Annotated in this window: 428 protein-coding genes, 6 tRNA genes and 1 pseudogene (1 of these 435 only partly in view); 282 read left to right on the top strand and 153 right to left on the bottom strand. The window is 76.1% G+C overall.

Annotated features, from left to right (window positions below; translation table 11 throughout):
• The 3 genes in view from BLQ97_RS02155 to deoC are tightly spaced (each overlapping or abutting the next) and all read right to left on the bottom strand, a layout consistent with a single transcriptional unit that may run on beyond the window.
• On the bottom strand, positions 1-276 hold the start of the coding sequence (locus BLQ97_RS02155; protein WP_091362803.1) for an aldehyde dehydrogenase family protein. The gene continues 591 nt to the left of window position 1, outside the view; 276 of the gene's 867 nt are visible here — the first part of the coding sequence; the start codon lies at positions 274-276; the stop codon falls past the left edge of the window.
• Positions 276-1,724, bottom strand: a complete 1,449-nt coding sequence (locus BLQ97_RS02150) for an aldehyde dehydrogenase family protein (RefSeq protein WP_217637010.1) — start codon at positions 1,722-1,724, stop codon at positions 276-278. The genes BLQ97_RS02155 and BLQ97_RS02150 overlap by 1 nt, the downstream gene beginning before the upstream one ends.
• Positions 1,724-2,737, bottom strand: coding sequence for a deoxyribose-phosphate aldolase (deoC, locus tag BLQ97_RS02145; RefSeq protein WP_091362801.1), 1,014 nt, complete (start codon positions 2,735-2,737; stop codon positions 1,724-1,726). The genes BLQ97_RS02150 and deoC overlap by 1 nt, the downstream gene beginning before the upstream one ends.
• Before the next feature lie 113 nt (positions 2,738-2,850).
• On the opposite strand from deoC, the gene upp reads away from it, so the two are divergent.
• The 3 genes from upp to BLQ97_RS02130 all read left to right on the top strand — a co-directional run bounded on the left by upp (position 2,851) and on the right by BLQ97_RS02130 (position 5,061).
• Positions 2,851-3,474: a uracil phosphoribosyltransferase gene (gene upp, locus BLQ97_RS02140; protein ID WP_091363821.1), complete on the top strand. Its 624-nt coding sequence runs from the start codon at positions 2,851-2,853 to the stop codon at positions 3,472-3,474.
• A 2-nt stretch (positions 3,475-3,476) separates the two neighbouring features.
• Positions 3,477-4,370: a Gfo/Idh/MocA family protein gene (locus BLQ97_RS02135; protein ID WP_091362799.1), complete on the top strand. Its 894-nt coding sequence runs from the start codon at positions 3,477-3,479 to the stop codon at positions 4,368-4,370.
• 181 nt (positions 4,371-4,551) lie between these two features.
• The gene (locus BLQ97_RS02130; protein WP_091362798.1) at positions 4,552-5,061 is read left to right on the top strand and encodes a hypothetical protein; all 510 of its coding nucleotides are present in this window, start codon (positions 4,552-4,554) and stop codon (positions 5,059-5,061) included.
• Here BLQ97_RS02130 and BLQ97_RS02125 read toward each other — a convergent pair.
• Genes BLQ97_RS02125 through BLQ97_RS02110 form a run of 4 tightly spaced genes read right to left on the bottom strand, consistent with a single transcriptional unit; the run spans position 5,015 to position 8,966 of the window.
• The gene (locus BLQ97_RS02125; RefSeq protein ID WP_091362796.1) at positions 5,015-5,707 is read right to left on the bottom strand and encodes a haloacid dehalogenase type II; all 693 of its coding nucleotides are present in this window, start codon (positions 5,705-5,707) and stop codon (positions 5,015-5,017) included. The two genes, BLQ97_RS02130 and BLQ97_RS02125, sit on opposite strands and share 47 nt — an antisense overlap.
• 3 nt (positions 5,708-5,710) lie before the next feature.
• Complete coding sequence (locus BLQ97_RS02120) at positions 5,711-7,330, bottom strand: phospho-sugar mutase (protein WP_091362794.1); 1,620 nt, start codon at positions 7,328-7,330, stop codon at positions 5,711-5,713.
• On the bottom strand, positions 7,327-8,145 hold the full coding sequence (locus BLQ97_RS02115; RefSeq protein ID WP_091362792.1) for an NAD-dependent epimerase/dehydratase family protein: 819 nt from the start codon (positions 8,143-8,145) through the stop codon (positions 7,327-7,329). The genes BLQ97_RS02120 and BLQ97_RS02115 overlap by 4 nt, the downstream gene beginning before the upstream one ends.
• Positions 8,142-8,966: a purine-nucleoside phosphorylase gene (locus BLQ97_RS02110; protein WP_091362790.1), complete on the bottom strand. Its 825-nt coding sequence runs from the start codon at positions 8,964-8,966 to the stop codon at positions 8,142-8,144. The genes BLQ97_RS02115 and BLQ97_RS02110 overlap by 4 nt, the downstream gene beginning before the upstream one ends.
• 165 nt (positions 8,967-9,131) lie before the next feature.
• Between BLQ97_RS02110 and BLQ97_RS02105 the strand changes: the two genes are divergently transcribed.
• From BLQ97_RS02105 to meaB (BLQ97_RS02075), 7 genes are all read left to right on the top strand, one after another.
• Positions 9,132-10,613, top strand: coding sequence for an insulinase family protein (locus tag BLQ97_RS02105; RefSeq protein ID WP_139173420.1), 1,482 nt, complete (start codon positions 9,132-9,134; stop codon positions 10,611-10,613).
• Between the two features lie 95 nt (positions 10,614-10,708).
• Complete coding sequence (locus tag BLQ97_RS02100) at positions 10,709-10,894, top strand: hypothetical protein (RefSeq protein ID WP_139173419.1); 186 nt, start codon at positions 10,709-10,711, stop codon at positions 10,892-10,894.
• Positions 10,895-10,970: 76 nt separating this feature from the next.
• Complete coding sequence (locus BLQ97_RS02095) at positions 10,971-12,176, top strand: glutamate--cysteine ligase (RefSeq protein WP_091362784.1); 1,206 nt, start codon at positions 10,971-10,973, stop codon at positions 12,174-12,176.
• Positions 12,173-13,435 (top strand): amidohydrolase, encoded by a 1,263-nt coding sequence (locus BLQ97_RS02090; protein ID WP_091362782.1) that lies wholly within the window; start codon positions 12,173-12,175, stop codon positions 13,433-13,435. Before BLQ97_RS02095 ends, BLQ97_RS02090 begins: the two co-directional genes overlap by 4 nt.
• A 105-nt stretch (positions 13,436-13,540) precedes the next feature.
• The gene (locus tag BLQ97_RS02085; RefSeq protein ID WP_091362780.1) at positions 13,541-15,406 is read left to right on the top strand and encodes a methylmalonyl-CoA mutase subunit beta; all 1,866 of its coding nucleotides are present in this window, start codon (positions 13,541-13,543) and stop codon (positions 15,404-15,406) included.
• Positions 15,403-17,628: a methylmalonyl-CoA mutase gene (scpA, locus tag BLQ97_RS02080; RefSeq protein ID WP_091362778.1), complete on the top strand. Its 2,226-nt coding sequence runs from the start codon at positions 15,403-15,405 to the stop codon at positions 17,626-17,628. Before BLQ97_RS02085 ends, scpA begins: the two co-directional genes overlap by 4 nt.
• Positions 17,628-18,617 carry a methylmalonyl Co-A mutase-associated GTPase MeaB gene (meaB, locus tag BLQ97_RS02075; protein ID WP_091362777.1) on the top strand — a complete coding sequence of 330 codons (990 nt, stop codon included), beginning with the start codon at positions 17,628-17,630 and terminating at the stop codon, positions 18,615-18,617. Before scpA ends, meaB (BLQ97_RS02075) begins: the two co-directional genes overlap by 1 nt.
• A 27-nt stretch (positions 18,618-18,644) precedes the next feature.
• On the opposite strand, the gene BLQ97_RS02070 is transcribed toward meaB (BLQ97_RS02075), so the two are convergent.
• Positions 18,645-19,112 (bottom strand): GtrA family protein, encoded by a 468-nt coding sequence (locus tag BLQ97_RS02070; protein WP_091362775.1) that lies wholly within the window; start codon positions 19,110-19,112, stop codon positions 18,645-18,647.
• Positions 19,109-20,161: a glycosyltransferase family 2 protein gene (locus tag BLQ97_RS02065; RefSeq protein ID WP_091362773.1), complete on the bottom strand. Its 1,053-nt coding sequence runs from the start codon at positions 20,159-20,161 to the stop codon at positions 19,109-19,111. The genes BLQ97_RS02070 and BLQ97_RS02065 overlap by 4 nt, the downstream gene beginning before the upstream one ends.
• A gap of 421 nt (positions 20,162-20,582) precedes the next feature.
• Here BLQ97_RS02065 and BLQ97_RS02060 point away from each other — a divergent pair, with 421 nt between their 5' ends.
• Both BLQ97_RS02060 and BLQ97_RS02055 read left to right on the top strand, forming a co-directional pair.
• Complete coding sequence (locus tag BLQ97_RS02060; RefSeq protein WP_139173418.1) at positions 20,583-22,388, top strand: hypothetical protein; 1,806 nt, start codon at positions 20,583-20,585, stop codon at positions 22,386-22,388.
• 302 nt (positions 22,389-22,690) lie between these two features.
• Positions 22,691-23,938 (top strand): acyltransferase family protein, encoded by a 1,248-nt coding sequence (locus tag BLQ97_RS02055; protein ID WP_175471557.1) that lies wholly within the window; start codon positions 22,691-22,693, stop codon positions 23,936-23,938.
• 9 nt (positions 23,939-23,947) lie between these two features.
• On the opposite strand, the gene BLQ97_RS02050 is transcribed toward BLQ97_RS02055, so the two are convergent.
• Positions 23,948-24,403, bottom strand: coding sequence for a gamma-glutamylcyclotransferase family protein (locus BLQ97_RS02050; RefSeq protein ID WP_091362767.1), 456 nt, complete (start codon positions 24,401-24,403; stop codon positions 23,948-23,950).
• Positions 24,404-24,516: 113 nt separating this feature from the next.
• Between BLQ97_RS02050 and BLQ97_RS02045 the strand changes: the two genes are divergently transcribed.
• From BLQ97_RS02045 to BLQ97_RS02035, 3 genes are all read left to right on the top strand, one after another.
• On the top strand, positions 24,517-25,923 hold the full coding sequence (locus BLQ97_RS02045) for an NAD(P)H-quinone dehydrogenase (RefSeq protein ID WP_091362765.1): 1,407 nt from the start codon (positions 24,517-24,519) through the stop codon (positions 25,921-25,923).
• Positions 25,924-26,018: 95 nt separating this feature from the next.
• Positions 26,019-27,710, top strand: coding sequence for a reprolysin-like metallopeptidase (locus BLQ97_RS02040; RefSeq protein WP_139173417.1), 1,692 nt, complete (start codon positions 26,019-26,021; stop codon positions 27,708-27,710).
• Positions 27,711-27,795: 85 nt separating this feature from the next.
• Positions 27,796-30,165 carry a hypothetical protein gene (locus BLQ97_RS02035; RefSeq protein ID WP_091362761.1) on the top strand — a complete coding sequence of 790 codons (2,370 nt, stop codon included), beginning with the start codon at positions 27,796-27,798 and terminating at the stop codon, positions 30,163-30,165.
• A gap of 65 nt (positions 30,166-30,230) precedes the next feature.
• Here the strand turns inward: BLQ97_RS02035 and BLQ97_RS02030 are convergent, their stop codons facing one another.
• The 5 genes from BLQ97_RS02030 to BLQ97_RS02010 form a co-directional block, all read right to left on the bottom strand.
• The gene (locus BLQ97_RS02030; RefSeq protein ID WP_091362758.1) at positions 30,231-31,994 is read right to left on the bottom strand and encodes an acetyl/propionyl/methylcrotonyl-CoA carboxylase subunit alpha; all 1,764 of its coding nucleotides are present in this window, start codon (positions 31,992-31,994) and stop codon (positions 30,231-30,233) included.
• A gap of 86 nt (positions 31,995-32,080) precedes the next feature.
• Positions 32,081-33,370 carry a hypothetical protein gene (locus BLQ97_RS23560; protein ID WP_139173416.1) on the bottom strand — a complete coding sequence of 430 codons (1,290 nt, stop codon included), beginning with the start codon at positions 33,368-33,370 and terminating at the stop codon, positions 32,081-32,083.
• 100 nt (positions 33,371-33,470) lie between these two features.
• Entirely contained in the window at positions 33,471-34,073 is a 603-nt protein-coding gene (locus tag BLQ97_RS02020; RefSeq protein WP_281181355.1) for a Maf family protein, read from the bottom strand.
• Positions 34,070-34,285: an acyl-CoA carboxylase subunit epsilon gene (locus tag BLQ97_RS02015; protein ID WP_091362753.1), complete on the bottom strand. Its 216-nt coding sequence runs from the start codon at positions 34,283-34,285 to the stop codon at positions 34,070-34,072. The genes BLQ97_RS02020 and BLQ97_RS02015 overlap by 4 nt, the downstream gene beginning before the upstream one ends.
• Positions 34,282-35,907 carry an acyl-CoA carboxylase subunit beta gene (locus BLQ97_RS02010; RefSeq protein ID WP_091362749.1) on the bottom strand — a complete coding sequence of 542 codons (1,626 nt, stop codon included), beginning with the start codon at positions 35,905-35,907 and terminating at the stop codon, positions 34,282-34,284. Before BLQ97_RS02010 ends, BLQ97_RS02015 begins: the two co-directional genes overlap by 4 nt.
• 19 nt (positions 35,908-35,926) lie before the next feature.
• Here BLQ97_RS02010 and BLQ97_RS02005 point away from each other — a divergent pair, with 19 nt between their 5' ends.
• The 5 genes from BLQ97_RS02005 (at position 35,927) to BLQ97_RS01985 (ending at position 42,937) form a co-directional block, all read left to right on the top strand.
• Positions 35,927-36,769 carry a biotin--[acetyl-CoA-carboxylase] ligase gene (locus tag BLQ97_RS02005; protein WP_091362747.1) on the top strand — a complete coding sequence of 281 codons (843 nt, stop codon included), beginning with the start codon at positions 35,927-35,929 and terminating at the stop codon, positions 36,767-36,769.
• 31 nt (positions 36,770-36,800) lie between these two features.
• A complete protein-coding gene (locus BLQ97_RS02000; protein ID WP_091362745.1) occupies positions 36,801-37,304 on the top strand; it encodes a PH domain-containing protein in 504 nt (167 codons plus the stop codon).
• Positions 37,305-37,461: 157 nt separating this feature from the next.
• Positions 37,462-38,766, top strand: coding sequence for an acyltransferase family protein (locus BLQ97_RS01995; RefSeq protein WP_091362743.1), 1,305 nt, complete (start codon positions 37,462-37,464; stop codon positions 38,764-38,766).
• A 62-nt stretch (positions 38,767-38,828) separates the two neighbouring features.
• Positions 38,829-39,980 carry an exonuclease SbcCD subunit D gene (locus tag BLQ97_RS01990; protein WP_091362741.1) on the top strand — a complete coding sequence of 384 codons (1,152 nt, stop codon included), beginning with the start codon at positions 38,829-38,831 and terminating at the stop codon, positions 39,978-39,980.
• On the top strand, positions 39,977-42,937 hold the full coding sequence (locus tag BLQ97_RS01985; RefSeq protein WP_091362739.1) for an AAA family ATPase: 2,961 nt from the start codon (positions 39,977-39,979) through the stop codon (positions 42,935-42,937). Before BLQ97_RS01990 ends, BLQ97_RS01985 begins: the two co-directional genes overlap by 4 nt.
• Before the next feature lie 10 nt (positions 42,938-42,947).
• Here the strand turns inward: BLQ97_RS01985 and BLQ97_RS01980 are convergent, their stop codons facing one another.
• Positions 42,948-43,484 (bottom strand): GtrA family protein, encoded by a 537-nt coding sequence (locus BLQ97_RS01980; protein ID WP_091362737.1) that lies wholly within the window; start codon positions 43,482-43,484, stop codon positions 42,948-42,950.
• Positions 43,485-43,570: 86 nt separating this feature from the next.
• On the opposite strand from BLQ97_RS01980, the gene BLQ97_RS01975 reads away from it, so the two are divergent.
• Genes BLQ97_RS01975 through BLQ97_RS01960 form a run of 4 tightly spaced genes read left to right on the top strand, consistent with a single transcriptional unit; the run spans position 43,571 to position 47,220 of the window.
• Positions 43,571-44,257 carry an SGNH/GDSL hydrolase family protein gene (locus tag BLQ97_RS01975; RefSeq protein WP_091362735.1) on the top strand — a complete coding sequence of 229 codons (687 nt, stop codon included), beginning with the start codon at positions 43,571-43,573 and terminating at the stop codon, positions 44,255-44,257.
• Positions 44,258-44,291: 34 nt separating this feature from the next.
• On the top strand, positions 44,292-45,503 hold the full coding sequence (locus BLQ97_RS01970; RefSeq protein WP_091362734.1) for a 5-(carboxyamino)imidazole ribonucleotide synthase: 1,212 nt from the start codon (positions 44,292-44,294) through the stop codon (positions 45,501-45,503).
• Positions 45,504-46,040, top strand: coding sequence for a 5-(carboxyamino)imidazole ribonucleotide mutase (gene purE / locus BLQ97_RS01965; protein WP_245691727.1), 537 nt, complete (start codon positions 45,504-45,506; stop codon positions 46,038-46,040). It begins immediately after the preceding gene.
• Positions 46,041-46,050: 10 nt separating this feature from the next.
• Positions 46,051-47,220 carry an acyl-CoA dehydrogenase family protein gene (locus tag BLQ97_RS01960; protein ID WP_091362732.1) on the top strand — a complete coding sequence of 390 codons (1,170 nt, stop codon included), beginning with the start codon at positions 46,051-46,053 and terminating at the stop codon, positions 47,218-47,220.
• Between the two features lie 7 nt (positions 47,221-47,227).
• On the opposite strand, the gene BLQ97_RS01955 is transcribed toward BLQ97_RS01960, so the two are convergent.
• The 5 genes from BLQ97_RS01955 to BLQ97_RS01935 all read right to left on the bottom strand — a co-directional run bounded on the left by BLQ97_RS01955 (position 47,228) and on the right by BLQ97_RS01935 (position 53,683).
• On the bottom strand, positions 47,228-47,668 hold the full coding sequence (locus tag BLQ97_RS01955) for a hypothetical protein (protein WP_175471556.1): 441 nt from the start codon (positions 47,666-47,668) through the stop codon (positions 47,228-47,230).
• The gene (locus BLQ97_RS01950; protein ID WP_091362728.1) at positions 47,665-49,215 is read right to left on the bottom strand and encodes a molybdopterin-dependent oxidoreductase; all 1,551 of its coding nucleotides are present in this window, start codon (positions 49,213-49,215) and stop codon (positions 47,665-47,667) included. The genes BLQ97_RS01955 and BLQ97_RS01950 overlap by 4 nt, the downstream gene beginning before the upstream one ends.
• On the bottom strand, positions 49,212-49,643 hold the full coding sequence (locus tag BLQ97_RS01945; RefSeq protein ID WP_091362726.1) for a hypothetical protein: 432 nt from the start codon (positions 49,641-49,643) through the stop codon (positions 49,212-49,214). The genes BLQ97_RS01950 and BLQ97_RS01945 overlap by 4 nt, the downstream gene beginning before the upstream one ends.
• Positions 49,644-49,674: 31 nt before the next feature.
• Positions 49,675-50,829, bottom strand: coding sequence for a flavin-containing monooxygenase (locus tag BLQ97_RS01940; RefSeq protein WP_091362724.1), 1,155 nt, complete (start codon positions 50,827-50,829; stop codon positions 49,675-49,677).
• Positions 50,830-50,890: 61 nt separating this feature from the next.
• The gene (locus tag BLQ97_RS01935; RefSeq protein ID WP_091362722.1) at positions 50,891-53,683 is read right to left on the bottom strand and encodes a helix-turn-helix transcriptional regulator; all 2,793 of its coding nucleotides are present in this window, start codon (positions 53,681-53,683) and stop codon (positions 50,891-50,893) included.
• A gap of 126 nt (positions 53,684-53,809) precedes the next feature.
• Here BLQ97_RS01935 and BLQ97_RS01930 point away from each other — a divergent pair, with 126 nt between their 5' ends.
• From BLQ97_RS01930 to BLQ97_RS01910, 4 genes are all read left to right on the top strand, one after another.
• Complete coding sequence (locus BLQ97_RS01930; RefSeq protein ID WP_091362720.1) at positions 53,810-55,363, top strand: MFS transporter; 1,554 nt, start codon at positions 53,810-53,812, stop codon at positions 55,361-55,363.
• Positions 55,364-55,398: 35 nt separating this feature from the next.
• On the top strand, positions 55,399-55,632 hold the full coding sequence (locus BLQ97_RS01925; RefSeq protein ID WP_091362719.1) for a heavy-metal-associated domain-containing protein: 234 nt from the start codon (positions 55,399-55,401) through the stop codon (positions 55,630-55,632).
• 264 nt (positions 55,633-55,896) lie between these two features.
• Entirely contained in the window at positions 55,897-59,139 is a 3,243-nt protein-coding gene (locus tag BLQ97_RS01920; protein ID WP_091362717.1) for a heavy metal translocating P-type ATPase, read from the top strand.
• A gap of 344 nt (positions 59,140-59,483) precedes the next feature.
• Complete coding sequence (locus BLQ97_RS01910) at positions 59,484-60,653, top strand: glycosyltransferase (RefSeq protein ID WP_091362713.1); 1,170 nt, start codon at positions 59,484-59,486, stop codon at positions 60,651-60,653.
• 7 nt (positions 60,654-60,660) lie between these two features.
• Here the strand turns inward: BLQ97_RS01910 and BLQ97_RS01905 are convergent, their stop codons facing one another.
• From BLQ97_RS01905 to BLQ97_RS01885, 5 genes are all read right to left on the bottom strand, one after another.
• Positions 60,661-61,482, bottom strand: coding sequence for a DUF1028 domain-containing protein (locus BLQ97_RS01905; RefSeq protein WP_091362710.1), 822 nt, complete (start codon positions 61,480-61,482; stop codon positions 60,661-60,663).
• A 19-nt stretch (positions 61,483-61,501) separates the two neighbouring features.
• On the bottom strand, positions 61,502-62,170 hold the full coding sequence (locus tag BLQ97_RS01900; RefSeq protein ID WP_091362709.1) for a CoA transferase subunit B: 669 nt from the start codon (positions 62,168-62,170) through the stop codon (positions 61,502-61,504).
• 1 nt (position 62,171) lies between these two features.
• A complete protein-coding gene (locus BLQ97_RS01895; RefSeq protein ID WP_175471555.1) occupies positions 62,172-62,996 on the bottom strand; it encodes a CoA transferase subunit A in 825 nt (274 codons plus the stop codon).
• A 40-nt stretch (positions 62,997-63,036) separates the two neighbouring features.
• A complete protein-coding gene (locus BLQ97_RS01890) occupies positions 63,037-63,837 on the bottom strand; it encodes a TIGR03089 family protein (protein WP_091362707.1) in 801 nt (266 codons plus the stop codon).
• A 99-nt stretch (positions 63,838-63,936) separates the two neighbouring features.
• A complete protein-coding gene (locus tag BLQ97_RS01885) occupies positions 63,937-65,511 on the bottom strand; it encodes an LCP family protein (protein ID WP_091362706.1) in 1,575 nt (524 codons plus the stop codon).
• 182 nt (positions 65,512-65,693) lie between these two features.
• On the opposite strand from BLQ97_RS01885, the gene rfbB reads away from it, so the two are divergent.
• From rfbB to BLQ97_RS01855, 6 genes are all read left to right on the top strand, one after another.
• Positions 65,694-66,713 (top strand): dTDP-glucose 4,6-dehydratase, encoded by a 1,020-nt coding sequence (gene rfbB, locus BLQ97_RS01880; protein WP_091362704.1) that lies wholly within the window; start codon positions 65,694-65,696, stop codon positions 66,711-66,713.
• On the top strand, positions 66,710-67,585 hold the full coding sequence (gene rfbD / locus BLQ97_RS01875; RefSeq protein ID WP_091362702.1) for a dTDP-4-dehydrorhamnose reductase: 876 nt from the start codon (positions 66,710-66,712) through the stop codon (positions 67,583-67,585). Before rfbB ends, rfbD begins: the two co-directional genes overlap by 4 nt.
• A 184-nt stretch (positions 67,586-67,769) precedes the next feature.
• Entirely contained in the window at positions 67,770-70,739 is a 2,970-nt protein-coding gene (locus tag BLQ97_RS01870; protein ID WP_091362700.1) for an N-acetylmuramoyl-L-alanine amidase, read from the top strand.
• Positions 70,736-71,335, top strand: a complete 600-nt coding sequence (locus BLQ97_RS01865) for a hypothetical protein (RefSeq protein ID WP_091362699.1) — start codon at positions 70,736-70,738, stop codon at positions 71,333-71,335. The genes BLQ97_RS01870 and BLQ97_RS01865 overlap by 4 nt, the downstream gene beginning before the upstream one ends.
• Positions 71,332-74,826, top strand: a complete 3,495-nt coding sequence (locus BLQ97_RS01860; RefSeq protein ID WP_091362697.1) for a hypothetical protein — start codon at positions 71,332-71,334, stop codon at positions 74,824-74,826. The genes BLQ97_RS01865 and BLQ97_RS01860 overlap by 4 nt, the downstream gene beginning before the upstream one ends.
• A 176-nt stretch (positions 74,827-75,002) precedes the next feature.
• The gene (locus tag BLQ97_RS01855) at positions 75,003-76,325 is read left to right on the top strand and encodes an MATE family efflux transporter (RefSeq protein WP_091362695.1); all 1,323 of its coding nucleotides are present in this window, start codon (positions 75,003-75,005) and stop codon (positions 76,323-76,325) included.
• 62 nt (positions 76,326-76,387) lie between these two features.
• Here the strand turns inward: BLQ97_RS01855 and BLQ97_RS01850 are convergent, their stop codons facing one another.
• Entirely contained in the window at positions 76,388-78,397 is a 2,010-nt protein-coding gene (locus BLQ97_RS01850; protein WP_091362694.1) for a DUF6541 family protein, read from the bottom strand.
• Between the two features lie 189 nt (positions 78,398-78,586).
• Here BLQ97_RS01850 and wzm point away from each other — a divergent pair, with 189 nt between their 5' ends.
• The 3 genes from wzm to glfT1 are packed head-to-tail and all read left to right on the top strand — an operon-like array spanning position 78,587 to position 81,122.
• Positions 78,587-79,420: a galactan export ABC transporter permease subunit Wzm/RfbD gene (wzm, locus tag BLQ97_RS01845; protein WP_091362692.1), complete on the top strand. Its 834-nt coding sequence runs from the start codon at positions 78,587-78,589 to the stop codon at positions 79,418-79,420.
• Positions 79,421-79,422: 2 nt separating this feature from the next.
• Positions 79,423-80,199 (top strand): galactan export ABC transporter ATP-binding subunit Wzt/RfbE, encoded by a 777-nt coding sequence (wzt, locus tag BLQ97_RS01840; RefSeq protein ID WP_245691726.1) that lies wholly within the window; start codon positions 79,423-79,425, stop codon positions 80,197-80,199.
• A complete protein-coding gene (gene glfT1, locus BLQ97_RS01835; protein WP_091362690.1) occupies positions 80,196-81,122 on the top strand; it encodes a galactofuranosyltransferase GlfT1 in 927 nt (308 codons plus the stop codon). Before wzt ends, glfT1 begins: the two co-directional genes overlap by 4 nt.
• A gap of 69 nt (positions 81,123-81,191) precedes the next feature.
• Here glfT1 and BLQ97_RS01830 read toward each other — a convergent pair whose 3' ends face one another.
• Both BLQ97_RS01830 and glf read right to left on the bottom strand, forming a co-directional pair.
• The gene (locus BLQ97_RS01830; RefSeq protein ID WP_091362688.1) at positions 81,192-83,138 is read right to left on the bottom strand and encodes a glycosyltransferase; all 1,947 of its coding nucleotides are present in this window, start codon (positions 83,136-83,138) and stop codon (positions 81,192-81,194) included.
• A gap of 19 nt (positions 83,139-83,157) precedes the next feature.
• On the bottom strand, positions 83,158-84,345 hold the full coding sequence (glf, locus tag BLQ97_RS01825; protein ID WP_091362686.1) for a UDP-galactopyranose mutase: 1,188 nt from the start codon (positions 84,343-84,345) through the stop codon (positions 83,158-83,160).
• A gap of 160 nt (positions 84,346-84,505) precedes the next feature.
• Here glf and BLQ97_RS01820 point away from each other — a divergent pair, with 160 nt between their 5' ends.
• The 7 genes from BLQ97_RS01820 to BLQ97_RS01790 all read left to right on the top strand — a co-directional run bounded on the left by BLQ97_RS01820 (position 84,506) and on the right by BLQ97_RS01790 (position 91,965).
• Positions 84,506-85,450 (top strand): glycosyltransferase family 2 protein, encoded by a 945-nt coding sequence (locus tag BLQ97_RS01820; RefSeq protein ID WP_091362684.1) that lies wholly within the window; start codon positions 84,506-84,508, stop codon positions 85,448-85,450.
• Entirely contained in the window at positions 85,447-86,544 is a 1,098-nt protein-coding gene (locus tag BLQ97_RS01815) for a mannose-1-phosphate guanylyltransferase (RefSeq protein WP_091362682.1), read from the top strand. The genes BLQ97_RS01820 and BLQ97_RS01815 overlap by 4 nt, the downstream gene beginning before the upstream one ends.
• A gap of 156 nt (positions 86,545-86,700) precedes the next feature.
• Positions 86,701-88,788, top strand: a complete 2,088-nt coding sequence (locus tag BLQ97_RS01810) for an acyltransferase family protein (protein WP_175471554.1) — start codon at positions 86,701-86,703, stop codon at positions 88,786-88,788.
• Positions 88,789-88,892: 104 nt separating this feature from the next.
• Positions 88,893-89,675, top strand: coding sequence for a glycosyltransferase family 2 protein (locus BLQ97_RS01805; protein WP_091363813.1), 783 nt, complete (start codon positions 88,893-88,895; stop codon positions 89,673-89,675).
• Positions 89,672-90,133 (top strand): DUF2304 domain-containing protein, encoded by a 462-nt coding sequence (locus tag BLQ97_RS01800; RefSeq protein ID WP_091362679.1) that lies wholly within the window; start codon positions 89,672-89,674, stop codon positions 90,131-90,133. Before BLQ97_RS01805 ends, BLQ97_RS01800 begins: the two co-directional genes overlap by 4 nt.
• A 52-nt stretch (positions 90,134-90,185) precedes the next feature.
• Positions 90,186-90,956 carry an SDR family NAD(P)-dependent oxidoreductase gene (locus BLQ97_RS01795; RefSeq protein ID WP_091363810.1) on the top strand — a complete coding sequence of 257 codons (771 nt, stop codon included), beginning with the start codon at positions 90,186-90,188 and terminating at the stop codon, positions 90,954-90,956.
• Between the two features lie 40 nt (positions 90,957-90,996).
• The gene (locus tag BLQ97_RS01790; protein WP_245691725.1) at positions 90,997-91,965 is read left to right on the top strand and encodes a DNA-3-methyladenine glycosylase family protein; all 969 of its coding nucleotides are present in this window, start codon (positions 90,997-90,999) and stop codon (positions 91,963-91,965) included.
• A 116-nt stretch (positions 91,966-92,081) separates the two neighbouring features.
• Here the strand turns inward: BLQ97_RS01790 and rfbA are convergent, their stop codons facing one another.
• From rfbA to cofD, 3 genes are read right to left on the bottom strand one after another with little or no spacing between them, the layout of a single operon-like run.
• Positions 92,082-92,948, bottom strand: coding sequence for a glucose-1-phosphate thymidylyltransferase RfbA (gene rfbA, locus BLQ97_RS01785; RefSeq protein ID WP_091362677.1), 867 nt, complete (start codon positions 92,946-92,948; stop codon positions 92,082-92,084).
• 27 nt (positions 92,949-92,975) lie between these two features.
• Positions 92,976-94,043 (bottom strand): coenzyme F420-0:L-glutamate ligase, encoded by a 1,068-nt coding sequence (locus tag BLQ97_RS01780; protein WP_091362675.1) that lies wholly within the window; start codon positions 94,041-94,043, stop codon positions 92,976-92,978.
• Positions 94,024-94,986: a 2-phospho-L-lactate transferase gene (cofD, locus tag BLQ97_RS01775; protein WP_091362674.1), complete on the bottom strand. Its 963-nt coding sequence runs from the start codon at positions 94,984-94,986 to the stop codon at positions 94,024-94,026. Before cofD ends, BLQ97_RS01780 begins: the two co-directional genes overlap by 20 nt.
• Positions 94,987-95,318: 332 nt before the next feature.
• On the opposite strand from cofD, the gene BLQ97_RS01770 reads away from it, so the two are divergent.
• On the top strand, positions 95,319-95,564 hold the full coding sequence (locus tag BLQ97_RS01770; protein ID WP_175471591.1) for a WhiB family transcriptional regulator: 246 nt from the start codon (positions 95,319-95,321) through the stop codon (positions 95,562-95,564).
• A gap of 343 nt (positions 95,565-95,907) precedes the next feature.
• Positions 95,908-96,810: a hypothetical protein gene (locus tag BLQ97_RS01765; RefSeq protein WP_175471553.1), complete on the top strand. Its 903-nt coding sequence runs from the start codon at positions 95,908-95,910 to the stop codon at positions 96,808-96,810.
• Here the strand turns inward: BLQ97_RS01765 and BLQ97_RS01760 are convergent.
• Positions 96,785-97,780 carry a hypothetical protein gene (locus BLQ97_RS01760; protein WP_091362670.1) on the bottom strand — a complete coding sequence of 332 codons (996 nt, stop codon included), beginning with the start codon at positions 97,778-97,780 and terminating at the stop codon, positions 96,785-96,787. The genes BLQ97_RS01765 and BLQ97_RS01760 overlap by 26 nt on opposite strands.
• 73 nt (positions 97,781-97,853) lie before the next feature.
• Between BLQ97_RS01760 and BLQ97_RS01755 the strand changes: the two genes are divergently transcribed.
• Entirely contained in the window at positions 97,854-98,759 is a 906-nt protein-coding gene (locus BLQ97_RS01755; RefSeq protein ID WP_091362668.1) for a hypothetical protein, read from the top strand.
• Here the strand turns inward: BLQ97_RS01755 and BLQ97_RS01750 are convergent.
• Complete coding sequence (locus BLQ97_RS01750; protein WP_091362666.1) at positions 98,756-99,223, bottom strand: metallopeptidase family protein; 468 nt, start codon at positions 99,221-99,223, stop codon at positions 98,756-98,758. The two genes, BLQ97_RS01755 and BLQ97_RS01750, sit on opposite strands and share 4 nt — an antisense overlap.
• Before the next feature lie 200 nt (positions 99,224-99,423).
• On the opposite strand from BLQ97_RS01750, the gene BLQ97_RS01745 reads away from it, so the two are divergent.
• The 12 genes from BLQ97_RS01745 to hpf all read left to right on the top strand — a co-directional run bounded on the left by BLQ97_RS01745 (position 99,424) and on the right by hpf (position 112,364).
• The gene (locus BLQ97_RS01745) at positions 99,424-99,774 is read left to right on the top strand and encodes a DUF3499 domain-containing protein (RefSeq protein ID WP_091362664.1); all 351 of its coding nucleotides are present in this window, start codon (positions 99,424-99,426) and stop codon (positions 99,772-99,774) included.
• A 134-nt stretch (positions 99,775-99,908) separates the two neighbouring features.
• Positions 99,909-101,276, top strand: a complete 1,368-nt coding sequence (locus BLQ97_RS01740) for a phosphomannomutase/phosphoglucomutase (RefSeq protein WP_245691724.1) — start codon at positions 99,909-99,911, stop codon at positions 101,274-101,276.
• A complete protein-coding gene (locus BLQ97_RS01735) occupies positions 101,273-101,467 on the top strand; it encodes a Trm112 family protein (protein ID WP_091362661.1) in 195 nt (64 codons plus the stop codon). Before BLQ97_RS01740 ends, BLQ97_RS01735 begins: the two co-directional genes overlap by 4 nt.
• Positions 101,464-102,606 (top strand): SIS domain-containing protein, encoded by a 1,143-nt coding sequence (locus tag BLQ97_RS01730; protein ID WP_091362659.1) that lies wholly within the window; start codon positions 101,464-101,466, stop codon positions 102,604-102,606. Before BLQ97_RS01735 ends, BLQ97_RS01730 begins: the two co-directional genes overlap by 4 nt.
• 109 nt (positions 102,607-102,715) lie before the next feature.
• The gene (gene manA / locus BLQ97_RS01725) at positions 102,716-103,891 is read left to right on the top strand and encodes a mannose-6-phosphate isomerase, class I (protein WP_091362657.1); all 1,176 of its coding nucleotides are present in this window, start codon (positions 102,716-102,718) and stop codon (positions 103,889-103,891) included.
• 54 nt (positions 103,892-103,945) lie between these two features.
• Complete coding sequence (locus tag BLQ97_RS01720; RefSeq protein ID WP_091362655.1) at positions 103,946-104,791, top strand: GmrSD restriction endonuclease domain-containing protein; 846 nt, start codon at positions 103,946-103,948, stop codon at positions 104,789-104,791.
• Positions 104,792-104,906: 115 nt separating this feature from the next.
• Positions 104,907-106,394, top strand: a complete 1,488-nt coding sequence (ahcY, locus tag BLQ97_RS01715; protein ID WP_091362654.1) for an adenosylhomocysteinase — start codon at positions 104,907-104,909, stop codon at positions 106,392-106,394.
• A 206-nt stretch (positions 106,395-106,600) separates the two neighbouring features.
• Complete coding sequence (gene mtrA, locus BLQ97_RS01710) at positions 106,601-107,308, top strand: MtrAB system response regulator MtrA (protein ID WP_091108511.1); 708 nt, start codon at positions 106,601-106,603, stop codon at positions 107,306-107,308.
• Between the two features lie 37 nt (positions 107,309-107,345).
• The gene (gene mtrB, locus BLQ97_RS01705; RefSeq protein ID WP_091362652.1) at positions 107,346-109,076 is read left to right on the top strand and encodes an MtrAB system histidine kinase MtrB; all 1,731 of its coding nucleotides are present in this window, start codon (positions 107,346-107,348) and stop codon (positions 109,074-109,076) included.
• Positions 109,073-110,782 (top strand): LpqB family beta-propeller domain-containing protein, encoded by a 1,710-nt coding sequence (locus BLQ97_RS01700; protein WP_091362651.1) that lies wholly within the window; start codon positions 109,073-109,075, stop codon positions 110,780-110,782. The genes mtrB and BLQ97_RS01700 overlap by 4 nt, the downstream gene beginning before the upstream one ends.
• Positions 110,783-110,852: 70 nt before the next feature.
• Positions 110,853-111,632 (top strand): ComF family protein, encoded by a 780-nt coding sequence (locus BLQ97_RS01695; protein WP_175471552.1) that lies wholly within the window; start codon positions 110,853-110,855, stop codon positions 111,630-111,632.
• A gap of 39 nt (positions 111,633-111,671) precedes the next feature.
• Positions 111,672-112,364, top strand: a complete 693-nt coding sequence (hpf, locus tag BLQ97_RS01690) for a ribosome hibernation-promoting factor, HPF/YfiA family (protein ID WP_091362649.1) — start codon at positions 111,672-111,674, stop codon at positions 112,362-112,364.
• A gap of 45 nt (positions 112,365-112,409) precedes the next feature.
• Here hpf and BLQ97_RS01685 read toward each other — a convergent pair whose 3' ends face one another.
• Both BLQ97_RS01685 and BLQ97_RS01680 read right to left on the bottom strand, forming a co-directional pair.
• Positions 112,410-112,967 (bottom strand): GNAT family N-acetyltransferase, encoded by a 558-nt coding sequence (locus tag BLQ97_RS01685; RefSeq protein ID WP_091362647.1) that lies wholly within the window; start codon positions 112,965-112,967, stop codon positions 112,410-112,412.
• 10 nt (positions 112,968-112,977) lie between these two features.
• Positions 112,978-113,373 carry a pyridoxamine 5'-phosphate oxidase family protein gene (locus BLQ97_RS01680; RefSeq protein ID WP_091362646.1) on the bottom strand — a complete coding sequence of 132 codons (396 nt, stop codon included), beginning with the start codon at positions 113,371-113,373 and terminating at the stop codon, positions 112,978-112,980.
• On the opposite strand from BLQ97_RS01680, the gene BLQ97_RS01675 reads away from it, so the two are divergent.
• Together BLQ97_RS01675 and secA are read left to right on the top strand one after the other, a co-directional pair.
• On the top strand, positions 113,365-114,117 hold the full coding sequence (locus BLQ97_RS01675; protein ID WP_245691723.1) for an SDR family NAD(P)-dependent oxidoreductase: 753 nt from the start codon (positions 113,365-113,367) through the stop codon (positions 114,115-114,117). The two genes, BLQ97_RS01680 and BLQ97_RS01675, sit on opposite strands and share 9 nt — an antisense overlap.
• 60 nt (positions 114,118-114,177) lie before the next feature.
• Positions 114,178-117,249 carry a preprotein translocase subunit SecA gene (gene secA / locus BLQ97_RS01670; protein WP_091362642.1) on the top strand — a complete coding sequence of 1,024 codons (3,072 nt, stop codon included), beginning with the start codon at positions 114,178-114,180 and terminating at the stop codon, positions 117,247-117,249.
• A 46-nt stretch (positions 117,250-117,295) separates the two neighbouring features.
• On the opposite strand, the gene BLQ97_RS01665 is transcribed toward secA, so the two are convergent.
• Positions 117,296-117,841 carry an Rv3235 family protein gene (locus tag BLQ97_RS01665; RefSeq protein ID WP_091362639.1) on the bottom strand — a complete coding sequence of 182 codons (546 nt, stop codon included), beginning with the start codon at positions 117,839-117,841 and terminating at the stop codon, positions 117,296-117,298.
• 95 nt (positions 117,842-117,936) lie between these two features.
• A complete protein-coding gene (locus BLQ97_RS01660) occupies positions 117,937-118,632 on the bottom strand; it encodes a LysM peptidoglycan-binding domain-containing protein (protein WP_091362636.1) in 696 nt (231 codons plus the stop codon).
• Between the two features lie 87 nt (positions 118,633-118,719).
• On the opposite strand from BLQ97_RS01660, the gene BLQ97_RS01655 reads away from it, so the two are divergent.
• Complete coding sequence (locus BLQ97_RS01655; RefSeq protein WP_091362634.1) at positions 118,720-119,274, top strand: hypothetical protein; 555 nt, start codon at positions 118,720-118,722, stop codon at positions 119,272-119,274.
• Between the two features lie 2 nt (positions 119,275-119,276).
• Here BLQ97_RS01655 and BLQ97_RS01650 read toward each other — a convergent pair whose 3' ends face one another.
• Positions 119,277-119,570: a helix-turn-helix domain-containing protein gene (locus BLQ97_RS01650; RefSeq protein WP_091362631.1), complete on the bottom strand. Its 294-nt coding sequence runs from the start codon at positions 119,568-119,570 to the stop codon at positions 119,277-119,279.
• A 209-nt stretch (positions 119,571-119,779) separates the two neighbouring features.
• On the opposite strand from BLQ97_RS01650, the gene BLQ97_RS24120 reads away from it, so the two are divergent.
• The 4 genes from BLQ97_RS24120 (at position 119,780) to BLQ97_RS01630 (ending at position 124,028) form a co-directional block, all read left to right on the top strand.
• Positions 119,780-120,703, top strand: a complete 924-nt coding sequence (locus BLQ97_RS24120; RefSeq protein WP_091362629.1) for an SAF domain-containing protein — start codon at positions 119,780-119,782, stop codon at positions 120,701-120,703.
• Positions 120,703-121,992 (top strand): CpaE/TadZ family protein, encoded by a 1,290-nt coding sequence (locus tag BLQ97_RS01640; protein WP_091362626.1) that lies wholly within the window; start codon positions 120,703-120,705, stop codon positions 121,990-121,992. Before BLQ97_RS24120 ends, BLQ97_RS01640 begins: the two co-directional genes overlap by 1 nt.
• A 50-nt stretch (positions 121,993-122,042) precedes the next feature.
• Positions 122,043-123,425, top strand: coding sequence for a WS/DGAT/MGAT family O-acyltransferase (locus BLQ97_RS01635; protein WP_091362624.1), 1,383 nt, complete (start codon positions 122,043-122,045; stop codon positions 123,423-123,425).
• Between the two features lie 90 nt (positions 123,426-123,515).
• Positions 123,516-124,028: a DUF6912 family protein gene (locus BLQ97_RS01630; protein ID WP_091362622.1), complete on the top strand. Its 513-nt coding sequence runs from the start codon at positions 123,516-123,518 to the stop codon at positions 124,026-124,028.
• Positions 124,029-124,036: 8 nt separating this feature from the next.
• On the opposite strand, the gene BLQ97_RS01625 is transcribed toward BLQ97_RS01630, so the two are convergent.
• The gene (locus tag BLQ97_RS01625; protein WP_139173415.1) at positions 124,037-128,224 is read right to left on the bottom strand and encodes an FtsK/SpoIIIE domain-containing protein; all 4,188 of its coding nucleotides are present in this window, start codon (positions 128,222-128,224) and stop codon (positions 124,037-124,039) included.
• A 152-nt stretch (positions 128,225-128,376) separates the two neighbouring features.
• On the opposite strand from BLQ97_RS01625, the gene BLQ97_RS01620 reads away from it, so the two are divergent.
• On the top strand, positions 128,377-128,670 hold the full coding sequence (locus BLQ97_RS01620; RefSeq protein ID WP_091362617.1) for a WXG100 family type VII secretion target: 294 nt from the start codon (positions 128,377-128,379) through the stop codon (positions 128,668-128,670).
• A 13-nt stretch (positions 128,671-128,683) separates the two neighbouring features.
• Here BLQ97_RS01620 and BLQ97_RS01615 read toward each other — a convergent pair whose 3' ends face one another.
• Both BLQ97_RS01615 and BLQ97_RS01610 read right to left on the bottom strand, forming a co-directional pair.
• Positions 128,684-129,625, bottom strand: coding sequence for an MFS transporter permease (locus tag BLQ97_RS01615; protein WP_245691722.1), 942 nt, complete (start codon positions 129,623-129,625; stop codon positions 128,684-128,686).
• The gene (locus BLQ97_RS01610; RefSeq protein WP_091362615.1) at positions 129,622-130,110 is read right to left on the bottom strand and encodes a hypothetical protein; all 489 of its coding nucleotides are present in this window, start codon (positions 130,108-130,110) and stop codon (positions 129,622-129,624) included. The genes BLQ97_RS01615 and BLQ97_RS01610 overlap by 4 nt, the downstream gene beginning before the upstream one ends.
• 130 nt (positions 130,111-130,240) lie before the next feature.
• On the opposite strand from BLQ97_RS01610, the gene BLQ97_RS01605 reads away from it, so the two are divergent.
• Positions 130,241-130,750, top strand: coding sequence for a MaoC family dehydratase (locus BLQ97_RS01605; RefSeq protein WP_091362613.1), 510 nt, complete (start codon positions 130,241-130,243; stop codon positions 130,748-130,750).
• A gap of 24 nt (positions 130,751-130,774) precedes the next feature.
• Here BLQ97_RS01605 and BLQ97_RS01600 read toward each other — a convergent pair whose 3' ends face one another.
• On the bottom strand, positions 130,775-131,215 hold the full coding sequence (locus tag BLQ97_RS01600) for an NUDIX hydrolase (RefSeq protein WP_245691721.1): 441 nt from the start codon (positions 131,213-131,215) through the stop codon (positions 130,775-130,777).
• A gap of 81 nt (positions 131,216-131,296) precedes the next feature.
• Here BLQ97_RS01600 and BLQ97_RS01595 point away from each other — a divergent pair, with 81 nt between their 5' ends.
• The 5 genes from BLQ97_RS01595 to BLQ97_RS01580 all read left to right on the top strand — a co-directional run bounded on the left by BLQ97_RS01595 (position 131,297) and on the right by BLQ97_RS01580 (position 134,662).
• Positions 131,297-131,920, top strand: coding sequence for a DUF6758 family protein (locus BLQ97_RS01595; RefSeq protein ID WP_091362608.1), 624 nt, complete (start codon positions 131,297-131,299; stop codon positions 131,918-131,920).
• Positions 131,921-132,047: 127 nt separating this feature from the next.
• Positions 132,048-132,206 carry a hypothetical protein gene (locus BLQ97_RS23185; protein WP_175471551.1) on the top strand — a complete coding sequence of 53 codons (159 nt, stop codon included), beginning with the start codon at positions 132,048-132,050 and terminating at the stop codon, positions 132,204-132,206.
• Positions 132,207-132,212: 6 nt separating this feature from the next.
• Positions 132,213-132,875: a PH domain-containing protein gene (locus tag BLQ97_RS01590; RefSeq protein WP_091362606.1), complete on the top strand. Its 663-nt coding sequence runs from the start codon at positions 132,213-132,215 to the stop codon at positions 132,873-132,875.
• A gap of 16 nt (positions 132,876-132,891) precedes the next feature.
• Entirely contained in the window at positions 132,892-133,767 is an 876-nt protein-coding gene (locus BLQ97_RS01585; RefSeq protein WP_091362603.1) for a PHP domain-containing protein, read from the top strand.
• 10 nt (positions 133,768-133,777) lie between these two features.
• Entirely contained in the window at positions 133,778-134,662 is an 885-nt protein-coding gene (locus tag BLQ97_RS01580; RefSeq protein WP_245691720.1) for a RecB family exonuclease, read from the top strand.
• Here BLQ97_RS01580 and BLQ97_RS01575 read toward each other — a convergent pair.
• Genes BLQ97_RS01575 through BLQ97_RS01560 form a run of 4 tightly spaced genes read right to left on the bottom strand, consistent with a single transcriptional unit; the run spans position 134,659 to position 139,525 of the window.
• A complete protein-coding gene (locus tag BLQ97_RS01575) occupies positions 134,659-135,510 on the bottom strand; it encodes an oxygenase MpaB family protein (protein ID WP_091362601.1) in 852 nt (283 codons plus the stop codon). The genes BLQ97_RS01580 and BLQ97_RS01575 overlap by 4 nt on opposite strands.
• On the bottom strand, positions 135,507-136,436 hold the full coding sequence (locus BLQ97_RS01570) for an alpha/beta fold hydrolase (protein ID WP_091362599.1): 930 nt from the start codon (positions 136,434-136,436) through the stop codon (positions 135,507-135,509). The genes BLQ97_RS01575 and BLQ97_RS01570 overlap by 4 nt, the downstream gene beginning before the upstream one ends.
• A 50-nt stretch (positions 136,437-136,486) precedes the next feature.
• On the bottom strand, positions 136,487-137,641 hold the full coding sequence (locus tag BLQ97_RS01565; RefSeq protein WP_091362597.1) for an outer membrane protein assembly factor BamB family protein: 1,155 nt from the start codon (positions 137,639-137,641) through the stop codon (positions 136,487-136,489).
• Positions 137,642-137,650: 9 nt separating this feature from the next.
• Positions 137,651-139,525, bottom strand: coding sequence for a DEAD/DEAH box helicase (locus tag BLQ97_RS01560; RefSeq protein ID WP_245691719.1), 1,875 nt, complete (start codon positions 139,523-139,525; stop codon positions 137,651-137,653).
• A 218-nt stretch (positions 139,526-139,743) separates the two neighbouring features.
• Here BLQ97_RS01560 and BLQ97_RS01555 point away from each other — a divergent pair, with 218 nt between their 5' ends.
• Complete coding sequence (locus tag BLQ97_RS01555; RefSeq protein WP_091362594.1) at positions 139,744-140,394, top strand: ferritin-like fold-containing protein; 651 nt, start codon at positions 139,744-139,746, stop codon at positions 140,392-140,394.
• Between the two features lie 98 nt (positions 140,395-140,492).
• Here BLQ97_RS01555 and BLQ97_RS01550 read toward each other — a convergent pair whose 3' ends face one another.
• Entirely contained in the window at positions 140,493-140,732 is a 240-nt protein-coding gene (locus tag BLQ97_RS01550) for a DUF3107 domain-containing protein (protein ID WP_091362592.1), read from the bottom strand.
• A gap of 96 nt (positions 140,733-140,828) precedes the next feature.
• Positions 140,829-141,482 carry a TetR/AcrR family transcriptional regulator gene (locus BLQ97_RS01545; protein ID WP_091362590.1) on the bottom strand — a complete coding sequence of 218 codons (654 nt, stop codon included), beginning with the start codon at positions 141,480-141,482 and terminating at the stop codon, positions 140,829-140,831.
• A gap of 70 nt (positions 141,483-141,552) precedes the next feature.
• Here BLQ97_RS01545 and BLQ97_RS01540 point away from each other — a divergent pair, with 70 nt between their 5' ends.
• From BLQ97_RS01540 to BLQ97_RS01495, 10 genes are all read left to right on the top strand, one after another.
• Positions 141,553-142,659: an alpha/beta fold hydrolase gene (locus BLQ97_RS01540; protein WP_245691718.1), complete on the top strand. Its 1,107-nt coding sequence runs from the start codon at positions 141,553-141,555 to the stop codon at positions 142,657-142,659.
• A gap of 105 nt (positions 142,660-142,764) precedes the next feature.
• On the top strand, positions 142,765-143,802 hold the full coding sequence (locus BLQ97_RS01535; RefSeq protein ID WP_245691717.1) for a DUF3152 domain-containing protein: 1,038 nt from the start codon (positions 142,765-142,767) through the stop codon (positions 143,800-143,802).
• Positions 143,803-143,912: 110 nt separating this feature from the next.
• Positions 143,913-144,824, top strand: a complete 912-nt coding sequence (locus tag BLQ97_RS01530) for an ABC transporter ATP-binding protein (RefSeq protein WP_091362588.1) — start codon at positions 143,913-143,915, stop codon at positions 144,822-144,824.
• Complete coding sequence (locus BLQ97_RS01525; RefSeq protein ID WP_091362586.1) at positions 144,821-146,461, top strand: hypothetical protein; 1,641 nt, start codon at positions 144,821-144,823, stop codon at positions 146,459-146,461. Before BLQ97_RS01530 ends, BLQ97_RS01525 begins: the two co-directional genes overlap by 4 nt.
• An 81-nt stretch (positions 146,462-146,542) precedes the next feature.
• Positions 146,543-147,703, top strand: coding sequence for an adenylyltransferase/sulfurtransferase MoeZ (gene moeZ / locus BLQ97_RS01520; RefSeq protein ID WP_091362584.1), 1,161 nt, complete (start codon positions 146,543-146,545; stop codon positions 147,701-147,703).
• A 176-nt stretch (positions 147,704-147,879) separates the two neighbouring features.
• Complete coding sequence (locus BLQ97_RS01515) at positions 147,880-148,461, top strand: TIGR03086 family metal-binding protein (protein ID WP_091362582.1); 582 nt, start codon at positions 147,880-147,882, stop codon at positions 148,459-148,461.
• Positions 148,454-148,750, top strand: coding sequence for an MGMT family protein (locus tag BLQ97_RS01510; RefSeq protein WP_091362581.1), 297 nt, complete (start codon positions 148,454-148,456; stop codon positions 148,748-148,750). The genes BLQ97_RS01515 and BLQ97_RS01510 overlap by 8 nt, the downstream gene beginning before the upstream one ends.
• A 60-nt stretch (positions 148,751-148,810) precedes the next feature.
• Positions 148,811-149,347, top strand: a complete 537-nt coding sequence (locus BLQ97_RS01505) for a dihydrofolate reductase family protein (protein ID WP_091362579.1) — start codon at positions 148,811-148,813, stop codon at positions 149,345-149,347.
• 46 nt (positions 149,348-149,393) lie between these two features.
• On the top strand, positions 149,394-152,582 hold the full coding sequence (locus tag BLQ97_RS01500; RefSeq protein WP_217637008.1) for an ATP-dependent helicase: 3,189 nt from the start codon (positions 149,394-149,396) through the stop codon (positions 152,580-152,582).
• Positions 152,579-155,971, top strand: coding sequence for an ATP-dependent helicase (locus tag BLQ97_RS01495; RefSeq protein WP_091362577.1), 3,393 nt, complete (start codon positions 152,579-152,581; stop codon positions 155,969-155,971). Before BLQ97_RS01500 ends, BLQ97_RS01495 begins: the two co-directional genes overlap by 4 nt.
• A gap of 132 nt (positions 155,972-156,103) precedes the next feature.
• Here BLQ97_RS01495 and BLQ97_RS01490 read toward each other — a convergent pair whose 3' ends face one another.
• Both BLQ97_RS01490 and BLQ97_RS01485 read right to left on the bottom strand, forming a co-directional pair.
• Complete coding sequence (locus BLQ97_RS01490) at positions 156,104-156,604, bottom strand: GNAT family N-acetyltransferase (protein ID WP_175471550.1); 501 nt, start codon at positions 156,602-156,604, stop codon at positions 156,104-156,106.
• Entirely contained in the window at positions 156,601-157,437 is an 837-nt protein-coding gene (locus BLQ97_RS01485; RefSeq protein WP_091362573.1) for an alpha/beta fold hydrolase, read from the bottom strand. Before BLQ97_RS01485 ends, BLQ97_RS01490 begins: the two co-directional genes overlap by 4 nt.
• A gap of 46 nt (positions 157,438-157,483) precedes the next feature.
• On the opposite strand from BLQ97_RS01485, the gene BLQ97_RS01480 reads away from it, so the two are divergent.
• From BLQ97_RS01480 to nudC, 5 genes are all read left to right on the top strand, one after another.
• The gene (locus BLQ97_RS01480) at positions 157,484-158,887 is read left to right on the top strand and encodes a M20/M25/M40 family metallo-hydrolase (protein ID WP_245691716.1); all 1,404 of its coding nucleotides are present in this window, start codon (positions 157,484-157,486) and stop codon (positions 158,885-158,887) included.
• 63 nt (positions 158,888-158,950) lie between these two features.
• Complete coding sequence (locus tag BLQ97_RS01475) at positions 158,951-159,844, top strand: DUF2510 domain-containing protein (RefSeq protein WP_091362569.1); 894 nt, start codon at positions 158,951-158,953, stop codon at positions 159,842-159,844.
• Positions 159,845-160,079: 235 nt separating this feature from the next.
• Positions 160,080-161,390 carry a M16 family metallopeptidase gene (locus tag BLQ97_RS01470; RefSeq protein WP_091362568.1) on the top strand — a complete coding sequence of 437 codons (1,311 nt, stop codon included), beginning with the start codon at positions 160,080-160,082 and terminating at the stop codon, positions 161,388-161,390.
• Positions 161,387-162,760, top strand: coding sequence for a M16 family metallopeptidase (locus tag BLQ97_RS01465; protein WP_091362566.1), 1,374 nt, complete (start codon positions 161,387-161,389; stop codon positions 162,758-162,760). The genes BLQ97_RS01470 and BLQ97_RS01465 overlap by 4 nt, the downstream gene beginning before the upstream one ends.
• Complete coding sequence (nudC, locus tag BLQ97_RS01460) at positions 162,757-163,716, top strand: NAD(+) diphosphatase (protein WP_091362564.1); 960 nt, start codon at positions 162,757-162,759, stop codon at positions 163,714-163,716. Before BLQ97_RS01465 ends, nudC begins: the two co-directional genes overlap by 4 nt.
• Here the strand turns inward: nudC and BLQ97_RS01455 are convergent.
• The 3 genes from BLQ97_RS01455 to BLQ97_RS01445 form a co-directional block, all read right to left on the bottom strand.
• Positions 163,682-164,191: a nucleoside/nucleotide kinase family protein gene (locus tag BLQ97_RS01455; RefSeq protein ID WP_245691714.1), complete on the bottom strand. Its 510-nt coding sequence runs from the start codon at positions 164,189-164,191 to the stop codon at positions 163,682-163,684. The genes nudC and BLQ97_RS01455 overlap by 35 nt on opposite strands.
• A 164-nt stretch (positions 164,192-164,355) precedes the next feature.
• The gene (locus BLQ97_RS01450; protein ID WP_245691712.1) at positions 164,356-164,988 is read right to left on the bottom strand and encodes an ANTAR domain-containing protein; all 633 of its coding nucleotides are present in this window, start codon (positions 164,986-164,988) and stop codon (positions 164,356-164,358) included.
• 120 nt (positions 164,989-165,108) lie between these two features.
• Positions 165,109-165,372 (bottom strand): mycoredoxin, encoded by a 264-nt coding sequence (locus BLQ97_RS01445; protein WP_211297076.1) that lies wholly within the window; start codon positions 165,370-165,372, stop codon positions 165,109-165,111.
• A 200-nt stretch (positions 165,373-165,572) separates the two neighbouring features.
• Here BLQ97_RS01445 and BLQ97_RS01440 point away from each other — a divergent pair, with 200 nt between their 5' ends.
• From BLQ97_RS01440 to BLQ97_RS23180, 4 genes are all read left to right on the top strand, one after another.
• Entirely contained in the window at positions 165,573-167,615 is a 2,043-nt protein-coding gene (locus tag BLQ97_RS01440; protein WP_091362559.1) for an ATP-dependent helicase, read from the top strand.
• 194 nt (positions 167,616-167,809) lie between these two features.
• Positions 167,810-168,157, top strand: a complete 348-nt coding sequence (locus BLQ97_RS01435; protein ID WP_091362557.1) for a hypothetical protein — start codon at positions 167,810-167,812, stop codon at positions 168,155-168,157.
• Between the two features lie 248 nt (positions 168,158-168,405).
• Positions 168,406-168,648 (top strand): WhiB family transcriptional regulator, encoded by a 243-nt coding sequence (locus BLQ97_RS01430; protein WP_281181352.1) that lies wholly within the window; start codon positions 168,406-168,408, stop codon positions 168,646-168,648.
• An 80-nt stretch (positions 168,649-168,728) separates the two neighbouring features.
• On the top strand, positions 168,729-168,893 hold the full coding sequence (locus tag BLQ97_RS23180) for a hypothetical protein (RefSeq protein ID WP_175471549.1): 165 nt from the start codon (positions 168,729-168,731) through the stop codon (positions 168,891-168,893).
• Between the two features lie 145 nt (positions 168,894-169,038).
• Here BLQ97_RS23180 and BLQ97_RS01420 read toward each other — a convergent pair whose 3' ends face one another.
• The 3 genes from BLQ97_RS01420 to BLQ97_RS23175 form a co-directional block, all read right to left on the bottom strand.
• The gene (locus tag BLQ97_RS01420; RefSeq protein WP_091362553.1) at positions 169,039-170,361 is read right to left on the bottom strand and encodes an ABC1 kinase family protein; all 1,323 of its coding nucleotides are present in this window, start codon (positions 170,359-170,361) and stop codon (positions 169,039-169,041) included.
• Between the two features lie 4 nt (positions 170,362-170,365).
• Positions 170,366-171,478: a ThiF family adenylyltransferase gene (locus BLQ97_RS01415; protein WP_091362552.1), complete on the bottom strand. Its 1,113-nt coding sequence runs from the start codon at positions 171,476-171,478 to the stop codon at positions 170,366-170,368.
• A 173-nt stretch (positions 171,479-171,651) separates the two neighbouring features.
• Positions 171,652-171,804: a DUF5679 domain-containing protein gene (locus BLQ97_RS23175; RefSeq protein ID WP_012950213.1), complete on the bottom strand. Its 153-nt coding sequence runs from the start codon at positions 171,802-171,804 to the stop codon at positions 171,652-171,654.
• Between the two features lie 375 nt (positions 171,805-172,179).
• On the opposite strand from BLQ97_RS23175, the gene BLQ97_RS01410 reads away from it, so the two are divergent.
• Positions 172,180-172,764, top strand: coding sequence for a M48 metallopeptidase family protein (locus BLQ97_RS01410; RefSeq protein WP_245691711.1), 585 nt, complete (start codon positions 172,180-172,182; stop codon positions 172,762-172,764).
• Between the two features lie 242 nt (positions 172,765-173,006).
• Here BLQ97_RS01410 and BLQ97_RS01405 read toward each other — a convergent pair whose 3' ends face one another.
• Positions 173,007-174,356 (bottom strand): zinc-dependent metalloprotease, encoded by a 1,350-nt coding sequence (locus tag BLQ97_RS01405; RefSeq protein ID WP_091362550.1) that lies wholly within the window; start codon positions 174,354-174,356, stop codon positions 173,007-173,009.
• Positions 174,357-174,474: 118 nt separating this feature from the next.
• On the opposite strand from BLQ97_RS01405, the gene BLQ97_RS01400 reads away from it, so the two are divergent.
• The 3 genes from BLQ97_RS01400 to BLQ97_RS01390 all read left to right on the top strand — a co-directional run bounded on the left by BLQ97_RS01400 (position 174,475) and on the right by BLQ97_RS01390 (position 178,852).
• Entirely contained in the window at positions 174,475-175,500 is a 1,026-nt protein-coding gene (locus BLQ97_RS01400; RefSeq protein WP_091362548.1) for a YlbL family protein, read from the top strand.
• Positions 175,501-175,754: 254 nt separating this feature from the next.
• Positions 175,755-178,715 carry a UPF0182 family membrane protein gene (locus BLQ97_RS01395; protein WP_245691840.1) on the top strand — a complete coding sequence of 987 codons (2,961 nt, stop codon included), beginning with the start codon at positions 175,755-175,757 and terminating at the stop codon, positions 178,713-178,715.
• A gap of 60 nt (positions 178,716-178,775) precedes the next feature.
• Positions 178,776-178,852 (top strand) — tRNA-Met (locus tag BLQ97_RS01390).
• Between the two features lie 53 nt (positions 178,853-178,905).
• On the opposite strand, the gene BLQ97_RS01385 is transcribed toward BLQ97_RS01390, so the two are convergent.
• Positions 178,906-179,574, bottom strand: a complete 669-nt coding sequence (locus BLQ97_RS01385; RefSeq protein ID WP_091362544.1) for a response regulator — start codon at positions 179,572-179,574, stop codon at positions 178,906-178,908.
• A complete protein-coding gene (locus BLQ97_RS01380; protein ID WP_217637007.1) occupies positions 179,571-180,704 on the bottom strand; it encodes a sensor histidine kinase in 1,134 nt (377 codons plus the stop codon). Before BLQ97_RS01380 ends, BLQ97_RS01385 begins: the two co-directional genes overlap by 4 nt.
• Positions 180,705-180,970: 266 nt before the next feature.
• Between BLQ97_RS01380 and BLQ97_RS01375 the strand changes: the two genes are divergently transcribed.
• Together BLQ97_RS01375 and BLQ97_RS01370 are read left to right on the top strand one after the other, a co-directional pair.
• Positions 180,971-181,777 (top strand): hypothetical protein, encoded by an 807-nt coding sequence (locus BLQ97_RS01375; RefSeq protein ID WP_175471548.1) that lies wholly within the window; start codon positions 180,971-180,973, stop codon positions 181,775-181,777.
• Positions 181,774-182,988: a serine hydrolase domain-containing protein gene (locus BLQ97_RS01370; protein WP_091362541.1), complete on the top strand. Its 1,215-nt coding sequence runs from the start codon at positions 181,774-181,776 to the stop codon at positions 182,986-182,988. The genes BLQ97_RS01375 and BLQ97_RS01370 overlap by 4 nt, the downstream gene beginning before the upstream one ends.
• Before the next feature lie 50 nt (positions 182,989-183,038).
• Here BLQ97_RS01370 and BLQ97_RS01365 read toward each other — a convergent pair whose 3' ends face one another.
• Positions 183,039-183,605: a hemerythrin domain-containing protein gene (locus BLQ97_RS01365; protein WP_091362538.1), complete on the bottom strand. Its 567-nt coding sequence runs from the start codon at positions 183,603-183,605 to the stop codon at positions 183,039-183,041.
• Between the two features lie 139 nt (positions 183,606-183,744).
• Here BLQ97_RS01365 and BLQ97_RS01360 point away from each other — a divergent pair.
• The 4 genes from BLQ97_RS01360 to BLQ97_RS01345 all read left to right on the top strand — a co-directional run bounded on the left by BLQ97_RS01360 (position 183,745) and on the right by BLQ97_RS01345 (position 185,794).
• Positions 183,745-183,818 (top strand) — tRNA-Met (locus tag BLQ97_RS01360).
• Positions 183,819-183,920: 102 nt separating this feature from the next.
• The gene (locus BLQ97_RS01355) at positions 183,921-184,208 is read left to right on the top strand and encodes a GNAT family N-acetyltransferase (RefSeq protein WP_091362537.1); all 288 of its coding nucleotides are present in this window, start codon (positions 183,921-183,923) and stop codon (positions 184,206-184,208) included.
• 117 nt (positions 184,209-184,325) lie between these two features.
• A complete protein-coding gene (locus BLQ97_RS01350) occupies positions 184,326-185,603 on the top strand; it encodes a cytochrome P450 (protein ID WP_091362536.1) in 1,278 nt (425 codons plus the stop codon).
• Positions 185,603-185,794, top strand: a complete 192-nt coding sequence (locus tag BLQ97_RS01345) for a ferredoxin (RefSeq protein ID WP_091362535.1) — start codon at positions 185,603-185,605, stop codon at positions 185,792-185,794. The genes BLQ97_RS01350 and BLQ97_RS01345 overlap by 1 nt, the downstream gene beginning before the upstream one ends.
• On the opposite strand, the gene BLQ97_RS01340 is transcribed toward BLQ97_RS01345, so the two are convergent.
• Together BLQ97_RS01340 and BLQ97_RS01335 are read right to left on the bottom strand one after the other, a co-directional pair.
• On the bottom strand, positions 185,791-186,930 hold the full coding sequence (locus tag BLQ97_RS01340) for a cystathionine gamma-synthase (protein WP_091362534.1): 1,140 nt from the start codon (positions 186,928-186,930) through the stop codon (positions 185,791-185,793). The two genes, BLQ97_RS01345 and BLQ97_RS01340, sit on opposite strands and share 4 nt — an antisense overlap.
• Positions 186,927-188,336, bottom strand: coding sequence for a cystathionine beta-synthase (locus BLQ97_RS01335; protein ID WP_091362533.1), 1,410 nt, complete (start codon positions 188,334-188,336; stop codon positions 186,927-186,929). The genes BLQ97_RS01340 and BLQ97_RS01335 overlap by 4 nt, the downstream gene beginning before the upstream one ends.
• A 91-nt stretch (positions 188,337-188,427) precedes the next feature.
• On the opposite strand from BLQ97_RS01335, the gene BLQ97_RS01330 reads away from it, so the two are divergent.
• Entirely contained in the window at positions 188,428-189,237 is an 810-nt protein-coding gene (locus BLQ97_RS01330; protein WP_217637006.1) for an alpha/beta fold hydrolase, read from the top strand.
• 42 nt (positions 189,238-189,279) lie between these two features.
• Here the strand turns inward: BLQ97_RS01330 and BLQ97_RS01325 are convergent, their stop codons facing one another.
• Positions 189,280-189,873, bottom strand: coding sequence for a hypothetical protein (locus tag BLQ97_RS01325; protein WP_091362531.1), 594 nt, complete (start codon positions 189,871-189,873; stop codon positions 189,280-189,282).
• Positions 189,874-189,969: 96 nt separating this feature from the next.
• Here BLQ97_RS01325 and BLQ97_RS01320 point away from each other — a divergent pair, with 96 nt between their 5' ends.
• From BLQ97_RS01320 to BLQ97_RS23170, 5 genes are read left to right on the top strand one after another with little or no spacing between them, the layout of a single operon-like run.
• Entirely contained in the window at positions 189,970-190,980 is a 1,011-nt protein-coding gene (locus tag BLQ97_RS01320; RefSeq protein ID WP_091362530.1) for an aldo/keto reductase, read from the top strand.
• On the top strand, positions 190,977-191,765 hold the full coding sequence (locus tag BLQ97_RS01315; RefSeq protein WP_091362529.1) for an alpha/beta fold hydrolase: 789 nt from the start codon (positions 190,977-190,979) through the stop codon (positions 191,763-191,765). The genes BLQ97_RS01320 and BLQ97_RS01315 overlap by 4 nt, the downstream gene beginning before the upstream one ends.
• Positions 191,762-192,268 (top strand): XdhC family protein, encoded by a 507-nt coding sequence (locus BLQ97_RS01310; RefSeq protein ID WP_091362528.1) that lies wholly within the window; start codon positions 191,762-191,764, stop codon positions 192,266-192,268. Before BLQ97_RS01315 ends, BLQ97_RS01310 begins: the two co-directional genes overlap by 4 nt.
• On the top strand, positions 192,265-193,629 hold the full coding sequence (locus tag BLQ97_RS01305) for an FGGY family carbohydrate kinase (RefSeq protein WP_091362527.1): 1,365 nt from the start codon (positions 192,265-192,267) through the stop codon (positions 193,627-193,629). The genes BLQ97_RS01310 and BLQ97_RS01305 overlap by 4 nt, the downstream gene beginning before the upstream one ends.
• A 50-nt stretch (positions 193,630-193,679) precedes the next feature.
• Complete coding sequence (locus tag BLQ97_RS23170) at positions 193,680-193,856, top strand: hypothetical protein (RefSeq protein ID WP_175471547.1); 177 nt, start codon at positions 193,680-193,682, stop codon at positions 193,854-193,856.
• A 93-nt stretch (positions 193,857-193,949) separates the two neighbouring features.
• On the opposite strand, the gene hisN is transcribed toward BLQ97_RS23170, so the two are convergent.
• Both hisN and BLQ97_RS01295 read right to left on the bottom strand, forming a co-directional pair.
• Positions 193,950-194,759, bottom strand: a complete 810-nt coding sequence (hisN, locus tag BLQ97_RS01300) for a histidinol-phosphatase (protein ID WP_091362526.1) — start codon at positions 194,757-194,759, stop codon at positions 193,950-193,952.
• A 22-nt stretch (positions 194,760-194,781) separates the two neighbouring features.
• On the bottom strand, positions 194,782-194,958 hold the full coding sequence (locus BLQ97_RS01295) for a DUF2795 domain-containing protein (RefSeq protein ID WP_091362525.1): 177 nt from the start codon (positions 194,956-194,958) through the stop codon (positions 194,782-194,784).
• A 54-nt stretch (positions 194,959-195,012) separates the two neighbouring features.
• Here BLQ97_RS01295 and BLQ97_RS01290 point away from each other — a divergent pair, with 54 nt between their 5' ends.
• Together BLQ97_RS01290 and BLQ97_RS01285 are read left to right on the top strand one after the other, a co-directional pair.
• On the top strand, positions 195,013-195,549 hold the full coding sequence (locus BLQ97_RS01290; RefSeq protein ID WP_091362524.1) for a DUF2087 domain-containing protein: 537 nt from the start codon (positions 195,013-195,015) through the stop codon (positions 195,547-195,549).
• 171 nt (positions 195,550-195,720) lie between these two features.
• Positions 195,721-196,362: a hypothetical protein gene (locus BLQ97_RS01285; protein ID WP_091362523.1), complete on the top strand. Its 642-nt coding sequence runs from the start codon at positions 195,721-195,723 to the stop codon at positions 196,360-196,362.
• Here the strand turns inward: BLQ97_RS01285 and BLQ97_RS01280 are convergent.
• From BLQ97_RS01280 to BLQ97_RS01265, 4 genes are all read right to left on the bottom strand, one after another.
• Positions 196,359-196,790, bottom strand: a complete 432-nt coding sequence (locus BLQ97_RS01280) for a VOC family protein (protein ID WP_091362522.1) — start codon at positions 196,788-196,790, stop codon at positions 196,359-196,361. The two genes, BLQ97_RS01285 and BLQ97_RS01280, sit on opposite strands and share 4 nt — an antisense overlap.
• An 11-nt stretch (positions 196,791-196,801) precedes the next feature.
• Positions 196,802-197,725 carry a ribosome small subunit-dependent GTPase A gene (gene rsgA / locus BLQ97_RS01275; protein WP_245691709.1) on the bottom strand — a complete coding sequence of 308 codons (924 nt, stop codon included), beginning with the start codon at positions 197,723-197,725 and terminating at the stop codon, positions 196,802-196,804.
• Between the two features lie 89 nt (positions 197,726-197,814).
• The gene (gene aroA, locus BLQ97_RS01270) at positions 197,815-199,095 is read right to left on the bottom strand and encodes a 3-phosphoshikimate 1-carboxyvinyltransferase (protein ID WP_091362521.1); all 1,281 of its coding nucleotides are present in this window, start codon (positions 199,093-199,095) and stop codon (positions 197,815-197,817) included.
• A gap of 42 nt (positions 199,096-199,137) precedes the next feature.
• Positions 199,138-200,601, bottom strand: coding sequence for an NAD-dependent succinate-semialdehyde dehydrogenase (locus BLQ97_RS01265; protein WP_091362520.1), 1,464 nt, complete (start codon positions 200,599-200,601; stop codon positions 199,138-199,140).
• Between the two features lie 144 nt (positions 200,602-200,745).
• Between BLQ97_RS01265 and BLQ97_RS01260 the strand changes: the two genes are divergently transcribed.
• Positions 200,746-201,492: an SOS response-associated peptidase gene (locus tag BLQ97_RS01260; RefSeq protein WP_091362519.1), complete on the top strand. Its 747-nt coding sequence runs from the start codon at positions 200,746-200,748 to the stop codon at positions 201,490-201,492.
• A gap of 74 nt (positions 201,493-201,566) precedes the next feature.
• Positions 201,567-203,048 (top strand): fused MFS/spermidine synthase, encoded by a 1,482-nt coding sequence (locus BLQ97_RS01255; protein WP_245691707.1) that lies wholly within the window; start codon positions 201,567-201,569, stop codon positions 203,046-203,048.
• On the opposite strand, the gene ybaK is transcribed toward BLQ97_RS01255, so the two are convergent.
• Positions 203,045-203,518, bottom strand: coding sequence for a Cys-tRNA(Pro) deacylase (gene ybaK / locus BLQ97_RS01250; RefSeq protein ID WP_091362518.1), 474 nt, complete (start codon positions 203,516-203,518; stop codon positions 203,045-203,047). The two genes, BLQ97_RS01255 and ybaK, sit on opposite strands and share 4 nt — an antisense overlap.
• A 218-nt stretch (positions 203,519-203,736) precedes the next feature.
• Here ybaK and BLQ97_RS01245 point away from each other — a divergent pair, with 218 nt between their 5' ends.
• Positions 203,737-204,444, top strand: coding sequence for a sigma-70 family RNA polymerase sigma factor (locus tag BLQ97_RS01245; protein ID WP_091362517.1), 708 nt, complete (start codon positions 203,737-203,739; stop codon positions 204,442-204,444).
• Complete coding sequence (gene rsrA, locus BLQ97_RS01240; RefSeq protein ID WP_091362516.1) at positions 204,441-204,779, top strand: mycothiol system anti-sigma-R factor; 339 nt, start codon at positions 204,441-204,443, stop codon at positions 204,777-204,779. Before BLQ97_RS01245 ends, rsrA begins: the two co-directional genes overlap by 4 nt.
• An 83-nt stretch (positions 204,780-204,862) precedes the next feature.
• Here rsrA and BLQ97_RS24380 read toward each other — a convergent pair whose 3' ends face one another.
• A complete protein-coding gene (locus BLQ97_RS24380; protein WP_014377707.1) occupies positions 204,863-204,937 on the bottom strand; it encodes a 50S ribosomal protein bL37 in 75 nt (24 codons plus the stop codon).
• A gap of 173 nt (positions 204,938-205,110) precedes the next feature.
• On the opposite strand from BLQ97_RS24380, the gene BLQ97_RS01235 reads away from it, so the two are divergent.
• The gene (locus BLQ97_RS01235; protein WP_091363783.1) at positions 205,111-206,160 is read left to right on the top strand and encodes a biotin carboxylase N-terminal domain-containing protein; all 1,050 of its coding nucleotides are present in this window, start codon (positions 205,111-205,113) and stop codon (positions 206,158-206,160) included.
• A gap of 56 nt (positions 206,161-206,216) precedes the next feature.
• Positions 206,217-206,441 carry a biotin/lipoyl-binding carrier protein gene (locus BLQ97_RS01230; RefSeq protein WP_091362515.1) on the top strand — a complete coding sequence of 75 codons (225 nt, stop codon included), beginning with the start codon at positions 206,217-206,219 and terminating at the stop codon, positions 206,439-206,441.
• A gap of 6 nt (positions 206,442-206,447) precedes the next feature.
• On the opposite strand, the gene BLQ97_RS01225 is transcribed toward BLQ97_RS01230, so the two are convergent.
• Entirely contained in the window at positions 206,448-207,260 is an 813-nt protein-coding gene (locus tag BLQ97_RS01225; protein WP_217637005.1) for an esterase/lipase family protein, read from the bottom strand.
• Positions 207,261-207,397: 137 nt separating this feature from the next.
• Here BLQ97_RS01225 and BLQ97_RS01220 point away from each other — a divergent pair, with 137 nt between their 5' ends.
• Positions 207,398-208,918: a WS/DGAT/MGAT family O-acyltransferase gene (locus BLQ97_RS01220; protein WP_175471546.1), complete on the top strand. Its 1,521-nt coding sequence runs from the start codon at positions 207,398-207,400 to the stop codon at positions 208,916-208,918.
• On the opposite strand, the gene BLQ97_RS01215 is transcribed toward BLQ97_RS01220, so the two are convergent.
• A complete protein-coding gene (locus tag BLQ97_RS01215; RefSeq protein WP_091362513.1) occupies positions 208,893-209,396 on the bottom strand; it encodes a GNAT family N-acetyltransferase in 504 nt (167 codons plus the stop codon). The two genes, BLQ97_RS01220 and BLQ97_RS01215, sit on opposite strands and share 26 nt — an antisense overlap.
• A 77-nt stretch (positions 209,397-209,473) precedes the next feature.
• Here BLQ97_RS01215 and BLQ97_RS01210 point away from each other — a divergent pair, with 77 nt between their 5' ends.
• Entirely contained in the window at positions 209,474-210,973 is a 1,500-nt protein-coding gene (locus tag BLQ97_RS01210; protein ID WP_091362512.1) for a sensor histidine kinase, read from the top strand.
• Positions 210,974-211,058: 85 nt separating this feature from the next.
• Here the strand turns inward: BLQ97_RS01210 and BLQ97_RS01205 are convergent, their stop codons facing one another.
• Both BLQ97_RS01205 and BLQ97_RS01200 read right to left on the bottom strand, forming a co-directional pair.
• Positions 211,059-211,307 (bottom strand): WhiB family transcriptional regulator, encoded by a 249-nt coding sequence (locus tag BLQ97_RS01205; protein ID WP_091362511.1) that lies wholly within the window; start codon positions 211,305-211,307, stop codon positions 211,059-211,061.
• Between the two features lie 438 nt (positions 211,308-211,745).
• Positions 211,746-212,768: a diacylglycerol/lipid kinase family protein gene (locus BLQ97_RS01200; RefSeq protein WP_091362510.1), complete on the bottom strand. Its 1,023-nt coding sequence runs from the start codon at positions 212,766-212,768 to the stop codon at positions 211,746-211,748.
• Positions 212,769-212,839: 71 nt separating this feature from the next.
• Between BLQ97_RS01200 and BLQ97_RS01195 the strand changes: the two genes are divergently transcribed.
• On the top strand, positions 212,840-213,328 hold the full coding sequence (locus tag BLQ97_RS01195; protein ID WP_091362509.1) for a hypothetical protein: 489 nt from the start codon (positions 212,840-212,842) through the stop codon (positions 213,326-213,328).
• Here the strand turns inward: BLQ97_RS01195 and BLQ97_RS01190 are convergent.
• The 5 genes from BLQ97_RS01190 to sodN all read right to left on the bottom strand — a co-directional run bounded on the left by BLQ97_RS01190 (position 213,325) and on the right by sodN (position 216,752).
• Positions 213,325-214,107 carry an HAD-IIA family hydrolase gene (locus BLQ97_RS01190; RefSeq protein ID WP_217637004.1) on the bottom strand — a complete coding sequence of 261 codons (783 nt, stop codon included), beginning with the start codon at positions 214,105-214,107 and terminating at the stop codon, positions 213,325-213,327. The genes BLQ97_RS01195 and BLQ97_RS01190 overlap by 4 nt on opposite strands.
• Before the next feature lie 6 nt (positions 214,108-214,113).
• Positions 214,114-214,608 (bottom strand): GNAT family N-acetyltransferase, encoded by a 495-nt coding sequence (locus tag BLQ97_RS01185; protein WP_091362508.1) that lies wholly within the window; start codon positions 214,606-214,608, stop codon positions 214,114-214,116.
• Positions 214,605-215,435, bottom strand: a complete 831-nt coding sequence (gene pssA / locus BLQ97_RS01180; RefSeq protein WP_091362507.1) for a CDP-diacylglycerol--serine O-phosphatidyltransferase — start codon at positions 215,433-215,435, stop codon at positions 214,605-214,607. Before pssA ends, BLQ97_RS01185 begins: the two co-directional genes overlap by 4 nt.
• Before the next feature lie 9 nt (positions 215,436-215,444).
• Positions 215,445-216,134 carry a phosphatidylserine decarboxylase gene (locus BLQ97_RS01175; RefSeq protein WP_091362506.1) on the bottom strand — a complete coding sequence of 230 codons (690 nt, stop codon included), beginning with the start codon at positions 216,132-216,134 and terminating at the stop codon, positions 215,445-215,447.
• Between the two features lie 213 nt (positions 216,135-216,347).
• Positions 216,348-216,752 (bottom strand): superoxide dismutase, Ni, encoded by a 405-nt coding sequence (gene sodN, locus BLQ97_RS01170; protein WP_091362505.1) that lies wholly within the window; start codon positions 216,750-216,752, stop codon positions 216,348-216,350.
• Between the two features lie 51 nt (positions 216,753-216,803).
• Here sodN and BLQ97_RS01165 point away from each other — a divergent pair, with 51 nt between their 5' ends.
• The gene (locus BLQ97_RS01165; protein WP_281181350.1) at positions 216,804-217,202 is read left to right on the top strand and encodes a S26 family signal peptidase; all 399 of its coding nucleotides are present in this window, start codon (positions 216,804-216,806) and stop codon (positions 217,200-217,202) included.
• Here the strand turns inward: BLQ97_RS01165 and BLQ97_RS01160 are convergent.
• A complete protein-coding gene (locus BLQ97_RS01160) occupies positions 217,199-217,798 on the bottom strand; it encodes a dTDP-4-dehydrorhamnose 3,5-epimerase family protein (protein WP_091362503.1) in 600 nt (199 codons plus the stop codon). The genes BLQ97_RS01165 and BLQ97_RS01160 overlap by 4 nt on opposite strands.
• 78 nt (positions 217,799-217,876) lie before the next feature.
• On the opposite strand from BLQ97_RS01160, the gene BLQ97_RS01155 reads away from it, so the two are divergent.
• The gene (locus BLQ97_RS01155) at positions 217,877-219,097 is read left to right on the top strand and encodes an NAD(P)-dependent malic enzyme (RefSeq protein WP_091362502.1); all 1,221 of its coding nucleotides are present in this window, start codon (positions 217,877-217,879) and stop codon (positions 219,095-219,097) included.
• Between the two features lie 27 nt (positions 219,098-219,124).
• Positions 219,125-219,391 (top strand): hypothetical protein, encoded by a 267-nt coding sequence (locus BLQ97_RS01150; RefSeq protein ID WP_091362501.1) that lies wholly within the window; start codon positions 219,125-219,127, stop codon positions 219,389-219,391.
• 7 nt (positions 219,392-219,398) lie between these two features.
• Here the strand turns inward: BLQ97_RS01150 and BLQ97_RS01145 are convergent, their stop codons facing one another.
• From BLQ97_RS01145 to BLQ97_RS01120, 6 genes are all read right to left on the bottom strand, one after another.
• Positions 219,399-220,112, bottom strand: coding sequence for a metal-dependent hydrolase (locus BLQ97_RS01145; RefSeq protein ID WP_091362500.1), 714 nt, complete (start codon positions 220,110-220,112; stop codon positions 219,399-219,401).
• Between the two features lie 141 nt (positions 220,113-220,253).
• Positions 220,254-220,448 carry a DUF6104 family protein gene (locus BLQ97_RS01140; RefSeq protein WP_091362499.1) on the bottom strand — a complete coding sequence of 65 codons (195 nt, stop codon included), beginning with the start codon at positions 220,446-220,448 and terminating at the stop codon, positions 220,254-220,256.
• A gap of 6 nt (positions 220,449-220,454) precedes the next feature.
• Positions 220,455-224,321, bottom strand: a complete 3,867-nt coding sequence (locus tag BLQ97_RS01135; protein ID WP_245691703.1) for a multifunctional oxoglutarate decarboxylase/oxoglutarate dehydrogenase thiamine pyrophosphate-binding subunit/dihydrolipoyllysine-residue succinyltransferase subunit — start codon at positions 224,319-224,321, stop codon at positions 220,455-220,457.
• Between the two features lie 182 nt (positions 224,322-224,503).
• Entirely contained in the window at positions 224,504-225,292 is a 789-nt protein-coding gene (locus BLQ97_RS01130) for an ankyrin repeat domain-containing protein (RefSeq protein WP_245691702.1), read from the bottom strand.
• 50 nt (positions 225,293-225,342) lie between these two features.
• Complete coding sequence (locus tag BLQ97_RS01125; protein WP_091362496.1) at positions 225,343-226,110, bottom strand: ABC transporter permease; 768 nt, start codon at positions 226,108-226,110, stop codon at positions 225,343-225,345.
• The gene (locus BLQ97_RS01120; RefSeq protein WP_217637044.1) at positions 226,107-227,018 is read right to left on the bottom strand and encodes an ATP-binding cassette domain-containing protein; all 912 of its coding nucleotides are present in this window, start codon (positions 227,016-227,018) and stop codon (positions 226,107-226,109) included. Before BLQ97_RS01120 ends, BLQ97_RS01125 begins: the two co-directional genes overlap by 4 nt.
• Positions 227,019-227,322: 304 nt before the next feature.
• Between BLQ97_RS01120 and BLQ97_RS01115 the strand changes: the two genes are divergently transcribed.
• Both BLQ97_RS01115 and BLQ97_RS01110 read left to right on the top strand, forming a co-directional pair.
• On the top strand, positions 227,323-228,429 hold the full coding sequence (locus BLQ97_RS01115; RefSeq protein WP_245691700.1) for an adenylate/guanylate cyclase domain-containing protein: 1,107 nt from the start codon (positions 227,323-227,325) through the stop codon (positions 228,427-228,429).
• A gap of 82 nt (positions 228,430-228,511) precedes the next feature.
• The gene (locus BLQ97_RS01110) at positions 228,512-230,149 is read left to right on the top strand and encodes an ABC-F family ATP-binding cassette domain-containing protein (RefSeq protein WP_091362495.1); all 1,638 of its coding nucleotides are present in this window, start codon (positions 228,512-228,514) and stop codon (positions 230,147-230,149) included.
• A 302-nt stretch (positions 230,150-230,451) separates the two neighbouring features.
• Here BLQ97_RS01110 and BLQ97_RS01105 read toward each other — a convergent pair whose 3' ends face one another.
• From BLQ97_RS01105 to BLQ97_RS01095, 3 genes are read right to left on the bottom strand one after another with little or no spacing between them, the layout of a single operon-like run.
• Positions 230,452-230,994, bottom strand: coding sequence for a GNAT family N-acetyltransferase (locus BLQ97_RS01105; protein WP_091362494.1), 543 nt, complete (start codon positions 230,992-230,994; stop codon positions 230,452-230,454).
• Positions 230,995-230,996: 2 nt separating this feature from the next.
• Positions 230,997-232,085 carry an alpha/beta fold hydrolase gene (locus BLQ97_RS01100; protein WP_091362493.1) on the bottom strand — a complete coding sequence of 363 codons (1,089 nt, stop codon included), beginning with the start codon at positions 232,083-232,085 and terminating at the stop codon, positions 230,997-230,999.
• Positions 232,006-232,422 (bottom strand): hypothetical protein, encoded by a 417-nt coding sequence (locus tag BLQ97_RS01095; RefSeq protein ID WP_091362492.1) that lies wholly within the window; start codon positions 232,420-232,422, stop codon positions 232,006-232,008. The genes BLQ97_RS01100 and BLQ97_RS01095 overlap by 80 nt, the downstream gene beginning before the upstream one ends.
• 128 nt (positions 232,423-232,550) lie before the next feature.
• Here BLQ97_RS01095 and BLQ97_RS01090 point away from each other — a divergent pair, with 128 nt between their 5' ends.
• Positions 232,551-233,321, top strand: a complete 771-nt coding sequence (locus tag BLQ97_RS01090) for an SDR family NAD(P)-dependent oxidoreductase (protein WP_217637003.1) — start codon at positions 232,551-232,553, stop codon at positions 233,319-233,321.
• 44 nt (positions 233,322-233,365) lie between these two features.
• On the opposite strand, the gene BLQ97_RS01085 is transcribed toward BLQ97_RS01090, so the two are convergent.
• From BLQ97_RS01085 to BLQ97_RS01075, 3 genes are all read right to left on the bottom strand, one after another.
• Positions 233,366-234,259: an alpha/beta fold hydrolase gene (locus BLQ97_RS01085; protein WP_091362491.1), complete on the bottom strand. Its 894-nt coding sequence runs from the start codon at positions 234,257-234,259 to the stop codon at positions 233,366-233,368.
• A gap of 82 nt (positions 234,260-234,341) precedes the next feature.
• Positions 234,342-236,525, bottom strand: a complete 2,184-nt coding sequence (locus BLQ97_RS01080; RefSeq protein WP_091362490.1) for an MMPL family transporter — start codon at positions 236,523-236,525, stop codon at positions 234,342-234,344.
• Positions 236,526-236,530: 5 nt separating this feature from the next.
• The gene (locus BLQ97_RS01075; RefSeq protein ID WP_091362489.1) at positions 236,531-237,124 is read right to left on the bottom strand and encodes a TetR/AcrR family transcriptional regulator; all 594 of its coding nucleotides are present in this window, start codon (positions 237,122-237,124) and stop codon (positions 236,531-236,533) included.
• A gap of 162 nt (positions 237,125-237,286) precedes the next feature.
• On the opposite strand from BLQ97_RS01075, the gene BLQ97_RS01070 reads away from it, so the two are divergent.
• Entirely contained in the window at positions 237,287-238,888 is a 1,602-nt protein-coding gene (locus tag BLQ97_RS01070) for a multicopper oxidase family protein (RefSeq protein ID WP_091362488.1), read from the top strand.
• Positions 238,889-239,310: 422 nt separating this feature from the next.
• A complete protein-coding gene (locus BLQ97_RS01065; protein ID WP_091362487.1) occupies positions 239,311-239,892 on the top strand; it encodes a hypothetical protein in 582 nt (193 codons plus the stop codon).
• A gap of 298 nt (positions 239,893-240,190) precedes the next feature.
• Here BLQ97_RS01065 and BLQ97_RS01060 read toward each other — a convergent pair.
• From BLQ97_RS01060 to BLQ97_RS01050, 3 genes are all read right to left on the bottom strand, one after another.
• Positions 240,191-240,262 (bottom strand) — tRNA-Arg (locus tag BLQ97_RS01060).
• Positions 240,263-240,313: 51 nt separating this feature from the next.
• A complete protein-coding gene (locus BLQ97_RS01055) occupies positions 240,314-241,015 on the bottom strand; it encodes a DUF305 domain-containing protein (RefSeq protein WP_091362486.1) in 702 nt (233 codons plus the stop codon).
• Positions 241,016-241,025: 10 nt separating this feature from the next.
• Complete coding sequence (locus tag BLQ97_RS01050; protein WP_091362485.1) at positions 241,026-241,814, bottom strand: thioredoxin-like domain-containing protein; 789 nt, start codon at positions 241,812-241,814, stop codon at positions 241,026-241,028.
• A 223-nt stretch (positions 241,815-242,037) separates the two neighbouring features.
• On the opposite strand from BLQ97_RS01050, the gene argS reads away from it, so the two are divergent.
• From argS to BLQ97_RS00935, 23 genes are all read left to right on the top strand, one after another.
• Entirely contained in the window at positions 242,038-243,699 is a 1,662-nt protein-coding gene (gene argS, locus BLQ97_RS01045; protein ID WP_091362484.1) for an arginine--tRNA ligase, read from the top strand.
• 32 nt (positions 243,700-243,731) lie between these two features.
• Positions 243,732-245,186 carry a diaminopimelate decarboxylase gene (lysA, locus tag BLQ97_RS01040; protein WP_175471545.1) on the top strand — a complete coding sequence of 485 codons (1,455 nt, stop codon included), beginning with the start codon at positions 243,732-243,734 and terminating at the stop codon, positions 245,184-245,186.
• Complete coding sequence (locus BLQ97_RS01035) at positions 245,183-246,472, top strand: homoserine dehydrogenase (protein WP_091362482.1); 1,290 nt, start codon at positions 245,183-245,185, stop codon at positions 246,470-246,472. The genes lysA and BLQ97_RS01035 overlap by 4 nt, the downstream gene beginning before the upstream one ends.
• Complete coding sequence (thrC, locus tag BLQ97_RS01030; RefSeq protein ID WP_091362481.1) at positions 246,469-247,548, top strand: threonine synthase; 1,080 nt, start codon at positions 246,469-246,471, stop codon at positions 247,546-247,548. The genes BLQ97_RS01035 and thrC overlap by 4 nt, the downstream gene beginning before the upstream one ends.
• The gene (thrB, locus tag BLQ97_RS01025) at positions 247,545-248,468 is read left to right on the top strand and encodes a homoserine kinase (protein ID WP_091362480.1); all 924 of its coding nucleotides are present in this window, start codon (positions 247,545-247,547) and stop codon (positions 248,466-248,468) included. The genes thrC and thrB overlap by 4 nt, the downstream gene beginning before the upstream one ends.
• A gap of 248 nt (positions 248,469-248,716) precedes the next feature.
• Positions 248,717-250,957 carry a transcription termination factor Rho gene (gene rho, locus BLQ97_RS01020; protein WP_091362479.1) on the top strand — a complete coding sequence of 747 codons (2,241 nt, stop codon included), beginning with the start codon at positions 248,717-248,719 and terminating at the stop codon, positions 250,955-250,957.
• A 131-nt stretch (positions 250,958-251,088) separates the two neighbouring features.
• Complete coding sequence (rpmE, locus tag BLQ97_RS01015) at positions 251,089-251,313, top strand: 50S ribosomal protein L31 (protein WP_091108322.1); 225 nt, start codon at positions 251,089-251,091, stop codon at positions 251,311-251,313.
• A 113-nt stretch (positions 251,314-251,426) separates the two neighbouring features.
• Complete coding sequence (gene prfA, locus BLQ97_RS01010) at positions 251,427-252,506, top strand: peptide chain release factor 1 (protein WP_091362478.1); 1,080 nt, start codon at positions 251,427-251,429, stop codon at positions 252,504-252,506.
• Complete coding sequence (gene prmC / locus BLQ97_RS01005) at positions 252,503-253,366, top strand: peptide chain release factor N(5)-glutamine methyltransferase (protein ID WP_091363772.1); 864 nt, start codon at positions 252,503-252,505, stop codon at positions 253,364-253,366. The genes prfA and prmC overlap by 4 nt, the downstream gene beginning before the upstream one ends.
• A gap of 6 nt (positions 253,367-253,372) precedes the next feature.
• Positions 253,373-254,014: an L-threonylcarbamoyladenylate synthase gene (locus BLQ97_RS01000; RefSeq protein ID WP_091362477.1), complete on the top strand. Its 642-nt coding sequence runs from the start codon at positions 253,373-253,375 to the stop codon at positions 254,012-254,014.
• A gap of 134 nt (positions 254,015-254,148) precedes the next feature.
• Positions 254,149-255,411, top strand: a complete 1,263-nt coding sequence (locus BLQ97_RS00995) for a glycosyltransferase family 4 protein (protein WP_091362476.1) — start codon at positions 254,149-254,151, stop codon at positions 255,409-255,411.
• The gene (locus BLQ97_RS00990; RefSeq protein ID WP_091362475.1) at positions 255,408-255,884 is read left to right on the top strand and encodes a Cg1360 family ATP-synthase-associated protein; all 477 of its coding nucleotides are present in this window, start codon (positions 255,408-255,410) and stop codon (positions 255,882-255,884) included. The genes BLQ97_RS00995 and BLQ97_RS00990 overlap by 4 nt, the downstream gene beginning before the upstream one ends.
• Positions 255,885-255,897: 13 nt before the next feature.
• Positions 255,898-256,227, top strand: a complete 330-nt coding sequence (locus tag BLQ97_RS00985) for an AtpZ/AtpI family protein (RefSeq protein ID WP_091362474.1) — start codon at positions 255,898-255,900, stop codon at positions 256,225-256,227.
• Entirely contained in the window at positions 256,224-257,048 is an 825-nt protein-coding gene (gene atpB / locus BLQ97_RS00980; protein ID WP_091362473.1) for a F0F1 ATP synthase subunit A, read from the top strand. The genes BLQ97_RS00985 and atpB overlap by 4 nt, the downstream gene beginning before the upstream one ends.
• A gap of 116 nt (positions 257,049-257,164) precedes the next feature.
• A complete protein-coding gene (atpE, locus tag BLQ97_RS00975) occupies positions 257,165-257,392 on the top strand; it encodes an ATP synthase F0 subunit C (RefSeq protein WP_091362472.1) in 228 nt (75 codons plus the stop codon).
• Positions 257,393-257,441: 49 nt separating this feature from the next.
• A complete protein-coding gene (locus BLQ97_RS00970) occupies positions 257,442-258,023 on the top strand; it encodes a F0F1 ATP synthase subunit B (RefSeq protein WP_091362471.1) in 582 nt (193 codons plus the stop codon).
• Positions 258,023-258,841: a F0F1 ATP synthase subunit delta gene (locus tag BLQ97_RS00965; protein ID WP_091362470.1), complete on the top strand. Its 819-nt coding sequence runs from the start codon at positions 258,023-258,025 to the stop codon at positions 258,839-258,841. The genes BLQ97_RS00970 and BLQ97_RS00965 overlap by 1 nt, the downstream gene beginning before the upstream one ends.
• A 62-nt stretch (positions 258,842-258,903) precedes the next feature.
• Positions 258,904-260,532 carry a F0F1 ATP synthase subunit alpha gene (atpA, locus tag BLQ97_RS00960; RefSeq protein WP_091362469.1) on the top strand — a complete coding sequence of 543 codons (1,629 nt, stop codon included), beginning with the start codon at positions 258,904-258,906 and terminating at the stop codon, positions 260,530-260,532.
• 4 nt (positions 260,533-260,536) lie between these two features.
• Positions 260,537-261,499 (top strand): F0F1 ATP synthase subunit gamma, encoded by a 963-nt coding sequence (locus BLQ97_RS00955; protein WP_091362468.1) that lies wholly within the window; start codon positions 260,537-260,539, stop codon positions 261,497-261,499.
• 32 nt (positions 261,500-261,531) lie between these two features.
• Positions 261,532-262,977: a F0F1 ATP synthase subunit beta gene (atpD, locus tag BLQ97_RS00950; protein ID WP_091362467.1), complete on the top strand. Its 1,446-nt coding sequence runs from the start codon at positions 261,532-261,534 to the stop codon at positions 262,975-262,977.
• A gap of 312 nt (positions 262,978-263,289) precedes the next feature.
• On the top strand, positions 263,290-263,502 hold the full coding sequence (locus BLQ97_RS00945; protein WP_091362466.1) for a hypothetical protein: 213 nt from the start codon (positions 263,290-263,292) through the stop codon (positions 263,500-263,502).
• A 189-nt stretch (positions 263,503-263,691) separates the two neighbouring features.
• Positions 263,692-264,081: a F0F1 ATP synthase subunit epsilon gene (locus BLQ97_RS00940; protein ID WP_091362465.1), complete on the top strand. Its 390-nt coding sequence runs from the start codon at positions 263,692-263,694 to the stop codon at positions 264,079-264,081.
• Positions 264,082-264,112: 31 nt separating this feature from the next.
• Complete coding sequence (locus BLQ97_RS00935; RefSeq protein ID WP_091362464.1) at positions 264,113-264,514, top strand: DUF2550 domain-containing protein; 402 nt, start codon at positions 264,113-264,115, stop codon at positions 264,512-264,514.
• 12 nt (positions 264,515-264,526) lie between these two features.
• On the opposite strand, the gene BLQ97_RS00930 is transcribed toward BLQ97_RS00935, so the two are convergent.
• Positions 264,527-265,129 carry a cob(I)yrinic acid a,c-diamide adenosyltransferase gene (locus tag BLQ97_RS00930; RefSeq protein ID WP_091362463.1) on the bottom strand — a complete coding sequence of 201 codons (603 nt, stop codon included), beginning with the start codon at positions 265,127-265,129 and terminating at the stop codon, positions 264,527-264,529.
• Positions 265,130-265,186: 57 nt separating this feature from the next.
• Here BLQ97_RS00930 and murA point away from each other — a divergent pair, with 57 nt between their 5' ends.
• Positions 265,187-266,467, top strand: a complete 1,281-nt coding sequence (gene murA, locus BLQ97_RS00925) for a UDP-N-acetylglucosamine 1-carboxyvinyltransferase (RefSeq protein ID WP_091362462.1) — start codon at positions 265,187-265,189, stop codon at positions 266,465-266,467.
• On the opposite strand, the gene BLQ97_RS00920 is transcribed toward murA, so the two are convergent.
• Positions 266,468-266,797 (bottom strand): hypothetical protein, encoded by a 330-nt coding sequence (locus BLQ97_RS00920; protein WP_091362461.1) that lies wholly within the window; start codon positions 266,795-266,797, stop codon positions 266,468-266,470.
• A gap of 103 nt (positions 266,798-266,900) precedes the next feature.
• Here BLQ97_RS00920 and BLQ97_RS00915 point away from each other — a divergent pair, with 103 nt between their 5' ends.
• Complete coding sequence (locus BLQ97_RS00915; RefSeq protein WP_091362460.1) at positions 266,901-268,919, top strand: protein meaA; 2,019 nt, start codon at positions 266,901-266,903, stop codon at positions 268,917-268,919.
• A gap of 4 nt (positions 268,920-268,923) precedes the next feature.
• Here BLQ97_RS00915 and BLQ97_RS00910 read toward each other — a convergent pair whose 3' ends face one another.
• Together BLQ97_RS00910 and BLQ97_RS00905 are read right to left on the bottom strand one after the other, a co-directional pair.
• Positions 268,924-270,114, bottom strand: coding sequence for a sensor domain-containing phosphodiesterase (locus BLQ97_RS00910; protein ID WP_091362459.1), 1,191 nt, complete (start codon positions 270,112-270,114; stop codon positions 268,924-268,926).
• A gap of 59 nt (positions 270,115-270,173) precedes the next feature.
• Positions 270,174-270,896, bottom strand: a complete 723-nt coding sequence (locus BLQ97_RS00905) for a YqjF family protein (protein ID WP_091362458.1) — start codon at positions 270,894-270,896, stop codon at positions 270,174-270,176.
• 51 nt (positions 270,897-270,947) lie between these two features.
• On the opposite strand from BLQ97_RS00905, the gene BLQ97_RS00900 reads away from it, so the two are divergent.
• Entirely contained in the window at positions 270,948-271,721 is a 774-nt protein-coding gene (locus BLQ97_RS00900) for an enoyl-CoA hydratase-related protein (protein ID WP_091362457.1), read from the top strand.
• Here BLQ97_RS00900 and BLQ97_RS00895 read toward each other — a convergent pair.
• Positions 271,718-272,551, bottom strand: coding sequence for a hypothetical protein (locus tag BLQ97_RS00895; protein ID WP_091362456.1), 834 nt, complete (start codon positions 272,549-272,551; stop codon positions 271,718-271,720). The genes BLQ97_RS00900 and BLQ97_RS00895 overlap by 4 nt on opposite strands.
• 65 nt (positions 272,552-272,616) lie before the next feature.
• Here BLQ97_RS00895 and nucS point away from each other — a divergent pair, with 65 nt between their 5' ends.
• From nucS to BLQ97_RS00880, 3 genes are all read left to right on the top strand, one after another.
• Positions 272,617-273,300 carry an endonuclease NucS gene (nucS, locus tag BLQ97_RS00890; RefSeq protein WP_091362455.1) on the top strand — a complete coding sequence of 228 codons (684 nt, stop codon included), beginning with the start codon at positions 272,617-272,619 and terminating at the stop codon, positions 273,298-273,300.
• A 61-nt stretch (positions 273,301-273,361) separates the two neighbouring features.
• Positions 273,362-275,143: a 3-hydroxyacyl-CoA dehydrogenase family protein gene (locus BLQ97_RS00885; protein ID WP_091362454.1), complete on the top strand. Its 1,782-nt coding sequence runs from the start codon at positions 273,362-273,364 to the stop codon at positions 275,141-275,143.
• A gap of 76 nt (positions 275,144-275,219) precedes the next feature.
• Positions 275,220-275,456 carry a hypothetical protein gene (locus BLQ97_RS00880; protein WP_245691698.1) on the top strand — a complete coding sequence of 79 codons (237 nt, stop codon included), beginning with the start codon at positions 275,220-275,222 and terminating at the stop codon, positions 275,454-275,456.
• Positions 275,457-275,531: 75 nt separating this feature from the next.
• Here BLQ97_RS00880 and BLQ97_RS00875 read toward each other — a convergent pair whose 3' ends face one another.
• From BLQ97_RS00875 to mce, 5 genes are all read right to left on the bottom strand, one after another.
• Entirely contained in the window at positions 275,532-276,158 is a 627-nt protein-coding gene (locus BLQ97_RS00875; RefSeq protein WP_217637002.1) for a class F sortase, read from the bottom strand.
• Positions 276,155-277,009, bottom strand: coding sequence for a DUF4397 domain-containing protein (locus tag BLQ97_RS00870; RefSeq protein ID WP_245691697.1), 855 nt, complete (start codon positions 277,007-277,009; stop codon positions 276,155-276,157). Before BLQ97_RS00870 ends, BLQ97_RS00875 begins: the two co-directional genes overlap by 4 nt.
• 46 nt (positions 277,010-277,055) lie before the next feature.
• Positions 277,056-278,432 carry a hypothetical protein gene (locus tag BLQ97_RS00865; protein ID WP_091362453.1) on the bottom strand — a complete coding sequence of 459 codons (1,377 nt, stop codon included), beginning with the start codon at positions 278,430-278,432 and terminating at the stop codon, positions 277,056-277,058.
• Positions 278,433-278,547: 115 nt separating this feature from the next.
• A complete protein-coding gene (gene ccrA / locus BLQ97_RS00860) occupies positions 278,548-279,879 on the bottom strand; it encodes a crotonyl-CoA carboxylase/reductase (protein WP_091362452.1) in 1,332 nt (443 codons plus the stop codon).
• A gap of 111 nt (positions 279,880-279,990) precedes the next feature.
• Positions 279,991-280,458, bottom strand: a complete 468-nt coding sequence (gene mce / locus BLQ97_RS00855; RefSeq protein WP_091362451.1) for a methylmalonyl-CoA epimerase — start codon at positions 280,456-280,458, stop codon at positions 279,991-279,993.
• A gap of 251 nt (positions 280,459-280,709) precedes the next feature.
• Here mce and BLQ97_RS00850 point away from each other — a divergent pair, with 251 nt between their 5' ends.
• From BLQ97_RS00850 to BLQ97_RS00840, 3 genes are read left to right on the top strand one after another with little or no spacing between them, the layout of a single operon-like run.
• Positions 280,710-281,900, top strand: coding sequence for an acetyl-CoA C-acetyltransferase (locus tag BLQ97_RS00850; RefSeq protein ID WP_091362450.1), 1,191 nt, complete (start codon positions 280,710-280,712; stop codon positions 281,898-281,900).
• A complete protein-coding gene (meaB, locus tag BLQ97_RS00845; protein ID WP_091362449.1) occupies positions 281,897-282,916 on the top strand; it encodes a methylmalonyl Co-A mutase-associated GTPase MeaB in 1,020 nt (339 codons plus the stop codon). The genes BLQ97_RS00850 and meaB (BLQ97_RS00845) overlap by 4 nt, the downstream gene beginning before the upstream one ends.
• 37 nt (positions 282,917-282,953) lie before the next feature.
• On the top strand, positions 282,954-284,420 hold the full coding sequence (locus BLQ97_RS00840; protein ID WP_091362448.1) for a phytoene desaturase family protein: 1,467 nt from the start codon (positions 282,954-282,956) through the stop codon (positions 284,418-284,420).
• A 65-nt stretch (positions 284,421-284,485) separates the two neighbouring features.
• Here BLQ97_RS00840 and BLQ97_RS00835 read toward each other — a convergent pair whose 3' ends face one another.
• On the bottom strand, positions 284,486-285,373 hold the full coding sequence (locus tag BLQ97_RS00835; RefSeq protein ID WP_091362447.1) for a PDDEXK family nuclease: 888 nt from the start codon (positions 285,371-285,373) through the stop codon (positions 284,486-284,488).
• 159 nt (positions 285,374-285,532) lie between these two features.
• Here BLQ97_RS00835 and BLQ97_RS00830 point away from each other — a divergent pair, with 159 nt between their 5' ends.
• Positions 285,533-286,066: a MarR family winged helix-turn-helix transcriptional regulator gene (locus tag BLQ97_RS00830; RefSeq protein ID WP_091362446.1), complete on the top strand. Its 534-nt coding sequence runs from the start codon at positions 285,533-285,535 to the stop codon at positions 286,064-286,066.
• A 35-nt stretch (positions 286,067-286,101) separates the two neighbouring features.
• Positions 286,102-287,070, top strand: a complete 969-nt coding sequence (locus BLQ97_RS00825; protein WP_091363766.1) for a tetratricopeptide repeat protein — start codon at positions 286,102-286,104, stop codon at positions 287,068-287,070.
• A 22-nt stretch (positions 287,071-287,092) separates the two neighbouring features.
• Here BLQ97_RS00825 and BLQ97_RS00820 read toward each other — a convergent pair whose 3' ends face one another.
• The 5 genes from BLQ97_RS00820 to BLQ97_RS00800 all read right to left on the bottom strand — a co-directional run bounded on the left by BLQ97_RS00820 (position 287,093) and on the right by BLQ97_RS00800 (position 296,736).
• Positions 287,093-288,493, bottom strand: coding sequence for a neutral zinc metallopeptidase (locus BLQ97_RS00820; protein WP_091362445.1), 1,401 nt, complete (start codon positions 288,491-288,493; stop codon positions 287,093-287,095).
• Between the two features lie 156 nt (positions 288,494-288,649).
• Positions 288,650-291,394 carry a 1,4-alpha-glucan branching protein GlgB gene (gene glgB, locus BLQ97_RS00815; RefSeq protein ID WP_091363764.1) on the bottom strand — a complete coding sequence of 915 codons (2,745 nt, stop codon included), beginning with the start codon at positions 291,392-291,394 and terminating at the stop codon, positions 288,650-288,652.
• Positions 291,395-291,447: 53 nt separating this feature from the next.
• Positions 291,448-292,815, bottom strand: a complete 1,368-nt coding sequence (locus BLQ97_RS00810; RefSeq protein WP_091362444.1) for a maltokinase N-terminal cap-like domain-containing protein — start codon at positions 292,813-292,815, stop codon at positions 291,448-291,450.
• Positions 292,812-294,662, bottom strand: a complete 1,851-nt coding sequence (gene treS / locus BLQ97_RS00805; protein WP_139173413.1) for a maltose alpha-D-glucosyltransferase — start codon at positions 294,660-294,662, stop codon at positions 292,812-292,814. Before treS ends, BLQ97_RS00810 begins: the two co-directional genes overlap by 4 nt.
• Before the next feature lie 46 nt (positions 294,663-294,708).
• Entirely contained in the window at positions 294,709-296,736 is a 2,028-nt protein-coding gene (locus tag BLQ97_RS00800) for an alpha-1,4-glucan--maltose-1-phosphate maltosyltransferase (protein ID WP_091363763.1), read from the bottom strand.
• A 131-nt stretch (positions 296,737-296,867) separates the two neighbouring features.
• Here BLQ97_RS00800 and glgP point away from each other — a divergent pair, with 131 nt between their 5' ends.
• A complete protein-coding gene (gene glgP, locus BLQ97_RS00795) occupies positions 296,868-299,417 on the top strand; it encodes an alpha-glucan family phosphorylase (RefSeq protein WP_091362443.1) in 2,550 nt (849 codons plus the stop codon).
• A gap of 126 nt (positions 299,418-299,543) precedes the next feature.
• Positions 299,544-300,551, top strand: a complete 1,008-nt coding sequence (locus tag BLQ97_RS00790; protein WP_091362442.1) for an FHA domain-containing protein — start codon at positions 299,544-299,546, stop codon at positions 300,549-300,551.
• A gap of 134 nt (positions 300,552-300,685) precedes the next feature.
• Here BLQ97_RS00790 and glgX read toward each other — a convergent pair whose 3' ends face one another.
• Positions 300,686-302,833, bottom strand: a complete 2,148-nt coding sequence (glgX, locus tag BLQ97_RS00785; protein WP_217637001.1) for a glycogen debranching protein GlgX — start codon at positions 302,831-302,833, stop codon at positions 300,686-300,688.
• Between the two features lie 63 nt (positions 302,834-302,896).
• Here glgX and BLQ97_RS00780 point away from each other — a divergent pair, with 63 nt between their 5' ends.
• From BLQ97_RS00780 to BLQ97_RS00755, 6 genes are all read left to right on the top strand, one after another.
• Positions 302,897-303,736 (top strand): ABC transporter ATP-binding protein, encoded by an 840-nt coding sequence (locus BLQ97_RS00780; RefSeq protein WP_245691696.1) that lies wholly within the window; start codon positions 302,897-302,899, stop codon positions 303,734-303,736.
• Between the two features lie 39 nt (positions 303,737-303,775).
• Positions 303,776-304,561, top strand: a complete 786-nt coding sequence (locus BLQ97_RS00775; RefSeq protein ID WP_091362440.1) for an enoyl-CoA hydratase/isomerase family protein — start codon at positions 303,776-303,778, stop codon at positions 304,559-304,561.
• Between the two features lie 140 nt (positions 304,562-304,701).
• Positions 304,702-305,862 (top strand): ABC transporter substrate-binding protein, encoded by a 1,161-nt coding sequence (locus BLQ97_RS00770; RefSeq protein ID WP_091362439.1) that lies wholly within the window; start codon positions 304,702-304,704, stop codon positions 305,860-305,862.
• A gap of 101 nt (positions 305,863-305,963) precedes the next feature.
• Positions 305,964-306,761: an ABC transporter permease gene (locus BLQ97_RS00765; protein WP_245691695.1), complete on the top strand. Its 798-nt coding sequence runs from the start codon at positions 305,964-305,966 to the stop codon at positions 306,759-306,761.
• The gene (locus BLQ97_RS00760) at positions 306,758-307,672 is read left to right on the top strand and encodes an ABC transporter permease subunit (protein ID WP_245691694.1); all 915 of its coding nucleotides are present in this window, start codon (positions 306,758-306,760) and stop codon (positions 307,670-307,672) included. Before BLQ97_RS00765 ends, BLQ97_RS00760 begins: the two co-directional genes overlap by 4 nt.
• Positions 307,669-308,757, top strand: a complete 1,089-nt coding sequence (locus BLQ97_RS00755; protein WP_091362438.1) for an ABC transporter ATP-binding protein — start codon at positions 307,669-307,671, stop codon at positions 308,755-308,757. Before BLQ97_RS00760 ends, BLQ97_RS00755 begins: the two co-directional genes overlap by 4 nt.
• A 3-nt stretch (positions 308,758-308,760) precedes the next feature.
• Here the strand turns inward: BLQ97_RS00755 and BLQ97_RS23165 are convergent, their stop codons facing one another.
• On the bottom strand, positions 308,761-310,857 hold the full coding sequence (locus BLQ97_RS23165) for a serine/threonine-protein kinase (protein WP_175471543.1): 2,097 nt from the start codon (positions 310,855-310,857) through the stop codon (positions 308,761-308,763).
• 211 nt (positions 310,858-311,068) lie between these two features.
• Between BLQ97_RS23165 and cds1 the strand changes: the two genes are divergently transcribed.
• The 3 genes from cds1 to BLQ97_RS00735 all read left to right on the top strand — a co-directional run bounded on the left by cds1 (position 311,069) and on the right by BLQ97_RS00735 (position 314,105).
• A complete protein-coding gene (gene cds1 / locus BLQ97_RS00745) occupies positions 311,069-312,202 on the top strand; it encodes an L-cysteine desulfhydrase Cds1 (RefSeq protein ID WP_175471542.1) in 1,134 nt (377 codons plus the stop codon).
• Between the two features lie 118 nt (positions 312,203-312,320).
• Entirely contained in the window at positions 312,321-313,100 is a 780-nt protein-coding gene (locus BLQ97_RS00740; protein ID WP_091362437.1) for an electron transfer flavoprotein subunit beta/FixA family protein, read from the top strand.
• 39 nt (positions 313,101-313,139) lie between these two features.
• A complete protein-coding gene (locus BLQ97_RS00735) occupies positions 313,140-314,105 on the top strand; it encodes an electron transfer flavoprotein subunit alpha/FixB family protein (RefSeq protein ID WP_091362436.1) in 966 nt (321 codons plus the stop codon).
• A 74-nt stretch (positions 314,106-314,179) separates the two neighbouring features.
• On the opposite strand, the gene BLQ97_RS00730 is transcribed toward BLQ97_RS00735, so the two are convergent.
• The gene (locus BLQ97_RS00730) at positions 314,180-316,153 is read right to left on the bottom strand and encodes an FHA domain-containing protein (RefSeq protein WP_091362435.1); all 1,974 of its coding nucleotides are present in this window, start codon (positions 316,151-316,153) and stop codon (positions 314,180-314,182) included.
• A gap of 164 nt (positions 316,154-316,317) precedes the next feature.
• On the opposite strand from BLQ97_RS00730, the gene BLQ97_RS00725 reads away from it, so the two are divergent.
• The 6 genes from BLQ97_RS00725 to BLQ97_RS00700 all read left to right on the top strand — a co-directional run bounded on the left by BLQ97_RS00725 (position 316,318) and on the right by BLQ97_RS00700 (position 324,341).
• Positions 316,318-317,508 (top strand): cysteine desulfurase family protein, encoded by a 1,191-nt coding sequence (locus BLQ97_RS00725; RefSeq protein WP_091362434.1) that lies wholly within the window; start codon positions 316,318-316,320, stop codon positions 317,506-317,508.
• Entirely contained in the window at positions 317,508-318,575 is a 1,068-nt protein-coding gene (gene mnmA / locus BLQ97_RS00720) for a tRNA 2-thiouridine(34) synthase MnmA (protein ID WP_091362433.1), read from the top strand. Before BLQ97_RS00725 ends, mnmA begins: the two co-directional genes overlap by 1 nt.
• Positions 318,576-318,720: 145 nt before the next feature.
• Positions 318,721-320,616, top strand: a complete 1,896-nt coding sequence (locus BLQ97_RS00715) for a bifunctional metallophosphatase/5'-nucleotidase (protein ID WP_091362432.1) — start codon at positions 318,721-318,723, stop codon at positions 320,614-320,616.
• A gap of 50 nt (positions 320,617-320,666) precedes the next feature.
• Positions 320,667-321,695, top strand: coding sequence for a methionine synthase (locus BLQ97_RS00710; RefSeq protein WP_091362431.1), 1,029 nt, complete (start codon positions 320,667-320,669; stop codon positions 321,693-321,695).
• Positions 321,696-321,752: 57 nt separating this feature from the next.
• Positions 321,753-323,984: an NAD-dependent DNA ligase LigA gene (gene ligA / locus BLQ97_RS00705; RefSeq protein ID WP_245691692.1), complete on the top strand. Its 2,232-nt coding sequence runs from the start codon at positions 321,753-321,755 to the stop codon at positions 323,982-323,984.
• A 3-nt stretch (positions 323,985-323,987) separates the two neighbouring features.
• Entirely contained in the window at positions 323,988-324,341 is a 354-nt protein-coding gene (locus BLQ97_RS00700) for a hypothetical protein (protein ID WP_091362430.1), read from the top strand.
• A 43-nt stretch (positions 324,342-324,384) separates the two neighbouring features.
• Here BLQ97_RS00700 and BLQ97_RS23160 read toward each other — a convergent pair whose 3' ends face one another.
• The 3 genes from BLQ97_RS23160 to BLQ97_RS00690 form a co-directional block, all read right to left on the bottom strand.
• Positions 324,385-326,073, bottom strand: a complete 1,689-nt coding sequence (locus BLQ97_RS23160) for an HNH endonuclease signature motif containing protein (RefSeq protein ID WP_091362429.1) — start codon at positions 326,071-326,073, stop codon at positions 324,385-324,387.
• Positions 325,956-326,444: a hypothetical protein gene (locus tag BLQ97_RS23730; protein WP_139173412.1), complete on the bottom strand. Its 489-nt coding sequence runs from the start codon at positions 326,442-326,444 to the stop codon at positions 325,956-325,958. The genes BLQ97_RS23160 and BLQ97_RS23730 overlap by 118 nt, the downstream gene beginning before the upstream one ends.
• A 61-nt stretch (positions 326,445-326,505) precedes the next feature.
• Complete coding sequence (locus BLQ97_RS00690) at positions 326,506-327,162, bottom strand: ACT domain-containing protein (RefSeq protein ID WP_091362428.1); 657 nt, start codon at positions 327,160-327,162, stop codon at positions 326,506-326,508.
• Positions 327,163-327,346: 184 nt separating this feature from the next.
• On the opposite strand from BLQ97_RS00690, the gene gatC reads away from it, so the two are divergent.
• From gatC to gatB, 4 genes are read left to right on the top strand one after another with little or no spacing between them, the layout of a single operon-like run.
• Positions 327,347-327,679 (top strand): Asp-tRNA(Asn)/Glu-tRNA(Gln) amidotransferase subunit GatC, encoded by a 333-nt coding sequence (gatC, locus tag BLQ97_RS00685; RefSeq protein ID WP_091362427.1) that lies wholly within the window; start codon positions 327,347-327,349, stop codon positions 327,677-327,679.
• Complete coding sequence (gene gatA / locus BLQ97_RS00680; RefSeq protein WP_091362426.1) at positions 327,676-329,169, top strand: Asp-tRNA(Asn)/Glu-tRNA(Gln) amidotransferase subunit GatA; 1,494 nt, start codon at positions 327,676-327,678, stop codon at positions 329,167-329,169. Before gatC ends, gatA begins: the two co-directional genes overlap by 4 nt.
• Complete coding sequence (locus BLQ97_RS00675) at positions 329,166-329,348, top strand: hypothetical protein (RefSeq protein ID WP_091362425.1); 183 nt, start codon at positions 329,166-329,168, stop codon at positions 329,346-329,348. The genes gatA and BLQ97_RS00675 overlap by 4 nt, the downstream gene beginning before the upstream one ends.
• The gene (gene gatB, locus BLQ97_RS00670) at positions 329,345-330,862 is read left to right on the top strand and encodes an Asp-tRNA(Asn)/Glu-tRNA(Gln) amidotransferase subunit GatB (protein WP_091362424.1); all 1,518 of its coding nucleotides are present in this window, start codon (positions 329,345-329,347) and stop codon (positions 330,860-330,862) included. Before BLQ97_RS00675 ends, gatB begins: the two co-directional genes overlap by 4 nt.
• A 110-nt stretch (positions 330,863-330,972) precedes the next feature.
• Here the strand turns inward: gatB and BLQ97_RS00665 are convergent, their stop codons facing one another.
• On the bottom strand, positions 330,973-332,139 hold the full coding sequence (locus BLQ97_RS00665) for a PQQ-dependent sugar dehydrogenase (protein ID WP_091362423.1): 1,167 nt from the start codon (positions 332,137-332,139) through the stop codon (positions 330,973-330,975).
• A 69-nt stretch (positions 332,140-332,208) separates the two neighbouring features.
• Between BLQ97_RS00665 and BLQ97_RS00660 the strand changes: the two genes are divergently transcribed.
• Positions 332,209-332,574, top strand: a complete 366-nt coding sequence (locus BLQ97_RS00660; RefSeq protein WP_245691691.1) for a PH domain-containing protein — start codon at positions 332,209-332,211, stop codon at positions 332,572-332,574.
• Positions 332,575-332,577: 3 nt separating this feature from the next.
• Here the strand turns inward: BLQ97_RS00660 and BLQ97_RS00655 are convergent, their stop codons facing one another.
• Complete coding sequence (locus tag BLQ97_RS00655; protein ID WP_245691690.1) at positions 332,578-333,513, bottom strand: helix-turn-helix transcriptional regulator; 936 nt, start codon at positions 333,511-333,513, stop codon at positions 332,578-332,580.
• Here BLQ97_RS00655 and ilvD point away from each other — a divergent pair.
• The 6 genes from ilvD to ilvC all read left to right on the top strand — a co-directional run bounded on the left by ilvD (position 333,506) and on the right by ilvC (position 344,567).
• Positions 333,506-335,209 carry a dihydroxy-acid dehydratase gene (gene ilvD / locus BLQ97_RS00650; protein ID WP_091362422.1) on the top strand — a complete coding sequence of 568 codons (1,704 nt, stop codon included), beginning with the start codon at positions 333,506-333,508 and terminating at the stop codon, positions 335,207-335,209. The genes BLQ97_RS00655 and ilvD overlap by 8 nt on opposite strands.
• Positions 335,210-335,345: 136 nt before the next feature.
• Positions 335,346-338,009 carry a putative bifunctional diguanylate cyclase/phosphodiesterase gene (locus BLQ97_RS00645; RefSeq protein ID WP_139173411.1) on the top strand — a complete coding sequence of 888 codons (2,664 nt, stop codon included), beginning with the start codon at positions 335,346-335,348 and terminating at the stop codon, positions 338,007-338,009.
• A 16-nt stretch (positions 338,010-338,025) separates the two neighbouring features.
• Positions 338,026-340,713 (top strand): putative bifunctional diguanylate cyclase/phosphodiesterase, encoded by a 2,688-nt coding sequence (locus tag BLQ97_RS00640; protein ID WP_217637000.1) that lies wholly within the window; start codon positions 338,026-338,028, stop codon positions 340,711-340,713.
• 231 nt (positions 340,714-340,944) lie between these two features.
• Positions 340,945-342,813 (top strand): acetolactate synthase large subunit, encoded by a 1,869-nt coding sequence (locus BLQ97_RS00635; RefSeq protein WP_091362419.1) that lies wholly within the window; start codon positions 340,945-340,947, stop codon positions 342,811-342,813.
• Positions 342,814-342,916: 103 nt separating this feature from the next.
• Complete coding sequence (ilvN, locus tag BLQ97_RS00630) at positions 342,917-343,444, top strand: acetolactate synthase small subunit (protein ID WP_091362418.1); 528 nt, start codon at positions 342,917-342,919, stop codon at positions 343,442-343,444.
• 94 nt (positions 343,445-343,538) lie between these two features.
• The gene (ilvC, locus tag BLQ97_RS00625) at positions 343,539-344,567 is read left to right on the top strand and encodes a ketol-acid reductoisomerase (RefSeq protein WP_091362417.1); all 1,029 of its coding nucleotides are present in this window, start codon (positions 343,539-343,541) and stop codon (positions 344,565-344,567) included.
• Between the two features lie 66 nt (positions 344,568-344,633).
• Here the strand turns inward: ilvC and BLQ97_RS23155 are convergent, their stop codons facing one another.
• The 3 genes from BLQ97_RS23155 to BLQ97_RS23150 all read right to left on the bottom strand — a co-directional run bounded on the left by BLQ97_RS23155 (position 344,634) and on the right by BLQ97_RS23150 (position 346,801).
• Positions 344,634-345,368, bottom strand: coding sequence for a DUF805 domain-containing protein (locus tag BLQ97_RS23155; protein ID WP_175471541.1), 735 nt, complete (start codon positions 345,366-345,368; stop codon positions 344,634-344,636).
• A gap of 110 nt (positions 345,369-345,478) precedes the next feature.
• A complete protein-coding gene (locus BLQ97_RS00610; protein WP_139173410.1) occupies positions 345,479-345,883 on the bottom strand; it encodes a hypothetical protein in 405 nt (134 codons plus the stop codon).
• Positions 345,884-345,913: 30 nt separating this feature from the next.
• Positions 345,914-346,801: a hypothetical protein gene (locus tag BLQ97_RS23150; RefSeq protein WP_175471540.1), complete on the bottom strand. Its 888-nt coding sequence runs from the start codon at positions 346,799-346,801 to the stop codon at positions 345,914-345,916.
• Positions 346,802-347,000: 199 nt separating this feature from the next.
• On the opposite strand from BLQ97_RS23150, the gene serA reads away from it, so the two are divergent.
• The 4 genes from serA to BLQ97_RS00585 all read left to right on the top strand — a co-directional run bounded on the left by serA (position 347,001) and on the right by BLQ97_RS00585 (position 352,018).
• A complete protein-coding gene (gene serA, locus BLQ97_RS00600; protein WP_091362415.1) occupies positions 347,001-348,602 on the top strand; it encodes a phosphoglycerate dehydrogenase in 1,602 nt (533 codons plus the stop codon).
• Positions 348,603-348,617: 15 nt separating this feature from the next.
• Positions 348,618-349,640, top strand: coding sequence for a 3-isopropylmalate dehydrogenase (locus BLQ97_RS00595; protein ID WP_091362414.1), 1,023 nt, complete (start codon positions 348,618-348,620; stop codon positions 349,638-349,640).
• Positions 349,641-349,871: 231 nt separating this feature from the next.
• Complete coding sequence (cimA, locus tag BLQ97_RS00590; RefSeq protein WP_091362413.1) at positions 349,872-351,446, top strand: citramalate synthase; 1,575 nt, start codon at positions 349,872-349,874, stop codon at positions 351,444-351,446.
• A 17-nt stretch (positions 351,447-351,463) separates the two neighbouring features.
• A complete protein-coding gene (locus tag BLQ97_RS00585) occupies positions 351,464-352,018 on the top strand; it encodes a hypothetical protein (protein ID WP_175471539.1) in 555 nt (184 codons plus the stop codon).
• Positions 352,019-352,085: 67 nt separating this feature from the next.
• On the opposite strand, the gene BLQ97_RS00580 is transcribed toward BLQ97_RS00585, so the two are convergent.
• The 5 genes from BLQ97_RS00580 to BLQ97_RS00560 form a co-directional block, all read right to left on the bottom strand.
• Positions 352,086-352,493: a hypothetical protein gene (locus BLQ97_RS00580; RefSeq protein WP_091362412.1), complete on the bottom strand. Its 408-nt coding sequence runs from the start codon at positions 352,491-352,493 to the stop codon at positions 352,086-352,088.
• 81 nt (positions 352,494-352,574) lie between these two features.
• Entirely contained in the window at positions 352,575-353,228 is a 654-nt protein-coding gene (locus BLQ97_RS00575) for a response regulator (protein WP_091362411.1), read from the bottom strand.
• A complete protein-coding gene (locus tag BLQ97_RS00570; protein WP_091362410.1) occupies positions 353,225-354,340 on the bottom strand; it encodes a sensor histidine kinase in 1,116 nt (371 codons plus the stop codon). Before BLQ97_RS00570 ends, BLQ97_RS00575 begins: the two co-directional genes overlap by 4 nt.
• Positions 354,341-354,425: 85 nt before the next feature.
• Positions 354,426-354,755: a putative quinol monooxygenase gene (locus BLQ97_RS00565; protein ID WP_091362409.1), complete on the bottom strand. Its 330-nt coding sequence runs from the start codon at positions 354,753-354,755 to the stop codon at positions 354,426-354,428.
• A 16-nt stretch (positions 354,756-354,771) separates the two neighbouring features.
• Positions 354,772-355,152 carry a VOC family protein gene (locus BLQ97_RS00560; RefSeq protein WP_091362408.1) on the bottom strand — a complete coding sequence of 127 codons (381 nt, stop codon included), beginning with the start codon at positions 355,150-355,152 and terminating at the stop codon, positions 354,772-354,774.
• A 54-nt stretch (positions 355,153-355,206) separates the two neighbouring features.
• Between BLQ97_RS00560 and BLQ97_RS00555 the strand changes: the two genes are divergently transcribed.
• The 10 genes from BLQ97_RS00555 to BLQ97_RS00510 all read left to right on the top strand — a co-directional run bounded on the left by BLQ97_RS00555 (position 355,207) and on the right by BLQ97_RS00510 (position 363,545).
• Positions 355,207-356,019 (top strand): fumarylacetoacetate hydrolase family protein, encoded by an 813-nt coding sequence (locus BLQ97_RS00555; RefSeq protein WP_091362407.1) that lies wholly within the window; start codon positions 355,207-355,209, stop codon positions 356,017-356,019.
• Complete coding sequence (gltX, locus tag BLQ97_RS00550; protein ID WP_091362406.1) at positions 356,016-357,488, top strand: glutamate--tRNA ligase; 1,473 nt, start codon at positions 356,016-356,018, stop codon at positions 357,486-357,488. Before BLQ97_RS00555 ends, gltX begins: the two co-directional genes overlap by 4 nt.
• A complete protein-coding gene (locus tag BLQ97_RS00545) occupies positions 357,485-358,690 on the top strand; it encodes a CPBP family intramembrane glutamic endopeptidase (RefSeq protein ID WP_091362405.1) in 1,206 nt (401 codons plus the stop codon). The genes gltX and BLQ97_RS00545 overlap by 4 nt, the downstream gene beginning before the upstream one ends.
• 61 nt (positions 358,691-358,751) lie before the next feature.
• Positions 358,752-358,823 (top strand) — tRNA-Gln (locus BLQ97_RS00540).
• 42 nt (positions 358,824-358,865) lie between these two features.
• Positions 358,866-358,938 (top strand) — tRNA-Glu (locus BLQ97_RS00535).
• 99 nt (positions 358,939-359,037) lie between these two features.
• Positions 359,038-359,110: transfer RNA gene (locus BLQ97_RS00530), tRNA-Glu, on the top strand.
• A gap of 136 nt (positions 359,111-359,246) precedes the next feature.
• Positions 359,247-360,338, top strand: a complete 1,092-nt coding sequence (gene galT, locus BLQ97_RS00525) for a galactose-1-phosphate uridylyltransferase (RefSeq protein ID WP_217636999.1) — start codon at positions 359,247-359,249, stop codon at positions 360,336-360,338.
• Entirely contained in the window at positions 360,335-361,522 is a 1,188-nt protein-coding gene (galK, locus tag BLQ97_RS00520; protein WP_091362404.1) for a galactokinase, read from the top strand. The genes galT and galK overlap by 4 nt, the downstream gene beginning before the upstream one ends.
• The gene (locus BLQ97_RS00515) at positions 361,523-363,205 is read left to right on the top strand and encodes a sodium:solute symporter family protein (RefSeq protein ID WP_091362403.1); all 1,683 of its coding nucleotides are present in this window, start codon (positions 361,523-361,525) and stop codon (positions 363,203-363,205) included.
• Between the two features lie 31 nt (positions 363,206-363,236).
• Positions 363,237-363,545, top strand: coding sequence for a hypothetical protein (locus BLQ97_RS00510; RefSeq protein ID WP_091362402.1), 309 nt, complete (start codon positions 363,237-363,239; stop codon positions 363,543-363,545).
• Here the strand turns inward: BLQ97_RS00510 and BLQ97_RS00505 are convergent.
• The gene (locus BLQ97_RS00505; RefSeq protein WP_091362401.1) at positions 363,542-364,666 is read right to left on the bottom strand and encodes a sulfite oxidase; all 1,125 of its coding nucleotides are present in this window, start codon (positions 364,664-364,666) and stop codon (positions 363,542-363,544) included. The genes BLQ97_RS00510 and BLQ97_RS00505 overlap by 4 nt on opposite strands.
• A gap of 41 nt (positions 364,667-364,707) precedes the next feature.
• Positions 364,708-365,385 (bottom strand): IclR family transcriptional regulator, encoded by a 678-nt coding sequence (locus tag BLQ97_RS00500; protein WP_245691689.1) that lies wholly within the window; start codon positions 365,383-365,385, stop codon positions 364,708-364,710.
• Between the two features lie 74 nt (positions 365,386-365,459).
• Between BLQ97_RS00500 and leuC the strand changes: the two genes are divergently transcribed.
• Both leuC and leuD read left to right on the top strand, forming a co-directional pair.
• Entirely contained in the window at positions 365,460-366,887 is a 1,428-nt protein-coding gene (gene leuC, locus BLQ97_RS00495; RefSeq protein WP_091362399.1) for a 3-isopropylmalate dehydratase large subunit, read from the top strand.
• Positions 366,888-366,892: 5 nt separating this feature from the next.
• Positions 366,893-367,498: a 3-isopropylmalate dehydratase small subunit gene (gene leuD / locus BLQ97_RS00490; protein ID WP_091362398.1), complete on the top strand. Its 606-nt coding sequence runs from the start codon at positions 366,893-366,895 to the stop codon at positions 367,496-367,498.
• A gap of 112 nt (positions 367,499-367,610) precedes the next feature.
• Here leuD and BLQ97_RS00485 read toward each other — a convergent pair whose 3' ends face one another.
• The 3 genes from BLQ97_RS00485 to cofC are packed head-to-tail and all read right to left on the bottom strand — an operon-like array spanning position 367,611 to position 371,338.
• Entirely contained in the window at positions 367,611-368,540 is a 930-nt protein-coding gene (locus tag BLQ97_RS00485; RefSeq protein ID WP_091362397.1) for an NUDIX hydrolase, read from the bottom strand.
• Positions 368,530-370,644, bottom strand: a complete 2,115-nt coding sequence (locus BLQ97_RS00480) for an RNA degradosome polyphosphate kinase (protein WP_217636998.1) — start codon at positions 370,642-370,644, stop codon at positions 368,530-368,532. The genes BLQ97_RS00485 and BLQ97_RS00480 overlap by 11 nt, the downstream gene beginning before the upstream one ends.
• 52 nt (positions 370,645-370,696) lie before the next feature.
• Complete coding sequence (cofC, locus tag BLQ97_RS00475) at positions 370,697-371,338, bottom strand: 2-phospho-L-lactate guanylyltransferase (RefSeq protein WP_091362395.1); 642 nt, start codon at positions 371,336-371,338, stop codon at positions 370,697-370,699.
• A 102-nt stretch (positions 371,339-371,440) separates the two neighbouring features.
• Here cofC and BLQ97_RS00470 point away from each other — a divergent pair, with 102 nt between their 5' ends.
• Genes BLQ97_RS00470 through BLQ97_RS00460 form a run of 3 tightly spaced genes read left to right on the top strand, consistent with a single transcriptional unit; the run spans position 371,441 to position 374,384 of the window.
• The gene (locus tag BLQ97_RS00470; RefSeq protein ID WP_245691688.1) at positions 371,441-372,250 is read left to right on the top strand and encodes a lysophospholipid acyltransferase family protein; all 810 of its coding nucleotides are present in this window, start codon (positions 371,441-371,443) and stop codon (positions 372,248-372,250) included.
• A complete protein-coding gene (locus tag BLQ97_RS00465; RefSeq protein ID WP_091362394.1) occupies positions 372,247-373,242 on the top strand; it encodes an NAD(P)H-dependent glycerol-3-phosphate dehydrogenase in 996 nt (331 codons plus the stop codon). The genes BLQ97_RS00470 and BLQ97_RS00465 overlap by 4 nt, the downstream gene beginning before the upstream one ends.
• Complete coding sequence (locus BLQ97_RS00460) at positions 373,239-374,384, top strand: cystathionine gamma-lyase (protein WP_245691687.1); 1,146 nt, start codon at positions 373,239-373,241, stop codon at positions 374,382-374,384. Before BLQ97_RS00465 ends, BLQ97_RS00460 begins: the two co-directional genes overlap by 4 nt.
• Before the next feature lie 24 nt (positions 374,385-374,408).
• Here BLQ97_RS00460 and BLQ97_RS00455 read toward each other — a convergent pair whose 3' ends face one another.
• Positions 374,409-375,104, bottom strand: a complete 696-nt coding sequence (locus tag BLQ97_RS00455) for a CDP-alcohol phosphatidyltransferase family protein (RefSeq protein ID WP_245691686.1) — start codon at positions 375,102-375,104, stop codon at positions 374,409-374,411.
• Between the two features lie 212 nt (positions 375,105-375,316).
• On the opposite strand from BLQ97_RS00455, the gene BLQ97_RS00450 reads away from it, so the two are divergent.
• Together BLQ97_RS00450 and BLQ97_RS00445 are read left to right on the top strand one after the other, a co-directional pair.
• Positions 375,317-376,465 carry a D-alanine--D-alanine ligase family protein gene (locus BLQ97_RS00450; protein ID WP_091362392.1) on the top strand — a complete coding sequence of 383 codons (1,149 nt, stop codon included), beginning with the start codon at positions 375,317-375,319 and terminating at the stop codon, positions 376,463-376,465.
• Positions 376,462-377,118, top strand: a complete 657-nt coding sequence (locus tag BLQ97_RS00445; RefSeq protein ID WP_091362391.1) for a hypothetical protein — start codon at positions 376,462-376,464, stop codon at positions 377,116-377,118. Before BLQ97_RS00450 ends, BLQ97_RS00445 begins: the two co-directional genes overlap by 4 nt.
• A gap of 1 nt (position 377,119) precedes the next feature.
• Here the strand turns inward: BLQ97_RS00445 and BLQ97_RS00440 are convergent, their stop codons facing one another.
• Positions 377,120-377,617, bottom strand: coding sequence for a DUF3515 domain-containing protein (locus BLQ97_RS00440; protein ID WP_245691685.1), 498 nt, complete (start codon positions 377,615-377,617; stop codon positions 377,120-377,122).
• A 119-nt stretch (positions 377,618-377,736) separates the two neighbouring features.
• Entirely contained in the window at positions 377,737-377,970 is a 234-nt protein-coding gene (locus tag BLQ97_RS00435; protein ID WP_091108133.1) for an Lrp/AsnC ligand binding domain-containing protein, read from the bottom strand.
• Positions 377,971-378,062: 92 nt separating this feature from the next.
• Here BLQ97_RS00435 and BLQ97_RS00430 point away from each other — a divergent pair, with 92 nt between their 5' ends.
• From BLQ97_RS00430 to BLQ97_RS00420, 3 genes are read left to right on the top strand one after another with little or no spacing between them, the layout of a single operon-like run.
• A complete protein-coding gene (locus BLQ97_RS00430; protein WP_175471537.1) occupies positions 378,063-379,097 on the top strand; it encodes a thiamine-phosphate kinase in 1,035 nt (344 codons plus the stop codon).
• A complete protein-coding gene (locus tag BLQ97_RS00425) occupies positions 379,081-379,623 on the top strand; it encodes a GNAT family N-acetyltransferase (RefSeq protein ID WP_091362389.1) in 543 nt (180 codons plus the stop codon). The genes BLQ97_RS00430 and BLQ97_RS00425 overlap by 17 nt, the downstream gene beginning before the upstream one ends.
• Positions 379,611-380,237, top strand: a complete 627-nt coding sequence (locus BLQ97_RS00420) for a cytidylate kinase-like family protein (protein ID WP_091362388.1) — start codon at positions 379,611-379,613, stop codon at positions 380,235-380,237. The genes BLQ97_RS00425 and BLQ97_RS00420 overlap by 13 nt, the downstream gene beginning before the upstream one ends.
• A 66-nt stretch (positions 380,238-380,303) precedes the next feature.
• Here the strand turns inward: BLQ97_RS00420 and rpmB are convergent, their stop codons facing one another.
• Positions 380,304-380,486 carry a 50S ribosomal protein L28 gene (gene rpmB / locus BLQ97_RS00415; protein ID WP_425283681.1) on the bottom strand — a complete coding sequence of 61 codons (183 nt, stop codon included), beginning with the start codon at positions 380,484-380,486 and terminating at the stop codon, positions 380,304-380,306.
• 178 nt (positions 380,487-380,664) lie between these two features.
• On the opposite strand from rpmB, the gene BLQ97_RS00410 reads away from it, so the two are divergent.
• The 12 genes from BLQ97_RS00410 (at position 380,665) to smc (ending at position 393,211) form a co-directional block, all read left to right on the top strand.
• A complete protein-coding gene (locus tag BLQ97_RS00410; RefSeq protein ID WP_091362387.1) occupies positions 380,665-382,257 on the top strand; it encodes a DAK2 domain-containing protein in 1,593 nt (530 codons plus the stop codon).
• 29 nt (positions 382,258-382,286) lie between these two features.
• A complete protein-coding gene (gene recG, locus BLQ97_RS00405; RefSeq protein WP_091362386.1) occupies positions 382,287-384,479 on the top strand; it encodes an ATP-dependent DNA helicase RecG in 2,193 nt (730 codons plus the stop codon).
• A gap of 79 nt (positions 384,480-384,558) precedes the next feature.
• Positions 384,559-385,113: a 16S rRNA (guanine(966)-N(2))-methyltransferase RsmD gene (gene rsmD / locus BLQ97_RS00400; RefSeq protein WP_091362385.1), complete on the top strand. Its 555-nt coding sequence runs from the start codon at positions 384,559-384,561 to the stop codon at positions 385,111-385,113.
• Complete coding sequence (coaD, locus tag BLQ97_RS00395; RefSeq protein ID WP_091362384.1) at positions 385,110-385,589, top strand: pantetheine-phosphate adenylyltransferase; 480 nt, start codon at positions 385,110-385,112, stop codon at positions 385,587-385,589. The genes rsmD and coaD overlap by 4 nt, the downstream gene beginning before the upstream one ends.
• Positions 385,586-386,275 carry an SPFH domain-containing protein gene (locus BLQ97_RS00390; protein ID WP_091362383.1) on the top strand — a complete coding sequence of 230 codons (690 nt, stop codon included), beginning with the start codon at positions 385,586-385,588 and terminating at the stop codon, positions 386,273-386,275. Before coaD ends, BLQ97_RS00390 begins: the two co-directional genes overlap by 4 nt.
• Positions 386,276-386,579: 304 nt before the next feature.
• A complete protein-coding gene (locus tag BLQ97_RS00385; RefSeq protein WP_245691684.1) occupies positions 386,580-387,128 on the top strand; it encodes a YceD family protein in 549 nt (182 codons plus the stop codon).
• Positions 387,129-387,130: 2 nt separating this feature from the next.
• A complete protein-coding gene (gene rpmF, locus BLQ97_RS00380; RefSeq protein ID WP_075014296.1) occupies positions 387,131-387,310 on the top strand; it encodes a 50S ribosomal protein L32 in 180 nt (59 codons plus the stop codon).
• Positions 387,311-387,321: 11 nt separating this feature from the next.
• Complete coding sequence (rnc, locus tag BLQ97_RS00375; protein ID WP_091362381.1) at positions 387,322-388,107, top strand: ribonuclease III; 786 nt, start codon at positions 387,322-387,324, stop codon at positions 388,105-388,107.
• 3 nt (positions 388,108-388,110) lie between these two features.
• The gene (gene mutM, locus BLQ97_RS00370) at positions 388,111-388,989 is read left to right on the top strand and encodes a bifunctional DNA-formamidopyrimidine glycosylase/DNA-(apurinic or apyrimidinic site) lyase (protein WP_091362380.1); all 879 of its coding nucleotides are present in this window, start codon (positions 388,111-388,113) and stop codon (positions 388,987-388,989) included.
• The gene (locus BLQ97_RS00365) at positions 388,986-389,261 is read left to right on the top strand and encodes an acylphosphatase (RefSeq protein WP_091363743.1); all 276 of its coding nucleotides are present in this window, start codon (positions 388,986-388,988) and stop codon (positions 389,259-389,261) included. Before mutM ends, BLQ97_RS00365 begins: the two co-directional genes overlap by 4 nt.
• A gap of 149 nt (positions 389,262-389,410) precedes the next feature.
• Positions 389,411-389,602, top strand: a complete 192-nt coding sequence (locus BLQ97_RS00360) for a hypothetical protein (protein ID WP_091108111.1) — start codon at positions 389,411-389,413, stop codon at positions 389,600-389,602.
• A 30-nt stretch (positions 389,603-389,632) separates the two neighbouring features.
• Positions 389,633-393,211, top strand: a complete 3,579-nt coding sequence (gene smc, locus BLQ97_RS00355) for a chromosome segregation protein SMC (RefSeq protein ID WP_091362379.1) — start codon at positions 389,633-389,635, stop codon at positions 393,209-393,211.
• 30 nt (positions 393,212-393,241) lie between these two features.
• Here smc and BLQ97_RS00350 read toward each other — a convergent pair whose 3' ends face one another.
• On the bottom strand, positions 393,242-394,042 hold the full coding sequence (locus tag BLQ97_RS00350; protein ID WP_091362378.1) for an endonuclease/exonuclease/phosphatase family protein: 801 nt from the start codon (positions 394,040-394,042) through the stop codon (positions 393,242-393,244).
• 4 nt (positions 394,043-394,046) lie between these two features.
• Positions 394,047-395,732: an alkaline phosphatase D family protein gene (locus tag BLQ97_RS00345; protein ID WP_091362377.1), complete on the bottom strand. Its 1,686-nt coding sequence runs from the start codon at positions 395,730-395,732 to the stop codon at positions 394,047-394,049.
• A gap of 72 nt (positions 395,733-395,804) precedes the next feature.
• Between BLQ97_RS00345 and ftsY the strand changes: the two genes are divergently transcribed.
• Complete coding sequence (gene ftsY / locus BLQ97_RS00340; protein WP_091362376.1) at positions 395,805-397,037, top strand: signal recognition particle-docking protein FtsY; 1,233 nt, start codon at positions 395,805-395,807, stop codon at positions 397,035-397,037.
• Positions 397,037-397,624, top strand: coding sequence for a hypothetical protein (locus tag BLQ97_RS00335; protein ID WP_091362375.1), 588 nt, complete (start codon positions 397,037-397,039; stop codon positions 397,622-397,624). The genes ftsY and BLQ97_RS00335 overlap by 1 nt, the downstream gene beginning before the upstream one ends.
• A 48-nt stretch (positions 397,625-397,672) precedes the next feature.
• Here the strand turns inward: BLQ97_RS00335 and nicT are convergent, their stop codons facing one another.
• Positions 397,673-398,794, bottom strand: a complete 1,122-nt coding sequence (nicT, locus tag BLQ97_RS00330; protein WP_245691682.1) for a Nickel transporter NicT — start codon at positions 398,792-398,794, stop codon at positions 397,673-397,675.
• 332 nt (positions 398,795-399,126) lie between these two features.
• Here nicT and BLQ97_RS00325 point away from each other — a divergent pair, with 332 nt between their 5' ends.
• The 7 genes from BLQ97_RS00325 to BLQ97_RS00295 all read left to right on the top strand — a co-directional run bounded on the left by BLQ97_RS00325 (position 399,127) and on the right by BLQ97_RS00295 (position 408,327).
• A complete protein-coding gene (locus BLQ97_RS00325) occupies positions 399,127-400,494 on the top strand; it encodes an ammonium transporter (RefSeq protein ID WP_091362374.1) in 1,368 nt (455 codons plus the stop codon).
• Positions 400,491-400,829 carry a P-II family nitrogen regulator gene (locus BLQ97_RS00320; protein ID WP_091108093.1) on the top strand — a complete coding sequence of 113 codons (339 nt, stop codon included), beginning with the start codon at positions 400,491-400,493 and terminating at the stop codon, positions 400,827-400,829. Before BLQ97_RS00325 ends, BLQ97_RS00320 begins: the two co-directional genes overlap by 4 nt.
• 91 nt (positions 400,830-400,920) lie before the next feature.
• Entirely contained in the window at positions 400,921-403,287 is a 2,367-nt protein-coding gene (locus BLQ97_RS00315; RefSeq protein ID WP_091362373.1) for a [protein-PII] uridylyltransferase, read from the top strand.
• A 99-nt stretch (positions 403,288-403,386) separates the two neighbouring features.
• Positions 403,387-403,602: a hypothetical protein gene (locus BLQ97_RS00310; protein ID WP_091362372.1), complete on the top strand. Its 216-nt coding sequence runs from the start codon at positions 403,387-403,389 to the stop codon at positions 403,600-403,602.
• Positions 403,603-403,705: 103 nt separating this feature from the next.
• Complete coding sequence (gene ffh / locus BLQ97_RS00305; protein WP_091362371.1) at positions 403,706-405,277, top strand: signal recognition particle protein; 1,572 nt, start codon at positions 403,706-403,708, stop codon at positions 405,275-405,277.
• The gene (locus BLQ97_RS00300) at positions 405,274-406,356 is read left to right on the top strand and encodes an amidohydrolase family protein (RefSeq protein ID WP_091362370.1); all 1,083 of its coding nucleotides are present in this window, start codon (positions 405,274-405,276) and stop codon (positions 406,354-406,356) included. The genes ffh and BLQ97_RS00300 overlap by 4 nt, the downstream gene beginning before the upstream one ends.
• 204 nt (positions 406,357-406,560) lie before the next feature.
• Entirely contained in the window at positions 406,561-408,327 is a 1,767-nt protein-coding gene (locus BLQ97_RS00295; protein ID WP_091363739.1) for a proline--tRNA ligase, read from the top strand.
• Here BLQ97_RS00295 and BLQ97_RS00290 read toward each other — a convergent pair.
• Positions 408,294-408,695 carry a VOC family protein gene (locus tag BLQ97_RS00290; protein WP_217636996.1) on the bottom strand — a complete coding sequence of 134 codons (402 nt, stop codon included), beginning with the start codon at positions 408,693-408,695 and terminating at the stop codon, positions 408,294-408,296. The genes BLQ97_RS00295 and BLQ97_RS00290 overlap by 34 nt on opposite strands.
• A 158-nt stretch (positions 408,696-408,853) precedes the next feature.
• Here BLQ97_RS00290 and rpsP point away from each other — a divergent pair, with 158 nt between their 5' ends.
• The 15 genes from rpsP (at position 408,854) to whiG (ending at position 420,399) form a co-directional block, all read left to right on the top strand.
• On the top strand, positions 408,854-409,336 hold the full coding sequence (gene rpsP, locus BLQ97_RS00285) for a 30S ribosomal protein S16 (RefSeq protein WP_091362369.1): 483 nt from the start codon (positions 408,854-408,856) through the stop codon (positions 409,334-409,336).
• Between the two features lie 3 nt (positions 409,337-409,339).
• Positions 409,340-409,576: an RNA-binding protein gene (locus tag BLQ97_RS00280; RefSeq protein WP_091362368.1), complete on the top strand. Its 237-nt coding sequence runs from the start codon at positions 409,340-409,342 to the stop codon at positions 409,574-409,576.
• Positions 409,577-409,591: 15 nt separating this feature from the next.
• Positions 409,592-410,122 carry a ribosome maturation factor RimM gene (rimM, locus tag BLQ97_RS00275; RefSeq protein WP_091362367.1) on the top strand — a complete coding sequence of 177 codons (531 nt, stop codon included), beginning with the start codon at positions 409,592-409,594 and terminating at the stop codon, positions 410,120-410,122.
• On the top strand, positions 410,119-410,883 hold the full coding sequence (trmD, locus tag BLQ97_RS00270) for a tRNA (guanosine(37)-N1)-methyltransferase TrmD (RefSeq protein ID WP_091362366.1): 765 nt from the start codon (positions 410,119-410,121) through the stop codon (positions 410,881-410,883). The genes rimM and trmD overlap by 4 nt, the downstream gene beginning before the upstream one ends.
• The gene (locus BLQ97_RS00265) at positions 410,876-411,376 is read left to right on the top strand and encodes an NUDIX domain-containing protein (RefSeq protein WP_091363737.1); all 501 of its coding nucleotides are present in this window, start codon (positions 410,876-410,878) and stop codon (positions 411,374-411,376) included. The genes trmD and BLQ97_RS00265 overlap by 8 nt, the downstream gene beginning before the upstream one ends.
• A 185-nt stretch (positions 411,377-411,561) precedes the next feature.
• Positions 411,562-411,918, top strand: a complete 357-nt coding sequence (gene rplS / locus BLQ97_RS00260) for a 50S ribosomal protein L19 (protein WP_091108071.1) — start codon at positions 411,562-411,564, stop codon at positions 411,916-411,918.
• Positions 411,919-412,005: 87 nt separating this feature from the next.
• Positions 412,006-412,932: a signal peptidase I gene (lepB, locus tag BLQ97_RS00255; protein ID WP_091362365.1), complete on the top strand. Its 927-nt coding sequence runs from the start codon at positions 412,006-412,008 to the stop codon at positions 412,930-412,932.
• Between the two features lie 276 nt (positions 412,933-413,208).
• Entirely contained in the window at positions 413,209-413,931 is a 723-nt protein-coding gene (locus BLQ97_RS00250) for a LuxR C-terminal-related transcriptional regulator (protein ID WP_245691679.1), read from the top strand.
• 186 nt (positions 413,932-414,117) lie between these two features.
• Positions 414,118-414,912 (top strand): ribonuclease HII, encoded by a 795-nt coding sequence (locus BLQ97_RS00245; RefSeq protein ID WP_091362364.1) that lies wholly within the window; start codon positions 414,118-414,120, stop codon positions 414,910-414,912.
• On the top strand, positions 414,909-415,229 hold the full coding sequence (locus tag BLQ97_RS00240) for a DUF2469 domain-containing protein (RefSeq protein ID WP_073421822.1): 321 nt from the start codon (positions 414,909-414,911) through the stop codon (positions 415,227-415,229). The genes BLQ97_RS00245 and BLQ97_RS00240 overlap by 4 nt, the downstream gene beginning before the upstream one ends.
• A gap of 128 nt (positions 415,230-415,357) precedes the next feature.
• On the top strand, positions 415,358-415,717 hold the full coding sequence (locus BLQ97_RS00235) for a YraN family protein (protein WP_091362363.1): 360 nt from the start codon (positions 415,358-415,360) through the stop codon (positions 415,715-415,717).
• Positions 415,714-417,234, top strand: coding sequence for a YifB family Mg chelatase-like AAA ATPase (locus BLQ97_RS00230; RefSeq protein WP_091362362.1), 1,521 nt, complete (start codon positions 415,714-415,716; stop codon positions 417,232-417,234). Before BLQ97_RS00235 ends, BLQ97_RS00230 begins: the two co-directional genes overlap by 4 nt.
• Positions 417,231-418,487 (top strand): DNA-processing protein DprA, encoded by a 1,257-nt coding sequence (dprA, locus tag BLQ97_RS00225; RefSeq protein WP_091362361.1) that lies wholly within the window; start codon positions 417,231-417,233, stop codon positions 418,485-418,487. Before BLQ97_RS00230 ends, dprA begins: the two co-directional genes overlap by 4 nt.
• Positions 418,488-418,573: 86 nt before the next feature.
• Positions 418,574-419,509: a tyrosine-type recombinase/integrase gene (locus BLQ97_RS00220; RefSeq protein WP_091362360.1), complete on the top strand. Its 936-nt coding sequence runs from the start codon at positions 418,574-418,576 to the stop codon at positions 419,507-419,509.
• Positions 419,510-419,595: 86 nt separating this feature from the next.
• Entirely contained in the window at positions 419,596-420,399 is an 804-nt protein-coding gene (gene whiG, locus BLQ97_RS00215; protein WP_091363735.1) for an RNA polymerase sigma factor WhiG, read from the top strand.
• A gap of 87 nt (positions 420,400-420,486) precedes the next feature.
• On the opposite strand, the gene BLQ97_RS00210 is transcribed toward whiG, so the two are convergent.
• A complete protein-coding gene (locus tag BLQ97_RS00210; RefSeq protein ID WP_091362359.1) occupies positions 420,487-421,089 on the bottom strand; it encodes a TMEM175 family protein in 603 nt (200 codons plus the stop codon).
• A gap of 10 nt (positions 421,090-421,099) precedes the next feature.
• Positions 421,100-421,645 (bottom strand): murein hydrolase activator EnvC family protein, encoded by a 546-nt coding sequence (locus BLQ97_RS00205; protein WP_217636995.1) that lies wholly within the window; start codon positions 421,643-421,645, stop codon positions 421,100-421,102.
• Positions 421,646-421,944: 299 nt separating this feature from the next.
• Between BLQ97_RS00205 and rpsB the strand changes: the two genes are divergently transcribed.
• The 5 genes from rpsB to BLQ97_RS00180 all read left to right on the top strand — a co-directional run bounded on the left by rpsB (position 421,945) and on the right by BLQ97_RS00180 (position 426,461).
• Complete coding sequence (rpsB, locus tag BLQ97_RS00200; protein ID WP_091362357.1) at positions 421,945-422,877, top strand: 30S ribosomal protein S2; 933 nt, start codon at positions 421,945-421,947, stop codon at positions 422,875-422,877.
• Between the two features lie 91 nt (positions 422,878-422,968).
• Positions 422,969-423,784 (top strand): translation elongation factor Ts, encoded by an 816-nt coding sequence (gene tsf, locus BLQ97_RS00195; protein WP_091362356.1) that lies wholly within the window; start codon positions 422,969-422,971, stop codon positions 423,782-423,784.
• A 140-nt stretch (positions 423,785-423,924) separates the two neighbouring features.
• Entirely contained in the window at positions 423,925-424,707 is a 783-nt protein-coding gene (gene pyrH / locus BLQ97_RS00190; RefSeq protein WP_091362355.1) for a UMP kinase, read from the top strand.
• Positions 424,708-424,775: 68 nt separating this feature from the next.
• Complete coding sequence (gene frr / locus BLQ97_RS00185) at positions 424,776-425,333, top strand: ribosome recycling factor (protein ID WP_091362354.1); 558 nt, start codon at positions 424,776-424,778, stop codon at positions 425,331-425,333.
• Between the two features lie 21 nt (positions 425,334-425,354).
• Positions 425,355-426,461, top strand: coding sequence for a phosphatidate cytidylyltransferase (locus BLQ97_RS00180; protein ID WP_091362353.1), 1,107 nt, complete (start codon positions 425,355-425,357; stop codon positions 426,459-426,461).
• Here BLQ97_RS00180 and BLQ97_RS00175 read toward each other — a convergent pair.
• The 5 genes from BLQ97_RS00175 to BLQ97_RS00155 form a co-directional block, all read right to left on the bottom strand.
• Positions 426,428-427,531, bottom strand: coding sequence for a GNAT family N-acetyltransferase (locus tag BLQ97_RS00175; protein WP_091362352.1), 1,104 nt, complete (start codon positions 427,529-427,531; stop codon positions 426,428-426,430). The two genes, BLQ97_RS00180 and BLQ97_RS00175, sit on opposite strands and share 34 nt — an antisense overlap.
• Positions 427,528-428,292, bottom strand: coding sequence for a polyphosphate kinase 2 family protein (locus BLQ97_RS00170; RefSeq protein ID WP_091362351.1), 765 nt, complete (start codon positions 428,290-428,292; stop codon positions 427,528-427,530). The genes BLQ97_RS00175 and BLQ97_RS00170 overlap by 4 nt, the downstream gene beginning before the upstream one ends.
• Before the next feature lie 38 nt (positions 428,293-428,330).
• Positions 428,331-428,948, bottom strand: a complete 618-nt coding sequence (locus BLQ97_RS00165) for a dihydrofolate reductase family protein (protein ID WP_091362350.1) — start codon at positions 428,946-428,948, stop codon at positions 428,331-428,333.
• Between the two features lie 61 nt (positions 428,949-429,009).
• Entirely contained in the window at positions 429,010-430,017 is a 1,008-nt protein-coding gene (locus tag BLQ97_RS00160; protein ID WP_245691677.1) for an RNA polymerase subunit sigma-70, read from the bottom strand.
• Entirely contained in the window at positions 430,014-430,649 is a 636-nt protein-coding gene (locus tag BLQ97_RS00155) for a TrmH family RNA methyltransferase (protein ID WP_245691676.1), read from the bottom strand. The genes BLQ97_RS00160 and BLQ97_RS00155 overlap by 4 nt, the downstream gene beginning before the upstream one ends.
• Positions 430,650-430,822: 173 nt before the next feature.
• Here BLQ97_RS00155 and BLQ97_RS24115 point away from each other — a divergent pair, with 173 nt between their 5' ends.
• The 3 genes from BLQ97_RS24115 to BLQ97_RS00140 all read left to right on the top strand — a co-directional run bounded on the left by BLQ97_RS24115 (position 430,823) and on the right by BLQ97_RS00140 (position 433,940).
• Positions 430,823-431,989, top strand: a complete 1,167-nt coding sequence (locus tag BLQ97_RS24115; protein ID WP_139173408.1) for a hypothetical protein — start codon at positions 430,823-430,825, stop codon at positions 431,987-431,989.
• A 62-nt stretch (positions 431,990-432,051) separates the two neighbouring features.
• Entirely contained in the window at positions 432,052-433,227 is a 1,176-nt protein-coding gene (rlmN, locus tag BLQ97_RS00145) for a dual-specificity RNA methyltransferase RlmN (protein WP_091362346.1), read from the top strand.
• Positions 433,224-433,940 (top strand): VIT1/CCC1 transporter family protein, encoded by a 717-nt coding sequence (locus BLQ97_RS00140; protein ID WP_091362345.1) that lies wholly within the window; start codon positions 433,224-433,226, stop codon positions 433,938-433,940. Before rlmN ends, BLQ97_RS00140 begins: the two co-directional genes overlap by 4 nt.
• 69 nt (positions 433,941-434,009) lie before the next feature.
• On the opposite strand, the gene BLQ97_RS00135 is transcribed toward BLQ97_RS00140, so the two are convergent.
• A complete protein-coding gene (locus tag BLQ97_RS00135) occupies positions 434,010-434,330 on the bottom strand; it encodes a DUF2631 domain-containing protein (protein WP_245691675.1) in 321 nt (106 codons plus the stop codon).
• An 83-nt stretch (positions 434,331-434,413) separates the two neighbouring features.
• Between BLQ97_RS00135 and dxr the strand changes: the two genes are divergently transcribed.
• From dxr to BLQ97_RS00110, 5 genes are read left to right on the top strand one after another with little or no spacing between them, the layout of a single operon-like run.
• Positions 434,414-435,616 carry a 1-deoxy-D-xylulose-5-phosphate reductoisomerase gene (gene dxr, locus BLQ97_RS00130; protein ID WP_091362343.1) on the top strand — a complete coding sequence of 401 codons (1,203 nt, stop codon included), beginning with the start codon at positions 434,414-434,416 and terminating at the stop codon, positions 435,614-435,616.
• Positions 435,568-437,001 carry a M50 family metallopeptidase gene (locus BLQ97_RS00125; protein ID WP_245691673.1) on the top strand — a complete coding sequence of 478 codons (1,434 nt, stop codon included), beginning with the start codon at positions 435,568-435,570 and terminating at the stop codon, positions 436,999-437,001. The genes dxr and BLQ97_RS00125 overlap by 49 nt, the downstream gene beginning before the upstream one ends.
• Positions 437,002-437,042: 41 nt before the next feature.
• Positions 437,043-438,203, top strand: coding sequence for a flavodoxin-dependent (E)-4-hydroxy-3-methylbut-2-enyl-diphosphate synthase (gene ispG, locus BLQ97_RS00120; protein ID WP_091362342.1), 1,161 nt, complete (start codon positions 437,043-437,045; stop codon positions 438,201-438,203).
• 13 nt (positions 438,204-438,216) lie between these two features.
• Positions 438,217-439,068, top strand: coding sequence for a GNAT family N-acetyltransferase (locus BLQ97_RS00115; protein ID WP_091362341.1), 852 nt, complete (start codon positions 438,217-438,219; stop codon positions 439,066-439,068).
• Positions 439,069-439,114: 46 nt separating this feature from the next.
• Complete coding sequence (locus BLQ97_RS00110; protein ID WP_091362340.1) at positions 439,115-441,010, top strand: penicillin-binding transpeptidase domain-containing protein; 1,896 nt, start codon at positions 439,115-439,117, stop codon at positions 441,008-441,010.
• A gap of 18 nt (positions 441,011-441,028) precedes the next feature.
• Here the strand turns inward: BLQ97_RS00110 and BLQ97_RS00105 are convergent, their stop codons facing one another.
• Positions 441,029-441,484, bottom strand: coding sequence for a ferritin-like domain-containing protein (locus tag BLQ97_RS00105; RefSeq protein ID WP_091362339.1), 456 nt, complete (start codon positions 441,482-441,484; stop codon positions 441,029-441,031).
• A 42-nt stretch (positions 441,485-441,526) separates the two neighbouring features.
• Complete coding sequence (locus BLQ97_RS00100; protein ID WP_091362338.1) at positions 441,527-442,036, bottom strand: hypothetical protein; 510 nt, start codon at positions 442,034-442,036, stop codon at positions 441,527-441,529.
• A gap of 219 nt (positions 442,037-442,255) precedes the next feature.
• Here BLQ97_RS00100 and rimP point away from each other — a divergent pair, with 219 nt between their 5' ends.
• From rimP to truB, 11 genes and pseudogenes are all read left to right on the top strand, one after another.
• Positions 442,256-442,933 (top strand): ribosome maturation factor RimP, encoded by a 678-nt coding sequence (gene rimP / locus BLQ97_RS00095; RefSeq protein ID WP_091362337.1) that lies wholly within the window; start codon positions 442,256-442,258, stop codon positions 442,931-442,933.
• Positions 442,930-444,057 (top strand): transcription termination factor NusA, encoded by a 1,128-nt coding sequence (gene nusA / locus BLQ97_RS00090; RefSeq protein ID WP_091362336.1) that lies wholly within the window; start codon positions 442,930-442,932, stop codon positions 444,055-444,057. Before rimP ends, nusA begins: the two co-directional genes overlap by 4 nt.
• A gap of 8 nt (positions 444,058-444,065) precedes the next feature.
• The gene (locus BLQ97_RS00085) at positions 444,066-444,479 is read left to right on the top strand and encodes a DUF448 domain-containing protein (RefSeq protein WP_091362335.1); all 414 of its coding nucleotides are present in this window, start codon (positions 444,066-444,068) and stop codon (positions 444,477-444,479) included.
• A gap of 69 nt (positions 444,480-444,548) precedes the next feature.
• Positions 444,549-444,695, top strand: a pseudogene (locus tag BLQ97_RS24110) (translation initiation factor IF-2 N-terminal domain-containing protein); the annotation flags it as partial.
• A gap of 1,038 nt (positions 444,696-445,733) precedes the next feature.
• Complete coding sequence (gene infB, locus BLQ97_RS23715) at positions 445,734-447,566, top strand: translation initiation factor IF-2 (protein ID WP_245691834.1); 1,833 nt, start codon at positions 445,734-445,736, stop codon at positions 447,564-447,566.
• Positions 447,567-447,665: 99 nt separating this feature from the next.
• Positions 447,666-447,959 carry a DUF503 domain-containing protein gene (locus BLQ97_RS00075; RefSeq protein ID WP_091362333.1) on the top strand — a complete coding sequence of 98 codons (294 nt, stop codon included), beginning with the start codon at positions 447,666-447,668 and terminating at the stop codon, positions 447,957-447,959.
• A gap of 72 nt (positions 447,960-448,031) precedes the next feature.
• Positions 448,032-448,505 carry a 30S ribosome-binding factor RbfA gene (gene rbfA / locus BLQ97_RS00070; RefSeq protein WP_091362332.1) on the top strand — a complete coding sequence of 158 codons (474 nt, stop codon included), beginning with the start codon at positions 448,032-448,034 and terminating at the stop codon, positions 448,503-448,505.
• A 73-nt stretch (positions 448,506-448,578) separates the two neighbouring features.
• Complete coding sequence (locus BLQ97_RS00065) at positions 448,579-448,824, top strand: hypothetical protein (RefSeq protein WP_091363730.1); 246 nt, start codon at positions 448,579-448,581, stop codon at positions 448,822-448,824.
• 5 nt (positions 448,825-448,829) lie between these two features.
• A complete protein-coding gene (locus BLQ97_RS00060; protein WP_245691671.1) occupies positions 448,830-449,870 on the top strand; it encodes a DHH family phosphoesterase in 1,041 nt (346 codons plus the stop codon).
• Between the two features lie 91 nt (positions 449,871-449,961).
• Complete coding sequence (locus BLQ97_RS00055; RefSeq protein WP_091362331.1) at positions 449,962-451,245, top strand: MATE family efflux transporter; 1,284 nt, start codon at positions 449,962-449,964, stop codon at positions 451,243-451,245.
• On the top strand, positions 451,242-452,162 hold the full coding sequence (gene truB, locus BLQ97_RS00050; RefSeq protein ID WP_091362330.1) for a tRNA pseudouridine(55) synthase TruB: 921 nt from the start codon (positions 451,242-451,244) through the stop codon (positions 452,160-452,162). The genes BLQ97_RS00055 and truB overlap by 4 nt, the downstream gene beginning before the upstream one ends.
• A gap of 8 nt (positions 452,163-452,170) precedes the next feature.
• Here truB and BLQ97_RS00045 read toward each other — a convergent pair whose 3' ends face one another.
• On the bottom strand, positions 452,171-452,848 hold the full coding sequence (locus tag BLQ97_RS00045; protein WP_245691670.1) for an HAD family hydrolase: 678 nt from the start codon (positions 452,846-452,848) through the stop codon (positions 452,171-452,173).
• Positions 452,849-452,933: 85 nt separating this feature from the next.
• Between BLQ97_RS00045 and BLQ97_RS00040 the strand changes: the two genes are divergently transcribed.
• The 8 genes from BLQ97_RS00040 to dapB all read left to right on the top strand — a co-directional run bounded on the left by BLQ97_RS00040 (position 452,934) and on the right by dapB (position 461,130).
• Positions 452,934-453,257 carry an antibiotic biosynthesis monooxygenase family protein gene (locus BLQ97_RS00040; protein WP_091362328.1) on the top strand — a complete coding sequence of 108 codons (324 nt, stop codon included), beginning with the start codon at positions 452,934-452,936 and terminating at the stop codon, positions 453,255-453,257.
• Between the two features lie 115 nt (positions 453,258-453,372).
• Positions 453,373-454,512: a branched-chain amino acid aminotransferase gene (locus BLQ97_RS00035; protein ID WP_175471536.1), complete on the top strand. Its 1,140-nt coding sequence runs from the start codon at positions 453,373-453,375 to the stop codon at positions 454,510-454,512.
• Positions 454,513-454,532: 20 nt separating this feature from the next.
• Positions 454,533-455,489: a bifunctional riboflavin kinase/FAD synthetase gene (locus BLQ97_RS00030; RefSeq protein ID WP_091362327.1), complete on the top strand. Its 957-nt coding sequence runs from the start codon at positions 454,533-454,535 to the stop codon at positions 455,487-455,489.
• Between the two features lie 211 nt (positions 455,490-455,700).
• On the top strand, positions 455,701-455,970 hold the full coding sequence (rpsO, locus tag BLQ97_RS00025; protein WP_091107983.1) for a 30S ribosomal protein S15: 270 nt from the start codon (positions 455,701-455,703) through the stop codon (positions 455,968-455,970).
• Between the two features lie 243 nt (positions 455,971-456,213).
• Positions 456,214-458,505, top strand: a complete 2,292-nt coding sequence (locus BLQ97_RS00020; RefSeq protein WP_217636994.1) for a polyribonucleotide nucleotidyltransferase — start codon at positions 456,214-456,216, stop codon at positions 458,503-458,505.
• Positions 458,506-458,554: 49 nt separating this feature from the next.
• Positions 458,555-459,886, top strand: a complete 1,332-nt coding sequence (locus tag BLQ97_RS00015; protein ID WP_091363721.1) for a M16 family metallopeptidase — start codon at positions 458,555-458,557, stop codon at positions 459,884-459,886.
• Positions 459,887-459,897: 11 nt separating this feature from the next.
• Entirely contained in the window at positions 459,898-460,275 is a 378-nt protein-coding gene (locus BLQ97_RS00010; protein ID WP_217636993.1) for a VanZ family protein, read from the top strand.
• A gap of 48 nt (positions 460,276-460,323) precedes the next feature.
• The gene (gene dapB, locus BLQ97_RS00005; protein WP_091362326.1) at positions 460,324-461,130 is read left to right on the top strand and encodes a 4-hydroxy-tetrahydrodipicolinate reductase; all 807 of its coding nucleotides are present in this window, start codon (positions 460,324-460,326) and stop codon (positions 461,128-461,130) included.
• Positions 461,131-461,373: the final 243 nt, after the last annotated feature.

Genomic DNA, 461,373 nt, shown 5'->3' with positions numbered 1-461,373 from the left:
CTCCTCGCAGAACTGCGCGTGCCGGCCCTCCATCACCTCGGCGACCCGGTAGAGGACCTGGCCGCGGTTGTAGGCGGTGGCGCCCGACCACGTCCCGAAGGCGCCACGGGCGGCGACGACGGCGTCGCGGGCGTCCTTGCGGGAGGCCCACGCGGCGTTGGCGAGGAACACGCCGCGCGCGTCGGTGACCGCGTAGGTGCGGCCGGACTCCGAGCGCGGGAACGCCCCGCCCAGGTAGAGCTTGAACGTCTTGCGGACGGCCAGGCGGTCCGACATCAGGAAGCCCCCCTCAGGTAGGCGGCCAGCCCCTGCCGGCCGCCCTCCCGGCCGTAGCCGGACTGCTTGTAGCCGCCGAAGGGCGACGTCGGGTCGAACTGGTTGAAGGTGTTGGCCCACACCACACCGGCGCGGAGCCGGTCGGCGATCGCGAGGATCCGCGAGCCCTTCTCGGTCCAGATGCCGGCCGACAGCCCGTAGGTGGTGTTGTTCGCCTTGGCCACCGCCTCGTCGGGGGTGCGGAAGGTGAGCACCGACAGCACCGGGCCGAAGACCTCGTCGCGGGCGATCCGGTGGGCGGGGGAGACGTCGGTGAACACCGTCGGCGGGAACCAGAAGCCGCGGTCGGGCAGGTCGCAGGCCGGCTGCCACCGGTGCGCGCCCTCGGCCTCGCCGATCTCGGACAGCTCCCGGATGCGGGCGAGCTGCTCGGCGGAGTTGATCGCGCCGACGTCGGTGTTCTTGTCCAGCGGGTCGCCCACCCGCAGCGTGCCGATCCGCCGCTGCAGCGAGGCGATCACCTCGTCGTGGACCGACTCCTGCACCAGCAGCCGGGAGCCCGCGCAGCACACGTGGCCCTGGTTGAAGAAGATGCCGCGCACGATGCCCTCGACGGCCTGGTCGATCGGGGCGTCGTCGAAGACGATGTTGGCCGCCTTGCCGCCGAGCTCCAGGGTCAGCACCTTGCGGGTGCCGGCGACGGCGCGGGCGATCGAGCGGCCCACCTCGGTGGAACCGGTGAAGGCGACCTTGTCGACGTCGGCGTGCTCCACCACGGCCCGCCCGGTGTCGCCGGCCCCGGTCACGACGTTCACCACGCCCGGCGGCAGGTCGGCCTGCCGGCACACCTCGGCGAACAGCAGCGCGGTCAGCGGGGTGGTCTCGGCCGGCTTGAGGACGACGGTGTTGCCGGTGGCCAGCGCGGGGGCGACCTTCCACGCCAGCATCAGCAGCGGGAAGTTCCACGGGATGACCTGCCCGGCCACCCCGTGCGGCCGCGGGTCCGGGCCCAGGCCCGCGTGGGCGAGCTTGTCGGCCCAGCCGGCGTGGGAGAAGAAGTGCGCCGCGGCCAGGGGCACGTCGACGTCGCGGGACTCGCGGATCGGCTTGCCGTTGTCCAGCGACTCCAGCACGGCGAACTCCCGCGCCCGCTCCTGCAGGATCCGCGCGATCCGGAACAGGTACTTGCCGCGGTCGGCCGGGCGCATCGGCCCCCACACGCGGGTGAACGCCCGGCGGGCGGCCCGCACCGCGCGGTCGACGTCGGCCTCGGTGCCCACCGCGACCTCGCTGAGCACCTCCTCGGTGGCCGGGTTGACCGTCTTCATCGTCTCGCCGGAGCCGTCGACGAACTCGCCGTCGACGAACAGCCCGTAGGAGGGCCGGACGTCGACGATCGAGCGCGACTCGGGCGCGGGGGCGTACTCGAACAGGGGGCTGGTGGTCATCAGTCGACGCTCACGTGGTCGGGGCCGGAGTAGTGGCCGGTGCGCAGCTTCTGCCGCTGCAGGAGCAGGTCGTTGAGGAGGCTCGAGGCGCCGAGGCGGAACCAGTCGGGCGAGAGCCAGTCGGCGCCGACGGTCTCGTTGACCAGCACCAGGTGCTTGACGGCGTCCTTGGTGGTGCGGATCCCGCCGGCCGGCTTGACGCCGACCTGGGTGCCGGTGGCGGCGCGGAAGTCGCGGACCGCCTCGAGCATCACCAGGCACACCGGCAGCGTGGCGGCCGGGGAGACCTTGCCGGTGGAGGTCTTGATGAAGTCGGCGCCGGCGAGCATCGCCAGCCAGGAGGCGCGGCGGGCGTTGTCGTAGGTGACCAGCTCGCCGGTCTCGAGGATGACCTTGAGGTGGGCGGAGCCGGTGCCGTCAGGCCGGGTGCACGCCTCCTTCACCGCCACGACCTCCTCGAACACCTCGAGGTAGCGGCCGGCGAGGAACGCGCCGCGGTCGATGACCATGTCGATCTCGTCGGCGCCGTTGGCGACGGCGTCGCGGACGTCGGCGAGCTTGACCTCCCGGCTCGCCCGGCCGCTGGGGAAGGCGGTGGCGACGGCGGCGACGTGGATGCCGGTGTCCGCGAGCGCCTCCTTGGCGACGCCGGCGAGGTCGCCGTAGACGCAGACCGCGGCCACCGAGGGGGCGGTGGGGTCGGTCGGGTCGGGACGGCGGGCCTTGGCGGCCAGGGAGCGGACCCTGCCCGGGGTGTCGGCGCCCTCGAGGGTGGTCAGGTCGACCATCGAGATCGCGGTGTCGATCGCCCAGGCCTTGGCGGTGGTCTTGATCGAGCGGGTGCCGAGGGTGGCGGCGCGCTGCTCGGCACCCACCTGGTCGACGCCGGGCAGGCCGTGCAGGAAGGCGCGGAGGGCGGCGTCGGAGCGGGTCACGTCGTCGAACGCCGTCCCGGGCCCCGGGCCGGGCCGGGTCCCGGCCGCCAGCGTCCCGGGGTCGAGCACGTGGGTCATGCGGCCATCCTCCCAGTGGGGACCGTCGTCCCGGACCGCGGTCGCTCGCAGGGGTGGCCCGCGGCCGGTCAGCGCGGGCAGCCCCGGGCGAGCGGGCCGCTACGGTGGCGCCCGTGCAGCTGACCGTCGTCGACCACCCGCTGGCCCGTGCCCGACTGTCGCGGATGCGCGACCAGCGGACCGACAACGCCGCGTTCCGGGCGGCGCTGCGCGAGCTCACCCAGATGCTGGTCTACGAGGCCACCCGCGACCTGGCGGTGGCCGAGGAGTCGATCACCACGCCGGTGACCACGACGACGGGCTACCGGCTGGCCGCCCCGCCGCTGATCGTGCCGGTGCTGCGCGCGGGCCTGGGCATGGCCGACACCGCGCACGGGATGCTGCCGGAGTCGCAGATGGGCTTCGTCGGCCTGGCCCGCAACGAGGAGACCTTCCAGCCCGAGGCGTACATGGCCTCGCTGCCGGAGTCGCTGGTGGGCCGGCACGTCTTCGTCCTCGACCCGATGCTGGCCACCGGCGGCTCGCTGGTCCACTGCTGCACGCTGCTCACCGACCGCGGCGCCACCGAGATCACCGTGCTGTGCGCGCTCGCCGCCCCGGCCGGTCTCGAGCGGCTGGAGCACAGCGGCCTGCCGCTGCGGGTCTTCACCGCCAGCGTCGACGAGGGGCTCGACGACAAGGCCTACATCGTCCCGGGACTCGGGGACGCCGGCGACCGCCAGTTCGGCGCGGTCTGACGGTGCGCTTCGCCGTCCTCGGCACCGGTTTCTGGGCCCGCCGCGTCCACGCGGCCACCCTGGCCGACCACCCCGACGCCGAGCTGGCCGGCGTCTGGGGCCGCGACGCCGCCCGGGCGGCCGAGGCGGGCGCGGAGTTCGAGGTGCCGGGCACCGACGACCTCGACGCGCTGCTGGCCGACGTCGAGGCCGTCTCGATCGCGGTGCCGCCCGACGTGCAGCCCGGGCTCGCCGTCCGCGCCGCGGAGGCGGGGCGGCACCTGCTGCTGGAGAAGCCGCTGGCGCTCACCGTCCCCGACGCCGACCGGGTGGCCGGCGCCGTCCGGGACGCCGGCGTGGCCTCGGTGGTGCTGTTCACCGACCGGTTCCGCCCGGAGACGGCGACCTGGCTGGCGCAGGCCGCGCGGGGCCGGCTCGCCGGCGGGGCGGTGAGCTGGCTGGGGTCGCTGGCGGGCAGCCCGTTCGACACGCCCTGGCGGCGCGAGCACGGCGCGCTGTGGGACGTCGGCCCGCACGCCCTCGGGCTGCTGGTGCCGGCGCTGGGTCCCGTCGTCTCGGTGCAGGCCGGCGCCGGCCGGGGCGACACCGTGCACCTGGTGCTGCAGCACGCGTCCGGGGCGGCCAGCACGGTGACCGTGTCCTCGACCGTCGCCGAGCTGGCCGGCGGGGTGGAGGTGTCGGTGCACGGCGACGCCGGCCGGCTGGTGCTGCTGCCCGAGCGGGAGCCCGAGGCCGTCCTGGCCGCGGCCCGGGTGGCGGTGACCGACCTCGTGCAGGCGGCGGTGACCGGCGGCACCCACCCGCTCGACGCCGGCTTCGCCCGGGACGTGGTCGTCGTGCTGGCGGCCGCCGCGCGGGCCCTGCGGACCGGCTGCCGGGAGCCGGTCCCGGCCTGAGCTGAACGCCTGCTTCCTGCGCCGCGGCCGGATCGACCGCAGCACCCACTGGTGACCCGTGGCGCCGAGAGCGCAGTCGTTGCCGCCGACCCGCGCGGACCCGCCGCGGCGAGCGGCGACGACCGACCACTCGCCGCCGGGGAACCCGGTTGACGCGGTCGGCGACGCTGGGGAGGTGCGGATGACCTTCCCCCGGCTGGCCGACCGGCGCCCGGTGGAGACCCGGGTCGAGCGCGACGACGGCGTGGTGTTCGCGATGCGCGGTGCCGGCGGCGGCGCCGACCTGCCGCACGACCTGGTGCACGCCCTGGTGGAGACCGAGCTGCGGGTGACCGACGGCATCTGGGGCTGCGTGGCCGACGGCGTCGTCTGGGGCAGCATGCGGCACGTCAGCGGCCGGCAGCCCCCGCACGCCGCCGAGCGGTCGGCGCGGCTCAAGCGGGAGCGGGCGGCGGCGATCGCGCGGGCCGAGGGCCTGGCCGACCTGGTGAGCCGCCGTGCCCGCGGGGCCGACGCGCTGCCCGGCGAGGCGGCCGCACTGGGCCTGCCACCCGACCGGCTGGCCGCCGCGTCGGCCGCGCTCACCGACGCCGCCCGGCGCTGGCGGGCGCTGCCGGTGGGGGAGGGCTGGACCCTCGAGTGGCTCAGCAGCCGAGGGCGGTCGCGAGCTCCTCGAGGGAGCCGACGCTGAGGTCGGCGCCGGGGTCGGTGGCCGGCGGCACCACGCGGCCGCCGAACTCGCCGGGCCGGTGCACGTAGGCCGTCCGCAGCCCCCGCGCGCGGGCGGCGGCGAGGTCGTCGTCGTGGGCGGCCACCATGCACACCGCCGGCGGCGGCAGGTCCAGCAGCCGCGGCGCGGAGTCGTAGACCTCGGGGTCGGGCTTGTAGTGGCCGGCCACCTCGGCGCCCAGCACCGCGTCCCACGGCAGCCCGCCGCGGCGCGCCAGGTCGACCGACAGCCGCACCCCGCCGTTGGACAGCGGCGCCAGCAGGTGGGACCGCCGCAGCCGGGTCAGCCCCGGGACGACGTCGGGCCACGGGTCGAGCCGGTGCCAGGCCAGCACCAGCTCGTCGGCGACGTCGTCGGGGACGCCGGCCACCCCGACCTCGGCCAGCGCCGCCGGCAGCGACTCGCGGTGCAGCGCGTCGAGCACCACCCACGGCCGCTCGCCGGAGCGCACCCGCTGCATCGAGGGGACGTAGCGGGCCCGCCAGGCGTCGGCGAACGCGGCCGCGTCGACGTCCGGGCCGAGCAGCCGGGCCGCCTCGCGGGCGACCCCGCCGCGCCAGTCGACGACGGTCCCGAAGACGTCGAACACCAGCGCCCGCACGTCCACGGTCTACAACCCCAGCGCGTGCGCCATCTCGCCGCGCAGCTGGTCGAGCTCGTCGAGGCCGCGGCCGCGGGCGGCGATCACCCCGGCGTCGTCGTGCACGGGGACGACGGTCTCCAGGTAGGCCTTGAGCTTGGGTTCGGTGCCGCTGGGCCGCACCACCACCCGGACGCCGTCGCCGAGCAGCCGGACGGCGTCGACCGGCGGCTCCTCGTGCAGCAGGTCGGCGGCGGTGACCTCGCGGCCCAGCAGCCGGGCCGGCGGCGCCGCGCGCAGCCGGGCCATGGCGTCGGAGATCAGCGAGAGGTCCTCCACCCGGACCGAGAGCTGGCCGGTGGCGAACAGCCCGTGCTCGACGGCGAGCTCGTCGAGCCGGTCGACCAGCGTGCGCCCGGTCGCCTGCAGCTCCGCGGCGAGCAGCGCGACGGCGAGCGCCGCGGAGATGCCGTCCTTGTCCCGCGCGACGCCCGGCGTCACCGCGTAGCCCAGCGCCTCCTCGTAGCCGAACACCAGCGGCTCGGCGTCGGTGCCGGCCCGGATGATCCACTTGAACCCGGTGGGCGTCTCGGCGAACCGGACGCCGTGCGCCTGCGTGAGCGCGGACAGCAGCGAGCCGCTGACCAGCGAGGCCGCGTAGGTGCCGCGCACCCCGCGGCGCAGCAGCCAGTCGGCCAGCAGGGCGCCCACCTCGTCGCCGGTGAGCTGGCGGCCGTCGCAGACCACCGAGCAGCGGTCGGCGTCGGGGTCCTCGGCGATGGCGACGGCCGCGCCGGTCCGCTCGGCCAGGGCGAGCAGCAGGTCGACCGCGCCGGGCTCCTCCGGGTTGGGGAAGGCGACGGTCGGGAACGCCGGGTCGGGGACGTCCTGCTCGGGCACGCTGACCGGCGGCGCGAGCCCGGCGGCGGCGAACACCGCCCGCGTCGTGGCCGCCCCGACCCCGTGCATCGCGGTGTAGGCGACGACGAGGCGGTCGCGGCCGGGCACCCGCTCCGGCGCCAGGGCCGCGACGACGGCGGCCACGTAGTCGGCCTCGACGTCGTCGCCCAGGGTGGTCCAGTCGTCGGACGCCGGGACCTCCCGCGCCGGGCCGACGGCGGCGATCGCGTCCTCGATCTCGCGGTCGGCCGGCGGCACCAGCTGCGCGCCGTCGGCGAGGTAGACCTTGTAACCGTTGTCCTGCGGCGGGTTGTGGCTGGCGGTGACCATCACGCCGGCCGCGCAGCCGAGGTGCCGGACGGCGAAGGAGAGCACCGGGGTGGGCAGCGGCCGCGGCAGCACCGAGACGGTGAACCCGGCCGCGGACAGCACCGCGGCGGTGACCCGCGCGAACTCGTCCGAGCGGTGGCGGGCGTCGAACCCGACGACCACGCCGCCCCCCTCGTGGCCGGCGCGGGCGAGCCAGACGCCCAGCCCGGCGGCCGCCCGGGTGACGACGGCGGCGTTCATCCCGGCCGGCCCGGCGCGCAGCGGGCCGCGCAGCCCGGCGGTGCCGAAGGTCAGCGGGCCGGCGAAGCGGCGGCCGAGCTCGGCGGTGTCCCCGGCCGCGACCAGCGCCTCGACCTCGGCGCGGTCACCGGGGTGCGGGTCGGCCGCGGCCCAGGCGCGGGCGGCGTCCAGGACGCTCACGGGGCGACCTCCTCGGCGTCGTACGCGGGCAGGGTGAACTCCCCGCCGACCCGCGCGTGCACCGGGTCGGCCGGGTCGGGCTCGCCGTGCGCCTCCACCAGCGCGGCGGCGAACGGCTCGGCGTCGTCCTGGGGCTCGTAGCCCAGTTCGCGGGCGGCGGTGAGGTCCCACCAGCCGCGGGTGTTGGCCGAGACGCCCCACACCACCCGGAAGCCGGGGGAGGGGGCGCGCAGCGCGGCGTCGACCAGGGCGACGGCGTCGCGCGGGGACAGCCAGGTGGCCAGCGCGCGGGTCGTCGGCGGCTCGGGGGCCTGGGTGCCGATGCGCAGGCAGACGACGTCGAGGCCGTAGCGGTCGGCGTAGAGGGAGCCCAGCGCCTCCACCGCCACCTTCGAGACGCCGTAGTGGGTGTCCGGCCGCGACGGGCCGTCGTGCTCGCCGAGCGGGCCCGACGCCGGGCGCCCGGTGAAGCCGGTGGCGTGGTTGCTGCTGGCCAGCACGACCCGGCGGACGCCGCTGTGCCGGGCGGCCTCCAGGACCGTCCAGGTGCCCTGGATGTTGGCGTGGGACACCGCCGCCCAGGTGGACTCGCCCGAGACGCCGGCCAGGTGGACGACGGCCGCGGCGCCCTCGGTCGCGGCGGTCACCGCGGCGAGGTCGGTGACGTCGGCGACCACGGTCTCCTCACCCGGCCGCGGCTCGGGCAGCTCGACGACGTCGAGGCTGCGCACCGGCCAGCCCCGCTCGGGCAGCCCCTGGCGCAGCACCGTCCCGATCCGCCCCGCCGCGCCGGTCAGCAGGACCGGTCCGCTCACGGCAGGCGCCCGATCAGCTCGACGAGGGTCTGCCCGAGCCGGCCCGCCGCCGCCTTCCCCGCGGCGAGCACCTCCTGGTGGTCGAGCTCCTCGCCGGTGATGCCGGCCGCGGCGTTGGTGACCAGCGACAGGCCGAGCACCTCCAGCCCGGCGGCGCGGGCGGCGATCGCCTCCAGGGCGGTGGACATGCCGACGAGGTCGGCGCCCAGCGTCCGGAGCATGCGGATCTCCGCGGGCGTCTCGTAGTGCGGTCCGGGCAGGGCCGCGTACACGCCCTCGGTCAGCTCCGGGTCCAGCTCGCGGGCCAGTGCCCGCAGCCGCGCCGAGTACAGGTCGGTGAGGTCGACGAACGTGGCGCCGACCAGCGGGGAGCGGGCGGTCAGGTTGAGGTGGTCGCTGATCAGCACCGCCTGGCCCACGCGGTGCTGCGGGTCCAGGCCCCCGGCGGCGTTGGTCAGGACCACGGTGCGCACCCCGGCGGCGGCCGCGGTGCGCACGCCGTGCACGACCGGCTCGACGCCGCGGCCCTCGTAGAGGTGGGTGCGCCCGAGGAAGAGCAGCACCCTGCGCTCGCCGGCGCGCACCGAGCGGACCTCGCCGCCGTGGCCGACCGCGGTCGGGGCGGCGAAGCCGGGCAGCTCGGCGATCCGCACGGTGGCGGCGGGCTCGCCGAAGGCGTCGGCCGCGGGCGCCCAGCCCGAGCCCATGACGACGGCGACGTCGTGCCCGCCGCCCAGCGCCTCGGTCAGGGCGGTCGCGGCAGCGGCGGCGGTGGCGTCGGCGGTGGCGTCGGCGGTGGCCGCGGTGTCGGGTGCGCTCACCCGCAGAAGCTAACCCAGCCCCGCGGCGGTGCTGACCCAGCGCCGCGGTGGAGCTGACCCAGCGCCGCGGCGGCGACGCCGGTCCCCGCGACCCACCCGTCCCAGTCGCCCCGGTGCGCGTGTCGGCCCGCGGCCGGGCGGTGCCGGGCACCGACGATGGCCGGCGTGCAGCGAACGCGGATCGACGGCGTGCCGGTGTTCACCGCCGGGGGCCGGCAGCGGACCACGGCGGCCCTGGTCTTCGGCGTCGGCCTGCGCGACGAGACGTTCGCGACGATCGAGGTGACCCACCTCGTCGAGCACCTGGCGATGGCCGCGCTGCCGCGCACCCACCTGCGCTGCAACGCGGTCACCGACGTGGACAGCACCGCCTTCTTCGCCACCGGGCGGCCCGAGGCGGTCGGCGCCTTCCTCGAGGGCGTCTGCCGGGCCCTGGCCGACCTGCCCACCGGGCGGCTGGCCGCCGAGGCCGGCGTGCTGCAGGCCGAGGGCTGCGGCACCGGCTCCTCGACGGTCAGCGCGCTGTGGGCGGCCCGCTACGGGCTGACCGGCCCCGGGCTCACCGTCTCGGCCGGCCCGGGGCCCGAGCACCTGGACGAGGAGACCGTGCGGGCGCACGCCGCGCGCTGGTTCGTCCGCGGCAACGCGGCGGTGTGGTGCCACGGCCCGCTGCCCGAGGGGCTGCGGCTGCCGCTGCCCGCCGGTCCGCGGCCGGTGCGCCACGTGCCGGTGCCGCGGCCCCAGGACGGGCCGGTGTGGACCCGCACCGACGCACCCGGCGTCGGGCTGCTGCTGGCCACCGCCGCACCCGGCGACGCGGCGCTGGCCGTCGGCGTCGGCGTGCTCGAGGAGCGGGTCCGCGAGCGCGCCCGGCACGCCTCCGGCCTCAGCTACGCCGTCGACTCGCTGACCCTCGACCTGGCCGCCGACCGGCGGGAGGTCGCCGTCGTGGTCGACGCCCGGACCGGCCGCGACGGCGAGGTGGCCGACCTGCTGTGGCGGACCTTCGCGCAGCTGTGCGCCGACGGCCCGACGCCGGAGGAGGTGGCGCACGCCGTCGCCGGGCTGGAGGCCGAGCACGACGACGAGGACGCCGCCGGCACCGAGCTCGCCGACGCGGCGTACTGCGCCGCGGTGGGGCTGCCGTTCCGCGCCGCCGCCGACACCCTCGCCGCCTGGCGCGCGGTCACCCCGGCCGCGGTGACGGCGGCGCTGCGCGGGACCGAGCCGACCGCGGTGCTCGCCGTGCCCGACACCGCCTCCTGGGACGGCCCGGCCGGCGTCCCCCGCCGCCCGCTGTGCGGCACCCTCCCGGAGCTGCCGGCCGGCACGGTGTTCCGCCCGCGCCTGCTGCGGCGGCTGCTCGACCCGGCGGCGCGGGTGGCGCTGGTCGTCTCCGACGACGGCCTCGCGCACACCGACGCCGACGGCGACGTGCACGGCATCCCGTGGGCGCGGGTCGAGGCCGTGGTGCCCACCGAGGACGGCCGGGGCGTCTCGGTCGTCGGCCGCGACCTGTGCGGCGTCCGCGTCCACCCCGACCTCTACGGGCGCCGCGCCGTCGCCGCGGTCACGGGCCGCGTGCCGGCCGCCGTCGTGCTCCCGCGGCCGCGAGCAGCGGAGCCGGACACCGTCCCCGCCGGCTGACGCCGGCACCGCGCGGGGCCGCCCCACCGCCCGCCGCCCGGAGGCGGTGGGACGGGGTCCCGGACGCGCCCCGCCCCCGCCGCACGGTGCGGCGGGTGCTCGACCCGACCGACGACCTCGTGTTCTTCAGCGACCGGGAGCTGGTCATGCGCTACCCCACGGACCCGTCGGCCTGGCTGCGCGCGGCGTGCGAGGTCGCGGCGCGGGACCTGACGCGCGCCGAGTGGGACCGCTACCTGCCCGGGCGCCCCTACGCGGCGACGTGCACCGACGTGGACTGAGGCGGGCCGGCGGGTCCGGCCGCGGTCCGGTCACGATGACCCGGCACGGGACCGCCGTCGTCCCTATCCTCATCGCGTGCAGATCCCGTTCTCCTCCTCCGAGCGGTCCAGCCTGGGCGTCGAGTGGGAGCTGCAGCTCGTCGACCGGCAGAGCCGGGAGCTCACCGCGGGCGCGACGGAGATCCTCGCCGAGATCTGCCCCGAGGGTGCCGAGGAGCACCCCAAGGCCAAGCACGAGCTGCTGCAGTCGACCGTCGAGGTCATCACCGGGGTCTGCACCACGGTCGAGGAGGCCACCGCCGACCTCGCCGGCACGGTGGCCGAGGTCGCCGCGGCCGCCGACCGGCGCGGGCTGGGGCTGCTGTGCGCGGGCACCCACCCCTTCACCGACTGGCAGACCCAGCTCATCTCGCCCAAGGAGCGCTACCTGCAGCTGGTCGAGCGGATGCAGTGGCTGGCCCGGCGGCTGCAGATCTTCGGCGTCCACGTGCACGTCGGCGTCCGCTCGCCGGACAAGGCGATGCCGATCGTCAACGCGCTCACCCAGTACGTGCCGCACTTCCTCGCGCTGTCGGCGTCCTCGCCGTTCTGGGTGGGCTGCGACACCGGCCTGGCCTCGGCGCGCAGCAAGGTCTTCGAGGGCATGCCGACGGCGGGGCTGCCCACCCAGCTGCCCGACTGGTCGGGTTTCGAGACCTACATGGAGACGCTGATCTCCACCGGCTCCATCGAGAGCGTGCGCGAGGTGTGGTGGGACATCCGCCCGCACCCGGGCTTCGGCACGGTGGAGCTGCGCATCTGCGACGGCCTGCCCACCCTCGAGGAGGTGGGCGTCGTCGCGGCCTTCTCCCAGTGCCTCGTCGAGCAGTTCGACGCCCAGCTCGACCGCGGCTACACCCTGCCCACCCCGCCGAGCTGGGTGCTCCGGGAGAACAAGTGGCGGGCCGCCCGCTACGGCCTCGACGCCGACGTGGTCGTCGACGAGAAGGGCACGGTCCGGCCGGTCCGGCAGGCGATCCTCGACCTGGCCGAGGACCTCACCCCCACCGCCCGGCGGCTGGGCTGCGAGACCGAGCTGGCCGGGGTGGAGAAGGTGCTCGCCGTCGGCGCCTCCTACCAGCGGCAGCGCGCCGCGGCGCTGGGGTCCGGCGGCGACCTGCGCGCCGTCGTCGACGGGCTGCTCGCCGAGATGCGCGACGGCCTCCCGGACACCGGCCCGGCCACCCGCCCCGACGGACCCGTCCCCGGCCCGGCGTCCTGCGCCGGCGGGCACGCCGCATGAGCCGGACCCCCGAGGAGCTGGCCGCCGGCCTGGACGCGTGGGTGGCCGACCGCGCCGACGAGCTCGTCGCCGTCCGCCGGCACCTGCACGCCCACCCGGAGCTGGCCTACGCCGAGGTGGAGACGACGGCGTTCATCGAGCAGCAGCTCACCGAGGGCGGGCTGGCGCCGCGGCGGCTGCCCGGCGGGACCGGGCTGGTGGTCGACGTCGGCTCGGGGGAGGGGCCGACCGTCGTGCTGCGCGCCGACATCGACGCGCTGCCGCTGGCCGACCTCAAGGACGTCCCCTACGCCTCCACCCGCGAGGGCATGTGCCACGCCTGCGGCCACGACGTGCACACCACCGTCGTGCTCGGCGCCGCGCTGGCCCTGGCCGACCTCGACGGGCTGCCCGGCACGGTGCGCTGCGTGTTCCAGCCGGCCGAGGAGACCGTGCCCGGCGGCGCCCTGCACGTGGTCGAGGCCGGGGTGCTCGAGGGCGCCTCCCGCGCGTTCGCGCTGCACTGCGACCCGGCCACGCCCGTGGGCGCGGTGGGGCTGCGCACCGGCTCGATCACCGCGGCCTGCGACCGGCTCGACGTCACCCTCACCGGCCCCGGCGGGCACACCGCGCGCCCGCAGCTGACCGTCGACCTGGTCGACGCGCTGGGCCGCCTGATCACCGACCTGCCCGGCCTGCTCTCCCGGCAGGTGGACCCGCGGGCGGGCATGTCGCTGGTGTGGGGCGCGGTCAACGCCGGGGTGGCCGCCAACGCCATCCCGCAGCGCGGCCTGCTGCGCGGCACCGTGCGGGTCCTCGACCGCGACGAGTGGAAGGGCGCCGAGGGGCTGCTGCGCCGGCTGGTCGAGCAGGTCACCGCCCCCACCGGCGCCGACGTCGACGTCGACTACGTGCCCGGCGTGCCGCCGGTGGTCAACGACCCGCGCACCGTGGCGCTGCTGCGCACCGCGGCGCTGGCCACCGTGGGCCCCGAGGGGGTGCGGCCGACGCCGCAGAGCATGGGCGGGGAGGACTTCGGCTGGTTCGCCGACGTCGTCCCGATCGCGCTGGCCCGGCTGGGCACGCACGGCGGCGGGGCGGCGCTGGACCTGCACCGCGGCACCTTCGACGTCGACGAGCGGGCGATCGGGGTGGGGCTGCGGCTCCTGGTCCGCGCCGCGCTGCAGGCCCTGGCCGCCGACGCCGGGACCACCGGCCCGGCCGCCGGCGCGCCGTCCCCGGGGCACCCCGCCCGCCCGCGGCCGGGGGAACGCCGGTAGAACGGTCCCCTACCGGGAGGAGTCCGAGGTGAGCGAGCTCGCGAGCGAACGGTTGGGCAGAGCAGTGCCACGAACGCGGCCGGCGAGCGCCGGCGAGGAGGACTCGTGAGCGCCACCCACACGGCCACGCCGGGCGAGGACGAGGTCCCCGCCGAGCACGCGGTCCCCGACGAGCTCTCCCTGGCCGGCGGCTTCCCGCCGGTGGACCGCGACGCCTGGCGCGAGCTGGTCGCCGGGGTGCTGCGCAAGGCCGGCCGGGAGGAGCTGCCCGACCCGGTCGAGGACGCGCTGCGCCGCACGGTGGCCACCGGCGTCACCGTCGCCCCGCTCTACGACGCCGACGACGCCGGCGACCTGCCGACGGCGGTCGGCGTCCCGGGCCGGGCGCCCTTCGTCCGGGGGGCGCGCGCCGGAGCACCGGGGGAGGCCCCCGCCGGCTGGGACGTCCGGCAGCGGCACGCCCACCCCGACGTCGCCGTCACGCGGGAGGCGGTCACCGCCGACCTGGAGAACGGCGTCACCTCGCTGTGGCTGGTGCTCGGCGAGGGCGCGGTGCCGGTCGAGGCGCTCGGCGACGTGCTCGCGGACGTCTACCTCGACCTCGCGCCGGTCGCCGTCTCCGGCGGGGTCCCGGCGGCCGAGGCGCTGCTCGCGCTGGTGGGCGACCGCACCGACCTCGCACCCGGCGGCTCGCTGGGCCTCGACCCGCTCGGCGTGCACGCCGCGTCGGGGGAGGAGCAGGACCTCGCCGGCCTGGCCGACCTCGCCGGCCGCACCCCCGCGGGCTGGCGCACCGTCGTCGTCGACGCGACCGTGTACGCCGACGCCGGGGCCACCGCCGTCGAGGAGCTGGGCTGCTCCCTGGCCGCCGGGGTCGCCTACCTGCGCGCGCTCACCGACGCGGGCCTGCCGGTGGACGACGCGTTCGGCCGGCTGGAGTTCCGCTACTCGGCCAGCGCCGACCAGTTCACGACCATCGCGGCGCTGCGCGCCGCCCGCCGGCTGTGGGACCGGGTGGGGGAGGTCAGCGGCGCCTCGCCCGCGGCCCGCGCGCAGCGCCAGCACGCGGTGACGTCGTCGGTGATGACCACGCGGCGCGACCCGTGGGTCAACATGCTGCGGACGACGGTGGCCTGCTTCGCCGCGGGCGTGGGCGGGGCCGACGCGGTCACCGTGCAGCCCTTCGACGCCGCGCTCGGCCTGCCCGACGCCTTCTCCCGCCGGATCGCCCGCAACACCCAGAGCCTGCTGGTCGAGGAGGGGTCGCTGGCCCGCGTCCTCGACCCGGCCGGCGGCTCCTGGTACGTCGAGTCGCTCACCGAGGACCTCGCGCAGGCCGCGTGGGCGTGGTTCACCGAGGTCGAGCGGGCCGGCGGGCTCGCCGCGGCGCTGTCGAGCGGGCTGGTGCGCGACCGGCTGGCCGCCGCGTGGGACACCCGCGCGAGGCGGCTGGCCACCCGCGCCGACGCGATCACCGGCGTCAGCGAGTTCCCGAACCTGACCGAGAGGCTGCCCGAGCGGCAGCCGGCCGCCGACCTGCACCCCGCCGGCGGCCTGCCCCGCGTGCGGGCGGCGCAGGAGTACGAGGAGCTGCGCGACCGCGCCGACGCCGCACCCGCGCGGCCGCAGGTCTACCTGGCCACCCTCGGGCCGGTCGCCCGGCACACCGCGCGGGCCACCTTCGCCGGCAACCTGTTCCAGGCCGGCGGCCTGGCGACCCCCGCCGGTGACGGCGCCTCGGGGCTGGCCGACGCCGGGACCGCGGTGGCCTGCATCTGCGGCACCGACGGCGACTACGCCGAGTCGGCCGCCGCCCTCGCCGCGGAGCTCCGCGCCGCCGGGGCCACCTCCGTGTGGCTGGCCGGCAAGCCGTCGCTCGGGGTGGACGGCGTCGACGGGTACGTGTACGCCGGGTGCGACGCGCTCGACGTGCTCAGGACGGTCCACGAGCAGCTGGGAGCAACGGCATGAGCGGGATCCCGGACTTCGGCGGCGTCGAGCTCGGCCGCCCGGCGGCGCACGCCACGGCCGGCGACTGGGCCACGGCGTTCGAGGAGGCCACCGGCCGCGGCGTGGCGGAGGCGACCTGGGAGACCCCGGAGGGTATCGCCGTCCCGCCGCTGGCCGGCCCCGCCGACCTCGCCGGCCTGGACTTCCTGCGCACCTACCCGGGCCTGCCGCCCTTCCTGCGCGGGCCCTACCCGACGATGTACACGACGCAGCCGTGGACGGTCCGCCAGTACGCGGGCTTCTCCACCGCCGCGGAGTCCAACGCCTTCTACCGGCGCAACCTCGCCGCCGGGCAGAAGGGCCTGTCGATCGCCTTCGACCTGGCCACCCACCGCGGCTACGACTCCGACCACCCGCGGGTCGTCGGCGACGTCGGCATGGCCGGGGTGGCGGTCGACTCGATCCTGGACGTGCGGCAGCTCTTCGACGGCATCCCGCTGGACCGGATGACCGTCTCGATGACGATGAACGGCGCGGTGCTGCCGGTGCTGGCGCTCTACGTGCTCGCCGCCGAGGAGCAGGGCGTCGCGCCGAAGCAGCTGGCCGGGACCATCCAGAACGACATCCTCAAGGAGTTCATGGTCCGCAACACCTACATCTACCCCCCGAAGCCCTCGATGCAGATCGTCAGCGACATCTTCGCGTTCACCTCGCAGGAGATGCCGCGGTTCAACTCGATCTCCATCTCCGGCTACCACATGCAGGAGGCCGGGGCGACGGCCGACCTGGAGCTGGCGTACACGCTGGCCGACGGGGTGGAGTACGTGGCCGCGGGCAAGGCCGCCGGCCTCGACGTCGACGTGTTCGCGCCGCGGCTGAGCTTCTTCTGGGCGATCGGCATGAACTTCTTCATGGAGGTCGCCAAGCTCCGGGCGGCGCGGCTGCTGTGGGCCCGGCTGATGCGCGAGGCCGGCGCGACGAAGGACAAGTCGCTGTCGCTGCGCACCCACTCGCAGACCTCGGGCTGGTCGCTGACCGCGCAGGACGTCTACAACAACGTCGTCCGCACCTGCCTGGAGGCCATGGCCGCCACCCAGGGGCACACCCAGTCGCTGCACACCAACGCCCTCGACGAGGCGCTGGCGCTGCCCAGCGACTTCTCGGCGCGGATCGCCCGCAACACCCAGCTGCTGCTGCAGCAGGAGTCGGGGACGACGCGGGTGATCGACCCCTGGGGCGGATCGGCGTACGTGGAGCGGCTGACCTACGACCTGGCCCGCCGCGCGTGGGCGCACATCGAGGAGGTCGCCGAGCACGGCGGCATGGCGCAGGCCATCGACGACGGCATCCCGAAGCTGCGCATCGAGGAGGCCGCCGCCCGCACCCAGGCCCGCATCGACTCCGGCCGGCAGCCGGTGATCGGCGTCAACAAGTACCGGGTCGAGGCCGACGAGGCGATCGAGGTGCTGCGCGTCGACAACGCCGACGTGCTCGCCCAGCAGAAGGCCAAGCTCGCCGAGCTCCGCGCCTCGCGGGACGACGCCGCCGTCCGGGACGCGCTGCGCCGGCTCACCGACGCCGCCCGGGCGGCGGCCGAGGGACGGCGGGACTCGTCGCTCGACGCGAACCTGCTCAAGCTCGCCGTCGACGCCGCGCGGGCCCGGGCCACGGTCGGGGAGATCTCCGACGCGCTGGAGGAGGTCTACGGGCGGCACTCCGGCCAGGTGCGCACCATCTCGGGTGTGTACCGCGAGGAGGCACTGGGGTCGGGCCGGGCGGGGGAGGACAGCCCGCTGGAGCAGACCCGCCGGCTGGCCGAGGCCTTCGAGGAGGCCGAGGGGCGCCGTCCCCGCATCCTGGTCGCCAAGATGGGCCAGGACGGCCACGACCGCGGCCAGAAGGTGATCGCCACCGCGTTCGCCGACCTCGGCTTCGACGTCGACGTCGGCCCCCTGTTCCAGACGCCGGAGGAGGTCGCCCGGCAGGCGGTGGAGGCCGACGTGCACGTCGTCGGCGTCTCGTCGCTGGCCGCCGGCCACCTCACGCTGGTGCCGGCGCTGCGCGACGCGCTGGCCGAGCTCGGCGCCGACGACGTGCTCGTCGTCGTCGGCGGCGTCATCCCGCCCGACGACGTCCCGACCCTGCGGGAGATGGGTGCGGCCGCGGTGTTCCCGCCGGGCACGGTCATCGCCGAGGCGGCGCAGGAGCTGCTGCGGACGCTGTCCTCGCGCCTCGGACACTGATGGTCGACGTCGCCGCCCTGGTCGAGGGGGTGCTCGGCGGCGACCGGCGGTCGCTGGCGCGCGCGATCACGCTGGTCGAGTCGCGCCGCGCCGACCACCGCGAGCGGGCCCAGGAGCTGCTCGTCGAGCTCCTCCCGCACGCCGGCGGCGCCCGCCGGGTGGGCATCTCCGGGGTGCCCGGCGTGGGCAAGTCGACGTTCATCGACCAGCTCGGGGTGGACCTCACCGCGCGGGGCCACCGGGTCGCGGTGCTCGCCGTCGACCCGTCGTCGGCCCGCTCGGGCGGCTCGATCCTCGGCGACAAGACCCGGATGGCCCGGCTGTCGGTGGACCCGCGGGCCTTCATCCGGCCGGCGCCCACCGCCGGGACGCTCGGCGGGGTGGCGCAGGCGACGCGGGAGTCGATGGTCGTCGTCGAGGCGGCCGGCCACGACGTCGTGCTGGTGGAGACCGTCGGCGTGGGGCAGTCGGAGGTCACCGTCGCCGAGATGGTCGACTCGTTCCTGTTCCTCACGCTGGCCCGCACCGGCGACCAGCTGCAGGGCATCAAGCGCGGCATCCTCGAGATCGCCGACGTCATCGCCGTCAACAAGGCCGACGGGCCGGCCGCCGCCGACGCGCGCAAGGCCGCGCGCGAGCTGGCCGGGGCGATCCGGATGCTGCGCGGCCACGACGAGGACTGGACCGTACCCGTGCTCACCTGCGCCGGGCTGACCGGCGAGGGGCTGGCCGACGTGTGGGGCAAGCTGGTCGAGCACCAGGACCGCGCCCGCGCCTCGGGCGCCCTCGACGAGCGCCGCCGCACGCAGCAGGTGCGCTGGACCCGGCAGCTGGTGCGCGACGGGCTCGAGCAGCGGCTGCGCCAGCACCCCGGCGTCCGCGCCGCCGCACCCGGGCTGGAGCAGGCGGTGCTGGCCGGCGAGCTCACCCCGGCGCTCGCCGCCCGGCAGCTGCTGGAGACCTTCCTCGGGGAGGCCGGCGGACGCTGACCGCCGGGCGCTCCCGGGGCGCGGCGGTCAGCCGACCAGCTCGCGCGCCCTCTCCGGCTCGTGGCCGCGGCTCCCGGCCACCCGGAACACCAGGCGGTCGTAGGCCAGGTAGTTCCACACGACGCCGACGGCGATCCCGGCCAGCTTGGGCGCGAGGGCGAGGACCGGCACGGCCGGCCACCAGTCGCCGGCGCCCCAGGTCCGCAGCAGGTGGCCCACCCCGGCGATCACCAGCGGCTGGAGGACCCACAGCCCGACGCCGGTCGTCAGCAGGAAGAGCGCGGCGGTGCGCAGCCGGCTGCCGCCGGCCCGGTCGCCGAAGGTGAACGACCCGTTGGCCGCGAAGCTGAACAGCAGCCCGGCGGTGGTCGACACCGCGTTGGCCCCCAGGAGCCCGACCCCCACCGACCGCAGCCCGACGTAGAGCCCGAGGTCGATGCCGGTGTTGACGAGGCCGACGAGCCCGAAGCGGAGCAGCCGGGCCCGCGGCGTCATCGGCCGAGCCGGTCGGCCCGCAGCACGGCCGGCACGGACTCCCGGCGGGACCGCCGCACCGACCGGACCGCGTACAGCGGGCGGCCCTGCACCTCGGTGTAGATCCGGCCGATGTAGGCGCCGAGCACGCCCAGCATGAGCAGCTGGATGCCGCCGAGGAAGAAGATGCCGGTCCCCAGGAAGGCCCAGCCGGGCACCGAGGACTCCGGGTCCAGGACCTTGACGCCGGCGACGTAGAGGAAACCGAGGAGGCTCAGCACGGAGATCGCGACGCCGACCCGGTTGATCAGCCGCAGGGGGGTGACCGAGAAGCCGAGGATGCCGTCGGCGGCGAAGCGGATCATCTTCGACAGCGGGTAGCCGGTCTCACCCGAGTGGCGGGCGTCCCGGTCGAAGAGCACCGACTCCTGGCGGAAGCCGACGTAGCTGACCAGGCCCCGCATGAAGCGGTTGTGCTCGCGGTACTTGCCCAGCTCGTCGACGACGGCCCGGCTCACCAGGCGGAAGTCGCCGGTGTTGCGGGGGATCTCGATCGAGGCCAGCTTGCTCAGCACCCAGTAGTAGCCGCTCGCGGTGGCCCGCTTGAAGGCCGAGTCCCGGCGCGAGCGCCGCTGGGCGTAGACGACGTCGGCGCCGTCCTCCCACCGCTGGATGAGCTCCAGGCTGACCTGCGGGGGGTCCTGGAGGTCGCTGTCCATGATGATGACGGCGTCGCCCACGGCGGCGTCCAGGCCCGCCGTCACGGCCATCTGGTGCCCGTAGTTCCGCGCGAAGTCGAGGACGACGACCCGGTCGTCCTCGTCGGCCAGCTGGGCCAGGACGTGCGCGGACCGGTCGGTGCTGCCGTCGTTGACGAAGACGAACTCCACGTCGTACCGCGGCACCAGCGAGTCGGTGACCTCGGTGATCCGCTCCATGAGGAGGCGCAGGTTGCCCTCCTCGTTGAAGACGGGGAAGACGTAGGAGATGGTCGACCGCGACGGCGCCGCTGCGGCCGGCTCGAGAGCCGCCGCGTCGAGGAGGATGCCGTCGTCGACCGTCGCAGTCATGCGGGCAGGTTAGGTACGGCCGCCGCCGTCACGGGGCACCGAGTGGGACTCGTGCGCGCCCGGCGTGCGCGTGTGACGACTGAGGTTCCTGGAGCCCCACCGGCCCCGCCGGGCGGCCGGGAGGGGCCGTCGCCGGCTGCTCCGGCGGGACCCCTCCGGCCGGTGGCCGGGAGCGGTGGGTGGGTCGGCTGGGGCGGGAGTGGTCCCCAGCGCGGTGTCACCCGCCGAACCGGCCGGTCATCGTGTCTGATGGGCCCGGCAGGAGCTCCCGGGCGGGGCTCCGACGACGGCAGCCGCGGTGCGGTGGCCTCCCGTGAGCGGAGCCGACGTGGGCGACCCGCCGGTGCGGCGGGGCCCGCGCGGTGTCACCGATCTCGCGTCGCCGGTCTTCGGGGACGCCTGCGAAGGAGCTATGACCGGCATGGGATCGCCCAGCACAGCCGAACTCCCCACGATCGACCGCGCGCCGGCCACGCCGGCGTCTCCGGCCGCTCCGCCCTCCCGGGCCGGGAGCGAGCCGGCCCGGGAGGGCGGGCGGACGCCGGCCGACCGGGTGCGGGCGCTCGGGTACGTCCCGCTCCGCCGGCTGCTCACCGGGCTGGTCAGCGGCGCATTCCTGCTGATGATGCTGGCCGGGCAGTACTTCGCGCCGGCCCACAGCGACTCGGTGGCCCAGCAGAACATCGTCCGCTCGATCCTCGGCGGGCAGCCGAGCGACCTCGTCGTCCCCGTGGACAACTGGTGGCTGCACGCCCCGTTCTACCTGCTCACCAGCCTGCTGCCCGCGGGTGCGACGGCGCACCTGCTCGACGTGCTGCTGACCCACGCGGTGCTGCTGGCCGGCATCCTGGTCTTCACGCGCACCTACCTGCGCGAGCTCTTCCCCGGCTCGAGGCTCGCGCTGGTCGCCGCCCACCTGGCCGCCGCGTGGGCCCTGGGCCTGGCGGTCTACCTGCCGTGGGCGGACCCGGTGGCACCCCTCGGCAACGAGGCGGCCGCGACCATCTTCCTGACGCCGAACCACCGCAACCTGGAGACCGGCGTCGCCCTCCTGCTGCTCGCGTGGTTCGCGTCGTGGGCCGGCCGCGCCGGGCAGGCCTCCCGCCGCCGGACGGCGGTGCAGTGGGCGGCGGCGTCCCTCTCGCTGGGGGCGCTCACCTACTCCGACCCGTTCTTCCTCTACACCCTCGCCGGGTCCCTGGTGCTGGCGTGCGCGGTGTTCTGGCTGACGGGCCGGTGGAGCGCCCGCCGCGCCGCCGGCGTGCTGTCCGTGCTGGTCGGGGGAGCGGTGGTGCACGCCGCCCTGTCCGTGGTGATGCGGGCCCTGGGGGTCCACGCCATCGAGAACGTCGGGAGCTTCTTCGCCCCGGCGCAGGGCCTGGTCGGGAACCTGCAGAACGTGCTCACCGCCTACCTGGTGATGTTCCGGGCGTCGCCGTGGGGCCTGCCGATCGGCGCCTCGGTCGCCCTGGTCGTGCTCAACGCCGTCCTCGCCGTCGCCGTGCTCGCGGGCGTCGCACTGGCGGCGCGCTCGCAGTTCCGCCGGCCCGACCCGGTGCGGCTGCCGGCGCTGCTGTTCATCCTGATCGGGACGGCCGCCTACGCCTTCTCGACGCTGGCCGCGAGCGGTCCCGCCTCCTTCCGCTACGTGTTCGTCCCGGTCCTCGCGGCGCTGCCGTTCGCGACCGAGTCGCTCGTGCGGGTGGCCCGCGCCAACGTCCGGTGGCGCGGCGTCGTCCTCGTCGTCCTGTGCGGCGGGCTGCTGGCCAACGTCGCGGTGAACGCGTCGGTCCTGGTCCGGCAGGGGCCGCTGGGCACCGACCGCCTGTACGCCGCCAACGAGGCCGTCGTCGAGGCGGTGGAGGAGGCCGGCTACACCAAGGGCTACGCCACCTTCTGGAACGCCAACGTCAACACCTACCTCGCCGACCGCGAGGTGCTCTTCCTCCCCGTCACCTCCCGCGCGGGCGAGGTCGTGAAGTACGACTTCCTCGTCAACACGCCGGACTTCGACGTCGCCGCCGACCGGTCGTTCCTCTACGTCGCGCCCAACGACGTGCCGCTGGTGCACGAGGGCCCGCCGAACGAGCTGGACCCGCAGTGGTGGGTCGCCGCCGTGGGCCGCCCCTCGGAGACCCGGCAGCTCCCCACCGGCGGCACGCTGCTGTTCTACGACCGGGACATCGGCGCGGACCTACCCCTGTGGGTCCCGGCCGTCGAGGACTAGGTCGACCACCAGCAGGACGGCAGGGCGGCCCGACGCCGCCCCGAGCGGGGACCCCCGGGTGACGCACCCGGGGGTCCCTGCGCTCGTCACGCCCGTCCCGCGACCGGGTCCGGTCGCCTGCGCGGCCGGCTCCCGCGGCAGCGTTGCCGGAACGGGGCCGCCGACACCCAGAGGACCCGTCCGTCACACGGGTCGCCGGTGTCCCGCGGCGCGCCCGGACGTGCGCAGCGGGCGGCCGCGCGGCCGTTAGCTTCCGACGCGTCCCACCCAGACGGGGTGCGGCGGGGGAGTGGGGAGACGCGGTGCACGACGAGGGACGGCGGCGGGACGCGAGCCGGCTGCGCGCACTGGACGGGCTGCGCTTCCTGGCGGCCGCCGCGGTGGTCGTCTTCCACTACACCGGACGCGACAACCCCGGCTGGGGGCAGGACGTCCATGAGGTCTTCCCGACGCTGAGCCGGCTGACCGTCTACGGCGGCTTCGGTCCCTACCTGTTCTTCATGATCAGCGGCTTCGTGGTCCTGATGAGCGCGTGGGGCCGGTCGAGCACCAGCTTCATCGCCTCGCGGGTGGGCCGCCTCTATCCGGCCTACTGGGCGGCGGTCGTGCTGGTCGCCGCGGTCCTGTGGATCGCCCCCGTGGTGCCCGTGTGGTCGGACCTCGGCGCGCCGGGCGTGGCCCTGAACCTGACGATGTTCCAGTCGGCGTTCGGGGTCGGGCACGTCGACGGCGTCTTCTGGACGCTCTGGGTGGAGCTCAAGTTCTACGTGCTGCTGGCGCTGGTCGGGCTGGGCGGCTTCACCCGCGGCCGGCTCCTGCTGCTCTGCCTGGCGTGGCCGCTGCTCGGTGCGATGGGCGCCCAGGCCGGCAGCTCCCTCGTCACGGCCCTGCTGGAGCCGAACTACGCGCCGTTCTTCTGCATCGGCATCCTGCTCTACCTGGTCCGCCAGGACGGCTGGAGCACGCCGGTCGCGCTGCTCCTCGGGGCCAACGTGGCCACCGCCCTCTGGGTGTGCAAGGCGCACTACGTCCCGGACACGGCCGACGTCTCGAGCGTGCCGGTGTCGATGTGGGCCGTGACGCTGCTGTTCCTCGCCTGCCTCGGGGCGGTCGTGCTCGTGACGCTCACCCGCGTCGCCGAGGTCGACTGGCGGTGGCTGACGACGGCGGGTGCGCTGACCTACCCGCTCTACCTCGTGCACGAGCTGCCGGGCTGGGCCCTCATCCAGCAGCTGGCGCCGGTGCTGCCGGCCCACGTCGTCGTCGCCGTCACCGTGACCGCGGCGCTGGCAGTGGCCTGGGGCGTGCACCGGTTCGTCGAGCGGCCCCTCGGTCCCCGGCTGCGCGCGGCGGTCCAGCGCGACCTCGACCGGCTCCTGGCCGAGCGGTCGCCCCGCCGCCGCCCCGTCCCGCCGACCACGGCGCGCGTCACGCCGCCCACGGGGGTGCCGACCGGGATGCCGCCGGTGCCGCGCCACGCCGCGGCCGCCGGCCACGGGGCGGCCGTCGGCGCCGACACCGTCCGGCGCGAGCCCGTCCGCACCGCCTGACCCGGCCGGTCAGAAGCTCGTGCGGCACTCCCGGGCGCGCAGCTCCACGAGGTAGTCGTCGGGCGCGCCGGCGGCCTGGGCGGCGTCGGCGATCGCGCCGAGGTAGCGGGCCGAGGGCAGGCCGCCCTCGAACGCGTCGAGGGCGTAGACGTAGGCCACGGCGTCCCCGCCGAGCGTGTGCACCCGCAGGTTGAGCTTGCGGTACAGCCCCCGGTCGGCGCCCTCCCAGGCGTCCAGGGTCTGCTCGTCGGCCGGGGTCAGGTCGTAGAGCGCGACGAAGACGCCGGGGGAGTCGTCGTCGGTGGGCACGAGGGTGGCCAGCGCCCCCTCCCAGCCGTACTCCTCGGCGCCGAAGGTGAGCCGCCAGCCGCGGATCCAACCGGTGCCGACGTGCGGCGAGGACGGGCAGCGGCGCAGCATCTGCTCGGGGTCCATGTTGGACCCGTACGCGGCGTAGAGACCCATCGCCGCCCGAGCCTACGGCCCGGTGTGGCCCGCGCGACCCGTGAGTTCCCCGACACGGGCCGCCACGGCTGGGAGACTGGACGCCGACGACCGTCCCCGACGCAGGAGACCCCATGACCCGCATCGTCATCATCGGCGGCGGCCCGGCCGGCTACGAGGCCGCGCTGGTGGCCGCCTCGCTCGGCGCGCAGGTCACCGTCGTCGAACGCGACGGCCTCGGTGGCGCCAGCGTGCTCACCGACTGCGTGCCGTCCAAGACCCTCATCGCCGCCGCGGGCACGATGACCTCGGTGCGCGACTCGGCCGTGCTGGGGCTGCGCGGCACCGACCTGGCCACCGTGGGCCTGGACCTGGCCACGGTCAACCACCGGGTCAAGGGCCTGGCCGTCGCCCAGTCCGCCGACATCCACGCCCGGCTCACCGCCGAGGGCGTGCGGATCCTGGCCGGGCAGGGCCGGCTCGCCGACGACGTCCGCGGGCTGGTCGAGCACCGCGTCGAGGTGCTCGGTCCCGACGGCGCGGTCACCGAGACCCTCGAGTGCGACGTCGTCCTCGTCGCCACCGGCGCCGACCCGCGCGTGCTGCCCGGGGCCGAGCCCGACGGTGAGCGCATCCTCGACTGGCGCGACGTCTACGACCTCGAGGAGATGCCCGACCACCTGGTCGTCGTCGGCTCGGGCGTCACCGGCGCCGAGTTCGCCTCCGGCTACCTCGAGGCGGGCGTGCCGGTCACCCTCGTCTCCTCCCGCGACCAGGTGCTGCCCGGCGAGGACGCCGACGCCGCCGAGGTGCTCGAGGAGGTCTTCCAGGCCCGCGGCGGGCGGATCGCCGAGCGCGGCCGGGCGGCGAGCGTCACCCGCACCGAGAAGGGCGTGCTCGTCGAGCTCACCGACGGGCGCACCGTCGAGGGCTCGCACGCGCTGATGACCGTGGGCACCGTCCCCAACACCGCCGGGCTCAACCTGGAGGCGTGCGGGGTGGAGCTGCGCGAGTCCGGCCACGTCGTCGTCGACCGGGTGTCGCGCACCAACGTGCCCGGCGTCTACGCCGCCGGCGACGTCACCGGGGTCTTCCAGCTGGCCAGCGTCGCGGCCATGCAGGGCCGGATCGCGATGTGGCACGCGCTCGGGGAGGCCGTGCAGCCGATCCGGCTCAAGACCGTGGCGGCCAACGTGTTCACCCACCCCGAGATCGCCACCGTCGGCGTCCAGGAGAAGACGCTGCCCGAGGGCCACGACCTCGACGTCGTCCGGCTGCCGCTGGCCACCAACGCGCGGGCCAAGATGAGCGACCTGCACGCCGGCTTCGTCAAGCTCTTCGCCCGCAAGGCCACCGGCGTCGTCGTCGGCGGGGTGGTCGTCGCCCCTGGGGCGAGCGAGCTGATCCTGCCCATCGCGCTGGCGGTGACCAAGGGCCTGACCGTCAGCGACCTGGCGCAGACCTTCGCCATCTACCCGTCGCTGTCGGGCTCGATCACCGAGGCCGGCCGGCGGCTGATGGGGGCCGACGCGCTGGCGTGACGCCCGGGACCCCTGGGACGGGGCGGGCGGGACCGGTGTGACGGGCGGGTCCCCGATGGTGCACGCGGGGCTGCTGACCGCCGATGCCGGAGGGGATGTCCCCGCGCCGAGTCCCCGCCCGCCTGTCCCGGTCCCTGGCCGTCGCCGGTGCCGTGCTCGCGGTGTGCGCGGGCCCGTTCGCGCCCTCGGCGCTCGCCGACGGCGGCGAGACCGTCGTCGGGGAGCTGGTGCAGGCCTGGCCGGAGACCTCGCTGGAGGCCCAGCACGCCGGTGAGGCCCACGACCAGCCGCTGACGTTCGTCGAGGGCGAGGACGGCACCTCGGTGCGCGTCCCGACCGAGGCCGTCGCCGGCCTCGAGCCGGGCAGCACCGTCGCGGTCACCGTCGGCGCCCCCGCGGCCGACGAGGCCGCCGCCGACGGTTACGAGCCGGCCCGCCAGGTCCTCGGCACCGAGCTCGTCGCGACCGCCCCGGCGGCCACCCCGGTGCCGGCCGGCTCGGTGACCAACGAGGTCACCGTCGTCATGGTCGTCCCGCAGGGCGGCACCCCCGACGGCACGGCGCTGTCCTCGGTCGTCTCCGCCGTCAACGACCCGGTCGCCCGCTTCTGGTCCGAGCAGACCGGCGGCGCGGTCACCGTCGGCGTCACCCGAGCGCAGGACTGGATCCGCACCGCCGCCGGCTGCGCCGACCCGACGGCGCTGTGGGACGAGGCCGCCGCCCGCGTCGGCTTCCAGCCCGGCCCCGGCCGGCACCTGCTGCTCTACGTCAGCAGCGAGCCCCGCGACCTGCCCGGCTGCTCGTACGCGCTGGGCCAGGTCGGCACGTCGACGGCGTCCGGCGGCCGGCTCTACGTCCGCGACGACCTGCCCGCCGTCATCGCCCACGAGCTGGGCCACAACTTCGGCCTCGGCCACTCCAGCGGCCTGCAGTGCGACGGGACCGTCGAGGGCACCGGGCCGGACGGCGGGTGCCGCACCGCCGCCTACCGCGACTTCTACGACGTCATGGGCGTCTCCTGGGACCGGCTGGGCAGCCTCACCGCGGCCCAGGCCGACCGGCTGGGCGTGCTGCCCGCCGCCGCCACGCAGACCGCCGGGCCGGGGACGACCACGGTCACCCTGGCCCCGCTCGGCAGCGGCACCGGCACGCGCGCGGTGCGGCTGGCCGACGCCACGGGCACCGCCTACTGGCTCGAGTACCGCGCGCCCGTCGGCCGCGACGACTGGCTGGTCACCGACAACCGCTACCGGCTCGACAGCGGGGTGCTGCTGCACCGCGCCGGCACGCTGCCCGACACCGCGCTGCTGCTCGACGGCTCGCCCTCGCCCCGGGCCGGCTGGGAGGCCGACCTGCAGGCGGCGCTGCTGCCCGGCGTCCCGGTGGCGGTCGCCGGCGGTGCGCTCACCGTCACCGTCGACGCGGTCACCGCCGCGGGTGCCACGGTCACCGTGATCGGCGCCGCGCCCGCCGCGGACGCCGTCGCGACCCCGCCGGTCCCGGTGCCGGCCGTGCTGCCCGGCGCGGGCGCTCCCGCCCCAGCTCCTGTCACCGCTCCCGCCGCCGCGCCGGTGACCGCCCCCGCGCCGGCGGCACCGCCGGTCGCCGCCGCCGCGGAGGTCCCCGCGGACGACGCCGTCGCCGCCGTCCCCGCCGAGGCCGCCGCGAGCGAGCCGGCCGGCTCCTCGTGGACCACGCCGGCGCTCGCCGCCGCCGGTGGCGTGCTCGGCGCGGGCGGGACGGCGCTGGCCGCCCGCCGGCTGCCGCTGCTGCGCCGGCGTCCCTGATCGGGTGACCGCCCGGCCGGCGGGGGTCCAGTCCGGGCCCTGGCCCGCCGATGAGGGACCCGAGTCCCCCTGACCTGGAGAACCCGTGCGCCTCGCTGCCCGACCGCGGTCCCCGCGGCTGCTCGCCCTGGTGGCCGTCCCCGCGGTCCTCGCCCCGCTGCTGCTGGCCGGCCCGGCCGCGGCGGAGGACCCGGCGCCCGCCCAGGTGGCGACCGGCGACACCGTCGTCGGCGAGCTGGTCCAGGCCTTCGCCGACCCCGAGGGTGCCGCGGCGGCGACCGGTGGGACCGCCGCGGACGCCGAGGACACGCTGCTGAGCTGGATCGACACCGGGGACGGCGGGTCGGTGCGCGTGCCCACCGAGGACGTCGCGGACATCGAGGTGGGTGCCACGGTCGAGGTCACCGTCGGCGACGAGGTCCGCGACGAGGCGGCGCAGCAGGGCCTGCAGCCGGCGCGCGAGGTCGTCGAGGCGCAGGTCGTCGCCCCGGCGGAGGCGGCCGCCGCCACGGCGCCGACCACCAACGCCGTCACCGTCGTGATGGTCCAGCCCGGCGGCGCACCCCGGGACGCCACCACGCTCGCCGACGTCGTGACCGCGGTCGACGGGCCGGTCCGGCAGTTCTGGAACGAGCAGACCGACGGCCGGGTCACCCTCGCGGTGACCGGGCAGCACGACTGGATGACGACGACGGCCACCTGCGACGCCCCCTTCGACCTGTGGCGCGAGGTGGCCGCCGCCGTCGGGTGGACCGGCGCCGCGGGGCAGCACCTGCTGCTCTACGTGCCCGAGACGTCGGACTGCGCCTACGGCCTGGGCACGATCGGTTCGGGGCTGGGTGACGGCGGCCTGGTGTACGTGCGGGACACGCTCACCTCGGTGCTCGCCCACGAGTTCGGGCACAACTTCGGCCTGGGCCACGCCTCGTACCGGCAGTGCGCCGGTGCCGTGGACGGCGACGGCTGCTCCATCCGGTCCTACCAGGACCTGTACGACGTGATGGGGATCTCCTGGGAGCAGGTCGGCTCCCTGAGCGCGCCACACGCCGCGCTCCTGGGGGTGCTGTCCCCGGCGGCGGCGCCCACGCTGACGGCCGGCGCCGCCACCACGGAGTTCCTGCTGGCGCCGGTGGGCACCCGGACCGGCACGCGCGCGGTCCGCCTCGTCGACGCCGACGGCGCCGTGTACTGGCTGGAGTACCGCACGGCCACCGGCCGCGACGGCTTCCTCGGCACGGGGGCCAACTGGCCCGGCCTGCAGACCGGCGTCCTCCTCCGCCTCGAGGGGAACCGCTACGACGACAGCTCCTACCTGCTCGACGGCACCCCGGCCGCCGACGCCTGGTGGCCTCCCCAGGACCGGGCCGTCGCCGTCCCCCGGAGCACGCCGGTCTCGTTCGGCTCCTCGCCGTTCACGGTGACGGTCCTGGACACGGCCGCGGGCGGCGCCCGGGTCGCGGTCTCCACCACGCCCGTCGACCACCCGATCGAGGTCGCCTACCGCCGGCTCGGCGGCCTGGCGACGCTCGGCGCACCAGTGGGTGCGCGGGTCTGCGGCCTGCGGGACGGCGGCTGCCTGCAGCACTACGAGCGCGGGTCCCTGTACTGGTCGTCGGCGACCGGAGCTCAGCCGGTCAACCTGCGCGGGGCGATCGGCGGCCGGTGGGGCTCGCTGGGCCGGGAGGGCGGGTACCTCGGCTTCCCGGTGACGGGGGAGGTGTGCGGCCTGCGCGACGGCGGCTGCTACCAGCTCTTCCAGGGCGGGACGGTGCACTGGTCGCCGACCACCGGCGCGCAGCCGACCAACGGGGCGATCCGTGCGCGGTGGGGATCCCTGGGCTACGAGAACGGCTACCTGGGCTACCCGGTGACCGCGGAGGTGTGCGGCCTGCGCGACGGCGGCTGCTACCAGGGCTTCCAGGGCGGGACGGTGCACTGGTCGCCGGCCACCGGCGCGCAGCCGACGAACGGCGCGCTCCGGGCGCGGTGGGCCTCCCTGGGCGCGGAGACCGGGTTCCTGGGCTACCCCCGGGACGTGGCCGTGTGCGGCCTGCGCAACGGCGGCTGCTTCCAGGGCTTCCAGGGTGGCTGGCTGTACTGGGCACCGGCCACCGGCGCGCAGCCGCTCAACGGCGCGATCCGCTCGACGTGGCTGTCGGAGGGCTGGGAAAACGGGTACCTGGGCTACCCGGCGGCCGCGGCGGCGTGCGGGCTGCGCAACGGCGGGTGCGCGCAGGCATTCCAGGGCGGCAGCATCCACTGGTCACCGACGACCGGCGCGCACCCGGTCCACGGCGCCATCCGCACCCGCTGGGCCCAGCTCGGCTGGGAGAACGGGTACCTCGGCTACCCAGTCGGCGGCGCGTACGCCCTCCCCAACGGCGACGCCGCGCAGAGCTTCCAGGGCGGCCGGCTCCACTGGTCGGCGAGGACCGGCCAGGTCACCGCCTACTGACCTGCGGGCGACGACGGCGGGGACCGTGCCCACGGGGGGAACGGTCCCCGCCGTCGGTCGTGCGGCTACCCGGCGTCGGCGATGGTGCAGAGGACCGCGCCGCTGGTGACGCCGGCGCCCACCTCGGCCGCCAGGCCGGTCACGGTGCCGGCCTTGTGGGCGACGATCGGCTGCTCCATCTTCATCGCCTCCAGGACGACGACGAGGTCGCCGGCCTCCACCTGCTCGCCGTCGGCGACGGCGACCTTGACGATCGTGCCCTGCATCGGCGAGGTGAGGGCGTCCCCGCTCGCGGCCGACCCACCGTGCCCGGAGCCCCGCCTGCGCGGCTTGGCACCCCCGCCGGCGACGGCCGGTGCACCGCCGCCCGCGGCGAGCCCGGCGGGCAGCGTCACCTCGAGCCGGCGGCCGCCGACCTCGACGACGACGGTCTGCCGCGGCTCCTCCTCGTCGGCCCCGGCCGGCGCGGCGGAGTACGGCGCCACCTGGTTGTCCCACTCGGTCTCGATCCACCGGGTGTGCACGCTGAACGGCTCGGCGGTGAACGCCTCGTCGCGCACGACCGCGCGGTGGAACGGGACGACGGTCGGCATGCCCTCGACCACCAGCTCGTCGAGCGCGCGGCGGGCCCGCTGCAGGGCCTCGGCGCGGGTGGCGCCGGTGACGATCAGCTTGGCCAGCATCGAGTCGAACGCGCCGGCCACCTCGCCGCCGGTCTCCACGCCGGAGTCCCAGCGCACACCGGGGCCCTGCGGGATCTCCAACCGGGTCACCGGGCCGGGGGCGGGCATGAAGTTGCGGCCGGCGTCCTCGGCGTTGATGCGGAACTCGATGCTGTGCCCGCGCGGGGTCGGGTCCTGGGTGACCTCCAGTGGCAGGCCGTCGGCGATGCGGAACTGCTGGCGCACCAGGTCCAGGCCGCTGGTCTCCTCCGACACCGGGTGCTCGACCTGCAGGCGGGTGTTGACCTCGAGGAAGGAGATCGACCCGTCGGTGCCGACGAGGTACTCGACGGTGCCGGCGCCGTGGTACCCGGCCTCCCGGCAGATGGCCTTGGCCGACTCGTGGATCCGCGCCCGCTGCTCGTCGGTGAGGAACGGGGCCGGCGCCTCCTCGACCAGCTTCTGGTTGCGCCGCTGCAGCGAGCAGTCGCGGGTGCCGACGACGACGACGTTGCCGTGGGTGTCGGCCAGCACCTGCGCCTCGACGTGCCGCGGCTTGTCGAGAAACCGCTCGACGAAGCACTCGCCGCGGCCGAAGGCGGCCACGGCCTCGCGGACGGCGGAGTCGAACAGCTCGGGGATCTCCTCCTCGGTGCGGGCGACCTTCAGGCCGCGGCCGCCACCGCCGAACGCGGCCTTGATGGCCACCGGCAGGCCGTGCTCGCGGGCGAAGGCCAGCACCTCGTCGGCGCCGCCGACCGGGTCCTCGGTGCCCGGGACGAGCGGCGCGCCCACCTTCATCGCGATGTGCCGGGCCGCGACCTTGTCGCCGAGGTCGACGATCGCCTGCGGGGACGGGCCGATCCAGGTGAGCCCGGCGTCGAGGACGGCCTGGGCGAAGTCGGCGTTCTCCGAGAGGAAGCCGTAGCCGGGGTGGACCGCGTCGGCGCCGGAGCGCTTCGCGGCGTCGAGGACCTTGTCGATCACCAGGTAGGAGTCGCCGGGCGTCGTCCCGCCGAGCGCGAACGCCTCGTCGGCGGTGCGGACGTGCAGCGCGTCCCGGTCGGGCTCGGCGTAGACGGCGACGCTGGTCAGACCGGCGTCCCGGCACGCGCGGGCGACGCGCACGGCGATCTCGCCGCGGTTGGCGATGAGGACCTTCTGCACCGGACGACTCCCTCGTTCGTGAACCGGTCGGACTGTAGCCAGGCGGGCGCGGTGCGCCCGCGGCAGGGCCGGTGACGAGGGAGGGGTCAGACGCCGGCGGTCTCGGCGTCCGGTGCGGGCCGCGGAGGCAGGGCCGGGGAGCCGACGACCCGCCGCCACCAGCGGGCCCCGCGGCCCCGGCCGGCGGCCTCGGTGGCGTGCGCCGCCGGCACGACCGGCTCCGGGACGGCGGCCTGCTCGGCCGGCGTCTCCGCGACCGGCTCCTCCGCGGGCGCCTCCTCCGCAGACGGCTCCTCCGCGGTGGCCGGCGCGACGGGCGCCGGGACCGGCAGCAGCGCCGCCATCGCGTCGAGGGCGGCCTCGAGCAGCTCCGCCGGCTCGACGGGCTGGTCGACGGGGCGGTCCCCGTCGAGCCCCTCCGCGGGCACCCGCAGGTCCGCGAGGTCGCCGGAGACCCGGCAGCCGAGGGCGGTGAGCTCCGCGACGGCGGCGTCCGCGGCGGCCCGCACCCAGCCGCGGTCGCGCGCCGGCAGCGTCAGCCGCGCCGAGCCGGGCCGGCCGGCCAGCGCGCCGACGGCCGGGCCGTGGGTGACCCGGGCGGCGTAGAGGGGCCACTCGACCGAGTAGCCGAGGCGCTCGTTGAGCCGGCGCAGCAGCTCGCTCTCCGCCCGGCCCAGCGAGGGGTTGCAGCGGCCGGAGGGCAGCGTGGCCACCGCCGGGTCGACGCCGACGACGGCGGCGAAGCGCTCCCACAGCAGGGCCGGGTCGCCGCCCTGCGCCGGCACCGTGACCACGTGCAGCCGGCCGGCGGGCAGCCCGGCGCCCCAGCGGCGGAGCACCGCGGGGACGTCCTGCCGCAGCCAGAAGGCCTCGGCGTGGCCCTCGGTGGTGTCGGCAGCCGGCCGCTGCTCGTCGGGCCGTCCCGAACCCGGGCGCACCACCTCCAGGAAGTCGCCGAAGGGGAGCGAGTGGCGGTTCTTCAGGTCCTCCTGCCACACCGCGGGCAGCTGCCGGGCCAGGTCCCGCACGGTGACGACGACGTGCACCTCGGCGAAGTCGAGGTCGGCCAGGACGCGGGCGACCTCCTCCTCGGTCAGGTCGCCGAAGAGCTCGTGCGAGACGACCGTCGTCCCCTCGTGGGCGCGGGCCTCCGCCACCAGGCGGCCCCAGGCGCCGGGGACGCCGGGGTCGAGGTGGCCGTGGAAGCTGCGCTGCTGGGCGTCGAGGACGGCGTGGAAGTGCGCGGCCGGGTGCTCCCCGGGGTAGCGGACGCCGGCCTCGGCCAGCGCCGGGCGCGACTCCCAGAGCAGCTCCTGCAGGAACGTCGTCCCGGACTTGGGCGTCCCGACGTGCATGACCACTCGCTGCGCACTCACGGGAACGGATCGTGACGGGTCGGTCCGCCCCACCGGGCGTGTCGCGGCCGTGTCGCCTCCCGCCCGCCCCGGTCGTCACACCGGTCCCACGGTCTCCGGGTCAGCGCCGCCAGAGGTCGCTGATCGCCAGCCCGCGCCGGGCCAGCTGCTCGCGCAGCGCCGCCAGCGACAGCCCGACCACCGACGCCGGGTCGCCCTCCACCCGGCGGACGAACGGCGCGCCCAGGCCGTCGAGGGTGAAGGCGCCGGCCACCGCCAGCGGCTCCCCGGTGGCCAGGTAGGCCTCCACCTCCACCGCCGTCGGGGTCGCGAAGTGCACGACCGTCGAGGTGACGACGACGTCGCGGGAGGCCACCGAGCCGCCGCGGACGTCGAGCAGCGCCTGGCCGGTGTGCAGCGTGCCGCTGCGGCCGGCCATCCGCCGCCAGCGCTCCCGCGCCTCCGCCGCGTCGGCCGGCTTGCCCATCGCCTGGCCGCGGAACTCCAGCAGCGAGTCCGCGCCGACGACCAGCGCGTCGTCCTCCCGCCGGGCGACGGCGCCGGCCTTGGCCGCGGCCAGCAGGGCGACCTGCTCGGCCACCCGGGGCGCGGTCACCGTCGTCTCGTCGACGTCGCTCACCACGACCTCGGGCGCGAGGCCCGCCTGGCGCAGCAGGGCCAGCCGGGCCGGGGACGCCGAGGCGAGGACCAGCCTCCTGCTCACGCGAACCGTCCCGAGGCCCGCCAGCCACCGGGGCCGGGCCGCACCGGCGGCCGGTGCGCGTCGCCGTGGGACGCCCAGGCGCCGACCGGGACGGGCCGGCGCCGTGGCCGGCCTCCCTGGGCCAGGGCGGCGACCACGACGGTGAGCGCGGCGAGCTCCTCGTCGGTCGGCTCACCGCGGACGACCCGCAGCAGCGGGCGCTGCTCACTCACAGCGGGATGTTCCCGTGCTTCTTGGGGGGCAGGGTCTGGCGCTTGTTCGCCAGCAGGCGCAGCGCCTTGGTGATCTCGACGCGGGTCTCCGAGGGGCGGATCACCTGGTCCACGTACCCACGGTCGGCCGCCACGTACGGCGACAGCAGCGTGTCCTCGTACTCGGTGATCAGCTCGGCGCGGCGGGCGTCGGGGTCGGCGGCCTCGGCCAGCTCGCGCCGGTAGAGGATGTTGACCGCGCCCTGCGCCCCCATGACGGCGACCTGCGCGGTCGGCCAGGCCAGGTTGAGGTCGGCGCCGAGGTGCTTGGAGCCCATGACGTCGTAGGCGCCGCCGTAGGCCTTGCGGGTGATCACGGTGATCTTCGGGACGGTCGCCTCGCCGTAGGCGTAGATCAGCTTCGCGCCGCGGCGGATGATCCCCTCCCACTCCTGCGACGTCCCGGGGAGGAAGCCCGGGACGTCGACGAAGGTGAGCACCGGGACGTTGAACGCGTCGCAGGTGCGCACGAAGCGGGCGGCCTTCTCGCTGGCGTCGATGTCGAGCGTGCCGGCGAACTGGGTCGGCTGGTTGGCCACCACGCCCACCGGCCGGCCCTCGACCCGGCCGAAGCCGACCACGATGTTGGGCGCGAACAGCGGCTGCACCTCGAGGAACTCGCCGTCGTCGAGGACGTGCTCGACCACGGTGTGCATGTCGTAGGGCGTGTTCGCCGAGTCCGGGACGACGGTGTCGAGCTCGCGGTCGGCGTCGGTGACGCCGTCGGGGGTGGTGTCGGCGGGCGGCACCTCCACCACGGGCAGCGGGTCGAGGTTGTTGCTCGGCAGGTAGCTCAGCAGCGCCTTGACGTAGTCCAGCGCGTCGGCCTCGTCCTCGGCCAGGTAGTGCGCCACCCCGGACTTGGTGTTGTGCGTGCGGGCGCCGCCGAGCTCCTCGAGGGTGACGTCCTCGCCGGTCACCGTCTTCACCACGTCGGGGCCGGTGATGAACATCTGGCTGGTCTGGTCGACCATCACGACGAAGTCGGTGAGCGCGGGGGAGTAGACGTGCCCGCCGGCCGCGGCGCCCATCACCAGCGAGATCTGCGGGATGACGCCGGAGGCGTGCACGTTGCGCCGGAAGATCTCGCCGTAGAGGCCGAGGGAGACCACGCCCTCCTGGATGCGCGCGCCGCCGCCCTCGTTGATGCCGATGACCGGGCAGCCGTTGCGCACCGCCAGGTCGAGCACCTTGACGATCTTCTCGCCGTAGACCTCGCCGAGGCTGCCGCCGAAGACCGTGACGTCCTGGGAGAACACGCACACCGGGCGGCCGTCGACGGTCCCGTACCCGGTGACGACGCCGTCGCCGAAGGGCCGTCGGGCGTCCATGCCGAAGTTGGCGGAGCGGTGCCGGGCGAACTCGTCGAGCTCGGTGAACGAGCCGGGGTCCAGCAGCGCCTCGATCCGCTCGCGGGCGGTCATCTTGCCCGCGGCGTGCTGCTTCTCCACCGCCCGCTCGGAGCCGGCGTGCGTGGCCTCCTGGACGCGGCGCTCGAAGTCCGCCAGCTTGCCGGCGGTCGTGTGGACGTCGATGTCACCGGGGACGTGCTCGCCGGCGCTCTCCCGTTCAGCCGCACTCACGGAGCCGTAGCGTAGGGGAGTGCCCGACGCGTCCTCCGCCCGCTGGTCGGAGCTCGACCGCCCGCCGCTCGACGGCCCGGCGCTGCAGGCGGCGCTCACCCGCGACAGCCGGCTGTGGCGCTCGGTGGAGGTCGTGGAGGAGGTCGGCTCCACCAACGCCGTCCTCCTCGAGCGGGCCGCCGGCGACGACGCTCCCGAGGGCCTGGTCCTCGTCGCCGAGCACCAGGCCGCCGGGCGCGGCCGGCTGGCCCGCACCTGGGCCTCCCCGCCCCGGGCCGGGCTGACCGTCTCGGTGCTGCTGCGCCCCGACGTCCCCGCCGCCCGGCGCGGGTGGCTGCCGCTGCTCACCGGCGTGGCGCTGGCCGAGGCCGTCGGCGAGGTCACCGGCGTCCGCACCTCGCTGAAGTGGCCCAACGACCTGCTCGCGCTCGACGGCACCAAGCTGGCCGGCATCCTGGCCGAGGCGGCCGGGACCGCGGTCGTCGTCGGCACCGGCCTCAACGTCTCCACCCGGCGCGAGGAGCTGCCCCCGACCGGGTCGTCGCTGGCGCTGGTCACCGGCGCCGCGGTGGACCGGGCGCCGGTGCTGCTGGCCTACCTGCGCGCGCTGGAGCGGCGCTACCTCGCCTGGACCGCCGCGCTCGGCGACCCGGTCGCCACCGGCCTGGCCACCGACTACCTCGCCTGGTGCTCCACCGTGGGCGCCGAGGTCGCCGTCGCGCTGCCCGACGGCGCGACGCTGGAGGGCACCGCCACCGCCGTCGACTGGGACGGCCGGCTGGTGGTGCGCACCCCGGACGGCACCGCCGAGCTGGCCAGCGGCGACGTCCGGCACGTGCGGACACGCCCGCCGGGAACCTGACGCGCGGCCCCCGCTCGGTCATCCTGGCCCGGTGCCCTACCCCGACAAGCTCCTCGCCGACGACGAGGAGGTCCTCGTCCACCTGCACCCGCACTGGACGACGCTGTTCTGGCCGGTCGTGTGGTTCCTCGTCGTGGTGGGTGCCGGCTCCTACGTCGCCGCGCTCGTCCCGGCCGGCGGGCAGCAGGGCGTGCTGCGCGCGGCCCTGCTCGCCGTCGCGGTGGTCGTGCTCGCCGTCCTCGTCGCCCGGCCGGTGCTGCGCTGGCGGACGACGCACACCGTCGTCACCACCTCCCGGCTGCTCGTGCGCGCCGGCGTGCTGACCCGCCGCGGGCGGGACGTGCCGCTGTCGCGGATCACCGACGTGTCCTCCCGCCAGACGCTGGGGCAGCGGGTGCTGCGCTCCGGGACGCTGACGGTCGAGACCGCCGGGGAGGGTGCGGTCGTGCTCGACCGCCTGCCGGCCTGTGACCACGTCCAGCGGCTCCTGGTCGAACTGGTCGAGGAGGACGCCGACCGGTCCGCGGCGGTGTGACGCCCGGGACACGCGGGAGTGCTGGGGGCGCTTCGTCAGGTTGTGCCGGACGCGCCCGGCGAAGTCTGGAGGCGCATGACTCAACGTGACCGGATCGTGCCGTTAGCGTGGTCGACGGGGCCACGGGACCGGTCCTTCACGACGACTGGGGGAGACCATGCGGGCAGCAGCCGGACAGGACGCGGGCCGCGCGACGGGCGGGCCGCCACCGGGTGAGATCCGGGCCCTGACCGGGTTGCGCGCCCTCGCCGCGACGTGGGTGGTCGTCCTCCACTTCAGCAACAACCCCGGCTCGACGTGGGCGCCGGTCCTCCAGCCGATCCGGCCGCTGATCCAGAGCGGCTGGCTCGGCGTCGACCTGTTCTTCGTGCTCAGCGGCTTCGTGCTGACCCACACGTACCTCGACAAGATCGGCCGCCGGGTGGGCGTGCGCTCCACCGCGGCCTTCTACTGGAACCGGCTCAGCCGGGTGTGGCCGACCTGGCTCGTGGTCATGGGCGCCTTCACCGGCTGGCTGGTGCTCAAGCACCTCACCGTCGGCGGCCTGCACGTGCACGAGCCCGACCAGCCGCACGTCGACGCCGCGCACCTGCTGGCGCAGGTCCTCATGGTCCAGCAGTGGACGCAGCCGATGGTGTCGGCCTCGACCTTCCCCGGCCCCGGCTGGTCGCTGTCGGCCGAGTGGCTGGCCTACCTCGTCTTCCCGGTCCTGGTCCTCGGGCTGCACCGGGTCCGCCGGCTGCCCGCCGCCGTGCTCGCCGTCGGGGCGCTGCTCCCGCTGCTGCCCTTCGCCTGGATCGCCGCCGCCGACGCCACCCACGAGTACGCCTGGGCATGGCTGCTGCGCATCGCCGGCGCCTTCGTGGCCGGCAGCCTGACCGGGCTGTGCGTGCGCCGGATCCGGCCCACCGAGCGGGTCCGCCGCGGCGCCTCGGTCCTGGCGGCCGGGACGCTCGTCTGCATCGGGGTCGTGGTGTGGTGGTCGGCCGCCCGCTTCGTCGACCACGCCGGCGTCGCCGTCCTCGCCTTCCCCGTCCTCGTCGGCGCGCTCGCCTTCGCCGACCGCGGCCCGGCCCGCCTGCTGAGCACCCCGTGGATGGTCACCGGCGGCCGGATCTCCTTCGCCGTCTACCTGGTGCACCTGTTCGTCTTCGAGGTCTGGTGGACGGCGATGGACGTCGTCCCGCACCTGCAGCCGGACTCGCGGCTCGCGTCGCTGGCCGCACCGCTGGTCCTGGTCGCGCCGTTCCCGCTGGCCTGGCTCACGTGGCGCTACGTCGAGGAGCCCGCGCGGCTGTTCATGCGGCGCTTCGCTCCGCAGGACGCGCCGCGCGCGGTCTCCCTGCCGCCGGTGCACGAGCGGGCGGGGGCCGCGGGCGGCCGCACCCCGGAGCCGGCGTTCCCCGCGCAGCGCGCCCCGGGCCAGGCCGACGCCGCGCAGCCGAGCCTCGTCAGCGGCTGACCGCTGCCGGTCCCGGCGGGCCCGACCGGTCCTGTCGGCCCCGCGACCTACCCTGCGCACCCATGCGGCTCCTGCACACCTCCGACTGGCACATCGGGCGGTCGCTGCACGGTGCCGACCTGCTCGCCGAGCAGGAGGCGGTGCTGTCGGGGCTGGCCGGGGTGGTGGCCGCCGAGGGCGTCGACGCCGTCGTCGTGGCCGGTGACGTCTACGACCGCGCGGTGCCCTCGGCCGACGCCCAGGCCGTCCTCGACCGGGTGGTGGGGCGGCTGCTCGGCGCGGGAGCCACGGTCGTGCTCACCCCGGGCAACCACGACTCGGCCCGCCGGCTGGGCACCTTCTCCGGGCTGCTGACCCAGGCCGGGCTGCACGTGCGCGCGTCCACCGCGCGGCTCGACGAGCCCGTGCTGCTCACCGACGCGCACGGCGAGGTCGCCGTCTACGGCGTGCCCTACCTCGAGCCCGAGATCGCCCGGCACGAGCTGGGCCTGCGGGAGGCCCGCAGCCACGAGGCGGTGCTGCGGGCGGCGATGGAGCGGGTGCGCGCCGACCTCTCCCTCCGCCCGGGGGCACGGTCGGTCGTGCTCGCGCACGCCTTCGTCGGCGGCGGCGTGGCCAGCGAGAGCGAGCGCGACATCTGCGTCGGCGGGGTCGACCTGGTGCCGGCGTCGGTGTTCGACGGCGTGGACTACGTGGCGCTGGGCCACCTGCACCGGCCGCAGTCGCTCACCGACCGGCTGCGCTACAGCGGCTCGCCGATGGCCTACTCCTTCGGTGAGGCCGGGCAGGGCAAGCAGGCGTGGCTGGTCGACCTCGACGCCTCCGGGCTGGCCGGCGTCCGCGCCGTGCCGCTGCCGGAGCCGCGGCCGCTGGTCGTGCTCACCGGCACCCTCGAGCAGCTGCTCGACGACCCGGCGCACGCCGCGGCGGAGGACGCGTTCGTCTCCGCCCGGCTGACCGACGACGTCCGCCCGGCCGACCCGATGCGCAAGCTGCGCGCCCGCTTCGGGCACTGCGTGCACCTGGAGTGGGTCGGCGGCGGGGGCGGCGGCGACGGCCGCAGCTACCAGGAGCGGCTGCGCGGGCGCGGCGACGTGGACGTCGCGGGCGAGTTCGTCGCGCACGTCCGCGACGGGGTGGCGGCCACCCCCGCCGAGCGGGACCTGCTGGCCCGGGCGCTGGGCGCCGCGGCCCGCGAGGAGCTGGCCCGGTGAGGCTGCACTCGCTCACCCTCACCGCCTTCGGCCCGTTCGCCGGCACCGAGACCCTCGACGTCGACGAGGTCTCCCGTGACGGGCTGTTCCTCCTGTGGGGCCCCACCGGCGCCGGCAAGACGACGCTGCTCGACGCCGTGGTGTTCGTGCTCTACGGCACCGTGCCGGGCGCGCGCGGGGAGGCCCGGCGGCTGCGCAGCGACCACGCCGACGCCGCCACGCGCACCGAGGTCTCCTGCGAGCTGACCCTCGCCGGCGAGCGCCTGCGGGTCACCCGCCGGCCGGAGCAGACCCGCCCGAAGAAGCGCGGCGCCGGGGAGACCACCGAGCAGGCCCGGCTGACCGTGCAGCGCCGGTCGGGCGGGGACTGGGAGCCGGTGAGCACCCGCATCGACGAGGGCTCGGAGTACCTGCGGGTGCGGCTGGGCCTGTCGGCCGAGCAGTTCTGCCAGGTGGTGCTGCTGCCGCAGGGCGACTTCGCCCGCTTCCTGCGCGCCGAGCCCGAGGACCGCGGGCGGCTGCTGCGCACCCTCTTCGACGTCGACCGGTTCGCCCGCGCCGAGGAGTGGCTGGCCGGCGAGCGGCGCGCCGCCGACGAGGCGCTGCGGGCCGACCGGCACCGGGTGAGCACGCTGCTGCACCGCGTCGCCCAGATCGCCGACGTCGAGGTGCCCGAGGAGCTGGCGCCCGAGCTGGTCGGCGCGCGTCCCGGCGCGTCCGTGGGGACGTGGGTGCGGGAGGTCCGCGCCCGGGCGGCCGGGCAGCAGTCCCGGGCCGCCGCGGCGGCGGAGGCCGCGGCCGGCGACGGCGCCCGCGCCGACGCGGACCTGGCGGCCGCCCGCGCGCTGGCCGACCGGCACGCCCGTCGCGACCGCGCCCGGACCGAGCTCGACCGGCTCACCGCCCGGGAACCGGAGCTGGCGCCGCTGCGGGCCCGCGCCGACGCCGGCCGCCGCGCCGAGGCGCTGCGCGACGTCCTGGACGCGGCCGCCCGCACCGCGGAGGCCGCCCGGCGCGCGACCACCGCCCGGGAGGCCGCCGCCGGAGCGTGGGCCGCGGTCGCCGGCGGGCGCGAGGCCGCCACCGGCACCGCCCGCGAGCTGCGCGACGCCGCCGCCGCGGCCCGGGCACTGCTGCCCGAGGCCGGCCGGGCCGCCGAGCTCGCCGCCGCGGTGACCCGCCTGGCGCGCGAGACCGAGCGGCTCACCGCCCGCTGCGCCGAGGGCGCCCGCGCCGCCGAGGAGGAGCCCACCCGGGTGGCCGCCGCCCAGGAGCGGCTCGATGCCGCCCAGACCGCCGCCGCCCGGCTGCCCGGCGTGGTCGCCGCGGAGGAGGCCGCCGCGGCCGCGCTGGACGCCGCCGCCCGCGCCGCCGAGGTCGCCGGCCGTCTCGAGCGGGCCCGCGCCGGCGCCGACGCCGCCCGGCTGGCCTGGCTGGACGCCCGCGAGCGCCTGGTCGACGTGCGCACCGCCCGGCTGGAGGGCATGGCCGCCGAGCTCGCCGCCGGGCTGGCCGACGGCGCGGACTGCCCGGTCTGCGGCTCTCCCGAGCACCCGCGGCCCGCCGTGCCGGCCGGGGCGTCGGTGACCGCCGACGACGAGGACCGGGCCCGCGCCGCGGTCGACGCGGCCGACGAGCGCCGTGCCGCCGCCGGCGCGGTCGTCGAGGAGCACGAGCGCCGGCTGGCCGTGCTGCGCGAGCGCGCCGGCGAGCGACCCGCCGAGGAGCTCGCCGGGCAGGCCACCGCTGCCCGCGCCGAGCGCGACCGCGTCGCCGCCCGGGCCGCGGACGTCGAGGAGGCACGCCGCGCGCTCGCCGCCGCGGAGGCCCGCCGCGAGGCCGCCGCCACCGCCCTGGCCGCCGACCGGGAGGCGCTGCAGCGGTGCACCGCGGAGCGGGCGGCCCGCGCCGACGCGCTCGCCGAGCTGACCGCCCGGCTGGACGCCGCCCGCGGCGGGGACGCCGACCTGCCCGCCCGGGTCACCCGGCTCACCGCCGGGGCCGACCGCTGCGAGGCCGCCGTGGCCGCCACCGACGAGGAGCGCCGCGCGGCCGCCGCCGACGACGAGGCCCGCGCGGCCGCCGCCGACCGGGCCGCCGCGGCCGGCTTCGCCGACGTCCGCGCCGCCGGGGAGGCGCTGCTGGCCGCCGGGGAGCTGGCCGCGCTCGACCGCCGGCTGGCCGAGCACGACGAGGCCCGTTCGGTGCTGGCCGCCACGCTCGCCGACCCCGACCTCGCCGACCTGGACGAGCGGCCCGACGTCGCCGCCCTGCAGGCCCGCTGCGCGGAGGCGACCGCCCGCCGCGAGGAGGCGGTCACCGCGCTGGACCAGGCGCGCCGCTGCGCCGACGCGCTCGACGGGCTGGCCGGCGAGGTGGTCGCCGCCGAGGTGGAGCTCGCCGAGCGCCGGGCCCGCGCCGACCAGGTGGGCGGGCTGGCCGACCTGGTGGGGGGACGGGGCGCCAACACGCTGCGGATGCGGCTGCAGTCCTTCGTGCTCGCCGCCCGCCTCGAGCAGGTGGCCGAGGTGGCCAGCCGGCGGCTGCAGGAGATGTCGCGCGGGCGCTACACGTTCCTGCACAGCGACGCGCTGGGCCGCCACGGCGCCCGCGGCGGGCTCGGCCTCGACGTCCTCGACGAGTACACCGGCACCCGGCGGCCCACGAAGACCCTCTCGGGCGGGGAGAGCTTCATGGCCTCGCTGGCCCTCGCCCTCGGGCTGGCCGACGTCGTCACCGCCGAGGCCGGCGGCGTGCAGATGGACACGCTGTTCGTCGACGAGGGCTTCGGCACCCTCGACGCCCAGGCCCTCGACGCGGTGATGACCGTGCTCGACGAGCTGCGCCGGGGCGGGCGGACGGTCGGCGTCATCAGCCACCTCGAGGAGTTGCGCACGCGCATCCCCACCCGGCTGGAGGTCGTCGCCGGCCGGTCGGGCTCACGCCTCGCCGCCTGACGGCGCGGCGTCAGGCGCCGGTCGTGGCCGGGTCGGTGCCGGGGAGCCGGCGCACGACCCCGGTGTGCGGGCGGCCCTGCTCGGGCGTGGTCCCAGCGGCCGGCGCCTGCTTGGGCGGGAAGACCCAGCGGCGGTAGGCGAACCAGCGCACGACCGTGCCCAGGCAGATGGAGGCGACGTTGGCCGCCTGCAGCACCAGGGCGTGCTCCTGGCCCAGCGGGTGGCGCACGACGGCGACGACCGCCAGCCCCAGGAGCAGGGTCAGCCCGTTGACCAGCACGAAGGCGACGTACTCCCGCCGGTAGCCGGTGCGCTCGCGGTGCGCGAACGACCAGAACCGGTGCCCGAGGTAGGCCACCGAGGTGGAGACCAGCGTGGACGCCAGCTTGGCCGTCACCGCGCCGGTGCCCGAGCCGTACAGCAGCTGGAACAGGGCGACGTCGAGGGCGAAGCAGGAGGCGCCGACCGCGCCGAAGGCGCCCAGCTCCCGGAGCAGGAGGTGCCACGTGCTCCTGGCGCGGCGGCCCAGCGCCGGGAGGAGGCCCATGGGGACCGACTGTACGGTCCGGCGGCCGGCGGGCACGCTGCCCTGCGTCCGCGGCCCCGACCACCGCACAGGCGACAATCGCAGCCATGCCCTCTCCCTCCCGCCGGTCCCGGCTGAGACCCCCGCGGTGGCGGCGCGCGGCCGTGCTCCTGGTGCTGCTGTGCGCGCTCGTGAGCACCGCCGCGTGCACGGCCACGCCGGACGTGCAGGCCGAGGACCGGGAGCCCGAGGAGGTCGTCCTCGTCGTGGTCGGCGACTCGCTGACCGCCGGCACCGAACCCCTGGCCGACGGCGAGGTCCGCGGCCAGGGCTCGTGGGTGCCGGCCGCGCTCGGGGACCCGCTCGTCCTCGGCGGCGGCTGGGCGGTGCCCGGGGCGACCACCGGGGACATGCGCCAGGGCGTGGGCCGGGTCGACGGCGACGTGCTCCTGGTGATGGCCGGCACCAACGACGTCGCCCAGGGCGTCGCCTGGGAGGCCAGCCGCGACAACCTCCTGACGGTCACGCGGACGCTGCGGCTGGACGAGGTGATCGTGTCGGCCATCCCGCCGTCCGCCGACCACGCGGCGGCCGCCACCGCCTACAACGAGCAGCTGCGGCAGTTCGCCCTCGAGCAGGGCTGGACCTACGTGGACCCCTGGGAGACCGCCCGGGACGGCGAGGGCTGGGTGGCCGGTGGCAGCGCCGACGGCATCCACCCGACCCAGCAGGTGGCCGACGAGGTGGGCCGCACCCTGCGGGTCGCCGTCCTCGCCCGGGCCGCCGGTGGGTGAGTCCCCCCGCCGGGCCACTAGCCTCGGCGGCGCCATGACCTCACTCGACCCGAGGACCGGCCTGCCCGTCGTCGCCATGGTGGGAGGCGGGCAGCTGGCCCGGATGACCCACCAGGCCGCCGTCGCGCTCGGCCAGTCGCTGCGCGTGCTGGCCACCGACCCCGCCGACTCCGCCGCGCTGGTCGCCCCCGACGTCCGGATCGGCGACCACCGCGACCTCGACGCGCTGCGCGCCCTGGCCGAGGGCGCGACGGTGGTGACCTTCGACCACGAGCACGTCCCGACCGAGCACCTGCGGGCCCTGGCCGCCGAGGGCGTCCGCGTCGCGCCCGGCGCCGGGGCGCTGGTCCACGCGCAGGACAAGCTGGTGCTGCGCCGGGCGCTGGCCGAGGCGGGTGAGCCGCAGCCCGCCTGGGCCGAGGTGCGCTCCCCGGAGGACCTCGCCGCGTTCGCCGACGCACACGGCGGGTGGCCGGTGGTCGTCAAGACCCCCCGCGGCGGCTACGACGGCCGCGGTGTGTTCGTCCTCGACGAGCCCGGCCAGGCCGGCGACCTGTTCGCCGCGCACCCCGCGCTGCTGGTCGAGGAGCGCGTGCCGCTGCTGCGCGAGCTGGCGGTGCTGGTGGCCCGCTCGCCGTTCGGCCAGGTCGCCGTCTGGCCGGTGGTCGAGACCGTGCAACGCGACGGGATCAACACCGAGGTGCTCGCTCCGGCGCCGGGCCTCGACGAGGAGACCGCCGGCGCGGCGCAGGAGCTCGCGGTGCGGATCGCCGCCCGGGTCGGCGTCGTCGGCGTGATGGCCGTCGAGCTGTTCGAGACCGCCGGGGGCGTGCTGGTCAACGAGCTGGCCATGCGCCCCCACAACTCCGGCCACTGGACGATCGAGGGGGCCCGCACCAGCCAGTTCGAGCAGCACCTGCGCGCCGTCCTCGACTACCCCCTGGGCTCGACGGAGCTCGCCGCACCGGTCGTCGTCACGGCCAACGTGCTCGGCGGTCGGGCGTCGGCGCCGGACTGGGTCGGTCCCGGCATCGACGAGCGGGTGCACCACCTGATGGCGCACTGGCCCGACGTGAAGCTGCACTGGTACGGCAAGGGTCAGCGCCCCGGCCGCAAGCTCGGCCACGTCACCGCGCTGGGCGCCGACCTCGCCGCGGTGCGCGCCCGCGCCGTCGCCGCGGCCCGCTACCTCGCCGACGGCGAGGTCGACCCGGCGTTCGCCTTCCCCGCCTCCGAGGAGCACTGAGTGGACCAGCCGCTCGTCGGCATCGTCATGGGCAGCGACTCCGACTGGCCCACGATGGAGCCCGCCGCCCACGCGCTGGCCGAGTTCGGCGTCCCGTACGAGGTGCACGTCCTGTCCGCCCACCGCACGCCGCAGCGGATGCTCGACTACGCGACGGCGGCGGCCGGCCGGGGGCTGCGGGTGCTCGTCGCGGGTGCCGGGGGAGCGGCCCACCTCCCCGGCATGCTCGCTGCCGCGACGCCGCTGCCCGTGATCGGCGTGCCGCGCCCCCTCGACCGGCTCGACGGGCTCGACAGCCTGCTGTCGATCGTGCAGATGCCGGCCGGCGTCCCGGTGGCCACGGTGTCGATCGGCGGCGGCCGCAACGCCGGGCTGCTGGCCGTCCGCGTGCTGGCCGCCGGTGACCCGGAGCTGCGCGCCGCGGTCGAGCGGTTCCAGGCCGACCTCGCCGACTCCGTCGTCGCCCGCGACGCGGCCCTGCGGGAGCGGCTCGCCGGGGAGGCGAGCGGCGTCCACGCGACTGGTCGGACGTCCTAGAGTCCTACTCGTGAGTACGAGCGGGCTGTACCAGCTGACGGAGGAGCACGACGCGATCCGGGCCGCGGTCCGGGACATCGCCGAGCGGGAGATCGCGCCGTACGCGGCCGAGGTCGACGCGGAGTCGCGCTACCCGATCGAGGCGCAGAAGGCGCTCACCGCGGCCGGGTTCCACGCCACGCACATCCCCGAGGCCTACGGCGGCGAGGGCGCCGACGCGATCGCGACCTGCATCGTGATCGAGGAGGTCGCCCGGGTCGACGTGTCCGCCTCGCTCATCCCGGCGGTCAACAAGCTCGGCTCGGTGCCGGTCATCCTGTCGGCGTCCGAGGAGCTCAAGCAGAAGGTGCTGCCCTCGATCGCCCGCGGCGACGCGATGATCAGTTACGGCCTGTCCGAGCGGGAGGCCGGCTCCGACGCGGCGTCGATGAAGACCCGCGCCCGCCGTGACGGTGACACCTGGGTGCTCAACGGCACCAAGGCCTGGATCACCAACTCCGGCGTCTCGGAGTGGTACACGGTCATGGCCGTCACCGACCCGGAGAAGCGGGCCAGCGGGATCTCGGCGTTCGTCGTGCACCGCGACGACCCGGGCTTCGCCGTGGGCCCCAAGGAGCGGAAGATGGGCATCAAGGGCTCGCCCACCTGCGAGCTCTACCTCACCGACTGCACCATCCCGGCCGACCGGATCATCGGGGCGGAGGGCACCGGCTTCAAGACCGCGCTGCGGACCCTGGACTTCACCCGCCCGACCATCGGCGCCCAGGCCGTCGGCATCGCGCAGGGCGCCCTCGACGCCGCCGTCGAGTACACCCGCGAGCGCAAGCAGTTCGGCAAGGCCGTCGCCGACTTCCAGGGCGTGCAGTTCATGCTCGCCGACATGGCCATGCAGATCGAGGCCGCCCGGCACCTGGTCTACGTCGCCGCCGCCCGCGGCGAGTCCGCCCACGACGGCGGCAAGGTGGACCCCGACCTCGGCCGGCTCTGCGCGGCGGCCAAGGCGTTCGCCTCCGACGTCGCCATGAAGGTGACCACCGACGCCGTCCAGCTCTTCGGCGGCGCCGGCTACACGCAGGACTTCCCGGTCGAGCGGATGATGCGCGACGCGAAGATCACCCAGATCTACGAGGGCACCAACCAGATCCAGCGGATGGTGATCGCCCGCAGCCTCCTGCGGTAGGGCGGGGTCAGACCGCGACGGGGAACCCGGTGGTGACCGCGAGGGCGACGAGCGCGGCCGCGACCCAGTCGACGGTGGCGCAGAACGGCGGCCACCACCGGGTCCCGCGGACGAACCCGGTGCGGTGCTGCCAGGCGTCCTTGACGCCGTGGCCGGCCAGCCCGGCGACCAGCAGCCAGGGCGAGCCGGGCACCGCGACGGCGGCGACCACCACGAACAGGGCCGTGACGGCGACCTCGGCGACCAGGACGTGCCGGCGCCCGTCGGCCACGGCGAAGCCGACGTAGACCGCGGCGATGAACGCCAGTCCCAGGGCGTAGACGGTCGCGGGGTCCAGCCAGGGGAAGGCCAGCGGGGAGGCCGCCTGCAGGACGCCGACGACGACGCCCCAGGTCACCGGTGCGCGGAGGTCGCGGGGACGGGCCGGGGCCGCGGCTGGGCCGGTCACCGGGACCGCCACGCGGCCGTGCTCCGGGCCGCCCAGCCGAGCCGGGTCGCGGCCTCGCCGGCGAGACGCCGGACCGCGGCGGTGGGCCGGCTGCCCCCGACCTGCACGGTGGTGGTGTGTAGGCCGCGCACGCCGTGGGGGAACGGGGTCGCGGGCGTCTCGTCCTGCCACCGGCCGTCCGCCGTGTGGCAGCGGACCGTCAGCCGGTGCCGCCCGCGCGTGGCCTCCCACGGCGCGGACCAGGGACGCCAGGCGTCCGGGCCGAGGTCGACGCCCAGGGTGGCGTCGGACCAGGGACCGTCGTCGACCCGGAGCTGCACGCGGTCGACCCCGACGGTCGGCGCCCACGCGTGGCCGCGGACGGTGGTCGGCCCCGCCTCGACGACGGAGGAGCCCGCGGGCGCGTCGATGCGGGAGGCCGGGTGCACCGGGTAGGTCCCGTCGCGCCAGCCGCGCCGTCCCCAGTAGGACAGCGGCGGCTCCGCGGTGACGGTGAGCCGCCGCAGCCACTTGAGGTTGCCGTCCTGGCCGGGACGGCCGGGGACGAGCAGCCGGGCGGGGCTGCCGTGCTCGCGGGGCAGCGGCCGGCCGGCCATCCCGACGGCGAGGAAGGCCCGCCGGGCCGCCGCGAGGGGGAGCACGTTGGTGTAGCCGTCGACGGCCTCGGCGACGACCCAGCCGGCGTCCGCGGTGGGGCCGGCGCGGTCGAGCAGCTCCCCGAGGCCGAGGCCGGTCCAGCGGGCGCACCCCACCCGGGAGCCGCCGACCGGGTCGTGCACGCACACCAGCAGCAGGTCCCGCTCCCCCAGGGGCAGCGACAGCAGCTCGTCCAGGGCGAGGACCAGGCCCTCCTGCACCGCGCCGTCCACCTGCAGCCGCCAGGCGTCCAGGTCGACCCGCGGCTCGGGCACGGTGACGTCGATGACGGGGAACGCCCCGGGCCCGGCGAGCAGCGGCGCGACGCCGGGCTGCCGGGCCGCGGCCGGGAGGGGCGGCAGGGGCCGGGCGGGCGCGGGCAGGGCGACCCGGTCGAGGAGGTCCGCGGCGCGGCGGCCGCGGGCGGTCCGGTCGACGGCGACCACCGCACCCGCGGCCAGCGCCGTGGCCACGGGGACCACCGACGGGGGGACGCGCAGCGGGGCGGCGGCGGCCGCGGAGACCGCGATCCCGGCGACGGCCGCCGCGGCGGTGTCCCGGGCCGACGCGTCGCCGCGGCGCAGCGCCAGGCCGCTGCCCAGGGCGTGCGGCGCGGCCGCCACGGCGGCGCCCAGCAGCGGCCGGTGCCCGGCGAGCGCGCCGCCGGCGGCCGCCGCGAGCCCGCTGACGCCGGCGGCCAGCACGGCCAGGCCCGGCTTGTCGGCCCGCCCGACCAGCGCGACCCCACCGTCGACGAGCGCGGCGGGGGAGGCGTCGACCAGCCCGCGGGCCAGCCCCGACGACGGCGAGCGGCCGCGGCGGGTGGCGGAGGCGGCGACCTCGCCGGCGGCGGCGGCCAGGAGCCCGGCGAGCAGGCCGAGCCGGGGACGAGGGGTGCGGTGCGCGGTCATCGGGGACTCCTCGGTCGGGGTGGTCGGGCGGAGGGAGCGGCCGGGGTCGGCGGCCGCGTCGAGAGCAGCAGCGCCGCGGCCAGGAGCGTGCTCACCGGCCCCCACAGCACGAGGCCGGCGGGGGACAGCCAGCCCAGCGCGGCGGGGACGGCGAGCACGGCGGCCGGGGCCCCGCCGGTCGCGGCGACGGCGCCGGCCGACCAGCCGCACCGGCGCAGGCAGGCGGCCGTGCCCAGCGCCCAGCCGGTGACGGCGGCCGCGGCGGCCGGCCAGGAGCCGGCGCCGAGCAGGACCCACCCGACCTCGAGTGCGAGCAGGGCGGTCAGCAGGGCCAGCAGCGTGGCGGCGTAGCGGAGGAGCAGGGTGCGGACCGTCGTGGCGGTGCCGGTGTGCGGGTCCGTCGGGGGCGCGGGGGTCGTGGTGGGCACGGGTGCCTCCTGCGGCGGGCCGGGCCGGCCCTCACGCCGGTGCGGTCACCGGGACCGCGGCCCCACGGCGGCCGGCTCCGGCCTGCGGCCCCGGCCGGTGCGCGTCGGTGGCCGTGCGGTCGTTGGCCATGCGGTCGTCGAGGGCGGCGGCGTCCGCGCCGACGAAGCCCAGCAGCGCCGATCCGCGGCAGGTCTGCCACGGCAGCCCGAGGACGTGGAGCCCGGGGACGGCGGTGACGCCGGCGTCGTGCCGGACCTGGCCGTCGACCACGACGCCGGGGACGTCCAGCCAGGAGTGGTCGCTGCGGTACCCGGTCGCCCACACGACCGCGTCGACGTCGACGGTGGTGCCGTTGGCGAAGCGGGCCGTGCGCCCGGTGACCCCGGTGAGCCGGGGCCGGAGGTCGACGCCGCGGCGGCGCAGGTCGCGGGTGCGGGTGCCGATGACCAGGTCGCCGCGGGCGCGCAGCCGGCGTCCGAGGCGGGTGTGCGCGGGCACCGTGAAGAAGCCGGCGGCGTCCAGCCAGGTGAACAGGTCGCGGCCGGCGATGCGCTGGGGCAGCTCGGCCGGCCGGGTGCCGACGGCGAGGGTGACCGGCCGGGTGGCGGCGAGCTCGGCGGCGATCTGCAGGCCGGAGTTGGCGCCGCCGACGACGAGCACGCGGCCGGCGCCGGGCAGCCCGGCCGGGTTGCGGTAGTCGGCGCTGTGCAGCTGTGGCACGTCCGGGTCCAGCTGGTCGGCGAGGACGGGGACGTGCGGCGTCTGGAACGGGCCGGTGGCCACGACCACCTGCTGGGCGCGCAGCGTGGCCGTCGGGGTGGTGGCCGTGAAGGTGCCGTCGGGCTCGCGCTGCAGCCGGGACACGGGGGAGTCCAGTCGGACCGGCAGGGCGAAGTGGGCGGCGTAGCCGGCCAGGTAGTCGGCGACGTCGTCCTTGCCCGGGTGGGTGTCGGCAGGTGCGGGGAACGGCAGGCCGGGCAGTGAGTCGTACCGGGCCGGGCTGAACAGCCGCAGCGAGTCCCAGCGGCGGCGCCAGGACGCGCCGATCTCGGGGGCGCCGTCGACGAGCAGGAAGTCCGCGCCGCGGCGGGCGAGGTGGTGGCCGAGGGCCAGACCGGCCTGGCCGGCGCCGACGACGAGCACGTCGAGCGGCTCGCGGTCGGCGGGGGCGGGGGTGTGGTGCACGGCGTCTCCAGGGAGGGGGTCCGGGCCCGGGTCCCGTCGTCCGGGCGGGTCGGTCCGGACGCTAGGAGCGGGCCGCCGGCGTCACGCCGGGAGAACCGCCGGGTCGGTCGCCGGGCACGGCGGGGCGCGCGGCCGGGGGCCGGTCCAGCGGCAGCGCGGTGAGCTCGGCGCGGGAGGTCACGCCGAGCTTGGCGAACACGTTCCGGAGGTGGAAGTCGACGGTGCGGGGGGACACGAACAGCCGCGCGGCGACGTCGCGGTTGGACAGCCCCTGCCGGACCAGCCCGGCGACCTGGCGCTCCTGGGCGGTCAGGTCGGTGGCGGTGCTGACGTCGCGGCGGCGGGCGGTCTCCCCGGAGGCGCGCAGCTCCTGGGCGGCGCGCTCGGCGAGGGGCGCCGCCCCCAGGTCCTCGAACGCGGTCAGGGCGGCACGCAGGTGCTCCCGGGCGTCGACCCGCCGCCGGGCCCGCCGCAGGTGCTCCCCGTACGCGAGCTGCGTGCGCGCCCGGTCCGGCGTGCGCGGGGACGCCGCGTGCGCCTCCAGCGCGGCCCGGAAGTGCTCGTCGGCGGCCGGCCCGTCGGCGAGCAGGGCACGACCGTGCTCGGTGACGGCGACCGCGGAGGCGGTGCCGGTGGCCCCGGCGAACTGCTCGACCTCGGCCAGCCAGGAGCGGACGACGTCCTCCCGGCCGGCCCGGGCGGCGGCGTCGAACAGGTCGAGGGTGGCCAGGCGGCGCAGCACCGGGTTCTGCAGCCGCTCGAGGTGGTGCACCGCGGAGGCGGGCTGCCCGGCGCTGCGCAGCGCACGCGCCCAGTGCGCCAGGTCGGTCACCAGGCTGTCGGTGATGCCGACCGGGTGCTCCTCGCGGATCCGGCCGACCTCGGCGAGGTGGCGGTCGGCCGCGTCGTCGCCGCGCAGGGCCGCGACCAGGGCCAGCTGGGCGAGGGGCAGCGCGGTCAGCCCGGTGGCGCCGGTGCTGGCCGTCAGCGGCAGCGCCTCGGCCGCGGCGCCGGCCGCCTGCGTCCACGCGCCCGTCGCCAGCTGGGCGTGGAAGCCCCGGGTGAGGGCGTGCTCGACCATGGGCAGCGCCCCGGCGCGGCGGGCCGCGGTCAGCTGCTCGTCGTGCAGGCGCAGGCTGCGCGGGTCGTCGTCGACCAGCCAGGCGGCGAGGCCCAGGTTGGGGTGCAGCACGTGGTCGGCGGCGAGCGGGTCGGCGTCGGTGAGGTCGAACCCGCGGCGGAAGGAGCGCGCGGCGGTCGCCCAGTCCCGGCGGCCGACGGCGGCGAACCCCTGCAGCAGCGCCCAGGCGACCCGGGCGGCGGGCGGTGCGCCGGCGTCGGGCTCCCCGACCAGCGTGGCCGGGTCGAGCGGGTCCGGGGAGCGCGCACCGAACGCCGACAGCGCCGCGGCGAGCATGGCCAGGGGCCGCGCGGTCGCCTCGTCCACCCCGGCGGCGAGCCGGGCGGCCTGCAGGACGAGGTCGTAGCCGTCGTTGAGGGAGTGGGTGTTCCACTCGACCTGCGCCTGCAGCAGGAGCAGCCGCGCCCGCGGCAGCGGCTCGGTCACCTCGGCCGCCGCGGCGGCGGCCAGGGCCGCGGCCCGGGAGGGGTGCGCGCCCAGCCAGGCCGAGGACGCGGCCAGGTGGAGCCGCCTGCCGCGGTCGGCGCCGGCGGTGGTGAGCTCGGCGGCGCGGGCCCACGCGGCGGACGCCGCCTCGTGCCCGCCCCGAGCCGCGGCCCGCTCGGCGACCTCGTCGAGGGCGGTGACCACGGTGGCGTCGGGGCGGTCCGCGGCGGCGGCCAGGTGCCAGGCGCGCCGGTCGGGGTCGCCGGCGAGGACGTCGGCGAGGGCCCGGTGCGCGGCGCGGCGCCGGGCGCTGGTGGCGGCGCGGTAGACCGCCGAGCGCACCAGCGGGTGGTCCAGGTGGACCGCGTCGCCGTCGACCCGCAGAAGCCCGGAGCGCTCGACCGCGTCGAGGGCGTCGTCGCCGGCGTCGAGCAGCCCGGCGGCGTCCCGGACGACGGTGGTGCGGCCGGTGTCGTCGGCCGCGGCGACCAGCAGCAACCGCTGGGCCGGCTCGGCCAGGCGCCGGTACCGGTCGAGGAAGGCGCGCTCCACCCCGCCGGTCAGCGGCAGGGGGTCGGGCAGCGGCGCCCGGCCGGCGAGCTGGTCGCCGGTGAGCACGCCGGCGAGCTCGCCCAGCGCCAGGGGGTTGCCGCCGGTGGCGGTCACCAGCCGGTCCCGCACCGCCGGGTCCGCCACGACACCGGCCCGTGCCGAGAGCACCGCGTCGGCGTCCGCCCCGGTCAGGGCGCCGAGGACGACGGCGGGGAGGTCGGCTGCGTCCAGGCGGCGGGCGTCCCCGTCGCGGGCGGCGAACAGCAGGGCCACCCGCTCGGCACCCAGCCGGCGTGCGACGAACAGCAGCGCCGCGGCCGACGCGTCGTCGAGCCAGTGCGCGTCGTCGACGACGACCAGCACCGGGCAGTCCTCGGCGGCGTCGGCGAGCAGGCTCAGCGTGCCGAGGAAGACCAGGAAGCGGTCCCCCTCGCCGGCGGCCACGCCCAGGGCGGCACCGAGGGCGGCCCGCTGCGGCGCGGGCAGCCCGGGCAGCAGGGACCGCAGCGGCCACAGCAACCGCTGCAGCGCGGCGAAGGCCAGCGGCGACTCCGACTCCACGCCCGAGGTGCGCAGCACCCGCACGCCCGCGGCGGCGGCCGCCGCGTCGGCGAGCAGCGTCGACTTGCCGGCCCCCGCGACGCCGCGCACCACCAGCGCGCCGCCGGTCCCGCCGCGCGCGCCGTCGAGCAGGGCGGCGACCGCGGCGCGTTCGGCGTCCCGTCCGGCCAGCACGCGCCCGACCGTACCGACCGGACCGGTCTCGTCCGGGCACGGAGAACCCGGCCGTTCCACCGGCGTGAGCGCCCCCGTCGGCGGTGACCGTGGCAGCCGACCAACCCCCGCCCCCGAGGAGGAGCCATGTCGGCCCACCCCACCGTCGAACCGGTGACCCACCGCCACGGGCACCCCGGCCCGGCACCCACCCCGCACGGGACGCCCGCCGAGGAGCCGCGCCGGCCGTGGACGGTCTTCGCCCTCGTGATCGCCGCCCAGGTGATGGTGGTCCTCGACGTCTCCGTGGTGAACGTCGCGCTCCCGTCGATCGGCCGCGGCCTGCACCTCTCGGCCGCCGACTACCAGTGGACCGTCAGCGCCTACGTGCTGCTCTCCGGCGGCCTGCTGCTGCTCGGTGGGCGGATCGCGGACCTGGTCGACCGCCGGGCGACCTTCCTCGCCGGCGTCGGCCTGTTCACCGCTGCGTCCCTGGCCAGCGCGCTCGCCCAGGAGCCGTGGATGCTGGTCGTCTCCCGCGCCGCGCAGGGCGCCGGCGCCGCACTCCTCACCCCTGCGGCGCTGTCCGTCGTCATGACCGCCTACGCCGGCAGGCAGCGGCAGACGGCGCTGGCGGTCTGGGGCACCGTCGGCAGCCTCGGCATCGCCGCCGGCGTGCTCCTCGGCGGGGCGCTGACCAGCGCACTCGGCTGGCGCGCGGTCTTCCTCGTGAACGTGCCGATCGGGATCGCCGTCGTCGCCGGCGCCCTGCGCACCGTCGCCCGCGGCGCCACCCGGCCCGGCGCGCTGCGCCGCCTCGACGTCCCCGGGGCGCTCACCCTCGTCGGCGGGCTGCTGGCCCTGGTGTCGGGCATCGAGGCCACCCGCTCGGCCGGCTGGACCGCGCCGCGCACCTGGCTCGCGCTGGGCGCCGCCGCGGTGCTGCTCACCGCGTTCGCCCGGCTCGAGCGCCGGGCCGCCGACCCCCTCGTGCCCCCGGCGACCTGGCGCACCCGGTCACTGGTCTCCGCCTCGGGGGTCATGGCCGGCGTCACCGGTGTGGTGGTCGGCGCCGTCTTCCTGAGCTCGCTCTACCTGCAGGACGTCCTCGGCTCGTCCCCCGTCGTGGCGGGCCTGCAGTTCCTGCCGCTGGCCGCCGCGATCACCGCCTCCGCCGCCGTCGCGTCCCGGGTCATCGGCCGGGCCGGCGCCCGCACGCTGATCCTGGGCGGCCTGGTCGTCACGACCGGCGGTGCCCTGCTGCTCGCCACGCGCGCCGGCGGCACCTCCTACGCCGCCGACGTGCTTCCCGGCCTCCTGCTCGTCGGCGCCGGCGTCGGGCCGGTGTTCGTGGCGATCGCGGTCGCCGCGATGGGCGACGTCCCGGACGAGAGCTCCGGCGTGGCGAGCGGGCTGGTGATGACCGGCCACGAGATCGGCGCCGCCCTCGGCGTCGCCGGGCTCGCCGCCGTCGCCGGTGACCTCGCCACCACCGCCGGCCTGGTCGACGGCTACGGCCGCGCCTTCGCCGCCACCGCCGCCGTCCTGGTCGCGCTGGTCGTCCTCACCGCGCTCACCGTGCCGGGCGGCCGGCCGGCCGCCGGCGCCGCGGGTCACGGCCACGGTGCCCACGGCCACGGTGCCCACGGCCACGGTGCCCACGGCCACGCCCACGCCCACGCCCACGCCCACGGCCGCTGAGCCCTCCGACCCACCACCGACCCCGAGGAGTCCCCGTGCTGTCCGACACGCCCCGCACCTTCGTCGGCTCGACCACCTTCACCGTCACCGGCATGACCTGCGACCACTGCCGGCGGGCGGTCACCGCGGAGATCGCCGCCGTGGCCGGCGTCGAGACCGTCACCGTCGACCTGGCCACCGGCACGGTCACCGTCACCGCCGCCGCACCGCTGGACCGCGCCGACATCGCCGCCGCGGTCGACGAGGCCGGCTGGTCCCTCGTCCCGTGACCACGTGCGGCGGCGGGGACCACCCGGCGCCCCGCCGCCGCACCCCCGTCCTCGCCGCCCTGGCCGCGCCCCACCGGTGGAACCGCTGCGCGTCGACGTCGCCGACCTCCACGCCCCAGCGGACGAGCAGCTGCTCGACGCAGACGCGGCCGCCCGGAGCTGACCGCCCGCCCCGGACCTGGCGGTTCTCCCGGTCCGAGCCGGGGAGCCCGCCGCCGAGCATCGGTCCACCCACAGGACCCCGTCCGACCAGGAGACCCGGAGATGACGACGACCGCGCCCCTCCCGGCCGCGAGCGAGGCCCCGGCCTCGTGCACGCTGGAGATCGGTGGCATGACCTGCGCCTCCTGCGTCGGCCGGGTGGAGAAGGCCCTCCGCCGGGTGGACGGGGTGTCCGCCGCGGAGGTCAACCTGGCCACCGAGGTGGCCACCGTCCGGTTCGACCCGCAGCACGTCGGCCTCGACGAGCTGACCGCCGCGGTGGCCCGCGCCGGCTACACCGCGACCCCGCGCCGCGAGGCGCAGCCCGCGACCGGGCCGGCCGACGCCCCGACCGCCGACGACGACGCACACCTCACCGGGTTGCGGCGGAGGTGGCAGGTCACCCTGGCCGTCGGGCTCGGGCTGATGGTCCTCATGTACGTGCCGCTGTACCTGGACACGATGGACTGGCTGATGCCGGCGATCCTCGTCGTGGCCACCGTCGTCCAGTCCTGGGCCGGCCGGGAGGTCTACCGGGCCGCCTGGACCGCGGCCCGGCACCGGTCGACGAACATGAACACCCTCGTCGCCCTCGGCACCGGCGTCGCCTACCTCTACAGCGCCTTCGTCACCCTGTGGCCGGCCGCCGCCGAGCGCTGGGGCCTGCCGCTGCACGTGTACTTCGAGACCTCGCTGGTCATCCTCGCCCTCGTCCTGGCGGGCCGGTGGCTGGAGGGCCGGGCGAAGAAGCGCACCGCAGCCGCGATCACGTCACTGGTCGGGCTCGCCCCGAGGACCGCGCGGGTGCTGCGCAACGGTGCGGAGGTCGACGTCCCGGTCGAGCAGGTCGTCGTCGGCGACCGGGTGCGGGTGCGGCCGGGGGAGAAGGTGCCGGTCGACGGCGTGGTCACCGACGGGGCGACGGCGGTCGACGAGAGCATGCTGACCGGGGAGAGCCTGCCGGTGGACAGGTCGGTCGGCGACACCGTGATCGGCGCGACGCTCAACCGCACCGGCACGGTGGTGGTGCGCGCCACCGCGGTCGGCGGGGACACCGCGCTGGCGCAGATCGTCCGCCTGGTCGAGGACGCACAGGGCGCGAAGGTGCCGATGCAGCGGCTCGCCGACCGGGTCTCGGCCTGGTTCGTGCCGGTCGTGCTGCTGCTGGCCGCGGCCACGTTCGTCGCGTGGGCGCTGTTCGGCCCGGACACCGGCCGGCTCACGATGGCGATCACCACCACCATCGCCGTGCTGATCATCGCCTGCCCCTGCGCGCTCGGGCTGGCCACGCCGACCGCGGTCATGGTCGGCACCGGCCGGGCCGCCGAGCTCGGCATCCTGATCGGCGACGGCGACGCGCTGGAGACCGCCCGCCGGGTCACCGCCGTCGTCCTGGACAAGACCGGCACCCTCACCCGCGGCAGGCCGGCCCTGACCTCGGTGACGACCACCGGTGGCTGGAGCGAGGACGACGTGCTCGCCCTGGTCGCCGCCGCCGAGACCGGCAGCGAGCACCCCGTCGCCGAGGCGATCACCACTGCCGCCAGGGACCGGGGACTCCGTCGTCCCCCGCTCGGCTCCTTCGACGCCGTCCCCGGGCACGGCATCGACGCGGTCGTCGACGGCCGATCGGTCCTGGTCGGCAACGCGGCGCTGATGGAGGCGCGCGGGGTGGACCCGTCGGGGCTGGCGGGCGCCGCCGCCGCTGCCGCCGCTGCCGGACAGACCCCGGTGCTCGTCGCCGTCGACGGTCGGCCGGCCGCGACGATCGCGGTCGCCGACACGGTCAGGCCCGAGTCGGCCGAGGCCGTCGCACAGCTGCAGGCGCTGGGCGTGCAGGTGTGGATGCTGACCGGTGACACCAGCGCGACCGCGCGGGCCGTCGCCGGCCAGGTCGGCATCGAGCACGTCCTCGCCGAGGTGCTGCCGGCCGACAAGGCCGCGGCGGTCCGCGAGTTGCAGGCACGGGGGCACGTCGTCGCGATGGCGGGCGACGGGGTCAACGACGCCCCGGCTCTCTCCGCCGCGGACGTCGGCATCGCCGTCGGCACCGGCGCCGACGTGGCCATCGCCGCCTCCGACATCACCCTCGTCGGCGGGGACCTGCGCGGCATCGTGTCGGCGATCGCCCTGTCACGGCGCACGGTCACCACGATGAAGCAGGGCCTGGCCTGGGCGTTCGGCTACAACCTGCTGCTCGTCCCGGTCGCCGCCGGCGCGCTGTACGCCTGGAACGGGCTGCTGCTCGACCCGGTCCTGGCCAGCGCGGCAATGGCGATGAGCTCGGTCAGCGTGCTGACCAACGCACTGCGGCTGCGGCGGTTCCGCCGCCCGGCGACCGTCGAGGAGGTCCTGCACCTGCCGGCGCGGGCGCGGCTCGGCCAGTACGCCTACCTGACCGGTGTCGCCGTCGTCGCCCTCGCGCTCGGCACCGGCCTCACCGCGGTGAGCCGGATGGAGTTCGCCGAGCGCGGCATGAACGGCCAGCTCGCCTGGGTGCAGGGCACCGGCATGCCGATGCGCCCGGCGATGAGCGAGATGATGACCGCCGAGGTGCCACCCGCCGAGGCCGCCGATGCCGGGGTCGAGGTCCGGCTCGAGCTGCCCGCGCAGGTGGCGCCCGGCCGGCCCACCCGCGTCGTCGCCACCGTCGTCGACGCCGCCTCCGGCGAGCCGGTCGAGGACCTCACCCGCAGCCACGAGGCGTGGATGCACCTCATCGCCACCCGCGAGGACCTCGGCACGTTCGCCCACGTCCACCCGGAGCCGACCGGCGAGCCCGGGCAGCTCGCCGTGGACGTCACCTTCCCCACTCCGGGCCGGTACGTCGTCGACACCGAGTTCCGGCGGCAGGGCGAGATGAGCGACGTCCACCAGCGGCAGGTGGTCACCGTGGCCGGCAGCGCGCCGGCGCCGGTGGTGCCGACCGCCGGGCCGCGCACCGTGGCCGTCGACGGCGTCCGGGTCGAGCTCGAGGGGGACGTCGAGGTCGGGGGCGTCAGCGACCTGGGATTCAGAGTCACCGACGCGGCGACCGGCCGACCCGTCGACGACCTGCAGCCGTACCTCGCCGCCGCCGGCCACGTCGTGGTCGTGCGGGCCGACGGCGCGACGTTCGCCCACGAGCACGCCGAGGTCGAGGACACGTCCGGTCGGCCGGTCCTCGCCCTGCCCGGGCAGACGTTCGGTCCGGAGCTCGACGTGCACGCCGAGTTCCCGACAGCCGGGACGTACCGACTGTGGGCCCAGTTCCGCCTCGCCGACGGGAACGTGGTCACCGTGCCGTTCACCGTCGAGGCCGCCTGAGCCGGCCGTGCGGAGCGAGACGACCCTGCACGTGCGTCCGGCCGGGCCCGACGACGTCCCGGCCGCCGCCGCGGTGCTCGCCGACGCCTCCACCGACCACCCCTGGACCCGGGGGCCGTCCTCGACCTCGGCGCCGTCGCCCTGCCGCACGGGCACGTCGACGTCGGCGCCACCCCGGAGGGCTCGGCTGGCGTCGCCGTCCGGCCGGGCAGCGCGGCGGTCCCCGGTCCTGGCGCCGCACCGGTCGACCGGGGAGCACCTGCTCCCGGCAGGCGGCTGAGGAGCCTCCGCCTGCCGGGCGCGGCCTGTCGGCCGGGTGTCCGAGCGATTGCTAGCGTCGGGCCATGTCCGGCAGCACCGACGCACCGTCACCCCAGCCCCACCCGGAGTCGTCGGCCGCGCCGCTGCGGATCTTCGCCGCCACCAGCTACGGCCCGCACACCGCGCTCACCGGCGGCCGGTTGCGGCGCGACAACCTGCTGCAGGCGCTCGCCGCCCGGGGACACCGGATCGACCGGCTCGACGTCCCCGGCGCGCCGGGCATCTCCTCGGCCGCGAATGCCGGGCGGCTGTCGCTCACCCCGGCGTTCCGCGAGCGCGCCCGGGCCGCCGACGTCGTCCTGCTCGGCGACGTGTTCGTGCTGCCGATGATGCCGGTGCTGGCGCGCACCGGGCGCCCGGTCCTGGTGGAGCTCGTCGACAGCCCGTACCGGCTGGTCGGGGCCGCGCCGAGGCGCACGCCGGCCGAGCGGGCCTCCGCGCTGTTCCAGGCCGCCCAGCTGGTGCCGGTCATGCAGGTGCTGCTGCCCATGGCCGACGCCGTCACCTACATCTCCGGCGAGGACGGCGAGGTCGACCGCGCGCACGTCAAGCGGCTGCCGCCGGACAGCGTCGTGCCCAACGGCATCGAGTCCAGCCTGCTGGACCTCCCCCTGACCACCCCGCCCGACGGGGGCTACCTCGCCTGGCTGGCCGACTGGCGCTACCCGCCCAACCGGGAGTCCTACGAGTGGTTCGTCGAGGAGGTCGCGGTGCACCTGGCCGACGACGTCCTCGCCCGGGTGCGGACCTTCGGCGCCGGTGACCCGCGGAGCGCCCGCGGGACCGGGGACGCCCGCTGGGACCGGGTGCGCCGCCTCGTCGAGCACGCGGGCTTCGTCGACTCGCTCGCCCGGGTCTACGAGGAGGCCCACGCCACCGTGGCGCCGGTCGTCCGCGGTGCCGGCGTGAACAACAAGGTCCTCGAGCCGCTGGCCGCCGGGCGCACCGTGCTCACCACGGCGATCGGCAGCCGGGGCCTGCCTCCGGAGATCCGGGCGCACCTGCGCATCGCCTCGACCGGCGTGGACTTCGCCGCCGAGCTCGAGGACCTGCTGCGCGCCCCGGGGTCGGTCGAGGAGGCGCAGGGTGCCCGGGCCGCCGTGCAGGCGCTGAGCTGGGATGCCGCGGCGGTGCGGATGGAGGAGGCGCTGCGGCGGGTCGTCGCGGCCCACGCCGCCCGGTCGGCCGGCTGACCGCCGCTCACCCCAGCAGCCGGGACACCGCCGACAGCCGCGCGTCCCCGGCCATCGAGGCCAGCCACGCCGACCAGCCGGGCCGGGCGCGGACGGCCTCCAGCGCCGCCCGCGCCGCCACCCGGTCCCCGCGCCGGGAGGCGGCGAGCGCGGCGTAGAGGTCGCGGGCGCCCTCGGGGGCGAACAGCGCCAGCGTCTCGTAGTCGCGCTCGTCGTAGGCCCGCTGCAGGTTGCGCAGCATGCGCAGCTGGGCGACCGGGTCGCCGGAGTCGTCGACGCGCAGGTCCACCCGCACCCCGTCGTCCTCCTCCGACGCCGGCTCGCCGCTGACCACCAGCAGCGCCGCGGACTGCCGTCCGCGCAGGTCGCCGCCGGCGTCCTGGCCCGCGCCGAGGGCGGTGAGCAGCCGGTCGGGCAGCGCGCCGCGCGCGGTCTCGCAGGCCCGCGCCATGGCCGGCAGCACGTCGGGCGAGGCGAGCATGTTGCCCTGCACGCTCCACCCGTCGCCGACCTGGTGACCGCTGACCGGGAACGAGCCGGGCCCGGTGTCGGCGGCCACCACGCCGGAGACGTCGAGGACGGCGATCTGCCGGTCGACGTCCTCGGCCGCGTGCGCGGCCCGGCGCACCAGCACCGCCGGCGCGGTGCCCTCGGCCAGCCCGGACAGCAGCACCGGGCCCAGTCCGCGGGGACTGCGGGCCTGGACGGCGACCACCCCGACCCCCGGACGGGCGCTGGGCACGGCGCGGCCGACGGCGAGGATGCACGAGGAGACCGCGATGCCCATCTCCCCGGTCGCGGGGTCGCGGGCGACGACCGAGAACGTCACCGGGGGAGCGGTGGCGCGGTCAGACGGTGGCCGGCAGCGCCATCGTCGGGACGTCGCCGGGCACGGCCAGGGGCGCGCCGGTCCTCTCGACGACCTCGTCGGCGGTGACGCCGGGGGCGACCTCGCGGAGCACGAACCCCTCGGGGGTGACGTCGACGACGGCGAGGTCGGTGACCACCCGGTCGACGCACGCCTTGCCGGTCAGCGGGAGCGTGCACTCCTCGACCAGCTTCGGGGACCCGTCGCGGGCCACGTGCTCCATCATGATGATCACCCGGCGGGCGCCGTGGACGAGGTCCATCGCGCCGCCCATGCCGTTGACCATCTTGCCGGGGATCAGCCAGTTGGCCAGGTCGCCGCGGGGGTTGACCTGCATCGCGCCGAGCACGGCGAGGTCGAGGTGCCGGCCGCGGATCATCGCGAAGCTGGTGGCGGAGTCGAAGAAGCTGGCGCCGGGCAGGATGGTGACGGTCTCCTTGCCCGCGTTGATCAGGTCGGGGTCCTCCTCGCCCTCGAACGGGTAGGGCCCGACGCCGAGCACGCCGTTCTCCGAGTGCAGCACCACGTGCACGCCGTCGGGGACGAAGTTGGGCACCAGCGTGGGCATGCCGATGCCGAGGTTGACGTAGGCGCCGTCGGTGAGCTCCTGGGCCACCCGGGCGGCGAGCTGGTCACGGGTCAGCGTCATCTCAGTTCGTCCCCTCGGTGGCGGTGGCCTCGTCGCCGGCGGCGGCCGGGGCGTCGTCCGCGCCGCCGGCCGGCGGCCGCGGGCGGCTCGTGCGCCGCTCGATCTTCTTGCCCTCCGGGCCGACGACGACCACCCGGTCGACGAACACCCCGGGCAGGTGCACCTGCTCGGGTGTGATCTCGCCGGGCTCGACGAGCTCCTCGACCTCGGCGATCGTGATCCGCCCGGCCATGCCGGCCAGGGGGTTGAAGTTCATCGCCGACTCGTGGAAGACCAGGTTGCCGTGCCGGTCGCCGACCGCGGCGCGGACCAGCCCGAAGTCGGCGGTCAGCGCGGTCTCGAGGACGTACTGCCGCCCGTCGAACTCGCGCAGCTCCTTGGGGCGGGAGGTCTCCACGACGTTCCCGTCCGCGTCGTAGCGCACCGGGATCCCGCCGTCGGCGACCATCGTGCCCACCCCGGTCGGCGTGTAGAAGGCGGGGATGCCGGCGCCGCCGGCGCGCAGCCGCTCGGCCAGCGTGCCCTGCGGGGTCAGCTCGACCTCCAGCTCCCCGGAGAGGTAGAGCCGGGCGAGCTCCTTGTTGCCGCCGACGAACGAGCTGATCGTGCGCCGGATGCGCCCGGCGTAGAGCAGCACGCCGAGGGCCTGGTCGTCGACGCCGCAGTTGTTGGAGATGGTGACCAGGTCGCGGGTGCCCTTCTCCAGCAGCGCGTCGATGAGCCTGATCGGCACGCCGCACAACCCGAACCCGCCGACGGCGAGGGTCGCGCCGTCCTCGACGTCGGCCACCGCCTCCCGCGCGCTCGCGACGACCTTGTCCACCATGCGACCACCGTCCGTCCGTGAGGCGGGCCGGCCGGGGCCCTCAGGCGGGCCGGCCGAGCTCGCGGAAGCCCTCGATCCGGAGGCCGAGCGTAGCGGTGACCCGTTCGGCCTCCGCCCGGCTCCTCAGCCCGTCGACCACGGCGTTCCGGCACAGCACCAGCGAGGCTCCGGCGGCCAGCGGTGCCAGCAGCCAGGCGACCGGCCCGGCCTCGGCCGCCGTCCGCTCGTCGACGAGCAGCCGGTCGCCGGCCGCGATGCCCAGCCGGCCGGCCAGCTCACCGGCCGCGGCGACCAGGCCGCCCAGGGTCAGCTGCAGCCCGCCGGCGAGCAGGCCGGGCGCGTCCGGGTCGGCCGGGACGAGGGGCGCGAACACGTCGCCGTGGGCGCGCACCTCGAGGGCGAAGTCGCGCGCCGGGCCCCGGTAGTCGGTCATGCCCAGCCCCAGCGGGTGCAGCGACAGGCCCACCAGCTCGAGCAGGTCCTGCTCCTCGAGCGGGGCGAGCCGGTCCTGCGCGGCCAGGACGACGTCGGCGGTGTCGAGCCGGCCGTCGTCCTCCACGGCGGTGTCGAGGACGGCGGCGCCGCAGCTCCAGACGCCGAGCAGCACCGCGGCGGTCTGCCAGTGCACCGGCAGGGCGACCGCGACGGTGCTGCCCGCGCCGACGTCGAACTCGTCCTGCAGCAGGTTGGCCGTCTTGGCCACCCAGTTGGCCAGCGTCGTGGCCGACAGCTCCACCCGCTCGCCGGTGGCGTCGTCGTAGGCGGTGACCAGCGGGGCGGCCGCGTCCCGGCGCAGCGCGGCGGCGAGCAGGTCCGACGGTGTCCTCGGCGCGGGGCTCATGGCCCCAGCCTCCCAGCAGGTGAGGTGCTGGAACGGCCACCCCTCAGGGGCCCGCGCCGAGCGGAGCGAGGCGTGGGGAGGGGGAGGGGTGGTCCTTCCTCAGTTGATGCAGCTGGTGTCGGCGGCGGTGCGGGCCGGCTCGGTGGGCGCGGCCGACGGAGCCGCCGCCGGCGGGGTGGTGGCCTGGCCGACGCCGTTGAAGTCCTCGCCCAGCACGAGCTGGACCGTGCCGGCGGAGGGGTCCTCGCTGCCCTCGGTCACCGCGCCGGGCACCTGGGCGGCCACGGCCGCGGCCAGGGCCTCGTCACCGGCGGCGTAGCGGATCGTCGTCTGCGCGTAGTCGCTGCTGGAGGCGTTGCCGGTGCTGGTCACGGTGAACCCGGCGTCCTCCAGGGCGGAGCCGGCCTCGCCGGCCAGGCCGGGGACGCCCGAGCCGTTGTAGACCTCCACCGACACCTCCGAGGGCGCGGCGGTGGGCGGGGCCTCGGTGGTGGGCGCCGCCGCCTGCTCCGGCTCGGCCGAGAGGTCGGCGAAGAAGGCGTGCAGGTCGTCCTCGTCGGCCAGCCGGAGGATGGAGCGGCCCTGCTCGTCGCGGTCGTCGCCGACGATGGGCACGGTCTGGAACTCGATGCTGCCGGCGGTGACGGCCTGCATCTGCTGGGCCAGGTCGAGCAGCACCAGGTCGCGGTCGATGGTCAGCGACTGCGACGCCGCCTCCACCAGCTGCCGCTGGGTGCCCAGGTCGAGCAGCACGTCCTCGTCGAGGATCTTGCGCAGCACGCCGGCCATGAACACCTGCTGGCGCACGATGCGGTCGAGGTCGCCGCGGGGCAGGCCGTGCCGCTGGCGGACGAAGGCCAGGGCCTCGGCGCCGGAGATGGTCTGCACGCCGGCCGGGAAGACCGCGCCGGAGTACGCCGAGTCGTCCACCGCCGCGCAGAGGTTGACCTCGACGCCGCCGACGACGCTGCTGAGCTCGAAGAAGCCGAGCAGGTCGACCTCGGCGTAGTGGTCGATCATCAGGCCGGTCAGCTGGCTGATCGTCTGCACCAGCAGCTGGGCGCCGCCGGCCTCGCGCTCCTCCTCGGGCGCGGAGTCGTCGACCTCGCCGTAGCCGTAGGCGTAGGCCGCGTTGAGCTTGTCCATCCCGTGCCCGGGGATCTCCACGTAGGAGTCGCGGGGGAAGGACACGAAGGAGGCGCGGGACCCGTCGGCGGGGAGGTGCACCAGGATCATCGTGTCGGTGTTGATGCCGGAGTCGGTGCCGGCGCTGAGCTCGGCGAGCTGCTCCTCGGACAGCTGCGCGCGGCTGTCGTTGCCCACCAGCAGCAGGTTCACCGCCTCGGGCGCGCCGCCGGCGTTGGAGTTGCCGGCGGTCGGGATGGCGTCGGTGCGGTTGACCGTGGCCTCCGCGACCCGGCCGAGGTACCAGCCCCAGCCGCTGGCGCCGAGCAGCACCACCGACAGGACGGCGGCGACCGCGCGCGCCACGACCGCGCCCCGGCGGGCGCCCGACCGGCCGCGGCCGGGGCGCTCGTCGTCGACGCGCGACGCGGCCCGGGAGGGGGTCGCCTCACCGCGGACGGCGCGGGGCGGACGGCCGGCGCGCGGGTCGAGCCGGGCGGGGAGGGGCCGGCCCGAGGACCCACCCTGCTCGTTGCGGTCTCGGCTCACGGGACCGAGGTTAGGGGCGCCGGGGGGAGCTGCCGCGCCCGCGACACGGCGGAACGCTCCGTCTCGCCGTCGCCCCCGCCCGTCTGACACCGGGCGCCCGACGAGTCCCCGGCCGCCCCACCCGTCCCAGGAGCCACACCGGGGAGGATGCCCGCGGCGGGGACCCACAGGAGGATGCAGCCATGCGCGTGCTGGTGACCGGGGGAGCGGGCTTCATCGGCTCGCACTACGTCCGGACGATGCTGACCGGCGGCTACCCCGGCTACGAGGACGCCGAGGTGACCGTCTTCGACAAGCTGACCTACGCCGGGAACCGGGCCAACCTGGCGCCGGTCGCCGGCAGCCCGCGGCTGCGCTTCGTGCAGGGCGACATCTGCCTGCGTGCCGACCTCGACGCCGCCGTCCCCGGGCACGACCTCGTGGTCAACTTCGCCGCCGAGTCGCACGTCGACCGGTCCATCCACGGCGCGTCCGACTTCGTCCTCACCAACGTGCTCGGCGCCCAGCAGGTGTTCGAGGCGGCGCTGCGGCACGGCGTCCGCCGGGTGCTGCACGTGTCCACCGACGAGGTCTACGGCTCCATCGACGAGGGCTCCTGGACCGAGGACTGCCTGCTCGAGCCGAACTCGCCGTACTCGGCGTCCAAGGCCGGCAGCGACCTCGTCGCCCGCGCCTACGCCAAGACCCACGGCCTGGACGTCTCGGTGACCCGCTGCAGCAACAACTACGGGCCCTACCACTTCCCCGAGAAGGTCATCCCGCTGTTCGTCACCAACCTGCTCGACGGCGAGCCGGTGCCGCTCTACGGCGAGGGCGCCAACGTCCGCGACTGGCTGTTCGTCGACGACCACTGCCGCGGCATCCAGCTCGTCGTCGAGAAGGGGCTGCCGGGCGAGTACTACAACATCGGGGGCGGCCGGGAGCTGTCCAACCGCGAGCTCACCGGGCTGCTGCTGGCGGCGACCGGGCGCGACTGGAGCTACGTGCAGCCGGTTCCCGACCCCCGCGGCGGCGGCCACGACCTGCGCTACTCGGTGGACTACGGCAGGACCGCGGCCCTGGGCTACGCGCCGCGGGTGTCCTTCGAGGAGGGCCTGGCGCTGACCGTGCAGTGGTACCGCGACAACCGCGCGTGGTGGGAGCCGCTCAAGGCCGCCGCCGCGACGGCCCACCGGCCGGCCGCGCAGGACCCGGAGGCGTGAGCACCGCCTGGCTGGTCACCGGCGCCCGCGGCCAGCTCGGGCGCGAGCTGCTCGACGTGCTCGCCGGCCGGCCCGGGGACCGGGTCACCGCGCTGGGCCGCGCCGAGCTCGACCTCACCGACGAGACGGCGGTCCGCCGCACCGTCCGGGCCTGGCTCGACGCGGTCGGCGCCGACCGGGCCGTGCTGGTCAACGCCGCCGCCTACACCGCCGTCGACGCCGCCGAGACCGACGAGGACACCGCCACCGTCGTCAACGGGCACGCCCCCGGCTGGCTGGCGCAGGAGACGGCGGGGCGGGCCAGGTTGGTGCACGTCTCCACCGACTACGTCTTCGACGGCACCGCCACCGAGCCCTACCCGGTCGACGCCCCGGTCGCCCCGCGCTCGGCCTACGGGCGCAGCAAGGCCGCGGGCGAGCGCGCCGTCGCCGCGGCGGGCGGGGACGCCACGGTCGTGCGCACCGCCTGGGTGTACGGCCGGCACGGGCGCAACTTCGTCACGACGATGGCCGCCCGCGCCGCCGCCGGCGCCCCGGTGTCGGTGGTCGACGACCAGGTCGGCTCGCCCACCTGGTCGGCCGACCTGGCCGCCGGGCTGGTCGCGGCGGGGGAGCGGGCCGGCCCCGTCCCGCCGCTGCTGCACCTCACCGGCGCGGGCGCCGTCAGCTGGTTCGGCCTCGCGCGCGCGGTCTACGAGGAGCTCGGTGCCGACGCGGGCCTGGTCTCCCCGACGACGACGGCGGCCTTCCCCCGCCCGGCCCCGCGGCCGGCCTGGTCGGTGCTCGACGGCAGCGTCTGGCTGGCCGCCGGGCTGCCCCCGCAGCGGCCCTGGCGGGAGGCGCTGACCCGGGCGGTGCGCACCCTCGGCTGAGCCCCCGTGACCGACCGGTCCGCCACGGCCGCGGCTGCTGCGACCCGTGGGACGGGAGTGACGGATCCGCGGTGCCCGCCCCGTGTCGGACCGGCGGGTGCGGGGGCCCGGCGGTCGATCCTCGCGGGGGAAAGCCGGACGCCTGCGGGGTGTCCGCGTCCCGGTACCCCGGAGGACCTGTCTCGTGCGCCGTCTCGCCGTGGGCTCGCTCGCGTTCGTCGCGTCCCTCGCGACCATCACCGTGCTGCCCGTCTACGCCTCCCCCTCGCCCGAGGCCGTGCCGGTGGAGACCGACTCGGTGGACGTGGACCTGGGGTCGGTCGAGCAGCCGGCGCCCGAGGCCGAGGTCCAGGAGGGCACGACCGACCCGGTCGCCGGGGTCCCGGACACCGCACCGACGCTCACCGTCACCCAGACCGGGGTCGACTCCTTCTCCCTCGTCGGCGTCACCTGGGCGCACGACCCCGCCGTCACCGACGTCCGGGTCCAGGTGCGTGTCCAGGACGGCGACGGCGACTGGGGCGAGTGGACCGAGGTCGGCCCCGAGGACGCCGAGCAGGAGCCCGGCACCGACGTCGACACCGAGGCGCGCGGCGGCACGGCGCCGCTGTGGACCGGGCCGAGCACCGGCGTGGAGGCCGAGGTGGTCACCCGCTCGGGCGCCGCGCCCACCGACGTCCAGCTCACCCTCGTCGACCCGGGCGAGAGTGACGCCGACACCGCGCTGGGCGAGCCCGACATCCAGGACACCGCCGACGCCGCCGTCTCGATGCCGCCGGTCTACTCGCGCGCGCAGTGGGGGGCCGACGAGAGCATCCGCACCTGGGATCCCCAGTACGCGCCGACGATCAAGGGCGCGACGCTGCACCACACGGCCGACACGAACGGCTACACGGCCGCCCAGGTGCCCGAGATGATGCGGTCGATCTACCGCTACCACACGGTCAGCCGCGGCTGGGGCGACCTCGGCTACAACGTCATCGCCGACAAGTTCGGCCGGCTGTGGGAGGGCCGCTCCGGCGGTCTGGCCAGCACCGTCATCGGCGCGCACGCCGGCGGCTTCAACACCGGGACCTTCGGCGTCTCCATGCTGGGCAACTACGACCAGACCGGCGTGCCGCAGGCGACGGTCGAGGCGGTCGTGCAGGTCATCGCCTGGAAGTTCGCGCTCTACAACGTCAACCCCTACGGGACGACGACGCTCACCTCCGGCGGGGGCGGCACCTCGCGCTACGCCGCCGGGGTGCAGGTCACCCTCCCGACGATCTTCGGGCACCGCGACGTGGGCAGCACGACCTGCCCCGGGCAGTACGGCTACTCCCGCATGGGCGAGATCCGCGACCGGGTGGCCTGGGTGCTGGCCAACTCGATCACCCCGCAGATCACCCAGCGCTACGACTCCGACGCCGCGCTGCGCAGCGCGCTCGGTGCCAAGACGCAGTACGAGCAGGAGGCCGCGGGCGTCGTCTGGCAGCCCTACGAGCGCGGGTCGCTGTACTACTCGCCCGACACCGGCGTGCGGCTCGTCCGCGGTGGCGTGCTGACGGCCTACCTGCGCGCCGGCGGCCCCGCGACGCTCGGCGCGCCGAGCGCGGAGGAGCGGGCGCTGCCCGACGGTCGCGGCGTCGTCGCGGAGTTCCAGCGCGGCGCCGTCTACTGGACGGCGAGCACCGGCGGCCAGGTCGTCAAGGGCGACATCCGCGCCTACTGGAACTCCGTCGGCGGCCCGACCGGCCCGCTCGGCTACCCGGTGGCCTCCGAGGTGGGCACCCGCGACGGCATCGGCGCGCTGTCGGTGTTCGAGGGCGGCACCGTCATGTGGTCGCCGGCCACCGGGTCGGTCCCCGTGCGCGGCGGCATCCGCGGCGCCTACGAGGCCAGCGGCCGCGAGACCGGCGTGCTCGGCTACCCGGCCGCCCCGGAGGAGGTGCTGCCCGGCGGCGCCGGCGTCGTCCAGCGCTTCCAGCGGGGCGACGTCTACTGGACGTCGTCGATGTACGGCGCGCTCGTCTACGGCGGGATCCGCACGACCTGGACCGCGCTCGGCGGCGGCACCGGGCCGCTCGGTTACCCCGCCGGCAACGAGCGGGCGGGTGCGGGGACCGGGCGGGTGCAGGAGTTCGCGTCCGGCGGGATCTACTGGTCGCCGGCCAACGGCGCCTTCCCCGTGCGCGGCGGCATCCGGGCGGCCTGGGCGACCGAGGGCGCCGAGGGCGGGCCCGCCGGCTACCCGACCACCGCCGAGCAGGCCGCCGGCGACGGCCGCGGCGCCGTGCAGCAGTTCGAGCGCGGCTCGGTCTACTGGAGCGCCAGCACCGGCGCGGTGCGGGTCGGCGGCGCGGTGCGCAGCACCTGGCTCGCCTCCGGCGGCGTGACCGGCCCGCTCGGCTACCCGACCCGGACCGAGACCGACACCCCGAACCGGTCCGGGCGCGTGCAGCAGTTCGAGAACGGCGCCGTCTACTGGTCGGCCGCCACGGGCGCGCGCGTCGTCCGCGGGGACATCGCCACCGCCTACGCCGCCGCCGGCGGGGTCACCGGTCCCCTGGGCCTGCCCACCGCCGAGGCCACCGCCACCGGCCCCGGCGGCACCGGCCGGGTGCAGACCTTCCAGGGCGGTTCGGTCCTGTGGACCGCCACCGACGGCGCGCAGGTCGTGCGTGGCGCCATCGGGTCCCTCTACGCGGCCTCGGGCGCGGCCGACGGGCCGCTGGGCTTCCCGACGGCGGCCGAGCGGCTCACCCCCAACGGCAACGGCGCGGTGCAGGTCTTCCAGAACGGCGAGATCTACTGGTCGGCGTCGACCGGCGCGCACGTCCTGCGCGGGGACATCGCCACCGCCCACCGCGCGGCCGGCGGCGTGACCGGCGTGCTGGGCCTGCCGACGACGGAGGCGACCGCCGCCGGCGCCGGCGGGGCCGGGCGCGTGCAGCACTTCCAGGGCGGGTCGGTCTACTGGTCGGCCACCGACGGCGCGCACGTCGTCCGCGGCGGGATCGGCGCGGTCTACGTCGCCGCCGGGGGCGCCGACGGCCGCCTCGCCTTCCCCACCGGCGACGAGACGGCCACCGCCACCGGCGCCCAGCAGCGGTTCCAGGGCGGCACCATCACCTGGACCGCGGGCACCGGCCGCACCGAGGTGAGCTACCGGTGAGCGCCGCCCGCACCGCGGTGCGCCGGGCGGCGTGGACCGTCTCGGCCGCCCTCCTGCTCGGCCCGCTCGCCGCGTGCTCGGGGCCGGCCGACACGGAGGCGGCCACCGGGACGACGACGCCGTCGAGCAGCTCGGCGGCCGCCGACGCCGGGACGACGGGGACGGTGCCGGCGCCGGACGCGTCGGCCGACGGCGGGACCGCGGACGACGGCGCGGCGGACGGCGAGGCCGAGCCCACCTTCGTCGCCACCGACCCGCCCCGCGGGTCGGGCACGGACGAGGACGCCGGCTCCTCCGACGTCGACGTCGTCGTCTCCTACGCCGGCGTCGAGCCGGGCAGCAGCGCCGTCGAGGTGGCCGGCTTCGTCGCCGGCGTGGTCGAGGACGGCGGGCGGTGCACGCTCGAGCTCAGCCGCTCCGGCGCCGGCGACGTCACCGTCGAGGGGGACGCCGTCGCCGACGCGCAGACGACCTCGTGCGGCCTGCTCTCCGTGCCGCTCGAGCGGCTCTCCCCGGGCACCTGGACCGCGCGCCTGGACTACCGGTCGGCCGCGTCGTCGGGGTCCAGCGCCGACGTGCAGGTCGTGGTCCCGTGAGGCGGCCGCGGCGGCTGCGCCTGCTGACGTCCGCGGGGCTGCTGGCCCTCGTCGCCGTCCTGCTGACCGGCCTGCTGTCGGGGGACGACCGCCTCGAGGAGGCGGCCGACCTGTCGCAGTTCCGGGCCGGCGACATCATCAGCGACGCGATCTTCTTCGACGGCTGGTCGATGCCGGTGCCGGACGTGCAGCGCTTCCTCGACCAGAAGGGCGCCGCCTGCCGGACCGGCACCGACGGGACCCCCTGCCTCCGGGTCTACCGGCAGGACACCCCCGACCGGGCCGCGGACGCGTTCTGCGGGTTCTACGACGGGCAGGCGCAGGAGACGGCCGCCGCGATCATCGGCAAGGTGGGCCAGGCCTGCGGGATCAACCCCCGCGTGCTGCTGGTGACCCTGCAGAAGGAGCAGTCGCTCGTCACCAACTCCGGCGGCAGCAACCTCTACGCCCGCCGCTACCGCGAGGCGATGGGCTTCGCCTGCCCCGACACCGCGCCGTGCAACCCCGCCTACAACGGCTTCTTCAACCAGGTCTACAGCGCCGCGCACCGGTTCAAGGAGTACGCGGCCAGGCCGATCAACTACTTCCCCGGCCGCTGGAACACCGTCCTCTACAACCCGAACCGCGACTGCGGCAGCTCGTCGGTGTTCATCTACAACCAGGCGACCGCCGGCCTCTACACGTACACGCCCTACCAGCCGAACGCCGCCGCGCTGCGGGCCGGCTACGGCACGGGTGACGCCTGCTCCACCTACGGCAACCGCAACTTCTTCAGCTACTACACCGACTGGTTCGGCTCGACGCACGAGCCGGGCGCCGCGGCGATCTCGGACGCCTACTACCGCGCCGGGCCGGACGTGCTGGGCTCGCCCGCGACCACGGTGCAGTGCGGGCTGGTCGCCGGCGGCTGCTACCAGATCTTCGCCCGGGGAGCGATCTACTGGACCCCGGCGACCGGCGCGCACGTGCTGCGCGGCGCGCTGTACGACGCGTGGGCCGCCCGCGGCCGGGAGAACGGCCCGCTCGGCTACCCGGTCACCGACGAGGGCGCCACCGGCCGGCCCGGCGGGGCCTACCAGCTGTTCACCGGCGGCCGGATCTACTGGACCGCCGGCACCGGCGCCCAGCCGGTGCGCGGCGGGATGCTCGCCGCGTGGGACCGCGAGGGCCGGGACAACGGCGTCCTCGGGTTCCCGGCGAGCGACGAGCGCCCGGTCGGGGACGGCATCGGCACGCTGCAGGAGTTCGAGGGCGGCACGATCTTCTACACCGACACCACCGGGGCCGCGCCCGTCCGCGGGGCCATCCGGGCGCGGTGGCAGGCCACCGGCGGCGGCACCGGCCCCCTGGGCTACCCGACCACGCCCGAGCAGCCGGCGTCCGACCGGTCCGGCAGCCTGCAGCGCTTCGAGCGGGGGGTGGTGGCCTACTCCGACGCCACCGGCGCGCAGCCGGTCCGGGGCGCGGTGCTGCCCACCTGGGAGAAGGCCGGCGGGGCCACCGGCCCCCTCGGCTACCCGACCGGCCCGGAGGCCGCGGGTCCGGTGGCCGGCGGCGTCGTGCAGGCGTTCCAGCGCGGCACCGTGCACTGGTCGGCGTCGACCGGCGGCCACCCGGTGACCGGCCCGGTGGCGACCGGGTGGGACGAGCGCGGCGGCGCGGCGGGTCCCCTGGGCCTGCCCACCTCCGACGTCCGGAGCCTGGCGGGGGACGCCGGCGTGGCCCAGGACTTCCAGGGCGGCTCGCTGTACGCGCTGACCTCGGGCACCGTCCAGGTGCGCGGCGCGGTGCTCGCCCGCTACCAGGCCCTCGGCGGCGAGGGCGGCGCCCTCGGCCTGCCCACGTCGGAGGAGGTCCCCGAGGGGTCCGCACAGGTGCAGCGCTTCCAGCGCGGCCTGGTGCACTGGTCCGCCGACGGCGGGGCCCGCGTCGTCCGCGGCGCCCTCTACACCGGCTGGCTGGCGGCGGGCGGGCTGACCGGCCCGCTCGGCGCCCCGGTCGCCGACGAGACGGCGGCCGGCCCCGGCGCCGCGCAGCGGTTCTCCAGCGGCACCCTGTACTGGTCCGCCGCCACCGGAGCCCAGGTGGTCCGCGGCGAGATCGCCCGGGCGTACACCGCCGCCCGCGGCCCCGACGGGCCGCTCGGCATGCCGGTGGCCGGCGAGACCGCGGCCGGCCCGGCGACGGTGCAGCAGTTCCAGTCCGGCGCGATCTGGTGGACCGCGGCCGGTGGTGCGCACCCGGTACGGGGCGGCATCGCCACCGGCTGGGAGGCCGCCGGCGGCCTGACCGGCGCGCTGGGCGCCCCGGTCGGCGACGAGACCGCGGCCGGCAACGGCGCGGCGCAGCGGTTCGCCAACGGCGACGTGTACTGGTCGGCGGCCACCGGCCCCCAGGCGGTGCTGGGCGACCTCGCCCGCGCCTACGCGGACAACCGCGGCCCGGCCGGCCCGCTGGGCTTCCCGGTCGCCCCCGAGCGCACCGTGGGCGCGGTCCGGGAGCAGCGCTTCCAGTCCGGCGGCATCTGGTGGACCACCGCCGGCGGGGCACACCCGGTGCGCGGCGGCATCGGCAGCGCATGGGAGGCGACCGGCGGGCCGACCGGCCCGCTCGGTGCGCCCGTCGGGGACGAGACCGCGGCCGGCGCCGGCGCGTCCCAGCGCTTCGCCAACGGCGCGATCCACTGGTCGGCCACGACCGGCTCCCAGGTGGTCCGCGGCGAGATCGCGCAGGCCTACGACGCCGCCGGCGGCCCGGCCGGCCCGCTGGGCTTCCCGGTCGCCGCGGAGGCGACGTCGGGTGCCGTGCGGGCGCAGCGCTTCCAGTCCGGCGGCATCTGGTGGACCACCGCCGGCGGGGCACACCCGGTCCGCGGGGCGATCGGCGCCGCGTGGGAGGCCGGCGGTGGGCCCACCGGCCCGCTCGGCGCGCCCGTGGGCGACGAGACCGCGGTCGGCGCCGGCGCGTCCCAGCGCTTCGCCAACGGCACCGTCTACTGGTCGGCCACGACCGGCTCCCAGCCGGTGCGCGGGGACGTCGGGCAGGCCTACCTCGCCGCCGGCGGCCCGGCCGGCCCGCTCGGCTTCCCGACCGGCGCCGAGGCGCCGGCGGGGACGGGGCGCGGTCAGCGCTTCCAGTCCGGCGGCGTCTGGTGGACGTCGGCCGGTGGCGCGCACGTCGTGCGGGGCGCCATCGGAGCCCACTGGGAGGCCACGGGCGGCATGACCGGCCCGCTCGGCGCCCCGCTGGGCGACGAGGGCCCCGCGGCGACCGGCGCCGCGCAGCGGTTCGGCACCGCGACGCTCTACTGGTCGGCCACGACCGGGCCGCGCCGGACGACCGACGTGATCCTGGACGCCTACGTGCGGTCCGCGGCCCAGCTCGGCGACCCGCTCGGCGACGTCTACCCCTCGGACGGCGGCCGGCGCGTCGACTTCACCCACGGGTGGGTCCTGGAGCGCAACGGCGTCGCCACGGTCACCGTCGGCTGACCGAGCGGCACGGCGGGGGCCCTCGCACCGGGGATACAGTGCGAGGGCCCCCCGACGCACGCCGTGACCCGTCCGGGCGGGCGTGGCTCGGGTGGTCGTGTCCCCGGCCCGAACCGGTCGTTCCCCGCGACGGCCCAGCCCCGGAGAGGAAGGCGCGACATGCCGTGCCGCCAGTCGTGAGCGGGTCACCCCTCGACACCGGGACCGCCGCTGCCACACCCCGGCGCGGCCGGGTCGCGAGCCTGCTGGCCTCCCCGGCCGCCCGCTCCGGCCTGCTGCTGCTGGTCTGCTCGGTGGCCGGGCACCTCGGCAACTACCTGTACTACGTCCTCGCCGCCCGCGCGCTCACGCCCGCGGAGTTCGCGGAGGTCAGCGCGATGACCGGCCTGGCCACCATCGCCTTCATGCCGGCCACCGGCGTGCAGGCCGCGCTGGCCCGCGAGATCGCCGCGCTCACCGCCCGCGGCCTCCCCGACGAGGCGCAGGGCCTCATCCGCTTCGTCACCCGCCGGATGGCCCTCGTGCAGGCCGGGCTGTTCGTCGTCCTGGTGGCGGGCACGCCCGCGGCGGTGGCGGTCCTCGAGCTCGGCTCGGTCGGCGTCTGGCTGACCGGCGTGCTGTGGATCGTGCTCGGCCTGGCCCTGCAGGTGAGCCAGGGCATCCACCAGGGCCGCGAGCACTTCGGCCGGGTCGGGGCCATCCTGGCCGGCCCGCTCGGCGTCCTGCGCGCGGTGCTGCTGGTCCCGCTGGCGGCCGTGGCCGGCGTCGTCGGCGCGCTCGGCGCCCTGGTGCTGGCCACCGTCGTCGGCCTGTTCCTGGCGCTCGGGCGCACCGGTGGCCGGCCCGCGCCGCGGACGCAGCGGGTCGCGCTCAACCTGCGCCCCGCGCTCGTGGCGCTCGTGGCGTTCGCGTCGCTGACCAACCTCGACGTCATCGTCGCCAAGGTGACGCTCGAGCCCACGGAGGCCGGCCTCTACGCCTCGGCCGCGCTGCTGGGCAAGATCGCGCTCTACGGGCCCTCGGCGCTCGCGCTCATGCTGCTGCCCAAGGTCTCGGCCCGGCTGGCGGCCGGCCTCAGCGTGCGCAGCCCGGCGCTGCTCACCCTGGCCGCGACCCTCGCCACCGGTGGCGCCGTCGCCCTCGTCGTCCTCCTGGCCCCGTCGTCGCTGGTGGTCGGCGTGTTCGGCGAGGCCTACGCCGACGCCTACGCGCTGGCCGCCCCGCTGGCCGCCGTCATGACGCTGCTCGCGCTGGTGTACGTCCACATCATGGTCACGCTGGCGCGCGGTGACCGCCGGCTCATCGGCGTCGTCGCCGTGGCCGCGGTCGCGCAGGCGGTCGGGCTGCTGGTGTTCGGCGACACCCCGGTCCGCATGGTCCTGGTGACCGCGGTCGTCGCCGTCGGCGTGCTGCTGGCGCACGAGGCGAGCTCGCGCTTCGGCATGGTCCGCCTGCTCCTCGCGGAGCCCGCGCCGGAGTCGCGCGCTCCGGCGGCCTGAGCCCCGGACGGCAGCGGGCCCGCACCCCGGGGGGTGCGGGCCCGCTGCCGTGGGTGCGGCCGTCAGCCGGTCTGGCCCCCGCCGTCCTCGGACGACGTCTCGCAGGCGGCCACCGGCTCGGTCGGGGTGTCGGTCAGGTCGACCTCGAAGACGCGGACGCCGGGCTCCCGGTGCACCAGCCGCAGCGACGGCGAGGCGTCGATGCCGCGCAGCCCGGGCATGCGGGTCATCCAGTCGCGCATGAAGCCGTTGCCGAGGAAGACGTAGCGGATGTCGAGGTCGTCGATCGCCGCGCGGACCTCCGGGTCGGAGTCCAGGCAGTTGAAGTGGCTGAGCAGCAGCTGCTGGGTCGGGCCCATCTCCCGGGAGATGAAGGCGGGGTTGACGACGTGGCCGAAGAGGGGCCGCAGGCCCGCCTCGGCCGACAGGTAGGCGGACCCGTCGTTCGGGTCGTTCATGACGGTCCCCCCGGTCGAGTGGTCCGCCAGCCACTGCATGGCGTCGATCTCGTCCGCGTCGAGCGTGTGGTCGTTCTGGTGGTTCTCGGCCACGCGCTCGGCGTTGCGGTCGGCGTACAGCCCGTTGGAGGCCAGGACGACGAGCAGCAGGCCGGCGGCGACGAGGGCGCTGCCGGCGACCTGCGGGGACAGCCGCACCCGGCCCGCACCGGGGAGCCGCCGCAGCGCCCGGAGGGCGCCGGCGGCCAGGGCGTCGAGGCCGTGGGCGGCCAGGGGGGCCATGCCGAGCACGGCCAGCGCCGCGAACCGCCACCGGTCGTTCCACCACGGGCGGGTCAGGTCGGCGACGAGCTCGTTGTCGGAGGCCGCCGAGGCCACGAACAGCGCGAAGCCGATGGCCGCCCCGCCGGCCCAGGCCCAGACCCAGCGGGCCCGGGTGATCGTCAGGAGGCCGACGACGACCAGGGCCGCCAGCCAGTACTGCGGCGCCGGCGCCGAGTGGTTGAGGAAGAGCAGGTCACCGACGGCCTGACCGGGGCTCTCCACCGCGGGCCAGTCGATGTCGACCGCCCGCTCGTTGGTCGCGACGGCACCGAGGACGGCCGGGACGGCGAGCAGGAGCGCCGCCGCGCCACCCCCCAGCAGGACGAGCAGGTCGCCGCGGAGGGTGCTGGGCGCGGACCACCAGCGGGCGACGAGGTAGACGACCACGAACAGGGCCGCCGACAGGGCGGTGCTCGGGTGCAGGCCGAGCAGGCCCGCCCCGCCCAGGGCCACCAGCAGGGTCGTCGCCGCCCGGCGGTCGGCGAGCACCGCGTCGAGCAGCAGGACGAACGCCGGGATCAGCGCCACCCCGATGGCGTAGGGGAGCAGCGGGCCGCGCCACAGCACGTCGTAGGGGAAGGGCGCGAAGCCGGCCAGCAGCACGGGGGTGACGGCCGTGACGGCCAGCGGCGCGCCGAACCGGTGCAGCAGGCCGGCCAGGCCCATGCCCGCGACCAGGCACACCAGCATCGTCTGGCTGTTCAGGACCTCGAACACCGAGGCGCCGGTGAGGTCGCGGATCGTCGCGCCCAGCGCGTGGTAGGTGTTCGGGTAGTAGAAGTCCGTCGTCTCCCAGTCGTTGATCCGCGCCATGGCCGACGGGGCGATGTCGCCGGAGTCGGCGATCAGCCGCAGCGCGTTGCCGTGGAAGACGGCGTCCCAGTCCTGGTTGAGGTCGTCCAGGCCGCCGAAGCCGACCCGGAAGACGGCCGCCGCCAGGCCCCCACCCGCGAGGACGCCGCCGACGACGACCCAGTCCCGCCAGCCCGGGCGGGACGGGCGCACCAGCTCCACGCGGCGGCGCAGGGGCAGGTCCCGTCGGGTCACCGCGCGCAGGCCGACGACGACCGCGCCGGTGACGACCGTGACCAGCACCAGCGTCCACGGCTCCCACGGCAGGGGGACGTAGGACGCCGCGGTCGCCGTCGCCGTCACCATGCCGTAGGTCAGCAGCGGGGCGACGGCCACGGAGGTCCCGGGGCGCAGCCCGGCGAGCACGGCGACGACCAGTCCCGGGACGGTGAGGACCAGGAGGCCGGCCAGGGGGACGAGGACGTCGTGCAGGGTCACGGGGGAGGGTCCAGACTGTGCGATCGGCCGCTCGGCCGGGTGGACATCGCGGCCACGGTACGTCAGGCGGTCCTCGCGCCAGCCCCTGCGACGGGCCGGTCCGGTCCACCTGGAACCGGCAGTCACACCGGTCCCGCCGACCCCAGCGCGACCCGCCCCGCACCGACCGCGCAGGTAGCGTGGACCAGCGTGGCACTCGCACAACCGGCCGGCCGGACCCTCGCTGCGGCCGTCGCCGACCTGCAGCGCGGCTGGGGACAGCGGAGCCTGTGGGGGCACCTCGGCTGGCAGGACATCCGCCAGCGCTACCGGCGCTCGGTCCTCGGCCCGGTCTGGATCACCATCAGCATGGCGGTCACCGCCGTCGCGCTGGGCATCCTGTACTCGGGGCTGTTCGACATCGAGCTGTCCCGGTTCCTGCCGCACGTGCTCGTCGGCTTCATCGTCTGGAACTTCGTCAGCGGCTGCATCACCGAGGGCTCCGAGGTCTTCATCGCCAACGAGGGGCTGATCAAGCACCTGCCCGCGCCGCTGTCGGTGCACGTCTACCGCCTGGTGTGGCGGCAGGCGCTGTTCTTCGCGCACAACATGATCGTCTACCTGGTCATGCTGCTGGTCTTCCCCCAGCCGCTGCGGTGGACGGTCCTCGCCGCGGTCCCGGCCTTCCTGCTGCTGGCGCTCAACGGCGCCTGGGCCTCCCTCGCCATCGGCGTCATCACCGCGCGCTTCCGCGACATCCTGCCGATCACGCAGAGCGTCGTGCAGCTGGCCTTCTTCCTGACGCCGATCGTCTGGGTCTACGACGACCTGATCAACAGCCCGAACCCCGCGATCGCCGAACGGGCCCGGCTCGCCGAGTTCAACCCCTTCCTGCACTTCGTGGAGATCATCCGCCGCCCGCTGCTGGGCCAGGACCAGCAGCTGCGGTACTGGGTGGTCGTCCTCGCCATCACGGTGGTCGGCTGGGCCTTCACGATGCTCGTGATGCGCCGCTACCGCTCTCGCGTCTCCTACTGGGTGTGAACGTGGACTCCGACAGCACGGTGACGACCAGCGCGCCGGTCAGCATCACGACCACGGGCGCCTGCGTCGACTTCCCCATCTTCGACGCCAAGAGCCGGTCGCTGAAGAAGACCGTCATGGGACTGGTCGGCGGCAACATCGACAGCGCCGCCAAGGTGCCCGTCATCGAGGCGCTGCGGGACATCACCCTCACCCTCGAGCACGGCGCCCGGGTCGGCCTGGTCGGCCACAACGGCGCCGGCAAGTCCACGCTGCTGCGGCTGCTGTCGGGCATCTACGAGCCGACCCGCGGCCACGCGGAGGTCCGCGGCCGCGTCGCGCCGGTGTTCGACCTCGGCGTCGGCATGGACCCGGAGATCTCCGGACTCGAGAACATCATGATCCGCGGCCTGTTCCTCGGGATGACCCGCAAGCAGATGGAGCAGCGGGTCGACGACATCGCCGAGTTCACCGAGCTCGGCGACTTCCTCCGCATGCCGCTGCGCACCTACTCCACCGGCATGCGGGTGCGCCTGGCCCTGGGTGTGGTCACCAGCATCGACCCGGAGATCCTGCTGCTCGACGAGGGGATCGGCGCGGTCGACGCCGCGTTCCTCGAGAAGTCCAAGCAGCGGCTGGTCGAGCTCGTCGAGCGCTCGGGCCTGCTGGTGTTCGCCTCGCACTCCGACGAGTTCCTGCGCGAGCTCTGCGACACCGCGATCTGGATGGAGCACGGGCGGATCAAGCAGCAGGGCGACCTCGACGAGGTGCTGCGCGCCTACAAGGGCCTGCCCGCGTGACGGCGCCGGGGGCCGCCCCGACGCCCGCGGCGGGGGAGTGCGTCGTCGCCGTCGTCGTCACCCGGCACCGGCGGGAGCTGCTCGCGGAGAGCCTGGCCGCCGTCGCCGGCCAGACCCGCCGGGTCGACCACGTCGTCGTCGTCGACAACGGCCCGGACCGCTCGGCCGCCGACGTCGTCGCCGCCAGCGGGCTGCCGGCCACCCACCTGCCCAGCCGCCGCAACCTCGGCGGCGCCGGCGGGTTCGCCTACGGCATGCTGCACGCCCTCGCGCTCGGCGCGGACTGGGTCTGGTGCGCCGACGACGACGGCCGGCCCGCCGACGAGACGGTGCTGGCCACGCTGCTGGCCGCCGCCGAGCGGCACGGCCTGGCCGAGGTCAGCCCGCTGGTCACCGACATGGCCGACCCCGACCGGCTGGCCTTCCCGCTGCGCCGCGGGCTGCGCTGGCGGCGGCACCGCAGCGACTTCGCCGGCCTGGACCTGCTGCCGAGCTACGCCTCGCTGTTCAACGGGGCGCTGTTCCGGGCCGAGGCGCTCGACGTCGTCGGCGTCCCGGACTACCGGCTGTTCTTCCGCGGCGACGAGACCGAGGTCCACCGCCGGATGCTGCGCGCCGGCCTGCCCTTCGGCACCTGCCCGCAGGCGGCCTACCTGCACCCGGAGGGGACGACGGAGTTCGCGCCCATCCTCGGCGGGCGGCTGTCGGCGCAGTACCCGGCCGACGAGGTCAAGCGGTACTTCACCTACCGCAACCGCGGCTACCTCATGGCCCAGCCGGGCATGCGCTGGCTGCGGCCGCTGGAGACGGTCCGCTTCGGCTGGTTCTTCCTGGTCTCCCGCCGCGACCGCGCCGGCTGGCGCGAGTGGCGGCGGCTGACCCGCGCCGGCCGCCGGGAACGGCTCGCCCGGCCCACCTCCTGACGACGAGGGCCCCGCACCGGGTCGGTGCGGGGCCCTCGTCGCGTCCGGCCCTCCGCGGAGGGCCCGCCCTCAGCCGCGGACGTCCTCGGCGAGGAACGCCTTCTCCCAGCTCTCGGGCGAGGTGAGCTCGCCGAGGCTGGCGCGGTACTGCTCGGCCAGGGCGGGGAACTCGCGGTAGAGCCGCACGTGCACCCGGATCGAGTGCCGCAGCATCCGCCAGAAGGTGTCCGGCTCCCGGCGCCGGAAGGTGACGCCGCGGCCGTCGGCGGTGCCGACCGTCGCACTGTCCAGCCGCGAGAGCAGGAACCAGCGCGCGTCCTGCGCGCTGATGTTGAGCTCCGGCTGGTCCTGCGCCCCCGGCTTGGGCTTGCGCAGGTTGTGCACCAGCGCGCCGAGCAGGGTGCGGCCGATGGTCACCGGGGTCGTCGGCGGCTTCATGAACCGCTCGGCCTTGACCGCGCCCATCGAGGGCAGCGGCAGGTCCGACGACGACGGCAGCACCCGGCCGTCCGGGTAGTCGCCCTGGTGCTCCAGCGCCGTGGGCAGCGCGGTGGGCAGCAGCGGGAACAGCCGGGAGGGGCCGGCGAGGAAGTCGTCGTAGGCGCGGTGGTGCAGGGCCGCGGTGGCGTACTGCAGCATGATCAGGAACTTCAGGTCGAACTTGAAGGTGTCCCGCAGCAGCGTCCCGCCCCGCTTGTACTGGCTGTGCAGCGCGGCGGCGACCAGGCGGTTGCGGGTGTGGAAGTACGCCTGCCAGCCGGCGGTGTCGTCCTTGTCGCTCCAGGACAGGTGCCAGACGGCGGCGCCGGGCAGGGTCGCCACCGGGAACCCGTTCTCCCGCGCACGGATGCCGTACTCGGCGTCGTCCCACTTGATGAAGACCGGCAGCGCGAAGCCGAGCCGCTCGAGCGCCTCGCGGGGGATCAGGCACATCCACCAGCCGGTGTAGTCCACGTCGACCCGGCGGTGCAGGTCCTCGGACTCGCGCAGGTTCTCCTTGGCGAAGTCGTGCGCGTACTCGGTGTTGGGGGCCGCCCGCCAGAAGAACTTGTCCGGGGCCACGACCTCGCCCATGGTGTGCAGCACCGAGCGGTCCTGCAGGGCCAGCATCTGGCCACCGACGAGCATCGGGGTCTTGGTGAACCGCGCGAAGGCGAAGACCCGCGCGATGCTGTCGGGCTCGAGCTGCACGTCGTCGTCGAGCAGCAGGTGGTGGGTGGCGTCGGTGTGGGTCAGGCTCTCGTACATCGTGCGGGAGAACCCGCCGCTGCCGCCCAGGTTGCCCTGCTCCACCAGCCGCAGCCGGCCCTCCAGGCCCGACTCGACGGCCGCGAAGCCGGCGGCGTCGCGGACCTTCTTGTTCCCCTGGTCGGCCACGACCACCGTGCTGATCAGCTCGCGCACCACGTCGTCGCCGGCCAGCGCCCGGAGGGCGGCGACGCAGTCGTCCGGCCGGTTGAAGGTGCAGATGCCGACGGAGAGGCGCGCGTCGCGCTCCGGTGCCTGGGCCGCGTACCAGGCGGCGTCCCGGACCGTCACGGAGTCGTCGTCGGCGGTGAGGTCGAACCAGTACCAGCCACCGTCCACGAACGGCGTCAGGTCCAGCTCGAACTCCACCCGGCGGTCCTCGCCGGTGGTGGTGGCGCCGGTGACGTGGATGATGCTGCCGTCGGCCTTGGACCGGTAGACGTCGATGCGACCCGGCCCGCTGAGCGTCATCCCCAGCACGACCTCGCGCAGCACCGTCCACCGCCGCCAGTAGCTGGCGGGGAAGGCGTTGAAGTACGTGGCGAAGGAGACCTCGTGGCCGGCCGCCACCGTGGCGTCCCCGCGCGTCGCCGAGCGCACGCGCGTCGTGCGGTCCTCGTCGACGTAGAGGGAGCGGACCTTCAGCGGGTCACCGGGACGCGGCAGGATCACCCGCTGCAGGAGGGTGACGGCCTTGCCGGAGGCGAGGTCCTCGGCCGAGAGCTCGCTCACCCGTTCCGGGGAGACCGGGGAGTGCGTCGTCGTCATGCGGGGTCAGTCCTCGGGGTCAGTCGTCGAGGCGGCCGTCGAGCGAGCCGCCCTCGTCGAAGAAGGGGCGGATGCGGTTGTCGAACATGGAGAGGGCCGAGCCGATGGCCATGTGCATGTCGAGGTACTTGTAGGTACCCAGCCGGCCGCCGAAGAGCACCCGCTTCTCCGCGGCCTCCTGCTTGGCCAGCTCGCGGTAGCGCTCCAGCTTCGCCCGGTCCTCGGGCGTGTTGATCGGGTAGTACGGCTCGTCGCCGGTCTCGGCGAAGCGCGAGTACTCGCGGACGACGACGGTCCTGTCGGCCGGGTAGTCCCGCTCGGGGTGGAAGTGCCGGAACTCGTGGATCCGGGTGAACGGCACGTCCTCGTCGGCGTAGTTCATCACCGAGGTGCCCTGGAAGTCACCGATCGGCAGCACCTCGGTCTCGAAGTCCAGCGTGCGCCAGCCGAGCTCGCCGGCCTCGTAGCCGAAGTACTTGTCGATCGGGCCGGTGAACACCGTCGGCACGTCGGCGGGCAGCTCGTCGCGGACGTCGAACCAGTCCGTGGAGAGGCGCACCTCGATGTTCGGGTGGTCGGCCATCTTCTGCAGCCACGCCGTGTAGCCGTCCTTCGGGAGGCCCTCGTACGTGTCGTTGAAGTACCGGTTGTCGAAGGTGTAGCGCACCGGCAGGCGGGCGATGACCGCGGCGGGCAGCTCGGTCGGGTCGGTCTGCCACTGCTTCTTCGTGTAGCCGCGGATGAACGCCTCGTAGAGCGGCCGGCCGATCAGCGAGATCGCCTTCTCCTCGAGGTTCCTCGCCTCGGCGGTGTCGATCTCGCCGGCCTGCTCGGCCACCAGCGCGCGGGCCTCGGAGGGGGAGAAGCTCTTGCCGAAGTACTGGCAGATCGTGGCCAGGTTCATCGGCAGCGAGTAGGTCTGCCCCTGGTAGATCGAGTAGACCTTGTGCTGGTAGCCCGTGAACTCGGTGAACTGGTTGACGTACTGCCAGACCCGCTCGTTGGACGTGTGGAACAGGTGGGCGCCGTAGACGTGCACCTCGATGCCCGTCTCGGGCTCCGGCGCGGAGTAGGCGTTGCCCCCGATGTGGTCACGACGGTCGAGGACGAGCACGCGCTTGTCCAGCTGGCTGGCCACCCGTTCGGCGACGGTCAGGCCGAAGAAACCGGAACCGACGACGACGAGGTCAGGACGGGCTGAGGTCACGCCTGGCGACTGTACCGGCGGGGCAGGTGTCGCTCCGGCTCCCGCGGGGCTGCCGGGCCGCTTCGTGACGGGACCGTCCCCCTCGTCCCAGCGGTCCCACCCGCCCCGCCTCTCCGGCGTCCGCGCCCGGGCGGCCGGGCCCGCCTCCTAGAGTCGCCCCGTGCCCCGCCCAGCTCCCGACCGGCCGTTGCGCGTGGTGGCGGTGACCTACTCGCCCGGCGAGGCCCTCGAGGGCTTCGTGACCTCCCTGGCCGAGGCCACCACCCGCCCGGTCGAGGTCGTCCTCGCCGACAACGGCTCCACCGACGGCGTCCCCGAGGACGTCGCCGCGCGCCACGCCCACGTCCGGCTGCTGCGCACCGGCGGCAACGTCGGCTACGGCGCGGCGGTCAACGCCGGCCTGGCCGGGGTGGCGGAGGGGTACGCCCTCGTGGCCAACCCCGACGTCCGCTTCGAGCCCGGCTCGCTCGACGAGCTGCTCGCCGTCGCGGCCCGCTGGCCGCGGGCGGCCACCGTCGGCCCGGCCATCCGGACCCCGGAGGGGGAGCTGTACCCGTCCGCGCGCGACCTGCCGCGGCTGTCGACCGGCGCCGGGCACGCGCTGCTGGGGTGGGCGTGGCCGGCCAACCCGTGGACGGCGCGGTACCGCCGCGAGCGCGAGGCACCGCGCGAGCGCACCGCCGGCTGGCTGTCGGGCTCCTGCTTCCTCGTCGACCTCGAGGCGTTCTGGTCGGTGGGCGGCTTCGACCCCGGCTACTTCATGTACTTCGAGGACGTCGACCTCGCCGAGCGGCTGGGGCGGGCCGGCTGGCTGCACGTGTACGCGCCCTCGGCGGTCGTGGTGCACGAGGGCGGGCACGCCACCCGGCGCGAGCCGCACCGCATGGCGCGGGTGCACCACACCAGCGCGCTGCGCTACCTGTCCGGCCGGCACCCCGGCCGGCGCAACGCCCCGCTGCGGGGCGCCCTGCGGGCCGGGCTCGGCGCCCGGATGCTGGTCTCCTACGTCAGCGGCCGGGTGGCCGCCGGGGCCCGGTTCCAGCGCCGCGCCGACGACGTCGGCCGGTCGGCCCGCACCCGGACCCGTCAGGAGGCGTCGGCATGAGGCACGCGGTCGTCATGGCCGGCGGCTCGGGCACGCGGCTGTGGCCGCTGTCGCGCGCCGCCCGGCCCAAGCAGCTGCTCGACGTGGTCAGCAGCGGGGACGGCGGCGCGCACAGCCTGCTGGCCGAGGCGTTCACCCGGCTGGAGGCGGTGCTGCCCGCCGAGCGGATCTGGGTGTGCACCGCCGCGCGCTACGGCGCGCAGGTGCGGGCCGCCCTGCCCCGGCTGCGGCCCGACCGGCTGGTGCTCGAGCCGGTCGCCCGCGACACCGCCAACGCCGTCGGGCTGGCCGCCGCCCTGGTGGCCGAGGCCGACCCCGACGCCGAGCTCGCCGTCGTCAGCGCCGACCACGTGATCCGGCCGGTCGAGCGGTTCGCCGCCGCGCTGACCACCGCCTTCGACGCCCTGGCCGAGCGGCCGCGGGCGCTGGTCACCCTGGGCATCCGGCCCACCGCCCCGGCCACCGGGTTCGGCTACGTCCGCCGGGGCCCGGCCACCGGGGTGCCCGGGGTCGCCGAGGCCGCCGCCTTCAAGGAGAAGCCCGACCGCGCCACCGCCGAGGCCTACCTGGCGTCGGGGGAGTACCTGTGGAACTCCGGCATGTTCGTCTGGCGGGCCCGCACCGTGCTCGACGCGCTGGCCGACCACCTGCCGGCGTCCGCGGAGGGGCTGGCCCGGGTCGTGGCCGCGCCGGCGGGGACCGACCGCGACGCCGTCCTCGCCGAGGTGTTCCCGACGCTGCCCAAGACCAGCGTCGACTACGCCGTCCTCGAGCCCGCCGCCACCGAGCCGGGCCGGGTGCTGGTCGCCGACCTCGACGTCGACTGGCTCGACGTCGGCTCGTGGCCGGCGCTGGCGCAGACCCTGGCCACCGCCGACGGCAACGCGGTCGGCGGGCTGGCGGTGACCCTCGACAGCGCGGGCAACATCGTCTTCAGCGACGACCCGGAGCACCTGGTCGCGCTGGTCGGCGTCCGCGACAGCGTGGTGGTGGCCACCGCCGACGTCACGATGGTGTGCCCGGTCTCCGACGCCGAGCGGGTCAAGCAGCTGCTGGCCGCGGTCGAGCAGGGGCACGGCGCGCGGTACAGCTGACCGCGCGACCGCGCTCCCGGCGCGTGTGACCCTTCCGTCACACCCACCCCGTCGGCGTCCGCACCGGACGCCCCGGGGCCGTTACCGTGGCGAGGGCCGCCTGTCCCGGTGGTCCCCGACCGCCGCCGGCGGACGCACCCCCAACGGAGATCGCCCGTGCTCTCGCTCCGCGCGCCCGAAGCGCCCGCCACCCCCCGGGAGCGGACCTTCCTGCCCGAGGTGCAGGCCCTCCGCGCGCTCGCCGTGCTGCTGGTCGTCGTCTACCACCTGTGGCCCAACCGGCTGACCGGCGGCTACGTCGGCGTCGACGTCTTCTTCGTCATCTCCGGGTTCCTCATCACCTCGCACCTGCGGCGCGAGGTGGAGCGCACCGGGACGCTGTCGCTGCGGGCGTTCTACGCCCGGCGGGCGCGCCGGCTGCTGCCCGCGGCCCTGCTGGTCCTGCTGGTCACCGCGCTCGCCTCCGGCCTGCTGCTGCCGGTGAGCCGCTGGGCGGCCACCGCCGGCGACGTCCTGGCCAGCACCTTCTACGTGCAGAACTGGGCGCTGGCCGGCCGGGCGGTCGACTACTCCGCCTCGCAGGACGCCGCCTCCGTCGTCCAGCACTACTGGTCGCTGTCGGTGGAGGAGCAGTTCTACGCCGGCTGGCCGCTGCTCGTGCTCGCCCTGGTCTGGCTGGCCGGGCGCACCCGCTCCGGCCGCCCGCTGCTGCTGCCCGGCATCGCGGTGGTCACCGCCGCGTCGCTGGCCTGGTCGGTGTACTGGACGGCGACCGAGCCCGCCGCCGCCTACTTCCAGACGCCGACGCGCGTGTGGGAGCTCGGGGTCGGCGCGGTCCTGGCGCTCGGGCTCTCCGGCGCGCGGGCGCAGGCGCTGCTGGCGTCGGGCCCGATGGTGCCGGTCGTGCTGCGCTGGGCCGGCTTCGCCGCGATCGCCGTGGCGGCCGTGACCCTCTCCAGCGCCTCGCCGTTCCCGGGGTACCTCGCGCTGCTGCCCGTGCTGGGCACCGCGGCGGTCATCGCGGCGGGCGACACCGGGCCGCGCGACCCGTCGTCGCGGCTGGTCTCCCTCGCGCCCACCCAGTTCGTCGGCGACGTCTCCTACGCCGTCTACCTGTGGCACTGGCCGCTGATCGTGCTGGCCCCCTTCGCCCTCGCCCGGCCGCTGACCACCGTCGACAAGCTCGCCGTGCTGGCCGCCTCGCTGCTGCTCGCCTGGGGCACCCGCCAGCTGGTCGAGCAGCCGGCCCAGCAGTGGCGCCGCCTGCGGCGCCCCCTCGTCGTCGGCGTGTGCACCGTCGTGGCGATGGCGCTGGTCTCCGGCGTCGCCGCCTGGCAGTACCACCGGGTCGACGTCGCCCAGGCCGCCGCCCGCGACGAGCTGGCCGCGGCGCAGGAGGACCCGTGCTTCGGCGCCGGCTCGCTGGCCCCCGGCGCCACCGGCTGCGGCGACGTGTTCGGGCCGCCGGCGTCCCTCGTCCTCCCCGAGGACGACGCGCCGTGGTTCCGCGACCCCGCGTGCCGCCCGACCAGGGGCGGGCCGAGCGACACCGACCTCGGCGTGAAGACCTGCCGCTTCGGGACGGACGCGCCGACCCGGCGGGTGGCGCTGGTCGGCGACTCGCACGCCGAGCACTGGCGCGGCGCGGTGCACGAGATCGCCCGCCAGCAGGGCTGGGAGCTCGTGGAGATCTTCCGCGGCGCCTGCCCGGTCACCGAGGCCCGCGTGCTCGCCTTCCAGGGCGACGGCACCGACACCGAGGGCTGCGCCCGCTGGGGCGGGCAGGTCACCGACTGGCTGACCTCGCACGACGTCGACGCCGTCGTCACCACCTCCTTCACCACCGCCTTCACCTTCGCGGGCGAGGACTCCCTCGAGGCGGGCGCGCAGGGCTTCGCGGCCACCTGGACGGCCTGGCTCGACGCCGGGCTGGAGGTCGACGTGCTGCGCGACGTCCCGACGACGGGGCTGCCGCACGTCCCCGAGTGCCTGCAGGCCCACCCGGACGACCCGCGGGAGTGCTCGCGTCCCCGGGACGAGGCCGTGGTCCCCGACGCGGCGACCCTCGCCGCGGAGCGGATCGCCGCGCCGGGCCTGCACCTGGTCGACCTGACCGACTACTTCTGCGACGAGACGACCTGCTACACGGCGATCGGCGGCGCGGTCGTGTACTTCGACGCCAACCACCTGACCGCCCAGTACAGCCGCAGCCTGGCGCCCTTCCTGTTCGAGGAGCTCGTGTGACCGCCACCCGTACCGAGGAGTCGCCCGCCGTGGCGCCGTCGACAGGGGAGTCCGCCTCCGTCGCGGTCCGGCCGCCCGCCGCCACCGGGCTAGCATCCCGGGCGATGGCTGCAGCACACGGCGACCGTGGGCAGCTGGGGCTCCAGCCGCAGCTGCACCTGGCGACCTCCGACCAGCGCGACGGGCGCGCCCCCGGGCCGTGGGACGACACGGTCGTGGTGGTCCGCGTCTACAACGAGGCCTCCGTCGTCCGCGGGGTCATCGAGGAGCTCGTGCAGGCCGGCCTGGCGGTCATCGCCGTCGACGACGCCAGCACCGACGCCTCGGCCCGCGAGATCGACGCCGCCGGCGCGCTCCGGGTCAGCCACCCGGTCAACCTCGGCGCCGGCGGCGCGCTGCAGACCGGCTACGAGGCCGCGCTGCGCTTCACCGACGCCCGCTACATCGGCTGCTTCGACGCCGACGGCCAGCACCAGCTGTCGGACCTGCTGGCGATGGTCGAGCGCATCCGGGAGGGCTACGACGTCGTCATGGGCTCCCGCTTCCTCGACTCGCGCACCGCGATGAGCCCGCTGCGCCGGTTCATCCTGCGCGTGGCGACCCGGGTGATGAACCGCAAGTCGGGGCACCGGCTCACCGACGCGCACAACGGGCTGCGGCTGATCACCCGCGACGTCGCCTCGCGGATCCGGCTCTCGCACACCGGCATGGCCTACGCCTCGGAGCTCGAGGAGCAGCTGACCAGCCCCGACCTGCGGGTGGTCGAGCACCCGGTGCACATCCTCTACACCGACTACTCGCGGGCGAAGGGCCAGCCGCTGCTCAACAGCGTCAACATCCTGGCCGACACGATCGCCCACCGGATCAGTCACGGAGGCCGGTCGTGATCATCAAGTTCCTGCTCGTCCCGGCCCTGGTCATCGCCGTCTGGGCCTCGCTGCGCTCGCGCGCCTCGCTGCGCGGCCAGGCCCGCCGCAAGCTGCTGGCCGGGCTGACCGTCGTCGCCGGGGTGCTCGCGGTCATCTTCCCCAACGCCACCCAGTGGGCCGCCGACATCGTCGGCGTCACCCGCGGCACCGACCTGCTGCTCTACGTCCTCGCGCTGGTGATCATCTACCTGGTGGGCAGCACCAGCGTCCGGTTCCGCGAGCAGGAGTCCCGGCTGGTGCGGCTGTCCCGGCAGGTGGCCCTGGCCGAGGCGGAGGCCCGCATCGGGCTCGGGGTGACGCCGAACTTCCGCGGGCCCGGGCAGCGCGCCGCCCAGCAGCGGGAGGCCGTGCTCCTGCCGCCCGCCGGCGCGACCGTGGCCGCCCCGGCCGACCGCCCGCAGGTCGCGCAGGGCTGAGCGCCCGGAGGCGTCTGCGGACGTGGGCGGGGGCCGTGGTGTGATGCCGCGCATGCAGAACTTCGACGTCGCAGCTGTCGTGTCCGGCGGGGCCTCGGGCCTCGGGGAGGCCACCACCCGCGCGCTGGTCGCGCGCGGTGCCGCGGTGACCGTCCTGGACCTCAACGAGGAGCGCGGCGCCGCGCTGGCCGCCGAGCTGGGCGGGCACACGACCTTCGTCCGGACCGACGTCACCGACGAGTCGCAGGTGGCCGCCGCGATCGCCGACGCCACCGGCAAGGACCGGCCGCTGCGCGTCGCGGTCAACTGCGCGGGCATCGGCTGGGCACAGCGCACCGTGGGCAAGGGCAACGCCGCGCACGACCTCGACCCGTTCCTGCGCACCGTCATGGTCAACCTGGTCGGCACCTTCAACGTGCTGCGGCTGGCCGCCGCCGCGATGGCGGCCACCGAGCCCGACGAGGACGGGGAGCGCGGCGTCGTCGTCAACACGGCCTCGATCGCGGCGTTCGACGGGCAGATCGGGCAGGTCGCCTACGCCGCCTCCAAGGGCGGCATCGTCGGGCTGACGCTGCCCGCGGCGCGCGACCTGTCCAGCGTCGGGGTGCGGGTGTGCACCATCGCCCCGGGCCTGGTCGACACGCCGCTGCTGGGCAGCCTGCCCGAGGAGGCCCGCACGGCGCTGGCCAACGGCATCCCGTTCCCCAAGCGGCTGGGCCGCCCGGACGACTTCGCCCGGCTGGCCCTCGCCATCGTCGAGCACGGCTACCTCAACGGCGAGACCATCCGCATGGACGGCGCCCTGCGCATGGCCCCGCGCTGACCCCCGGGCCGCCGCCCCTCCCTCGTCCCCGGAGACCTGCGTGACCACCTCCCTGCCGGCCCCGACCCCGCCGGCACCCGCACCGCGGCCCGCCCTCGACGGCGCCGACTTCACCGACCGCTGGCGGCCGGACTGGCCCTTCGACCTGAGGGCGGTGCTGCGCCCGCACCAGCGCAGCGCCGGGGACCCCGCGATGCAGTGGGAGGGCGACGCCGTCTGGCGGACGACCACCACGCCGTGCGGGCCGGCGACGGTGCGCGTCACCTGCCGCGGCGGCGAGGTGCACGTGCAGGCGTGGGGGCCGGGCGCGGAGTGGGCGGGGACGGCGGTGCCGGGCTGGCTCGGTGCGGACGACTGCGCCGACGGCTTCGACCCCGACTGCCACCGGCTGGTCGGTGCGATCGCCCGGCGCACGCCCGACCTGCGGCTGGGCCGCACCGGGCGCACCTGGGACGCGCTGGTGCCGGCGGTGCTCGAGCAGAAGGTGACCGTGGTCGAGGCGCACCGGGTGTGGCGGGCGCTGCTGCGGCTGGCCGGTGACCCGGCGCCCGGACCGGCGCCCGCGGGCATGCGGGTGCTGCCCTCGCCGCGCCGGCTGCGCGAGGTCACCGACTGGGAGTGGCACCGCTGCGGCCTCGACGGCGCGCGGCGGCGGGCGCTGCTGCACGTCGCGTCGGTGGCGCACGCCCTCGAGCCGGACGACGGCTGCGACTCGGTGACGCTGCAGCGGAAGCTGCGCACGGTGCCCGGCATCGGGGTGTGGACGGCGGCCGAGGTCGTCCAGCGCACCCACGGCTGCCCGGACACCGTCAGCTACGGCGACTACCACCTGAAGAACCTGGTGGGCTGGTCGCTGGCCGGCCGGAAGACCGACGACGACGGGATGATGGAGCTGCTCGAGCCCTGGCGCGGGCACCGGCAGCGGGTGGTGCGGCTGCTGCACGTCGGCGGGAGCATGCCGCCCCGGCGCGGCCCGCGGACGGCGCCGACCGACCACCGCCGCATCTGAGCCCGGGCCGTCCTACCGCACCGCAGCGCGTCCTACCGCACCGCAGCGCGTCCTACCCGACGGTGGGCGGTCGGGTGGGACACGCCATGATCAGGTCACCTGATCGTCGCCGCCCCTCAGCGGCCGTCGAGGAGGCCGAGCAGGTAGTCGCCGTAGCCGCTCTTCGCCAGGGGTTCGGCGGCCCGGCGCAGGCCGTCGTCGTCGAGCCAGCCCTGCCGCCAGGCGACCTCCTCGATGCAGCCGATCTTGAGCCCCTGCCGCTCCTCGACCACGGACACGAACTCCGTGGCCTGGCGCAGCGAGGCGAAGGTCCCGGTGTCCAGCCACGCGGTGCCGCGGTCGAGCAGGGTGACGGTCAGCCGGCCCTGCCGCAGGTAGTGCTCGTTGACCTCGGTGATCTCCAGCTCACCCCGCGCGCTGGGCGAGATCCCGCGGGCCACCTCGACCACCGACGACTCGTAGAAGTACAGCCCGGGGACGGCGTAGGAGCTCTTCGGCGCGGCCGGCTTCTCCTCGATCGAGAGCACCGTCCCGGAGCGGTCGAACTCCACGACGCCGTAGTCCTGGGGGTTGGCGACGTGGTACGCGAACACGTGCCCGCCGTCGGGCTCGGGCAGCCGGCCCAGGGCGGTGCCGAGGCCGGCGCCGTAGAAGATGTTGTCGCCCAGCACCAGGGCCACCGACTCGTCGCCGACGAAAGCCGCGCCGATGAGGAACGCCTGCGCCAGCCCCTCGGGCCGCTCCTGGACGGCGTACTCGATCCGCATCCCCAGCCGCCCGCCGTCGCCCAGCAGCGCGCGGAAGGCCGCCTGGTCGGCGGGCGTGGTGATGACCAGCACCTCGCGGACGCCGGCCATCATCAGCGTCGACAGCGGGTAGTAGACCATCGGCTTGTCGTAGACCGGCATCAACTGCTTGCTGACCGCCTGGGTGATGGGGAAGAGGCGGCTGCCCGTGCCCCCGGCCAGGATGATCCCGCGCATGACCGGCGACGCTAGCGACTGCGCCGGTCAGACCCGCGGCGAGCCCAGCCACAACCTCCCGACGAGTGACGACCCGCCCGGCGTGCCCACCGGCTCCCAGCGGGTGGCCCACCCCTCCGCGTGCAGCTGCACGAGCACCGCGCCGACCAGCGCGCCGAGGTTGAGCGCCGTCGTCGTCGTGACCCGCTCGTACAGGTGGACGTCGACCACGCCGTCGCCCTCCCCGCCGTGCCGCAGCACCACCGGGAACTCCGGGAGCGCCGCGCTGGCCACCCGGAACGCCTCGGCCACCGCCTCGCGGTCACCCGGCCGCGGCACCAGGTCGGCCACCGGCGCCCGGCTGCCCACCAGGTCGCGGCTGCCGTAGGGGAACAGGTCGCCGGGGCCCAGCCGCACCAGCGGCCGGGTGCCGTCGTCCTCGCGCAGCACGGTGAACGGCAGCCCGCGGACGACGGCCACCGGCACGCCGTCGAGCTTGCCCTTGACCAGGTCGGCGGCCGAGGCCAGCTCGTCGACGACGGCGACCTGGGTGGTCTCCAGCCGGTTGCCGTGGCCGTCGACGGCGCCGCGGTGGTCGGTCAGCGCCGCGATGCCCGCCGAGCCGACCGCGACGTCGGTGAGCCCCTCGCGCCAGGTGCGGCCGAAGGTGTCGCTGACGACGACCGCCACCTCGACGCCGAGCAGCTCCCGCAGCCGGGCGCGCAGCGCCCGCGCCGAGGCGTCGGCGTCCTCGGGCAGCAGCACCAGGGAGTCGCCGGGCACGTTGGAGGCGTCGATGCCGGCGGCGGCCACCACCCAGCCCTGGCGCGTCTCCACGATCTTCAGCGGCCCGCGGCGGGCCACGACCCGCACGGTCTCCGCGTCGATGGCCCGCTGCCGCACGGCCTCCCGGTCGGCGCCGGGAGGCACCGGCACCACCCGGCCCTCCACCTTCGACACGACCTTGGAGGTGACGACGACGACGTCGCCGTCGGCCAGCCAGGGCGCGGCCCCGGCGACGGCGGCGGCCAGGTCGTCGCCCGCGGTGAACTCCGGCAGGCCGGGGACCGGCAGGACCTCGATCCCGCGAGGCCGCTCAGCCGTCGAGCCGGACACCGGCGGCCTCCAGGGCGGCGCGGGCCATCGCGGCGGTGGCCTCCGGCGAGCTCATCAGCAGCGGCACGGCGCGGACGTCGACGCCCGGCACCTGCGCGCGGTCGCCCTCGTGCACCAGCCAGGCGTCGAGGACGCCCCCGTCGGAGCGGGCGCCGTAGTGCCGGCCGACGCCCTCGGCGCTGACCTCGACGCCGAGCACCGGGAGGCAGCGGTCGGCCATGCCGCGCACCACCGCGCCGCCGACGATGGGGGAGATCCCGACCACGCGGCCCGGGGTGGCGCGCAGCGCGTCGCGCAGGCCGGGCACGCCGAGGACGGTGCCGATGGACACCACCGGGTTCGACGGCGCCAGCACGACGGCGTCGGCGCGGGCGAGCGCCTCCACCACGCCGGGCGCCGGGCGGGCGCGCTCGGCACCGACCTGGACGAAGGCGTGCGGCGTGGGCTCGGCGCGGTGGCGCACCCACCACTCCTGGAAGTGGATCGCGCCGCGGCGGCCGGTGTCGGGGTCGTCGACGACGACGTGCGTCTCCACCCGCTGGTCGCTCATCGGCAGCACGGTCACGCCCGGCTGCCAGCGGTCGGCCAGCGCGGCGGTGACGTCGGAGAGCGGGTAGCCGGCGTCGAGCATGCGGGTGCGCACCAGGTGGGTGGCGAGGTCGCGGTCGCCGAGGCCGAACCAGGTCGGCTCCGCGCCGTAGGCGGCGAGCTCCTCCTTGACCGTCCACGTCTCGCTGGTCCGGCCCCAGCCGCGCTCGGGGTCGATGGCGCCCCCGAGGGTGTAGACGACGGTGTCGAGGTCGGGGCAGATCCGCAGGCCGTGCAGGGTCACGTCGTCACCGGTGTTGACCACCGCGGTGACCGACGCGGGGGGTGCGACGTCCCGGAGGCCGGTCAGGAACCGGGCCCCTCCGACACCTCCGGCGAGGACGACGATCTCCACGAAACTCATCGTGCCCGATGGGCAGTTGTCCACTGTTCGCCGGGCGTGTCGGGTGCCTGCACGAGATCTGACGAACGAGGTGGGACGCGTGGGGCTGGTGTGGTCAACCGCTTACACCGGGCGAAGTTGACGCTCAGGCAACGACACGCGTGTAATTCCGACCGGTGCGAGGCACGGGGGGACGCCCGGGGGAGACCCGGGGACCTGGCCTCCGACGACGACCGCGAAGGGGACGCATCGTCATGGCAGAGGTCTCGTGGCTGAGTGACTACATCGGCTCTGCCGAGCGGACCGGGCGCAGCGCCGGCCGGCCCGACCAGAGCCTGGTGGGGATGCTCGGCGCGGCCCTGCAGGACGAGGCCCAGTCGTGGCAGGAGCAGGCGCTGTGCGCCGAGACGGACCCGGAGGCGTTCTTCCCGGAGAAGGGCGGCTCCACCCGCGAGGCGAAGAAGATCTGCACCGGCTGCGAGGTCAAGGCCGAGTGCCTCGAGTACGCCCTGGCCAACGACGAGCGCTTCGGCATCTGGGGCGGGCTCTCCGAGCGGGAGCGCCGCCGCCTCCGCCGCCGCGCCATCTAGGAGAAGGACCTCCCTGCCCCCCACCACTCGCTCCGCTCGCGGCGGGCCCCTGCAGGGAGGCCGTTCCAGCACGTCACCGCCCCCCACCACTCGCTCCGCTCGCGGCGGGCCCCTGCAGGGAGGCCGTTCCAGCACGTCACCGCCCCCCACCACTCGCTCCGCTCGCGGCGGGCCCCTGCAGGGAGGCCGTTCCAGCACGTCACCGCCCCCCACCACTCGCTCCGCTCGCGGCGGGCCCCTGCAGGGAGGCCGTCCCCGAACCTCACCGGCCCCCGACGGCAGCGCCGTCGGGGGCTTCGGCGTCCCGGGGGAGGACTGCCCGGCGCTGTGGTCCGATGGGGCGGTGACCGGCGGGGACAGGGACACGCGCACCGTGCTCGGCACCGCCGCCGTCGTCCGCGAGCTGCGCGCCGCCGCGCCGCTCGCGCGGGCCCTCGCCGCGCCGGCCACGGCCGAGTCGCCCTGGCTGACCACCGTGCTGTCCGTCCAGGCGGTGCACCGGCGCCCGCGGCTGGTGCCCGCGGCCGTGGTCGTCGGGCCGCGCGGCCCGGGCGGGCCGGACGCGCTGGCACTGCTGGAGCTGGCCACCGCCGGCCCGGTCGTGACGGCCACCCTGCTCGGCGACGGCCTGCCCACGCCCGGCGGCCGCCCGCCCGCACGGCTCCCGGCCCGGGACGAGGACGCCGCGGACCGGCTCGCGGCCGGCGTCCTCGACCTGCTGACCTCGGTGCGCCGGCCCTGGCGGCTGCGGCTGGCCGGTCTGCCGCTGGGCGACCCCACCGTGCGGGCCCTCGCCCGGCTGCGGCCCGACGCCCGGGTGGCGAGCGCGCGCACCACCCGCCTGGTCGACGACCTCGACGCGGCGGCGCCCGGCCGGGTGGTGCGCAGCCGGGACGCCCGTGCCGTCGACCGGGTGCTGCCCGGGCTGCTGGCCGGGGAGCGCGACGCCCGCGCCCGCGACCTGGTCCGCGCCGCCGCCCGGCTGCACGCCGCGCTCGGCCGCGTCGAGGTGGCCACCGTGACCGACGGCGGGCGGCTGCGCGCCGGTCTGCTCACGCTCGTGGACGGCGCGGACCGGCTGCCCTGGTGGGGGCACTCGGAGCTCGGCGGGCTGACCACCGCGCGCGGCGCGCCCGCCGTCGGCGTGACCGTCTCCGGCCGGGGCCGGGTGCTGCGTGCGGTCCTCGACCGCGGCGCGGCGCGCCTGGCGCGCGTGCCGCTCAGCCGACGACGCGGATCCGGCTGAGCGACGGGTCGGGCAGGGACCCGGCCCGGTCGGTGCCCAGGAACAGTGCGCCCTCGGCGCGCGCCTGCCCGTCGCGCAGCGGCCCGGCCGGCGCCACGGTGACGCTCAGCGGGTAGACCCGGCCGGTGTAGACCGGCGGCGTCCCCGACGGTCGGGTGTAGGTGGGGAAGCGCCCGGTCAGCCGCAGCGCGTCGCCGTCGCGGGAGACCTCCAGCGCCGGCGTCGGGAGGTCGGCGTACTCCACGCCGGCGCGCGTGCAGCCGGCCTGCTCGGGGTCGGCCGGCGCGGCGTCGCCCAGGCAGTTCCAGGTGGGCAGGAGCACGTGCGCCAGCGCCTCGCCCCCGCCCACGGTGACGCTCACCGACGGGTAGGTGACGGTGACGCCGACCGCCCGCCGCTCCAGCACCAGCCCGCCCAGGGCCAGCCGGGCGGTGGCGCCGTCGTCGCCGAGGGGCACCGAGCGCGCGGCGAGCGCGCCGGCGCCGCGCTCCCCGGGCAGGGGGTCGGCGGGGACGGGCGGCAGGTCGGGCGGGGCGGTGGTCGGCGGGGCCGCCGTCGCGGCGGGCGGTCGCGGGGCGGGAGGCGTCGCCGGACCGCCGGGGAGCGGAGCCTCGCCCCCGCGGGTGGTGCCGGCCACCGCGGCGAGCACGGCGACGAGCGCCAGCGCCGCGGCGGCCAGCCCGGCCACCGTGCGGCCCGACGGGTCGGGCCCCGCAGGTCCCGGCGCGGCCGGCTCCGGCGGCCCGGGACCCGGGTCGTCGGCGGCCGGCGTGCCCGGAGGGGACTCGAGGAAGCCGGGCAGGTCGTCCTGCGCCCATCGCCGCCCGGCCGGCCGGTCCGGGGGCGGGGACGGCGGCTCGACCGCCGGCGTCCCGCGCCGGCCGAGCAGCAGGCCGGCGGCCACCACGCCCAGTGCCAGCAGGGCCACCGCCAGCACGAGCCAGGCGGCGACCGGCGCGGGGGAGTCCATCCCCGAGAGCATCCCAGGGGCTTGCGTGCCGGCCCTCCGTGCGACCCGCCGGGGTCCCTGCCACGATCCTGCGGTGGCGGGCGGTGCGGCGGGGGCGGCGCAGGAGCGGGTCGCCGCCCTGCTCGGCGAGCTGGGGGTCGGCGGCCCGCTGCTCGCCGTCACGGACCTCAGCACCCGGCTCGGCGTCGTCCAGGGGGTGCTCGCCGACGCGGTGCTCGACCTCGCCGTCACCGAGAGCGGGCTGCGCCGGCTGCGCGCCGAGCTGCGGGGGCGCCGCTGGGCCGCGGAGCGGCAGGTCGGGGTCCCGGAGGTGCTCGCCACGGCCGAGGACGGCCGCTGGCTGCTGTCCCGGCGGGTGCACCCAGGTCCCACCGGCGGGCCCCGGTGGACGGCGGTGGCGATCGAGTCGGCGCTGCGCATCGCGCCGCTGCCCGTCCCCGCGGGGGAGCCGTGGACCCCGCCGGCCGGGCCCCCCCTGCGCCGGGCGCGCGGTTCCGTGGGCGGCGCGGCGAGGCTGCTGCGCGGCGGGGTGCGGGTCGGTGAGCTGCGGGCGGTGCGGGCGGCCGCGGCGCAGCTGCCGCTGTCGGAGGCCGGCCACGGCGACCTGCGCGCCGCCAACGCCGTCGTCGACACCACCGTGGCGGCCACCGAGCCCGACGCGGAGGGCCGGCTGGTCGTCCTCGAGTGGTCGGGCGTGCGCGCCGCGCCCCGCCACCGCGACCTGCTCACGCTGTGGGCCACCACGCCCGACGCCGACGACCGCGGGCGCGTCGCCGACGTCGTCCGGTCGCGCACCGCCGGCTGGGAGGAGCCCGACGTCGGCCTGCTGTGGCACGCCGTCGCCCTCGAGCAGCTGGTGGCCCGGCTGACCCGCGCCGACCGCGGCGACGGCCTCGACGCCGCCTTCGCCCGCGAGCGCCTGCAGGAGGCCCGCCGCCTCGCGGCAGAACTCGGTAGTCCGGTCGAGGTGCGCCGCTAGCCCGTCGGGTCGATCTCCTCCGGGTCGCGGCCCAGCAGCACCGCCACCTGGTCGACGACGACGTCGCGGACGAGGTCGGCGAGGTCGTCGCGGTCGTGCGCGCGGATCTCCAGCGGCCGCCGGTAGACGACGATCCGCGCCGGCACCTCGCGGCCGTCCTCGCGGTGCGCGGGCAGCACCCGGGCCAGCGGCACCGTGCCGTCGTCGAGGACGTCGGGGTCGAGGACCACCTCGTCGGGGTCGGTGTGGTCGACCCACGGCACGTCCTCGACGGCGAACTCGACCCCGGCCAGCTCCCGCTCCCAGCGGCGCTCGATGTCCTCGACCGCGTCGAGGACCAGGTCGTCGAACTGCTCGGCGCGGCTGCGGGACAGCGGCACGTCGCCGGGCACCAGGCGGCCGCGCAGGCCCCGGCCGTGCCGGTCGCGGCGGGTGCGGGGGGAGCGGCGGGCGGGTCGGCTCATGGCGGGGCGAGCGTACGGCGCCCCGCGGGCGCGGGCAGCGCACCGGCCGCCCCGCCGGGGCCGGTCACCCGGTGCCCGAGTGCCCGGAGGCGTCGGGTTGGATGGGTGGGGACGGTGGTGACGGAGAGGTCTCGGTCCCGGTGCGCCTGTCGCCGACACCTCGCGGTCGCGGCTACTGTGCCTCGCGTGAGGAACCGGTGGTGAGGCAGTCACGTCGCTGCTCGCGCAGCGGCTGCGCGCAACCGGCGGGCGCGACCCTGACCTACGTGTACGCCGAGTCGACCGCCGTCGTCGGGCCGTTGGCCACGTTCTCCGAGCCGCACAGCTACGACCTCTGCGAGTTCCACGCCGAGCGGCTCACCGTGCCGCGCGGTTGGGAGGTCGTCCGGCACGAGATCGACGTCGAGGACTCCGGTCCGACCGGTGACGACCTGCTCGCGCTGGCCGACGCCGTCCGCGAGGCCGCCCGTCCCGAGCCGCCCCGGCCGCCGGCCGACGACGGCCGCGGCACCCGCCGGGGGCACCTGCGCGTCCTCCCCGACATCCCCTAGGGCCCGGCAGCCGCGGGCCCGGCCTCACCCGGAGGGCTGGCGCCGGCGGGTGAGTGGGATGGGGTCCCCGCGGGGGGCCTCATAGGATCGTCGGGCACCGGGCGCAGCCGCGCGGCCGGGCAGTCCAGGCGAGGGTGGCAGTGACGGACCTGTCGGCGATCATCAAGGCATACGACGTCCGGGGCGTCGTCCCCGACCAGTGGGACGAGGACGTCGCCCGGCGCATCGGCGCCGCCTTCGCCGAACTCGTGGCCACCGAGAGCGGCGCGACCGCGGTCGTCACCGCCCACGACATGCGCCCCTCCTCGGTCCCGCTCTCCCGCGCCTTCGCCGAGGGCGTGCTCTCCCGCGGTGTCGACGTCGTCGAGGCGGGCCTGGGCTCCACCGACCTGCTCTACTTCGCCGCCGGCTCGCTCGACGTCCCCGGCGCGATGTTCACCGCCAGCCACAACCCGGCGCAGTACAACGGCATCAAGCTCTGCCGGGCCGGCGCCGCCCCCGTCGGGCAGGAGTCGGGCCTGGCCACCGTGCGCGAGTGGGCCGAGCGCGACAGCTACGACCGGCAGCCCGCGCGCACCGCCGAGATCACCCAGCGCGACCTGCTCACCGCCTACGCCGAGCACCTGCGCCGGCTGGTCGACCTGTCGGGGATCCGGCCGCTGCGCGTGGTCGTCGACGCCGGCAACGGCATGGGCGGGCACACCGTCCCCGTCGTGCTGGCCGGCCTCCCGCTCGACGTCGTCCCGCTGTACTTCGAGCTCGACGGCACCTTCCCCAACCACGAGGCCAACCCGCTGGACCCGGCCAACCTGGTCGACCTGCAGGAGGCCGTCCGCCGGGAGGGCGCCGACCTCGGCCTGGCCTTCGACGGGGACGCCGACCGGGTGTTCGTCGTCGACGAGCGCGGCGAGCCGGTGAGCCCCTCGGCGATCACCGCGCTGGTCGCCGTCCGGGAGCTGGCCAAGGGCCGGGGGACGACGGTCATCCACAACCTGATCACCTCGCGGGCGGTGCCCGAGATCGTCCGCGAGCACGGCGGCGAGCCGGTGCGCACGCGGGTCGGCCACTCGTTCATCAAGGCCGAGATGGCGCGCACCGACGCCGTCTTCGGCGGCGAGCACTCGGCGCACTACTACTTCCGGGACTTCTGGCGCGCCGACACCGGGATGCTGGCGGCGATGCACGTGCTCGCGGCGCTGGGGGAGCAGAGCCGGCCGCTGTCGGAGCTGACCGCCGCCTACGGCCGCTACGCCGCCTCCGGGGAGATCAACTCCACCGTGGCCGACGCGGCCGGGCGGACGGCGGCCGTCCGCGAGGCGTTCGAGGCCGACGGCGCGGCGTTCGACGAGCTCGACGGGCTCACCGTCGACCTGCCCGACGGGTCGTGGTTCAACCTGCGGGCCAGCAACACCGAGCCGCTGCTGCGGCTCAACGTCGAGGCTCCCGACGAGGCGCGCATGGCGCAGCTGCGGGACCGGGTGCTGGGGATGGTGCGCGCATGAGCGGGACCGGACCGCTGGGGCTCGACCCCGTGCTGCTGCAGGTGCTGGCCTGCCCCGACACCCACCACAGCCCGCTGACGGTGGACGAGGCGGCCGGCGAGCTGGTCTGCCCCACCTGCGACCGGGCGTTCCCGGTCCGCGACGGCATCCCGGTGCTGCTGCTCGACGAGGCCCGGACCCGGTCGGCATGACCTCGCCGGAGCTGGCCGAGGAGGTCCTCGACGACCTCGACGTGCTGCGTGCCCGCGACCCCCGCGGGCTGCTGCCGGCCGTCGCCGGCGCCGGCGCCCAGGTGCGCGAGACCGCCCGGCTCACCGACGAGGCGGGTCTCGACCGGATCACCGCCGGCGGGCGGCCCCGCGGCATGGTCATCGTCGCCCGCCGCGAGGGCGCGGTGGCCGCCTCGGTGCTGCGGGCGCTGCTCGGCCCCTCCAGCCCGGTCACCGTCGACGTCGTCCCCGGCCCCGACCTCCCGGTGTGGACCGGCCCGACCGACGTCGCCGTCGTCGCCACCCGCACCGGCGCCGGCGCCTACGCGGTGACGCCGGCCTACGAGGCCGCCCGCCGCGGCGTCTCGCTGCTGGGCATCGGTGCCGAGGACGCGCCGCTGCGCGCGGCCTGCTCCACCGCGCGGATGCCCTACGTGCCGCTGCCGCGCTCGCGCGTGCAGCACACCACGCTGTGGTCGCTGCTGACCCCGCTGCTGCGGCTGGCCACCGAGCTGGGGCTGGTCGGGCAGGCCGCCGCCGACTGCGAGGCGGTCGCCGCGACCCTCGACGAGGTCGCCGCCGAGTGCGGCCCGGCCCGCGAGTCCTTCGGCAACCCGGCCAAGACCCTGGCCCTGGAGCTGCTCGACGCGCTGCCGGTGATCGTCGCCGAGGGGCCGCTGGCCGGCACCGCGGCCACCCGCTTCGCCGACCAGCTGGCCACCCTGGCGGGCCTGCCCGCCAGCTGCTACCGGCTGCCCGACCAGCGGGTGGCCGCCCGTGCCGTCCTCGGCGGTCCGCTGGCCCCGCGTGATTCCGACGACTTCTTCCGCGACCGCACCGACGACGAGGGCCGCCGGCTGCGGCTGCTCACCATCCGCGACACCGACGCCGCCCACCACGACGGCAGCGGCGAGCGGGAGCCGCGGTCGGCGGCGGAGGCGATGGCCGAGGTGCTGCGCACGGCGACGGCGAACAACGTGCCGGTCAGCGGCCTGGCCGAGCACGGCGAGCCGGACCGCCACGGCCGGCTGCCGCGGCTGGCCCGGCAGCTGGCGGTGGCCGACTTCAGCGCCGTCTACCTGGCGCTGGCGCTCGACCGGGAGCGGGTGCTGGGCCGCTGAGCCGCGGCCCGCGGGGCGGTCGTCCGGCCCGCCGGACCCCGCCCGATCGGGGGAGACGGGCATCGCGGGCGCCCGGCCGGGGGAGGGCGCACCGGTAGCCTGCGGGGCGATGTGGCAGATGAGCAACGCGGTGCGGCACTACCCGTGGGGGTCGCGGACCGTCATCCCCGACCTGCTGGGTGAACCGGTCCCCGCCGACCGGCCCTACGCGGAGCTGTGGATGGGCGGTCACCCCGACCAGCCCAGCGTGCTCTCGACCGGGGCCCCGCTGGACAAGGCGATCGCCGAGCAGCCCCAGGACCTGCTCGGCGGGGCGGTCCACGAGCGCTTCGGTGCCCGGCTGCCGTTCCTCATGAAGGTCCTCGCCGCGGAGGCGCCGCTGTCGCTGCAGGCGCACCCGACGATGGAGCAGGCCCAGGCCGGCTTCCTCGCCGAGGAGGCCGCCGGGGTGCCGCGCGACGACCCGTCGCGCACCTTCAAGGACCCGTGGCACAAGCCCGAGCTGCTGCTGGCGCTGACCACCTTCGAGGCGCTGTGCGGCTTCCGGCCGGTCGAGGAGTCGCTGCACTGCCTGGCCAAGCTGCAGCTGCCCGAGCTCAAGCCGACCATCGCGGCGCTGGCCCGCGGCGGGCTGCAGGCGGCCATCCCGCAGCTGCTCGCGCTCTCGGGGATGCGGCGCACCCACCTCGTCGACGTCGTCGCGCGCCGGGCGGCGGCCTTCGTGGCCGCGCACGACCCGGAGTTCATCAACACCTACCGGTGGGCGGCGGCGCTGGCCGAGGCCTACCCGGGCGACCCCGGCGTGGTCATCTCGCTGATGTGCAACCACCTCAAGCTCGCCCCCGGTGAGGCGGTCTTCCTCCCCGCCGGCAACCTGCACGCCTACCTGTCCGGGGCCGGCGTCGAGGTGATGGCCAGCTCGGACAACGTGCTGCGCGGCGGGCTGACCACCAAGCACGTCGACCTCGCCGCCCTCATCGAGGTGCTCGACTTCTCCGACGGCCGCATCCCGGTCATCCACCCGGTGCTCGGGCCCGGCGGCCTGCGCTACCCGGTGCCGGTCGAGGACTTCGACCTGACCCGCGCCCAGCTCGACGAGCAGGCCGGCCCGTTCGCCACGCGCGGGCCGCAGGTCGTGCTGTGCGCCGAGGGGCGGGCGACGCTGACCGGTGCCGACGGCGAGCTGGTGCTGGAGCGCGGGCAGTCGGCGTTCGTGCCGGCCGGCGCGCCGGTCACCGCCCGCGGTCCGGCCGTCCTCTACCGGGCCACCACCAACCTGCACTGACCCGGGCCGCGTGTCGCGGCCCGGCGGGACCGGGGGCCGGACGTAGCGTCGGCCGTGTCCCTCCGCACCGCCCTCGCGCGTGCCGGCGCCCTGGGCCTGACCGCTGCGCTGGCCACCGGCTGTGTCGACCTCACCGGGTCCTCCGGGGACCCCGTCCCGGCCACCGGCAGCGCGCTCGAGGCCCTGGAGTCGGTGCCCGTCCGCGGCCGCGCGCCGCAGACCGGGTACTCCCGCGACGAGTTCGGCGACGGCTGGGTGGACACCGACCGCAACGGCTGCGACACCCGCAACGACGTCCTGGCCCGCGACCTCACCGGCGAGCGCTTCGCGCCGGGCACGGACGACTGCGTCGTCGTCAGCGGCACCCTCGCCGACCCCTACTCCGGCCGCACCATCGCCTTCCGCCGCGGCGAGGACACCAGCGAGGCGGTGCAGATCGACCACGTCGTCGCGCTGTCGGACGCCTGGCAGAAGGGCGCCCAGCAGTGGGACCCCGCCCGCCGCACCGCCTTCGCCAACGACCCGCTCAACCTGCTCGCCGTCGACGGGCCGCTCAACCAGCAGAAGGGCGACGGCGACGCCGCCACCTGGCTGCCGCCCGACCGCTCCTACCGCTGCGCCTACGTCGCCCGGCAGGTCGCGGTGAAGCTGACCTACGGCCTGTGGATGACCGCGGCCGAGCACGACGCGGCGGCCGCGGTGCTCGAGACCTGCCCGGCCGAGCCGCTGCCCAGCCGCGAGGCGACCGCCGCCCAGCAGGAGCCCCCGTCCGCGCCGACCGGTCCCTTCCCCGACTGCGCCACGGCGCGCGCGGCCGGCGCGGCACCGCTGCGCGAGGGCGACCCGGGGTGGAACCCGGCCCTGGACGGCGACGGCGACGGCGTCGGCTGCGAGTCCTGAGGAACCGGTACCCTGGACGGCGGCACGAGCCCCGCCGAAGCCTCGGCATGCTCGCTCGGATCAGCGACCCCGAGTCCCGCTCCCTCCCGGCGCGGGGCCTCGACCCTGGAGCGACATGACCGCCTCTACCGGCACCCGCACCCTGTCCGACGGTGACTTCAAGGTCGCCGACCTCTCCCTGGCCGGCTTCGGCCGCAAGGAGATCCGCCTCGCCGAGCACGAGATGCCCGGCCTGGTGGCGCTGCGCGAGGAGTACGGCGACGAGCAGCCGCTGGCCGGCGCCCGCATCGCCGGCTCGCTGCACATGACCGTGCAGACCGCCGTCCTCATCGAGACCCTCGTCGCGCTGGGCGCCGACGTCCGCTGGGTCTCCTGCAACATCTTCTCCACCCAGGACCACGCCGCCGCCGCGATCGTCGTCGGCCCCGAGGGCACCCCCGAGGCGCCCGCCGGCGTCCCGGTCTTCGCCTGGAAGGGCGAGACGCTCGAGGACTACTGGTGGTGCACCCAGCGCCTGTTCGAGTTCCGCGACGAGAACGGTGACGTCGTCGGCCCGAACATGCTGCTCGACGACGGCGGCGACGCCACCCTGCTCGTGCACCTCGGCACCCGCTTCGAGACCGACGGCGCCGTCCCCGACACCACCGAGGCCGACTCCGAGGAGTACGGCGTCATCCTCGAGGCGCTGCGCGGCACGCTGGCCGCCGACGCCGGCTACTGGACCCGCATCGGCCAGGGCATCCGCGGCGTCACCGAGGAGACCACCACCGGCGTCATGCGCCTGTACGAGCTGGCCCGCGACGGCCGGCTGCTGTTCCCGGCGATCAACGTCAACGACTCGGTCACCAAGAGCAAGTTCGACAACCTCTACGGCTGCCGGCACTCGCTCATCGACGGCATCAACCGCGCCACCGACGTGATGATCGGCGGCAAGGTGGCCGTGGTCTGCGGCTACGGCGACGTGGGCAAGGGCTGCGCGGAGTCGCTGCGCGGCCAGGGCGCCCGGGTCGTCGTCACCGAGATCGACCCGATCAACGCCCTGCAGGCGGCGATGCACGGCTACGAGGTGACCACCCTCGACGAGGTCATCGGCAAGGCCGACATCATCATCACCGCGACCGGCAACCGCGACATCATCAGCGCCGAGCAGCTCGGGCAGACCAAGCACCAGGCGATCGTGGGCAACATCGGGCACTTCGACAACGAGATCGACGTGGCCGGCCTGGCCCGCACCCCGGGCATCGAGCGGACCCAGATCAAGCCGCAGGTCGACGAGTGGCGCTTCGCCGACGGCCACACGATCATCCTGCTCTCCGAGGGCCGGCTGCTGAACCTGGGCAACGCCACCGGGCACCCGAGCTTCGTCATGAGCGCCTCGTTCTCCAACCAGGTGCTCGCCCAGATCGAGCTGTGGTCCAATCGCGCGGCCTACGAGGGCCAGGCCCCCACCGTCACCGTGCTGCCCAAGCGGCTCGACGAGCACGTGGCCCGGCTGCACCTCGACGCGCTCGGCGTGAAGCTGACGACCCTGTCCAAGGTGCAGGCCGACTACATCGGCGTCCCCGTCGAGGGCCCGTACAAGAGCGAGCACTACCGCTACTAGAAGGACCCCCTCGCCCCCCTGTAAGGACCTCCCTGCTCCCCACCGCTCGCGCGCTCGCGGCGGGCCCCTGCAGGGAGGCCGACCGCCGCCCGTGGCGGGGCCCTGCGAGGGGGCCGTTCCATCCGGTCGCCAGGGGGGAGGCGCTGGATCCGGCGCGCCGGGTCCAGCGCCTCCGTGATCTGGCCGTGACGTCGCAGAATGGGTCCGTGCCCCCCACCGCTCAGCACAACGGACCCAGCCGCGGCCGTGTCCTGGTCGTCGACGACGACGCCGCTCTCGCCGAGATGCTCGGCATCGTGCTGCGGCGGGAGGGCTACGACCCGGCCTTCGTCTCCGACGGCAACCGCGCGCTCGGCGTCTTCCAGCAGACCCGGCCCGACATCGTCCTGCTCGACCTGATGCTGCCCGGCCGCAACGGCCTGCAGATCTGCCAGGACATCCGCACCCAGTCGACGGTGCCCATCGTCATGCTCACCGCCAAGGGCGACACGATCGACGTCGTCCAGGGCCTCGAGGCCGGCGCCGACGACTACGTCACCAAGCCGTTCAAGCCCGTCGAGCTGGTCGCCCGCGTCCGCGCCCAGCTGCGCCGCGGCGAGACCGGGCAGGCCGAGACGCTCGCGATCGGCGACGTGCAGATCGACGTCCCCGCCCACCAGGTCACCCGCGACGGCACGCCGATCGCGCTCACCCCGCTGGAGTTCGACCTGCTGGTGGCGCTGGCCCGCAAGCCGCGCCAGGTGTTCACCCGTGAGCTGCTGCTCGAGCAGGTGTGGGGCTACCGGCACGCCGCCGACACCCGGCTGGTCAACGTCCACGTGCAGCGGCTGCGCGCCAAGATCGAGCGCGACCCGGAGAAGCCCGAGATCGTGCTGACCGTGCGCGGGGTCGGCTACAAGGCCGGTCCGCCGTGACCGGGCGGGACCGCGGGCCGGCGAGGTCCGTGCGCCGGTGAGCACCACCCACCCGGCGCCGGCGGCCGCCCCGGCCGACGACGCGGGCAGCACCCGGGCCCCCGCACCGGCGGACGCCGGCCGCCCCCGCCCGCGCGACCGGTCCGCGCTGCGGCGCGGGCTGCGCCGGCGGGCCGTCCGGGCGCGCATCCGCGCGCGGCGGCTGGCCGGCTCCGCCGTCTCGGCGTGGCGGTCGTCGCTGCACGTGCGCATCGGCGCCATCACGATGGTCGTCGCCGGCACCGTCGTGGTCATCGTCAGCCTGGTGCTGTTCAGCCAGATCCGCACCCAGCTGCTGTCGGTCAAGGAGCAGGCCGCGGTCGACCAGGCGCAGGCCGGGGTGGTCTACGCCCAGACCGAGGTGGTCGGCATCGCCGCCGGCGACGCGGCGAGCGTGCGGGCCACCCTGGAGCGCACGGTGCAGCAGCTGCTCACCCGCGGCGGGTCGGCCGGCACCTTCGACGTCGTCATGGTCTACCGGACCGGCGACACCGAGCGGCCGCCGGCGGTCAGCCGGCCGGGCATCTACCCGACGCTGCCCGAGGGGCTGCGCGCCGGCGTCGCGGGCGGCGCCCAGTACAGCCAGTACGCGATGGTGCCCAACGCCTCCGGGCAGGCGCGGCCGACGCTGCTGGTGGGCTCGCCGGTGCCCGTCGGCGCGTCCTCGGCCGGGCAGATCGAGCTCTACTACGCCTTTCCGCTGGACCAGGAGGAGGAGACGCTCTCCCTCATCCGCACCACGGTGGCGATCAGCGGCATCGCGCTCACCCTGTTCGTCGCGGGGATCGGTGTGCTCGTCACCCGGCTGGTGGTCGACCCGGTGCGGCGCGCGGCCGGCACGGCCCAGCGGCTGGCCGAGGGGCAGCTCGAGGAGCGGATGACCGTCCGCGGCGAGGACGACCTGGCCCGGCTGGCCACCAGCTTCAACGCGATGGCCGACAGCCTGCAGCGGCAGATCACCCAGCTCGAGGGGCTCTCCCAGCTGCAGCAGCGGTTCACCTCCGACGTCTCCCACGAGCTGCGCACCCCGCTGACGACGGTGCAGATGGCCGCCGACGTGCTGCACGAGTCGCGCGGCGACTTCCCCCCGCACGTGGCCCGCTCCGCCGAGCTGCTGCACGAGGAGCTCGACCGCTTCGAGCGGCTGCTGTCGGACCTGCTGGAGATCAGCCGCTACGACGCCGGCGCCGCCGTCCTGGACTGGGAGCCCACCGACCTCGGCGCGCTCGTCGGCCGGGTGGTCGACGGGATGTCCTCGCTGGCCGGCCGGCACGGCTGCGAGCTGCGGGTCAGCTCCCCGGCGGAGCCGGTGATCGCCGAGGTCGACGCCCGGCGGGTGGAGCGGATCCTGCGCAACCTCGTCGGCAACGCCGTCGAGCACGGCTCCGGCAAGCCCATCGACACCACCCTGGCGGCCAACGGGACGGCGGCCGCGGTGACCGTCCGCGACCACGGCGTGGGCCTGTCCTCGGCCGAGGCCCAGCACGTGTTCGACCGGTTCTGGCGGGCCGACCCGTCCCGGGTGCGCACCGTCGGCGGCAGCGGCCTGGGGCTGTCGATCAGCCTGGAGGACGCCCGGCTGCACGGCGGCTGGCTGCAGGTCTGGGGCCAGCCCGGCCTCGGCGCGCAGTTCCGGCTCACCCTGCCGCTGACCGCCGGCGCCGACCTCACCAGCTCGCCGCTGCCGCTGCGGCCCACGATCGTCCGCCGTCCGGGGGTCCGGCCGTGAGGCGCCTGCTCCCGGTGCTCGGCGCGCTGGCCCTGCTCGCCGGCTGCTCCACGGTGCCCACCTCCTCGGCGCCGGTGCAGATCACCGAGGCCCCCGCCCGGCCGGCCGGCGAGGTCGGCATCGAGCCGGCGGAGCCGCCGCCGGGCGGCACCCCGGAGGAGATCGTGCGCGGCTTCGTCGACGCCGCCGCCAGCACCGTGACCGGGTACCCCGTGGCCCGGAGGCACCTGGCGCCCGAGGCCGCCGACAGCTGGTCCGGCGAAGGCGCCATCACCCTCGTCGGCCCCGACTACGCCACCGTCACCACCGACGCGGGGGGCGTGGTCATGACCGGCGACCTGGTGGGCACCGTGGACAGCCGCGGGGTGTTCACCGGCTCGGCGGGGGAGGCCTACACCCGCGAGTTCACCCTGGTCGAGGTCGACGGCGAGTGGCGGATCACCAACCCGCCCGACGGCCTGCTCATGCTGGTGCCGGACTTCGAGCGGCTCTACGACGAGCGCGCCGCCTACTTCCTCGACCCGACCGAGCAGCGGGTGGTGCCCGACCCGCGCTACCTGCTCACCGGGGACGCCCAGCCGACGGCGCTCGTGCAGCGACTCGTCGAGGGCCCCTCGCCGGCGTTGGCCGCCGGCGTCGGCAACCCGCTGCAGGACCGCACCCTCACCCGGGCGGCCACCGTCTCCGGGTCCACGGTGAGCGTCGACCTGGCCGGTCTCACCGACCTCGGTGCCGCCGAGCTCGCCCAGCTGTGCGCGCAGCTGGTGTGGACGCTCGACCAGGTCGACGGCGTCACCTCGGTGGAGGTCAGCAGCAACGGCGAGCCGCTGACGGCCCAGGGCATCCCGGCCGTGCAGCGCACCGACGACTGGGCCGCCTTCGACCCCGAGGCCGCGCCCGCCGACGCCGACGGCCACTACCTCGACGCCGGCCGGCTGATGACCGACGACGGCCAGCCGGCGCCCGGGCCGGCCGGCGAGGGCGCCTACGGGCTGACCGCCGCGGCGGTGTCGGCCGACCCCCGCACCAGCGCGCTCACGGAGATGGTCGGCACGTCGGTGTCCGAGGGGACGGCGACCCTGCTGGCGGGGGCCTACGGCGGCGAGCTCGCCCCGCAGCTCACCGCGAGCCGCTTCTCCACGCCCACCGTCGCCGCGACCCGGCCGGAGTTCTGGGTGGTCCGCGACGAGACGACCGTCGTCCGCCTGCCGGCCGGCGGGTCACCGCAGCCGGTCAACGCCCCGACGCTGCCGGCCCAGGGCCGGGCGACGGCGCTGCAGCTCTCGCCCGACGGGGTGCGTGCGGCCGTCGTCGTCAGCCGGGGGGCGGGGGGCTCGACGCTGCTGGTGGGCACCGTGGTCCGCTCCGACGAGGGACCGGTGGCGCTGCGCGACCTGCGCCCGGTGGCGCCGCGCCTGACGTCGGTCGTCGACGTCGCCTGGCCCACCGCCGACCGGCTGATGGTCCTCGCCGGCGACGGCGAGGAGGGCGCGGTGCCCTACGTGGTCGGCGTCGACGGCTGGGGGCTGACGGAGGTGGCCACGTCCGGGCTGCCCAGCCCGCCGACGGCGGTGGCCGCCGCACCCGGCCAGCTGCCGCTGGTCAGCGCCGGCGGGTGGGTGTGGCAGCTGTCGGGCGGCACGTGGGTGACCCTCATCCGCGGTGCGCAGCCGGTGCCGGGGCTGGACCCCTTCTACCCCGTGTAGGCGGCGGGCCGCCGTCCACAGATGCCGCGGGGGCCGGTCCGCCGACCGGCGGGAGCCGCAGGCTGGGGCGGTGGGCGGACTCGGGGCTGCGCTGGCCGACCTCGTCCTGCCACGGACCTGCGCCGGCTGCGGCGTCCCCGGCGCGGTGCTGTGCCGGCGCTGTGCCCGCCTGCTCGCCCGGCCGCACGTGGCCACCCCGCGCCGGGTGCCGGCGGGCCTGCCGCCGGTGGTCGCGGCCGGGGTCTACGCCGGGCCGGTGCGCGCCGCGGTCCTCGCGTTCAAGGAGCGCGGCCGGGCCGAGCTCGCCGGGCCGCTCGGGACGGCGCTGGCCCTGGCCGTCGCGGCGGGGGCCGCGGTGCTCCCCGGCCGGCCCGTGCTGCTGGTCCCGGTGCCCCCGAGCCGGGCCTCGCTGCGCTCGCGCGGCCGCGACCACGTGCGCGAGCTGGCCGGGGTCGCCGCCGCCGAGCTGTCGGCCGCCGGGGTGGCCGCCCGGGTGGCGCCACTGCTGGCCCGGACCGGTCGGGTGCGCGACTCCGCCGGGCTGTCGGTGGCCGAGCGGCGGGCCAACCTGGCCGGCACGTTCGTCCCCCGTGGTGGCCCGGCGGTCCCCCCGGGAGCCCTGCTGGTGCTGGTCGACGACGTCCTCACCAGCGGCGCGACGCTCACCGAGGCGGCCGCCGTGCTGGCCGTGACACGCGCGGAGGGGGACACGCCGGTCCTGGCCGCCGCGGTGGCCGCGACGCCCCGCGCGCCGGTACCGGTCGTCACCGGGACGGTTGCGGACGGTGCACCGCAGAGAGGGCTCCGGAACCGCCTCGATCGACTGTCGACCCCCCTGGACAGCGACTAGCGTGGTCTCGGTCACACCCGCCGACGACCGGGAGGTCAGATGGAGATCGTGGTTCGTGGCCGCAACGTCGAGGTGCCGGAGCACTTCCGGCAGCGCGTCGAGGACAAGGTCGGTCAGCTCGAGCGGTTCGACGGGAAGCTCTCCCGGATCGATGTCGAGCTGTTCCACGAGAAGAACCCCCGGCAGTCCCACAACTGCCAGCGCGTCGAGATCACCCTGCGGGGCAAGGGGCCGGTGGTCCGTGCGGAGGCCTGCGCCCCCGACTTCTACTCCGCGCTCGACCTGAGCTGCGGCAAGCTCGACAACCGGCTGCGCCGCGCGAACGACCGCCGGCGCGTCCACCACGGCCGGCGCACCCCGCCCAGCGTGCGGGTGTCCGGCGGCTCCGAGGCCGCGCCGCTGGAGACCCCGGCGCTCGGCCTCGTCGACGGCTCGGCCGCGTCCCTCGGCAGCGAGCCGGTGGTCCCCGACCTCGACGAGCACCTGCCCGGCCAGGTGGTGCGGGAGAAGCACCACCCCGCCGTGCCGATGACCGTCGACCAGGCCCTGCACGAGATGGAGCTCGTGGGGCACGACTTCTTCCTCTTCCAGTGCGCCGAGACCGGGCGCCCCACCGTCGTCTACCGGCGGCACGCCTTCGACTACGGCCTCATCCGGCTGGTCGAGCCACCCCTGGGACAGCAGCACGACACCACCGCGGCACCGGCCGAGCCCGCCGCCGCCCCGCACTGACACCGCGGCAGGGGCCCGGCCCGACCGGGACGGGCCCCTGCCCCGTCAGTCGCCGGGCAGCCGGCCGAACAGGACGGCGTCAGCGCGGGAGCCGTCGCGGTAGGACAGGCAGGAGCGGACGACGCCCTCGCGGACGAAGCCGGCCCGCTCGGCGACCGCCTGCGAGGTGCCGTTGCCGACGTCGGCCAGCAGGTGGACCCGGGGGGCGCCCCGCTCCAGCGCCCAGTCGGCCAGGGCCCGGGCCGCCTCGCTGGCGTAGCCCCGCCGGCGGGCCCACGGGGCGACCCAGTAGCCGACCTCCGGGCCGAGCCGGCGCCCGTCGTCCAGGTGGTGCAGGCCGCAGGAGCCGACCAGCTCGCCGTCGGCCTCGATCGCGCACGACAGGTCCCGGCCCTCCGCGCGCCCGCGCGGCGAGGTCACCGTGACGAACTCCTCGGCCGCCGCCCGGGTGTAGGGCTCGGGCAGGGCCAGGAGCCACCGCCGGGTCTCCGCGTCCCGGCAGGCGCGGAACACGGCGTCGGCGTCCTCGGGCCGGTGCGGCCGCAGCACGAGCCGGTCGGTGCGCACGGCCTCGGTGGTCAGGTCGACACCGGTGAGGTCCACCGGCTCATGGTCACGCGTTGCCCAGCACCCGGTCGACCGATATCTCGATGACCACCCGCGCCGGGTTCTCCCGGGGCTGCCGGTAGCGCCGCGCGTAGCGGGCCTCGGCGTCGGCCACGGCGGCTGGGTCGTCGCGCACCACCGCCGCGCCCTCCAGCGTCACCCACCGGCGGCCGTCGACCTGGCAGACGGCCACCCGCGCCTGCCCGGCGCGCACGTGCCGGGCCTTGGCCGAGCCGCCGGAGGTGATCACCCGGGCGGTGCGGGTGTCCGGGTCGTAGGTGACGCCGACCGGCACCACGTGCGGGCGGCCGTCGGCGCGCAGGGTGGTCAGCGTGGCCAGGTGCCGCTCGGTGAGGAGGAAGGCGAGCAGTTCCGGACCGAGATCGTGCAGGTCGTGGGCCACGTCAGGAGGTTAGGCGGCGGGCGGGACGGGCACCGGGCCGGCGTGGAGCTGGCGGGGGCGCGGGTGCTGGTGGCCGGCGCGACGGGGGTGCTGGGCGGCGAGCTGGCGCGGGCGCTGGCCGGTGCGGGCGCGCGGCTGGCGCTCACCGGGCGGGACGAGGGCCGGCTGCAGGCGCTGGCCGCCGAGCTGGGTGGCGCCCCGGCCCGCGCGGCCGACGCGGTCGACGTGGAGTCCGTGCGCGCCTCTGTGGACGCGGCCGCCGACGCCCTGGGCGGCCTGGACGCCGTCGTCGTCGCCTGGGGCGTGGTGGCCTTCGGGCCGGCCGCCGACGCCGACGACGCCGTCACCGAGGAGCTGTTCGCGGTCAACACGCTGGCCCCGATGAGCCTGGTGCGCGCCGCGCTGCCGCACCTGGCCGACGGCGGCGCGGTGGTGCTGCTGTCGGCGATCGTGGCCGACGCCCCCACGCTGGGCATGGCCGAGTACTCGGCGAGCAAGGCGGCGCTGTCGGCGTGGGCCTCGGTGCTGCGGCGCGAGCTGCGCGGCCGGTCGGTGGCCGTCCTCGACGTGCGGCCCCCGCACGTCGACACCGGCCTGGTCGACCGGGCGCTCGCGGGGTCCCCGCCGCGGCTGCCCGCCGGCCACGACCGCGGCGAGGTCGTCGCCGCCGTCCTCGACGGGCTGCGCGAGGGCGCGCGGGAGGTCGTGCTCGACCCGGGGGAGAAGCGGCTGGTGCGGCGCTGAGCGCCGGCGACCACGCGCTGCCTCCCCGGCTCGCCGCGGGGGCCGCCTACGCTGGTGCCCGTGGTTTTCTCGAGGATCCTGCGGGCCGGTGAGGGCAAGCTCGTCCGTCGACTGGAGCGCATCGCCGACGCGATCGAGCTGCTCGCCGACGACGTCGCCGACCTGACCGACGCCGAGCTGCGCGCCAAGACCGACGAGTTCAAGCAGCGCCTGGAGGACGGCGAGACCCTCGACCAGCTGCTGCCGGAGGCCTTCGCCGTCGTCCGCGAGGCCGCCAGCCGCACGCTGGGGCAGCGGCACTTCCGCGTGCAGCTCATGGGCGGGGCCGCGCTGCACCTGGGCAACATCGCGGAGATGCGCACCGGTGAGGGCAAGACCCTGACCGGTGTGCTGCCGGCCTACCTCAACGCGCTGACCGGCCAGGGCGTGCACGTGGTCACCGTCAACGACTACCTGGCCAAGCGCGACGCCGAGTGGATGGGCCGGGTGCACCGCTTCCTCGGCCTGTCGGTGGGCACGATCCTGTCGGGCGAGAAGCCGGCGCACCGCCGCGAGCAGTACGCCTGCGACATCACCTACGGCACGAACAACGAGTTCGGCTTCGACTACCTGCGCGACAACATGGCCTGGAGCAAGGCCGACCTGGTGCAGCGCGGGCACCACTACGCGATCGTCGACGAGGTCGACTCCATCCTCATCGACGAGGCCCGCACCCCGCTGATCATCAGCGGCCCCGCCGAGTCGGCCGGCAAGTGGTACGTGGAGTTCGCGCGCATCGTGCCGCTGATGCAGCGCGACCTGCACTACGAGGTGGAGGAGGCCAAGCGCACGGTCGCCGTCACCGAGGAGGGCGTGGAGTTCGTCGAGGACCAGATCGGCATCGAGAACCTCTACGAGGCGGTCAACACCCCGCTGATCGGCTACCTCAACAACGCGCTGAAGGCCAAGGAGCTCTTCCACCGCGACCAGCAGTACATCGTCAGCAACGGCGAGGTGCTCATCGTCGACGAGTTCACCGGCCGCGTGCTGGCCGGGCGCCGCTACAACGAGGGCATGCACCAGGCCATCGAGGCCAAGGAGGGGGTGAAGATCAAGGACGAGAACCAGACGCTCGCCACGATCACCCTCCAGAACTACTTCCGGCTCTACGAGAAGCTCTCCGGGATGACCGGCACCGCCCAGACCGAGGCGGCCGAGCTCTCCCAGACCTACAAGCTGGGCGTCGTCCCCATCCCGACGAACCGGCCGATGGTCCGCGAGGACCGCTCCGACGTCATCTACAAGACCGAGAAGGCCAAGTTCGACGCGGTCATCGACGACATCGCCGAGCGGCACGAGGCCGGCCAGCCGGTGCTCGTGGGCACCGCCAGCGTCGAGAAGTCCGAGATCCTCGACAAGCTGCTGCTGCGCCGCGGCATCCCGCACGAGGTGCTCAACGCCAAGAACCACGCGCGCGAGGCGCACATCGTGGCGCAGGCCGGGCGGCTGGGCGCGGTCACCGTGGCCACCAACATGGCCGGCCGCGGCACCGACATCCAGCTCGGCGGCAACCCCGAGTTCATCGCCGACGAGGCGCTGCGCGCCCGCGGCCTGTCGCCGTCGGAGACCCCGGAGGAGTACGAGGCCGCCTGGGACGAGGCGCTGCAGACCGCCAAGGACCAGGTCCGGGCCGAGCACGAGGAGGTCGCCGACGCCGGTGGGCTCTACGTGCTGGGCACCGAGCGGCACGAGAGCCGCCGCATCGACAACCAGCTGCGCGGCCGCTCCGGCCGGCAGGGCGACCCGGGCGAGTCGCGGTTCTACCTCTCCCTCGGCGACGACCTCATGCGCCGGTTCAACGGCCCGATGCTCGAGTCGATGATGACCACGCTGCGCGTCCCCGACGACCAGCCGATCGAGTCGAAGATGGTCACCCGGGCGATCCGCTCGGCGCAGACGCAGGTCGAGCAGCAGAACTTCGAGGTCCGCAAGGACGTCCTGAAGTACGACGAGGTGCTCAACCGGCAGCGCACCGTCATCTACGACGAGCGCCGCAAGGTGCTCGACGGCGAGGACCTGCACGAGCAGGTGCAGCACATGCTCGACGACGTCGTCGGCGCCTACGTCGACGGCGCCACCGAGACCGGCTACGCCGAGGACTGGGACCTCGAGCAGCTGTGGACCGGCCTCAAGGCGCTCTACCCGGTGGGTCTCGACCGCCAGGAGCTCCTGGCGCGGGTGGCCGACGGCGAGCAGGCCGCGCTCACCGCCGACGTGCTGCGCGCGGAGCTGCTCGACGACGTGCACCGCGCGTACGAGGAGCGCGAGGCCGCGCTGGGCTCGGAGGTCGTGCGGGAGCTCGAGCGGCGGGTGCTGCTGTCGGTGCTGGACCGCAAGTGGCGCGAGCACCTCTACGAGATGGACTACCTGCGGGCCGGCATCCACCTGCGCGCGATGGCCAACCGCGACCCGGTCGTGGAGTACCAGCGCGAGGGCTACGACATGTTCAACGCGATGCTCGACGGCATCAAGGAGGAGTCGGTCGGCTTCCTGTTCAACCTGGAGGTCAAGACCAAGGAGCAGCAGGAGGCCGAGGCCAGGGCCCAGCAGGCCGAGGCCGAGGCCAAGGCGCTGGCCGCCGCGCAGGAGGGCACCGCCCGCGTGCTGGCCCGTCAGGCCGCCGCCGCGAGGGCCGCCGAGGCGGCCGCCGCTCCGGCTGCCGCGCCCCCCGCTCCGGCGGCTCCCGTCGCGCCGGCCCCGGCGCCCGCCGGTGGGGACGGTGCCGCCCCGGCGGCCGCGGCTCCGGTGTCGGTCACCAAGCCGGCGGCCCGGCGCTCGACCGGCGCCCCGGCCCACCGGCCCGGAGGGCGGCACGCCGCCCGCAACGCCGCTCCGGCCGCGCCCGCCGAGGAGGCGCCGGCCCCGTCGGGCACCGGTCCGCAGCTGGCGGTCAAGGGCCTCGACGAGCCGCGCCGGCAGGAGAACCTGAGCTACTCCGCGCCCTCCCTGGACGCCTCCGCCAAGGAGAGCGGCCCGGCCAAGGCGGCCAAGACCGCCACGGTCACCGGGACCAAGGAGCCGGCCCGCAACGCGCCCTGCCCCTGCGGCTCGGGCAAGAAGTACAAGGTCTGCCACGGGGCGGCCGGCCGCTGAGGCCGGAGCCCGATCCCCTCACCCCTCGCCCGAGGGGTGAGGGGGGCTAACCGATCGACAGGGCGGTGCAGCGCCAGCGCCCGTCCACGCCCTCCAGTCGTGCGGCCACCGCGTGCGCCCGGCCGCCCCGGCGCGCGACGGCGCTGACCTCGGCCACGCCGTCGACCGGTTCGCACACGTGCACCGGCCCCAGCACCAGCGGCGCGGTGCCGCCCGAGCACCAGGCCGGCCGGCGTCCGCGGACCAGCGCCGCGTGGACGCCGGGCGTGGTGAGCCGCTGCACCTGGGTCAGCGGCCGCCGGCCGGCGAGCGCCTCCAGCGCCGTGGTGAACAGCGTGCGACCGGCGGCCCGCGGGTCGGGCAGGTCGGCGCGCACCGACCAGGCCGGGCCGAAGGGGTCGACCGGCACCCGGCGCCGGCCCGGCGAGCTGGGCCGCGGCCCGGGCCGGTGCGGGGGCCGCGGCGGCGGGGTGGCGGAGTCGACCAGCGGCACGGCCGGGCCGTCGAGCGTGGGGTGCAGGGCCGGGACGACGGCCAGGTGCAGCCGGCGCAGCGGCGCTGCCGCGGGCGGGGGGACGACGGGTGCGGACACGGGGGCTCCCGGGGGTCGGACGGCGGGACGGGCCGGGGGAGCGGCCGTCGTCGGGCGGGTGGTGCGGACTCGGGACGGCGGGTCGGACGGGCGGGTCAGCCGGGCGGGCGCAGCACCTGACCGGGCAGCAGCAGGTCGGGGTCGTCGCCGACGACGGCCGCGTTGGCCGCCCACCACCGGCCGACGGCGGTGGCGACCTCGGCGTCGGAGGGCTCGGCGCCGGCCCGCGCCCGCAGGTCGGCCGCCGCGATCGACCACAGGCACTCGCCGCGGAGGACGACGTGGTCGCCGGGCGCCGGGGCCGGCCAGTCGGGGACGGCGGCCGGTGCGATCGGCACGGCCGCCGTGGTGGCTCCCGTCGACGCGGTCCAGTCGGGGACGGCGCCGACGGTCTCCGCGCCCGCGGTCACGACCACCACCGGCGCCGGTGCCGCGGACGGGCCGGGCAGCGCGACCACGGTGGTGAGCCCGACGCCGAGGGCCAGCGCGGCCGCCCGCCGTCCCGACGCGGGCAGCACCCCGCGCAGCAGCACCCCGGCCAGCGCGCCGGCCCACCCGGGCAGCGCGGACAGCGCGGTGAGCGCCAGCCCGAGGGCACCCCACGCCCACACGGCCCAGGCGAGGACCGCGACCGCGCCCAGCAGCAGCGCCTCCGGGCCGGCGACGTCGGCGACCCGCTGCAGGTCCCCGCCGGGCGGGACCAGCCGGCCGAGGTCAGGGGTGAGCAGGTGCAGCCCGACGGCCGCGGCGGCCATGGCCGCCGTCGTGCCGGCGAGTCGACGGAGCGACACGGGACCTCCTCCGGTGCAGGTGACGACGTACTGAAGCAAGCAAACGCATCCAAACGCAAGAGTTGAGGGTCATCTACGCTCCGGTGCATGCGCTGGCAGCAGTTGTTCGCCGACCTGCAGGCGGAGTTCGAGGCGGCCGAGGAGTGGGCGCAGCTGCCGTCGCGGTCGCGCGCCGAGACCGGCACGGTGCGGCTGGCCGACCGGCTCGGCGGCGCGGTGGGGCACCGGGTGTCGCTGCGCTGCCGCGGCGCGGGGGAGGTGGCGGGGCGGCTGACCGAGCGGGGGCCGGACTGGCTGCTGCTCGAGGACGACGCCGGTCGCGAGGTCCTGGTGGCCCTGCCGGCCGTGCTCGCGGTGTCCGGGCTGGTGCGCACGACGGCCGCACCGGAGGACGGCTCGCGGGTGACGGTGGACCTGCGGCGGGTGCTGCGCGGGCTCGTGCGCGACCGCAGCGCGGTGGCGGTGGTGCTCGACGACGGGGGTGTGCTGACCGGGACGCTCGACCGGGTCGGTGCCGACTTCGTGGAGCTGGCCGAGCACGCACCCGACGACTTCCGCCGGGCAGGAGCGGTGCGCGGGGTGCGGGCGGTGGCTCTCGGTGCGGTGGTGGCGGTGCGGACGCTGGCGCCCGGCGCCGCCTGAGCTCAGCTGCGGCGCCGGCCTCGTGCGGGGGCGGGGACCGCGGCCGGGACCTCGGACGGCGGGTCCGCGGCCGGCTCGGGGGCGGGCTCGTCGGCGGGTATCACGCCGGCCCGGGCCTCGGCGTACTTCTGCTGGATGAAGCGCTCGAGCTCGTCGACCTCCACCCGCCACTGGCCGCGGCCGCCGATCTGGATGGCGATCAGCTCGCGGCGCCGCACGAGCGCGTAGGCCTGTGACCAGGAGACGTTGAGGATCTCGGCGACGTCGTCGAGGGTCAGGAACCGCGGTGAGGGCATGGGGTCTCCGTCCGTTCGGGAGCAGTCTGTCAGGACCGCGCTCACCCGGGCGCATCCCGTCCACACCCGAACGTGTGGACAGCCGGTGCACGCACCTGCGTCCGTAGCGCATCATCTGCGTCCGACCGTGCCGGAACGCCGGTCCGGACGCGCGCCCGCCACGACGGCGGGGATCCGCGGGAGCCCCCGCGACGAGGAGGAGACGCCGGGTGAGCGCTGCGACCCGCACGGCCCCGGCCGCGGCCGCCGACGAGCCGTCGACCGGTCCGGTACCCCGCCGGGTCCGCCCGCCGCGCTGGCTGGACCTGCGGCTGGTGCTCGGCGTGCTGCTCGTCCTCGGCCCGGTGCTGCTCGGCGCACGCGTGGTCACCGCCGCCGACGCCACTGTGCCGGTGTGGTCGGTCGCCGGGGACCTGGCCGCGGGCACCGTGCTCGAGGCGGCCGACCTGGTCGCCGTCGACGTCCGGCTCGGCGACGCGGCCGGCGCCTACCTCTCCACCGGCACCGAGCCCGCGGGCCGCACGCTGGCGCGCGCCGTCCGGGCCGGTGAGCTGCTGCCGCGCACCGCGCTCGAGGAGCCCGAGGAGCTGGTGCAGGTCGCCCTCCCGGTGCAGGCCGGCTACGTCCCGCCGGGACTGGACCGCGGTCAGGTGGTCGACGTCTACGGCGTCACCGACCCGGCGGGGACCGCCACGGGGGAGGGCGTGGTCCTGGTGGTGGGGGCGGCGCCGGTGCAGGCGGTGAGCGGCCGCGCCGAGGGCGTCCTGTCGACCGCGACCACGACCGTCCAGGTGGTCGTCTCGGTCCCCGCGGCCCTGGCGCCCGGTGTGCTGGGCGCGATCGGGGGACGCCCGCTGGTCGTCGTCGTGCACGGGTCGGTGGACCCCACCACCGGCCCCGCCACCACCGGCCCCACCACCACCGGCCCCACCACCACCGGCCCGGCCACCGTCCCCGTCGGCACGCCGTCCCCGTCCGGACCGTCCGCGTCGCCGACCACGGGAGCCGCCACCGTGCCCGCTGCGGGTCCCACGCCGGCACCCTCGGCGCCGGCCGCGCCACCGGCGGGGACCGTGCCGGCGGTGCCGGAGACCGTGCCGGCGCCCACCACCCCGGCCGGACCGGCCGCCTGATGGCGCTGCAGGTCGTCACCGCCGTCACCGGGGCGGCGTGGGAGTCCGCGCTCGTCGGGGCCCTGGACCGCGCCGACCACGGGGTGACCGTGGTCCGCCGCTGCGTCGACGCACCCGACCTGCTCGCCGCGGCGGCCACGGGCACCGCGCAGGCCGCGCTGCTCTCGGCCGACCTGCGGCGGCTCGACGGCGAGGCGGTCGCGCGGCTCGCGGCGGCCGGGGTCGCCGTCGTGGGCCTGGCCGACCCCGGGGACGAGCGCGCCGCCGAGCGGCTCCGTGCGCTCGGCGTCGGCACGGTGCTGCCCGCCGACGCCGCCCCGGAGGAGGTCGTCCGCACGCTGCGCGAGGCCGTGGCCGGCCGGCTGCCCGCCGGGCGGGACGTCGCCGACCCGCGCGCGGCGCTGCCCGTCCGGGACACCGCCGGGCCGCCGGCCGACGAGCGGCGCCCCGCCCGGGGCCGGGTGGTGGCCGTGTGGGGTCCGACCGGTGCCCCGGGCCGGACGACGGTCGCGGTGGGGCTGGCCGACGAGGCCGCCCGTCTCGGCGTGCCGACCCTGCTCGTCGACGCCGACGTGTACGGCGGTGTCGTCGCGCAGGTCCTCGGCCTGCTCGACGAGTCGCCGGGACTCGCCGGTGCCGCGCGGCAGGCGGCCGCGGGCACCCTCGACGAGGCCGCGCTGGGCCGCCTGGCCTGGTCGGTGCGCCCCCACCTGGACGTGCTCACCGGGCTGGCGCGCGCCGACCGGTGGCCGGAGCTGCGCCCGCGGGCGGTCGCCGCCGTGCTGGAGGAGGCCCGCCGGGTCGCCGACCTCACCGTGGTCGACTGCGCGTTCAACCTCGAGGAGGACGAGGAGCTGTCCTTCGACACCGCCGCGCCGCGGCGCAACGGGGCGACCGTCACGGTGCTCGAGGAGGCCGACGAGGTGCTGTGCGTCAGCGGCGCCGACCCGGTCGCGCTCCAGCGCACCATCCGCGCCCTCGGCCAGCTCCGCGACGTGCTGCCGGAGGTCGAGCCCGCCGTGGTGGTCAACCAGGTCCGGCGCGGGCCGGTGCCCGGCGACCCCCGCCGGGAGGTCGCCGAGGCGCTCGAGCGCTTCGCCGGCCGCTCCGTCCGCGCCTTCCTGCCCGCCGACCGGCGGGCCACCGACGCCGCCCTGGCATCCGGCCGGACCCTCGCCGAGGTGGCGGCGGGGTCGCCGCTGCGCGCGGGGCTGCGGTCGCTGGCCGCCATGCTGGCGCGCGTGCCCGAGCCGGTGGCCGGCCGCCGGTGGGGCCGCCGCGCCGGGTGACCCGGCTCGGGGCGGCGCCGTAGCGTGGGGGTCCGATCCGGAGGGGGACGATGACCGAGCGGCTGAGCACCCTGGACGCGTCGTTCCTCTACCTGGAGGACGACGGCGCCCCGCTGCACGTCGCCGGCGTGCTCGTCCTCGAGCCGGTCGCGGGCGGCCTGGACGCGCTCGCCGACCTGGTGGAGGCCCGGCTGCCGCTCGTGCCCCGCTACCGGCAGCGGATCGTGCCGGTGCCCGGGCACCTGGCCAACCCGGTGTGGGCCGACGACCCCGACTTCGACGTGGCCTACCACGTGCGGCGCTCGGCGGTGCCGCGCCCGGGCACCGAGCAGCAGCTGCTGGACCTGGTGTCGCGGGTGACCTCGCGGCCGCTCGACCGGAGCCGTCCGCTCTGGGAGGTCTACCTCGTCGAGGGCCTCGCCGGGGGGCGGGTCGCGGTGGTCACCAAGACCCACCCGGCGCTGGTCGACGGCCTGGGCGCGGTGGACATCGCCCAGGTGCTGCTCGAGCCCGGGCCGGACGTCGCCGTCCCGCCCACCGACGACTGGGTCCCGCGCCGGCTGCCGGGGCGCGTGGAGCTGGTGCTCGACGCCTTCGGCGAGTACGTGCAGCGCCCGACGTCGGTCGCCGAGGCGGCCCGGGAGGCCGCCGGCGACCTGCGCGCGACCGCCGCCCGCGTCCGCGGGGTCACCGGGGGACTGGTGCGGGCCGCGCGGTCGGCGGTCGTGCCCCCACGGCACGGCCCGCTCAACCGGACGGTCGGCCGGCAGCGCCGGGTCGCGGTCGCCCGTGCCTCCCTCGAGGACCTGCGGGCCATCCGCAAGGCCCACGGCGGGACCGTCAACGACGTGCTGCTCACCGTGCTGACCGGGGCGGTGCGCGACTGGCTGCTCTCCCGCGGCGAGCCGGTGCTGAGCTCGACGACGGTCCGGGCGCTGGTGCCCGTGTCCGTCCGGGGCGAGGAGCAGGAGCTGCCGGGCAGCAGCGTGTCCGCGCACCTGGTCGACCTGCCGGTGGGCGAGCCGAACCCCTGGGTGCGGCTGGCCCGGCTGAGCTACGCGATGCACGGGGTCACCCGCTCCGGCCGCACCGTGAGCGCCGACGCCCTCATCGCGCTCACCGGCTTCGCCCCGCCGACGCTGCACGCCCTGGGCGCCCGCGCGGCCCGCGGCCTGTCGCGGCGGCTGTTCAACCTGGTCGTCACCAACGTCCCGGGCCCGCAGGTGCCCCTGTACGCCGCCGGCGCGCGGATGCTGGAGGTCTTCCCGGTCGTGCCGCTGCTCGGCGGCCAGGGCCTGGCCGTGGGGATGACCAGCTACGACGGGCACGTCTACGTGGGGCTCAACGCCGACCGCGACGGCGTGGGTGACGTCGACGTGCTGGCCGACCTGGTCGAGCAGGAGGTCACCGCGCTCACCGAGTCGGTGCGCTGACCCGCCTCCGAGAGGGGCGCGTCGGACGCTCCCCGGCGGCGGGTGCGCGCGGGTTACCGTCGGCGTCCCACCGACGAAGGGAGCCACCGGGTGCGGATCTACCTGCCGGCCACGACGAGCGTCCTGCGCACCCTCGTGGACGAGGGCCGGCTGACCGGGCCGCACACCGCCTTCGCCGTCACGCCCCGGTTGCGGCAGTTCTACGCGATCAGCGACGCCGAGGCCGACCTCGAGGAGCTCGAGTACGCCGCGCTCCTGGCCGCCGCCCGCGCCAGCCTCCGGCTGATCGACGTCGACCCCACCGCGGCCCGCCGCCGCGTCGTCCTCGCCGCGGACGTGCCCGACAGCGCGGTCAGCCCCCTCGACGACCCGCACACCGAGCCCGGGGCGGTCCGGGTCGCCGCGGACGTCGCGGTCGCCGACGTGGCCAGCGCACACCTCGACGGGGCCGACGCCGAGGAGGACGTCCGCGCGGCCGTCGCCGTGGTGCTGGAGGCCGACCTCGGCAGCGACGACGCGCAGTTCGTGGTCGACCAGGCCGAGGGCCACGACCTGGCCTGGTACGCGACGCAGGAGATCGGTGCGGCGCTCGAGCTGCTCTGAGCCGCGCCTCACGCCGCCGCCCGGTCCCCGGCGGCGGCCCATCCGGCACCCGCACCCGGCACCGGCCCGCGGTGGCGGGCCACCTGCACCCGCTGCGCGGTCCCACCGGTGACCAGCCAGCCCGAGCCCGGCCGCACCGGCACCGGCGTCCGGGGCAGCCGGGTGCCCAGCAGGTCGGCGTCCCCGGGACCGGGGCACAGCAGCAGGCCGCTGCGCGACCGGCGCAGGTCGGCGACCGGTCCGCGGAAGGCGGCGGCGAGCTCTCCCGCGGTCCCGGCGGCGAGCACCACCACGCCGGCGTCGGCCAGGGCGGCCGTGGTCGTCGAGGCGACGACCGGGCAGTCCGCGAGCGTGCCGACGCCGTCGAGCAGCACCGCGCCCGGACCGTCCAGTCCGGCCAGCCAGGCGCGCCACGCAGCGGTGTCGTCGGCGGCCAGCGCGGTGACGCCGGCCGGTCCCCGCCGGATCGCGCGCCGGCCGGCGACCAGCCGGGCGACCGCCGTCCCCGAGCGCAGCAGCGTCGCGGCGAGGCCCTCCAGGGTCGTCGTCCGGCCACTGCCCGGCGGCCCGACGACCAGCAGCCCGCCGGCGCGCCGCAGGTCGACCGTGAGCACCGCGCCCTCGTCGCCGCCGGGGCCCACGGGCAGCGCGTCCGGCCCGCCGTCCGCGTCCGCCGCGGCCAGCCGGGGGTCCGGCGGCAGCGCGGGGATGCGCAGCGGGGCCGGCCCGAGGACGGGACCACCTGCCGGGCGCAGCGGCCGGGGGAGCGCCAGCTGGCACTCCCGCGCCTGCTCGCCGAGCAGGGCGCGGCCGGGCGGTCGCTCGGCGGGCACCGCGCGCACCGGGATGCCGGCGACGGCGTAGTCGGCGCGGTCGGGCAGCGGCAGCACCAGCCGGGTCCCCACCGCCCCGGCCAGCCGGCCACCGGGCACCGCGCGGTCGCCGGTCAGCACACAGGTCAGGCCGGCGGCCGCGCCGTCGCGGACCAGGCGCAGCAGGTCCGCCGACCCGGAGCCCGGGACCGCCTCGTCGAGCTGTGCCACGAGCGACTCGACGCCGTCGACCAGCAGGAGCACCGCCGGGCCGGGGTCCGCCCCGCCGGCCCGGCGGGCGGCCGTGTGCTCGGTGAGCCGCGCGAGCAGGCGCACGGTGCGCAGCGCGTCGGTGGCACCCACCGCGGTCCCGGTGTGCGGCAGCGGCGCCGCCTCGGCGGCCAGGGCACCGCCGCCGTGGTCGAGGACGTGCACGTGCAGGCGCCCGGGCGGCAGGCGCCCGACCGCCTCGGCGAGCACGGTCCGCAGCAGGGTCGTCCGGCCGCTGCGGGGCCCGCCGACGGCCAGCCAGCCACCGCCGCGCGCCAGGTCGAGCACCAGCGGCTCCCGGCGCTGCCGGTCCGGGTGGTCGACGAGGCCGACGAGCAGCTCCGTCGGCGGACGACCGGCGCGATCGAGCTCGTCGGCGCCGATCCGCCCGGGCAGTGGCGGCTGCCAGGGGCGGTGCGGGGCGGGGATCCCCGCGGCCTCGGCGTGCGCGGCGGTGGCGTCGGCGACGCGGGCGAGGTCGGACGGCCCCGCCGGGGACACCTCCGGACCGGGCGCCTCCGGCGGTACCGGCCACGCCCAGCGGCGCACGGTGGGTCCGGTGGCCCCGGCCGGGGCGGCCAGGGCCACGCGTGCCGCCTGGAAGGGCACCGGGCGCTCGCTGCCGACCCGCAGCCACCCGCGTCCGGGGCGGTCGGCCGGGACCGTCGCTGCCTCGGGGCCGCCGAGCACGTCGCGGGAGTCGGCCTCACCCGTGGTGCGCAGGCACAGCCGCAGGGAGCAGTTGGCGCGGATCTCGGGCGAGACCACGCCACCGGGCCGCTGGGTCGCCAGCACGAGGTGCACCCCCAGCGAGCGCCCGCGCTGGGCGATCCCCACGAGGCCCGACACGAACTCCGGCAGCGTCTCGACCAGCCCGGCGAACTCGTCGACCACGATCACCAGCCGGGCCAGCCCGACGTCCGTGGGGAGCGCCGCGACGTCGGCCACGCCGGCGGCGGCGAGGACGGCCTCGCGGCGGGCGAGCTCGGCGGTGAGCGAGCGCAGCGCCCGGGCCGTCGCCGCGCCGTCGAGGTCGGTGACCAGGCCGACGGTGTGCGGCAGCGCCACCGCCTCGGCGAAGGCGGCGCCGCCCTTGTAGTCGACGAGCAGGAAGGAGCAGCGGTCGGGCGGGTGGGCCAGCGCCAGGGCCGCGACCAGCGTGCGCAGCAGCTCGGACTTGCCCGAGCCGGTCGTCCCGGCGACCAGGGCGTGCGGGCCGTCGCGGCAGAGGTCGACCTCGACCGCACCGTCCGGTCCGGCACCGAGCCGGGCGCGCAGCGACCCCCGGTCCCGGGACCACCCCGGGACGACGGGTGCGCCGCCGTCGCCGACCAGGTCGAGCAGCCGGACCGCCTCGGGCAGGCCCCCCGCCGCACGGGCCGGTGCGAGCGGTGCCAGGTCCCGGGCCAGCCGTCCGGCGACCGCCGGGGACAGCCGGTCCACCACCAGCCGGACCCGGTCCGCGCCGCCGACGTGGAGGTGGCCGGTGTCCCCGGTCTCGCCGGCGACCTGCAGCACGGCGTCGACGTCGACGAGCTGGTCGGCCCGGTCGGCGCGGCCCAGCACGACCACGCCGGCCTCCCGGCAGCCGCGCAGCGCCGCCCGCAGCGCGCGGTCGACCGGCCGGTCGACCACGAGGACCAGCCACCGGGCGGGGCGGGGACGGGCCGGTGCGCCCGGGCCGCCGGCCCGCGGCCGGTCCTCCACCGCGGCCAGGCCGCCGAGCCAGGACAACAGGGCCGCGTCGGCCGCCGCAGCGGCCTCGGCCGGGTCCGGGCGGACGTGCACGGCGCCGGGGGACAGGTGCGGCAGCCAGCGGGTCCACGACCAGTCGGGCAGCAGTCGGGACGTCGTCAGCACGGCGACGTCGACCTCCCCGGGTGGGGACAGGGTCACCAGCTGCGCCAGCACCCCGGCCAGGACGCCGAGCGCGGGGCCGCGGGGGCCGGTCACGGCGAGCCCGCCGGTCCGGCGCAGGTCGACGGTCACCGGCAGGTCGGCCGCCGTCTCGGGTTCGCGCCTGCCGTCCTCCAGCCGCCGGACCCGGGTGACGCCGGCGCCGGTGCCCAGCCGGACGACCAGCGTCTCCGCGTCGGCGGCGCCGCGGTGCCAGAGCAGGCCGGTCCGCCGCCGCGCCGCCGTGACGAGCGCGGCGAGGTCCGGCCAGGCGGCACGTGCCCAGCGGACGTCGGCGCGCACCGCCTCGGCCAGGCGCTCGCGTGCCGCCCGGGTCTCCTCGGCGTGGACCGCGGCCGCCCGCCGGCCGCTGCGGGACCCGCTCCACCGCTCCGACAGCCACGTGGCCACCGCGACCACCGGGCTGAGCAGCGCGAAGAAGAGGAACACCGGCGCCGCCAGCACCCACGCCATCGTGACCCCGGCGGCTGCCGGGAGGACGACGGCCACCCAGGCCACCCGTCGGCGGGAGCCGGTCACGGGGGCGTCGGGCAGCCGGACCTCGGTCTCCGGCCGCACCGGCACCGGCTGCGGCGCGGTCTGCACGAGCACCCGGCCGGCCGGTGCGGGACGCAGGCCGGCGGGGCCGTGGCGGGGGCCGGAGACCGCCAGGGAGCTCCCGCCCAGTCGTAGCACCGCCCCCGGAGGCCACGCCCGGGCGGCGGCACCGAGGTCGGCGTCGTCGAGCCGGCTGCCGTTCGTGGAGCCGAGGTCGGTCACGGCGATGCCGCCGGCCCCCACCTCGAGGAGGGCGTGCCGGCGGGAGACCCCCGCGTCCGGCAGCGGCAGGGTGGCGCCGGTCCCGCGGCCCAGGACGTGCCGTCCCGCGGCCAGCGGCACGGTGCTGCCGGCCGCGGGACCGCCGACGACGTGCAGCTCCAGCGGGCTGCGCGCCGGACCGCCGTCGCGGCCGGCCGGCCGGCCGAGACCGAGGACGGCCCCGTGCGCGAGGGCGCCGTCGCTCAGGGGCAGGTCGCCGGGCAGCCGGCCGGTGCCCGACCACACGTCGGCGACCGGGACCGCGAGGGCGGCGGCGAGGGCGGGCAGGACGGCGTCGAGGCGGGCGTCGTCGGCCGCGCGGACCTCCACGTCGGCGGGTCCTCCGGGCCCCACGACGGTCCAGCAGCGGGGTCCGGCGGAGAGGTGGTCGTCGGGCACGCGCCGACCCTGCGGTGGTCCCGGCCGGGGCAGGCAGCGGGACGGGCAGCTGTGGACGGCCGGCCGGCTGTGGACGGGCGGGGCGGCTCCCCGGCCGCAGCGGCCTACCGTCCGCTGCCACCGGGAGGGACCCGGACCGGACGGGAGGGACCATGAAGGTCGACATCGCCACGCTGCAGTCGATGGCCGGGCAGTGCCAGGCCGAGGCCGCCGAGACCGCGTCGCGCCACGCGACGCTGTCGAGCCACGTCAACACCTCGGTGCTCGACGGCTGGACCGACAGCCAGGCGGCCGTGCAGTTCAGCGCGCTCTACGAGCAGTGGCGGCTGTCCGCGCAGGGGGTCAGCGACGCGCTGACCGGCATGGGCGGGCTGCTCGGCCAGGTGGCCGGGTCCTACCAGCAGCACGAGGCGGACATGGCCGCCCGCATCGGTGCGCTGCTCTGAGCGGGCCCGGCGGTCAGCCGGGTGGGTCTGCGGCGGGCACGCCGCCGGCCCGCCCGGCCCCGCGGCCGAGCCGCGAGCGGATCGCGGCCAGGGCCTCGGGCGCCCGCTCCCACGGCAGGATCGACAGGATCGCCACGCAGTGCGGCAGGAAGATGATGCGCAGCCCGCCGAACACCATCAGGTGGAAACCGAGCAGGAAGACGACCAGCGCCACCCGGGCCCGGTCGGAGCGGACCAGCAGCATCAGCGGCGCGGCGAACTCGGCCACGAGCATCACCCACTGCGCGGCCGTGAGCAGACCGGGCACGTCGAGGGTCCACTCCGACAGCGCGGTACCCCGGCGGATGACCGCGCGGGTGATCGTCGAGCCCGTGGCCCAGTCCCACCCGCCGAAGCGCACCTTCGCCCAGGCGGCGAGGAAGTAGGTGAGCACCACGGTGACGAACACCGCGGCCATCGCCCAGCCGGCGGCCTCCGACGAGCGGCGGTCGCGCCAGCACGCCACGCCGATGGTCGGCAGCACGGCGAGGGCGACGAGGTAGGCGATGCGGTCGTGGTCGACCTTGCCGTAGCTCATCGCGATGACCATCCACTCGGAGTAGAGGAGGAACACCGCGGTGCCGAGCAGGCGGGGGGCCCGGCCGGTGGCGGCGGCCAGCGCGGCGGCCACCAGCAGCCACTGGACGACGGTCACGACCGTGGCGGTCGGCGTGGGCAGCTGCAGCAGCCGGCCGACGACCAGCGGCTGGTAGTACGCGGTCGGCACGTCGGCGTGGGCGGCCACCCACGCGGTGGTCAGGAACACGTCGACGGGCACGAACAGGTAGGCGATGGTGCGGAACACCGCGATCCGCGCCAGCGGCACCGGCCGCGTCCAGAACCCGCGCACGGCGGCCAGGGGTCCCCGGGGGGCCGGGCGGGTCGTGGCCTCGGCGGTGGGCAGCGCGGTGCTCACGGGCCGACCGCCAGCTCCTGCGCGACCAGCACGTCGTCGGTCCACGCGCCGGTGCGCTCGCCGGCGACGAGCTCGAAGCGGCGCAGCACCACCTGCACCTCGACCAGCTGCGGGCCGCCGGGGTGGTGCTCGGCGTAGGTGTCGGCCAGCAGGACCAGCAGCGAGGGGTCCTCGACCAGACGTGGCAGCTGACCCTCGAACTCGGCGCGGCGCAGGCCGACCTCGCCGCCGGACAGGCGCACCTCCCGGCCGTCGCCGGTCAGGCCGACGACGCGGGTGGACACGACCGGGGCGTCGTTGGACGCGCGGGTCGAGTACATCTTGAACGGGCCGAACGGGAAGTGGGCGTCGGTGCCCCACACCGTGCCGGCCAGCAGCAGCGCCAGGACGACCGCCGTGGCGGCCAGACGGGCGCGTCGCCCGCCGGGGGAGAGCGCCACCACCTCGGCCTCCGCGGGGTCGGCGGCGCGGGAGAGCTCGACCATCGGCGCATCGTAGGATCGGCGGCCGTCCAGACGGGTCACCGGCGCGCGCCGTGGCACACGGGCCACCCGTGCCGGGACGGTCCCCGCGCGCGGGCCCCGCTCACCCCACGACGACGTCGGGAGCGCGCAGATGCAGTTCGGCCGGTACTACGAGGAGTTCGAGGTCGGGGCGGTCTACAAGCACTGGCCCGGGAAGACCGTCACCGAGTACGACGACCACTTGTTCTGCCTGATCACGATGAACCACCACCCGCTGCACCTCGACGCCCACTACGCCGCCGAGACCACCGACTTCGGCCGCAACGTCGTGGTCGGCAACTACGTCTACTCGCTGCTGCTCGGGATGAGCGTCCCCGACGTGTCGGGCAAGGCCATCGCCAACCTGGAGATCGAGTCGCTGCGGCACGTCGCGCCGACCTTCCACGGCGACACGATCTACGGGGAGACGACGGTCCTGGACAAGACCGAGTCGCGGTCGAGGGACGACCGCGGCGTGGTCCACGTCGAGACGATCGGCTACAAGCAGGACGGCACCGTCGTCTGCACCTTCCGGCGCAAGGTCATGGTGCCCAAGCGCTCCTACGGCGAGGCCCGCGGCGGCGAGCAGCCCGGCCGCCCGGAGCCCACGCCCCGCGGCTGACGCCCGCGGGAGGCGCCGCGGCGGTCAGCCCGGCAGCGCGCCCCAGCCGCGCAGCGTCTCCAGCAGCCGCGGCGTGCAGGTCAGCCGCTCGAGGTCGGCGGCGTCGGCGAACAGCACCGCGTCGGCGTCGTCGCCGGGGACCGGACGCGCCGGGCCGGTGAGCGTGCAGGCGAAGTCGACGACGTCGTAGACGACGCCGTCCCCGGGGATCGTCACCCGGCCCACCTCCGCGCCGACCCGCACGTCCAGGCCGGTCTCCTCCCGCACCTCCCGCGCGGCGGCGCCGGCGAGCGACTCCCCGGGCTCGACCCGGCCGCCGGGCACCGACCACAGCCCGCGACCCGGCTCGTTGCGCCGGCGCACCAGCAGCAGCCGCCCGGCGTCGTCGAGCACCACGGCCCCCACGCAGCGCTGCACCGGCGCTGCGGGGGCGTCGGGACCCCCGCCGGCGGGGGAGGCGGGCACGCGCGCGAGCCTACGGCGGCACGCCGGAACGCGTCGGACTCCGCTTGACGAACCGATCGAGTGACAGGACGGTGTCATCCGATGAGCGCCTCCCCGGTCTGCCCCCGCTGCGGTGAGCCGCTCGTCGTGCGCCCGGGGGACTCCGCGCTCGCCTGGTGCCACGTGCACGGCGCCGTGACGCCGCTGCACCACACCACGCTCATCGCGCACGACGCCATCGCCGCGGTCACCGCCGACGCCCGGGTGCCGGCCTGGGTGCCCGACCCCATGCCGTCGGGCTGGACGGTCACCGGCCTGGCGTGGGGCGGCGAGCCCGGCGCCCGGGCCATCGTCGTCGGCTGCGCCGGGCCCGCGCCGCTGGGCGGGTCCGCCGAGCTGGTCCTGGTCGCCGAGGAGCCGGGCACCGGTGTGGGCTGCGGGTACGCGGGCCTGCCCGGTCTCGACCCGGGCGACGTGATCACCGGGCCGTCCTCGGCGGCGGTCGAGGCCGCCGGACAGCGCGCCCCGCTGTGGGCCGTCCCCACCTCCGACGACCGCGCCGCCTTCGTCGGGGAGGCCTACGGCGTGTGGCTGTGGCTGGTCATGTGGCCGATGTCGGCCGGCTGGCTGCTCGCCGAGGAGCTCACGCTGCTCGACCTGCGCGACCGGCTCTACCCCGACCTCCCGCTCGGGCCGCCCAGCGAGCACTTCCTGCCCGGGGAGTGACCGGCCGGGGCCGCCCGGCGTGTCCGCCCGGGAGGACCGTGGGGCCTGTGTTACGCATGGGACCGGCCTCCGGGCCCACTCGCGCGGGCACCGTGCCCGCCGGTGCGAGCAGACCCCGGAGGTGGCGGTGAACCTGAAGAAGATCCTCGTCTGGCTGGCCGTCGCCTTCGTCGTCTTCTACGTCATCCAGCAGCCGGAGTCCTCGGCCGCGATGGTGCGCAACGCGGGTGAGGCGCTCGGGGACGCCGCCTCGTCGCTGGCCGCGTTCGTCGAGTCGCTCGTCTAGGCGGCCGTGACCGGCCCGGCGCGGGGCAGCGACGGCCGCCCGCCGCGGTGGGCCAAGGACGCCGCGAAGTACCTGCTCCCCGGTGAGGACGCCGTCCTGGCCACCCGCCGGCACTGGGCCGTGCTGCTCGAGCCCGCCGCCAAGGCGCTGCCGGTGCTCGTCGCCGGCCTGTGGGTGCTCACCCTCGATCCCGACAACCGGGTCGGCGCCACCGTCGGGCTGGTCCTCGTCCTCGGCGCGCTGGGGTCGTTCGCGCTGCGCGCCGGCGAGTGGTGGATGCGGCACTTCATCGTCACCCGCCGCCGGGTCCTGCTCACCTCGGGGATCGTCGCCCGCACCGTCACCCTCCTCCCGCTGCGCCGGATCACCGACCTGACCTGGAAGGAGACGCTGCTGGGCCAGGTGCTCGGCTACGGCACCTTCCGCTTCGAGTCCGCCGGCCAGCAGCAGGCGCTGTCCCAGATCACCTTCCTGCCGCGCGCCGACCTCCTCTACCACCAGGTCAGCGGGCTGCTCTTCGGCAGCGACTGGGGGAGTGCGGCCGGCGGCGACGACGAGGGCAACCCCGAGCCCGCCGAGGGACGTGAGGGCGGGCGCGGCGGTCGGCGCGACACCCAGCCCATCCCCGGCGCCCGCAGCCCCCGCCAGGACGGACCCGCACCGGCCTGAGGGAGGCTGGACGCCGATGCGCATCGACCTGCACACCCACTCGGCGGTCTCCGACGGCACCGAGACCCCCGCCGCGCTGGTGGCCACCGCGGCCGCGGCCGGCCTCGACGTGGTCGCGCTGACCGACCACGACACCACCGACGGGTGGGCCGCGGCGCGGGCCGCCCGCCCGGCCGGGCTCACCGTCGTCCCCGGCATGGAGCTGTCCTGCCGCTGGTTCCCGGCCGACGAGCCGCCGGTCAGCGTGCACCTGCTCGCCTACCTGTTCGACCCCGCGCACCCGGCGCTGACCGCGGAGCTGACCCGGCTGCGCGCCGAGCGGCTCAGCCGCGGTGAGCGCATCGTCACCGCGCTCGCCGCGGCCGGCCACCCGGTGGTGTGGGAGCGCGTCGTCGAGGCCTCGGCCGGCGGGGTGGTCGGCCGCCCGCACGTGGCGCGGGCGCTGGTCGAGGCCGGCGTCGTCGCGTCGGTCGACGAGGCCTTCGCCACGCTGCTGTCCCACCGCAGCCCCCACTACGTGGCCAAGGCCGACACCGACGTCCTCGAGGGGATCCGGCTGGTCCGGGAGGCCGGCGGCGTGCCGGTGTTCGCCCACGGCCTGGCGAGGAAGCGCGGCCGGGTGGTCGACGACGCGGCGATCGCGGCGATGGCCGGCGCCGGGCTGCTCGGCCTGGAGGTCGACCACCCCGACCACGGCCCCGCCGAGCGCGACCACCTGCGCGGCCTGGCCGGCGAGCTGGGGCTGCTGGTCACCGGCTCCAGCGACCACCACGGCGCCAACAAGACGACGCCGATCGGGGCCTGTCTCACCGACCCCGGGCAGTACGAGGCGCTGCTCGCCGCGGGGACCGGCACCGCGCCGTTCACCGGGCCGGCCGGTGCCGCGGGTTAGCGTGACCGGCGTGGGTGGGGCGCAGCTGGAGATGCCGGGGATGCCGCAGCGGCTGTTCCCCGCGACGCCGAGCAAGCTCGCCACCTTCGCCGACTGCCCCCGCCGGTACCGGTTCGCCTACGTCGACCGCCCGACCCCGCCCAAGGGGCCGCCGTGGGCGCACAACTCGGTGGGCTCGGCGGTGCACGCGGCGCTGCGCTCCTGGTGGGAGCTGCCCCGGGACCGGCGCACCGCCGGCGCGGCCCGGCAGCTGCTCTACGGCGCCTGGTCGCCCAGCGGCTTCCGCGACGCCGACCAGTCCGAGCGGTGGCGGGCGCGCGCGGCCGGCTGGCTGACCGACTACGTCGCCGACCTCGACCCCGGCGACGAGCCGGTCGGCACCGAGCGCCAGGTCGCGGCCACCACGGCCCGGCTAGCGCTGTCGGGCCGGGTCGACCGCATCGACCAGCGCGGCGACGAGCTGGTCGTCGTCGACTACAAGACCGGCCGGGTGCCCAGCACCGACGACGAGGCGCGCGGGTCACCGGCGCTGGCGGTCTACGTCCTCGGCGTCCAGCGCACGCTGCGCCGGCCCTGCCGCCGGGTCGAGCTGCACCACCTGCCCAGCGGGACGGTGGCCTCCTTCGAGCACACCGAGCGCTCGCTGGCCAACCACGTGCGCCGCGCCGAGGACGTCGCCGCCGACATCGCCGTCGCGACCGAGGCCCTGGAGGGCGGCGCGTCGCGCGACGAGGCTTTCCCCGCGGTGACCGGCCGGCAGTGCGGCTGGTGCGACTTCCGGTCCAGCTGCCCGGCGGGGCAGGCCGCGACGCCGGCGCGCGAGACCTGGAGCTTCCTCGCCGAGGACGACGTCGCGGCGTCCCCGGCGGCGTCCGCCACGCCGTCCCCGGCCTAGGCGGCGGTCCGCTCCAGGCCCGCGCGCACGATCGGTGAGAGCCGCGTGCGGTCGGGCAGCGCCAGCAGCCCGGTCCGGAGGGCCCGCAGCGCCGCGGTGGCGGCCGCGTCGGTGACCGCCAGCCCCGGCAGCGACGCCAGGCGCCGCGCCCACGGCGGCAGCGTCGCCACCGCCAGGGAGGCCAGTGACCCCCACGCCGGCCGGGCCGGCGTGAGCACCTGCACCCACCGCGGCATGGGCGGGACGACGAGGAAGCGCCAGGCGTCGCGCGCGGCCGGCGTCACGGCCAGCTGTGGGCGCACCCGCGTGAAGTAGCCGGCCAGGGCCGCGACCGAGTCGGGCACGTCGGCGGCGTCGACGCCGATCAGCTCCGCCGCGGTCACCTGCTCGGCGACGTAGCGGTCGGCCTCGGCGTCGTCGACCACGCCGGCGCGGCGGGCGACGTCGAGCAGCGAGTCGACCTGCGCGCAGTGCACCCACAGCAGCAGGTCGGGGTCGTCCACCCGGTAGGAGCGGCCGGTGGTCTCCTCGGTGCCGCCCAGCCGGCGGTGCACCCCGCGGACCCGGCGCACCACGCGCACCGCCTCGCGGCGGGTGCCGAAGGTCAGCGTGTCGACGTACGCGGCGGTGCTGGTCAGCCGCTGCCACGGCTCCTCGCGGAACACCGAGTTGCGGGCGACGCCGTCCATCGCGACCGGGTGCAGGGTCTGCAGCAGCAGCGCCCGCAGCCCGCCGACGCTGTAGACCGGGTCGGCGTGCACCCGCCAGGTGACGCTGTCCGGGCCGAAGAAGCCCCGCCGGTCCTCCTCGTCGGTCCAGTCGCGGGACGAGGGTCGTGCGCCGCTCACCGGGTGCTCGCCGGGACGGAGGACCAGAACGACTCCAGCACCCGCAGCGTGTGCGGCGCGTTCTCGACGGCGGGGGAGTGCACCGCCCGCGGCACCACCTCGTGGCGGGCGCCCAGCCGCGCGGCCATGTCGGCCTGGACCCGGGGCGGCCAGGCGTCGTCGGCCTCGCCGTGGGCCACCAGCACCGGCACGCCGGTGGCGGCGAGCTCGGCCACCCGGTCGGGCTCGGTGGTCATCGCGTCGGCCATCCCGCGCAGCCCCGCGGCGGTGTTGCGGAGGAACCGGCGGGTGTAGAAGGCGCGGGTCGGTGCCGGGACGGCCTGGGCGCGCGGGTCGGTCATGGCCAGCTGCTCGAGCGTGTCCGACACCAGCTCCACCCCGCCGGCGTCCAGCAGCGGGCCGAGGTGGTCGAGCAGCGCCACCCGCGGACCGGTGAGCGCGGCCGGCCCGGACCCGAGCAGGGTGAGCGAGCGGAACGCGGTGGGGTCGGCGAGGACGGCGGCCCGGGCGACCAGGCCGCCGAAGCTGTGCCCGAGCAGGTGCGGCGGCCCGGTCTCGCCGGCCAGCACGGACGCGACGGCGAGGACGTCGGCGGCCAGCTCGGCCACCGCGTAGGCGGCCGGGTCGTCGGGACCGGGCGACTCGTACTGCCCGCGCTGGTCGATCGCGACCACCCGGAAGCCGTCGGCCGCCAGCGGGGCCAGCAGCGGGGCGAAGTCCTCCTTGCTGCCGGTGAAGCCGGCCACCATCAGCACGGTGCCGCGGGCGCCGGGGCCGCCGGTGTCGAGCGCGGCCAGCGGCCCGGCGCGGCCGGACAGCGTGCGCGGGGTCGCGTCGTGGTCGGCGAGCTGGCGCAGGTCGTCGGGGGCGACGGCGAGGACGGGTGCGGGACGGTCTGAGGTGTCGGGGCTCCCGGGCAGCACCATGGCTTCCAGTCAACCTCGCGGGAGCCGTCCGCGCCGCGTCGAGGCGGGACTCAGCGGTACCCGATCACCCGGTCGGGCAGGCGCTGGACGAGCACCGGTCCGACGACGGCGGTGCGCCCGCCGGGGACGAGCCCGCCGGCGGCCGAGCGCCCGACCTCGGTGCCGGTGGCCAGGTCGCGCTGCACGAAGCCGCCGTCCTCGGGCACCCACACCGTCGCCGCGTCGGTCGTCCCGGTGGCCTCGCCGGTGGAGGGCAGCCCGAGCGCGGGCAGCTGCCACCGCGGGACGCCGGTGGCCGGGTCCAGCGCCCACACGGTGCCGCGCGCCCAGACCAGCGCGAGGTCGCCGGCCCCGGCCTGGTGCAGCAGCTCCGTGCCCGGGTCGCCGGTGGCCGCGGGCAGCGGCAGCTCCGGCAGCGCCGCGCCGTCGTCGGCCCGGGACAGCAGCAGCGTGTCGCCGGCGACGACGCCGACCACCCGGTCGGCGCCGGTCAGCCGCACGGTGCCGTCCTCGGGGACGGCGACGTCGCGGGTCCACCGCGCCTGACCGGAGGAGCCGTCGAACAGGCGCAGCTGGAGGGCGGCCGTGCCGGGGCAGCGCTGCAGCACCACCACGCCGGCGCTCCCGACGTCGGACCCGAGCAGCCGGCAGCCCTCGGGGGGTCCGTACCGCCAGCGGACGTTGTCGCCCACCGGGTCGAGGACGACGACGCCGGTGGGACCGGCAGCCAGCACGACCCGGTCGGTGGAGGCCAGCGTGGCGTCGCCGCGCAGGCTCAAGTTGCGGGTCCAGGCGCGCACCCCGGTGGCCGCGGTGAGCGCGAGCGCCTCGTCGCAGCGGTCGGCGGTGCGGAACACCGCCACGACGAGGCCGTTCACCGCGGTCGCGTCGCACAGCCGGGCGTCCCCGCGCCGGTAGTGCCACGCCTCCTCACCGGTGACCGCGTCGAGCGCGGCGAACCCGTGCTCGTCGGTCACCAGCACCCGGCCGCCCTCCACCACCCGGCGGGGCAGCGGGGCGCCGGCCTGCGCCGTCCACGCCTCCGTCAGCTCCCCGTCCGGGGCGGCGTCCGGGACGGCGGGCTCGGGCGCGGTGGTGCTGTCGGTCGCGGCGACGCTCGACCCCCGCCACAGCAGGGTGGCGACGACGACCAGCGCGAGCGCGGCCGCCGTCCAGACCCACACCCGCAGCGGCGGAGGGCGCATCGCCCGGCGTCAGGCGGCGGACTCGGAGCCGTCGGAGCCGCTGCCGGCGCTGTCGTCGCCGCCGGCGCCCTCGGCGCCCTCGGTGCCGTTGCCGGTGCCGCGCTTGGCGCCCCCGCGGCGGCGGCGACGGCGGCGCGGCTTGCCGGGGGCGTCCTCGCCGGCGGCGGGGCCCTCGGCGGCCGGGGCCTCGGGAGCGTCCTGGGTGTCGGCGCCCTCGGCGGCCGCGGCCCCCTCGGCGGCCGCGCCGCCCCCGCGGGTGCGGCGGCGGCTGCGCGAGCGGGCGGGCCGCTCGGCGTCCCCGTGCGTCTCCTCGCGGCCCGGACCGCGGCCGGCGCCCTTCGACTTCTTGCCGGTCTCGCCGAGGTCCTCGATCGTCTCGGCGTCGAGACCCTCGCGGGTCCGCTGCGAGCGCGGCAGCCGGCCGCTGGCGCCCTCGGGCACGTCGAGGTCGGTGTGGACCCACGGCGAGGTGGAGTAGGTCTCCGGCGGGTCGGTGAAGTCCAGGTCCAGCGCCTTGTTGATCAGCTGCCACCGGGGGATGTCGTCCCAGTCGACCAGCGTGACGGCGACACCGGTGCTGCCGGCGCGGCCGGTGCGGCCGATCCGGTGCACGTAGGTCTTCTCGTCCTCGGGGCACTGGTAGTTGACGACGTGACTGACGCCGGTGACGTCGATGCCGCGGGCGGCGACGTCGGTGGCGACCAGGACGTCGACCTTGCCGCTGCGGAAGGCGCGCAGTGCCTGCTCGCGGGCGCCCTGGCCGAGGTCGCCGTGCACCGCGGCGGCCGCGAAGCCGCGCTCGACGAGCTCGTCGGCGACCTTCTGCGCGGTGCGCTTGGTGCGGCAGAAGACCATCGCCAGCGCGCGGCCGCGGGCCTGCAGGACCCGGGCGAGCAGCTCGGGCTTGTCCAGGTTGTGCGCCCGGTAGACGAACTGGGTGGTCTGCGGGACGGTCGAGCCCTCGTCGTTGCCGTGCGCGCGGATGTGCGTCGGCTGGGTCATGAACGACCGCGACAGGGTGACGATCGGGCCGGGCATGGTGGCCGAGAACAGCATCGTCTGCCGCTGCGCCGGGACCATGCCGAGGATCCGCTCGATGTCGGGCAGGAAGCCCAGGTCGAGCATCTCGTCGGCCTCGTCGAGGACGAGCACCTTGACCTTGCCCAGGATCAGGTGACCCTGCTCGGCCAGGTCGAGCAGCCGGCCGGGCGTGCCGACGACGATCTCGACGCCGCCCTGCAGCGCCTGCACCTGCGGCTCGTAGGCGCGGCCGCCGTAGATGGCCTGCACGCGGGTGCCACGCTTCTTCCCGGCGGTGGCCAGGTCGCGGGCGACCTGGACGCACAGCTCGCGGGTGGGCACGACGACCAGCGCCTGCGGGACGCCGTCACCGCCCTCGGCCGGCGGCACGACGCGCTGCAGCATGGGGACGCCGAAGCCGAGGGTCTTGCCGGTGCCGGTGCGGGCCTGCCCGATGAGGTCGTGGCCGGCCAGCGCCAGCGGGAGGGTGAGCTCCTGGATGGCGAAGGTGCGGGTGATGCCGGCGTCGGCCAGCGCCGCGACGACGTCGGGGTGGACGTCGAAGTCGCTGAACAGCGGCGCGGTCTCGGCGACGGGGGCGCCGCCGAGCTGCTCGACGGTCTGCTCGACCTGCTCGGGGGCCGGCGCGCCGGTCTCGGCGTGCTCGAGCTCGGGGGTGGTGGGGGTGTTCTCGGTGGAGGTCAGTGCTCTCGCCTCTGGTCTGCTGGGGGAGCGGCGGGCGGACGACGGCCTCGTCGTCCGGGCGCTCCGCGGTCGGGTGTCGCGGGAGTGCGTTCCAGCGCCGACGCGGCCAGCGGACCGGGGACCCCCGGGGACGCACCCGGTGTGCCGGTGAGGCTCCACGGGGCGTCGTGCGACGTTCGTCAGCGCACAGATACCAGCGTGCCTGGCGGCCCGCCTGTTCCCATGGTAGCGCGGGCGGCGCGGGGACCCGCTCGCCGCGCGCCGGGGCGCCGCACGGGCTCATCCTCCCGGGGCAGACGTGCGATCCTGCGCGGCAGGCGTGCGCAGCGCCGGTCCCGCGCCCCTGGCGCCCGCCCATCCCGCCCCGGAGGCACCTCGTGACCACGGTCGAGACCCGCGCCGTCGTCGACCTGCTCGGCGTGCTGGCCTACGCCGAGCTGACCGCGTTCGACCGGCTCGCCGAGGACGCCCGGCTGGCGCCCACCCTCGACGGCCGCGCCGCTCTCGCCCGGATGGCCGCCGCCGAGATCGGCCACCACGACCGGCTGGCCCGCCGGCTGGTCGAGCTCGGCGCCGAGCCGGCCGCGGTGATGGCGCCCTTCACCCGCGCCCTGGACGGCTTCCACGAGGGCACCCGCCCGCGCACGTGGCTGGAGGGCCTGGTCAAGGCCTACGTCGGCGACGGGCTGGCCGCCGACTTCTACCGCGAGATCGCCGGGTTCCTGCCCGAGCCGGACCGGTCGCTGATCCTCGAGGTGCTCGCCGACACCGGGCACGCCGACTTCGCCGTCCGGGAGGTGCGCGCCGCGATCGCCGCCCAGCCGACGCTGGCCGGCCGGCTGGCGCTGTGGGGCCGGCGGCTGGTGGGGGAGGCGATCTCCCAGTCGCAGGCGGTCATCGCCGAGCGCGACGAGCTGGCCCGGCTGATCCTCGCCGGCACCGGCGACCTCACCGGCATCGGCCGGCTGGTCGACCGCATCACCGCCGCGCACACCGAGCGGATGCGCACCCTCGGCCTCAACCCCTGAACACGCGTCAGGCGCCTCCTCCCGTGGGGGAGGAGGCGCCTGACGGGTGCTCGGTGTCGACGGCCCGGTCCCGGGGGTGCCGGGACCGACCGCTCGACTCAGGCGGAGCCGGCGACGAAGCCCACCCGGCGCTGGTCGGCCTGGGCGATCTCCACGTAGGCGATGCGGTCGACCGGGACGATGACGCGGCGGCCGCGCTCGTCCTCCAGGGTCAACAGCCCGTCCTTGGTGGCGCCGGACACGGCCTTGGCCACGTCGGCAGCGATCTCGTCAGGGGTCTTCGGGCTGTCGACGACCAGCTCCCGGGGGGAGTGCTGGACACCGATCTTGACTTCCACTCGGGATGCCTCCTCGGGTTGCACGGCTGCCGACCACGCTAGTCCAGCGCCGGGCGGGCGGCCCCGCCGCGGCGGTGCGCCGACAGCGAACGCCGCTCAGGCCCCGGCCGGCTCGCCCTCGACCCGGGGGAAGCGGGAGATGCCCCGCCAGGCCAGCGCGGACATCAGCGACACCGCGTCGTCGCGCGACACGGTGCCCTGCTCCGTGGCCTTCTGCGCCAGCCACCAGCGGGCGCTGGTCTCGGCCAGCCCGGTCATGCCGGAGGCGAGCAGGTGCGCCTGCTCCGGGGAGCTGCCGGTGTCGCCGGCGATCACCTCGGCGATGGCCTCGACGCACGCCCGGTTGCCGCGGTCGACCAGCGCTCGGACGTCGTCGTCGTTGCGCAGGTCGGACTCGAAGACCAGCCGGAACGCCCCGCCCTCGGCGTCGACGAAGTCGAAGTAGGCGCCCACCGCGCCGTGCACGCGGGTCCGGTTGTCCTCGGTGCCGGCCATCGCGTCGCGCACCCGGTCGGTGAGCTCGGTGACCTGCTGCTCCAGCAGCGCCAGGTACAGCTCCCGCTTGCCGGGGAAGTGCTGGTAGAGCACCGGCTTGCTGACGCCCGCGCGGTCGGCGATGTCGTCCATCGCGGCGGCGTGGAACCCCTGCGCGACGAAGACCTCCTGCGCGGCCTGGAGCAGCTGGAGGCGGCGGGCGCCCCGGGGCAGCCGCGAGGTGCGGCGGACGGGGACCGGGCGGGAGGTCTGCATGGCGCGGGGGATGTTACCGGCGAGTTCCCCCCGTGCACGTGCGGCGTCGGGCTGGCCTACCGTCGCCGTCGTGCCCGACGCCACCCGCAGGCGCACGCGCCGAGTCCCGGCGCCCCCCACCGTCGCGCCGTCGTCCACCGCCCGGCTCTCGTCGGCCCCGCTGCCGGCGACCGACCCCCCGCCCCCGCCGTGGCCGGGCGAGGAGGTGCCGGTGCCGGGCGGCACGGTCTTCGTGCGCAGCACCCCGTGGGCCGGCCGGCCCGGGGCGCCACGGGAGCGGGCGCTGTACGTGCACGGCCTCGGCGGGGCCTCGACCAACTGGACCGACCTCGCCGCGCTGCTCGCCGTGCGCTGCGAGGGCTGGGCGGTGGACCTGCCGGGCTTCGGGCGCTCCTCGCCGCCGCCGACCGGCTCCTACTCCGTCCGCGGGCACGTGCGCGCCGTCGTCGAGGTGCTCGAGCACGTGCGCGCGCAGCCGGGGGAGGCGCAGGGCCGCCCGGTGCACCTGCTCGGCAACAGCCTGGGCGGGCTGGTCACCCTCCTGGTCGCCGCGCGACGGCCCGACCTGGTGGCCTCGCTGACGCTGGTGTCGCCGGCCGTGCCGGTCTACCGCGTGCCGCAGGCCTTCGGTCGCGCGCTGCTGCTGGTCCTCCTGCCCGGCGTGCCGTCGCTGGCCGAGCGGCGGCTGGCTGGGGTCACCCCCGAGCAGTCGGTGCGCGGGATGCTGCAGGTCTGCTTCGGCGACCCGGCGCGGGTCCCGCGCGAGCGGGTCGACGCCGCGGTCGCGGAGATGCGCGAGCGGACCGAGCAGGCGTGGGCCAACCGGGCGCTGGTGCGCAGCATGCGCGGCCTGATCACCTCCTACCTGCGCGTGGGCCGGGCCAACGCCTGGCGGCTGGCCCGGTCGCTGCGGGTGCCGGTGCTGGTGGTGTGGGGCGACCGCGACCGCCTGGTCGACCCCCGGCTGGCGCCGCGCCTGGCCGCGGCCGTGCCGGACGCGCGGCTGCTGGTGCTCGAGGGCGTCGGCCACGTGGCGATGCTCGAGGCCCCGGAGCAGACCGCGCGTGCGGTCCTCGGCCTGCTGGAGGACGTCGCCGACGGCGCCCCCCACGGCGTCACGGCGGGCGCCGGGGACGACGCCGGGGCGGCCGGGCGGGACGAGCGCGCCGCGGGCTGACGCGACGCGCGTGGCGGGTCGGCGGGTCGCCGCGGCGAGCGTGAGAGCCTGACCCCGGACGCGCGGGCACGACCCGGCCACCCGACCCGGCGAGGAGGCGCACCCGTGGCAGCTCTCCCGCCCGGGGGCGACCGGGGCCCCGAGCGGGTGCGCGGCCTGCCTCGCGTGCCGCCCCCGCCGCCGCGCGCCCCGCGTCCGGCACGGGGCCCCGCGACCGGCCCCACGACCGGGGGGCACCGCCCGGCCGGGCCGCTGGTGGCCCGCCGCGACCCCCTCGCCGGCAGTGCGCTCGACGGGGCGCGCCGCCCGGCCACCGGCCCGCCGCCACGGCGCCGTCCGGCCGGGCGGGTGCGCCGGTTCGTCGCGCGGTACGGCTGGCGGGCCTACGCCATCCCGCTGCTCGCCGTCGCCACCGTGCTGGCGCTGGTCGACCTCGGGGTCTCCGGGCACGGGGGGCAGCCGGCGTCGGCGGAGGCCGGCAGCGAGCCCACGGACACCCCGCCGGCCACCGCCGAGCCCTCGGCGAGCACCCCGGAGGCGTCCCCGACCGCGCCGGCCGAGGGCGACGCCGGCCCGACGGACCTGCCCCCGGCGACGGCCGCCGCGACCTACGTCGAGCAGGGCGCCGGCAGCGTGTCGGTGGTCCCCGGCACCTCCGCCGTGTACGGCACCGGCCCGCTGCAGCGCTTCGTCGTCGAGGTGGAGGACGGCATCGGCGTCGACGGCGCGGCGTTCGCCGCCGCGGTCGAGGCGACCCTCGGCGACCCGCGCTCGTGGGGCAGCGGCGGCCGGATGTCCTTCCAGCGCGTGGACACCACCGAGGCCGGCGGCTACGAGTTCCGGGTCAGCCTGGTCAGCCCCGGGAGCATGGAGCGCTACTGCCCGGGCGTGGGCACCGGCGGCTACACCTCCTGCCGCTACGGCGAGCGCGCCGTCATCAACCTGGCCCGCTGGGCGACCGCCGTCCCGCACTACGACGGCGACGTCGCCACCTACCGCCAGTACGTGGTGAACCACGAGGTCGGGCACGCGTTGGGCAACGGCCACGAGGACTGTCCCGGGCCCGGCCTGCCCGCCCCGGTCATGCAGCAGCAGACGCTGGGCCTGGAGGGCTGCACGAGGAACGCGTGGCCGTTCCCGTGAAGGCGGCGCCCGAAGGTCTGCCCCCGGGCTGCCGGGAGGACTAGCCTCCGCGGCCGGTGCGCCGGGGGGCCGGTCGGCAGCCGGGTCCCGGCGTGGATCGGAGTGCACCGATGACCCTGCCCACCGGGCCCGCGGCGCTGCGCGCGGAGCACCTGAGCAAGCACTTCGGCCGCACCCGCGCCGTCGACGACCTCTGCCTGGAGGTCCCGCCGGGTGAGGTCTTCGGGTTCCTCGGCCCCAACGGCGCGGGCAAGTCGACCACCATCCGCACGGTGCTCGGGCTGCTGCGGCCCACGAGCGGGCGGGTCGAGGTCTTCGGCGACCCGGCCGGCGACGTCGAGCGGGCGCACCGGCACCTGGCGTACGTGCCGGCCGACGTCGCGCTGTGGCCCGGGCTCACCGGCCGCGAGTGCCTCGACCTGCTGGCCGGCGTGGGGCCGGGCACCGACCCCGCCTACCGCGACGAGCTCGTCGAGCGGTTCGCCCTGGACGTCGGCCGGCGGGCGCGGACCTACTCCACCGGCAACCGGCAGAAGGTCGCCCTGGTCGCCGCCTTCGCCACGCGGGCGCCGCTGCTGGTGCTCGACGAGCCGACCAGCGGCCTCGACCCCCTCATGGAGCGCGAGTTCCGCCGCTGCCTCGCCGAGGCCGCCGCCCGGGGGCAGACGGTGTTCCTCAGCTCGCACGCCCTCGCCGAGGTCGAGGCGGTGTGCACGCGGGTGGGCATCCTCCGCGCCGGCCGCCTGGTCGAGGTGGCGGGGCTGGCCGAGCTGCGCCGGCTGCGCCGCTCGGAGGTCACCGTCTCGCTGGTCCGGCCGGCGCCGGAGCTGGAGCGGCTGGAGGCGCTGCCCGGGGTGGCCGACGTCCGCTGGGCGACGCCGCTGGAGGTCACCCTCGCGCTGACCGGACCGCCCGGCCCGGTGCTGCGCGCCCTCGGCGCGGCCGACGTGGCCCGCCTCGACGTCCGGGAGCCCTCGCTCGAGGAGATCTTCCTCGACTACTACGGTCGGGACGCGGCGTGACCACCCGGACGCCGCCGCGGGTCGCCGGCACCGGGCGGCCGCCCGCACCGGCCCACCCGGGGACGGCGGTCCGGCGGGCCGTCGTGCGCCAGGTGCGCCGGGGGACGGTCGTCGTCGCGGTGCTCTGCGGCGGGCTGACCGCGTTCGTGGCGCAGGAGTACGAGCAGACCCTCAGCGGCGCGGTCGGCGTCGGCTCGCTCACCGCGCTGGCGGAGAACCCGGCGATCCGCACGCTGTTCGGCCCGCCACTCGCGCTCGACGACCCCGGCGGCTTCACCGTCTGGCGCACCGGCACCGTCGTGGCCGTGCTGGCCGGGGTGTGGGCCGCGCTCGCAGGCACGCGGGTGACCCGGGGCGAGGAGGAGGCCGGCCGGGCGGACCTGCTGCTCGCCGGCCGGGTCCGGCCGGTCACGCTCGTGCGCACCGCGCTGGCCGTCCTCCTCGGCGCGGGCGCGGGCGTGGGCCTCGCCGTCACCGCGGGCGTGTGGGCGGCGGGGACCGCGTGGGCCGGGGCGGTGCTCTTCGGCGTCCTCGTCGGCGGCACCGCGGTGGCCGGCGGCGCGCTCGGCGTGCTCACCGGCCAGCTGCTGACCGAGCGCCGGGCCGCGTCCGGGCTGGCCGTCGCCGTCCTGCTCACGGGGCTGCTGGCGCGGATGGTCGGCGACGGGGTGCCGGCGCTGGCGTGGCTGCAGTGGCTGAGCCCGTTCGGGCTGCTGGGCCGGGTCGCCCCCTACGCGCACGACCGCTGGGCGCCGCTGCTCGCCCTCGGCGTGCTGGCCGCGGTGCCGGCCGTCCTGGCCGTCGTGCTGGCCGGCACGCGCGACGTCGGCACCGGCCGGTGGCAGGGCCGGGACCGGGCGCGTCCCCCGAGCCGGCTGCTGCGCTCGCTGCCCGGGCTCGCGGTGCACCGGACCCGGCGGCCGGCGGCGACCTGGTCGCTGGGCGTGGCCGCCTACTTCCTGCTCATCGGGCTGCTGGCCACCGCGATGCTCGACTTCCTGCGCGACAACCCGGTCTTCGCGCAGATGGCGGCTGCCGTCGGCTTCGCCCGGCTGGCCTCCGTCGAGGGCTACGCCGCCTCGCTGTTCGGCCTGCTGGCGGTGCCCGTGGGCGCCTTCGCCGCCGCGCGGGTCGCCGCGCTGGCGGCGGACGAGGCGGCGTCCCGGCTCACGCTGCTGTACTCCCGGCCGGTCGGCCGGGTGCGGTGGGCCGGCTGGGAGGCCGCGGTGGCCGCCGCCGGCGCCGCCCTCGTCGCGGCCGCCGCGGGGGTGGCGACGTGGACCGGGGCGTCGTGGGTCGGGGCCGGCCTCGGGCTCGGCGGGGCACTCGGCGGCGCGCTGTCGGTGCTGCCCGTCGCGCTGCTGTGCCTGGGCGCCGCGCTGCTGGCCCTGGGCTGGGCACCGTCGGTGGTGCTGCCCGTCGGGGTCCTCCCCGGGGCCGGGGGCTTCCTGCTGCTGGTGCTCGCCGACAGCTTCGGCTGGCCCGCGTGGGTCCGCGGGCTCTCGCCATTCGCGCACCTGGCGGCGGTGCCCGCCGAACCCTGGGACGTGGCGGGGGCGGCCGGGATGGTCGTCGTCGCGCTCGCGCTGGCCGCCGCCGGGCTCGTCGGGTACGTCCGCAGGGACCTCCGCGGCTAGGGAATCCCGCGGCCTGGGACGCTGTTACCCGCACGAACGCCGGCCCCCGCGGGCCGCTGGTCGCGAACCGAGGAGTCACGCGTGTCCCTGCCACCCCTGGTGGAGCCCGCCGCCGACCTGTCGATCGACGAGGTCCGCCGCTACAGCCGCCACCTCATCATCCCCGACGTCGGGATGGACGGGCAGAAGCGGCTGAAGAACGCCAAGGTGCTCGCCGTCGGCGCCGGCGGCCTCGGCTCGCCGGTGCTCATGTACCTGGCCGCCGCCGGTGTCGGCACCCTCGGCATCGTCGAGTTCGACACCGTCGACGAGTCCAACCTGCAGCGCCAGATCATCCACGGCGCGTCCGACGTCGGCCGGTCCAAGGCCGAGAGCGCCCGGGACTCCATCCGGGAGATCAACCCGCTGGTCGACGTCCGGCTGCACGAGACGCGGCTGGACAGCGACAACGTGCTGGAGATCTTCGGCCAGTACGACCTGATCGTCGACGGCACCGACAACTTCGCCACGCGCTACCTGGTCAACGACGCGTGCGTGCTGCTCGGCAAGCCCTACGTCTGGGGCTCGATCTACCGCTTCGACGGCCAGGTGTCGGTGTTCTGGGACGAGCACGGGCCCAACTACCGCGACCTCTACCCGGTGCCCCCGCCGCCCGGCATGGTCCCGAGCTGCGCCGAGGGCGGCGTGCTCGGCGTGCTGTGCGCGACCGTCGGCGCCATCCAGGCCACCGAGGCGGTCAAGCTGATCACCGGCATCGGCGAGACGCTGCTCGGCCGGCTCATGGTCTACGACGCCCTGGAGATGACCTTCCGCACCATCACGGTGCGCAAGGACCCCGAGGGCGAGCCGATCACCGGGCTCATCGACTACGAGGCCTTCTGCGGCGTCGTGTCGGCCGAGGCCCAGGAGGCGGCCGCGGGCTCGACGATCACCGTCGACGAGCTCAAGGACATGATGGACGCCGGCAAGGACTTCGAGCTCATCGACGTCCGCGAGCCCAACGAGTACGAGATCGTGTCCATCCCCGGCGCGACGCTCATCCCCAAGGACGAGATCCTCTCCGGCCGGGCGCTGGCGCAGCTGCCGAACGACAAGCCGATCGTGCTGCACTGCAAGACCGGCGTCCGCTCGGCCGAGGTGCTCGCCGCGGTCAAGAACGCCGGCTTCTCCGACGCCGTCCACGTCCAGGGCGGCGTGACGGCGTGGGCGACGCGCATCGACAAGACGCTGCCCACCTACTAGGAGGACCTCGTCCCTCCCCACGACGCGCTCCGCGCGCCGCGGGCCCCTGGGACGAGGCCGTTCCAGTCCCTCGCCGCGCTCGGGCCGGGACCCTGGGAGGGGCCGCTCCAGCACGTTCCTGGGCCCGGTACCCGTCCGCGGGTGCCGGGCCCTCGGCGGCTGTGTTGACTGGGGAGGTGACCACCTCCGCCACCGAGCTGCTCGAGCTCTTCCAGCGTGCCCAGGCCGCCTTCACCGACCGCGTCGACGCCGTCGAGCCGGGGCAGTGGGACCTCGAGGCGCTGCCCGGCTGGACCGTCGCCGACCTGGTCGCCCACCTCGTGGGGGAGGCGCACTGGGTGCCCGGCCTGCTCGCCGGCGAGCCGCTCGACGACGTCGCCGCGCAGGTCCCCGCCGGCACCGACGCGCTCCTGGCCCCGGACCCGCTGACCGCGTGGGAGGCCGTGGCCGACGAGGCGCTGGCCGCCGTCGCGGCCGCCGGCGACCTCACCGGCACCGTGCACCTCTCCCGCGGCCCGACACCGGCGCGCGAGTACGTCGAGGAGCTCACCGCCGACCTCACCGTGCACTCCTGGGACCTCGCCCGCGCCACCGGCGGGGACGAGCGGCTCGACGCCGCGCTGGTGCGCGCCGCCGGGTCCCTCGCCGAGCGGCTGCCCGCGGACGGCGTCCCCGGCCTGTTCGACCCGCCGGTCGACGTCGCCGAGGGCGCGTCGCCGCAGGACCGGCTGCTGGCCCGCTTCGGCCGCCGTGCGTGAACCGGTCGACCCGGCCGACGTCGACGAGGCGGTGTTCGACGTCGTCGAGCGGATCCCGCCGGGCCGGGTGAGCACCTACGGCGCGGTCGGCCGGCTGGTCGGCGTCGGCCCGCGGCGGGTGGCCAGGGCGCTGTCGTCCGGCGGGGGAGCGGTGCCCTGGTACCGGGTGCTGCGCGCCGACGGCACCTGCGCCGAGCCGGTGCGGGTCCGGCAGCTGGCGCTGCTGTCCGCCGAGGGCGTGCCGGCGCGCGACGGCCGGGTGGACCTGTCCGCCGTCGGCTGGCCCTGAGGCGATGAGTCCCGGGGCCCGGGGCGGTCTGCCCCGTGTCCGCCCGACCGAGAGGGAACCGTGGCCACCCTGCTGTACTCCGCGACCGCGTCGCTGGACGGCTTCATCGCCGGCCCCGGCGGCGACATGTCCTGGCTGACGCCGCACCTGGCCGCGCCGAACCCGACCGCCGACCGGCTGCTGTCCCGGGTCGGCGCGCTGCTCGTCGGCGCCCGCACCTTCGGCGGCGACGACCCGAACCGTGGCACCGAGCAGGAGGGTGCCTTCGGCGGGCAGTGGTCGGGGCCGGTCGTGCTGCTCACCCACCGGCCGGCCGGGCGGACGGCGGACGGCGTCACCGCCACCGACGACCTGCACCACGCCGTCGACCTCGCCCGGGAGGCGGCCGGGGACGGGGTCGTCGACGTGCTGGGGGCCGACGTCGCCCGGCAGCTGCTCGACGCCCGGCTGCTCGACGAGGTGCTGCTGTTCTTCGCGCCGGTCCTGCTCGGGGACGGCGTCCGGGTGTTCGACCACCCGGGCGGCACGCAGGTGCTGCTCGACCGCGTCCCCGGGGAGACCGAGCACTGGTACCGGGTGAGGTACCCGCCGGCGTGACGAAGGGCTCCGCGGCGCTGTCGGCCGGTCGTGGTGTCATCGGAGGGTGGCAGTGCGGGGGGACGAGGCGGCGCCGGTCTACCGGCTCGTGCAGCCGGGGCCGGCGCCCGTGCGGCCACCCCGGCTCGACCCCACGCAGCAGGCCGTCGTCGAGCACCCCGGCGGCCCGCTGCTGGTGCTGGCCGGCCCCGGCACCGGCAAGACGACGACGATCGTCGAGGCCGTCGCCGCGCGCATCGACCGCGGCGCCGACCCCGAGCAGCTGCTGGTCCTGACCTTCAGCCGCCGAGCGGCCGCGGAGCTGCGCACGCGCATCACGGCCCGGGTGGCGCGCACCATCCGCGAGCCCCTGGCCCGCACCTTCCACTCCTACGCCTACGGCGTCCTGCGGCGGGCGGCGCTGCTGCGCGGCGAGGCCCCGCCCCGCCTGCTCACCGCCGCCGAGCAGGACGCGCTCGTCGCCGAGCTGCTCCGCGGCGACCTCGCCGGGGAGGGCGCGGTGCGGTGGCCGGCGTCGCTGCTGCCCGCGCTGGGCACCGCCGGTTTCCGCGGCGAGCTGCGCGACCTGCTGCTGCGCGCCACCGAGCGCGGCGTCGACCCGGAGCTGCTGGCCGCCTGGGGCCGGGAGACCGGCACCGAGGCGTGGGGGCACGTGGCGGCGTTCCAGGAGCAGTACGAGGCGGTCACCGCCTTCTCCACGGCCGGCGGCGGCGACGCCTCGGGCTACGACCCCGCCGAGCTGGTCCGCGCCGCGATCGCCGAGCTGGAGGACGACCCCGAGCTGCTGCGCCACGAGCGCGAGCGCGCCCGCTGGCTGTTCGTCGACGAGTACCAGGACACCGACCCCGCGCAGGTGGAGCTGCTCGAGCTGCTCGCCGGCGGCGGCGGGGACCTGGTCGTCGTCGGCGACCCCGACCAGTCGGTCTACGCCTTCCGCGGTGCCGAGCCGCGCGGCATCGTCGAGTTCCCCGAGCGGTTCCGCACCGTCGACGGCCGGCCCGCGCGGCGGCTCTCGCTCGGGGTGTGCCGCCGGTCGGGGCCCGGCCTGCTCGCGGTGAGCCGCCGGGTCGCCGAGGCGCTGCCCGGTCCCTGGGAGCACCGCCGGCTGCAGGCGGTGCCCGGGGCCGAGGAGGGCGCCGCGGAGGTGCACGTGTTCGGGTCGGCGGCGGTGGAGGCCGCCTACGTCGCCGACGTGCTGCGCCGCGCCCACCTGGTCGACGGCGTCCCGTGGTCGGGGATGGCCGTGGTGGTGCGCACCGCGCTCGCCATCGCCCCGCTGCGCCGCGCCCTGACCTCGGCCGGGGTGCCGGTCGAGGTGTCCGCCGACGACGTCCCGCTGGCCGCCCAGCCCGCCGTCGCGCCGTTCCTCGCCGCGCTCACCGCCCTGCTGCCGCACCCCGGCACCGAGCCCGGGGCGCTGACCCTCGACGAGCCCGGCGCGGAGGCGCTGCTGGCCTCGCCGCTGGGCGGCGCCACCGTCCTCGACCTGCGCCGGCTGCGGCGGGCGGTGCGCATCGCGCAGGCCGAGCGCGGCGTCGACGCCGACGAGCGCGGGGCGCCGCTGGCCACGGCGCTGGCCGACGAGCCGCTGCTCGAGGCGCTGCCCGAGCCGGTCGCCCGGCCGGCCCGGCGGGTGGCCGCCGTGCTCGCCGCCGGGCGGGTGGCGCTGGCGCGCGACGGGTCGGCCGAGGACGTGCTGTGGGCGATGTGGCAGCGCAGCGGGCTGGCGTCCCGGTGGGCCCGTGCCAGCGCGGCCGGCGGGGCCGCGGGGGCGGTGGCCGACCGCGACCTCGACGCCGTCGTCGCGCTGTTCGACGCCGCCGCCGGCTTCGTCGACCGGTTGCCGTCGGCCACCGTCGGCGCGTTCGTCGAGCACCTCTCGGCACAGGAGCTGCCCGGGCTCTCCGGGGCGGTCCGCGACGGCGCGCCGGAGGCGGTGCGGCTGCTCACCGCGCACGCGTCCAAGGGCCTGGAGTGGGACCTCGTCTGCGTGGCCGGCGTGCAGGAGGGGATCTGGCCGGACCTGCGCGACCGCGGGACGCTGCTGGGCAGCGAGCTCCTGGTGGAGCGGGTCGCCGGCATCGACGGCACCGTCGTCGACCGGCGCACCCAGATGCTGGCCGAGGAGCGGCGGCTGTTCTACGTCGCCTGCACCCGGGCCCGCCGCCGGCTGGTGGTCACCGCGGTGCAGGGCGCGCTCGACGGTCCCGACGCCGGGGCCACCGCCTCGCGGTTCCTCGACCTCGTCGTCCCCCCGCCCGACGAGGGGCGCCCGCTGACCCCGCTGCCGCGCTCGCTGCGGCTGCCCGCGCTCGTCGCCGAGCTGCGCCGGGCGGTCAGCGACCCGCAGACCGAGCCGGCCCGCCGCTCGGCGGCCGCCGCCGTGCTGCGCCGGCTGGCCGACGAGGGCGTCCCCGGCGCCGCGCCGGCCGACTGGTGGGGGCTGGCGCCGCTGTCCGACGACGCCCCGCTGGTGCCCGAGGACGACCCGGTGCGGGTGCGGCCCTCGGCGATCGAGACCTTCCAGCGCTGCCCGCTGCGCTGGGTGCTGGGGGCGGTCGGCGCGGAGGCCGCGCCCGACGCGACCCGCACGGTCGGCACCGCGGTGCACGCCGTCGCGCAGCAGGTGGCCGAGGGGCTGCCCCCGGCGCAGGCCCCGGCGGCGCTGGCCGCCGAGCTCGACGCGCTCGACCTGGGGCCGGGCTGGGCCGACCAGCGGCAGCGGGTGGCCGCCCGCGACATGCTCGACCGGTTCCTGCGCTGGCACGCCGCCAACCGCCGGGAGCTGGTCGCCGCCGAGGCCGACTTCGACGTCACCGTGGGGCGGGCCCGCATCCGCGGCCAGGTCGACCGGCTCGAGCGGGACGGGCAGGGCCGGCTGGTCGTCGTCGACCTCAAGACCGGCCGCACGCACGCCAGGGACGTCGAGACCCACGGGCAGCTGGCCGCCTACCAGGTGGCCGTGGCCGCCGGCGCGTTCGGCGAGCACGGCAGCGAGCCCGGTGGCGCGGCGCTGCTGCAGGTCGGCACCGGCTCGAAGGCCAAGGAGCAGGCGCAGGACCCGCTGCCCGACGGGGTGCCGGCGGGGGAGACCTGGGCCGGGGAGCTGGTCGCCGAGGTCGGCGAGGGCATGGGCGCGGCCACCTTCGAGGTGCGCAGCGGCAGCCACTGCCAGCGCTGCCCGGCCCGGCGCAGCTGCCCGCTGAGCGAGCGCGGCCGGCAGGTCACCGCGTGACCCGACGGACGCCGGCGCCCCCGGAGGAGCAGCTCTCCTTCGACGACGACGACGCGCTGTTCGGGGCGGCCCCCGAGCCGGAGCGCCCGCGGCGGCTGCTCACCCCGGCCGAGGTCGCCCGGCGGTGCGGGCTGGCCCACGCGCCCTCCGACGAGCAGGCCGGGGTGGTCTCCGCGCCGGCCGACCGGCCGCTGGTCGTCGTCGCCGGGGCCGGCTCGGGCAAGACCGAGACGATGGCCGCCCGCGTCTGCTGGCTGGTGGCCAACGAGCTGGTGGCCCCCGACGCGATCCTCGGGCTGACCTTCACCCGCAAGGCCGCCGGCGAGCTCAACGAGCGCATCCGCATCCGGCTCGCCGCGCTGGCCCGCCACCCGGAGACCGACCCGCAGCTGCGCGAGCGGCTGGCCGTGGCGGTGCCGACGGTGTCGACCTACCACGGCTACGCCGCGTCGCTGGTCAGCGAGCACGGCCTGCGCATCGGCGTCGAGCCCGGCGCCGGGGTGCTCGGCCCGGCGATGTGCTGGGGGCAGGCGGCGGCGGTCGTGTCGGGCTGGACCGGCGACATGGACGACGTCCCGCTCACCCCGCTGACCACCGTCGAGGACGTCCTCGCGCTGGCCGGTGAGCTGGGCGAGCACGACATCGCCCCAGAGCGGCTGCGGGAGTGGACCGCGCAGCTGGAGGCGCGGATCGCCGGCTACCCCGACGCCCCGCGCAAGCGCGGCCCGTACGCCCCGGTGCTGGAGATGCTGGCCCGGCAGCGCGCCCGGGTGGCGCTGCTGCCGCTGGTGGCGGCGTTCGAGGCGCGCAAGCGGGCCGCCGGGGCCATCGACCACTCCGACCAGGTGGCGCTGGCCGCGAAGGTCGCCGTCACCGCGCCCGAGGTGGGCCGCCGCGAGCGCGCCCGCTGGCAGGTCGTGCTGCTCGACGAGTACCAGGACACCAGCGTGGGGCAGCTGCGGATGCTGGAGGCGCTGTTCGGCCGCGCCAGCGGGCACGCCGTGCTCGCCGTCGGCGACCCGCGGCAGTCGATCTACGGCTGGCGCGGCGCCTCGGCCGGCACCATCGAGCGCTTCGCCCGCACCTTCCCCGGCGTCCGCGGCCGCGAGGCCCGCCGGCTGACCCTCGCCACGAGCTGGCGCAACGACGCCGCGGTGCTCCGGGTGGCCAACGCCGTCGCGGGCCTGCTGCCGGCGCCCGACGTGCCGCTGCCCGACCTGACGCCCGCGCCGACCGCCGGGCGCGGGCTGGTCACCGCCGGCCTGTACGCGACGGTGGCCGAGGAGACCGAGGCGCTGGCCGACCGGCTGGCCGCCTGCTGGCGCGGCGAGGACCCGGCGCTGCCGCCGCGCCCCGACGGGCGCCCACCCACCACCGCGGTGCTGGTCCGCACCCGCCGCCAGCTGCCCGGCATCGCCGCGGCCCTGCGCGCCCGCGGGCTGCCGGTGACCGTCGTCGGGCTGGGCGGGCTGCTGGAGGTGCCCGAGGTCTCCGACGTCGTCGCCACGCTCACCGTGCTGGTCGACCCGGCGGCGGGCGACGCGCTGGGCCGGCTGCTCACCGGCGCCCGGTGGCGGATCGGTCCCCGCGACCTCGCCGCGCTGGAGTCCCGCGCCCGGGCGCTGGTGCGCTCGCGCCGGTCCGCCCGCGAGGACGACGACGACCCGGCGGCCCGCCCGTCCGAGCGCGGCAGCATCGTGGAGGCGCTCGACGACCTCGGCGACCCGTCGGCGTACTCGACCGTGGCGTACCGGCGGCTGCGGCAGCTGGCCGCGGAGCTGGCGCAGCTGCGCGGCCGGCTGGGCGACGCGCTGCCCGACCTCGTCGACGAGGTCGCCCGCACGCTGGGCCTGGAGACCGAGCTGGCCAGCGCGCCCGGGGTCAGCCCGGGTGCCGCGCGGGCGCACCTCGATGCGCTGCACGCCGTCGCCGCGGAGTTCACCGAGCTCGCCGAGCTGCCCTCCCTGCCGGCGTTCCTCGGCTACCTGCGCGACGCCGAGGAGCGCGAGCGCGGGCTGGAGCCGGGAGAGGTGGCGGTCGACCCGGAGTCGATCCAGCTGCTCACCGGCCACTCGGCCAAGGGCCTGGAGTGGGACGTCGTCGCGGTGCCCGGCATGACCGCCGACCAGTTCCCCGCGCGCACCGACACCGCCGACTCGTGGGTGAAGGACCCGGGTGCCGTGCCGGTCGACCTGCGCACCACCGACCGTGCCGAGCTGCCGCAGCTGCGCCTGCCGGTGCCCGGCTCCGGCGACCAGGCGGCGGTGCGGGCCGCGCTGGAGGACTACGTCGAGGAGTGGAAGGGCTTCGGCGAGGGCGAGGAGATCCGGCTGGGCTACGTCGCGGTGACCCGCGCCAAGCACCTGCTGGTCTGCTCGGGCAGCTGGTGGCGGGAGGGCGTGCGGCCCAACGGGCCCTCGGTGCTGCTCGACACCGTCCGCCGGGCGTGCACCGCCGGCGCCGGCACCGTCGTCGCCTGGGCCGAGCGGCCGGAGGAGGGCGCGACCAACCCGGCGCTGGAGGAGTGGCCGGTGGGGGTGTGGCCGGCCGACCCGCTGTCCGCGCCGCGGCGCCGGGCGCTCGCCGCCGCCGCCGAGCTGGTGGCGGGGTCCGCGGCGCACCCGCTGGACCCCGACGCCGCCCTCGGCACCGCCGACCCGGTGGTCGAGCAGTGGGTGCGCGACGCCGACCTGCTGCTGCGCGAGCGCCGGCGGACCGCCCGGCCGTCGGTCGAGGTGCCGCTGCCCAGCCACCTGTCGGTGTCGGAGCTGGTGGCGCTGCGCCGCGACCCGGCCGGGCTGGCCCGCCGGCTGCGCCGGCCGATGCCGTCGGCGCCGGCGCCGCTGGCCCGCCGCGGCACCGCCTTCCACGCCTGGCTGGAGGAGCGCTTCGGCGCCTCCCGGCTGCTCGACCTCGACGAGCTGCCCGGTTCCGGCGACGAGGGCGCCGCGCCCGACAGCGCGCTGTCGGCCCTGCAGGAGGCGTTCCTCGCGAGCGGGTGGGCCGACCGGCAGCCGGTCGAGGTGGAGGTGCCCTTCGAGACGCCGCTGGGCCCGCTGACGCTGCGCGGCCGCATCGACGCCGTCTTCGGTGACGCCGAGGGCGGCTTCGAGGTGGTCGACTGGAAGACCGGCGCGCCGCCGTCGGGAGCCGAGCTGGCCGCCGCCGCGGTGCAGCTGGCCGCCTACCGGCTGGGCTGGTCGCGGCTGGCCGGCGTCCCGGTCGAGCGGGTGAGCGCCGGCTTCCACCACGTCGCCGCCGGCGTCACCGTGCGGCCGGTCGACCTGCTCGACGAGGCCGGCCTGCTCGCGCTGGTCACCGGCGAGGACCTGCCCGAGGAGCCCCCGGACGACGAGCTGCCCCCGCCGCCGGACGACGAGCTCGGCTGACGCCGCCGGTCCGCCCCGACCCAGCCCGGACCTCGCCCCGTGGTGCCCGACCTCGCGCTGCACCGCGAGGTCGGGCACCGCGGGGTGCGGCCGGGCGCCCGCCGCCCGGGGTCCGTCCGCCGGCCGGCCGGGTCAGGACGGCGGGGTCAGCCGGGTGCCGAACTGGAGGACGGGGGTGCCCGACGGCGCGCGGAAGGCGGTCTCCTGGACCAGGCCGAGCTTGCGCGTGACCGCCACGGACGCCGCGTTGTCCGCGTGCACCAGCGCGACCACCCGCGGCACCCCGAGGGACCGGGCCCGGTCGAGCGCGGCCCGCCCGGCCGCCGTCGCCACGCCGCGTCCCCAGAACCGGCGGCCGAGCCGCCAGCCGACCTCCAGCTCCCCGGCGGGTCCCCACGGCTGCGGCCACGGCTGGACGCCGGTGAAGCCGGCGACCTCCTCGCCGACCAGCACCGAGAACAGGCACAGGCCGGTGCTCCCGGCCAGCTCCCGCTGCCGCTGCACGAAGCCCGCGTACCAGGCCCGGTCGTGCACCTCACCGGTGCCGACGTACCGCATGACCTCCGCGTCGTCGAACAGCTCGGTCCAGGCGCCGGCGTCCTCCGCGGTGGGGACGCGCAGCCGCACCGTCACGTCGAGGCGACCCGGTCCAGGATCGCGGTGGCCAGCCGGTCGGGGGCCTGCTCGGGGATCCAGTGGCTCACGCCGGCCAGTTCGACGAACCGGTAGTCACCGGCCACGTGCTCCGCGCACCCCTCGGCGGCGGCGCGGCCGATCGCCACGTCGGCGTCGCTCCACACGTAGGTGGTCGGCACGGTGACGTCGTCCACCGGCGTCGCCGAGCTCATGGCCCGGTACCAGTTCAGCGCCGCGGTGAGCGCGCCCGGCGCCGACAGCACCGCCACGTACTCCTCCACGGCCTCGGGGTCGACGGCGTCGCCGTACATCCGCCGCAGCCGCCGGGCGTCGTCGGCCAGCAGCACCTCCTCCGCCTTGCCCTCCTGCCAGAACAGCCGGATGTAGGACGAGCGCTCCTGCTGCTCCGGGTCGCTGCGGAACGCGGCGGTGAAGGCGGCCGGGTGCGGCACCGACACCGCGGTCAGCGAGCGCACCCGGTCCTCGTGCCAGGCGGCCAGGGCCCAGGCGACGTTGGCGCCCCAGTCGTGCCCGACGACGTCGGCCACCGGCACGTCCATCGCCGTCATCAGGTCGGCGGTGACCTGCGCGAGGTTGGTCAGCGCGTAGGAGTCGACGTCCAGCGGGCGGGCGCCGGGGGAGTAGCCGAGCTGGTCGACGGCGTAGGTGCGCAGCCCCGCCTCGGTCAGCCGCGGTGTCACCGCCGCCCACGAGGCCGACGTCTCGGGGAAGCCGTGCAGCAGCACCACCGGCCGGCCGTCCCCGGGGCCGTCGGCCCGCACGTCGAAGGTGAGGTCGCCGACGTCCACCCGCAACAGTTCTCCCGCCATGGGCCGGAACCTAGTCCGTGCCCGGCCGTCGCTACCGTCGGCGCTCGTGACGAGCCCGGAACGCGCCTTCGTGCAGGACCACCTCGACGACCTGCACGCCGACCTCGACGCCTGGCTGCGCATCCCGTCGATCTCCGCCGACCCCGCGCACGCCGCCGACGTCGCCGCGAGCGCCGAGTGGCTGGCCGGGGCGCTGCGCCGCGTCGGCTTCCCCGTCGTCGAGGTCTGGGAGACCCCGGGCGCGCCGGCCGTGTACGCCGAGTGGCCGTCGGCGGACGACGGCGCGCCGGTCGCGCTGGTCTACGGCCACCACGACGTCCAGCCGGTCGACCCGCCCGAGCTGTGGGTGCACCCGCCCTTCGAGCCGACCCGCGTCGAGGGCGCCGACGGGCCGGAGCTGCACGCCCGCGGCGCGATCGACGACAAGGGCAACGTGGCCATGCACCTGCTCGGCATCCGCGCGCACCTCGCCGCCACCGGCCGCGACACACCCGCCGTCACGGTCAAGGTGCTGGTCGAGGGGGAGGAGGAGTCCGGCTCGCCGCACTTCGCCGACCTGCTGCGCGAGCGCGCCGACCGGCTGGCCTGCGACGTCGTCGTCGTCAGCGACACCGGCATGGCCGCGCCGGACGTGCCCAGCGCGGTGGTGGCCATGCGCGGGCTGGCCGACGCCGAGATCACCCTGCGCGGCCCCGCCGTCGACCTGCACTCGGGCTCCTTCGGCGGCGCGGTGCCCAACCCGCTGCACGCGATGGCGTCGCTGCTGGCCGCGCTGCACGACGAGCAGGGCCGGGTCACCCTGCCCGGCTTCTACGACCGGGTGCGCGAGCTCACCGACCGGGAGCGCCAGTTGATGGCCCGGGTGCCCTTCGACGAGGCCGCCTGGCTGGCCGGCCCGGCCGCCTCCCGCGCGACCGCCGGGGAGGCGGGCTTCAGCACGCTGGAGCGGATCGGCGCCCGGCCGACCGCGGAGGTCAACGGCGTGTGGGGCGGCTACACCGGCCCCGGGCACAAGACGATCGTCCCGGCTGAGGCGCACGCCAAGCTGACGTTCCGGCTGGTCGCCGACCAGCGCCCGGAGGACGTCGGCCCGGCGCTGCGCGAGTGGGTCGGGCAGCACCTGCCCGAGGGCATCGAGGCCGAGGTGCACACCCCGCCCGGCGGCGTGTCCCCGTGCGCCAGCGACCTCGACTCCCCGCACGTCGGCGCCCTGCTGCGCGCCATCGGCCGGGCCTTCGACACCGCCCCGGACGACGTCCTGTTCACCCGGGAGGGCGGCAGCGGGCCGGAGGCAGACCTGGTCGAGGTGCTCGGCGCCCCGCTGGTGTTCCTCGGCGCGGGCCTGCCCACCGACCGCATCCACTCGCCCAACGAGCGGGTGCTGCTGCCGATGCTGCACCGCGGCGCGGAGGCCGTGGCCCACCTGTGGCGGGAGCTGGCCGCGCGGTGACCGACCGCGACGCCGACGCCGTGGGAGCCCGGCGACCGGCCGGCGGCGACCTACCCTGACCGCGTGACCGGACCTGGACCGTCGAGCGCGCCGGCGGGCTGGTACCCCGACCCCGACGGCACCCCCGGCACGGTGCGCTGGTGGGACGGGGCCACCTGGTCCGACGTCACGACGCCGGCCGGTCCCGGTGTCGCCGTGCAGGCCCTCCCGGTGGCCGCCCCGCCGGGGCCGCCGGAGCCTCCGGCCGGGTCCGTCCCGTGGCGGACCCCGCCTCCGCCGCGGTCGCGCACCCGCACCGCGTGGTGGGTCGCCGGTGCGGTCCTGGTCGTGGTCGTCGTGGTCGTCGGCGCCCTCGTCGTGGGCCTGTCCGGCCGCGACGCCCCGACGCCCACCGACCCGCCCGTGGCCACCTCCGCGCCGGCCGGGCCGACGTTTCCCCGGGGGACCGTGCGGATCATCGACGAGGACGCGGGCATCTCCTACCCGTTCCTCGGCAACGGCTGGTACCAGTACGTCCTGGGGCCCATGCCCGAGACGCGCACCATCGCCGGGCAGTACTTCGTCACCCAGGAGCTGACGCCCGACGGCGGCAACTTCATCGCGCAGTGCACCTCCGGCCCGGTCGCCGACGGCTACGGCTGGGCCGGACCGGGCAGCGAGCAGGCGACGGTCACCACCCTGGCCGACAGCGTGCGCGCGGCCTACTACCCCGGGCCCAACGAGCGGGAGGTGCTGCGCGACGAGGCGCTGACCGTCGACGGCGCGAACGCCCACCTGCTCGAGTTCCAGCTGAGCTGGGACGTCGAGGGCTACGACTCCACCGGTGAGCGCGCCGCCCTGCTCGTCGTCGACGTCGGCCGCCCCGACCCCGCGCTGCTGTACCTCTCCATCCCCAACACCCACGCCGAGCTGTACGGCGTCATCGACCGGGTCGTCGCCGACATCGACGTGCTGTGACACGGCGGTCCTCCGGACCGCACCGCGGCCACGTCCCGTCCCCGGCCGCGCTGAGCCCTCCCGCCGCCGCTGACCTCCCCGGGCCCGCGGGCTCGTCCTCCCTCACCGCAGCGCGTCCCACCCGACGTCCCACGGTCAGGTCGGACACGCGATGATCAGGTCACCTGATCCCGGCCCCGTCCCCCACCGACCGACCGCCCGGCGGGGCGTCGTCCCGCGTGGTTAGGGTCGGTCCGTGACACCAGTCGGGTCCGACCTCGTCCTCCGGCACCCGGTGGAGCGCTTCACGCTGGACAACGGGCTGCGGGTCGTCCTCGCGCCCGACCGCAGCGTGCCGGTCGTCGCCGTGACCGTCTTCTACGACGTGGGCATGCGCAACGAGCCGGAGGGCCGCACCGGTTTCGCCCACCTCTTCGAGCACGTGATGTTCCAGGGCTCGGCGCACGTGCCGAAGCTCGAGCACGCCCGCCTGGTGCAGGCCGCCGGCGGCACGTTCAACGGCTCCACCCACCAGGACTACACGAACTACTACGAGGCGCTGCCCGCCGAGGCGCTGGAGCGCGCGCTCTTCCTCGAGGCCGACCGGATGGCCGCCCCGGCCATCACCGAGGAGAACCTCCGCAACCAGATCGACGTGGTCAAGGAGGAGATCCGGGTCAACGTGCTCAACCGGCCCTACGGCGCCTTCCCCTGGCTGCAGCTGCCGCAGATCGCCTTCGACAGCTTCGCCAACACCCACGACGGCTACGGCTCCTTCGTCGACCTGGAGAGCTCCACGGTCGCCGACGCCACCGACTTCTTCTCCCGCTACTACGCGCCCGGCAACGCGGTGCTCGCCGTGGGCGGCGACCTCGACGTCGCGGAGGCCGAGCGGCTGGTCCGCCGCTGGTTCGCACCCGTCGAGGCCCGCGAGGTGCCGCCGACGCCGGACACCGGGGAACCCTCGCCGACGACGGTCCGCCGCGACGTCGTCGAGGACCGGCTGGCCCCGGCGCCCGCCGTGGCGCTGGGCTGGCGGGTGCCCGACCCGGTCGGCGACCTCGACACCTACCTCGGCACGGTGCTGCTCGCCGAGCTGCTCAGCGAGGGCGACGCCTCCCGGCTGGAGCGCCGCCTGGTGCACGACGACCGGCTGGCCGTGGCGCAGAGCAGCTACGTGGGGCTCTTCGGCGACCCGTTCGACGTCCGCGACGCCACGCTGCTCACCACCCAGGTGCACCACCCGGCCGCCGTCGGCGTCGAGGACGTCCTCGGCGCGGTGCACGAGGAGATCGGCCGGGTGGCCGCCGAGGGCGTCCCCGCCGAGGAGCTGGCCCGGGTGCAGGCCCGCACCAGCGCCCAGCTGCTGCGCCAGGCCGACTCGGTGCTGGGCCGCACGCTCGCCTTCGCCGGCGCCGAGCTCGTCCACGGCCGGGCCGAGCTCGCCGGCGAGCTGGCCGCGCGCCTCGCCGCGGTCACCCCCGACCAGGTGCAGGTCGCGGCGAAGGGCCTGGACCCGGGGACCGCCGCCGTGCTCGAGCTGCGCGCCACCGGAGGCGCCCGGTGAGCGTCCCCGTGCTCGACCTCGACCTCGTCCCGCCGCTCGGCGAGCCACGCCCCCAGCCGGCGCTCGAGGCGACGACGACGACGCTGCCCAGCGGGCTGACCCTCGTCGTGGTCCCGCGCCCGGGCGTGCCGCTGGTGGAGCTGCGGCTGCGGGTGCCCTTCGCCGCCACCTCGCCGCGCGGCGCCGCCCAGCACGGCGCCCGCGCGTCGGTCCTCTCCGGCGCGGTCCTGCTCGGGACGGCGCGACGCGACGCCACCGGGGTCGCCGAGGCGCTGCAGGGCCACGGCGCCGAGCTCTCCGTCTCCGCCGACCCCGACCGGCTGCTGTTCTCCACCACGCTGCTGGCCGAGGGACTCGTCCCCGTGCTCGACGTGCTCGCCGAGGTGCTCACGGCGGCGTCCTACCCGGGCGACCGGGTGGAGGCCGAGCGCGACCGGGTGGCCGAGCGGATCGCCATCGCCCGCTCGCAGCCCGGGGTCGTCGCGCGCACCGCGCTGGCCGCGCGCCGCTACGGCACCCACCCCTACGCCGTCCAGATCCCGCCCCCGGAGCTGGTGGCCCGGGTCGGCGCGCCCGCGCTGCGCAAGCTGCACCGGGAGCGCGTGCTGCCCACCGGCAGCACGCTGGTGCTCGTCGGCGACCTCGACGCCGCCGCGGCCACCGACGCCGTCGCCACGGCGCTGGGGGAGTGGACCGGCGAGGGCACCGCCGCGGTCGCCCCGCCCGCGCCGACGCTGGCGCCCGGGCACCTCGAGGTGGTCGACCGGCCCGGGGCGGTGCAGTCCAACATCCGCCTGGGCGGACCGGCGCCGGGTCGCACCGACCCCGACCTGCCCGCCGTCCGGCTGGCCAGCATGGTCTTCGGCGGCTACTTCTCCTCGCGGCTGGTGGGCAACATCCGCGAGCAGCGCGGCTACTCCTACAGCCCGCGCAGCGGCGTCGACCACCTCGCCGCGGCGTCGTCGTTCACCGTCGAGGCCGACGTCGCCACCGAGGTCACCGGGGCGGCCTTCCTCGAGACCTGGGCCGAGCTCGGCCGGATGGCGCTCGCGCCGGTCACCGAGGCCGAGCTGGACGCCGCCCGCCGCTACGTCCTCGGCTCGATGGCGCTGTCCACCGCCACCCACGCCGGGCTGGCCGGCACGGTCTCGGCGCTGGCCGGGTCGGGGCTGCCGGTGGAGTGGCTGGCCGAGCACCAGGCGGCGCTGGCCGCGGTCACCGTCGAGCAGGTGCAGGAGGCCGCCCGCCGGTACCTGGCGCCGGCGTCGCTGACCGCCGTCGTCGTCGGGGACGCCGAGCGGGTCACCGACCCCCTGCGCGCCCTCGGCCCGGTCGACGTCACGGCCAGCGCGGCCGGGGCACCGGCGTGAGCGTCCCCCCGGGCGGCAGCACGCCGGCCGACGTCGCGCCCACCCGGGACAGCTGGCCGGCCGGCACCCGGGCCACCACCGGGCGCGTGCCGGTGCTGTCCCGGTCGGCGCACGACCGCGACCACCTGGGCCGGCAGCTCGACGACCCCACCCGCGGCCGGCCGGTGCGGGTGCTCACTGTGGACGCGCGGCGCACCGTGCCCGTGACCGAGGGGGACGGGGGCCCGGCGCTGGTCTGGGACGAGCAGCCCGTCCTGCCGGTGGGGGCGGTGTACCTCGGTGAGGCCGACGGCGTCCCGTACGCCGCGGTGCGCGGTGAGCGCGCGCTCACCGTCAACGGCCGGCCGGTGGACCTGTGGACCGGGCTGCGCGAGATCGGCGCCGACCTCGGCGACCTCGACGCCGGCCTGCTCGCCGAGGCCATCGGCATCCTCGAGTGGCACGAGCGCGCCCGGTTCAGCCCGGTCTCGGGCGCCGCGACGACGATCGAGCGCGCGGGCTGGGTGCAGCGCGACCCGGACACCGGCACCGAGCTGTTCCCCCGCACCGACCCCGCGGTGATCATGCTGGTGCACGACGGCGGCGACCGCTGCGTGCTCGGCCGCCAGGCGGTCTGGCCGCCCGGGCGGTTCTCCATCCTGGCCGGGTTCGTCGAGCCGGGGGAGTCCGCCGAGGGCGCGGTGGCCCGCGAGGTGGCCGAGGAGGTCGGGCTCGCCGTCACCGACGTCCGCTACGTGAGCAGCCAGCCGTGGCCCTTCCCCCAGTCGCTGATGCTCGGCTTCACCGCCCGCGCCGTGGGCGACCTCGAGCTGCGGCTGGACCCGACCGAGATCGAGGAGGCCCGCTGGTGGTCCCGCGAGGAGCTCGTCTCCGGCCGCGGCCCCGAGGCGCTGCCGCCCCCGGTGTCCATCGCCCGCAACCTCATCGACCGCTGGGTGGCCGGCGAGCTCGGCTGAGGCGGTTCTGCAGGACCAGGGCGGGGTGCCCGGGACGGTCGGCCAGCACCACGGCGTCGGCGAGGGCCACGGGGTCGACCTCGTCGTCGTAGCGGTCGAAGGCGGGCAGCTCCCAGGCCTGCTCGGCGGGGAAGCGCCGCCGCCGGGCGGCCGGGGCCACCCGCAGGTGGACGACGACGTCGAAGGCCAGCCCCACCCCCTGCAGCAGCGGGCCGGGCACCAGCAGCACCCCGCCGGGCGGCACCGGCGCGTACCCGGCGCGCGCGGCGCGGTCGCGCGCCACGTCCCACAGCACCGGCAGGTACTCACCGGGCCCGCCGGGACCCACCCGGTCGAGGACCTCCCGCGCCAGCGCCCCGGTGTCCAGCCAGTCGGTGTAGCGGGCGTCGGGGTCGGTGCGGCCGTGCTCCAGGCGCAGCGACGCCGGCCGGAGGAACCCCGCGGCCGGGACGACGACGGCGGGCCGGCCGAGCACCGGCAGCCGGTCGGCCAGGGCGGTGGCGAGCCCGCCCGGGTCGGCGACGTCCGGCCCGTCGACGGCGACCCGCAGCGCGGCGGCCCCGGGCTCGGGGTCGACGTCGGCGAGGAGCGCGGCCAGCCGGTCGGCCAGCGCGCTCGGGGTCAGCGGCTGCGGACCGCTCAGCGGCGGCCGTCCGCGGGGGCGGCCGGGCTCGGGCGGCTGGCGCTGCGCTCGACCCGCCGGCCGGCGCCGCGCCGCGGCGCCGGCGGGAGCGCGCCGCCCGCGTCGGCGGTCGGCGTCCCGGCCCGGTCGGGCCGCGGCTCGCCCGGGAGGCGCTCGAGCGTGGCCAGCACCTCGCGGGCCAGGTCGTGCACCGGGCGGCCGAACGACCGTGCCTGGGCCCGCAGCGTCTCGAAGGCCGCGCGCGGGGCCACGGAGTGCCGCTCGGCGAGCACGCCGATGGCCCGCTCGACGACGACCCGGGAGGCCAGGGCGTGCTCGAGCTGGGCCACGGTGCGCTCCAGCGCGGCGATGCGCGCGTCCCGCGGGTCGCCGGGCGGCTCCTCGTCACCGGCGCCGCGGGCGGCCCGGCGCGCGGTGCGGTCGGGTTGGGCCGGCACCCCGAGCTCCTCGGCGACCAGGTCGGCCACCGACATGCCCTCGAGCAGGTCGCCCACGTCCTCGGCGCGTCCGGGGGAGAAGACGCACCAGCCCCCGCCGGTCCGGGCCACCACCACGGTCGGTCGCCCGCCGTCCACCTCCGCGGTGCCGGGCGGGGAGACGGCGGGGAGGTGGACGGCGTCCGAGGTCACGTCAGCGGCTCCCACGGGTGCTCCGGCCGGTCGGCCGGGGACGGTCAGGGGTCACGGTCGAGACCCGCCGGAGCACGATGATGCACCGCGGGGGACCGGTGACCGGACAGCACCCGCCGGTCAGCCGCCGTTCTGCTGCGCCAGCTGCGCCTTGACCTGGTCGATGCTGGGGTTGGTCAGGGCGCTGCCGTCGGCGAAGACCAGGGTCGGCACGGTGCGGTTGCCGCCGTTGGCCTGCATGACGACGTCGGCGGCGGTCGCGTCGCGCTCGATGTCGACCTCGGCGTACTCGATGCCCTCGCGCTGCATCATCTTCTTCAGCCGCACGCAGTACCCGCACCAGGTGGTGGTGTACATCGTCACGGCGGCGGGGGCGGCAGTCACTCGGGGTCCTCCAGACGGTCGGGGGAGCGGTCGCTCGGGCCGGTGCAACGCCGCGACGGGGGCGGAGCTTCCCCAGGCGCCTCCGCCGTCCCCAGCCCGGGGTGTCCCCGCCGTCTGTCGTCCCCGGCTGGGAGACTCGGGGACGGTCTCGTGACCGACCAGCCCCACCCCCGTGGACCACGCCCCTGGAGGACCTGCGCATGCCGCGGACAGCCGACGCCCCCGGACGTGCCGCGGGCGCCCCGGCGCCCACGACCGCCGGTGCCGAGGCGGTGCTGGCCGGGCTCGACGAGGAGCAGCGGACGGCGGCGCAGGCGGTCGGCGGGCCGGTGTGCATCCTCGCCGGCGCGGGGACCGGCAAGACCCGCACGATCACCCACCGGATCGCCTACGGCGTCCACGTCGGCGCCTTCGTGCCCGAGCAGGTGCTGGCGGTGACCTTCACCGCGCGGGCGGCCGGCGAGCTGCGCACCCGGCTGGCCGGGCTCGGCGTCGGCGGCGTGCAGGCCCGCACCTTCCACGCCGCGGCGATGCGCCAGCTGCGCTACTTCGCCCCCCGCGTGCTGGGCGGGCCGATGCCGCCGCTGATCGAGAACAAGCTGCGGGTGGTCGCCTCGGCGGCGACCCGCAACCGGCTGACCACCGACCGCACCAGCCTGCGCGACCTCGCCAGCGAGATCGAGTGGGCCAAGACCACGCTGGCCACCCCCGAGGACTACGCCCAGCGGGCGCAGGCCGCGGGCCGGGAACCGCCGTTCGAGGCCGACGCCGTGGCGCGGGTGTACGGCTCCTACGAGTCGGCCAAGCAGCGCGACGGGTCGCTGGACTTCGAGGACCTGCTGCTGGTCACCGCGTTCGCGCTCGAGGAGCACCCCGACGTCGCCCGGGCGGTCCGCGGGCAGTACCGCCACTTCGTCGTCGACGAGTACCAGGACGTCAACCCCCTGCAGCAGCGGCTGCTCGACGCGTGGCTGGGCGGCCGGGCCGACGTGTGCGTCGTCGGCGACCCCAACCAGACCATCTACTCCTTCACCGGCGCCGACCCCGACCACCTGCTCGGCTTCGCCGACCGCTATCCCGACGCCGAGGTGGTCAAGCTCGAGCGCGACTACCGGTCCACGCCGCAGGTCGTCGCGCTGGCCAACAAGCTGATCGGCCAGGCGCCGCCGCGCAGGGGGCTGCCCGGTCTGCGGCTGCTCGGCCAGCGCGCCGAGGGGCCGGCGCCGCGCTTCCTCGAGCACGCCGACGAACCCACCGAGGCCGCCGCGGTCGCCCAGGCCTGCCGCGCCCTCGTCGAGGCCGGGACGCCCGCGTCGGAGATCGCGGTGCTGTTCCGGATCAACGCCCAGTCGCAGGTCTACGAGTCGGCGCTCGCCGACGCCGGGGTGCCCTACGTGCTCAAGGGCGGCGAGCGGTTCTTCGAGCGGCCGGAGGTGCGCGAGGCCGTCGTCCTGCTGCGCGGCGCGGCGGCCGGCGGGAGCGAGCCCGGCGCGCTGGTGCCTACCGTGCGCGACGTGCTGGCCTCCGTCGGCTGGGTGGAGCACCGCCCGCCGGCCGGGGGCGCGGCGCGCGACCGCTGGCAGTCGCTGGCCGCGCTCGTCGACCTCGCCGTCGACCTGGTCGCGGAGGACCCGACCACCGACCTCCCGCGGTTCGTCGCGCACCTGGCCGAGCGGGCCGACGCGCAGCACGCGCCGACGGTGCAGGGCGTCACACTGGCCTCGATGCACGCGGCCAAGGGCCTGGAGTGGGACGCGGTGTTCGTCGTCGGCCTCGTCGACGGCGTGCTGCCGATCGCGCAGTCGCTGTCCCGGCCGGAGGCGGTGGAGGAGGAGCGGCGGCTGCTCTACGTCGCCGTCACCCGGGCCCGCGAGCAGCTCACCCTGTCCTGGTCGCTGGTGCGCAACCCCGGCGCGCGCCGACCCCGCTCCCGCAGCCGCTTCCTCGAGGGCCTGGTGCCCGGGTCCACGCCCTCGGCGGCGCCCGTGCCCCGCAAGGTCAAGAAGGCCAAGGTCGTGCTGGAGGGTGAGGCGGGGGAGCTGTTCGAGCGGCTGCGTGCCTGGCGCAGCAGCACCGCGCAGGCCGCGTCGGTGCCGGCCTACGTGGTCTTCAGCGACGCCACGCTGCAGGCCATCGCCGAGGCGAGGCCGACCAGCACCCGCGAGCTGGCCGGGCTGCCCGGGATCGGCTCCCGCAAGCTCGAGCTCTACGGCGACGAGGTCCTCGCGACCGTCAGCGGCTGAGCGGCCACCGAGCGTGCCGACGGGACGGGTGCGGGTGGGTCCGTCCCGCGCCCGGAGGACACGGTCGTTAATTCGATTGCGGCCCGGACGGCGCGCCCCCTACTGTCCGTCCTGCGCCTGACGGGACCCCCTCGGGCGCGCCAGACCGAGCCCGGCCCGACCGCCGGCTCCGACCCCGGGAGGAGGGGGTAACCGTGATCAGCACTCCGTCGATCTGCACCCCCGCCGGGGTCTCCGGCCCGGGTGCCCTCGCCGTGCGTCCGGCCTGGGCCGTCGTCGTGCCCACCGCCCGGCCGCGCTACGGCGTCGTCCGCTCCCTGACGCCGTTCGACCTGACCGGCACCGCCGTCGCTGCGCCCGCCGCCCCGCTCCAGGGGACCGGTCTGCCCACCGGCGTCCTCGGCACCGACGTCTTCGGCACCGACGTCTTCGGCACCGACGTGGTCGCCACCGGCGTCGTGATCGTCGCCGACCAGCGCACCGACACCACCCACATGCGCCACACCCTCGGGAACCACTCCCCGGGGAGACCGCAGAGCTAGCCGCTCGACCGGTCCTCCTCGAGGCCGCGGAACCCGAACCCCGGGATCCGCGGCCTCTGTCATCTCCGCGGCACCCGGCCCCGACCACCCGGTCGGCGGGCCCCCGCCGGCCGCGCAGACGACGAGTACGAGGAGGAGCGGCAGTGCTACAGACGATCGACCGCCCGACGTCCCACCGCCGACCCGGGCTCCCCCGGACCGGCGGCGCCACCCCGAGGACGCCGCACACGCCCCTGTCCCCGGCACCGGTGCGGCGCCCGCTGCCCTGCCGCGGGACGGAGGACCCCGACCTGTGGTTCGCCGAGAGCCCGGCGCAGCTGGAGCAGGCCAAGGTCCTCTGCGGGGACTGCCCGGTCCGCGACGCCTGCCTGGCCGGTGCGCTCGACCGCGGCGAGCCGTGGGGCGTCTGGGGCGGCGAGATCTTCGAGCGGGGCGCGGTCATCCCGCGCAAGCGTCCGCGGGGCCGTCCCCGCAAGGTCGTCGCCGCGTGAGCGGCGGCGGCACCCACACCCAGCACCGACACCTGCAGTCCGAGCGGGCACCGACGCCCGACGAGCACCGAGGGACCGACATGACCACGTACGAGTACGACCTGGCCACCGCGCGCCTCAGCGAGCTGCGCGCCGAGGCCGACGCCGCCGGACGGGCGCGCCGGCTCCGGGCCGCCCGCCGGTGGGCCCGGCGCGCCGAGTACGCCAGCCGGCGTGCCGCGCGCGCCAGCGCCGCCGTCCGCTGATGAAGGACCCTCCTGCCCCCACCACTCGCTGCGCTCGTGGTGGGCCCCTGCAGGAGGGCCGTTGCAGCCCGTCACCAAGCCGAGGCCGGGCTCCCGACGCTCCCGGTGCGTCGGGGGCCCGGCCTCCTCGCGTCCGGGGCCCGGCTCAGGCCACGAAGCCGGGCAGCCACTCCTCGAGCACGCTGCGGTAGTCGGCGGCCGCGTCGAGCTGGCAGAGCACGCCGATCGACCCGATCGTCACCCGGTGGATGAGCAGGTAGGCCGGCGGGAGGTTGAGCTGGCGGCCCAGCCGGTTGGCCTCGCTGCGCGGGTCGGCGAGCCGGGCGGCCTGCTCCTGCATCCACCTCCGCGTGAAGCGGAAGCCGTGGCGCTCGATCGGCTCGAGCATCGGGCGCAGGTAGTCCAGGACGCCCTGCGCGTGCACGTCCACCCCCGGGCGCACGAAGCCCTCGGCGCGCAGGTCGGTGAGCACGTCCTCGGCGCGGCCCTCCAGCGCCCAGCGGACCAGGCGGCCGATCGGCTCGGGCAGCCCGTCGGGGAGCCGCGCGGTGGCGCCGAAGTCGATGACGCCGAGCCGGTCGCCCTCGACGAGCCGGAAGTTCCCCGGGTGCGGGTCGGCGTGCAGCAGGCCGGCGCGGGTGGGCGCCGAGAAGTGCAGCACCGCCATCAGGTGCCCGGCCCGGTCGCGCTGCTCGCGGGTGCCGTCGGCGATCACGCGGGACAGCGGCAGGCCCTCGAGCCACTCGGACACGATGACCTTGGGTGCGCTGGCCACGACCCGCGGCACCACGATCTCGGGGTCGCCGGCGTAGGCGGCGGAGAACTGGCGCTGTGCGTCGGCCTCCAGCCCGTAGTCCAGCTCCTCGACCACCCGCGCCTTGAGCTCGGCGATCAGCGGCTTGACGTCCAGCCCGGGGAAGAGCGCGGCGAACAGCCGGGCGAAGCGGGCCAGCTGGTTGAGGTCGGCCATCAGCGCGGTGGCCGCGCCCGGGTACTGGATCTTGACGGCGACCTCGCGCCCGTCCCGCCAGGTGGCGCGGTGCACCTGGCCGATGCTGGCCGCGGCCGCCGGCTGGTCGTCGAACTCCCGGAACCGGGTGCGCCAGGTGCCGCCGAGCTGCTGGGCGAGCACCGCGTGCACGGTGCGCACCGGCATCGGCGGCGCCTCCTCCTGGAGCTTGACCAGCGCCTCGCGGTAGGGCGCGGCCACCTCGTCGGGAACGGCGGCCTCGAAGACCGACAGCGTCTGGCCGAGCTTCATCGCCCCGCCCTTGAGCTGGCCGAGGACGGCGAACAGCTGCTCGGCGGTGCGCTGCTGCAGCTCGGCGGTCACGGCCTCCTGCGGTTGGCCGGACAACCGCTTGCCGATGCCGAGCGTGGCGCGGCCGGCGGCGCCCAGGGGCAGCGAGGCCAGTCGCGCGGTGCGCGAGATCGAGCCCCTGGGGATCCCCTGTGCGTCGTCGCTCACAGGGTCATTGTCCCCTCCCGGGCGTCCGGGCCGCTGACGGGAGCCGGTCCGCCCGTCCGGCCCGGGTCGGCGGGCGGCCCGTCCCGGTGCAGCCGCAGGCCGGGTGCGGGGGCCAGCGGCGCAGCCGGGGGGCCAGGTCCGGCGGGTGCAGCTCGACCACGGCCGAGAGGGACGCCGGGCTGCCGCTGCCGTCGAGGTAGGCCAGCGCCTGCTGCGCGGCGGCCAGCGCCGTCGCCCAGCAGGTGAGCGCGGCGCCGCTGGGCGGCCCGTCGGCGGCGGTGAGCTGGGCGGCCAGGACGGGCCAGGCCGGGTCGGCGTCGCGCCGGTGCAGGTCGGCGCAGCGCAGGCAGCTGGTCACGCCCGGCACGACCAAGGGCCCGACCACGCCGGTCTCCCCGCGCACGGCCGCGACCAGGTGGGCCACGCCGGCGTCCCGGAGGCCGGCGACCAGCGGGTCGGAGGCGGCCCAGGGCCGGGCGAGGACCACCAGGTCGGGCAGCGCGCCCGGTGCCGGCGCCCGCAGGTCGGTGAGCGGCGCGGCGCGGCGGACCGCGTCGGCGGCGGCCGCGCCGCGGGGCCGTCCCTCGTCACCGGCGGTCAGCCCGCCGGGGACGGCGTCACCCGCGGCGACGACCCCGCGGTCGCGCACGCTCACCCGGCCCACGCCGCTGGCGGCCAGCAGCGCCGCGACGGGGACGCCGACGCGGGTCGCGCCCTCGACCACCACGCAGGCGCCGCGGCGGGCGTGCCAGCGGGAGGACCCGGTGCCGTCGCGGGCGGCCGCCAGCTCGGCGGCCGTGCGCACCGCGGCGGCGGGCCCGGCGTCGGCGGCCAGCAGGTCGGCGGCCTCCACGTCGACCAGTGCGCCCGCGGCGCGCAGGGCCGCCAGCAGGTCGGCGACCGACCCGGGGTCGAGGCCAGCCGCGCCGGCGTCGGCGAGGACCGCACGCTGCGCCCGGCGGCCGTCCAGGCCGCGCAGCAGCGCCGTGACCGCGTCGGGGTCGGAGCCGACCAGCAGGCCGTCGGCGCCGTCGATCCCGCCGACCTGGACCGCGTCGGCCGAGCGCCGCAGCAGCGGCGTCCCCGGTGGGAGGAGGGGGTGGGTGGCGTCGGACACCGGCGCAGGGTGCCAGCGCGGCGGCCCCGCCCGCTGCCGTCGTCCACAGGCCGGGACGCCGACGGCGGCGCCCCGCCCTGCGGAGCGCCGCCGTCGGCGACGTGCTGAAACGGCCTCTCTGCAGGGCCCCCGCCACGTGCGGAGCGGGTGGTCGGGGGCGGAGGGGGCCTTCCTCAGGCCTTGCCGAGGATCCGGTTCATCTTGGTGCCGCAGACCGGGCAGGTGCCCTGCGCCATGCGGCGGCCGGACTCGCTGACCTTGACCTCGCCGTCGAAGTCCCGCTTCTCCTTGCACTTCACGCAGTAGCCGTTGTAGCTCTCCGCCACGGTGCCTCCTCCTCGTCGAGCCGCTCGGCGCCCGCCCCGGGCGCCGCCGTCGCCGCGGAACGCTACCCGGACGGCCGTGTCCGCCCGGCGCCCCCGGCGGGTGCCGGCCGGCAGCGCACCCACAGCCTGTGGACGACGCTGTGGACGGCGTGGGGACGCCGCGGCGTGTCGCTGTGTGCGGGCAGGGGACGGGCGGTGGTCACCGGCCGGTCACCTGCCGGCGGCACGCCCGTCACCTGCGCGGACGCGACGGCGATGCTGTGGACACCGTTCCCGCCGGGTCGGGCCGCGGCCTGTCCACCGTCCGTGCGACTCGTACCCGAGCGGGTGCCTCCCCCCGGCGCGTCGGCGGCCCGCGGGAACTACGGTCCTGTCGTGCCCGGATCGACCTCCGACTCCTCGCGCGGCCCCGCCCCCGCCCTCGGGCCGGTCGAGGTGCGCCGCAGCGCGCGCCGCCGCCGCACGGTGACCGCCTACCGCGAGTCGGGCCGCACGATCGTGCTCATCCCGGCCGCGTTCACCCCCGCCGAGGAGCGGCGCTGGGTGGCGCAGATGGTGGCCAAGCTGCAGACCCGCGAGGAGCGCCGCCGCCGGTCGCTCGGGGGCGACGCCGAGCTCATGGCGCGGGCCGGGGCGCTGTCGGCGGCGCACCTCGACGGCGTGCCCCGGCCGGCCAGCGTGCGGTGGGTGGACAACCAGCAGCGCCGCTGGGGGTCCTGCACGCCGTCCGACGGCAGCATCCGGCTGTCGAGCCGGCTGCGCTCGATGCCGGAGTACGTCGTCGACTACGTGCTCGTGCACGAGTTGGCCCACCTGGTCGAGGCCGGCCACGACGCCCGCTTCTGGGCGCTGGTGGCCCGCTACCCGCTGGCCGAGCGGGCCCGCGGCTTCCTCGAGGGCGTCGAGGCCGCCCGCGCCGAGGCGGCCGAGGACGGCACTGCCGACGACCTGGTGGACTGAGTCACGGCGGTCCTCCGGACCGCACCGCGGCCACGTGCTGTCCCGACCTGCGCGGAGCCCCGACGGCGCACCCGGCGAGGACCCTCCGGGCCCGTCGCCGGGCACGCCACTCGCAGGCTCGCGGCGGGACCCTGCAGGGGGCCGACGGGGGCACCCGGCGAGGACCCTCCGGGCCCGTCGCCGGGCACGCCCCTCGCAGGCTCGCGGCGGGACCCTGCAGGGGGCCGACGAGCAGCTCCGGGTCAGGCGCGGTCGTCGGGCTCCGTGCCGCCGGGCTCCCGGGCGTCGTCGGCGGTGAGCCGGCGCAGCTCGTCGTCGGCACCCTGGCGGGCCACGAAGTCCAGCGGCTCGTCGAGGTCGTCGGACGTGGGCAGCAGGTCGGGGTGCGACCAGAGCCGGTCGCGCTCGGCGGTGCCGTACCGCTGGGCCATCGCGCCCCACACGGTCGCGGCGTCCCGCAGCCGGCGCGGGCGCAGCTGGAGGCCGACCAGGGTGGCGAAGGTCTGCTCGGCGGGGCCGCCGGACGCCCGACGGCGGCGCATCGTCTCGGCCAGGGCGCCGTGGCCGGGCAGCCGCTCGCCCGCCGCCTCCGCGACGACGGCGTCCACCCAGCCCTCGACGAGGGCCAGCAGCGTCTCCAGCCGGCGCAGGGCCATCTGCTGCTCGGGCGTCTCCTCCGGCTCGAGCAGCCCACTGCCGAGCAGCTCCTGGACGGCCTCGGGGTTCGAGGGGTCGAAGCCGCCGCCCATCGAGCCCATCGCGTCCTGCAGGCCGCGCTCGATGGCCTCGCGGTCGATGGTGATGCCCCGCGCGTAGGCGTGGACGGCGTCGTGCAGCTGCTGGCGCAGCCACGGCACGTGCGCGAACAGCCGCAGCGAGGCCGCCTCGCGCAGGGCCAGGAACAGCCGGACCTCGTCGGCGGGCCGGTCGAGGCCGCCGGCGAACTCGGCGACGTTCTGCGGCACCAGCACGCCGGCGCCCGCCGGGGCCAGCGGGAGGCCCACCTCGGTGCCGGTGAGCACCTCGCCGGCCAGCCGGCCGAAGGCCTGGCCCACCTGGGCGCCGAACATCAGCCCGCCCATCCGGCCCATGATCCCGGCCAGCGGCCCGGCGACGGCCAGGGCCTCCTGCGGCAGCGCCCCGGTCATGGCGGCGACGACCTTCTCGGCCAGCGGGTCGATCAGCGCGCTCCACGCCGGCAGCGTCTGCTCGACCCACTCCACGCGGGACCAGGCCAGCGTGCGCTCGACGCCGGAGGGCAGGTCGGTGGCCTGGTCCAGCCACAGGTCGGCCAGCCGCAGGGCCTCGGCGACGGCGGCCCGCTCGGCCTCCGACGTCGGCTGGGTGCCGGTGGCCAGCGCGCTGATCGCGCCCTGGCGCGCGAGGTCCCAGTTCACCGGGCCGCCCGACCAGTTCATGAGCTTCTGCAGCTCGGCGAACAGCGGCATCTTGCCCAGCAGCTCCTCCGGAGTGCCGGCGCCGGCACCGCCGGGGCCGAACAGCGCGCCGAAGCCGAACGGGTCCTGCCCGGGCTGGTCGCGGCGCTCGGGGTCGCGGTCGGGGAGGCCGAAGCCGAACGGCACGTCGCTCATGCCCCCACGGTAGACGCGTGATCACGCCCCGGCGGGCGGATCGGGACCCCCCGCGTCCGCCCTGAGCGGACGCCGTGGCGGCGAGGACCGCCGGCAGCAGCACCTAGGCTGGCCGGTCGTGACCCGTCGGATCGCCGTCCTCGCCGTCGGTGTGGTGCTGCTGCTCGTCGCCGGTGTCCTCGGTGCGGCGCTGCCCGTGCCCTACGTGGCCCAGGTGCCCGGCCCGACCTTCAACACCCTGGGCGACATCGACGGCGACCCGGTCATCAGCGTGCGCGGCCGCGAGCGCAACGACGTCAGCGGCAACCTCAACCTGACGACGGTCGGCGTGGGCCGGGCGGGGCTGAGCCTGGTGGAGGCCGTCCGCGGCTGGTTCGACGACGAGGTCAGCGTGGTCCCGGAGGAGTCGGTGTACCCGCCCGACCAGACCGAGGACGAGATCGAGCGGGCCAACCGGCAGGCCTTCCTCACCTCCGAGGAGTCGGCCGAGGCCGCGGCGCTGGGGGAGCTGGGCTACCCGGTCAAGGTCGTCGTCCGCGGGGTGTCCGGGGACGACTCGCCGTCGGACGGTCTGCTCGAGGAGGGCGACGCCATCGAGTCCGTCGGCGGGCGGCCGACGCCGGACAACGCCGCGCTGACCGACGCCCTCGCCGCCACCCCACCCGGCACCCCCGTCGAGGTCGGCTACACGCGGCTGGGGGAGCCGGGGACCGTCACGGTCACCACCGGCGCCGCGGCCGACCGCGGGGGCTCGGTGCTCGGCGTGCTGGTGCGCGAGCAGCCCTCGGCGCCCTTCGACGTCGACATCGACGTCGCCGACGTCGGCGGCCCGTCGGCGGGCCTGATGCTCACCCTCGGCATCCTCGACCTGGTGGGGGACACCGACCTCACCGAGGGCGCGGTCGTGGCCGGCAGCGGCACCATCGACGCCGACGGCACCGTCGGCCCGATCGGCGGCATCCAGCTGAAGATGGTGGCGGCCACCGAGATCGGCGCCGAGCTGTTCCTCGTGCCGGCCGACAACTGCGCCGACGCCCTCGGCGCGCCGCAGCCAGGACTGACCCTCGCCCGCGTCGCCGACCTCGACGACGCCCTCGACGCCCTGGCCGACCTCCGCGCGGGCCGCACCCCCGAGGGCTGCTGAGGCCCCCCGACCGGCCGCGCGGCACGGCACCGGCCGCTTGGGGGAAGCTGTCGGCCAGCAGGGGGTCCCCGGGGAACCCGGTGCCGCGCCGGACGTTGGTCCGGGCGACAGTGGCCGGTACCGGGCCGGAGCCCGTGCCGACCGACCACACACGCACAGTCAGACCGCACCGCAGCTCCACCCCGCGGTCGCCCCACCGCGGTGGCGCACCCCGTGCTCCGCCGCACCGCAACTGAAGGAGACCGCTCGTGGCCATGCGGCCCCCCGTGTCCGTGCCGACGCTGTCGCGGCGCGCGAAGGTGGTCATCGGGTCCATCGCCGTGCTGCTGGTGCTGTTCACGGCCATCGGCACGCTGACCAACGTCTACGTCGACTACCTGTGGTTCGACGAGACCGGGTTCACCGAGGTCTTCTGGACCGAGCTGCAGACCCGCGCGCTGCTGTTCGCCGTCGCCGGTGTCGCCACCGGCGGGCTGACCGCGCTGGCGATCCACCTCGCCTACCGCTTCCGCCCGGCGTTCCGGCCGATGTCGCTGGAGCAGCAGAACCTGGAGCGCTACCGGCAGTCGCTCGAGCCGCGGCGCACGCTGGTGCTCACCGCCGTGGCCGTCGTCGTCGGGCTGTTCGCCGGGTTCACCGCGCAGGGCAGCTGGGAGACCTGGCTGACCTTCCGCAACTCGGTGCCCTTCGGCGAGGTCGACCCCCAGTTCGGCCTGGACCTGTCGTTCTTCGTCTTCGAGTACCCCTTCTACCGGCTGCTGATCAGCTTCGGCTTCGCGATCGTGCTGCTGGCGCTCATCGGCTCGCTGCTCACCCACTACGTCTTCGGCGGGCTGCGGCTGCAGACGCCGGGGCAGAAGCTCACCGGCGCGGCGATGGTGCAGCTGTCGGTGCTGCTCGGCCTCTTCGTGGCGCTCAAGGCGGTCGCGTACTGGTTCGACCGCTACGCCCTGGTCTACTCCGACCGCGGCGGGCTGTTCAGCGGCGCGAGCTACACCGACGTCAACGCGCTGCTGCCGGCCAAGACGATCCTCGTGTTCGCCGCCGCGTTCTGCGCCGTGGCGTTCTTCGCCAACGTCGTCGTCCGCAACTTCCGGCTGCCGGCCGCCGCGCTGGTCCTCCTGCTGCTGTCCAGCCTGGTCATCGGCGTGGCCTACCCGGCGATCGTGCAGCAGTTCGTCGTCCGGCCGAGCGCCAACGAGCGGGAGGCGGCCTACATCGAGCGGGCGATCGCCTCGACGCGGGCGGCCTACGGCCTGACCGACGACGACGTCGAGTACGTGGACTTCGCGCAGGAGGCCACGGGCGACGACGTCGACACCGACGCCGCCCTCGCCCAGCTGCGCGCCGACGACGCCACGATCCCCAACGCGCGGCTGCTCGACCCCAACGTGCTCTCCGACACGTTCACCGCGCGCCAGCAGATCCGCAACGTCTACGGCTTCCCCGAGCGGCTCGACATCGACCGCTACACGATCGACGGCGAGACGCAGGACTACGTCGTCGCCGTCCGCGAGCTCAACAGCGAGGGGCTCAGCGAGAACCAGAGCACCTGGATCAACCGGCACACCGTCTACACCCACGGCAACGGCTTCGTCGCCGCGCCGGCGAACCAGGTCATCGCCAGCCAGGAGGGCGGCGAGCCGAACTTCACCAGCCGCGACCTGCCCACCACCGGCGACATCGACGTCGAGCAGGCCCGCATCTACTACGGCGAGCTCATCCAGGACGCCGGCGAGGACGTGTACTCCGTCGTCGGCGCCCCCGAGGGCGGCCAGGCGCGGGAGTTCGACCGGCCGGAGGACGGCTCCGACGGCGAGGTGAACAACACCTACGACGGCGAGGGCGGCGTCGCGATCGGCAGCTTCTTCCGGCAGCTGACCTTCGCCATCTACTACCGGGAGCGCAACTTCCTGCTCTCCGGCGCGGTCAACGACGCCTCGAAGGTGCTCTACGTGCGCGACCCCCGCGAGCGGGTGGAGAAGGCCGCGCCGTTCCTGCAGGTCGACGGCGACCCCTACCCGGCGGTGGTCGGCGGCCGCGTCACCTGGATCCTCGACGGCTACACGACGTCGGACGCCTACCCCTACTCCGAGCGGATGGAGCTGGGCGAGGCCGCCCAGGACGCGCTGACCGGCCAGGGCACGACGGCGCTGCCCAACGAGCAGTTCAACTACATCCGCAACTCGGTCAAGGCCACCGTCGACGCCTACGACGGCACCGTGCGGCTGTACGAGTGGGACGAGCAGGACCCGGTGCTGCAGGCCTACCGGGCCGCCTTCCCCGGGGTGATCGAGGACCGCGAGGCGATGAGCGACGAGCTCATCGGTCACGTCCGCTACCCGGAGGACCTGTTCAAGCTGCAGCGGGACATCCTCACGCGCTACCACGTGAGCAACCCGAGCGACTTCTACAGCCAGAACGACCGCTGGGCGGTGCCGGCCGACCCCACGGTCGACACCGAGGAGGCGCAGCCGCCGTACTACATCCTCGCCGCCCGCCCGGGCGAGGACGGCGCGATCTTCCAGCTGACCAGCGCGCTGAACGCCTTCCGCCGGCAGAACCTCTCGGCGTTCATCTCGGCGTCCAGCGACCCGGACACCTACGGCGAGATCCAGGTCCTCCGGCTGCCGGGCAACACGCCGTTCCGCGGGCCGCAGCAGGTGCAGCAGTCGTTCAACACCGACGACGAGGTCGCCCAGGACCTCACGCTGTTCAACAGCCAGAACTCCCAGGCGGTGTTCGGCAACCTGCTGACCCTGCCGATCGGCGGCAACGGCCTGCTCTACGTGCAGCCGCTCTACGTGGAGGGGACGGGGGAGAACTCCTTCCCGCTGCTGCGCAAGGTGCTGGTCAACTACGGCGGCCGGGTCGGGTACGCCGACACCCTCTCCGACGCGCTGGACCAGGTGTTCGGCGCCGGGGCGGGGGACACGGCCACCGACAGCGACGACGCCGGGACGATGCCGGACACCGAGGAGCCGACGACCGAGCCGACGACGCCGGCCGAGCCGACCCCGCCGGCCGACGGCGGGACGGCCGACCCGGGCCTGGACGCCGCGGTGACCGAGCTCGACGCGGCGCTGCAGGCGCTGGCCGACGCCCAGCGGGCGGGTGACTTCGCCGCGCAGGGCGAGGCGCTGGCCCGGCTGCAGCGGGCCGTCGAGGCCTACCAGGCGGCGCAGTCCGCGGCCGCGGCGACGCCGACCGGCTGAGCCGTCGGGCGGGGGCGGGCTCCGGCCCGTCCCCGCCTGGGTGTATGGTGGTCTCACCGACGCGGGGTGGAGCAGCTCGGTAGCTCGCTGGGCTCATAACCCAGAGGTCGCAGGTTCGAATCCTGCCCCCGCTACCACTCGACAGGGGCCCTCACAGAGACTGTGAGGGCCCCTGTCGCGTCTGCGGGGGTCACGGCCGCGCCTCGTCGTCCGGTCCGACGAAGCCGGTCCGGTAGGCCCACACCACCGCCTGGGTGCGGTCCCGCACGCCGAGCTTGCCGAGGATCGCCTTGACGTGGGTCTTGACCGTCTCCGGCGACAGCCAGACCCGGCCGGCGATCTCGGCGTTGGACAACCCCTCGGCCAGCGCGCGGAGCACCTCGGCCTCCCGCTCGGTCAGCGCGGCCGCCTGCCGCAGCCGCTCGGGGTCGGGCGGACGGCGGGCGGCGTGCGCGGCGAGCAGCCGGCGGGTCACCGCCGGCGCGACGAGCGCGTCGCCGGCGTGCACGGTGCGGATGCCGTCGACGAGCTGCTCGGGCGTGGACCGCTTGAGCAGGAAGCCGTCGGCGCCGGCACCGAGGGCGTCGTCGACCACCTCGTCGAGGTCGAAGGTGGTCAGCACGAGCACCCGCGGCCGGTGGGGCCAGGTCGCGATCTCCCGGGTGGCGGCCACCCCGTCCACCCGGGGCATGCGGACGTCCATGAGGACGACGTCGGGGCGCAGCTCCCGCGCCCGGGCCACCGCCTCCCGGCCGTCGGCGGCCTCCCCGACGACGGTGAGGTCGTCCTCGGCGTCGAGCAGGGCACGCAGGCCGCTGCGCACCAGCCGGTCGTCGTCGGCGAGCAGCACCCGGATCACGCCGACACCACCGTCCCCGCGGGCAGCTCCGCGTGCACCCGGAACCCGCCGTCCACCGGTCCGGCCTCCAGCTCGCCACCCTCCAGCCGGGCCCGCTCCCGCATGTTGACCAGCCCGCGGCCCGGCACGACGTCGACGGGGGCGTCCTCACCAGGGGCACCGCCCTCGTTGGTGACGTCGAGCAGCACCCGGTCGGCCACCTGCGCGAGCTCCACCCGGATGCGTCCGGCCCGGCTGTGCCGGACGGCGTTGGTCAGTGCCTCCTGCACGATCCGGTACAGCGCCCGCGCGCCGGTGGCCGACAGCTGCACCCCGTCGGTGTGCAGCTCCACCGGTCGCCCGGTGGCCCGGATCCGCTCGGCCAGCTCCTCCAGGTCGGCGACGGTCGGTGCGAAGGCCTCGGCCCGGGCCTTGCGCTCGTCGGGCTGCAGCACCCGCAGCAGCCGGTCCAGCTCGTCGAGCGCGGTGCGCCCGACGGTCTCGATGGACGCCAGCGCCTCGTGCGCGAAGGCCGGGTTGTCGGCGAACACCCGCCGCCCCACCCCGGCCTGCATGACGATGACGGTGACCGTGTGGCCCAGTGAGTCGTGCAGCTCGCGGGCCAGCCGGCCACGCTCCTGCAGCAGGAGCCGCTCGGCGGCCAGTGCCTGCGCCCGGCTCTCCGCGGCCGCGCGGGCCTCGGCGGCCGCCGCGCGCGTCCGTCGGCTGCTGAGCTCCCCGGCCACCACGGCGACCAGGGACGTCGTCGCGATCTCGGGCAGCGCGTCGACCGGGTGGACCGGGTCGAGGACCAGGTAGCCGGTGGTGGCCAGGACGGCGACCGCGACCGCCGCCACCCGCACCCGGCGTCCGCCCGCGGCGAAGCAGGTGAACAGCGCGATCCAGGCCGGCCAGGGGAGGAGGCCGACCGCGTGACCGGTGGCCGTGGTGACGACCAGCGCCAGATCGGCCAGCACGAGCGACACCAGGGGCGCGGTCGACCGCCAGAGCAGGGCCAGCGGCCCGGCGACGGCCAGGACGACGGCCACGGCGTCGACCGGCCGGTAGGGCGGGCCGGCGGGCCGCACCAGGGCGAGGGCGACCGTGGCGACCACCAGCGCACCGGCGAGCGCCGCGTCGGTGCGGTTCACGGTCGGGAACCGGACGGGCAGGGACGGCGACACCTCCCATCGTCCCGCCGGGCGTGCGCCACCGGGAGCCCCGCGCGGGTCGTCCGGTCTCCCTCGCGCGAGGGAGGCGCGGTCCCCCGTCGGCGCGCCTCCTGCGCACCGGAGACCACTCCCGCGGGGCCGCTCCTCGCCCCCGCGCGGGGCTGCCGGGCGGTGCAGCGGGAGCGACAGGCTGCGGCACCGCAGCGCCGCGGTGGCCGCGGCGCACTCGCCCCCGGAGGTGTCCCATGACCGGTGTCCGGCAGACCACGTGGACCGCGCCGCCCCGTAGGGCGGGCCGTACCGGGCGGGTGGTCGCGCTCGTCCTCGGCGTGCTGCTCCTGCTCCCCGGCCTGGCCCTGGTGACCGGGGGTGGCGTCCTGCTCTGGGCCTCCGCGCTGCACCGTTCCGACGGGTTCGTCGTCAGTCCCGAGGAGCGCCTCGGCTCTCCCGGCCACGCCCTGGTCAGCGACCGGATCGACCTGCGGGCCGGCGCCGACTGGCTCCCGGTCTCCGCCGCGCTGGGCCGCGCCCGGATCGAGGTCACCCCCGCCACCGCCGAGGAGGTCTTCCTCGGCATCGCCCCGGCCGCCGACGCGCGGGCCTACCTGGACGGCGTCGGGCGGACCACCCTCGACGCGCTGGGCTTCGACGGGCCGGCGGACGCCGCGGACGAGATCCCCGGCGGCGCGCCTCCCGGAGCGCCCGCCGACCAGGACTTCTGGACGGCGCAGGTCGCCGGCAGGGGCCCGCAGCAGCTGACCTGGGAGCCGGCCGACGGCGACTGGGTGCTGGTGGTCATGAACGCCGACGGCTCGGCAGGGGTCGACGTGCAGGGCCGGGTCGGTGCCGAGCTGCCCGCGCTGGCCGGCATCGGCTGCGCCGTGCTCGGCGCCGGCCTGGTGGTGACCCTGCTGGCCGTGCTGCTGGTCCGCCCCGGATTGGGGCGGACGGTCGAGGACTGGCCCACCGTCCGCGCCGTCGGCCGGTACCCGGCCGCGCCTCCGCGTCCCCTGAGCACGACGTCCGCCCCGTCCGGAGAGGAACGGCGATGACCGGCACCCCGACCGCGGCTCCCGGCCGCGGGCAGCTCCCTCCCGTCCCGGCACCCCCGGCCGGCGGCCGGCGCCTCGGCCGGACCCTGGCCGCGGCCGCACTCCTGGCCGCGCTGACCGTCGCCTCCGCGTGCGGCGGGGCCGCCCCGCCCGCCGTCGTCGCCGCCGCTCCGGACCCGGGCGTGACCACTCCGTCGCCGGTCGCCGACGCCGACCTCGAGCGGACGGTGACCGCGATCCTCGAGGCGCACCGCGCGGACCAGGAGTTCGTCGGTGCCGTCCTCGCCGTGCGCCGGGCGGACGGCGCCACCGTCACGGCGACCTCGGGCACGCCGTCGCTGGACGTCGACGGCCCCGTCGACCCGTCCGTCCCGTGGAACGTCGGCAGCGTCACGAAGACGTTCGTCGCCGTCGTCGTGCTGCAGCTGGCCGAGGAGGGCCGCCTCGACCTCGACGCCGGGATCGACGGCTTCCTGCCCGACCTCCCCGGCGCCGACCGGATCACCCCCCGGCAGCTCCTCCAGCACACCAGCGGGCTCGGCGAGTACCTCGACCAGCCGGCGGTGCTGACCGACGCGCAGCGGGAGTGGACGCCGGCGGAGCTGATCGCCGTCGCCGAGGCCGCCGGGCGGCGGGGCGACCCAGGAGGCGCGCACGCGTACAGCAACACCAACTACGTCGTGCTCGGCGAGATCGTCGGCCAGGTGACCGGCCACCCGTGGGCCGACGAGGTCCGCGACCGGGTCGTCGAGCCGCTCGGCCTGCGGCACACCCGGCTCGGCGCCCTGCGCGGGACGCCCGGCTACGGCGTGGAGGAGACGGGGTTCGTCGACCTCACCGACTGCTGGCACCCCACCGTCGGGGGCGCCGCCGGAGGGCTCGAGTCGACGGCGGCCGACCTGCTCGTGTTCGCCGGGGCGCTGCGCGACGGCCGGCTGCTGTCCGGACGGAGCCAGGCGGAGATGCGCACGTTCGTCCCGGCCGAGGACTGGTCGCGGTTCGGCATCGTCCACGAGTACGGCCTCGGCCTGGAGCGCTACACGACCGGGCAGCTGACCGTCGAGGGGCACATGGGTGTCGGGGCCGCGCACTCGGCCTTCACCGGGTTCGACCGCGACAGCGGGGCGGCGGTCGCGGTGGTGCTCAACACCCGGAACCCCGGACCGCAGGCGGCGATCGGGCTGGAGGCGCTCGCGGCGGTCGGCGGCTGAGGCGCGACGGCGACCCCCGACCCGGACCCGGGCCGGGGGGCGCCGTCCGGTCAGGCCTGGTTCGGCCGGCCGGTCAGCTTGTCCCGCAGCCGGTCGACCATCCCCACACCCGGCCCGACCAGCTTGTGGAACAGCTCGCTGTGCGGGGCCGCCGGGTGCGGGCGGGTGGGTGCCGCCTTCTTCGCCGTCTCCACCTTCCCGCCGAGCTCGACGAGCTGCTCGCGCGTGAGGCGGGCGCGCAGCGCGGGGAACTGCTCGGTCTCCTCGTCGGAGACGTGGTCGCGCAGCACCGCCTCCAGCCGGCCGAGCACCTCGAGGAAGCGCGGGTCGGCCGCGTCGACGCCCTCGAGCTCCTTCATCCGCTCCACGAGCTCCTGGTGCTCCTCGACGTCGTGCTGCACGGCGGCGTCGCCGTCGGGCAGGTGCTCCCGCATCGCGGGGTAGACGTACATCTCCTCGGCCACGGAGTGCCGCATCAGCTCGGCGATGACGGTGTCGGCGAGGTCCCGCCGCTGCGCGGGCTCGGCGGTCGGGATCTGCTGGACGAGCTCGAGGACCTCGTGGTGGTCGGTGGTCAGGACGTCGACGACGTCCTGCGGTCCGGTGCTGGCGGTCATGTCGCCCTCGCTCGTGGACGGAGGGGTCCGGTGCGGCTGCTCGCACCCTGCTCCCGTCGTCCTACCGCGTCGCGGTCCCGGCCGCACCCGGGGCCGGCCGACCGGGCCCGCGAGGGACGTGTACAGTGGGACTCACCGACGCGGGGTGGAGCAGCTCGGTAGCTCGCTGGGCTCATAACCCAGAGGTCACAGGTTCGAATCCTGTCCCCGCTACTGGCACGAGGGCCCCGGAGCACACGCTCCGGGGCCCTCGTCGTGTCCGTGGGACGTCGTGTCCGTGGAACACCGCGGGACCGCGCCGGGTTGGCGGTCGACATGGAGCCGACCGTGCACGACGCCCCCGAGTCCGAGCGCTACGAGATCCGCGACGGCGACCGCGTGCTGGGCCTGGCCGCCTACCAGCGGCACGGCGAGCAGGTGGTGTTCACCCACACCGAGATCGACCCCGACGCCGAGGGCTCGGGTCTCGGCGGCACGCTCGTCCGCGGCGCCCTCGACGACGTCCGGCAGCGGGGCGGGCGGGTCGTCGCCCGGTGCTCGTTCGTGCGCGGCTGGATCGAGCGGCACCCCGAGTACGGCGACCTGGTCGACCAGAGCTCCTGACACCCGGGGTGGCTGTCGCCCGCCCGGGGTGCTGACGTCGTGGTGTGTTGCCGGTCACAGGGAGTGGTCTCTAGCGTGGCCTGACCGTCCGCACGCCCGACCCCTGGAGGCCCGCCCGTGACCGTCGCACCCGAGGACGTCGACCTCTCCACCGTCGACCTCTCCGACCGGGACTGGTGGGCCCGCCCGGCGCAGGAGCGGCACGCGGCACTCGACCGGCTGCGCGCCGAGCAGCCCTTCGCCTTCTTCGCCGAGCCCGACCTGCCCGGCATCCCGGCCGGGCCCGGTTACCACGCGGTCACCCGCTACGCCGACCTGGAGGCGATCAGCTCGCAGCCGGCGCTGTTCTGCTCGGGCCGGGGTGCGGTGTCGATGCAGGACGTCCCCGCCGAGCTGCACGAGTTCTACGGCTCGCTGATCAGCATGGACGACCCGCGGCACGCCAAGATCCGCCGCATCGTGTCCAAGACGTTCACCCCGCGGATGCTCGAGCGGACGCTGGACTCCGTCCGCGCCGTGGTCGACGACGTCCTCGCCCGTGCCCGGGCGACGGCGGAGGCGAACGGCGGGGTGGTCGACGTGGTCACCGACCTCGCCGCGCCGATCCCGCTGCGGGTCATCTGCGACATGATGGGCGTCCCCGAGGAGGACCGGCCCGGCGTGCTCGCGCGGTCCAACGTCATCCTCTCCGGCGGCGACCCGGACCTCATCGAGGACGACGACCCGCTGACCGCCTTCCTCACCGCCGGCATGGAGATGGCCGCGCTCATGGAGCGGCTGGCCGCCGAGCGGGTGGCCGACCCGCGCGACGACCTGACCACCGCGCTGGTGCGCTCGGAGGTCGACGGCGAGCGGCTCACGCACCAGGAGATCGCGTCGTTCTTCATCCTGCTGCTGGTGGCCGGCAACGAGACCACCCGCAACGCGATCTCCCAGGGCCTGCTGGCGCTGTCGGAGTGGCCGCAGGAGCGGGCGCGCTGGGCCGCCGACCCGTCGCTGGACCGCACCGCCGTCGAGGAGGTGGTGCGCTGGGTCAGCCCGGTCACTTGGATGCGCCGCACCGCCACCCGGGACGGCGAGGTCGGCGGGCACCGGTTCACGGCGGGGGAGAAGTTCTTGCTGTTCTACAACGCCGCCAACCGCGACCCGGCCGTCTTCGCCGACCCGCAGCGCTTCGACGTCGGTCGCGACCCCAACCCGCACGTGGGCTTCGGGTCCAAGGGGCCGCACTTCTGCCTGGGCGCCCACCTGGCCCGCCGGGAGCTGCAGGTGACCTTCCGGGCGGTCTTCGACCAGCTGCCCGACCTGGAGGTGACCGGGCCGCCCGACCGGCTGCGCTCGTCGTTCGTCAACGGGCTCAAGCACCTGCCGGCCCGGCTGACCGGGGTGCGCTGATGCGGGTCGGCGCCGACCGCGAGCGCTGCGTGGGGTCCGGGCAGTGCGAGCTGCTCGCGCCCGACGTCTTCGAGGTCGGCGACGACGGCGCGGTGCGGCTGCTGCAGGAGGACCCGGCCGACGACGGCGCCGTCCGGGACGCCGTGCAGCAGTGCCCGACCGGGGCCCTCTCGCTCGGGGACGCGCCCTAGGCGAGCGCCTGCTCGAGGTCGGCGAGCAGGTCGTCGGCGTCCTCGATGCCCACCGACAGGCGCACCAGGTCGGCCGGCACCTCCAGGGGTGACCCGGCCGCGCTGGCGTGCGTCATCCGGTGCGGGTGCTCGATCAGCGACTCGACGCCGCCGAGCGACTCGGCCAGCGTGAACAGCCGGGCCCGCTCGCAGACCCGCAGCGCCGCCTCCTCGCCGGCGGCCAGCCGGAACGACAGCATCCCGCCGAAGCCGGACATCTGCTTCGCCGCGACGTCGTGGCCGGGGTGGTCGGGCAGGCCGGGGTAGAGCACCCGGGACACGGCCGGGTGCCCGGTGAGGTACTCGGCGACGCGGCCGGCGTTGGCCTGGTGGCGGTCCATGCGCACGCCGAGGGTCTTCACGCCGCGCAGCACCAGCCAGTCCGACAGCGGGCCGGAGACCGCGCCCATCGCGTTGTGGTGGTAGGCCAGCTGCTCGGCCAGGTCGGGGTCGCGGACGACCAGCGCGCCGCCGACGACGTCGGAGTGCCCGCCCAGGTACTTGGTCGTGGAGTGCACGACGACGTCGGCGCCCAGGGTGAGCGGCCGCTGCAGGTAGGGCGAGGCGAAGGTGTTGTCGACGACGAGCAGCGCGCCGGCCTCGTGCGCCACCTCGGCGGTCAGCGCGATGTCGGCGACGTTGAGCAGCGGGTTGGTCGGCGTCTCGCACCACACCACCCGCGTCGCGCCCGGCCGGATCGCCGCGCGCAGCGCGTCGAGGTCGTTGAGGTCGACCGGGGTGTGCTCGACGCCCCACCGCGCGACCACCCGCGAGATGAGCCGGAAGGTGCCGCCGTAGGCGTCCCCGCCGAGCACGACGTGGCTGCCCGGCTCGCACACGGTGCGCAGCAGGGTGTCCTCGGCGGCCAGGCCGGAGGCGAACGCCAGGCCCGCCGTGCCCTCCTCGAGCGAGGCGAGCACCTCGTGCAGCGCGTCGCGGGTGGGGTTGCCGCTGCGGGCGTACTCGTAGCCGCCGCGCAGCCCGCCGACGCCGTCCTGCTTGAAGGTGGTGGCCAGGTGCAGGGGGACGACGACGGCGCCGGTGGCCGGGTCGGGGTCCTGCCCGGCGTGGATGGCGCGGGTGTCGAAGCCGGTCATGAGCCGACCGTAGGCGCCAGGCCGGCGAGGTGGCCGAGCACGTCCTGGCGGGTGACCACACCGGCGGGCTTGCCGTCGACGTGCACGACCAGCGCGTCGGCGGCGCCGAACTCGGCGACGGCGGCGCTGACCGGCTCCCCGGAGCCGATGATCGGCAGCGGGGGCGACATGTGCCGCTCCACCCGGTCGGCCAGCGACGCCCGGCCGGCGAACAGCGCGTCGAGCAGCACCTTCTCGTCCACCGAGCCGACCACCTCGCCGGCGGTGACCGGCGGCTCGGCCTTGACGACGGGCATCTGGCTGACGCCGTACTCGCGCAGGATGTCGATCGCGTCGCGGACGGTCTCGTTGGGGTGGGTGTGCACCAGCGTGGGGGTCGCGCCGGCCCCGTCCCGCGACTTCGCCGACAGCAGCTCGCCGACCGTCTCGCCGGTGCCGGTCACGTCGAGGAAGCCGTAGTCGGCCATCCACTGGTCGTTGAAGATCTTGTTGAGGTAGCCGCGGCCGCCGTCGGGCAGCAGCACCACGACCACGTCGTCCTTCGTCAGCCCCTCGGCGGCGCGCAGCGCGCCGGCGACGGCCATGCCGCACGACCCGCCGACCAGCAGGCCCTCCTCGCGGGCCAGCCGCCGGGTCATGTGGAAGGAGTCCCCGTCCGACACCGGGACGATCCGGTCGGCGATGCCGCGGTCGTAGGCGTCGGGCCAGAAGTCCTCGCCCACGCCCTCGACCAGGTAGGGCCGGCCGGTGCCGCCGGAGTACACCGAGCCCTCGGGGTCGACGCCGACGACCTGCACGCGGCCCTCGGAGGCCTCCTTGAGGTAGCGGCCGATGCCGCTGATCGTGCCGCCGGTGCCGACGCCGGTCACGAAGCAGGTCACCTTCCCCCCGGTCTGCTCCCAGATCTCCGGGCCGGTGGTCTCGTAGTGCGAGCGCGGGTTGGCCGGGTTGGCGTACTGGTCGGGCTTCCACCCGCCGGGCAGCTCGCGGGCCAGCCGGTCGGAGACCGAGTAGTAGGACCGCGGGTCGGCCGGGTCGACGGCGGTGGGGCAGACGTGCACCTCCGCGCCGTAGGCCCGCAGCACGTTGATCTTGTCCTGGCTGACCTTGTCGGGGCAGACGAACACGCACCGGTAGCCGCGCTGCTGGGCGACCAGCGCCAGGCCGATGCCGGTGTTGCCGCTGGTCGGCTCGACGATCGTGCCGCCGGGCTTCAGCTCCCCGCTGGCCTCGGCGTCGTCGACCATGCGCACGGCGATCCGGTCCTTCACCGAGCCGCCCGGGTTGAGGTACTCGACCTTCGCCAGCACCAGCGGCGCGTCCGGGCCCAGGTCGGCGGTGACCCGCGACAGCCGGACGAGCGGCGTGCCGCCGATCAGGTCGACGACGGACTCGGCGTACTGCACGCGGACCTCCTCGCACGAGCACCCGGGGCGGGTGCGCTGCCTCCATCCCACCACCCCGATGAGTCCGGGGCTCCCCAGCGGTCCACCCCTCGTGACGACGACGGACCTGCGGGTCGACGAGGGATACGCACCGGCGACCGGTGGCGTGCGGGCGTACTGGCGCAGCCTGGGCGAGGGCGGCACGCCGCTGGTCGCGCTGCACGGCGGCTTCGGGGTGGTCGAGGCGTGGGGCGGGCTCCTGGAGCAGCTGGCCGCGCACCGGCGGGTGGTCGCCGTCGAGCCGCAGGGGCACGGGCGCACCGCCGACGTCGACCGGCCCTTCTCCTGGGACGCGCTGGCCGACGACGTCGCCGCCGTGGTGGCGCACCTCGGCCTGGGCCCGGTCGACCTGCTGGGCTACTCGCTCGGCGGCGGGGTGGCCCTGCGCACCGCCATCCGGCACCCCGGCGCGGTGCGGCGGCTGGTCCTCGTCTCGGCGCCGTGCCGGCGGGACGGCTGGTTCCCCGAGGTGCTGGCCGGCATGGCGGAGGTCGGCAGCGCCGGGTTCGAGGGGATGCGGCAGACGCCGATGTACGCCGCCTACGCCGCCGTGGCGCCCGACGTCGACGCCTTCCCCGCGCTGATGGACAAGACCGGGGACCTGCTGCGCGGCGACTACGACTGGACCGAGGAGGTCCGGGGGCTGACCGCGCCGGTCCAGCTGGTGTACGCCGACGCCGACGGCATCCCGCCGTCGCACGCCGCGGACTTCTACGCCCTGCTCGGCGGCGGTCTGCGCGACGCCGGGTGGGACGGGTCGGGGCGGTCGGCCTCACGGCTGGCGGTGCTCCCCGGGCGCACGCACTACGACGTGGCCGCCGCCCCGGAGCTGGCGTCGGTGGTCGAGGCGTTCCTGGCCTGACCGGCAGGGCCGGGCCGTACCGCCCGGCGCGGCGCCGCGCGGCTACGGGGCGTCGGGCATCCGCGCCGCGGCGACGTCGGACACGGTGACGCCGGGATCCCCGGGCTGCGGTGCGGCGGCCCCCGCCGCGGCGGCGTCCGAGGTCGCGGCTGCCGGCGGCGTGCGCAGCGGCGGCCGGGGCTCCCCGGCGAGCGCGGGGCGGACGTCGACCAGGGGCGCGACCAGCCCCGTCGTCGGCCGCCGCACCGGGGTCGGGGCGGGCGGCGTCCCCCGACCCAGCGAGCGGAGCGCGGTCAGCAGGTCCAGCGCCGCCAGGGCCACGGCGCCGGCCGTGACGGTCCGCAGCCGCTCGTGCCGCCGGCCGCGGCGGCTCGACAGCGCGACGCCCATGACGGTCAGGTCGACCGCGTCGCCCAGGACGCGCGTCCACGCCCAGCCGGGCCGCCCGGCGAGCAGGCCGGCCGCCTGCGCCAGCTCCCGGGCGCCGACGGCGGTGATGACCGGCACCGCCGCGGGGGAGTCGTCGACGCCGGCGAACCGGGCGACGCCCGCGGGGGAGACCAGCATCGAGGTGCCGAGGCCGAGACTGGCCAGGCCGAGCAGTCGGGCGGTGCGGCGGGCGGGGCGCGCGCTCATGGGTCCTCCCGGGGATCGCTGCCCCGGCGGCTACCCGGCCTCCCCGCCCGGAAACGGCGGTGGCGGGGCCGCGCGCGCCCGGACGAGGATGCGGGCATGACCTCCCCCGTCGGTACCCGCACGCTCGGCCGGAACGGCCCGACCGTCTCCGCCCTCGGCCTCGGCTGCATGGGCATGAGCCAGATGTACGGCACCGCCGACCGCGACGAGTCCCTCGCCACCGTCCACCGCGCGCTCGACCTCGGCGTCACCTTCCTCGACACCTCCGACGTCTACGGCGACGGGCACAACGAGGAGCTCGTCGGGGAGGCGATCCGCGGCCGGCGCGACGAGGTGCAGCTGGCCACCAAGTTCTCGCTGTCGCGCAACGACCGCGGCGGCATGGACATCGACGGGCGCCCGGAGAACGTGCGGGCCCGCGCCGAGGCCAGCCTCCGCCGGCTGCGCGTCGACGTCATCGACCTCTACTACCAGCACCGGGTGGACCCGCGGGTGCCGATCGAGGACACCGTCGGCGCGATGGCCGAGCTCGTGCAGCAGGGCAAGGTCCGCCACCTCGGGCTGTCCGAGGCGTCGGCCGCCTCGATCCGCCGCGCCGTCACCGTCCACCCGATCGCCGCGCTGCAGAGCGAGTGGTCGCTGTGGACCCGCGACCTCGAGGCGGAGGTGCTCGGCGTGGCCCGCGAGCACGGGATCGGCATCGTGCCGTTCAGCCCGCTGGGCCGGGGCTTCCTCACCGGGGCCGTCCGCAGCCCCGACGACTTCGCCGAGGACGACTGGCGCCGCGGCCACCCCCGCTTCACCGGCGAGGCCTTCGCGGCCAACCTGCGGCTGGTCGACGCCGTCCGCGCGATGGCGGAGGAGCGCGGCTGCACGCCCGGACAGCTGGCGCTGGCCTGGGTGCTCGCCCAGGGCGACGACGTCGTCCCCATCCCCGGCACCAAGCGGCGCGCCTACCTGGAGGAGAACGTCGCGGCCGCCGCCGTCGCGCTGACCGGCGAGGACCTCGCGCGGCTGGGCGAGATCGCCCCACCCGGGGTCGCGCAGGGCGGCCGGTACGTCGACTCCTCCTACGCCTACGGCGACAGCCCGGAGCGCGCCGCGTGACCGTGCCCGCCACGCGGCAGCGGGTGCCCGGCGCCGACGGCGTCGAGGTGGCCGTGCACCGGTGGGGCGCCCCGGGCGACCGGCCGCCGGTGTACCTGCAGCACGGCTTCGTCGCCGACACCCGGCTCAACTGGGTGGGCACCGGCGTCCTGGCGGCCCTCCTGTCGGCCGGGCGGGAGGTCGTGGGGGTCGACGCCCGCGGGCACGGCCGGTCGGACAAGCCGCACGACCCGGGCGCCTACGGCGAGCTCCGGATGGCCGACGACCTGCGCCGGGTGGCCGACGCGCTCGGGCACGACTCGTTCGACCTGGCCGGCTTCTCGATGGGCGCGACGGTCGCGCTGCTGACCGCGGCCGCCGACCGCCGGGTGCGCCGGCTGGTGGTCTGCGGGGCCGGCGCCGCCCTGGTCGAGCCGTGGGGTGCCGAGCGCCACCGCGTCCTCATGGCCGGGCTGGCCGCCGCGTTCGAGGCGGCCGACGTCGCCGACGTGCGCGATCCGGTGACCGCCCCCTACCGCCGGCTGGCCGACGCCCTCGCCGCCGACCGGCGCGCCCTCGCCGCGCACGCCCGGGCGGTGCACACCCGGCACGCCGACCTGGCGGCGGTCACCGCGCCCACGCTCGTCCTCGCCGGCGACGCCGACCCGCTGGCGGCCCGCCCCGAGGTGCTCGCCGCGGCCATCCCGCGCGCCCGCGTGGTCGTCGTCCCCGGCGACCACGCGACCGCGCTCCGGGCACCGGCCTTCGCCGCGGCGCTGGTCGGCCACCTCGAGGAGGACCGGTGACCCCCGACCCGAACTGCGGCGTCGCGCACGGCGCCGCGGCGCCGGCCGCCACCGGCCGGGTGCTGGTGGCCGTCTTCGACTCGCCGGTGGCCGCGGTGCTGCAGCGCTGGGCGCCCGAGCTCGGCTTCCACACGGTGCTGCTCGACCCCGACCCGGCCCGCGGTGCCGGCGTCGTCGCCCTCGACGACCTCACCGAGGACCTCTCCGACGCCGACGTCGTGGTCACCGACCACCACCGGCCCGAGCTCGGCGAGGTGCTGCGCGACGCGCTGGCCCGCCGGGTGCGCTGGGTCGGCGTCCTGGGCAACCCGCGGCACGAGGGCCCGCACGTGGCCGCGCTGGCCGCGCTCGGCGTCCCGCCGGAGGAGGTCGCCCGCGTGCACCGGCCGATCGGGCTCGACATCGGCTCCCGCACCCCGGCCGAGATCGCGCTGAGCACGCTGGCCGGGCTGCTCGCCGACCGCAACGGCCGCGGCGGCGGGACGGAGCACCGGCCCCGGTGAGCGGCGTCCTGCTCGGGGCCGACCTGGGCACCAGCGGGCTCAAGGTCGTGGCGCTGGACGACGGCGGCCGCGTCGTCGCCGAGACCGAGGCCGGCTACGCCGTCGAGCGCCCGGCGCCCGACCGGGCCGAGTGCGCCGTCGCCACGTGGCGGCAGGCGCTCGACGACGCCCTCGCCCGGCTGCTGCCGGCGCTGGGCGGCCGGCCGGTGGCCGCGCTGGGCCTGTCCGGGCAGATGCACGGCGCGGTGCTCGTCGACGGCGCGGGCGCGGCCCTGGCCCCGGCGGTGCTGTGGCCCGACCGCCGGGCCGCCGGCGAGGTCGCCCGGTGGCGCGCCCTGCCGGCGACGGACCGGGCCGCGCTGGCCAACCCGCTGGTGCCCGGGATGACCGGGCCGGTGCTCGCCTGGCTGGCTGCCCACGAGCCGGGGCTGGTGGCCCGCGCGGCGGCGGTGCTGCTGCCCAAGGACGCGCTGCGCGCCACCCTGCTGCCCGGCACCGACCCGCGGGTCACCGACCGCAGCGACGCCTCGGCCACCCTGCTGTGGGACGTCGTCGCCGACGGGTGGTCCGCGGCCGCGCGCGCCGCCGCCGGGGTGCCCGCGGACCTGCTGCCCGGGGTGCGGTCGTCGGCGGAGGTCGCCGGCGTCACCGCACTGGACGGGGCGGAGGTGCCGGTCGTCGTCGGCGGCGCGGACACCCCGCTGGCGCTCCTGGCCGCGGGGGTGGCCGACGGGCTGCTGGTCAACCTCGGCACCGGCGTGCAGGTGCTGCGGCCGGGCCGGGTGCCGGCCCCGGCCGACGACCCGCCGGTGCACGCCTACGCCGACACCGGCGGGGGCTGGTACGCCATGGCCGCGCTGCAGAACGGCGGGTCGGCGTGGACGTGGGCGGCCGGCGTCCTCGGCGTGGCACCGGGGGAGCTGTTCGACCTGGCCGCGCAGTCGCCGCCCGGCGCCGGGGGAGCGGTGTTCGCGCCGTTCCTCACCGGCGAGCGCGGCGGCGTGGCCGGGCCCGACGACCGGGCCGGCTGGACCGGGATGACGGCCGCGACCACCCGCGCCGACCTCGCCCGCGCCGCCGTCGAGGGGGTCCTCGCGGCGGCCGCGGCCGCCGTCGACCTGCTCGGCGGCCCGGGCGGGGGACCCGTCGTGCTCACCGGTGGCGGCGGCCGCTCGCCGCTGGTCCGGCAGGGTCTGGCCGACGCGCTCGGCCGCCCGGTGACGTACCTGCCGCTGCGCAGCGCGTCCGCGGTCGGCGCGGCGGTGCTGGCCGGGCGGGGGGCCGGCACCCCGGTGGAACCCCGGCGGACGCCGGAGCCGCCGGTCGCGCCCTCGGAACGGCGCGGCCGCGAGGGCCGTTGACGGGGCAGCGGGGTCCGGTGCGGACCCCACCTCGGAAGGGAGGACGCCCCGTGGCGCTGTTCGACAAGGTGGCGCAGATCGCCCGCAGTCCCAAGGGCCAGCAGGTGCTCCGGCAGGTGTCGGAGAAGGCCCAGCAGGCGGCGAGGGACCCGAAGAACAAGGCGCGGATCGACGACGTCCGCCGCCGGTTCTCCGGTGGCCGCGGCGCCGGCGGTCCCCGCCCGTAGTCCCCGGCACCCGGCGGCGGCCCCTCCCCGGGTCCGGGGAGGGGCCGCCGTCATCTCTCAGGTCGTCTCTCAGGCCGTCTCTCAGGCCGTGTCTCAGGCCGCGTCGTCCGGCGGCAGGCGCAGGTGCGCCAGCGCGGCGTCGTGCAGGTGGCCGTTGGTGGCCAGGGCGCTGCCGCCGGCCGGTCCCGGGGCGCCGGAGAGGTCGGTGAACCGGCCGCCGGCCTCGCGGACGATGACGTCGAGCGCGGCGAGGTCCCACAGCGACACCTCGGGCTCGCAGGCGACGTCCACCGCGCCCTCGGCCAGGAGCACGTAGCTCCAGAAGTCGCCGTAGCCGCGGGTGCGCCAGACCGTCCGGGTGAGGTCGAGGAAGCCGTCGAGCACGCCGCGCTCCTCCCAGCCGGACAGACTGGAGAACGACAGGCTCGCGTCGCCGAGCTCGGAGACGCCCGAGACCCGGCAGCGGGTGGCCGACTCCAGCCGCCGTCCGGTCCAGGCGCCGACGTCCTTGGCCGCCCACCAGCGCCGGTTGAGCGCCGGGGCCGAGACCAGGCCGACGACCGCCTCGTCGCCGTCGAACAGGGCGATGAGCGTGGCCCAGACCGGCACGCCGCGGACGAAGTTCTTCGTCCCGTCGATCGGGTCGAGCACCCAGCGCCGCGGGCCGTGGCCGGTGACGCCGAACTCCTCGCCGAGCACGGCGTCGCGGGTGCGGGCCCGGGCGAGGGTGATCCGCAGCTGCTCCTCGACGGCGCGGTCGGCGTCGGTGACCGGCGTGAGGTCCGGCTTGGTCTCGACGGTGAGGTCGAGGGCCTTGAAGCGGTCCATGCTGATGGAGTCCGCCTGGTCGGCCAGCACGTGCGCCAGGTGCATGTCCCCCGTGAAGTCCCGGCCCGGTGTCATGGGCACCGAACCTAGCGGGACGTCAGTCGAACACCGCGGCGCTCACGCCGCTGGGGCCCTCGTACTCGCGGTCGTCGATCTTCTGCAGCGCGTCGAGCACCTCCTTGTCGCTGCCCTTCGCCTGCTCGAGGATCTGCTCCTTGGTCGCCGGGTAGTCCATGCCCTTGAGGGCCTTCTGGATGTCGATGGGGCTCACCATGCGATCCCGCCTACCCCCGCCCGCGCAGGTCGATGCGCGGATACCGTCGCGGGGGTGGAGGCGGCGAGGATCGTGGGACTGCTGGCCGACCCCACCCGGCTGAGGGTGGTGGCGGCCCTGGCGCTCGGCGCGGCGACGATCGAGGAGGTCGCCGCGGCGGCCGGGCTGGAGCTCAAGGACGTCGCGCTGGCCGCCCGCCGGCTCGCGCGCGGCGGCCTCGTGCGCCGGGAGGGGCACGGGCTCGAGCTGCTCACCGACCGCTTCGGCGCCGCCGCCCGCGCCGCCGCGGAGGCCGCCCCGGCGCCCGAGCCGCTGTCGGAGGACCCCGCCGAGTCGGCGGTCCTGGCCGCGTTCGTCCGCGACGGGCGGCTGGTGTCCATCCCCGCGCAGCAGAGCAAGCGGCGGGTGGTGCTCGAGCACCTGGTGCGGGTGTTCGACGCCGGCGTCCGCTATCCCGAGCGGGAGGTCAACGCCCTGCTGGCCGTCTGGCACCCCGACACCGCGGCGCTGCGCCGGTACCTGGTGGACGAGGGGCTGCTCAGCCGCTCCGCGGGCCTGTACTGGCGCTCCGGCGGCTGGGTCGACGTCTAGCTAGACCGGACACCTCCCCGCGGCAGGTCGTGCTCTGCCCACACCGGCGGGGCAGAGCACGACCCTCCACAGGAGCACCTGCCTCCTCTCCTTCGTGCTCTGCCCACACCGGCGGGGCAGAGCACGACCACTCGCGGGACAGGTGTCGGCCTGCGGGGTCACACTCCGGGCGTGCCCGACGCCGACGCCTTCCGCGCGCTCGCCCGCTCCTCGCCCGGGCGGTGGACGACGCTGCGGTTCACCGAGCGCCGGCGCCGCGACCGCGTCTGGTCCGCGCCCGTGCGGGCGTGGCTCCGCCGGCCCGACCTGCTGCGCGTCGAGGACGCCGCAGGACGGCTGCTCGACGTCGTCCGCGCGATCGGCGCCGACCACGACCCGATGTGGCAGGACTACCGGTGGGTCGCCGAGCTGCGGCCCCTGGAGCTCGCCGACGGCCTGGACCCCGACACGCGGGCAGTGGTGGTGGGGGCGGCGCTGGAGCTCGACGGCCTGCGGGAGGTCGAGCACGCCGGCCGCCCGGCGTGGGAGGCGCTCGTCGTCCCGACCGGCGTCTACGAGCCGCGCTGCGGGTGCTGCCCGCTGCTGCGCAGCCGCCGGGTCGACGAGCTCGAGTGGGGCAGCGTGCCCGAGGGGGTCGAGTACCCGACCGCGCACCTCGTCCGCCTGGATCTGCGGACCGGGGTCTGCGTGTGGGCCGAGGCGCTCGACGGCACCTTCGCCGGGGACACCCACGACCTGCGCATCGAGGCGGTCGACGAGCCGATGGCGGACGAGCTGTTCGACCGGGCCCGTCGCCAGGGCGCCGTCGGCTAGCCGAGCCGAACGGTGCCGTCGGCGTCGACCGACCAGCCGGGGTTGTGCGCGACCTCCCAGACGACGCCGTTGGGGTCGCGCACCAGCGCGTGGAACACCCCGCCGAAGGCCCCCTCCTCCGGCGCGGTGAGCACCGTGCCACCGGCGGCGGCCATGGCGTCGGCCAGCGCCCGGACGGCGTCCCGGTCGCCCACGTTGTGCGCCAGCGTCACGCCGGAGACGGCCGGCCGCTCGGGGCCGGTGCCGAGGTCCCGGGCGAACTGCGCCGTCTCGAAGAAGGCCAGCACCGTGCCCGGCGCCACCTGGAAGAAGACGATCTCCCCGGGCACGTCGAGCAGCGGCGTCCAGCCGAGGCCCTCGACGTAGAACCGCCGCGCCGCGTCGAGGTCGGCGGTCGCGAGCGTCACGAAGTGCACCTGCTGGTCCACGGGGCTTCCTCTCAGTAGCCGGGGCCGAGCTGGCCGACGGCGTCGAGCAATCGCCGCACGCTGGTCAGCCGCTGCACGCGACCGGCGGGACCGGCCGCGGCCCAGGCGTCCAGCGCGCAGTCGGGGTCGTCGGCGGAGTGGCCGCACCCGGGCGGGCAGTCGACGGCGGCCTCGGCCAGGTCCTCGAAGGCCCCGACCACGTCGTCCGCGGTGACGTGCGCCAGGCCCAGCGAGCGGATGCCGGGGGTGTCGACGATCGTGCCGCCGCCGGGCAGGTCGAACAGGACCGCCGACGACGACGTGTGCCGCCCCTTGCCCACCTTGCTCACGTCGCCGATCGCCCGGTCGGCATCGGGCACCAGCCGGTTGACCAGCGTCGACTTGCCCACGCCCGACTGGCCGACGAACACGCTGGTCCGCCCGGAGACCCGCTCGAGCAGCGGGTCCAGCGGCGTCTCGCGGGAGACGGGGACGGCGTCGACGCCGAGCCCGGCGTAGCGGTCCAGCAGCGGCTGCGGGCTGGCCAGGTCGGTCTTGGTCAGGCAGAACAGCGGCTCCAGGCCGCCGGCGTAGGCGGCGACCAGGCAGCGGTCGAGGAACCCCAGCGCCGGGTCGGGGTCGGCCACCGAGGTGACGACGACGAGCAGCTCGGCGTTGGCCACGACCACCCGCTCGGTGGGGTCGGTGTCGTCGGCGGTGCGCCGCAGCGACGTCGCCCGCTCCTCGATGACGACGATGCGGGCCAGGGTGTCGGGCCGGCCGGTGGTGTCGCCGACCAGCCGCACCCGGTCGCCGACGACGACGCCGTGCCGGCCGAGCTCGCGGGCGCGCATCGCGGTCACCTCGACCGGTGCGCCGCCCGGGCCCTCGACGCGGACCGTCATGCGGCCGCGGTCGACCGCGACCACCAGGCCCGGGACGGCGTCGGCGTGCACCGGGCGGGTGCGGGTGCGCGGCCGCGAGCCGCGCCGGTTGGGCCGGACCCGGACGTCGTCCTCGTCCGACCGGCTGTCGTGCCGGCGGCTCAGGAGCCCACCCCCGCGGTCGCCGAGAGCATCCCCGCCCAGCGCTCGCGGAAGTCGGGCAGTGTCTTGGCCACCGCCTCCGGCCCCGACACCCGCACGCCCTCGACGGCGAGGCCGAGGACCGCGGCCGCGTGCACCATCCGGTGGTCGGCGTAGGAGTCGACCAGCGCCGGGCGGCCCGGACCGGGGGTGACCACCAGCCCGTCGGGCAGCTGCTCGACCCGCGCGCCGACGGCGGTGAGCACCTCGTCGAGGGCCTGCAGGCGGTCGGTCTCGTGCCCCCGCAGGTGGCCGATCCCGGTGAGCCGGGAGGGGCCGTCGGCGAGCGCGCACAGCGCGGCGAGCACCGGTGTCAGCTCGCCCACCTCGTGCAGGTCGGCCACCAGGGGGGCGATCCGGCCGGTGCCGCTGACCCGCAGGCCGCCCGGGGTGCGCTCGACCTCGGCGCCCATCCCCGCCAGCAGCCGGTCGAGCTGCGCGCCGGGCTGGGTGGTGACCTCCGGCCAGTCGGGCACGGTGACCCGCCCGCCGGTGACCAGCGCGGCGGCGAGGAACGGCGCGGCGTTGGACAGGTCGGGCTCGACCACGCGGTCCCGCGCCGCGATCCGCCCGGGGGCGACCCGCCAGCCGCGCTCGGTGGCCGCCACGTCGACGCCGTGCTCGCGCAGCGCGGTCACGGTCATCTCCACGTGCGGCATCGACGGCACCCCGCCGGCCAGGGCCAAGTCGAGGCCCGCGCCGAAGCGGGCGGCGGCCAGCAGCAGGCCCGAGACGATCTGCGAGGACTCGCTCGCGTCGACGGTCACCGCGCCGCCGCGGACGCCGCCGGTGCCGTGCACGGTGAACGGCGCGCGGCCCCGGCCGTCGTCGTCGACCCGGACGCCGAGGTCGCGCAGCGCGGCGATGAGCCCGGCGTTGGGCCGCTCGTGCAGCCGCGGGTCGCCGTCCACCCGGACCGGGCCGTCGGCGAGCGCGGCCACCGGCGGGAGGAAGCGCAGCACGGTGCCGGCCAGCCCGGCGTCGACCTCGGCCGGGCCGCGCAGCGCGCCGGGGGTGACCAGCCAGTCGGCGCCGTCCTCCTCGACCCGCACGCCGAGCGCGCGCAGCCCGCCGGCCATGAGGTCGGTGTCGCGGGCGCGCAGCGGGCGCACCACCCGGCTCGGCCCGTCGGCGAGCGCGGCGAGCACCAGCGCCCGCGCGGTGATCGACTTCGATCCGGGCAGCGGGACGACGGCGTCGACGGGCGACGGGCGGTGCGGTGTCGTCCAGACCTGGCTCACGGGCCCATCCTGCCCGGCCCGCGACACCGCACCGCCCACCGCTCAGCCGCCGACCGGCTGCTTCGGCTTCTTCACCGGCACCGTGCGGACCAGCCGCCGGTTGGCGAACTCGAACATCGCCAGCTCGGAGAGCTCGCGGCCGTAGCCCGAGCGCTTGATCCCGCCGAAGGGCAGCTCGGGGGAGGAGCCGGTGGGCTGGTTGATCCACACCATGCCCGCCTCGAGCCGCTCGGCCACCGCGCGGGCGCGGTCGAGGTCGCTGCTCATGACGGTGGCGCCGAGGCCGAAGTCGCTGTCGTTGGCCAGCGCGACCGCCTCGTCGGCGTCCTTGACCTTGTAGACGACGGCGGCCGGGCCGAACAGCTCCTCGCGGAAGGCCCGCATCTCCGGGGTGACGTCGGTGAGGATGGTGGCCTCGACGAAGGCGCCCGGGTGCTCCGGCCGCGTGCCGCCGGCGACGACCGTGGCGCCCTTGTCGATCGCGTCCTGGATCTGCGCGTGCAGGTCCTGCGCGGCGCGCTCGCTCGACAGCGGGGCCAGCGACGTCGACGGGTCGGCCGGGTCGCCGGGGGAGAAGGTGGAGAACGCCTGCTTCAGGCCCTCGACGAAGGGCTCGTAGAGCTCCTCGGTGACGATGAGCCGCTTCGAGGCGGTGCAGGCCTGCCCGGTGTTCTGCATCCGGCCCATGGTGGCGGCCTTGACCGTGGCACCGAGGTCGTCGGCGTCGAGCACGATGAACGGGTCGCTGCCGCCGAGCTCGAGCACCGACTTCTTCAGGTGCTTGCCCGCGAGCGCCCCGACCGCGCTGCCGGCCCGCTCGCTGCCGGTCAGCGTGACGCCCTGGATGCGCGGGTCGGCGATGACCTGCTCGACGTCGTCGATGCGCAGGAAGGTGTTGGTGAAGACGCCCTCGGGCGCGCCGGCGTCGGTGAACAGCTGCTCGATGGCCACCGCGCACTGCGGGGTGATCTCGGCGTGCTTGAGGATGACGGTGTTGCCCAGCACCAGGTTCGGGCCGGCCACGCGGACCACCTGGTAGAAGGGGTAGTTCCACGGCTCGATGGCCAGCAGCACGCCCACCGGCTGGGTCTCGACGACCGCCTCGCCCTTGCCCATGAGCGGCGTGATCTGGGTGGGCTCGAGGAAGCCCGGGCCGTTGTCGGCGTAGTACTTGAGGATCATCGAGCAGAGGAAGAGCTCGCCCGTCGCCTCCTCGTGGCGCTTGCCCATCTCGGTGGTGATGAGCCGCGCGAGGTCGTCGCGGCGCTCGTCCATCAGCTCGGCGGCCCGCCGGACGACGGCGGCGCGCTCCTCGACCGGCCGCTGGCGCCACTCCTGGTAGGCGGCGTGCGCGGTCGCGACGATCCCGTCGATGGCCTCGGTCGGCGTGAAGTCGAACTCCTTCTCGACCTGGCCGGTGAAGGGGTTGACCGTCGCGTAGCGCCGCTCGGCGGACTCGCTGGCGGTCTTCGGCTGCTCGTGCGGTGGGTTCTGGGTCGCGGTCACGCCGGTGATCCTCGTCTCTCGTCGGTTCCGTCTCCACCGGGGGCCTACCCGTCGCCCAGCAGGGCACTCGTGCTGTCCCCGGGGCCGCCTAGAGTCGGTCCCGCGGCCCGTCGGGGGCCGGCCCGACAGCCGGGAGGACCTGCCATGTGCGGTCGCTACGCCGCCAGCCGCCGTCCCGAGGACCTCGTCGTCGAGTTCGAGGCGGTGCCCGCCGAGGGGCAGCAGCCGCTGCCGGCCGACTACAACGTCGCGCCCACCAAGGACGTCTACGTGGTCCGCACCAAGCGCGAGCGCGACGCCGAGGGCAGCCCCACCGGCGAGGCGCGCCGGGAGCTGCGCACCGTCCGCTGGGGGCTGGTGCCCTCGTGGGCGAAGGACCCCGCGGTGGGCAACCGGCTGCTCAACGCCCGCGTCGAGTCGCTCACCGAGAAGCCGGCCTTCCGCTCGGCGGCCCGCTCGCGGCGCTGCCTGGTGCCTGCCGACGGCTGGTACGAGTGGCAGAAGAAGCTCGACTCCCCGGGCAAGCAGCCCTTCTTCATCACCCCCGCCGACGGGTCGGTGCTGGCCATGGCCGGCCTCTACGAGGTCTGGGGGAAGGGCGAGGACCGGCTCTACACCTGCACCGTGGTCACCGCCCCCGCGGTCGGGGCCCTGGCCGAGGTCCACGACCGGATGCCGCTGGTGCTGCCGCGCGAGCGGTGGGCCGACTGGCTCGACCCGGCCCGCGACGACGTCGAGGCGCTGGCCGAGCCCACCCCGCCGGAGCTGGTCGAGGCGCTGGAGCTGCGCCCGGTGAGCACCGCGGTGAACAACGTCCGGAACAACGGCGCCGACCTGCTGGCCCGGGTGGAGGGCACCAGCGCCCCCGCCGACCAGCCGGCGCTCTTCTGAGGGGTCCCGTCCTGAGCGAGCGCGCGACCGTCGACCGCCCGACCCCGCCGGCCGACGGCGCGCTGCCCGGCTGGGTGGCGGCCGGCGTCACCTTCCTGTCCTCCGGCGCGGTGCTGGTGCTCGAGATCGTCGGGCTGCGGCTGATCGCGCCCTACGTGGGCATCACGCTGCAGACCAACACCGCGGTCATCGGGTTCGCGCTCGCCGCGATCGCGATCGGCGCCTGGGCCGGCGGCGCGGCGGCCGACCGCACCGACCCGCGGCGGCTGATCGCGCCGCTGCTGGTGGCCGGCGGGGCGCTGGTGGTCGCCGTCCTCCCGCTGGTCCGCTTCACCGGGTCGCTGCTCACCGGCGCCGACGCCGGCGGGGTGCTGCTGCTGGCCGCCGTCGCCGTGGTCGTGCCCGCGGCGCTGCTGTCGGCGGTGCCGCCGATGGTGGTCAAGCTGCAGCTGGCCAGCCTCGACGAGACCGGCGCGGTGGTCGGCCGGCTGTCGGGCATCGGCACGCTCGGCGGCATCGCGGCCACCTTCGTCACCGGGTTCCTGCTCATCGCCGTCTTCCCCTCCAGCGGCATCCTCGTGGGCACCGGGCTGGTCACCGTCGCCGCCGGGGTGGCGGTCGGGGTGCTGCTGCGCCGGCGCGCCGGGGGCGGGGCGGGCCGGGTGCCGGCGGGGCTGCTGCTGCTCGCCGTCACGGGGTCGCTGCTGGCGGCGGTCGCGCCGACGCCGTGCGAGGAGGAGACCGCCTACCACTGCGCCCGCGTGGTGGCCGACCCCGAGCGCGACGGCGGCCGGGTCCTGGTGCTCGACACGCTGCGGCACTCCTACGTCGACCTCGACGACCCCACGCACCTGGAGTTCGAGTACGTGCGGGCGATCGCCGCGGTGACCGACGCGATGGCGCCGGCGGGGGAGCCGCTGTCGGCGCTGCACCTGGGCGGCGGCGGGGCGACCGTGCCCCGCTACCTGGCCGAGGTGCGGCCCGGCACGGTCAGCCGCGTGCTGGAGGTGGATCCCGGCGTGGTCGAGATCGACCGCGAGCAGCTGGGGCTGGCCGAGTCCGCCGACCTCGAGGTGCGCGTCGGCGACGCCCGCGTCGGGCTGGGCGCGGAGGCCGCGGACACCCGCGACCTCGTCGTCGGCGACGCCTTCGGGGGCCTGTCGGTGCCCTGGCAGCTGACCACCGTGGAGGCGCTCGGCCTGGTCGACCGCGCGCTCACCGACGACGGCGTCTACGCGGCCAACCTCATCGACCACCCGCCGCTGGGCTTCGTGCGCGCGGAGCTGGCCACGATGCGGCAGGTCTGGCCGCACGTGCTGCTGCTCGCCCGCGCCCCGGTGCTCGCCGGGGAGGACGGCGGCAACCTGGTCGCCGTCGCCTCCCACCGGCCGCTGGACGAGCGGGCGCTGGCCGGGGCGCTGCTGGCGCAGGACTCCACCTGGCAGGTGGCCTCGGCCGAGGAGGTGGCCGACCTGGCCGGCGACGCGCAGGTGCTCACCGACGACAGCGCGCCGGTCGACCAGCTGCTCACCCCCTACGGCGCCCCGGGCCGCTAGCGCGCGATGGGCGCGGTGCGGGCCCGGGTCAGGCGGACGAGGTCGGCCGGGGGCAGCTCCACCTGCAGCCCGCGGCGGCCGGCGCTCACCATGACCGTCGGGAACCGCAGTGCCGACTCGTCGACGACGGTGGGCAGCGCCCTGCGCTGGCCCAGGGGGCTGATCCCGCCGAGCACGTAGCCGGTGGTGCGCTCGGCGTCGGCCGGGTCGGCCATCGCCGCCTTCCGCCCGCCGGCCGCGGCGGCCAGCGCCTTGAGGTCCAGGCTGCCGCTCACCGGGACGACGGCCACCGTCAGCACGCCGTCGACCCGGGCGACCAGCGTCTTGAACACCTGCCGCGGGTCGGCGCCGAGCGCGGCCACCGCCGCCTCGCCGTGCCCCTGGTCGGCGGGGTGCTCGGCGTCGTAGGGGTGCAGGGTGTGCGCCACGCGGGCCTTCTCCAGGGCCCGCACCGCGGGGGTCGCCGCCACGGCCGGGCAGCGTAGCGACGCCGGTCCGGCTGCGCCGCCGGGTTCCGGGACCGGGAATGACCGCGCCGCCCGGCGCGGTTGGACCGGACGTGAGCAGCACCGTCTCCAGCGCCCGCACCCGGGCCCCGCGCCGGCGGCCCCCGGGCCGCCCCGACGCCGCGCGACTAGGATCGTCCGACGTGGTCGCTCGCCTCCGGGCGCCGCAGAGAGGACGGTCGGTGCCTGAGGAGTCCGCGGGCGGGAACCCCGCCGTCGAGCCCGCCGAGACCCCGGTGCCCGGAGCGCCCGTGGAGGTGCCCGAGGCCCGCGAGGGCGGCAGCCGCACCGAGGTCGCCGAGACCCGTGCCGAGCGCGACGCCCGGTTCGAGCGCGACGCGCTGCCCTACCTCGACCAGCTGTACCCGGCGGCCCTGCGGATGACCCGCAACCCGGCCGACGCCGAGGACCTGGTCCAGGAGACGTTCGTCAAGGCCTACTCCGCGTTCCACCAGTTCGCCGAGGGCACCAACCTCAAGGCCTGGCTCTACCGGATCCTGACGAACACCTACATCAACAGCTACCGCAAGAAGCAGCGGCAGCCGCAGCAGTACCCCACCGACCAGGTGCAGGACTGGCAGCTGTACGCCGCCGAGGAGCACAGCTCCAGCGGCCTGCGGTCGGCCGAGATCGAGGCGCTGGACCACCTGCCCGACTCCGACATCAAGGACGCGCTGCAGCAGCTGCCGGAGGACTTCCGGCTGGCGGTCTACCTCGCCGACGTCGAGGGCTTCGCCTACAAGGAGATCGCCGAGATCATGGGCACGCCCATCGGCACGGTGATGTCCCGGCTGCACCGCGGCCGGCGCGGCCTGCAGCGGCTGCTGGCCGACTACGCCCGCGAGCGCGGCTTCGTCCGCGCCGGCGCCGGAGAGGGGGCCGGGTCGTGAGCAGCGAGCAGGAGCACCCGCTCGAGATCTCCTCGTGCGACGACGTGCTGTCGCACGTCTTCGAGTTCCTCGACCACGAGACCGACGACGCCCGCCGCGAGGTCATCGCCGAGCACCTCGAGGACTGCTCGCCGTGCCTACGCCAGTTCGGCATCGAGCAGGAGTTCAAGGCGCTGGTCCGGCGTCGCTGCGGCGGCGACAAGCCGCCCATCGGGCTCAAGGACCGGATCAAGCTGCAGCTGACCCGCGTCTCCTTCGAGGAGGACGGCACCCAGGTCAGCGTCGAGCAGGTGCGCGCCGAGGTGGTCCGCACCGACCGGTCCACCGAGCAGTAGCAGCACCGACGACGACGCCCGCCCCGGTTCTCCGGAGCGGGCGTCGTGCTGTCGGCCCCCGCGGGGGGCGAGGGGGTCCTTCTTCAGGCGTTGGGGCGCTTGCCGTGGTTGGCCTTGTTCCCCTTGCGGGAGCGCCGCTTGCGTCCACGCTTGGACATCGCTGCCCTCCTCTCCTCGTCGTCGGGTGGTCGGCGGGGTCGCCGGGTCTGGGGTCCAGGGTCCCACAACAGGGTGGGACACCCCCCGGCCGGTGCGGCGGGTGTCGGCACCGCGGGGGACCATGGCCGGGGACGGGGACGACGGGGCCCCCGCCAGGGACGAGGGGAACGGCGTGGCCCAGCACGGGATCGAGAGCGTGCTCGTGGCGGGCCGGGGGCCCGCGGCGTGCGCGGTGATCGCGGCCTGCTCCCGGCTCGACGTGAAGTCGGTGGCCGTCTACTCCGAGGCCGAGCGGTCGGCCCGGCACGTGCGGCTGGCCGACGACGCGGTGCTGCTCGGCCCGGCGCCGGCGGTGGACTCCTACCTCGCCGTCGACCGGATCGTGGAGGCCGCCCGCCGCAGCGGGGTGGCCGCCGTCCTGCCGGTGCCGCCGGCGCTGGCCGGCAACGCCGCGCTCGCCGGTGAGGTGGCCGCCGCCGGGCTGACCTGGATCGGCCCGCCGGCCGAGGTGCTCGAGCGGCTCGGCGGCGACGGCGTCGAGCCGGCCAGCGAGCACGGTCTGCTGGCGCTGGTCACCGACGAGGGGCTGCGCTACCCGACGCCGGTGGCCCGCGACCGGGCCGCCGGCATCGCCCGGGTGTCCTGGACCCCCGAGCCGCCGCTGGAGGTGCCGCCGGGCGCCAAGCGGCTGGCCGAGGTCGGCTGGCGCGGCCTGGTCACCGTGGGCGTCTCCGAGGACGGCGAGCTCGGCGAGATCGCGGCCGGCTTCTCCCTCGACATGGCGGTGCTCGAGCGGGCCCACCGGGTCGACGCCGTCGACCTGGCGCTGGCCGTGGCCGCCGGCGAGCGCGGGCCGCGCCGCCGCACGCCCGAGGAGCGGCCGCCACGCGCCGCCGTCGCCGTCCAGCTGCGCGCCACCCTGCCGCCGGGACGGGCCGGGCGGGTCACCGGGCGGCTGCCGGACTCCGGCCTGCTGCGCGGTGCCACCGGCCGCACGGAGGTGGTCGCGGTGAGCGGCTACGGGCCCGGTGACCGCCTCGACGGCTGGTACGACGCGCTGCTGGCCACCGTCAGTGCCGGCGGGGACGACACGGCGACCGCCGCCCGGGCCGCCGCGGCGGCGTTGTCGGGGCTGCCCGAGACCGGCGTCCCGCACGACGGCGAGGAGGTGTGCGCCGTCCTCGGCCGGCTGGCCGACGGCGACCCCGCCCCCGGCGGCTGAGGCGGGCGCGGGCCCGTCACCTGCTTGGATGGGACCCGACCCGAGGGAGGTGCCGCGTGGCGGTCGAGGAGATCCACGCCGAGATGGTCTCCAGCGTGTGGCGGGTGCTGGTCGCACCGGGGACCGAGGTCGCCGCCGGGGACACGCTGGTCGTGCTGGAGTCGATGAAGATGGAGATCCCCGTCCTCACCGAGCGCGCCGGCGTGGTGCAGGAGCTGCACGTCGTCGAGGGCGAGGTGCTCCAGGAGGGCGACCTGATCGCCACCGTCGCCGACGGCTGAGCCCCCTCAGGCCGGGGCCGGGGTCGGGGCCGCCGTCCGCGCCGCCAGGGCGGCCAGCCGCTCGCCGAGCAGCCGGTAGACCGCCGGGTGGACGCTCATGCCGACGTGGCTGGAGTCGACCTCCACGTGCTCGGCGGCCGGGTCGAGGCACGCGTGCCAGTCGACCACCCAGTCGCTGCGCGAGTAGACCGAGACGTAGGGCACCTGCGCGGGGAAGGGCCGGGCGAGCTCGGCGGCGAGGTCGTCGGCGCACCCGCCCCGCACGCAGTCGTCCCGGAACAGCCCGGGCACCCCGGCCGTGCCGAGGGCCGCGACCAGCCGCACCTGCGCGGCGACCAGCGGGTTGATCGCCATGTGGTCGACGTTCGGGCTGCCCAGCGTGACGATCCCGCGGACGAGGTCGGGCCGGCGCGCGGCCACCAGCTTGGCGAACAGCCCGCCGCGGCTCTGCCCCACGATCGCCGCGGGCCGCCCGGTCCGGTCGGTGAGCTCGACCAACCGGCGCTCGAGGCGCTCGACGGCCAGGCCGGTGCAGTCGACGTTGACCCGGATCTGCGAGGTGCACGTCCGGTAGCCCCGGGCCCGCAGCCAGCGGTCGAGCAGCGACAGCGACGGGTCACCGGCCAGGAACCCGGGGACCAGCAGCACCGGCAGCCCGCCGCCGTCCGGCACGCCGACGCCCCGCCACACGGGCGAGCGCACCAGCGCGGCCGCCTCGCGCCACGGCCGCTGGGCCGCGAGCAGGGCGGCGACCGGGGAGGCGCCCAGCCACGGAGGGGCCTCGCCGGCCGGGGTGCGGGGGAGCGCGGCAGTGCGCATCGACGGTGTCCTCGTGTCCGTGGGGCCCGGACGGGCGCCGGCCCCCTCGCAGCCGAGTGTGGGCCCTGACACACTCGCCAGCACGTCGCGGGGCGCCGGCCGGCCCCCGTGTCGCCGTCCCGGGGAGGTCAGCCGCCGTGAAGCAGCTGTCGGGTCTGGACGCGACGTTCCTGCACCTGGAGACGTCCGCGCAGTTCGGCCACGTGTCGAGCCTGTCGGTCTACACCCGCCCGGACACGGCCGACTACCGGCCCTACGACGCGTGGCGCGCCCAGCTCCAGCAGCGGCTGCACCTGCTCGAGCCGCTGCGCCGGCGGCTGGCCGAGGTGCCGCTGGGCCTGGACCACCCCTACTGGGTGGCCGACCCCGCCTTCGACCTCGACTTCCACGTGCGCCACACCGCCGTCCCGCCGCCGGGCACCGACGACCAGCTCGCGGCGCTCGCCGGCCGGCTGGTCTCCCGGCCCCTCGACCGGCGCAAGCCGCTGTGGCTGTCCTACGTCATCGAGGGGCTGGCCGACGGCCGCTTCGCCGTCCTCACGATCGTCCACCACGCCACGATCGACGGGGCGTCGGGCGTGGAGCTGATGACGCTCATGCTCGACGACAGCCCGCAGGGCTCCACCGTGCCCCCCGAGGGTGACCCGTGGACGCCCGAGCGGCCGCCCGGTGACCTGGAGATGCTGGCCCGCGGCGCCCTCGGCCTGGCCCGCAAGCCCGCGCGCGGGGTGCTGCTCGCCGCCCGCACCGCCCGCGAGGTGGGCCGGGCGACCCGCAACCCGGTGCTGGTCCGCGCCGCCAACGACGTCCGCCGCAGCCTGCGCGGCCCGCTCGGCACGGTGCTCAACCTCGGCCGCAGCCGCCCCGAGGAGCCCGACCGGACGGCGCCGCTGCCCAGCGTCCGGCCGCCGCGCACGCCGTTCAACGGGCCGATCACCCCGCACCGCAAGCTCGCCATCCGGTCGACGTCGCTCGACGTGGTCCGGCAGGTGAAGTCGGCGCTGGGCGCCACGGTCAACGACGTCGTGATGGCCGCGTGCGCCGGCGGGCTGCGCACCTTCCTCGACCGCCGCGGCGCGCTGCCCGACGACCCGCTGGTGGCGCTGGTGCCCGTCTCGGTGCGCACCGGGGAGGAGACCGACCGCTGGACCAACCGGGTGTCGATGCTCTCGGCGGTCCTGCCCACCGACGAGCCCGACCCCGTGCAGCGGGTCCGGCGGGTGCACGAGTCGATGGCCAGCAGCAAGGAGCTGTTCTCCGCGCTGCCCGCCGAGCGGCTCACCGACTTCGCGGAGTTCCCGCCGCCGGCGGTGTTCGCGCGGGCGATGCGGCTCAGTGCCCGGCTGCGCCTGGGCTCGCGGCTGTCGCCGGGCAACCTCGTCATCTCCAACGTGCCCGGACCGCGCACCCCGCTGTACGCGGCGGGCGCGCGGCTCGAGCACTACTTCCCGGTGTCGACGATCATCGAGGGGCAGGGGCTCAACATCACGGTGCAGAGCTACCTCGACCGGCTCGACTGGGGCCTGGTCTCGTGCGCCGAGCTGCTGCCCGACGTCGACGTGCTGCTGGCCGACGTCCTCGACGAGCTCGACGCGCTGGCGGCGGCCGCCGGGGTCCCCGCGACGGCGGGGGTCACAGGTCGAGCGCGTACACCATGAGGTCGACGCCGGACACGGGCGACCAGTCGCGCGCCGGCAGCCGGGTGAAGCCCAGCCGCCGGTAGAGCCGGTGCGCGGCGGCCATCCGCGGGTCGGTGGAGAGCACCACGCGCCGCCGGCCCGCCGCCCGCGCGCGGTCGAGGCACGCCCGGACGAGCAGCTCCCCGACGCCGCGGCCGCGGGCCGCCGGGTCGACGACGAGCATCCGGAACGCCGCCTCGTCGTCGGACTCGGTGACCTCGCCGAAGTCGCCCGCCAGGACCAGCGCCACGGCCCCCACCACCTCGCCGCCGTCGCGCGCGACCAGCAGGGTCGAGCGCCCGGCCCGGCCGGCCACGTCGGCCAGCGCGGGCAGGTAGTGCTCGGAGGCCAGGTCCTCGTCGCGGTAGACGCCGGCGGTCAACGCGCCGATGCGCGGGAAGTCCGCGGGCACGGCCTCCTCGACCGGAACGGGCGGGAGGGGGGACGGCGCGGCCACGGCTCCCGAGCCTAGGAGGACGCCGCCGTACCGGTACCGCGGGTGCGGCGGTGCCCCGACCTACCCTCGACAGCACCATGAGCACCCTCTCCGAACGCCTGCACCGCGGCTCGGCGTCCGCGCCGTCGCAGGTCGACCACGCCCGGCGGCTGGTGGCCGACTGGCAGCTGCTGGCCGACCTGGCCTTCGCCGACCTCACGCTGTGGGTGCCGCTGCGCACCGGCGCCTGGTGGTGCGTGGCCCAGGTGCGGCCGCTGACGGCGCCGACCAGCCAGCCCGAGGACCTCGTGGGCAGCGAGGTGGCCGGCCCCGACGCGGAGCCGTTCCGGCTGGCCCACCGCGAGGGCCGGCCGGTGACCGAGGGGGACCCGGACTGGTCGGGCGCCAGCCCGCGCCGGCGGGAGGTCATCCCGGTGCGGCACGACGGCGTCGTCGTCGCGGTGCTCGCCAAGGACACCAACCTGGCCGTGACCCGGTCGCCGTCGACGCTGGAGCTGACCTACCTCGACATCGCCGCCGACCTCTGCCTCATGGTCTCGGCCGGCACCTTCCCCCCGGAGAAGCTGCTCGACGGTGAGCTCAGCCCGCGGGTGGGCGACGGGCTGGTGCGGCTGGACGCCGCCGGCCGCGCCGTCTACGCCAGCCCCAACGCGCTGTCGGCCTTCCGGCGGCTGGGGGTGACCGGTGACCTGGCCGGCGCCGACCTGGCGCGGGTGACGCGGTCGGCGGCCGCCGACGGGGTGGCCGGGGAGGCGGTCGCGGCGAACATCTCGGCGGCGGTGGCCGGGCGGTTCCCCGAGCCCGCCGACGTCGAGGGCCGCAGCGCCACGCTGCTGGTGCGCGCGCTGCCGCTGCAGGCGCCGGGCGCCGAGGAGGGCGCGCTGGTGCTCGTCCGCGACGTCACCGACCTGCGCAGCCGCGACCGGGCGCTGCTCACCAAGGACGCGACCATCCGCGAGATCCACCACCGGGTGAAGAACAACCTGCAGACGGTCGCGGCGCTGCTGCGGCTGCAGGCCCGGCGGATGACCGAGCCGGCGGCGCGGGCCGCGCTGGAGGAGTCGGTGCGCCGGGTGGCCTCGATCGCGGTGGTGCACGAGACGCTGGCCGGCAGCCGCGAGGACGTCGTCGACGTCGACGGCGTGCTCGACCAGGTGCTGCCGATGCTGGGCGACCTGACCTCGATCGGCCCGGCGGCGCGCACCCGCCGCGTGGGGGCGTTCGGCGAGCTGCCCGCGGCCACCGCGACCCCGCTGGTCATGGCGGTCACCGAGCTGCTGCACAACGCCGCCGAGCACGCCTTCCCGGCCGACGGCCAGCCCGGCTCGATCGAGCTGGTGGCCGAGCGCGACGGCGAGGACCTGGTGGTGCGGGTGCGCGACGACGGCCAGGGGCTGCCCGAGGGGTTCGACCCGGCGCTCAGCGACGGCCTGGGCCTGCAGATCGTGCGCACGCTGGTGACCAGCGAGCTGGGCGGGACGCTGCACACGACGACGCCGGCGCAGCCGCCCGGTCCCGGCCGCCCGGGCACCGAGGTCGTGCTCGACCTGCCCGGGGCCGGCCGACCACGCCGCTGACCGGGAACGCCGAGAGGCCGGCACCCCCACGGGGGCGCCGGCCTCTCGGCGTCGTGCGGTCCGGCTCAGGCCGGGCGCTGGTCGGTCAGGCGCGGATGCGGGCGCGGGACTGACGGCGCTTGAGGGCGCGTCGCTCGTCCTCGGACAGCCCGCCCCACACGCCGGAGTCCTGGCCGGAGCTCAGGGCCCAGTCCAGGCAGGACGAGACGACCGAGCAGCGGCCGCAGACCGCCTTGGCCTGCTCGATCTGCACGAGGGCGGGGCCGGTCGTCCCGATGGGGAAGAACAGCTCGGGGTCCTCGTCCCGGCAGAGCGCGCGGTGGCGCCAGTCCATGTCGGTGTACTCCTCGGTGTCGGCTACGGTCGTGCTGCAGAGCGCTGACGTCGGGCCGCTCGCGCAGGCGACACCGGTGTCCCAGCGTCTCAGTCCGGCGACCACCCGCCGTGTTGTTACCGGCAGGTTGCGTTCCTCTCGCGATGTTTTCACCTGAGGACCGCGTGTCAAGCGAAGGCGGGGCCTGTTCAAAGCCCTCGTGAGCAAGCTCACCACGCTCGTGCTAAGGGCGCCACTCGGCTCGACCGGGGTGGTTGACACCGGCCCGCTGACGTGCGTAGACGCCGGTCACACGCTCGGCGGCGGTGTCGCCGTCGACCCGCGGGGCGGGCCGCCCGCACCCCGTGGTGCCCGACCTCGCGCCGTGCGCCGGGGTCGGGCACCACACGGCGAGGTCGGGGTGCGCGGGCAGCGGCGCCGTCGGGTGGGGCGACGTCCTCAGGCGACGACGGAGAGGGCGGCCGGCACCGACCGCACCCGCAGCCCGGTCGCCGTCCCGAGGTGGTCGCCGTCGAGCTGCCAGCCCTGCGGGCGCGACGCCGTCAGGGTCAGCTCGGCCAGGTCGTGGCGGCGGTGCACGCCGCGGCCGCGGGCGTCGGGACGGCGGGCGAGCACCTGCCGGGAGTGGTGCAGCATCCGCAGCACGCCCACCCGGCCCATCGCGAACACGTCGAGGCCGGCGTCGAAGGAGGCCTCGGGGCTGGGGTTCACCGGCCGGGCGCCCAGGTAGGTCCACGGGCTGACGTTGGAGACCAGGCAGAGGAACAGGCCGTCGAGGTCCTCCTCGCCGGGCAGGGCCAGGGTCATGGCCGGACGGCGCCGCTCGCGGCCGAGCACGAAGGTGCGCGTGGCCTCGCGGACGTACAGCGCGCCGGTGGAGCGGCGCCCGCGGGCCCGCTGCGCCTCGACGCGGGAGATCACGTCGGCGTCGAAGCCCATCCCGGCGGCGAAGACGAACCAGCGCGGCGCGGACCACCCCGGGTCGGCCGCCGCGTCCGCGGTCGCGGCGACGGTGGCCACCGCGGGGTCGGCCTCGCGCACCGGGGTGCTGCTGGTGCCGCGGGCGCTGGCGGTCCCCAGCGACACCCGGCGGGTCCGGCCCGTGCGCAGCGCGTCGAGGATCTCCCCGGTGGCCTCGACCGGGTCGCGGGAGCGGCCCAGCGCGCGGGAGAAGACGTTGGTCGAGCCGCCGGGGACGACGGCCAGCGTGGGCACGTGCGCCCCCGGCCCCTCGGCGAGCAGCCCGTTGACCACCTCGTTGACGGTGCCGTCCCCACCGAGCGCGACGACGACGTCGACCCCCTCGTCGAGCGCCTGCCGGCCCAGCTCCCGGGCGTGCCCGCGGTGACCGGTCTCGGCGAGGTCCACCTTGAGCTCGCTGGCCAGGGCCCCCACGAGGACGTCGCGCACCCGGCCGGTCGTCGTCGTCGCCGCCGGGTTGGCCACCACGAGCGCGCGCATGGGCCCAGGCTAACGAGCCCGGACCGGCCGGACGGGGCGTGCCGTGACCGGTGACGCGTAGCCTCGCTGGTGTGACGGACGAGGACGCGACACGCCGCCCGAGCAGGGCCGAGCGGCTCTTCGGCGGGGTCGCGCAGCCCGCGGCCCGCCCGCCGCGCGCCCCCGCTCCCGAGGCGCCGGTCGCCGTCCGCCGGGCGGCGCTGGTGGCCGCCGTCGAGGCCGCGCTGCTGCTGGGCACCGCGCTCGTCGTCCTCTGGCTGACGCTGACCAGCGACCCCGACAGCGTGGGCCGGGCGCTGGCCGAGGTGGTCTACGTCGGGTTCTTCGGCGTCGCGCTCGCGGTCGCCGCGGCCGGGCTGCGGCGGGTCGCCGGCTGGGCGCGCGGGCCGGTCGTCGTCCTGCAGGTCCTGCTCGGCCTGTTCGGCTACAGCACCGCCTTCCCCGGGCAGCAGCCGCTGCTGGGGGTCCCGCTGATCGTGCTGGCCGTGGCCGAGCTGTACCTGCTCGCCACCCCGGAGGCGCGGCTGGCCTTCTCGGGGACGACGGGACCGGCCCGCTAGACGAGCCCGACGACGTCGGCGATCGAGTCGAGCACCCGGCCCGGCCGGAACGGGAAGCGGGCGACGTCGGCCGCGGTGGTCGACCCGGTGAGCACCAGGATCGTGTCCAGCCCCGCCTCGATGCCGGCGACGACGTCGGTGTCCATCCGGTCGCCGATCATCACCGTCGACTCCGAGTGCGCCTCGATCCGGTTCATCGCGCTGCGGAACATCATCGGGTTGGGCTTGCCGACGAAGTAGGGCTTGGCGCCGGTGGCCTCGGTGATCATCGCGGCCACCGAGCCGGTCGCCGGCAGCGGTCCCTCCGGCGAGGGCCCGGTGACGTCGGGGTTGGTCGCGATGAACCGGGCGCCCGCGCCGATGAGCCGGATGGCCCGGGTGATCGCCTCGAACGAGTAGGTGCGGGTCTCGCCGAGGACGACGTAGTCGGGCTCGGTGTCGGTGAGCGTGTAGCCGGCCTCGTACAGCGCCGTGGTCAGGCCGGCCTCGCCGATGACGTAGGCCGAGCCGCCGGGCAGCTGGGAGGACAGGAAGTCCGCCGTCGCCAGCGCCGACGTCCAGATCGACTGCTCGGGCACCTGCAGCCCGGAGCGCGACAGCCGGGCGGCGAGGTCGCGCGGCGTGAAGATCGAGTTGTTGGTGAGCACGAGGAAGCGTCGCCCGGTGTCCACCAGGCGGGCGAGGAACTCCGCGGCGCCGGGGAGGGCCTGGCCCTCGTGCACCAGGACGCCGTCCATGTCGGTCAGCCAGCACTCCGCCTCGCGGCGATCGGTCGTCACGGCTGCTCAGCCTGCCCGACCACGCCGGTCGGCGGCGAAACCGGCCAGGGCGTCGTCGGTCAGCCGGAACACCGTCCACCCGTCCACCGGGACCGCGCCGGCGGCGCGGTAGAAGGCGATCGAGGGCTCGTTCCAGTCGAGCACCGACCACTCCAGCCGGTCGTAGCCGCGCTCGACGCAGGTGGCGGCGAGCGTGCGCAGCAGCTCCCGGCCCAGGCCGCCGCCGCGGTGCGCGGGCTGGACGTAGAGGTCCTCGAGGTGGATGCCGTGGGTGCCGCGCCAGGTGGAGAAGCTGAGGAACCACAGCGCCGTCCCGACGACGGCGCCGTCGGGACCGAGGGCCACGTGCCCGAACAGCGCGGGGGAGTCGCCGAACAGCGCGGTGTGCAGCTGCTCCTCGGTCAGCCGCACCTCGTGCACGGCCCGCTCGTAGTCGGCGAGCTCGCGCACCAGGCCCACCACCGCGGGGACGTCGTCCGGCCCGACCGGGCGGACCGTCACGTGAGCGCCTCCCGGACCCGCTCGGGCACCAGCCTGCCCAGCGGCGAGACGAGGGGCACCAGCACCGGCGCGAACAGGTAGCCGTAGGCCAGCACGCAGCCGGTGACGACCGGGACGGTGGCGAACCCGACCACCAGCGCCACCGCGGCGGCGACGAGGCCGTAGGGCCGCCCGCTCTTCGGGCTGACCAGGGAGCGGAACGAGCGGAACCGGACGGTGCTGACCATCAGCAGCGCCGGCAGGGCGACGATGAGCAGCACCCACAGCCGGTCGCGGCCCTGCATCTGGTCGCCGAAGGCGAACACCGAGGCCAGCACCACCCCGGCCGCGCCGGGGCTGGGCATGCCGGTGAAGTACCGCTTGTCCGCGGTCGGGTCGACGGTGGTGTTGAAGCGGGCCAGCCGGATCGCGGCGCAGGCCACCCAGAGGAAGCACACCACCCAGCCCAGCGGGTCCCACTCGTCGCGGCCCTCGGAGAAGAGGGTGAACGCCAGCAGCGCGGGGGCCAGGCCGAAGGACACCAGGTCGGCCAGCGAGTCGAACTGCAGGCCGAAGCCGCTGACCGCGCCGACCAGCCGGGCGACCGCGCCGTCGGTGATGTCGAAGAGCACCGACAGGCCGACCAGCACCGCGGCGAGGGTGTACTGGCCGCGGATGGACACCAGGATGGCGGCGAAGCCGCACATCATGTTGCCGAGCGTGAACAGGCTGGGCAGCGTCGCCAGCGCGCGGCGGCGGCTGCCGCGCACCGACCCCCGGACGAACTCCACCGTGGCCGTGCGCCGGGTGGGGGCGGGCCGCCCCTCGCCGGAGGCGGAACTGGGCACCGGGGCTCCTCAGCCGGCGGCGGGCCAGCGGGCGATGACGGTCTCCCCGCCGCGCACCCGCTGGCCCTTCGACACGGTCAGGGTGCACCCGGCCGGGAGGAAGACGTCCATCCGCGAGCCGAACTTCATCAGCCCGAAGCGCTCGCCGGTGGCCAGCCGCCGGCCGACCCCGGTGCGGGTGACGATGCGGCGGGCCAGCACGCCGACCAGCTGCCGGAAGACGACCGTGCGGTCGCCCTCCGGGTGGTCCTCGCGCAGCCACAGCTCGCTGCGCTCGTTGCGGTGCGCCGACTCCGCGCGGTACGCGGCCAGGAAGCTGCCCCTCCGGTAGGAGCTCTCCACCACCTCACCCCGGTAGGGCGAGCGGTTGACGTGCACGTCGACCACGGACAGGAAGACGCTGACCTGCTGCCAGCCGCCCTCGGGCGCCGGCTCGGGGGCCACCCCCTCCTGCGGCTCACCGGCGACCATCACCACGCCGTCGGCGGGGGAGAGGACGACGTCGTCGGGCGGCTGCTCGCGGTCGCACTGCCGCTCCGGGTCGCGGAAGAACAGCAGCATGTAGGCCGACAGGGCCAGGAACGGCCAGGCGGCCCGGCGGAGACCCCGGCGGCCGGTGGACCGCCCGGCGGCGGCGAGCAGGGCAGCGGGTGCGAGCGGCCCGGTGACGAAGGGCCACCCGGCAGGGTCGATGCGCATCGCTGTCAGACGGTACCGGTCCGCAGTGGGCCGTTCCGGCCGCCGGGAGGGCCCCGACGCGGGTCGAGCCGGACGGCCATCGGGTCCCCACGGTCCGGGGTGGTCGGGGTGGGGACCGTGTCGCGCGGCCGGACCCGTCGCCGGGGAGCGGACGGCAGCGGCCGGTGGACACCAGGTGTCCACCGGCCGCTGCGGTCGTGCCGGGGAGCCGCCCTACGCGGCGGCCTTGGTCTCCCAGAAGATCCGGTCGATCTCGGCGATGTAGTCGAGCAGCTTCTGACCCTCGGCCGGGTCCATGCTGCCCTTGCCGCCGGCCGCGCCGGCCTGCTTGGTGGCCTTGTTGAACAGCTCGTGCAGCTGCGGGTACTTCTCGAAGTGCGGGGGCTTGAAGTAGTCGGTCCACAGCACCCAGAGGTGGTGCTTGACCAGGTCGGAGCGCTGCTCCTTGATGAGCACGCAGCGCATCTTGAAGACCTCGTCGTCGCTGCCCTGGTACTTCTCCTGGATGGCCTTGACCGACTCCGCCTCGATGCGGGCCTGGGCCGGGTCGTACACACCGCAGGGGAGGTCGCAGTGCGCGGTGGCCTCCACGGCGGAGAACACGCGGCTGAACAGCATGCTTCTTCCTCCATGTGTCGCGGGATCTGGTCGTCTGCGACCCTACTCGCGGTGATCAGGTCCGACACGTCCGAGCGACCGTCCCCGGAGCCGGTGCCCCCTCTGGCCAGCGCGTGGGTGCTCGCCCGCGTGAGCGGCCCGTCCATGTCGCCCACGGTGCGCGACGGCGACCGGCTGCTGGTGCGCCGGCTGCCCGCCGGGCGGGCCCGCGCCGGCGACGTCGTCCTGGCCCGCTTCCCGGCCCGGCCCGAGCTGCTGGTGGTCAAGCGGGTGCAGCGGGCCCTCGACGGCGGCCGGGTCTGGGTCGTGGGGGACAACCCGCTCGTCACCGACGACAGTCGCGCCTACGGGCCCGCGGTCGCCGTCGGCCGCGTCGTCGCCCGGCTGCGGCCCCGGCCGGGCCGGCTGGCCCCGCCGCCGGGCCCCTGCCCACCGGGCCTGCCCGGCTAGTCCCGCAGCTGGGCGTACCGCGCGGCGCACTCGGCCATGGTGGGCAGCAGCCCCTGCTCGCGGGCCTCGGCGAGGGTGGGCGCCGCACGGTCCTTGTCCGACAGCACGAACTCCACGTCGGCCGGCCAGGGCAGGTCCAGGTCGGGGTCCAGCGGGGAGACGCCGAACTCGCGTCCGGGGGACCAGGCCGAGGAGACCAGGTAGGTCACCGAGGACCGGTCCTCCAGGGCGAGGAAGGCGTGCCCGAGCCCCTCGGCGAGGAACACCGCGCGCGGCCGGTCGGCGTCGAGCAGGACGCTGTCGCAGACGCCGAAGGTCGGCGAGCCGACCCGCACGTCGACGACCACGTCGAGCACCCGGCCCGCCGGGCAGTACACGTACTTGGCCTGACCGGGAGGCACGAGCGCGAAGTGCACGCCGCGGAGCACCCCGCGGGCCGAGACGCTGTGGTTGGCCTGCGCCAGCGGCAGCGACCGGCCGGTGGCCCCGGCGAGCACGTCGGCGCGGTACCACTCGGTGAACCGGCCGCGCCCGTCGCCGTGCGCCACCAGGTCGAGCACGTAGCCGTCCGGCACGGCGAGCGGGGCGATCTCCACGGGCGGCACGCTAACCACCCCCGGGTCGACGTCCGCAGCCGGACGGCGCGGAGCGCGGCGGGCTACCCTCTCGGGTCCATGGGCGCAGAGACGGGCTCGACCGGCACTCCGGACGGCCGCACCCCGCAGGACCCGGCCGCCGACCGCTTCACGCAGGACCCCGCGTTCGCCGTGCACGAGGGCGGCAAGCTGGCAGTCCGCCCGCTGCGGGGGATCGAGACGCGGGAGGACCTCGCGCTCACCTACACCCCCGGGGTGGCGCGCGTCTCCAGCGCGATCGCCGCCGAGCCGGCCCTGGCGCGCCGGTTCACCTGGGCGTCGCGGGTGGTGGCGGTGGTGTCCGACGGCACCGCCGTCCTCGGCCTGGGCGACATCGGCCCGGCCGCGGCGCTGCCGGTGATGGAGGGCAAGGCCTGCCTGTTCAGCGAGTTCGCCGGGCTGTCCTCGGTGCCGGTCGTGCTCTCGACCACCGACGTCGACCAGATCGTCGAGACGGTCGCGGCCATCGCCCCCTCCTTCGGCGGCATCAACCTCGAGGACATCAGCGCGCCGCGGTGCTTCGAGATCGAGGACCGGCTGCGCGAGCGGCTCGACATCCCGGTCATGCACGACGACCAGCACGGGACGGCGATCGTCGTCCTCGCCGCGCTGCGCAACGCCGCCCGGGTCACCGGCCGGGAGCTCGGCGACCTGCGGGTGGTGGTCTCCGGCGCCGGTGCGGCCGGCATCGCCTGCGCGAAGATCCTGCTCGAGGCGGGGATCGGCGAGCTCGCCGTCGCCGACTCGCGGGGCGTCGTGCACGCCGGCCGCGAGGACCTGACGCCGGTCAAGCAGTGGGTCGCCGACAACACCAACCGCGCGGGCTACGCCGGCACGATGGCCGGGGCGCTCGAGGGCGCCGACGTCTACCTGGGCCTGTCCGGCGGCTCGGTGCCGGAGTCGGCGATCGCGGCCATGGCGCCCGAGGCCATCGTGTTCTCGCTGGCCAACCCCACGCCCGAGGTCGACCCGGAGATGGCTGCCCGGCACGCGGCGGTCGTGGCCACCGGCCGCAGCGACCTGCCCAACCAGATCAACAACGTGCTGGCCTTCCCCGGCGTCTTCCGCGGCGCCATCGACGCCGGCGCCACGGCCATCACCGAGGCGATGAAGCAGGCGGCGGCCGAGGCCATCGCCGGTGTGGTGGGCGAGGACCTGGCGCCCGGCTACATCGTGCCCAGCCCGCTGGACCGCCGGGTGGCCACCGCGGTCGCCGCGGCCGTCGGCGACTGCGCTCGGGAGGAGCGCGTCACGGCGTGACCGCCGGACGGCGCGCAGCAGGTCGACGTGCGCCACGGCGACGAGCACGACCGCGGGGTGGAGTACGTCGGCTGGGACGAGGACACCGGCGAGCTCCGGTCCCACTTCTTCGGCTCCCGCGGGGAGCTGCTCGAGTACACCTACCGGCTCGAGGGGGACCTGCTCACCATCTGGTTCGGCGGGACCGACTCCCCGGCCCGCTTCGAGGGCCGCTCCACCGCCGACGGCACCGTCGACGAGGGGGCCTGGCAGTGGCCGGGCGGCGGGTACGCGTCCACGATGACCCGCGCCTGAGACCGGCCTACCCGAGGTCCCGCAGCGCCTGCAGGTAGGGGTCCAGCGCGGCCCGGGCGCCGGTGTTGGCATAGCAGAACCACAGGGCGACGCCGAGGAACACCGGCGCCAGCACGGCCTTCTCGAGCGTCGTCCCGGTGCGCATCGGCGTCAGCGCCAGCCGCTTGCGCCGGAGCAGCCACAGCACCGGCACCGGCACGCCCTGCGTGGTGACCAGGTCACCCGCGACGTGGGTGAGCACGCCGAGCGCCACCGCCCACGGCAGCCAGGTGGGCTGCGCGGTGTGCTCCAGCAGCAGCCAGGCGCCGCCGAAGGAGAGCACCAGGTTGCCGACGACGGTGTTCTCCGCGCGGCCGGGGATGACGAAGTGCAGCGCGCGCAGCGCCAGCCCGATGGCCAGCGCCATCACCAGCAGGCTGGACCAGTAGAGGTTCGCCGCGGCCAGCGCGACGGCGCCGAACGCGACCGGGGCGAGCAGCGCGTCGTGGGTGCCCCAGCGGTGGCCGCCGGCGAGCCGCCCGATCGCGCCCGAGGGGACGTCGGTGAGCGGTCCCCACATGTCCGAGACGGTGGAGCCGCTGTGGTCGAGGTCGGGCAGCATCGCGAACCCGCCGGCGGCGGCCACCCAGGCCACCTGGCCGACGCCGTTGCCGACGGGCGCCCACGGGAGGGTCGCCGCGCCCGCGGCGAGACCGGAGAGGGCGTGCGAGTGACCGAGCACCTGCGCAGCGTGCCGTCCGGCCGGGCGCCCGTGGTGGAGGCGCACCGGCGCGACGATCAGGTGACCTGATCGTCGAGCGTCCTACCCGACGTCCCACGGTCGGGTAGGACACTGCACGATCGGGTCACCTGATCATCGCGGTCACTCGTCGTCGACGTCGTCGACGTCGTCGGTGCCGCCGCGCGCCAGCCAGGTGGCCAGCCGCTCGACCGGCACCTCGAAGTCCGGGTGCTGGTCGACGAAGGCCTGGAGCTGGTCGGCCAGCCAGGCGAGGGTCACCTGCTCCTCGCCCCGCCGGTCGGCCAGCTCCTCCAGCCCGCGGTCGGTGAAGTACACCGGCGGTCAGCTCCCGAAGGCCTGCGCGACCAGCTCCCGCTGCTCGGTCTCGTGCACCTTGGCCGAGCCGACGGCGGGGCTGGCCGAGGCCCGGCGGCTGACGCGGCGCAGCGCCCGGCCGTCGAGGTGCTCGGGCAGGTTGCAGGCCATGAACTGCCAGGCGCCCATGTTCGCCGGCTCCTCCTGCACCCAGACCAGCTCGGCGGAGTCGGGGTAGCGCCCGACCGCCTGGCGGATCTCCTCGGCCGGCAGCGGGTACAGCTGCTCGACGCGCACGACCGCGGTGTCGGCGCGGCCCTCCGCCTCGCGCTGCGCGAGCAGGTCGTAGGCGACCTTGCCGCTGCACAGCAGCACCCGGCGCACCGCCGAGTCGTCGAGCGGCTCGCCGCCCACGCCCGGGTCGCCGAGCACCGGCCGGAAGCCCTCGTCGGTGAAGTCCGCGACCGGGCTGACCGCCGCCTTGGCCCGCAGCAGCGACTTCGGCGTGAACACGACCAGCGGCCGGTGCACGTCGGAGAGCGCCTGGCGGCGCAGCAGGTGGAAGTAGTTGCCCGGCGTCGAGCAGTTGGCGACGGTCATGTTGTTCTCCGCCGACAGCTGCAGGAACCGCTCGATCCGGCCGCTGGAGTGGTCGGGGCCCTGGCCCTCGAGCCCGTGCGGCAGCAGCAGGACGACGCCCGAGCGCTGCCCCCACTTGGCCTCGCCGGAGCTGATGTACTCGTCGATGACCATCTGGGCGCCGTCGACGAAGTCGCCGAACTGCGCCTCCCACAGCACCAGCGCCCGGGGGTTGGCCACCGAGTAGCCGTACTCGAAGCCCAGCGCCGCGTACTCGCTGAGCAGCGAGTCGTAGACGAAGAACTTCGCCTGCTGCTCGGACAGGTTGGCCAGCGGCGTGTACTCCGCGGCGCTCTCGCGGTCGATGAGCACCGCGTGCCGCTGCACGAACGTGCCGCGGCGGGAGTCCTGGCCGGCCAGCCGCACCGGCACGCCCTGCACGAGCAGCGAGCCGAAGGCCAGCAGCTCGCCCATCGCCCAGTCGATGCCGCCCTCGCTGACCATCGCCGCGCGCCGCTCGAGCAGCCGCTTGAGCTTCGGGTGCGCGCTGAAGTCCTGCGGCAGCGACACGTGCGCGTCGCCGATCGCCTTCATCACCTCGGGGCTGATCGCGGTGGCGACCGGGGTGGCCTGCTGGGCCGGCTGGTCCATGACCGGCTGCGGCTTGGGCGTCTCGTCGACGTCGTGGGTCTCGGCGAAGGCCCGCTCCAGCTGGCCGCGGTAGTCCTTGAGCGCCTCCTCGGCCTCCTGCAGCGTGATGTCGCCGCGGCCGACCAGCGCCTCGGTGTAGAGCTTCCGGACCGAGCGCTTGCGGTCGATGATGTCGTACATCAGCGGCTGGGTCATCGACGGGTCGTCGCCCTCGTTGTGCCCGCGGCGGCGGTAGCAGACCAGGTCGACGACGACGTCCTTGCGGAACGCCTGCCGGTACTCCACGGCCAGCCGCGCCACCCGCACGCAGGCCTCGGGGTCGTCGCCGTTGACGTGGAAGATCGGCGCGTTGACCATCCGCGCCACGTCGGTCGAGTAGAGGCTCGAGCGCGCGGCCGCCGGCGACGTCGTGAAGCCGACCTGGTTGTTGATGACCACGTGCACGGTGCCGCCGGTGCGGTAGCCGCGCAGCTGGGAGAGGTTGAGCGTCTCGGCCACCACGCCCTGGCCGGCGAACGCGGAGTCGCCGTGGATGAGGACCGGCAGGACGGTGAAGCCCTGCTCGCCCTTGTCGATCATGTCCTGCTTGGCGCGCACGACGCCCTCCAGGACGGGGTTGACCGTCTCCAGGTGCGAGGGGTTGCTGGCCAGCGAGACGGCGATCTCGGCCCCGGGCTTGAACGGGTTCTCGAAGGTGCCCTCGGCGCCCAGGTGGTACTTGACGTCGCCGGAGCCCTGGACGGTGCCGGGGTCGATGTTGCCCTCGAACTCGCCGAAGATCTTGGCGTAGCTCTTGCCGAGGACGTTGGCGAGCACGTTGAGCCGGCCGCGGTGGGCCATGCCGATCGCGACCTCGTCGAGCCCGTGGTCGGTGCCGGCGATGAGCACCTCGTCGAGGATCGGGATGACCGACTCCCCGCCCTCGAGGCTGAACCGCTTCTGCCCGACGTACTTGGTCTGCAGGAAGGTCTCGAAGGCCTCAGCGGCGTTGAGCCGGCCGAGGATGTGCTTCTGCTTCTCCCGCTCGGGCTGCTCGGCCTTGAGCTCGATGCGCTGCTGCAGCCACTCGCGCTCCTCGGGGTCGGTGATGTGCATGTACTCCACGCCGACGGTGCGGCAGTAGGAGTTGCGCAGCACGCCGAGGATGTCGCGCAGCGGCATCACCTTCTCGCCGACGAACCCGCCGACGGGGAAGGTGCGGTCGAGGTCCCACAGCGTGAGCCCGTGCTGGAGGATGTCCAGGTCGGGGTGGCTGCGGACCTTGAACTCCAGCGGGTCGGTGTCGGCCATGAGGTGGCCGTTGCGCCGGTAGGCCTCGATGACCTCGACGACCCGGGCTTCCTTGTCGATCTGCCCCTCGCGGCTGACCCGCACGTCGGGCATCCAGCGCACCGGCTCGTAGGGCAGGCGCAGCGACCGGAAGACGTCGTCGTAGAAGCCGTCCTCGCCGAGCAGCAGCTGGTGCAGCCGGCGCAGGAAGTCGCCGGACTCCGCACCCTGGATGATCCGGTGGTCGTAGGTCGAGGTCAGCGTGATGATCTTGGAGACGCCGAGCTCGGTGAGCGCCTCGGGGCTCATCCCCTGGAACTCGGCCGGGTACTCCATGGCCCCGACGCCGATGATCGCGCCCTGGCCGGCGGTCAGCCGCGGCACCGAGTGGACGGTGCCGATGGTGCCGGGGTTGGTCAGGCTGATGGTGGTGCCGGAGAAGTCCTCGAGGGTCAGCTTGCCGGCGCGGGCGCGGCGGATGACGTCCTCGTAGGCGCCCCAGAACTGGGCGAAGTCCATCGTCTCGGCGCCCTTGATGGAGGCGACGACGAGCGAGCGGGAGCCGTCGGACTTGGGCAGGTCGATGGCCAGGCCGAAGTTGACGTGCTCGGGCTGCACCAGGGTCGGCTTGCCGTCGACCTCGGCGAAGGCGGCGTTCATGTTCGGGAAGTCGTCGAGGGCCCGGACCAGCGCGTAGCCGATCAGGTGGGTGAACGAGACCTTCCCGCCGCGCGAGCGCTTGAGGTGGTTGTTGATGACGATCCGGTTGTCGGCCAGGAGCTTGGCCGGGACCGCCCGCACGCTCGTCGCCGTGGGCACGGTGAGCGAGGCGTTCATGTTCTTGACGACGCTCGCCGCGGCCCCGCGCAGCGGCGTCCGCTTCGGGCCCTCGGCCGGGGCGTCGGCCTTGGCCGCGGGCTTCGACGCGGGCTTCGGCGCGGGCTTCGGCGCGGGCTCCGGCCTCGCCGCCGGGGCGGCCGGGACCTTCTGGTCGGCGCGGTCGGCCGCGCGGTCGACGACGGTGGCCTCGGTGCGCTCGGGCACGCGGGTGGACCGCGGCGTGGGCTCGGGGGCGCCCGGGGCGACGGCGGGGCTGCTGGGCCGGGTGGCCGAGCCCTCCGCGTCGGCGGCCGCCGGGCGCTCGGGGGAGGCGGCCGGTGCCGGCCGGGCGGGCTGCGGGGCGGCAGGGGCGCCGTTGCCCGAGGAGGCGGGAGCCGAGGGGGCCGGGGCAGCCGGCGCGGGCGCGGCCTCGCGGTCGTCGCTGGCGGCGACCGGACTGCCGGGCCGGTAGTCGGCGAAGAACTCGTGCCAGGCCTGGTCCACGCTGGACGGGTCGGCGAGGAACTGCTGGTACATCTCCTCGACCAGCCACTCGTTGGTGCCGAATCCGGCCACCGCGGACGAGGAGGCGGTGGAGGACGGCCGGGGTGCGTTGTCGCGTGACACGGGTCGAGTGCCTTCTTCGTCGTCGTCGGTGGGCGTCTCTGGACCGGGGTCGGAGTCTACGCCCGCCAGCAGCGCCCATCGTGCGGAGAGCGGGCCCTGCCGGTGGGTCGTGGACCCTCCCGGCACGGGGGTCAGTCGGTGGCGCCGGAGGCCACGAGGAGGTCGACGAGGGCGTCGCGGGCACCGGCCCCACCTGCGTCGTCGCGCCGGTGGCGGGCCGCGGCGACCCGGCTGATGTCCAGGGGGCTGGCCCCGTCGTTGGTGGTGGCGTTGACGTCGGCGCCGGCGGCCAGCAGGACGCGCACCACCTCGGGCGCGTCGCCGGCGGCGACGGCGGTGTGCAGCGGGGTGCGGCCGGTATCGGCGTCGCGCCGGTCGACGCCGGCGCCCGCCTCCAGCAGCGCCCGCACCAGCTCGGCGTGGCGGCCGGCCGCGGCGGCGTGCAGCGCGCCGCCGTCGGGGTCGGCGCCGCGGTCGAGCAGCAGCCGCAGCGTGCCCGCCGCGCCGCCGGCCGCGGCCACCGTCAGCAGGTCCAGGCCGGTGCCCGGGTCGGTGAGCGGCGCACCGGCGTCGAGCTCGCGGGCCAGCTGGCCGGCGTCGTCGAGGTGCGCGGCGGCCGGCGCGTCGACCGGGGCGCCCAGCTCGCGCAGCACCCCGGCCAACTCCGGGGCGTGCTCGATCGCCACGTGCAGCGGTGTGCGCCCCGACTCGGTCCGCGCGCACAGGTCGGCGCCGGCCGCCACCAGCTCGCGGACCACGTCCTCCCGGCCCGCGGCCACCGCCAGGTGCAGCGGCGTCCAGCCGTCCTCCCCGCCGTGCTCGACGGTGCCGGCGAGCAGTCGCGGGGTGTCGGCGACCGCGCTGCGCACGGCGCCCACGTCCCCGTCGCGCACCAGCCGGCCCAGGCGCGGCACGGTCATGCGGGTCGTCATCCGGGTCCCCCGTCGTCGGGTGCAGGTGCTCGGCGTCCTCAGACGACGTCGCGGCGGACGGCGAGGAGCGTCCCGAGGAGAGCCGTGAGCAGACCGTAGCCGAGCAGCAACAGGGCGCCCTGCCACGGCTCCAGGAGGTCGGGGGCCTGGAAGTCGGAGGTGACCGCCTGCACCGCGCCGCCGGGCAGCCACTTGTAGGCCGGCTGCAGCGCGCCGATGGAGGACACGATCGGCTCGACCACGTAGAGGTAGACCAGCGCGCCGACGATGGCCCCGACCTGGTTGCGCAGCAGCGCCCCCACGCCGACGCCGATGACGGCGAAGACGACCAGCACCAGGCCCGCGGCGCCCAGGGTCTGCAGGTTGTCGGCGTCGAGCGAGGGGGCCGCTCCGCGCGCGCCCGCGTAGACCAGCACGACCACGACGTCGACGGCGAGCACGAGCAGCGCGACCGGAACGGCCGCCAGCGCGTAGGCGACGAGCTTGGCGGCGACCACCCGGCCGCGACGCGGCGTGGCGAGGAAGGTCGGCGTCGCCGTGCGGTGCCGGTACTCCTGCGTCATCCCGATGATCCCGAGGATCAACAGCAGCACGCTGGCGTTCGCGGCCACCGAGAAGACGACCTCCTCGTACTGCGGCGTGCCCACCGCCGGCAGGCCGGGCTGGCCGCCGTCCGGCTCGGCGCCGGCGAGGCCGGTGAACAGGGCGGCGAAGCCGCCGGCCAGGACGCAGGCACCGGCGACCAGGCCGATCCAGACCCGGGTGGTGAGCAGCTTGGTCCACTCGGCGCGGACGAGAGCGGTCACCGGGCGGCTCCCTCGGGGGTCGGGGTGGGCGTCGGGGCGGGTGAGGTGGCGGCGAACTGCTCCTGCCCGGCGGTGAGCCGGAAGTAGAGGTCCTCCAGGCCGGTGGTCTCGGCGCGCAGCTCGTGCAGCTCGATGCCGGCGGAGAAGGCGCGGGCGCCCACCTCGGCCGGCGTCGCGCCGGTCACGGTGACCAGGCCGTCCCCGCCGCGGTCGGCCCCCAGGCCCGCGTCGGCGAGCACGGCGGCCAGGCGGTCCGCGTCGGGGCTGCGGGCGAGCACGACCCCGGCGCCCTGGGCGCCCGAGCGCAGCTCGGTGATCGAGCCCTGCCGCACCAGCCGGCCGGCGCCGACGATGACCACCCGGTCGGCGGTCTGCTCCATCTCCGACAGCAGGTGGCTGGAGACGAGCACCGTGCGGCCCTCCTCGTGGGCCAGGTGCCGGAGGAAGCCGCGCAGCCAGAGGATGCCCTCGGGGTCCAGGCCGTTGGCCGGCTCGTCGAGCACCAGCACCGGCGGGTCGCCGAGCAGCGCCGTGGCCAGGGCCAGGCGCTGGCGCATGCCCAGGGAGTAGCCGCCCGCCCGGCGCCGGCCGGCCGCGGCCAGGCCGACGGCGGTGAGCACCTCGTCGGCCCGCGACACCGGCAGCCCGGCGGCCCGGCAGTACACCCGCAGGTGGTCGCGGCCGGAGCGGGCCGGGTGGAAGGCGGTCTCGAGCACCGCGCCGACGGTGCCCACCGGGTCGGGCAGCGCCGCGTACGGGACGCCGTCGAAGGTGGCGCTGCCGGCGTCGGGGGTGATCAGCCCGAGCACCATGCGCAGCGTCGTGGTCTTGCCGGCCCCGTTGGGACCCAGGAAGCCGGTCACCGAGCCCGGCTCCACGGTGAAGCCCAGGTCGGTGACCGCCTGCACGGTGCCGAAGCTCTTGGTCAGGCCCGACACCTCGACCCGCACGGGCCGGTGCCGGGGCCGGCCGCTGGCCGTCGTCGCGATGACGTGTCCCCCTCGTGTGCACCCCCGTGCGGCACCCATCCTGGCGCACCCGGTCCGGCGGGCGGGAGGTCCGGCCCCGCGCGTCGCCGGCCGCCTCCGCTGCGTCGGGAGCCGGCCGGGGGAGCGCGGGGACGGCTGCGACGGCGGTCACTACAGTGCGCGACGTGAGCGGCTCCCGGACGATCGTCGTCCCCGCGACGGACTGACCCCTGGGCGGAGTGCCGTGGACCCCGACGGACCGGACCCCGCCGGTCCCGACCCGCGCGCGGACGTCCGCGACGCCCTCGAGCGGCTGCTGCTCGGCGGGCCGCGCCGGCTGACCCGGCACGAGGTGGCCGCGGCCGCGGGCATGGCCCCGGAGCGCACCCAGCGGCTCTGGCGGGCGCTCGGCTTCCCCGACGTCGCCGACGACGACCCCGCCTTCACCCTCGCCGACGTCGGCGCGCTGGCCACCCTCTCGGCGCTGATCGACTCCGGCTTCGTCGACCTCGACACCGAGGCCTCGATCGCCCGGGCCACCGCGCAGGCGCTGTCCCGGCTGGCCGACTGGCAGACCGACATGCTCGCCGAGGTCCTCACCCGGCAGGCCCGCGAGCACGGCCGGGTCGACGCCGTCGCCGCCGCCGAGACGCTCCTGCCGCTGCTGTCGCGCACCCAGGACTACGTGTGGCGCCGGCACCTGGCCGCCAACGTCGACCGGCTGCTGTCCTCCGACGGCCCGGGCGACCGCCGGGAGCTCGCCGTGGGCTTCGCCGACCTGGTCGGCTACACCTCCCGCTCCCGCGGCATGGACGGCCGCGAGCTCGGCGCCATGGTCGAGGCGTTCGAGGCCACCGTCACCGAGGTCATCGCCCGCTCCCACGGCCGGGTGGTCAAGACCGTCGGCGACGGCGTCCTCTACACCGCCGCCTCCGCCGTGGACGCCGTCGAGATCGGGCTGACGCTGCCCGACGTCTGGGACGACGAGGACCGCCCGCAGCTGCGCGTGGGGGCCGCGCACGGCGTGGTGCTGACCCGGCTGGGCGACGTCTACTCCCCGGTGGTGAACCTGGCCAGCCGACTGTGCTCGCTGGCCCGCCCCGGGACGGTGCTGGTCGACCGGGCGCTCGCCGGCCGGCTGCGCGGTCTGCCGGGTTACCGGGTGCGGCCGCTGCGCCGGGTCTCGGTGCGCGGCTACGACGACCTGCAGCCCTGGCAGGTGCGCCGCCGCCCGCCGGAGGCGGCCGACGCCGCCCTCGAGCAGATGCTCGACGAGATGGCCGACGACGTCCTCGCCGAGCCCGAGGCGGGCGACGCGGGCGGGCCGGACGGGAACCCGGGCGACGGCTGAGCCGGCCGCGCGCTACCGTGGGCCCGTGCTGTGAGCCCGGACGACGTCGCACCCACCGGTCCGTCCTCCCGGGAGCCCCTCCATGAGTGCCACCCTCGTCGCGCGCGGCCTGGCCGCCGGCCACGGCGCCCGCGTGCTGTTCGCCGACCTCGACCTCGTCGTCGCCCCCGGTGACGTCGTCGGCCTGGTCGGCGTGAACGGCGCCGGCAAGTCCACGCTGCTGCGCACCCTCGCCGGTGAGCTGCCGGCCGAGTCCGGCTCGATCACCCTCAGCCCGCCGACGGCGACCGTCGGGCACCTGCCGCAGGAGCACGAGCGCCGCGCGGGCGAGACCGTCGCCGCCGCGCTGGCCCGGCGCACCGGCGTCACCGCCGCGCAGGCCGCGCTCGACGCCGCCACCGCCGACCTGGCGGCCGGGGCGCCCGGCGCCGACGACGCCTACGGGGAGGCGCTGGAGCGGTGGCTGGCCCTCGGCGGCGCCGACCTCGACGAGCGCCTGGAGCAGGTGCTGGCCGAGGTGGCGCCCGGCGTCGAGCCGGACGCCGCGGTGGCCGGGCTCTCCGGCGGCCAGGCGGCCCGGGTCGGGCTGGCGGCGCTGCTGCTGTCCCGCCACGACCTGCTGCTGCTCGACGAGCCGACCAACGACCTGGACCTCGCCGGCCTCGAGCAGCTGGAGGCCTTCGTCACCGGCAACCGCTCGGGCATCGTGCTGGTCAGCCACGACCGGGAGTTCCTCGCCCGCACGGTGACCCGCGTCGTCGAGCTCGACCTCGCCCAGCAGCTGGTGCGGGTGCACGACGGCGGCTACGAGAGCTACCTCGTGGAGCGCGAGGTGGCCCGCCGGCACGCCCGCGAGGAGTACGAGGAGTACGCCGGGACGAAGGCCGACCTCGAGGCCCGCGCCCGGATGCAGCGCAACTGGCTGGCCAAGGGCGTGCGCGACGCGGTCAAGAAGCAGAAGGACCCCGACAAGTTCATCAAGGCGCACAACCGGGCGACCGCGGAGAAGCAGGGCGCCAAGGCCAAGCAGACCGAGCGGCGGATCGAGCGGCTGGAGGTGGTCGAGGAGCCCCGCAAGGAGTGGGAGCTGCGGATGACGATCGCCGCCGCGCCGCGGGCCGGCGCCGTCGTCGCCACGCTGCGCGAGGCCGTCGTCCGCCGGGGGGACTTCACCCTCGGGCCGGTGTCCCTGCAGGTCGACTGGGGCGACCGGGTGGCCATCACCGGGCCCAACGGGTCGGGCAAGACGACGCTGCTGCGGGCGCTGCTGGGGAGGGTGCCGCTGGACGAGGGGACGGCGAGCCTCGGGCCGGCGGTGCGGCTCGGCGAGGTCGACCAGGCGCGCGGGCTGTTCGTGGGGGAGCGGCGGCTGCTGGAGGCGTTCGCCGCCGAGGTGCCCGACTGGCCCACCGCCGAGGTACGCACCCTGCTGGCCAAGTTCGGCCTCACCGCCGAGCACGTGCTGCGCCCGGCGACGTCGCTGTCCCCGGGCGAGCGCACCCGCGCGGCGCTGGCGCTGCTGCAGGCGCGCGGGGTGAACGTGCTCGTGCTCGACGAGCCGACCAACCACCTCGACCTGCCGGCCATCGAGCAGCTGGAGTCGGCGCTGGCCGCCTACCCGGGCACGCTGCTGCTGGTCACCCACGACCGCCGCATGCTCGAGGCGGTCGCGGTCACCCGTCGGGTCGCGGTCGACCGCGGCCGGGTCGCCGAGCTCTGACCGCGACACCTCCCGTGCGCGTCGTCGTGCTCTGACCACAGGTGTGGTCAGAGCACGACTCGGTGCCGAGACGACCACCCTGCCCCGTGGCTCCGAGGCCGACGGGGTCCGCCGACGGTGCCGCACCCGGCCCGCCGGCAGCGCCCGCGGGCGTCGGGCCGAGAGGGCGTCGCTGTCCCGCGACTCCTCGTGCTCTGCCCCGCCGGACGGGGCAGAGCACGAGGTGGTGCGAGAGCGATGATGTGCGCTCGCGCCTCGTTCTCGTCGCGGGAACGAGCCCTCAGCGCACGCGCCCGAGGTGGCTAGTCGAGGTCCTGGCCCAGGGCGTCGGAGAGGCCGACGGTGGCCATGCCCGACCAGGTCTCGTCGACGTGGTGGGCCAGCACCATGAGGTCGCGCAGCTGCCCCTCCCGGTCGCGGACGTGGTCGCGCAGCAGCGCCTCCCCGGTGAAGCCGAGCGCGGTGAACAGCGCCAGCGCCGAGCCCTGCTCGGCGACGACCTCCACGACCAGCTTGCGCAGCCCGTCGCCGACCGCCGACACCAGCGCCTGGCGGGCCAGCTGCCGGCCGAGCCCCGAGCCGCGCCGGGTGGGGGAGACCACCAGCCGCACCTCGCCGACGTGGGAGGACCAGCCCGGCAGCGGCCGGACGGCGACGTAACCCGCGACCTCGCCGTCGTCCACCGCGACCCAGCGCCGCCCCGGCGCCTTGCCCGCCGCCCACGCGCGGACGACGTCGGGATCGGTGACCTCCTCCTCGATGAAGGTCAGGTCGCCCTCCGGCAGCTCACCGAAGAAGCGCAGCAGCGCGTCGCAGTGCGCGGCCTGCAGTTCCACGACCTCCACGTTCAGTCCTCCCCGACCTCGTCGCTGCGCGTCCTCAGGAACCCGATGATCTCCGGCACCGTCGTCTTGGCCGCCGTCCGGCCGACGACGAGCCCCATGTGCCCTGCCGTGAGCCGCAGCTCGTGCTTGTCCTCGGAGCCGACCAGGTCGATCAGCGCCTCGGTGGCCTCCGGCGGGACGATGTGGTCGCGGTCGGCGCGCACGGTGAGGAACGGCAGCCGGATGTCGGACAGGTGCACCGGGTCGCCGCCGACGGTCAGCCGGTCGGTGACCATCCCGTTGTCGCGCACCAGCATCTGCACCGTCTCGCGCGCGGCCGCGCCGGGGAACGGGATGTGGTCGTCCGACCAGCCGGTCATCGCCTGGTAGGCCGACACGTACTCGTCGCTCCAGAGCCGTTCCCACAGCGTCACGTAGCGGGTGACCTCGGCGGTGGGGGTCAGCGTCTTGAAGCCCTGCACGACCACCCGCGGCGGCACGTTGCCGTCCTCGTCGACGACGTCGTCGACCTCCAGCCCGCCGCGGAAGACGTCGGACATCGGTCCCATCTTGGTGAAGTCGACCGGGGTGGCCAGCACCGTGAGGCTGCGCAGCGGGGCGTCGGGGTGGTGCGCGGCGTAGAGCAGCGAGAGGTCCCCGCCGAAGCAGTAGCCGAACAGGTTGACCTCGTCGGCGCCCGACAGCTCCCGGACCCGCTCGACGGCGGCCGGGATGTAGTCGTCGACGTAGTCCTCGAGCCGGTTCTGCGCGTCCCGCTCGTCGGGCTCGCCCCAGTCGACCATGTAGACGTCGAACCCGGCGTCGAGCAGCTGCTCGATGAAGGAGTTGCCCGGCGTCAGGTCGAGGATGTAGCTGCGGCTGACCAGGCTGAACACGATCAGCAGCGGCGGCGAGTACCGCACCTTGTCGCTGCGGTAGTGCCACAGCTGGGTGCGGCCGCGCTCCCAGACGACGTCCTTGGGGGTCAGGCCGACGCCCGGCCGGTCGACGCCGGCGACGAGCTTGATGCCGTTACGAGCGCGGAGGGCGTTGCGCTCCACGTCGCGCCGGACGCGGTCGAGGACCGCCTGGGGACTGGGCACCGTCGGCATCGGGTTCCTCCCGGGGGGCGTCGGCCGGCCGCGGACGGCGGCGCTCGTTCTCCAACTGCACGGTCAGCCGCCGGACCTCGCGGTCCAGCGCGCCGACCTGGGCGCGCAGGCGGGCCACGTCGGTGCCCGCCGGCAGGTTGACCAGGTGCCACGCGCGGGCGGAGACGCCGCGGGCGGTGTCCTTGGCCAGGTTCTGCGCGCGCCGCACCAGCGCGACACCGGTGGCGAAGCCCGGCGTGCGCACCAGGCTCTCCGCGTGCGGGGTGACCCGCTTCTCCGCGGCGTCGAACGCCTGCCGCCACAGCGGCGGACCCGACGGGGTCGTCCCGGACGTCATCACGCCACCTCCAGCCTCGGGGACCTGCTGCCCGAGCGAGCCCCTACCCGCCCGGCCGGTGATCCACCCCACACGCGTGCCGGATACCGTCCGGACAGGAAGACGGCGACGACCGAGGGAGTGGGCGCGTGGCGGACAGGACGGTCCTGGACATGTTCCGGCTCGACGGCAAGGTGGCGATCGTGACGGGGGCGTCCTCGGGTCTGGGCGTGGTGTTCGCCCGGGCCCTGGCCCAGGCCGGCGCGGACGTCGCGCTGGGCGCCCGCCGCGAGGACCGGATGGCGGAGACGAAGGCGGCGGTCGAGGCCGCCGGCCGGCGGGCGATCACCGTGCGCACCGACGTGGCGCGGGTCGAGGACTGCCAGGGGCTGGTGGACGCGACGATGGCCGAGTTCGGCCGGGTCGACGTCCTGGTGAACAACGCCGGGATCGGCACCGCCGTCCCGGCCACCCGGGAGAAGCCGGAGGAGTTCCGGCAGGTCATCGACGTCAACCTCAACGGCTGCTATTGGATGGCGCAGGCCTGTGGCCGGGTCATGCAGCCGGGCAGCTCGATCGTCAACATCTCGAGCATCCTCGGGCTGACCACCGCCGGGCTGCCGCAGGCGGCCTACGCGGCCAGCAAGGCGGGACTGATCGGGCTGACCCGCGACCTTGCCCAGCAGTGGACCGGCCGCAAGGGCATCCGGGTCAACGCGCTGGCACCGGGGTTCTTCGCCTCGGAGATGACCGACCAGTACCCCGAGGGCTACCTCGACCAGCAGATGGCCCGGGTGCTCGTCGGCCGCGCCGGCGACCCGATGGAGCTCGCCGCCGCGCTGGTGTTCCTCGTCAGCGAGGCAGGCGGCTACGTCACCGGGACGACGATCCCGGTCGAGGGCGGCATGCTCACCAGCTGACCGGACGGGCCGGGGCCCCGCCGGAGCGGGGCCCCGGAGCCGGCTCAGCGGCCGTCCGCGCGGGCGGCCAGCGCGGCGATCCGCTCGACGAGCTGCGGCCACACGTCGCGCGGCAGGTCGTGGCCCATCCCGTCGACGACGAGCAGCTCGGCGCCCGGGACCGCGGTCGCCGTCGCCCGGCCACCGGACACGTTCACCAGCGCGTCCTGCTCGCCGTGCACGACCAGCGTCGGGACGGCGACCCGCGCGAGGTCGGCGGTGCGGTCGGGGCTGGCCAGGATCGCGGCGAGCTGCCGGGCGACACCGGCCGGGTTGTACGCCCGGTCGTAGGACAGCCCGGCCCGCTCGCGCAGGGCGTGCTCGTCGAACTCGAAGCCGGGGGAGCCGATCACCCGGTAGGCGTCGACGGCGCGCTGCACGGCGCTGTCGCGGTCGGTGGCCGGCGGGGCGAGCAGCACCCCCATGGCCGCCTCGGCCGGCGTCCCCACCGCCGGGTCGCCGGTGGTCGACATGATCGACGTCAGGCTGCGGACCCGCTGCGGGTGCCGGATCGCCAGCGACTGGGCGATCATGCCGCCCATCGAGGCGCCCACGACGTGCGCGCTGTCGATCCCCAGCGCGTCGAGCAGCCCGGCGGTGTCGTCGGCCATGTCGGCCAGGCGGTAGGGGACCCGCGAGTGGTCGCCGCCCATGACGGCGAGCACGTCGGGCGCGCCGGCGGCGTCGAGGTGGGTGGACAGGCCGATGTCGCGGTTGTCGAACCGGACGACGTGCAGGCCGCGCTCGGCCAGCATCCGGCAGAAGTCGTCGGGCCAGCCGATCATCTGCGTGGCCAGGCCCATGACCAGCAGCAGTGGCGGGTCCTCCGCCGAGCCGAAGGCCTCGTAGGCCAGCTCGACGTCCCCGACGCGGACCGTCTGCACCCCGGTGTGCTCCATGGGCCGGACGGTAACCCGCCGTTCCGGACGGTCGCGGACCGGCCCGGCCGACGCCCGGGGGCGCCGGCCGGGCCGCTGCGCGTCAGTGCCGGGTGGCCCCGACCAGCTCGCCGCTGTCCTCGCGCGCCGGCGTCCGCTCCAGCGCGGCGCCCTCGACGTCGAGCACCGGCAGCCAGCGCAGCCAGCGCGGCAACCACCACGCCCGGCCCCCGAGCAGGGCCAGCGCCGCCGGCACCAGCACCATCCGGACGACGAAGGCGTCGAAGAGGATGCCCGTCGCCAGCGCGAAGGCGATCGACTTGATGGTGGCCTCGCCGGAGGGGACGAACCCCGCGAAGACGCTGAACATGATCAGCGCGGCGGCGACGACCACGGGGGCCGCCTGGCGGAAGCCGGTGCGGATGGCCTCCACCGGCGCGGCGCCGTGGGCGTGCGCCTCGTGCATCCGCGAGACCAGGAAGATCTGGTAGTCCATCGCCAGGCCGAACAGGATGCCGATGACCAGGATCGGCGTGAGGCTGATCAGCGGGCCGGTCGAGTCGAGGTTGACCACGTCGGCCAGCCAGCCCCACTGGAAGACGGCGACGGTGGCGCCCAGCGCCGCGCCGACGGTGAGCACGAAGCCCAGGACGCCGACCAGCGGCACCAGCAGCGAGCGGAAGACCAGCACGAGCAGCACCAGCGCCAGCCCGACGACGAGCGCGAGGTAGACCGGCAGCGCCTCGTCCAGGCTCTGCGCGACGTCCACGCTGACCGCGGTCTGGCCGGTCACCGACGCCTGCACCCCGTCGGTGCCGGCGAGCAGGTCGCGCAGGTCGGCGACCAGCTGCTCGGTGGCCGGGTCGGTGGGCCCGGACTGCGGGACGACGGTGAGCAGCGCGGCGGTGCCGTCGGCACTGGGCACCGGCGGGGTGACCAGCGCGACGTCGTCCAGCTCGCCGACCCGGCCGCTGAGGCCGGCCGCCGCCTGCGGTGCGCCCTCGCCCTCGAACAGCACGGTGATCGGGCCGTTGACGCCCTCGCCGAAGCCGTCGGCGAGCAGCTCCTGGGCGCGCTCCTGGGTGCTGCCGGCCGGCGGGGCCTGCACCAGGGTGGTCTGCATCGAGAAGAACGGGACCGCGACCGTCCCGAGGGCCACGACCGCCAGCAGCAGGGTGACCGCCCGGTGGCGGGTCACGGTGGCCACCCAGCCGGCGAGGAACCCGGGCCGGGCGGCCTCGTGCGCGCCGTGCCGGGCCGCGCCCGGCCGCTGCCGGCGGGGCAGCGCCCGGACGCCGAGGAAGCCGAGCACGGCCGGCACCAGCGTGAGCGCGAGGAGGACGGCGACGACGATCGTCGCGGCGGCGGCCACGCCCATCTGGGTGAGGAACGGGATCCCGACGACGGCCAGGCCGACCAGCGCGATGACCACGGTGAGACCGGCGGTCACCACGGCCGACCCGGCGGTGCCGGTGGCGACGGCGACCGCGGTGCCCACGTCGGCGCCCCGGCGCAGCTCCTGGCGGAAGCGGGTGACGATGAACAGCGCGTAGTCGATGCCGACGGCCAGGCCCAGCATCGCGGCCAGCGTGGGCGTGGTCGAGGACAGCTCGGTGAAGCCGGTGGCGATCGTGATGCCGAGGACGCCGATGCCGACGCCGACGAGCGCGGTCAGCAGGTTGAGCCCGGCCATGGCCAGCGCGCCGTAGGTGACGGCGAGGACCATCAGCGCGACGACCACGCCGATCGCCTCGGCCGGGCCGCCGACGTGCGGCGGCTCCTGGACCGCCTCGCCGCCGACCTCCACGGTCAGCCCGGTGCCGCGGGCGTCGTCGACGGCGGCCAGCAGCGCGTCCTGCTGCTCCGGGGTCACCTCGCCAGGGGCGGCGTCATAGCTGACCGTGCTGTAGCCGGTGGTCAGCTCGGGGTTGACCGCGGGCGCGGCCGGGTCCAGCGGGTTGGTGGCCGACGTGACGCCGGGCAGCTGCGCCAGCTCGGCGGCCAGGCCGGTGACCGCCGCGGCGTTCTCCGGCGTGGTCAGCGTCTGCCCGTCGGGCGCCTGCAGCACCACGCGGGCGGTCGCGCCGCCGACGCCGCCGAACTCCTCGCCGATGCGCTCGAGGGCGGTCGTCGACTCCTGCCCGGGGATGGAGAACGAGTTCGAGGTCTCGCCGGCCAGGGTGGCCGCGCCGACGCCGCCGCCCACGAGGACGAGGAGCCAGACGAGGACGACCGGGAGGCGGTGCCGGTGCGAGGCGGCGCCGAGCCGGGACAACAAGACAGCCATGCGATTCAGGCCTCCGCCTGCTGGGGGTGGGGACGGGCGGCGCCGGGGCCGCGGTGGCCCAGCGCGTCGGTGCAGGTGGCGACGACGTGCGGTCGCCACGCGGTGGTCCGGTCCTGCTGGTGGGCCGCGAGGGTCAGGACGGCGAGGGCGGCCAGCGCCCCGAGGACGCGCACCACCCGCTGGGGATCGGTGGTGGCGAGGTCGACGTCGAAGGCGCGCAGCACCAGCTCGGAGGTGACCGACGCCCGGTCCTCCTCGTCGCCGGGGCGGGTGGCCGGGGCGAGCAGCAGGGCGACCAGGCCGGGGTGGGCGAGGGCGACGTCGACGAGGACCTCGACGGCACGGACGTCGCGCGCCGCGCCCGCCGGGACACGGGCGACCTGGTCGAGCACCTGCTTCCCCAGCGTGTCGGCCTGCGCCAGGACGGCCTCGTGGAGCGCGTCCTTGCTCGGGTAGTGGTGCAGCAGGCCGGCCTTGGACAGGCCGACGGCGCCGGCGACGTCCTGCACCGAGGTCTTGGCGAAGCCCCCGCGGGCGAAGAGGGCGGCAGCGCGGTCGAGGATGCCCTCGTCGACCTGCTGCCGGAAGGGTCGCGCCACGCGTCCACGGTAGGTCCTCCCGACCGATCCGGTCGGTTCACCGACCGAAGCGGTCGGTGGTGTCGCCCACACCGCGGCCCGCCCGGGGGATCGCCGAGCGGGTCGGCGGTCGAGGGAGCATCGTTGCCCTCAGTGTGACCCACGACACAGTCAGGACCACCCATGCGAGACCGTGCCCTCACGCGCCGGAGCGTCCTCAAGGCCACCGCAGTGGGGGCGGCGGCCCTCGCCCTGCCCTCCGCCGCCGTCGGCACCGCCCGCGCCGCCGGGGTCTCGGAGCTGGCACCGGACGCCCTGCCGCGGCCGTACGTCCCCTACGACCGGTTCGTGCAGCCGCCGGTGCTGCGGGTGCCCGACGCGCCCGGCAGCCGCCCGCTCGTCGAGGTGGTCCAGGCGGAGGCGTCGGTGCGGCTGCTGCCGCCGTCGGGGCCCGGGACGGCCATGTGGGTCTACGGCGGCTCCTACCCCGGACCGACGATCAAGGTGCGACGCCACCAGCGGGTCACCGTGCGCCAGGTGAACCGCCTGCCCGCGACCCACCCGCTGTTCGGCTACGAGTTCCACACCTCCGCGCACCTGCACGGGTCGCCCTCACTGCCCCCGTTCGACGGGTACGCCAACGACCTGAGCCACCCGGGCTTCCTCAAGGACCACGAGTACGACAACGAGGAGGACGCGCGGACCCTCTGGTACCACGACCACGCCGCCCACCACACCGCGCCGAACGTCTACACCGGGCTGGCCGGGCAGTACCACGTGCTGCCCGAGGCGGGTGCGCCGACGTACGGCCTCCCGGTGGACGACGAGTTCGACGTGCCCGTGACGATCACCGACCTCGCCTTCCGCGCCGACGGCCAGCTGCTCATGGACCCGCACAGCGTCGACGGGGTCCTCGGCGACGTCGTCCTGGTCAACGGGGTGCCGTGGCCGGAGGTGCCGGTGCGGCCGCGCACCTACCGGTTCCGGCTGCTCAACGCCTCGGTCGCCCGCGGCTACCTGCTGCGGCTGACCGGCGGGCTGCCCATGACAGTGGTGGCCACCGACGGGGGGCTGGCCCGCCGGCCGGTGACGGTCGACCAGCTGCGGCTGGGCATGTCCGAGCGCTACGACGTGCTCGTCGACTTCGCGCCCCTCGCCGGGCAGCGGGTGGAGCTGCGCAACCTCGGGGTGCCCAACGCGGCCGACTACGAGCACACCGGCGAGGTGATGGCCTTCCGGGTGGGCACCGACCCGGGCGGCCCCGACGCCGTCCTGCGCGTCGACGAGTGGCCCGACGTCGACCCGGCGGGGGTGCTGGCCATCGACCCGGCCGAGGCGGTGGTCACCCGGCGGCTGCGCTTCGAGAACCGGCGCGGGGAGATGGCCATCAACGGGCTGACCTGGACCGACGTCGAGGCGTCGGGGTTCCGGCAGGCCATCGCCGAGCCGCAGCGCGGCACGGTCGAGATCTGGGAGCTGGAGAACCCCTCCCGGCGCTGGTTCCACCCGGTGCACCTGCACCTCGTCGACTTCCGGGTGCTCGACCGCGACGGCCGTCCGCCCGCCCCGTACGAGGACGGGCCCAAGGACGCGGTCTACCTGGGGGAGCGCGAGCTGGTGCGCATCGCCGTCCGGTTCGGGCCGCACACCGGCCGGTACACGATCCACTGCCACAACACCGGGCACGAGGACCACATGATGATGCACCAGTTCTGGGTGAGGGACGGCGCCGACGAGGGCCTGGACCCCCTCGACCCGCGCTTCGCCCCCAGGCCGGCGCCCTAGGTCCCGACCCGGTCGAGGAGTCGACGAACCCCAGCGCTCTCAGGGCTCGCTGCCAGGCCGACGTGAGTGGCACGGGTCCCCGCCGACGCGTCCTCAGGTGTCGCCCCGACGACCGTCGTCTGCCGCCGGACCGCTGAGCGGTGCTCCGGTCGCCGGCCCCTGACGGCGGTGAGCAGGACCGTGCGGTCGTCCTGCGGACCGAGCCGACGGACCGGACTGCCTCACTGAGCGAGTGACCACGTCGCGGCAGGTGACGAGGTGCGCCTGCCGCCCGCGGAGTCGAGTCGTCGCGGCGCTCGGGAGTGGCCCAGGTGGTGAGTGCCGCCCGCGTCGAACACGGGAACAGGGTCACGGCGCGCATAGCGTGAGCGACAGTCCGCGGGCCGAGTGTCGCCCCGTAGCAGCGTCACCCAGGGAGATCCGTGCTCAACACGCTTGTCGGGGTCATCGTGGGCGGCAGCCTCACGCTCGCCTCTCAAGTGGTCATCGAACTCTTCCGCGAACGCCGCGAGATGGGTCGGAACCGGAGGAAGACCGTCGGCGTCGCGCTCATCCAGGCGGACTACCTGTGGGTTGCGGAGCTCCTCCTGCTGGACCTGTGCCGGACCGGGGTCCTCTGGGGCAGGGACAGGAATCCCGTGCACGAACTCACCAGTGACGAGATGCGGACGCTGGCATCGAACCTCGCGATCGAGGACTGGTGGGTCCTGGCAGGCGCAACCCGGCGCTTCCGCGAGGTGCAGACATCCGCGACCGCTGGGGATGCCACACCGGTGTCAGCCGCCAGCGAGGTGCGCGGTAGGGCCCTGGGTGCGCTGGTCCTCGTCGAGGAAGCGCGGCTTCGTGTCCAGCGGTTCGCCGGTGTCCCGTCGAACCCCGTGGACCTGACGGGCTTGCCGGTGCCTGACACGCAGGTCGAGTCGCTCGCCGCTGAGCTCATCCCCGGCCGTCCTGCCCGGCGCTGGGATGCGCTCGTCCTCGAGGGTGGTGCTCAGATCCCGTAGTCGCCCTCGCTGAGCGGTTCGTCTCCGCGGCCGCGCACTCGCCGGAGGAGCGCCCGCCCAGCTCGTGTCGGTGCGCGAGTCGGAGGCCACCTGAACGGCCCCGACCTCGGTCGGCCTGCCACTCGCGCCTGAGATGCCAGGAAGCGCCCCGGCGGTGGGGCAACCGACCACTGGCTGGTCGAGGCGGTCGAGCGGCAGGCGATCGCACGCCGCTGTTGTCGCCCGGGCGGAGCCCGGTGAATGCAGAGAGTGCTGGTCCGCACGGCTCACTGCCGCGCTGACCAGCACTCGTCCTACGTGCCCCCGGCAGGATTCGAACCTGCGCACCCGCCTCCGGAGGGCGGTGCTCTATCCCCTGAGCTACGGGGGCCCGGGCAGGGGAGAAGTTACCAGCCCGCCCCGGCCCACCCGACGGCGGGACTCAGGGCGCCGGCAGCGGCGTCCCGCCCCGCGCGGTCAGCATGCCGACCATCGTGGTCACCTCGGCGCTCTGCGTGTCGGCGATCGAGCGGCCCAGCGTGCGCACCGCCGGCTCGCTCGCGTGCTCCGCGGCGTAGACGGCCATGTCGAAGCCGCCCTGGTGGTGGCGGGTCATCAGCCGCAGGAACTGGACGTCGAACGCCGTCCCCGACAGCGACCGCAGCTCGGCCAGCTCCGCCTCGGTGGCCATGCCCGGCATCAGCGCGCCGTCGGTGCCCGACATCGCCGATGCGTCGTGCCCCGCGTGCCCCTCGCCCATCCAGGCCATGTGCTCCCCGCCCGAGCGCGGCAGCCCCCACAGCGACAGCCAGCCCTCCATCCGGCCGGCCTGGTTGGTCTGCGTGCTGGAGATGTCGAAGGCCAGCTGCCGCACCTCGGGGTCGGTGCTGCGCTCGAGCGCCAGGTTCGCCATCTCCACGCCCTGCCGGTGGTGCAGCGCCATGTCGCGGGCGAACCCGGCGTCGACCGAGTCGCTGGTCGGCGCCGGGTCCTGCCCGATGCCCAGGCCCACCGCCAGGCCGCCGCCCAGGGCGACCAGCGCGACCGCGATCACCGCCAGCAGCGCGGCGCGCAGGCCCCGCCCCCGCGGGCGGGGCGCCGGGGCGGGCGCGTCCTGGCCGGGACGGACGGCGGTGGCGGTCATCGCGAGCTCCTCAGGAGGTCGGCGTCGTGGGCGCGTCGGTGGTCGTCGCGCCCGCGCCGCGGCTGCCGTCGTCGACGGTGAGCGGGTCGGCCACGAACGTCGGGTTCTCGCAGCTGGCGCCGATCTCGGGGTAGTGGCCCTCGACGTCGCCGTTGAAGGTGAGGAAGTCGGCGAACTGCTCGATGCGCGGGTCGTCGGCCGAGTCCACCTTCAGCTGGTGGTTCCACGACTGCAGGCTGACCGGGGAGTCCAGACCGGCGTAGGGCGAGAGCAGCCGGCCGGAGACGCCGTCGACCAGTTCGGCGAGCTTCGCCACGTCGTCGCCGGAGACGCGCTCGGGGTCGTAGGCGATCCACACCGCGCCGTGCTCCATCGAGTGGACGGCGTTCTCGTGCCGGACGTCGACGTCGTAGACGGTGCCGGTGCAGTCGGCCCACTCGCCGTCGTGCGGGCCACCGACCGGCGGCGACTGCTCGTACTCCACCGGGGTGGTCACGTGCTCCTGGCCCGCGGCGTAGTCGAAGCTCTCGATGCCGGCGATCTCGTCGATCGCGTCGATCTGCCGGGCGTCGGCCTCGCGCACCTTCACCACCGCGTAGGTGATGGCCGCGGCGGCGAAGACGACGACGGCGACGGCCGCGGCGATCAGGCCCCACGGCCGGCTGTGGGTGACCACCTGCGTCGGCGGCCGGGTGCGCCCGCGGCCCCCACCGCGACCGGCCGCCGGTCGGGCGCCGGACCCCGACCGGCTCGCCCCGCCTCCGGCGCGGCCGGCATCGGGCTTGCGGTCCTTGGCCACGGGCTCTCCTCGTCTCGCTGTCGTGCTGCTGTGGTGTCGGCTGTCGTGCCGGCTGGGGCGTCGGCGCCGGGCCCGGGTGGTGCTCCCGCGCAGCGGAGGCCACGATGGGGCCTCCCGGCCCGCGCGCCCGGCACGCCTGCTCGCCCGCGAGTCTAGGTCGGTCCCCTGTGCGCTCCCTGGCAGCCGCGGGAACCGGGTGGTGCGTGCTGCCTACGATGACGCGGTGACACCCGAGCAGTTGCGCGACCTCGTCCGGACCGCGGTGGGGGCGGTCGTCGAGCGCGGCACGCTCGCCGTCGCCGTCCCCGACGACGTCGTCGTCGAGCGCCCCCGGAACCCCGAGCACGGCGACTACGCCACCAACGTCGCGCTGCGCCTGGCCAAGCCCGCCGGGCGGCCGCCGCGTGAGGTCGCCGAGACGGTGGCCGAGGAGCTGCGCACCCGGCCGGGCATCGCCGCGGTGGACGTCGCCGGGCCCGGGTTCCTCAACATCCGCCTCGCGCAGGGCGCGCTGGGCCGCATCGCCGTCGAGGCGGTCACCGCGGGGGAGGCCTACGGGCACACCACCACGCTGGCCGGTCAGCGGCTGGACCTGGAGTTCGTCTCGGCCAACCCGACCGGGCCGGTGCACATCGGCGGCACCCGCTGGGCCGCCGTCGGCGACGCGCTCGGCCGGCTGCTGGAGGCCAGCGGCGCCGAGGTGACGCGGGAGTACTACTTCAACGACGCCGGCGCGCAGATCGACCGGTTCGCGAAGAGCCTGATGGCCACCGCGCACGGCCGGCCGGTACCCGAGGACGGCTACGCCGGCGACTACGTCGGGGAGATCGCCGCCCAGGTCGTCGCCGACGAGCCCGGCGTGCTGGAGCTGCCCGAGGCCCAGCAGCAGGAGCGCTTCCGCGAGCGCGGCGTCGAGCTGATGTTCGCCGAGATCAAGCGGACGCTGGCCGCCTTCGGCGTCGTGTTCGACGTCTACTTCAGCGAGCGCACGCTGCACGAGACCGGCGCGCTGGAGAAGGCGATCGCGCGGCTGCGGGAGAACGGCCACGTCTACGAGGCCGACGGCGCGGTCTGGCTGCGCACCACCGACTTCGGTGACGACAAGGACCGGCCGCTGGTCAAGAGCGACGGCGAGCCGACCTACTTCGCCGCCGACTGCGCCTACTACCTGGACAAGCGCACCCGCGGCTTCGACAAGGTCGTGATCATGCTCGGCGCCGACCACGCCGGGTACGTCGGGCGGTACCGGGCGCTGGTGGCCGCGGTCGGCGACGACCCCGACGCCAACCTGGAGATCCTGCTCGGCCAGCTGGTCAACCTCGTCCGCGACGGCCAGCCGGTGCGGATGAGCAAGCGCGCCGGCACCGTCGTGCTGCTCGAGGACCTCGTGGACGCCGTCGGCGCCGACGCCGCCCGCTACGCCCTGGCCCGGGCCTCGGTCGACCAGCAGATCGACCTCGACCTGGACCTGTGGAGCCGGCAGACCAACGACAACCCGGTCTTCTACGTGCAGTACGCGCACGCCCGGATCTCCTCGGTGCTGCGCAACGCGGCCGACCTCGGCCTCGTCCTGGGCGAGGCCGGCGACGTCGACGTCGCGCAGCTGACCCACGACCGGGAGAACGACCTGCTCCGGGCGATCGGCGAGTTCCCGCGGGTGCTGACCTCGGCCGCGGAGCTGCGCGCCCCGCACCGGGTGGCCCGCTACCTGGAGGAGCTGGCCGGCACCTACCACCGCTTCTACGACGTCTGCCGGGTGCTGCCCCGCGGCGACGAGGAGGCCGGCCCGCTGACCACCGCCCGCCTCTGGCTGTGCGCGGCCACCGCCGTGGTGCTGCGCAACGGCCTCGGCGTGCTCGGCGTCTCCGCCCCGGAGCGGATGTGAGGGCGCACCCGGCGGGCCCGCTGCACGGGGGGATGACCCCGCCGCCCTCGGTGGGGCTGCCGCCGGCCGACCTCGGTGCGCTCGACCCGCAGGTCTGGCCGCGCTCGGCCCACCGGGTCGACGGCGAGCTGCACCTGGGCGGCCGGCCGGTCACCGAGCTGGCCCGCGCGCACGGCACCCCGCTGTTCGTCCTCGACGAGGACGACTTCCGCGGCCGCGCCGCCGACTTCGCGACCGCGTTCACCGGCGCCGACGTCCACTACGCGTCCAAGGCCTTCCTCTGCGGGCAGGTGGCCCGGTGGCTGGCCGACGACGGCCTGCACCTGGACGCGTGCAGCGGCAACGAGCTCGCCGTCGCCCTGGCCGCCGGGTTCCCCGCGGAGCGCATCGCGCTGCACGGCAACAACAAGTCGCCGGTGGAGCTGCAGCTAGCGGTGGACGCCGGCATCGGCCACGTCGTCCTCGACTCCTTCGACGAGATCGACCGGCTGGTGCCGCTGGCCGGAGCGCGGGTCGCCGCCGGGGGCGCCCCGGTGCCGGTGCTGGTGCGCACCACCGTCGGCATCGAGGCGCACACCCACGAGTTCATCGCCACCGCCCACGAGGACCAGAAGTTCGGCTTCTCGCTGGCCACCGGCGACGCGCTGACCGCCGCCGTCCGGGTGATCCGCGAGCCCGCCCTGCACCTCTCGGGCCTGCACAGCCACATCGGCTCGCAGATCTTCGACACCGCCGGCTTCGAGGCGGCCGCGCACCGCGTCGTCGGGCTGATGGGCCAGGTGCACCAGGCCACCGGCGAGGTGCTCGGCGAGCTCAACCTCGGCGGCGGCTTCGGCATCGCCTACCTGCCCGACGACGACCCGGTCGCCCCCGGCGACGTCGCCCGGCGACTGCGCACCGTGGTGGCCGCCGAGTGCGCGGCGCTGGACCTGCCGGTGCCGCGGCTGGCCGTCGAGCCCGGCCGGGCGATCGCCGGACCCGGCACGGTCACCCTCTACGAGATCGGCACCATCAAGCCGGTCCGGCTGGGCAGCGGCGGGCACGGCGGGCCGCAGGTGCGCAACTACGTGTCGGTCGACGGCGGGATGAGCGACAACATCCGCACCGCCCTCTACGACGCGGACTACACCTGCGTGCTGGCCAACCGCACGTCCGACGCCCCTCCGGCGCTGTGCCGGGTCGTCGGCAAGCACTGCGAGAGCGGTGACGTGCTCGTCCGCGACCTGTGGCTGCCCTCGGACGTGCAGCCCGGCGACCTGCTCGCGGTCGCGGCCACCGGCGCCTACTGCTGGTCGATGGCCAGCAACTACAACTACCTGCTCAAGCCGCCGGTGGTCGCCGTCCGCGACGGCGCGGCCACCGAGGTCGTCCGGCGCCAGACGCTGGCCGACGTGTTCGCCCTCGACGCCGTCCTGGCGAACGTCCCGGCGCCCTCGCCGGCGATCGACCAGCCCGCCCCCGAGCACCCCGTGGGAGCCCGTTCGTGAACCCGCTCAAGGTCGCCCTGCTGGGCTGCGGCACGGTCGGCAGCGCGGTGCTGCGGCTGGTCGAGGAGCAGGCCGCCGACCTCACCGCCCGGGTCGGCCGGCCGGTGCAGGTCGCCGGGGTCGCCGTCCGCCGGCCCGACCGGCACCCCGAGGTGCCCGCGCACCTGCTCACCACCGACGCCCTGGGCCTGGTCACCCGCGACGACGTCGACCTCGTCGTCGAGGTGATCGGCGGCCTCGAGCCGGCGCGCTCGCTGATCCTCGCCGCCATCGAGTCGGGCAGGTCGGTGGTCAGCGCGAACAAGGCGCTGCTGGCCGAGGACGGCGTCGCGCTGCACGCGGCGGCCGCCAAGGCCGGCGTCGACCTCTACTACGAGGCGGCGGTGGCCGGGGCGATCCCGCTGCTGCGGCCGCTGCGCGAGTCGCTGGCCGGCGACCAGATCCGCCGGGTGGTCGGCATCGTCAACGGCACGACCAACTACATCCTGTCCCGGATGGCCGAGACCGGCGCCGGGTTCAGCGAGGCGCTCGCGGAGGCCACCGAGCTGGGCTACGCCGAGGCCGACCCGACCGCCGACGTCGACGGCTTCGACGCCGCCGCCAAGGGCGCGATCCTCGCCTCGCTGGCCTTCCACTCCGCCGTCACCGCCGCCGACGTGCACCGCGAGGGCATCTCGTCGGTGACCGCCACCGACGTCGCCCGCGCCGCCGAGATCGGCTGCACGGTCAAGCTGCTGGCCATCTGCGAGCGGGTGGCGGGGGAGGACGGCGACTCGGTGGCCGTCCGCGTGCACCCGGCGATGATCCCGACGGCGCACCCGCTGGCCGCCGTCGGCGGCGCCTTCAACGCCGTCTTCGTCGAGGCCGAGGCCGCCGGGCAGCTGATGTTCTACGGCCAGGGCGCCGGTGGCGAGCCGACCGCCAGCGCGGTGCTCGGCGACCTGGTCGCCGTCGCGCGCAACCGGGTGGCCGGTGCCGCCGGGGCGGGCCCGAGCGCCTACGCCGACCTGCCGGCCCGGCCGATCGCCGAGACGCCGACGCGCTACCACGTCAGCCTCGACGTGGCCGACGTCCCCGGGGTGCTGGCCACCGTGGCGACCGAGTTCGCGCGCCACGAGGTGAGCATCGCCACCGTCCGCCAGGACGGGCACGGCGACGCCGCCACGCTGGTCATCGTCACCCACAGCGCCCCGGACGCGGCGCTGTCGGCGACGATCGCCGCGCTGCGGGAGGTGCCCGCGGTCCGCGGTGTCACCAGCGTGCTGAGGGTGGAGGGGCTGTCATGACCGGGACGCTGCGCGGGACCGTCTCCCCGTCCTGGCCGGGGCTGATCGAGGCCTACCGGTCGCGGCTGCCGGTCACCGCGAGCACGCCGGTGGTCACCCTGCACGAGGGGGCCACCCCGCTGGTGCCGGCCGTCGAGCTGTCGCGGCGCACCGGCTGCGAGGTGTTCCTCAAGGTCGAGGGGGCCAACCCGACCGGGTCGTTCAAGGACCGCGGCATGACCATGGCCATCACCAAGGCCAAGGAGGAGGGCGCGCAGGCGGTCATCTGCGCCTCCACCGGCAACACCAGCGCCAGCGCCGCCGCCTACGCCGCGCGCGCCGGCATGGTCTGCGCCGTCCTCGTGCCCCAGGGCAAGATCGCGCTCGGCAAGCTGGCGCAGGCGCTCGTGCACGGCGCCAAGCTGCTGCAGGTCGACGGCAACTTCGACGACTGCCTCGCGCTGGCCAGCAAGCTCGCCATCGACTACCCGGTGAGCCTGGTGAACAGCGTCAACCAGTTCCGCATCGAGGGGCAGAAGACCGCCTCGTTCGAGGTCGTCGACACCCTCGGCGACGCCCCCGACGTGCACTGCCTGCCGGTGGGCAACGCCGGCAACATCACCGCCTACTGGCAGGGCTACCGCGAGTACGCCGACGACGGCCCGGCCACGCGGCGCCCGCGGATGTGGGGCTTCCAGGCCGCCGGTGCCGCGCCGATCGTCACCGGGCGCGTCGTCGAGCAGCCCAGCACCATCGCCACCGCCATCCGCATCGGCAACCCCGCGTCGTGGACCAAGGCGCTGGCCGCCCGCGACGACTCCGGCGGGCGCATCGACGCCGTCACCGACCGCGAGATCCTCGCCGCCTACCGGCTGCTCGCCCGCAGCGAGGCCGTCTTCGTCGAGCCGGCCTCGGCCGCGTCGGTGGCCGGGCTGCTCAAGGTGGCCGCCGCCGGTGAGCTCGCGCCCGGGCAGCGCGTCGTCTGCACGGTCACCGGCAACGGCCTCAAGGACCCCGACTGGGCCATCTCCGGTGCGCCCGCCCCGGTGACGATCCCGGTCGACGCCGCCGCGGCCGCCGCGCAGCTGGGCCTGTGAGCGGCGCCGCCGTCCGCGTCCGGGTCCCCGCCACCAGCGCGAACCTCGGCCCCGCGTTCGACTGCGCGGGACTGGCGCTCGCGCTGCACGACGTCGTCGAGTTCGCCGTCGCCGACTCCGGGCTGGCCGTCGAGGTGTCCGGCGCCGGGGCGGGGGAGCTGCCGACCGACGCCTCGCACCTGGTCGTGCGGGCCTTCCGCGCCGCCTGCGACGTGCTCGGCTGGTCCCCGCCCGGCCTGCGCGTGCGAGCCGCCAACGGCATCCCGCAGGGCCGGGGGATGGGCTCGTCGGCCGCGGCCGTCGTCGCCGGCGTCGTCGGCGCGTTCGAGCTGTGCCCCGACGTCGACGTCCGGGACGACGACGCCGTGCTCCGGCTGGCGACCGAGCTCGAGGGCCACCCCGACAACGTCGCGCCGTGCCTGCTCGGCGGGGCCACGCTGTCGTGGATGGGGGAGTGCGGCGCCCGCGCCGTGCGGCTGCCGGTCGCCGCCGGCGTACGCCCACTCGTCCTGGTGCCGGCGGCGACGCTGTCGACGCACGTCGCCCGCGGGCTGCTGCCCGACGCCGTCCCGCACGCCGACGCCGCGCACGCCGCCGGCCGCGCCGCGCTGCTGGTGCACGCGCTGACCTGCGACCCGCGGCTGCTGTTCGAGGCCACCGAGGACCGGCTGCACCAGCGCCAGCGCGCCGCCGCGATGCCCGGGTCGGCCGCGCTGCTCGACCGGCTGCGGGCGGCCGGCCACGCCGCGACGGTCTCCGGGGCCGGGCCGAGCCTGCTCGTCCTCACCGCCGCGGACGGGAACGCCGGAGTGCGGGGGGTGACGTCGCTCACCCCGGACGGGTGGGACCTCTACCCCCTGGAGGTGGACGCCGACGGCGTCCGCGTGGTGCGCGGAGCGCCTGGGGTATCGTCTGCATAACGAGGAACACACCGCAGGCCAGCGGTGTTGTCCCGGTCGCAGGGCGAGTCTAGTCTTCGGGCGTAGCCGCTCTTCTCGGGCGAGCCTCGCGCGGGGCGTTGCAGACGTTCTCACCGTCGGCGCCGATCCGTCCCGCACCCACTCGATCCGCGGTCTGTCCTGCTGTCCCGCCACACCGGCCGGACGGGCAGCTGTCGGGTCACCCCCTGCGCTGGTAGGCGCAGGTCACCGCAGGGAAGGACCTGTACGTGAGCGAAACCACCGACCTCGCCGCCGTCGGTGCCCCCGAGGGCGCCGCGGGTGAGGCACCTGCTGCTCCGGGGACGGCGGGCCGGTCCCGCCGCCGCGGCAGCGGGCTGGCCGGGATGCTGCTCCCCGAGCTCCAGCGGCTCGCGGCCGAGCTGGGCATCTCCGGCACGGGCCGCATGCGCAAGGGCGACCTCGTCGCCGCCATCTCCGCCCGCCAGGTCGGCGGCGACCCGGCCCCCAGCACCCCCGCCTCCAGCACGCCGGCCCCCAGCGCGGCCGAGGACGCCGGTGCGCCCGCCGCGCGGGGCGTCGCCGCCACCGCCGCGCCGATCGAGGCCCCCGTCAGCGGAGGCGCCAACGGCGGCCCGGTGAGCGCCCCGGCCGCCGACGGCACCGAGAGCGCGCCGCGCCGCCGCCGTGCCGCCAGCCGTCCCGCCGGTGCGCCGACCGCCGAGGACGCCGCCGCGCCCGCCGCGCGGGGCGTCGCCGCCACCGCCGCGCCGATCGAGGCCCCCGTCAGCGGAGGCGCCAACGGCGGCCCGGTGACCGCCCCGCCCGCCGAGCGGACCGAGGGCGAGCAGGCCGACCGCGAGCGCGCCGACGACGACCGTGCCGAGAGCGACCGCCCGCGCCGGGAGCGCGGCCGGACCCGCGACCGCGACAGCCGCGACCGCGACGGCGACCGTGCCGAGCGGACCCGCGACGGCGAGCGGACCCGCGACGGCGAGCGCGCCGAGCGCACCCGGGACGGAGGCCGCGAGGGCAACCGCACCGACGGCAACCGCACCGACGGCAACCGCCCCGAGCGCGACCGCACCGAGCGCGACCGTCCCGACGGGAACCGCACCGACGGCAACCGGACCGACGGCCACCGCGGTCCCGACCGCGGCGAGCGCAGCGAGCGCGGCGGCCGCACCGACCGCACCGAGCGCGACCGCACCGACCGCGACCGCACCGACCGCAGCCGCGACGACCGGGCCGACGAGGACGACGACGACTTCGAGGGCGGCCGCGGCCGCCGGGGCCGTCGCTACCGCGACCGCAACCGCCGCACCGGCCGGGAGCGCTTCGACCAGCCGACCGAGCCCACCGTCAGCGAGGACGACGTCCTGCTGCCGGTGGCCGGCATCCTCGACGTGCTCGACAACTACGCGTTCGTCCGCACCTCGGGCTACCTGACCGGGCCCAACGACGTCTACGTGTCGCTGTCCCAGGTGCGCCGGCACGGCCTGCGCCGCGGTGACGCGATCACCGGCGCCGTCCGGCAGCCGCGCGAGGGGGAGCGCAAGGACAAGTACAACGCGCTGGTCCGCCTCGACTCGGTCAACGGCCTGGACCCCGAGCAGGCCCGCAACCGGCCGGAGTTCACCAAGCTGACCCCCCTCTACCCGCAGGAGCGCCTGCGGCTGGAGACCGAGCCGCAGCAGCTGACCACCCGGGTCATCGACCTCGTCATGCCGATCGGCAAGGGGCAGCGCGCCCTCATCGTCTCGCCGCCCAAGGCCGGCAAGACGATGGTGCTGCAGGCGATCGCCAACGCGATCACCACGAACAACCCCGAGTGCCACCTCATGGTCGTCCTCGTCGACGAGCGGCCCGAGGAGGTCACCGACATGCAGCGCTCGGTGAAGGGCGAGGTCATCGCCTCGACCTTCGACCGGCCGCCGTCGGACCACACCACGGTCGCGGAGCTGTCGATCGAGCGCGCCAAGCGCCTGGTCGAGATGGGCCACGACGTCGTCGTCCTGCTGGACTCGATCACCCGCCTGGGCCGCGCCTACAACCTGGCCGCCCCCGCGAGCGGGCGCATCCTCTCCGGCGGTGTGGACTCCACGGCGCTCTACCCGCCCAAGCGCTTCCTCGGCGCCGCCCGCAACATCGAGAACGGCGGCTCGCTGACCATCCTCGCCTCGGCGCTGGTCGAGACCGGCTCCACGATGGACACGGTCATCTTCGAGGAGTTCAAGGGCACGGGGAACGCGGAGATCAAGCTCGACCGCCGGCTGGCGGACAAGCGGGTCTTCCCGGCCGTCGACGTCAACGCGTCGGGCACCCGCAAGGAGGAGATCCTCCTCTCGCCCGACGAGCTGGCCATCGTCATCAAGCTGCGCCGGGTGCTCGCCGCGCTCGAGCCGCAGCAGGCGCTGGAGCTGCTGCTCGACAAGCTGCGCAAGACGCGCAACAACGTCGAGTTCCTCATGCAGATCCAGAAGACGACGCTCGGCCCCGAGCGCGACTAGCACCTCGCGGCAGCGGGCTCCGGCCGTCTGGGACACTGGGCGGCCGAGCCCCGCTGCGTGCCCGGAATGACCGGCCGGCCGCCGGCGTTCAGCCAGACAGCACCGAGACGTCCCCGGAAGAGGCCCGCATCATGAAGCCCGGTATCCACCCCGACTACCACACCACCACGGTCACCTGTGGGTGTGGGAACACCTTCACCACCCGCAGCACCGCGCCCAGCGGCCAGCTGACCGTCGAGACCTGCTCGGCCTGCCACCCCTTCTACACCGGCAAGCAGCGCATCCTCGACACCGGTGGCCGCGTGGCCCGCTTCGAGAAGCGGTTCGGCAAGCGCGGCGCGAACGCCGGCAAGTAGTCCCCCCGACGGCGCCCGTCCCACCTCGTGTGGGACGGGCGCCGTCGTCGTGTCCGCCCCACCCGGTGTGCACTTCCGCGGAAGTGCCCCGCTCCGCACGAGAGGTCCGCCCGATGAGCAGCCCCACCGACGCCGCACCCGACCGGCTGCGCGGGCTGCTCGACGAGCACGCCGCGCTGGAGACCGAGCTGGCCGACCCGGCCGTGCACGCCGACCAGGCCCGTGCCCGCCGGCTGGGCCGCCGCTACGCGCAGCTCGCCCCCCTCGTGGAGACCGCCCGGGCGCTCGACGCCGCCCGCGACGACCTGGCGGCCGCCCGCGAGCTGGCCGCCGAGGACCCCTCCTTCCGGGACGAGGTCACGGAGCTGGAGGGCAGGGTCGACGAGCTGACCGACCGGCTGCGCGAGCTGCTGCTGCCGAAGGACCCCGACGACGACAAGGACGTCATCCTCGAGATCAAGGCGGGGGAGGGCGGCGCGGAGTCGGCGCTGTTCGCCGGCGACCTGCTGCGCATGTACCTGCGCTACGCCGAGCGCCGCGGCTGGGCCACCGAGGTCCTGGACGCCGTCCCGGCCGAGCTCGGCGGGTACAAGGACGTCTCGATCGCGGTGAAGTCCCGGACCGACGAGGGCATCTGGTCGCGGCTGAAGTTCGAGGGCGGCGTGCACCGGGTGCAGCGGGTGCCGGTCACCGAGTCGCAGGGCCGCATCCACACCTCCGCCGTCGGCGTCCTGGTGCTGCCCGAGGCCGAGGAGGTCGACGTCACCGTCGACCCGGGCGACCTGCGCATCGACGTCTTCCGCTCCTCCGGGCCCGGCGGGCAGAGCGTGAACACCACCGACTCCGCCGTGCGCATCACCCACCTGCCCACCGGCATCGTGGTCAGCTCGCAGAACGAGAAGAGCCAGCTGCAGAACCGCGAGTCCGCGCTGCGCGTGCTGCGCTCCCGGCTGCTGGCCGCCGCCCGCGAGGAGGCCGCGGCCACCGCGAGCGACCAGCGGCGCAGCCAGGTGCGCACGGTCGACCGCAGCGAGCGGGTGCGCACCTACAACTTCCCGGAGAGCCGCATCTCCGACCACCGGGTGGGCTTCAAGGCGCACAACCTCGATCAGGTCCTCGACGGCGAGCTCGACCCGGTCATCGACGCGCTCACCCGGGCCCACACCGCCGAGCTCCTGGCGGCCGGCTCCTGAACGCGCGCGCGCTGCTCGCCGAGGCCGCGCGGCGGCTCGCCGCGGTCGGTGTCGAGTCGCCGCGGGTGGACGCCGAGCTGCTGCTCGCCCACGTCCTCGGCGTCCCCCGCACGGCGCTGCTCACCCGCGACCGGGTCGACGACGACGCCGCGGCCCGGTTCGCCGCGCTGCTCGACCAGCGGGCGGAGCGGGTGCCGCTGCAGCACCTCACCGGCCGCGCGCCCTTCCGCCACCTCGAGCTCGCCGTCGGCCCCGGGGTGTTCGTGCCGCGGCCGGAGACCGAGCAGCTCGTCGAGTGGGCGCTCGAGCGGCTGGCCGGCGTCCCCGAGCCCGTCGTCGTCGACCTCGGCAGCGGGTCGGGTGCCATCGCGCTGTCCGTCGCCGCCGAGCACCCCGGCGCGCGGGTCACCGCCGTCGAGCGCGACCCCGGCGCCGTCGAGTGGACCCGGCACAACGCCGCGCTGCGCGCCGCCACCGGCGACCGGCCGGTGACCGTGCTCGCCGGCGACATGACCGACCCGGGCCTGCTGCCCGAGCTCGACGGCGCCGTCGACCTCGTCGTCTCCAACCCGCCCTACGTGCCCGACGGCGCCCGGGTGCCGCGCGAGGTCGCCGACCACGACCCGCCGCTGGCCCTGTGGGGCGGCCCCGACGGCCTCGACGTCGTCCGCGGGCTGCTGCGCACCGCCGCCCGGCTGCTGCGCGACGGCGGCGCGCTCGGCGTCGAGCACGCCGACCAGCAGGGGAGCGCGCTGCCCGCGGTGGTGCGGGCGCACGGCGCGTTCGACGACGTCGCCGACCACCCCGACCTGGCCGGGCGGCCCCGCTTCACCACCGCCCGCCGCGTTCGGCGACACTGACCCCCCGTGGCCGATCTCTACGACTGCACCGACCCGGAGGCGCGCGCCGCGGGCGTGGACGCCGCCGCCGCGGCGATCGGCCGCGGCGAGCTGGTGCTCCTGCCCACCGACACCGTCTACGGCGTGGGCGCCGACGCGTTCGCACCGCCCGCCGTCGCCGCGCTGCTCGCCGCGAAGAACCGCGGCCGGGCCATGCCGGTGCCCGTGCTGATCGGCGAGGCCTCGACGCTGGGCGGGCTGACCCTCAGCGTGCCCCGGGTGGCGACGCGCCTCGCCGAGGCGTTCTGGCCCGGCGGGCTGACCCTCGTCGTCGAGCACGCGCCGTCGCTGGCCTGGGACCTGGGCGACGCCGAGGGCACCGTCGCCGTCCGCCTCCCCGACGACGACGTCGCCCGCGAGCTGCTGCGCCGCACGGGCCCGCTGGCGGTGTCCAGCGCCAACCGCTCCGGCCGGCCGGCCGCGACGACGGCGGAGGAGGCGGTGGCCCAGCTCGGCGAGCACGCCGCGGTCGTCCTCGACGGCGGACCCCGGGCGGAGGCCGTCCCGAGCACCATCGTCGACTGCACCGGCCCGGTGCCCCGCGTGCTGCGCGTCGGCGCGGTGCCGGTCGACCGGCTGCGCGAGGTCGTGCCGGACCTCACGGACTGACGGCGGACCCCGTCGCCCGCCGCGTCCCGCTGCGTGCCAGGTCCGGGCGATACCGTGGGGGTTCCGCACCGTCGTCTGGCCCCGGGAGCACCGTCGCGATGAGCACCTCCGCCGGTCCCCGCGGAGGCTGACCCGTGCGCGAGTACGCCGTCGTGCTGCTGACCGCCGGGCTGGTCACCTTCCTGGCCACCCCGGTCGTGCGGGTCGCCGCGGTCCGGTTGCGGATGATGGCGGCGCCCCGCGAGCGCGACGTGCACGTCATCCCGACCCCGCGCGGCGGTGGCGTGGCCATGTACCTCGGCGTGGCCGCGGCGGTCATGGTGGCCACCCGGCTGCCCGCGCTGCAGCGCACCTTCGACGACTCCCAGACCGCCGCCGTCCTCATCGCCGGCGGGCTGATCTGCCTGCTCGGCGTGCTCGACGACAAGTTCGGCCTCGACGCGCTCACCAAGCTCACGGGGCAGATCGCCGCGGCCGGGGTCATGGTGCTCATCGGCGTCCAGCTGGCGTTCCTGTTCCTGCCGGTGGCCGACATCGGCACCATCTCGTTCGGCCCGGACGTCGGCGTGCCGCTCACCATCCTGCTGACCGTCCTGACGGTGAACGCGCTCAACTTCATCGACGGCCTCGACGGGCTGGCTGCCGGCGTCTCGGCGATCGCCGCGCTGGCCTTCTTCGCCTACAGCTACAACCTCAGCCGGGTCGGCTACGACGACGTCGCCAGCGCCCCCGCCCTGGTGACCGCCGTGCTCGCCGGCGCCTGCCTGGGGTTCCTGCCGCACAACTTCAGCCCGGCCCGGATCTTCATGGGCGACTCCGGGTCGATGCTCGTCGGGCTCATGCTGTCGGCGGCCGCGGTGAGCGCCACCGGTCGCGTCGACGCGCAGTCCTTCGACTCGGCGGCCAGCCTGCTGCCCCTCGCGCTGCCCCTGCTCGTGCCGGTCGCGGTCCTGTTCATCCCGTTCATCGACCTGGTGCTGGCCGTCGTCCGCCGCACCCGGCGTGGCCAGTCGCCGTTCTCGCCGGACAAGATGCACCTGCACCACCGGCTGCTGGCCATCGGCCACTCGCACCGCCGCGCCGTGCTCACCATGTACTTCTGGGCGGCCCTGCTGTCCTTCGGCGCGGTGGCCCTGTCGGTGACCGGCGGGAAGGCGGAGCTGCTCGTGCTCATCGCCGCGCTGCTGGTCGTGGGCGTCGTCGTCGTCCTCGCCCCGCACACCCGCCGGGCCGCCCGGGAGGCCCGCGCCGCGGAGATCGCCGCCCAGCGGCGGCGCAGCCGCGCCGCCCACCCCAGCGCCCGCGCCGTCCGTCCCGCCACCCCGCCCGCCGGCCCGACCGTCCCCGGCCGACCCGGCGACCCGGCCGGCACGCCGTCGCCCCAGGGAGTCCGATGACCGCCCCCGCGCCCGAGCGGCAGGTCCCGTGGGACCTCTCCTTCCTGCGCGTCGGCGCGCTCGTCACCGGCGCCGTCGCCGTCGTGGCCGCCGTGGTCGTCGGACTCGTCGCCGGCTGGGCCGACGCCGCCGGCGTGCTGGTCGGCGCAGCGGTGGTGACGGCGTTCTTCGTCGTCTCCGGTGTCGTCATCGCCTGGGCCGGCCGGATCCACGACTCCTACACCCTCCCGGCGGCGCTCGGTGCCTTCTTCGTCAAGGCCGTCGTGCTCTTCGCCGTGCTGGGCGCGCTACCGGAGGACGGCTGGCTCGACCGGCTGACGATGGCCTGGTCGGTCGTCGTCGGCGCGCTGCTGTGGAGCGGCGTCCAGCTGCGCTGGGTCTGGACCCGCCCGATCTACTACGTCCAGCCGCCCGCGCCACCCGGTCAGGGGACCGTCCCCCCGGCACCGGAAGGGCCCGCGACACGCGGCTGATAGGGTCCCCGCGATGACCGAGGACGACCCCGTGCGCGGGGATTCCCGGTCTCGACCTGCGCGACCAGCCGCTCCTCGGGGCAGCGGTGCCGAGACCGGCTACGCCGTCATCGGGACCATGATCTCGGGGATGGCCGTGTGGGGCGGTGCCGGGTGGTTGCTCGACCGGTGGCTGGACACGCGCGTGTTCCTGCCGGTCGGGATCATCCTCGGCATGGCGGCGGCCATCTACCTGGTCGTCAAACGGTACGGCGGGCTGCCACCAACCCCTGGTGCACCCGAGAAGAGCACCACCCCGGGCGGACGACGGAGCCGGCCCAGGACGCAGAAGGGACAACGGTGACCTCCAGCGCCCTCGCGCTCGCAGGCGTACTCGCGGCCGAGTCTGGCGGGGACGGGTTCGAGGCTCCGAGCATCGCGGAGTTCAACCCCGAGCCGATCGCCGAGTTCTCCCTGCTGGGCGTCGACTTCGCCATCACCCGCATCACGCTCGGCCTGTGGTTCGCCACCCTGGCGATGCTCGTCTTCATGGTCATGACGGTGCGCCGGCCGCAGATCGTGCCGGGCAAGCTGCAGTTCGTCGGTGAGAGCGGCTACTCGCTCGTCCGCGACGGCATCGCCCGCGACGTCGTCGGTCCGAAGGGGCTGCCCTTCGCACCGTTCCTCGCGTCGCTCTTCTTCTTCATCCTCGCGAACAACTTCATGGCGATCCTGCCGCTGGCGCAGATCTCGCCGATGTCGAAGTTCGCGTTCCCGCTGGTGCTGGCCGGCATCTGCTGGCTCGTCTACATCTACATCGGCATCCGCGAGCAGGGCGCCGGCCGCTACTTCAAGGACATCCTGTTCCTCCCGGGCGTGCCCAAGCCGATGTACGTGCTCGTCACCCCGATCGAGATCCTGCAGAACTTCGTCGTGCGGCCGTTCACCCTGGCGGTCCGGCTCTTCGCCAACATGTTCGCCGGCCACATGCTGCTGGTCGTCTTCTCCCTCGGCGCGGTCTACCTGTTCAGCCGCGACAACTTCTCGTTCGTCTTCGGCCCGGTCTCGGCGCTGATGGCGATCGTGATGACCTTCTTCGAGCTGCTGGTCATCTTCCTGCAGGCCTACGTCTTCACCGTGCTGATGGGGACCTACCTCAACGGCTCGATCGAGGCCGAGCACTGAGCCCCGGGCACTGAGGGGCCGACCCGGCCCCCCGCGCCACCCGGACCGCACCACCCGCACGACCCCCGCAAGCCGCCCGGAGCACTCCGGGCGACGACACAGGAGGAACACCCCGCATGATCGAGGTACTGGCAGAGCTCAACGGCAATGTCGGGACGATGGGCTACGGCCTGGCCGCCATCGGCCCGGGCATCGGCGTCGGCATCGTCTGGGCGGCCTACATCCAGGCCACCGCCCGCCAGCCCGAGTCGGCCGGCCTGACCCGCACCTACGCGTTCCTCGGGTTCGCCCTCTCCGAGGCCCTCGCGCTCATCGGCTTCGTCGTCCCCTTCATCTTCACCTGATCCGCAGCAGCGGGCCCGGGCGCCGACACGAGACAGGGACACTGAACGCATGAGCACCCTCGCAGCGGAGAGCGGGAACCCGCTCCTCCCTCCGCTCGGTGAGATCATCATCGGCCTGATCGCCTTCGCGGTCGTCATGCTGGTCTTCTTCAGGTTCATCGCGCCGCGCTTCGAGCAGGTCTTCCGGGCCCGCCGCGAGGCGATCGAGGGCGGGATCGAGCGGGCCGAGGCGATGCAGGCCGAGGCGCGCGCCGCGCTCGAGCAGTACCGCGCGCAGCTCGCCGAGGCCCGCACCGAGGCCGCGCAGATCCGCGACCAGGCACGGGCCGAGGGGCAGCAGATCCTCGCCGAGCTGCGTGCCCAGGCGCAGGAGGAGTCCGCGCGGATCGTCGCCCGCGGCGAGGAGCAGCTGGCCGCCAACCGGCAGTCGGTCGTCAACGAGCTGCGCGGCCAGATCGGCGCGCTCGCCGTCGACCTCGCCGGCCGGGTGGTGGGCGAGTCCCTCGAGGACGACGCGCGGCGCCGCGGCACCGTCGACCGCTTCCTCGACCAGCTCGACGGCATGGCCCCCGGCGCGCCCGGTGACGGGCGGACCGGCAGCACCGTGTTCGTGCCCGGCGGCGACCGCTGATGGACGCCTCCAGTCGGCAGGCGCTCACGCTCTCGCGTGAGCGCCTGGCGGAGACGACACGGGGGGCCGCGGGCCCGGGGCTGCTGGCCTTCGCCGACGAGCTGTTCGCGGTGGCGCGGCTGCTCGACGGCCAGGTCACGCTGCGGCGGGCGCTGTCGGACCCGGCGGCCAAGCCCGCCGACCGTGCCGGACTCGTCGCGCGGATCCTCGGGGGGCGGGTCTCCGAGGCCACCGTCGACCTGGTGCAGACCGTCGCGCGGCAGCGCTGGTCGCGGCCGCTGGACCTGGTCGAGGCCATGGAGGACCTGGCCACCCAGGCCGCGCTGGACGCGGCGGAGGCCCGCGGCGAGCTCGAGGGCGTGGAGGACGAGCTGTTCCGGTTCGGGCGGATCGTCGCCGGTGACGGCGAGCTGGCCCGCATCCTCTCCGACGACCGCGCTCCCGCCGAGGGGAAGACCGCGCTGCTCGACCGGCTGGTCTCCGGCCGGGTCAGCCCGGTGAGCGAGCTGCTGCTGCGGAACTCGCTGACCACGCGGCACGTGGGCAACTCGGAGAACCGGGTCGTGCGCCTGTCGGAGGCCGCCTCCGCGCGGCGCGGCCGGTCCGTCGCCCACGTGACGAGTGCCGTGCCGCTGACCGCGCAGCAGGAGCAGCGGCTCCGCGACGTGCTCGGCCGGGTCTACGGGCGGGCCATCGGCCTGCAGGTGACCGTGGACCCCGGAGTCCTCGGCGGCCTGGTCGTCCGCGTCGGTGACGAGGTCATCGACGGCAGCATCGCCAACCGGCTCGAGATCGCGGGCCGGCGGCTCACGGGCTGACCCCCCACCCCACTCCAGACACCACCCAGCAGCAGCACCCAGCAGGGAAGAGGACGCGAGCCATGGCCGAGCTGACGATCTCCGCAGACGAGATCCGCAGTGCCATCCAGAACTACGTCACCGAGTACTCCCCGGACGTCTCCCGGGAAGAGGTCGGGATCGTCACCGAGGCCGGCGACGGCATCGCCCGTGTCGAGGGCCTGCCCTCGGTCATGACCAACGAGCTGCTCGAGTTCGAGAGCGGCGTCCGTGGCCTGGCCCTCAACCTCGACGTGCGCGAGGTCGGCGTGGTCGTCCTCGGCGACTTCGCCGGCATCGAGGAGGGCCAGCAGGTCCGCCGCACCGGCGAGGTCCTCTCGGTGCCGGTCGGCGACGGCTACCTCGGCCGCGTCGTCGACCCGCTGGGCAACCCGATCGACGGCGCCGGCCCGGTCGCCACCACCGGCCGCCGGGCGCTGGAGCTGCAGGCGCCCACCGTGGTGCAGCGCAAGTCGGTGCACGAGCCGCTGCAGACCGGGATCAAGGCCATCGACGCCATGACCCCCATCGGCCGCGGCCAGCGCCAGCTGGTCATCGGCGACCGCCAGACCGGCAAGACGGCCATCGTCACCGACACGATCATCAACCAGAAGGAGGCCTGGGCCACCGGCGACCCGGCGCAGCAGGTGCGCTGCATCTACGTCGCCGTCGGTCAGAAGGGCTCCACGATCGCCGCCATCCGCGCGGCGCTCGAGGAGGCCGGCGCGATGGAGTACACGACCATCGTCGCCGCCCCCGCGTCGGAGTCGGCCGGCTTCAAGTACATCGCCCCCTACACCGGCTCGGCCATCGGCCAGCAGTGGATGTACGAGGGCAAGCACGTCCTGATCGTGTTCGACGACCTGTCCAAGCAGGCCGAGGCCTACCGCGCCGTCTCGCTGCTGCTGCGCCGCCCGCCGGGCCGCGAGGCCTACCCCGGCGACGTCTTCTACCTCCACTCCCGCCTGCTGGAGCGCTGCGCGAAGCTCTCCGACGAGATGGGCGCGGGCTCGATGACCGGGCTGCCGCTCATCGAGACCAAGGGCAACGACGTGTCGGCCTACATCCCGACCAACGTCATCTCGATCACCGACGGGCAGATCTTCCTCGAGACCGGTCTGTTCAACTCCGGCGTGCGTCCGGCGATCAACGTCGGCATCTCGGTGTCCCGGGTCGGTGGCTCGGCCCAGATCAAGGCGATGAAGTCCGTCGCCGGCCGGCTGCGGCTGGACCTTGCGCAGTACCGGGAGCTCGAGGCGTTCGCCTCCTTCTCCTCGGACCTCGACGCCTCCAGCCGCGCCACCCTCGATCGCGGGCAGCGGCTCGTCGAGCTGCTCAAGCAGGGCCAGTACCAGCCCTACCCGGTGGAGCGCGAGGTCGTCTCGCTGTGGCTGGGCACCACCGGCAAGCTCGACCGCGTGCCGGTGGGCGACGTCCGCCGCTTCGAGGCGGAGTTCCTCGACCACGTCGCCCGCAACGAGACCGGCGTCTTCGACGAGATCCGCACGTCGAAGACCCTGGGTGACGACGCGGTGCAGGGCCTCGAGCGGGCGGTGGCCGCCTTCTCGCAGCAGTTCACGACCTCCGACGGCAGCTCGCTGACCGAGCCCGAGGCCGAGGCCATGGACGCGTCCGAGCGTGGCCAGGAGCGCGTCCAGGTCAAGAAGGGCTGAGGCGGTGGCCGGTTCGCTCCGCGCGCTGCGGCGCCGCATCCGCTCCACCCAGTCGACGAAGAAGATCTTCTCGGCCCAGGAGCTGATCGCCGGCGCCCGCATCGTGCGTGCCCAGGCCCGGGTGGAGGCCTCCAAGCCCTACGCCCGGGAGATCACCCGCGTCCTGTCCGCGCTGGCCTCGTCGGCGTCGCTGGACCACCCGCTGCTCACCGAGCGCCCGGACGCCCGCCGCGCGGCGGTCCTGGTGATCACCTCCGACCGCGGGTTCGCCGGCTCGTACAACGTCAACGTGCTCCGGCGCACCGAGGAGCTGCTCTCCCTGCTGCGGCAGGAGGGCAAGGAGCCGGTGCTCTACGTCGTCGGCCGCAAGGGGGAGACCTACTACTCCTTCCGCGACCGCCCGATGGAGCAGACCTTCACCGGCTTCTCCGAGCAGCCCGGCTACACCGACGCGCAGGAGGTCGGTGCCGCGCTCATCGACGCCTTCACCGCCGGTCAGGACGACGGTGACGGCGGCTCGGGCGCGGACGGCGTGGACGAGCTGCACATCGTCTACACCGAGTTCCGGTCGCTGCTGGCCCAGGTCCCGGTCGCCAAGCGGATGGCCCCGCTGGAGATCGAGGAGGTCGAGGAGTTCGACTACGAGCGGGAGGACCGCGAGGCCGGGCGCACCGGCGACAGCGGCGTCCCGACGTCCTACGAGTTCGAGCCCTCGGCCGAGGCGCTGCTCGACGCGCTGCTCCCCAAGTACGTCACCACCCGCATCTACGCGGCGATGCTCGAGGCGGCCGCCTCGGAGTCGGCGTCGCGGCGGCGGGCGATGAAGTCGGCGTCCGACAACGCCGAGGAGCTGGCCAAGAACCTCTCCCGCCAGGCCAACCAGGCCCGGCAGGCCGAGATCACCCAGGAGATCAGTGAGATCGTCGGCGGCGCCGACGCACTGGTCTCCGCCGGCGCCGACGACTGACACCCGAACCACCCGAGCCAGGAGCGACTCCCATGACCGTCACCGAGGACCGTCCGTCCACCCAGTCGACGCAGGCCGCCGGCCGCGTCGTCCGGGTCACCGGGCCGGTCGTCGACGTCGAGTTCCCGCGCGACGCGATGCCCGACCTGTTCAACGCCCTGGAGGTGGAGGTCACCCTCGCCGACCTGGGCAAGACGCTGACCCTCGAGGTCGCCCAGCACCTGGGTGACAACGTGGTCCGCACCATCTCCATGCAGCCCACCGACGGCCTGGTCCGCGGCGCGGCGGTCACCGACACCGGCTCGGCCATCTCGGTGCCCGTCGGCGACGTCACCACCGGCCACGTGTGGAACGCGCTGGGCCAGTGCCTCGACGAGCCCGGCTACGGCCTGGACGCCCCGCGCTGGGAGATCCACCGGCACGCCCCGCGCTTCGACCAGCTCGAGGGCCGCACCGAGCTGCTCGAGACCGGCATCAAGGTCATCGACCTGCTGACCCCCTACGTGGCCGGCGGGAAGATCGGCCTGTTCGGCGGCGCCGGCGTGGGCAAGACGGTGCTCATCCAGGAGATGATCCGCCGCGTCGCGCAGGAGTTCGGTGGCGTGTCGGTGTTCGCCGGCGTCGGCGAGCGCACCCGCGAGGGCAACGACCTCATCACCGAGATGACCGAGTCCGGCGTCATCGACTCCACCGCGCTGGTCTTCGGCCAGATGGACGAGCCGCCGGGCACCCGCCTGCGGGTGGCGCTGTCGGCGCTGACGATGGCGGAGTACTTCCGCGACGAGCAGAACCAGGACGTGCTGCTCTTCATCGACAACATCTTCCGGTTCACGCAGGCCGGCTCGGAGGTCTCCACGCTGCTGGGCCGCATGCCCTCCGCGGTGGGCTACCAGCCGACCCTGGCCGACGAGATGGGCGAGCTGCAGGAGCGGATCACCTCGACCCGCGGCCACTCGATCACCTCGCTGCAGGCCATCTACGTGCCCGCCGACGACATCACCGACCCGGCGCCGCACACCACCTTCGCCCACCTCGACGCGACGACGGTGCTCTCGAGGCCGATCTCGGAGAAGGGCATCTACCCGGCCGTCGACCCGCTGGACTCCACCAGCCGGATCCTCGACCCGCAGTACGTCGGGCAGGAGCACTACGCGATCGCCCAGACGGTGAAGCAGATCCTGCAGCGCTACCAGGAGCTGCAGGACATCATCGCCATCCTCGGCATCGACGAGCTCTCCGAGGAGGACAAGGTCACGGTCAACCGGGCCCGGCGCATCGAGCGCTTCCTCTCGCAGAACATGTTCGTGGCCGAGGCCTTCACCGGGCAGCCCGGCTCGTTCGTGCCGCTGTCGGAGACCCTCGAGGCGTTCAAGGCGCTCACCGAGGGCAACTACGACCACGTGCCCGAGCAGGCCTTCTTCATGTGCGGTGGCCTCGAGGACCTCGAGCGCAACGCCGAGAAGCTCAAGCGCGGCTGAGGACGGCCCCTCGCCCCCGCCGGTCGCGGCGGGACCCGGCGAGGGAGGCCGTTCCCCGGCACGGAGCGCACGACGGCCGGGCACCCCGAACGGGGTGCCCGGCCGTTACGCGTCCGTGACCTGCGCGGACGTCGTCCGTGCGGGACCGGTGACGGAGCGTCGGGACCGGCCAGGAAACACCCGGCGGAGTGGTTCACACCCGCCGTCCGTGGGCAACGGGCCTGGCGGTTGACCCCTCAAGAGCGGGAGCCTGCTTGCCGATCGAGCAGGTGGCGCCCGGAGGGACCGGACGCTCGGTTGCGGGAGACGACGATGGACTGGCTGGACGGGACGAGCACGGACGCGACGGTGAGCCGGCTGCCGATCAGCACCCCCGACCCCGGCTGGACCTGGCCGCCGTCGGCGCCGGTGTCCCACGTCGACGACATCCGCTACGACACCGAGGACTGGGCGCCGGCCTCCACCGTCCGCCACCCCTGGGTGCGGGTGGGCCGCTGGACGCTGCTCTACCGCCGCGCCGCCTGAAGAAGGACCACCCTTCCCCCCACGCCTCGCAGGCTCGGCGCGGGCCCCTGAAGGGTGGCCGTTCCAGCACGTTGCCCGGCCCCCACGGGGCGCCGGGCCGGCCGCGGCTAGAGTGGGGAGGACCGTCGCCGTGCCCGCTTCCCGGCCGGCGTCCTGAACACCGCCCGTCGGTGGACCCGGAGGAGTGTCGTGGCGACCCTGCAGGTCGAGTTGGTGGCCGTCGAGCGGACGATCTGGTCCGGCGAGGCCAGCATGGTCATCGCCCGGACCACCGAGGGCGAGATCGGCGTCCTGCCCAGCCACGCCCCGCTCCTCGGTGAGCTCGCCCCCGGCGGCGTGGTCACCATCCGCACCGTCGAGGGCGACGACCTCGTCGTCGCCGCGCACGGCGGCTTCCTCTCGGTCACCCCGACCAAGGTCTCCATCCTCGCCGAGACGGCCGAGATCTCCTCCGAGATCGACGTGGAGCGTGCCCGTGAGGCCCTGCGCCGGGCCGAGGAAGGCGGCGACGACCCGGAGGCCCGGGCCGCCGTCCGTCGCGCGCAGTCGCGACTGCAGGCCGCCGGCCAGTCCGCCTGACCCGACCGGACCTCCCCGCGCCACCCCGCCGGTGACCACCGTCCTGATCGTCGTGGCCGCCGCGCTGGTGGTCGCCGTGGTGGTCGCCTTCCTGCTGCGCCGGCGGTTGCTGCTCAGCGGGCTCGGCGCGGTGACCATGTGGCTGCGCCCGGCCGGGAGCTCCCGCTGGTCGGTCGGCGTGGCCTGGTACGGCGGCGACGCGCTGCTGTGGTACCGCGGCCTGTCGCTGTCGGTGCGGCCCCAGCAGCGGCTGTGCCGCCACGAGGTGCGGGTGGAGAGCCGTCGTGGTGCTGGCCCCGAGGACGTCGCCCTGCCCGACGACGTCGTCGTCCTGTCCTGCGCGACCGGCAGCGGCCGCAAGGAGCTGGCCATGGAGCCCTCGACGGTGACCGGGTTCCTCTCCTGGGTGGAGTCGGCGCCCCCGGGCTCCTGAGCTCCGGTCAGCTCACCGGCGCGCCGCCCGCTGGGCGTGCACGCCGCTGTGCGCGCCGGGCTCCCACAGCACGTCGCCGTCCGGGTTGGCCTCGCGGGCGAGGATGAACAGCAGGTCCGAGAGCCGGTTGAGGTAGCGCGCGGTCTCGGGGTTGGTGCGCTCGCCGTCGGCCTGCAGCAGCGCCCACACGCTGCGCTCGGCCCGCCGCACGACGACCCGCGCCTGGTGCAGCAGCGCCGCCAGCGGGGTGCCCCCGGGCAGCACGAAGCTGGTCAGCGCCGGCAGCGCCTCGTTGTGCTCGTCGCAGGCCGCCTCCAGCCGCTCGGTGTAGGCGGCGGTCACCCGCAGCGGCGGGTGCGCGGGGTCGGGCACCACCGGCGTCGACAGGTCCGCGCCGACGTCGAACAGGTCGTTCTGGACGCTGCGCACGAGGTCGGTGAGCTCCGGCGACGGGGACCCGAGGGCCAGGGCGATCCCGAGCACGCTGTTGGCCTCGTCGACGTCGGCGTAGGCGACCAGCCGCGGGTCGGTCTTGGTCACCCGGCTCATGTCGCCCAGGTGCGTCTGGCCGGCGTCACCGGTCTTCGTGTAGATGCGCGTCAGCCGGACCGTCATGCCGGCGAGCCTAGGAGGTGGGCGGAGCGCGCCGGCGCGCCACCGTAGGGTGGGCCGGTGCAGTGCTTCGAGGTGACCGGCGGCACGGCCCTGACCGGCCGGGTGCGCGTCACGGGGGCGAAGAACAGCGCCCTCAAGCTCATGGCCGCCGCGTTGCTGGCCTCCGGGCGCACGACGGTCGACGAGGTGCCCGACATCCTCGACGTCTCGATCATGAGCGAGGTGCTGCGCCGGCTCGGCTGCGGCGTCACCTACGAGCGGTCGGGGCTGTCCGGTGGCGGCGGGCGGGTGGTCGTCGACGTGCCCGACGACCCGGCCACCGAGACCGACTACGACCTGGTGCGCCGGATGCGCGCGTCGATCAGCGTGCTCGGCCCGCTGGTGGCCCGCTGCGGCAGCGCCCGGGTGGCGCTGCCCGGCGGCGACGCGATCGGCTCCCGCGGGCTGGACATGCACATCTCCGGCCTCGAGCGGCTCGGTGCCTCGATCCACAGCGAGCACGGCTTCCTGGTGGCCAGCGCGCCGCGGCTGCGCGGCACGTCGATCTGGCTGGACTTCCCCTCGGTGGGGGCGACGGAGAACCTGCTCATGGCGGCCGTGCTCGCCGAGGGCACCACGGTGATCGACAACGCCGCCCGCGAGCCGGAGATCGTCGACATCTGCTCGATGCTCACCGCGATGGGCGCGCGCATCGACGGCGCGGGCACCTCCACGCTGACCGTCGAGGGCGTGACCGAGCTCGCCCCGGTCACCTACACCACCGTCCCCGACCGGATCGTCGCCGGCACCTGGTGCATCGGGGCGGTCATGACCCGCGGGGACGTCGTCGTCGAGCGGGCCGTGCCCGAGCACCTCGCCGTCCCGCTGGACAAGCTCGTCAGCGCCGGCGCCACCGTGGAGGTCGTCGACGGCGGCGTCCGGGTGGCCATGGACGAGCGGCCCCGCGGGGTCGACGTCGTCACGCTGCCCTTCCCGGGGTTCCCCACCGACCTGCAGCCGATGGCCGTCGCGCTGGCCGCCGTCTCCACGGGCACGGCGCTCATCACCGAGAACGTGTTCGAGGGCCGGTTCATGTTCGTCAACGAGCTGGTGCGGCTCGGCGCCGACGTCCGCATCGACGGCCACCACGCCGTCGTCCGCGGCCGGGAGCGGCTCTCCAGCGCCCCGGTGGTGGCCACCGACATCCGCGCCGGCGCCGGCCTCGTGCTGGCCGGGCTGGTCTCCGACGGCGTCACCGAGGTGCAGGACGTGCACCACGTCGACCGCGGTTACCCCGACTTCGTCGACCAGCTGCGCGGTCTGGGCGCGGGCATCACCCGGGTCGACCGCGACGGGTAGTCAGGCCGCCGGGAACGAGGCGGCGATCTCGCGGGCGCGGGCGGCGTCCTCGGGGAACACCAGCACGTCGGCGCGGTGCGGCGAGGGGCAGCGGACGGTGGAGCGGATCCCGGCGTCGGACAGGACCGCGCGGAAGGCCAGCGCCGACTCCCGGCGGGAGAGGGTGGCCACCCGGGTGAGCAGGCCGTCGTCGGACGGCACCGGACGGCGTCGCGTGCTGCCGGACCGGCCGGTGCCGAAGGCCCAGCGCATGAAGAGGGCCAGCAGCACCATCACCACGACCGCGACCACGGGTCCGGCGATGTAGCTGAGGCTCCCCGGCTGCAGCATCTGACTCCTCCCGGGCCGGCAGTGCACGATCCAGTGTGCCACCGCCGACGTCCCCTCGACGGGGGTGCTACTGGCGGGTAGCCGGGCCCTACACTCCGCGGGCATGCCGTCCCCTCCGCCGCCGAAGGACCGCGACCGCCCCTGGGTCATGCGCACCTACGCCGGCCACTCGTCGCCGGCGGAGTCCAACGCGCTCTACCGCCGCAACCTGGCGAAGGGGCAGACCGGCCTGTCGGTGGCCTTCGACCTGCCCACGCAGACCGGCTACGACCCCGACGACGAGCTCGCCGTCGGTGAGGTGGGCAAGGTCGGTGTGCCGGTGGCGCACGTCGGTGACGTGCGCGCGCTCTTCGACGGCATCCCGCTCGACGGGATGAACACGTCGATGACGATCAACGCCACCGCGATGTGGCTGCTCGCGCTCTACCAGGTGGTCGCCGAGGAGCAGGGCCACGACGTCGCCGCGCTGGCCGGGACGACGCAGAACGACATCATCAAGGAGTACCTGTCGCGGGGGACCTACGTGTTCCCGCCGGGGCCCTCGATGCGCCTGATCACCGACATGGTGGCCTACACCGTCACGGCGATGCCGAAGTGGAACCCGATCAACATCTGCAGCTACCACCTGCAGGAGGCCGGGGCGACGCCGGTGCAGGAGATCGCCTACGCGATGAGCACCGCGATCGCCGTGCTGGACTCGGTGCGCGACTCCGGCCAGGTGCCGCCGGAGCGCTTCGGCGAGGTGGTCGCGCGCATCTCCTTCTTCGTCAACGCGGGCGTCCGCTTCGTCGAGGAGATGTGCAAGATGCGCGCCTTCACCCGGCTCTGGGACGAGCTGACCGAGGAGCGCTACGGCGTGCGCGACCCGAAGCACCGGCGCTTCCGCTACGGGGTGCAGGTCAACTCCCTGGGCCTGACCGAGGCGCAGCCGGAGAACAACGTCCAGCGGATCGTGCTGGAGATGCTCGCGGTGACGCTGTCCAAGGACGCCCGCGCCCGCGCGGTGCAGCTGCCGGCCTGGAACGAGGCGCTCGGCCTGCCCCGCCCCTGGGACCAGCAGTGGTCGCTGCGGCTGCAGCAGGTGCTCGCCTACGAGACCGACCTGCTCGAGTACGACGACCTGTTCACCGGCTCGGTGGTCGTCGAGCGCAAGGTCGCCGAGCTGGTGGAGGGCGCCCGCGCCGAGATCGCCCGCGTGCAGGGGATGGGCGGCGCGGTGGCCGCCGTCGAGTCCGGCTACATGAAGGGCCGGCTGGTCGCCTCGCTGGCCGAGCGCCGCCGCCGGATGGAGAGCGGCGAGGACGTCGTCGTCGGCGTCAACCGGTTCGAGGGCACCGAGCCCAACCCGCTGCTGGCCGACCTCGACGCCGCCGTCCAGGCGGTGGACCCCGCCGTGGAGTCCGCGGCGCAGGAGGCGGTGCGGGCGTGGCGCGCCGGGCGGGACGCCGAGGCGGTGCGGCGCGCGCTCGCCCGGCTGCGCGAGGTCGCCGGCACCGACGAGAACCTCGTGGCCGCCACCCTCGAGTGCGCCCGCGCGGGCGTGACGACGGGGGAGTGGGCCGGCGCGCTGCGCGAGGTGTTCGGTGAGTACCGGGCGCCCACCGGCGTGGCCGCGGCCACCGGCGGCGGCGAGGCCGACGAGACGCTCGTGCGGGTGCGCGAGCGGGTGCGCGCCACCGGCGAGGAGCTCGGCGGGCGGCTGCGCTTCCTGGTGGGCAAGCCCGGCCTCGACGGGCACTCCAACGGCGCCGAGCAGATCGCCGTCCGCGCCCGGGACGCCGGCTTCGAGGTGGTCTACCAGGGCATCCGGCTCACGCCCGCGCAGATCGTGTCGGCCGCGGTGGAGGAGGACGTGCACGTCGTCGGGCTGTCGGTGCTGTCCGGCTCGCACCTGCAGGTGGTCCCGGCGGTGCTGCGCGGGCTGCGGGAGGCCGGCCTCCACGACGTCCCGGTCGTCGTCGGCGGGATCATCCCCGACAGCGACGCCCGGCGGCTGCGCGAGCAGGGCGTGGCCCGGGTCTTCACGCCCAAGGACTTCGGGCTCACCGACATCATGGGCCAGGTCGTCGACGTGGTCCGTGCGGCGCACGGCCTCGACGAGCGGGTGCCGGCGCCGGCCTGAGGCCTCACCCGGCGGGTGGCACCGCCGGCCGGCCGAAGAGGTGACCCTGGCCGAGCCGGACGCCGCGGGCGAGCAGCGCGTCGCGCTCGCCCGGGGTCTCCACGCCCTCGGCGACGAGCGCGGCGCCGGTCTCGCCGGAGAAGGCGACCAGCGCGGCGGTCATCGCCTGGCGGGCGGGGTCGGCGTCGACCCGGCTGACCAGCGCGATGTCCAGCTTGATGGTGTCCGGGCGCAGTCGCAGGATGTGCCGCAGGCTGGCGTAGCCGGCGCCCGCGTCGTCCACGCCCAGCCCGATGCCGGCCCGGCGCAGCGGCTCGAGCGCGGTTAGCACGGCCGCGTAGTCCTCGATCGGGCTGTGCTCGGTGACCTCGACCGTCAGCCTGGTGCCGGCGGCGGCCCGCACCAGCAGCTCGCCGACCTCGGGGGTCAGCAGCGCCTGTGGGGAGAGGTTGACCGCCAGCGGCAGGCCGCGGGGCAGCCGGGCCGCCGTCTCCAGCGCCGTGCGCACCGCCAGGATCTCCAGCTCCACGCCGAGGCCGACGGCCGCCGCGTCGGAGAACAGGGTCGCGGGGCCCTGCTCCCGCCCGGGGAAGCGGGACAGCGCCTCGTGGCCCACGACCTCGCCGGTGCGCATGTCCACCACCGGCTGGAGGGCGGTGGTCACCGTCCGCCGGTGCAGGACGTCCAGGACGCGGGTGCGCCGGGCGGCGAGCTCGCTCTCGGCCAGCTGCTCGGCGGCGAGGTGGTCACCGAGCAGCTCGGCGAGCATCTCGACCGTGCGCACGGCCGACCCGTCGAGCTGCTCGCCCGGCTCGCGGCTCAGGCAGCAGAGCATGCCGACCGGGCGGCGGTCGGAGGCGCGCACCGGAGCGCCGACGTAGGAGCCGATCCCCAGCTGCCGGGTGACCGGCAGGTCGCGGGTGGCCGGGTTGCGGTCGGCCGCGGTGATCAACGGAGGCAGCTGCCCGGAGAGCACCCGCACGCAGAAGGACTCCTCCAGCGGCAGCGACATGCCCTCCGCGACGTGCATCGACGCGAGGTCGCCGGTGGCCCGGGTGAGCTGCTGGCGGTCCTCGGTGAACACCGACAGCCAGGCGATGTCCATCCCCAGCCGGTCGCGGGCGAGGTCGAGCAGCCGGTGCACCCAGTCGCCGTCCTCGGTGGTGGTGGGCCGGGTCGCCGGGGCTGCGGTCACCCGGGCATCCTCCCGGCTGCGGCGGCGGTACCCAAGGGGTTGCGGAACGTCGCCGTGCGTCAGGCGGGCGGGCCGAAGCGGACGTCGACGCCCGGGGAGAACAGCACGCTGTCGGGCGGGCCGCCGACCCCGGGCAGCCCGGCCGCGGCGAGCAGGTCGCCGTCCCAGGTCAGGAGCTCGGCGCGGTGCAGCGGCCAGGCCGGGTGCTCGTTAGGCCAGTAGTACGTGCGGCCGAGGACGGTCTCGTGCAGACCCCAGCGGCCGGTGAGGAACCGCTCCAGCGGGTCGGGGTCGGCCAGCGGCGGGCCCACCCGCACCTCGACCCGGCCGCCGGCGCCCCGGGGACCCGGCCAGCGCCGGCGGGAGGTGTAGACCAGCCGGTCGCCGTCGCGGGCGAACCGCATGCGCGACCACAGGTAGGGCAGGCCGGCCGCGCGGGCGACCAGGACGGGCAGCAGCCGGTCGGCGTCCAGCGACCGGAAGACCACGCCGCGGCGGCCGCGGGCGTCCACCGAGTACAGCCGCACGTTGGTCTCCAGGAACGACCCGACCCAGGGCAGGCCGGGGGAGCCCAGCACCCCGATGCGGCGCATCCGGAAGGGCACCAGCCCCACCCAGCTGCGGCCGTCGTGCACGTCCGGGGAGGTCCCCGGCGGCAGCAGCGGCGCGACCAGCGCGGGGTCGACGGCCCAGTGCAGGAAGGCGACGTCGCGCCAGCCCTGGCTGAACAGCGTCCGGCCGGCGGCGCGGGGGGCGGTGTCGGTGACGTCCTCGGGCTGCACGTCCCCAGCGTGCGTTGCCGGACGGGTGGGGGGCGTGGTGAGGTCGGCCACATGAGTGCCGAGGGAGCGCCGCGCGTCGAGCGCGACGGCGACGTCGTCCGCATCACCCTGTGCCGGCCCGCCCGGCGCAACGCGCTGTCCCGGGAGCACCTGGGCCAGCTGCTCGAGGCCGTGACCGAGGTCGGCCGCTCGGACGCCGCGGGCATCGTGCTCGCCGCCGAGGGGCCGGTGTTCAGCGCCGGCCACGACTTCGCCGACGTCGTCGACCGGCCGCTGCCGGAGGTGCGCAGCCTGCTGGCGCTGTGCACCGAGCTCATGGAGGCGATCCAGTCGGTGCCGCAGGTGGTGCTGGCCCGGGTGCACGCGCTGGCCACCGCCGCCGGCTGCCAGCTCGTCGCGTCCTGCGACCTCGCCGTCGCCGCGGAGTCGGCCGGGTTCGCCGCGCCCGGCGGCAAGGGCGGCTGGTTCTGCCACACGCCGATGGTCGCCGTCGCGCGCAACGTGGGCCGCAAGCGCGCGATGGAGCTGGCGCTCACCGGCGACGTCATCGACGCGCGCACCGCGCTGGACTGGGGCCTGGTCAACCGGGTGGTCCCCGACGACGAGCTCGACGCCGCCGTCGACGACCTCCTGGGCCGGGCGATCCGGGGCTCGCGGGCGAGCAAGGCGATCGGCAAGCAGACGATGTACGCCCAGCTCGACCGGCCCGAGCGGGACGCCTACACCACCGCCGTCGAGGTCATGGCCGCGACCAGCCAGCTCGACGGCGCCCGCGAGGGCATGCGCTCCTTCCTGGAGAAGCGCGCGCCCGTCTGGACCGACTAGCCCAGGTCCGTGCAGCCCGACTCGTGCGGCAGCACGGGGCGGAGGGCGATCGACCAGCGGCCGCCGTCAGGTGTCACCCAGGGGGTGAGCGCGTTCGCCGTCGCGGCCGCGGCGAGCACGTCGGCGGCCTGCTGCCCAGTGGCGCTCACGCAGGTCAGTCCGGCGCCGACCGAGGCGCCGGGCAGTGCCGGTCCGGGCCAGGCGACGTCGGGCTGCGGCAGCTCGGGGTCGCCGCCGGTGTGCGGCTGCACGACGGCGGCCACGGTCTGCGGCACGTAGGGCTCGCCGGAGGCGGGCAGGCCGGTGAGCGCGTCGACCAGGTCGCGCAGCCGGCCCCGCGCCCCGGCCTGCTCGGGGGTGACCGTGTCGTCGGGCGTCTCGGCCAGGGCGTAGACCTCCCGGACGGCGGTGCCCTCGTCGGTGACCAGCGTGAAGCGGGTCGTCGTCGCGTCGGCCAGCGGCGGCTGCCCGAGGTCGCCGCTGCCGGTCACGCCCGCGGCCACCGCCTGCTCGACCAGCTCACGGACCGTGCCGGCGTCGACCTGCTGCACCTGCACGTTCGGCAGCGCCGGCGCCGGCCAGATCGCGATCTGCGGGCCCGGGGTGAGCACCCGACCGTCGCCGTAGACGGTGACCACCGGCAACCGGGTGGCCAGCTCCTCGGGGGTGGTGTACCCGCCGGTGTGCGCCACCTGCAGCACCAGCCCGGCGGGCAGCGGCGCGGGCTCCGGCGCCGGCGTCCCGGTGTCGCCCGGGCCCGTCGCGCAGGCCGCGGTGAGCGCCAGCAGCAGGACGCCGCCGAGGACCCGGCCGGGACGCGTCCTCCTCACGGTCCTGCGACGCCCGGCCCGGCTCGGCGGTTCCCGTCGTGACCGGACCGGTACCGTCGGCGCCCGTGCGTCTGGTCATCGCCCGCTGCTCGGTCGACTACATCGGGCGGCTGACCGCCCACCTGCCCATGGCCAACCGGCTGCTGCTGGTCAAGGCCGACGGCTCGGTGTCGGTGCACGCCGACGACCGCGCCTACAAGCCGCTGAACTGGATGACGCCGCCCTGCACGCTCAAGGACGAGCTGGTCGACACCCCCGACGGGCGGGCGGGCACCTGGACGGTCACGAACAAGGCCGGTGAGCAGCTGGTCATCACCATCGAGTCGGTCGAGCACGACTCCACCCACGAGCTCGGCGTCGACCCCGGCCTGCAGAAGGACGGCGTCGAGGCCGAGCTGCAGCGGCTGCTGGCCCTGCACGTGGAGACCTTCGGCGCGGGCTGGTCGCTGGTGCGCCGGGAGTACCCGACCGCGATCGGCCCGGTGGACCTGCTCTGCCGCGACGCCGACGGCGCCACCGTGGCGGTCGAGATCAAGCGGCGCGGCGAGATCGACGGCGTCGAGCAGCTGACCCGCTACCTCGAGCTGCTCAACCGCGACCCGCTGCTGGCGCCGGTCAAGGGCGTCTTCGCCGCCCAGGAGATCAAGCCCCAGGCGCGGGTGCTGGCGCACGACCGGGGCATCGACTGCGTGACCGTCGACTACGCCGTCCTCAAGGGGACCGACGACCCCACCCAGCGCCTCTTCTGAAGGACGGGGCCGGCGTGGTGAGAGACTCGTCGCCGACGATCCGTCGTGGAGGGATGGCAGCGTGGCCAGAGAACTGACCGAGGTCGGCGTGGTGGGGCTGGGCACCATGGGTGCCGGCATCGCCGAGGTGCTGGCCCGCGCGGGCCTGTCGGTGACCGCCGTGGAGATCGGCGACGAGGCGCTGGCCCGGGGCCGCGCGCACGTCGAGCACTCCACCGGGCGCGCGGTGGCGCGCGGCAAGCTGGAGGCCGGCGAGCGGGACGCGATCCTCGGGCGGATCCGGTTCAGCACGGCGCTCGAGGACCTGGCGCAGGCCGAGCTCGTGGTCGAGGCCGTCCCCGAGCGGATGGAGCTCAAGACCGAGCTGTTCGCGCAGCTGGACAAGATCTGCCCGCCGGACACCATCCTCGCGACCAACACCTCCAGCCTGTCGGTGACCGAGCTGTCGGTGGCCACCGGCCGGCCGAGCAAGGTCATCGGGATGCACTTCTTCAACCCGGCGCCGGTCATGAAACTGGTCGAGGTGGTGCGGACCGTCGTCACCGAGCCGTCGGTCATCGAGGACGTCGAGGCGCTGGCCGCCCGGCTGGGCAAGGTCGACGTCACCATCGGCGACAAGGCCGGCTTCATCGCCAACGCGCTGCTGTTCGGCTACCTCAACCACGCGGTGGCCATGTACGAGAACCGCTACGCCAGCCGCGAGGACCTCGACGCGGCCATGCGGCTGGGCTGCGGCCTGCCGATGGGCCCGCTGGCGCTCATGGACCTCATCGGCATCGACACCGCCTACGAGATCCTCGACACGATGTACAAGCAGTCGCGCGACCGGCTGCACGCGCCCAGCCCGATCATCAAGCAGATGATGACGGCGGGGCTGCTGGGCCGGAAGTCCGGCCGCGGCTTCTACACCTACGCCGGCCGCGACTCCGCCGAGGTCGTGCCCGACGAGCAGACCCCCGTCCCCGGCGGCGCCGCCGAGGGCGCCCGCCCGGTCGCCACGGTGGGCGTCGTCGGCTCGGGGACCATGGCCACCGGCATCATCGAGGTGGTCGCCAAGGGCGGCTTCGACACGCTGTTCCAGGCGCGCTCCCCGGAGAAGGTCGAGGCGGTCCTCACCGCGCTGCGCCGCTCCCTGGACAAGCAGGTCGCCCGCGGCCGGCTCGACGAGGCCGGCCGCGACGAGGTGCTGGGCCGGGTCCGCGGGACGACGTCCCTGGACGAGTTCGCCGACCGCGACCTGGTGATCGAGGCCGTCGTCGAGTCGCTGCCGGTCAAGCAGGCGCTGTTCGCCGCGCTGGGCGAGATCGCCAAGCCCGGCGCGGTCCTCGCGACGACGACGTCGAGCCTGCCGGTCATCGAGTGCGCCAAGGCCAGCGAGCGCCCCGGCGACGTGGTCGGCCTGCACTTCTTCAACCCGGCGCCGGTGATGAAGCTGGTCGAGGTGGTCAGCACCATCGCCACCGCGCCCGACGTCGCGGCCACCGCGCACGCCGTCTGCGCGCAGCTCGGCAAGCACGCGGTGTCGTGCTCGGACCGCGCCGGGTTCATCGTCAACGCCCTGCTGTTCCCCTACCTCAACGACGCGGTGAAGATGCTCGAGGCGCACTACGCGACCGCCGACGACATCGACGCGGCGATGAAGGTGGGCTGCGGCTACCCGATGGGCCCCTTCGAGCTGCTCGACGTCGTCGGCCTGGACGTGTCGCTGGCGATCGAGCGCGAGCTCTACACCGAGTTCCGCGAGCCCGGCTTCGCGCCCGCGCCGCTGCTCGAGCACCTGGTCACCGCCGGGTACCTCGGCCGCAAGACCGGCCGCGGGTTCCGGGACCACTCCCGGCACTGAGGTGCCCCGCCGGGGACGACGGAGCAGCGGGGGGCGGCCGGCCGGCCGCCCCCCGCTGTCGCGTCGACCCGAGACGGTGGAGGAGGCCGCCGACGGCGACTGGGTGGTCCGGTCGCTGACCGGGGCGGCCAGCACCAAGCCCTACCGCTGCCCGGGCTGTGACCAGGAGATCCGGCCCGGGACGCCGCACCTGGTCACCTGGCCGGCCTACGCCCGCGCCTCCGACCTCGACCCCTGGGACACCGACTCGGCCGCCGACCTGCGCCGGCACTGGCACGCCGCCTGCTGGCGCGCCCGCGGTCACCGCCGCTAGATGGAGGACCACCCTGCCCCCCACCGCTCGCAGGCTCGCGGCGGGCCCCTGCAGGGAGGCCCCTGACCGGAACGACTACGCCATCTGCGCGAAGACCACCACGTTGTCCTCGTAGCTGCGAACCGAGCGGTCGAAGTCGCCGCCGCAGGTGACCAGCCGCAGCTGGGGATCGGCGGTGGGGCCGTAGACCGCCTCGGTCGGGAAGGCGTCCTTCCGGTGCCGCTCGACGTCGGTGACCCGGAAGCGGGCGGTGGTCCCGTCGGCGCGGTCGACGAGCACCTCGTCGCCCGGGACGAGCTCGCGCAGCCGGGCGAACACCGCGGGGCCGTCCACGGAGTCCACGTGCCCGGCGAGCACGGCCGGGCCGACGTCGCCGGGCACGGTGCCGCGGGCGAACCACCCGGCCCGGTCGGGGTCGGCAGGCGCCGCCAGGGCGCCCGCCGCGTCCAGGCCGAGGTCGGCCAGCGCGGTGTCCACGCCGATCGCCGGCACCCGGAGGCGGCTGGGGGGCGCGGAGTGAGCGAGGGCCTGCTCGACCGCGACCACGGGTGCCGGCGTCTCCACAGCCCGCGCGGCGGCCGGCGCGGACCCGCCGGGGTCCAGCAGGGCGACCGTGCCGGCTCCGGCGGCGACGACGGCGAGGAGCAGCCGGAGCGCGCCCGGGGTCCCGAGGCGCGGGCCGCGGGCGCGCGGCCCGCTCACCGTGGCCCGGGCCGCGCCCCGTGCCGGCGGCGGCCGGCACCCGTCCGCGTCGCCGCCCAGACGAGCACCGCGCCGGCCACCGCGGGCAGCGGCAGGCCGTCGTCGGCGGTGCCGCCCGCGCCCGCCTCCACGCCACCGGCCGGGACGACGCCGGGACCGGCGGCGTCCAGGACCGTCCGCACGGCCAGCCCGCCGCCGGGGCGGTCGAGCACCAGCACGCTGTGGATCGAGCCCGCGGTCAGCTCCACGGGCAGCTCGGTGGCCGGGCCGCCGGCCGGGGTCACCGTGAGGGCCGTCGCGCCGGCCGGGACGTCGAGGTAGGCGCTCGTGTCGGTGAAGGCCAGGCCGGTGGCCAGCACCGGGCCGCCGGGGACGGCGACGTCGAGGGTCGGCGCCCCGGCGGCCGCGGCGACGACCCGCAGACGGGCGCTCCCGGCGGCCGGCGGCGTCAGGTCGTCGTCGAGCACCTCGAGGCCGAGGTCGGCGAACGTGCCGACGCCGGCCACGGTGCGGGCGCTGTCGGCGTCGACCTGCACGGTGGCGGACAGCACCGGCGGGGTCGCCGGGTCGGCACCGACCGGCCGCACGCTGACCGCGTAGCTCCCGGGCGGGACGTCCTGGTAGTCCGACACCGTGCCGTAGGCGACGGCGGGGACGACCCGCTCGTCGCCCGGGGCGGCGACCGGGTCGACGTAGACGTCGACGGCCGGGGTGTCGGGGGAGAGGTGCGCCAGCCGCAGCAGGCCGCCCTCGGCGGCGCGGGCCGCCGGCGCCGGGCACGCCAGCGCGGCCGCCGTCAGCGCGGTCACCGCCAGGAGCCGGCCGGCCGCCGCCAGCCGTGTCGCCGTCACCGGTCCTCCGCTGCGCAGCGTCCGCGGTGCCGCCGCGGGGAGGCGGTCAGCGGTGCCCGGGGACGGCGGGCTGGCCGCCGGTGTCGGACGGGGAGCCCGGGCCGACGGCGGGCTGCACCTTCGTCGAGGGTCCGTCGGAGGCGGGGTCCACGGCCGCCTGCTCGGCGGTCGCCGCGCGCCCCGACCCGGTGGGGGGCCCGGCGTGCCGGCCCTGCCCTCCGGAGGCGGCGCCGTCCTGGTCCGGTGCGGACACCGGCCGGATCTGCTGGGTCTGCGCGGCCGGCGACTCCTGCTGCGCGGGGGGCTGCACGGCCGGCTGGGTGGGCGGCGCCGGCGGCCGGGTGGGCTGGCGGGCGGCCGCGGCCTCCCCGCCCCCGGCCGGGCCCTCCGCCGGCCGCGGCTGCGCGGCCGGGCGCGGCGGCGCCGGCTGACCACCGGTCTGCGGGCCCACGACCCGCTGCATGCCGGTCGGCGGCCCCGCCACGGGTTGGATGGCGGTCTGGGGCCCGGTCGGCGCGGGCGCGGTCCGGCCGTCGCCGGGGCCCTCGGCGGCACGGCGCGCCGCCGGCGGCTCCTGCGGGGTGCCCTGCGGCGGCGCGGCCGGCCGGCCACCCGGCTGCGGGCGGTCGCCGAGGTCGGGCAGCGCGGAGAGCACGCGACGGGCCTCGGCGAGGCGCGCGGTGAGCTCGTCGCGCACCCGCCGGACGGCGGCGGCGGACGCCTCCGCCTCGCCGACGACGCGGGCCGCGTGCGCCTCGGCCGCGGCGACCCGCTCCCGGGCGGCCTGGACCGACGCGCGCTCGCGCTCCTCCTCGGCCCGGGCGGCGTCGGCGCGGCGGGCGCGCTGGGCGATCTCGAAGTCCTCCTCGACCTTGGCGCGGCGGGCCTGCGACTCGGCGTCGAGCCGGGCGACCTTCTCCTGCGCCTTGGCCACCAGCTCGTCGGCGCGGATCTGCGCCTTGCTGGCGATCTGCTCGGCGTTCTGCCGCGCCTCGGCGAGGACGTGCTCGACCTCGGCGCGACCGGCCGCCTGGCGCTCGAGCATCGCCCGCTCCTCGGCAGCGGTGTGCTCGCGCAGCGCGCGGGCCTCCTGCTCGGCCTGGCCGCGGATGTCGGCGGCCTCCTCCTCGGCCAGCCGCAGCATGTGCGAGATGCGCTCGCTCATGTTCTCGAAGGTGGCCGGGCCGGCGTTGGCGGCCTTGCGGCGCAGCTGTTCGATCTCGGCGTGCATGGCCGAGAGCTGCCCGGCCAGGTCGGTCGAGCGGCTGGCCGCGGCGTCCCGGTCGGCCAGCGCGACGCGGATGTCGGCCTCGAGGCGCTCGATGGTCTCGGCCACCTGGTGGCGGTCGTAGCCCCGCAGCACCACGTCGAACGAGTGCTGGGCCTCGCGCATCGGCAGCAGGTCGCGGCGGGGATCGGTCATGCGGTCCATCCTCGCAGAGTCGGGAGGGGGACGTCAGCGTGTGCACCGGGAGCACCGCGTCCCGGACGGCGGCGCGCACCGGCCCCCGGTCCGCGCGGACCGGGGGCCGGGTGCCTCACACGCCGCGGAAGCGGTTGATCGCGGCGAGGTGCTTCTCCCGCTTCTCGGCGTCCTTGACCCCGAGCCCCTCGGCGGGGGCGAGGGTGAGCACGCCGACCTTGCCCTGGTGGGCGTTGTTCTTCACGTCGCAGGCGGCCTGGCCGACCTCGTCCATGGCGTAGGTCTTGGACAGGGTCGGGTGGATCAGGCCGCGGTCGATGAGCCGGTTGGCCTCCCACGCCTCCTTGTAGTTGGCGAAGTGCGACCCGACGATCCGCTTGAGGTTCATCCAGAGGTAGCGGTTGTCGTAGGAGTGCATGTAGCCGCTGGTGGAGGCGCAGGTGACGATCGTGCCGCCCTTCTTGGCGACGTAGACGCTGGCGCCGAAGGTCTCCCGGCCGGGGTGCTCGAAGACGATGTCGACGTCGTCGCCGCCGGTCAGCTCGCGGATCCGCTTGCCGAACCGCTGCCACTCCTTCGGGTCCTGGGTGTCCTCGTCCTTCCAGAACCGGTAGCCCTCCGCGGAGCGGTCGATGACCAGCTCGGCACCCATCCGCCGCACGATGTCGGCCTTCTCCGGGCTGCTCACCACGCAGACGGGGATGGCGCCGCCGTTGAGCGCCATCTGGGTGGCGTAGGACCCCAGCCCGCCGGAGGCGCCCCAGATGAGGACGACGTCGCCCTGCTTCATCCCCGCGCCGTTGCGGGAGACCAGCTGCCGGTAGGCGGTGGAGTTGACCAGCCCGGGTGCGGCGGCCTCCTCCCAGGACAGGTGCGCCGGCTTGGGCATCAGCTGGTTGGACTTGACCAGGGCGAGCTCGGCGAGGCCGCCGAAGTTGGTCTCGAAGCCCCAGATGCGCTGCTGGGGGTCCATCATCGTGTCGTCGTGGCCGGCCGGGTCCTCCAGCTCCACCGACAGGCAGTGCGCCACCACCTCGTCGCCGGGCTTCCACTTGTTCACCCCGGGGCCCACCCGCAGCACCACGCCGGCCAGGTCGGAGCCGACCACGTGGTACGGGAGGTCGTGCCGCCTGGTGAGGTCGTTCTGCCGGCCGTAGCGCTCGAGGAACCCGAAGGTGGACACCGGCTCGAAGATCGACGTCCAGACGGTGTTGTAGTTCACCGAGGAGGCCATCACGGCGACGATCGCCTCGCCCGGGCCGAGCTCGGGGGTGGGCACCTCCTCGACGTGCAGCGACTTGCGCGGGTCCTTGTCCTTGGTGGGCATCCCGGCGAACATGTCCTGCTCGTCCTTGCGCACCAGCACCGCCCGGTAGCTCTCGGGCACCGGCAGGCCGGCGATGTCGGTGAGCTGGTCGGCGAGGATGGCGTCCCTGATGGCGTCCACGGTGTCTCCCGGGTCTTCGTCGGCTCGGAGGGCGGAGGGGCCGTGCGGCGGCAGGTTACCGACTGGTAACCGACGCCCCGGCGCCGGGGACCGGATCCCGGCGCCCGGGTCTCAGTGGGCGGTGCGCGCGGGCTCGACGAGCTCGACGAGGACCCCGCCGGCGTCCTTGGGGTGGACGAAGTTGACCCGGCTGTCCGACGTCCCCCGCCGGGGGGTGTCGTAGAGCAGCCGCAGGCCGCGCTCGCGCAGGGTGGCGCTGACCGCCTCGACGTCGTCGACCCGGAAGGCGAGCTGCTGCAGGCCGGGGCCCGAGCGGCCGATGAACTTCGCGATCGTGGAGTCGGGGGTCAGCGGGGCGAGCAGCTGGATGCGGGTGTCCCCGGTACCGACGGCGAGCATGGCCTCGCGGACGCCCTGCTCCTCGTTGGTCTCCTCGTGCACCGACCGCACGCCGAAGGCCTGCGCGTAGAAGGCGATCGCCTCGTCCAGGTCGGGGACGGCGATGCCGACGTGGTCGATCGTGGTGAACAGCTCGGCGGGCAGACCCGTGGCCGGAGGCGTCGCGTCGTTGGCGGTCACCGCGTCATGGTGGCGCAAGACGTCTGAGACGACCTACACAGTGTGGTGCGCATCACGCGGACGGGGCGTCGGCGTCCCGTGGCCCCGCGGATCACGCGTCCCGGCCGTGCGTCACCGGCCCTCGGCGTCGTCGACCCGGTTGGAGAACCGATCTATCCTGATCGACAGCCCTTTCGCCGCGACCCGCACGTCCCGTGCCGGCGCGGCCCGACCCGCGGTCGCCAGCGGCGGCGACCGGCACTGGAGGCAGCATGTCCCGCTCGGTCATCGTCAGCGGCGCCCGGACCCCGATGGGCCGACTGCTCGGCTCGCTCAAGGACTTCTCCGCGGCCGACCTGGGCGCCGTCGCCATCAAGGCGGCCCTCGAGCGGGCCGGCATCTCCGGCGACCAGGTCGAGTACGTGATCATGGGCCAGGTGCTGCAGGCCGGTGCCGGGCAGAACCCGGCCCGCCCCGCGGCCGTCGCCGCCGGCATCCCGATGACCGTGCCGGCCCTCACGATCAACAAGGTCTGCCTGTCGGGCCTGAGCGCCATCGCGATGGCCGACCAGCTCATCCGCGCCGGCGAGTTCGACGTCGTCGTGGCCGGCGGGCAGGAGTCGATGACCCAGGCGCCGCACCTGCTGCCCGGCTCGCGCACCGGCACCAAGTACGGCAACGCCACCCTGGTCGACGCGATGGCGCACGACGGGCTGTCGGACACCTTCGACCAGGTCGCCATGGGCGCGCTGACCGAGCAGGCCAACAGCCGCTACGACCTCACCCGCGAGGAGCAGGACGCCTTCGCCGCCGAGAGCCACCAGAAGGCCGCCCGCGCCGGGAAGAACGGCATCTTCGAGGAGGCCATCGCCCCGGTGCTCATCCCGCAGCGCAAGGGCGACCCGATCGAGTTCCGCGACGACGAGGGCGTCCGCGCCGACACCACGGTCGAGACGCTGGCGCGGCTCAAGCCGGCCTTCGCGAAGGACGGGACCATCACCGCCGGCACGTCCTCGCAGATCTCCGACGGCGCCTGCGCGGTGGTCGTCATGAGCGCGGAGAAGGCCGCCGAGCTCGGCATCACCCCGATCGCGGAGATCGGCGCCCACGGCGTCGTCGCCGGGCCCGACGCCACCCTGCAGAGCCAGCCCTCGCGGGCGGTGCAGCGGGCCTGCGAGCGGGAGGGCATCGACCCGGCCGACCTCGACCTGGTCGAGTTCAACGAGGCCTTCGCCGCCGTCGCGCTGGTCTCCACCAAGGAGCTCGGGATCGACCCGGAGAAGGTCAACCCCAACGGCGGCGCGATCGCCCTGGGCCACCCGATCGGCATGAGCGGTGCCCGGATCGTGCTCGACGTGGCGCTGGAGCTGCGCCGCCGCGGCGGCGGCGTGGGTGCCGCGGCCCTGTGCGGCGGCGGCGGCCAGGGCGACGCGCTGATCCTGCACGTGCCCGCCCGGGCGTGACCCCCGACGGCCTCGCCGTCCGGACCGGCGCCCCCGTCGCCCCCCTCGGGCGCCGGGGGCGCCGGCACGTCGACGTCCCCGACCTGGTCGCGCGCGCCCGGGACGGCGAGGCGCGCGCGGTGGCCCGGCTGATCTCGCTGGTCGAGGACGCCAGCCCGTTGCTGCGCGAGGTCGCCGCGGCGCTCGCCCCGCACACCGGCCGGGCGCAGGTGCTCGGCCTGACCGGGGCGCCCGGCGTGGGCAAGTCGACGACGACCACCGCGCTGGTGCGCGCGCTGCGGGCGGCCGGCCGGCGGGTGGGCGTGCTCGCCGTCGACCCGTCCTCGCCCTTCTCCGGCGGCGCGCTGCTCGGCGACCGCGTGCGCATGCAGGACCACGCCGGCGACCCCGGCGTCTTCATCCGCTCGATGGCCTCCCGCGGGCACCTCGGCGGACTGGCCTGGGCCACCCCGCAGGCGCTGCGCGTGCTCGACGCGGCCGGGTGCGACGTCGTGCTGGTGGAGACGGTCGGCGTCGGGCAGTCGGAGCTGGAGGTCGCCTCGCTGGCCGACACCACGCTGGTGCTCGTGGCGCCGGGGATGGGCGACGGCATCCAGGCGGCCAAGGCCGGGATCCTCGAGGTCGCCGACGTGTTCGTCGTCAACAAGGCCGACCGCGACGGCGCCGACGAGACCGTGCGCGACCTGCGCTACGCCCAGTCCCTGGGCGGGCGGCACGCCGGGCCGGGCGCCTGGCGTCCGCCGGTCCTGCGCACGGTGGCCGCCCGCGACGAGGGCGTGGACCGGGTGCTGGCCGAGGTCGGGGCGCACCGCCGCTGGCTGGAGGCCTCCGGCGAGGGCGCCCGGCGGCGTGCGGAGCGGGCCGCGCGGGAGATCGAGGCCATCGCGCTGGCCGGGCTGCGCGAGCGGATGGGCGAGGTCCGCGGCTCCGCGGCGCTGGCCGCGCTGGCCGGCGAGGTGGTGGCGGGGGAGACCGACCCCTACCGCGCGGCCGACCGGCTCCTGGCCTCCCTGTGACCGCGCAGCTCCGGGCCGCGCCGGGGAGGATGGCCCGGTGAACGGGAAGCCCGATGCCGTCGTCGTGGGAGCCGGGCCGAACGGCCTGGCCGCCGCCCTCCGGCTGGCCGCCGCCGGCCTGCGCGTGCAGGTGGTCGAGCAGGCCGACAAGCCCGGCGGCGGCATGCGCACCGAGGAGCTGATGCGGCCGGGGTACCGGCACGACGTCTGCTCGATCGTGCAGCCGATGGCCGCCGCCGCACCGTTCTTCCGCGAGTTCGACCTGCCCAGCCGCGGCGTGCGGCTGGTGCAGCCGGAGGTCAACTTCGCGCACCCGCTCGACGGCGGGCGGGCCGCGGTCCAGTACCACTCGCTGGAGGAGACCGCGGACGCGCTCGGGCCCGACGGGGCGGCCTACCGCCGGCTGTTCGAGCCGCTGGTCGAGCACGGACAGGACGTCGTCGAGTTCTTCCTCACCTCGGCGCTGCGCCGGCCGCCGACCCGCAGCGTGCCGCAGATCGTGAACTTCGGGCTCAACGGGCTGCCCAACGTGAGCTGGCTGGCGCACCGGTACTTCGAGACCGAGGAGGCCCGCGCCCTGCTGGGCGGGGCCGCCGCGCACGGCATGCTCGACCTCAGCCAGCCGCTGACCTCCGCGCTCGGGATGCTGCTGACGATGCTGGGCCACCACGTCGGGTGGCCGCTGGTCGAGGGCGGGTCGCAGAACCTCGCCGACGCCATGGTCACCGCACTGGAGCAGCAGGGCGGCGAGGTGGTCACCGGGCACCTGGTCACCGACCTGCGCGAGTTCGACGGCGTCCCCGCGGTGCTGCTGGACACCTCGCCCGAGGCGTTCGTGTCGATGGCCGGCGACCGGGTGCACGAGGGCTACCGGCGGTGGGTGCGGCGGTACGAGCACGGCGCGGGCGTGTTCAAGATCGACTGGATCCTGTCCGAGCCGGTGCCCTGGACCAACCCCGACGTCCGGCGGGCCGGGACGCTGCACGTCGCCGGGACGCTCGAGGAGACGATCGCCGGCGAGCGCGCCCCGAACCAGGGGAGGGCCGCCGAGCGCCCGTACGTGCTCGCCGTCCAGCCGACCGTGCCCGACCCGACGCGCGCCCCCGCCGGCGGGCACGTGTTCTGGGCCTACGTGCACGTGCCGCACGGCTCCGACGTCGACATGACCGCGGCCATCGAGGACCAGGTCGAGCGGTTCGCCCCCGGCTTCAAGGACACGATCGTCGACCGGGTCACCAAGAACGCCGTCCAGATGGAGGCGTGGAACCCGGTGTACATCGGCGGGGACATCTCCAACGGCCAGGCGACCCTGAGCCAGATGCTGTTCCGCCCGGTGCCGCGGTGGAACACGTACAAGACGCCGGTCGACGGCGTGTACCTGGCCTCCTCGGCCACCCCGCCCGGTCCCGCGGTGCACGGCGCCTGCGGGGACAACGCCGCGAAGGTGGCCCTGCGCGAGGTTTTCGGCGTCCGCCGGACCCCGCGCCTGCGCCCCGCGGCCTGAGGTTCCCGCCGCCGCGCTGTGTCGAGATGCGGCGCAGCGCGGTCACCCGGGCGGCTGGACGACGATCAGGCGGATCTCGGTGCTGCGAGCAGGCGGCGGAGCTGCGCCAGCAGCGCCTCGGGACGGTGCAGGTCGGCCGCGGTGACGAAGACGACGCGCCAGCCGGCCGCGGTGAGCCGGTTGAGCCGCGCCCGGTCCGCGCGGAACTGGGCCGGGTCGCCGTGCCAGGCCCCGTCGTACTCCAGGGCGAGGCGGTGCTCCGGCCAGGCGAAGTCGACGCGGGCGACGAACCCGCCGCCGCTGCGCACCACGTGCTGGGCGACGGGCGGGGGCAGCCCGGACCCCCGCACCAGCAGCCGTAGCCGGGTCTCCTGCGGCGACTCGGCCAACCCGTCGGCGAGTGCGGCGACCCGGCGGACGTGGCGGCAGTCCCGCCCGGTCAGACCCGTGGCCGCAGCCCGGACCTCGGCCACGTCGACCAGGCCGCGGCGCAGGAAGCGGTCGAGGTCCACGACCGCCTCGACGAGCGGCCGGGTGCGGGACAGGTCCAGGGCGGTCCGCAGGGGTGTGGTGACCCGGGCGGGACCGCGCCTCGTCACCTCGTCGGGGGACAGGGCCCGTCGGCTCAGGACGACCCCGTCGACGGCGCCCGCGCGACACGCGGGAGGGACGGTGCAGGTGACCGCGTCGTCGCGGCCGGCCAGGTCGACGCCCCAGAGGACCGCCGCGCTGCGCCCACTCACCACGGCGCCGGGCAGGAGCAGGCAGGCGACCGCCAGCGCCCGCCGTCCGTGGTCGACGTCGACGGTCGTGCAGGCGTAGACGTCCGGGAACAGCCGCTGCCACGCAGAGGTCCGCAGCTGCGCGGGCGTGAGCAGCCCGGCGCGCACGACGACCGACCCGCGGAACACCCGGCCGGCCAGCTCCGGTGGACGCGTCGGCAGTCGGGACACGAGCGGGGATGCTGCCGTGGACGGTCGCGATCCCGCCGTCGCCGTCCACAGGCGGGCGGCGAGAAGCGGCTGGTGGCGGTCACCCGTGCGGGGAGGCCGCTGCAGGCCGCATCTCGGCGTGCAGGGGGGCGCACGGACGGGACAGGTAGCGTCGGCGGCATGGCTCGGGCGCTGGGGCTGCCGTTCGACCCGATCGAGCGCGCGGGGGAGAGCTGGGAGCAGCGCTTCGGGCCGGCCGCGGCGATGCGCGCGGCGACGTCGGTGTTCCGGGTGCAGCAGATCCTGCTGGCCCGCTTCGACGAGGCGCTGCGCCCGCACGGGCTCACCTTCGCCCGCTACGAGGTGCTCGTGCTGCTCACCTTCAGCCGCACCGGTCAGCTGCCGCTGAAGGTCATCGGCAGCCGGCTGATGGTGCACCCGACGAGCGTCACCAACGCCATCGACCGGCTGGTCGCGGCCGGCTTCGTCGACCGCCGGCCCAACCCCGCCGACGGCCGCGGCGTGCTGGCCGGCATCACCGAGCGCGGGCGCGAGGTCGTGGAGGCGGCCACCGGCGACCTCACCGCCCTCGGCTTCGGCCTCGGCGACCTGCCCGAGGCCGAGCTCGACACGCTCTTCCAGGTGCTGCGCCGGGTCCGGCTGGGCGCCGGCGACGTCGCGGGCGTCGAGGCCGCCCCGTCCGCCGAGGGCTGACACCGCGCCCGCCGGCCGGTGGGATCATGGGTGGCATGCAGCCGACCCGTCCCGGACGCCCCGACCCGCGCGCGCAGGCCCAGCAGGCCCAGCTGGCCGCCTCCCTGGCCGGTGCGGTCGACCTCGCCGCCGTCAAGGCGCGCTCCGAGGCCGCCGCGCGCGCCCAGGCCGCCCCGCCGCCGAGCGCCGCGGCCCCCGCGGGCGCGCCCGGCGCGGCGGTCGTGGACGTCACCGAGGCCACCTTCCAGACCGAGGTCCTCGACCGGTCCTTCCAGGTGCCGGTCGTGCTCGACCTCTGGGCCGAGTGGTGCGGCCCGTGCAAGCAGCTCTCCCCGGTGCTGGAGCGGCTGGCCGGCGAGAGCGGCGGCTCGTGGGTGCTGGCCAAGGTCGACGTCGACGCCAACCCGGCGCTCGCCCAGGGGCTGCGGGTGCAGGGCATCCCGGCGGTCAAGGCCGTCTGGCAGGGCCAGCTGGTCGCCGAGTTCACCGGGGCCATCCCCGAGGAGCAGGCCCGCCAGTTCGTCACCGAGCTGGTGCGCGCCACCACCGGCGGTGCGCTGCCCGACGGCCCCGAGGGCGCCGACGAGGGCCTGGACGACCCCCGCCTGGACGCCGCCGAGGCGGCGCTGGAGCGCGGTGACCTGGAGGCCGCCGAGGCCGCCTACGCGGCGATCCTCGAGACCGAGCCCGACCACCCGGTCGCCGGCCTGGCGCTGCGCCAGGTGCAGCTGTTCCGCCGCGCCGACGCCGCCGGCCCCGACGCGCTGGCCCGCGCCGACGCCGCGCCCGACGACGTCGAGGCGCAGACCCGCGCGGCGGACTTCCTGCTCGGCACCGGCGACGTGGAGGGCGCCTTCACCCGGCTCGTCGACGTCGTCCGGCGCACGGCGGGGGAGGACCGCGACCGGGCCCGGCAGCACCTGGTGGGCCTCTTCGACGTCGTCGGCGCCGAGGACCCGCGGGTGGTCGCCGCCCGCCGCCAGCTGATGGCCGCCCTCTACTGAGCGGCCCGCCGCGGCGGGCGGCTCAGGCGCCGACGTCGCAGGGACCGGAGCCCTGCAGGAAGCCGGCGCGGAAGACGTCGATCAGCTGGAACCCGGTCAGCTCGACGTCGGCGAGCACGTCGGGGTCGTTGCCGTACTCCAGCAGGAACTGGACGCTCTCGTCGAGGTCGCCGGGCGAGATCGTCACCGTCGACAGCTGCTGGTTGTAGACCTGCGCGGAGTACCAGCCGGTCAGGCACACCGCCGACTGCAGCGCGCCGGTGTCGTCGGTGGACAGTCCGAGCTGGTCGCGGGCGGCCAGCGCGTAGGGGATGGACACCCCGGTGACCAGGGCGAAGTCGCCGAGGTCGTAGGCCTGCTCGGCGAAGCGCTGGTCGTAGGCGACCAGCCCGGCGTCACCGTCCCCGCCGTCGCCGCAGTAGACCAGCGCGACGTCGGCGCTCGCGCAGCCCGGCGGGTCCCCGCCGAAGGTGTCCAGCGTGGGCTCGGTGAACGTGCCGCCGAGCACCTCCTCGAACGCCCGGGTCCAGAACTCCGGCAGCGAGGCGGCGATGATGTCCTGGGTGTCACCGAAGGACGCGTTGCCCCGGTTGGCGAAGTCGACGTCGCTGGTGAACTCGCCCTGCGTGAACACCCGGTCGGGACCGAACTCGTCCCGGCAGGCGGTCGGGCCGTCGTCGAAGCCCTCCTGGAACGCCGAGACGCGGTCGAAGTAGGAGCCGTGTGCCTGCTGCTCGCCGCTGCCGGTGCCCACCGGGTCGCGCAGCAGGAAGTAGCCCCGCAGCAGCTGGTCGAGGTCGGCGGTGTCGATCTGCGCGAACTCGCCGTTGCCGTCGGCCACCCACGCCGTCCAGGCGCCGGCCAGGCAGTCGGCCTGCGTCTCGGTGGCGATCGAGGTCTGCGGGTAGCCGACCCGGGCCTGCACCGCGTGCCCGAACTCGTGCGCCATGACCAGCTGCGGCAGCACCTCGCCGTACTCGGCGGCGAGCTGCCCGAGGAAGGCGCGGTCGTAGCTGATCGAGTCGGAGTTGGGCACGCCCTGCGCCGAGCAGTAGAAGGCGTTGTTCTCCAGGTCGCGCGGGTCGGTGCCGCAGCCGATGCCCTGGGGGTAGGCGGCGGGGTCGACGTCGTTCGGGTCGACGCTGAAGTAGCCGCCGGTCAGCGGCGGGAACGCCTCGCCGTAGACGTCGGGGAAGGACGCGCTCCAGTAGGACTGGAGGTCGGCCAGCGCGTTGCGGGCCAGCGAGTCGATCGGCCCGTCGGTCGCGCCGACGATCGGCACGCTGCCGTCGCCGACCGACTCCTGGGGCGCGAGCCGCGAGCTCGGCAGCCCGATCACCACGGAGGAGCACCCCGACGTCACCAGGACGCCGAGTGCGATCAGCACGAGGAGGGCGCCCCGGGAGCGCGAGCGGAGGTCCATCGCAGGCCCCCTACCCGCGACCGGCCTGCGTGAACGCCGGAGCAGCGCGCGTGCCGAGCCGCGGCGGAGCCTCATGCCAGCGGTGTCCCTCCTCTGCCGGGGTGCGGTCGGGCCGGCGCCCGGTTCCCCGGACGCCGGCCCGACCGGACGTGCGGGTCAGCCCTCGTGCAGCAGCCAGACGGTGCCCAGCGGCGGCGCGGACAGCGTGGCGGAGTACGGCTGGCCGTGCCAGGACTCCTCGACCGCCTCCACCCCGCCGTAGTTGCCGACGCCCGAGCCGCCGTAGCCCTCGGCGTCGGTGTTGAGCACCTCGCGCCAGCGCCCGCCGCGCGGGAGGCCGATCCGGTAGCCGTGGTGCGGCTGCCCGGAGAAGTTGCAGACGACGGCCAGCGTCTGCTCCTGCGACCCGCCGTCCCGGCCGTGGCGCAGGAAGCTGAGCACGTTGCCCGAGGCGTCGTTGGCGTCGATCCACTGGAAGCCGGACGGGTCGACGTCGAGCGACCACAGCGCGGCCAGCTCGCGGTAGCGGCTGTTGAGGTCGGTGACCAGCTGCAGGATGCCGCGGTGCGCCGGGTCGTCGAGGTGCCACCAGTCCAGCGAGCGACTCTCGGCCCACTCGGCGTCCTGCGCGAACTCCGAGCCCATGAACAGCAGCTGCTTGCCCGGGTGCGCCCACATGTAGGCCAGGTAGCTGCGCACGTTGGCCAGCTGCTGCCACCGGTCACCGGGCATCTTCCGCAGCAGCGAGCCCTTGCCGTAGACGACCTCGTCGTGGCTGATCGGCAGCACGTAGTTCTCGGAGTAGGCGTACATCATCGAGAACGTCAGCTGGTTGTGGTGGTAGCTGCGGTGCACCGGCTGGCGCTGCACGTACGACAGCGAGTCGTGCATCCAGCCCATGTTCCACTTGAACCCGAAGCCGAGGCCGCCGAGGTGGGTGGGCCGGGTGACGCCCGGCCAGGCGGTGGACTCCTCGGCGATGGTCACCACGCCCGGGACCTCGCGGTAGACGGTGGCGTTGACCTCCTGGAGGAACGACACCGCCTCGAGGTTCTCCCGCCCGCCGTGCACGTTCGGGATCCACTCGCCGTCCTTGCGCGAGTAGTCGAGGTAGAGCATCGAGGCGACGGCGTCGACCCGCAGGCCGTCGACGTGGAACTCCTGGCACCAGAAGAGGGCGTTGGCGACCAGGAAGTTGCGCACCTCGGTGCGGCCGAAGTTGAACACGAAGGTGCCCCAGTCCGGCTGCTCGCCGCGGCGGGGGTCGGCGTGCTCGTAGAGGGCGGTGCCGTCGAAGCGGCCCAGCGCCCAGTCGTCCTTGGGGAAGTGCGCGGGCACCCAGTCGACGATGATCCCGAGACCGGCCTGGTGCGCCCGGTCCACCAGGTACCGGAAGTCGTCGGGGCTGCCGAACCGCGACGTCGGCGCGTAGTAGCTGGTCACCTGGTAGCCCCACGACCCGCCGAAGGGGTGCTCGGCGACGGGCAGGAACTCCAGGTGGGTGAAGCCGGCCTCGACGGCGTAGTCGACCAGCTGCTCGGCCAGCTCCCGGTAGGACAGGCCCTGCCGCCAGGAGCCCAGGTGGACCTCGTAGACGCTCATCGGCCGCTCGTGCCAGTCGCCCCGGGCGCGCTCGGCCAGCCAGGCGTCGTCCTGCCACTCGTGCGTGGACTCGACGACGACCGACGCGTTGGCCGGCGGGACCTCGGTGGCGAAGGCCATCGGGTCCGCCTTCTCCCGCCACACGCCGTCGGCGCCGAGCACGTGGAAGCGGTAGCGGGTGCCGACCTGCACGCCGGGGACGAAGAGCTCCCAGACGCCGATCGAGCCGAGTTGGCGCAGCGGGTAGGCGCGGGCCTGCCAGTAGTCGAAGTCGCCGGTGACCTTCACGCCCTGGGCGTTGGGCGCCCACACGGCGAAGGAGACGCCCTCGACGGTGCCGCGCGGGGTGTCGTAGCGCCGCACGTGGGCGCCGAGCGCCTGCCACAGCTTCTCGTGGCGGCCCTCGCCGATGAGGTACTGGTCGAGCTCGCCGAGCGTGGGCAGCCAGCGGTAGGGGTCGTCGACCAGGTAGCTGTCACGCCCGCCCTGGCCGTCGAGGTAGCTGACCTCGATCCGGTAGTCGCCGGGCTGGTTCGGCAGCGCGGCCTCGAAGACGCCGCCGCCGTGGACCTGCCGGGCCTCGTAGCGGGTGTCGTCCTGGTCGACGACGGTGACCGAGACGGCGTCGGGGCGAAGCGTGCGCACCACCCAGCCGCCGGCCGCGGGGTGCGCGCCCAGCACGCGGTGCGGGTCGCGCGACCAGCCCTCGACGACGGCGCGCAGGTCGTCGGCGCTCACGTCGTCGGGGACCGCCTCCGCGGTGACCGGGCCGCCGGCCTGCTCCTCGGGGCCGGGTGCGGCGTCCGGGGCCTGCGCGGCGGCCGGCTCCGGCTCCGGCTCCGTGGCGTCGGGCTGCCCGACGGGTGCGCCCGCGGGCGACCCGGGCTCGGCGATCGGCGCCGGCGCCACGACCGGTGCGGTGGTGCCGCCCTGCTCGGCGACGACCTCCTCGGTGGGTACCGCGGCGGTCTCGGCGGCGGTCCGCTTCGCCGGGGTCCGCTTGCGGGTCGCCTTCGCCGGGGCGCCGTCGGCGGCGGCCTTCTTCGTCGTCCGCCTGGCCTTCGTCGGCGCGGCGGGCTCGGCGTCGCCGCCGTCCGCCGTCGCGGCGGCGACCGCCTTCTTCGCGGGCGCCTTCTTCGCGGCGGCCTTCTTGGCCGGGGCGCGCTTCTTGGCGGGGGAGGGGTTGACGACCGGCTCGTTCTCGGCCGCCTCGGCCTGCGCGGTCTTCTCCTCGACCACCCGCTGCAGCTCCTCCTTGGTGGCCGGCGCGTCCCCGCTCGTCGAGTCGTTCGTCGTCATCGTCGCGTTGCCGTCCTCGTCGTCCGTCGTGTGGGGCCGTGCTGCGGGGCCGGTCATGCCTCGGCCGTGAGCCGGGACAGCGACTGCAGCGGGATCATCAGCCAGTGGGGCCGGTTGCGCGCCTCGTAGACGCACTCGTAGACGGCCTTGTCCGCCTCGAAGGCCCGCAGCAGCGGGGAGCCCCCGCACGGGTCCATCCCGCTCGCGGCGGAGTAGCCGGTGCAGAAGGCCCCGCGGTTGCGCTCTGCCCACTCCTGCGCCCGGTACGCGCGCTGCGGGTCGCCGGGCTGCTCGACGAGCATGTGCCGCGCGGCGTAGTCGAAGCTGCGCAGCATGCCCGCGACGTCGCGCAGCGGGCTGTCGAGCTGGCGCCGCTCGGCCAGCGGCCGGGCCGGCTCGCCCTCGAAGTCGAGGACCACCCAGCCGGTCGCCGTCCGCAGCACCTGGCCCAGGTGCAGGTCGCCGTGCACCCGCTGGCGCAGCACCGTCTCGGGGCTGTCGGCCACCCGCGCGTAGACCGCGCGCAGCCCGGCGAGGTGCTCCTCCAGCTGCGGGACGACGGCCAGCGCCTGCTCCAGCCGCGCGGTCATGGCCTGCGCGCTGGCGGCGAACCACTCCCGGTCGGCCGGCTCGCTGGGCAGCACCTGCGCGAGGTCGGCGTGCACCGACGCGGTCGCCGCGCCCAGCCGCTCGCTGTCGGCGGCGAAGTCGCCGCCCACCTCGTCGGCGTGCAGGTCGCCCTCGGCGTAGAGGTCGCGGACGCTGGCGGTGGCCAGCCGCCACCCGTCGCTGGCGTTGGGCACGAACGTCTGCAGCATCGCCGCCGTCGCCGGCTCCGCGCCGGGCTCCTGGAGCTCGATGTGGCCGAGCAGCGGCGCGATGTGCTTGTTCTCCGTGCGGCGCAGCGCGTCGTGGATCTCCACGTCGGGGTTGAGCCCGGGCTCCAGCCGGCGGAACAGCTTGAAGATCGCGTCCTGGCCGTAGACGAGCGAGGTGTTGCTCTGCTCGGTCGACACGATGTCGCCGGGGACGCCCTCGGGGATCGCGGCGACCCCGGCCGGGTGGAAGTGCAGCGGCCCGACGGTCGAGGCGGCCGCCAGGTGGGTCAACCACGGCACGGTCGCGTCGCGGTCGCGCATGGCGTCGTAGGCGTAGTTCTCCCGGTCGGCCCCCGGGACCGCGCCGATGAAGGCCGAGCTGAGCTCCTCCTCGGGGTGGGCCCGCCACGACAGCGGCACCAGGTAGGTCTCGGCGGCGCCGTCGGTGTAGGCCACCCGCACGCGGTGCACCGAGAGCACCGGCTCGGTGCGCGAGAGGAAGAACCCCTCCTCGGTGACCTCGGCCCACTCCCGGCCCTTGCCACCGAACCAGCGCTGGTGCGGCATCCACTCGCGCAGCAGGTCGGTCAGGGCGGTGCTCATCGGTCTCCTCCGGTGCTGGGCGGGACGTCGTCGCCGGTGCGCGTGTCGCTGCCGCCGGGGATCTCCTCGGCGTCGGACACCACGCCGGCGGCGAGCAGCGAGTCGGCGACGGGGCTCGAGGTCTCCGCGGCGTCCTCGGTCACCGGCTCGGGGGCCTCCTGCGGGCGGGCCAGCTCGAACCAGTAGAAGCCGTGCCCGGCGAGGGTGAGCATGTAGGGCAGGACGCCGATCTGCGGGAACTCCACCCGGCCGGTGAGCTCGATCGGCGTCCAGCCCTCGAACCGGCGCAGGTCGAGCTCGACCGGCTGGGGGAACCGGGAGAGGTTGTTGACGCACAGCACGATGTCGTCGCCGAACTCGCGGACGAAGGAGAGCACGGTCGGGTTGCGCGAGCCGATCTCCTCGTAGGTCCCGCGGCCGAACGTGGGGTGCTCCTTGCGCACCTGGATCATCCGGCGGATCCACTGCAGCATCGAGTTGCTGTTGCGCAGCTGCGCCTCGACGTTGGTGGTCTGGTAGCCGTAGACCGGGTCCTGGTTGAGCGGCAGGTACATCCGCTGCGGGTCGGCGGTGGAGAACCCACCGTTGCGGTCGGGCGTCCACTGCATCGGCGTGCGGACGCCGTCGCGGTCGCCGAGCCAGATGTTGTCGCCCATGCCGATCTCGTCGCCGTAGTAGAGGACCGGCGAGCCGGGCAGGCTCAGCAGCAGGGCGTTGAACAGCTCGAGGGTGTTGAGGTCGTTGTCCAGCAGCGGCGCCAGCCGGCGGCGGATGCCGATGTTGGCCTTCATGCGGGGGTCCTTGGCGTACTCCGCCCACATGTAGTCGCGCTCCTCGTCGGTGACCATCTCCAGGGTCAGCTCGTCGTGGTTGCGCAGGAAGATGCCCCACTGGCAGTTGTCGGGGATCGGCGGCGTCTGCGCCATGATCTCCGAGATCGGGAACCGCTGCTCCCGGCGCGCGGCCATGAACAGGCGCGGCATCACCGGGAAGTGGAAGGCCATCTGGCACTCGTCGCCGTCCTCGCCGAAGTACTCGACGACGTCGGCCGGCCACTGGTTGGCCTCGCACAGCAGCACGCGGTCGGGGTAGTCGGCGTCGACCACCTTGCGGACGTGCTTGAGGAACTCGTGGGTCCGGGGCAGGTTCTCCCCGTTGGTCCCCTCCTCCTCGAACAGGTAGGGGACGGCGTCGAGCCGGAAGCCGTCGATGCCCAGGTCCAGCCAGAACCGGAGGGCGTCGATGATCGCCTCCTGCACCGCCGGGTTCTCGAAGTTGAGGTCGGGCTGGTGGGAGAAGAAGCGGTGCCAGAAGTACTGCTTGCGCACCGGGTCGAACGTCCAGTTCGAGCTCTCGGTGTCGACGAAGATGATCCGCGCGTCGGCGTAGCCGGTGTCGTCGTCGGCCCACACGTAGAAGTCGCCGTAGGGGCCCTCCGGGTCGCTGCGGCTGGCCTGGAACCAGGGGTGCTGGTCCGAGGTGTGGTTCATGACGAAGTCGATGATCACGCGGATGCCGCGGCTGTGGGCCGCGTGCAGCAGCTCGCGGAAGTCCTCGATGTCGCCGAACTCCGGCAGCACCGCGGTGTAGTCGCTGACGTCGTAGCCGCCGTCGCGCAGCGGCGAGGCGAAGAAGGGCGGCAGCCACAGGCAGTCGACGCCGAGCCACTGCAGGTAGTCGAGCTTGTCGAGCATGCCGCGGAGGTCGCCGACGCCGTCGGCGTTGCTGTCCGCGAAGCCGCGGACGAGGACCTCGTAGAAGACCGCGCGCTTGTACCAGAGCGGGTCGCTGCCGCGTGGGGGCAGGCCGGAGGCCGGGTCGTCGGAGTCGGGCACGGGGAGCGTCATCGGTGCGGGTCGTCCTCGCGGGTGCGTGGGGTGAGGGGGAGAGGGGTCACGGGACCGATGGCGGCCAGGTCACCGGCCGGGGGAGGTGGACCGAGAAGACGTGCGCCGGCTCCCAGTACGGGTCGAGCTCGACGTAGTTGAACTGCCCCCAGTCGTAGCGGGCGCCGGTCAGCTCGTCGGTCACCGCGAAGCGCTCGTGCCAGTCCAGGCCCAGGGCCGGCAGGTCCAGCGACGTCGTCCCGATCTGCCGGTTGTGGCTGTCCAGCGAGCAGACGACGAGGACGGCGTCCTGCGAGCCCGGGTCGGTCTTGGAGAAGCAGATCAGGTTGCCGTTGTCGACGGCGTGGAAGCGCAGCGTGCGCAGCTGCTGCAGCGCGGGGTGCTGCCGCCGGATCTCGTTGAGCCGCCGCAGGTAGGGCGCCAGGCTGCGCCCGGCGGCCTCCGCGCCGGCCCAGTCGCGCGGCCGCAGCCGGTACTTCTCGCTGTCGAGGTACTCCTCGCTGCCCGGCCGCACCGCCACGTGCTCGTAGAGCTCGTAGCCGGAGTAGACCCCCCACGTCGGGCTCATCATGGACGCGAGCACCGCACGGATCTTGAACATCGACGGGCCGCCGTACTGCAGGCTCGCGTGCAGGATGTCCGGGGTGTTCACGAAGAAGTTCGGCCGCATGTAGTGCGCGTTGGCGGCCAGCTCGCGGCCGTACTCCTCGAGCTCGTCGCGCCCGGTCCGCCAGGTGAAGTATGTGTAGGACTGGGTGAACCCGATCCGGGCGAGCTGGTGCATCATCGCCGGCCGGGTGAAGGCCTCGGCGAGGAAGAGCACGTCCGGGTCGGTCTCCTTGACCTGCCAGATGAGCCAGTGCCAGAAGTCCAGCGGCTTGGTGTGCGGGTTGTCGACCCGGAAGACCCTCACCCCGGCCTCGATCCAGACCCGGATCACCCGGAGGCACTCGGCGTAGATGCCCTCCGGGTCGTTGTCGAAGTTGACCGGGTAGATGTCCTGGTACTTCTTCGGCGGGTTCTCGGCGTAGGCGATCGTCCCGTCCGGCTTGGTGGTGAACCACTCCGGGTGGGCCTCGACCCACGGGTGGTCCGGGGCGGCCTGCAGCGCGAAGTCCAGCGCCACCTCCATGCCGAGCTCGCGGGTGCGCGCGACGAAGGCCGTGAAGTCCGCCATCGTGCCGAGCTGCGGGTGGACGGCGTCGTGGCCGCCCTCGGCGCTGCCGATCGCCCAGGGCGACCCGACGTCGTCGGGGCCGATCTCGTGCGGGTTGCCGCCGGGGTACTGCGGGGTGTTCGGGCCCTTGCGGTTGACCGTGCCGATCGGGTGGATCGGCGGCAGGTAGACGACGTCGAAGCCCATGTCGGCGACGGCCGGCAGCCGGTCGGCAGCGGTGGCGAAGGTGCCGTGCGTGGGCGTGCCGCCGACGACGGAGCCCTCCGAGCGCGGGAAGAACTCGTACCAGGAGCCGAACAGCGCGCGCGGGCGGTCGACCCACACCTCGTACTCGGGGGAGGGGGTCACCAGCTCCCGCACGGGGTGCTCGTCGAGGTACCGCTGCAGGGCCGCGGACAGCGCGGGGGCGACCCGGTCGTGCACGCTGCGCACCCCGTCGCGCAGCGCGGTCACGGCCTCGCGGAGACGGCCGCGCCACTCGTCCTCGGCGTCCTGCGCCACCCGCTCGAGCAGCCGGGCACCCTCCTCGAGGTCGTTGGCCAGCTCGTCCGCGCCCTGGCCGGCCTCTATCTTGACCTCGACGGCGTGGTGCCAGGTGGCCAGCGGGTCGCTCCACGCCTCGACCCGGAAGGTCCAGCGGCCCTCCCGGTCGGGCACGACCGTGGTCAGCCAGCGGTCGGGCTGGTCGCCGTAGCGGCGCATCCGCGTGAACGGCCCGCGGGTGCCGTCGGGGCCGGTCCAGACGACGTCGGCGGCCACGGCGTCGTGGCCCTCGCGGAAGACGGTGGCGGTGACCGGCAGGTGTTCACCGACCACGGCGCGGGCCGAGAAGGACCCGCAGGACACGACGGGGGCGACATCGGTGATGCCGAGGCGGAGGTCAGCGCGGCGAGTCATCCGGGCCACGCTATCCACCCCGGGGGGTGCCCACACATCGGCCGCGGAGGGGACCGGACGGTTCCCCAACACGAGGGGTGGCGCGCCGGTCCCGCCCCGTCCCGGCCGGCGTCGCTGACTAGTCTCTCCGCGTGCGAGCACTGCGTCGGTTCACCGTCCGCGCGGCCCTCCCGGAGGCCCTGACACCCCTGTCCCAGCTGGTGATGAACCTGCGCTGGTCGTGGCACCCGGAGACCCGCGACCTGTTCGAGGCGCTCGACCCCGAGCTCTGGCAGACCTGCGGCAACGACCCGGTCAAGGTCCTCGGCGAGGTGTCGGCCGAGCGGCTGGCCACCCTGTCGCGCGACCGCCGGTTCCTGCGCCACCTCCAGGACGTCGTCGACGACCTCGAGGACTACCTCGCCTCACCGCACTGGTACCAGTCCCTGGGGCCCGACGCCCCGCGATCCATCGCCTACTTCTCCGCCGAGTTCGGCATCACCGAGGTGCTGCCCCAGTACTCCGGCGGCCTGGGCATCCTCGCCGGCGACCACCTCAAGGCCGCCTCCGACCTCGGGGTGCCGCTCATCGGCGTGGGCCTGCTCTACCGGGCCGGCTACTTCGAGCAGGGCCTGTCGGCCGACGGCTGGCAGCTGGAGCGCTACCCCTCGCTGGACCCGCACGGGCTGCCGGTCAAGCTGCTGCGCCAGCCCGACGGGTCGGCCGTCGTCATCACCGTGCCGCTGCCCGAGGGGCGCACCCTGCACGCGCACGTGTGGCGCGCCCAGGTGGGCCGGGTGTCGCTGCTGCTGCTCGACAGCGACATCGAGGAGAACACCCCCGCCGAGCGCGGCGTCACCGACCGCCTCTACGGCGGCGACGAGGACCACCGGCTGCGCCAGGAGATGCTCCTGGGCATCGGCGGCGTCCGGGCGCTGCGCGCCTACTGCCAGCTGACCGGCACGCCGCAGCCGGAGGTGTTCCACGCCAACGAGGGGCACGCCGGCTTCCAGGGCGTGGAGCGGATCCGCGAGCTCACCGAGTCGCACGGGCTGTCCTTCCCCGAAGCGCTGCAGGCCGTGCGCGCCGGCACCGTGTTCACCACGCACACCCCGGTCCCGGCCGGCATCGACCGCTTCCCCCGCGCGCTCATCGAGCGGTACTTCGCCGGCTTCGGCGTCCCGCTCGAGCACCTGATCCCGCTCGGGGCCGAGGAGGACCCGGCGAAGTTCAACATGGCGCACATGGGGCTGCGGCTGGGCCAGCGGGCCAACGGCGTCAGCCAGCTGCACGGGCACGTCAGCCGCTCGATGTTCAGCGACCTGTGGCCGGGCTTCGACCAGGGCGACGTCCCGATCTCCTCGATCACCAACGGCGTGCACGCGCCCACCTGGACCGCCCGCGAGCTCGTCGAGCTGGGCACCCAGAGCTCCAGCGTGGGCGACCCGTTCGAGGGCCAGGGCGTGGCGGCCTTCGACGGCGTCGACCGCATCCCCTCCGGGGAGCTGTGGGCCACCCGCCGGATGCTGCGCGGCCGGCTGGTGGAGGAGGTGCGGCGGCGCCTGCGGGAGACGGCGCTGTCGCGGGGCGCCGCCGAGACCGAGATCGGCTGGACCGACAGCGCCTTCGACCCCGACGTCCTCACCATCGGCTTCGCGCGCCGGGTCCCCTCCTACAAGCGGCTGACCCTGATGCTGCGCGACCCCGCGCGGCTCAAGGCGCTGCTGCTCGACGAGCAGCGGCCGGTGCAGCTGGTCATCGCCGGCAAGAGCCACCCGGCCGACGACGGCGGCAAGCAGCTGATCCAGCAGATGGTGAAGTTCGCCGACGACCCCGAGATCCGGCACCGCATCGCGTTCCTGCCCGGCTACGACATCGGCATGGCCCGCTACCTCTACTGGGGCTGCGACGTCTGGTTGAACAACCCGCTGCGGCCGCTGGAGGCCTGTGGCACCTCGGGCATGAAGGCGGCGCTCAACGGCGGGCTGAACCTCTCCATCCGCGACGGGTGGTGGGACGAGTGGTTCGACGGCCAGAACGGCTGGGCCATCCCGACCGCCGACGGCGTCTCCGACGCCGAACGCCGCGACGACGTGGAGGCGCGGGCCATCTACGACCTGCTCTCCACGCAGGTGCTGCCGCGGTTCTACGAGACCGACCGCGACGGCGTCCCGACCCGGTGGGTGGAGATGGTGCGGCACACGCTGCGCGAGACCGGCCCGAAGGTGCTGGCCACCCGGATGGTGCGCGACTACGTCGAGGGGCTCTACGTCCCCGCGGCCCGCTCCTCGCGCACCATGGCCGACGGCGGCTACGAGCCCGCGCGCACCGAGGCGCAGTGGCGGGCCCGGCTGCAGGAGAGCTGGACCGGCGTCCGGGTGGCGCACGTCGAGGCCACCGGTGCCGGCGACACCCCGGAGATCGGCTCGACGCTGGCCCTGCGGGCCGAGGTGGAGCTGCCGCAGCTGAGCCCGGCCGACGTCGAGGTCCAGGCCGCCTACGGGCGGGTCGACGACGCCGACGGCCTGCACGAGGTGACCACGGTGCCCATGCAGCACGAGCACACCGACGGCTCCCGGCACTGGTTCACCGTCACGCTGCCGCTGGAGCGCACCGGCGCGTTCGGGTACACGGTGCGCGTGCTGCCGAAGTCCGAGCACCTCGCCGACCCCGCCGAGCTGGGGCTCGTCCGCTCGGCCTGACCCGGCGCGGGCCGGTCCGCAGGCCCACCCGTCACGCCGGTCGCAGCGTCCCCACGGGGCGCGCTGACCGGCGTGGCGGTGCCGCCGGGCCGCCCACTCGTCCCACCGGTCACTAGGCTGGCGCGCATGCCCGACCGCTGTGAAGTCCTGCCCGGAGACGCCGTCGTCGCCCGACGTGGCGGTGGGCTGCTCTGGGTGGACGCGCCCGGCTCGCCCGCCCTGGTCGCCGCGCTGCACGCCTGCCTGGGTGTCGCGGGCCCCGGCGCCGACCGGGTGCTCTCCGCCGTCGCCGCCCAGGTGGCCCCGCTCGGCGGTGGCTCGGCGTCCTTCGCCCTGGTGCTCGTCGACTCGGCCGAGGGGTCGGGCACCGGCGTCGCGCTGTGGTCGGGCAAGGGCCAGCCCGCCGTCGACGGCGTCCCGGTCTCGGGCTCGCCGGTCGAGGGCTGCAGCGTGGCCGCCGGCTTCCCGCTGGGGTCGACCCTCTACGTCGGCCCCGGCCAGGCCGCGCCGCAGATGCCGCCGGGTGTGGCCTACGACCTGACCGAGGGCACCGTCCCCGGCTCGGGGGCGCTGCTGCAGCTGGCCGCCGCGGCCCGCGCCTCGGCCGCCGCGCCGCCGGCCACCGCGCAGCCGTCGTCCTACACCGCCGGGTCCGACGCCGGGTTCGCCGGTGCCGCGTCCGGCTTCGGGAGCAGCTCGCCGTTCGGCGGCGCCGGCTCGTCGGCGGTCAACTCGCCGGCGCGCACCGACAAGGGCGGCGAGGAGACGGCGTTCTGGAAGCCCGACGTCGTCGCGCCGGTGCTGCGCTTCGACGACGGGCTGGTCGTGACCGTCGACGAGGACCTGGTGCTCGGCCGCCGTCCCGACAGCCACGAGCTGGTCACCAGCGGCACCGCCCGCCCGGTGCCGATCGCCGACACGCAGAACGTGCTGTCCTCGGCGCACGCGGCGATCCAGCGCAACGGCGGCGAGGTGACCCTCACCGACCTCGGCTCGCTCAACGGCACCCACGTCGCCGGCCCCGAGGCCACCGAGTGGACCCAGCTCGAGCCCGGCGTCGCGCACCCGCTCTCCGACGGCGACCGCCTGCTGCTCGGCTGGACCGTCATCACCTACGAGGTCCCCCAGGACTGAGGACGGACCCTCCTGCCCCGCCCGTCCTCGGGCGGGGCTCACGGCGTCCTCCCGCACCGCAGCGCGTCCTACCCGACGGTGGGCGGTCGGGTGGGACGCGCCACGATCAGGTCACCTGATCATCGCGCGACCCCTCAGGGACGGCGCAGGACCCGCAGCAGCCAGACCGTGCGCGGGGGGACCTCGATCGGGCCGGGTGCGACGACGGCCGGCCGCGGCGGCGCCCCGGTGGGGTACTCCGTGCTGACGGCGAACTCGTAGCCGTCGGCCCACGGCGGCCCGGGCAGCTCGACGGTCACCGGCGCCGGGCCCGCGTGCAGCTGCACGAGGTAGGAGTCGTCGACCACCCGCCGTCCGCGCTCGTCGCGGTGCCGGATGCCGCGCCCGTCGAGGTACATGCCGATCGTCTGCAGGCCGGTGTCGAACCAGTCGGCGGTGGTCAGCTGCCCGCCGTCCGGGGCGAACCAGGCCAGGTCGCGGGTGCCGCCGGTGCCCGGGATCTCGTGGCCCTCGAAGAACGCCTCCTGCCGCAGCACGGGGGAGCTGCGGCGCAACCGCACCAGCCGGCGGACGAAGGTCAGCAGGTCGGCGTCGACGGCGTCCCAGTCCAGCCAGGAGACCTCGTTGTCCTGGCAGTAGGCGTTGTTGTTGCCGCCCTGGGTGCGGCCGATCTCGTCGCCCGCGGTGAGCATCGGCACGCCGGTGGACAGCAGCAGCGTGGTCAGGTGGTTGCGCACCTGCCGGGCGCGCAGGGCCAGCACCCCGGGGTCGTCGGTGGGGCCCTCGACGCCGCCGTTCCAGTTGCGGTTGTGGCTCTCGCCGTCCCGGTTGTCCTCGCCGTTGGCCTCGTTGCGCTTGCGCTCGTAGCTGACCAGGTCGGCGAGGGTGAACCCGTCGTGGGCGGTGACGAAGTTGACGCTGGCGAAGGGCCGGCGGCCGTCGGAGCGGTAGAGGTCGGAGGAGCCGGTCAGCCGGTAGGCCAGGTCCCGGACGCCGACGTGCGCGCCGGACCACACGTCGCGGACGGTGTCGCGGTACTTGCCGTTCCACTCCGTCCACAGCGGCGGGAAGTTGCCCACCTGGTAGCCGCCCTCGCCGACGTCCCACGGCTCGGCGATGAGCTTCACCCGGCTGACCACCGGGTCCTGGTGGACGACGTCGAAGAAGGCCGACAGCCGGTCGACGTCGTGGAAGGACCGCGCCAGCGCACTGGCGAGGTCGAAGCGGAACCCGTCGACGTGCATCTCGGTGACCCAGTAGCGCAGCGAGTCCATGAGCAGCGCCAGCACCGCCGGCCGGCGCACGTCGAGGGTGTTCCCGCAGCCGGTGTAGTCGGTGTAGCGGGCCGGGTTGCCGCCGGCGAGCCGGTAGTAGCCGCCGTTGTCGATGCCCTTGAGCGACAGCGTCGGGCCGGTGTGGTCGCCCTCGGCGGTGTGGTTGTAGACCACGTCCAGGACGACCTCGATGCCCGCGGCGTGCAGCGCCTTGACCATGGCCTTGAACTCGGTCACCTGGGCGCCGCCCGACCCGGCGGAGCTGTACGCCGCGTGCGGGGCGAAGTAGCCGAGGGTGTTGTAGCCCCAGTAGTTGGTCAGCCCGCGACGCAGCAGGTGCGGCTCGCTGACGAAGTGGTGCACCGGCAGCAGCTCGACGGCGGTCACCCCGAGCGCCTGCAGGTGCTCGACGAACGCGGGGTGCGCCAGGCCGGCGTAGGTGCCGCGCAGCGCCGGGGGGACGTCGGGGTGGCGCTGGGTGGCGCCCTTGACGTGCACCTCGTAGATCACGGTGTCCGACCACGCCGTCTGCGGCCGCCGGTCGCCGTCCCAGGGGAAGGAGTCGTGCACGACGACGCCGCGCGGGACGTGGGGCGCGGAGTCGCGGGGGTCGGCGGTACCGGACTCGCCGGTCTCGAACGGGAAGCCGAACAGCGCCGGGTCCAGCCGCAGGTCGCCGTCGACGGCCCGGGCGTAGGGGTCCAGCAGCAGCTTGGCCGGGTTCCACCGGGCGCCGGAGGAGGGGTCGTAGGAGCCGTGCACCCGGTAGCCGTAGCGCTGGCCGGGGCCGACGCCGGGCAGCCGGGCGTGCCACACCTGGTGGGTGGTCTCCTGCAGCCGGTGGCGGTGCTCGGTGCCGTCGTGGTCGAACAGGCACAGGTCGACGGCGGTCGCACCGGCCGACCACAGCGCGAAGTTCGTGCCGGTGCCGTCCCAGTGCGCCCCCAGCGGCGCCGGGGAGCCCGGCCACACCTCCAGGTCGCCGGGGGTGTCCTCGGGAGTCCTCACCCGGCGATCCTGCCAAGTCCGGCTGACGGGCGGCGGGACGCGGGCTGTTGGTTGGATGGGGTCGTGTCGAGCAGCGCCGCCGCCTCCCGGCCCGCCCCACCCGAGACCGTCGTCGAGATGCGCGGGGTGGACGTCGTCCGCGGCACGGCGCACCTGCTGCAGGACGTGGACTGGGCCGTCCTGCCCGACGAGCGCTGGGTCGTCCTCGGGCCCAACGGCGCGGGCAAGACGACGCTGCTGCAGCTGGCCGGCGCGCACATGCACCCGACGCACGGCGAGGTGACGCTGCTCGGCGAGACGCTGGGCGCGGTCGACGTCTTCGAGCTGCGGCCGCGGATCGGGCTGACCAGCGCGGCGCTGGCCCAGCGCATCGAGCCGGGGGAGCGCACCGGCGACGTCGTCGTCTCGGCCGGGTACGCCGTCGTCGGCCGGTGGCGGGAGCGCTACGACATCCACGACCTGTCCCGGGCCGCCGCCCTCATGCAGCAGTGGGGCGTCGCGGGCATCGCGCACCGGCCCTTCGGCACGCTGTCGGAGGGCGAGCGCAAGCGGGCGCAGATCGCCCGGGCGCTGATGACCGACCCGGAGCTGCTGCTCCTCGACGAGCCCGGGGCCGGGCTGGACCTCGGCGGCCGCGAGGACCTGGTCAGCCGGCTGTCCGGCCTCGCCGCCTCCTCCGCCGCGCCGGCGCAGGTGCTCGTCACCCACCACGTGGAGGAGATCCCGCCGGGCTACACCCACGCCCTGCTGCTGCGCGGGGGGCGGGTGGTGGCCGCCGGGCCCCTGGACGACGTGCTCACCGCGGAGCGGCTGTCGGAGACCTTCGGCCTGCCCCTGGACCTGTCGCGCTCCGACGGCCGGTTCACCGCCCGCCGCAGCGGCACGGCCCCGGCTGCTCGTTAGGGTGCGGCGACGACGACGTCCCAGCCTGGAGGCCCGCAGATGGCAGCGCCGGAGTACGTGACCCTGTCGGTCGAGGACGGGGTGGGCACGATCCGCCTCGACCGGCCGAAGATGAACGCGATCGACGAGCAGCTGCACCAGGAGGTGCGTGCGGCCGCGCTCGAGGCCGGCGAGCGCGCCGACGTGCGGGCCGTCGTCCTCTACGGCGGGGAGCGGGTGTTCGCCGCCGGCGCCGACATCAAGGCCATGTCCCGGCTCGACGGCCGCTCGATGGTCGCCTGGGGCCGGGAGCTGACCGACAGCTTCACCGCGGTCGCGCACGTCCCCAAGCCGGTCATCGCCGCGATCACCGGCTACGCGCTCGGCGGCGGCTACGAGCTGGCGCTGTGCGCGGACTTCCGGGTGATGGGGGCCGGCGCCAAGGTCGGCCAGCCCGAGATCCTGCTCGGGGTGATCCCCGGCGCCGGCGGCACGCAGCGGCTGGCCCGCCTGGTCGGCCCGGCCAGGGCCAAGGACCTGGTCTTCACCGGCCGGCACGTGGGCGCGGACGAGGCCCTGGAGATCGGCCTGGCCGACGCCGTCGTGCCCGACGCCGAGGTCTACGACACCGCCGTCGCCATGGCGCGGAAGTTCGCCGCCGGCCCGCCGCTGGCGCTCGCCGCGGCCAAGAAGGCCGTCGACGAGGGGCTGGACCTGCCGCTGGGCCGGGGCCTGGAGCTGGAGAGCCGGCTGTTCGCCGAGCTGTTCGACACCGAGGACCAGGACACCGGGATGCGCTCGTTCCTCGAGCAGGGTCCGGGCAAGGCCACCTTCCGCGGCCGCTGAGCGGTCATCACGAGTTGGCCGAGGTGTCCCCGCACGGCCTGACGCGGACCCTCCCGTTCTGCCACGATCCGCAGGACCCCTCCCGCGCCGGCGCACCCGGCGGGGGAGGGGACCCGGACCGCTCGTCGAGGAGGACGCCCGTGCGACGCCCTGCCACCCCCACCCTGAGGACCGCGGCCGCCCTGGCGGCCGCCGGTCTCGTCCTGTCGGCCTGCGGCGGGGGTGACGACGGCGGGGGGTCCGGCGGCGGGTCCGGCGGCTCGGACGCGGCGAGCGCCACCTCCGCGGAGGACCTCGGCGGCATGGACGCCCTCGTGGAGGCCGCCCAGGCCGAGGGCGAGCTCAACGTCATTGCGCTGCCGCCGGACTGGGCGAACTACGGCGAGATCATCTCCACCTTCGAGGAGGAGTACGGGATCACCGTCAACAGCGCCTCGCCCGACGGGTCCAGCCAGGACGAGCTCAACGCCGTGGAGAGCCAGCGCGGGCAGGACCGCGCGCCCGACGTGCTCGACCTGGGCACCGCCTTCGCCCGCCAGGCGCAGGCCCAGGACCTGCTCGCTCCCTACCAGGTGGAGACCTGGGACGAGATCCCCGAGGGCCAGAAGGACCCCGAGGGCCACTGGTACAACGACTACGGCGGCTACGTCTCCATCGGCTGCAACGCCACGGTGATCGCCGAGTGCCCGGCCACCTACGCCGACCTGCTCGACCCGCAGTACGCCGGCCAGGTCGCCCTCAACGGCAACCCGACCGCGGCCGCGGCCGCCTTCGCCGGCGTCTGGGCCGCGTCGCTGGCCAACGGCGGCAGCCTCGACGACATCGGCCCGGGCATCGACTTCTTCGCCCAGGTCAAGGAGGTCGGCAACTTCAACCCGGTGGAGATCACCCCGGCCACCATCCAGAGCGGCGAGACCCCGCTGGCCATCGACTGGGACTACAACAACGCCGGCCTGACCGACGAGCTGGCCGCGCAGGGCGTCGAGTGGCAGGTGGCGGTCCCCTCCGACGGGCTGTTCGGCGGCTACTACAGCCAGGCGGTCAGCGCCTACGCGCCGCACCCGGCCGCGGCCCGGCTGTGGCAGGAGTTCCTCTACAGCGACGAGGGCCAGAACCTCTACCTCGCCGGCGGCGCCCGGCCGGTGCGGCTGCCCGCGATGGAGGACGCCGGCACCGTCGACGCCGAGGCGCTGGCCGCCCTGCCGCCGGTCGAGGGCACCGCGGAGTTCCCGACCGAGGAGCAGGAGAGCGCCGCCCAGCAGGTGGTCGCAACCCGCTGGAACCAGGAGATCTCCGGCTGAGCACCGTCGTCCCGGCTCCCGCGCCGGCGTCCCCCCGGGGACGCCGGCGCGGCGGTCTGCTGCCCGCCCTGGGCATCGTCCCGTTCCTGCTCTACGTCGCGGTGTTCCTCCTGCTGCCGGTCGGCGTGCTCGCCGTGGAGGCCTTCCGCGCGGTCGACCCGGTGACCTTCGAGGAGTCGTGGTCGGCGGGCAACCTCGGCACGATCACCGGCGGCGCCTACGCCCGCGCCTACCTCGGCAGCCTGCGGCTGTCGGCGGTCACCGCCGTGCTCGGCGCCGTCCTCGGGCTGGCGCTGGCGCTGGCGATCGTGCGCAGCCGCCGGGGCCGGCTGCTGCGGCGCCTGGTGCTCACCGCGTCCGGCGTGCTGGCCAACTTCGGGGGCGTCCCGCTGGCCTTCGCCTTCCTCGCCACCATCGGCAACGCCGGCGTGGTCACCGCGGTGCTCACCGGCCCGCTGGGCCTCGACGGCTTCTCGCTGTACTCGATGACCGGCCTGGCGGTGGTCTACCTCTACTTCCTCGTCCCGCTCATGGTGCTGACGATCGTCCCGGCGCTGGAGGCGCTGCGCCCGCAGTGGCGGGAGGCCTCCGACGTGCTCGGCGCCAGCGGCTGGCAGTACTGGCGGTACGTGGGCGGCCCGGTCCTCCTCCCGCCGGTGCTGGGCGCGACGGTGCTGCTGTTCGCCTCCGCGTTCGCCGCCTACGCGACCGCGCGGGCGCTGGTGGGCAGCAGCGTGCCCCTGGTGACCCTGCAGATCGCCGACTCGCTGTCGAGCAACGTCGTCGTCGGCGCGGAGAACCTCGGCAAGGCGCTGGCGCTCGGCATGGTCGTGCTCGTCGGGCTGGTGATGCTCTTCTACACCTGGGTGCAGCGGCGGACGTCGCGGTGGCTGGCGTGAGCGCCACCACCGGACCGGCGACGTCGACCGGCCTGTCGACGGCCGCGGTCACCGGCGCCGGCGGCGTCGAACCCGGGACCGCCCAGCGGCCCGGACGGCGCGGCCGCGGCTGGTGGCGCTGGGCGGTGTTCGCCGTCCTCGGCGTCTACTTCCTCGTGCCGCTGGGCGCCTCGGTGTGGTTCACCGTGCGCGACCGGGCGCGGGGCGGGGTCAGCGCCGGCGTCTACGCGGGCATCCCGTCGGCGGAGGGCTTCGCGGAGAACTTCGGGCGGTCGCTGGCGCTCGGCGTGCTCACCGTGCTCATCGCGCTGCTGCTGCTGGTGCCCACCGTCGTCCTGGTGGAGCTGCGGCTGCCGCGGCTGCGGCCGCTGGTCGAGCTGCTCACCCTCGTGCCGCTGCTGCTGCCGCCCATCGCCCTGGTGGTCGGCGTCCGCAGCGTGCTCGCGTGGGCGCCCGAGTACTTCTTCGGCACCCCGCTGGCCGAGGCGTTCTTCGCCCTCCAGGAGCCGGCGCTGCCCTGGGTCCTGGTGCTGGTCTACGTCGTGCTGGCGCTGCCGTTCGTCTACCGGGCGCTCGACGCCGGCGTGCGCGGCGCCCAGCTGCGGACGCTCACCGAGGCCGCGCGGGTGCTCGGGGCGTCCTGGCCGCGGGTCATGCTCACCGTGGTGCTGCCGGTGCTGCGGACCTCGGTGCTCAACGCCGCCTTCCTCACCCTGGCGCTGGTGCTGGGCGAGTTCACCGTCGCCAACATCCTCGGCTTCGAGACCTTCCCCACCTGGATCGTGCGGATCTCCGGCTCGCAGCCGCAGCTGTCGGTCGCCGTCTCGGTCCTCTCGCTGCTGCTCACCTGGGCGCTGCTGCTGCTCATCTCCGCGCTGGACCGCCGGCGCCGCGAGGAGGACCCCGCATGACCGCCGTCCGCCCGGCCGCCCCCGCCGACCTGCGCGAGGCGCCCGGCGTCGCCGTCCGGCTGGAGGGGCTGACCCGCCGCTACGGCTCGGTGCTCGCCCTCGACGGGCTGGACCTGGCGATCGCGGGAGGGGAGTTCCTCGCCCTGCTCGGGCCCTCCGGCTGCGGCAAGACGACGGCGCTGCGGGCGATCGCCGGCTTCGAGGTCCCCGACTCCGGGCGGGTGTGGTTCGACCGCCGCGACGTCACCGGGCTCCCGCCGTCCAGGCGCGACGTCGGCATGGTGTTCCAGGCCTACAGCCTGTTCCCGAACATGACCGTGGCGGAGAACGTGGCCTACGGGCTGCGGGTGCGCCGCCGCGAGAAGGCCGAGCGCGCCGGGCGGGCCGCCGAGCTGCTGGAGCTGGTGGGCCTGGCCGACCGCGGTGGCCGCTACCCGCACCAGCTCTCCGGCGGGCAGCAGCAGCGGGTGGCGCTGGCCCGGGCGCTCGCGGTGGCCCCGCAGGTGCTGCTGCTCGACGAGCCGCTGTCGGCCCTCGACGCGCAGGTGCGGGTGCAGCTGCGCGAGGAGATCCGCCGCATCCAGCTGGAGCTGGGCACCACCACCGTGTTCGTCACCCACGACCAGGCCGAGGCGCTGTCGGTGGCCGACCGGGTCGGCGTGATGCGAGCCGGCCGGCTGGAGCAGGTGGCCTCGCCCGACGAGCTCTACGAGCGCCCGGCGACGGCGTTCGTCGCCGGCTTCGTGGGCACGATGAACCGCATCCCCGCCGTCCTCGGCGACGGCGACGTCGAGTTCCTCGGCGTCCGCCGCGAGGTCCTGGGCGCCGGCCTGCCGCCGGGCCCGGCGACGGCGCTGGTCCGTCCCGAGGCGCTCACCGTCACCGCCGACCCGGACGGCGCCGGCCGCGTGGTCACCCGCACGTTCTCCGGCGCCACCACCCGGCTGGCGGTCGCGCTGCCCGACGGCCTGGAGGTCACCGCCGACGTCCCGAGCGCCGAGGGCCAGGGCCTCACCCCCGGGACGGCGGTCACCGTCACCCCCGCCGAGCGCCCCGTGCTGGTCGAGCCGGCCGCCGCGGGGTGAGCCTCACGCGGTGAGCTGGTAGACGACCACCGTCGCGTCGCCGAGGTTGGTGACGTAGGCGCGCCGGCCGTCGGGGGACACCGCGACGCTGGTGGGCCCGTCGCCGGTGACCGGGCTCGCGGTCACCTCGAGGGTCTGCGCGTCGACCACCGACATGGTGTCGGACTCCACGTCGGCGGTGTAGAAGCGGCGGCCGTCGGGCGCCCAGGTGACGTCCTGCGGGCGGGTGCCGACGGGACCGCTGGCGAGCACCGCGCCGGTGGCGGCGTCGACGAGGAACGCCTCGCTGCTGTCGAAGGCCACCACGGCGACCCGGCTGCCGTCGGGGGAGAGGGCGACGCTGTGCGGGGCGACCCCGGCGGGCACCTCCTGCACCACCCGGCCGCCGTCGGCGAGGTCCAGCACGGACAGCACGCCGGACTCGTGGCTGGCGGCCCAGGCGCGCCGGCCGTCGGCGGAGACGGCGATCCAGTGCGGGTTCTCCGGGACGACGTAGGAGTCGACCGCCTCCCCGGTGGCGGTGTCGACCACCTCCACCCGGCCCTCGTCGTGGAGGGGGACGTAGAGCAGCCGGCCGTCGGGCGAGGTCGCCGCCGCGTACGGGCGCAGCCCCACCTCGACGGTCTGCAGGACCGCGTTGGTCGTGGTGTCCACGAAGACGACGGCGTGCACCGTGTTGGCGTCGTCGTACACCGTGACGTAGGCCCGGCTGCCGTCCGGCGAGAAGGTGACGAACTGCGGCGGCCCGGCGTCGATGCGGATCTGCGAGGAGACCGTCCCCGAGGTCAGGTCGAGCACGCTGAGGACGCCCTGCGCCCGGTGGGCGATGTAGGCGTAGCGCCCGTCCGGGGCGACGGCGAGGAAGCCCGGCGTCGGGGGCACGGGGACGGGGTCGCCGAGCTGGGTCGGGACGGCGAGGCTGGCCGGCGGGGTCGCGCTCGGCCCGGCCGGCGGCTCGGTCCGCTCGGGCGCCAGGGTGCTCTCCGGCGTGCTGCCGGCCGCGTCCGCCGCGTCCGCCCCACCGTCGTCGCGGGGCCACAGCAGAGCGGCGACCCCCGCGGCGACCAGGACGAGCACCAGCGCGGTGACCAGCGCGACCGTCCGGCCCCGGCGCCGCGGTCGCGGGGACGACTCCGGCCCGCCGGGTGCCGGGGGAGGCGGCGGCCGCCCAGGCAGCTGCTGCACCGAGCTGTGCGCGCCGTCGCCGGAGCGCACGCCCAGCCCGGCGGGCGGGGTGGCCGCCACCGGTGCGGTGGGATGGGGCGGGGCGGCCGGGACGGGGGCCCCGACCAGGGCGGCGCGGGCGGCGTCGACGAGGGCGCGCGGCGTGGGGAAGCGGTCCTCGGGGCGCTTGGCCATGCCGCGGGCCACCACGTCGTCCATGGCCCGGGGCACCCCGGCGACCAGCTCGCTCGGCCGCGGCGGGTCGACGTAGAGGTGGGCGAAGAGCAGCGCCGGCAGGTCCTCCCCGCGGAAGGGGCGGCGCCCGGTCAGGCACTGGGCCAGGACGCAGGCCAGCGAGTAGACGTCGACCCGGCCGTCGATCGGCTGGTCGGTGAACCGCTCGGGCGCCATGTAGTCCAGCGTCCCGACCGTGGCGCCGGTCGTGGTCAGCGACGTCCGGGTGCTGCCGATGGAGCGGGCGATGCCGAAGTCGACGACGTAGACGAAGTCGTTGGGCGTGACCAGGACGTTGCTCGGCTTGACGTCGCGGTGCACCAGGCCGTCGGCGTGCGCGGCCTCCAGGGCGTCGGCCACCTGCGCGAGCAGGGCCACCGTCCGCTCCGGCGGCAGCGGGCCCTCCTCCAGCAGCCGGCCGAGGTCGCGGCCGTCGACCAGCCGCATGTCGATGAAGAGCCGGCCGTCGATCTCCCCGTAGTCGTGGATGGGGACGACGTGCGGCTCGCGCAGCCGGGCGGCGACGTGCGACTCGCGGCGGAACCGACCGGTGAACTCGGCGTCGCGGTCCAGGTCCTCCGGCAGCCGCTTGAGGGCCACCAGCCGCTCCCGCCGGGTGTCGCGGGCGCGCCACACCTCACCCATGCCGCCGGTCCCGATCAGCTCCTCCAGCAGGTAGGGGCCGAACTCTCGGGGGCTCATGGCGGCTCCTCGGCGGGTCGACCGGGTTCCGCGGGCCGGCCGGGCAGACGGGGTGGGCGGCGGGGAGCGTAGGCAGCGTGGCGTCCGCGCGGCCCGGCCGTGGCCGCTGCGCCCGCCCGGTACCGGCGTCCCGCGCCGCGCCCCGCCGGGCTGCAGTCCCGGGGCGACGCAGCGTGCCCGGCCCGCGCGGGCGGTGCACCACACTGTCCCGGTGAGCCAGCCCGTCCCGACCGCGCCCGCCGCCGACCTGGACCGCTCCGACCTGGACCGCTCGGACCCCGCCGGCCGGGCCTGGGTCGACCGCGCGGTGGCCGCCGTCGCGGCCGACTCCCTGCGCAGCGCCGACACCCACCTGCTGGTCCACCCGCTGCCGCCGGAGTGGGGCGTGGACCTCTACCTCAAGGACGAGTCGACGCACCCGACGGGCAGCCTCAAGCACCGGCTGGCGCGCTCGCTGTTCCTGCACGCGCTGTGCTCGGGGTGGATCACCGAGGGCAGCACCGTCGTCGAGGCCTCCAGCGGGTCGACGGCGGTCAGCGAGGCCTACTTCGCGCGGATGCTCGGCCTGCCCTTCGTCGCGGTCATGCCCGCCACGACCAGCCGGCAGAAGATCGCGCTGATCGAGCGGTACGACGGCCGCTGCCACCTCGTCGAGCGCGCCGCCGACGTCTACGACGAGGCGCGCCGGCTGGCCGCCGAGACCGGCGGGCACTACCTCGACCAGTTCACCCACGCCGAGCGGGCCACCGACTGGCGGGGCAACAACACCATCGCCGAGTCGGTGTTCGAGCAGCTGGCCCTGGAGCGCCACCCGGTGCCCGAGTGGGTGGTGGTCGGCGCGGGCACCGGCGGCACGAGCGCCACCTTCGGCCGCTACCTGCGCTACATGCGCCACCCCACGCGGCTGGCCGTCGTCGACCCGGAGGGCTCGGCGTTCTTCCCCGGCTGGGCGGCCGGCGACCCGGAGTGGACGACGGGCACTCCGTCGCGGATCGAGGGCATCGGCCGGCCGCGGGTGGAGCCGTCCTTCCTGCCCTCCGTGGTGGACCGGATGATCCGCGTCCCCGACGCCGCCTCGCTGGCGGCCACCCGCCACCTGGCCCGCGTGACCGGCCGGCGGGCCGGCGGCTCGACCGGCACCAACCTGTGGGGCGCGTTCACGCTCGTCGCCGAGATGCTCGCGGCGGGGCGCACCGGCAGCGTGGTCACGCTGCTCTGCGACGGCGGCGAGCGGTACGCCGACACCTACTTCGCCGACGACTGGGTGGCCGCCCGGGGACTGGACCTGGCGCCGCACACCGCGGTGCTCGAGGAGTTCGCCGCCACCGGCCGCTGGACGGCGTGACCGTCGTCACGGACACCGGACCGCGGGGGTCCGTTACCCCGCAGTAACCTCCACTATCGACAGCCAGGCGGGCCGCGGCCCGCGTTCCCCATGACCGATCGCGGAGGTAGGTCTGGCGATGAACATCGTCGTTCTGGTCAAGCAGGTCCCCGACTCCGGCACCCAGCGCTCGCTGGACCCGTCGGACAACACCGTCGCCCGCGCCACCGCGGACAACGTCATCAACGAGATCGACGAGTACGCCATCGAGGAGGCGCTGCAGGTCAAGCAGGCGCAGGGCGGCGAGGTCACCATCCTCACCGTCGGCCCCGCCTCGGCCACCGACGCGATCCGCAAGGCGCTGTCGATGGGCGCGGACAAGGCCGTGCACGTCACCGACGACGCCATCCACGGCTCGTGCGCCGTCCAGACCTCGGCGGTCCTGGCCGCGGCGCTGCAGCAGCTGGACTACGACCTGGTGCTCATGGGTGCGACCTCCACCGACGGGCAGGTCGCGGTCATGCCGGCGCTGCTGGCCGAGCGCCTCGGCATCCCGCAGCTGTCGGGCGCGCAGAAGCTCACCGTCGAGGGCTCCACGGTCAAGGTCGAGCGGCAGACCGACGGCGGGTTCTGGGCGCTGGAGGCGCCGCTGCCGGCGATCGTGTCCACCTGGGACACCATCAACGAGCCGCGCTACCCCTCCTTCAAGGGGATCATGGCCGCCAAGAAGAAGCCGGTGGAGACCAAGTCCCTGGCCGACCTGGGCATCGACCCCGCCACCGTCGGCCTGGCCACCGCCACCAGCGCGGTCGTCGACTTCGCCGGCCGCCCGCCCAAGGGCGAGGGCGTCAAGGTCACCGACGAGGGCGACGGCGCCCAGAAGCTCGTGGGCTACCTGGCCGAGCAGAAGCTCGTCTGACCCGGCCCGGATCGAAGCGAACAGGAGAGGCGAACACCCATGGCAGAGGTCCTGGTCCTCGTCGAGCTGAACCCGGCCGACGGCACCGTCCGCAAGGGCACGCTCGAGGCGCTCACCGCGGCCCGCGCGCTCGGTGAGGTCTCGGCGGTCGTCGCCGGCGGCCCCGGCGTCGCCGCCGGCGCCCGCGACGCACTCGCCGAGTACGGCGCGAGCAAGGTCTACGTCGCGGAGTCCCCGGAGATCGACGAGTACCTCGTCGCCCCCAAGGCCGAGGTGCTCGCGCAGCTGGTGGCGCAGGTGTCGCCGGCCGCCGTCGTCATCCCCTCCTCCCCGGAGGGCCGCGAGGTCGCCGGCCGGCTGGCGCTGAAGACCGGCAGCGGCTTCCTCACCGACGTCACCGAGATCGCCGCCGACGGCACCGCCACCCAGGTGGTCTTCGCCGGCGCGCAGATCGTGCACTCGAAGGTCACCACCGGCACGCCGATCTACACGCTGCGCGGCAACTCGGTCGCCCCCGAGCCCGCGCCGGCCGCCGGCGAGCAGGTGCCCGTCGAGGTCACCCTGTCCGAGCAGGCCAAGCTCACCCGCGTCGTGGACAAGGTCGTCGAGCAGAAGAGCAACCGGCCCGAGCTCACCGAGGCGGCGATCGTCGTCTCCGGTGGCCGCGGCGTGGCCAGCGCGGAGAACTTCTCGATCATCGAGGGCCTGGCCGACTCCCTCGGTGCCGCGGTCGGCGCCTCGCGCGCGGCGGTGGACTCCGGCTTCTACCCGCACAGCTTCCAGGTCGGGCAGACCGGCAAGACCGTCTCGCCGCAGCTCTACATCGCCGTGGGCATCTCCGGGGCGATCCAGCACCGCGCCGGCATGCAGACCTCGAAGACGATCGTCGCGGTCAACAAGGACCCCGAGGCCCCGATCTTCGAGCTGGCCGACTTCGGCGTCGTCGGCGACCTGTTCCAGGTCGCGCCGCAGGCCACCGAGCTCATCAGGGCACGCCGGGGCTGACCCCCGCCCGCACCGCAGCACAGGCGCCGGTCCCCGTCCGCGGGGGCCGGCGCCTGCGCGTGCAGGGGGCGACCTCAGGCCCGGGGACCCTGGGCCGGGTCCCGCGGCGTCGCCTCCCGGGGACGCGGCCCGGGCACCGGGGCGGCGGCGAGCTGGTCGCCGGCCACCCGCCGGGTGACGCGGTCGGCCGGCGGCGCCGGGACGACCGCGGGCTCCGGCTCGGGCAGCAGCCAGCCGACGTCGACCTCCTCCCCGCCGACGTTCGCGGTGTCCCAGGACCCGCTGACCGCCAGCGTGTGCAGCGTCTGGTCGCTGAGCGGCTCGAGCTGCGCACGCAGCGCCGCGTCGTCGGGGAGCCCCGGCAGGCGGGACTCCAACCGGGCCCGGTTCTGGCGCAGCCGCTCCAGGAGCGCCTCGGTGTCGGTGGTCCGGTCGTGGGCGCCCTGCTCGCCCTCGGCGATGCCGCGGGCGATCTGGCCCTTGATGGTCCGCGCCCGCCCGGTGGCGTCGATCGACACCATCTGCCGCCACGCCCTGGTCTTGTGCCGGTACTGCAGCATCGCCATGACCGCCTCGTGCCGGGTGAAGTCGGCGTCGCGCAGCGGCCTCCCGTGCCACACGGTGGCCAGGGCGCGGGCCAGCGAGATCGCCGACGCCAGGCCGCTGTTGAGGCCGCGGCCGGGCCAGAAGTGGATGGCGTTGCCCGCGTCGCCGAGGAGGCAGGCGAAGGTCCCCGGCGTCGTGCGGGTGGGCGGGAAGAGCTGGGCGGTGAACCGGGGCCGCTGCACCATGTCCAGCCGGAAGCCGGTCACCGCCGTCAGCGCGTCCTCGGGGACGCCGAAGAGCCGCAGGCCCTCCTGCACCCGCGTCCACAGCGCCGAGCCGCGCAGCAGCGCCGGCAGGAAGAACGTGTGGTGCGTCTCGCACATGAACTCGCCGTCCGGCTGCCGCTCCAGCACGCAGGGGGCCGACTGGATGCAGGGGCTGAACACCTGCCGCACGGGGTTGATCCCCACGGCCTCCTGCGCCTCCTGGTCGGACAGCCGCATGTTGAGGAACCCCTCGCCGCGCAGCGAGTTCAGCAGGAACCGGTTCTGCGAGACGGTGAGCAGCACGCTGGTGGGGTCGGGCAGCCCGGAGCGCACGCGCAGCCCCAGCACCATGTCGGACACGTGCTCGCCGTCCACGGAGTACATCGACCTGTCGGCCGTCCCGAACCGGTCGGCGAGCTGGTCGCGGGTGCGCGAGCGGCCGCCCTCGCAGACGGCCAGCACGTGCTGCTGCACCAGGTCGTCGCGGGACTCCCCGACGTCGAAGCGCTCCGGCACGAGCGTGATCCGCTCGGACCGCTCGTTCGCGAGCTCCAGCAGGGTGTCCTCGATGAACCGGACCGGGGTGTTGCGCGGGGCCGCGCCGTCGACGGAGTCCGGGCCGAGCGGCCACATCTCCGACCAGGTCTCCCGCGAGGCGAACAGCCGCTCCTGCACGTGCGGGGGCAGCCGCAGGTACTGGCGGCTCTGCAGGGTCACGACCTGCTCGCGGCGCACGTTGCCCTTCTCGTAGCCGCTCCACTCGACGCGGTCGCCGACGCGCGTCCAGCGGCGGTCGTGCACGCGGACGGCCACCCGGGGTCCCATCAGGTGGTCCAGCAGCAGGGCCAGCGCGAGCCCGACCGGGCCGCCGCCGGTGACGGTGACCCGCAGCACGTCCGGGGACCCGCCGGCGAGGCCGTCGACCGGGCCGACCAGGGTGGCCGACTCCCAGCTCTCGAAGCGGAACACCTCGTCGCCGATGCGTACCTCGTCGCCGGGCTCGAGGGTGTGGACGCCGACCTGGACGCCGTTGACCCAGGTGCCGTTGTCGCTGTCGTGGTCGGCCAGCACGAAGCGGTCGCCCTCGCGGCGCACCTCGGCGTGCACCCGCGAGGCGAAGCGGCTGGTGAGCACGACGTCGTTGGTGTCCCCGCGCCCCAGGGTGACCGGGTTGCGGCCGAGCGGGAACCGCTGGCCCTCCAGTCGTCCCTGGACCGCGACGAGTGCGGTGATCATGGCATCCGGCTCCCGCCCGAGTGACCCCGTGCCGTGGCGGGCCGGTGGTCCTCACCGCGGGCCGCGCCGCCGTCCACGGTGGGACGTGCGCGGGGAGGTGTCAACGGCCGTCGGCGTCCCCTCGTCCGCCGGGCGGGTCGGTCGCGCGCGTCTAACCTGGACCGGTGACCTACCTCGACCACGCGGCCACCACCCCGGTGCTGCCCGAGGTCCTCGCCGCGGTGACCGAGCAGATGGGCCGCGTCGGCAACGCCTCGTCGCTGCACGCCGGTGGCCGCGCCGCGCGCCGCACCGCCGAGCAGGCCCGGGAGCGGCTGGCCGAGGCGCTGGGCGCCCGCCCGTCGGAGGTGCTGTTCACCGGCGGTGGCACCGAGAGCGACAACCTCGCGCTCAAGGGCCTGTTCTGGGCCCGGCGGGAGGCCGACTCGCGGCGCCGGCGGCTGGTGGTCAGCCCGGCCGAGCACCACGCCGTCCTCGACAGCGCCGAGTGGCTGGCCAAGCAGGAGGGCGCCGAGGTCACCTGGCTGCGGCTGGAGCCCAGCGGCCGGGTGACGCCCGAGGCGCTGGCCGACGCACTCGGCGACGGGACGGACGTGACGGTGGCCAGCGTCATGTGGGCCAACAACGAGATCGGCACGGTCAGCGACGTCGCGGCGCTGGCCGAGGTGGCGCACGCCGTCGGGGTGCCGCTGCACACCGACGCGGTGCAGGCCGTCGGCCAGGTGCCGGTGGACTTCGCCGCCAGCGGCGTCGACGCGCTCACCGCGACCGGCCACAAGCTGGGCGGCCCGGTGGGCGCCGGGGTCCTGCTGCTGCGGCGCGACGCGGAGTGCACGCCGCTGCTGCACGGCGGCGGGCAGGAGCGCGACGTCCGGTCGGGCACCCTCGACGTGCCCGCCATCGCCGGCCTGGCCGTCGCCGCCACCGCCGCCGTCGCCGGCCGCCGGGAGCGGGCCGGCCGGCTGGCCGCCCTGCGCGACCGGCTCGTGGCCGGGGTGCTCGAGCAGGTGCCCGACGCCCAGCTCAACGGCGCGCCCCTCGACGACGTCGTCGCCGGCGGCCCGGGCCGGCTGCCCGGCAACGCGCACCTGTCCTTCCCCGGCGCGGAGGGGGACGCGCTGCTCATGCTGCTCGACGCCCGCGGCATCGAGTGCTCCACCGGCTCGGCCTGCAGCGCCGGCGTGGCCCGGCCCAGCCACGTGCTGACCGCCGTGGGCGCCGACGCCGCCCGGGCCCGCAGCTCGCTGCGGTTCAGCCTCGGGCACACCTCGACCGACGCCGACGTCGACGCGCTGCTGGCCGTGATCGGCCCCGTGGTCGAGCGGGCCCGGCGGGCCGGGATGGGGCGCCACTGATGCGGGTGCTCGCCGCGATGAGCGGGGGCGTGGACTCCGCGGTCGCCGCGGCGCTGGCCGTCGACGCCGGCCACGACGTCACCGGCGTGCACCTGGCGCTCTCACCGGACCGGCAGACCCTGCGCAGCGGCGCCCGGGGCTGCTGCAGCGTGGAGGACGCGCACGACGCCCGCCGGGTGGCCGACGAGCTGGGCATCCCGTTCTACGTCTGGGACCTCGCCGACCGCTTCCGCGAGGACGTCGTCGAGGACTTCGTCGCCGAGTACGCGGCCGGCCGCACGCCCAACCCGTGCCTGCGCTGCAACGAGCGGATCAAGTTCACCGCGGTGCTCGACCGCGCGCAGGCGCTGGGCTTCGACGCCGTCGTCACCGGCCACCACGCCCGGCTCGCCGACGGGCAGCTGCGCCGCTCGGTGGACGCCGCCAAGGACCAGTCCTACGTGCTCGGCGTGCTCACCGCCGGGCAGCTGGCCGGAGCGCGCTTCCCCCTCGGGTCGATGACCAAGGAGCGGGTGCGCGCGATCGCCGCCGAGCGCGGCTTCGCGGTGGCGACCAAGCCCGACTCGCACGACGTCTGCTTCATCCCCGACGGCGACACCCGGGGCTTCCTCACCCGCCGGCTGGGCACCGCGCCGGGACCGGTGGTCGACGCCGCCACCGGCACCACCGTGGGCCGGCACGAGGGCACCCACGGGTTCACGGTCGGGCAGCGGCGCGGGCTCGGTCTGGCGGTGGGCGACCAGCGGCCGCGCTACGTCCTGTCCATCGAGCCGGTCACCCGCACGGTGACCGTCGGGACGGCGGAGCTCGCCGGCGTCGACGTCGTCCGCACCGGCCCGCCCACCTGGACCGGGCCCGCGCCGGCGCTGCCGCTGCAGGCGGAGGCGCAGCTGCGCGCGCACGGCACCCCGGTGCCCTGCACCGTCGAGGCGGCGGCCGGCGGCGGTCTGGTGCTGCGCCTGACCCGGACCGAGCGCGGCGTCGCCCCCGGGCAGTCGGCCGTGCTCTACGCGCCGGACCCGGTGCGGGGCGACCTGGTGCTCGGCCAGGCGCCCGTCGCCGGTTGACCCCGGACGTCCCCCTCCCGGCCTGGTACCGGACGGGTCCGTCACCTAGCGTGTGCGGCGAGCCACTCCCTGAGCAGCGCCGGGGTGGCTCGGCTCACGGCCGCCGGTCCCGGCGGTCGGCGTCCGCACGTCCTCGGAGGACTCCTTGCGCAGAAAGCGCTCCACGCTGGCCGCCGCCGCCGCCGCGGTCGCCACCACGGCCGGCATCCTGGCCGCGCCGGCCGCCCAGGCCGCGCCGGGGGACGGCGCCGGCGGCCTGCCGGTCCAGCTCGTCGCCGTGAACGACTTCCACGGCCGGATCAGCCCCCAGTCGGGCGGAGACGGCGAGCTCACCACCGGGCCGGGTCCCGACGGCGACTACGCCACCACCGCCGACAACGTCGTCGAGCAGGTCGGCGGCGCGGCGAACGTCGCCACCACCCTGGCCGACGTGCGCGCCGACTGGGGCGGTCCCGCGAGGAACACCTTCCTCGTCGGCGCCGGCGACCTGGTCAGCGCCTCGCCGTTCAACTCCAGCGTGTTCAAGGACGAGCCGACCATCGAGGTGCTCAACGCCCTCGGCCTGGACTTCTCCGCGGTCGGCAACCACGAGTTCGACCGCGGCCAGGACGAGCTGTACCGGATCTCCGGTGCCACCGACGGCCGGTTCTCCGACGACGTGGCGGCGTGCGAGGGCATCACCCCCGGCGTCGACGGCTGCTTCGGCGAGGGCGAGCACGCCTTCGAGGGCGCGCAGTTCCCCTACCTCGCGGCCAACGTGACCGACACGGCCACCGGCGAGCCCGTCCTGCCGCCCTACGAGGTCGTGCAGACCACCGGCAACCGCCAGGTCGGCCTGATCGGCGTGGTCACCGACGACACCCCGAACATCGTCGCCGCCGCCGGCGTCGAGGGCCTGGAGTTCGGCGACGAGGCCGAGGCGGTCAACCACTACGCCGCGGAGCTGCAGGGCCAGGGCGTCGAGGCGATCGTCGTGATGGTGCACGAGGGCGGCACCCAGGGCCCCGGCGGCGGCGTCGACCGCTGCGTCGGCGACATGGCCGGCACGCCGATCGGGGACATCAACGCCGCGGTCGACCCGTCGGTCGACGTGATCATCAGCGCGCACACCCACGTGCCCTACGACTGCGTGCTGCCCGACCCCGCCGGCCAGCCGCGGCTGGTCACCCAGGCCGGGTTCTACGGCAAGGCGCTGACCGACATCCGGTTCCGGCTGGGCAGCGACGGCGACGTCGTCCGCGAGACCGCGACCGCCACCAACGTGCCGGTCCGCCGCACCGCGCCGGACCCGGCCGTCCAGTCGATCGTCAGCTACTGGGAGGGCCGCGCGGCCGAGGCGGGCAACGTCCCGGTGGGCACGCAGACCGCCGACCTCGACCGCGCCTACCGCGCCGGCGCGCCCGTCCGCGACTCCGAGTCCTCGCTGGGCAACCTGGTCGCCGACGCCCAGCTGGCCGCCTTCCCGGACGCGGACGTGGCGTTCATGAACCCCGGTGGCCTGCGCGCCGACGTCAACTGCGCGTCGTCCGGCCCGGAGGACCCGAGCGGGACGATCACCTACGCCGAGACCTTCGCGGTGCAGCCGTTCAGCAACACGGTCAACACCGTGGAGCTCACCGGCGCGGCGATCGAGCAGGTCCTCGAGCAGCAGTGGGGGACCCGCAGCGGGGCGCCGAGCTTCCTGCAGCTGTCGGTGGCCGGGCTGACCTACGCCTACACGCCGACGCCGGCCAGTGCCGGTGCGGCCGACCGGGTCGACCCGGCGAGCATCCTGGTCGGCGGCACGCCGCTGGACCTCGCGGCGACCTACACGGTCGTGGCGAACTCCTTCCTGATCGCCGGAGGGGACACCTTCCCGGCCTTCGTGGACGGCCGCGCACCGGAGGCCACCGTGGTCACCGGGCCGAACGACGTCGACGCGTTCAACGCCTACCTGGCCGCCCAGGGCCAGGCGGTCGCCCCGCCGGCGACCGACCGGGCCGACTCGCTGGACCCGGCGCAGCCGTTCGACGACGACCTGTCGGGCCGCCAGGCCTGCTGACCGGCCGACCCGCGGGGGTGCCGCGGCGGCGCCGGACTACCGTCGCCGCCGTGGCCTCCCCGACCGAGCCCCGCACCGAGCACACCGACCCGAGGCCGGCTCCCGCACCGTGGGGGCCGGCCTCGGGCGTCGGGTCCCTGCCCGGCACCGACCCGACCGAGGCGCTGCGCGTCGTCCTCGGCGAGCTGCCCGGCCTGCCGCACCTGCCCGAGCTCCCCGCGCGGGGGGCCGGCGCCGACCTGCTCGGCCGTAGCGCGGCGCTGCTGGTCGACCTCGCCGTCGACCTGACCCCGGCGGGCTGGCGCCTGGTGCCGCGCGGCGGGATCGACCTGCGCCGGGCGCAGGAGTTCCTGCTGCGCGACCTCGACGCCGTGCACGAGGTCGCGGGCGGCCACGCCGGGCCGTTCAAGGTGCAGGCCGCCGGACCGTGGACGCTGGCCGCCGGGCTGGAGCGCGAGCGCGGCGAGCGGGCGGTCGTCGACCCCGGCGCCCGGCGCGACCTCGGGCAGTCGCTGGCGGAGGGGATCGCCGCGCACGTGGCCGGTGTCGCCGCCCGCGTCCCCGGCGCGCGGGTGGTCGTGCAGCTCGACGAGCCGTCGCTGCCCGCCGTCCTGCAGGGGTCGCTGCCGACGGCGAGCGGCTTCGGCCGGCTGGCCGCCGTGGAGGCGGCGGTCGTGCAGTCCGAGCTGGCCGCGGTGGTCGAGGCGCTGCCGGGGCCGGTCGTCGTCCACTGCTGCGCCTCCCGCGCGCCGCTGGACCTGCTGCGTGCCGCCGGTGCCGGAGCGCTGTCGTTCGACCTGGGCCTCGTGCAGGACCTCGACGCGCTCGGCGCCGCCGTGGAGGCCGGCACGCACCTGCTGCCCGGGGTCGTCCCCGGCACCGACGCGCCGCTGCCGGCGCCGAGGGCGACCGCCTCCCGGCTGCGGGGCTGGTGGCGCGAGCTCGGCTTCCCGGCCGACGCGCTGCACGAGGCGGTCACGCTGACGCCCGCGTGCGGCCTGGCCGGGGCCGGCCCCGCCTACGCCCGCGCGGCGATGACCCACGTCCGCGAGGCCGCGCGGTACCTGCTGCCGGAGTGATCCCGAACGGGTGAGCACGCCGGGTGTCGCGTCGGACCCGGCGGATACCGTCGGGCCGTGAGCACCGACGCAGCCGAGCTCGACGTCCCGCAGGTCGACGTCCCGCAGGTCGACGCCGTGGCCGACCGGGCCGACGTCACGGAGGTCCCCGACGACGCGCGGACCCGCCACCGCGACCTGTCCGAGGAGCTCGACCGCTACGCGTTCGCCTACTACGTGCAGGACGCGCCGCTGGTCAGCGACGGCCAGTACGACGAGCTGATGGGCGAGCTCAAGGGACTCGAGGCCGCCCACCCGGCGCTGGTCACGCCGGACTCGCCGAGCCAGAAGGTCAACGGCGGGTTCACCGCCACGTTCGCCCCGGTGCGGCACCTGGAGCGGATGCAGAGCCTGGACAACGCGTTCTCCGGCGACGAGCTGTCCGCGTGGGCCGGCCGGGTGGAGCGCGAGGTCGGCTCGGCGGCGGTGTACCTCTGCGAGCTGAAGGTGGACGGCGTCGCCGTCGACCTGGTCTACGAGCGGGGCCGGCTGGTGCGCGCGGCCACCCGCGGGGACGGTGTCACGGGGGAGGACGTCACCGCCAACGTGCGCACCATGGACGACGTCCCGCAGCAGCTCACGGGTGACCCCGACGACGGCACCGTCCCGCCGCTGCTGGAGGTGCGCGGGGAGATCTACTTCCCGGTCGCGGGCTTCGCCGACGTCAACGCGGGCCTGGTCGAGCAGGGCAAGGCGCCGTTCGCCAACCCGCGCAACGCCGCGGCGGGCTCGCTGCGCCAGAAGGACCCGAAGGTGACCGCCTCCCGGCCGCTGCGGCTGGTGGTGCACGGCCTCGGCGCCCGGGAGGGCTTCGCGCCGGAGCGGCAGTCGGCGGCCTACGCCGGGCTGCGGGCGCTGGGGCTGCCGGTGAGCGACCGGTTCGAGGTGGTCGACGACCTCGAGGGCGTGTGGGCCTACATCGAGCGCTACCGCGAGCAGCGGCACTCGGTGGAGCACGAGATCGACGGCGTGGTGGTGAAGGTCGACCAGGTCGCGCTGCAGCGGCGGCTGGGGTCGACCTCGCGGGCGCCGCGGTGGGCGATCGCGTTCAAGTACCCGCCGGAGGAGGCCACCACCAGGCTGCTCGACATCCGGGTCAACGTCGGGCGCACCGGGCGGGTGACCCCGTTCGCGTACATGGAGCCGGTCAAGGTCGCCGGGTCGACGGTGCAGCTGGCGACGCTGCACAACGCGAGCGAGGTCGAGCGCAAGGGCGTGCTCATCGGCGACACGGTGGTCATCCGCAAGGCCGGCGACGTCATCCCCGAGGTGCTCGGCCCGGTGGTCGCCGCCCGCACCGGCGACGAGCGGCCGTTCGTGATGCCCACCCACTGCCCCGAGTGCGGCACGGAGCTGCGGCACGAGAAGGAGGGCGACGCCGACATCCGGTGCCCCAACGCCCGGTCCTGCCCGGCGCAGCTGCGGGAGCGCGTCTTCCACGTCGCCGGGCGGGGCGCCTTCGACATCGAGAACCTCGGCTACGAGGCCGGCATCGCGCTGCTGCAGGGTGGCCTGCTGCAGGACGAGGGGGACGTCTTCGCCCTGGACGAGGACGCCTTGTGCCGCACCGCCTTCTTCACCAGGAAGGACGGTGCCCTCTCGGCCAACGGGCGCAAGCTGCTGGCCAACCTGCAGACCCGCAAGGACGTGCCGCTGTGGCGGGTGCTGGTCGCGCTGTCCATCCGGCACGTCGGCCCGACGGCGGCGCAGGCGCTGGCCCGCGACTTCCGCTCGCTCGACCGGATCGCCGAGGCCTCCGAGGAGGAGCTGGCCGCCGCCGACGGGGTGGGGCCCACGATCGCCCGCTCGGTCACGGACTGGTTCACCGTCGACTGGCACCGCGAGGTCGTGGAGAAGTGGCGCGCCGCCGGCGTGCGCCTGGCCGACGAGGGGGAGGACGCCGGGCCGGGGCCGCTCACCGGGGTCACCGTCGTGGTGACCGGGTCGCTGCGCGACTACAGCCGCGACCAGGCGATCGCGGCCATCCAGGAGCGCGGCGGCAAGGTCACCGGCTCGGTGTCGAAGAAGACCGGCTTCGTGGTGGTCGGCGCCGACCCGGGCAGCAAGTACGACAAGGCCGTGCAGGTGAAGGCACCCATCCTCGACGACGACGGCCTGCGCGTGCTGCTCGAGGACGGTCCCGACGCCGCCCGCGCGGTGGCCACGATCGGCGACGGCAGCGAGCCGGCGCCCACGGAGGAGCAGCCCACGGAGGAGCAACCCGCGGAGGAGCAGCCGGCGGAGGGGTGACCGGTGGACGTCGTCGTCGAGGTCGGTGGGTGGGAGCACGACTGCTGCGGGCCGGCCATCGAGCGCAACCAGGTCGTCGACCTCGGCTGCGCCCGCTGGACGGCGCCGGACGGCCGGGTGCGGCTGGTCGAGACGCACCACGACGTCGACCCCGACGAGCGGGTCCGGGGGCGGGTGACCGAGCTCCGGGTGGTCCTCGACGACGAGACCACCCGGCCCGTGCTCCGCGTGCCGAGCGGGCGGGCCCTGCGGGGCTTCGACGAGGACGACGACGGCCACCTGGAGGACCCGTGGACCGGTGAGCTGGTCACATCGGAGAGCGGCGACTTCCTCGTGACCGTCCGACGGCCCGACTGACGGCTGTCACCGCGCCGACGGGTGACGCGCGGCCGGTCGGGCCTCAGTAGGGCGGGGGTTCGGTGGTGGCGGTCAGCCCGGTGGGTGCGGTGACGGTCAGCGTGCCGTCGGGTGCGAGGTCGTGGTGCCAGCCGGGGGCCTGGTGCTTGCCGCGGTGGTGGCGGGTGCAGAAGCCGGCCAGGTTGGCCGCCGAGGTCTCGCCGTCCGGCCAGGGGCGGGTGTGGTCGAGTTCGCCGCCGGGGGGGACGCGGTGGCGGCAGCCGGGGAAGCGGCAGCGGCGGTCGCGGGCGCGCACGTACCGGTCCAGGGCGGCGGCGGGCCGGTAGCCGTCGGTGGCCGGCGGGCGGTGCAGGCCGGTGCCGGCGCGGTCGGCGCGGCGCAGTGCGGGCAGGTCGGTGAGGGCGAGCAGGGCGCCGGTGAGGGCGTCGGTGAGCGCGAGGCGGGGCCGGTCGGCCAGTCCGCCACCGGCGGTGCGCTGCAGCAGCGCGGCCAGTGCCGCGCGGTGATCGTCGGTGGCGGCGTGCAGGGCGGTGAGCGCGTCGCGGGCGGCGCTCACCCGTCCGGCGGGGCCGTGCTGCCAGGTGGTCTCGTCGGTGGTGTCGGCGTGGTCGGCGGTGGTGACCAGGCGGCGGGCGTGTCCGATCGCCTGCTGGGCGGCCAGCAGTGCGGCGGAGGCGTCGTCGACGGCGCGGTCGGCGCGCGCCCACCAGCCCTCGACGCCGCACGGTGCGCTGTCAGTGCGCGGAGGTAGGGGCTGCTCGGCGCACGGGTCGACCACCGGGCACGGGTCCTGGCTCGGGTCCCCGCCGAGGTCATCGAGGTCTTCGGCGGGTTCCTCGCCCGGTGGCGGGCCGTGTTCGGTGAGCCAGCGCAGGAGTTCCTCCTCGGGCACCGGATCGGGGCCAGGCTCGTGCTCGCCGCTCAGCACCCGCCGCTCGCACTCGGCCCACCAGCGCTCCAACTCCTGCTGCTCGCGGGCCTGCCAGCCCAGCTGCGCGGCCAGGTCAGCGGTCGCCCCGCGGTCGACGCCCCCACCGGTGTGCGGCTCGGTCTCGGCGTCGGTCTCGGCGTCGGTCTCGGCGTCGGTCTCGGTGTCGGTGTGGCGGTCGGTGTCGGGCTCAGGGTGGAGGTCAGTGCCGGTGGCGTCCGGCGCCGCGGCGTCGGCCGGCAGCAGGCCGTGGCCGGTGAGGGCGGCCAGCAGCGCGCGCACCACCTCGGCCGGCACGACCTGCCCGTCGATCTCGCAGGCCGCGTCCCCGCCGAGCAGCGCCCCGACCGGGGCGACCACGGTCAGCGTCACCTGCACCGGCGCCCGCCCGCTCTCCCCGGGGCGCAGCACCAGGTCCAGCAGGCAGTCGGCCATCCGCTGCCCCCGGCTACGGCCATCGCCGTCGTCGGCGGGCGGCGCGTCGGCGTAGGCGCCGAGCGCGGCGAGCAGGGCGCGGGCCTCCGGGGTGCTCAGCAGCGCGGTCACCACGCTCATCCCCGCCACCCGATCGGGGCGCACCTCGATCCCGCGCCGGCGCACCGCCCGGACGAGGCGGTCGGCCGCGGCCCGGGCGTCGCGGGCCAGCACCAGCCGGCGGGCCTTGGCGCCCAGCTGGGCCGGGGTGCTCACCGCCCGCCCGGCCACCCAGGCCAGCAGCTCGTCCTCGAGGGCGGCACGCAGCGCGTCGTCGGCGACCGGGGCGAGGTGCTCCAGCAGCGGCCACAGGTGCCCCGGGTGCAGCACCCCGGCCTCCAGTGCGGCGAGCACCGCCGGAGCCGGTGCACCAGCGTCAGCGAGTGCTCCAGCAGCGTCTCGGCGGCCGGCTCGGACAGCGACAGCGCCACCGCCAACTCGGTGGCGGCCCACTCGCTCACCGGCCGCAGCACCCCGGCGCGGTCCGCCCACCGGTCGGCCGCCATCGCCCCCGGCGTGCCCTGCGGCCGGTCGGCCGACGCCGGCCGGGACGCGGCGAACTCCGCCACCGCCCGGGCGCGCAGCGCGGTGTGCCGGGCGATCTCCCGGTCGGCGGCCTGCACCGCCCCCAGCGGCCCCGCCGCCCACCCGACCGTGGGCGCGGCGACCCGCGCGTCCAGGTGTCGGGTCGCCGTCGCCACCTCTCGATCACATGTTCGAAGGGATCGTCGGACAACCCCTGTGGAAGGGCGAATGTCCAGCTCAGAGCGGTGGTAGGTGGGCGACCGTGCTCGCGATGCCGGTCAGGTGGGTCAGCCGCAGCAGCTCCGAGCGCCGGTACACCGGGCCGCCCGACCGGCCGAGCACCACCGCCGTGTCCGGGTCACCGAAGGGCGCGGCCATCATCTCGATCGCCATCTCCCGCCACCGCTCCGGCAGCCAGTCGTCCTCGCTGGGCAGCAGCAGCGGCGAGGACAGCGGCAGCCACGGCAGCGGCACGCCCTCGAAGCCGGGCGCGGCGTCGGACGCGGCGAGCGTCTCGCCGTCGGCCCGCACCACCGCCGCCCAGCCGCTGTGGAAGACCCGGGGCAGCTCCGCGGCCAACAGCTTCACCTGCGTCCCCTCCGCCGCGCGGGCCAGGGCCTCGAGCAGGTCGAGCTCGCGGTGGGTGTCGAGCGGACCGTGGAAGGGGCGCAACGCCTCGACCTGCACGCCCGGCACCGTCTGCGCGACGGTGATCAGGCTGTCCGGCAGCCGGTCGCGGGGGAGATCGACGACGACGTCGTCGACCGCGACGCCGCCGCCGCGCTCGAGCACGTCGACCGAGACGATGTCGATCCCGGCGACACCCAGGGCGGTCGCCACCGCCCCGAGCAGACCGGGGCGGTCGGGGACGACCAGCCGCAGGAGATAGGACACGGTTCCTCCGCAGACGACGTCGAGCTGCTGGCCGATCCTCGTCGATCGCGTGGCGGGAGCAGCTTCCCCCACGAGGCACCCCCGGGTCGAGCGGCCGTCCCGGGAGCCCTCCGGCCCCACGTACAGTGACCGGGTTGCGTCCCTGGCGCCGGCCGGCGCCGACGACAGGAGTACCAGCCCCAGCATGAGCACCGAGCCCGCCCCCGACACGGCCGCGCACCCGGCCCTCGACCGCCAGGACATCGCGCACCTCGCGCGGCTGGCCCGGCTGGCCGTCACCGACGAGGAGCTCGACCGCTTCGCCGGGCAGCTGGGCGCGGTCCTCGACGCGGTGGCCCAGGTCCAGCGCGCCGACGTCGACGACGTCGCCCCCACCACGCACGCCGTCCCGCTGACCAACGTGCTGCGCGCCGACGTCACCACCCCGAGCCTGCCCCGCGACGTCGTCCTGGCCGGCGCCCCCGCCGCCGAGGACGACCGCTTCCGCGTGCCGCGCATCCTGGGGGAGGAGGCGTGAGCGACCTCACCGCGCTGAACGTCGTCGAGCTGCAGCAGGCGCTGTCCTCCGGCGAGACCACGTCCGTCGAGGTCACCCGCGCGCACCTCGACCGCATCGCCGCCGAGGACGGCACCCTCGGGGCCTACCTCCACGTCGACGGCGAGGCCGCGCTGCGGCGCGCCGCCGAGGTCGACGCCTCCGGCGCCGCCGGCACCGGCCTGGCCGGGATCCCGGTGGCGCTCAAGGACGTGTTCGTCACCGAGGGCGTGCCCACCACCAGCGGCTCGCGGATCCTCGAGGGCTGGCGGCCGCCCTACTCCGCGACCGTGGCGCAGCGGCTCGCGGACGCCGGCACGGTGCTGCTGGGCAAGACCAACATGGACGAGTTCGCGATGGGCTCGTCCACCGAGAACTCCGCGTACCGGCCCACCCGCAACCCGTGGGACCACGACCGCATCCCCGGCGGCTCCTCCGGCGGGTCGAGCGCCGCGGTCGCCGGGCGGCTGGCGCCGGTCGCGCTGGGCACCGACACCGGCGGCTCGATCCGCCAGCCGGCCGCCGTCACCGGCCTGGTCGGGCACAAGCCCACCTACGGCTCGGTGTCGCGCTACGGGCTCATCGCCTTCTCCTCGAGCCTGGACCAGGCCGGCCCGATGGCCCGCACGGTCCTGGACGCCGCGCTGGTGCACGAGGTCATCGGCGGCCACGACCCGCGCGACTCCACCAGCATCGACGCCCCCGTGCCCACCGTCGTCGAGGCCGCCCGCCGCGGTGCCGGCGGTGACCTGGCCGGCCTGCGGGTCGGCGTCGTCCGGGAGCTCGGCGGCGACGGTGCCCGCGAGGGGTACGACGCCGGCGTGCTCGAGCGGGTGGCCGAGGCGGTGGCGCTGCTGGAGGGTGCCGGTGCCGAGGTGCGCGAGGTGTCCTGCCCGTCCTTCGGGCTGGCGCTGCCGGCGTACTACCTCATCGCGCCGAGCGAGGCGTCGTCCAACCTGGCCCGCTTCGAGGGCATGCGCTTCGGCCTGCGGGTCGGCGACGACGGCAGCCGCGACATCGACGAGGTCATGGCGCTCACCCGCGAGCAGGGCTTCGGCCCCGAGGTGAAGCGGCGGATCATCCTCGGCACCTACGCGCTCTCGGCGGGGTACTACGACGCCTACTACGGGCAGGCGCAGAAGGTCCGCACGCTGATCAACCGCGACTTCCTCGCCGCGTTCGACGACGTCGACGTGCTCGTCAGCCCGACCAGCCCGACGGTGGCCTGGCCGATCGGCGCCCGCGTCGACGACCCGCTGGCCATGTACGCCGCCGACCTGTGCACCCTGCCGGCCAGCCTCGCCGGCGTCCCGGCGATCTCGGTGCCCTGCGGGCTGTCCGAGGGGCTGCCGGTGGGCCTGCAGGTGATGGCGCCGGCGCTGGCCGACGACCGCTGCTACCGGGTCGCCGCCGCCGTCGAGGCGGCCCTGGGCGCCCCGCTGACCGACCGGCTCGGGGAGCGTGCCGCGTGAACGGTGCCCTCAAGGCCGCCTGGGGCCTGACCGTCTTCGTCGTCCTGGTCGGCATCGTCGGCTGGGCGCTCTCCGGCGAGGCCTTCTTCGCCGTGTTCCTCGTCCTGGGGCTGGTCACCGCGGTCGGCGCCTGGCTGACCGGGCGCAGCACCACCCCGAAGGGAGACCCCCGCCCGTGAGCGAGACCCGCAGCGAGACCCGCAGCGAGACCCTGGTCGACTTCGACGACGTCCTCACCCGGTACGAGCCGGTCATCGGCCTGGAGACCCACGTCGAGCTGGGCACCGAGTCGAAGATGTTCTGCGGCTGCTCGACCACCTTCGGCGCCGAGCCCAACACCCAGACCTGCCCGGTGTGCCTGGGCCTGCCCGGCTCGCTGCCGGTGGCCAACGCCGCCGCCGTCGAGTCGACCATCCGCATCGGCCTGGCCCTGGGCTGCCGGATCGCGCCCTGGTCGCGCTTCGCCCGGAAGAACTACTTCTACCCGGACATCCCCAAGGGCTTCCAGACCAGCCAGTACGACGAGCCGCTGTGCACCGCCGGCCACCTCGACGTCGAGGTCGACGGCGAGACCTACCGCGTGGAGATCGAGCGGGTGCACCTCGAGGAGGACACCGGCAAGAACCTGCACGTCGGCGGGGCCACCGGGCGCATCCACGGCGCCGACCACTCGCTGGTCGACTTCAACCGCGCCGGCATCCCGCTGGTCGAGATCGTCACCCGCCCGGTGCCCGGCGCCGGCGCGAAGGCCCCCGAGGTCGCCCGCGCCTACGTCACCGAGCTGCGCGAGATCATCCAGACCCTCGGCGCCTCCGACGTGCGGATGGAGCAGGGCAGCCTGCGCTGCGACGTCAACACCTCCCTCGCCCCGGTCGGCAGCCTCGAGTGGGGCACCCGCACCGAGACGAAGAACGTCAACTCGCTGCGGTCGGTCGAGCGCGCCGTCCGCTACGAGATGCGCCGGCAGGCCGCCGTCCTCGACGCCGGGGGCCGCGTGCTGCAGGAGACCCGGCACTTCCACGAGGACACCGGCAGCACCTCGCCGGGCCGGAGCAAGGAGGAGGCGACCGACTACCGGTACTTCCCCGAGCCCGACCTCGTGCCGCTGGCCCCCGACGCCGAGTGGGTGGAGAAGCTGGCCGCCGGCCTGCCCGAGCTGCCCGCCGCCCGCCGGACGCGGCTGCGGGAGGAGTGGGGCCTGTCGGTCACCGAGATGACCTGGCTGGTCAACGCCGGGGCGCTCGGCCTGGTCGAGCAGACCGTCGCCGCCGGCGCCTCGCCCGCCGACGCCCGCAAGTGGTGGCTGGGCGAACTGGCCCGCCGGGCCAACGACGCCGGCGTCGAGCTCGCCGAGCTGGCCGTCACCCCGGCGCAGGTGGCCGAGCTGACCGTGCTCGTCGCGGAGGGCACGGTCAACGACAAGCTGGCCCGCCAGGTGCTCGACGGCGTGCTCGCCGGCGAGGGCGACCCGCGCTCGGTCGTGCAGGCGCGCGGGCTGGCGGTGCTGGGGGAGTCCGACGAGCTCGGCGCCGCCGTCGACGCCGCGATCGCCGGCGCGCCCGACGTGGTCGCCAAGGTGCAGGCGGGCAAGGTGCAGGCCCTCGGCGCGCTGGTGGGCGCGGTCATGAAGGCCACCCGCGGCCAGGCCGACGCCGCCACCGTCCGGCGGATGCTCGAGGAGCGCGTGCTGTGACACCGTCGGCCTACCGGCCGACACCGCCATCACGTGCCGTCCCCGGCGTGCGCTGAGCCCCACCGTCGCACCCGTCGCGGAGCCCTCCGGGCCCCACTCGGGCACGACACTCAGACGGGGGAGGAGCCTCCCGAGGACGGCGGCAGGATGCGCAGCACCTTGTCGTCGTCCTCGGCGGGCGTGCCGGCGCCGTCCCCGTTCGAGGTGGTCACCCACAGGCCGCCCTCGGTGTCGAGGGCGACGGTCCGCAGCCGGCCGTAGCGCTCGGGGATCAGCTCGGTCGGCTCGGCGGCGACCCCGCCGCCCTCGACGGTGACGACGTAGACCCGCCGGCCCTCGAGGGCGCCCAGGAAGACCGTGCCGCCCACGGCCGCGCAGCCGCCGAGCCCGCCGGTGTCGTTCGGCAGCTCCAGCAGCGGCCCGGTGCTCGTCGGGCCCGGCGTGGGCCAGCCGTGGTCGCTGTCCCGCAGGACGGCGTTGAGCTCGTCGGGGCCGGTGGCGGAGTCGTCGACGGCGAACAGGAGGGCCGGGTCGTCGAGGCCGGGGCACAGCGCCCGCACGTCGGCGTGCCCGCGGCTGAACACCGGCCCGTCACCGACCGGCTGGCCGAAGACGTCGACGTGCAGCACCTTGCCGCCCAGCGACGCCGGGTCCTGGGGGAGCGCCGGGTCGCCGGTGTCGCCGGTGCCCACGAACAGCGTGCCGTCGGGGGCGAAGGCCAGCCCGCCGCCGTTGTGCACCTCGCCGCGCGGGATGCCGGTGAGCACCGGGTTGGGCGTGCCGCCCAGCGGGAACCGGACGACGCGGTTGTCGGTGGCCGTCGACACGTAGGCGTAGAACAGCCCGTCCTCGTCGAACGTCGGCGACAGCGCCAGGCCCAGCAGTCCGCCGTCGCCGGCCGTGTCGACGCCGGGCACCACCATGAGCTCCTGCGCCGGCGAGCGGTCGGGGAAGACCTGCAGCAGCCGGCCGGTCTCCCGCTCGCCGACGACCGCCGTGCCGTCGGGCAGCACGACCAGCCCGGTGGGCACGGCCAGGTCGGTGGCGAGCACGTTCGGGTCGCCCCCGGAGCCGCCCGACCCGGGCTCGGCGGGCTCGTCGGGGTCCGGCGCCGGGGTGGACTCGGTGGGCGGCCCGACCTGCGGCGGCTGGCCCTCGGGCAGCGGCCGGAAGGGGCCGACGGGCTCGTAGCCGTCCTCCCCGCAGCCGGCGAGGAGCAGGGTCAGCGCCACGGCGCACGCGGCGCCGGCGGCCCGCCGTCCCCGCTGTCGCCTCACCCGGCCCACAGTACGGGCGGGCGAGGGCCGGGCGGTGCGGGCGACGCGGAGCTGGGACCATGGTCGGTCGTGGCCGACCACGCGCGCATGCGGCTGAGCCGGGTGGCCCTCGTGCCCGTCGTCTTCCTGGCCGTCTGCGTGCTGCCGCTCGCCGCGGCCACCCCCTGGACCGCCCTGGTCCTGGTGGTCCCGGTGCTGGCCGCCGTCTGGGTGCTGCGGGTCGGGGTGGACGTCGACGACGAGGGGATCACCACCCACACCCTGGGGCCCTCCCGCCGGGTGGCCTGGAGCGACCTGGCCGGCATCCGGGTGGGTCGCGGCGCCAGGCTGCGGCTGGTCACCCGCGGTGGGTCCGAGGTGCGGCTGCCGGTGCTGCGGGCGCGCGACCTCCCGCGGCTGGCAGCGGTGTCGGGCGGCCGGATCGACGTCCCCTGACGCTCAGCCCGCCAGCGCGGCCAGCCGCCGGGCGGAGTCGCTGCCCTCGGCCGCGGTGTAGACGACCAGCTGCAGGCCGGGTGCGTCGGCCGGTGTGAGCTGGTGGTGCTCGAGCAGCAGGGTGCCCACCTCGGGGTGCTCGAAGCGGCGCTCGGCGGAGCTGAACCGGTCGACGTCGCGGCTGGCCCACCCGGCCCGGAAGTGCGGGCTGGCCGCCTCCAGCCGGGCCACCAGGTCGACCACCGCCGGGTCGGCCAGCCGGGGGCCCACCTCGGCGCGGAACTGGGTGAGGAAGCGGCGGCTGTCGGTCGTCCAGTCGCCCAGCAGCTCCCGGACGGCGGGGTCGGTGAACACCAGCCACAGCAGGTTGCGCTCGGCCGGGGCGACCGCGGCCACGCCGGGGTAGAGCCGCTGGTAGGCCCGGTTCCACCCGGCGATGGCCCAGGTGGCGGTGATCGCGCAGGCGGGGGAGGGGCCGAGCGCGTCGAGCAGCCGCTGCAGGTGCGCGGGCAGCCCGTCGCCGGGGTCGGGCAGGGCGGCGCCACCGTGCCCGGTCAGCCGCCGCACGTACTCGTGCTCGGCCGGCGACATCCGCAGCGTGCGGGCCAGCGCGTCGACCACCTGCCGGGAGGGGCGGATGTCGCGGCCCTGCTCCAGCCACGTGTACCAGGTGTGGCTGACGCCCGAGAGCAGCGCGACCTCCTCCCGCCGCAGGCCCGGCGTCCGCCGCGCGCCGCCGGCGGGCAGCCCGGCGGCGCTCGGGTCGACCTGCCGGCGGCGGGAGCGGAGGAACTCGGCGAGCTCACGGCGGGTGGGCGGGGGATCGGCACGCCGGGCGGTGGCGGACAGGGCGGCCTCCTCGGTGGTGGTGTCGGTACCAGTATCGATGGCGCCTCGGCAGCGGCCGGCGTCCGGCCTACGCTCGGCGCTCGTGACCACCGTGGACGAGCCCCGCACCGCCGCCGACGTCAAGCCCCGCAGCCGCGAGGTGACCGACGGGATCACCCGGGCCCCGGCGCGGGCCATGCTGCGCGCGGTCGGGATGGGCGACGACGACTGGGAGAAGCCGCAGGTCGGCGTCGCCTCGTCGTGGAACGAGATCACCCCGTGCAACCTCTCGCTGGACCGGCTGGCCAAGCGGGCCAAGGAGGGCGTGCACGCCGCCGGCGGCTTCCCGCTGGAGTTCGGCACCATCTCGGTCTCCGACGGCATCTCCATGGGACACGAGGGCATGCGCGCCTCGCTGGTCTCGCGGGAGGTGATCGCCGACTCGGTGGAGACGGTGGTGTTCGCCGAGCGCCTCGACGGCACGGTGCTGCTCGCCGGCTGCGACAAGTCGCTGCCCGGGATGCTCATGGCCGCCGCCCGGCTCGACCTGGCCAGCGTCTTCCTCTACTCGGGCTCGACGCTGCCCGGCAGGCTCGGCGACCGCGACGACATCACGATCATCGACGTCTTCGAGGCGGTCGGCGCCTGCGCCCGCGGGCTGATCACCGAGGAGGAGCTCGGCGCCGTCGAGCGCGCCGCCTGCCCGGGCATGGGCTCGTGCGGCGGCATGTACACCGCCAACACGATGGCCAGCGTCGCCGAGGCGCTCGGCATGGCGCTGCCCGGCAGCGCGGCCCCGCCGGCGCCCGACAGCCGCCGCGACGCGTTCGCCGTCGCCTCCGGCGAGGCCGTGGTCAACCTGCTGCGGAAGGGCATCACCGCGCGGCAGATCATGACCCGCGAGGCGTTCGAGAACGCGATCACCGTGGTGATGGCTCTGGGCGGCTCCACCAACGCCGTCCTGCACCTGATGGCCATCGCGCACGAGGCGCAGGTGGACCTCTCGCTCGACGACTTCAACCGGATCGGTGACCGCACGCCGCACCTGGCCGACGTCAAGCCCTTTGGCCGCTACGTGATGACCGACGTCGACCGCATCGGCGGCGTCCCGGTCGTGCTGCGCGCGCTGCTCGACGCCGGCCTGCTGCACGGCGACGCGCTCACCGTCACCGGGAGGACGATGGCCGAGAACCTCGCCGAGATCGCCCCGCCGGACCCCGACGGCGCGATCATCCACGCGATGTCCGAGCCGATCCACCGCACCGGCGGACTGACGATCCTGCGCGGCTCGCTCTCGCCCGACGGCGCCGTGGTGAAGTCGGCCGGTTTCGACCGGGACGTCTTCGACGGCACGGCCCGCGTGTTCGACGGCGAGCAGGGCGCCATGGACGCGGTCACCGACGGCACGCTGCAGGCCGGCGACGTCGTCGTCATCCGCTACGAGGGCCCCAAGGGCGGCCCGGGCATGCGCGAGATGCTCGCCGTCACCGGCGCCATCAAGGGCGCGGGGCTGGGCAAGGACGTGCTGCTGCTCACCGACGGGCGCTTCTCCGGCGGCACCACCGGCCTGTGCATCGGCCACGTCGCCCCCGAGGCCACCGACGGCGGCCCGATCGCCCTGGTCCGCGACGGCGACCCGATCCGGCTGGACCTGCGCACCCGCACGCTGGACCTGCTGGTCGACGACGACGAGCTGGCCCGCCGCCGGCAGGACTGGTCGCCGCTGCCCCCGCGCTACACGACCGGGGTGCTCGGCAAGTACGCCAAGCTCGTCGGATCGGCGGCCCAGGGCGCGATCTGCACCTGACGACGATCTGCACCTGACGACGATCTGCACCTGAGGACGAGGCCCCCCTCCTTGGGGTGAGGGGGGCCCGCCGGGGCTCGTGCCGGCCCGCCGCGCTGCCGACACCCGGGGTGTGGAGAGGCGGATCAGGTGGCTGGTGACGTGTGCCGTGCCCGCCGCCGGGGCGTGCCTGGTCGCCGCGCTCGTCCCGGCGCTGCACCCCCTCGGTGAGGTCGTGGCGGCGCTCGCCGGGCTGGTCGCCGCGGTGGTGCTGTGGGGTCCCGGCCGCCCGGCCGACCGCTCGTCCCGCCCCTGGCGGCTGCTCGCCGCCGCCGCGCTCTTCCCGGTCACCGGGCTGCTGGTCAGCGTCCTGGCCGCGCCCTCCTCGCCGCTCGAGGAGGTCGTGCTGCGCTGGGTGGTCATCGTGCCCGGCTACGTGCTGGCCGTCGTCGGGCTGCTCGGCATGGTCGAGCGCGCGGCGCTGCGGCGCACCTGCCCCCGGGCGGCGCTGGAGCTGGCGCTGTTCGGCACCGCCGCGCTCGTCGTCATGCAGGCCCTGCTGGTCGGGCCCGGCAACAGCTGGTCGGCGCTGGCACCGGTCGCCCGGCTGGTCCTCGGCGGCGCCGTGGTGGCGACCGCGGCCACGATGGCCGCCGGCCTCACCGTCCTCGGCGGGGTCGCCGGCCACCGGCAGCGGATGGCCGTGGTCCTCCTCGCCGGCCTGGTCGCGCTGTGCGTGGGCCGCGGCACCGGCACGTCCGCCGCGCTGCTCGGCGCCCCCGACGCCGTCCCCGTCACGCGGGTGGCCGTCGTCGTCGGGCTGGCGCTGCTCGTGCTCGCCCGGCTGCTCGACGGGGCCCCCTCGCCGGGCCCGGCCGCCGCGAGCCGGGCGGTGCAGCTGCGCGCGGTGCTGCCGCACCTGGCGCTGGTCGTCGTCGTCGGCATCGTGGTGGTGCCGCTGGCCCTCGGCCTGGCACCGAGCGCGGTCACCCTGCTCGGCGCCCTGCTGTGCGTGGGGCTGTCGGCCGCCCACCGCTGGGTCGCCGCCCGCGAGGACCACCTCCGCGGCGCCCGGCTGCGCCGCGACGAGGCCTACTTCCGCAGCCTGGTCGCCTCCACCAGCGAGGCGGTGCTCGTCCTCGACGCGCGCCTGCGCGTCGGCTGGGCCTCACCGGCGCTGGCCGCGCTGCTGGGCAGCACGCCGGCGGAACTGGTCGGCCACGACCTGCTCTCCGGCCGCTCGGCGGTCGACGCCGGCGACGCCACCGCCCTGCGCCTGCGCCTGGAGGCGGGGGAGACGTCCGGCCTGCTGACCCTGCACGTCCGCGACGGCGCGGGCGGCGTCCGCTGCCTGGAGGCCAGTGTCTCCGACCTGCGCGCCGACCCCGCCCTCGCCTCGGTCGTGCTGCACTGCCGCGACGTCACCGAGCGGGAGGCCCGGGAGCGGGCGCTCGAGGAGGTCGCCTTCACCGACCCGCTGACCGGCCTGCCCAACCGGGCGGGCTGGGAGGCCGCGCTCACCGACGCCGTGGCCCGCGCCGGCGCCGTCCCCGACCGGGCGCTGCTGCTGGTCGACGTCTGCGGCCTCACCGAGGTGCGCGAGCACGCCGACCGCGACACCGTCTCCGGCGTCCTGGTCGAGCTCGGCCGCCGCCTGCGGGCCACCGTGCGCGGCGAGGACGTCGTCGCCCGGGTCGCCGGCGGGGTCTTCGGCGTGCTGGCCACCGGCGACGGCGACACCGCCGACCGGCTCGCCGACCGCTGCCTGGCCGCCCTGGAGCGCCCGGTGGGCACGCCCGCGGGCGTCTTCGACCTCACCGCCGACGTCGGCGTCGTGGTCGTCGAGCCCGGCCTGACCGTCGCCGAGCTCACCGCCCGCGCGGAGACCACCGTGGCGGCCGCCCGGGCCGGCGGGTCGGCCCGGGCCACCCGGTGGACCGACGCGCTGGGCGCCGCCGCCGCGCGCCGCGACCGGCTGCGCGAGGACCTGCCCGGTGCCGTCGACCGCGGGGAGCTGTGGCTGGCGTTCCAGCCGATCGTGTCGATGGACGAGCAGCGGGTCGTCGGCGTCGAGGCGCTGCTGCGCTGGCGGCACCCCGAGCTCGGCGACGTCCCGCCGCGGGAGTTCGTGCCCATCGCCGAGCGGGCCGGCGTCATCGGCGAGCTGCAGCGGTGGGTGCTGCGCGAGGCCACCGTCGTCGCCGCCGCGCTGCCCGAGCACGACGGCCGGCCGCTGCAGCTGGGCGTGAACACCTCGGCCTCGCACGTGGCCGCCCGCACCCTCGTCGACGACGTCGCCGCGGCGCTGGCGTCCTCGGGACTGGCGCCGGAGCGGCTGGTCCTGGAGGTCACCGAGGCCACGCTGCTCGACGACGGCGACTTCGTGGCCACCGACGTCCAGGCGCTGCGGCTGATGGGCGTGCACGTGGCGCTCGACGACTTCGGCACCGGCACCTCCTCGCTGCTGCACCTGACCCGGCTGCCCATCGACGTGCTCAAGCTCGACCGCGCCTTCGTCTCCCGCGTCGACCGCGACGCGCAGAGCCGCGCCCTGTGCGCCGCGGTGGTCACCGTGGGCCGCGCGCTGGGCGTCGACGTCGTCGCCGAGGGCGTGGAGACCTCCGCCCAGCTGGGCGTGCTGCGCGGCCTGGGCCTGGGCTTCGCGCAGGGCTTCCTGCTGTCCCGCCCCCTGCCCCCCGCGGAGCTGCTCGACGTGCTGCGCGAGGGCGCGGGCTCGCTGTGGCCCGGCCTGGTCGGCCTGTCCCAGGACCCGTTCCCGGCCGCCGGGGACCCGCACGTCCAGGCCGTCCGCGGTGCGTGAGGTCGCCGGCCGCCCCGTGGGGCCCGCTGCGGTCGCCGCCGTCCTCACGCTCCTCGTCCTGCTCGGCGCCGGCACCACCGCGCTGCAGCTGACCGGCGCGCCGTCGGCCGCCGTCCTCGTCCCCGCCGCGCTGGCGCTGGCCTCGGGCACCGGCGCCGCCGTCCTGGCCACCGGCGCCCGGCGGCTGCCCGGGCGGGCGGGCCGGCCGTGGCGGGCGATGGCCCTGGCCGCCGGGCTCCTGGCGCTCGGCCAGGTGCTCGCGGTGGCCCGGGCCGGCCGGGACCTCGCGGCCGGCGGCGTCGAGGAGGCCCCCACCGTGCTGGCGGTGCCGGTCGCGGTCGCGGTGGCCGTCCTGCTGCTGCCGCCCCGGGCGGGCCGGCGGGTGGGCTCCCGCGTGCTGCTCGACGGCGCCGTGGTCACCATCGCCGTCGGGGTGCTGGGCGGTGTCGTCCTCGACGACCTGCTCGACCAGCTGCTCGGCGAGACCGCCGGGCCGGGGCACGGGCTGATCGCGGCCGGCTACCCGCTGGTCGGCGCCGTCCTGTGCGGCGTCGGCCTGGTCGCCGTCACCGCCGTGCCCGAGGCGCGCCGCCGGTCGGCGACCTGGCTGCTGGGCTCCTTCCTCGCGATGGCCACCGTGGCCGTCAGCGGTGCGGTCAGCCGGACGTCGGGCGGCGCGGCCGGCCCGGGGTGGAGCGTCGTCACCGTCCTGGCCTGGCTGGCCATGCTGGGCACCGGCCTGTGCGCCGCGGCCGCCGACCGGGCCGCGACCGCGCCGGGCGGGCGGCGGGCGCTGCCGGTGCGCGGGGCGGTGCTGGCCCACGTCGCGGCCACCGCCGCGCTGCTCGCGGTGACCGGTGGCGTCGTGGCCGGCCGTCCCGTCCCGGCCCCCGAGGCGGCCGCGGCGGTGGCCCTGCTGCTGCTCACCTCGGCCCGGACGCTGTCCTGGGCGCTCGACGCCGCACGGCTCACCCGCCGGCTGGAGCGCACGGAGGGCTGGTTCCGCGCCCTGGTGCACAGCGGCGACGCCGTCACCGTCGTCCTCGACGCCGCCGGCCGGGTCACCTCGGTGTCCGGCCCGGTCGCCGCCCAGCTCGGTCGGGCGGAGGACGAGCTGGTCGGCCACGAGCTGATCGCGCTGCTGCACCCCGACGACCGGGACCTGGTCGAGCGGGTGGCGGCGGCGCTGCGCGACGGCTGTCCCGACGGGCTGCCCGCGACCGGCCGGCTGGCCGGCACCCACGGCGGCTGGCGCGACGTCGAGGTCTCCGGCGCCGCCCGCACCGGCGGGCGGCGGGCCGACGACGGCCTGGTGCTGCACCTGCGCGACGTCACCGAGCGCCGCGCCGGCCAGCGCGAGCTGGAGCGGCTGGCCTACACCGACTCGCTGACCGGCCTGCCCAACCGCGCCCGGTTCATGGCCGCGCTGGAGGGCGCCCTGGACCGGGCGGCGCGTGGCCGGCGTTCCTGCGTCCTGCTGGTCGACCTCGACGGCTTCAAGTCCGTCAACGACGTGGCCGGGCACGACGCCGGCGACCGGCTGCTGTGCGAGGTGGCCGACGCGCTGCGCGCCGAGGCCCGCTCGGGGGACCTGGTGGCCCGGCTGGGGGGCGACGAGTTCGCCCTCCTCGTCGACGCGGGCCCCGACGCGGCGATGGCGCTGGCCGAGCGGCTGGTCGCCCGGCTGGACGTCTCCCGCCGCTACGACGGGGCGGACGGCGGCCAGGCGGGCCCCGTGTTCCGCGTCTCGGCCAGCGTCGGGCTGGCGGAGGTGGTCACCGGCGCCGACGCGTCGGCCACCGTCCGCGAGGCCGACCTGGCGCTGCGGACGGTCAAGGCGGAGGGGAAGAACGGCGTCCGGGCGTCGGGGGAGGGGCTGGTGGAGGCCGCGGCGCGGCGCAGCCGGCTCGCCCGCGACCTGCCCGGCGCGATCGCGCGCGGCGACCTGCACCTGGTCTACCAGCCCGTCGCCGGCGTCCGCGAGCGCCGGGTGCTCGGGGTGGAGGCACTGGTGCGCTGGGACCACCCGGTGCTCGGGCCGGTCCCGCCGGAGGAGTTCATCGGCCTGGCCGAGGACGACGGCCTCGTCGTGCCGCTGCAGCGCTGGGTGCTGGAGACCGCGACCGCCGAGCACGCCCGGCTGGTGGCGGCGGGCCGCGACCTCAAGCTCGGCGTCAACGTCTCCGTGCGGCACCTGCAGGCCCGCTGCCTGGTCGAGGACGTCACCCGCGCGCTGGAGCGCTCCGGCCTGCCCGCGCGGCTGCTCATGGTCGAGGTGACCGAGAGCGTGCTCATGGACGACGACGAGCGGCTGCTCGCGGAACTCGCGGAGCTCTCCGCGCTCGGCTGCCTCGTGTCCCTGGACGACTTCGGCAAGGGCTACTCCTCGCTGGCCTACCTCGCCCGGCTGCCCGTCGACGTGCTGAAGATGGACCGCGGCTTCGTCTCCGGCATCGACACCGACCCGCGGGGTGCGGCGCTGGTCGGCAGCGTCGTCGACCTCGGCCGCACGCTCGGCATGGACGTCGTCGCCGAGGGCGTGGAGACGGCCGCGCAACGCGAGGTGCTGGTGTCCCTGGGCTGCGGCTTCCTCCAGGGCTGGCTGACCGGCCGGCCCGTGCCGGCTCCCGACCTGCCCGCGGTGGTGGACGGCTTCGACCCGGACCTGCTGGGCGGCCGGCAGGAGCAGCTGCCTGTCCCATGAAACGGTCGACACGTTCCACTGTGTGGGACGCCGTTGTTGACGTCGGGACGGCCGAGGCGCACAGTGTGTCCGTGCCCTCCGCCTGCCTGCTCCTCGTAATCGGCTAGCGCGCCGGTCTCCCGACCGACGCGCTACACCCCTCTGTGCCCGCGGCACGAGGGGTTTTTTGTTGCCCGAGCAGGCACCCGACCGCACGCCCAGCCCGCACGTCCGGCCCAGGAGACCCCCGCCATGACCACCACCCCGAGCGAGTCCGCCACCCGCGAGGCCGCCGCGGCGCTCACCGGCGTCGAGACCACGGCCCGCTCGATCGCCGAGGCCGCCGCCGAGCCCGCCACCGGTCTCACGGGGGCGCAGAGCCTCGTGCGCTCGCTCGAGGCCGTGGGCGTCGAGGTCGTCTTCGGCATCCCGGGCGGGGCGATCCTGCCGGCCTACGACCCGCTGTTCGACTCCCACGTCCGCCACGTCCTGGTCCGCCACGAGCAGGGCGCCGGGCACGCGGCCACCGGATACGCGCAGGCCACCGGCCGGGTCGGCGTGTGCATGGCCACCTCCGGACCGGGCGCGACCAACCTGGTCACCCCGCTGGCCGACGCCTACATGGACTCGGTGCCGCTGGTCGCCATCACCGGCCAGGTGCCCAGCCGGGCGATCGGGACCGACGCGTTCCAGGAGGCCGACATCCGCGGCATCACCATGCCGATCACCAAGCACAACTTCCTGGTGACCGACGCGGCGGAGATCCCGCAGCGGATCGCCGAGGCCTTCCACCTGGCCGCCACCGGCCGCCCCGGCCCGGTGCTGGTGGACATCTCCAAGGACGCGCTGCAGGCGACCACCGACTTCTCCTGGCCGCCGCGGCTGGACCTGCCCGGCTACAAGCCGACCACCCGCCCGCACGGCAAGCAGGTGCGCGAGGCCGCCGCGCTGGTCGCCACCGCCCGCCGTCCCGTCCTCTACGTCGGCGGCGGGGTGATCAAGGCCGGCGCCACCGCGGAGCTGGCCGAGCTCGCCGAGCTCACCGGCGCGCCGGTGGTCACCACCCTCATGGCCCGCGGCGCCTTCCCCGACAGCCACCCGCAGAACCTCGGCATGCCGGGCATGCACGGCAACGTCACGGCCGTCACCGCGCTGCAGAAGGCCGACCTGCTGGTGGCCCTCGGCGCCCGCTTCGACGACCGGGTCACCGGCGAGCTGAGCTCGTTCGCCCCGCACGCCCAGGTCGTGCACGCCGACATCGACCCGGCCGAGATCGGCAAGAACCGCAAGGCCGACGTCCCGATCGTGGGCGACGCGAAGGAGACCATCGCCGAGCTGGTGGGGGCGCTGCGCGCCGAGCACCGCGCCGGCCGCACCACCGACCTGTCGGCCTGGTGGGCCCAGCTCGACGACTGGCGGGCGCGCTACCCGCTGGGCTACGAGTGGCCCGAGGACGGCTCGCTGTCGCCGCAGTACGTCATCGAGCGGCTCGGCGCCCTCGCCGGCCCGGACGCGGTCTACGCCTCCGGTGTCGGACAGCACCAGATGTGGGCGGCCCAGTTCATCCGGTACGAGAAGCCGGGCACCTGGCTCAACAGCGGCGGCCTCGGGACCATGGGCTACGCCGTCCCCGCGGCCATGGGCGCCAAGTACGGCTGCCCGGACACCACGGTGTGGGCGATCGACGGCGACGGCTGCTTCCAGATGACCAACCAGGAGCTGGCCACCTGCGCCATCGAGGGTATCCCGGTCAAGGTCGCCGTCATCAACAACGGCAACCTCGGGATGGTCCGCCAGTGGCAGACCCTCTTCTACGAGGGCCGCTACTCCAACACCAAGCTGCACCCGGTCGACGCCGAGGGGCGGCCCAAGCCGGTGCGCATCCCCGACTTCGTCGCGCTCGCCGAGGCGCTGGGCTGCGTCGGCCTGCGCTGCGAGTCCAAGGACGACGTGGACGCCGTCATCGAGAAGGCCATGGCGATCACCGACGCACCGGTGGTCATCGACTTCGTCGTCGGCGCCGACGCCCAGGTGTGGCCGATGGTCGCCGCCGGCGCCAGCAACGACGACATCCTGGCCGCGCGCGACCTGCGCCCGGTCTTCGGCGAGGGACAGGTGTAAGGACCCCCTCCCTCCCTCCCCACCACCTCGCTCCGCTCGGCGGCGGGCCCCTGGGAGGGGGCCGCCGCTGGTGCCGATCCGCTTCGAAAGGAACGTCGGGCAGATGACTCGCCACACACTGTCGGTCCTGGTCGAGAACAAGGCCGGTGTCCTGGCCCGCGTCTCGGCGCTGTTCAGCCGGCGCGCGTTCAACATCGAGTCGCTGGCCGTCGGCCCGACCGAGAACCCCGACCTGTCGCGGATGACGATCGTCGTCGACGCCGAGTCCGCGCCGCTGGAGCAGGTGACCAAGCAGCTCAACAAGCTCGTCGAGGTCATCAAGATCGTCGAACTGGACGGCGGTGCGGCGGTGCAGCGCGAGCTGCTGCTGGTCAAGGTGCGCGCACCGCTGGCCGACCGGACCACCGTGCTGCAGACCGCGGAGCTGTTCCGCGCCCGCGTCGTCGACGTCAACACCGACACGGTGACCCTCGAGGCCACCGGTACGCCCGACAAGCTGCAGGCCCTGCTCGCCGTCCTCGCCCCGCTGGGGATCAAGGAGATGGCGCAGTCGGGCACCGTCGCCCTGGGGCGGGGACCGCGCTCGATGAGCGGCGCCGGTACCTTGCGCCCGGTCGACCGCAGCGCCTGAGCAAGGACCCCGTCGCCCCTCACGACGCGCTCCGCGCGCCGAGGGGTCCTGCGACGGGGCCGTTCCATCCCCTCACCAGAAGGAGCACCACCGCATGGCCGCCGAGATCTTCTACGACGACGACGCCGACCTGTCGATCATCCAGGGGCGCACCGTCGCCGTCATCGGCTACGGCAGCCAGGGGCACGCGCACGCCCTCTCGCTGCGCGACTCGGGGGTCGACGTCCGGGTGGGCCTGCCCCAGGGCTCCTCGAGCCGGGCCAAGGCCGAGGCCGAGGGCCTGCGCGTCGTCACCCCCGCCGAGGCCGCCGCCGAGGCCGACCTGGTGATGGTCCTCGTCCCGGACCACGTGCAGCGCAAGGTCTACGCCGAGGCGATCGAGCCCAACCTGCAGGACGGCGACGCGCTGTTCTTCGCGCACGGCTTCAACATCCGGTTCGGCTACGTCAAGCCCCCGGCCGGCGTCGACGTCGCCATGGTCGCCCCCAAGGGCCCCGGCCACCTGGTCCGCCGCGAGTTCGAGAACGGCAAGGGCGTCCCGGCGCTGGTCGCCGTCGAGCAGGACGCCAGCGGCCAGGCGCTGCAGCTGGCGCTGTCCTACGCCAAGGCCATCGGCGGCGCGCGCGCCGGCGTCATCAGGACGACCTTCGCCGAGGAGACCGAGACCGACCTGTTCGGTGAGCAGGCGGTGCTCTGCGGCGGCGCCAGCGCGCTGATCACCGCCGGGTTCGAGACCCTCACCGAGGCCGGCTACCAGCCCGAGATCGCCTACTTCGAGTGCCTGCACGAGCTCAAGCTGATCGTCGACCTCATGTACGAGGGCGGCATCGCCAAGCAGCGCTGGTCGGTGTCGGACACCGCCGAGTACGGCGACTACACCTCCGGCCCGAAGGTCATCGACCAGCACGTCAAGGACGCCATGAAGGACGTCCTCGCCCGCATCAAGGACGGCTCCTGGGCGGCGGAGTTCATCGCCGACCAGGACGCCGGCGCCCCCGACTTCACGCGCCGCCGGGCCGAGGCGGAGGCGCACCCGATCGAGGAGACCGGGCGCAAGCTTCGCGGCCTGATGAGCTGGGTCTCGACGTCCGACGACTACACCGGGACCGCCGCCCGCAGCTGACGGCAGGACCCGCACGCGAACGGCCCCCGCTGCCAGCTGGCAGCGGGGGCCGTTCGCGTCGGTCGGTCAGGCGGCGTAGCTGCCGAGCGCCTTCGGGTCGGGGCCGTAGCGGTTCGGGTGCCGCTGCCCCTCCAGGCAGTAGAAGACGAGCAGCACGATGCCGCCGAAGGGCACCAGCCCGATGAGCAGCCACCAGCCCGACCGGTCGGTGTCGTGCAGGCGCCGGACGCCCACCGCCAGGCTCGGGACGAACAGCCCCAGCGTGACGACCCACTGGAAGAACGGGAACCCGAGGACCACGTCGATGATCGCGGCCACCAGGACGACGGCCACGCTGAACAGGGCGAACCACCAGTACTCGGCGCGCCGAGCCCGTCCGGTGAAGTCCGCGTAGCGCGTCAGGACGCTGCGGACGGCGTCGGGGAAGCCGAGCGACGCCGCGCCGTACGGGGCGGGGGAGCCGTACGCGCCGTAGGGGGCCTGCGGCCCGTAGCCGTAGGGCTGCTGCCCGTACCCCTGCGGCTGGCCGTACGCCTGCGGCTGGCCGTACGCCTGCGGCTGGCCGTAGCCCGGCTGACCGTAGGGCTGCTGGCCGTACGGCTGCTGGCCGTAGGGCTGGTCGTACGCCTGCTGTCCGTAGCCCTGCTGCTGGCCGTAGCCCTGCTGCTGGCCGTAGCCCTGCTGCTGGCCGTAGCCGGGTTGGCCGTACGGCTGCTGGCCGTACGCCTGCTGGCCCTGCTGCTGGCCGTGCCCTGGCTGGTCGCCGGACGGCGTGTCCTTCTCGAAGCTGGGGCCGGTCATGGTTCCTCCCGTGGTGTCGCGGCGCGTCGGCGCCGGCGGCGGAGTCTAGGTGGGGGACGCGCCGGTGGGGGCCCGCCACGACGAGCGGACCTCCACCGGGGTGGGGTGGGTCAGTGGCCGGCGCCGGAGGCGAGGTACTCGCGGGACGCCGGCCGGCGGAGCAGCACGACGACGCCCACGCCGAGGCCCACGAGGACGACCAGCCAGAGGCTGAACACCCCGGTGGCCAGGGCCGAGACGATGCCCAGGGCGCCGAGCGACGCGATCAGCACGCTGCCGGCCGTGAGCAGCCGGCTGCACCGGCGGGTCACCACCTGGACACCGCCCCAGAGGCAGAGGACGGCGATGCCCAGGTACACGGCACCGAAGACGGCGTAGAAGGCGACGCGGGTGGCCGCCGTGAACAGCGCCAGCGAGTACATCAGGGCGTAGGCCCCCAGCACGAACCCGAGCCCGGCCGCCGCCGACACCGCGGCCGGGCGCGGGACGCGCGGACCCGCGGAGGCCGGCGGCACCGGCTCCGGGGTGCTGCCGCCCGACACGGGTCAGCGGCCGCGACGGGCGCGGTGCGCGGCGAAGTAGGCCGCCGCCGGCCGCAGCGACAGCAGGACGACGATCGCCAGGGCCGCCAGGAAGAACAGCAGGCTGGTGATGATGCCGCCCGCGCCGGCCGTGTCGGCGTCGGACAGGTTGCCGATCAGGCCGATCAGGGTGAACACCAGCGCGATCGAGCCGCCGACGAGCAGCATCACGCGGCTGCGCCCGGTCAGCGCCCACACCGAGCCCCAGAGGGTGATGACGGTCCAGACGAGCGCCAGCAGGCCGATCACCAGGACCACGCCGCCGAACGCGCCGGCGACCGGGCCGAAGCCCGGGATCTCCTGGTCCAGGTCGTCGCCCGCGCCGCTGAACACGGCCCCGGCGAAGAGGAGCACGAGGCTGATCAGCACGCCGATCGCCCCGAGGACGAACCCGAGGACGGCGGCGGTCACCACGCCGCCGGGCTTGGCCGGCACCGCGCCCTGGCCGTACTGCCCGTAGGACTGCGCGTAGCCGCCGTACTGCTGGCCGTACTGCTCGGTGCCGTAGCCCTGCTGCTGGCCGTATCCCTGCTGGCCGTAGCCCTGCTGGCCGTACCCCTGCTGGCCGTACGGCGTGGTGCCGTACTGCTGGCCGTACCCCTGCTGGGGCTGCGCGTACGGCTGCTGGCCGCTGCCCTGCTCGCCGCTGCCCTGCTGGCCGTAGCCCTGCTGGCCGTAGCCCTGCTGGCCGTAGCCCTGCTGCTGGCCGTAGGGCGTGGTGCCGTACTGGCCGGGCTGCCCGTACCCCCCCGGCTGCCCGGACCGCTGGCCCTCCTGGCCCTCCTGACCCTGGCCGTACGGGCTGGCGCCGCCCGGGCTGCCCGAGCCCGGGTCCTTGCTGAAGTCGGTCATGGTCCCCTCCGGACGCGTCGGCCGGTGCCGGCGCTGCTGGCCGCCAGGATGGTGGGACGTCGTCGGCGTCGGCAACCACGTCCTACCCGGCCGGGGCGGTGTCGTGGCTCCTGGGACACCGCGTTTCCGGCCCGTGACCGGCCGTGGGGCGCGGGGCGGAGGAGGGGAGCGGCCCCGGCCGTCCCTAGGCTGTGATCCCGTGACCCAGAGCGCTCCCGTCGTCCTGATCGCCGAGCAGCTGGCCCCCAGCGTGCTCGAGGTGCTCGGTGACGACGTCGAGATCCGGCACGTCGACGGGACCGACCGGTCCGCCCTGCTGCCGGCACTGGCGGACGCGGCCGCGGTCCTGGTCCGCAGCGCCACGCAGATCGACGCCGAGGCGCTCGCCGCGGCACCGGGCCTCAAGGTGGTCGCCCGCGCCGGCATCGGCCTGGACAACGTCGACGTCGCCGCGGCCACCGAGCGCGGCGTCATGGTCGTCAACGCACCGACGTCGAACATCGTCAGCGCCGCCGAGCACGCCGTCGCCCTGCTGCTGGCCGCCGCCCGCCAGATCCCGGCCGCCGACGCGTCGCTGCGCGAGGGCGCCTGGAAGCGGTCGCAGTTCACCGGCGTCGAGGTCGCCGGCAAGGTGGTCGGAGTCGTCGGCCTCGGCCGCATCGGCCAGCTGGTGGCCCAGCGGCTGGCCGCCTTCGACACCACGCTGATCGCCTACGACCCCTACATCCAGCCCGGCCGCGCCGCCCAGCTCGGTGTGCGGATGGTGTCGCTGGAGGAGCTGCTCCGCGAGGCCGACTTCCTCACCATCCACCTGCCCAGGACCCCGGAGACCCTCGGGCTCATCGGGGCCGCGGAGCTGGCCACCACCAAGCGCGGCGTGATCGTCGTCAACGCCGCCCGCGGGGGGCTGGTCGACGAGGCAGCGCTCGCCGACGCGCTGCGGTCGGGCCAGGTCGGCGCGGCCGGCGTGGACGTCTTCGCGCGGGAGCCCTGCACCGACAGCCCCCTGTTCGGCCTGCCGAACACCGTGGTCACCCCGCACCTGGGCGCCTCGACGACGGAGGCGCAGGACAAGGCCGGCACCGCCGTCGCCCACTCGGTGCGCCTGGCCCTGCAGGGCGAGTTCGTCCCGGACGCGGTCAACGTGCAGGCCGGCGGCGTCGTCGCCGAGGACGTCCGTCCCGGGCTGCCGCTGGCGGAGAAGCTGGGCACCGTGTTCACCGCGGTCGCCGGCGGGCTGGCGCAGTCGGTGACCGTCGAGGTGCACGGCAAGCTCGCCGAGTTCGACGACTCGGTGCTGCAGCTGGCCGTGCTCAAGGGCGTCTTCTCCGACGTCGTGGAGGAGCAGGTCACCTACGTCAACGCCCCGCTGCTCGCCGGGCAGCGGGGCCTCGAGGTCGCGCTCACCAGCGACCTGGACAGCCCCGACTACCGCAACCTGGTCCGGGTGCGCGGCGCGATGGCCGACGGCCGCGAGATCGCCGTCTCCGGCACCCTGTTCGGCAAGAACCAGGTGCCCAAGCTGGTCGAGGTCGACGGCTTCGACATGGACCTCGACCTCTCCGGCCACCTGCTGTTCTTCGTCTACACCGACCGGCCCGGCGTCGTCGGCACGGTCGGGGCGGCGCTCGGGGAGGCCGGCGTCAACATCGCCGGCGCGCAGGTCAGCCGCACCACCCGCGGCGGCGAGGCGCTCATGGCCGTCACCGTCGACAGCCCGGTACCGGCCGACCTGCTCACCGACATCGCCGGCCGCATCGGCGCGCGCGAGGCCCGCAGCGCCGACCTCGACCCCCGCTGACCTAGGGTCGTCGCCATGCGCCTGGCAGTGATCGCGGGAGACGGCATCGGCCCCGAGGTGGTCGCCGAGGGTCTCAAGGTCCTGGGCGGGGTCGTCCCCGACCTCGAGACCACGGAGTACGACCTGGGCGCCACCCGCTGGCAGCGCACCGGCGAGCTGCTGCCGGACTCGGTGCTCGACGAGCTGCGCGGCCACGACGCGATCCTGCTCGGCGCGATCGGCGACCCCGGCGTGCCGCCGGGCATCCTCGAGCGCGGGCTGCTGCTGCGGCTGCGCTTCGAGCTCGACCACCACGTCAACCTGCGCCCGGCCAAGCTCTACGACGGCGTGCGCAGCCCGCTGGCCGACCCCGGCGAGATCGACATGCTGTGCGTCCGCGAGGGCACCGAGGGCCCCTACGTCGGCAACGGCGGGGTGCTGCGCCGCGACACCCCGCACGAGGTGGCCACCGAGGTCAGCCTCAACACCGCCTTCGGCGTCGAGCGGGTCGTGCGGTACGCCTTCGAGCGGGCCACCGCCCGCCCGCGCCGGCACCTGACGCTGATCCACAAGACCAACGTGCTCACCCACGCCGGGTCGCTGTGGTCGCGCACGGTCGAGGAGGTCGGCGCGGAGTTCCCCGAGGTCACGGTCGCCTACCAGCACGTCGACGCGGCCTCGATGTTCTTCATCACCGACCCGGGCCGCTACGACGTCATCGTCACCGACAACCTCTTCGGCGACATCGTCACCGACGTCGCGGCGGCGGTGACCGGCGGCATCGGGCTGGCCGCCAGCGGCAACCTCGACGCCTCGGGCACCAACCCCTCGATGTTCGAGCCGGTGCACGGATCGGCGCCCGACATCGCCGGGCGGGGGGTCGCCGACCCGACCGCCACCGTGCTGTCGGTCGCGCTGCTGCTCGAGCACCTCGGCCGCGCCGACCAGGCCCGCAAGGTCAACGCCGCGGTCGCCTTCGACCTGTCCACCCGCGACCCGCAGCAGCCGGTGCGGACGGCGGAGGTCGGCGACCGCCTGGCCGCCCTCGCCGGCGGCTGAGCAACCGGACCGCATCCCGTGGTGCCCGACCTCGCACCGCGCGGTGAGGTCGGGCACCGCCGGGTGAGGCCGGTGACCGGGGCTACACTCCCGGGCGATGCACCTGTCCGGCACCACCCTCATCATCGACTAGCGCGCGGTCCGCACCCCGACCGCGCGCAGACCCTCCGTACCCGGGGGGTCTTCTTCGTGTGAGGGGCACCGGTCGCCGTCGACCACCCGGGAGCACCCGTGGCCACCGACGCCTCCTTCCACGTCTTCGACACCACCCTGCGCGACGGCGCCCAGCGCGAGGGGATCAGCTTCTCCGTCGCCGACAAGCTGGCCGTGGCTCGGCTGCTCGACGAGATCGGCGTCGGCTACATCGAGGGCGGCTGGCCGGGGGCGCTGCCCAAGGACACCGAGTTCTTCGCCCGGGCGCGCACCGAGCTCAAGCTGCGGCACGCGGTGCTGGTCGCGTTCGGCTCCACCCGCCGGGCCGGCGTCCGCGTCGAGGACGACCCGCAGGTGCAGGCGCTGCTGGACGCCGAGACGCCGGTGGTCTGCCTGGTCGCGAAGTCCGACGTCCGGCACGTGCGCGAGGCGCTGCGGACCACCCTCGAGGAGAACCTCGCGATGGTCGCCGACACCGTGGCGCACCTGGTGGCGCACGGCCGGCGGGTGTTCGTCGACTGCGAGCACTTCTTCGACGGCTACGCCGCCGACCCCGACCACGGCGTCGCGGTGCTGCGGGCCGCGTTCGACGCCGGCGCCGAGGTCGGCGTCCTGTGCGACACCAACGGCGGCATGCTGCCGATGGGCGTGGGCCGCGTGGTCGCCGACGTCCGGTCACGGGTCGACGGGCGGCTGGGCATCCACTGCCAGGACGACACCGGGTGCGCGGTGGCCAACTCGCTGGCCGCCGTCGAGGCGGGGGTCACCCACGTGCAGGGCACCGCCAACGGCTACGGCGAGCGGGCGGGCAACGCCGACACCTTCGCGCTGGTGGCCAACCTGGTCACGAAGATGGGCCTGCCCGTCGTCCCGGACGGGTGCCTGCCCGAGCTGCAGCGGGTCAGCCACGCCATCGCCGAGCTGGCCAACATCGCCCCCGACGACCACCAGCCCTTCGTCGGGGCCTCGGCGTTCGCGCACAAGGCGGGCCTGCACGCCAGCGCGATCAAGGTGAGCCCGGAGCTGTACAACCACCTCGACCCGGCCGTCGTCGGCAACGACATGCGCATCCTGGTCACCGAGATGGCCGGCCGCGCCTCGGTCGAGCTCAAGGGCCGCGAGCTCGGCGTCGACCTCGACGGGCACGGCGACGTCGTGGGCCGGGTGGTCGACCGGGTGAAGGTGCTCGAGGCCGAGGGCTGGTCGTTCGAGGCCGCCGACGCCTCCTTCGAGCTGCTGCTGCGCGCCGCGCTGCCCGAGGCGCCGCCGCCGCTGTTCGAGCTGGAGAGCTACAAGACCTCCGTCGAGCACAGCCGCACCGGCGACGTGGTCAGCGAGGCCACCGTCAAGGTGCACGTCGACGGGGAGCGGGTCATCAGCACCGCCGAGGGCAACGGCCCGGTCAACGCCCTGGACAACGCGCTGCGCCAGGCGCTGGTGAGCCGCCACCCCCGGCTCGCCGACGTCTCGCTCGCCGACTACAAGGTGCGCATCCTGGGCTGGAAGGGCGGCACCGGCGCCACCACGCGCGTCCTGGTCGACACCACCGACGGCGTGGGGGAGTGGACCACCGTCGGCGTGCACGCCAACATCGTCGAGGCCTCCTGGCACGCCCTGGTCGACGCCCTGACCTACGCCGTCCGCCACCGCTGAACCCGGTGGCCGGCGCCGTGCAGGTCCTGGGGGTCGCTCCGGCCACGACCTCGACCGTCGACCTGGCGGCCCGTCGGCCGCACGAGCGCCCGACCGCGTTCGAGGACTGGACGGTCGACGGTGTGCCGCTGCGGCGGCTGGTGGCCGACCGGTGGGGCGTGGCCGACCTGCCGGTCGAGATGAGCCGGCTGTGGCCGGAGGACCCGTCCTCGGCCGTGGCCGGCCTGCGGGCGCTCCTGGGCGAGGGGGCGGGTGACCTCCGGGACGGCCGGGTGGCGCTGCTCGTGTGCCCGGTCGACCAGGACCTGAGCTGCCGGGCACTCGGTGCCCGGGTCCGGGTCGGGGACGACGCGGTGGAGTGGCGTGACGTCGGCTGGCAGGACGACGTCGAGCCGTTCGCCCCCGCGCCGGACGAGTACGGGCCCCTCCTCGGGTTCCGCTTCGGCCGGGCGCAGTACGAGCGGCTGCTCCGCGAGCTGCTCACCGCCTACCAGCGCCGGGCCGCGGAGGCGCCGTCCGCCGCGCAGCCGGTGCCGGGGCCACCTCGCCGGTGGTGGCGGCGCCACCGCTGACGGGGTGGTGTGCGCCCGCGGCGCACCCCCTCACCGGGACACGCCACGGGCGCACACCACCGGGTCGTCAGTGGTGGGCGTACTCGTCGAGGCGCCACCACATGGCCAGTGCCATGGCCGGCAGCATGAGCAGGTGCCCGGCGGTGAACAGGGTGTCGCCGGAGAGCGCGCCGGCCCAGAAGGGCACCAGCAGGACGGCGAAGGGCACGTACATCGCCGCCGACATCTCGGCGATCGCCGGCCAGGAGTGCCCGCGGACGCGCATCCAGGCGCCCATCCCGATCGCCATGTTGGTCGCCATGACCACCGCGTGGACGTCCACCCGGTCGTCCAGCCCGGGCCAGACCAGCTGCTCGAGCGGGCCGAGCGCGACCATGCCGACGAGCATCGCGACGACCATCTCCAGGTAGTGGCGGACCAGGTGCCAGGTGCGCCGGGCGCGGGTGTGCTGCGGTGGGGTCTGCGTCGTGGTCATGCAGGGAGGGTCGGGCCGGGCGACGGCCCTGCCAGGTGCCGGAGGTCACGCTCCCCGGTCACGGTCCGGGGTGACCCCTGCTCAGAGGAGGTCGAGGGCGCGGGCGCGCAGCGCCGCCTGGGTGCGGTCGCGCGCGCCGAGCTTGCCCAGCACGTTGGTCACGTGGTTCTTGACGGTGCCCTCGGCCAGGAACAGCGCCGCGGCGATCTCCCGGTTGCTGCGCCCGTCGGCCACCAGCCGCAGGACGGCGAGCTCGCGGTCCGACAGGGGCACCACCAGCGGCTGCGGCCGGGGCCGGGGGGCGTCGTCGAGCTGGGCGAGGCGGGCCACGACCTTGGCCGCCACCGACGGCTGCAGCACCGACTCCCCGCGGGCGGCGGCGAGCACCGCCTCGACGAGCCGGTCGGCGGACACGTCCTTGAGCAGGTAGCCCACGGCGCCGGCCCGGAGCGCCGCGAACACGTCCTCGTCGTCGTCGAAGGTGGTCAGCGCCAGCACGCGGACGCCGGGCTGCTCGACGCGCAACCGCCGGGTCGCGCCGATGCCGTCGAGGACCGGCATGTGCAGGTCCATGAGGACGACGTCGGGCCGCAGCCCGGCCGCCCGCACCAGGGCCTCGTGCCCGTCCCCGGCCTCCCCGGCCACCTCGACCTCGGGCCGCGCGCCCAGCAGGGTCACCAGCGCCTCGCGGAACAGCGCCTGGTCGTCGACCACCAGCACCCGGACGGCGCTCACCCCGGCACCTCGACGAGCAGCTCGGTGCCGGACCCGGAGGACCCCACCGTCACCCGCCCGCCGACCCGCGCCGCACGCTCCCGGAGCCCGAGCAGGCCGAAGGTCGGCGCGTCCCCGGCGCCCGCGGCGGCGGGCAGGCCCCGGCCGTCGTCGCGGACCGCCAGCCGCACCGTGCCGTCGCCGCCGTAGGTCAGCACCACCCGGGCGCTCGTGGCGCAGGCGTGCTTGCGGACGTTCGTCAGCCCCTCCTGGGCCGACCGGAAGAGCGACTCCGACGTCTCCGCCGGCAGCTCCCGCTCGGTGCCGTGGACCTCCAGGGTCGCCGGGACGCCGGCGGCCGCGGACTCCTCGGTCAGCGTCTCCAGCGCGGCGCGCAGCGGCGGGGCCGCCGGGTGCTCCCGCAGCGCCGCGACCGACCGGCGCACCTCGGCCAGCGCCTCGCTCGCCTGCTGCTGGGCCTTGGCGAGCACGGCGTCGGCCCGGCCCGGGTCGGTGGGCAGCACCGCGCGGGCGGCCTGCACCTGCATCTGCACGACGGTCAGGTGGTGGCCGAGGCCGTCGTGGATGTCGCGGGCGAGGCGGTTGCGCTCCCGCGTGGTCGCCAGCTCCGCGGCCTGGGCGGCGTGCCCGCGCAGCTGCTCGTTGGCCTCCGCGAGCTCGGCCCGCGCTCGCTGGGCCTCCTCCAGCAGCGCGGTGACGACGGCGGTGAAGACGGCGGCGCCGAGCAGGCCGACGGCGTTGCGGGCGAAGTCGGCCCAGCCCATGCCCAGGTGCACCAGCGGGACGAGGAGGGTCACGAGCGCGGCGCCGGGCAGGGGGAGCAGCAGCACGCACTGGGCCACGAGCACCAGCAGCAGCAGGGTCGCCCCGACGCCGGCGTGCGCCGCGCCGAACAGCAGCACGCCCAGCGGCAGTTGGAGGCAGACGTGCGCGGCGGTGAGCCAGTACCGGCGGGGGACCGGCTGCCGGGACAGCCACGGCAGCGCGACGAGGGCGTGCGCGGCGTACGTCGTCCCGAGGGCGACGGCGAGCAGTGGGTGCGGGTCGTCGGTGGACTCGACCGCGACGGTGAGCAGCGCCAGCAGGGTCAGCACCGCGAGCGCGCGGGTCACCCGGTCACTCTCGCGCCGTCGCCGCGGCCCGGTCAACACACACCGGTGGCCCTCTGCCGGGACGGGGGAGGGCCACCGACGGGTGTCAGGTCCTCGGCTTCACCTCGCCCATCGGGCCGAACCCGCTGACGTCGGGGGTGTCGACGTAGATGATCTGCGGCTGCTCGGCGACCAGGTCCGACATCCAGTCGAAGGCGGCCTTCGCGTGCGGGGTGGCCACGTGCGAGGCGCCGGCGTCGGAGTCCCGGAAGCCCTCGATGCAGACGAAGGTGTTCGGGTCGAGGACGCTGCGCGACCACTCGAAGAACAGGCTGCCCTCCTCGGCGTTCACCGCCGCGGCGTACTCGTCCGCGTGCGCCCGGAACTCGTCGATCCTGTCGGGGCGGACGGGGAACTTGATGACGATCAGGATCACGGGACTCTCCTCGGGGTCACAGCGGGTCGAGACGGCGGTGCAGCAGGCAGAACGGGTTGCCCTCCGGGTCGGCGAGCACGTGCCAGGACTCCTCGCCGGTCTGCCCGACGTCGGCGCGCGTGGCCCCGAGGTCGAGCAGCCGCTGCAGCTCGGCGTCCTGGTCGCGGTCGGTGGCGTTGACGTCGAGGTGCAGCCGCGGCTTCGCCGGCTCCCAGTGCTCGACCGGGGTGAAGAGCAGCGTGGGCGCCGCGCCGCCGAAGCCGGCCTCCGGGCCGATCTCCACCGCGCCGTCGTCGTCGCGGCCGAGCACCCGGTAGCCGAGCACCTGCGCCCACCACGCCGCCAGGGCCTCGGGGTCCCGGCTGTCGACGACGATCTCGCTCAGGCGGCAGGCCACCCGGTCACCGTAGGGCGGGCGGCGGGTCCGCGCGGGGTCAGTAGCCTCGACGCCGTGCGCATCGTCCGCTTCGCCTCGCCCTCGGGCATGTCCTTCGGCGTCCTCGACGGGGACGGCCAGGTCGCCCAGATCGAGGGCCACCCGTTCGGCACCATCTCCTTCACCGGCCAGCGCTTCCCACAGGCCGACGTCCGGCTGCTCTCGCCGATCCTGCCGAGCAAGGTGGTCTGCGTCGGCAAGAACTACGCCGAGCACGTCAAGGAGATGAACACCGGCGACGCCCCCGAGCGGCCGCTGCTGTTCCTCAAGCCCTCGACGTCGGTCATCGGCCCGGGCGACGCCATCCGCATCCCGCCGGGCAGCACCAACGTGCACCACGAGGTGGAGCTCGCCGTCGTCATCGGCGCCCGCGGTGCGCGCAACCTCGCCCCCGAGCAGGTCGCGGGCAGCGTCTTCGGCTACACGATCGCCAACGACGTCACCGAGCGGGACATGCAGAAGAGCGACGGGCAGTGGACCCGCGCCAAGGGCTTCGACTCCTTCTGCCCGCTCGGCCCGTGGATCGAGACCGACCTCGGCGCCCTGGGCAAGGACCCGGCCGACCTCGGCGTCACCTGCACCGTCGACGGCGAGCCGCGGCAGACCGGCCGCACGAGCCAGCTGCTCTTCGACGTGCCGACGCTGGTCTCCTACATCTCCCAGGTCATGACGCTGCTGCCCGGCGACGTGGTGCTCACGGGCACCCCGGCCGGCGTCGGCCCGATCCGGCCCGGCCAGCGGGTCGAGTGCGCGATCGAGGGGCTGGGCTCGCTGGTCAACGGCGTCAGCGGCGCCGACACCGCCTCCACCGCGGGCGGCGCCCGGTGACCGCACCGGTGCGCACCCGCTTCTGCCCCTCACCGACCGGCACGGTGCACGTGGGCCTGCTGCGGACGGCCCTGTTCAACTGGGCGCACGCCCGCCACACCGGCGGCAGCCTCGTGCTGCGCATCGAGGACACCGACGCCGCGCGCGACTCCGAGGAGTCCTACCGCCACCTGCTCGACAGCCTGCGCTGGCTCGGCCTGGACTGGGACGAGGGCCCCGAGGTCGGCGGCCCGCACGGGCCCTACCGGCAGTCGCAGCGCCACGACGTCTACCGCGAGGTGGCCGCGAAGCTGGTCGGGGCCGGGCACGTCTACGAGTCCTTCTCCACGCCCGAGGAGGTCGAGGCGCGGCGGCTGGCCGCCGGGCAGGACCCCAAGCTCGGCTACGACAACGCCGACCGCCTCCTGACCGACGCGCAGAAGGCCGCCTTCCGGGCGGAGGGACGCGAGCCGGTGCTGCGCCTGCGCATGCCCGACGCCGACCTCGCCTGGACCGACCTGGTGCGCGGCGAGGTCCGCTTCGCCGCGGGCTCCGTGCCCGACTTCGTCGTCGTCCGTGCCAACGGCGTGCCGCTGTACCCCTTCGTCAACCCCGTCGACGACGCCCTGATGGGCATCACCGACGTCCTGCGCGGCGAGGACCTGCTGCCCTCGACGCCCCGCCAGCTGGCCCTGTACGCCGCGCTGCAGGACGTCGGGGTGGCGAGCGGCACCCCGCGCTTCGGCCACCTGCCCTACGTCACCGGCGAGGGCAGCAAGAAGCTGTCCAAGCGCGACCCGCAGTCCAACGTCGACGTCTACCGGGAGCGCGGCTTCCTGCCCGAGGGCTTCGCCAACTACCTCGCGCTGCTGGGCTGGTCGATCGCCGAGGACCGCGACGTGTTCTCGATGGCGGAGATGGCCGAGGCCTTCGACGTCACCCGGGTCAGCGCCAACCCCGCCCGCTTCGACCTGAGGAAGGCCGAGGCGATCAACGCCACCCACCTGCGCGAGCTGCCGGTGGAGGAGTTCGTCGAGCGGGCGGTGCCCTTCCTCGCCGGCGCCGGCCTGGTGAGCGACCCGCCGGCGCCCGAGCAGGACCGGGTGCTGCGCGCCATCGCCCCGCTGGCGCAGGAGCGCAGCGTGGTGCTCTCCGACGTCGTCGGCCTGCTGGGCTTCCTCTTCGTCGACGAGGTGGAGATCGACCCGGCCGCCGCCGCGAAGAACCTCCGGCCCGAGGACGGCGCGGTGCTCGACGCCGCCGCGGACGCGCTGCGCGGCCTCGACGAGTGGGCCACCGCGGCGATCGAGCAGGCGCTCAAGGCGGCGCTGGTCGAGGGCCTGGGCCGCAAGCCGCGGCAGGCCTTCGGGCCGGTGCGGGTGGCCGTCAGCGGCCGCACCGTCTCCCCGCCGCTGTACGAGTCGATCGAGCTGCTGGGCCGCGAGCGCACGCTGGCCCGCCTGGCCGCGGCCCGGGGGACGGTGGGGTGACCCTCCCGCCCGGCCCCGGTGGCTGGGACGGGGAGCCCTACACCGGGCCACCGCCCACCGCCCCCTACGGCGCGCCGCCCCGGGTGCCCGGCACGTACGCCGGCGGTCCCGGTGGGCCGCCGGCGTGGGGGACGCCGGCGGGGGCCGCGGCGCCCGCCGGGCCGGTGCCCTGGCCGCTGGGGCCGGTGCCCCTCCCGCCCGGACCGCACGGTCCCGCGGGCCCGGGGCCGCTGCCGCCGGGGGTCCGGCTCGCGCCGCCGCCGGGGACGCCGCCGCACGACGAGCCGGTGCCCTTCCTGCTGGCCATGCGCGCCCGCGACTGGGCGTGGTGGCGGCCGCTGCTGGGCCTGCTGCTGTTCACCGTCGCCTACTCGGTGGCCGCCTTCGTCGTCGTCCTGGTGACGCTGCTCACCGGCGTCGAGCCCGACCTCGAGCTGCTCGACCTGGTCGACCCCGGCGTGCTGCTGGTGACCAACCTCTCGCTCATCGTCGCCATCCCGATCGTCTGGCTGATGTGGGTGGCCGCGCACGGGATGAGCCCGGGCTGGTCGGCGTCGGTGCTCGCGCGGCTGCGCTGGCGGTTGTTCGCCCCCTTCACGCTGCGCGCGCTGGCCACGCTCGGGGTGGGCATCGGCCTGTCGGTGCTGCTGGGCTTGGCGCTCGGCGACGGGGGCGCGAGCGGGCCGGTCGACGACCTGGTGTGGCTGCTGCTGGTCGTGGTGCTCACCACGCCGCTCCAGTCGGCCGCCGAGGAGTACGTCTTCCGGGGCTACCTCAGCCAGGCGGTCGCCGGGTGGATCCGCACCCCGCGGGCGGGCGCGCTGGTCGCCGCGGTGGTCACCGCGGCGCTGTTCTCGGCCGCGCACGCGCCCGGCGACGTCGCCACCTTCCTCGACCGCTTCGTCTTCGGCCTGGCCGCCTCGGCCGTGGTGTGGCTCACCGGCGGGCTGGAGGCGGCCATCGTGCTGCACGCGGTCAACAACGTGCTGGTGTTCTGCCTGGCCGGGACGCTCGGCGACGACGTCGCCACCGAGGAGGTGCCGGCGGGCACCGGCCTGCTGTACCTGCTGCTCACGCTCCTGGCGATGGGCGGCTACGTGGCCCTCGTCGCCGCCTCGCGGCGCACGCTGCGCCCGGAGCTCCGCACGACGGCCCGCGACCTGCGCCTGCCCGCCGGCGACCCGCGGACCCGGGGGTGGTGACACCGCCCCCGCGGACATCGGGTATGGTCGTCCCCGGCGCCGTGAGGTGCCGGCCAAGCCTTGGGGTATGGGGTAATTGGCAGCCCGACGGTTTCTGGTTCCGTTAGTCTAGGTTCGAGTCCTGGTACCCCAGCGAGGAAGCACCACCTCCTCAGCACCACCCGCACCACCGCACGGCCCCGTCGTCTAGCGGCCCAGGACGCCGCCCTCTCACGGCGGTAGCGAGGGTTCGAATCCCTTCGGGGCTACAGCGCAGCGAGAGCCCCCGGCCACCCGGCCGGGGGCTCTCGCCGTCCCACGACCCGGTGGCGGCCCGCGGCCACGCCCGTGGCACCATGGACCCGTCCGGCCCCGTCGTCTAGCGGTCCAGGACGCCGCCCTCTCACGGCGGTAGCGAGGGTTCGAATCCCTTCGGGGCTACAGCGCAGCGAGAGCCCCCGGCCACCCGGCCGGGGGCTCTCGTGCTGTCCGGCCGAGCCCGAGTGGCTGGAGATCACCACCGGGCATAGCGTTCGCAGGGCCCACCCGCGGGCCGGGAACGGGAGGCGGAACGACGGTGATCCGGACGAGCGACCGGTTGGCGGACGGCCGGGAGGTCCTCTACTACGACGCCGACGGCTCACCCGCCCGGCACCCGGCCCGCGACACCCGCGACCTGCCGCCGGTGAGCACCCGCTCGCAGCTGCGCTGGGACGCCCTGCTGGGGGAGTGGGTGGTGGTCGCCGCGCACCGGCAGACCCGCACCTTCCTGCCGCCGGCCGACCAGTGCCCGCTGGACCCCTCGCGCCCGGACCGGCCCACCGAGGTGCCCGAGGACGGCTACCAGGTGGTCGTCTTCGAGAACCGCTTCCCGTCGCTGGCCACCTCGGTCGACCGCGACGTGCCCCCGCACGCCCCGGGCGCCCCCCTGGCGGAGCTGCGCCCGGGTCTGGGCCGCTGCGAGGTCGTGCTGTTCACCAGCGACCACGACCAGCACTTCGCCGGCCTCGGCCGCGACCGGGCCCGCCTCGTCGTCGACGTCTGGGCCGAGCGCACCGCCGAGCTGGGCGCCCTCGACGGCGTCGAGCAGGTGTTCTGCTTCGAGAACTCCGGCGAGGAGATCGGGGTGACGCTGTCGCACCCCCACGGGCAGATCTACGCCTACCCCTTCGTGACACCGCGCGTGGCGAAGGTCCTGGCCTCGGTGCGCCGGCACCGGGAGACGACCGGCGGCGACCTGTTCGCCGAGCTGGTCGAGGCCGAGCGCGGCGGCCCGCGGGTGGTGGCGGCCAACGACTCCTGGGTGGCGTTCGTGCCGGCCGCGGCCCGCTGGCCCTACGAGGTGCAGCTGTTCCCGACCCGCCGGGTGCCCGACCTGCCCGCCCTCGACGACGCCCAGCGCGACGACCTGGCCGCGCTCTACCTCGACGTGCTGGGCCGCTTCGCGCACCGCTTCGACACCCCGATGCCCTACATCGCCGCCTGGAACCAGGCCCCGGTGCACGAGGGGCGGGAGGACTGGTGGCTGCACCTGCAGCTGTTCTCGCTGCGCCGCGCGCCGGGCAAGCTCAAGTACCTGGCGGGCTCGGAGTCGGGGATGGGCGCCTTCATCACCGACACCAACCCCGAGGACGTCGCCGAGCAGCTGCGTGCCGTGGAGGTCCCGTGAGCGGCGCGCCGGCCGGCGACGAGGCGGCCGCCCGCGCGGCGTCCGCGGCGTTCGCCGAGCGCTTCGGCGCCGCGCCCGAGGGCGTGTGGGCCGCGCCCGGCCGGGTGAACGTCATCGGCGAGCACACCGACTACAACGGCGGCCACGTGCTGCCGGTGGCCCTCCCGCACACCGTGCGCGCCGCCGCCGCCCGCCGAGACGACGGCCGCCTCGTGCTGGTCTCCGCGCAGCACCCCGGCGGCGACGCCGACGTCGCGGTCGCCGACCTCACCCCCGGCACACCCGGTGGCTGGGCCGGCTACCCGGCCGGCGTCGTCCACCAGGTGCGCGGGTCGGTGCCCGGCGGGCTGAGCCTCCTCGTCGACGGCGACGTCCCGGCCGGCGCGGGGCTGTCCTCCTCGGCCGCGCTCGAGTGCGCCGTGGCCCTCGCCGTGCGCGACCTCCACGGCCTCGACCTCGGCCCCGACGACCTCGTCGACGTCGCCCGGCGGGCCGAGAACGACTTCGTCGGCGCGCCGACCGGGATCCTCGACCAGTCGGCCTCGGTGCTGTGCACCGCCGGACACGCGCTGCACCTCGACACCCGCGACCGCACGTGGGAGCAGGTGCCGCTCGACCTCGAGGGCGCCGGGCTGGCGCTGCTCGTCGTCGACTCGGGCACCACGCACGACCACGCCGAGAGCGGCTACGGCGAGCGCCGCCGGCAGTGCGAGGAGGCCGCCCGCCGGCTCGGCGTCGACCTGCTCTGCGACGTGCCGGACGTGGCCGGCCTGGCCGCGCTCGACGACGGCACGGACGAGGGCGCGGTGCTGCTGCGCCGCGCCCGCCACGTCGTCACCGAGGACGCCCGCGTGGCCGAGGTCGTGCGCCTGCTGCGCGCCGGCGCCGACCCGCGCGAGGTGGGCCCCGTGCTCACCGCCGGCCACGCCTCGCTGCGCGACGACTTCGAGGTCTCGGTGCCCGAGCTCGACGCCGTCGTCGAGGCGGCGCTGGCCGCCGGCGCGTACGGCGCCCGGATGGTCGGCGGGGGCTTCGGCGGCAGCGCTGTCGCGCTGGTCGACGCCGCCGCGGTCGACGCCGTCGGCACCGCCGTCGCCGAGCACGCCGGCGCCCCCCGCTCCTACGTCGTGGTCCCCTCCGCGGGTGCCCGGCGACTGTCCCGACCCGACCGACTGGAGGCCTGAGTGGACGATCTGAGACTGGACGCGACGTTCGTCGACTACCTGCTGGTGGCCGCCTACTTCGCCGTCGTGCTGCTGATCGGCGCCGCCGCCCGCCGGCGGGTGTCCGACAGCCTGGACTTCTTCCTCTCGGGCCGCTCGCTGCCCGCCTGGGTGACCGGCCTGGCGTTCATCTCGGCCAACCTCGGGGCCGTCGAGATCGTCGGCATGTCGGCCAACGGCGCGCAGTACGGCATGAGCACCATGCACTACTTCTGGATCGGCGCGGTCCCGGCCATGCTGTTCCTGGGCGTGGTGATGATGCCCTTCTACTACGGGTCGAAGGTCCGCAGCGTCCCGGAGTTCATGCGCCGCCGGTTCGGCACCGGAGCGCACCTGGTCAACGCGCTGAGCTTCGCCGTCGCGCAGATCCTCATCGCCGGCATCAACCTGTTCCTGCTGGCCACGATCGTCGAGGCGCTGCTGGGCTGGCCGCTGTGGCTGTCGCTGATCGTCGCGGCGGCCGTCGTGCTCAGCTACATCACCCTCGGCGGGCTGTCGGCGGCGATCTACAACGAGGTGCTGCAGTTCTTCGTCATCGTCGCGGCGCTGCTGCCGCTGACGCTGATCGGCCTCAACCGGGTCGGCGGGGTCGGCGGGCTGGTCGACCGGGTGACCGACGCGGGCCGGGCCGAGGAGCTCACCTCGTGGCCGGCCACGGACCTCTCCGGCATCGGCAGCCCCGTGCTGTCGGTGATCGGCATCGTGTTCGGCCTCGGCTTCGTGCTGTCCTTCGGCTACTGGACGACGAACTTCGTCGAGGTCCAGCGGGCGATGGCGACCAAGTCGATGTCGGCGGCCCGGAGCACGCCGATCATCGGCGCCTTCCCGAAGATGTTCGTGCCGTTCATCGTGGTGATCCCGGGGATCATCGCCACGGTCCTGGTCCCGGAGGTCATCGAGGCCCGGGAGGGGGCGGCCTCGGACTTCGACTACAACAACGCGATCCTGCTGCTCATCCGCGACACCCTGCCCAACGGCCTGCTCGGGGTGGCGCTGGCCGGCCTGCTGGCGGCGTTCATGGCCGGCATGGCGGCCAACATCTCCGCCTTCAACACCGTCTTCAGCTACGACCTGTGGCAGCAGTACGTGAAGAAGGACCGCTCCGACGGCTACTACCTCGCCGTCGGCCGGTGGGCGACCGTCGGCGCGACCGTGGCCGCCATCGGGACGGCGATCATCGCGTCGGGCTACACGAACCTGATGGACTACCTGCAGACGCTGTTCGGCTTCTTCAACGCCCCGCTGTTCGCCACCTTCATCCTCGGCATGTTCTGGAGGCGGATGACGCCGACCGCGGGCTGGATGGGCCTGGTCTCCGGCACGCTGGCCGCGGTCGCCGTCGCGTTCCTCAGCGAGGACGCGTTCGGGACGGCGTCGCTGGGCGTGCTGCCGATCGGCGGCCAGGGCGCGAGCTTCGTCGCCGCGAGCGCCGCGTTCGTCGTCGACATCGTCGTGAGCGTCGTGGTCAGCCAGGTCACCGCGCCCAAGCCGGTCGCCCAGCTCGCCGGGCTGGTCTACTCCGAGACGCCGAAGGAGCAGCGCACCGACCCCGACGCCCACCGGCTGCCCTGGTACCAGTCGCCGACCAAGCTCGCCGGCATCGCGCTGGTCATGGTGATCATCCTCAATGTCATCTTCCGCTGAGTCATCCTCCGCTGACGGCAGGAGTCCGGTCATGAGCAGCAGCAACAGCTCCGCACGGTCCGAGCACGCGGCCGGTGCCTTCGACGTCCGCAACGTCATCGCCGCGCTGATCGGCTTCTACGGGGTCGTGCTGGTCCTCATGGGGCTGTTCGGCAACTCGCCGGAGGAGCAGGAGCGGACCGGCGACGTCAACGCCAACCTGTGGGCGGGCCTGGCGATGCTCGTGTTCGCCGCGGCGTTCGCGCTGTGGTCCCGGCTGCGGCCGATCGTCGTCGAGGCCCCGCCGGACCGGCAGGACCCCGAGGACGACGGGAGCGGGCGGGTCGCGCCGGGGCACTAGCCGCCGGGGCGCCGGTCCCCGAGGACGGTCACCGGCACCCGCTGCACCTGGTTGTTGGCCACGCCCTGGCGGTTCCAGGGCTGCTCCACCGGCTGGGGGCCCTCGGCGTCGGCGGCGCGCACGACCAGCTCGTGGGCGCCCGGGCGGGCGTCCCACGGGCAGGTCCACGCCCGCCAGGCCCAGGGGTGCGCCGGGTCGGCGGGGGCCAGCTCGGCCGGGGTCCAGGTCGCGCCGCCGTCGGTGCTGACCTCGACCCCGGTCACGGGGGCGCGGCCGGACCACGCGCGGCCGGTGAGCGTCACCGGGCCGGGGCGCAGGAAGCGCTCGCGGGTCATCAGGTCGGGGAAGCCGGGCGGGGCGAGCAGCGCGCGGGGCGCGATCCGGGTCACCGGCACGCCGGCCTCGTGCGCCTCGGTCCGCAGCCGGTAGGCCACGGCGTTCTGGAAGCCGGTGAAGGGGTGGTCGAGCACCTCGACGCGGGTCAGCCACTTCACGTGCGCCATCCCGTACCAGCCGGGGACCAGCAGCCGCACCGGTGCGCCGTGCTGCGGCGGCAGCGGCGCCCCGTTCATGCCCCAGACCAGGAGCACGTCGGGGCGCAGCGCCTCGGCCAGCGGCAGGCCCCGGGCGTAGTCCTGCTCCACGCCGCGCTCGACGCCGTGGTCGGCACCGGTGAACGCGACGTCGACGGCGCGGGGGGTGACACCGGCCTCCGCCAGCAGCGGGGCCAGCGGCGTGCCCGTCCACGCGGCGCTGCCCACCGCCTCGAGCAGCCACGGCACCCCCCGCGGCCGCGGCTCCAGCCGGGCGCGGCCGTTGCCGGCGCACTCCAGCAGCACCTGCGCGGTCACCGCCGGACGGCGGCGCAGCGCGTCGAGGTCCAGCCGCAGCGGGCGCTCCACGGCGCCGGTGACCTCCAGCGCCCAGCCGCCCGGGTCGACGGCGGGGACGTCGTAGTGGGTGAGCACGTAGTGCAGGCCCGGCGGGGTGACGTCGTACCGCAGCGCCTCCAGCGGCATCCCGTGGTTGCGGGTGGCCAGCGCCAGCTCGTCGAGGCCGACGCCCTCCCCGGGCCCGGCGAGCCGGGCCCGGCCGCGCGGCGTGCGCCCGGTGGCGGTCATGGGGGCAGTCTGCGCCGGGCGGGTCCCGCGCGGGTGGCGGTTCAGCTCGCGGCGCGGGCGATCGCCGAGGCGGCCTCGAGGACGGCGCCGACCACCTCCGGCGACGGACGGCGGCCCAGCCGCTCGACCGGACCGGAGATGGACACCGCCCCGAGCACCGCGCCGCCCGGGTCGCGCACCGGCGCCGACAGCGACGCCACCCCGGGCTCGCGCTCGGCCACGCTGTGCGCCCACCCCCGCCGGCGGACGTCGAGCAGCGTGCGGGCGGTGAAGCTGGCGCCGGGCAGCAGCGGCGTGACCTCCTCGGCCGGCGCGAACGCCAGCAGCGCGTGCGCCGCCGAGCCCGCCGTCATGGGCAGCCGCGCGCCGACCGGCACCGTGTCGCGCAGCCCGTGCGCCCGCTCGGCCGCCGCCACGCACACCCGCGTGCCGCCCTCGCGGACGTAGAACTGCGCGCTCTCCCCGCTCGCGTCGCGCAGCGCCAGCAGGGGCCGGCCGGCCAGCTGCGCGAGGTCGGCGCTGCCGTGCCCGAGCTCGGCCAGCGCCGGACCCGGCGCCCACGTGCCCGCGGAGGTGCGCCGCAGCAGCCGGTGACCCTCCAGCGCGACGGCCAGCCGGTGCGCCGTGGCGCGGGGCAGCGCGGTGCGCGCGACCAGGTCGGCGAGCGTGGCCGGCTCCTGGGCGACGGCGCGCAGGATGGCCACCGCTTTGTCCAGCACGGCGACGGGGTTAGGCTGTCCCACACAGCGATACTCTCATCCCACACAATGAGATGCCACCCCGGGAGGGACCCGTGCCGAAGACCCTGGCGGAGAAGGTCTACGACGCCCACGTCGTGCGCAGTGCCGAGGGTGAGCCCGACCTGCTCTACATCGACCTCCACCTCGTGCACGAGGTGACCAGCCCGCAGGCCTTCGACGGCCTGCGCGCCGCCGGCCGCACGGTCCGCCGGCCCGACCTCACCATGGCCACCGAGGACCACAACGTCCCGACCCTGGACGTCCTCGCCCCGATCGCCGACCCGGTCAGCCGGGCGCAGGTGGAGGCGCTGCGGGCCAACGCCGCGGAGTTCGGGATCCGGCTGGCGCCGATGGGCGACCGCGACCAGGGCATCGTGCACGTCATCGGCCCGCAGCTGGGGCTGACCCAGCCGGGGATGACCATCGTCTGCGGCGACAGCCACACCTCCACGCACGGCGCCTTCGGGGCGCTGGCCTTCGGCATCGGCACCAGCGAGGTCGAGCACGTGCTGGCCACCCAGACGCTGCCGCAGTACCGGCCGAAGCAGATGGCCGTCACCGTCGAGGGCCGGCTGCCGGAGGGCGTGTCGGCGAAGGACGTCATCCTCGCCGTCATCGCGCGGATCGGCACCAACGGCGCCGCGGGCCACGTCATCGAGTACCGCGGCAGCGCCATCGAGGCGCTGTCGATGGAGGCCCGGATGACGATCTGCAACATGTCGATCGAGGCGGGCGCCCGCGCCGGGCTGATCGCCCCCGACCAGACCACGTTCGACTTCCTGCAGGGCCGCCCGCACGCCCCCCAGGGCGCCGACTGGGACGCCGCCGTCGCGCACTGGCGCACGCTGCGCACCGACGAGGGCGCGGTCTTCGACACCGAGGTCGTCCTCGACGCCGCCGAGCTCACCCCGTTCGTCACCTGGGGCACCAACCCCGGCCAGGGGCTGCCCATCGGCGGGTCGGTGCCCGACCCGGCCGCCATGACCGACGAGAACGAGCGCCGCGCCGCCGAGCAGGCGCTGGCCTACATGGGCCTGACCCCGGGCACGCCGCTGCGCGAGATCGAGGTGGACACCGTCTTCCTCGGCTCCTGCACCAACGGCCGCATCGAGGACCTGCGGACGGCGGCCGAGCTGCTGCGCGGGAGGAGGATCGACGCGCACACCCGGATGCTCGTCGTCCCCGGGTCGGTCGGCGTCAAGCTGCAGGCCGAGGCCGAGGGGCTCGACCGCGTGTTCACCGAGGCCGGTGCGGAGTGGCGGGGTGCGGGGTGCTCGATGTGCCTGGGCATGAACCCCGACCAGCTGCAGCCGGGGGAGCGGTCGGCCTCGACCAGCAACCGCAACTTCCAGGGCCGGCAGGGCAAGGGCGGGCGGACCCACCTGGTCTCGCCGTCCGTGGCCGCCGCCACCGCGCTCACCGGGCGGCTCACCGCCCCCGCCGACCTGCAGTCCGCCGACCTGACCAGCGCTGGAGCCTGAGCCCGATGCAGCCGTTCACCACGCACACCGGCACCGCCGCCCCGCTGCGCCGCAGCGCCGTCGACACCGACCAGATCATCCCGGCCGAGTACCTCAAGCGGATCACCCGCACCGGTTTCGAGGACGGGCTGTTCGTCGCCTGGCGGCGCAACGAGCCGGACTTCGTGCTCAACCAGCCGCAGTACGCCGGCGCCTCGATCCTGGTCGCCGGCCCCGACTTCGGCACCGGCTCCTCCCGCGAGCACGCGTGCTGGGCGCTGCTCGACGGCGGCTTCCGCGTCGTCATCAGCTCGCGGTTCGCCGACATCTTCAAGAACAACTCGACCAAGTCCGGCCTGCTCACCGTCGTGCTGCCGCAGGCCGACGTCGAGGCGCTGTGGGCCGCGGTCGAGGCCGACCCGGCCACCGCGGTGACCGTCGACCTGCAGGCCCGGCAGGTCTCCTACGGCGAGGTCACCGTGCCGTTCGAGGTCGACGAGTACACCCGCTGGCGGCTGCTCGAGGGCCTCGACGACGTCGGCCTCACCGAGCGCCACCTGGCCGAGGTCGAGGACTACGAGTCCCGCCGTCCGGCCTGGCTGCCGAAGGCCCTCCCGGCGCTTCCCGCCTGACGACCTGTCGCGAGGAGTGGGGCCCGGAGGGTCCCGCGATCGAGCGACGCAGCGGCTCAGCGGTGGCCGGGGACCGTGCGTGGCCGCGGTGCGGTCCGGGAGGACCGCGGTGTCAGGGCGCGTCGGGGTCGGGGCCCAGGTCGCGGTAGTAGTCGGCGGCCAGGGCCCCCGGCCGGCCGCCCAGCGCCCAGACGCTGCCCTTGGCCGCCGGCGGGTGCAGCCGGGTGCCCTCCCAGCGGACGCCGAGGGCCACGAGCACCGACGGGATCGCCCCGCCCTGGCTGCACACCACGCTGACCCCCGGGGCCCCGCGCGGGGCCAGCAGCCGCTCCACCACGGCGAGCGCGGCCTCCGGGTCGGCGGAGAACTCCTCCTCGCCCAGCTCGGGCAGGTCGCCCAGCGGCAGCCCGGTGCGCAGCGCCAGCGGCTCCAGCGTCTGGCGGCAGCGCACCCGCGCGGCGCTCAGCAGCTCGACGGGGCCGAACACCGGCAGCACCTCGGCCAGCTGCCGGGCCTGCCGCCGGCCCTGGGCCTCCAGCGGCCGCTCGTCGTCGGGGCCGTCCCAGTCGCTGCGGCTGCCCGCCTTGGCGTGCCGCACCAGCAGCAGCCGGGGCACCCGCGGCACGTCGGTGCGCACCAGGTCGGCCAGCACCGCCCGGTCGTGGTCGTGGGTGACCAGCTCGGCTGCCTCGCCGACCGGCAGCCAGCGCAGCTCGTCCACCTCGTGGTTGGGCGTGAAGTCGCGGGGCTCGCCGACGGCCTGCATCAGCCAGTAGTCGACGTGCTTGGCGCCCTCGGCGACGGTGTAGCGGGTGCGCAGGCTGCGCCGGCCGGCGACGACGTCGAGGCCGGTCTCCTCCCGCACCTCCCGGACGGCGGCGGCCAGCGCGTTCTCCCCGGCGTCGAGCTTGCCCTTGGGCAGCGACCAGTCGTCGTAGCGCTCTCGGTGCACCAGCGCGGTCTCCAGCCCCCCGCCGTCCGCCGTCCGCCACACGGCGCCCCCGGCCGCGGCGACGACCCCGCGGCCGCCCTCAGCCGGCATGCTCGGTCACCGCGGCCGTCAGCGCGGCCTGGTAGTCGCGCCCGCGGCTGCGGGTCCAGCCGCCCTCCGGGCCGAGCTCCCAGCAGGCCACCCCGGGGGCCATCGCGGCGTCGAACACCCGCTGCAGCTCGCGCTGGGCGGTCTCGTCGCACACCCGCAGCAGCACCTCGACGCGGCGGTCGAGGTTGCGGTGCATGAGGTCGGCGCTGCCGATCCACCACTCCTGCTCGCCGCCGTTGCAGAAGGCCATCACCCGCGAGTGCTCCAGGAAGCGGCCGACGATCGAGCGCACCCGGATGCCCTCGGACAACCCGGGCACGCCGGGCCGCAGCGCGCAGATCCCGCGGATGAACAGCTCCACGGGGACGCCGGCCTGCGCGGCCTCGTAGAGCGCGTCGATGACCCCCTCGTCGACCAGCGAGTTGACCTTGACCCGGATGCCGCACGGCCGGCCCTCGGCCGCGTGCCGCGCCTCGCGGCGGATCTTGTCCACCAGCCCGGTGCGGATGCCGTGCGGCGCGACCATCAGCTGCCGGTAGGTGGTCTGCCGCGAGTAGCCGGTGAGCGTGTTGAACAGGTCGGTGAGGTCGGCGCCCACCCGCGGGTCGGCGGTGAGGATGCCCAGGTCCTCGTAGAGCCGCGCCGTCTTGGGGTTGTAGTTGCCCGTCCCGATGTGCACGTAGCGGCGGATGACCCCGCTCTCCCGGCGCACCACCAGCGCGGTCTTGCAGTGGGTCTTCAGGCCCACCAGCCCGTAGACGACGTGGCAGCCGGCCCGCTCCAGCGAGCGCGCCCAGGTGATGTTGGCCTCCTCGTCGAAGCGCGCCTTGACCTCCACCAGCACCACGACCTGCTTGCCGGCCTCGGCGGCCTCGATCAGCGCGGTGACGATCGGCGAGTCGCCGGAGGTGCGGTAGAGGGTCTGCTTGATCGCCAGCACGTGCGGGTCGGCCGCCGCCTGCTCGATGAAGCGCTGCACGCTCGTGGCGAACGAGTGGTAGGGGTGGTGCACCAGCACGTCGCCCTCGCGCAGGGTGGCGAACACGCTCTTCGGCGTCTCGCCCTCCGACAGCCGCGGGTGGGTGGCCGGCACGAACGGCTCGTCCTTCAGCTCGGGCCGGTCGAGGCCGTACAGCGCCCACAGCGAGGCCAGATCGAGCAGCCCGGGCACGGTGACGACGTCCTCGGGGCTGACCTCCAGCTCGGAGACGAGGACCGACAGGATCTGCGGGTCCATCGTCTCGGTCACCTCCAGCCGCACGGCCGGGCCGAACCGGCGGCGGGCCAGCTCCCGCTCGAGGGCCTGCAGCAGGTCCTCGTCGCGGTCCTCCTCCACCTCGAGGTCGGCGTTGCGGGTGACCCGGAACAGGTGGTGGTCGACGACGTCGAGGCCCGGGAACAGCGCGGTCAGGTGCGCGGCGATGAGGTCCTCGAGCGGCAGGAACGTCGTCTGGGCGCCCGGGTCCTGCGCCGGGCCGCCCCCCACCGGCACGAACCGCGGCACGTTGTTGGGCACCTTCAACCGGGCGAAGTGCGGGGTGCCGGTGTCGGGGTCGCGCACCGAGACGGCGAGGTTGAGCGACAGGCCGCTGATGTAGGGGAACGGGTGCGCCGGGTCGACCGCCAGCGGCGTGAGCACCGGGAACACCTGGTCGCGGAAGTACTCCCGCAGCCGCCGTGTCTCGGGCTCGGCCAGGTCCGACCAGTGCACGATCCGGATGCCGGCCGCCTCCAGCCGCGGGGTGACGTCCTGCTCGAAGGCCACCGCGTGCCGGTGCACCAGCTCCTGGGTGCGCTGGGTGACCCGCGCCAGCTGCTCGCGGATGGTCAGCCCGTCGGGGGAGCGGACGGTCAGCCCGGTGCTCTGCCGCCGCTTCAGCCCGGCGATGCGCACCATGTAGAACTCGTCGAGGTTGCCCGCGAAGATCGCCAGGAACTTCACCCGCTCCAGGAGCGGCAGCGTCGCGTCCTCGGCCAGCTCCAGCACCCGCGCGTTGAAGTCCAGCCAGGACAGCTCCCGGTTGAGGAAGCGGTCGGCGGGCAGCCCCGGCTCCTCGTCCTGCGGCGTGCGCGTCGTGCCGGCTGTCGTCGTCTCCGCTGCCACGGCGTCATCGTGCCGCACCCGGGTGAACGGCGGAGGACGCGCGGCCGGTCGCTCAGCCGGTGCGGGGCAGCAGCCGGGGGAGCAGGGCCGCGGTCGCCGGGCCCACACCCAGGGCGGCGGCCGCGGCGAGGTCGGCGGGAGTGTCGACGTCGCGGCGCAGGCCCGGCCAGTCCCCGGCCAGCGGCACCGCCCCGGCGGCGGCGTGCGCGGCGGCCGACCCGCGCCCGAAGCGCGGGTCCAGCGGGACGCCGGCCGCGGTCAGGAGGGTCGTCCCGGTACCGGCCGCGTCGGCGACGAAGCCGCGGGGCGCGCCCTCGGCGGCGGCCAGCGCGGCCGCCAGCTCGGCCGGGCGCAGCGCCGGCAGGTCCGACGACAGCGCGGCGACCGCCGCGGCCGCCGCGGCGCCCGCGCCGTGGGCCAGGGCGGGGTTGAGGCCGCGGTCGGGTGCGTCGGGGACCGTGCGCGCCCCCAGCGCCGCGACCGCGGCGGCGGCACGGTCGTCGTCGGTCACCACGACGACGACGTCGACCGCCGGGCAGGCGCGGGCGGCGGCCACCGTGTCGGCCAGCAGGGCCAGCACCAGCAGCGCGTGCCGGTCGCCCGCGGCAGGCCCGCCGGTCAGCGGGTGCAGGCGGGTCTTGGCCGCGCCGAGCCGCTTCGCCGGGACGACCACGGACCAGCGCACGGGGTCCATGTGAGCACACCGCCGTCACGGCCCCGGCGGCACTGCCGGACCGGGGGCACGGGGCCGGTGCGATCATGTGCCCGTCGTGGCGACCGAGCGGAGGGGGTGCCGGTGACCGAGGACCAGTCCGCCGGGCGCGGGACGGGAGCGCGGGAGCGGCCCCGGGTCCTGCACGAGCGGGGACGCCTGCCGTGGTCGCTCCGGCTCGCCGTGGTGGTCGTCTACCCGGTGGCCTCGCTGCTGTTCCGGCTGCGCTACCGGCACGGGGAGCGGTTCCCGCGCACCGGCCCGGTGCTGCTGGTGGCCAACCACGTGTCGGTGCTCGACCCGCTGGCCTGCGCGCGGCTGGTCTACGACCACGGCCGCATCCCGCACTTCCTGGCCAAGCAGGCCGTCTTCCGGGGGCTGGCCGGCCGGATCCTGCTCGACGCCGGGCAGATCCCGGTCGCGCGCGGCTCGTCGGACGCCCGCGGCTCGCTGTCGGCTGCCGCCGCCGACCTCGAGGCCGGCAACGTCGTGGTCATCTACCCGGAGGGCTCGGTGACGCGCGACCCCGACTGGTGGCCCATGGAGGCGCGCACCGGCGTGGCCCGGCTGGCGCTGACCACCGACGCCGTCGTGCTGCCGGTGGCCCAGTGGGGCCCGCAACGGGTGCACGACTACCACGCCAAGAAGCTGCACCTGCGGCTGCGCACGCCCGCCGACTACGCGATCGGGGAGCCGGTGGACCTCTCCGCGCTGCGGGCGGAGGTCCGGGCCGGGCGGCCGCTGACGCCCGACCTGCTGCGCAGCACCACCGACCTGCTGATGGGCCGGGTGCGCGACGGGCTGGCGGCGCTGCGCGGCGAGCCCGCGCCCGAGCGGTTCGCCCGGCGGCCGGGCCGGTCGCTGCCCGGCGACCTGCCCGGGAGCGCCGCGTGACCCGCGCCGCCGTCCTCGGCGCCGGGTCCTGGGGGACGACGTTCGCCAAGGTGCTCGCCGACGCCGGCTGCACGGTCACGCTGCACGCCCGCCGTGCCGAGCTGTGCCAGGCGATCACCGAGACGGGGGAGAACCCCGACTACCTGCCCGGGGTCCGGCTGCCGCAGCGGCTGACGGCGACCGTCGACGCCGCGCTGGCCCTCGACGGCGCCGAGGTCGTGGTGCTGGCCGTCCCGTCCCAGTCGCTGCGGGCCAACCTCACCGCCTGGGCGCCGCTGCTGCCGCCCGACGCCAGCCTGCTGTCGCTGATGAAGGGCATCGAGCTGGGCAGCACGAAGCGGATGAGCGAGGTGATCTGCGAGGTCACCGGTGCGGGGCCGGAGCGGGTGGCCGCGCTGTCGGGCCCCAACCTGGCCCGCGAGATCGCCGAGGAGCAGCCGGCCGCGACCGTCATCGCCTGCCCCGACGACGACCGCGCGACGGCGCTGCAGGCGGCCTGCCACACCCCCTACTTCCGGCCCTACACCAACCGCGACCTGGTCGGCTGCGAGCTCGGCGGGGCGGTGAAGAACGTCATCGCGCTGGCCTGCGGCATCGCCGAGGGCATGGGCTTCGGCGACAACACCCGCGCCTCGCTGATCACCCGCGGGCTGGCCGAGACCGCCCGGCTCGGCACCGCGCTGGGCGCGGAGCTGACCACCTTCGCCGGCCTGGCCGGGCTCGGCGACCTGGTGGCCACCTGCAGCTCACCGCTGTCGCGCAACCGCACCTTCGGGGAGAAGCTCGGCCGCGGGATGTCGGTGGAGGAGGTGCAGCGCGAGACCCGGCAGGTGGCCGAGGGCGTCAAGAGCTGCCGGCCGGTGCTGGAGCTGGCGCGGGCCCACGGCATCGACGTGCCGCTCACCGAGGCGGTCGTGAAGGTCTGTCACGACGGCGTGCCCGCCCAGGAGGTGCTGAAGGAGATCATGAGCCGGGAGGCCAAGCCGGAGTGAGCGGGGCCGGAGTGAGCGGGAGCTGGGGGGACGGCACCCGGGCGGTGCACGCCGGTGACCCACCGCCGGTGCCGGGCGCGCCGCTGCGCCCCTCGCCGGTGTTCGCCGCGCCCTACCACCTCGGCGACCAGCCGCCCCGCGCCCACGGCGCCGACGCCTACGCGCGCACCGAGCACCCCACCCTCCGCGCCTTCGAGGCGGCGGTCGGGGAGCTCGACGGCGGGCGCTGCCTGTCCTTCGCCACCGGGATGGCCGCGGTCGGCGCGGCGGTGATGGCCCTCGTCTCGGCCGGCGACCGGCTGGTGCTGCCCGCCGACGGCTACTACGCCACCCGGCTGCTGGCCCGCGACGAGCTCGAGCGCCTCGGCGTGCGGGTGGAGTACGTGCCCACCCTCGGGATCGCCGACGTCGCCGCGCGCGGGGACCTCGAGGGCGCCCGGATGGTGCTCCTGGAGACGCCCAGCAACCCGCAGCTCGACGTCTGCGACGTCGCCGCCGTCGCCGCGGCCACCCGCGCCGCGGGGGCGCTGCTCGCGGTCGACAACACCACGGCCACCCCGCTCGGCCAGCGGCCGCTGGCGCTGGGCGCGGACCTGACCGTCGGCGCCGACACCAAGGCGCTCACCGGGCACAGCGACCTGCTGCTCGGCCACGTGTCCACCACCTCCGACGAGCTGTACGACCGGCTCAAGGGCTGGCGCGACCACACCGGGGCCACCCCGGGCGCCTTCGACGCCTGGCTGGGCCACCGGTCGATGAGCACGCTGGACCTGCGGCTGGCCCGCCAGGCGGCCACCGCGGAGGCGGTGACGGCGGCGCTGGCCGCCCACCCCGCGGTCACCGGCGTCCGCTGGCCCTGGCGGCCCGGCGACCCCTCGCACGCGCTGGCCACCCGGCAGATGCTGCGCCCGAACGGCGTGGTGTCGGCCGAGCTGGCCGACGAGGACGCCGTGGGCCGGTTCCTGGCCGCCACCCGGCTGTGGGCGGCGGCGACCAGCTTCGGCGGCGTGCACAGCACCGTCGACCGGCGGGCGCAGTGGGGCGGGGACGCCGTCCCGGCGGGGTTCGTGCGGTTCTCCTGCGGCATCGAGGACACCGCCGACGTGGTGGCCGACCTGCTCGCGGGGCTCGACGCCGCCTGACCGCCCGCGCGCGGCGCCCCGGGGTCAGGCGGCGGCGCGGGCGTCCCGGCGGCGGCGGTGCGCGGCGCGGGCGGTGAGCCAGCCGCTGAAGGCCAGGTAGTAGACGACGTAGGCGAACGACAGCGCGACCACGAACGGGTTCGGGTCGGGCAGCTGGACGACCAGCACGGCGTAGCAGACGAACCAGACGGCGGTCAGCGCCATGCTCACCTGCCACAGCGCCTCGGTCCGGGACGGGTACAGGTAGCGCACCGGCACGAACACCAGCACCGAGCAGACGACGAGGGTGACCGCGACGGCGACCTGCGACAGGTCGAGCACCACCGCGTAGAACGCCACGACGTTCCAGTAGCTCGGGAAGCCGAGGAAGGTGTGGTCGTCGGTCTTCGCGTCGACCCGGCAGAACTGGTAGCTCGAGGCCAGCAGCGGCAGCGAGGCGAGCAGCCACCCCAGCGGCCCGTGCGGCAGCGCGCCGATCGTCCACAGCAGCACGACGGGCGCGAAGACGTAGGTCAGGTAGTCGACGATGTTGTCCAGCAGCGAGCCGTCGAACCAGGGGATCGTCTCCTTGACCCGCGCGCGCCGGGCCAGCATCCCGTCGGTGCCGTCGACCACCAGTGCGGCCAGCCCCACCCACAGCGCGGCCTCGACCTCGCCCTCGAGCGCGGCCAGCACGAACAGCAGCGCCAGCACCGAGCCCAGCGCCGTGTAGGCGTGCACCGCGGCACCGGCCAGCCGCAGCCCGAGCGGGTGACGGCGCGCCGGGGCGCCCCCCTGGTCAGGCCCCTCGTCGTGTGCCGTCGCCGCCGGAGGCCGGGGGTCCACCGGAGGGGCCGCGTTCTCCCGCATCGCGACGAGAGTCCCACACGCCGCGCGCCGCGGTCCTGCCGGAGCGCGGGACACGTCCCCGGCGTCGACTAGGGTCGGCCGCGATGAGCGGGACAGGCAAGGTGCGCGTCGCGGTCGTGTTCGGGGGGCGCAGCGCCGAGCACGCCATCTCCTGCGTCTCGGCGGGCAGCGTCATGGCCGCCCTCGACCCGGAGCGCTACGAGGTGGTGCCGGTGGGCATCGCCCGCGACGGGCGCTGGGTGCTGCCCGACGCGGGGCAGCAGCTGGCCATCGACGGCGGCCGGCTGCCCGAGGTCACCGGGGGGACGGCGGTCTCGCTGGTCGGCGACCCCGCCGGCCGCGGCCTGGCGGTGCTGGAGCCCACCGCCGCGATCGGCCCCGTGCTGACCGAGGTCGACGTCGTCTTCCCCGTCCTGCACGGCGCCTACGGCGAGGACGGCACCGTCCAGGGGCTGCTGGAGACCAGCGGGCTGCCCTACGTCGGGTCGGGCGTGTTCGCCAGCGCCGCGTCGATGGACAAGGAGTTCACCAAGAAGCTCCTCGCCGCGTCCGGGCTGCCCCAGGGCGACCACGTGGTGCTCCGCGACGCCGGGGGAGCGCTCCGCGCCGACCCCGACGTCCTCACCGCGGCCGACCGCGAGCGGCTGGGCCTGCCGGTCTTCGTCAAGCCCTCCCGGGCGGGGTCGAGCATCGGCATCACCAAGGTCACCGACTGGGCGCAGTTCCCGGAGGCCGTGGCCACCGCCGCCGCCGTCGACCCGAAGGTGGTCGTCGAGGCCGCCGTCCCGGGGCGGGAGATCGAGTGCGGCGTGCTCGCCGGCCGCGACGGCGGCCCGCCCGAGGCGAGCCTGCCGGCCGAGATCCGGCTGCGGCCGGGCACCGACTGGTACGACTTCAGCGCCAAGTACCTCGAGGACGCCGTCGAGTTCGACGTCCCGGCCGACCTCACGCCCGAGCAGACCCGGATGGTGCAGCAGGCCTCCTGCCGGGCCTACCTCGCCCTGGACTGCGAGGGGCTGGCCCGGGTGGACTTCTTCCTCGGCACCGGCCCCGACGGCGCCGAGCGGCTGGTGGTCAACGAGGTCAACACGATGCCGGGCTTCACGCCCATCTCGATGTTCCCGCGGATGTGGGCGGCCAGCGGCGTCGACCACCCGGAGCTGGTGGACCGGCTGGTCGCCTCGGCGCTGGCGCGCGCGGGCCGGCCGGGGGACGCGCGGACCCGGCGGTGAACCCGGGCCGGTCGGCCGCGCTCGCCGTGGGCCTGCTGGCCCTCACCGGCTGCACGCCGACGGTGGCCGGCAGCGCCACCCCCGCACCGGCGACGGCGACGCCGGCGACCGTCGAGGAGCTCGGCGCGCTGGTGCTGGCCCGGGTGCCCTCGGGCCTGGCGCGCATCCCCGACGGCGACCTCCAGCCGCCGGCCGGCGCCAAGACCGTCGACGACGTCGCCGGTTACGCCGACGACCCGGCCCGCGAGCGCGCGGTGCTGCGCGACTACGGCTACCGGTACGGCTGGGAGCGGTTCTGGGGCTCGACCACCGGGCCGATGACCAGCGTGTTCGTCGACCAGTTCGACGGGCACGCCGGCGCGGCCGCCTACGCCGAGGACCTGGCCGGCAACGACGCGGCGCTCTACGACGGCGTGCTGCGCCGCGACCCCGCCGACCTCCCCGGGGGCTGCAGCCTGCTCACCGTGACCGCGCCGGCCGCCGACCCCGCCGCCGACCCGGCCACCCGCCTCGCCGGCCCGGCCGCGTTCGCCTGGTGCGCGCACGGGGTGTTCAGCGTCGCGGTGACCGCGGTGGCCGACAGCACCGAGGCGGCCACCGGGGAGCTGCGCGCGGTGGTGCTCGCCCAGCTCGACCGGCTGCCCCTGGCCTGAGCTACCGGGCGGGCAGCGTGGCGGCCAGCACGTCGCTGAGCGCGGTCACCGGCGCGCTGTCCACGTCGGGCGGCAGGCTGACCTCGACGTACACCGCGCGGTCGACCGCCGTCCACACGGTGGCGCCGGGGTCGGACTGGTCGACGAACCAGGTCACCCCGTTGATGGTGAACAGCCCCTCACCGGGGACCAGGCCCTCCGGCTGCGGCACGCCGCACACCAGCACCACCGGCGGATCGCCCCACGCGGCGGCGTAGGGGGTGTCGGAGTCGACCAGCCGGGCCGGCTCGCCGAGCAGGTCCAGCGGCAGCGCCTGCAGCAGCTGCGGGCAGTTCGCGTCGGCCTCGGGCGTGGGGGCCGGCACCTCGACCGGCAGCGGCGGGAGGTCCTCGGCCCGCTGCGGGTCGGTGGTGCCCTCCACGTCGGCGACCGCGCCGCCGCCGTCCCCCTCGTCGTCCCCGCCGAGGACGTTGACCAGCACGACCACCGCGACCAGCACCGGGACGGCGACGGCCAGCGCGAGCAGCGCCAGCCGGCGCAGCGGGTCGGGACGACGGTCGGGCGCGGCCGCGGGACCGGTCCCGCCGTCCTCGGCCGGGGTGGGTGCGCTCAGCGGCGTCAGATGTTGACGACGGGGCAGGTCAGCGTGCGCGTGATGCCGTCGACCGACTGCACGCGGGCGACGACGAGGCGGCCGAGGTCGTCGACGGTGTCGGCCTCGGCGCGGACGATGACGTCGTAGGGGCCGGTGACGTCCTCGGCCTTGGTCACGCCGGCGATCTCACTGATCGTCGACGCCACCTGGGCGGCCTTGCCGACTTCGGTCTGGATCAGGATGTAGGCGTGGACCACGGGACGACCTTCCTCGGGAAGCGCTGCCGGCGCCGGTCCGGCACCGGCGGGCGGATCGGACCGCAACCTACCCCAGCCCCCCGGAGGACCCGGTGACACGACCCCGTCCGCTCGTCCCGCGCGAGGACCTGGCCGACAGCGTCCGCGTCGTCGGGGAGTTCGGGGTGATCGCCCGGGTGGTCGCCCGGGCCGGGTCGGCGGCGGCCGCCGAGGTGGGGCCGGGCGACGACGCGGCGGTGCTGCGCGTGCCCGACGGGCGGGTGGTGGCCACCACCGACGTGCTCGTCGAGGGCCGCCACTTCCGGCGGGACTGGTCCTCGGCCGAGGACGTGGGCCACAAGGCCGCCGCGGCCAACCTCGCCGACGTCGCCGCCATGGGCGCGGTGGCCACCGCGCTGCTGGTCGGGCTGGCCTGCCCCGCGGACACGCCCACCTCGTGGCTGGAGGGCGTGGCCGCCGGCATGGCCGCCGAGTGCGCGCCGCTGGGCGCCGCGGTGGTCGGCGGGGACACCGTCGCCTCCGCCCCCGACAGCGGCTCGGTCGTCCTGTCGGTGACCGCGCTCGGCGACCTCGGCGGGCGGGCGCCGGTGCTGCGCTCGGGCGCCCGGCCGGGCGACGTGCTGGCCGTCGCGGGGCGGCTGGGCTGGTCGGCCTGCGGGCTGGCGGTGCTGCGCCGCGGCTTCAGCAGCCCGCTGGCCGCGGTCACCGCGCACCGGCGGCCCAGCCCGCCCTACGCCGCGGGACCGGCCGCGGCCGACGCCGGCGCCACCGCCATGTGCGACGTCAGCGACGGCCTGCTCGCCGACGCCGGGCACCTGGCCAGCGACAGCGGCGTGGTGGTCGACGTCGACCGCGCGGCCCTGGTGCGCTCGATGCTCGAACCGCCGGGTCCGCTGCAGCAGGTGGCCACCGCGCTGGGCACCGACCCGCTGGCGTGGGTGCTCACCGGCGGGGAGGACCACGCCCTGCTGGCCACCTTCCCGGGCGGCGCCGCGCTGCCCCCGGGGTGGGTGGCGGTGGGGGAGGTGCGCGCCGGGGAACCCGGGGTGTTCGTGAGCGGGGAGCCGGCCGCGCAGGTCGCGACGGCACTGGGTGCGGGGAGGACCGGACATGTCCACTTCGGCTGAGGCGCGGCTGCGCGACGGCACGGTCGCCGTGCTGCGCGCGGTGCCCTACGACGACCCGGTGGCCCGCACGCTGGTCGGCCGGGTGCAGCAGGAGTACGTCGAGCGCTACGGCGGGCCCGACGAGGCCGTCGTCGACCCCGTCGAGTTCGCGCCGCCGGCGGGGGTGTTCCTCGTCGCCGAGGTCGACGGCGTCCCCGCCGGCTGCGGCGCGTGGCGCCGGCACGCCGAGGGGGGGCCCGGCGAGGCGGAGGTCAAGCGGGTGTACGTGGAGCCGGGCTTCCGCCGCCGCGGGCTCGCCCAGGTGGTCGTGACCGCGCTGGAGGAGTCCGCCGCCCGCGCCGGGTACCGCGCGGTGGTGCTCAACACCGGGTACCGGCAGCCCGAGGCGATCGCGCTGTACGAGGGGATGGGCTACGCACCGGTCGCGGGGTTCGGCGTGTACGCCGGGGGCCAGGGCGCGGTGTTCCTGGGCAAGCAGCTGGCCGGGCCGGCCGGGGAGCGGGAGGAGCAGCCGTGGGCATCGTGACGGTGTCGGCGTCGTACGGGTCCGGGGGGCCGGAGGTGGCGGCGGCGGCGGCCGAGCGGCTGGGCCTGCCCTTCCACGACCGGGCCATCCCGGCGCGGGTCGCCGGGCGCCTGGGCGTGTCGCAGGACGACGCCGAGGCCAACGACGAGCGGGTGCTGCGCGGCCTGTGGCGGCTGGTCGCCTCGCTGGGGGCCATGCCCGACCCCGTGGGCGGCGTGGTCCCGCTCGACCCGCAGCCCGACGAGCGGGCCTACCGGGAGCAGACCGAGCGGGTGCTGCGCGAGATCGCCGACGGCGCCGGCGGCGTCGTGCTCGGCCGGGCCGGCGCGATGGTACTGCGGGACCGGCCCGACGCGCTGCACGTGCGGCTCGACGGGCCCCCCGAGGCGCGGCTGCGGGCGGCGGTGCTGCGCTACGGCCGCCCCGAGGGCGAGCTGCGGCAGGAGATGCAGGCCAACGACCGCACGCGCGAGGCCTACGTCCGCCACTTCTACCGGTGCGACCCGGCGGCGGCGCGGCACTACCACCTCGTCGTCGACGGGACGGCGCTGCCGCTGGACGCCGTCGTCGACCTGGTCGTGACCGCGGCGCGGGCGCGCGGGATCAGCGGCTAGACCCGGCTCCGGGCGCGCAGAGGACCCCGGAGGTCGTCGACCTCCGGGGTCCTCGTCCCGTGCCGACTAGGCGCGGACGACCTTGCCCGCGCGGATGCACGAGGTGCAGGCGTTGATGCGGCGGCGGTTGCCCGGCGCGACCAGCGCCCGCACCGACTGGATGTTCGGGTTCCAACGGCGCGGCGTGCGGCGGTGCGAGTGCGACACCGACATACCGAAACCGGGCCCCTTGCCACAGACATCGCACACGGCAGCCACGGTGGATCACTCCCAGAAGTTCGTCAGCAAACGGCGGCGCACGGACGGCGACCGCAAGACCGTCGGCCAGTCTAACCGCTCCCCGCCGCGCCGTGCCGCCGAGGCCGGGGAGCGGCTCCGGTCCCGGCGACGCGGTGGGGCCGTCGCTCCCCGCAGGTACCCTCCGGCCGTGCTGCAGGCGCTCGACGACGCCGCGGTCGGCCGGTGGTGCCGGGCCGCGGTCACGGCGCTGTCCGCGGGCCGCGACCGGCTCGACGAGCTCAACGTCTTCCCGGTGCCCGACGGCGACACCGGCACCAACCTGCTGCTCACCGCCGAGGCGGCCCTCGCAGCGCTGGAGGCGGCCGGCGACGAGCCCGCCTGGACGGCGCTCGCCCGCGGGGCGGTCCTCGGCGCGCGCGGCAACAGCGGCACCATCCTCGCCCAGCTGCTGCGCGGTCTGGCCGACGTCCTCGCCGGCCAGGAGCCCGCCGACGGCCCCTCCCTCGCCGCCGCGCTGCAGAAGGCCGCCGACACCGCCTACACCGCGGTCGCCGACCCCGAGGAGGGCACGTTCCTCACCGTGGCCCGGGCCGGGGCCGAGGCCGCGGGGGAGGCCGTGGCCGCCGGCCGCGCCGGCCTGGCCGACGTGGTCGCCGCCACCGCCGACGGTGCCCGCGCCGCGCTGGCGGACACCCCCGGCCAGCTCGACGCGCTGCGCGACGCGGGGGTCGTCGACGCCGGTGGGGCCGGGCTGTGCCTGGTCCTCGACGCGCTGGTGGCCACCGTCACCGGGGTCGAGCCGGCCCGCCCGCCGCTGCCCGCCGGCCGCCCGGGCCGCCGCGACCCCGCGCACACCCCGCACCAGCCGCCGCCCGGTCCCGGCAGCGAGGTGCAGTACCTGCTCGCCGGTGCCGACGAGGCCGGCGTCGCCCGCCTGCAGGCCCGGCTCGCCGCGCTCGGCGACAGCCTGGTGGTCGTCGGCGTCGACACCCCCACGGGCCGCGAGTGGAACGTGCACGTGCACACCAGCGAGATCGGGCCGGCCATCGAGGCCGGCATCGAGGCCGGCCGGCCCTACCGGATCGCCGTCACCCCGCTCGCGCCGGTGCCCCCCGCCGCGCCGGTGCCCGGCCGCCGCGCGGTGGTCGCCCTGGTCCCCGGCGACGGCCCCGCGGCGCTGTTCACCGGCGAGGGCGTGCGGGTGGTCGCGGGCGGTCCGGCCGGGATCGGTGAGGACGAGGTGCTCGCCGAGGTCCTCGCCTCCACGGCCGCCGACGTCGTCGTGCTGCCCAACGACGCCGCGCTCGTCCCCGTCGCCGCCCGGGCCGCGGTCCGGGCCCGGGAGGCCGGCCGCGAGGTGGCCGTGGTCCCCACCCGCTCCCCGGTGCAGGGGCTGGCCGCGGTCGCCGTCGCCGACCCGGCCCGGCGCTTCGGCGACGACGTCATCGGCATGGCCGAGGCCGCCGCCGCCACCCGCTGGGCCGAGGTCACCGTCGCCGCGCAGGACGCGCTCACCAGCGCGGGCCCGTGCCGCGCCGGCGACGTCCTGGGCTCGGCCGAGGGCGACGTCGTGGTGGTCGGTGCCGACCTCGCCGACGTCGCCCGCGACCTGCTCGACCGGCTGCTGTCGGCCGGCGGCGAGATGGCCACCCTGCTCGTCGGCCCGGACGCCGCGGTCGGTGACGCCCTGTGCGCCCACCTGGCGCGTGCCCACCCCACGGTGGAGGTGGTCCGCTACGACGCCGGCGGCACGGTCCCCCTGCAGGCGGGGGTCGAGTGACGTGGCGGTGACCCCGTGGTGGTGACCCCGTGGCGGTGACCCTCGAGACGCCGCTGTCCCGGGTGCTCGGCGCGAAGACGGCCAAGGCCATGGCCGAGTCGCTGGAGCTGCACACCGTCCGCGACCTGCTGCGCCACTACCCGCGCCGCTACGCCCGCCGCGGCGAGATGACCCGCCTCGACGACCTGCAGGTCGGCGACCGCGTCACCGTCCTGGCGCAGGTCCGCCGGGTCACCACCCGCAAGATGCGCAACCGCCCCGGCTCGCTCACCGAGGTCACCGTGGGCGACGGCGCCGGCGAGATGCAGCTGGTCTTCTTCAACCGGAAGCACGGCAACCTGCGCGAGGGCGCCTGGGGCCTGTTCGCGGGCACGGTCGGCGAGTACCGCCGCGCCAAGCAGTTCGCCCACCCCGACTTCCACCTCATCACCGGCGACGACGACGAGGACTGGGCGCGCGCGCTCATCCCGATCTACCCGGCCACCAAGGACGTCTCCAGCTGGGTCGTGCAGAAGTCGATCCGGCTGCTGCTCGACGCCTCCGGCGGCTTCGGCTTCGTCGAGGACCCGCTGCCGGAGGACCTGCGGGCCCGCCACGGGCTGCCCAGCCTCCCGGCCGCCCTGCTCGACGTGCACCGGCCGACCTCGCAGGACGACGTCGACCGCGCCGCGGAGCGGCTCAAGTGGGACGAGGCGCTCACCCTGCAGCTGGTGCTCGCCGCCCGCCGCCGCGCCGCCGCGCTGGAGCCGGGCACCGCCCGCCCGCGCCGCCCCGGCGGCCTGCTCGACGCCGTCGACGCCGCGCTGCCGTTCACCCTCACCGAGGGGCAGCGCGCGGTCGGCGAGGAGCTGGCCGCCGAGCTGTCCCGCGACTCCCCGATGCACCGGCTGCTGCAGGGCGAGGTCGGCTCGGGCAAGACCGTGGTCGCGCTGCGGGCCATGGCGCAGGTGGTCGACGCCGGCGGGCAGGCCGCGCTGCTGGCGCCCACCGAGGTCCTGGCCGCCCAGCACGCCCGCAGCATCGGCGCGATGCTCGGCCCGCTCGCCCGCGCCGGCGAGCTCGACGGCGACCCGGCGGGCACCCGGGTCGTGCTGCTCACCGGCTCGCTCAGGGCCGCCGCCCGCCGCGAGGCCCGCGCCGCCGTCGCCGACGGCAGCGCCGGCATCGTCGTCGGCACCCACGCGCTGCTGCAGGAGGGCGTCGACTTCGCCGATCTCGGCCTGGTCGTCGTCGACGAGCAGCACCGCTTCGGCGTCGAGCAGCGCGACGCGCTGCGCGCCAAGGGCGACCGGCCGCCGCACGTGCTGGTGATGACCGCCACGCCGATCCCTCGCACGGTGGCTATGACCGTCTACGGCGACCTGGAGACCTCGGTGCTGCGGCAGCTGCCCAGCGGCCGCGGCGGGGTGGCCAGCTCGGTCGTCCCGGCCAGCGACAAGCCGGCCTGGCTGGACCGCGCCTGGGAGCGGCTGCGCGAGGAGGTCGCCGCCGGCCGGCAGGCCTACGTCGTCTGCCCGCGCATCGGCGACGACGACACCGGCGACGCCGACACCGACGCCCCCGACGACGCCGACGGCGCGCCCGAGGAGGCCGCCGGCGGCGACCGGCGCCCGCCGCTGGCCGTGCTCGACGTCGCCGAGGCGCTCGACCAGGGCCCGCTGGCCGGGCTGCGTCTGGCGGTGCTGCACGGCCGGATGACGCCGGAGGCCAAGGAGGCGACCATGCGCGCCTTCGCCGCCCGCGAGGTCGACGTCCTGGTCGCCACCACCGTCGTCGAGGTCGGCGTCGACGTGCCCAACGCCACCGTCATGGTCGTGATGGACGCCGACCGGTTCGGCGTCAGCCAGCTGCACCAGCTGCGCGGCCGGGTCGCGCGGGGGAAGCACCAGGGGCTGTGCCTGCTGGTGACCGAGCTGCCGCTCACCACGGCCACCGGGGCGCGGCTGACCGCGGTCGCCTCCACCTCCGACGGCTTCGAGCTGGCCCGGGTGGACCTCGAGACGCGGCGGGAGGGCGACGTCCTCGGCGCCGCGCAGTCGGGCCGGCGCTCGAACGTCAAGCTGCTGTCGCTGCTCGAGGACGAGGAGCTCATCGCCGCCGCCCGGACCGAGGCCGCCGCGCTGCTGGCCACCGACCGCGGGCTGGCCGACCACCCCGGCCTGGCCGCCGAGGTGGCCGCGCTGGCCACCGACGAGCGCGCGACCTACCTCGAGAAGGCATGAGGGAGGACCCCCTGCCCCCCGCCACTCGCGAGCTCGCGGCGGGACCCCGCAGGGGGCCACGGACGTCCGGGACGGGACAGTGACCAGGTTGATCGCCGGCGCGGCCGGGGGACGCCGGCTCGCGGTGCCCCCCAGCGGCGTGCGGCCCACCGGCGACCGCGCTCGCGAGGCGCTGTTCAACAGCCTCGGCACGCTGCTCGACCTCGAGGGCGCCGCCGTGCTCGACCTGTACGCCGGCTCCGGCGCGCTCGGCCTCGAGGCGCTGTCCCGCGGCGCGGCGCAGGTGGTGCTGGTGGAGAACGGCCCGCGGGTGCTGCCGGTGCTGCGCGCCAACGTCGCCGCCGTGGGGCTGCCCGGGGCCCGGGTGGTGGCCGGCCCGGTGCGCGGCGTCCTCTCCGGCCGGCCGCCGGCCCGCTTCGACCTGGTGCTGGCCGACCCGCCGTACGCCACGCCCGCCGCCGACGTCGACGACGTGCTGAGGGCGCTGGTGGCGGGGCACTGGCTGGCCCCGGGCGCCGTGGTCGTGGTCGAGCGGCCGGCTCGGGAGGCGCCGGGGGAGTGGCCGACACCCCTCGAGCCGATCCGCGACCGCCGCTACGGCGAGGCGCTGCTCCGGTACGGTCGGCTCCCGTGAGGCGAGCGGTCTGTCCCGGGTCGTTCGACCCCGTCACCAACGGGCACGTCGACGTGATCACCCGGGCCGCCGCGCTCTACGACGAGCTGGTGGTGGCCGTGCTGGTCAACCCCGGCAAGGCCGGGCTGTTCACCGTCGAGGAGCGGATGGAGCTGCTGCGCGAGGCGGTGGCCGAGCTGCCCAACGTCGTCGTCGACAGCTTCACCGGCCTGCTGGTCGACTACTGCCGGGGCCACGACCTCCCGGTGGTGGTCAAGGGCCTGCGCGCCGTCTCCGACTTCGAGTACGAGCTGCAGATGGCGCAGATGAACCGCGAGCTGGCCGGCATCGAGACGCTGTTCGTGCCCACCGCCCCGCAGGTCGGCCACCTGTCCTCCAGCCTGGTCAAGCAGATCGCCACCTTCGGCGGTGACGTCTCCCGGCTGGTGCCCAGGGGCGTCCTCGACCGGCTGCTGGCCAAGCGGGACACCCCGTGACGGAGGTCGTCTACCGGCTCTACGAGGTCGTCGACGAGCTCAGCCGGGTCATCGAGAACGCCCGCAGCGTGCCCATGTCGGGCTCCTGCATGGTGCCCCGCGACCACCTGCTCGACCTGCTGGACGACCTGCGGGAGAACCTCCCCGACGAGGTGCACGCCGCCGGCGCGATCGTCGAGCAGCGCACCGAGATCCTCGAGCAGGCCCAGGCCGAGGCCGAGCAGCTCACCGGCCGCACCCGCGAGGAGGCCGACCGGCTCGTGGCCGCCGCCCGCCGGCAGCGCGAGGAGGTCCTCGGCACCGCCCGGCGGCAGCGCGACGAGGTCCTCGCCCAGGCCCAGGCCGAGGCCGACGACCTGCTGGCCCGGGCCGAGGCGGAGGCCGACCGGTTGCTGGCCGAGGCCCGCGCCCACCGCGAGGCGGTGCTCGCCGACGCCGAGGCGCAGCAGGCCGAGGTGCTCGCCGCCGCCGAGGCCGAGCACGAGCGGCTGGTGAGCGAGACCGAGGTCTACCGCGGCGCGGTCAGCCGCTCCGACGAGCTCGGCGCGCAGACCGTGGCCGAGGTGAACCGGATGCGCGCGGAGGTCGACGAGTACGTCGACACCCGGCTCGCCGACTTCGGCACCACCCTCGAGCGGATGCTGCGCTCGGTGGAGAAGGCCCGCTCCACGCTCCGCGACCCCTGACGGCGGGGGCCGCGCGATGATCAGGGAACCTGATCATCGAGTGTCCCACCCGACCGTGGGACGTCGGGTGGGACGCGCTGCGGTGCGGGAGGACGTCCCGGGTGCGGGGTCGCGCGGTGCCGGTCCCGGTCGGCCGGACGGCGTCCCCGGGGGATCGGGTAGTCTCGGTTGCTGGTCCACCGGTGACCTCCCCGGCCGGATCCCCTCCCACCTGCGACCCGCGAGTACCGACATGCCTGCCGCCCCGCACCGCCCAGGCGCCGCGTCCACCGACGCCCGGCGCCCCGCCGCCAACCCCTGGGCCGTGGAACTGCGCGAGCTCGGCCGCCGCGCGGGCTCCCTGCAGGAGCTCGACCGCACCCTCCCGGCACCCGCGGGCTGGCGGGTCGAGCTCATCGGCGTGCCCGACGGCGCCCCGGTGCACCTGCGGCTGCGCCTGGAGTCGGTGATGGAGGGCGTGCTGGTCTCCGGCGACGTCGAGGTCCCGGTGCAGGGCCAGTGCGCCCGGTGCCTGGACCCGGTCGAGGACACCCTCGAGCTCGACGTCCAGGAGCTCTTCGCCTACCCCGGCAGCACGACGGAGGCCACGAGCGAGGAGGACGAGGTCCGCCTCGTCGAGGGCGAGCGGATCGACCTCGAGCCGATGGTCCGCGACGCCGTCGTCCTCGCCCTCCCGCTCTCGCCCACCTGCACCGAGGACTGCGCGGGCCTGTGCTCGGGCTGCGGCCAGCGCCTCGACGACCTCCCGGCCGACCACTCCCACGAGCTGGTCGACCCCCGCTGGGCCGGCCTCGCCGGCCGTTTCACCACCGGAGCGGTCACCGACCGTCCGGACGACCCTGAGGAGAACTGACCGTGGCCGTCCCGAAGCGGAAGATGTCCCGCGCCAACACCCGTGCCCGCCGGTCGCAGTGGAAGGCGAGCGCCCCGACGCTCACCCCCTGCCCGAACCGGGCGTGCGGTCAGCTCAAGCCGCCGCACCAGGCCTGCCCGAACTGCGGCCAGCACGCCGGCCGCCAGGTCCTCTCGGTCTGACCCCGCCTCTCGTGGGCAGCGCCGCGCCCCGCACGACGGTCGTCCCCGACGGCGGTTCGCCGGCGGGGCAGGCGCACGCCGACCGCGCGGCCGCCTGGCTGCTCGACGCCCTCGGTGTCGAGCTGCCCGGCGGCCTGCTGGCGTTGGCGCTGACGCACCGCTCCTACGCCTACGAGCACGGCGGTCTGCCCACCAACGAGCGCCTGGAGTTCCTGGGCGACTCGGTGCTGGGCCTCGTCGTCACCGACGAGCTCTACCGCAGCCAGCCCGACCTGCCCGAGGGCCGGCTGGCCAAGCTGCGCGCCTCGGTGGTCAACATGACCTCACTGGCCGGTGTCGCCCGCCGGCTCGGCGCCGGCGGCCTCGGCCCGCACCTGCTGCTGGGTCGCGGCGAGGAGACCACCGGCGGCCGCGAGAAGGACTCCATCCTCGCCGACGCGCTCGAGGCGCTGATCGGCGCGCTGCACCTGGGCCTGGGGCTCGAGGTGACCAGCGGGCTGGTGCACCGCTTGTTCGACCCCCTGCTGGCCGACGCCGCCACCCGCGGGGCCGGCCTGGACTGGAAGACCAGCCTGCAGGAGCTCGGCGCCGCCCGCGGGCTGGGCGCCCCGGTGTACGCCGTGGCCGACGAGGGGCCGCCGCACGCGAAGGTGTTCACCGCAGCGGTGTCGCTGGCCGAGGTCGTCCGCGGCCGCGGCACGGGGCGCACCAAGAAGGCCGCCGAGCAGGAGGCCGCCGAGGCCGCCTGGCGTGCGCTGTCGACCGGGCGGGAGACCGCCGACGAGGCCGGGGCCTGAGCCGTGCCCGAGCTGCCCGAGGTCGAGGTGGTGCGGCGCGGCCTGGAGCGCTGGGTCGCCGGGCGCACCGTCGCCGCCGTGGAGGTGCGCCACCCCCGGGCCGTCCGCCGTCACCTCGAGGGCACCGAGCACTTCGTGGCCGCGCTGACCGGCCGCACCCTCAGCGCCGCCCACCGCCGCGGCAAGTACCTGTGGCTGCCGCTGGCCGAGCCCGACGGCGCCGCCTCGGGACGGGCGCTGGTGGCCCACCTCGGGATGAGCGGGCAGCTGCTGGTCGAGAAGCGCTCGCAGCCCGACGAGACGCACCTGCGCGCCCGGTTCACCTTCACCGACGGCGGCCGCGAGCTGCGCTTCGTCGACCAGCGCACGTTCGGCGGCCTGGCGGTGGAGGACGCCCCGGACGGTGACGGCGTCCCGCCGCGCGTGGCGCACATCGCCATCGACCCGCTCGACCCCTCCTTCGACGAGTCCGGCTTCAGCGCGGCGCTGCGCCGCCGGCGCACCGAGGTCAAGCGGGCGCTGCTGGACCAGACGCTCGTCGGCGGCGTCGGCAACATCTACGCCGACGAGGCGCTGTGGCGCGCCCGCCTGCACGGCGCCCGTCCCACCGACCGGCTCACCCGCACGCAGGTCACCGACCTGCTCGACGGCGTGCGCAGCGTGCTGGGCGAGGCGCTGGCGCAGGGCGGCACCTCCTTCGACTCGCTCTACGTCGACGTCAACGGGCAGAGCGGCTACTTCTCCCGGTTCCTGGCCGTCTACGGCCAGGTCGACCGTCCCTGCCCGCGCTGCGGGACCCCGATCGTGCGGGAGTCGTTCATGAACCGGTCGAGCTACAGCTGCCCGCAGTGCCAGCCGCGGCCGCGCGCGAGGCGGTCGTGAGCGCGGTGGTCCGCGTGCACGTGCTGGTCTCCGGGCACGTGCAGGGTGTCGGCTACCGGTGGTTCGTCCGCGGCCTGGCCGACGCCGCCGGCCTGGCGGGCTCGGCGCGCAACCTGCCCGACGGCCGGGTCGAGGTCGAGCTGGAGGGACCGGCCGACGACGTGCGCGCCGTCGTCGCCGCGCTGGAGGGCCCGCGCGCGCCCGGCGCGGTCACCGGCGTGACCCGCGAGGAGCGCCCGGTGCAGGGGGGACGCGGGTTCACGACGGGGTGACGAAGACGACACCCGCCCGACACGGGGGCACTCCGTCCCTGGCGTTGACCTGCGTGTCCGGGGCTGTCACCCTGGTGGCACCGAGCCCGCGCCGACCGACGTCCCGGGGCGCCGGGCACCCCCCACGAGCTGTGAGAGGCCGTTTCGCCATGGCCAAGGCCCTGTTCGGTTCCGTCGTGTCCGGTGCGGAGCTCCGCGTACTCGAGGAGAACGCGGTGCTGCGGGCCAAGGTGCGCCGCCTCGAGCAGGAGCTGACCGAGCTGCGGGCCCAGCGGGACGCCGCCATCGCGCACGAGCTGCTCAGCCTGGCCGGCGACAACGCCGAGCCCGCCCTCGCCTAGTACCTCGGCCCCCTCGCCGGGGTCCCGCGCGTGCACCTCTCCAGCCTGACGCTCAAGGGCTTCAAGTCCTTCGCGTCCCCGACGACGCTGCGCCTCGAGCCCGGCATCACCGCCGTCGTCGGCCCCAACGGCTCGGGCAAGTCCAACGTCGTCGACGCCATCGCCTGGGTCCTGGGCGAGCAGGGCGCCAAGAGCCTGCGCGGCGGCAAGATGGAGGACGTCATCTTCGCCGGTACGGCCGGCCGCCCGGCGCTCGGCCGGGCCGAGGTGACGCTGACCATCGACAACGCCGACGGCGCGCTGCCGATCGACTACACCGAGGTCTCGGTCACCCGCCGCATGTACCGCTCCGGGGAGAGCGAGTACGAGATCAACGGCGACAAGGTGCGGCTGCTCGACGTCCAGGAGCTGCTCAGCGACGCCGGCATCGGCCGCGAGATGCACGTCATCGTCGGCCAGGGCCAGCTCGACGCCGTCCTCTCCGGCCGCCCCGAGGACCGCCGCGCGTTCATCGAGGAGGCCGCCGGCGTCCTCAAGCACCGCAAGCGCAAGGAGAAGGCGCTCCGCAAGCTCGACGGGATGCAGGCCAACCTCGACCGGCTGGCCGACCTCACCGTGGAGCTGCGCCGCCAGCTCAAGCCGCTGGGCCGCCAGGCCGAGGTCGCGCGCCGCGCCGCCGGTGTGCAGGCCGACCTCCGCGACGCCCGGCTGCGGCTGCTCGCCGACGACCTCGTGGGCCTGCGGGAGGCGCTGGACCAGGACGTCGCCGACGAGGCCGCCGCCCGCGCCCGCCGCGCCGTCGTCGAGGCGGAGCTGGCCGGTGTCGCCCGCCGGCAGGCCGACCTCGAGACCGCCCTGGCCGCCGACGCCCCCCGGCTGGGCGCCGCGCAGGACACCTGGTACCGGCTCTCCGCGCTGACCGAGCGGTTCCGCGGCGTCGCCTCGCTGGCCGCCGAGCGGCACCGGCACCTGGCGGCTCCGGTGCCCGGTGCCGGTGGCGGCCGCGACCCCGAGCAGCTGGAGGCCGAGGCCGACCGCGTCGCGGCCACCGAGGCCGAGCTGGCCGAGGGGCTGGCCGCCGAGCGCGGCCGGCTGACCGCCGCCGTCGCCGCCCGCGCCGCCCTCGACGAGGCGCTGGCCGCCGAGGAGCGCGCCTGGGTCGCGGCCACCCGCGCCGTCGCCGACCGCCGCGAGGGCCTGGCCCGGCTGTCGGGCCAGGTGGCGGCCGGCCGCTCGCGCGCCGCCGCCGGGCAGGCCGAGGTCGAGCGGCTGGCGCAGTCGGCCGCCGAGGCCACGGCGCGTGCCGAGGCCGCGCAGGCCCGCCTCGACGAGCGCCGCGCCGGCGCGGGTGACGCCGAGGACGAGGACGCCGCGCTGGTCACCGCGCACGCCGATGCCGTCACCGCGCGCACCGCCGCCGCCCGCGCGGTCACCGAGCTGGCCGACGCCGAGCGCGCCGCCGAGCGCGACCGCGCGTCGTGGGCCGCCCGCCGCGACACCCTCGCCCAGGGCCTGGCTCCCGCCGACGGCGCCGCCGCGGTGCTGTCCGCCGGGGCGGCGGGCGCGCTGGCCGGCGTCCTCGGGCCGGTCGCCGAGCGGCTCACGGTCGCCCCCGGGGCCGAGGTGCCGATCGCGGCGGCCCTGGGCGGGCTGGCCGAGGCGCTGGCCGTCCGCGGGGTCACCGCCGCCGTCGACGCGCTGGCGCACCTGCGCGACGTCGGGGGCGGCCGGGCCGGGCTGCTGGTCACCGGCGGCCCGGAGCCCTCCCCGCGCGAGGGCGAGCCGGTGCTGCCCGAGGGGGCGCGCTGGGCGGCCGACCTGGTCGAGGCGCCCGCGGAGCTGCGGCCGGCCCTGGCGCGGGCCCTGGACCGCGTCGCCGTCGTCCCGACCCTCGGGGCGGCCGCCGCGCTGGTGACCGAGCACCCCACGGTCCGCGCGGTCACCGCCGACGGCGACGTCGTGGGCGCCGACCGCGCCTCCGGCGGGGCCGCGGAGGCGCCGTCGAACCTGGAGGTCCGCGCGCGGGTCGACGAGGCCGAGCGCGAGCACGCCGCCGCGGCCGTGCGGGCCGCGGACCTCGCCGACCGGCTGACCGCCGCGCGGGAGACCGCCCGCGCCCGCTCGGCCGACGTCGACGCCGCCCAGGCCGCCCGCCAGGCCGCCGACCGCAGCCGGTCGAAGCTCGTCGCCGAGCTCGCCGAGCTCGGTGCGGCGGCCCGCTCGGCCGCGGCCGAGGCCGAGCGCACCGCGGCCGCCCAGCGGCGCGCCGAGCGGGCGCTGGAGGAGTCGGCGGCGGGGCTGGCCGCGCTGGAGGCCCGGCTGGCCGAGGCGGAGGCGGCCCCGGCCGAGGAGGAGCCCTCGCCGGAGCAGCGCGACCGGTTGCGGCTGGAGGTGGCCGCCGCCCGCCAGGCCGAGACCGAGGCGCGGCTGGCCGTGCGCACCGCCGAGGAGCGCGCCCGCGCGCTGTCCGGGCGCGCGGAGGCGCTGCGCCGGCAGGCCCGTCAGGAACGGGCCGCCCGCGAGCGCGCCGCGGCCACCGCGCTGGCCCGCCGGCGCGGCGCCGAGGTCGCCGCACGGGTCCGCGCCGGCGCGGAGGGGGCGCTCACCGCGCTGGCCGCGTCGCTCACCCGCGCCGCCGCCGAGCGCGACGAGCTGGCCCGGCAGCGCAGCGCCCGCGAGGCCGAGCTGCTCGAGGTGCGCACCCGCGTCCGCGCGGCGACCGCGGAGCTCGAGCGGCTGACCGACGAGGTGCACCGCGACGAGGTGGCCCGCGCCGAGCAGCGGCTGCGCATCGAGGCGCTGGAGGAGCGGGCCGCCGAGGAGTTCGGCGTCGACCTGCCCACGCTGGTCGCCGAGTACGGCCCGGCCGCCCCGGTCCCGCCGACCCCGGCAGCGGTGGCCGCCGCCGAGGCCGCGGGGGAGCCCGAGCCCGCCCCGGCGCGGTACGAGCGCGCCGTGCAGGAGCGGCGGGCCGCGCAGGCCGAGCGCGACCTGACCACGCTGGGCAAGGTCAACCCGCTGGCGCTCGAGGAGTTCGCGGCGCTGGAGGAGCGGCACACCTTCCTCGCCACCCAGCTCGAGGACCTGCGGGCCACCCGGCGCGACCTGCTCACCGTCGTCCGCGAGGTCGACGGGCGCATCCACGACGTCTTCGCCGCCGCGTTCGCCGACGTGGCGCGGGAGTTCGAGGGCGTGTTCGCCACGCTCTTCCCGGGCGGGCAGGGGCGGCTGGTGCTGACCGACCCCGAGGACATGCTCACCACCGGCGTGGAGATCGAGGCGCGGCCACCGGGCAAGAAGGTCAAGCGGCTGTCGCTGCTGTCGGGCGGCGAGCGCTCGCTGACCGCCGTCGCCCTCCTGGTGGCGATCTTCCGCGCCCGGCCCTCGCCGTTCTACGTGCTCGACGAGGTCGAGGCCGCCCTCGACGACGTCAACCTCGGCCGGCTGCTCACGCTGGTCGGGCAGCTGCGCGCGACCTCGCAGCTGATCGTCATCACCCACCAGAAGCGGACGATGGAGATCGCCGACGCGCTCTACGGGGTGAGCATGCGCGGCGACGGCATCACCGGCGTCATCAGCCAGCGCCTGCGCGAGCCCGAACCCGCGTGAGGCGGTGCACGTCCGCGGACGTGCACGCGCTCACACGCCGGAGGGGACGAGCAGGTCGACGGCGAGGGGCAGGTGGTCGGAGGCGCCGCCGCCGTCGAGGACCCGGGCGCCGGCCACCTCGATGCCCGGCGTCACCCACACCTGGTCGATGCGCACGTGCGGCGAGCGGGCGGGGTGGGTGAGCCCCTCCTGGCGCTGCCAGAACCGCCAGCGGGCCTGGTCGTCGCGCTCGGTGGCCAGCGTCCACGCGTCGGCGAAGGACTCCCGCAGCGGGGCCAGCTCCGGGGCGTCGGGACCGGCGTTGAAGTCGCCCACGACCACGCCGGTGGCCATCGGCTCGGTGTGCAGGTCCCGCAGCAGCGCCGCCTGCGCCGTCCGCTCGGCCGCCGACCGGGTGGACAGGTGGGTGGTGGTGACCCACAGCGCGCCGCCGTCGAGCTCGACGAGGGTGCGCAGCGCACTGCGCGGCTCGCCGCCGCCCGGCAGCGGGTGCACGTCGCTGACCAGGATCGGCAGCCGCGAGAGCAGCGCGTTGCCGTACTGGCGGCGCGGCGACCCGGCGCGGCCGGGCTCGTCGATGGCCGGCCCCCACGCCAGCTGCATGTCCAGCGCCCGCGACAGCAGCACCGCCTGGTCGACGTCCTCGCTGCGCTCGCCGAAGTGGCTGTCGACCTCCTGCAGGCAGATCACGTCCGCCTCGGCGGCGGCCAGCACCGTGGCCAGCCGCGGCAGGTCGTGCCGGCGGTCGTCGCCCACGCCGTGGTGGGTGTTGAAGGTGACCAGGCGGACCGGGATCGGCGGCTGGTCGGGACCGGGCGCTGGTCGGGTCACCCCGTCACCCTGTCACCTCCGCCGCGACCGGGTCGGCCAGCGGGAGGTCGAGCACCGTGCGCAGGTCGTCCCGGGCGTCGGGGTCGGTGCCGGTGACGTGCAGCACGAAGCGCGCCTGCCGGCCCTCGAGCACCAGCTCCCCGACCTGGTTGCCGAAGTAGGGCCCGGCCGCCTTGGCCCACTCCACCGACGGCGGCCGCACCCGCGCGGTCCGCGCGATCGCGCCGGTCAGCCGCCGGGCCCAGCGGCTCCAGCCGATGCGGAAGCCCACCTGGATGGGGTGCGGCGCCTGGTTGTGCAGCGGGGAGACCGTCAGCTGGTGCACCCGGGTGGTCAGGTCGCCGGGGGAGACCACCTCGGCGGCGTAGGCGTGGTGGACGTCGCCGGAGAGCACCAGCGCCGTCGACGGCGGGCGGCCGTGCTCCCCGCGGGCCACCGCGAGCAGGGCGGCGGCGAGCCGGTCGAAGGAGTGCCCGAACGCGGCCCAGTGCTCGAGGTCGGCGGCCTGCCGCAGCGCCTCGGCCAGCCGGCCCAGCGGCCGGCCGTGGTGGCGCACCGCCAGCGCCTCGTCCCACCGCTCGATGGAGTCGATGGCGTGCGGCAGCAGCCAGGGCAGCGACGTGCCGACCAGGAGGTGCTCGACGCCGTCCTCGACCGCCCGGCGCATCGCCGCCTCCACCCAGGCGAACTCCTCGTCGTCGACCATCCGGCGGTCGTGCTCGTCGAGCACCCGCCCCGCGCGGCTGTCGACCACCAGCAGCCGGGCGTCGCCCCAGTGCCGCACGTAGCTCCAGCGCACCGAGCGGGGGTCGCGGTCGGCGGTGAGCGCCATCTCCCGCAGCACCGGCTCGGCGTCGGCGTCGGCGGGCAGCGCCTGCACGGCCTGCCAGGTCGCGTTCTCCGCCAGCTCCTGGGGGCTGAGGTTGCCCAGGTGCTGGTAGACCCAGTAGCTCACCAGCCCGCCGGAGATGCGCGCCTCCCACCAGTCGGAGGCGCCGACCCGCGCGCGCCAGGCGGCGGAGGTGTTCCAGTCGTCGATCATCTCGTGGTCGTCGAACACCATCGACGACGGGATCGTCGACAGCAGCCAGCGCACCTGCGGGTCGCTCCACGACTCGGAGTACAGGCGCGTGTACTCCTCCAGGTCGCGCACCTGGCCGTCCTCCGGCACCGGCTCGCCGCGGCGGCGGGAGAGCCAGTCGCGGGTCGCCGTCGTCAGCTCGTCGGCGTACACCTGGTCGCCGAGCAGCACCAGCGCGTCGGGCCACTCCTCCTCGGGCAGCGCGGCCACCCGCACGGAGTAGGCGTCCAGCGCGTCGGGCGGGATGCCGTCGGCGAGGTCGACGGTGGTGGGCGCGGCGTACCGGCAGGAGCCGAACGCCAGCCGGAACGGGCCGGGCCGGCCGGGGGTGCGGATCCGGCTCGGCGGGAACGGCGCGGACGCCTCCGGCCACACCCGGGTGCCGTCGAGGTGCACCTCGTAGGGCGTGGTGCTGCCGGGCTCGAGCCCGTCGACGAGGACGAGGGCGTACCAGTGCCCGCCGACGCGGAAGGTGCGGGCGCGGCGGCCGAGGACCTCGACGTCGCACGCGCGGTCGGTCTCGACCCACACGGTCGCCGACACCGGGTCGACGTGGCGCAGCAGCGGGCCGAGCAGCAGGACGGGGGTGTCTGACCCGGGCAGCGACATGCTCCCCAGCCTGTCCCACGCACCTGGGTTCCGCCCAGGGCCGGTGGTGTGCGGGCTGGGAGACTGGGCGGCATGGAGTTCGTGCTGATCGCGATCGCGATCCTCCTCGTGGCCCTGGTCGCCGGGGTCGGCCTGCTCGTCGGCCGCGGCCGTCGCACCACCCGGCTGGACGACGACGCCGCCTCCGGCACGACGCTCACCCGGCCGCGGCCGCCCGCGGCGCCGCCCACGGTCGAGCAGCCCCCGCCCGCGGGCGCCACCGCCTCGGGTCGGGGTCTGGCCCCCGCCGAGCCCGACGCCGTCACCCCCGAGGCGCCGCCGGAGGTCGAGCTCCCGCCCGCCGTCCCCGAGCCGGACCTGGTATTCGAGACCCCGCCGCCCTCGGCCGGCCGGCTGGTGCGGCTGCGGTCCCGGCTGGCCCGCTCGCAGTCCTCGCTGGGCCGCGGCCTGCTCACCGTGCTGGCCCGCGAGCGGCTCACCGAGGACGACTGGGAGGAGGTCGAGGAGACCCTCCTGGCCGCCGACGTCGGCGTCGCGGCCACCACCCAGATCGTCGACCGGCTGCGCACCCAGGCGATGGTCCTGGCCACCGCCTCGCCCGCGGACCTGCGCGCGCTGCTGGTCCGCGAGCTGACCGCCGTCCTCGGCCCCGACCTCGACCGCACCCTGGGCACCGACCGCCGCGACGGCCGGCCCGGCGTCGTCCTCGTCGTCGGCGTCAACGGCGCGGGCAAGACGACGACGGTCGGCAAGATCGCCCGCGTCCTCGTCGGCGACGGCAGGAGCGTCGTCCTCGGCGCCGCCGACACCTTCCGCGCCGCGGCCGCCGACCAGCTCGAGACCTGGGGCGAGCGGGTGGGCGTGCTCACCGTCCGCGGCCGGGAGGGCGCCGACCCCGCGTCGGTCGCGTTCGAGGCGGTGCGCACCGGCGTGGAGGCCGAGGTGGACACCGTCGTCGTCGACACCGCCGGGCGGCTGCACACCAAGTCGGGCCTGATGGACGAACTGGGCAAGATCAAGCGGGTCGTGGAGAAGCAGAGCCCGGTCACCGAGACGCTGCTCGTCCTCGACGCCACCACCGGCCAGAACGGCATCGTGCAGGCGCGGGTGTTCACCGCCGCTGTCGACGTCACCGGCGTCGTGCTCACCAAGCTCGACGGCACCGCCCGGGGCGGCATCGTCGTCTCGGTGCAGCGCGAGCTCGGCATCCCGGTCAAGCTGATCGGCCTGGGGGAGGGCGCCGACGACCTCGCGCCCTTCGAGCCGGAGGTCTTCGCCGAGGGCCTCGTCGGCGGCGCCGACTGATGGCCGGTCCCCGGTCGGGGCCGGCGGGCACGTGGGACCGGATCGCCGGTCCCGACGCGGGCACCGGCGAGAACGCCGGCAGCCTGGGGCTCGGGCTCGCCGGTGCCCTGCTGGCGCCCGGCCTCGCACGCGGGCACGGCCGCCGGGCCGCGCCGGTGCTGCGGCTGCTCGCGCTGGACCTGTGGGGCGGGGCGTGGTGCAACAACACCCCCTCGGCGGCGCGCTGGTACCACCGCCCGGGACAGGGGGCGCGGCAGCACCTCGCCTTCGCGGCCGGCCACGTGCACCCGGCCGTGCTCGCCTGGGTGGACGCGGGCGGTCCGGGGGACCGGAGGGCGCGGCTGCGGTGGGCCGCGGCTCTGTACGCCTACCTGCTCGCGGCCACCGCGCTGCTCACCGCCACCCGGGCCCGCCGCACCCGCCGGGTGCTGGGGCTGGCCACCACGGCTGGCGGGGTCCTGCTCGACCGGGCGCTGACCCCGTCGGCCGCCGCGCCGTGGTTCGCGCCGGTCTTCTTCGCCAAGCTGCTGGCCGGTCACGCAGCGGGTGCCGCGCTGCTGCCGGCCGACCCGCTCGCCGCGGACTGACGGCGGGGACCCGCGGGCGCCGTGCCCGCGGGTCCCCTGCACCGCGCGTCAGGAGACGTCGGCCGCCCAGCGCTGCTCGATGCGGCCGAACCGCCACACCGCGACGGCCACCGCCCACGTGACCACGAACAGCCCGACGATCGCGAAGCCGACGTACTCGAGGTCCAGCGAGGCCAGCCACACCAGCGGCGCGGCCTCCAGCTGCAGCCGCTCGACGAGCAGCCCGACGAGCACCAGCGTGCCGATGACCAGCGCGACGGTCACCGACAGCACGGTGATCGTCAGGTTGTAGAAGACCTTGCGCACCGGCTTGAGGAACGCCCAGCCGTAGGCACGGGTCATGAGCACGCCGTCGGCGGCGTCGAACAGGCTCATCCCGGCGGCGAAGAGCACCGGCAGCACGAGGATCGCGTACCAGGGCAGCACGAACGCCGCGGATCCGGCCGCGAGCACGAGCAGCGCCACCTGGGTGGCGGTGTCGAAGCCCAGGCCCATGAGCAGGCCGACCGGGTAGAGGTGCCAGGGCCGGCTCACCCGGCGGGTCACCCGGCCGAGCAGCCGGGCCAGGAACCCGCGGTTGTGCAGGTGGTGCTCGAGCTCGGCCTCGTCGTACTCACCCGAGCGCATCCGCCGGAAGACGCGGGCGATGCCCACCGCCGAGCCGAGGTTCATCAGCCCGATGAGCAGCAGGAAGGTGCCCGCCACCAGGGTGCCGACGAGGCCCAGGGCCTGGCCGACGGAGTTGTCGTCGGACTGCACGACGCCGGCGACCGACCGCACCCCGGCCACCAGCAGCAGGCTGGCGGCGAACACGACCGACGAGTGGCCGAGGGAGAACCAGAAGCCGGTGCTCACCGACGGCGTGCCCTCGTCGACCAGCTTGCGGGTGGTGTTGTCGATCGAGGCGATGTGGTCGGCGTCGAAGGCGTGCCGGACGCCGAGCATGTAGGCGGTCAGCCCGACGCCGACCCCGAGCACCCCGGTGCTGCCGAGCTGGTACTCCGCCGGCGCGACGGCGAACACCAGCACGCCCCACCCGACGACGTGCAGCAGCAGCACGAACGCGGCCATGCCGGCGATCGAGCGCCACTCCCGGGGGCTGAACGAGCCGCCCGCACGGGCCCGGCGCGCCGGGAGACCGAGCCGGGCGGACACGGCGGGGACGCTCACGCTGCCTCCAGGGACGTCGGGAGAGGGACGCGGCGACCTTATTGCACACGAGTTGCAACTGCACAGCTGTCGCATCGGGCAGGGGGACCCTGGCCGGAGGGCGGGGCGCAACACGGCCGACACACGCCGCGCGGACACGCGGCGCGGAGTTCACCGACCGGAAACGGGCGGACGACGTCACCGGAAACACCGCCCCGGCACGGTGAACGCCGCGTCGCCCACCCCGCCGGCCACCGGTGGCCAGGGGCGGGCGCAGCCGACCCACCCCGGGTCCTCCCCGCGTCCCGGGTCCGTCCTGTGGCCCCGCCACACCACACCGTCAGGAGGTTGCCGTGGACACCGGTGACACCGCCTGGGTCCTGGTCAGCGCCGCGCTGGTGCTGTTCATGACCCCCGGTCTGGCGCTCTTCTACGGCGGCATGGTCCGCGCGAAGAGCGTGCTGAACATGATGATGATGAGCTTCGGGGCGCTCGCGCTGATCAGCGTGCTCTGGGTGCTCTACGGGTACTCGACGGCCTTTGGCGACGACGTCGGCGGCGGCCTGCTGGGCAACCCGTTCGAGTTCTTCGGGCTGTCCTCGCTCATCGGCACCGCGGGCCTGGAGGGTGCCTTCGCGCCGGAGAACCTGGTCTTCACCGTCCCGTCGCTGGCCTTCGTCGCCTTCCAGGGCGTCTTCGCCATCCTCACCGTCGCGCTGATCTCCGGCGCCGTCGCCGACCGCGCCCGCTTCGGCCCGTGGATGGTCTTCGCCGGCGTCTGGGCCACGCTGGTGTACTTCCCGGTCGCGCACTGGGTCTTCGCCTTCGACGGCGCGGAGTCCGAGACCGGCGGCTGGATCGCCAACAGCCTGCTCGCGATCGACTTCGCCGGCGGCACCGCGGTGCACGTCAACGCCGGCGCCGCGGGCCTGGCGCTCGCGCTGGTGCTCGGCAAGCGGCGCGGCTTCGGCCGCGACCCGATGCGGCCGCACAACCTGCCGCTGGTCATGATCGGCGCCGGGATCCTGTGGTTCGGCTGGATCGGCTTCAACTCCGGCTCGGCGCTGGCCGCCAACGGGCAGGCCGCCGAGGTGTTCGTCACCACGCTCGCCGCCACCGGCGCGGCCACCCTCGGCTGGCTGGCCACCGAGAAGGTCCGCGACGGCCACGCCACCTCGCTGGGCGCGGCGTCCGGCGTGGTCGCCGGCCTGGTGGCCATCACCCCCGCCTGCTCCGCGGTCACGCCGCTGGGCGCGATCGCCGTCGGGCTGGTCGCCGGCGTCGTCTGCGCGCTGGCCGTCGGCCTGAAGTACCGGTTCGGCTACGACGACTCGCTCGACGTCGTCGGCGTCCACCTCGTCGGCGGCCTGTGGGGCACCCTCGCCGTCGGCCTGTTCGCCTCCGGCGCCACCACCGCCGGCGTCGACGGGCTGTTCTACGGCGGCGGCGTCGACCAGCTGTGGCGGCAGGCGCTGGGCGCCCTCGCCGTGCTGGTGTACTCGTTCGTCCTCACCCTCGTCATCGGCGGCGTCATCGCCCGGGTCATGCGCTTCCGCATCACCGAGGAGGACGAGGTCGCCGGCATCGACGGCGTCGTCCACGCCGAGACCGGGTACGACCTCGCCTCGCTCGGTGGCGGTGGCGGCTCGGCCCTCGCGGCCGGCGGCCAGACCCGCGCCGAGGCCCGGGGCACGAACCTCACGGAAGGGAGCCGGGCGTGAAGCTCGTCACCGCGATCGTCAAGCCGTTCAAGCTCGACGACGTCAAGAACGCCCTCGAGCTGATCGGGATCACGGGGCTGACGGTCAGCGAGGTCCAGGGCTTCGGCCGCCAGCGGGGCCACACCGAGGTCTACCGCGGGGCGGAGTACCAGGTGGACTTCGTGCCCAAGGTCCGCATCGAGGTGGTCGTCGGGGAGATCGACGCCGCCCGGGTGGTGGACGCCGTCGTCGAGTCGGCCTCCACCGGCCAGATCGGCGACGGGAAGGTCTGGGTCACCACGATCGACGAGATCGTGCGGGTGCGGACCGGCGAGCGCGGCGAGGACGCGCTCTAGGCGGGTCGCCGACCCGCGCACGACGGCCGGGGTGGTGGGAGACGCCACCGCCCCGGCCGACGCCGTCCACAGGCACCACCGAGGGGGGACCGTGCCGGACCTGGGGTCGCTGCCCGACCTGTCCCGCGCCGAGCGGGTGCGGGTGCTCGACGAGTGGCTCGGCGGGCTGCTGGCCGGCGCCGTCGCGGGGACGCCGCCGGCCCGCCCGCGCCGGGGCGCACCGGCCCCGCGCACCGGCACCGACGGGGTCGCGCTGGTGGCCGTCGGCAGCCTCGGCCGCCGCGAGCCCCCGCCGCACGGCGACCTCGACCTGGTGCTGGTGCACGACGGCCGCCCCGAGGTCGCCGCCCTGGCCGACGCCGTCTGGTACCCGATCTGGGACGCCGGGGTGCGGCTGGACCACTCGGTGCGGTCGGTGGCCGAGGCGGTCGCGGTGGCCTCCACCGACGTCAAGGCCGGCCTCGGGCTGCTCGACGCCCGGCTCGTCGCCGGCGACGCGGGCCTGGCCGCCGCGCTGCGCACCGCCACGCTGGCCAGCTGGCGGCAGTCGGCGGGCCGGCTGCTGCCGGCGCTGCGCGACCTGCGGCGGGCGCGGGCCCGGCAGGTCGGCGAGCTGGCCTTCCTCCTCGAGCCCGACCTCAAGGAGGCCTACGGCGGCCTGCGCGAGGGCCAGGTGCTGCGCGCGGTCGCCGCCGCGCAGCTGGTCGACGAGCCCTCCGCCGAGCTGGGGGCCGCCTACGGGTTCCTGCTCGACGCGCGCGACGAGCTGCGCCGCCGCTCCGGCCGGGCCTCCGACGTGCTCGTCCGGCAGGAGCAGCGCCCGGTGGCGGTGGCGCTCGGCCTGGCCGACGAGGACCAGCTGCTGCGCGAGGTGAGCCTGGCCGGGCGCCGGCTGGCCTTCGTCGCCGACGACACCTGGCGGCGGGTCGAGGCGGCGCTCGTCCGCCGGCCCCGCGCGCGCCACCGGCGGGTCCACCGCGAGCCGCTGGCCGAGGGGGTGGTCCGCCAGGGCGACGAGGTGGTCCTGGCCCGCGACGCCCGCCCTGCCGCCGATCCCGGGCTGCTGCTGCGCGGCGCCGCGGCCGCCGCCCGCGAGGACCTGCTGCTCTCGCCCTACACGCTCCGGGTGCTGGCCGCGCACGCCCCGCCGGTGCCCGAGCCGTGGCCCGCGGAGGTCCGCTGGTCGTTCCTGCGGCTGCTGGCCAGCGGCCGCCCGGCGGTGCCGGTGATCGAGCAGCTGGACCAGGAGGGGCTGCTGGGCCGGCTGCTGCCGGAGTGGGACCGCGTCCGCTCGCTGCCGCAGCGCCACCCGTGGCACCGGTTCACCGTCGACCGGCACCTGGTCGAGGCGGCCGCGGCGGCCGCGGAGCTCACCCACGACGTCGACCGGCCCGACCTGCTGCTGGTGGCCGCCCTGCTGCACGACGTCGGCAAGGGCTGGCCCGGCGACCACAGCGTCGTGGGGGAGCCGGTGGCCGCCGGGATCGCCGCGCGGATGGGCTTCGCCGACGCCGACGTCGCCACGGTCGGCACGCTGGTGCGCCACCACCTGCTGCTGCCCGACACCGCCGTCCGCCGCGACATCGACGACCCGGCCACCGTCGACCGGGTCGCGGCGACCATCGGCGGGGACGCGCAGGTGCTGCAGCTGCTGCACGCGCTGGCGCAGGCCGACGGGGCCGCGACCAGCAGCTCGGCCTGGTCGCCGTGGAAGGCGCACCTGGTCGCCCACCTCGTGGCCCGCGTGCAGGCCCGGATCGGTGGCGGGCCGGCCGCCGGTGCCGACCCCGGCCCGGTGCTGCACCCCACCGAGCCGAGCGTGCGCGCCGACGGTGCGGTGACCGTCGGGGTGGACGACCTCGCCGACGGCCAGCAGGTCACCATCGGCGCGCCCGACCGGCCGGGGCTGTTCAGCCGGCTGGCCGGGGTGCTCGCGCTCAACCAGCTCGACGTCCGGGCGGCCAAGGTCAACGTCGTCGACGGGCGGGCGACGGCGGTGTTCGCCGTCCGCCCGCGCTTCGGCCGGGCGCCGCAGCCGGCGATCCTGGCCGACGCCGTCCGCGCCGCGCTGGAGGGGACGCTGCCGTTGGGCGACCGGCTGCGGCAGCGCGAGGCCGACTACCGGCAGGGCACCGGGCGGGTCACCGCGCCGCGGGTCTCCTGGCACGACGCGGAGGTCAGCGGGGAGGCGACCAGCATCGTGGAGGTGCGCGCGGCCGACCGGGCGGGCCTGCTCTACCGGCTGACCGCCGCGCTGGCCGCCGAGGGGCTCGACGTCACCTCCGCGCGGATCGAGACCCTCGGCGCCGACGCCGCCGACTACTTCTACGTGGTCAGCCCCACCGGCGAGCGGATCGACGCCGGCCAGCGGGCCCGCGTGGAGGCGGCGCTGGTCGCGGCCACGCGGGGCGCCGTGCCCGCCGCCGCGCACAGCGGGGCGGGGGACACGCCGGGTTGAGCCGGCCCGGGACTGTCGGTGGGGCGTGCGACCGTCGCAGCCGATCGGGACCGGACGGTCCCGGTACCGGACGGCACACGATCGCGAGGAGGGGTCCGCGTGGACGCCCAGCAGCACTGGCCCTGCCCGACCTGCGGCGAGGAGCGGGTCTTCGAGCAGCCCCCGTGCGTCGACGGGCACACCGCCGACGGCGCGGAGTGCCCGGAGTGGGTGTGCACCGACTGCGGCACCGCGTTCTCCCTCGGCGGTCTGCAGGCCGGTCTCGAGGGTGTGGTCGCTGCGGTGGCCGGGGCGCGGGGGCGCCGCGCCGCCTGAGCGGCGCGCACGACCGGGTGGGTGCGCCCCTGTCGATACCCTGGGGTCAGGTGGCGCGGCCCGTCGGGCCCAGGACAGCGCCCGTGACTGCTGAGGACTGCTCGTGTTCGAGACTCTCTCCGACCGCCTCGACAAGGTCTTCACCGGCCTGCGGGGCAAGGGCCGGCTGACCGACGCCGACATCGACGCGACCGCGCGCGAGATCCGCATCGCGCTGCTGGAGGCCGACGTCGCGCTGCCGGTGGTGCGCGCGTTCATCACCGCCGTCAAGGAGCGGGCGCGCGGCGCCGCCGTCTCCCAGGCGCTGAACCCGGCCCAGCAGGTCGTCAAGATCGTCAACGAGGAGCTCATCGAGATCCTCGGCGGCGAGACCCGCCGGCTGCGCTACGCCAAGACCTCGCCCACGGTGATCATGCTCGCCGGCCTCCAGGGGTCCGGTAAGACCACGCTGGCCGGCAAGCTCGGCCGCTGGCTCAAGGCGCAGGGCCACACCCCGCTGCTGGTGGCCTGCGACCTGCAGCGGCCCAACGCGGTCAACCAGCTCTCGATCGTCGCCCAGCAGGCCGGCGTCGACGTCTACGCGCCCGAGCCCGGCAACGGCGTCGGCGACCCGATCCGGGTGGCCGCCGACTCCGTGGAGCACGCCCGCCGGACCCTGCACGACGTCGTCGTCGTCGACACCGCCGGCCGCCTCGGCATCGACGCCGAGCTGATGGCGCAGGCCGCCGGCATCCGCGACGCCGTGCAGCCCGACGAGACGCTGTTCGTCGTCGACGCGATGATCGGTCAGGACGCCGTCACCACCGCCGAGGCCTTCCGCGACGGCGTCGGGTTCAGCGGCGTCGTGCTGACCAAGCTCGACGGCGACGCCCGCGGTGGTGCCGCGCTGTCGGTCCGGTACGTGACCGGGCAGCCGATCGTGTTCGCCTCCACCGGCGAGAAGCTCACCGACTTCGACGTCTTCCACCCCGAGCGGATGGCCTCGCGCATCCTCGGCATGGGCGACGTGCTCACCCTCATCGAGCAGGCCGAGCAGGCCTTCGACGCCGAGCAGGCCGAGAAGATGGCCGGCAAGCTCGTCAGCCGCGAGGGCTTCACGCTCGAGGACTTCCTCGAGCAGATGATGGCCATCCGCAAGATGGGCCCGATCGCCAACCTGCTGGGCATGCTGCCCGGCGCGGGGGCGATGAAGGAGCAGCTCAAGCAGGTCGACGACCGCGACCTCGACCGCACCGCGGCGATCATCCGCTCGATGACCCCGCAGGAGCGGGTCGACTCGAAGATCATCAACGCGTCGCGGCGGGTGCGCATCGCCAACGGCTCGGGCGTGACCGTCACCGAGGTCAACCAGCTGCTGGAGCGCTTCGCCCAGGCCCAGAAGATGATGGGCCAGATGGCCGGCAGCATGGGCCTGCCGGGCATGGGCCCGATGTCGAAGAAGGCCCGCGGCCGGCAGATGCAGGCCCAGGCGAAGAAGGGCAAGGGCAAGAAGGGCGGGAAGGGCAAGGGCGGGCCCGCGCGGCGCCCGGTCGGTGCGCCCGGCCTGCCCCCCGGAGCCGGCAACCCCTTCGGCGGGCTGCCCGGCGGCATGCCCTCGCTCCCGCCGGGCCAGGCGCTGCCCGACCTCTCCAAGCTCGACTTCAGCAAGTTCGGGGACGAGCGGCCCGGCCGGTGAGCGCCCCCGCGCTGCACCTCAGCGGCGTCGTCCTGCCCGAGGGCGAGCACCGCGACCTGTGGGTGCGCGACGGGCGGTTCACCGCCGAGCCGGTGCCGGGCGCGGAGACCGTCGCCCGCGGCGGCTGGCTGCTGCCCGGGCTGGTCGACGCGCACTGCCACGTCGGCATCGGCCCCGGCGGGGTGCCCGTCGAGGGCCTGGAGGCCCTGCGGGATCAGGCGCTGACCGAGCGCGCCGCCGGGGTGCTGGCGCTGCGCGACTGCGGCTCGCCGGTGGACACCCGCGCCCTGGACGGCGAGCCCGACCTGCCCACGATCGTGCGGGCCGGCCGGCACGTCGCCCGCACCCGCCGCTACCTCCCGGGCCTGGCCGTCGAGGTCGAGCCCGACGGGCTGGTCGAGGCCGTCCGCGCGCAGGCCCGCCGCGGCGACGGCTGGGTGAAGCTGGTCGGCGACTGGATCGACCGCTCCGTGGGCGACCTGGCGCCGGAGTTCCCCGACGACGTCCTGGACGCCGCGATCGCGGCCGCCCACGAGGAGGGTGCCCGGGTCACCGCGCACACCTTCGGCACCGACGCGCTGCCCGGGCTGGTCCGCGCGGGGATCGACTGCGTCGAGCACGGCACCGGGCTCACCGAGGAGCTGATCGGCGAGATGGCCGCGCGGGGCACCGCCGTCGTCCCGACGCTGGTCAACGTGGAGAACTTCCCCGGCTTCGCCGCGTCCGGCGAGGCCAGGTTCCCCAACTACGCGAGCACCATGCGGCGGCTGTACGCGCAGTCGGGCGCCGTCGTCCGCGCCGCCTACGAGGCCGGGGTGCCGGTGTTCGCCGGCACCGACGCCGGCGGCGGCATCGCGCACGGCCGGATCGCCGACGAGGTGCGCGCGCTGTGCGAGGCCGGGCTGCCGGCCGAGGCGGCGGTGGCGGCGGCGTCGTGGTCCGCGCGGGCCTGGCTGGGCCTGCCCGTCATCGAGGAGGGCGCGCCGGCCGACGTGGTCGTCTACGACGCCGACCCGCGCACCGACCTCGACACCCTGACCCGCCCCGTGCTAACCGTGCTCCGCGGCCGCGTCGTCTGACGCCGCGCGGTGATCAGGTGACCTGATCATCGAGTGTCCCACCCGACCGTGGGCGGTGGCCCTCCTGCAGGGGCCCGCCGCGAGCGTGCGAGCGGTGGGGGGCAGGAGGGTCCTTCCGGCGCTGCGGTGCGGGAGGACGTGCTGCGGTGCGGGAGGACGGCGGCCTCGCGGAACCGGCTCGCCTCCGCCTGGGAGACTCGCCCCGTGCTCCTTCGCATGTCGACGCTGTTCCTGCGCACCCTGCGCGACGACCCGGCCGACGCCGAGGTCCCCAGCCACCGCCTGCTGGTGCGGGCCGGCTACATCCGGCGGGCCGCCCCCGGTGGCTTCACCTGGCTGCCGCTGGGCTACCGCGTCTTCCGCAACGTCGAGCGCGTCATCCGCGAGGAGATGGACGCGATGGGCGCGCAGGAGGTGCACTTCCCCGCGCTGCTGCCGCGCGAGCCCTACGAGGCGACCAACCGCTGGACCGAGTACGGCCCCAACCTCTTCCGGCTCCAGGACCGCCGGGGCGCCGACTACCTGCTCGGCCCCACCCACGAGGAGATGTTCACCCTCCTGGTGAAGGACCTGTACTCGTCGTACAAGGACCTGCCGCTGTCGCTGTACCAGATCCAGACGAAGTACCGGGACGAGGCGCGGCCGCGGGCCGGGCTGTTCCGCGGCCGCGAGTTCACCATGAAGGACAGCTACTCCTTCGACGTCGACGACGCCGGCCTGGACAAGAGCTACGCCGCCCACCGCGACGCCTACGTCCGCGTCTTCGACCGCCTCGGCCTGGACTACGTGATCGTCTCGGCCATGTCGGGCGCCATGGGCGGGTCCCGGAGCGAGGAGTTCCTGCACCCGACGGACATCGGCGAGGACACCTTCGTCCGCTCGCCCGGCGGCTACGCGGCCAACGTGGAGGCGGTCAGCACCGTCGTCCCCGAGCCGGTGCCGTTCGACGGGCTGCCCGCCGCGCACGTCGAGGACACCCCCGACACCCCGACCATCGAGACGCTGGTCGCCGTCGCGCGGCAGATGTTCCCCGACGCCGGCTACACCGCGGCGCACACGCTGAAGAACGTCGTCGTCACGCTGGTGCACCCCGACGGCAGCCGCGAGCCGCTGGTCGTGGGCGTGCCCGGCGACCGCGAGGTCGACGCCAAGCGCCTCGAGGCGCAGGTCGCGCCGGCCGAGGTGGAGCCGTTCGCCGAGTTCGACCAGCACCCCGCGCTGGTCAAGGGCTACATCGGCCCGCAGGTGCTCGGCGCCGACAGCGCCTCGGGCATCCGCTTCGTCGTCGACCCGCGGGTGGTCCCCGGCACCCGCTGGATCACCGGCGCGAACGAGCCCGGCCGGCACGTGTTCGACCTGGTCGCCGGCCGCGACTTCACCTGGGACGGCGTCATCGAGGCCGCCGAGGTGCTGCCCGGTGACCCCGCGCCCGACGGCTCCGGCCCGCTCGAGCTCGCCCGCGGCGTGGAGCTCGGCCACATCTTCCAGCTCGGCCGCAAGTACGCCGAGGCGCTGGGCCTGCAGGTGCTCGACGAGAACGGCAAGCTCGTCACGGTGACCATGGGCTCCTACGGCATCGGGGTGTCCCGGGCCGTGGCCGCGATCGCCGAGTCCACGCACGACGAGCTGGGGCTGCGCTGGCCGCGCGAGGTCGCGCCGGCCGACGTGCACGTCGTGGCCACGGGCAAGGACGCCGCCGTGTTCACCGCCGCCGAGGCGCTCGCCCAGGAACTGGTCGGCGCCGGCCTGACCGTGCTCTACGACGACCGGCCCAAGGTGAGCCCCGGCGTGAAGTTCAAGGACGCCGAGCTGCTCGGCATGCCGACGATCGTCACCGTCGGGCGCGGGCTGGCCCAGGGTGTCGTCGAGCTGCGCGACCGGGCGACGGGGGAGCGGTCGGAGGTGCCGGTGGCCGACGCCGCGGCCGCCGTCCTCACTCAGGTGCGGTCGGCGACCAGCTCGACCTCGTAGCCGTCGGCGTCCTCGAGGTAGGCCGCCCGGTGGTCGGGCCCCCCGGCGAACGGGTGGCGGTCGGCGAACAGCAGCCGCCACCCGTGCGCCGGGGCCGCGGCCACCAGCGCGTCGAGCTCCTCGGGCGTGCCGGCCCAGAACGCCAGGTGGTTGAGGCCCGGGCGCAGCCGCTCGTGGGTGCCGGCGGTGAGCGCCGGCGACTGCTCGACGACGACGTAGACGCCGCCGAGCCGCCAGGACCGGCCGCGCTCCCACGACTGGTACGGCGCCGCGCCCAGCGCCGGGAGCAGCCAGCCCCAGGACCGCACCGCCCGGCCGAGGTCGGGCACCCACAGCTCCACGTGGTGCAGCAGTCCCCGGCTGGTCACCGCGCCCCTCCCGTCGTCTGGCATCATGGTCGGTCGAACACGGCGGTCCGCGGCCCTCTCACCGCTGCCGGCCGTGTCCCTGGCTCCGCCCCGGCGTAACCCCACGCGTCCGTCCGGCGAGCACCGACAGACAGCGTTCGAGGAGAACACGAGCCACCGTGGCCACCAAGATCAAGCTCATGCGACTGGGCAAGATGCGTGCCCCGTACTACCGCATCGTCGTCGCCGACGCGCGCACCAAGCGCGATGGCCGCTCGATCGAGACGATCGGGAAGTACCACCCGAAGGAGGACCCCTCCTTCATCGAGGTGAACAGCGAGCGCGCCCAGTACTGGCTGGGTGTCGGCGCGCAGCCGACCGAGGCGGTCGCCGCCATCCTCCGGGTCACCGGCGACTGGCAGAAGTTCAAGGGCGAGCCGGCCCCGCCGCCCATGAAGGTCGCCGCCCCCAAGCCCGACCGCAAGGCCCTCTACGAGGAGGCCGTGCGCAGCAGCGGTGACGAGCCGGCCGCCGGCGCCACCACCCCGAAGAAGAAGGCCGCCCCCAAGGCCGACGCGCCCGCCGACACGGTGGCCGAGGCCGCCGCGGCCGGCGGCGAGGGCCCGGCCTCCGGCGGCGCCCCGACGACGTCGGCCGAGTAAGACGTGCTCGAAGAGGCGCTCGAGCACCTGGTCAAGGGCATCGTCGACCACCCGCGCGACGTCACCGTCGACATGGTGGGCGGTCGTCGCGGCAAGACCCTCGAGGTCCGGGTGCACCCCGACGACCTCGGCAAGGTGATCGGCCGCGGCGGTCGCACCGCCAAGGCGCTGCGCACGGTGATGACCGGCGTGGGCGGCCGCGGCGTGCGGGTCGACGTCGTCGACACCGACGGGCGCTGAGCGCCTCCCCGTTCCTTGGACGCAGCGCACACCCCACCGGACACCGTGGTGGTCGGCCGCATCGGCCGGCCCCACGGTGTCCGTGGTGAGGCCACCGTCGAGGTCCGCACCGACGACCCGGACGACCGCTTCGTCCCCGGCGCCGTGCTGCTGACCGACCCCGCCGCCCGCGGTCCGCTGACCGTGGCCGGCGCCCGCTGGCACCGCGAGGTGCTGCTGCTCGCGTTCGAGGGCTACGACAGCCGCGAGGACGTCGAGACCCTGCGCGACACCCTGCTCGAGGTCCCGGTCGCCGACCTGCCCGAGCTCGAGGACCCCGAGGCCTACTACGACCACCAGCTGGTGGGTCTGGCCGCCCGGCTGGCCGACGGCTCGCCGCTGGGCACCGTCACCGCCGTCCGCCACGAGGGCTCCGACCTGCTCGTGGTGTCCCGGGAGGGCGGCCGCGAGCTGCTGGTGCCCTTCGTCGCCGCCATCGTCCCGACGGTCGACCTGGCCGGCGGCGTCGTCGTCGTCGACCCGCCCGAGGGCCTGCTCGACCTGTGACCCCCTACCGCGTCGACGTCGTCACGATCTTCCCCGAGTACCTGGCTCCGCTGCGCCAGTCGCTGCTGGGCAAGGCCGCCGAGCGCGGCCTGGTCGCCATCGGGGTGCACGACCTGCGGCAGTGGACCGACGACGTGCACCGCACCGTCGACGACGCCCCCTACGGCGGCGGGCCCGGCATGGTCATGCGACCCGAGCCGTGGGCGCGCGCCCTGGAGGCGGTCCGCCCGCCCGGCACCCGCCTGGTCGTGCCCACCCCCGCCGGGCGGCCGTTCACCCAGGCCGTCGCCGCGGAGTGGGCCACCGAGCCCGGGCTGGTCTTCGCCTGCGGCCGCTACGAGGGCATCGACCAGCGCGTGGCCGAGTGGGCCGCCGCGTCAGGCCCGGTGTCGGAGCTCTCCATCGGCGACTACGTGCTCGCCGGCGGGGAGTCCGCGGTGCTGGTCATGGTCGAGGCGGTCACCCGGCTGCTCCCCGGCGTCGTCGGCAACCGCGAGTCCGTCGAGTTCGACTCGCACGCCGACGGGCTGCTCGAGGGCCCCTCCTACACCCGCCCGGCGTCCTGGCGCGGCCTCGACGTGCCGCCGGTGCTGCTCTCCGGCGACCACGCCGCCATCGCCCGCTGGCGGCGCGCGCAGTCGCTGCGGCGGACGGCCGCGCGGCGCCCGGACCTGCTCGCCGCGCTGCCCGGGGACGCCCTCGGCCCGGCCGACCGGGCGGTCCTCGACGGTGAGCTCGCCGGCGGCCCCGACGGTGCCTGAGCGGCCCTGGGTCCGGCCGACGGCGCGGGTCGTCGTCCTCGACCCCGACGGGCGGGTGCTGCTGCTCGGGGCCCGGCTGACCGACCCCGCGGTCCCGCCCGGCGAGGTGCTGTTCTGGTACACGCCCGGCGGGGGAGTGGAGGACGGCGAGAGCGTGCGCGAGGCCGCCGCCCGCGAGCTCGCCGAGGAGATCGGGCTGGTGGTCGAGCCCGCCGCGCTGGAGGGCCCGGTGTGGTTCCGGCGGCACGTGGGCCCCTTCGCCGGCGTGCAGGTGGACTCCCGGGAGACCTTCTTCGTCCTGCGCGACGTCGTCCACGAGGTCGACGCCACCGGGCGCACCGAGCTGGAGCTGCTCGGCGCCGAGCCGCACCGCTGGTGGTCGGCCGCCGAGGTGGCCGCCTCCGCGGAGCACTTCGCCCCGCGCCAGCTGGCCGCCGTGCTGCCCGAGCTGGTCGCCGGACCGTGGCGCCGGCCACCCCGCGTGGTCGACTGAGCGCTCCCGCCCCGGCCCGCGCTCGGCAGGCCGCCGCGGATGTGGCACAGTAGAGAGCTGCTGCAGACCGGAGGCGCCCGCCGACGGGCGCTCCCTCCCGGAGTCGCAGCCACCTGGTCCGGCGCGTGGGGCACCCCGCTGCCCGGGCCGTCGACGAGCCACTGCTGAGACCGAGGAATGCTGCGATGAACACCCTGGACGTACTCGACGCCGACTCGCTGCGCGACGACATCCCCGAGTTCCGCCCCGGGGACACCGTCAAGGTGCACGTCCGCGTCGTCGAGGGCAACCGCTCGCGCATCCAGGTCTTCCAGGGCGCGGTCATCCGCCGCCAGGGCGGCGGCATCCGCGAGACCTTCACCGTCCGCAAGGTCAGCTTCGGCGTGGGCGTGGAGCGGACCTTCCCGGTGCACACCCCGGTCGTCGAGAAGATCGAGGTCGTGACCCGCGGTGACGTGCGCCGCGCCAAGCTCTACTACCTGCGCGAGCTGCGCGGCAAGGCCGCCAAGATCAAGGAGCGCCGCGAGACCGTCGCGCGCTGACCTGCGCCCGACGCTCCACTCGACGCGCGGCCGGTCCCGACCCGGCCCGACCACGGCGGGCTCCCCGCAGCCGTACGCTGGCTCCCGATGAGCAGCGACCGGTCCGGGGGGCCCGCCGACGTCGTCCCGGGGGACGAGCCCCAGCCCGGAGCCGCCGAGGCCGGCCGCCGCCCGGGCCGCCGGCGCCGTGAGCGGCCCGAGCACAAGACCTCGCTGCTGCGGGAACTGCCCGTGCTGCTGCTGGTGGCCTTCGTGCTCGCCCTGGTCGTCAAGACCTTCTTCGCGCAGGCCTTCTTCATCCCGTCGGGGTCGATGGAGCAGACGCTGCACGGGTGTCCCGGGTGCACCGGCGACCGCGTGCTGGTCAACAAGATCCCGTACTGGTTCGGCGAGCCCGAGCCCGGTGACATCGTGGTGTTCCAGGGGCCGGACACCTGGGTGCCCGAGGTCGAGGTCCAGGACCCCTCCAACTGGTTCACCGGCGCGCTGCTGTGGCTGGGCCGGACGGTGGGCGTCGCGCCGCCGAGCGAGGACGACTACGTCAAGCGGGTCATCGCGACCGGCGGGCAGACCGTCGAGTGCTGCGACGCCGAGGGGCGGGTGACCGTCGACGGGCAGCCGCTGGACGAGCCCTACATCTTCGAGAACACCCCGCAGGAGAGCCGCGAGTTCGACGCGGTGACCGTCCCCGAGGGGCGACTGTGGGTGATGGGTGACCACCGGTCGGCCTCGGCCGACTCGCGGTCGCACGTCACCGACCGCTACAGCGGCACCATCGCCGTCGACGACGTCATCGGCAAGGCGGCGCTCATCGTCTGGCCGATCGACCGTTTCGGCCCCCTCGACGACCCGGACATCCAGGGCACCGAGGCCGCTGCGCTCCCCGGGACGGGCACGGCGGGCGCCGCGACGCCGGTGGCCTCGGCGCTGCCCCTGGCCGCCGGGGTGGTCGGTGCGCTGCCCGTGACGGCCTGGCTGCGCCGGCGTCGGTCCCGCCGTCGCGGCGGCCGCTGACGCCCCACCCGCCGACGACGGCGCCGTGTCCTCCGGGACGGCGCCGTCGTCGCGTCCGCGGGGACGATCACCGCCGGACGCCATTCCACGGAAATGGCGTCTGTTTGTCGACAATCGGCGACGGGTGACCGTTCCGTGGGACTCCCGTGACCGGCGACTCGGTGCAACGCCATTTTCGGGTGATCGGAGAAAACCCCGGAAAAGGGTTAAAGACCGTGCCAATCCACTCCGATGAGGTGTTCGAGAGCAACTCGGTCCACCGAAATGGAGTAAGTCGTGTCCGCACCCATGGCGAGCGCCGCCCGAGGCGTCACCCGCGTCCTCCTCCTCGCCGACGCCCCCGTCCTGCGCCGCGGTCTGGTCAGCATGATCAACGAGACCGCCGGCATGCAGTCGGTGGGCACCCCGGGCGAGCTGCGCCGGGCGCTGACCCTGGTGGAGACCGCCCGCCCCGACGCCGTCGTCGTCGAGATGGGTGCTGGCCGGGCCACCACGCTCAACGTCGTCCGCGACCTGCGCCGCCGCTTCCCTCGGGTGGCGGTCGTGGCCCTGGCCACCTCCGAGGACCCGGCCGTGGTCAACGAGGCCGTCGCCGCCGGCGTCCGCGGCTACCTGCTGCTCAACACCTCGCCCACCCTGCTGGGCTGGGCCATCCTGGCCGCCCGCGCCGGCCGCACCGTCGTCGACCCGCAGATCCGCCGCGTCGAGCCCAGCGCCGTCCCGGTGAGCAAGCCGCTCACCCCCGAGGTCCCGCTGACCCGCCGTGAGTCCGACGTGCTCGACGAGCTCATCCAGGGCCAGTCGAACCGGCAGATCGGCCGCAACCTGTTCATCAGCGAGGACACCGTCAAGTCGCACGTGAAGGCCATCCTGCGCAAGCTCGGTGCCCGCGACCGCGCGCACGCGGTCTCCCTGGTCCTCTCCGCCCGGGGCGGCGGCGCCTGCACCTGCGGGTCCCACGGCCTGGCCACCCCGGCCCCGGCCTCCGCGGAGGTCTGAGCCGCACACCTCCTGGCCCCGGCCGGACCGTCCGCCTCCTCGGCGGTCCGGCCGGGGCACTGCCGAGCCCGACCGGCCCGGCACCGGTCCGCGGGCCGGTCCCCTCTGTCCCCGGGGACCGGCCCGCGGTCGTCCCCGCCTCCGGGCGCCCGGACCGTCCGGGCCCCGACGTACTGTCGGACGGCGATGGCCGGCCCTCTTCCCTCCCCGCACCGGGTGGCCGCGGTCCCGACCGCCCGCACCCCCCGCCCCGCCCCGCCGACCGCCGGGGACCGCCCCGACGACGCGCTGTGGGACATGGAGCGCTCGCTGCGCCGGCGCGGCTTCCTCGCCGTGGCCGGTGCCGACGAGGCCGGCCGGGGCGCCTGCGCCGGACCGCTGGTGGCCGCCGCCTGCGTGCTGCCCGCCGGGCGCCGCGGGCGCGTCCCCGGGCTGGCCGACTCCAAGCTGCTCACCGCCGCCGCCCGCGACCGGGTCTACGACGAGGTCGTCGAGCGGGCGGTGTCGTGGTCCGTGGTGGCCATCCCGGTCGCCGAGCTCGACGCGCGCGGCATGCACGTGACCAACCTCGAGGCGCTGCGCCGCGCGGTGAGCACCCTCGACCCCGCCGCCGACTACGTGCTCACCGACGGCTTCGCCGTCCCCGGCCTGGGCGTACCCACCCTCGCCGTGTGGAAGGGCGACCGGGTGGCCGCCTGCGTCGCCGCGGCGTCGGTGCTGGCCAAGGTCACCCGGGACCGCATCATGCTCGACCTGCACGAGCGCTGGCCGCAGTACGACTTCGCGGTGCACAAGGGCTACACGACCGAGGCGCACACCGCCGCCCTGGAGCGTCACGGCCCCTGCCCCGAGCACCGGTCGCGCTTCGTCAACGTCGTCCGCGCGCGGCACGCACACGCCGGTCGGGAGCTCCAGCTGACCGGTCCCGGCGGCATGGTCGATGATGGGGGCATGCCCACTGTCTCCGGAGAACCGCGATGAGCACCGAGGACCTGGAGAAGTACGAGACCGAGATGGAGCTGCAGCTCTATCGCGAGTACCGGGACATCGTCCGCCAGTTCACCTACGTGGTGGAGACCGAGCGGCGCTTCTACCTGGCCAACTCCGTCGACCTGCAGGTGCGCGAGGCGGGTGGCGAGGTGTTCTTCGAGCTCAAGCTGTCCGACGCCTGGGTCTGGGACATGTACCGGCCGGCCCGCTTCGTCCGCAACGTCCGCGTCCTGACGTTCAAGGACGTCAACGTCGAGGAGCTGGACAAGCCCGACCTCGAGCTGCCCGACGGCCCCCGCATCACCTGATCGCTGCACGCCCGGGAGCCTGACCTGCCGGGCGGACGGCGCCGGACCGGTCGTCCACAGCCCGGTGCGCCGTCCACAGACCGGCCTCCCGGCCCGCCCCGCACGGCGCGGCGGGCGACGGTCGGCGGGTGTCCACCACCACCTCACTCGGCAGCCGCGGCGAGGCGATCGCCGCGGCCCACCTCACCGACGCCGGGCTGCTCGTGCTCGACCGCAACTGGCGCTGCCGCGACGGTGAGCTCGACATCGTCGCCCGCGACGGGTCGGCGATCGTCTTCTGCGAGGTCAAGACCCGGCGCGGCACCGGCTTCGGCCACCCCGTCGAGGCGGTGACCCCCACCAAGCAGCGGCGGCTGCGGCTGCTGGCGCAGCGCTGGCTGGCCGCCCACGACCAGCACGCCCCCGACCTCCGCTTCGACGTCGTCGGGGTGCTCGTGCCACCCGCGGGCCTGCCGCAGGTCACCCACCTGGCGGGGGCCTTCTCGTGACGCTGGCCCGCACCTGGTCGGTCGGCCTGGCCGGGGTGGCCGGCGCGGTGGTGGAGGTCGAGGTCGACATGTCCGCCGGCGTCCCCGGCGTGGTGCTGGTCGGCCTGCCCGACGCGGTGGTCCGCCAGTCGGTCGACCGGGTGCGCGCGGCGGTGGTGAACACCGGTGCCTCCTGGCCGATGCGGCGGATCACCATCGGCCTGTCGCCCGCGTCGATGCCCAAGCAGGGGAGCGGGTTCGACCTGGCGCTGGCCGCCGCCGTGCTCGCCGCCGCCGGGACCGTGCCGGCCGACGCCGCCGACGGCCTGGTCCTGCTCGGCGAGCTCGGCCTCGACGGCTCCGTGCGGGCCGTGCGCGGCGTGCTGCCGGCGGTGCTGGCGGCCGCGCAGGCGGGGCACGACACCGTCGTCGTCCCGGCCGGCAACGCGGAGGAGGCGGCGCTGGTCGCCGGGGTCGCCGTCCTGCCCGCGGCCACGCTCGGTGACCTGGTCGACCACCTGTCGGGGCGGGCGCGGCTGGCCCCGTACGTCCGCGGGCCGCTCCCCAGCCCGGCGCCGGTGCCCGACCTCGGGGACGTGGTCGGTCAGGCCGCGGGCCGGCGGGCGGTCGAGGTGGCCGCGGCCGGAGGGCACCACCTCTTCCTCACCGGCCCTCCGGGAGCCGGCAAGACGATGCTCGCCGAGCGGCTGCCGGGGCTGCTGCCGGTCCTCGACGAGCACGCCGCCCTGGAGGTGACCGCCATCCACTCGGTCGCCGGCACGCTGCCGCCGGGCGCGCCGCTGCTGAGCCGGCCGCCGTTCGAGTCGCCGCACCACTCCGCGACGATGGCCGCGCTCGTGGGCGGCGGGTCGGGGGTCATCCGGCCCGGGGCGCTGTGCCGTGCGCACCACGGTGTGCTCTTCCTCGACGAGGCGCCCGAGTTCCCGCGGGCGACGCTCGACACGCTGCGCCAGCCGCTGGAGCGTGGCGAGGTGACCATCGCCCGAGCCTCGGGGGCGGCGACGTTCCCGTGCCGCGCGCAGCTGGTGCTCGCCGCCAACCCCTGCCCGTGCGCCAGCGCGGCCGGCGACGCGGCCTGCACCTGCAGCCCCCTGGAGCGGCGCCGCTACCAGGCCCGGCTGTCCGGTCCGCTGCTCGACCGCATCGACCTGCGGGTCGACCTGCCGGCGGTGACCCGCGCGGCGTGGCTGGCCGGTCAGGACCCGCCCGAGGCGAGCGCGGTGGTCGCCGCCCGGGTGGCCGACGCCCGGCAGGCCGCCGCGGCGCGGCTGGGCGGAGCGGGCCTGGCGCTCAACAGCCAGGTGCCCGGTCGGCTGCTGCGGGAGCGCTGGCCCGTGCCGCGCCCCGCCCTCGCCCTGGCCGAGCGGGCGCTGGAGCGCGGGCTGCTGTCGGTCCGCGGCCTCGACCGGGTGCAGCGGGTGGCCTGGACGCTGGCCGACCTCGGAGGGCGCGCGGTCCCCGACGGCGAGGACGTGGCCGAGGCGCTGGGCATGCGGCTGCAGCGGGTGGCGGCGTGACCGCGCCGACGCTCGAGGAGGACCTCGAGGACGCGCTCGACGGCCCGGCGGCGGTCGACGGGGTGGGCGTCCCCGGCATCCGGCGCGCGCGGGCGTGGCTGACGCGCGCCGCCGAACCGGGGTCGGTCGGCCTCTGGCGCTGGGTCGACGCGGTGGGCCCGGTGGCCGCCGTGCGCGCCCTGCGGGCCGGGACGGCGCCGGACGGCGCCCGGGCCCTCGTCGGTGCCCGCGCCGCCGAGGACACCAGCCTGGCCGACCTGCGCCGCGCCGAGCGCTGCGGGGCCCGCCTCGTGCTGCCCGAGGACGACGAGTGGCCCGCGCTGCCGCTGCACGCCCTGGCGCTGGCGGTCGCCGGCCGCGACGGCGAGGCCGAGCAGGCCGACCGCACCACGGCGCTGGTGCCGCCCGTGGCGCTGTGGGTGCGCGGGACCGGCCGCCTCGACGAGGTGGTCGACCGCTCGGTGGCCGTGGTCGGCTCCCGGGCCTCCACCGCGTACGGCGAGCACGTGGCCGGCGAGTTGGGCCACGAGCTGGGGGAGCGGGGGTGGACCGTGGTGTCCGGGGGTGCCTACGGCGTCGACGTCGCGGCGCACCGCGGCGCCCTGGCCGCCGGCGCGCCGACCGTGGCGGTGCTCGCCTGCGGGGTCGACCGCGCCTACCCGGCCGCGCACTCGACGGTGTTCAGCCGGATCGTCGACTCCGGCGGCCTGCTGGTCAGCGAGTGGCCGCCGGGCGCGGCTCCGCACTGGCACCGGTTCCTCGTGCGCAACCGCCTCATCGCCGGGCTCACGCGCGGCACGGTGGTGGTCGAGGCCGCCGCCCGCTCGGGCGCGCAGGCCACCGCCAGGCGGGCGCAGCGGCTGGGCAAGGCGGTGCTGGTCGTGCCCGGGCCGGTGACGAGTGCGATGTCGGTGGGCTGCCACGACCTGTTGCGCGACGAGGACGTGGGCGCCCGGCTGGTGAGCAACGCCGCCCAGGTGGTCGAGGCGGTGGGTGGCCTGGGCGTCGACCTCGCCGACCCGCCGCCGCGGCCCGGTCAGGCCCGCGACGGCCTGACCGACCTCGCTCGCCGGGTGCTCGACGCCTGCCCCGTCCGGCTCGGCGTGAGTGCCGAGCGGCTGGCCGCCGTCGCCGGCTGCGACCCGCTGGAGGCGATGCGGGTGCTGCCCGGGCTGGAGGTCGGTGGGCTGGTGCAGTGGACCGGCACCGGCTGGCGGCTGGCCCCGCCGCCGGAGCGGGCGCGCGACGGCTGAGGCGGTGGTGGCGGGGGTCGCCTGCCGTGGGTGGCGGGACGGCGCGGCGGCTTGACCGGTGGAGGACTCCGTCGGACGGTCGGACGGTGACCGCCCGCACCGCCGACGCCCGCGCCGCGCTGCCGCCGGCGCTCGCCGCGGCGCTGGCGGGCTACGAGCAGGCGCTGCGCGAGGAGCGCGACCTGTCGGCGCACACCGTCCGCGGGTACGTCACCGACGCCGTCTGGCTGCTCGACCACCTCGCCCGCCGCGGCGGCAGCGGTGTCGGCGACCTCGACCTCGCCGCCCTGCGCAGCTGGCTGGCCCAGGGGCGCGCCCGGGGTGCCAGCCGGGCGACCACCGCCCGCCGGGCCGCCGCGGCACGGTCGTTCACCGCCTGGCTGCGTCGCTCGGGTGCCACGGCGGAGGACGTCGGCCTGCGGCTGGTCAGCCCCAAGGCACACCGCACGCTGCCCGACGTGCTCGCCCCCGACCAGGCCCGCGCGGTCCTCGAGTCGGCCGCCGGGGCCGACGAGCCGGTCGGGCTGCGCGACGCCCTCGTCCTCGAGCTGCTCTACGCCAGCGGCATCCGGGTCAGCGAGCTCGTCGGCCTCGACGTCGACGACGTCGACCGCGGCCGGCGGCTGCTGCGGGTCCTCGGCAAGGGGCGCAAGGAGCGCAGCGTCCCCTACGGCGCGCCGGCCGAGCGGGCCCTCGACGCCTGGCTGGTGCGCGGCCGCCCCGCGCTGGCCACCGCGGAGTCCGGCCCGGCGCTGCTGCTGGGCCGGCGCGGCCGCCGGCTCGACGCGCGCGAGGCCCGCCGCACGGTGCACACCGCCGTGGCGGCCACCCCGGGCGCCCCGGACGTCGGACCCCACGGGCTGCGCCACTCCGCGGCCACCCACGTGCTCGAGGGCGGCGCCGACCTGCGCTCGGTCCAGGAGCTGCTCGGCCACGCTAGCCTCGCGACGACGCAGATCTACACGCACGTGACGGTCGAGCGGCTCCGGGCGGTCCACGCGCAGGCGCACCCACGCGCATGACCACGCCGCCCACACCGACCCTGCCGGCCGCCGAGCCGGCGTTCACCGCGAGGCCCAGAGCCCACCAGAGAGCGGGAGTGCACACCGTGCCCGAGGCGACCATCCACCGGATCGGCGGCGAGTCCGAGGAGGACGCCGACGCAGCGATCGCCGAGCTCTGGGCGCAGTACGTCACCGAGCGGGCACCGACCCTGCGCGACCGGTTGATCCTGCACTACGCGCCGCTGGTGAAGTACGTCGCCGGCCGGGTCGGCAGCGGGCTGCCGGCGCACGTCGAGCAGGCCGACCTCGTCTCCTACGGCACGTTCGGGCTCATCGACGCGATCACCCGCTACCAGCCCTCGCGCGAGGTCAAGTTCGAGAGCTACGCGATGGCCCGCATCCGCGGCGCGATCATCGACGAGCTCCGCAGCACCGACTGGATCCCGCGGTCGGTGCGGATGAAGGCCCGCCAGTTCGAGCGCACCGTCGCCGCCCTCGAGAGCCGGCTGCGGCGCAGCCCCACCGAGGAGGAGGTGGCCGCGGAGATGGACATGGACGTCGAGGAGGTCCGCAAGTTCCTCGGCCAGCTCTCGCTGGTCAACGTGGTCGCCCTCGACGAGCTGCTCACCGACGACGACGGCGGCGCCCCCCGCCTGGTCGACACCCTGCAGGACGTCAACGCCGCCGACCCGCAGGCGGTGGCCGAGCACGGGGAGGCCCGCCAGCTGCTCGCCCGCGCCGTGGAGCAGCTGCCCGAGCGGGAGAAGGTCGTCGTCAGCCTCTACTACTTCGAGGGCCTGACGCTGGCCGACATCGGCCGCGTCCTCGGGGTCACCGAGAGCCGGATCTGCCAGCTGCACACCAAGGCGGTCCTGCACCTGCGCACCAAGCTCGCCGACATCGCCTGACCGGCGGCCGGTCGGCCGGCGGCACCGGAGCCGGTCAGGCCGCCGGCGTCACCAGAGTCGGTCAGGCGGCCGGCGGCACAGAGCCGGTCAGGCGGCCGCGGTGCGGCGCCGCACCGCAGCCTCCACCGGCCCGGACAGGAACAGCAGCAGCCCCCAGTAGTGCACGGCCGCTACCAGCGTGCCGACCAGCCAGGCGACCACGAGCAGCGCGCTGGCCACCAGCGACGGCCACGGCGGCGCGGCCGGCCGGTCGGCACCGCGACGCAGCCGCGGCCGCCGCCACAGCAGCAGGCCCAGGACGGTCAGGCAGCACGAGCTCGCCGCGACGGTGCCCAGGTAGAGCGCCACCGCCAGCCGGTCGGTGCCGTACGCGGCCACCACCTGGGTCGCGAAGGGCAGCACGACGATGGTGAGGATCCACAGCAGGTTCGTGTGGAGGAACGCCCGGTCGTAGGCCCCCACGGTCTCGACCAGCCGGTGGTGGATCAGCCACAGCCGGGCGATGACGGCGAAGCTGAGGAGGAAGGCGCCGAACTGGGGTGCCTCGTCGGCGAGCAGGGTGCCGAGGCCGGCGTCCTCCCCGGCGCCGTCGAGCAGCTCGGCCAGCGGGAGCACCAGCAGAGTGATCGCGATGGCGACGACCGCGTCGAGGAACGTGACGAAGCGGTCGAGGCCCCGTTCGGTCTGCACGCCGCGCAGGCTAGGGCCCGCCGTCGGCCCGGGACGATCCCCGCGCGGCCCCGGACCCGGCCGGCAGCAGCCGCACCTCCGGCGGGCGCAGCAGCGACAGCGGGTCGAGGTAGACCCCCCCGCGGCGCAGGCCCCAGTGCAGGCAGGCCGCGACCGGGCAGCCGTCGTGGCCGCCGACCAGCGTCCCGAGCGGCGCCCCGCGGGCCACCGCCTGGCCCGCGGCGACGACCGGCGCGACCGGCTCGTAGGTCGTGCGCAGGCCCTCCGCGTGGTCGACGCTCACCACCGGCCGGCCGGCCACCATCCCGGCGAAGACCACCACGCCGTCGCCGGCCGCGCCCACCACCGCCCCGGGTGCCCCGGCCAGGTCGGCGCCCCGGTGTCCCGGGCCGTACGGCGAGGGCGGTGGCGCGAACGGCCGGGTGACCTCCGGCGGGTCGCCCAGCGGCGAGGTCCAGAGCGGACCGACGGCGGCGGCCGGCCGGGCGACCGCGGGAGCCGGGAGCAGCAGCGCGGCGAGCACGAGCAGGACGGCGGGCAGGGCGCGGGCGGGCACCTGGCGAGCCTCGCCGCGGACCCGGCCCGCCGGGGCCGTGACGCCCCACCTGTGGACGGCACCGACGGCGGGGGAGGGCCGCCCGGCGCGCGGCGTATGCTGTCCGGTGCGACCCGTCACGGCGGGTCGACTCCGCGCGTCCTCCTCCCGCCGCTCCGGCGGGGCAGCCCCACCTCGGTCCCGGTCCCACCCGGGTCGGTGGCGCCGCGGGACGCCAGGGCGGGACACCACCCGGTGCCCGCGTCAACCGAGGAGCGTGGCCGCCCGGGCGGCCGCGCGCAGACAGGAAGGCTGCGGCCATGGCAGTCGTCAGCATGAAGCAGCTGCTCGACAGCGGCGTCCACTTCGGGCACCAGACCCGTCGCTGGAACCCGAAGATGAAGCGGTTCATCTTCACCGAGCGCAACGGCATCTACATCATCGACCTGCAGCAGACGCTCGGGTACATCGACTCGGCCTACGAGTTCGTCAAGCAGACCGTCGCCCACGGCGGCTCGATCCTCTTCGTCGGCACCAAGCGCCAGGCGCAGGAGGTCGTCGCCGAGCAGGCGCAGCGGGTCGGCATGCCCTACGTCAACCAGCGCTGGCTGGGCGGCATGCTCACCAACTTCTCGACCGTCCACAAGCGGCTGCAGCGGCTCAAGGAGCTCGAGGACATGGAGCAGACCGGCGTGATGGCCGGTCTGTCCAAGAAGGAGCAGCTCGGCCTGACCCGCGAGAAGGCCAAGCTCGAGCGCAGCCTCGGCGGCATCCGCGACATGCAGCGGGTGCCCAGCGCCATCTGGATCGTCGACACCAAGAAGGAGCACATCGCCGTCGGCGAGGCCCGCAAGCTGGGCATCCCGGTCGTCGCGATCCTCGACACCAACTGCGACCCCGACGAGGTCGACTACAAGATCCCGGGCAACGACGACGCGATCCGCGCCATCAACGTGCTCACCCGCGTGATCGCCGACGCCGTCGCCGACGGCCTCATGGCCCGCTCCGCGTCGCAGGCCAACGCCGGCCGCGAGGACGGCGGCGCCCCGGTCATCGGCGGCGACGAGCCGCTGCCGGACTGGGAGCGCGAGCTGCTCACCGGCGGTGCCGGTGACCAGGCCGACGGCGCCACCCCGCTGCCGGAGACCCCCGCCGCGCCGCCGGCCGTCACCGCCGAGTCGGTCGCCCCGGTCGAGGGCGTGCCCGCGACCGGCGACGACGCCACCGGCACCCAGGGCGCCCAGAACGGCTGAGCCGCCGGCGCCGCCGCCCCGCCCTCCCGGGCGCGGGCGGCGGCGCCGCGGCACGTCCGCACCACCCACTCCAGACCCGTGAGGAAGTGACATGCCCGCCTTCACCGCTGCCGACGTCAAGCGCCTCCGCGACGCAACCGGCGCCGGCATGATGGACGCCAAGAAGGCCCTGACCGAGGCCGACGGCGAGTACGACAAGGCCATCGAGCTGCTGCGCATCAAGGGCGCCAAGGACGTCGGCAAGCGCCTCGAGCGCTCCACGACCAACGGCGTCGTCGTCAGCAAGCACGGCGCGCTGCTCGAGCTCGACTGCGAGACCGACTTCGTCGCCAAGAACGCCGACTTCGTCGCGCTCGCCGAGCGGCTCATCGAGGTCGTCCTCGAGCAGTCGCCGGCGACCCTCGAGGACCTCATGGCCGTCGAGGTCGACGGGCAGACCGTCGCCAAGCTGATCGAGGCGGAGTCCGCTCGCATCGGCGAGAAGCTGGTCCTCTCGCGGTTCGCCACCTTCGAGGGCCCGACCGCGGTGTACCTGCACAAGCGCGCCACCGACCTGCCCCCGGCCATCGGCGTCGCCGTGCAGTACCAGGGCGGCGACGAGGAGGCCGCGCGGTCGCTGGCGATGCACATCGCCGCCGCCCGCCCGCGCTTCCTCTCCCGCGAGGAGGTCCCGGCCGAGGCCGTCGAGACCGAGCGCCGCGTGGCCGAGCAGACCGCCAAGGAGGAGGGCAAGCCCGAGCAGGCGATCACCAAGATCGTCGAGGGTCGGGTCAACGCCTACTTCAAGGACTTCGTCCTGCTCGAGCAGCCGTCGATCACCGAGCCCAAGCGCACGGTGAAGCAGATCCTCGACGACGCCGGCCTGACCGTGCAGCGGTTCGCCCGCTTCGAGGTCGGCCAGGCGTAACGAGCCGCAGGCCACCGAGACACCACGGTGCCGGCCCCGTCCCACCCGGGACGGGGCCGGTGCCGTCTCCGGGCCCGGCTGGCGCCCGGCACGCCTCCTGGCAGGATCACCACGACCGACGTCGAGCGAGGGATGAGCAGTTGACCGACACCGCCGCGCCGCAGACGACCTCCCACCCGCCGCTCTCCGCGCCCAGCGCCTTCCAGCCCGCCGACGGCGACGGCTACCAGCGGGTGCTGCTCAAGCTCTCCGGCGAGGCCTTCGGCGGCGGCAGCGTCGGCGTCGACGGCGGCATCGTGCACAGCATCGCCGAGCAGCTCGCCGCGGTCGTGCACGGCGGCACCCAGGTCGCCGTCGTCGTCGGCGGGGGCAACTTCTTCCGCGGCGCCGAGCTGGCCGAGGCCGGCATGGACCGCCGGCACGCCGACTACATGGGCATGCTCGGCACGGTCATGAACGCCCTGGCCCTGCAGGCGTTCTGCGAGCAGGTGGGTCTGGAGACCCGCGTGCAGACGGCGATCACGATGGGCCAGGTCGCCGAGCCCTACATCCCGCGCAAGGCCGTGCGGCACATGGAGAAGGGCCGGCTGGTCATCTTCGGCGCCGGCGCGGGCATGCCGTACTTCTCCACCGACACCGTCGCCGCCCAGCGCGCGCTGGAGATCGGCTGCCAGGTGCTGCTCATGGCCAAGAACGGCGTCGACGGCGTCTACGACGACGACCCGCGCACCAACCCGGCCGCCACCATGTACGACGACCTCGAGTACGCCACGGTGCTCGCCGACCAGCTCAAGGTCGCCGACGCCACCGCCATCAGCCTGTGCATGGACAACCGCATGCCGATCGTGGTCTTCAACCTGCTGCGTGACGGCAACATCGCCCGCGCCGCGGCGGGTGAGAGGATCGGGACGCTGATCAGCTGAGCGCGCCCGCGCGAGCACGCCGCACCGCACAGACGGGCGGGGAGACCCCGCCGCAGGAGGAGAGACCCGTGATCGACGACACCCTGCTCGACGCCGAGGAGCGGATGGACAAGGCCCTGTCGGTCGCTCGGGAGGACCTCGGCTCGGTGCGCACCGGCCGCGCGGCCCCCTCGATGTTCAACAAGATCCTGGTCGACTACTACGGCGCCCCCACCCCGGTGCCGCAGATGTCGTCGATCACCGTGCCCGAGGCGCGGATGGCGGTCATCAAGCCCTACGACAACAGCCAGCTCCCGGCCATCGAGCGGGCCATCCGCGACAGCGATCTGGGCGTCAACCCGACCAACGACGGCCAGATCATTCGGGTGGTCTTCCCGCAGCTGACCGAGGAGCGCCGCCGGGACCTGGTGAAGATGGCGCGCGGCAAGGGCGAGGACGCCAAGGTCGCCATCCGCAACGTGCGCCGCCGGGCCAAGGAGGAGCTCGACCGCATCGCCAAGGACGGCGAGGCGGGGGAGGACGACGTGCGCCGCGCGGAGAAAGAGCTCGACGACCTCACCGCCCAGCACGTCTCGGCGATCGACGACGCGGTCAAGAACAAGGAGGGCGAGCTGCTCGAGGTCTGAGCGCTCTCCCCGGTCCTCCCCATGACCTCCCGTCCCGACGCCGCCGGGACCGGCCCGTCCCGGGACGCCGACACCGGGCCGATCCCGGTCGTCCGGCGTGCCGTGCCGCCGCCCCCGCCGCCCGCTCCGGTCCGGCCGGCGTCCCCGCCGACCAGCCCGTCCACGGCCCCGCCCGGGGCCGCACACCGGCCGCCGCCCGCGACCGGCACGCCGGCACCGGACACCCAGGAGCTGGTCGTCCCGGCCGGCGGGCCGGTCCCGGCCGGGTCGAGCCTGGCCGCCGAGCCCGACCCCGAGCCCGACCTGGTCCCGCCCAGCAGCAGCCGGGCCGGGCGGAACCTGGTCGCCGCCATCGGTGTCGGCCTCGGGCTCGGCGCGGTCATCATCGCCTCGCTGCTCGTCTACCGCCCGGCGTTCCTGCTGGTGGTGGGCGCGGCGATCCTGGTCGGCGTCGTCGAGCTGGTGCGGGCGCTGGAGGCCGGGGGTGCCCGGGCGCCGCTCGTCCCGCTCGTCGTCGGCACCGTGGCGATGCTGGCGCTCGCCTGGACGCGGGGTCCCGACGGGCTGGTGGTCGCCTTCCTGTGCACCGCGGTCGCCGTCCTGCTGTGGCGCCTCGGCGACGGCCCGGAGGGCTACCTGCGCGACGCCTCGGCCGGTGTGTTCGTCGCGCTCTACGTGCCGCTGCTGGCCGGCTTCGCGGTGCTGCTGCTCGTCCCCGACGACGGGGCGACCCGGGTGCTGCTGTTCATCGCGACGGTGGTCGGCAACGACGTCGGCGGCTACACGGCCGGGGTGCTGTGGGGGCGGCACCCGATGGCGCCCACGGTGAGCCCCAAGAAGTCGTGGGAGGGCATGGCCGGGTCGCTGGTGGCCTGCATCGCGGTCGCCACCCCGATCGTCACCCTGGCCCTGGACGGGCCCTGGTGGGGCGGGGTGCTCCTCGGCGCGGCGCTCGCGGTCAGCGCCACCGCGGGGGACCTGGGGGAGTCGCTGGTCAAGCGGGACCTCGGCATCAAGGACATGGGCACCCTGCTGCCGGGCCACGGCGGGATCATGGACCGCCTCGACAGCCTGCTGCCCTCCGCCGCGGTCGCCTACCTGCTGCTGTCCTGGGTCGCCCCCGCCTGAGCGGCGGTCACCTCCCAGGTCGAGCCGACGACGGCGAAGCCGCGCCGGGCGTACCAGTGCCGCGGCCAGTCGGCGGCGTCGGCCTCCAGCACCACCAGGTCGCAGCCGGCGCCGGCGGCCCGCTCCAGCAGCCGGGCGAGCACGGCGTCGGCGTGCCCGCGGCCCCGCGCCGCCGGATCGGTCACCACCGTCTCCACCGCCGCGGTGGCGCCGTCCACCCGCAGCTGCCCGGAGGCCACCACCCGGCCGGACTCCCGCACCGCCACGTCGGTGACGGCGACGACCCGGTCGGTGCGGTGCTCCCGGCCGACGAGCTGCGCCACCACCTCGTCGAGGTCGGGCACGCCGGCCAGGCCGCGGCGCCACCCGGCCTCCCACAGCGGGTGCACGTCGCGCTGGTCGACCACCTCGGCGGGCCCGGCCCCGGGCAGCGCCGGCACGGGTGGGCGGGCCATGACCAGCAGCTCCTCGACCTGCCACCCGCGCCGGGCCAGCTCCCCGGCGACGGCGTCCGCGCCGGGCCAGGTGAGAGTGGCCGCGGGGTGCGGCAGGCCGGTGGCGGTGGCGGCCCGCTCGAGGGTGTCGGCGTCGACCGGCGCGCCGAGCACCAGCCGGTTGTCGTCGTGGGAGTGCGGGAAGCGCGGGTCGAGCACCGCGACGCCGCCGGGCACGTCGCGCACCTCGGCGGCACGGCGGGTGCGCACCGACAGCGCGAGCGCGTGCGCCCGGCCGAGGGCGTCGTCCGGCGCGGGCAGCACCGGTGGCACGGGCGGCCGGTACGGGACGACGGCGACCACCGCGGCCGCCGGCAGTGGCCCGTACAGGTGCGGGAAGCGCGTGCCGGCGGGGTCGCCGTGCACGCCGGGCTCCTCCACCACCGGGTCGGCGAGGCGGGCCGGGTCGACGACGAGCAGCACCAGGTCGCGCCGGGCGGGGAAGAGCCGCTCGGCGGGCAGGTGCACCTGCTCGGGCCGGGAGAGGTGGACGAACGGCCCGTCGGGGAGCAGCGCACCGACGGCCAGCGCCGCCCGCCAGGTGGCCGGCTCGCAGAGGTGGACCAGGACGCTCACGCGGGCGGCGAGTCGGGGTCGATCCCGCGGGCGGTCAGCGCCGACTCGATCGCCTCGCACACCGTGCGGACGACGGCCACCCGCGCGTACCGCTTGTCGTCGCCGGGGACGACGGTCCAGCGCCCGCCCGCGTGGTCGGTGCGCGCCAGCATGTCCTCGACGGCGTCCTCGTAGGCCGCCCGCTTGTCCCGGTTGCGCCAGTCCTCGTCGGTGAGCTTCCACGCGCGGTAGGGGTCGTCGCGGCGGGACTCGAAGCGGCGCAGCTGCTCCTCGGGCGAGACGTGCATCCAGAACTTGACCAGCACGGTGCCCTCGGCGGCCAGCGTGGTCTCCAGGTCGACGATCTCCCCGTAGGCCCGCTGCCAGGCCTCCTCGGTGGCGAAGCCCTCCACCCGCTCGACCAGCACCCGGCCGTACCAGGTGCGGTCGAGCACGGCCATGCCGCCCCAGCCGGGCAGCACCGGCCAGAACCGCCACAGGAAGTGGTGCCGCTTCTCGTCGTAGGAGGGGGCGGCGAACTGGGCGACCCGCACGTGCCGCGGATCGAGCTCGTCGACCAGCCGCTTGATCGCCCCGCCCTTGCCCGAGGCGTCCCAGCCCTCGAACAGCACGCACAGCGGCGGACCGAGCTCCCCGGACCCGATCTGCCCGCCGAGGAGCAGCCGCAGGTGCACCAGCCGCTGCTGCGCGGTGGCCAGCTGCTCCTTGCCCTCCTTCTTCGACAGCCGGGCGGACAGGTCGACGTCGTCGAGTCGGCTCACCCCGCCGAGCCTGGCGCACCGGCGGGCGCTCGGCACCCTCACCCGTGCTCGACGGTGTGGTGCAGCAGCACGTTGCCCGAGCCCGGCAGCGGGCGCGCCTCGCGCAGCGCCAGTCGGGCCGCGGTCCCGGGCGGGAAGGCGGCCAGGCCGGCGCCCAGCACGACGGGGGAGACCAGCAGGTACAGCTCGTCGACCAGGCCGGCGGCGAGCAGGTCGCCCCACAGCGTCCGGCTGCCGAAGACGAGCACCTCCCCGCCGTCCCCCTCGCGCAGCGCGGCCACCGCGCGTCGGCCCTCGGCGCGCGGCACGACCGTGGTGGTGTCCGCCCACGGGCCGCCGTCGGCGGGCGTGAGGGTGTCGGACACGACCACCTCGGGCAGGCGGCCGTTGCGCTCGGCGGTCTCGCGGTGCACCGGGGCCACCGAGGGGTCCTGGGCCACCGCGGGGGACACCGACGGGTCGGCGGCGACGGCGGGCCAGTACGCCGACATGCCGCGGTAGGTGGTGGCGCCCATGAGCAGGGTGCCGGCGGCGCGCAGCCGCTCGAGGTTGTGGGCGTCGAAGGACGCGTCCATGGTCAGGCCGCTGATGTCCCCGCCGGGGCCGGCGACGTAGCCGTCCACGGACACGATGTTGCTCACGACGACGGTGCTCACGGTGCTCCCCTCGGGTCGGGTGGGGTCCTCACCCCGTACGGAGACACCGGGACGCGCCGACTCATCGGTCGGCGGTGGACCCGGTGCCGAACACCGCGTGCAGGGCCGGGTCGACGAAGCCGGCGATCCGGTCGACCCGGCCGTCGCGCAGCCCGAGCACGACCACCGCCCCGGGGGGCCAGGCGCCCTCGGCGCGCTGCTCGCCGAGCAGGCCGAGCGAGGCGTTCACCGCGGCCGGCCGCAGCCGCCAGGGGGTGGCGAACACCCGCCGGGCGAGGAAGCGGCCGACGTCGGCGCGCCCGGTGAACCAGGCCGGCAGCGGCGGCATGGTGAACCGGACGTCCTCGGTCAGCAGCTGCAGCAGCGCGTCGACGTCGGCGCGCTCCCAGGCGGCCACGAACCGCTCGACCAGCGCGGTCCGGCCGGCCTCGCCGAGCCGGGCGAGCTCCGCCTGCTGGCTGCGGGCGGGCAGCCGCTGGGCGAGGCCGCCGCGGGCGCGCTGCAGCGCGCTGTTGACCGAGGCGGGACTGGTGTCGAGCAGGGCCGCCGTCTCCGCGGCGCTGTAGCCGAGGACCTCCCGCAGCAGCAGGACGGCGCGCTGGGTGGCCGGCAGGTGCTGCAGTGCGGCGACGTAGGCGAGCTCGACGCTCTCCCGGCGCAGGTAGGCGGCGGCCGGGTCGAGGGCGTCGGCGCGGTCGTCGACGAGGTCCTCGGGCAGCGGCTCGAGCCACACCGGCCCCGGGACCGGCTCCCCGAGGTCGTCGACGTCCGAGCGCGGCGGGCCCGCGTCCGGCGACAGCAGCCGCGGCCGGCGCCGGGCCTGCCGCAGGCAGACCGACGTCGCCACCCGGTACAGCCAGGTGCGCAGCGAGCTGCGCCCCTCGAAGCCCGGCAGGCCGCGCCAGGCGGCCAGCAGCGTCTCCTGGAGCGCGTCCTCGGCGTCGTGGGGCGAGCCGAGCACGCGGTAGCAGTGCGCCGCGAGCTCCCGGCGGTGCCGCTGCGCGAGGCGGGCGAACGCGGCCTCGTCGCCGGCGCGGGCGGCGTCGACGTCGTCGTCGTCCGGGGTCACCGCACCTCCGCGTGCCGGCGGATCCATGCGTGCATGGCGATGCCCGCGGCGACGCCGGCGTTGATCGAGCGGGTGGAGCCGAACTGGGCGATGGACAGCACGTCGTCGGCGACCGCCCGCGCCTCCGCCGACAGGCCGGTGCCCTCCTGGCCGAAGAGCAGCACGCACGCCCGTGGCAGCGGCGCGGTCTCGATGGGGCGGGCACCGGGGAGGTTGTCGACGGCGAGCACCGGCAGCTCCGCACCGCGCGCCCAGGTGCCCAGCGCCGCGGCGTCGGGGTGGTGGCGCACGTGCAGGTACCGGTCGGTGACCATCGCGCCCCTGCGGTTCCAGCGCTTCCGCCCGACGACGTGCACCTCCGCGGCGAGGAAGGCGTTGGCGGTGCGCACGACCGTGCCGATGTTGAGGTCGTGCCGCCAGTTCTCGATGGCGACGTGGAAGGCGTGCCGGCGCGGGTCGAGGTCGGCCACGATCGCCTCGACGGTCCAGTAGCGGTACCGGTCGACGACGTTGCGCCGGTCGCCGTGCGCGAGCAGGTCCGGGTCGTAGCGCGGGTCGTCCGGCCACGGCCCCTCCCAGGGGCCCACGCCCACGGTGTCCAGCGGGGTGCGGCCGGTCTCCGCCTCGGTCACCCGGCCGACGCTAGCGGCCTCCCGTCGCGCCTCCGGGGGGATGACGGGACCGTCCGGCACCATGTCCCGACCGCGAGTGACGGATTGACGACAACGGGTGACTGTGAGGTGGGATGGCGGCGCAGCCGGACGACGGGACGACGGACGGGCGGGCGCCCGGCGCGGAGGGACCCGTGCCGCCTGCCGAGGAGTGGGCGGACTGGCTGCCCGACTGGCTGGCCCCGCCCGCGGGCGCCGCCGAGGAGCAGTCGGACGGCGGGATCTCCGCGGACGACACGCCCGCGGACGACACCAGCGCGGACGAGCCCGCGGACGCGGTCGCCGAGCCCGTCGCCGAGCCCGTCGCCCAGCCCCTCGCCGAGCGCGTCGCCGCGGGACCGGCGCCAGTGGCACCTGCCGTCGCCGACCCGGTCGCGGTCGAGGCCCCAGCGGTCGAGGACTCCCCGGTCGAGGAGCCCGCGGTCGAGGAGCCCGCGGTCGAGGACGTCCCCGAGCCGGCCGCGGTCGCGGACGTCCCCGAGCCCGTCGCCCCCGAGCCCGCCGCTCACGAGGCGGAGGAGCCTGCCGGAGAGCCCGAGCCGCTGGGTGCCGTCGTGGCCCGGGACCTGCCGGTCGTCGTCGGCCCGCGACGCCGTCCGCGGCGCCGGGTGGGGATCGCCGGGGCGCTGGCGCTGCTCGTCGCGGGCGGCGTCGCGGGCGCGGCGGCCCTGGTCTCCTCGGGGTCCGGACCGGTGCCGACCGCGGCCGTCCAGGCGTCCCCGGAGACCACCCGCGCCCCGGTGCGGGTCGCGCCTCCGGCCGTGCCCTCCGCCGCGGCCGGCGCCGTCCCGGCCGCGCCGACCACGAGCGTCCCGGTGCCGTCCGTCGCGGCGGAGACCGCCGGCACCGCGACGGCACCGCCGCCCGTCCGCAGCCCCCGGCTCCGGAGCGCGGCACCGGCCACCGCACCGGCGAGCGCGCCGGCCCCCGTGGCGGCTCCGCCCGTGGCCGCCGCCCCGGTGCCGGCCGCGCCGCCGGACGCCGTCCCCGTCGTCGTGCCCCCCGCGCCGGCACCCGGGGGCGGCGCGCCACCGGCCGGGGGACCGGCCGACCCGGCCCCGCCGGCGGAGGTGCCGGTGCCGGAGTCGCCGGAGGACGCGCCCGGGCCGGGCCCGGTCGTCCCGCCGGTCGAGGTCCCCGGCGACGGGACCCCCGTCCCGCCCGTCGAGGTGCCGGACGAGGACTCGACGGACCCGACCGGGACCCCTCCGTCCGAGACGGACCCGACCGGGACGCAGACGCCGGGGAGCACCGACCCGCCGTCGCCGTCGCCGTCGCCGTCCCCGTCGCCGCTGCCCTGAGCGAGCCAGCTCACCCGCAGCGGGACCCGGGACGCGCCGGGGGATGGGACGATGGGGAGGCCATGACTGCCCTGCCCCTCGTCCTCGACGCCCCGCGCCGGGGCAAGCCGCCCCGCCACCTCGCCGACCTGACCCGCGAGGAGGCGCGCGCCGCCGTGGCCGAGCTGGGGCAGCCGGCCTTCCGTGCCGACCAGCTGGCGCGGCACTACTTCCGCGGGGTCACCGACCCGGCGCAGATGACCGACCTGCCGGCCGCCGCCCGCGAGGCGCTCACCGGCGCGCTGCTGCCCGGGCTGCTCACGCCGGTGCGCACGCTCAGCGCCGACGGCGGCCGCACCCGCAAGACGCTGTGGCGCCTGCACGACGGCGCGCTGGTCGAGAGCGTGCTCATGCGCTACCCCGACCGCGCCACGGTGTGCATCTCCAGCCAGGCCGGCTGCGGCATGGCCTGCCCCTTCTGCGCCACCGGCCAGAACGGGCTGACCCGCAACCTGTCGACGGCCGAGATCGTCGGCCAGGCGGTCGCGGCGGCCGCGGCCATGGCCGGCGGTGAGGTGCCGGGTGGTCCCGGCCGGCTGTCCAACGTGGTCTTCATGGGCATGGGCGAGCCGCTGGCCAACTACCCGCGGGTGCGCCAGACGCTGCGGGCGCTGCTCGCCCCGGCGCCCTGGGGCCTCGGGCTGTCCCAGCGCTCGGTCACCGTCTCCACCGTCGGCCTGGTGCCCGGCATCCGGAAGCTCACCGAGGAGGGCGTGGCGGTCACCCTCGCGGTGAGCCTGCACGCTCCCGACGACGAGCTCCGCGACACCCTGGTGCCGATCAACACCCGGTACGGCGTCCGGGAGGTCGTCGACGCCGCCGACGCCTACGCCGCCCGCACCGGCCGCCGCTACTCGGTCGAGTACGCGCTCATCCGCGACGTCAACGACCAGCCCGAGCGGGCCGACCTCCTGGGCCGGCTGCTGGCCGGGAAGCTGGCCCACGTGAACCTCATCCCGCTCAACCCGACCCCGGGCAGCCCGTGGGACGCCAGCCCGCTGCCGGCGCAGCGGGAGTTCGTCGCGCGGCTGCGGGCCGCCGGCGTGCCGACGACGGTCCGCGACACCCGCGGCCAGGACATCGACGGCGCCTGCGGGCAGCTGGCGGCGGCCGACCGCGTGGACGGCGTCCCGACCGTGGCGGTGCCGGCGCCGTCGGTGGAGCCGCCGGTGGAACTGGGCGCCGAGGCCGACGGGTGAGCTCGGAGGCGCCGGCCGCCGAGGCCCACGAGCACAGCCACGCCGACGTCTCGGGCGGGTGGCTGCGGGCCGCCGTCTTCGGCGCGATGGACGGGCTGGTCACCAACACCGCGCTGGTCGCCGGGGTCGGCGGCGGGGGCGCCCCGGCACGCACGATCGTGCTCTCCGGGGTGGCGAGCCTGGTCGCCGGCGCCATCTCCATGGCGCTGGGCGAGTACACCTCGGTGCGGACGCAGAACGAGCAGCTCGACCTCGAGGTGGAGAAGGAGCGCCGCGAGCTCGAGCGCAACCCCGGCGGTGAGCTCGCCGAGCTCGTGCAGATGATGCAGGTGCGCGGGGTGGACGCCGACCTCGCCCGGCAGGTGGCCGTCCAGCTGCACCGCGACCCCGACGTCGCGCTCCGCCTGCACGTGGTCGCCGAGCTGGGCCTCAACCCGAACGACAAACCCTCGCCGCGGGTCGCGGCGGTCTCGTCGTTCCTCACCTTCGCCACCGGGGCGGTGGTCCCGCTGCTGCCCTACCTGCTGGGCTGGTCGGTGCTGTGGGTGGCGCTGCTGTGCGGCGGGGCCGGCCTGCTGGCCGCGGGGGCGCTGTCCTCGCGCTTCACCCCCCGGAGCTGGTGGTTCGCGGGGCTGCGCCAGCTGCTGTTCGGTGCGCTGGCCGCGGGGGTCACCTACGCCATCGGCACGGCGATCGGCGTCACCGCGACCTGAGGGCCCGCCACGCGCGACGACCCGGCCCCGCGCGGTGGCGGGACCGGGTCGTCGTGTCGGGTGCAGGGGCTACGGGCGCCAGGCGGTCCGCTTGCGGCGCAGGTCCCACAGCAGCACGACGACCAGCAGGGCGGCGATGCCGATCAGCCAGAGGTCCTCCATCCGGCCCTCGTGGTTGCCCCACAGGTAGGCCAGCATCGACAGCACGCCGAGCCAGCCGGCGACCTGTCCCCACTTGCCGGCGCGGCCGTGCCACCCCCAGTCCTCGGGGCGCTCGTGCTCCACGGGGTGCTCGCCCGCGCGGACCACGCCCTCCTCGCGGTTGGGCTGGTTGACGCGCGTCGTCGCCGGGTCGTGCTGGCGGACCCCGGGGCCGTGCTGCTCGCTCACGGGCCCCATCCTGCCAGCCGCGGCCGCCGCGCACCGGACGAGGTGGGGGGCGGGCCGCCCCGCGCGTCGGGGAGGATCGCGGCATGAGCGAGCCGCGCGAGGTGACCCTGCTGGGCTCCACCGGCTCGATCGGCCGGCAGGCGATCGCGGTCGCCGCGCAGAACCCCGACCGGCTGCGGATCACCGCGCTGGCCGCCGGCGGGGGCGACGTCGCCCGCCTGGCCGAGCAGGCGCTGACCCTCGGGGTGCGCACCGTCGCGGTGGCCCGGGCGACGGCGGCGCAGGACCTGCAGCTGGCGTTCTACGCGGCGGCCTCGCAGCGCGGCTGGGCCCGGGGCGAGTACGCGCTGCCGGAGATCCTCGCCGGGCCGCGCGCCGCCGAGGAGCTGGCGGCGCGGCGCACCGACGTCGTCCTCAACGGCATCACCGGCTCCATCGGGCTGGGGCCCACGCTGTCGGCGCTGCGGGCGGGCACCACCGTGGCCCTGGCCAACAAGGAGTCCCTCGTCGCCGGCGGCGACCTCGTCCTCGCCGCCACCGCGCCCGGCCAGCTGGTGCCGGTGGACTCCGAGCACTCCGCCCTGGCGCAGTGCCTGCGCGGCGGGGACAGGGGAGAGGTCGCCCGGCTGGTGCTCACCGCGAGCGGCGGGCCCTTCCGCGGGCGCCGCGCCGCCGAGCTCGCCGACGTCACCCCCGAGCAGGCGCTGGCCCACCCCACCTGGGACATGGGGCCGGTCGTGACCGTCAACTCCGCGACCCTGGTCAACAAGGGCCTGGAGCTCATCGAGGCGCACCTGCTCTTCGGCGTCCCCTACGCCGACATCGACGTCGTCGTGCACCCGCAGTCGATCGTGCACTCGATGGTCACCTTCACCGACGGCGCCACCATCGCCCAGGCCAGCCCGCCGGACATGCGGCTGCCGATCGCGCTCGCGCTGGCCTGGCCCGACCGGCTACCGCACGTGCAGCCGGCCCTGGACTGGTCGACGGCGAGCACGTGGGAGTTCGCGCCGCTCGACGCCGACGCGTTCCCCGCCGTCCGGCTGGCCCGCGCGGCGGGGGAGGCCGGCGGCGTCGTCCCGGCGCTGTACAACGCGGCCAACGAGGAGGCGGTCGCCGCCTTCCTCGCCGGACGGCTGCGTTTCCCGGACGTCGTCGGCCTCGTCGCGCGTACCCTCGACGACGCGCCGGACCTCGGCGCACCCACCTGCGTGGACGACGTGCTGGCCGCCGAGCGGTGGGCCCGGCAGCACGCCCGCGCCGCCCTGGCCGGAGGACCGAGCTGAGCACGCTCCTGACCGTCCTCGGGATCGCCGCCTTCTTCGTCGGGCTGCTGTTCTCGATCGGCTTCCACGAGTTCGGTCACTTCTTCTGGGCCCGGAAGTTCGGCATGCGGGTGCCGCAGTTCATGGTCGGCTTCGGTCCCACGCTGTTCTCCCGGACCAGGGGCGAGACCGAGTACGGCGTCAAGGCCGTCCCGCTGGGTGGCTACATCCGCATCGTCGGCATGATCCCGCCGGCCGAGGAGCACGAGAGCAAGCGGGCCACCCGCATGCGCACGTTCATCGCCGAGGTGCGCGGCCAGGCCCTCGACGACGTGCTGCCCAGCGACGGCGACCGGGTCTTCTACAAGAAGCCCTGGTGGCAGCGCGTGGTCGTCATGTTCGCCGGCCCGTTCCACAACCTGGTGCTGGCGCTCGTCTTCTTCGCCGTCACGCTCACCGCCATCGGCACGAACGTCATCACCACCCAGGTCGAGACCGTGCCCGCCTGCGTGGTGCCGGCCGGCGCGGAGAGCATCCGGCTCGCCGAGGACCAGGGCCGCGACGTCTGCGACATCCCGATCGTCACCAGCGGCGCCGACGCGGGCCAGGTCTGCGAGGAGGGCACGCCGGGCTGCTCGCTCCCGGTGGCCAGCCCCGCCGCCGAGGCGGGGCTCCGCCCGGGTGACACGATCGTGGCCATCGGCGGGCAGCAGGTCGATCCCACGGCCTACGACAGCTGGACGACGGTCCAGCAGGCCATCCGCAGCTCGGCGGACCAGCCCCTCGACCTCACCGTCGAGCGTGACGGGCAGCGCCGGGAGCTCACCGTCACCCCGATCGAGAACGTGGTGGCCACCGCGGACGGCGAGGGCACCACGACCGCCGGCTACCTCGGCGTCGGCCCGGTGTTCGGCTTCGCCCGCCAGTCGCCGTCCGCCCTGCCCGGGTACTTCGGGATGGTCGTCACCCAGTCGGTGCAGCGGCTGGTCGAGATCCCCGAGCGCGTGCCGCAGCTGTTCCGGGCCGCCTTCCTCGGCGAGGAGCGCGACGCCAACGGCCCGATCGGCGTCGTCGGCGTCGGGCGCATCTCCGGCGAGGTGTTCGCGATCGACCGGATCAGCGGCCTGGAGAAGCTGTCGTTCTTCCTCAGCCTGCTGGCCAGCGTCAACCTGGTGCTGTTCCTGTTCAACCTGCTGCCGATCTACCCGCTCGACGGCGGCCACGTGGCCGGGGCGCTGTACGAGAAGGCCCGCTCGGTCGTCGCCCGGTGGCGCGGCCGCCCCGACCCCGGGCCCTTCGACATCGCCCGGCTGATGCCGGTCGCCTACGTCGTCGCCGGGCTGTTCGTCGCGCTGTCGGGGCTGCTGCTCGTCGCCGACGTGGTCAACCCGATCACACTCCAGTAGGTCGCGGCGCCGACCTGCGCGGAGCGGGGATACTCGGGGCCATGTCCACCGTCGTCGGTCTCGGCATGCCCGCTGCACCCCCGCCCGTCCTCGCACCCCGGCGCAGGACCCGCCAGCTCATGGTGGGCGACGTGGGGGTCGGCAGCGACCACCCGGTCAGCGTCCAGTCGATGACCACGACCAAGACCGCCGACGTCAACGCGACGCTGCAGCAGATCGCCGAGCTGACCGCATCCGGGTGCCAGATCGTGCGGGTCGCCGTCCCCGACACCGACGACGCCGAGGCGCTGCCGGTCATCGCGAGGAAGTCGCAGATCCCGGTCATCGCCGACATCCACTTCCAGCCGCGCTACGTCTTCGCCGCGATCGACGCCGGCTGCGCCGCGGTGCGCGTGAACCCGGGCAACATCAAGAAGTTCGACGACAAGGTCGGCGAGATCGCCCGCGCAGCCAAGGGCGCCGGCATCCCGATCCGCATCGGCGTGAACGCCGGGTCGCTGGACAAGCGGCTGCTGGCCAAGTACGGCAAGGCGACGCCGGAGGCGCTGGTGGAGTCGGCGCTGTGGGAGTGCTCGCTGTTCGAGGAGCACGACTTCCGCGACATCAAGATCTCGGTGAAGCACAACGACCCGGTGGTCATGGTTCGCGCCTACGAACTGCTCGCCGCGCAGTGCGAGTACCCGCTGCACCTCGGGGTCACCGAGGCCGGCCCCGCCTTCCAGGGGACCATCAAGTCGGCCGTCGCCTTCGGTGCCCTCCTCAGCCAGGGCATCGGCGACACGATCCGCGTCTCGCTGTCCGCGCCTCCCGCCGAGGAGGTCAAGGTCGGCAACCAGATCCTCGAGTCCCTCAACCTGCGCCAGCGCGGCCTGGAGATCGTCAGCTGCCCGTCGTGCGGGCGCGCCCAGGTCGACGTCTACAAGCTGGCCGACGAGGTGACCGCCGGGCTCGAGGGCATGGAGGTGCCGCTGCGGGTCGCGGTCATGGGTTGCGTCGTCAACGGCCCCGGCGAGGCGCGCGAGGCCGACCTCGGCGTCGCGTCCGGCAACGGCAAGGGCCAGATCTTCGTCAAGGGCGAGGTCGTCAAGACCGTGCCGGAGTCGCAGATCGTCGAGACGCTCATCGAGGAGGCCATGCGGATCGCCGGCGAGCAGGTCGACGACGGCGTCGCCTCCGGCCCGCCCGTCGTCACCGTCAGCTGACCCGCCCGCCCCCGTGCTCCGCTCGCCGACCGCCCGCGTCCTCGACGAGACCGACGAGCCGGCCGTCCGCCGGCTCCTCGCGCTCGACCCGGTCGGGGCCTGCGTGATCGCCGGGCGGGTGGAGGTCGCGGGGACGGCGCCGGCGGCGCTCGGCGCCCCGCTGTGGGGCATCGGGGGCGGCCGCACCCTCGACGCGGTCTGCCTGGCCGGCGCGAACCTCATCCCGTTCGCCGTCCCCGGCGCCGAGCGGGCCGCGGCCACCGCCTTCGCCGAGCGCGCCCGCCGGTCCGGGCGGCGCTGCTCGACCATCGTGGGGCCCGCGGCCGCCGTCGACCCGCTGTGGGAGCTGCTCGAGCCCTCCTGGGGACCGGCCCGCGACCACCGGCCCCGGCAGCCGCTCCTGGCCGTCGAGGGTCCCCCGGCGGTGGCGCCCGAGCCGCGGGTGCGCCCGGTGCGGCCCGCCGAGGTCGACGTCCTGCTGCCGGCCGCCGTCGCGATGTTCACCGAGGAGGTCGGCGTCAGCCCGCTGCGCATCGACGGGGGCGCCGGCTACCGGGCCCGCGTCGAGGACCTCGTGCGGGCCGGGCAGTCGCTGGCCTGGATCGAGGACGGCGAGGTGCTGTTCAAGGCCGAGATCGGCGCGGTGTCCCGCGCGGCCTGCCAGGTGCAGGGCGTGTGGGTCGCCCCGGCGCTGCGCGGCCGCGGCATCGGCGCCGCCGGCATGGCCGCCGTCGTCGAGTACGCCCGGACGGCGATCGCGCCGCTGGTCAGCCTCTACGTCAACGACTACAACGCCCCGGCCCGGGCGGTGTACCGCCGGGTCGGCTTCAGCGAGGTCGGCTGCTACGCCAGCGTCCTGTTCTGAAGCGCCTCCCGGGAACCGGCAGCAGCGTCTGACAGGGTGGGGGGCCGTGGCAGCACGACGCACGGCGGTCCTCGGTTCGGTCCTGACCCTCCTCGCCGCGCCGGCGCTGGCGGCCTGCTCCGGCAGCTCCGAGGACGACGTCCGGGCGGCCGCGCAGGCCTTCCTCGACGACTGGTCGGCCGGCGACGCCGACGCCGCCGCCGCGGCCACCACCGACCCCGGTGCGGCCGGTGCCCTGCTCGAGCAGACCGCGACCGACCTCCCCGACGCCACGCTCGCCGCCGAGCTCGGCGAGGTCAGCGTCGACGACGGCACCGCCACCGCCGGCTGGACCGCCACCTGGGACCTCGCCGCCGCCCCCGACTGGACCTACGAGGCCACCCTGGAGCTCCGGGAGGGCGACGAGGGCTGGGCGGTCGTGGCCGCGCCCACCGTCGTCCACCCCGAGCTGGCCGACGGCCAGCGCCTGCAGCTGACCCGGACGCTGCCCGACCGCGCCGCGCTCACCGACGCCGCGGGCCAGCCGCTGTTCACCCCCACCGAGGTGGTCGACGTCGGCGTCTCCAAGGACGAGGTCACCGACCTGCCGGCGCTCGCCGCGGCGCTCTCGGCGGCCACCGGCATCCCGGCCGAGCAGATCACCGCCGACGTCGAGGCCGCCCCGGCGGGCCAGTTCGTGCCGGTGATCACCCTGCGCCGGCCCGACTTCGAGGCCATCCGCGCCCAGGTGTTCGACCTGCCCGGCGCGGTGTTCCCCACCAGCACGCGGCTGCTGGCCCCCTCGGCGCGGTTCGCCTCGGCGCTGCTCGGCCGCGTCGGCGCGGCCACCGCCGAGGTGATCGAGGAGACCACCGGCGACGACGGGGCCGCCTACGCCGCGGGCGACCAGCTGGGCCTGTCGGGCCTGCAGCGCGCCTTGCAGGAGCAGCTCACCGGCACCCCGGGGTTCACCGTGTCGGTGGTGAGCGCCGACGCGTCCACCGGCGACACCGGCCGCGAGGTCGGCGCCGTCGAGCCGGTGCCCGGCGAGCCGGTGCAGACGCCGCTGGTCCGCCCGCTGCAGGACGCCGCCGACGCCGCCGTCGCCACCCAGCCGCTGGCCACCCACCTGGTCGTCGTGCGGCCCGGGACCGGTGAGCTCCTGGCCGTGTCCTCGAACGAGGCGGCCGCCGCCGGCAACGCGCTGAGCGGGCAGTACCCGCCCGGCTCGAGCATGAAGACGGTGACGGCCACCGCCCTGCTGTCCGCCGGCGCGCTCACCCCGGACACCCCGGTGGCCTGTCCGGGGACGACGGTCGTGGAGGGGCGCGAGTTCGAGAACCAGGACCAGTTCGACCTGGGCACGGTGCCCTTCACCGAGGCCTTCGCCCAGTCGTGCAACACGACGTTCATCCAGACCGGCCTGCAGCTGCCCGACGACGCGCTGGCCTCCGCGGCCGCCTCCTACGGCATCGGCGCCGACTGGGAGCTGCCGGTCGAGGTCTTCTCCGGGAGCGTGCCCGCGGACTCCACCGGCACCACCAAGGCGGCGAACGCCATCGGCCAGGGCGAGGTGCTGGTGAGCCCGGCGCAGATGGCGCTGGTCGCCGCCGGCATCGCCGGCGGCACCCCCGCCGTCCCGGTGGAGGTCGTCGGCGCCGACCCGGCCGGGCCGGCGCCGGCGGGTCCGGGCCAGGCGGTCCTCGACCAGCTGCGGCCGATGATGCGGCAGGTCGTGCTCTCGGGGACGGCGACCGCGCTGGCCGCCCGCGGCGAGGTGTACGGCAAGACCGGCACCGCCGAGTTCGGCGGCAACACCCCGCCGGACTCCCACGGCTGGTTCGTGGGCTACCAGCTCGGCGGCCCCCAGGGCGACGTCGCCTTCGCCGTCCTGGTGGAGGCCGGCCAGTCCAGCCGCGCCGCCGTCGGCGTCACCGACGCGTTCCTCGGCGCCCTCGGCTGAGGACCGCCGGCCGGGGGGTCAGGACAGGCCGGGCAGCGACGTGGTGACCGGCGTCCGCCCGGCCGCGACCCGCCAGCCGACGGCGCGGGCCTCGGCGGCCTGCAGGCCGTCCACGGCCAGCTGCCGCACCTCGACCTCCGCGGCGGCGTCGAGCAGCGACACCCACGAGCCGCTGACGCCCTCCTCGAGGACGACGCCGAGCGCCGCGGCGTCCACCGGCGACAGCACCGGGAACGGCAGCTCGTAGCCGGCCTCGGCCGGGGTCGGGTCGGCGCCGCGCTGGTCGAGCAGCGCCGCCAGCCGGTCCCGGGCGTCGCGGTGGGCCTGCTCGGCGTCGACCGCCGGCGCCCGCCCGTCGGGCGGGAGCGCCGCGCCCACGACGCCGTAGCCCCACACCGCGGCGTGCTCGGCGGCGAGCGCGTCCTGCAGCGCGGTGTCCTCGGCACCCGCCGCGCCGTCGCCGTCCTCAGCCATCACGGTCCCCAGCCACCGCCGTCCCAGCCATCGCCGTCCCCCTCACGCCAGCGCGGCCTCGTGGCCGCGCAGCCCGGCCGCCACCGACCCCAGCAGCGCCGCCCGCGCGCCGGCCGCCTCGACGCAGGCCGTCGCGTGGCTCGTCGCCGCGGTGCCCACCTGCTCCCGGAGCCACCCCCGCACGTCGGCGCCGGCCGGCGGCGCGACCGCCGGGACCGCGTCCGGGGCCGAGGGCGGGGCCGAGGTCGTCGCCGAGGGTGCCGCCGCGCGCAGCCGGTCGAGCTGGTCGCGCGCCTGGTCGGCGGGCACCGCGAGCTCGCTGCGCAGCGCCGGGTCGGCGTCGCCGGCCGCGGCGTAGGCGGCCACCACGGCCTCCTGGACGGCGACCTGCGCGGCCAGCCGGTCGACCTGCGCGGCGGTCTCCCGGGCCGCCTCCCCGGAGCCGCCGGGGGTGCACCCGGCGGCGGCGAGCAGGGCCAGCCCGGCCGCGCCGGCGAGCAGGCCGCGCCGGGAGAAGCCGGCCGGGGACAGGGGAGCGGGCGGTGCGGACATCGCCGCCATCCTCCCAGGCCCGCCGCCGCCCGCCGGGCAGCGACGGGCGGGTCCTGCCCGGCCGGGCCGACGGGCGAGCGGCCGGCGGGGGAGCGGTAGCCTGACTGCTCCCCCGGGTACGCACGGCCGGTGCGGCGCGACGCGCGCCGCCGGACGCGGGCCCCGGGCGGTGCGGTCCGCCGAGCACGAGCTCCGACCGGTCCAGGAGGGAGGGAGCCCGTGTCCACGCGACGGCAGGACCCGGCCGCGGGCCGACGGCAGGACCCGGCCGCGGGCCGTGGGCAGGACCCGGCCGCCACCCGTCTCGCCGGCCGGATCGAGCCCGTGGTCGCCGCCGCCGGCTACGACCTCGAGGAGCTGGTGGTGACCCCGGCGGGCCGGCGCAGCGTCGTCCGCGTGGTGGTCGACCGCGACGAGGGCGTCACCCTCGACGACGTCGCGGAGGTCAGCCGGGCGGTGTCGGCGGAGCTCGACCAGGACGACGGCGACTTCGGTGCCGCTCCCTACGTGCTCGAGGTGACCAGCCCCGGCGTCGACCGGCCGCTCACCGAGCCGCGGCACTGGCGGCGCAACACCGGCCGCCTGGTCGGCGTCGCCGTCGGCCCGGCCGGCGCGACCGAGCAGGTGACCGGCCGGGTCACGGCCGTCGACGAGGACGGGGTGACGCTCGCGGTGGAGAAGCCGGGCAAGCCCGGCGCGCGCCGCAAGCCGCCCACCCCGCGGCAGGTCCCGTGGGCCGAACTGGGTGCCGGGCGGGTGCAGGTCGAGTTCGCCCGCCCCGGCAGGGACGACGACCCCGACGACACGGGACACGGGCTCGACGACGAACCGCTGGACGACGAGCACCTGGACGACGAGCAGCTGGACGACGAGGGCGACGACGGAGGAGGACAGTGAACATCGACGTGACCGCCCTCAAGGCGGTCGAGCGGGAGAAGGGCATCCCCGCCGACACGGTCATCGAGGCGATCGAGACGGCGCTGGTGACCGCCTACCGGCACGCCGACGGCGCCGCCAAGCACGTGCGGGTGCACGTCGACCGCAAGTCCGGTGAGGTCGCCGTGCTCGCCCAGGAGCTGGGCACCGACGGCGAGGTCGTGCGCGAGTGGGACGACACCCCCTCCGACTTCGGCCGGATCGCGGCCAGCACCGCCAAGCAGGTCATCGTCCAGCGGCTGCGCGACGCCGAGCACGAGCAGACCTTCGGCGAGTACGCCGGCAAGGAGGGCGACATCGTCAGCGGCGTCGTCCAGGCCGACGCGCGCCGCAACGCCCAGGGCTCGGTCCTGGTCGACATCGGCAAGGTCGAGGCGGTGCTCCCGGCCGCCGAGCAGGTGCCGGGGGAGAAGTACCCGCACGGCAGCCGGCTGCGCGCCTACGTCGTGTCGGTCGCCCGCACCTACCGCGGGCCGCAGGTGACCGTCTCGCGCACCCACCCGAACCTGGTGCGCAAGCTGTTCGCCCTCGAGGTCCCCGAGATCGCCGACGGCAGCGTGGAGATCGTCGCGGTCGCCCGCGAGGCCGGGCACCGCTCGAAGATCGCCGTCCGCACCGCGGTGCCCGGGCTCAACGCCAAGGGTGCCTGCATCGGCCCGATGGGGCAGCGGGTGCGCAACGTGATGAGCGAGCTGCACGGCGAGAAGATCGACATCGTCGACTGGTCCGACGACCCCGCCACCTTCGTCGCCTCGGCCCTGAGCCCCGCCCGGGTGAGCGCCGCCACCCTCGTCGACCCGAAGGCCAAGGCGGTGCGGGTCGTGGTGCCCGACTACCAGCTGTCGCTGGCCATCGGCAAGGAGGGGCAGAACGCCCGGCTGGCCGCCCGGCTCACCGGCTGCCGCATCGACATCCGCAGCGACGCCGCCCCCGACGACGCCGCGCCCTCGCCCGGGGTGGGCCGCCCGCCGCTGCGCTCCGGCCCGCCGCCGGTGCGGGCCGGCGCCCCCGGTGGGCGCCCCGCACCGGGCGGTGTCCGGTCCGGTCCCAGGCGCCCGGAACAACGGGGCCCCGCCGCGCGCTAGGATGACGGGTGGCCGAAACGTCGATCCCGGTGCGCACGTGTGTGGGCTGCCGGGAGCGCGCTCCGGTCACCGACCTGCTGCGCGTCGTCGTCCGGGACGGGGCCCTCGTGCCCGACCCGCGACGCCGGCTCCCCGGCCGGGGTGCCTCGCTGCACCCCACCCCGGAGTGCCTGCGCGCAGCGGAGCGACGCCGGGCCTTCCCCCGGGCGCTGCGTCTCCCCGGTGGAGGCGGCGCCGCGGTGGAGGCCGGTCCGCTCCGGGCCCACGTCCTCGGTGCACCAGCACCCGCGGACGGGCGGCCCGGGCGGGCGCACCGCCACGAACGACAGACCGCAGTCCCACCGGCGGACCGGCTCCCAGCCGGTCCGCACGTCGAGAGCAGGACGTCGTCGGATGAGCCAGCCGTGAAGTCCCCACGATGACAAGCCAGACCATGCACCACTGACGACGAGGTCGCGCGGGCGAGCCGCCGGCCTCACCAGAGGAGATCCGTGCCAGGCAAAGCCCGCGTCCACGAACTCGCCAAGGAGTTCGGGGTCGACAGCAAGACCGTGCTCGCCAAGCTCAAGGAGCAGGGCGAGTTCGTGAAGTCCGCCTCCTCGACCGTCGAGGCCCCCGTGGCCCGGCGGCTCCGGGAGGCCCTCGGCGCGTCCGCCGGCGGCAACGGCGGCGGTGCCCCCGCGGCCCGTCCCGCCGCGCCGCGCCCGTCCGCGCCGCGCCCGTCCGCGCCGCAGCCGGTGGCGAGCGCCCCGCAGGCCCCCGTCGCCCCGTCGGCGCCGGCCCCGGTGGCCGGTGCCACCCCGGGTCCGCGTCCCGGTGCCCCGCGTCCCGGCGCGCCCACCCCGGGCCCGCGTCCGGCCGCTCCGCAGGCGCCCGCGGCCAGTGCCCCGGTGCAGCAGCCGGCCGCGCCCCAGGCGCCGGCGGCCAGTGCCCCGGTGCAGCAGCCGGCCGCCCCGCAGGGACCGCGTCCGGGTGCCCCCGCGCCGCGCCCGACCGGCGGTCCGGTGCCCGGCGGCGCGCGTCCGGGTGCCCCGCGCCCGGCGGCTCCCGGTGCGCCGCGTCCCGGCGCCCCCGGTGCCGGTCCGGCCGGGCCCGGTGCCGGCCCGCGTCCGGGTCCCCGCCCGGCTCCGCGCCCGGGCAACAACCCGTTCAGCAGCGCCCCGCGGCCTGGTCCGGCCGCCGGCGGCCCGCGTCCCGGCCCCGCGGCCGGCGGTCCCCGGCCCGGTCCCGGCGCCGGCGGTCCGCGTCCCGCGCCGGGTGCCGGCGGTCCCCGTCCCGGTGGCCCGCGTCCGGGTCCCGGCGCCGGCGGTCCGCGTCCGGCCGCCGGTCCCGGCGGTCCCCGGCCGAACCCGGGGATGATGCCGCAGCGGCCCTCGCCCGGCATGATGCCGCCGCGTCCGGCCGGTGCCGGCCGCCCCGGCGGCGGCCCCGGTGGCCCCGGTGGCCGTGGCCGTCCGGGTGCACCCGGCGGTGGCGGCTTCCGTCCCGGCGGCGGCGGTGGCCCCGGTGGCGGCGGCGCGCCGGCCGGCGGTGGCTTCCGCAGTGGCGGCGGCGGTCGCGGCCGCGGTCGCGGTGGTTCCGGTGCGGGTACCGCGGGTGCCTTCGGGCGTCCCGGTGGCCGCGGTCCGGTCCGCGGGCGCAAGAGCAAGAAGCAGCGGCGTCAGGAGTTCGACTCCATGGCGGCGCCCAGCATGGGCGGCGTCAGCCTGCCGCGTGGCCACGGGCAGGTCGTCCGGCTGCCCCGCGGCGCCTCGCTGACCGACCTCGCCGAGAAGATCGGCGCGCAGCCGGCCGCGCTGGTCACCGCCTTGTTCCACCTGGGCGAGATGGTCACCGCGACCCAGTCGGTGAACGAGGACACCCTGCAGCTGCTCGGTGCCGAGATCGAGTGGGACATCCAGGTCGTCAGCCCGGAGGACGAGGACCGCGAGCTCCTCGAGACCTTCGACCTCACCTTCGGCGACGAGGGTGACGAGGCCGACTGGGAGGCCCGCCCGCCGGTCGTCACGGTCATGGGCCACGTCGACCACGGGAAGACGAAGCTCCTCGACGCCATCCGCAACACCAACGTGGTGGCGCGGGAGGCCGGTGGCATCACGCAGCACATCGGCGCCTACCAGATCGTCACCGAGCTGGAGGACTACGAGCGGCCGATCACCTTCATCGACACCCCGGGTCACGAGTCGTTCACCGCGATGCGTGCCCGCGGCGCGAAGGTGACCGACATCGTCATCCTGGTCGTGGCGGCCGACGACGGCGTCATGCCGCAGACGGTCGAGGCGCTCAACCACGCCCAGGCCGCCGAGGTGCCGATCGTGGTCGCGGTCAACAAGATCGACAAGGAGGGGGCCAACCCCGCCAAGATCCGCCAGCAGCTCACCGAGTACGGCCTGGTGGCCGAGGAGTACGGCGGCGACACGATGTTCGTCGACGTCTCCGCGACCACGCGCCAGGGCATCGACGAGCTGCTCACGGCGATCCTGCTGACCGCCGACGCCTCCCTGGACCTGCGCGCGAACACCGAGCAGGACCCGCAGGGCGTCGTCATCGAGGGCAAGCTGGACAAGGGCCGGGGCCCCGTCGCCACGGTGCTGGTCCAGCGCGGCACGCTCCGCCAGGGCGACTCGATCGTCGCCGGCGACGCCTACGGGCGCGTCCGGTCGCTGCTCGACGAGCACGGCAACAAGCTCAAGGAGGCCCTGCCGGCCCGTCCCGTGCAGGTCGTGGGGCTCACCTCGGTGCCGCGTGCCGGTGACACCTTCCTCGTCGTCGAGGAGGACCGCGTCGCCCGGCAGATCGCCGACCGTCGTCAGGCCCGCATCCGCAACGCGCAGAACGCCTCCATGCGCAAGCGGATCAGCCTCGAGGACCTCGACGCCGCGCTCAAGGAGAGCCGCCAGCTCAACCTGATCATCAAGGGCGACAACTCGGGCACCGTGGAGGCGCTCGAGGAGGCCCTGATGAAGATCGAGGTGAGCGACGACATCTCGCTGCGGGTCATCCACCGCGGCGTCGGCGGCATCACCAAGAGCGACATCGACCTGGCGCTGGCCGACGACGTCATCGTCCTGGGCTTCAACGTCCGGGCCGAGGGTCAGGCGACCGAGCTCGCCAGCCGCGAGGGTGTCGACGTCCGGTACTACTCGGTCATCTACCAGGCGATCGAGGAGATCGAGGCGGCCCTCAAGGGCATGCTCAAGCCGGAGTACGAGGAGGTCGCGCTCGGCACGGCGGAGGTCCGCGAGGTCTTCCGGGTGCCGCGCATCGGCAACGTGGCCGGTTCCATCGTCCGCAGCGGCACGATCACCCGGAACTCCAAGGCCCGGCTGGTCCGGGACGGGGTGGTCGTCGCCGACAACCTCAGCGTCGAGTCGCTGCGCCGGTTCAAGGACGACGTCACCGAGGTCCGCGACGGCTACGAGTGCGGTATCGGGCTCGGGTCGTTCAACGACATCAAGGTCGAGGACGTCATCGAGACGTTCGAGATGCGCGAGAAGCCGCGCGCGTAGCACACAGCGACGTCAGGGTCCCTGCAGGAGGGTTTCGGCCCTCCTGCAGGGACCCGGTGCGGGCGTGCGAGCGCTGAGGGGCAGGAGGGTCCTTCCACCGTGTTCACGGGGGCGCTGACCGCCGACCTGCTGCTCGGCGACGTCCACTCGCTCAAGGGCAAGCGCGCCGTCGTCCGGCCCATCGTGGCCGAGCTGCGGCGCCGCTTCGCCGTCGCGGCGGCCGAGGTGGGCGACCTCGACCTGCACCGGCGCGTGCAGGTAGGGGTCGCCACGGTCGCGGGGGACGCCGGCCAGGTGACCGACGTCCTCGACGCCTGCGAGCGGTTGCTGGCCGAGCGGCCGGAGGTGACCCTGCTGTCGACGCACCGGCAGTTGTTCTCCGACTCCGACTAGACGAAGGACCCCCCGCTCCCTGCCCGACCCGGGCGCGCCTCGTGGCGTGCCCCCGATCCCCGGAGGTCCGCCGTGGCCGACCCCGCCCGCGCCCGCAAGCTCGCCGTGCGCATCCGACAGATCGTCTCCGCCGCGATCGAGTCGCAGATCAAGGACCCCCGGCTGGGCATGGTCACCGTGACCGACGCGCGCGTCACCAGCGACCTGCGCGAGGCCACGGTCTTCTACACCGTCTACGGCGACGACACCGCGGTCGCCGACTCCGCCAAGGCGCTGGCCTCGGCCACCGGGGTGCTGCGCTCGACCGTGGGCCGGCAGACCGGCATCAAGTTCGTGCCGACGCTGGCGTTCGTGGCCGACCACGTCCCCGACACCGCCCGGGAGCTCGACGAGGCGCTCGAGCGGGTCCGGCACGCCGACGCCGAGCTCGCCCGGCTGCGCGAGCACGCCACCTACGCCGGCGACGCCGACCCCTACCGGCACCCCGAGGACGACGACGACCCCGAGGACGTCGAGTCCTCCTCCGAGCAGAGGAGCGCCTCGTGAGCGAGCTCGCGAGCTCACGCGATGACACAGCAGCGCCGCGAACGCGGCCGACGAGCGCCAGCGAGGAGGCCTCGTGAGCGAGAACGACCCCGACCCGTACCTGCCCGCCGAGGGACAGGGCCGCTCCGAGCTCGGCGGCCGCGTCGAGCCCAACGCCGGCGACCCGACCGACGGCGGCCGCGAGGGCCGGATCGGCGAGGCGCCCAGCATCGCCGCGGACGAGCCGGGCGACGGCGGTCCCGCGCTGCCGCCCGGCGGCGGCCGGGTCGCGGAGGACACCGACGCCGCGCCGGTCGCCGACCCCGGCCCGGACGCCTGACCCCGGTGCCGCTCCCGTCCCCCACCGGGCGCACCCCCGCCGCCGTGCTGGCCGCGGCGGCCGACGCCCGGGCCACCGTCGTCCTCTCCGGGCACGTGCAGCCCGACGCCGACGCCCTGGGCAGCACGCTCGCCCTCGCCGAGGGCCTGCGCCGCCGCGGCGCCCGCGTGCTGGCCACCTTCCCCGGCCCGCCCACGCTGCCGGCCTCCCTCGGCTGGCTGCCCGGCGCCGAGGGGCTGGTGCCCTCGACCGCGGTGCCGGCGGCGCCCGACGTCTTCGTCGGCCTCGACGCCGCCTCCCCGGGCCGGCTCGGGGAGCTCGCCGCGGTGCTCGACCGCGCCGGCACCTCGGTGGTGCTCGACCACCACGCCAGCAACCCCGGCTTCGGCGACGTCCGCCTCGTCGACCCCGCCGCGCCGGCCACCGTGGTCCTGGTCGCCGCGCTGCTCGACGAGCTCGGCGTCGACCTCGACGCGCAGCTGGCCACGCTGCTCTACGCCGGGCTGGCCGCCGACACCGGGTCCTTCCGGTTCGGCAGCACCCGCCCCGACACCCACCACCTCGCCGCCCGGCTGCTCGGCACCGGCATCGACCACGCCGCGATCAGCCGGCGGCTGTTCGACACCGCCCCCTTCGGCTGGCTGCGCCTGCTCTCGGCGGTGACCGGCCGCGCGGCGCTCGAGCCCGAGGTCGGCGACGGGCTGGTGTGGACCTGGTCGAGCACCGCCGAGGCCGCCGAGCACGGGCTGCCCGGCGAGCAGCTCGAGGCGCTCGTCGACGTCGTCCGCAGCACCGCCGAGGCCGACGTCGCCTGCGTCCTCAAGGGCCAGGACGACGGCACGTGGTCGGTGTCGCTGCGCTCCCGCGGGGCCACCGACGTCGCCCGGGTGGCGATGGCCCTCGGCGGCGGGGGACACCGCGCCGCGGCCGGCTTCACCTCCCACCTCGACCGCGAGGGCACCGTCGAGCTGGTCCGCCGGCAGCTCCGCGCACCGTCGGCCTCCGGTCCCCGACCGCGTCCACGTGCCGTCCCCGACCGGCGCTGAGCCCACCCCGGGTACCGCGTCGGGGAGCCTCCGGCCCCCGCGCCGCGGCACCCGCGCTCCCGCGGCGGCTCCTCCGCCGCGCGGTCCGGGCGTGCTCGCGCTGGCCGTCCCGGCGCTGGTGGTGCTGGCCGCGGAGCCGCTCTACCTGCTCGTCGACACCGCCGTGGTGGGCAACCTCGGCACCGTCCCGCTCGGCGGGCTGGCCGTCGGGGGCGGCCTGCTGGCCTGGGCGGCGGCCCTGCTCAACTTCCTCGCCTACGGCACCACCGCCCGCGCGGCCCGCCGGGCCGGGGCCGGTGACCACGCGGGTGCCGTCGCCGAGGGCGTGCAGGCCACCTGGCTGGCGCTGCTGCTCGGCGCCGCCGTCGTGCTGCTGTTCCAGGTGCTCGCCGGGCCGCTGACCCGCGCGCTCGCCGGCGGGCCCGGTGACGTCGCCGCCGCCGGCGAGCAGTGGCTGCGCGTCGCCGGGTGCGGCGCACCCCTGCTGCTGGTGTCCCTGGCCGGCAACGGCTGGCTGCGCGGCGTGCAGGACCTGCGCCGTCCGGTGCGCTTCGTCCTCGCCGGGAGCCTGCTCAGCCTGGTGCTGTGCCCGCTGCTGGTGCACCCGGCCGGCCTCGGGCTGCCCGGCTCCGCGGTCGCCAACCTCGCCGGTCAGTCGCTGACGGCGGCGCTGTTCGTGCGGGCGCTGCTGCGCGAGGGCGCCGACTGGCGCTTCCGCCCGGCCGCCGTCCGTGCGCAGCTGGTCCTCGGCCGCGACCTGCTTCTGCGCGCCACCGTGCTGCAGCTGGCCTTCCTCGTGGCCGCCGGCGTCGCCGCGCGCACCGGGCAGGCGGCCCTCGGGGCGCACCAGATCGCCCTGCAGCTGTTCCTGTTCCTCGCGCTGGTCCTCGACGCCTACGCCATCGCCGCGCAGACCCTGGTCGGCCACGCGCTCGGCGCCGGGCGGCCGGACGAGGCCCGCGCGACCGCCCGCAGGGTCGTGCTGTGGGGCCTGGGCACCGGCGTGCTGGTCGCCGCCGTGCTGCTGGCCGGCCGCGACCTCGTCGTCCCGCTGTTCACCGACGACCCCGCCGTCCGCGCGCAGGCCGGGCTGGTCTGGTGGTTCCTCGCCGGCTTCCAGCCGCTCGCCGGGGTGGTGTTCGCCTTGGACGGCGTGCTCATGGGCGCCGGCGACGTCGGCTACCTGCGCACGGTCACCGTGGGCGCGGCCCTCGTCGGCTTCCTGCCGCTGTCCCTGCTGTCCGGGCCGCTGGGGTGGGGACTGGCCGGCGTGTGGACCGGCCTGACGCTGTTCATCGCGCTGCGGCTGGTCGCCGTCGTCGTCCGGGTGGCGGGGGAGAGGTGGCTGACCGCGCCTGCCACGGTGGGCGCATGAGCCGCCGCCGCGCCGCCGACGCCGACGTGACCCCGGGCGTCCTGCTGGTCGACAAGCCCGGCGGGATGACCTCCCACGACGTCGTCGCCCGGGCCCGCCGCGTGCTCTCGGTGCGGCGGGTGGGCCACGCCGGCACCCTCGACCCGATGGCCACCGGCCTGCTCGTGCTCGGCGTCGGCGCGGCCACCCGCCTGCTGGGCCACCTCGGCGGCGCGGACAAGGTCTACGAGGCCACGATCCGCCTCGGGCAGACGACGGTCACCGACGACCGCGAGGGCGAGGTGCTGACGACGACGCCGGCCGGGCACCTCGACGACGCCGCCGTCCGCGCGGCGCTGGCCGGCCAGACCGGGCCGCTGCTGCAGGTGCCCTCGGCGGTGAGCGCGGTCAAGGTCGGCGGCCGCCGCAGCTACGACCGCGTGCGCGCCGGCGAGGAGGTCGTGCTGGAGCCGCGCCCGGTCACCGTGCACCGCATCGACGTGCACGCGGTCACCCGGCCGGCCCCGGACCTGGTCGACGTCGCGGTCAGCGTGGCCTGCACCGCCGGCACCTACGTGCGCGCCATCGCCCGCGACGCCGGGGCGGCACTCGGCGTGGGCGGTCACCTCACCGCGCTGCGCCGCACCGCCTCCGGCCCGTTCACCACCGCCCAGGCCGCGCCGGTCGAGGAGGCCGCGGCCGCGCTGGCCGCGGGCGGCGGCCCCGGCACCCTCTCGCTCCCCGACGCCGCGACGGCGGTCTACCCCGAGCGGCGGCTCACCGACGACGAGGCACGCGCCCTCGGGTACGGGCAGCGCATCGCGGCCACCGGACGGCCGGGGCTGTCCGCCGCGATCGACCCCGCCGGCCGGCTCGTGGCCCTGGTCGAGGACGCCGGTTCCACCGCCCGGGTCTCGGTGGGCTTCCCGCCGGCCTAGCCGACGAGCTAGCCGACGAGCTTGCCGACCAGCGAGTCGTCGAGGTGCTCGAGCAGGTCGGCCGGGGTGGCGTAGACCTCGTCGGCGCCCTCCTCGAGCAGCTCCTGCCGCGAGATGCCGCCGCAGGTCAGCGCGATGCAGGGGAAGCCCGCGTCCCGGGCCGCCCGCACGTCCCAGACGGTGTCGCCGACCGCGACGGTGCGGGCGGGGTCGAGGCCGTGCGCCTCGGCGGCGGTGCGCAGCAGGTCCGGCGCGGGCTTGGCCGACTCGACGTCGGCCGAGGTGGTCGCCCCGTCGACGACGTCCTCGCCACCGATCGCCGGCACCATCCACTCGAGGTCGGACTCCTTGCCGCTGGTGGCCAGCACCACGGCCAGGCCCCGCTCCCGGCAGGCGGCGAGCAGCTCGTCCACGCGCGGGAAGGCGGCCACCAGCTCCCGCAGCGGCTCGTAGCGGCGGGTCTTGGCCTCGGAGACCTCCTCGGCGTCGGACGCGCCCTCGCCGAGCAGGTGGGTGACCAGCTGCTCGCTGGCGATGCCGATCGCGCGGTGGCAGTCGGCCATGGACACGTCGTCGTGCCCGGTGTCGCGGAAGGCCTGCCACCAGGCCAGCACCTGCAGGTAGTTGGTGTCGAGCAGGGTGCCGTCGACGTCGAGGAGCACGCCGGGCCGCTTCTCCGGGGTCACCGCGCCATCCTCACCCCGGCCGGGGACCCCCGCAGGAGGTGGCCGGCGGTGGTTGGCCGGCACCGCTGCCGGGAAGGGGGCGTCCATGAGCGTCGTCAAGATCAACGCGATCAGCGTCCCGCCCCACGCCCAGGAGCGCTTCGAGGAGCGCTTCCGCGGCCGCGCCGGCGCCGTGGAGAAGACCCCCGGCTTCGAGTGGTTCGAGCTGCTGCGCCCGCTGGAGGGCACCGACCAGTACCTGGTCTACACGCGGTGGTCGAGCGAGGAGGCCTACCGCGCCTGGGAGGGCGGGCAGGACTTCGCCCGGGCGCACGAGGGCGGCGGCGACGAGCTGGCCCCCGCGGCGAGCGACTCGCACCACCTGTGGTCCTACGAGGTGATCGAGAGCTCCGCGCCCGACCGGCCCTGACCTGCCCGGGGGAGCCGGCGGCGGTCGGCTCCCGGCCGCCGCCGGGCCCGGCGCTACTGTGAACGGCGGGCCGGTCGTCCGCCGGTCCTGCCCCGAGCTCGCCCAGGTGGGAGACATGACCGACACGCTCGCCGACAGCCGCACCTCGTCCCGGGTCTTCACCGAGGGTGTGCCGGTGACCGTGGAGGACGTGTCCCGTCGCCCGGCCGCCGAGCGCGAGGCGGTGCTGGCCGACCCCGGCTTCGGCCGGCACTTCACCGACTCCATGTTCGTGGCCCGCTACACCGCCGGCCGCGGCTGGCACGACGCCCGCCTGACGCAGTACGCGCCGCTGCAGGTCGACCCGGCCACCGCGGCGCTGCACTACGCGCAGTCGATCTTCGAGGGGCTCAAGGCCTACGCCCAGCCCGACGGCAGCGTGGCCACCTTCCGCCCCGAGGCCAACGCCGCCCGCTTCGCGCGCGGTGCCCGCCGGCTGGCCATGCCGCCGGTGCCCGAGGAGGCGTTCCTCGCCGCCGTCGACGCGCTCGTCGACGCCGACCGCGACTGGGTGCCCACCGGCCCCGACCAGACGCTCTACATCCGGCCCTACCAGCTCGCCAGCGAGCCCTTCCTGGGTGTGCGGCCGGCGCACGAGTACCTCTTCCTGGTCATCGCCAGCCCCGCCGGCGCCTACTTCCCGCGCGGTGTGCACCCGGTGTCGGTCTACCTGTCGGAGGACTACATCCGGGCCGCGCCCGGCGGCACCGGCGACGTCAAGTGCGCCGGCAACTACGCCGCCAGCCTGCTGGCGCAGGAGCAGGCCATCGAGGCCGGCTGCGACCAGGTGGTGTGGCTCGACGCGGTGGAGAAGCGCTACGTCGAGGAGATGGGCGGGATGAACCTGTTCTTCGTCCTCGGCTCCGGCGACGACGCCGAGCTGGTCACGCCGGAGCTCACCGGCACGCTGCTGCCCGGCATCACCCGCGACTCGCTGATCGCCGTCGCCCGCGAGCGGGGCGTGCGGGTCACCGAGCGCCGGTTCAGCGTCGACGAGTGGCGCTCCGGCGTCGCCGACGGCACGGTCACCGAGACCTTCGCCTGCGGCACCGCCGCCGTCATCACCCCGGTCGGGCAGGTCAGGGCCCGCACCGGCGACTTCACCGTCGGCACCGGCGAGCCCGGCCCGGTCACCACGGGCCTGCGCGAGCACCTGCTCGACATCCAGCACGGCCGGGTGCCCGACACCCACGGCTGGCTGCACCGGGTCGCCTGAGCGACCCGGGTCCTGACGACGTGCGCCGCTGGCGGGGACTGCAGGCGACCCCCGGCGACCTGGGCCGCACGGTGGTCACCATCGGCATGTACGACGGCGTCCACCGCGGCCACCAGGAGCTGATCGGCACCGCGGTGGCCCGCGCCCGCGCCCTCGGCCGGCCCTGCGTGCTGGTCACCTTCGACCCGCACCCCACCGAGGTGGTCCGCCCCGGGACGCACCCGGCGATCCTCACCTCGCTCGACCGCAAGGCCGAGCTGGTCGCCGGTCTCGGCGTCGACGCGATGTGCGTCCTGCCGTTCACCCAGGAGTTCAGCCGGTGGACGCCCGAGGAGTTCACCCACGCGGTGCTGGTGGAGGACCTGCACGCGGCGGCCGTCGTCGTCGGGGAGAACTTCACCTACGGGCACAAGGCGGCCGGCAGCGTCGCGACGCTCACCCAGGACGGCCGCCGGTTCGGCTTCGCCGTGGAGGGCCTACCCCTCGCCGGCGACTCCTCGGCCGACGGCGAGGTCACCATCTCCTCGACCTACATCCGCGCCTGCGTCGCCGCGGGCGACATGGCGAGCGCCGCCCGGGCGCTGGGCCGGCCGCACCGGGTCGACGGCGTCGTCGTCCGGGGGGAGCGGCGCGGCCGCGAGCTGGGCTACCCGACGGCGAACGTGGAGAGCCCGCCCTTCACCGCCATCCCCGCCGACGGCGTCTACGCCGGGTCGCTGGTCACCCGCGACCTCGCCGGGCGCACGGTCGACAGCCGCCCCGCGGCCGTCTCGGTGGGCACCAACCCGACCTTCCAGGGCACGCGGCGCACCGTCGAGGCGCACGTCCTCGACTTCTCCGGCGACCTCTACGGCGAGCACGTCGGCGTGGAGTTCGTCGAGCGGCTGCGGCCGATGACCTCCTTCGCCGGGGTCGACGAGCTCGTCGCCACGATGGCCGACGACGTCACCCGCACCCGCGCCGTCCTCGGGGTGTGACACCGCGGTCCCCCGGACCGCACCGCGACCACGTGCCGTCCCCGGGCCCCGCTCGCCGGGACCGCGCTCGGGGGAGCCGGCCCGCACCGCGACGGGGACCCCGCCGGCCCGCTGGTAGTCTGCGAGACGCCGTGTGTGCACGGCGATGTGTGTCACCTGCCCCCGTGAGTCAGACCGGGGGCCACACGAGAACCGGCCAGGAGGCCCGTCCATGGCGCTCGACAGCGCGACGAAGCAGCAGATCATGACCGACTACGCGACGGTCGAGCGGGACACGGGCTCGCCCGAGGTCCAGGTCGCGATGCTCACCCGCCGGATCAGCGACCTGACCGAGCACCTCAAGCAGCACAAGCACGACCACCACAGCCGCCGGGGCCTGCTGCTCCTGGTCGGCCGTCGTCGCCGGCTGCTGAACTACCTGGCCAAGACCGACATCAGCCGGTACCGGTCGCTCATCGAGCGGCTCGGTCTGCGCCGCTGACCCCGGAGGGGGCCGTCCCACCGGGACGGTCCCCTCTCTCGTGGGGCACCCGCCCCGCGAGCCCCGGCGCCCCGCCGCGCGCGCCGACGCTGATCGGTCCTCGGTGGTGGCCCCCGGGTGTGCCCCTCCTCGACGGAGGGAACGACCCCGGGGGCTTCGATCGAAGACCGGTCACCCGGCAGCAGTCCGGCGCAGGACGCCACGAAGAGGACGTCGCCGCATGCGACGCAGGAAGAGGACGACGTGTCCGCACCCACCACCCAGGGCAGCCAGGCCACCAACGGCGTGGCTGCCGAGTACGACCCCGAGGACGGCGTCACCACCGCCACCGCCGTCATCGACAACGGCAGCCGCGGCAGCCGCAGCATCACCTTCGAGACCGGGCGGCTGGCCAAGCAGGCCGCCGGCTCGGTCGTCGTCACCTCGGGCGACACCATGCTGCTGTCGGCCACCACGGCCGGCCGGCAGCCCAAGGAGCACTTCGACTTCTTCCCGCTGACGGTCGACGTCGAGGAGCGGATGTACGCCGCCGGGCGCATCCCCGGCTCCTTCTTCCGCCGCGAGGGCCGCCCCAGCGAGGACGCGATCCTCACCTGCCGGCTCATCGACCGCCCGCTGCGCCCCACCTTCGCCAAGGGCCTGCGCAACGAGGTCCAGGTCGTCATCACCGTCCTGGCGCTCGACCCCGACCACCTCTACGACGTGCTGGCGATCAACGGCGCCTCGGCCTCGACCCAGCTGTCGGGCCTGCCGTTCTCCGGCCCGGTCGGCGGCACCCGCGTCGCGCTGATCGACGGCCAGTGGGTCGGCTTCCCGACGCACGCCGAGCTCGAGGACGCCGTCTTCGACATGGTCGTCGCCGGCCGCCTGCTGCCCGACGGCGACGTCGCGATCATGATGGTCGAGGCCGAGGCCACCGAGAAGACCGTCCAGCTGGTCGCCGGCGGCGCGTCCGCCCCGACCGAGGAGGTCGTCGCGCAGGGCCTCGAGGCCGCCAAGCCCTTCATCAAGGCGCTGTGCGAGGCCCAGTCGGCCCTGGCCGAGAAGGCCGCCAAGCCGGTCGCGGAGTTCCCGCGCTTCCTCGACTACCAGGACGACGTCTACGCCGCCGTCGAGTCCGCCGCCCTCGAGCGGCTGACGCAGGCCCAGGCGATCGCCGCCAAGCAGGAGCGCAACGACGCCACCGACGCGCTCAAGGACGAGGTCGCCGCCTCGCTGGCCGAGCAGTTCGCCGGCCGCGAGAAGGAGGTGTCGGCCGCCTTCCGCGCCGTCACCAAGAAGGTCGTCCGCCAGCGCATCCTCCGCGACAAGGTCCGCATCGACGGCCGCGGCGTCACCGACATCCGGCCGCTGTCGGCCGAGGTCGAGGTCGTCCCGCGGGTGCACGGCTCGGCGCTGTTCGAGCGCGGCGAGACCCAGATCCTGGGCATCACCACGCTCAACATGCTTCGGATGGAGCAGCAGCTGGACACGCTGTCGCCCGAGACGCGCAAGCGGTACATGCACAACTACAACTTCCCGCCGTACTCCACCGGCGAGACCGGCCGCGTGGGCTCCCCCAAGCGGCGCGAGATCGGCCACGGCGCGCTCGCCGAGCGGGCGCTGCTGCCGGTGCTGCCCGACCGCGAGGAGTTCCCCTACGCGATCCGGCAGGTGTCCGAGGCGCTGGGCTCCAACGGCTCGACGTCGATGGGCTCGGTCTGCGCCTCCACCCTGTCGCTGCTCAACGCCGGTGTGCCGCTGCGCGCCCCGGTCGCGGGCATCGCGATGGGCCTGGTCTCCGACGAGGTCGACGGGAAGACGCAGTACGTCGCGCTGACCGACATCCTCGGCGCCGAGGACGCCTTCGGTGACATGGACTTCAAGGTCGCCGGCACCAAGGACTTCGTCACGGCGCTGCAGCTGGACACCAAGCTCGACGGCATCCCGTCCGACGTGCTCGCCCAGGCGCTGACCCAGGCCCGCGCCGCCCGGCTGCACATCCTCGACGTGATGAACGAGGCCATCGACGCCCCCGACGAGATGAGCCCGTACGCCCCGCGCGTGACGACGGTGCGCATCCCGGTCGACAAGATCGGTGCGGTCATCGGCCCCAAGGGCCAGATGATCAACTCGATCCAGGACGAGACCGGCGCGGACATCACCATCGAGGACGACGGCACGATCTACGTCGGCGCCTCCGACGGTCCCTCGGCCCAGGCCGCGGTGGACCGCATCAACGCGATCGCCAACCCGCAGATGCCGAAGGTCGGGGAGCGCTTCCTCGGCACCGTCGTCAAGACCACGCCGTTCGGCGCCTTCGTCTCGCTGCTGCCGGGCAAGGACGGCCTGGTCCACATCAGCAAGCTCGGTGGCGGCAAGCGCATCGGCAAGGTCGAGGACGTGGTGAACGTCGGCGACAAGCTGCAGGTCGAGATCACCGACATCGACGCCCGCGGCAAGATCAGCCTCGTCCCGGTGGCCGCCGAGGCCGCCGGCGACGGTGCTGCCGCCGGTGACGCGGCCGCCCCGGCCGACGCACCCGCGGAGGCCTGACACGGCCGCCGACCCGACGACGACCGGGGCCGGGACGGGCACGGGGTCTGTGGACCTCGGGCTCGTCCCGGCCCCGGTCGGTGTGCCCTCCGTCCTCGACGTCGACGACGACGGCGGCCGGGTGGAGCGCACGGTGCTCCCCGGTGGGCTGCGGGTGCTCACCGAGACGATGCCCGGCGTCCTGTCCGCGACCCTCGGCATCTGGGTCGGCGTGGGCTCCCGCGACGAGAGCGACCGCGTCGCCGGCGCCTCGCACTTCCTCGAGCACCTGCTGTTCAAGGGCACCCGCAGCCGCAGCGCGCTGGAGATCGCGACGGCGATGGACGCCGTCGGCGGTGAGATGAACGCCTTCACCGCCAAGGAGCACACCTGCTACTACGCCAACGTGCTCGCCAGCGACCTGCCGCTGGCGGTCACGCTGCTCGGCGACCTGGTCACCGAGGCGCTCAACACCGCCGAGGACCTGGAGTCCGAGCGGACGGTGGTGCTCGAGGAGATCGCCATGCGCGACGACGAGCCCTCCGACCTGGTGCACGACCTGTTCGCCGAGACGCTCTTCGGCGGCGGCCCGCTCGGCCGCTCGGTGCTGGGCAGCGTCGAGTCGATCGAGGGCCTGACCCGCGACGACGTCGACGGCTGGTACCGCTCGCGCTACGCCGCCCCCTCGATGGTGGTCACCGCCGCCGGGCGGGTGGACCACCAGCAGGTGGTCGACCTGGTGACGGCGGTCTTCGGCGGCCGGCTCGCCGGAGACGGAGTGCCCGCCCCGCTGCGCCGGGGGGACGACGCCGCCCTCGAGCGGCCCGCCCGGCCGACCGGGCTGGTGTCGCGCCGCACCGAGCAGACGCACCTGCTGGTGGGCAGCCTGGGCCTGAGCCGCTTCGACGACCGGCGCTACGCCGCGGCGGTGCTGGAGACCGCGGTCGGCGGCGGGATGAGCTCGCGGCTCTTCCAGGAGGTCCGGGAGAAGCGCGGGCTCGTCTACAGCGTCGGCTCGGCGCTGACCTCCTACGCCGGCACCGGCTCCTTCTCGGTCTACGCCGCCTGCTCCAAGAAGCGGGTGCCCGAGGTGCTGCGCCTGGTCCGCGAGGAGCTGGCGCGCGTGGCCGCCGACGGGCTCACCGCCGAGGAGGTCGCCCGCGGCCGCGGGCAGCTGCGCGGCGGGACCGTGCTGGGCCTGGAGGACACCGGGTCGCGGATGAGCCGGCTGGGCAAGAGCGAGCTCTCGCACGGGGAGTACGTGCCGGTGCGCGAGGTGCTCGAGCGGATCGCCGCCGTCGACGAGGAGCAGGTGCGAGCCGTCGCCGCCGACCTGCTCACCCGGGAGACCTGCCTGGCGGTCGTCGGCCCCTACCGCGCCGCCGACCTCGACCGGCTCTGAGCGGCGCGACCGTGGCCACCCGGCGCCCGCACCCCGCGCTGCGGGTGCACGGTGCGCTGTCCCGCGGCGCGTTCGCCGTGACGGTGCTCGTCTCGCTGGCGGTGCTGTTCGCCCCGGCCTCGGACGTGCCCGCCGCGCCGCCCGGGGTGGACAAGGTCGTGCACCTGGCGCTGTTCCTGGCGCTGGCGGTCGCGGGGCGGTGGTCGGGCGTCCGCCCGGTGCCCCTCGGCGTCCTGCTGCTGGCCTACGGCGCGGTGAGCGAGGTGGTCCAGGCGGTGTCGGCCCTGGCGCGGTCGGGCTCGGTGCTCGACTGGCTGGCCGACGCCGCGGGGGTCGGTCTGGGCCTGCTGGCGTGGTCCGTGGGGGAGCGACGCGCCGCCGTCCGCTGACGGGGACCCGGTGTTGCACCCCGACCGGGCGCCGGGAAGCCTGACCCGGTGACCACGACGCCACCCGCACCCGACCACCAGGCCGCCGGCGTCCCCGCGGCCGAACCGCCGCGGACGGCGGTCGGCGTGCTCGGTGCCCGTGGGCGCATGGGCACCGAGGTGGTGCGCGCGGTCGACGCCGCCGACGACCTCGAGCTGGTCGCGATGGTCGACGAGGGCGACTGGTTGTTCAACGTGGCCGACGCCGGCGCCCAGGTGGTCGTGGACTTCACCCGTCCCGACGTGGTCATGGACAACATCCGGTTCTGCATCGACCAGGGCATCCACTGCGTCGTCGGCACGACCGGCTTCGACGAGCAGCGGCTGGCCACGGTGGCGCAGTGGCTGGAGCCCAAGCCGGACGTCGGCGTGGTGATCGCCCCGAACTTCGGCATCGGCGCGGTGCTGCTCATGCGCTTCGCGCAGGAGGCGGCCCGGTTCTTCCCCTCCACCGAGGTCGTCGAGCTGCACCACCCGAACAAGGTCGACGCCCCCTCGGGGACGGCGGTGCGGACGGCCCGCCTCGTGGCCGCGGCCCGCAGGTCGGCCGGCCTGCCCCCCGCGCCCGACGCCACCACCGACGCCCTGCCCGGCGCCCGTGGGGCCGACGTCGAGGGGATCCCCGTGCACGCGGTGCGCCTCACCGGGCTCGTCGCCCACCAGGAGGTGCTGATGGGAGCGGCGGGGGAGACCCTGACCCTCCGGCACGACTCCTTCGACCGCGCGTCCTTCATGCCGGGCGTGCTCCTGGCCGTGCGCGAGATCGGCCGCCGCCCCGGCCTGACCGTGGGGATCGAGTCCTTCCTCGGCCTCTGACCGGCCCCACGCGGCGTGACGGGGACCCCGCGTGCACGACCCCGGGAGGTCGTGTACTGTTCTCTTCGCGCCGGACGGGGCCGAGAGGCCCGCGGAGAGCACCCCAGCGGTGCAGACCTCCGCGAGACGGCGTAGAGTGGGACAAGCCGCCTCCGACAGAGCCCGAGAGGGTCGAGTTGGTGTGCGTCCGCTCCTTGAGAACTCAACAGCGTGCCGAAAGTCAGTGCCAAGTAATACCCCGTC

It is taken from the genome of Geodermatophilus telluris (assembly GCF_900102745.1).
In the GTDB taxonomy this organism is placed as follows: domain Bacteria; phylum Actinomycetota; class Actinomycetes; order Mycobacteriales; family Geodermatophilaceae; genus Geodermatophilus; species Geodermatophilus telluris.
Note: the sequence above shows the minus strand (reverse complement) of the source record. Positions and strands in the feature narration are given on the sequence as shown.

Bases quoted from the DNA above. Each gene is read 5' to 3' on its own strand.
- BLQ97_RS01620 (WP_091362617.1), top strand. From the start codon at position 128,377: ATGAAGGTCGACATCGCCACGCTGCAGTCGATGGCCGGGCAGTGCCAG.
- BLQ97_RS01070 (WP_091362488.1), top strand. From the start codon at position 237,287: ATGCGAGACCGTGCCCTCACGCGCCGGAGCGTCCTCAAGGCCACCGCA.
- BLQ97_RS23155 (WP_175471541.1), bottom strand. From the start codon at position 345,368: ATGACCGGCCCCAGCTTCGAGAAGGACACGCCGTCCGGCGACCAGCCA.
- BLQ97_RS01910 (WP_091362713.1), top strand. From the start codon at position 59,484: ATGTCCGGCAGCACCGACGCACCGTCACCCCAGCCCCACCCGGAGTCG.
- rplS (WP_091108071.1), top strand. From the start codon at position 411,562: ATGAACACCCTGGACGTACTCGACGCCGACTCGCTGCGCGACGACATC.
- prfA (WP_091362478.1), top strand. From the start codon at position 251,427: ATGAGCAGCCCCACCGACGCCGCACCCGACCGGCTGCGCGGGCTGCTC.
- BLQ97_RS00450 (WP_091362392.1), top strand. From the start codon at position 375,317: ATGAGCGGGACAGGCAAGGTGCGCGTCGCGGTCGTGTTCGGGGGGCGC.
- BLQ97_RS01930 (WP_091362720.1), top strand. From the start codon at position 53,810: ATGTCGGCCCACCCCACCGTCGAACCGGTGACCCACCGCCACGGGCAC.
- BLQ97_RS01485 (WP_091362573.1), bottom strand. From the start codon at position 157,437: ATGGCGGGAGAACTGTTGCGGGTGGACGTCGGCGACCTCACCTTCGAC.
- BLQ97_RS00985 (WP_091362474.1), top strand. From the start codon at position 255,898: ATGACCGAGGACGACCCCGTGCGCGGGGATTCCCGGTCTCGACCTGCG.
- BLQ97_RS00240 (WP_073421822.1), top strand. From the start codon at position 414,909: ATGAGCACCGAGGACCTGGAGAAGTACGAGACCGAGATGGAGCTGCAG.
- rfbA (WP_091362677.1), bottom strand. From the start codon at position 92,948: ATGCGCGGGATCATCCTGGCCGGGGGCACGGGCAGCCGCCTCTTCCCC.
- lysA (WP_175471545.1), top strand. From the start codon at position 243,732: ATGACCCCGCCGCCCTCGGTGGGGCTGCCGCCGGCCGACCTCGGTGCG.
- BLQ97_RS01295 (WP_091362525.1), bottom strand. From the start codon at position 194,958: ATGGTGAGCCCCATCGACATCCAGAAGGCCCTCAAGGGCATGGACTAC.
- BLQ97_RS01375 (WP_175471548.1), top strand. From the start codon at position 180,971: ATGACCGGTGTCCGGCAGACCACGTGGACCGCGCCGCCCCGTAGGGCG.
- BLQ97_RS00485 (WP_091362397.1), bottom strand. From the start codon at position 368,540: ATGCCGGCTGAGGGCGGCCGCGGGGTCGTCGCCGCGGCCGGGGGCGCC.
- rlmN (WP_091362346.1), top strand. From the start codon at position 432,052: ATGACTGCCCTGCCCCTCGTCCTCGACGCCCCGCGCCGGGGCAAGCCG.
- BLQ97_RS01205 (WP_091362511.1), bottom strand. From the start codon at position 211,307: ATGGACTGGCGCCACCGCGCGCTCTGCCGGGACGAGGACCCCGAGCTG.
- BLQ97_RS00335 (WP_091362375.1), top strand. From the start codon at position 397,037: ATGGCCGGTCCCCGGTCGGGGCCGGCGGGCACGTGGGACCGGATCGCC.
- leuD (WP_091362398.1), top strand. From the start codon at position 366,893: ATGCAGCCGTTCACCACGCACACCGGCACCGCCGCCCCGCTGCGCCGC.
- glgB (WP_091363764.1), bottom strand. From the start codon at position 291,394: ATGACGACGAACGACTCGACGAGCGGGGACGCGCCGGCCACCAAGGAG.
- BLQ97_RS01355 (WP_091362537.1), top strand. From the start codon at position 183,921: ATGGAGCCGACCGTGCACGACGCCCCCGAGTCCGAGCGCTACGAGATC.
- BLQ97_RS01655 (WP_091362634.1), top strand. From the start codon at position 118,720: ATGCGCTGGCAGCAGTTGTTCGCCGACCTGCAGGCGGAGTTCGAGGCG.
- BLQ97_RS00735 (WP_091362436.1), top strand. From the start codon at position 313,140: ATGGCAGAGGTCCTGGTCCTCGTCGAGCTGAACCCGGCCGACGGCACC.
- BLQ97_RS01895 (WP_175471555.1), bottom strand. From the start codon at position 62,996: ATGGTGGACAAGGTCGTCGCGAGCGCGCGGGAGGCGGTGGCCGACGTC.
- lepB (WP_091362365.1), top strand. From the start codon at position 412,006: ATGAGCAGCGACCGGTCCGGGGGGCCCGCCGACGTCGTCCCGGGGGAC.
- dxr (WP_091362343.1), top strand. From the start codon at position 434,414: ATGAGCGAGCCGCGCGAGGTGACCCTGCTGGGCTCCACCGGCTCGATC.
- BLQ97_RS00595 (WP_091362414.1), top strand. From the start codon at position 348,618: ATGCGCCTGGCAGTGATCGCGGGAGACGGCATCGGCCCCGAGGTGGTC.
- BLQ97_RS00965 (WP_091362470.1), top strand. From the start codon at position 258,023: ATGGACGCCTCCAGTCGGCAGGCGCTCACGCTCTCGCGTGAGCGCCTG.
- ahcY (WP_091362654.1), top strand. From the start codon at position 104,907: ATGACCGCCTCTACCGGCACCCGCACCCTGTCCGACGGTGACTTCAAG.
- BLQ97_RS01990 (WP_091362741.1), top strand. From the start codon at position 38,829: ATGCGGCTCCTGCACACCTCCGACTGGCACATCGGGCGGTCGCTGCAC.
- BLQ97_RS01530 (WP_091362588.1), top strand. From the start codon at position 143,913: ATGACCCTGCCCACCGGGCCCGCGGCGCTGCGCGCGGAGCACCTGAGC.
- BLQ97_RS01805 (WP_091363813.1), top strand. From the start codon at position 88,893: ATGGCTGCAGCACACGGCGACCGTGGGCAGCTGGGGCTCCAGCCGCAG.
- ftsY (WP_091362376.1), top strand. From the start codon at position 395,805: ATGGAGTTCGTGCTGATCGCGATCGCGATCCTCCTCGTGGCCCTGGTC.
- atpD (WP_091362467.1), top strand. From the start codon at position 261,532: ATGACCGTCACCGAGGACCGTCCGTCCACCCAGTCGACGCAGGCCGCC.
- gatC (WP_091362427.1), top strand. From the start codon at position 327,347: ATGAGCACCGAGCCCGCCCCCGACACGGCCGCGCACCCGGCCCTCGAC.
- BLQ97_RS01795 (WP_091363810.1), top strand. From the start codon at position 90,186: ATGCAGAACTTCGACGTCGCAGCTGTCGTGTCCGGCGGGGCCTCGGGC.
- ilvN (WP_091362418.1), top strand. From the start codon at position 342,917: ATGACTCGCCACACACTGTCGGTCCTGGTCGAGAACAAGGCCGGTGTC.
- BLQ97_RS01735 (WP_091362661.1), top strand. From the start codon at position 101,273: ATGAGCGGGACCGGACCGCTGGGGCTCGACCCCGTGCTGCTGCAGGTG.
- scpA (WP_091362778.1), top strand. From the start codon at position 15,403: ATGAGCGGGATCCCGGACTTCGGCGGCGTCGAGCTCGGCCGCCCGGCG.
- BLQ97_RS01995 (WP_091362743.1), top strand. From the start codon at position 37,462: ATGCGGGCAGCAGCCGGACAGGACGCGGGCCGCGCGACGGGCGGGCCG.
- BLQ97_RS01155 (WP_091362502.1), top strand. From the start codon at position 217,877: ATGGGCGCAGAGACGGGCTCGACCGGCACTCCGGACGGCCGCACCCCG.
- BLQ97_RS01395 (WP_245691840.1), top strand. From the start codon at position 175,755: ATGCGGCCCCCCGTGTCCGTGCCGACGCTGTCGCGGCGCGCGAAGGTG.
- BLQ97_RS01095 (WP_091362492.1), bottom strand. From the start codon at position 232,422: ATGACGTCCGGGACGACCCCGTCGGGTCCGCCGCTGTGGCGGCAGGCG.
- BLQ97_RS01260 (WP_091362519.1), top strand. From the start codon at position 200,746: ATGTGCGGTCGCTACGCCGCCAGCCGCCGTCCCGAGGACCTCGTCGTC.
- BLQ97_RS02060 (WP_139173418.1), top strand. From the start codon at position 20,583: ATGGGATCGCCCAGCACAGCCGAACTCCCCACGATCGACCGCGCGCCG.
- BLQ97_RS00105 (WP_091362339.1), bottom strand. From the start codon at position 441,484: ATGGCTGAGGACGGCGACGGCGCGGCGGGTGCCGAGGACACCGCGCTG.
- BLQ97_RS01610 (WP_091362615.1), bottom strand. From the start codon at position 130,110: ATGGTCGAGCTCTCCCGCGCCGCCGACCCCGCGGAGGCCGAGGTGGTG.
- BLQ97_RS02050 (WP_091362767.1), bottom strand. From the start codon at position 24,403: ATGGGTCTCTACGCCGCGTACGGGTCCAACATGGACCCCGAGCAGATG.
- BLQ97_RS01770 (WP_175471591.1), top strand. From the start codon at position 95,319: ATGCTCGGCGCGGCCCTGCAGGACGAGGCCCAGTCGTGGCAGGAGCAG.
- atpA (WP_091362469.1), top strand. From the start codon at position 258,904: ATGGCCGAGCTGACGATCTCCGCAGACGAGATCCGCAGTGCCATCCAG.
- cofC (WP_091362395.1), bottom strand. From the start codon at position 371,338: ATGGACCCCGTGCGCTGGTCCGTGGTCGTCCCGGCGAAGCGGCTCGGC.
- BLQ97_RS00970 (WP_091362471.1), top strand. From the start codon at position 257,442: ATGAGCACCCTCGCAGCGGAGAGCGGGAACCCGCTCCTCCCTCCGCTC.
- BLQ97_RS01570 (WP_091362599.1), bottom strand. From the start codon at position 136,436: ATGGTGCTGCCCGGGAGCCCCGACACCTCAGACCGTCCCGCACCCGTC.
- rpsO (WP_091107983.1), top strand. From the start codon at position 455,701: ATGGCGCTCGACAGCGCGACGAAGCAGCAGATCATGACCGACTACGCG.
- ilvC (WP_091362417.1), top strand. From the start codon at position 343,539: ATGGCCGCCGAGATCTTCTACGACGACGACGCCGACCTGTCGATCATC.
- BLQ97_RS01970 (WP_091362734.1), top strand. From the start codon at position 44,292: ATGACCTCACTCGACCCGAGGACCGGCCTGCCCGTCGTCGCCATGGTG.
- tsf (WP_091362356.1), top strand. From the start codon at position 422,969: ATGCCCGCCTTCACCGCTGCCGACGTCAAGCGCCTCCGCGACGCAACC.
- BLQ97_RS01325 (WP_091362531.1), bottom strand. From the start codon at position 189,873: ATGAGCGCGCGCCCCGCCCGCCGCACCGCCCGACTGCTCGGCCTGGCC.
- BLQ97_RS01085 (WP_091362491.1), bottom strand. From the start codon at position 234,259: ATGGAGCACACCGGGGTGCAGACGGTCCGCGTCGGGGACGTCGAGCTG.
- BLQ97_RS00580 (WP_091362412.1), bottom strand. From the start codon at position 352,493: ATGACCACGACGCAGACCCCACCGCAGCACACCCGCGCCCGGCGCACC.
- thrC (WP_091362481.1), top strand. From the start codon at position 246,469: ATGACCGGGACGCTGCGCGGGACCGTCTCCCCGTCCTGGCCGGGGCTG.
- BLQ97_RS00425 (WP_091362389.1), top strand. From the start codon at position 379,081: ATGTCCACTTCGGCTGAGGCGCGGCTGCGCGACGGCACGGTCGCCGTG.
- BLQ97_RS01595 (WP_091362608.1), top strand. From the start codon at position 131,297: ATGAGCGCCTCCCCGGTCTGCCCCCGCTGCGGTGAGCCGCTCGTCGTG.
- BLQ97_RS01605 (WP_091362613.1), top strand. From the start codon at position 130,241: ATGCAGTTCGGCCGGTACTACGAGGAGTTCGAGGTCGGGGCGGTCTAC.
- BLQ97_RS00865 (WP_091362453.1), bottom strand. From the start codon at position 278,432: ATGACCGATCCCCGCCGCGACCTGCTGCCGATGCGCGAGGCCCAGCAC.
- BLQ97_RS00040 (WP_091362328.1), top strand. From the start codon at position 452,934: ATGAGCGTCGTCAAGATCAACGCGATCAGCGTCCCGCCCCACGCCCAG.
- BLQ97_RS00830 (WP_091362446.1), top strand. From the start codon at position 285,533: ATGGCTCGGGCGCTGGGGCTGCCGTTCGACCCGATCGAGCGCGCGGGG.
- BLQ97_RS01890 (WP_091362707.1), bottom strand. From the start codon at position 63,837: ATGAGCCCCGCGCCGAGGACACCGTCGGACCTGCTCGCCGCCGCGCTG.
- BLQ97_RS00825 (WP_091363766.1), top strand. From the start codon at position 286,102: ATGCAGCCGACCCGTCCCGGACGCCCCGACCCGCGCGCGCAGGCCCAG.
- BLQ97_RS01565 (WP_091362597.1), bottom strand. From the start codon at position 137,641: ATGCGCCCTCCGCCGCTGCGGGTGTGGGTCTGGACGGCGGCCGCGCTC.
- BLQ97_RS01585 (WP_091362603.1), top strand. From the start codon at position 132,892: ATGCGCATCGACCTGCACACCCACTCGGCGGTCTCCGACGGCACCGAG.
- BLQ97_RS01730 (WP_091362659.1), top strand. From the start codon at position 101,464: ATGACCTCGCCGGAGCTGGCCGAGGAGGTCCTCGACGACCTCGACGTG.
- BLQ97_RS23165 (WP_175471543.1), bottom strand. From the start codon at position 310,857: ATGAGCCCCCGAGAGTTCGGCCCCTACCTGCTGGAGGAGCTGATCGGG.
- hpf (WP_091362649.1), top strand. From the start codon at position 111,672: ATGGAGATCGTGGTTCGTGGCCGCAACGTCGAGGTGCCGGAGCACTTC.
- BLQ97_RS00990 (WP_091362475.1), top strand. From the start codon at position 255,408: ATGACCGCCCCCGCGCCCGAGCGGCAGGTCCCGTGGGACCTCTCCTTC.
- BLQ97_RS00245 (WP_091362364.1), top strand. From the start codon at position 414,118: ATGGCCGGCCCTCTTCCCTCCCCGCACCGGGTGGCCGCGGTCCCGACC.
- BLQ97_RS01110 (WP_091362495.1), top strand. From the start codon at position 228,512: ATGAGTGCCACCCTCGTCGCGCGCGGCCTGGCCGCCGGCCACGGCGCC.
- BLQ97_RS23180 (WP_175471549.1), top strand. From the start codon at position 168,729: ATGACCACGTACGAGTACGACCTGGCCACCGCGCGCCTCAGCGAGCTG.
- BLQ97_RS01830 (WP_091362688.1), bottom strand. From the start codon at position 83,138: ATGACGACGACGCACTCCCCGGTCTCCCCGGAACGGGTGAGCGAGCTC.
- BLQ97_RS02045 (WP_091362765.1), top strand. From the start codon at position 24,517: ATGACCCGCATCGTCATCATCGGCGGCGGCCCGGCCGGCTACGAGGCC.
- BLQ97_RS02065 (WP_091362773.1), bottom strand. From the start codon at position 20,161: ATGACTGCGACGGTCGACGACGGCATCCTCCTCGACGCGGCGGCTCTC.
- BLQ97_RS00820 (WP_091362445.1), bottom strand. From the start codon at position 288,493: ATGGACCTCCGCTCGCGCTCCCGGGGCGCCCTCCTCGTGCTGATCGCA.
- BLQ97_RS00635 (WP_091362419.1), top strand. From the start codon at position 340,945: ATGACCACCACCCCGAGCGAGTCCGCCACCCGCGAGGCCGCCGCGGCG.
- BLQ97_RS01320 (WP_091362530.1), top strand. From the start codon at position 189,970: ATGACCTCCCCCGTCGGTACCCGCACGCTCGGCCGGAACGGCCCGACC.
- infB (WP_245691834.1), top strand. From the start codon at position 445,734: ATGGCGGCGCCCAGCATGGGCGGCGTCAGCCTGCCGCGTGGCCACGGG.
- BLQ97_RS00100 (WP_091362338.1), bottom strand. From the start codon at position 442,036: ATGTCCGCACCGCCCGCTCCCCTGTCCCCGGCCGGCTTCTCCCGGCGC.
- BLQ97_RS01635 (WP_091362624.1), top strand. From the start codon at position 122,043: ATGACCGAGCGGCTGAGCACCCTGGACGCGTCGTTCCTCTACCTGGAG.
- sodN (WP_091362505.1), bottom strand. From the start codon at position 216,752: ATGCTGTTCAGCCGCGTGTTCTCCGCCGTGGAGGCCACCGCGCACTGC.
- BLQ97_RS02040 (WP_139173417.1), top strand. From the start codon at position 26,019: ATGTCCCCGCGCCGAGTCCCCGCCCGCCTGTCCCGGTCCCTGGCCGTC.
- BLQ97_RS01345 (WP_091362535.1), top strand. From the start codon at position 185,603: ATGCGGGTCGGCGCCGACCGCGAGCGCTGCGTGGGGTCCGGGCAGTGC.
- BLQ97_RS00510 (WP_091362402.1), top strand. From the start codon at position 363,237: ATGAGCAGCAGCAACAGCTCCGCACGGTCCGAGCACGCGGCCGGTGCC.
- ispG (WP_091362342.1), top strand. From the start codon at position 437,043: ATGTCCACCGTCGTCGGTCTCGGCATGCCCGCTGCACCCCCGCCCGTC.
- BLQ97_RS01950 (WP_091362728.1), bottom strand. From the start codon at position 49,215: ATGACCGCGCACCGCACCCCTCGTCCCCGGCTCGGCCTGCTCGCCGGG.
- BLQ97_RS01175 (WP_091362506.1), bottom strand. From the start codon at position 216,134: ATGCGCATCGACCCTGCCGGGTGGCCCTTCGTCACCGGGCCGCTCGCA.
- BLQ97_RS00790 (WP_091362442.1), top strand. From the start codon at position 299,544: ATGCCCGACCGCTGTGAAGTCCTGCCCGGAGACGCCGTCGTCGCCCGA.
- BLQ97_RS00505 (WP_091362401.1), bottom strand. From the start codon at position 364,666: ATGACCGCCACCGGGCGCACGCCGCGCGGCCGGGCCCGGCTCGCCGGG.
- BLQ97_RS01750 (WP_091362666.1), bottom strand. From the start codon at position 99,223: ATGAGCCGACCCGCCCGCCGCTCCCCCCGCACCCGCCGCGACCGGCAC.
- BLQ97_RS00810 (WP_091362444.1), bottom strand. From the start codon at position 292,815: ATGAGCACCGCCCTGACCGACCTGCTGCGCGAGTGGATGCCGCACCAG.
- BLQ97_RS01365 (WP_091362538.1), bottom strand. From the start codon at position 183,605: ATGACCGCCAGCACCGGACCGCAGGACGTCGTCGACGTCCTGACCACC.
- BLQ97_RS00360 (WP_091108111.1), top strand. From the start codon at position 389,411: ATGGCCAAGGCCCTGTTCGGTTCCGTCGTGTCCGGTGCGGAGCTCCGC.
- BLQ97_RS01100 (WP_091362493.1), bottom strand. From the start codon at position 232,085: ATGCCGACGGTGCCCAGTCCCCAGGCGGTCCTCGACCGCGTCCGGCGC.
- BLQ97_RS01440 (WP_091362559.1), top strand. From the start codon at position 165,573: ATGCCGCGGACAGCCGACGCCCCCGGACGTGCCGCGGGCGCCCCGGCG.
- BLQ97_RS01405 (WP_091362550.1), bottom strand. From the start codon at position 174,356: ATGAGCGACGTGCCGTTCGGCTTCGGCCTCCCCGACCGCGACCCCGAG.
- BLQ97_RS00035 (WP_175471536.1), top strand. From the start codon at position 453,373: ATGACCGACACGCTCGCCGACAGCCGCACCTCGTCCCGGGTCTTCACC.
- BLQ97_RS00180 (WP_091362353.1), top strand. From the start codon at position 425,355: ATGACCTCCCGTCCCGACGCCGCCGGGACCGGCCCGTCCCGGGACGCC.
- BLQ97_RS01640 (WP_091362626.1), top strand. From the start codon at position 120,703: ATGGCGCTGCAGGTCGTCACCGCCGTCACCGGGGCGGCGTGGGAGTCC.
- truB (WP_091362330.1), top strand. From the start codon at position 451,242: ATGAGCCGCCGCCGCGCCGCCGACGCCGACGTGACCCCGGGCGTCCTG.
- rfbB (WP_091362704.1), top strand. From the start codon at position 65,694: ATGCGCGTGCTGGTGACCGGGGGAGCGGGCTTCATCGGCTCGCACTAC.
- BLQ97_RS02130 (WP_091362798.1), top strand. From the start codon at position 4,552: ATGACCTTCCCCCGGCTGGCCGACCGGCGCCCGGTGGAGACCCGGGTC.
- BLQ97_RS01975 (WP_091362735.1), top strand. From the start codon at position 43,571: ATGCCCTCTCCCTCCCGCCGGTCCCGGCTGAGACCCCCGCGGTGGCGG.
- BLQ97_RS01055 (WP_091362486.1), bottom strand. From the start codon at position 241,015: ATGACCGCCACCGCCGTCCGTCCCGGCCAGGACGCGCCCGCCCCGGCG.
- rpmE (WP_091108322.1), top strand. From the start codon at position 251,089: ATGAAGCCCGGTATCCACCCCGACTACCACACCACCACGGTCACCTGT.
- BLQ97_RS01980 (WP_091362737.1), bottom strand. From the start codon at position 43,484: ATGGGCCTCCTCCCGGCGCTGGGCCGCCGCGCCAGGAGCACGTGGCAC.
- BLQ97_RS00730 (WP_091362435.1), bottom strand. From the start codon at position 316,153: ATGATCACCGCACTCGTCGCGGTCCAGGGACGACTGGAGGGCCAGCGG.
- BLQ97_RS01225 (WP_217637005.1), bottom strand. From the start codon at position 207,260: ATGCGCACTGCCGCGCTCCCCCGCACCCCGGCCGGCGAGGCCCCTCCG.
- BLQ97_RS23150 (WP_175471540.1), bottom strand. From the start codon at position 346,801: ATGACCGACTTCAGCAAGGACCCGGGCTCGGGCAGCCCGGGCGGCGCC.
- BLQ97_RS01920 (WP_091362717.1), top strand. From the start codon at position 55,897: ATGACGACGACCGCGCCCCTCCCGGCCGCGAGCGAGGCCCCGGCCTCG.
- BLQ97_RS01760 (WP_091362670.1), bottom strand. From the start codon at position 97,780: ATGGACTCCCCCGCGCCGGTCGCCGCCTGGCTCGTGCTGGCGGTGGCC.
- BLQ97_RS00915 (WP_091362460.1), top strand. From the start codon at position 266,901: ATGCCGTCCCCTCCGCCGCCGAAGGACCGCGACCGCCCCTGGGTCATG.
- BLQ97_RS01130 (WP_245691702.1), bottom strand. From the start codon at position 225,292: ATGACCGTGCCGCGCCTGGGCCGGCTGGTGCGCGACGGGGACGTGGGC.
- mnmA (WP_091362433.1), top strand. From the start codon at position 317,508: ATGCGGGTGCTCGCCGCGATGAGCGGGGGCGTGGACTCCGCGGTCGCC.
- BLQ97_RS02150 (WP_217637010.1), bottom strand. From the start codon at position 1,724: ATGACCACCAGCCCCCTGTTCGAGTACGCCCCCGCGCCCGAGTCGCGC.
- BLQ97_RS00930 (WP_091362463.1), bottom strand. From the start codon at position 265,129: ATGACGGTCCGGCTGACGCGCATCTACACGAAGACCGGTGACGCCGGC.
- BLQ97_RS01210 (WP_091362512.1), top strand. From the start codon at position 209,474: ATGAGCACCCTCTCCGAACGCCTGCACCGCGGCTCGGCGTCCGCGCCG.
- BLQ97_RS00775 (WP_091362440.1), top strand. From the start codon at position 303,776: ATGGCAGCGCCGGAGTACGTGACCCTGTCGGTCGAGGACGGGGTGGGC.
- BLQ97_RS01900 (WP_091362709.1), bottom strand. From the start codon at position 62,170: ATGACGCTGACCCGTGACCAGCTCGCCGCCCGGGTGGCCCAGGAGCTC.
- meaB (WP_091362777.1), top strand. From the start codon at position 17,628: ATGGTCGACGTCGCCGCCCTGGTCGAGGGGGTGCTCGGCGGCGACCGG.
- BLQ97_RS00740 (WP_091362437.1), top strand. From the start codon at position 312,321: ATGAACATCGTCGTTCTGGTCAAGCAGGTCCCCGACTCCGGCACCCAG.
- BLQ97_RS00800 (WP_091363763.1), bottom strand. From the start codon at position 296,736: ATGACTCGCCGCGCTGACCTCCGCCTCGGCATCACCGATGTCGCCCCC.
- BLQ97_RS02070 (WP_091362775.1), bottom strand. From the start codon at position 19,112: ATGACGCCGCGGGCCCGGCTGCTCCGCTTCGGGCTCGTCGGCCTCGTC.
- treS (WP_139173413.1), bottom strand. From the start codon at position 294,662: ATGACGCTCCCCGTGCCCGACTCCGACGACCCGGCCTCCGGCCTGCCC.
- manA (WP_091362657.1), top strand. From the start codon at position 102,716: ATGTGGCAGATGAGCAACGCGGTGCGGCACTACCCGTGGGGGTCGCGG.
- deoC (WP_091362801.1), bottom strand. From the start codon at position 2,737: ATGACCCACGTGCTCGACCCCGGGACGCTGGCGGCCGGGACCCGGCCC.
- BLQ97_RS01340 (WP_091362534.1), bottom strand. From the start codon at position 186,930: ATGACCGGCTTCGACACCCGCGCCATCCACGCCGGGCAGGACCCCGAC.
- BLQ97_RS01545 (WP_091362590.1), bottom strand. From the start codon at position 141,482: ATGCAGACCTCCCGCCCGGTCCCCGTCCGCCGCACCTCGCGGCTGCCC.
- BLQ97_RS01370 (WP_091362541.1), top strand. From the start codon at position 181,774: ATGACCGGCACCCCGACCGCGGCTCCCGGCCGCGGGCAGCTCCCTCCC.
- BLQ97_RS01815 (WP_091362682.1), top strand. From the start codon at position 85,447: ATGAGGCACGCGGTCGTCATGGCCGGCGGCTCGGGCACGCGGCTGTGG.
- BLQ97_RS00900 (WP_091362457.1), top strand. From the start codon at position 270,948: ATGAGTGCCGAGGGAGCGCCGCGCGTCGAGCGCGACGGCGACGTCGTC.
- BLQ97_RS01650 (WP_091362631.1), bottom strand. From the start codon at position 119,570: ATGCCCTCACCGCGGTTCCTGACCCTCGACGACGTCGCCGAGATCCTC.
- BLQ97_RS00755 (WP_091362438.1), top strand. From the start codon at position 307,669: ATGACCGCCGTCCGCCCGGCCGCCCCCGCCGACCTGCGCGAGGCGCCC.
- BLQ97_RS00345 (WP_091362377.1), bottom strand. From the start codon at position 395,732: ATGTCGCTGCCCGGGTCAGACACCCCCGTCCTGCTGCTCGGCCCGCTG.
- hisN (WP_091362526.1), bottom strand. From the start codon at position 194,759: ATGACACCGGGCCGGGACTTCACGGGGGACATGCACCTGGCGCACGTG.
- rpsB (WP_091362357.1), top strand. From the start codon at position 421,945: ATGGCAGTCGTCAGCATGAAGCAGCTGCTCGACAGCGGCGTCCACTTC.
- BLQ97_RS01200 (WP_091362510.1), bottom strand. From the start codon at position 212,768: ATGCGCGCGCTCGTGGTGGCCAACCCGGCGGCGACGACGACGACCGGC.
- BLQ97_RS00920 (WP_091362461.1), bottom strand. From the start codon at position 266,797: ATGCTGCAGCCGGGGAGCCTCAGCTACATCGCCGGACCCGTGGTCGCG.
- BLQ97_RS02090 (WP_091362782.1), top strand. From the start codon at position 12,173: ATGAGCCGGACCCCCGAGGAGCTGGCCGCCGGCCTGGACGCGTGGGTG.
- BLQ97_RS01080 (WP_091362490.1), bottom strand. From the start codon at position 236,525: ATGGCTGTCTTGTTGTCCCGGCTCGGCGCCGCCTCGCACCGGCACCGC.
- BLQ97_RS00945 (WP_091362466.1), top strand. From the start codon at position 263,290: ATGGACTGGCTGGACGGGACGAGCACGGACGCGACGGTGAGCCGGCTG.
- BLQ97_RS00850 (WP_091362450.1), top strand. From the start codon at position 280,710: ATGTCCCGCTCGGTCATCGTCAGCGGCGCCCGGACCCCGATGGGCCGA.
- atpE (WP_091362472.1), top strand. From the start codon at position 257,165: ATGATCGAGGTACTGGCAGAGCTCAACGGCAATGTCGGGACGATGGGC.